This window comes from uncultured Streptomyces sp., from assembly GCF_947488945.1.
Classification (GTDB): Bacteria; Actinomycetota; Actinomycetes; order Streptomycetales; family Streptomycetaceae; genus Streptomyces.
The window spans coordinates 1-422,615 of the sequence record NZ_CANLBS010000006.1; the positions used below are offsets into that span (position 1 = coordinate 1).

394 protein-coding genes, 3 pseudogenes and 1 riboswitch are annotated in these 422,615 nt (G+C 71.9%); of the genes and pseudogenes, 220 read left to right on the plus strand and 177 right to left on the minus strand.

Annotated features, from left to right (window positions below; translation table 11 throughout):
- Positions 1-118 precede the first annotated feature (118 nt).
- The 4 genes from Q0994_RS10855 to Q0994_RS10870 form a co-directional block, all read right to left on the minus strand.
- The gene (locus Q0994_RS10855) at positions 119-475 is read right to left on the minus strand and encodes a hypothetical protein (protein ID WP_299532170.1); all 357 of its coding nucleotides are present in this window, start codon (positions 473-475) and stop codon (positions 119-121) included.
- 65 nt (positions 476-540) lie between these two features.
- Complete coding sequence (locus tag Q0994_RS10860; RefSeq protein WP_299532172.1) at positions 541-831, minus strand: hypothetical protein; 291 nt, start codon at positions 829-831, stop codon at positions 541-543.
- A 259-nt stretch (positions 832-1,090) separates the two neighbouring features.
- Positions 1,091-1,687: a phage tail protein gene (locus Q0994_RS10865; RefSeq protein ID WP_299532174.1), complete on the minus strand. Its 597-nt coding sequence runs from the start codon at positions 1,685-1,687 to the stop codon at positions 1,091-1,093.
- A 210-nt stretch (positions 1,688-1,897) separates the two neighbouring features.
- Entirely contained in the window at positions 1,898-2,308 is a 411-nt protein-coding gene (locus Q0994_RS10870; protein WP_299532177.1) for a hypothetical protein, read from the minus strand.
- A gap of 436 nt (positions 2,309-2,744) precedes the next feature.
- Between Q0994_RS10870 and Q0994_RS10875 the strand changes: the two genes are divergently transcribed.
- Positions 2,745-2,957, plus strand: coding sequence for a hypothetical protein (locus Q0994_RS10875; protein ID WP_299533021.1), 213 nt, complete (start codon positions 2,745-2,747; stop codon positions 2,955-2,957).
- 548 nt (positions 2,958-3,505) lie between these two features.
- Here the strand turns inward: Q0994_RS10875 and Q0994_RS10880 are convergent.
- The 3 genes from Q0994_RS10880 to Q0994_RS10890 form a co-directional block, all read right to left on the minus strand.
- A complete protein-coding gene (locus Q0994_RS10880) occupies positions 3,506-3,709 on the minus strand; it encodes a hypothetical protein (protein WP_299533023.1) in 204 nt (67 codons plus the stop codon).
- 26 nt (positions 3,710-3,735) lie between these two features.
- Complete coding sequence (locus tag Q0994_RS10885) at positions 3,736-4,551, minus strand: hypothetical protein (RefSeq protein ID WP_299532180.1); 816 nt, start codon at positions 4,549-4,551, stop codon at positions 3,736-3,738.
- Positions 4,552-4,650: 99 nt separating this feature from the next.
- Positions 4,651-4,923 carry a WhiB family transcriptional regulator gene (locus Q0994_RS10890; RefSeq protein ID WP_299532183.1) on the minus strand — a complete coding sequence of 91 codons (273 nt, stop codon included), beginning with the start codon at positions 4,921-4,923 and terminating at the stop codon, positions 4,651-4,653.
- A gap of 285 nt (positions 4,924-5,208) precedes the next feature.
- Between Q0994_RS10890 and Q0994_RS10895 the strand changes: the two genes are divergently transcribed.
- From Q0994_RS10895 to tuf, 6 genes are all read left to right on the plus strand, one after another.
- Positions 5,209-5,664: a helix-turn-helix transcriptional regulator gene (locus Q0994_RS10895; RefSeq protein WP_299532185.1), complete on the plus strand. Its 456-nt coding sequence runs from the start codon at positions 5,209-5,211 to the stop codon at positions 5,662-5,664.
- A gap of 272 nt (positions 5,665-5,936) precedes the next feature.
- Positions 5,937-6,824, plus strand: coding sequence for a hypothetical protein (locus tag Q0994_RS10900; protein ID WP_299532187.1), 888 nt, complete (start codon positions 5,937-5,939; stop codon positions 6,822-6,824).
- Between the two features lie 375 nt (positions 6,825-7,199).
- Entirely contained in the window at positions 7,200-7,571 is a 372-nt protein-coding gene (rpsL, locus tag Q0994_RS10905; RefSeq protein WP_003948652.1) for a 30S ribosomal protein S12, read from the plus strand.
- A gap of 2 nt (positions 7,572-7,573) precedes the next feature.
- Entirely contained in the window at positions 7,574-8,044 is a 471-nt protein-coding gene (gene rpsG / locus Q0994_RS10910) for a 30S ribosomal protein S7 (protein ID WP_007445917.1), read from the plus strand.
- Positions 8,045-8,082: 38 nt separating this feature from the next.
- Positions 8,083-10,212, plus strand: coding sequence for an elongation factor G (gene fusA / locus Q0994_RS10915; protein WP_299532194.1), 2,130 nt, complete (start codon positions 8,083-8,085; stop codon positions 10,210-10,212).
- A 162-nt stretch (positions 10,213-10,374) separates the two neighbouring features.
- Positions 10,375-11,568 carry an elongation factor Tu gene (gene tuf, locus Q0994_RS10920; protein WP_299532196.1) on the plus strand — a complete coding sequence of 398 codons (1,194 nt, stop codon included), beginning with the start codon at positions 10,375-10,377 and terminating at the stop codon, positions 11,566-11,568.
- Positions 11,569-11,817: 249 nt separating this feature from the next.
- On the opposite strand, the gene Q0994_RS10925 is transcribed toward tuf, so the two are convergent.
- The 3 genes from Q0994_RS10925 to Q0994_RS10935 all read right to left on the minus strand — a co-directional run bounded on the left by Q0994_RS10925 (position 11,818) and on the right by Q0994_RS10935 (position 14,590).
- Positions 11,818-12,822, minus strand: a complete 1,005-nt coding sequence (locus Q0994_RS10925; protein WP_299532198.1) for an ABC transporter substrate-binding protein — start codon at positions 12,820-12,822, stop codon at positions 11,818-11,820.
- On the minus strand, positions 12,819-13,343 hold the full coding sequence (locus Q0994_RS10930) for a GNAT family N-acetyltransferase (protein ID WP_299532200.1): 525 nt from the start codon (positions 13,341-13,343) through the stop codon (positions 12,819-12,821). The genes Q0994_RS10925 and Q0994_RS10930 overlap by 4 nt, the downstream gene beginning before the upstream one ends.
- 95 nt (positions 13,344-13,438) lie before the next feature.
- Positions 13,439-14,590 carry a hypothetical protein gene (locus Q0994_RS10935; RefSeq protein WP_299532202.1) on the minus strand — a complete coding sequence of 384 codons (1,152 nt, stop codon included), beginning with the start codon at positions 14,588-14,590 and terminating at the stop codon, positions 13,439-13,441.
- A 229-nt stretch (positions 14,591-14,819) separates the two neighbouring features.
- Between Q0994_RS10935 and Q0994_RS10940 the strand changes: the two genes are divergently transcribed.
- Entirely contained in the window at positions 14,820-15,824 is a 1,005-nt protein-coding gene (locus Q0994_RS10940; protein ID WP_299532204.1) for an ATP-binding cassette domain-containing protein, read from the plus strand.
- A complete protein-coding gene (locus Q0994_RS10945; protein WP_299532206.1) occupies positions 15,821-16,606 on the plus strand; it encodes an ABC transporter permease in 786 nt (261 codons plus the stop codon). The genes Q0994_RS10940 and Q0994_RS10945 overlap by 4 nt, the downstream gene beginning before the upstream one ends.
- Here the strand turns inward: Q0994_RS10945 and Q0994_RS10950 are convergent.
- The gene (locus Q0994_RS10950) at positions 16,587-19,817 is read right to left on the minus strand and encodes a BTAD domain-containing putative transcriptional regulator (protein ID WP_299532208.1); all 3,231 of its coding nucleotides are present in this window, start codon (positions 19,815-19,817) and stop codon (positions 16,587-16,589) included. The two genes, Q0994_RS10945 and Q0994_RS10950, sit on opposite strands and share 20 nt — an antisense overlap.
- A gap of 235 nt (positions 19,818-20,052) precedes the next feature.
- On the opposite strand from Q0994_RS10950, the gene Q0994_RS10955 reads away from it, so the two are divergent.
- The gene (locus Q0994_RS10955; protein ID WP_299532211.1) at positions 20,053-20,268 is read left to right on the plus strand and encodes a hypothetical protein; all 216 of its coding nucleotides are present in this window, start codon (positions 20,053-20,055) and stop codon (positions 20,266-20,268) included.
- A 75-nt stretch (positions 20,269-20,343) separates the two neighbouring features.
- Here the strand turns inward: Q0994_RS10955 and Q0994_RS10960 are convergent, their stop codons facing one another.
- From Q0994_RS10960 to Q0994_RS10970, 3 genes are all read right to left on the minus strand, one after another.
- Positions 20,344-20,613 (minus strand): GlsB/YeaQ/YmgE family stress response membrane protein, encoded by a 270-nt coding sequence (locus Q0994_RS10960; RefSeq protein WP_299532213.1) that lies wholly within the window; start codon positions 20,611-20,613, stop codon positions 20,344-20,346.
- A gap of 130 nt (positions 20,614-20,743) precedes the next feature.
- Positions 20,744-22,174 (minus strand): hypothetical protein, encoded by a 1,431-nt coding sequence (locus tag Q0994_RS10965; protein WP_299532215.1) that lies wholly within the window; start codon positions 22,172-22,174, stop codon positions 20,744-20,746.
- A 328-nt stretch (positions 22,175-22,502) separates the two neighbouring features.
- Entirely contained in the window at positions 22,503-22,922 is a 420-nt protein-coding gene (locus Q0994_RS10970) for an ATP-binding protein (RefSeq protein ID WP_299532217.1), read from the minus strand.
- 131 nt (positions 22,923-23,053) lie between these two features.
- On the opposite strand from Q0994_RS10970, the gene Q0994_RS10975 reads away from it, so the two are divergent.
- A complete protein-coding gene (locus tag Q0994_RS10975; protein WP_363325549.1) occupies positions 23,054-23,932 on the plus strand; it encodes a helix-turn-helix transcriptional regulator in 879 nt (292 codons plus the stop codon).
- Positions 23,929-24,141 (plus strand): DUF397 domain-containing protein, encoded by a 213-nt coding sequence (locus tag Q0994_RS10980; protein ID WP_299532222.1) that lies wholly within the window; start codon positions 23,929-23,931, stop codon positions 24,139-24,141. Before Q0994_RS10975 ends, Q0994_RS10980 begins: the two co-directional genes overlap by 4 nt.
- 64 nt (positions 24,142-24,205) lie before the next feature.
- On the opposite strand, the gene Q0994_RS10985 is transcribed toward Q0994_RS10980, so the two are convergent.
- The 5 genes from Q0994_RS10985 to Q0994_RS11005 all read right to left on the minus strand — a co-directional run bounded on the left by Q0994_RS10985 (position 24,206) and on the right by Q0994_RS11005 (position 30,698).
- Positions 24,206-24,907: a hypothetical protein gene (locus Q0994_RS10985; protein ID WP_299532224.1), complete on the minus strand. Its 702-nt coding sequence runs from the start codon at positions 24,905-24,907 to the stop codon at positions 24,206-24,208.
- A 289-nt stretch (positions 24,908-25,196) separates the two neighbouring features.
- Positions 25,197-27,575, minus strand: coding sequence for a poly(A) polymerase (locus tag Q0994_RS10990; protein ID WP_299532226.1), 2,379 nt, complete (start codon positions 27,573-27,575; stop codon positions 25,197-25,199).
- Between the two features lie 7 nt (positions 27,576-27,582).
- The gene (locus Q0994_RS10995) at positions 27,583-29,265 is read right to left on the minus strand and encodes an RNA ligase family protein (protein WP_299532228.1); all 1,683 of its coding nucleotides are present in this window, start codon (positions 29,263-29,265) and stop codon (positions 27,583-27,585) included.
- Between the two features lie 102 nt (positions 29,266-29,367).
- Positions 29,368-29,601, minus strand: a complete 234-nt coding sequence (locus tag Q0994_RS11000; RefSeq protein WP_299532230.1) for a hypothetical protein — start codon at positions 29,599-29,601, stop codon at positions 29,368-29,370.
- A gap of 188 nt (positions 29,602-29,789) precedes the next feature.
- Positions 29,790-30,698, minus strand: coding sequence for a hypothetical protein (locus Q0994_RS11005; RefSeq protein WP_299532232.1), 909 nt, complete (start codon positions 30,696-30,698; stop codon positions 29,790-29,792).
- Between the two features lie 527 nt (positions 30,699-31,225).
- Here Q0994_RS11005 and rpsJ point away from each other — a divergent pair.
- The 31 genes from rpsJ to truA all read left to right on the plus strand — a co-directional run bounded on the left by rpsJ (position 31,226) and on the right by truA (position 48,660).
- Positions 31,226-31,534, plus strand: a complete 309-nt coding sequence (gene rpsJ, locus Q0994_RS11010) for a 30S ribosomal protein S10 (protein ID WP_003948644.1) — start codon at positions 31,226-31,228, stop codon at positions 31,532-31,534.
- A gap of 14 nt (positions 31,535-31,548) precedes the next feature.
- A complete protein-coding gene (rplC, locus tag Q0994_RS11015) occupies positions 31,549-32,193 on the plus strand; it encodes a 50S ribosomal protein L3 (RefSeq protein ID WP_299532235.1) in 645 nt (214 codons plus the stop codon).
- Between the two features lie 4 nt (positions 32,194-32,197).
- Positions 32,198-32,848 carry a 50S ribosomal protein L4 gene (gene rplD / locus Q0994_RS11020; RefSeq protein ID WP_299532238.1) on the plus strand — a complete coding sequence of 217 codons (651 nt, stop codon included), beginning with the start codon at positions 32,198-32,200 and terminating at the stop codon, positions 32,846-32,848.
- Positions 32,848-33,171: a 50S ribosomal protein L23 gene (gene rplW, locus Q0994_RS11025; RefSeq protein ID WP_299532241.1), complete on the plus strand. Its 324-nt coding sequence runs from the start codon at positions 32,848-32,850 to the stop codon at positions 33,169-33,171. Before rplD ends, rplW begins: the two co-directional genes overlap by 1 nt.
- A gap of 50 nt (positions 33,172-33,221) precedes the next feature.
- Positions 33,222-34,058 (plus strand): 50S ribosomal protein L2, encoded by an 837-nt coding sequence (gene rplB / locus Q0994_RS11030; protein WP_299532244.1) that lies wholly within the window; start codon positions 33,222-33,224, stop codon positions 34,056-34,058.
- A 12-nt stretch (positions 34,059-34,070) separates the two neighbouring features.
- Complete coding sequence (rpsS, locus tag Q0994_RS11035) at positions 34,071-34,352, plus strand: 30S ribosomal protein S19 (protein ID WP_003966956.1); 282 nt, start codon at positions 34,071-34,073, stop codon at positions 34,350-34,352.
- A gap of 42 nt (positions 34,353-34,394) precedes the next feature.
- Positions 34,395-34,742 carry a 50S ribosomal protein L22 gene (gene rplV / locus Q0994_RS11040; protein WP_026290933.1) on the plus strand — a complete coding sequence of 116 codons (348 nt, stop codon included), beginning with the start codon at positions 34,395-34,397 and terminating at the stop codon, positions 34,740-34,742.
- On the plus strand, positions 34,742-35,581 hold the full coding sequence (rpsC, locus tag Q0994_RS11045; RefSeq protein ID WP_299532249.1) for a 30S ribosomal protein S3: 840 nt from the start codon (positions 34,742-34,744) through the stop codon (positions 35,579-35,581). Before rplV ends, rpsC begins: the two co-directional genes overlap by 1 nt.
- Before the next feature lie 5 nt (positions 35,582-35,586).
- The gene (gene rplP / locus Q0994_RS11050; protein WP_014047785.1) at positions 35,587-36,006 is read left to right on the plus strand and encodes a 50S ribosomal protein L16; all 420 of its coding nucleotides are present in this window, start codon (positions 35,587-35,589) and stop codon (positions 36,004-36,006) included.
- On the plus strand, positions 36,006-36,230 hold the full coding sequence (gene rpmC, locus Q0994_RS11055; RefSeq protein WP_275493826.1) for a 50S ribosomal protein L29: 225 nt from the start codon (positions 36,006-36,008) through the stop codon (positions 36,228-36,230). The genes rplP and rpmC overlap by 1 nt, the downstream gene beginning before the upstream one ends.
- Positions 36,230-36,529 (plus strand): 30S ribosomal protein S17, encoded by a 300-nt coding sequence (rpsQ, locus tag Q0994_RS11060; protein ID WP_299532256.1) that lies wholly within the window; start codon positions 36,230-36,232, stop codon positions 36,527-36,529. The genes rpmC and rpsQ overlap by 1 nt, the downstream gene beginning before the upstream one ends.
- 106 nt (positions 36,530-36,635) lie before the next feature.
- Positions 36,636-37,004 (plus strand): 50S ribosomal protein L14, encoded by a 369-nt coding sequence (rplN, locus tag Q0994_RS11065; RefSeq protein WP_003966950.1) that lies wholly within the window; start codon positions 36,636-36,638, stop codon positions 37,002-37,004.
- A gap of 2 nt (positions 37,005-37,006) precedes the next feature.
- The gene (gene rplX, locus Q0994_RS11070) at positions 37,007-37,330 is read left to right on the plus strand and encodes a 50S ribosomal protein L24 (protein WP_299532261.1); all 324 of its coding nucleotides are present in this window, start codon (positions 37,007-37,009) and stop codon (positions 37,328-37,330) included.
- Positions 37,330-37,887 carry a 50S ribosomal protein L5 gene (rplE, locus tag Q0994_RS11075; protein ID WP_033297605.1) on the plus strand — a complete coding sequence of 186 codons (558 nt, stop codon included), beginning with the start codon at positions 37,330-37,332 and terminating at the stop codon, positions 37,885-37,887. Before rplX ends, rplE begins: the two co-directional genes overlap by 1 nt.
- A 2-nt stretch (positions 37,888-37,889) precedes the next feature.
- Positions 37,890-38,075: a type Z 30S ribosomal protein S14 gene (locus Q0994_RS11080; protein ID WP_003948630.1), complete on the plus strand. Its 186-nt coding sequence runs from the start codon at positions 37,890-37,892 to the stop codon at positions 38,073-38,075.
- Positions 38,076-38,299: 224 nt separating this feature from the next.
- The gene (rpsH, locus tag Q0994_RS11085) at positions 38,300-38,698 is read left to right on the plus strand and encodes a 30S ribosomal protein S8 (protein WP_299532267.1); all 399 of its coding nucleotides are present in this window, start codon (positions 38,300-38,302) and stop codon (positions 38,696-38,698) included.
- 21 nt (positions 38,699-38,719) lie between these two features.
- Entirely contained in the window at positions 38,720-39,259 is a 540-nt protein-coding gene (gene rplF / locus Q0994_RS11090) for a 50S ribosomal protein L6 (protein WP_299532270.1), read from the plus strand.
- Positions 39,260-39,261: 2 nt separating this feature from the next.
- Positions 39,262-39,645: a 50S ribosomal protein L18 gene (gene rplR / locus Q0994_RS11095; protein ID WP_299532272.1), complete on the plus strand. Its 384-nt coding sequence runs from the start codon at positions 39,262-39,264 to the stop codon at positions 39,643-39,645.
- A 47-nt stretch (positions 39,646-39,692) separates the two neighbouring features.
- On the plus strand, positions 39,693-40,298 hold the full coding sequence (gene rpsE / locus Q0994_RS11100; protein WP_056796577.1) for a 30S ribosomal protein S5: 606 nt from the start codon (positions 39,693-39,695) through the stop codon (positions 40,296-40,298).
- A complete protein-coding gene (rpmD, locus tag Q0994_RS11105) occupies positions 40,298-40,480 on the plus strand; it encodes a 50S ribosomal protein L30 (protein ID WP_018550611.1) in 183 nt (60 codons plus the stop codon). The genes rpsE and rpmD overlap by 1 nt, the downstream gene beginning before the upstream one ends.
- A gap of 1 nt (position 40,481) precedes the next feature.
- Positions 40,482-40,937, plus strand: coding sequence for a 50S ribosomal protein L15 (gene rplO, locus Q0994_RS11110; RefSeq protein ID WP_266705201.1), 456 nt, complete (start codon positions 40,482-40,484; stop codon positions 40,935-40,937).
- Between the two features lie 221 nt (positions 40,938-41,158).
- Complete coding sequence (gene secY / locus Q0994_RS11115) at positions 41,159-42,478, plus strand: preprotein translocase subunit SecY (protein WP_299532281.1); 1,320 nt, start codon at positions 41,159-41,161, stop codon at positions 42,476-42,478.
- Complete coding sequence (locus Q0994_RS11120; RefSeq protein ID WP_299532284.1) at positions 42,478-43,137, plus strand: adenylate kinase; 660 nt, start codon at positions 42,478-42,480, stop codon at positions 43,135-43,137. The genes secY and Q0994_RS11120 overlap by 1 nt, the downstream gene beginning before the upstream one ends.
- 143 nt (positions 43,138-43,280) lie before the next feature.
- Entirely contained in the window at positions 43,281-44,117 is an 837-nt protein-coding gene (map, locus tag Q0994_RS11125; protein ID WP_299532286.1) for a type I methionyl aminopeptidase, read from the plus strand.
- 195 nt (positions 44,118-44,312) lie between these two features.
- Positions 44,313-44,534, plus strand: a complete 222-nt coding sequence (gene infA, locus Q0994_RS11130; protein WP_003956442.1) for a translation initiation factor IF-1 — start codon at positions 44,313-44,315, stop codon at positions 44,532-44,534.
- Between the two features lie 60 nt (positions 44,535-44,594).
- A complete protein-coding gene (rpmJ, locus tag Q0994_RS11135; RefSeq protein WP_003956441.1) occupies positions 44,595-44,708 on the plus strand; it encodes a 50S ribosomal protein L36 in 114 nt (37 codons plus the stop codon).
- 194 nt (positions 44,709-44,902) lie between these two features.
- The gene (rpsM, locus tag Q0994_RS11140; protein ID WP_018519286.1) at positions 44,903-45,283 is read left to right on the plus strand and encodes a 30S ribosomal protein S13; all 381 of its coding nucleotides are present in this window, start codon (positions 44,903-44,905) and stop codon (positions 45,281-45,283) included.
- Between the two features lie 104 nt (positions 45,284-45,387).
- Entirely contained in the window at positions 45,388-45,792 is a 405-nt protein-coding gene (rpsK, locus tag Q0994_RS11145; RefSeq protein WP_003956432.1) for a 30S ribosomal protein S11, read from the plus strand.
- A gap of 145 nt (positions 45,793-45,937) precedes the next feature.
- Positions 45,938-46,960 carry a DNA-directed RNA polymerase subunit alpha gene (locus Q0994_RS11150; RefSeq protein WP_024491600.1) on the plus strand — a complete coding sequence of 341 codons (1,023 nt, stop codon included), beginning with the start codon at positions 45,938-45,940 and terminating at the stop codon, positions 46,958-46,960.
- 226 nt (positions 46,961-47,186) lie between these two features.
- Entirely contained in the window at positions 47,187-47,699 is a 513-nt protein-coding gene (gene rplQ, locus Q0994_RS11155) for a 50S ribosomal protein L17 (protein WP_299532311.1), read from the plus strand.
- Between the two features lie 106 nt (positions 47,700-47,805).
- Positions 47,806-48,660 (plus strand): tRNA pseudouridine(38-40) synthase TruA, encoded by an 855-nt coding sequence (gene truA / locus Q0994_RS11160; protein ID WP_299532313.1) that lies wholly within the window; start codon positions 47,806-47,808, stop codon positions 48,658-48,660.
- A 63-nt stretch (positions 48,661-48,723) separates the two neighbouring features.
- Here the strand turns inward: truA and Q0994_RS11165 are convergent, their stop codons facing one another.
- A complete protein-coding gene (locus Q0994_RS11165; protein ID WP_299532315.1) occupies positions 48,724-51,837 on the minus strand; it encodes a glycosyltransferase in 3,114 nt (1,037 codons plus the stop codon).
- Positions 51,838-51,900: 63 nt separating this feature from the next.
- Positions 51,901-52,749: a hypothetical protein gene (locus tag Q0994_RS11170; RefSeq protein WP_299532317.1), complete on the minus strand. Its 849-nt coding sequence runs from the start codon at positions 52,747-52,749 to the stop codon at positions 51,901-51,903.
- A gap of 127 nt (positions 52,750-52,876) precedes the next feature.
- On the opposite strand from Q0994_RS11170, the gene Q0994_RS11175 reads away from it, so the two are divergent.
- The 4 genes from Q0994_RS11175 to glmM all read left to right on the plus strand — a co-directional run bounded on the left by Q0994_RS11175 (position 52,877) and on the right by glmM (position 57,462).
- The gene (locus tag Q0994_RS11175; protein WP_299532318.1) at positions 52,877-54,496 is read left to right on the plus strand and encodes an ABC-F family ATP-binding cassette domain-containing protein; all 1,620 of its coding nucleotides are present in this window, start codon (positions 52,877-52,879) and stop codon (positions 54,494-54,496) included.
- A gap of 379 nt (positions 54,497-54,875) precedes the next feature.
- Positions 54,876-55,319, plus strand: a complete 444-nt coding sequence (rplM, locus tag Q0994_RS11180) for a 50S ribosomal protein L13 (RefSeq protein ID WP_299532320.1) — start codon at positions 54,876-54,878, stop codon at positions 55,317-55,319.
- 44 nt (positions 55,320-55,363) lie between these two features.
- A complete protein-coding gene (rpsI, locus tag Q0994_RS11185; RefSeq protein ID WP_299532323.1) occupies positions 55,364-55,888 on the plus strand; it encodes a 30S ribosomal protein S9 in 525 nt (174 codons plus the stop codon).
- A 215-nt stretch (positions 55,889-56,103) separates the two neighbouring features.
- Positions 56,104-57,462: a phosphoglucosamine mutase gene (glmM, locus tag Q0994_RS11190; RefSeq protein ID WP_299532326.1), complete on the plus strand. Its 1,359-nt coding sequence runs from the start codon at positions 56,104-56,106 to the stop codon at positions 57,460-57,462.
- 338 nt (positions 57,463-57,800) lie between these two features.
- On the opposite strand, the gene Q0994_RS11195 is transcribed toward glmM, so the two are convergent.
- The 4 genes from Q0994_RS11195 to Q0994_RS11210 all read right to left on the minus strand — a co-directional run bounded on the left by Q0994_RS11195 (position 57,801) and on the right by Q0994_RS11210 (position 64,300).
- On the minus strand, positions 57,801-58,760 hold the full coding sequence (locus Q0994_RS11195) for a DUF389 domain-containing protein (protein WP_299532328.1): 960 nt from the start codon (positions 58,758-58,760) through the stop codon (positions 57,801-57,803).
- A 51-nt stretch (positions 58,761-58,811) separates the two neighbouring features.
- A complete protein-coding gene (gene coaA / locus Q0994_RS11200) occupies positions 58,812-59,807 on the minus strand; it encodes a type I pantothenate kinase (RefSeq protein WP_299532330.1) in 996 nt (331 codons plus the stop codon).
- A gap of 141 nt (positions 59,808-59,948) precedes the next feature.
- On the minus strand, positions 59,949-60,719 hold the full coding sequence (locus Q0994_RS11205; RefSeq protein ID WP_299532333.1) for a hypothetical protein: 771 nt from the start codon (positions 60,717-60,719) through the stop codon (positions 59,949-59,951).
- An 83-nt stretch (positions 60,720-60,802) separates the two neighbouring features.
- Positions 60,803-64,300 (minus strand): DNRLRE domain-containing protein, encoded by a 3,498-nt coding sequence (locus tag Q0994_RS11210; RefSeq protein WP_299532336.1) that lies wholly within the window; start codon positions 64,298-64,300, stop codon positions 60,803-60,805.
- Between the two features lie 638 nt (positions 64,301-64,938).
- Between Q0994_RS11210 and Q0994_RS11215 the strand changes: the two genes are divergently transcribed.
- The 10 genes from Q0994_RS11215 (at position 64,939) to Q0994_RS11260 (ending at position 81,787) form a co-directional block, all read left to right on the plus strand.
- The gene (locus Q0994_RS11215) at positions 64,939-72,735 is read left to right on the plus strand and encodes a ricin-type beta-trefoil lectin domain protein (protein ID WP_299532339.1); all 7,797 of its coding nucleotides are present in this window, start codon (positions 64,939-64,941) and stop codon (positions 72,733-72,735) included.
- Positions 72,711-73,334 carry a hypothetical protein gene (locus Q0994_RS11220; protein ID WP_299532342.1) on the plus strand — a complete coding sequence of 208 codons (624 nt, stop codon included), beginning with the start codon at positions 72,711-72,713 and terminating at the stop codon, positions 73,332-73,334. The genes Q0994_RS11215 and Q0994_RS11220 overlap by 25 nt, the downstream gene beginning before the upstream one ends.
- A gap of 293 nt (positions 73,335-73,627) precedes the next feature.
- Positions 73,628-75,475 (plus strand): glutamine--fructose-6-phosphate transaminase (isomerizing), encoded by a 1,848-nt coding sequence (gene glmS, locus Q0994_RS11225; RefSeq protein WP_299532345.1) that lies wholly within the window; start codon positions 73,628-73,630, stop codon positions 75,473-75,475.
- A gap of 17 nt (positions 75,476-75,492) precedes the next feature.
- On the plus strand, positions 75,493-75,861 hold the full coding sequence (locus Q0994_RS11230) for a holo-ACP synthase (protein WP_299532348.1): 369 nt from the start codon (positions 75,493-75,495) through the stop codon (positions 75,859-75,861).
- A 136-nt stretch (positions 75,862-75,997) separates the two neighbouring features.
- Positions 75,998-77,449, plus strand: coding sequence for an NAD(P)H-hydrate dehydratase (locus Q0994_RS11235; protein WP_299532350.1), 1,452 nt, complete (start codon positions 75,998-76,000; stop codon positions 77,447-77,449).
- 142 nt (positions 77,450-77,591) lie between these two features.
- Positions 77,592-77,987 carry a DUF488 domain-containing protein gene (locus Q0994_RS11240; RefSeq protein ID WP_299532352.1) on the plus strand — a complete coding sequence of 132 codons (396 nt, stop codon included), beginning with the start codon at positions 77,592-77,594 and terminating at the stop codon, positions 77,985-77,987.
- Positions 77,988-78,254: 267 nt separating this feature from the next.
- Positions 78,255-79,502, plus strand: coding sequence for an alanine racemase (alr, locus tag Q0994_RS11245; RefSeq protein WP_299532354.1), 1,248 nt, complete (start codon positions 78,255-78,257; stop codon positions 79,500-79,502).
- A complete protein-coding gene (locus Q0994_RS11250) occupies positions 79,499-80,695 on the plus strand; it encodes an alpha/beta fold hydrolase (RefSeq protein ID WP_299532356.1) in 1,197 nt (398 codons plus the stop codon). The genes alr and Q0994_RS11250 overlap by 4 nt, the downstream gene beginning before the upstream one ends.
- Positions 80,696-80,808: 113 nt before the next feature.
- Positions 80,809-81,342 carry a tRNA (adenosine(37)-N6)-threonylcarbamoyltransferase complex ATPase subunit type 1 TsaE gene (tsaE, locus tag Q0994_RS11255; RefSeq protein ID WP_299532358.1) on the plus strand — a complete coding sequence of 178 codons (534 nt, stop codon included), beginning with the start codon at positions 80,809-80,811 and terminating at the stop codon, positions 81,340-81,342.
- A 241-nt stretch (positions 81,343-81,583) separates the two neighbouring features.
- Positions 81,584-81,787, plus strand: a complete 204-nt coding sequence (locus tag Q0994_RS11260) for a hypothetical protein (protein ID WP_299532360.1) — start codon at positions 81,584-81,586, stop codon at positions 81,785-81,787.
- Positions 81,788-81,857: 70 nt separating this feature from the next.
- On the opposite strand, the gene Q0994_RS11265 is transcribed toward Q0994_RS11260, so the two are convergent.
- Positions 81,858-82,421: a hypothetical protein gene (locus tag Q0994_RS11265; protein WP_299532362.1), complete on the minus strand. Its 564-nt coding sequence runs from the start codon at positions 82,419-82,421 to the stop codon at positions 81,858-81,860.
- A gap of 179 nt (positions 82,422-82,600) precedes the next feature.
- Here Q0994_RS11265 and tsaB point away from each other — a divergent pair, with 179 nt between their 5' ends.
- From tsaB to Q0994_RS11295, 6 genes are all read left to right on the plus strand, one after another.
- Positions 82,601-83,239 (plus strand): tRNA (adenosine(37)-N6)-threonylcarbamoyltransferase complex dimerization subunit type 1 TsaB, encoded by a 639-nt coding sequence (tsaB, locus tag Q0994_RS11270; RefSeq protein ID WP_299533031.1) that lies wholly within the window; start codon positions 82,601-82,603, stop codon positions 83,237-83,239.
- Positions 83,236-83,724 carry a ribosomal protein S18-alanine N-acetyltransferase gene (gene rimI, locus Q0994_RS11275; protein WP_299532364.1) on the plus strand — a complete coding sequence of 163 codons (489 nt, stop codon included), beginning with the start codon at positions 83,236-83,238 and terminating at the stop codon, positions 83,722-83,724. Before tsaB ends, rimI begins: the two co-directional genes overlap by 4 nt.
- A gap of 5 nt (positions 83,725-83,729) precedes the next feature.
- On the plus strand, positions 83,730-84,830 hold the full coding sequence (gene tsaD / locus Q0994_RS11280; RefSeq protein WP_299532366.1) for a tRNA (adenosine(37)-N6)-threonylcarbamoyltransferase complex transferase subunit TsaD: 1,101 nt from the start codon (positions 83,730-83,732) through the stop codon (positions 84,828-84,830).
- Complete coding sequence (locus Q0994_RS11285; RefSeq protein WP_299532369.1) at positions 84,827-85,096, plus strand: hypothetical protein; 270 nt, start codon at positions 84,827-84,829, stop codon at positions 85,094-85,096. Before tsaD ends, Q0994_RS11285 begins: the two co-directional genes overlap by 4 nt.
- A gap of 238 nt (positions 85,097-85,334) precedes the next feature.
- On the plus strand, positions 85,335-85,799 hold the full coding sequence (locus tag Q0994_RS11290) for a VOC family protein (protein WP_299532371.1): 465 nt from the start codon (positions 85,335-85,337) through the stop codon (positions 85,797-85,799).
- Between the two features lie 322 nt (positions 85,800-86,121).
- Complete coding sequence (locus Q0994_RS11295; protein ID WP_299532373.1) at positions 86,122-86,799, plus strand: hypothetical protein; 678 nt, start codon at positions 86,122-86,124, stop codon at positions 86,797-86,799.
- Positions 86,800-86,822: 23 nt separating this feature from the next.
- On the opposite strand, the gene Q0994_RS11300 is transcribed toward Q0994_RS11295, so the two are convergent.
- Positions 86,823-88,049 carry a THUMP-like domain-containing protein gene (locus Q0994_RS11300; RefSeq protein ID WP_299532375.1) on the minus strand — a complete coding sequence of 409 codons (1,227 nt, stop codon included), beginning with the start codon at positions 88,047-88,049 and terminating at the stop codon, positions 86,823-86,825.
- 175 nt (positions 88,050-88,224) lie between these two features.
- On the opposite strand from Q0994_RS11300, the gene Q0994_RS11305 reads away from it, so the two are divergent.
- The 3 genes from Q0994_RS11305 to groL all read left to right on the plus strand — a co-directional run bounded on the left by Q0994_RS11305 (position 88,225) and on the right by groL (position 91,722).
- Positions 88,225-89,175, plus strand: a complete 951-nt coding sequence (locus tag Q0994_RS11305; RefSeq protein ID WP_299532377.1) for a polysaccharide deacetylase family protein — start codon at positions 88,225-88,227, stop codon at positions 89,173-89,175.
- A 520-nt stretch (positions 89,176-89,695) separates the two neighbouring features.
- Positions 89,696-90,004, plus strand: a complete 309-nt coding sequence (groES, locus tag Q0994_RS11310) for a co-chaperone GroES (protein WP_028439209.1) — start codon at positions 89,696-89,698, stop codon at positions 90,002-90,004.
- A gap of 95 nt (positions 90,005-90,099) precedes the next feature.
- Complete coding sequence (gene groL, locus Q0994_RS11315; RefSeq protein ID WP_299532383.1) at positions 90,100-91,722, plus strand: chaperonin GroEL; 1,623 nt, start codon at positions 90,100-90,102, stop codon at positions 91,720-91,722.
- Positions 91,723-91,974: 252 nt separating this feature from the next.
- Here groL and Q0994_RS11320 read toward each other — a convergent pair whose 3' ends face one another.
- On the minus strand, positions 91,975-93,087 hold the full coding sequence (locus Q0994_RS11320; RefSeq protein WP_299533033.1) for a substrate-binding domain-containing protein: 1,113 nt from the start codon (positions 93,085-93,087) through the stop codon (positions 91,975-91,977).
- A 232-nt stretch (positions 93,088-93,319) separates the two neighbouring features.
- Positions 93,320-94,093 carry an SDR family oxidoreductase gene (locus Q0994_RS11325; protein WP_299532386.1) on the minus strand — a complete coding sequence of 258 codons (774 nt, stop codon included), beginning with the start codon at positions 94,091-94,093 and terminating at the stop codon, positions 93,320-93,322.
- Positions 94,094-94,274: 181 nt separating this feature from the next.
- On the opposite strand from Q0994_RS11325, the gene Q0994_RS11330 reads away from it, so the two are divergent.
- Positions 94,275-95,165: a LysR family transcriptional regulator gene (locus Q0994_RS11330; protein WP_299532389.1), complete on the plus strand. Its 891-nt coding sequence runs from the start codon at positions 94,275-94,277 to the stop codon at positions 95,163-95,165.
- Between the two features lie 168 nt (positions 95,166-95,333).
- On the opposite strand, the gene Q0994_RS11335 is transcribed toward Q0994_RS11330, so the two are convergent.
- Positions 95,334-95,669, minus strand: a complete 336-nt coding sequence (locus Q0994_RS11335) for a WhiB family transcriptional regulator (protein WP_299532391.1) — start codon at positions 95,667-95,669, stop codon at positions 95,334-95,336.
- A 437-nt stretch (positions 95,670-96,106) separates the two neighbouring features.
- Here Q0994_RS11335 and Q0994_RS11340 point away from each other — a divergent pair, with 437 nt between their 5' ends.
- From Q0994_RS11340 to Q0994_RS11355, 4 genes are all read left to right on the plus strand, one after another.
- The gene (locus Q0994_RS11340) at positions 96,107-96,718 is read left to right on the plus strand and encodes a response regulator transcription factor (RefSeq protein WP_003948568.1); all 612 of its coding nucleotides are present in this window, start codon (positions 96,107-96,109) and stop codon (positions 96,716-96,718) included.
- Positions 96,719-97,005: 287 nt separating this feature from the next.
- Positions 97,006-97,581: a sigma-70 family RNA polymerase sigma factor gene (locus tag Q0994_RS11345; RefSeq protein WP_299532395.1), complete on the plus strand. Its 576-nt coding sequence runs from the start codon at positions 97,006-97,008 to the stop codon at positions 97,579-97,581.
- A gap of 274 nt (positions 97,582-97,855) precedes the next feature.
- Positions 97,856-99,358, plus strand: coding sequence for an IMP dehydrogenase (gene guaB / locus Q0994_RS11350; protein ID WP_299532398.1), 1,503 nt, complete (start codon positions 97,856-97,858; stop codon positions 99,356-99,358).
- 107 nt (positions 99,359-99,465) lie between these two features.
- The gene (locus Q0994_RS11355) at positions 99,466-100,590 is read left to right on the plus strand and encodes a GuaB3 family IMP dehydrogenase-related protein (protein ID WP_299532400.1); all 1,125 of its coding nucleotides are present in this window, start codon (positions 99,466-99,468) and stop codon (positions 100,588-100,590) included.
- Between the two features lie 84 nt (positions 100,591-100,674).
- Here Q0994_RS11355 and Q0994_RS11360 read toward each other — a convergent pair whose 3' ends face one another.
- Both Q0994_RS11360 and Q0994_RS11365 read right to left on the minus strand, forming a co-directional pair.
- Positions 100,675-101,307: a hypothetical protein gene (locus tag Q0994_RS11360; RefSeq protein WP_299532403.1), complete on the minus strand. Its 633-nt coding sequence runs from the start codon at positions 101,305-101,307 to the stop codon at positions 100,675-100,677.
- A 141-nt stretch (positions 101,308-101,448) separates the two neighbouring features.
- The gene (locus Q0994_RS11365) at positions 101,449-102,711 is read right to left on the minus strand and encodes a nucleotide sugar dehydrogenase (protein ID WP_299532406.1); all 1,263 of its coding nucleotides are present in this window, start codon (positions 102,709-102,711) and stop codon (positions 101,449-101,451) included.
- Positions 102,712-102,957: 246 nt separating this feature from the next.
- Here Q0994_RS11365 and Q0994_RS11370 point away from each other — a divergent pair, with 246 nt between their 5' ends.
- The 7 genes from Q0994_RS11370 (at position 102,958) to Q0994_RS11400 (ending at position 118,513) form a co-directional block, all read left to right on the plus strand.
- Complete coding sequence (locus Q0994_RS11370; protein ID WP_299532409.1) at positions 102,958-104,664, plus strand: glycerol-3-phosphate dehydrogenase/oxidase; 1,707 nt, start codon at positions 102,958-102,960, stop codon at positions 104,662-104,664.
- 513 nt (positions 104,665-105,177) lie between these two features.
- The gene (locus Q0994_RS11375) at positions 105,178-107,205 is read left to right on the plus strand and encodes a serine/threonine-protein kinase (protein WP_299532412.1); all 2,028 of its coding nucleotides are present in this window, start codon (positions 105,178-105,180) and stop codon (positions 107,203-107,205) included.
- Between the two features lie 322 nt (positions 107,206-107,527).
- On the plus strand, positions 107,528-110,752 hold the full coding sequence (locus tag Q0994_RS11380; protein WP_299532414.1) for a protein kinase: 3,225 nt from the start codon (positions 107,528-107,530) through the stop codon (positions 110,750-110,752).
- Positions 110,753-110,875: 123 nt separating this feature from the next.
- Positions 110,876-112,651: a serine/threonine-protein kinase gene (locus tag Q0994_RS11385; RefSeq protein ID WP_299532416.1), complete on the plus strand. Its 1,776-nt coding sequence runs from the start codon at positions 110,876-110,878 to the stop codon at positions 112,649-112,651.
- Positions 112,652-112,815: 164 nt separating this feature from the next.
- Entirely contained in the window at positions 112,816-114,432 is a 1,617-nt protein-coding gene (locus Q0994_RS11390; RefSeq protein ID WP_299532417.1) for a succinic semialdehyde dehydrogenase, read from the plus strand.
- A gap of 179 nt (positions 114,433-114,611) precedes the next feature.
- On the plus strand, positions 114,612-116,534 hold the full coding sequence (locus Q0994_RS11395) for a GMC oxidoreductase (RefSeq protein ID WP_299532419.1): 1,923 nt from the start codon (positions 114,612-114,614) through the stop codon (positions 116,532-116,534).
- Between the two features lie 257 nt (positions 116,535-116,791).
- On the plus strand, positions 116,792-118,513 hold the full coding sequence (locus Q0994_RS11400) for a peptidase (protein WP_299532421.1): 1,722 nt from the start codon (positions 116,792-116,794) through the stop codon (positions 118,511-118,513).
- 517 nt (positions 118,514-119,030) lie between these two features.
- On the opposite strand, the pseudogene Q0994_RS11405 reads toward Q0994_RS11400, so the two are convergent.
- A pseudogene (locus tag Q0994_RS11405) lies at positions 119,031-119,330 on the minus strand (chorismate mutase); the annotation flags it as partial.
- Between the two features lie 470 nt (positions 119,331-119,800).
- Between Q0994_RS11405 and guaA the strand changes: the two are divergent.
- The 3 genes from guaA to Q0994_RS11420 all read left to right on the plus strand — a co-directional run bounded on the left by guaA (position 119,801) and on the right by Q0994_RS11420 (position 123,891).
- Positions 119,801-121,396 (plus strand): glutamine-hydrolyzing GMP synthase, encoded by a 1,596-nt coding sequence (gene guaA / locus Q0994_RS11410; protein ID WP_299532424.1) that lies wholly within the window; start codon positions 119,801-119,803, stop codon positions 121,394-121,396.
- A gap of 451 nt (positions 121,397-121,847) precedes the next feature.
- A complete protein-coding gene (locus Q0994_RS11415; protein ID WP_299533035.1) occupies positions 121,848-123,116 on the plus strand; it encodes a hypothetical protein in 1,269 nt (422 codons plus the stop codon).
- A 265-nt stretch (positions 123,117-123,381) separates the two neighbouring features.
- Complete coding sequence (locus tag Q0994_RS11420; RefSeq protein ID WP_299532426.1) at positions 123,382-123,891, plus strand: DoxX family protein; 510 nt, start codon at positions 123,382-123,384, stop codon at positions 123,889-123,891.
- Positions 123,892-124,047: 156 nt separating this feature from the next.
- Here the strand turns inward: Q0994_RS11420 and Q0994_RS11430 are convergent, their stop codons facing one another.
- Positions 124,048-125,412, minus strand: coding sequence for a PspC domain-containing protein (locus Q0994_RS11430; RefSeq protein WP_299532431.1), 1,365 nt, complete (start codon positions 125,410-125,412; stop codon positions 124,048-124,050).
- 174 nt (positions 125,413-125,586) lie between these two features.
- Here Q0994_RS11430 and Q0994_RS11435 point away from each other — a divergent pair, with 174 nt between their 5' ends.
- Together Q0994_RS11435 and Q0994_RS11440 are read left to right on the plus strand one after the other, a co-directional pair.
- Complete coding sequence (locus Q0994_RS11435; RefSeq protein ID WP_299532433.1) at positions 125,587-126,873, plus strand: ATP-binding protein; 1,287 nt, start codon at positions 125,587-125,589, stop codon at positions 126,871-126,873.
- Complete coding sequence (locus Q0994_RS11440; protein ID WP_299532437.1) at positions 126,870-127,568, plus strand: response regulator transcription factor; 699 nt, start codon at positions 126,870-126,872, stop codon at positions 127,566-127,568. Before Q0994_RS11435 ends, Q0994_RS11440 begins: the two co-directional genes overlap by 4 nt.
- Positions 127,569-127,689: 121 nt before the next feature.
- Here Q0994_RS11440 and Q0994_RS11445 read toward each other — a convergent pair whose 3' ends face one another.
- Both Q0994_RS11445 and Q0994_RS11450 read right to left on the minus strand, forming a co-directional pair.
- A complete protein-coding gene (locus Q0994_RS11445; protein ID WP_363325542.1) occupies positions 127,690-128,193 on the minus strand; it encodes a YrdB family protein in 504 nt (167 codons plus the stop codon).
- 236 nt (positions 128,194-128,429) lie between these two features.
- Entirely contained in the window at positions 128,430-129,497 is a 1,068-nt protein-coding gene (locus Q0994_RS11450; RefSeq protein WP_299532439.1) for a C40 family peptidase, read from the minus strand.
- 531 nt (positions 129,498-130,028) lie between these two features.
- Between Q0994_RS11450 and Q0994_RS11455 the strand changes: the two genes are divergently transcribed.
- Both Q0994_RS11455 and Q0994_RS11460 read left to right on the plus strand, forming a co-directional pair.
- Positions 130,029-130,382, plus strand: a complete 354-nt coding sequence (locus Q0994_RS11455) for a hypothetical protein (protein ID WP_299532442.1) — start codon at positions 130,029-130,031, stop codon at positions 130,380-130,382.
- 52 nt (positions 130,383-130,434) lie between these two features.
- Entirely contained in the window at positions 130,435-131,298 is an 864-nt protein-coding gene (locus tag Q0994_RS11460) for a sugar nucleotide-binding protein (protein WP_299532444.1), read from the plus strand.
- A 187-nt stretch (positions 131,299-131,485) separates the two neighbouring features.
- Here the strand turns inward: Q0994_RS11460 and Q0994_RS11465 are convergent, their stop codons facing one another.
- Positions 131,486-132,643, minus strand: a complete 1,158-nt coding sequence (locus Q0994_RS11465) for an NlpC/P60 family protein (protein ID WP_299532446.1) — start codon at positions 132,641-132,643, stop codon at positions 131,486-131,488.
- Positions 132,642-132,801, minus strand: a riboswitch (cyclic di-AMP (ydaO/yuaA leader). It overlaps the preceding gene by 2 nt.
- Before the next feature lie 234 nt (positions 132,802-133,035).
- Here Q0994_RS11465 and pcrA point away from each other — a divergent pair.
- Positions 133,036-135,513, plus strand: a complete 2,478-nt coding sequence (gene pcrA, locus Q0994_RS11470) for a DNA helicase PcrA (protein WP_299532448.1) — start codon at positions 133,036-133,038, stop codon at positions 135,511-135,513.
- 121 nt (positions 135,514-135,634) lie between these two features.
- Here pcrA and Q0994_RS11475 read toward each other — a convergent pair whose 3' ends face one another.
- Both Q0994_RS11475 and Q0994_RS11480 read right to left on the minus strand, forming a co-directional pair.
- Positions 135,635-137,461: a M23 family metallopeptidase gene (locus Q0994_RS11475; protein ID WP_299532451.1), complete on the minus strand. Its 1,827-nt coding sequence runs from the start codon at positions 137,459-137,461 to the stop codon at positions 135,635-135,637.
- A 387-nt stretch (positions 137,462-137,848) separates the two neighbouring features.
- Positions 137,849-138,880, minus strand: coding sequence for an alpha/beta fold hydrolase (locus Q0994_RS11480; RefSeq protein WP_299532453.1), 1,032 nt, complete (start codon positions 138,878-138,880; stop codon positions 137,849-137,851).
- Positions 138,881-139,307: 427 nt separating this feature from the next.
- Here Q0994_RS11480 and Q0994_RS11485 point away from each other — a divergent pair, with 427 nt between their 5' ends.
- Positions 139,308-139,721, plus strand: coding sequence for a cobalamin B12-binding domain-containing protein (locus tag Q0994_RS11485; protein ID WP_299532455.1), 414 nt, complete (start codon positions 139,308-139,310; stop codon positions 139,719-139,721).
- 138 nt (positions 139,722-139,859) lie between these two features.
- Here Q0994_RS11485 and Q0994_RS11490 read toward each other — a convergent pair whose 3' ends face one another.
- Positions 139,860-141,527: a DUF5691 domain-containing protein gene (locus Q0994_RS11490; protein ID WP_299532457.1), complete on the minus strand. Its 1,668-nt coding sequence runs from the start codon at positions 141,525-141,527 to the stop codon at positions 139,860-139,862.
- A gap of 133 nt (positions 141,528-141,660) precedes the next feature.
- A complete protein-coding gene (locus Q0994_RS11495) occupies positions 141,661-142,974 on the minus strand; it encodes an SWIM zinc finger family protein (protein ID WP_299532460.1) in 1,314 nt (437 codons plus the stop codon).
- A gap of 188 nt (positions 142,975-143,162) precedes the next feature.
- Here Q0994_RS11495 and Q0994_RS11500 point away from each other — a divergent pair, with 188 nt between their 5' ends.
- The 5 genes from Q0994_RS11500 to sucD all read left to right on the plus strand — a co-directional run bounded on the left by Q0994_RS11500 (position 143,163) and on the right by sucD (position 151,238).
- Entirely contained in the window at positions 143,163-144,332 is a 1,170-nt protein-coding gene (locus Q0994_RS11500) for an AAA family ATPase (protein WP_299532462.1), read from the plus strand.
- Positions 144,329-147,073, plus strand: a complete 2,745-nt coding sequence (locus tag Q0994_RS11505; protein ID WP_299532464.1) for a DUF5682 family protein — start codon at positions 144,329-144,331, stop codon at positions 147,071-147,073. The genes Q0994_RS11500 and Q0994_RS11505 overlap by 4 nt, the downstream gene beginning before the upstream one ends.
- A gap of 311 nt (positions 147,074-147,384) precedes the next feature.
- Positions 147,385-148,800, plus strand: coding sequence for a VWA domain-containing protein (locus Q0994_RS11510; protein ID WP_299532466.1), 1,416 nt, complete (start codon positions 147,385-147,387; stop codon positions 148,798-148,800).
- Positions 148,801-149,150: 350 nt separating this feature from the next.
- Positions 149,151-150,332 carry an ADP-forming succinate--CoA ligase subunit beta gene (gene sucC / locus Q0994_RS11515; RefSeq protein ID WP_299532469.1) on the plus strand — a complete coding sequence of 394 codons (1,182 nt, stop codon included), beginning with the start codon at positions 149,151-149,153 and terminating at the stop codon, positions 150,330-150,332.
- Between the two features lie 21 nt (positions 150,333-150,353).
- The gene (gene sucD, locus Q0994_RS11520; protein ID WP_299532472.1) at positions 150,354-151,238 is read left to right on the plus strand and encodes a succinate--CoA ligase subunit alpha; all 885 of its coding nucleotides are present in this window, start codon (positions 150,354-150,356) and stop codon (positions 151,236-151,238) included.
- 147 nt (positions 151,239-151,385) lie between these two features.
- On the opposite strand, the gene Q0994_RS11525 is transcribed toward sucD, so the two are convergent.
- Positions 151,386-152,903 (minus strand): helix-turn-helix domain-containing protein, encoded by a 1,518-nt coding sequence (locus tag Q0994_RS11525; protein WP_299532475.1) that lies wholly within the window; start codon positions 152,901-152,903, stop codon positions 151,386-151,388.
- 117 nt (positions 152,904-153,020) lie between these two features.
- On the opposite strand from Q0994_RS11525, the gene Q0994_RS11530 reads away from it, so the two are divergent.
- Complete coding sequence (locus tag Q0994_RS11530) at positions 153,021-155,255, plus strand: DUF6350 family protein (RefSeq protein WP_363325543.1); 2,235 nt, start codon at positions 153,021-153,023, stop codon at positions 155,253-155,255.
- 25 nt (positions 155,256-155,280) lie between these two features.
- On the opposite strand, the gene Q0994_RS11535 is transcribed toward Q0994_RS11530, so the two are convergent.
- Positions 155,281-156,315: a hypothetical protein gene (locus Q0994_RS11535; RefSeq protein ID WP_299532477.1), complete on the minus strand. Its 1,035-nt coding sequence runs from the start codon at positions 156,313-156,315 to the stop codon at positions 155,281-155,283.
- 240 nt (positions 156,316-156,555) lie between these two features.
- On the opposite strand from Q0994_RS11535, the gene purN reads away from it, so the two are divergent.
- The 3 genes from purN to Q0994_RS11550 all read left to right on the plus strand — a co-directional run bounded on the left by purN (position 156,556) and on the right by Q0994_RS11550 (position 160,900).
- Positions 156,556-157,212: a phosphoribosylglycinamide formyltransferase gene (purN, locus tag Q0994_RS11540; protein ID WP_299532480.1), complete on the plus strand. Its 657-nt coding sequence runs from the start codon at positions 156,556-156,558 to the stop codon at positions 157,210-157,212.
- Positions 157,199-158,752, plus strand: a complete 1,554-nt coding sequence (gene purH / locus Q0994_RS11545) for a bifunctional phosphoribosylaminoimidazolecarboxamide formyltransferase/IMP cyclohydrolase (protein WP_299532483.1) — start codon at positions 157,199-157,201, stop codon at positions 158,750-158,752. Before purN ends, purH begins: the two co-directional genes overlap by 14 nt.
- A 543-nt stretch (positions 158,753-159,295) precedes the next feature.
- Entirely contained in the window at positions 159,296-160,900 is a 1,605-nt protein-coding gene (locus tag Q0994_RS11550) for a DUF2079 domain-containing protein (protein WP_299532486.1), read from the plus strand.
- Positions 160,901-161,089: 189 nt separating this feature from the next.
- Here Q0994_RS11550 and Q0994_RS11555 read toward each other — a convergent pair whose 3' ends face one another.
- The gene (locus tag Q0994_RS11555) at positions 161,090-161,695 is read right to left on the minus strand and encodes an RDD family protein (protein WP_299532489.1); all 606 of its coding nucleotides are present in this window, start codon (positions 161,693-161,695) and stop codon (positions 161,090-161,092) included.
- 229 nt (positions 161,696-161,924) lie between these two features.
- Between Q0994_RS11555 and Q0994_RS11560 the strand changes: the two genes are divergently transcribed.
- From Q0994_RS11560 to Q0994_RS11585, 6 genes are all read left to right on the plus strand, one after another.
- Positions 161,925-162,794, plus strand: a complete 870-nt coding sequence (locus tag Q0994_RS11560; RefSeq protein WP_299532492.1) for a bifunctional methylenetetrahydrofolate dehydrogenase/methenyltetrahydrofolate cyclohydrolase — start codon at positions 161,925-161,927, stop codon at positions 162,792-162,794.
- A 22-nt stretch (positions 162,795-162,816) separates the two neighbouring features.
- Entirely contained in the window at positions 162,817-163,509 is a 693-nt protein-coding gene (locus tag Q0994_RS11565; RefSeq protein ID WP_299532495.1) for a DUF3017 domain-containing protein, read from the plus strand.
- A gap of 469 nt (positions 163,510-163,978) precedes the next feature.
- A complete protein-coding gene (locus Q0994_RS11570) occupies positions 163,979-164,968 on the plus strand; it encodes a malate dehydrogenase (protein ID WP_299532498.1) in 990 nt (329 codons plus the stop codon).
- 294 nt (positions 164,969-165,262) lie between these two features.
- A complete protein-coding gene (locus tag Q0994_RS11575; RefSeq protein WP_299532500.1) occupies positions 165,263-167,194 on the plus strand; it encodes a hypothetical protein in 1,932 nt (643 codons plus the stop codon).
- A gap of 56 nt (positions 167,195-167,250) precedes the next feature.
- Positions 167,251-167,631 carry a hypothetical protein gene (locus tag Q0994_RS11580; RefSeq protein WP_299532503.1) on the plus strand — a complete coding sequence of 127 codons (381 nt, stop codon included), beginning with the start codon at positions 167,251-167,253 and terminating at the stop codon, positions 167,629-167,631.
- Between the two features lie 3 nt (positions 167,632-167,634).
- Positions 167,635-168,681: a serine/arginine repetitive matrix protein 2 gene (locus Q0994_RS11585; RefSeq protein WP_299532506.1), complete on the plus strand. Its 1,047-nt coding sequence runs from the start codon at positions 167,635-167,637 to the stop codon at positions 168,679-168,681.
- A gap of 58 nt (positions 168,682-168,739) precedes the next feature.
- On the opposite strand, the gene Q0994_RS11590 is transcribed toward Q0994_RS11585, so the two are convergent.
- Positions 168,740-169,240, minus strand: a complete 501-nt coding sequence (locus Q0994_RS11590; protein WP_299532508.1) for a carboxymuconolactone decarboxylase family protein — start codon at positions 169,238-169,240, stop codon at positions 168,740-168,742.
- Between the two features lie 47 nt (positions 169,241-169,287).
- Between Q0994_RS11590 and Q0994_RS11595 the strand changes: the two genes are divergently transcribed.
- Positions 169,288-170,688 carry a PLP-dependent aminotransferase family protein gene (locus Q0994_RS11595; protein ID WP_299532511.1) on the plus strand — a complete coding sequence of 467 codons (1,401 nt, stop codon included), beginning with the start codon at positions 169,288-169,290 and terminating at the stop codon, positions 170,686-170,688.
- A 116-nt stretch (positions 170,689-170,804) separates the two neighbouring features.
- Here Q0994_RS11595 and Q0994_RS11600 read toward each other — a convergent pair whose 3' ends face one another.
- From Q0994_RS11600 to Q0994_RS11610, 3 genes are all read right to left on the minus strand, one after another.
- Complete coding sequence (locus Q0994_RS11600) at positions 170,805-171,707, minus strand: SGNH/GDSL hydrolase family protein (protein WP_299532513.1); 903 nt, start codon at positions 171,705-171,707, stop codon at positions 170,805-170,807.
- Between the two features lie 131 nt (positions 171,708-171,838).
- Positions 171,839-172,258 carry an NUDIX hydrolase gene (locus Q0994_RS11605; RefSeq protein WP_299533038.1) on the minus strand — a complete coding sequence of 140 codons (420 nt, stop codon included), beginning with the start codon at positions 172,256-172,258 and terminating at the stop codon, positions 171,839-171,841.
- A gap of 137 nt (positions 172,259-172,395) precedes the next feature.
- A complete protein-coding gene (locus Q0994_RS11610) occupies positions 172,396-172,617 on the minus strand; it encodes a hypothetical protein (protein WP_299532516.1) in 222 nt (73 codons plus the stop codon).
- Positions 172,618-172,819: 202 nt separating this feature from the next.
- On the opposite strand from Q0994_RS11610, the gene Q0994_RS11615 reads away from it, so the two are divergent.
- From Q0994_RS11615 to Q0994_RS11630, 4 genes are all read left to right on the plus strand, one after another.
- Positions 172,820-173,653: a helix-turn-helix transcriptional regulator gene (locus Q0994_RS11615; RefSeq protein ID WP_299532518.1), complete on the plus strand. Its 834-nt coding sequence runs from the start codon at positions 172,820-172,822 to the stop codon at positions 173,651-173,653.
- Positions 173,647-173,853 (plus strand): DUF397 domain-containing protein, encoded by a 207-nt coding sequence (locus tag Q0994_RS11620; protein ID WP_299532520.1) that lies wholly within the window; start codon positions 173,647-173,649, stop codon positions 173,851-173,853. The genes Q0994_RS11615 and Q0994_RS11620 overlap by 7 nt, the downstream gene beginning before the upstream one ends.
- 237 nt (positions 173,854-174,090) lie before the next feature.
- The gene (locus Q0994_RS11625) at positions 174,091-174,366 is read left to right on the plus strand and encodes a hypothetical protein (RefSeq protein ID WP_299532522.1); all 276 of its coding nucleotides are present in this window, start codon (positions 174,091-174,093) and stop codon (positions 174,364-174,366) included.
- Positions 174,367-174,372: 6 nt separating this feature from the next.
- Positions 174,373-175,560, plus strand: coding sequence for a glutathionylspermidine synthase family protein (locus Q0994_RS11630; RefSeq protein ID WP_299532525.1), 1,188 nt, complete (start codon positions 174,373-174,375; stop codon positions 175,558-175,560).
- Between the two features lie 66 nt (positions 175,561-175,626).
- Here the strand turns inward: Q0994_RS11630 and rocD are convergent, their stop codons facing one another.
- Positions 175,627-176,841: an ornithine--oxo-acid transaminase gene (gene rocD, locus Q0994_RS11635; protein WP_299532527.1), complete on the minus strand. Its 1,215-nt coding sequence runs from the start codon at positions 176,839-176,841 to the stop codon at positions 175,627-175,629.
- A gap of 280 nt (positions 176,842-177,121) precedes the next feature.
- Here rocD and trpS point away from each other — a divergent pair, with 280 nt between their 5' ends.
- Positions 177,122-178,135 carry a tryptophan--tRNA ligase gene (gene trpS, locus Q0994_RS11640; RefSeq protein ID WP_299532529.1) on the plus strand — a complete coding sequence of 338 codons (1,014 nt, stop codon included), beginning with the start codon at positions 177,122-177,124 and terminating at the stop codon, positions 178,133-178,135.
- A gap of 127 nt (positions 178,136-178,262) precedes the next feature.
- Positions 178,263-178,856 (plus strand): 2'-5' RNA ligase family protein, encoded by a 594-nt coding sequence (locus Q0994_RS11645; RefSeq protein WP_299532531.1) that lies wholly within the window; start codon positions 178,263-178,265, stop codon positions 178,854-178,856.
- 35 nt (positions 178,857-178,891) lie between these two features.
- Here the strand turns inward: Q0994_RS11645 and Q0994_RS11650 are convergent, their stop codons facing one another.
- Positions 178,892-179,647, minus strand: coding sequence for a decaprenylphospho-beta-D-erythro-pentofuranosid-2-ulose 2-reductase (locus Q0994_RS11650; protein ID WP_299532533.1), 756 nt, complete (start codon positions 179,645-179,647; stop codon positions 178,892-178,894).
- Positions 179,648-179,722: 75 nt separating this feature from the next.
- Entirely contained in the window at positions 179,723-181,096 is a 1,374-nt protein-coding gene (locus Q0994_RS11655) for an FAD-binding oxidoreductase (protein ID WP_299532535.1), read from the minus strand.
- Between the two features lie 170 nt (positions 181,097-181,266).
- Here Q0994_RS11655 and Q0994_RS11660 point away from each other — a divergent pair, with 170 nt between their 5' ends.
- Positions 181,267-182,340: a YihY/virulence factor BrkB family protein gene (locus Q0994_RS11660; protein ID WP_299532538.1), complete on the plus strand. Its 1,074-nt coding sequence runs from the start codon at positions 181,267-181,269 to the stop codon at positions 182,338-182,340.
- On the opposite strand, the gene Q0994_RS11665 is transcribed toward Q0994_RS11660, so the two are convergent.
- Positions 182,288-183,550, minus strand: a complete 1,263-nt coding sequence (locus tag Q0994_RS11665) for a D-alanyl-D-alanine carboxypeptidase (protein WP_363325544.1) — start codon at positions 183,548-183,550, stop codon at positions 182,288-182,290. The two genes, Q0994_RS11660 and Q0994_RS11665, sit on opposite strands and share 53 nt — an antisense overlap.
- Before the next feature lie 280 nt (positions 183,551-183,830).
- Between Q0994_RS11665 and Q0994_RS11670 the strand changes: the two genes are divergently transcribed.
- From Q0994_RS11670 to Q0994_RS11680, 3 genes are all read left to right on the plus strand, one after another.
- Positions 183,831-184,076, plus strand: a complete 246-nt coding sequence (locus Q0994_RS11670; RefSeq protein ID WP_299532542.1) for an SCO4848 family membrane protein — start codon at positions 183,831-183,833, stop codon at positions 184,074-184,076.
- A 62-nt stretch (positions 184,077-184,138) separates the two neighbouring features.
- On the plus strand, positions 184,139-185,443 hold the full coding sequence (locus tag Q0994_RS11675; protein ID WP_299533040.1) for a metallophosphoesterase: 1,305 nt from the start codon (positions 184,139-184,141) through the stop codon (positions 185,441-185,443).
- A 373-nt stretch (positions 185,444-185,816) separates the two neighbouring features.
- Positions 185,817-187,370 (plus strand): ABC transporter substrate-binding protein, encoded by a 1,554-nt coding sequence (locus Q0994_RS11680; RefSeq protein WP_299532544.1) that lies wholly within the window; start codon positions 185,817-185,819, stop codon positions 187,368-187,370.
- 76 nt (positions 187,371-187,446) lie between these two features.
- Here Q0994_RS11680 and Q0994_RS11685 read toward each other — a convergent pair whose 3' ends face one another.
- The 8 genes from Q0994_RS11685 to Q0994_RS11720 all read right to left on the minus strand — a co-directional run bounded on the left by Q0994_RS11685 (position 187,447) and on the right by Q0994_RS11720 (position 193,955).
- Positions 187,447-188,301, minus strand: coding sequence for a TetR/AcrR family transcriptional regulator (locus tag Q0994_RS11685; RefSeq protein ID WP_299532546.1), 855 nt, complete (start codon positions 188,299-188,301; stop codon positions 187,447-187,449).
- 56 nt (positions 188,302-188,357) lie between these two features.
- On the minus strand, positions 188,358-188,813 hold the full coding sequence (locus Q0994_RS11690) for a hypothetical protein (protein WP_299532548.1): 456 nt from the start codon (positions 188,811-188,813) through the stop codon (positions 188,358-188,360).
- A gap of 123 nt (positions 188,814-188,936) precedes the next feature.
- Positions 188,937-189,569 carry a hypothetical protein gene (locus tag Q0994_RS11695; protein WP_299532550.1) on the minus strand — a complete coding sequence of 211 codons (633 nt, stop codon included), beginning with the start codon at positions 189,567-189,569 and terminating at the stop codon, positions 188,937-188,939.
- A gap of 134 nt (positions 189,570-189,703) precedes the next feature.
- The gene (locus tag Q0994_RS11700) at positions 189,704-190,471 is read right to left on the minus strand and encodes a succinate dehydrogenase iron-sulfur subunit (protein WP_299532553.1); all 768 of its coding nucleotides are present in this window, start codon (positions 190,469-190,471) and stop codon (positions 189,704-189,706) included.
- Complete coding sequence (gene sdhA / locus Q0994_RS11705; protein WP_299532555.1) at positions 190,471-192,231, minus strand: succinate dehydrogenase flavoprotein subunit; 1,761 nt, start codon at positions 192,229-192,231, stop codon at positions 190,471-190,473. Before sdhA ends, Q0994_RS11700 begins: the two co-directional genes overlap by 1 nt.
- A gap of 29 nt (positions 192,232-192,260) precedes the next feature.
- Positions 192,261-192,737 carry a succinate dehydrogenase hydrophobic membrane anchor subunit gene (locus tag Q0994_RS11710; protein ID WP_299532557.1) on the minus strand — a complete coding sequence of 159 codons (477 nt, stop codon included), beginning with the start codon at positions 192,735-192,737 and terminating at the stop codon, positions 192,261-192,263.
- Between the two features lie 5 nt (positions 192,738-192,742).
- On the minus strand, positions 192,743-193,123 hold the full coding sequence (gene sdhC / locus Q0994_RS11715) for a succinate dehydrogenase, cytochrome b556 subunit (RefSeq protein ID WP_299532559.1): 381 nt from the start codon (positions 193,121-193,123) through the stop codon (positions 192,743-192,745).
- A gap of 301 nt (positions 193,124-193,424) precedes the next feature.
- Positions 193,425-193,955: a 2-oxo-4-hydroxy-4-carboxy-5-ureidoimidazoline decarboxylase gene (locus tag Q0994_RS11720; RefSeq protein ID WP_299532561.1), complete on the minus strand. Its 531-nt coding sequence runs from the start codon at positions 193,953-193,955 to the stop codon at positions 193,425-193,427.
- 366 nt (positions 193,956-194,321) lie between these two features.
- On the opposite strand from Q0994_RS11720, the gene Q0994_RS11725 reads away from it, so the two are divergent.
- The 4 genes from Q0994_RS11725 to Q0994_RS11740 all read left to right on the plus strand — a co-directional run bounded on the left by Q0994_RS11725 (position 194,322) and on the right by Q0994_RS11740 (position 199,861).
- Positions 194,322-195,920, plus strand: coding sequence for a glycoside hydrolase family 20 protein (locus Q0994_RS11725; protein WP_299532564.1), 1,599 nt, complete (start codon positions 194,322-194,324; stop codon positions 195,918-195,920).
- Positions 195,921-196,138: 218 nt separating this feature from the next.
- Positions 196,139-196,468, plus strand: coding sequence for an NIPSNAP family protein (locus tag Q0994_RS11730; RefSeq protein ID WP_299532567.1), 330 nt, complete (start codon positions 196,139-196,141; stop codon positions 196,466-196,468).
- 595 nt (positions 196,469-197,063) lie between these two features.
- The gene (locus Q0994_RS11735) at positions 197,064-198,938 is read left to right on the plus strand and encodes a beta-propeller fold lactonase family protein (protein ID WP_299532569.1); all 1,875 of its coding nucleotides are present in this window, start codon (positions 197,064-197,066) and stop codon (positions 198,936-198,938) included.
- Between the two features lie 203 nt (positions 198,939-199,141).
- A complete protein-coding gene (locus tag Q0994_RS11740; protein ID WP_299532571.1) occupies positions 199,142-199,861 on the plus strand; it encodes a hypothetical protein in 720 nt (239 codons plus the stop codon).
- Between the two features lie 159 nt (positions 199,862-200,020).
- Here Q0994_RS11740 and Q0994_RS11745 read toward each other — a convergent pair.
- Positions 200,021-200,215: pseudogene (locus Q0994_RS11745) on the minus strand (TetR/AcrR family transcriptional regulator); the annotation flags it as partial.
- Between the two features lie 386 nt (positions 200,216-200,601).
- Here Q0994_RS11745 and Q0994_RS11750 point away from each other — a divergent pair.
- Entirely contained in the window at positions 200,602-202,323 is a 1,722-nt protein-coding gene (locus Q0994_RS11750; RefSeq protein WP_299532573.1) for a DUF262 domain-containing protein, read from the plus strand.
- 22 nt (positions 202,324-202,345) lie between these two features.
- The gene (radC, locus tag Q0994_RS11755; protein ID WP_299532575.1) at positions 202,346-203,008 is read left to right on the plus strand and encodes a RadC family protein; all 663 of its coding nucleotides are present in this window, start codon (positions 202,346-202,348) and stop codon (positions 203,006-203,008) included.
- 5 nt (positions 203,009-203,013) lie between these two features.
- Here the strand turns inward: radC and Q0994_RS11760 are convergent, their stop codons facing one another.
- The 5 genes from Q0994_RS11760 to hsdR all read right to left on the minus strand — a co-directional run bounded on the left by Q0994_RS11760 (position 203,014) and on the right by hsdR (position 209,831).
- Positions 203,014-204,156: a restriction endonuclease subunit S gene (locus Q0994_RS11760; RefSeq protein ID WP_299532577.1), complete on the minus strand. Its 1,143-nt coding sequence runs from the start codon at positions 204,154-204,156 to the stop codon at positions 203,014-203,016.
- Positions 204,153-205,667 carry a class I SAM-dependent DNA methyltransferase gene (locus Q0994_RS11765; protein WP_299532579.1) on the minus strand — a complete coding sequence of 505 codons (1,515 nt, stop codon included), beginning with the start codon at positions 205,665-205,667 and terminating at the stop codon, positions 204,153-204,155. Before Q0994_RS11765 ends, Q0994_RS11760 begins: the two co-directional genes overlap by 4 nt.
- A 1-nt stretch (position 205,668) precedes the next feature.
- Entirely contained in the window at positions 205,669-206,610 is a 942-nt protein-coding gene (locus Q0994_RS11770) for a nucleotidyl transferase AbiEii/AbiGii toxin family protein (RefSeq protein WP_299532582.1), read from the minus strand.
- A complete protein-coding gene (locus Q0994_RS11775) occupies positions 206,607-207,206 on the minus strand; it encodes a hypothetical protein (protein ID WP_299532584.1) in 600 nt (199 codons plus the stop codon). Before Q0994_RS11775 ends, Q0994_RS11770 begins: the two co-directional genes overlap by 4 nt.
- Before the next feature lie 102 nt (positions 207,207-207,308).
- A complete protein-coding gene (gene hsdR / locus Q0994_RS11780; protein WP_299532586.1) occupies positions 207,309-209,831 on the minus strand; it encodes an EcoAI/FtnUII family type I restriction enzme subunit R in 2,523 nt (840 codons plus the stop codon).
- Between the two features lie 697 nt (positions 209,832-210,528).
- Between hsdR and Q0994_RS11785 the strand changes: the two genes are divergently transcribed.
- A complete protein-coding gene (locus Q0994_RS11785; protein WP_299533042.1) occupies positions 210,529-211,293 on the plus strand; it encodes an RNA polymerase sigma factor in 765 nt (254 codons plus the stop codon).
- Entirely contained in the window at positions 211,293-212,507 is a 1,215-nt protein-coding gene (locus Q0994_RS11790; RefSeq protein ID WP_299532588.1) for a hypothetical protein, read from the plus strand. The genes Q0994_RS11785 and Q0994_RS11790 overlap by 1 nt, the downstream gene beginning before the upstream one ends.
- Before the next feature lie 282 nt (positions 212,508-212,789).
- On the opposite strand, the gene Q0994_RS11795 is transcribed toward Q0994_RS11790, so the two are convergent.
- The 3 genes from Q0994_RS11795 to Q0994_RS11805 are packed head-to-tail and all read right to left on the minus strand — an operon-like array spanning position 212,790 to position 216,351.
- Positions 212,790-213,941: an acyltransferase gene (locus Q0994_RS11795; RefSeq protein WP_299532591.1), complete on the minus strand. Its 1,152-nt coding sequence runs from the start codon at positions 213,939-213,941 to the stop codon at positions 212,790-212,792.
- A gap of 23 nt (positions 213,942-213,964) precedes the next feature.
- The gene (locus Q0994_RS11800; RefSeq protein WP_299532593.1) at positions 213,965-215,347 is read right to left on the minus strand and encodes a polysialyltransferase family glycosyltransferase; all 1,383 of its coding nucleotides are present in this window, start codon (positions 215,345-215,347) and stop codon (positions 213,965-213,967) included.
- Positions 215,347-216,351 (minus strand): glycosyltransferase family 2 protein, encoded by a 1,005-nt coding sequence (locus Q0994_RS11805; protein ID WP_299532595.1) that lies wholly within the window; start codon positions 216,349-216,351, stop codon positions 215,347-215,349. Before Q0994_RS11805 ends, Q0994_RS11800 begins: the two co-directional genes overlap by 1 nt.
- Positions 216,352-216,657: 306 nt before the next feature.
- Between Q0994_RS11805 and Q0994_RS11810 the strand changes: the two genes are divergently transcribed.
- The 13 genes from Q0994_RS11810 (at position 216,658) to Q0994_RS11870 (ending at position 231,257) form a co-directional block, all read left to right on the plus strand.
- Positions 216,658-217,965 (plus strand): DUF6716 putative glycosyltransferase, encoded by a 1,308-nt coding sequence (locus tag Q0994_RS11810; RefSeq protein ID WP_299533044.1) that lies wholly within the window; start codon positions 216,658-216,660, stop codon positions 217,963-217,965.
- Between the two features lie 20 nt (positions 217,966-217,985).
- Positions 217,986-219,218 carry an acylneuraminate cytidylyltransferase gene (locus Q0994_RS11815; RefSeq protein WP_299532597.1) on the plus strand — a complete coding sequence of 411 codons (1,233 nt, stop codon included), beginning with the start codon at positions 217,986-217,988 and terminating at the stop codon, positions 219,216-219,218.
- Positions 219,219-219,229: 11 nt separating this feature from the next.
- A complete protein-coding gene (locus Q0994_RS11820) occupies positions 219,230-220,159 on the plus strand; it encodes an N-acetylneuraminate synthase family protein (RefSeq protein WP_299532599.1) in 930 nt (309 codons plus the stop codon).
- Positions 220,160-220,169: 10 nt separating this feature from the next.
- Positions 220,170-221,219, plus strand: a complete 1,050-nt coding sequence (locus Q0994_RS11825) for a hypothetical protein (protein WP_299532601.1) — start codon at positions 220,170-220,172, stop codon at positions 221,217-221,219.
- 347 nt (positions 221,220-221,566) lie between these two features.
- On the plus strand, positions 221,567-222,748 hold the full coding sequence (locus Q0994_RS11830) for an amidohydrolase (RefSeq protein WP_299533046.1): 1,182 nt from the start codon (positions 221,567-221,569) through the stop codon (positions 222,746-222,748).
- A gap of 276 nt (positions 222,749-223,024) precedes the next feature.
- Entirely contained in the window at positions 223,025-224,065 is a 1,041-nt protein-coding gene (locus Q0994_RS11835) for a BMP family protein (protein WP_299532604.1), read from the plus strand.
- A gap of 243 nt (positions 224,066-224,308) precedes the next feature.
- Entirely contained in the window at positions 224,309-225,874 is a 1,566-nt protein-coding gene (locus tag Q0994_RS11840) for an ABC transporter ATP-binding protein (RefSeq protein ID WP_299532607.1), read from the plus strand.
- Positions 225,871-226,986, plus strand: coding sequence for an ABC transporter permease (locus tag Q0994_RS11845; RefSeq protein WP_299532610.1), 1,116 nt, complete (start codon positions 225,871-225,873; stop codon positions 226,984-226,986). Before Q0994_RS11840 ends, Q0994_RS11845 begins: the two co-directional genes overlap by 4 nt.
- Entirely contained in the window at positions 226,983-228,272 is a 1,290-nt protein-coding gene (locus Q0994_RS11850; RefSeq protein WP_299532612.1) for an ABC transporter permease, read from the plus strand. The genes Q0994_RS11845 and Q0994_RS11850 overlap by 4 nt, the downstream gene beginning before the upstream one ends.
- The gene (locus tag Q0994_RS11855) at positions 228,269-228,694 is read left to right on the plus strand and encodes a cytidine deaminase (RefSeq protein ID WP_299532614.1); all 426 of its coding nucleotides are present in this window, start codon (positions 228,269-228,271) and stop codon (positions 228,692-228,694) included. The genes Q0994_RS11850 and Q0994_RS11855 overlap by 4 nt, the downstream gene beginning before the upstream one ends.
- A gap of 149 nt (positions 228,695-228,843) precedes the next feature.
- Entirely contained in the window at positions 228,844-230,121 is a 1,278-nt protein-coding gene (locus tag Q0994_RS11860) for a thymidine phosphorylase (RefSeq protein ID WP_299532616.1), read from the plus strand.
- 96 nt (positions 230,122-230,217) lie between these two features.
- Positions 230,218-230,808 (plus strand): Uma2 family endonuclease, encoded by a 591-nt coding sequence (locus Q0994_RS11865; RefSeq protein WP_299532619.1) that lies wholly within the window; start codon positions 230,218-230,220, stop codon positions 230,806-230,808.
- Between the two features lie 65 nt (positions 230,809-230,873).
- Positions 230,874-231,257 (plus strand): STAS domain-containing protein, encoded by a 384-nt coding sequence (locus Q0994_RS11870; protein ID WP_363325545.1) that lies wholly within the window; start codon positions 230,874-230,876, stop codon positions 231,255-231,257.
- A gap of 323 nt (positions 231,258-231,580) precedes the next feature.
- On the opposite strand, the gene Q0994_RS11875 is transcribed toward Q0994_RS11870, so the two are convergent.
- From Q0994_RS11875 to Q0994_RS11885, 3 genes are all read right to left on the minus strand, one after another.
- The gene (locus Q0994_RS11875) at positions 231,581-232,582 is read right to left on the minus strand and encodes a sigma-70 family RNA polymerase sigma factor (RefSeq protein WP_299532624.1); all 1,002 of its coding nucleotides are present in this window, start codon (positions 232,580-232,582) and stop codon (positions 231,581-231,583) included.
- Positions 232,583-232,691: 109 nt separating this feature from the next.
- Positions 232,692-233,342, minus strand: a complete 651-nt coding sequence (locus Q0994_RS11880; RefSeq protein WP_299533048.1) for a L,D-transpeptidase — start codon at positions 233,340-233,342, stop codon at positions 232,692-232,694.
- 255 nt (positions 233,343-233,597) lie between these two features.
- Positions 233,598-234,923 carry an MFS transporter gene (locus tag Q0994_RS11885; RefSeq protein WP_299532627.1) on the minus strand — a complete coding sequence of 442 codons (1,326 nt, stop codon included), beginning with the start codon at positions 234,921-234,923 and terminating at the stop codon, positions 233,598-233,600.
- Between the two features lie 62 nt (positions 234,924-234,985).
- On the opposite strand from Q0994_RS11885, the gene Q0994_RS11890 reads away from it, so the two are divergent.
- Positions 234,986-235,939 (plus strand): LysR family transcriptional regulator, encoded by a 954-nt coding sequence (locus Q0994_RS11890; protein WP_299532629.1) that lies wholly within the window; start codon positions 234,986-234,988, stop codon positions 235,937-235,939.
- 92 nt (positions 235,940-236,031) lie between these two features.
- Here the strand turns inward: Q0994_RS11890 and Q0994_RS11895 are convergent, their stop codons facing one another.
- A complete protein-coding gene (locus tag Q0994_RS11895) occupies positions 236,032-236,799 on the minus strand; it encodes an alpha/beta hydrolase (protein ID WP_299532632.1) in 768 nt (255 codons plus the stop codon).
- Positions 236,800-236,935: 136 nt separating this feature from the next.
- Here Q0994_RS11895 and Q0994_RS11900 point away from each other — a divergent pair, with 136 nt between their 5' ends.
- On the plus strand, positions 236,936-238,090 hold the full coding sequence (locus Q0994_RS11900) for an adenosine deaminase (protein WP_299532635.1): 1,155 nt from the start codon (positions 236,936-236,938) through the stop codon (positions 238,088-238,090).
- Between the two features lie 132 nt (positions 238,091-238,222).
- Positions 238,223-238,531 carry a hypothetical protein gene (locus Q0994_RS11905; protein ID WP_299532637.1) on the plus strand — a complete coding sequence of 103 codons (309 nt, stop codon included), beginning with the start codon at positions 238,223-238,225 and terminating at the stop codon, positions 238,529-238,531.
- A gap of 75 nt (positions 238,532-238,606) precedes the next feature.
- Here the strand turns inward: Q0994_RS11905 and Q0994_RS11910 are convergent, their stop codons facing one another.
- The 5 genes from Q0994_RS11910 to afsQ1 all read right to left on the minus strand — a co-directional run bounded on the left by Q0994_RS11910 (position 238,607) and on the right by afsQ1 (position 242,445).
- Entirely contained in the window at positions 238,607-238,813 is a 207-nt protein-coding gene (locus tag Q0994_RS11910; RefSeq protein ID WP_299532639.1) for a PspC domain-containing protein, read from the minus strand.
- Positions 238,814-238,902: 89 nt separating this feature from the next.
- Positions 238,903-239,460 (minus strand): VanZ family protein, encoded by a 558-nt coding sequence (locus Q0994_RS11915; protein ID WP_299532641.1) that lies wholly within the window; start codon positions 239,458-239,460, stop codon positions 238,903-238,905.
- Between the two features lie 155 nt (positions 239,461-239,615).
- Positions 239,616-240,242, minus strand: coding sequence for a hypothetical protein (locus tag Q0994_RS11920; protein WP_299532643.1), 627 nt, complete (start codon positions 240,240-240,242; stop codon positions 239,616-239,618).
- Positions 240,239-241,771 carry a HAMP domain-containing sensor histidine kinase gene (locus Q0994_RS11925; RefSeq protein ID WP_299532646.1) on the minus strand — a complete coding sequence of 511 codons (1,533 nt, stop codon included), beginning with the start codon at positions 241,769-241,771 and terminating at the stop codon, positions 240,239-240,241. Before Q0994_RS11925 ends, Q0994_RS11920 begins: the two co-directional genes overlap by 4 nt.
- Entirely contained in the window at positions 241,768-242,445 is a 678-nt protein-coding gene (gene afsQ1, locus Q0994_RS11930) for a two-component system response regulator AfsQ1 (RefSeq protein WP_299532649.1), read from the minus strand. Before afsQ1 ends, Q0994_RS11925 begins: the two co-directional genes overlap by 4 nt.
- A gap of 217 nt (positions 242,446-242,662) precedes the next feature.
- On the opposite strand from afsQ1, the gene Q0994_RS11935 reads away from it, so the two are divergent.
- The gene (locus tag Q0994_RS11935) at positions 242,663-243,442 is read left to right on the plus strand and encodes a SigE family RNA polymerase sigma factor (RefSeq protein ID WP_299532651.1); all 780 of its coding nucleotides are present in this window, start codon (positions 242,663-242,665) and stop codon (positions 243,440-243,442) included.
- A gap of 626 nt (positions 243,443-244,068) precedes the next feature.
- On the opposite strand, the gene Q0994_RS11940 is transcribed toward Q0994_RS11935, so the two are convergent.
- On the minus strand, positions 244,069-244,704 hold the full coding sequence (locus tag Q0994_RS11940; protein ID WP_299532653.1) for a uridine kinase: 636 nt from the start codon (positions 244,702-244,704) through the stop codon (positions 244,069-244,071).
- Between the two features lie 128 nt (positions 244,705-244,832).
- Here Q0994_RS11940 and Q0994_RS11945 point away from each other — a divergent pair, with 128 nt between their 5' ends.
- The gene (locus Q0994_RS11945; protein WP_299532655.1) at positions 244,833-245,252 is read left to right on the plus strand and encodes a hypothetical protein; all 420 of its coding nucleotides are present in this window, start codon (positions 244,833-244,835) and stop codon (positions 245,250-245,252) included.
- Positions 245,253-245,322: 70 nt separating this feature from the next.
- Here Q0994_RS11945 and Q0994_RS11950 read toward each other — a convergent pair whose 3' ends face one another.
- From Q0994_RS11950 to deoC, 3 genes are read right to left on the minus strand one after another with little or no spacing between them, the layout of a single operon-like run.
- Complete coding sequence (locus tag Q0994_RS11950) at positions 245,323-246,225, minus strand: aldehyde dehydrogenase family protein (protein WP_299532657.1); 903 nt, start codon at positions 246,223-246,225, stop codon at positions 245,323-245,325.
- Complete coding sequence (locus tag Q0994_RS11955; RefSeq protein ID WP_299532659.1) at positions 246,222-247,694, minus strand: aldehyde dehydrogenase family protein; 1,473 nt, start codon at positions 247,692-247,694, stop codon at positions 246,222-246,224. Before Q0994_RS11955 ends, Q0994_RS11950 begins: the two co-directional genes overlap by 4 nt.
- A gap of 5 nt (positions 247,695-247,699) precedes the next feature.
- The gene (gene deoC / locus Q0994_RS11960; protein WP_299533050.1) at positions 247,700-248,647 is read right to left on the minus strand and encodes a deoxyribose-phosphate aldolase; all 948 of its coding nucleotides are present in this window, start codon (positions 248,645-248,647) and stop codon (positions 247,700-247,702) included.
- Positions 248,648-248,802: 155 nt separating this feature from the next.
- On the opposite strand from deoC, the gene Q0994_RS11965 reads away from it, so the two are divergent.
- The gene (locus Q0994_RS11965) at positions 248,803-249,432 is read left to right on the plus strand and encodes a PH domain-containing protein (RefSeq protein ID WP_299532661.1); all 630 of its coding nucleotides are present in this window, start codon (positions 248,803-248,805) and stop codon (positions 249,430-249,432) included.
- 63 nt (positions 249,433-249,495) lie between these two features.
- On the opposite strand, the gene Q0994_RS11970 is transcribed toward Q0994_RS11965, so the two are convergent.
- From Q0994_RS11970 to Q0994_RS11980, 3 genes are all read right to left on the minus strand, one after another.
- Positions 249,496-251,157, minus strand: coding sequence for a phospho-sugar mutase (locus Q0994_RS11970; protein ID WP_299532663.1), 1,662 nt, complete (start codon positions 251,155-251,157; stop codon positions 249,496-249,498).
- A gap of 96 nt (positions 251,158-251,253) precedes the next feature.
- Entirely contained in the window at positions 251,254-252,078 is an 825-nt protein-coding gene (locus Q0994_RS11975; protein WP_299532665.1) for a purine-nucleoside phosphorylase, read from the minus strand.
- A gap of 101 nt (positions 252,079-252,179) precedes the next feature.
- Positions 252,180-252,617, minus strand: coding sequence for a gamma-glutamylcyclotransferase (locus Q0994_RS11980; protein WP_299532667.1), 438 nt, complete (start codon positions 252,615-252,617; stop codon positions 252,180-252,182).
- A gap of 262 nt (positions 252,618-252,879) precedes the next feature.
- On the opposite strand from Q0994_RS11980, the gene Q0994_RS11985 reads away from it, so the two are divergent.
- Positions 252,880-254,319 (plus strand): NAD(P)H-quinone dehydrogenase, encoded by a 1,440-nt coding sequence (locus tag Q0994_RS11985; protein WP_299532669.1) that lies wholly within the window; start codon positions 252,880-252,882, stop codon positions 254,317-254,319.
- A 238-nt stretch (positions 254,320-254,557) separates the two neighbouring features.
- Positions 254,558-255,517: a DeoR/GlpR family DNA-binding transcription regulator gene (locus Q0994_RS11990; protein ID WP_299532671.1), complete on the plus strand. Its 960-nt coding sequence runs from the start codon at positions 254,558-254,560 to the stop codon at positions 255,515-255,517.
- Positions 255,518-255,661: 144 nt separating this feature from the next.
- Here Q0994_RS11990 and Q0994_RS11995 read toward each other — a convergent pair whose 3' ends face one another.
- Positions 255,662-256,252, minus strand: coding sequence for a TetR-like C-terminal domain-containing protein (locus tag Q0994_RS11995; protein WP_299532673.1), 591 nt, complete (start codon positions 256,250-256,252; stop codon positions 255,662-255,664).
- 110 nt (positions 256,253-256,362) lie between these two features.
- On the opposite strand from Q0994_RS11995, the gene Q0994_RS12000 reads away from it, so the two are divergent.
- On the plus strand, positions 256,363-257,382 hold the full coding sequence (locus Q0994_RS12000) for a zinc-binding dehydrogenase (protein ID WP_299532676.1): 1,020 nt from the start codon (positions 256,363-256,365) through the stop codon (positions 257,380-257,382).
- 120 nt (positions 257,383-257,502) lie between these two features.
- On the opposite strand, the gene Q0994_RS12005 is transcribed toward Q0994_RS12000, so the two are convergent.
- The gene (locus Q0994_RS12005) at positions 257,503-258,105 is read right to left on the minus strand and encodes a TetR/AcrR family transcriptional regulator (protein WP_299532679.1); all 603 of its coding nucleotides are present in this window, start codon (positions 258,103-258,105) and stop codon (positions 257,503-257,505) included.
- A gap of 142 nt (positions 258,106-258,247) precedes the next feature.
- Entirely contained in the window at positions 258,248-260,008 is a 1,761-nt protein-coding gene (locus Q0994_RS12010; protein ID WP_299533052.1) for a biotin carboxylase N-terminal domain-containing protein, read from the minus strand.
- Between the two features lie 376 nt (positions 260,009-260,384).
- Here Q0994_RS12010 and Q0994_RS12015 point away from each other — a divergent pair, with 376 nt between their 5' ends.
- A complete protein-coding gene (locus Q0994_RS12015) occupies positions 260,385-260,831 on the plus strand; it encodes a hypothetical protein (RefSeq protein WP_299532682.1) in 447 nt (148 codons plus the stop codon).
- A gap of 22 nt (positions 260,832-260,853) precedes the next feature.
- On the opposite strand, the gene Q0994_RS12020 is transcribed toward Q0994_RS12015, so the two are convergent.
- The 4 genes from Q0994_RS12020 to Q0994_RS12035 form a co-directional block, all read right to left on the minus strand.
- The gene (locus Q0994_RS12020) at positions 260,854-261,465 is read right to left on the minus strand and encodes a nucleoside triphosphate pyrophosphatase (RefSeq protein ID WP_299532684.1); all 612 of its coding nucleotides are present in this window, start codon (positions 261,463-261,465) and stop codon (positions 260,854-260,856) included.
- Positions 261,466-261,498: 33 nt separating this feature from the next.
- Positions 261,499-261,627 carry a morphogenic membrane protein MmpB gene (locus Q0994_RS12025; RefSeq protein ID WP_299532687.1) on the minus strand — a complete coding sequence of 43 codons (129 nt, stop codon included), beginning with the start codon at positions 261,625-261,627 and terminating at the stop codon, positions 261,499-261,501.
- A gap of 72 nt (positions 261,628-261,699) precedes the next feature.
- Positions 261,700-261,915 (minus strand): acyl-CoA carboxylase epsilon subunit, encoded by a 216-nt coding sequence (locus tag Q0994_RS12030; protein ID WP_299532690.1) that lies wholly within the window; start codon positions 261,913-261,915, stop codon positions 261,700-261,702.
- A gap of 37 nt (positions 261,916-261,952) precedes the next feature.
- Complete coding sequence (locus tag Q0994_RS12035; RefSeq protein ID WP_299532693.1) at positions 261,953-263,542, minus strand: acyl-CoA carboxylase subunit beta; 1,590 nt, start codon at positions 263,540-263,542, stop codon at positions 261,953-261,955.
- Positions 263,543-263,747: 205 nt separating this feature from the next.
- Between Q0994_RS12035 and Q0994_RS12040 the strand changes: the two genes are divergently transcribed.
- The 4 genes from Q0994_RS12040 (at position 263,748) to Q0994_RS12055 (ending at position 268,175) form a co-directional block, all read left to right on the plus strand.
- Positions 263,748-264,617 carry a biotin--[acetyl-CoA-carboxylase] ligase gene (locus tag Q0994_RS12040; protein ID WP_299532695.1) on the plus strand — a complete coding sequence of 290 codons (870 nt, stop codon included), beginning with the start codon at positions 263,748-263,750 and terminating at the stop codon, positions 264,615-264,617.
- A gap of 180 nt (positions 264,618-264,797) precedes the next feature.
- Complete coding sequence (locus Q0994_RS12045; RefSeq protein WP_299532697.1) at positions 264,798-266,003, plus strand: adenylate/guanylate cyclase domain-containing protein; 1,206 nt, start codon at positions 264,798-264,800, stop codon at positions 266,001-266,003.
- A gap of 96 nt (positions 266,004-266,099) precedes the next feature.
- On the plus strand, positions 266,100-266,912 hold the full coding sequence (locus tag Q0994_RS12050; RefSeq protein ID WP_299532700.1) for an enoyl-CoA hydratase-related protein: 813 nt from the start codon (positions 266,100-266,102) through the stop codon (positions 266,910-266,912).
- 108 nt (positions 266,913-267,020) lie between these two features.
- On the plus strand, positions 267,021-268,175 hold the full coding sequence (locus Q0994_RS12055; protein WP_299532702.1) for a GGDEF domain-containing protein: 1,155 nt from the start codon (positions 267,021-267,023) through the stop codon (positions 268,173-268,175).
- Positions 268,176-268,245: 70 nt separating this feature from the next.
- On the opposite strand, the gene Q0994_RS12060 is transcribed toward Q0994_RS12055, so the two are convergent.
- Positions 268,246-268,578, minus strand: a complete 333-nt coding sequence (locus tag Q0994_RS12060) for a hypothetical protein (RefSeq protein ID WP_299532706.1) — start codon at positions 268,576-268,578, stop codon at positions 268,246-268,248.
- A gap of 156 nt (positions 268,579-268,734) precedes the next feature.
- Here Q0994_RS12060 and Q0994_RS12065 point away from each other — a divergent pair, with 156 nt between their 5' ends.
- From Q0994_RS12065 to Q0994_RS12080, 4 genes are all read left to right on the plus strand, one after another.
- The gene (locus Q0994_RS12065; RefSeq protein WP_299533055.1) at positions 268,735-269,094 is read left to right on the plus strand and encodes a hypothetical protein; all 360 of its coding nucleotides are present in this window, start codon (positions 268,735-268,737) and stop codon (positions 269,092-269,094) included.
- A gap of 352 nt (positions 269,095-269,446) precedes the next feature.
- Positions 269,447-270,718 (plus strand): Ig-like domain-containing protein, encoded by a 1,272-nt coding sequence (locus tag Q0994_RS12070; protein WP_299532709.1) that lies wholly within the window; start codon positions 269,447-269,449, stop codon positions 270,716-270,718.
- A 138-nt stretch (positions 270,719-270,856) separates the two neighbouring features.
- Positions 270,857-272,335 (plus strand): ABC transporter permease, encoded by a 1,479-nt coding sequence (locus tag Q0994_RS12075; protein ID WP_299532712.1) that lies wholly within the window; start codon positions 270,857-270,859, stop codon positions 272,333-272,335.
- 54 nt (positions 272,336-272,389) lie between these two features.
- Positions 272,390-273,073 carry an ABC transporter ATP-binding protein gene (locus Q0994_RS12080; protein WP_299532715.1) on the plus strand — a complete coding sequence of 228 codons (684 nt, stop codon included), beginning with the start codon at positions 272,390-272,392 and terminating at the stop codon, positions 273,071-273,073.
- A 194-nt stretch (positions 273,074-273,267) separates the two neighbouring features.
- Here Q0994_RS12080 and Q0994_RS12085 read toward each other — a convergent pair whose 3' ends face one another.
- Positions 273,268-273,885 (minus strand): RDD family protein, encoded by a 618-nt coding sequence (locus tag Q0994_RS12085; RefSeq protein WP_299532719.1) that lies wholly within the window; start codon positions 273,883-273,885, stop codon positions 273,268-273,270.
- A gap of 338 nt (positions 273,886-274,223) precedes the next feature.
- Between Q0994_RS12085 and Q0994_RS12090 the strand changes: the two genes are divergently transcribed.
- Together Q0994_RS12090 and Q0994_RS12095 are read left to right on the plus strand one after the other, a co-directional pair.
- On the plus strand, positions 274,224-274,550 hold the full coding sequence (locus Q0994_RS12090; RefSeq protein ID WP_299532722.1) for a hypothetical protein: 327 nt from the start codon (positions 274,224-274,226) through the stop codon (positions 274,548-274,550).
- Positions 274,551-274,632: 82 nt separating this feature from the next.
- Entirely contained in the window at positions 274,633-275,310 is a 678-nt protein-coding gene (locus Q0994_RS12095; protein WP_299533058.1) for a hypothetical protein, read from the plus strand.
- Between the two features lie 63 nt (positions 275,311-275,373).
- Here Q0994_RS12095 and msrA read toward each other — a convergent pair whose 3' ends face one another.
- Both msrA and Q0994_RS12105 read right to left on the minus strand, forming a co-directional pair.
- Entirely contained in the window at positions 275,374-276,033 is a 660-nt protein-coding gene (gene msrA, locus Q0994_RS12100) for a peptide-methionine (S)-S-oxide reductase MsrA (protein WP_299533060.1), read from the minus strand.
- Positions 276,034-276,259: 226 nt separating this feature from the next.
- Entirely contained in the window at positions 276,260-277,363 is a 1,104-nt protein-coding gene (locus tag Q0994_RS12105) for a hypothetical protein (RefSeq protein ID WP_299532724.1), read from the minus strand.
- A gap of 66 nt (positions 277,364-277,429) precedes the next feature.
- Here Q0994_RS12105 and Q0994_RS12110 point away from each other — a divergent pair, with 66 nt between their 5' ends.
- The gene (locus tag Q0994_RS12110; RefSeq protein ID WP_299532726.1) at positions 277,430-278,575 is read left to right on the plus strand and encodes a cystathionine gamma-synthase; all 1,146 of its coding nucleotides are present in this window, start codon (positions 277,430-277,432) and stop codon (positions 278,573-278,575) included.
- 176 nt (positions 278,576-278,751) lie between these two features.
- Here the strand turns inward: Q0994_RS12110 and Q0994_RS12115 are convergent, their stop codons facing one another.
- Together Q0994_RS12115 and Q0994_RS12120 are read right to left on the minus strand one after the other, a co-directional pair.
- On the minus strand, positions 278,752-278,952 hold the full coding sequence (locus tag Q0994_RS12115) for a DUF1059 domain-containing protein (RefSeq protein ID WP_299532728.1): 201 nt from the start codon (positions 278,950-278,952) through the stop codon (positions 278,752-278,754).
- Between the two features lie 209 nt (positions 278,953-279,161).
- Positions 279,162-279,689 (minus strand): MarR family winged helix-turn-helix transcriptional regulator, encoded by a 528-nt coding sequence (locus tag Q0994_RS12120; protein WP_299532730.1) that lies wholly within the window; start codon positions 279,687-279,689, stop codon positions 279,162-279,164.
- Positions 279,690-279,844: 155 nt separating this feature from the next.
- Between Q0994_RS12120 and ilvA the strand changes: the two genes are divergently transcribed.
- From ilvA to Q0994_RS12135, 3 genes are all read left to right on the plus strand, one after another.
- Positions 279,845-281,074 carry a threonine ammonia-lyase gene (ilvA, locus tag Q0994_RS12125; RefSeq protein ID WP_299532733.1) on the plus strand — a complete coding sequence of 410 codons (1,230 nt, stop codon included), beginning with the start codon at positions 279,845-279,847 and terminating at the stop codon, positions 281,072-281,074.
- A gap of 181 nt (positions 281,075-281,255) precedes the next feature.
- On the plus strand, positions 281,256-282,257 hold the full coding sequence (locus tag Q0994_RS12130) for an ATP-binding cassette domain-containing protein (protein WP_299532735.1): 1,002 nt from the start codon (positions 281,256-281,258) through the stop codon (positions 282,255-282,257).
- Positions 282,254-283,105, plus strand: a complete 852-nt coding sequence (locus Q0994_RS12135; protein WP_299532737.1) for an ABC transporter permease — start codon at positions 282,254-282,256, stop codon at positions 283,103-283,105. Before Q0994_RS12130 ends, Q0994_RS12135 begins: the two co-directional genes overlap by 4 nt.
- Positions 283,106-283,279: 174 nt before the next feature.
- Here the strand turns inward: Q0994_RS12135 and greA are convergent, their stop codons facing one another.
- Positions 283,280-283,777, minus strand: a complete 498-nt coding sequence (gene greA, locus Q0994_RS12140) for a transcription elongation factor GreA (protein WP_299532741.1) — start codon at positions 283,775-283,777, stop codon at positions 283,280-283,282.
- A gap of 280 nt (positions 283,778-284,057) precedes the next feature.
- Entirely contained in the window at positions 284,058-284,471 is a 414-nt protein-coding gene (locus tag Q0994_RS12145) for a DUF4307 domain-containing protein (protein WP_299532743.1), read from the minus strand.
- 97 nt (positions 284,472-284,568) lie between these two features.
- Here Q0994_RS12145 and mca point away from each other — a divergent pair, with 97 nt between their 5' ends.
- Both mca and Q0994_RS12155 read left to right on the plus strand, forming a co-directional pair.
- Complete coding sequence (gene mca, locus Q0994_RS12150) at positions 284,569-285,450, plus strand: mycothiol conjugate amidase Mca (protein WP_299532746.1); 882 nt, start codon at positions 284,569-284,571, stop codon at positions 285,448-285,450.
- A gap of 1 nt (position 285,451) precedes the next feature.
- Complete coding sequence (locus Q0994_RS12155) at positions 285,452-285,685, plus strand: hypothetical protein (RefSeq protein WP_299532749.1); 234 nt, start codon at positions 285,452-285,454, stop codon at positions 285,683-285,685.
- Positions 285,686-285,906: 221 nt separating this feature from the next.
- On the opposite strand, the gene Q0994_RS12160 is transcribed toward Q0994_RS12155, so the two are convergent.
- The gene (locus tag Q0994_RS12160) at positions 285,907-286,473 is read right to left on the minus strand and encodes a Uma2 family endonuclease (RefSeq protein ID WP_299532752.1); all 567 of its coding nucleotides are present in this window, start codon (positions 286,471-286,473) and stop codon (positions 285,907-285,909) included.
- Positions 286,474-286,616: 143 nt separating this feature from the next.
- On the opposite strand from Q0994_RS12160, the gene Q0994_RS12165 reads away from it, so the two are divergent.
- The gene (locus tag Q0994_RS12165) at positions 286,617-288,671 is read left to right on the plus strand and encodes a thioredoxin domain-containing protein (RefSeq protein ID WP_299532754.1); all 2,055 of its coding nucleotides are present in this window, start codon (positions 286,617-286,619) and stop codon (positions 288,669-288,671) included.
- A 123-nt stretch (positions 288,672-288,794) separates the two neighbouring features.
- On the opposite strand, the gene Q0994_RS12170 is transcribed toward Q0994_RS12165, so the two are convergent.
- The gene (locus Q0994_RS12170; RefSeq protein WP_299532756.1) at positions 288,795-289,529 is read right to left on the minus strand and encodes a hemolysin III family protein; all 735 of its coding nucleotides are present in this window, start codon (positions 289,527-289,529) and stop codon (positions 288,795-288,797) included.
- A gap of 208 nt (positions 289,530-289,737) precedes the next feature.
- Here Q0994_RS12170 and Q0994_RS12175 point away from each other — a divergent pair, with 208 nt between their 5' ends.
- The gene (locus Q0994_RS12175; RefSeq protein ID WP_299532758.1) at positions 289,738-291,579 is read left to right on the plus strand and encodes a phosphoenolpyruvate carboxykinase (GTP); all 1,842 of its coding nucleotides are present in this window, start codon (positions 289,738-289,740) and stop codon (positions 291,577-291,579) included.
- 243 nt (positions 291,580-291,822) lie between these two features.
- On the opposite strand, the gene Q0994_RS12180 is transcribed toward Q0994_RS12175, so the two are convergent.
- The 5 genes from Q0994_RS12180 to Q0994_RS12200 form a co-directional block, all read right to left on the minus strand.
- On the minus strand, positions 291,823-292,341 hold the full coding sequence (locus Q0994_RS12180) for a S41 family peptidase (RefSeq protein WP_299532760.1): 519 nt from the start codon (positions 292,339-292,341) through the stop codon (positions 291,823-291,825).
- Between the two features lie 3 nt (positions 292,342-292,344).
- Positions 292,345-292,851, minus strand: a complete 507-nt coding sequence (locus Q0994_RS12185) for a hypothetical protein (protein WP_299532762.1) — start codon at positions 292,849-292,851, stop codon at positions 292,345-292,347.
- Positions 292,852-293,004: 153 nt separating this feature from the next.
- A complete protein-coding gene (locus tag Q0994_RS12190) occupies positions 293,005-293,394 on the minus strand; it encodes a hypothetical protein (protein WP_299532764.1) in 390 nt (129 codons plus the stop codon).
- Between the two features lie 113 nt (positions 293,395-293,507).
- On the minus strand, positions 293,508-294,719 hold the full coding sequence (locus Q0994_RS12195; RefSeq protein WP_299532767.1) for a pyridoxal phosphate-dependent aminotransferase: 1,212 nt from the start codon (positions 294,717-294,719) through the stop codon (positions 293,508-293,510).
- 230 nt (positions 294,720-294,949) lie between these two features.
- The gene (locus Q0994_RS12200; RefSeq protein WP_299532770.1) at positions 294,950-295,762 is read right to left on the minus strand and encodes an arylamine N-acetyltransferase; all 813 of its coding nucleotides are present in this window, start codon (positions 295,760-295,762) and stop codon (positions 294,950-294,952) included.
- A gap of 117 nt (positions 295,763-295,879) precedes the next feature.
- Between Q0994_RS12200 and Q0994_RS12205 the strand changes: the two genes are divergently transcribed.
- Positions 295,880-296,221, plus strand: a complete 342-nt coding sequence (locus tag Q0994_RS12205) for a hypothetical protein (RefSeq protein ID WP_299532772.1) — start codon at positions 295,880-295,882, stop codon at positions 296,219-296,221.
- Positions 296,222-296,266: 45 nt separating this feature from the next.
- Here the strand turns inward: Q0994_RS12205 and Q0994_RS12210 are convergent, their stop codons facing one another.
- Both Q0994_RS12210 and Q0994_RS12215 read right to left on the minus strand, forming a co-directional pair.
- Complete coding sequence (locus tag Q0994_RS12210; protein ID WP_299532775.1) at positions 296,267-297,883, minus strand: amidohydrolase family protein; 1,617 nt, start codon at positions 297,881-297,883, stop codon at positions 296,267-296,269.
- A gap of 64 nt (positions 297,884-297,947) precedes the next feature.
- Positions 297,948-299,360, minus strand: a complete 1,413-nt coding sequence (locus Q0994_RS12215) for an alanine racemase (protein WP_299532777.1) — start codon at positions 299,358-299,360, stop codon at positions 297,948-297,950.
- A 95-nt stretch (positions 299,361-299,455) separates the two neighbouring features.
- On the opposite strand from Q0994_RS12215, the gene Q0994_RS12220 reads away from it, so the two are divergent.
- The 4 genes from Q0994_RS12220 to Q0994_RS12235 all read left to right on the plus strand — a co-directional run bounded on the left by Q0994_RS12220 (position 299,456) and on the right by Q0994_RS12235 (position 303,454).
- A complete protein-coding gene (locus Q0994_RS12220) occupies positions 299,456-300,604 on the plus strand; it encodes a sugar kinase (RefSeq protein WP_299532779.1) in 1,149 nt (382 codons plus the stop codon).
- 61 nt (positions 300,605-300,665) lie between these two features.
- Positions 300,666-301,448 carry an IclR family transcriptional regulator gene (locus tag Q0994_RS12225; protein WP_299532781.1) on the plus strand — a complete coding sequence of 261 codons (783 nt, stop codon included), beginning with the start codon at positions 300,666-300,668 and terminating at the stop codon, positions 301,446-301,448.
- Positions 301,445-301,855, plus strand: coding sequence for a RidA family protein (locus Q0994_RS12230; RefSeq protein WP_299532783.1), 411 nt, complete (start codon positions 301,445-301,447; stop codon positions 301,853-301,855). Before Q0994_RS12225 ends, Q0994_RS12230 begins: the two co-directional genes overlap by 4 nt.
- Before the next feature lie 123 nt (positions 301,856-301,978).
- Positions 301,979-303,454 (plus strand): GntP family permease, encoded by a 1,476-nt coding sequence (locus Q0994_RS12235; protein ID WP_299532785.1) that lies wholly within the window; start codon positions 301,979-301,981, stop codon positions 303,452-303,454.
- A gap of 109 nt (positions 303,455-303,563) precedes the next feature.
- Here the strand turns inward: Q0994_RS12235 and Q0994_RS12240 are convergent, their stop codons facing one another.
- Entirely contained in the window at positions 303,564-305,294 is a 1,731-nt protein-coding gene (locus Q0994_RS12240) for a chitinase (protein ID WP_299532787.1), read from the minus strand.
- 910 nt (positions 305,295-306,204) lie between these two features.
- On the opposite strand from Q0994_RS12240, the gene Q0994_RS12245 reads away from it, so the two are divergent.
- The 14 genes from Q0994_RS12245 to Q0994_RS12310 all read left to right on the plus strand — a co-directional run bounded on the left by Q0994_RS12245 (position 306,205) and on the right by Q0994_RS12310 (position 318,437).
- Complete coding sequence (locus tag Q0994_RS12245) at positions 306,205-307,095, plus strand: hypothetical protein (protein ID WP_299532789.1); 891 nt, start codon at positions 306,205-306,207, stop codon at positions 307,093-307,095.
- A 100-nt stretch (positions 307,096-307,195) separates the two neighbouring features.
- Positions 307,196-307,900: a Flp pilus assembly protein CpaB gene (cpaB, locus tag Q0994_RS12250; protein ID WP_299532791.1), complete on the plus strand. Its 705-nt coding sequence runs from the start codon at positions 307,196-307,198 to the stop codon at positions 307,898-307,900.
- A 7-nt stretch (positions 307,901-307,907) separates the two neighbouring features.
- Positions 307,908-309,200 (plus strand): AAA family ATPase, encoded by a 1,293-nt coding sequence (locus Q0994_RS12255; protein ID WP_299532793.1) that lies wholly within the window; start codon positions 307,908-307,910, stop codon positions 309,198-309,200.
- Between the two features lie 204 nt (positions 309,201-309,404).
- Positions 309,405-309,716, plus strand: coding sequence for a septum formation initiator (locus tag Q0994_RS12260; RefSeq protein WP_299532795.1), 312 nt, complete (start codon positions 309,405-309,407; stop codon positions 309,714-309,716).
- Positions 309,717-309,719: 3 nt separating this feature from the next.
- Positions 309,720-310,094, plus strand: a complete 375-nt coding sequence (locus Q0994_RS12265) for a TadE/TadG family type IV pilus assembly protein (RefSeq protein ID WP_299532797.1) — start codon at positions 309,720-309,722, stop codon at positions 310,092-310,094.
- A 223-nt stretch (positions 310,095-310,317) separates the two neighbouring features.
- A complete protein-coding gene (locus Q0994_RS12270) occupies positions 310,318-311,655 on the plus strand; it encodes a CpaF family protein (RefSeq protein ID WP_299532799.1) in 1,338 nt (445 codons plus the stop codon).
- A gap of 10 nt (positions 311,656-311,665) precedes the next feature.
- Complete coding sequence (locus tag Q0994_RS12275; RefSeq protein WP_299532801.1) at positions 311,666-312,598, plus strand: type II secretion system F family protein; 933 nt, start codon at positions 311,666-311,668, stop codon at positions 312,596-312,598.
- A gap of 13 nt (positions 312,599-312,611) precedes the next feature.
- A complete protein-coding gene (locus tag Q0994_RS12280) occupies positions 312,612-313,496 on the plus strand; it encodes a DUF5936 domain-containing protein (RefSeq protein WP_299532803.1) in 885 nt (294 codons plus the stop codon).
- A gap of 38 nt (positions 313,497-313,534) precedes the next feature.
- A complete protein-coding gene (locus tag Q0994_RS12285) occupies positions 313,535-314,875 on the plus strand; it encodes a sensor histidine kinase (protein ID WP_299532806.1) in 1,341 nt (446 codons plus the stop codon).
- Positions 314,876-314,948: 73 nt separating this feature from the next.
- Positions 314,949-316,016, plus strand: coding sequence for a response regulator transcription factor (locus Q0994_RS12290; protein WP_299532808.1), 1,068 nt, complete (start codon positions 314,949-314,951; stop codon positions 316,014-316,016).
- A 273-nt stretch (positions 316,017-316,289) separates the two neighbouring features.
- Entirely contained in the window at positions 316,290-316,520 is a 231-nt protein-coding gene (locus Q0994_RS12295) for a hypothetical protein (protein ID WP_299532810.1), read from the plus strand.
- The gene (locus tag Q0994_RS12300; protein ID WP_299532812.1) at positions 316,520-317,131 is read left to right on the plus strand and encodes a pilus assembly protein TadG-related protein; all 612 of its coding nucleotides are present in this window, start codon (positions 316,520-316,522) and stop codon (positions 317,129-317,131) included. Before Q0994_RS12295 ends, Q0994_RS12300 begins: the two co-directional genes overlap by 1 nt.
- A gap of 236 nt (positions 317,132-317,367) precedes the next feature.
- A complete protein-coding gene (locus tag Q0994_RS12305) occupies positions 317,368-317,778 on the plus strand; it encodes a hypothetical protein (protein ID WP_363325546.1) in 411 nt (136 codons plus the stop codon).
- Between the two features lie 8 nt (positions 317,779-317,786).
- Positions 317,787-318,437 (plus strand): OmpA family protein, encoded by a 651-nt coding sequence (locus Q0994_RS12310; protein ID WP_299532818.1) that lies wholly within the window; start codon positions 317,787-317,789, stop codon positions 318,435-318,437.
- A 215-nt stretch (positions 318,438-318,652) separates the two neighbouring features.
- Here Q0994_RS12310 and Q0994_RS12315 read toward each other — a convergent pair whose 3' ends face one another.
- Both Q0994_RS12315 and Q0994_RS12320 read right to left on the minus strand, forming a co-directional pair.
- On the minus strand, positions 318,653-319,207 hold the full coding sequence (locus Q0994_RS12315) for a hypothetical protein (protein WP_299533062.1): 555 nt from the start codon (positions 319,205-319,207) through the stop codon (positions 318,653-318,655).
- Positions 319,208-319,405: 198 nt separating this feature from the next.
- Positions 319,406-321,385, minus strand: coding sequence for a hypothetical protein (locus Q0994_RS12320; protein WP_299533064.1), 1,980 nt, complete (start codon positions 321,383-321,385; stop codon positions 319,406-319,408).
- A gap of 566 nt (positions 321,386-321,951) precedes the next feature.
- On the opposite strand from Q0994_RS12320, the gene Q0994_RS12325 reads away from it, so the two are divergent.
- The 3 genes from Q0994_RS12325 to Q0994_RS12335 all read left to right on the plus strand — a co-directional run bounded on the left by Q0994_RS12325 (position 321,952) and on the right by Q0994_RS12335 (position 324,277).
- Positions 321,952-322,548: a hypothetical protein gene (locus tag Q0994_RS12325; protein ID WP_299532820.1), complete on the plus strand. Its 597-nt coding sequence runs from the start codon at positions 321,952-321,954 to the stop codon at positions 322,546-322,548.
- Positions 322,549-322,759: 211 nt separating this feature from the next.
- Positions 322,760-323,158 (plus strand): hypothetical protein, encoded by a 399-nt coding sequence (locus Q0994_RS12330; RefSeq protein WP_299532822.1) that lies wholly within the window; start codon positions 322,760-322,762, stop codon positions 323,156-323,158.
- A 249-nt stretch (positions 323,159-323,407) separates the two neighbouring features.
- The gene (locus Q0994_RS12335; RefSeq protein ID WP_299532824.1) at positions 323,408-324,277 is read left to right on the plus strand and encodes a hypothetical protein; all 870 of its coding nucleotides are present in this window, start codon (positions 323,408-323,410) and stop codon (positions 324,275-324,277) included.
- A gap of 28 nt (positions 324,278-324,305) precedes the next feature.
- Here Q0994_RS12335 and Q0994_RS12340 read toward each other — a convergent pair whose 3' ends face one another.
- Positions 324,306-325,688 carry an amidohydrolase gene (locus tag Q0994_RS12340; RefSeq protein WP_299532826.1) on the minus strand — a complete coding sequence of 461 codons (1,383 nt, stop codon included), beginning with the start codon at positions 325,686-325,688 and terminating at the stop codon, positions 324,306-324,308.
- A gap of 406 nt (positions 325,689-326,094) precedes the next feature.
- Positions 326,095-326,475, minus strand: a complete 381-nt coding sequence (locus tag Q0994_RS12345) for a DUF192 domain-containing protein (RefSeq protein ID WP_299532828.1) — start codon at positions 326,473-326,475, stop codon at positions 326,095-326,097.
- A 125-nt stretch (positions 326,476-326,600) separates the two neighbouring features.
- Between Q0994_RS12345 and Q0994_RS12350 the strand changes: the two genes are divergently transcribed.
- The 3 genes from Q0994_RS12350 (at position 326,601) to Q0994_RS12360 (ending at position 329,411) form a co-directional block, all read left to right on the plus strand.
- On the plus strand, positions 326,601-327,719 hold the full coding sequence (locus Q0994_RS12350; RefSeq protein WP_299532830.1) for an A24 family peptidase: 1,119 nt from the start codon (positions 326,601-326,603) through the stop codon (positions 327,717-327,719).
- Between the two features lie 85 nt (positions 327,720-327,804).
- On the plus strand, positions 327,805-328,710 hold the full coding sequence (locus Q0994_RS12355; protein WP_299532832.1) for a methyltransferase domain-containing protein: 906 nt from the start codon (positions 327,805-327,807) through the stop codon (positions 328,708-328,710).
- Positions 328,711-328,967: 257 nt separating this feature from the next.
- The gene (locus tag Q0994_RS12360) at positions 328,968-329,411 is read left to right on the plus strand and encodes a hypothetical protein (protein WP_299532834.1); all 444 of its coding nucleotides are present in this window, start codon (positions 328,968-328,970) and stop codon (positions 329,409-329,411) included.
- 443 nt (positions 329,412-329,854) lie between these two features.
- Here Q0994_RS12360 and mgrA read toward each other — a convergent pair whose 3' ends face one another.
- Positions 329,855-330,892, minus strand: coding sequence for an L-glyceraldehyde 3-phosphate reductase (gene mgrA / locus Q0994_RS12365; RefSeq protein WP_299532837.1), 1,038 nt, complete (start codon positions 330,890-330,892; stop codon positions 329,855-329,857).
- 224 nt (positions 330,893-331,116) lie between these two features.
- On the opposite strand from mgrA, the gene Q0994_RS12370 reads away from it, so the two are divergent.
- The 4 genes from Q0994_RS12370 to Q0994_RS12385 all read left to right on the plus strand — a co-directional run bounded on the left by Q0994_RS12370 (position 331,117) and on the right by Q0994_RS12385 (position 336,377).
- Positions 331,117-331,878, plus strand: coding sequence for an isoprenyl transferase (locus tag Q0994_RS12370; RefSeq protein WP_299533066.1), 762 nt, complete (start codon positions 331,117-331,119; stop codon positions 331,876-331,878).
- A gap of 460 nt (positions 331,879-332,338) precedes the next feature.
- The gene (locus Q0994_RS12375) at positions 332,339-333,655 is read left to right on the plus strand and encodes a PhoH family protein (protein WP_299532839.1); all 1,317 of its coding nucleotides are present in this window, start codon (positions 332,339-332,341) and stop codon (positions 333,653-333,655) included.
- Between the two features lie 396 nt (positions 333,656-334,051).
- Positions 334,052-334,759, plus strand: coding sequence for a lytic transglycosylase domain-containing protein (locus Q0994_RS12380; RefSeq protein ID WP_299532840.1), 708 nt, complete (start codon positions 334,052-334,054; stop codon positions 334,757-334,759).
- A gap of 151 nt (positions 334,760-334,910) precedes the next feature.
- The gene (locus tag Q0994_RS12385) at positions 334,911-336,377 is read left to right on the plus strand and encodes an AI-2E family transporter (RefSeq protein ID WP_299532841.1); all 1,467 of its coding nucleotides are present in this window, start codon (positions 334,911-334,913) and stop codon (positions 336,375-336,377) included.
- A gap of 122 nt (positions 336,378-336,499) precedes the next feature.
- Here Q0994_RS12385 and Q0994_RS12390 read toward each other — a convergent pair whose 3' ends face one another.
- Together Q0994_RS12390 and Q0994_RS12395 are read right to left on the minus strand one after the other, a co-directional pair.
- The gene (locus tag Q0994_RS12390; RefSeq protein WP_018550318.1) at positions 336,500-337,033 is read right to left on the minus strand and encodes an alkyl hydroperoxide reductase; all 534 of its coding nucleotides are present in this window, start codon (positions 337,031-337,033) and stop codon (positions 336,500-336,502) included.
- Positions 337,034-337,044: 11 nt separating this feature from the next.
- Positions 337,045-337,599: a peroxiredoxin gene (locus Q0994_RS12395; RefSeq protein ID WP_299532842.1), complete on the minus strand. Its 555-nt coding sequence runs from the start codon at positions 337,597-337,599 to the stop codon at positions 337,045-337,047.
- A 133-nt stretch (positions 337,600-337,732) separates the two neighbouring features.
- On the opposite strand from Q0994_RS12395, the gene Q0994_RS12400 reads away from it, so the two are divergent.
- The gene (locus Q0994_RS12400; RefSeq protein ID WP_299532843.1) at positions 337,733-338,695 is read left to right on the plus strand and encodes a hydrogen peroxide-inducible genes activator; all 963 of its coding nucleotides are present in this window, start codon (positions 337,733-337,735) and stop codon (positions 338,693-338,695) included.
- Positions 338,696-338,760: 65 nt separating this feature from the next.
- Here the strand turns inward: Q0994_RS12400 and Q0994_RS12405 are convergent, their stop codons facing one another.
- Genes Q0994_RS12405 through Q0994_RS12425 form a run of 5 tightly spaced genes read right to left on the minus strand, consistent with a single transcriptional unit; the run spans position 338,761 to position 343,694 of the window.
- The gene (locus tag Q0994_RS12405) at positions 338,761-341,160 is read right to left on the minus strand and encodes an ABC transporter permease (RefSeq protein WP_299532845.1); all 2,400 of its coding nucleotides are present in this window, start codon (positions 341,158-341,160) and stop codon (positions 338,761-338,763) included.
- Complete coding sequence (locus Q0994_RS12410; protein ID WP_299532847.1) at positions 341,157-341,843, minus strand: ABC transporter ATP-binding protein; 687 nt, start codon at positions 341,841-341,843, stop codon at positions 341,157-341,159. The genes Q0994_RS12405 and Q0994_RS12410 overlap by 4 nt, the downstream gene beginning before the upstream one ends.
- On the minus strand, positions 341,840-342,364 hold the full coding sequence (locus Q0994_RS12415; RefSeq protein WP_299532849.1) for a PadR family transcriptional regulator: 525 nt from the start codon (positions 342,362-342,364) through the stop codon (positions 341,840-341,842). The genes Q0994_RS12410 and Q0994_RS12415 overlap by 4 nt, the downstream gene beginning before the upstream one ends.
- Before the next feature lie 53 nt (positions 342,365-342,417).
- On the minus strand, positions 342,418-342,693 hold the full coding sequence (locus Q0994_RS12420; protein WP_299533068.1) for a hypothetical protein: 276 nt from the start codon (positions 342,691-342,693) through the stop codon (positions 342,418-342,420).
- Between the two features lie 41 nt (positions 342,694-342,734).
- Positions 342,735-343,694 carry an SPFH domain-containing protein gene (locus Q0994_RS12425; protein ID WP_299532852.1) on the minus strand — a complete coding sequence of 320 codons (960 nt, stop codon included), beginning with the start codon at positions 343,692-343,694 and terminating at the stop codon, positions 342,735-342,737.
- A gap of 220 nt (positions 343,695-343,914) precedes the next feature.
- Between Q0994_RS12425 and Q0994_RS12430 the strand changes: the two genes are divergently transcribed.
- A complete protein-coding gene (locus Q0994_RS12430) occupies positions 343,915-346,143 on the plus strand; it encodes a transglycosylase domain-containing protein (RefSeq protein ID WP_299532854.1) in 2,229 nt (742 codons plus the stop codon).
- 32 nt (positions 346,144-346,175) lie between these two features.
- Here the strand turns inward: Q0994_RS12430 and Q0994_RS12435 are convergent, their stop codons facing one another.
- The 3 genes from Q0994_RS12435 to Q0994_RS12445 form a co-directional block, all read right to left on the minus strand.
- Complete coding sequence (locus tag Q0994_RS12435; RefSeq protein ID WP_299532856.1) at positions 346,176-348,089, minus strand: ATP-binding SpoIIE family protein phosphatase; 1,914 nt, start codon at positions 348,087-348,089, stop codon at positions 346,176-346,178.
- Between the two features lie 408 nt (positions 348,090-348,497).
- A complete protein-coding gene (locus Q0994_RS12440; RefSeq protein WP_299532857.1) occupies positions 348,498-349,187 on the minus strand; it encodes a DUF402 domain-containing protein in 690 nt (229 codons plus the stop codon).
- Positions 349,188-349,273: 86 nt separating this feature from the next.
- Positions 349,274-350,674 (minus strand): aspartate ammonia-lyase, encoded by a 1,401-nt coding sequence (locus Q0994_RS12445; protein ID WP_299532858.1) that lies wholly within the window; start codon positions 350,672-350,674, stop codon positions 349,274-349,276.
- Positions 350,675-350,779: 105 nt separating this feature from the next.
- On the opposite strand from Q0994_RS12445, the gene Q0994_RS12450 reads away from it, so the two are divergent.
- A complete protein-coding gene (locus Q0994_RS12450; protein WP_299532859.1) occupies positions 350,780-352,306 on the plus strand; it encodes a ricin-type beta-trefoil lectin domain protein in 1,527 nt (508 codons plus the stop codon).
- Positions 352,307-352,372: 66 nt separating this feature from the next.
- Here the strand turns inward: Q0994_RS12450 and Q0994_RS12455 are convergent, their stop codons facing one another.
- The gene (locus Q0994_RS12455; RefSeq protein ID WP_299532860.1) at positions 352,373-353,686 is read right to left on the minus strand and encodes a M18 family aminopeptidase; all 1,314 of its coding nucleotides are present in this window, start codon (positions 353,684-353,686) and stop codon (positions 352,373-352,375) included.
- Positions 353,687-354,448: 762 nt separating this feature from the next.
- A complete protein-coding gene (locus tag Q0994_RS12460; RefSeq protein ID WP_299532861.1) occupies positions 354,449-356,125 on the minus strand; it encodes a fumarate hydratase in 1,677 nt (558 codons plus the stop codon).
- A 217-nt stretch (positions 356,126-356,342) separates the two neighbouring features.
- Between Q0994_RS12460 and Q0994_RS12465 the strand changes: the two genes are divergently transcribed.
- Together Q0994_RS12465 and Q0994_RS12470 are read left to right on the plus strand one after the other, a co-directional pair.
- Positions 356,343-357,032 (plus strand): DUF1707 domain-containing protein, encoded by a 690-nt coding sequence (locus Q0994_RS12465; RefSeq protein ID WP_299532862.1) that lies wholly within the window; start codon positions 356,343-356,345, stop codon positions 357,030-357,032.
- Positions 357,033-357,532: 500 nt separating this feature from the next.
- Complete coding sequence (locus Q0994_RS12470; protein WP_299532864.1) at positions 357,533-357,907, plus strand: WhiB family transcriptional regulator; 375 nt, start codon at positions 357,533-357,535, stop codon at positions 357,905-357,907.
- Positions 357,908-357,971: 64 nt separating this feature from the next.
- On the opposite strand, the gene glpX is transcribed toward Q0994_RS12470, so the two are convergent.
- Positions 357,972-359,003 carry a class II fructose-bisphosphatase gene (glpX, locus tag Q0994_RS12475; protein ID WP_299532865.1) on the minus strand — a complete coding sequence of 344 codons (1,032 nt, stop codon included), beginning with the start codon at positions 359,001-359,003 and terminating at the stop codon, positions 357,972-357,974.
- A gap of 143 nt (positions 359,004-359,146) precedes the next feature.
- On the opposite strand from glpX, the gene Q0994_RS12480 reads away from it, so the two are divergent.
- Positions 359,147-359,668, plus strand: coding sequence for a DUF4245 domain-containing protein (locus Q0994_RS12480; RefSeq protein ID WP_299532867.1), 522 nt, complete (start codon positions 359,147-359,149; stop codon positions 359,666-359,668).
- A 243-nt stretch (positions 359,669-359,911) separates the two neighbouring features.
- Here the strand turns inward: Q0994_RS12480 and Q0994_RS12485 are convergent, their stop codons facing one another.
- From Q0994_RS12485 to Q0994_RS12500, 4 genes are all read right to left on the minus strand, one after another.
- Entirely contained in the window at positions 359,912-360,502 is a 591-nt protein-coding gene (locus tag Q0994_RS12485; protein WP_299532868.1) for a malonic semialdehyde reductase, read from the minus strand.
- Between the two features lie 252 nt (positions 360,503-360,754).
- Positions 360,755-361,018 (minus strand): exodeoxyribonuclease VII small subunit, encoded by a 264-nt coding sequence (locus tag Q0994_RS12490; protein ID WP_299532869.1) that lies wholly within the window; start codon positions 361,016-361,018, stop codon positions 360,755-360,757.
- A 67-nt stretch (positions 361,019-361,085) separates the two neighbouring features.
- Positions 361,086-362,297, minus strand: a complete 1,212-nt coding sequence (xseA, locus tag Q0994_RS12495; protein WP_299532870.1) for an exodeoxyribonuclease VII large subunit — start codon at positions 362,295-362,297, stop codon at positions 361,086-361,088.
- A gap of 114 nt (positions 362,298-362,411) precedes the next feature.
- The gene (locus Q0994_RS12500) at positions 362,412-363,806 is read right to left on the minus strand and encodes an APC family permease (protein ID WP_299532872.1); all 1,395 of its coding nucleotides are present in this window, start codon (positions 363,804-363,806) and stop codon (positions 362,412-362,414) included.
- Positions 363,807-363,894: 88 nt separating this feature from the next.
- Between Q0994_RS12500 and Q0994_RS12505 the strand changes: the two genes are divergently transcribed.
- Entirely contained in the window at positions 363,895-364,884 is a 990-nt protein-coding gene (locus Q0994_RS12505) for a 4-hydroxy-3-methylbut-2-enyl diphosphate reductase (RefSeq protein ID WP_299532874.1), read from the plus strand.
- A 181-nt stretch (positions 364,885-365,065) separates the two neighbouring features.
- Positions 365,066-365,815 (plus strand): polyphosphate--glucose phosphotransferase, encoded by a 750-nt coding sequence (ppgK, locus tag Q0994_RS12510; RefSeq protein WP_299532877.1) that lies wholly within the window; start codon positions 365,066-365,068, stop codon positions 365,813-365,815.
- A 222-nt stretch (positions 365,816-366,037) separates the two neighbouring features.
- Here ppgK and Q0994_RS12515 read toward each other — a convergent pair whose 3' ends face one another.
- Positions 366,038-366,649 (minus strand): DUF6542 domain-containing protein, encoded by a 612-nt coding sequence (locus tag Q0994_RS12515; RefSeq protein WP_299533072.1) that lies wholly within the window; start codon positions 366,647-366,649, stop codon positions 366,038-366,040.
- Between the two features lie 663 nt (positions 366,650-367,312).
- Between Q0994_RS12515 and ychF the strand changes: the two genes are divergently transcribed.
- Together ychF and Q0994_RS12525 are read left to right on the plus strand one after the other, a co-directional pair.
- Positions 367,313-368,401: a redox-regulated ATPase YchF gene (ychF, locus tag Q0994_RS12520; protein ID WP_299532880.1), complete on the plus strand. Its 1,089-nt coding sequence runs from the start codon at positions 367,313-367,315 to the stop codon at positions 368,399-368,401.
- A gap of 335 nt (positions 368,402-368,736) precedes the next feature.
- Positions 368,737-369,624, plus strand: coding sequence for a DUF5655 domain-containing protein (locus tag Q0994_RS12525; RefSeq protein WP_299532884.1), 888 nt, complete (start codon positions 368,737-368,739; stop codon positions 369,622-369,624).
- A 286-nt stretch (positions 369,625-369,910) separates the two neighbouring features.
- Here Q0994_RS12525 and Q0994_RS12530 read toward each other — a convergent pair.
- From Q0994_RS12530 to Q0994_RS12540, 3 genes and pseudogenes are all read right to left on the minus strand, one after another.
- A pseudogene (locus Q0994_RS12530) lies at positions 369,911-370,096 on the minus strand (hypothetical protein); the annotation flags it as partial.
- A 24-nt stretch (positions 370,097-370,120) separates the two neighbouring features.
- The gene (locus Q0994_RS12535; RefSeq protein ID WP_299532887.1) at positions 370,121-370,864 is read right to left on the minus strand and encodes a hypothetical protein; all 744 of its coding nucleotides are present in this window, start codon (positions 370,862-370,864) and stop codon (positions 370,121-370,123) included.
- Positions 370,865-371,040: 176 nt separating this feature from the next.
- Positions 371,041-372,699 carry a hypothetical protein gene (locus Q0994_RS12540; protein ID WP_299532890.1) on the minus strand — a complete coding sequence of 553 codons (1,659 nt, stop codon included), beginning with the start codon at positions 372,697-372,699 and terminating at the stop codon, positions 371,041-371,043.
- Positions 372,700-372,738: 39 nt separating this feature from the next.
- On the opposite strand from Q0994_RS12540, the gene Q0994_RS12545 reads away from it, so the two are divergent.
- On the plus strand, positions 372,739-372,891 hold the full coding sequence (locus tag Q0994_RS12545; RefSeq protein WP_299532893.1) for a hypothetical protein: 153 nt from the start codon (positions 372,739-372,741) through the stop codon (positions 372,889-372,891).
- An 18-nt stretch (positions 372,892-372,909) separates the two neighbouring features.
- Here the strand turns inward: Q0994_RS12545 and Q0994_RS12550 are convergent, their stop codons facing one another.
- From Q0994_RS12550 to Q0994_RS12590, 9 genes are all read right to left on the minus strand, one after another.
- Positions 372,910-374,277 (minus strand): DUF317 domain-containing protein, encoded by a 1,368-nt coding sequence (locus Q0994_RS12550; protein WP_299532895.1) that lies wholly within the window; start codon positions 374,275-374,277, stop codon positions 372,910-372,912.
- 61 nt (positions 374,278-374,338) lie between these two features.
- The gene (locus Q0994_RS12555) at positions 374,339-375,469 is read right to left on the minus strand and encodes a DnaB-like helicase N-terminal domain-containing protein (RefSeq protein ID WP_299532897.1); all 1,131 of its coding nucleotides are present in this window, start codon (positions 375,467-375,469) and stop codon (positions 374,339-374,341) included.
- Positions 375,469-376,758, minus strand: coding sequence for a DNA cytosine methyltransferase (locus Q0994_RS12560; protein WP_299532899.1), 1,290 nt, complete (start codon positions 376,756-376,758; stop codon positions 375,469-375,471). Before Q0994_RS12560 ends, Q0994_RS12555 begins: the two co-directional genes overlap by 1 nt.
- A 2-nt stretch (positions 376,759-376,760) precedes the next feature.
- Positions 376,761-377,684: a hypothetical protein gene (locus Q0994_RS12565; RefSeq protein ID WP_299533075.1), complete on the minus strand. Its 924-nt coding sequence runs from the start codon at positions 377,682-377,684 to the stop codon at positions 376,761-376,763.
- A 36-nt stretch (positions 377,685-377,720) separates the two neighbouring features.
- Entirely contained in the window at positions 377,721-378,191 is a 471-nt protein-coding gene (locus Q0994_RS12570) for a hypothetical protein (RefSeq protein ID WP_299532902.1), read from the minus strand.
- Positions 378,184-378,993: a tryptophan synthase subunit alpha gene (gene trpA / locus Q0994_RS12575; protein WP_299532904.1), complete on the minus strand. Its 810-nt coding sequence runs from the start codon at positions 378,991-378,993 to the stop codon at positions 378,184-378,186. Before trpA ends, Q0994_RS12570 begins: the two co-directional genes overlap by 8 nt.
- A gap of 6 nt (positions 378,994-378,999) precedes the next feature.
- Positions 379,000-379,866: an alpha/beta fold hydrolase gene (locus Q0994_RS12580; RefSeq protein WP_299532906.1), complete on the minus strand. Its 867-nt coding sequence runs from the start codon at positions 379,864-379,866 to the stop codon at positions 379,000-379,002.
- Between the two features lie 143 nt (positions 379,867-380,009).
- Positions 380,010-380,747, minus strand: a complete 738-nt coding sequence (locus Q0994_RS12585; RefSeq protein WP_299532908.1) for a DUF317 domain-containing protein — start codon at positions 380,745-380,747, stop codon at positions 380,010-380,012.
- Positions 380,744-381,415 carry a hypothetical protein gene (locus Q0994_RS12590; protein WP_299532911.1) on the minus strand — a complete coding sequence of 224 codons (672 nt, stop codon included), beginning with the start codon at positions 381,413-381,415 and terminating at the stop codon, positions 380,744-380,746. The genes Q0994_RS12585 and Q0994_RS12590 overlap by 4 nt, the downstream gene beginning before the upstream one ends.
- 6 nt (positions 381,416-381,421) lie before the next feature.
- Here Q0994_RS12590 and Q0994_RS12595 point away from each other — a divergent pair, with 6 nt between their 5' ends.
- Positions 381,422-381,592 carry a hypothetical protein gene (locus Q0994_RS12595; protein WP_299532914.1) on the plus strand — a complete coding sequence of 57 codons (171 nt, stop codon included), beginning with the start codon at positions 381,422-381,424 and terminating at the stop codon, positions 381,590-381,592.
- Between the two features lie 45 nt (positions 381,593-381,637).
- Here Q0994_RS12595 and Q0994_RS12600 read toward each other — a convergent pair whose 3' ends face one another.
- From Q0994_RS12600 to Q0994_RS12750, 32 genes are all read right to left on the minus strand, one after another.
- On the minus strand, positions 381,638-382,393 hold the full coding sequence (locus Q0994_RS12600; protein ID WP_299532917.1) for a hypothetical protein: 756 nt from the start codon (positions 382,391-382,393) through the stop codon (positions 381,638-381,640).
- Positions 382,390-382,569, minus strand: a complete 180-nt coding sequence (locus Q0994_RS12605; RefSeq protein ID WP_299532919.1) for a hypothetical protein — start codon at positions 382,567-382,569, stop codon at positions 382,390-382,392. The genes Q0994_RS12600 and Q0994_RS12605 overlap by 4 nt, the downstream gene beginning before the upstream one ends.
- A 182-nt stretch (positions 382,570-382,751) precedes the next feature.
- On the minus strand, positions 382,752-384,542 hold the full coding sequence (locus tag Q0994_RS12610) for a type IV secretory system conjugative DNA transfer family protein (RefSeq protein ID WP_299532921.1): 1,791 nt from the start codon (positions 384,540-384,542) through the stop codon (positions 382,752-382,754).
- A 31-nt stretch (positions 384,543-384,573) separates the two neighbouring features.
- Positions 384,574-385,353 (minus strand): DUF317 domain-containing protein, encoded by a 780-nt coding sequence (locus Q0994_RS12615; RefSeq protein ID WP_299532924.1) that lies wholly within the window; start codon positions 385,351-385,353, stop codon positions 384,574-384,576.
- A 2-nt stretch (positions 385,354-385,355) separates the two neighbouring features.
- Positions 385,356-385,778, minus strand: a complete 423-nt coding sequence (locus tag Q0994_RS12620; RefSeq protein ID WP_299532926.1) for a hypothetical protein — start codon at positions 385,776-385,778, stop codon at positions 385,356-385,358.
- Between the two features lie 169 nt (positions 385,779-385,947).
- Positions 385,948-386,766 carry a DUF317 domain-containing protein gene (locus tag Q0994_RS12625; RefSeq protein WP_363325547.1) on the minus strand — a complete coding sequence of 273 codons (819 nt, stop codon included), beginning with the start codon at positions 386,764-386,766 and terminating at the stop codon, positions 385,948-385,950.
- On the minus strand, positions 386,763-387,116 hold the full coding sequence (locus Q0994_RS12630) for a hypothetical protein (protein WP_299532930.1): 354 nt from the start codon (positions 387,114-387,116) through the stop codon (positions 386,763-386,765). Before Q0994_RS12630 ends, Q0994_RS12625 begins: the two co-directional genes overlap by 4 nt.
- Before the next feature lie 26 nt (positions 387,117-387,142).
- Complete coding sequence (locus Q0994_RS12635; RefSeq protein WP_299532932.1) at positions 387,143-387,949, minus strand: DUF317 domain-containing protein; 807 nt, start codon at positions 387,947-387,949, stop codon at positions 387,143-387,145.
- Positions 387,946-388,329, minus strand: a complete 384-nt coding sequence (locus Q0994_RS12640) for a hypothetical protein (RefSeq protein WP_299532935.1) — start codon at positions 388,327-388,329, stop codon at positions 387,946-387,948. Before Q0994_RS12640 ends, Q0994_RS12635 begins: the two co-directional genes overlap by 4 nt.
- Before the next feature lie 804 nt (positions 388,330-389,133).
- The gene (locus Q0994_RS12645) at positions 389,134-389,883 is read right to left on the minus strand and encodes a hypothetical protein (protein ID WP_299532937.1); all 750 of its coding nucleotides are present in this window, start codon (positions 389,881-389,883) and stop codon (positions 389,134-389,136) included.
- Between the two features lie 624 nt (positions 389,884-390,507).
- Positions 390,508-390,933, minus strand: coding sequence for a hypothetical protein (locus Q0994_RS12650; protein WP_299532940.1), 426 nt, complete (start codon positions 390,931-390,933; stop codon positions 390,508-390,510).
- Between the two features lie 100 nt (positions 390,934-391,033).
- Positions 391,034-391,471 carry a hypothetical protein gene (locus Q0994_RS12655; RefSeq protein ID WP_299533077.1) on the minus strand — a complete coding sequence of 146 codons (438 nt, stop codon included), beginning with the start codon at positions 391,469-391,471 and terminating at the stop codon, positions 391,034-391,036.
- A gap of 261 nt (positions 391,472-391,732) precedes the next feature.
- Complete coding sequence (locus tag Q0994_RS12660; protein ID WP_299532943.1) at positions 391,733-393,532, minus strand: hypothetical protein; 1,800 nt, start codon at positions 393,530-393,532, stop codon at positions 391,733-391,735.
- Positions 393,529-394,671, minus strand: coding sequence for an AAA family ATPase (locus Q0994_RS12665; protein WP_299533079.1), 1,143 nt, complete (start codon positions 394,669-394,671; stop codon positions 393,529-393,531). The genes Q0994_RS12660 and Q0994_RS12665 overlap by 4 nt, the downstream gene beginning before the upstream one ends.
- Positions 394,672-394,865: 194 nt before the next feature.
- A complete protein-coding gene (locus Q0994_RS12670) occupies positions 394,866-395,111 on the minus strand; it encodes a hypothetical protein (RefSeq protein WP_187355703.1) in 246 nt (81 codons plus the stop codon).
- 10 nt (positions 395,112-395,121) lie between these two features.
- A complete protein-coding gene (locus tag Q0994_RS12675) occupies positions 395,122-396,138 on the minus strand; it encodes a hypothetical protein (RefSeq protein WP_299532948.1) in 1,017 nt (338 codons plus the stop codon).
- Between the two features lie 54 nt (positions 396,139-396,192).
- Positions 396,193-397,377, minus strand: coding sequence for a hypothetical protein (locus Q0994_RS12680; protein WP_299532950.1), 1,185 nt, complete (start codon positions 397,375-397,377; stop codon positions 396,193-396,195).
- A complete protein-coding gene (locus Q0994_RS12685; RefSeq protein ID WP_299532952.1) occupies positions 397,374-397,832 on the minus strand; it encodes a hypothetical protein in 459 nt (152 codons plus the stop codon). The genes Q0994_RS12680 and Q0994_RS12685 overlap by 4 nt, the downstream gene beginning before the upstream one ends.
- A gap of 40 nt (positions 397,833-397,872) precedes the next feature.
- Entirely contained in the window at positions 397,873-398,199 is a 327-nt protein-coding gene (locus tag Q0994_RS34160; protein WP_363325548.1) for a hypothetical protein, read from the minus strand.
- Positions 398,200-398,534: 335 nt separating this feature from the next.
- Positions 398,535-399,077: a hypothetical protein gene (locus Q0994_RS12695; RefSeq protein WP_299532955.1), complete on the minus strand. Its 543-nt coding sequence runs from the start codon at positions 399,075-399,077 to the stop codon at positions 398,535-398,537.
- 8 nt (positions 399,078-399,085) lie between these two features.
- The gene (locus Q0994_RS12700; protein ID WP_299532958.1) at positions 399,086-400,105 is read right to left on the minus strand and encodes a hypothetical protein; all 1,020 of its coding nucleotides are present in this window, start codon (positions 400,103-400,105) and stop codon (positions 399,086-399,088) included.
- Between the two features lie 60 nt (positions 400,106-400,165).
- The gene (locus Q0994_RS12705; RefSeq protein ID WP_299532961.1) at positions 400,166-401,092 is read right to left on the minus strand and encodes a hypothetical protein; all 927 of its coding nucleotides are present in this window, start codon (positions 401,090-401,092) and stop codon (positions 400,166-400,168) included.
- A complete protein-coding gene (locus Q0994_RS12710; protein WP_299532964.1) occupies positions 401,082-401,252 on the minus strand; it encodes a hypothetical protein in 171 nt (56 codons plus the stop codon). Before Q0994_RS12710 ends, Q0994_RS12705 begins: the two co-directional genes overlap by 11 nt.
- A 123-nt stretch (positions 401,253-401,375) precedes the next feature.
- Positions 401,376-401,948, minus strand: a complete 573-nt coding sequence (locus tag Q0994_RS12715) for a hypothetical protein (protein ID WP_299532966.1) — start codon at positions 401,946-401,948, stop codon at positions 401,376-401,378.
- Positions 401,949-401,962: 14 nt separating this feature from the next.
- The gene (locus tag Q0994_RS12720) at positions 401,963-403,477 is read right to left on the minus strand and encodes a VirB4 family type IV secretion system protein (protein ID WP_299532968.1); all 1,515 of its coding nucleotides are present in this window, start codon (positions 403,475-403,477) and stop codon (positions 401,963-401,965) included.
- A 28-nt stretch (positions 403,478-403,505) separates the two neighbouring features.
- Positions 403,506-403,943, minus strand: coding sequence for a DUF6238 family protein (locus Q0994_RS12725; protein ID WP_299532971.1), 438 nt, complete (start codon positions 403,941-403,943; stop codon positions 403,506-403,508).
- A 25-nt stretch (positions 403,944-403,968) separates the two neighbouring features.
- Positions 403,969-404,571: a DUF4259 domain-containing protein gene (locus tag Q0994_RS34165; protein ID WP_363325550.1), complete on the minus strand. Its 603-nt coding sequence runs from the start codon at positions 404,569-404,571 to the stop codon at positions 403,969-403,971.
- A complete protein-coding gene (locus Q0994_RS12730; RefSeq protein WP_299532973.1) occupies positions 404,454-405,926 on the minus strand; it encodes an SCO6880 family protein in 1,473 nt (490 codons plus the stop codon). Before Q0994_RS12730 ends, Q0994_RS34165 begins: the two co-directional genes overlap by 118 nt.
- 75 nt (positions 405,927-406,001) lie before the next feature.
- Positions 406,002-407,375, minus strand: a complete 1,374-nt coding sequence (locus Q0994_RS12735; protein ID WP_299532976.1) for an ATP-binding protein — start codon at positions 407,373-407,375, stop codon at positions 406,002-406,004.
- Positions 407,376-407,410: 35 nt separating this feature from the next.
- Positions 407,411-408,103 carry a hypothetical protein gene (locus Q0994_RS12740; RefSeq protein ID WP_299532979.1) on the minus strand — a complete coding sequence of 231 codons (693 nt, stop codon included), beginning with the start codon at positions 408,101-408,103 and terminating at the stop codon, positions 407,411-407,413.
- On the minus strand, positions 408,103-408,417 hold the full coding sequence (locus Q0994_RS12745) for a DUF6112 family protein (RefSeq protein WP_299532981.1): 315 nt from the start codon (positions 408,415-408,417) through the stop codon (positions 408,103-408,105). Before Q0994_RS12745 ends, Q0994_RS12740 begins: the two co-directional genes overlap by 1 nt.
- A gap of 132 nt (positions 408,418-408,549) precedes the next feature.
- A complete protein-coding gene (locus Q0994_RS12750) occupies positions 408,550-409,668 on the minus strand; it encodes a C40 family peptidase (RefSeq protein WP_299532982.1) in 1,119 nt (372 codons plus the stop codon).
- Between the two features lie 498 nt (positions 409,669-410,166).
- On the opposite strand from Q0994_RS12750, the gene Q0994_RS12755 reads away from it, so the two are divergent.
- The 17 genes from Q0994_RS12755 (at position 410,167) to Q0994_RS12835 (ending at position 422,360) form a co-directional block, all read left to right on the plus strand.
- Positions 410,167-410,922 (plus strand): site-specific DNA-methyltransferase, encoded by a 756-nt coding sequence (locus tag Q0994_RS12755; RefSeq protein WP_299532984.1) that lies wholly within the window; start codon positions 410,167-410,169, stop codon positions 410,920-410,922.
- Positions 410,923-411,164: 242 nt separating this feature from the next.
- On the plus strand, positions 411,165-411,707 hold the full coding sequence (locus Q0994_RS12760) for a DUF4913 domain-containing protein (RefSeq protein ID WP_299532986.1): 543 nt from the start codon (positions 411,165-411,167) through the stop codon (positions 411,705-411,707).
- Complete coding sequence (locus tag Q0994_RS12765) at positions 411,704-412,189, plus strand: hypothetical protein (protein ID WP_299532988.1); 486 nt, start codon at positions 411,704-411,706, stop codon at positions 412,187-412,189. The genes Q0994_RS12760 and Q0994_RS12765 overlap by 4 nt, the downstream gene beginning before the upstream one ends.
- Before the next feature lie 16 nt (positions 412,190-412,205).
- The gene (locus tag Q0994_RS12770; protein ID WP_299532990.1) at positions 412,206-412,901 is read left to right on the plus strand and encodes a hypothetical protein; all 696 of its coding nucleotides are present in this window, start codon (positions 412,206-412,208) and stop codon (positions 412,899-412,901) included.
- 17 nt (positions 412,902-412,918) lie between these two features.
- Positions 412,919-413,662: a hypothetical protein gene (locus Q0994_RS12775; RefSeq protein ID WP_299532992.1), complete on the plus strand. Its 744-nt coding sequence runs from the start codon at positions 412,919-412,921 to the stop codon at positions 413,660-413,662.
- Positions 413,663-413,812: 150 nt separating this feature from the next.
- Positions 413,813-414,160 carry an SH3 domain-containing protein gene (locus Q0994_RS12780; protein WP_299532994.1) on the plus strand — a complete coding sequence of 116 codons (348 nt, stop codon included), beginning with the start codon at positions 413,813-413,815 and terminating at the stop codon, positions 414,158-414,160.
- Between the two features lie 90 nt (positions 414,161-414,250).
- Positions 414,251-414,730 carry a hypothetical protein gene (locus tag Q0994_RS12785; RefSeq protein ID WP_299532996.1) on the plus strand — a complete coding sequence of 160 codons (480 nt, stop codon included), beginning with the start codon at positions 414,251-414,253 and terminating at the stop codon, positions 414,728-414,730.
- Positions 414,727-415,170, plus strand: a complete 444-nt coding sequence (locus tag Q0994_RS12790; protein ID WP_299532998.1) for a hypothetical protein — start codon at positions 414,727-414,729, stop codon at positions 415,168-415,170. Before Q0994_RS12785 ends, Q0994_RS12790 begins: the two co-directional genes overlap by 4 nt.
- Before the next feature lie 10 nt (positions 415,171-415,180).
- Complete coding sequence (locus tag Q0994_RS12795; protein WP_299533001.1) at positions 415,181-415,624, plus strand: hypothetical protein; 444 nt, start codon at positions 415,181-415,183, stop codon at positions 415,622-415,624.
- Between the two features lie 37 nt (positions 415,625-415,661).
- Complete coding sequence (locus Q0994_RS12800) at positions 415,662-416,504, plus strand: winged helix-turn-helix transcriptional regulator (RefSeq protein ID WP_299533003.1); 843 nt, start codon at positions 415,662-415,664, stop codon at positions 416,502-416,504.
- Positions 416,501-417,019 carry a regulator gene (locus Q0994_RS12805; protein ID WP_299533005.1) on the plus strand — a complete coding sequence of 173 codons (519 nt, stop codon included), beginning with the start codon at positions 416,501-416,503 and terminating at the stop codon, positions 417,017-417,019. The genes Q0994_RS12800 and Q0994_RS12805 overlap by 4 nt, the downstream gene beginning before the upstream one ends.
- Positions 417,016-418,251 carry an MFS transporter gene (locus Q0994_RS12810; RefSeq protein WP_299533008.1) on the plus strand — a complete coding sequence of 412 codons (1,236 nt, stop codon included), beginning with the start codon at positions 417,016-417,018 and terminating at the stop codon, positions 418,249-418,251. Before Q0994_RS12805 ends, Q0994_RS12810 begins: the two co-directional genes overlap by 4 nt.
- Before the next feature lie 33 nt (positions 418,252-418,284).
- Positions 418,285-418,587: a hypothetical protein gene (locus tag Q0994_RS12815; RefSeq protein WP_299533011.1), complete on the plus strand. Its 303-nt coding sequence runs from the start codon at positions 418,285-418,287 to the stop codon at positions 418,585-418,587.
- Between the two features lie 50 nt (positions 418,588-418,637).
- On the plus strand, positions 418,638-419,867 hold the full coding sequence (locus Q0994_RS12820; RefSeq protein WP_299533014.1) for an ATP-grasp domain-containing protein: 1,230 nt from the start codon (positions 418,638-418,640) through the stop codon (positions 419,865-419,867).
- The gene (locus Q0994_RS12825; protein ID WP_299533083.1) at positions 419,864-420,736 is read left to right on the plus strand and encodes a DUF317 domain-containing protein; all 873 of its coding nucleotides are present in this window, start codon (positions 419,864-419,866) and stop codon (positions 420,734-420,736) included. The genes Q0994_RS12820 and Q0994_RS12825 overlap by 4 nt, the downstream gene beginning before the upstream one ends.
- A 30-nt stretch (positions 420,737-420,766) precedes the next feature.
- Complete coding sequence (locus Q0994_RS12830; RefSeq protein ID WP_299533017.1) at positions 420,767-421,255, plus strand: hypothetical protein; 489 nt, start codon at positions 420,767-420,769, stop codon at positions 421,253-421,255.
- Between the two features lie 85 nt (positions 421,256-421,340).
- A complete protein-coding gene (locus tag Q0994_RS12835; RefSeq protein WP_299533019.1) occupies positions 421,341-422,360 on the plus strand; it encodes a collagen binding domain-containing protein in 1,020 nt (339 codons plus the stop codon).
- Positions 422,361-422,615 lie beyond the last annotated feature (255 nt).

Genomic DNA, 422,615 nt, shown 5'->3' on the forward strand with positions numbered 1-422,615 from the left:
CACTGTCCCTAGGTGCGGGGCCCGCTTTCTACGGGGGCCACCCCCCCCCCCCCCCACCCCCCCGCCCCCCCCCCCCCCCCGCCCCCCCCGCGCGGGGGGGGCGCCCGGCGGGTGGGCGTCACCCGAAGAAACGGGCCAGCTCCGAAGGACTCGGGACCGCTTGCGAGGCGTCGGCCGACGTGGTGCCGCCGACCGCCTCGTCCCCCTCGTTTGGTTCGTCCGCGTCCCCCGGCCGCGGCACCGGTACCGGCTGTTCCGGCGGGTCGGACTCGCCGTCGCCGTTGACCACCGAGAACATCCAGTTGGCCGCCGCGAGATGGTCCACGACCGCCGCCAGCAGGTAGTCGGTGACGCCCCATTCGGCGGCCTCGCCGTCGGTGTCGCGGATGGTGGCGCTGTCCCGCGGCAGGTGCTTGATCAGGATCGCGAGCCGGCGTGAGGAGAGTTCTCCCCGGTGCCAGTCGAGCAGGTCCACCCCGTAGTGCCGGAGCAGATCCGCTTCGAGAGCCTCGGCGTGTTCATCGGCGAACGCGACGAGGCTCAGTCTTCCCCCAGGCCGAGCCCGGTCTCCTTGCCGTACGCCTCCAGGATGGCGGCGATGTCCTGCATGGTGACGTCGAGCTGCGCGAAGCGGGCGAACTGCTTCTTGCCCAGCAGGAGTTCGAGCAGGCCGTCGACGTCGTTGTCGTCCAGTCCGCGCAGCGCGCGGGCGGTGACGCGGGTCAGTTCGGTCGGCAGCTCGAAGGTGTCGCCGTCGATGGTGAACGACCAGGAGCGGCCGAGCGCCTCCATGCGCTGGGCGCGGGCGGCGGACACGTCGAAGGTGGCCATGGAATCTCCGTTTCGGGAAGGAAAAGGGGGCCGCACCGGCGGCCCGGTCGGGCGCGTCGCGGTGCGGCGGTTTCGGTACGTGCTGACGTGCGGGTGCTGCGGGTGCTGCGGGTGGTGCACCCCGTGCGGGTCACTGGCCGTGCGGGCTGGGGCTCGCCGGGGTCGTGCGGCAGGGAAGTCACGGGGCGCCGTCGCGCCGGCGGGGCCGGAGCTCCGGCGCCCCGTGGAGTCGCGCCCCCGGAGGCCGGGGGCGGCGGGGTCACACCTTGGCGTACGACGGGTCCTTCATGACGAAGGTCGCCAGCGGCTGGGTCTCGCCGGAGGACAGCGCCGTGAAGGTGACGCCCAGGGAGGCGGCGGCCTTGCGGGCCAGCTTGATGTCGTCCGACGCGGTGACCTGGCCGCGCGGGATCACGAACCGGTAGGTGACGTCGAGGCCGTCGTGGAACTCCAGGCCGAGGGCGCGCTCGTCGAACTGCGGGCCGTCCGGCACGTTGTACGAGTAGACCCCCGGGTTCTCGGTGGCGTTCACCGCCGAGACCGTGTCGCCGCCCATGAAGAACGGCAGGGTGTCCTCGTTGAACTGGAGCATGGCGAACTTCAGCGTCAGGTCGCGGTCCGCGTAGATGAAGCGGGCCGGGCTGACCGCCTGCCACGTCTCGACCGGGTCCAGCTTGTCCTTCTTGGAGAAGGTCACGCCGTCGGTGGACGTGTAGCCGAGGTCCCGCCACACCGCGCTGTCCCAGTCGGCCGCCGGGTCGTTGGAGAAGGCGGTCGGTGCCGGGGTGCCGGCCGGGGCCACGAGGATGCGGCCCGTTCCGGCGATGCGGATCTCGGACGAGTTGTTACCAGCCATGAAGGTGGCTTCCTTTCCAGGGGTGGTGCCCCCGCGGGCGGGGGCCGCCGTATCCGGGGCGGATACGGCGAAGGCCCCGCCGGTTCGGTCCGGCGGAGCCTGGTTCGTGGGGGCGTCGCGCGGCCCGGTGATCGGGCCGGACGCCGGTGCTCCCTCCGGCGTGGGTGCCCGGAGGGGCGGTAGGTGCGTACGGGCGGCGGCGCGGGGCCGTCAGTCCGTGCGGACGGTGAAGCGGAGGATGCAGAGGTACCGGTTGGCGCCCGCGTAGATGTAGTCGGGCAGCCAGCGCGGGCCATCCTCCTCGATCACCTCGCTGACGAACGAGGTGCCGAAGACGGTGCCGGTCGCGGCCAGCAGCGTGGCGCGGGCCGCGTTGGCGAGGCTGTGCGCCACCGACTTCTCCGGCCCGTAGACCTCCAGCTGGATCAGCGGTCGGTCCACGTGCAGGTCGTCGACCCAGGCGCCGCCCATGCGGGAGATCAGCACGGCCTTCTGCGTCCCGTCGAAGCCGGCCGGCGGTGCGTCGTCGACGTACGCGTCGCTCAGCTCCGGGCGGGTCCTGAGCAGGTCCCGCACGATCGCCTGGACGTCCGGGAACGTCCCTGGCGCGGATGAGGGCATGGTGGTCACTCCTTTGTACGGGCCGGGGACGGACGTCCGTGCGTACGGCCCGTACGCACGCCGGACACGGCGGCGGCGGAACCGTGCCCCTCGGAGGGAGGTGGGCACAGCTCCGCCGCTGCACCCATAGTGATCCATGAATTGCGTGCGCGCAACCAACTTGGGTGCGCCGCGACCGTGGAGTGTTCGAACGCCTGAAGGGTGGAGGGCTGGTGAAGGCCGCGTCGCGGCGTCATATGCCAACCCCTCGGACCTGGTTCTGCGTTATCCTGAACAGCCGATTCGAACATAAATTCGATCGGTGACGAACATGGCATGGACCGACGCAGGCGTAAGGACGGTGTGGGGTCGTGACGACGAACAGCGAATGGGGGCCGGTCTCCGGCGGTGAGCAGTCGTGGTGACCGGGGAGCCGGGGGAGCGGCTGGCCGACGTGATGGCCGCCGCGGTCACGGTGGCCGTGGAATCGGCGGAGGCCGGGCGTTACACCGGCGAGATGGGCAGAACCCTGGCCGCGGTCGTGGGCGAGGTGGGGGCCCGGATCGTCGGCGAGGCCGAGCTGCGGGGCTTCTCCTCCGGCTGGCAGGAAGCGATGGCCGCCAGACCCGCCGCGGTACGACCTCTCCGCGCCGCCAGAGCCCACGCCTGAGGCCGGCGCCCCGGCCGGGTTCTCGGCCGCGGCCCCCGGCGTCGCACGGACTCGCCGCTCCGGACACCCCTCCGCGACCCGCTCGCCGCGCCCGGTGCGCGCCCGGCGGACACCGCGCACGGGCCGGGCGGCCACCGCCGGCGGCCGGGCGCAGGTCCGGCGCCCGGACGGCCGACCGGTCGCCGGGACATGCGAAACGCCGGACGGCCACACGGCCGTTGGACACGTGAAACGCCGGATGGCCACACGGTCGCCGGACACGCGAAACGCCGGGCGGCCACACGGTCGCCGGACACGCGAAACGCCGTGCGCGCACCGGAACGCGCGAGACACCGGACGCGTCAGCTCGACGCCGGACGCTTGCCGTTCGGGTGCGCCGACGCGCCGACTCGCCGGGTGCGGGCATACGAACGCCCCCGGTTCCCTGTGCGGGAACCGGGGGCGGAGTGCTGTCGGGCCGCTGCCGGCGCGTGTCCGGTGCGTACGCGGTACGCGGCACGCGGCACGCGGCACGTCGGTCGGGGCGGCCGTGGCGGCCCGCCCGGTCCTCACGGAGTGGCGGCACGTCCCCGGGGGACGCGCCGGGCGGCGCGCTCGGCCGCGAAGACGTCCTCCAGGCGGTAGAGGTGGGCGCGACCCTGCTGCCCGGAGGGTCGCAGATGGCCCAGCTGCACCCACTTCCTGATCGTCGCGGGCACCACCCCAGCCTCCTGCGCCGCGAGGGCACTGGTCACCAGGGCGACGCCGGACAGGGCGGCGCCGGGGTTGCGGGAAGTGCTCACCGGGCCACACTCCCGGCCGGGGCGGCGGAGGCGGAAGCAGGGGCGGAGGTGGTGGAGGCGTCAGCGTCGGAGGAGCCGGCGGCGGCGGTCGCGGCGGCCCAGGCGTCGCGTTCCCACAGGTGCCGGAAGGCGGGATCGGTCGCGCAGTCGCACGCCTCGTCCCCGCACCGGCAGCCCGGGTTCACGCAGAGCACGGCCTCCCGGTCGGGGAAGGCGCGCAGGGAGACCGAGTCGCACCACGGGCAGCGCCCCGGCAGCCGGACCATCGTCTCGGTCTCGCCGAGGGCGCGTGCGCAGCGCCGTGCCATCCGCCGCAGTTCGTCGCGCGCGTGCCGGGCCAGCGTCGGGTCCTCTGCGGTGTGGCCGAGCAGCCCGGCGATCCGGGAGAGCCGTTCGGGCACCGGGGCCCGCCGGGGGCGGCCGAGCCCCAGGCGGCCGAAGAGCGCCTCCTCCAGCTCGACCACGCCGTCGGTGATGTCGCGCAACGCGTCCGAGATGTGCAGCCGCACCGGGGCCGCCGAGTGGCCGGGGACGGCGAGCCCGCGCTGTTCGTTGCGCAGCGCCTCCGCCCGTTCGGTACGGGTCAGAGCGGCGCGGGCCGCGCGCTCCGCGGGCCCGGGGACGTGCCGGACGACGGTGGGGCGGCTGCCCGAGGACGGCGCCAACTCGTCGAGCAGGTCCGGGAACTGGCGGGCCAGACCGGTGGCCCAGAGGGCCGCGTCCCGGGCGATGCCGGTCCCGTCCGCCGGCTCGGCGGGTCCGGGGGAGGCCCCGTACGGGCCGGTGGTTGCGGGAGCCTTCGTCTCACCCATGGCGGGCTCTCTTCCTGCGCGTGGTCACGCGCTTGTGTGCTGGTCTTCCGGAGTGCTGGGTTCTGCTCTTCGAACGGGGCGGCCTACCCAGCGGGTGGTTCAGGCTGCGCGACGCCGGTGGCCGCCGCGCTTGCCCAGGGAGACGGGGCGCCCGTTGCGCCAGAGTCGCCCCGCGCACACCCCGTCGAACCAGGTGTCGGCCGGCGCCACCGTCTCCTCGCACTGCCGGGCGACCGGGCACCGGGCGCAGGCGCCGAGTGCGGGCGCGGCCTCGGCCGGCTTCCGGGCGAAGACCGTGTCCGGGGGAAGGCCCAGGCAGGCGGCCGACGCGGTCCAGGTGTCGGACGGGAGGGAGAGGAAGGACAGGTCCACAGGTGCTCCTGGTGCGCGGATGTCGACTCGATACGGGAGCGGCGGAACGGGCGGGAGGGGTTCGGCTGCTGGTCGATGCAGAGTGACAGATTGCGTGCGAGCGCGCAACGTAAAACGAGCAGAAGGATCACTTTCGGTCGACTGCGGAGCGTGACGGAACGGCTGCCGTATGCGCCGAAGAGTCAAGAGTTCGACCGGATCTCCACATTGCGCACGCGAAAGCTCATAATTCTTCGCGCGCAAGCGCGGTAGCCTGGCCTTCGCTTCGGAGGGAGGCGAAGGCCTGTGACCGTCAGTGAACTGGAACAGTTCACGGCCTGGATCGAAGACGTGATCCGGCGGCGTGGATACGACATCGACAGCCCGCGCGGCGGCGGGAAGTCCCGCCTCGCCGACGAGGCGGGAGTGCACCGGGCCGCCATCACGCGGCTGTTGCAACGGCAGAGCATGCCGGACCTGGAGACGATGCGCAGACTCGCGCACGTCCTGGGCATCCCCGTGCGCGAGATGCTCATCCGCTCGGGCCGGCTGACCGAGGAGGAACTGCCGCTGCCCCCGGCGCCGGACGCCCACGACCGGCCGGGTGCGGGTGGGGCCGAGCGGATCACGCTGGAGGAAGCCGCCGCGGCACTCGGCGTCCCGGCCGACCAGCGGGAGATGTTCATGAGGGTCGCCGGACAGTTCCTCCCGGCCGAACCGGTCGAGCAGGAGTTGCCCGCCCGGCGGACCCGAAGACTCTGACCGGGTCTCCCGTCGCCTTCCGTGGCAAGGGCCGGTGGCGGAGGCCCACTTGAGCGCGCCCCCGCGTACATGCCGTGCGCGGGGATTCGGCCTGCCCGGAGCGGGAGCGGTGCCGGGACGACCGGCGTCTAAGCTGTTCGGGGCCTGTTCAGGGGCAGAGCCGGTGGCGTCCGGTTCCTGTTCAACCGTGGTGGAGGCGGTAAGCCCGGCACAGGGGGACCGTGCTCCGCAAAGGGGCCGGTGCTGAAGGAGAACGTCAGGAAGAGCCGCGCATGGTCGAGGGCGAGAAGGGCTCCCGGCAGGCGAACGGCCCGTCCGAGGCCGTGCCGCGACAGCGGCGGTCGGCGGTGGGCGGCGCGGAGGGGGACGAGGCGATGCCCTCCGGCGACCTGGCCCGGCTGCTCGCCGCCGTCGGCATCCTGCTGGGCGGACACGCGCCGGGGGATCTGGTGGTTCTCCCGCGCGAGGACGTCGAACGGCGCGAGTTCGCCGCGTACGGGAAGGGCTGGCGCGACGCGATGGCCCAGTACGACGAAGTGGCCGCACGGGTGGGGTCCCTTCCTGCGGAGGGCGGCGACCGCACTCCGGGGCAGGCCGCGGTCATCCCGTTCCGCCGCAGGGGTACCTCTCGTGTCCGCGGGGTCGCACCGCGTGATGCCGGCACCGCCGGTGAGGTCCCCGGCCCGCAAGGACCGGCGGACCGCGCCCCCGCGGAGCACGTGGTCGCGGTCCCCGATGCAGCAGACTCGGTCCGTGTGAACCCCGAACCAGCGGACCCCGACCCCGTCGCCGCCGCGCCGAACGCCCCCGGGCGGGCCGCCCCCGCGCCCGCCGCGTACGAAGCACCCGAACCCGCCGTCGGCGAACCCGCCCCCACCGCAGCCACCCCCGCCGCGGAACCCGGACCCGGCGATCGCGCCCCCGCCCCGGACGACCCCGCCGCCGAACCCGGCCCGCCCGCTCCCGAGCCCGGCCCGCCCGCTCCCGAGCCCGGCCCGCCCGCTCCCGAGCCCGGCCCCACCACTTCCGAACCCACCCCCACCCCCGAGGCTCCCTCCTCGCCCGCGCCGGTGTTCGCCCCCAAGAACCGCCGCTCCAAGGTGCCCACCATTCCGCGGCTGATCCGGGCGCCGAAGAAGGGCCGCCCCCAAGGGGGTTGACCCCCGGCGCCGGTGCCGGGCCGGTCACTCGCCGTGCATGCAGCGTGACGCGGAACCGGTTCCCGTGGCCCGTGCGCGTACGGTGGGAACGGTGTGCGGTGTACGCCGCGCGGCTCCGGGGCGTGGGTCCGTGCCGCTGGACAGCATTTGTTTTGACCCAAGTCGATGAGGTAGGTACGCTCAAGCCTTGTGCCTGGGGTGTGCCTGGGCTCCGGTGCGTGTCCTCAACCGCATCGCGAGTCCGTCGGTAGCCACCGCAATCTGCGCCTTCTCTGCCTCCGGGCAGTGACTTGCAGTGTTCGACACACCCGACCGCGTGGGTCGGTGTGTGTTCCAGGTTAGTTTCACGAACGGCACACAGAAACCGGAGAAGTAGTGCCTACGATCCAGCAGCTGGTCCGGAAGGGCCGGCAGGACAAGGTCGAGAAGAACAAGACGCCCGCGCTCGAGGGTTCGCCCCAGCGCCGCGGCGTCTGCACGCGTGTGTTCACGACCACCCCGAAGAAGCCGAACTCGGCGCTCCGTAAGGTCGCGCGTGTGCGTCTGACCTCCGGCATCGAGGTCACGGCCTACATCCCGGGTGAGGGACACAACCTGCAGGAGCACTCCATCGTGCTCGTGCGTGGTGGCCGTGTGAAGGACCTGCCGGGTGTTCGTTACAAGATCATCCGCGGCTCTCTCGACACCCAGGGTGTCAAGAACCGCAAGCAGGCCCGCAGCCGCTACGGCGCCAAGAAGGAGAAGTAAGAATGCCTCGTAAGGGCCCCGCCCCGAAGCGCCCGGTCATCATCGACCCGGTCTACAGCTCTCCTCTTGTCACCTCGCTGATCAACAAGATCCTCCTCGACGGCAAGCGTTCCACCGCCGAGCGGATCGTGTACGGCGCGATGGAAGGCCTCCGCGAGAAGACCGGCAACGACCCGGTCATCACGCTGAAGCGCGCGCTCGAGAACGTCAAGCCGTCGCTCGAGGTCAAGTCCCGCCGTGTCGGTGGCGCCACCTACCAGGTGCCGATCGAGGTCAAGCCCGGTCGCGCCTCCACCCTCGCTCTGCGCTGGCTCGTCGGTTACTCCCGCGCCCGCCGCGAGAAGACCATGACCGAACGCCTCATGAACGAGCTGCTCGACGCCTCCAACGGCCTCGGCGCTGCGGTCAAGAAGCGCGAGGACACCCACAAGATGGCCGAGTCCAACAAGGCCTTCGCGCACTACCGCTGGTAGTCGCTACCCCCATCGAGACCGAGAGAAGACTGAGCCTTATGGCCACCACTTCGCTTGACCTGGCCAAGGTCCGCAACATTGGGATCATGGCCCACATCGACGCGGGCAAGACGACCACCACCGAGCGGATCCTGTTCTACACCGGTGTGTCTTACAAGATCGGTGAAGTCCACGACGGCGCTGCCACGATGGACTGGATGGAGCAGGAGCAGGAGCGCGGCATCACGATCACGTCCGCCGCGACGACCTGCCACTGGCCGCTGAACGATGTTGACCACACCATCAACATCATCGACACCCCGGGTCACGTCGACTTCACCGTCGAGGTGGAGCGTTCGCTCCGCGTCCTCGACGGCGCCGTCACCGTGTTCGACGGTGTGGCCGGCGTCGAGCCCCAGTCCGAGACCGTCTGGCGTCAGGCGGACCGCTACGGCGTGCCGCGCATCTGCTTCGTCAACAAGCTCGACCGGACCGGTGCCGAGTTCCTCCGCTGCGTCGACATGATCGTCGACCGCCTCGGAGCGGTGCCGCTCGTCATGCAGCTCCCGATCGGCTCCGAGGCCGACTTCACCGGCGTCGTCGACCTCGTGTCGATGAAGGCGTTCGTGTGGTCGGACGAGGCCGCCAAGGGCGAGATGTACGACACCGTGGAGATCCCGGAGTCGCACACCGAGCTCGCTCAGGAGTGGCGCGGCAAGCTCCTCGAAGCCGTCTCCGAGAACGACGACGAGATGATGGAGCTGTACCTCGAGGGCGAAGAGCCCACCGAGGAGCAGCTGCACACCGCGATCCGTCGGATCACGCTGGCGTCGAAGGGCGGCGCGGGCTCCGTGACCGTCACCCCGGTGTTCTGTGGCACCGCGTTCAAGAACAAGGGCGTTCAGCCCCTGCTGGACGCGGTCGTCCGCTACCTGCCCTCGCCCCTGGACGTCGAGGCCATCGAGGGCCACGACGTCAAGGACCCCGAGGTCGTCGTGAAGCGCAAGCCCTCGGACGACGAGCCGTTCTCCGGCCTGGCGTTCAAGATCGCGAGCGACCCGCACCTCGGCAAGCTCACCTTCGTCCGGATCTACTCCGGTCGCCTGGAGGCCGGCACCGCGGTGCTGAACTCCGTCAAGGGCAAGAAGGAGCGCATCGGCAAGATCTACCGCATGCACGCGAACAAGCGTGAGGAGATCGCGTCGGTGGGCGCCGGCGACATCATCGCCGTGATGGGTCTCAAGCAGACCACCACCGGTGAGACGCTGTGCGACGACAAGAACCCGGTCATCCTGGAGTCCATGGACTTCCCGGCGCCGGTCATTCAGGTCGCCATCGAGCCCAAGTCCAAGGGTGACCAGGAGAAGCTGGGTGTCGCCATCCAGCGCCTCTCGGAGGAGGACCCCTCCTTCCAGGTGCACTCCGACGAGGAGACCGGCCAGACCATCATCGGTGGTATGGGCGAGCTTCACCTCGAGGTGCTCGTCGACCGCATGAAGCGCGAGTTCCGCGTCGAGGCGAACGTCGGCAAGCCGCAGGTCGCCTACCGCGAGACGATCCGCAAGACCGTCGAGCGCATCGACTACACGCACAAGAAGCAGACTGGTGGTACCGGCCAGTTCGCGAAGGTGCAGATCGCGCTCGAGCCCATCGAGGGCGGCGACGCGTCGTACGAGTTCGTCAACAAGGTCACCGGTGGCCGCATCCCCCGTGAGTACATCCCCTCGGTGGACGCGGGCGCCCAGGAAGCCATGCAGTTCGGCATCCTGGCCGGTTACGAGATGGTCGGCGTCCGCGTCACCCTTCTCGACGGTGGTTACCACGAGGTCGACTCCTCCGAGCTCGCCTTCAAGATCGCCGGTTCGCAGGCGTTCAAGGAGGGTGCCCGCAAGGCGTCCCCCGTGCTCCTGGAGCCGATGATGGCCGTCGAGGTCACCACGCCCGAGGACTACATGGGCGATGTCATCGGCGACCTCAACTCCCGCCGTGGCCAGATCCAGGCCATGGAGGAGCGCAGCGGCGCTCGCGTCGTGAAGGGCCTCGTGCCCCTCTCGGAGATGTTCGGCTACGTCGGAGACCTCCGCAGCAAGACCTCGGGTCGCGCAAGCTACTCGATGCAGTTCGACTCCTACGCCGAGGTTCCGCGGAACGTCGCCGAGGAGATCATCGCGAAGGCCAAGGGCGAGTAACTCTCCCGAGCTCACGCTTTAGGCTTGTCACCGGAGCCCGGTGGGGCATTCGACGCAGAACACCAGTTGTGCGGAGAATGCCCCCGGGACCCGGCATCCCAGCAAAGATCACCTGGCGCCGATGAAGCAAGGCGTACAGAACCACTCCGCAGGAGGATCCCAGTGGCGAAGGCAAAGTTCGAGCGGACTAAGCCGCACGTCAACATCGGCACCATCGGTCACATCGACCACGGTAAGACGACCCTCACGGCCGCCATTACCAAGGTGCTGCACGACGCGTACCCGGACCTGAACGAGGCCTCGGCCTTCGACCAGATCGACAAGGCTCCCGAAGAGCGCCAGCGCGGTATCACCATCTCCATCGCGCACGTCGAGTACCAGACGGAGTCGCGTCACTACGCGCACGTCGACTGCCCGGGTCACGCCGACTACATCAAGAACATGATCACGGGTGCGGCGCAGATGGACGGCGCCATCCTCGTCGTCGCCGCGACCGACGGCCCGATGCCGCAGACCAAGGAGCACGTGCTCCTGGCCCGCCAGGTCGGCGTTCCGTACATCGTCGTCGCCCTGAACAAGGCCGACATGGTGGACGACGAGGAGATCCTGGAGCTCGTCGAGCTCGAGGTCCGCGAGCTCCTCTCCGAGTACGAGTTCCCGGGCGACGACCTTCCGGTCGTCAAGGTCTCGGCGCTCAAGGCTCTTGAGGGCGACGCCGAGTGGGGCAAGACCGTTCTCGACCTGATGAAGGCCGTCGACGAGTCCATCCCGCAGCCCGAGCGCGACGTCGACAAGCCGTTCCTGATGCCGATCGAGGACGTCTTCACGATCACCGGTCGTGGCACCGTCGTCACCGGCCGCATCGAGCGTGGTGTCCTCAAGGTCAACGAGACCGTCGACATCGTCGGTATCAAGCAGGACAAGACCACCACCACGGTCACCGGCATCGAGATGTTCCGCAAGCTGCTCGACGAGGGCCAGGCCGGTGAGAACGTCGGTCTGCTCCTCCGTGGCATCAAGCGCGAGGACGTCGAGCGCGGCCAGGTCATCATCAAGCCCGGTTCGGTCACGCCGCACACCGAGTTCGAGGCCCAGTCCTACATCCTGTCGAAGGACGAGGGTGGCCGTCACACCCCCTTCTTCAACAACTACCGCCCGCAGTTCTACTTCCGTACCACGGACGTGACGGGCGTTGTGACCCTTCCCGAGGGCACCGAGATGGTCATGCCGGGCGACAACACCGTCATGAACGTCACGCTGATCCAGCCGGTCGCCATGGAAGAGGGCCTGAAGTTCGCCATCCGTGAGGGTGGCCGGACCGTGGGCGCCGGCCAGGTCACCAAGATCGTCAAGTAATCACTTGACCGTCTGACCTGGTAGCTCCGCACAAGAGCACCGAGAGGGGCCCCGGCCCGCCGCGCGAGCGGTGGGACGGGGCCCTTCTGCATGTCCGGGGGACGTGCGGGGGTGCGTCGGGATGCCTCGCGGGATGTCCGGCCGCGGACCGGACCGGGACATGCCCGGGGCGGGGCCGGGACATGCCCGGTCGTGGGCGCGACGCGCCGGGCCCCGCCCCCCGGTTCCGTACGATCCGCCTGCGTCGGCCTACTTCCGTACGACGGCGTCCACGCGTCCGGCCAGTTGCTCGACCGCGTACTCGATGCTGCGGGGGGTGGGGTCCGCGAGCGCCTGGGCGAGCGTCGGGTCGAGCCGGACGTAACGGCCCTCCTTCACCGCCTTCAGCGACCGGAAGGCGGGTTGTTCCTCCAGGGTCCGCATGGCGTCGTCCGCGCCGGTGGCGAAGACCAGGTCGGTGTCGGCCACCGCGAGATCCTCGTACGCGAGATAGGTGCGGCCCGGATAGCTGGACGGCGGGAGCTGGTTGAGCACCTCGTCCAGCTTCAGGCCGAGCTTGCCGAGCACGCGGCCGGACGGGTCCTTGCGGGAGTTGGCGGCGCCGACGCCGTGCGGCATCGGGTTGAGGAGCAGGCTGAACCGTTCGCCGACGAGGGCGGGGTGCGCAGCCCGCGCGTCGGCCGCCGCCTGGTCGGCCGCCGCGATGAGCTGTTCGCCCCGGTCGGGCACCCGCAGCGCGCGGGCCACGGTGCGGGTCATCGCCTGCCAGGAGTCGGTGTCCGGGCCGATCGTGTAGTGGACCACGGGGGCGACGGCCGTGAGCGCGGTATAGCTGTCCGGCAGGCGGCGGTCGCCGACGGCGAGGATGACATCGGGCTTGTACGCGGCGATCCGGGCGACCGGATCGCCGGCGGCGGCGGAGAAGAGGACGGGGCGCTTCCCGGTGAGGGACTTCGCCGTCCAGGGCAGTACGGAGCCGGCCGTGCCCTCCGCCTCGGCCATCGCGACGGGTTTCGTCCCGAGCGCGACGGCGAGGTCGGCGCTGGTGGTGTCGAGCGCGACCACGCGGCGCGGGGTGCCGGTGATCTTCGCGGTGCCGAGTGCGCCCTCCACGGCGACCGTGGCCCCGCCGCCGGGCGCGGACTCCTGACTGCACGCCGTGACGGAGACGACGACCGCGACGGCGGCGAGCAGCAGCGCACCGGGACGTCGGCGGGCGCCGCGCGGGGGCGTGCGGGTGGCGCGGCCGCTCATGCCCGTCCCCCGGCGTCCCGCACGTCCCGGACCTCCTGGACGTCCCGGACCATGAACACGTCCACCGGGTCCCACGGCTCCCGCTGCTGTTCCACGAACCCGTGCCGCTCGTACAGGGTCCGGGCCCGGCTGCCCCGCAGGACGTTGAGGCGGACCGGTCCGCCGCCGGCGCCCACATGCCGGTCCGCGCGGGCGAGCAGTGCGCGCAGCACCTCGCCGCCGAGGCCGCGGCCCTGGTGCGCGGGGGAGAGCATGAAGTGCTCCAGCCACCAGCACGGCCCGTCCGGGCCTTCGGCGGGACGCAGCGCCGCGCAGCCGGCGAGTACGCCGTCCACGAGGACCACCGAGGTGTGGTGCGGCGTCCAGGCGTCCCGCAGCCGCTGCCGGACGCGCCGGGCGTCGTACCGCCCCAGCCGTTCCAGATCCGGCCGCATCACGACGGCCCGCAGCTCGGCCAGGGCCTCGACGTCGCCGGGCGTCGCGGGGCGCAGGGCCCATGCGACGGCGGTGGTGTTCTCCATGCGACAAGTATTCGACACGGGGCGGATGTACGACGGGCCGGGGCCCCGTGCGGGCCGTACCCGTGGATTCCCGGCCGTCTCCCTACGGCTCTCCCCTACGGCTCGCGTCGCGCGTGCCGGACCGCGGCGGACGCCGAGCGCGTCCAGCCGCGGCCGGGGATCTCCTCGAAGCGGTCGCAGAACCGGTACAGGCCCCGGACGCCGGCGGCCCCGGCCGCCAGGGCCAGGGCCCAGGACAGCACGTCCGGCCCGGTTCCGCGTTCGGCGACGACGAGCGCGAGCAGGGTCACCGCACCCATGCCCAGGCCGTACGGGTGCGCGGTGGGGCGGTAGAGCGAGGTGCGCGGGGCCCGGCGGACCCGGCGGGGCCCGGTGGGGTGGGAGTGTCCGGGCGTGTAGGCGGTCTCCGCCTGGTAGCGGTCGGTGACGCCCCAGACGACGTGTCCGCCGTCGGTGACCAGAGCGGCGCCCATCGGCTCCTCCGGGTCGCCCCAGGAACCGCCGGCCGACGCCCAGCACAGCCATCCCTCCTGTCCCTTCAGGGCGATGCCCGGCTCCAGGTCCAGCCACCGGAAGCGGGTGTTCTTCCCGTCCACCGTCCGGAGCGCGTAGCTCCGGTCGTCGGCCGTCAGCACCAGCCGGCGTTCGGCCCAGGTGACATCGCCCCCGCCGTCCCACCGGGCCTCGCCCACGCGTACGCGGCGTGCGGCGACCGCTCCGGCGGCGGCGTCCCGGCGCAGTTCGGCGGGACCGGCGTGCGGACCGCCGAGGCCGTCGGCGAGGCTGACCAGCCAGGTCCGCAGAAGGAACAGCGACAGCAGGCCGACGAAGCCGGTGAGCAGCGGCATGGCGGGTTCCAGTGGACCGGGGTGGGCGTCGATCGTGCGGATCACGACGAGCGGCAGCGCGGCGAGCATCAGGCCGGCCAGCAACGTCGGCCGGATGCCGCGACGGCGGGGCAGCCGGGCGGGGACGACGGCGGGGACGACGGCCGAGCCGGGGGCCGCCGGCGGCGGCGGGAGGACCAGGGGCGGAGCGAGCAGCGCACCGATCCACCAGAGTGCGGTGAATACCGCCGTCAGGGCCGTCGTCCGCACCGCCGGGTCCTGCCAGAAGCCCAGTTCGGGCATGGGGAACATCAGGTTCGCGGTGGTGAGCGCCCCGGTCACCAGCGCCGCCGTCCCGGTCACCCGGCACCACCAGGTCGCCCGGCGCGGCAGCGCCGCGCGGTCCTCGTTCTTCTTCATGGATCCGTCCCCCTCGGGCGGCCCACCGGGTGGTGCGGCCCGGCCGCCCCCGGACCCGGCCGCCGTGTTCGCGCGCCCCGCCCCGCGGTCCGCCGGTGCGTGTGTCCTCGCGGCCGCAGCCTACGCCCGCATCCATGTGCAGTGAACGGATCTCGCCCGGCCGACGGTTCCAGGGCACTGAAACCGCCGTGAAACCGCGCTGAATGCGCCCTGCCGCAGTCTTCTCCGCATGACGACGACACCACCGCAACTCGCCATCGCGGCCCAGGGGCTGCACAAGGCCTACGGGGACAAGAAGGTCCTCGACGGCATCGACCTGTCGGTCCCGGCCGGCACCGTCTTCTCGCTGCTCGGCCCGAACGGGGCCGGCAAGACCACCGCCGTGAAGATCCTCTCGACCCTGATCACCGCCGACGCCGGAGAGGTGCGGGTCGGCGGGCACGACCTGACGGCCGACCCGCAGGCCGTGCGGGCCGCGATCGGGGTCACCGGCCAGTTCTCGGCCGTCGACGGTCTGATCACCGGCGAGGAGAACATGCTCCTCATGGCGGACCTGCACCACCTGTCCAAGGCCGAGGGCCGCCGCGTCGCCGCCGAACTGCTGGAGCGGTTCGACCTCACCGAGGCCGCCAAGAAGCCCGCGTCCACCTACTCCGGCGGCATGAAGCGCCGGCTCGACATCGCCATGACCCTGGTCGGCGGCCCGCGGATCATCTTCCTCGACGAACCGACCACCGGCCTCGACCCGCGCTCCCGGCACGACGTGTGGAAGATCGTCCGCGAGCTGGTGACCGGCGGCGTGACCGTCTTCCTCACCACCCAGTACCTGGAGGAGGCCGACGAACTCGCCGACCGCATCGCGGTCCTGAACAACGGCAGGATCGCCGCCGAGGGCACCGCGGAGGAGCTCAAGCGGCTCATCCCGGGCGGTCACGTCCGGCTCCGGTTCACCGACCCGGCGGCCTACCGGTCCGCCGCCGACGCCCTGCGCGACGCGGCCCGCGACGACGACGCGCTCACCCTCCAGATCCCGAGCGACGGCAGCCAGCGCGAGCTGCGCTCCATCCTCGACTGGCTGGACTCGGCCACCATCGAGGCCGACGAGCTCACCGTCCACACCCCCGACCTCGACGACGTCTTCTTCGCCCTCACCGGCAACGACGCCCAGCACAGCGTGCCCACCCAGCCGGGCCAGGCCCGGCCGGACCAGACCTCCAAGGAGACCGTCCGATGAGTTCCCTCTCCCTCGCCGTCCGCGACTCGTCCACGATGCTGCGCCGCAACCTGCTCCACGCGCGCCGCTACCCGTCGCTCACCCTGAACCTGCTGCTCACGCCGATCATGCTGCTGCTGCTCTTCGTCTACATCTTCGGCGACACGATGAGCGTCGGCATCGGCGGCGGGGGCAGATCCGACTACGTCGCCTACATCGTCCCCGGCATCCTGATGATGACCATCGGCGGCACCGTCGTCGGGGCCGCGGTCTCCGTGGCGATGGACATGTCCGAGGGCATCATCGCCCGCTTCCGCACCATGGCGATCCACCGCGGCTCGGTGATCGTCGGGCACGTCGTCGGCAGTGTGCTCCAGTCCGTCGCCGCCGTGGTCCTGGTCGGCGCGGTCGGCGTGGCCATCGGCTTCCGGTCCTCCCACGCCACCCCCCTGGAGTGGCTCGCGGCCTTCGGCCTGCTCGTGATGTTCTCGGTGGCGCTCACCTGGATCGCCGTCGGCATGGGGCTGGTCAGCCCGAACGCCGAGGCGGCCAGCAACAACGCGATGCCGCTGATCCTGCTCCCGCTGATCTCCAGCGCGTTCGTCCCGGCCGACGCGATGCCGGGCTGGTTCCGGCCGATCGCCGAGTACCAGCCCTTCACACCGGCCATCGAGACCCTGCGCGGTCTGCTGCTCGGCACCGAGATCGGCAACAACGGGTGGATCGCGGTCGCCTGGTGCGTCGCACTGACCGCGCTCGGCTACCGCTGGTGCATGGCCTCGTTCAACCGCGACCCGAAGTAACGGGGATGAGCGCACGGGCCGCGTCCCACAGCCCGTCCCGCCCGAGGGCGGCGTACTCCGACACCGCGTCGGCGTACGCCGCCCCGTCGGCGTTCTGGGACAGCTTCCGGGCCCGGTCGGAGGACATCGTCGGGTGGAACTCGCGCATCGCCCGCAGCCGTTCGGCCAGCGCGATCATCCGCACCGCCCGGCCCGCGTCCTCGCCGGACACGCCCACGGCCTCCCCGCCCACGGCCTCCCCGCCCACGGCCTCCCCGTCCCCGGCGTCCTCGCCTCCGGCCGTCCGCGAGGCGAGCGCGACCACGCCCAGGGCGTGCAGCGCGGTGCCGATGTGCGGCAGGTCCATGGGGGAGCGCGCGGGCCCGTCGACCATCGCCGACAGCCGCTCCCGGACCCGGTCGGCCATCTCCGCGACCAGCCCGGCGCGGCCCGTGTACGCGTGCGCCGTCACCGCCGCCGCCTGCACCTGGAGCGTCCACGGGCCGAGCCAGGTCTCGTCGCCCTGCGCGGCGGCGGCCGCCAGCGTGCGCTCCACGGTGGAGCGCCACAGCCCGAGCCCCACCTCCGTCAGCCCGCGGGTGAGCGCGATCTCGGCGCGGGCGCCGAGGTCGGTGGTGTACAGGGCGTCCTGCGGAGAAGTGGCCTCGTCTTCCGCCAGCCGGAGCCAGTCCTCGGCCTCGTCCGGGTCGCCCCGGTGCAGGCAGGCCAGGACCAGGGCAGAACGCAGCCCGATGTTGTCCCGCCCGTCGCCGAGCCGCGGCAGCATCCCCAACGACACCCGCAGATGCGCGTACGCCTCGTCGCTCTGCTCGGTACGCAGGCACAGCTCGGCCAGCCGGGAGTGCGCCATCAGCTGCACGGTCGGGTTGTCGACGGCGGCCAGCGCGGCCACCGCCCGGCGGGCCGAGGTGATCGCGCTGTCGAAGTCGTGCTCGTACTCCCAGACGTAGGTGGCCATGCACTCGGCGATGCCGGCGACCAGCGGGTACCTGTCGTCCCCGGCGCACAGCCCGCGCAGGACCGTGTAGTGCGGCGGACGTATGTCGGGGACGGCGCTCAGCACCGCCGCCGTGGCGCGCAGCAGGGTGTCCGGCGGGGCCGGCGGAAGCCGCCGCAACGTGACCAAGTGCCGCACCGCGCGCGGGCCCTGGACCATGAGCAGCAGCGCGGTGCACATCACCGCGGCGGCGCGGGCCACTTCGACGTACTCGGGCTCCGGGTGGTAGTGCGACAGCGCCTGTCCGGTGTCGGCGGCGAGGGCCGCCAGGCGCGGGTAGTTGGAGTCGGTGGACCAGAGGGCCGACAGCGTCGCGGTGAGCGCGGCGAGGGTGGGCCCGTCCTCGCGTGCCAGCGCGTGCCGCAGTGCCGGTACGAGATTGTCCTGCTCGGCCCGGATACGCTCCCAGGCCGCCTGCGGCTCGACACCGAACAGGAAGTCGTGGTGCGCTACCCCGAAGTCCCGTGCCCAGAGCAGGAAACGGTCGACGGCCAGGTCCTCCTCGCCCGCCTCGGTGCGCCGGGCCGCGCTGAACTCGCGTACGGTCTCCAGCATCCGGAACCGGACCCCGGCCGGGGCGTCCACCACGGTCAGCAGCGACTGGTCGACGAGCTGCTCCAGCAGGAACAGGGCGTCCTCGCCCAGCACCTGTTCCGCCGCCCCGCCGGTGAAGCCGCCGGGGAAGACGGACAGCAGCCGCAGCGCCGCCCGGCCGTCCTCGGCGAGCAGGTTCCAGCTCCAGTCCACGACGGCGTGCAGCGTGCGGTGCCGCTCCGGGGCGTCCCGGGCCCCGCCGCGCAGCAGCGCGAACCGGTCGCCGAGCCGGCGGGCGATCTCCGGGACGGACAGCACCCGCACGCGCGCGGCGGCCAGTTCCACCGCGAGCGGCAGCCCGTCGAGGTGGCGGCACAGCTCGGCCACCGCGTCCGGCGGGAGCTGCACCCCGCTGCGGGCGGCGCGGGCCCGCTGGGTGAACAGCTCGACGGAGGTGGCGAGTCCGAGTTCCGGCAGGGCGTAGACCGCTTCCGAGGTGAGCCCCAGCGGGGCCCGGCTGGTGGCCAGCACCCGCAGGTCCTCCGACGACCGGAGCAGCGTCTGAACGAGTTCGGCGGCGCCCCGGACGACCTGCTCGCAGTTGTCGAGGACCAGCAGCGCGGGGCCGGAGCCGAGGGCGCCGAGGATGCCGGTCACCGGGTCGGCCGGGGCGAGCCCGCCCATGGCCCCCGGCCGGCCGTCGCCCGCGCCGAGCGCCGAGGCGACCTCTCCGGCCACCTCCGCGTCGGTGGCGACGGCCGCCAACGGCACGAAGTGCACCACCCGCTGTGCGGCGCGGCGGCTGACGGCGTGCGCGAGCCGGGTCTTGCCGAGGCCGCCCGGACCCATCACGGTGACCGCGCGGGACCCGCGCAGCAGCAGCTCCACCGCCGCCACGTCCTCGTCCCGGCCGAGCAGCTGATTCGGCTCGTGCGGTACGCCGTGCCGGGCGACAGGAGCCTCCCCGCGCAGCAACTCCCGGTGCACGGCCCGCAGTCCGGCCCCCGGACTGGTGCCCAGCTCGTCGCGCAGCTCGCGCCGGTACGCCTCGTAGCGGGTGAGCGCGGCGGACGGCCCGGCGGTCGCCGCCTCGCCGCGCAGCAGTTCGGCGAGCACCTCCTCGTCGCGCGGGTGGCGCCCGGCCGCGACGGCCAGGGGCCCGGCCGCCTCCGCGTGCCGCCCGAGCCGGGCGAGAGCGAGCGCCCGCGCGCGTACCAGGGCGTCGCGCACGGGGGCGCGCTCGGCGCGCAGCGCGTCCACCGGGTCCTCCGCGTCGCCGGGGTCGTCCGAGGTCCCCTGCCACAGTGCGAGCCCGGCCTCGGCGGCGGCCAGCGAACCCGCGTGGTCCCCGGCCCTCGCCCGGTCGGCGCAGGCCGCCGCGTGCAGCAGCAGCGCGGAACTGTCGACCTGCGCCTCGGGCAGCGCGAGCCGGTAACCGGTGGGTGTGCTGACGATCAGGCCGGCCCCCAACTGCGCGCGGGCCCGGGACACCAGCACCTGGAGCGCCTTCCCCGGCCGCTCGGGCAGTTCGCCCGGCCACAGCCCCTCCACCAGCCGCTCGGTGCCGCACCCCGCCCGCAGGTCGCCCGCGAGCAGTGCGAGCAGGGCCCGGAGGCGGGGCGCGGTGACCTCCTGCCCGCGATGGGCGACGCGCGGCAACAGGGTCAGGTCGGTGGTCACCCGTGCAGATTAGCCAAGCCGACGGCCCCCGAACCCCGCGTCCCCGAACCCCGCGATGAACCCGCTGTCGTCAGCGTCTGCCTCTGCCGGCGGAACGAGGTCCGGCCCACACGCACGGCCGGTGCCGGAGCTGATGGCATGGATCGGACAAGGACGCCGGAGGGCTTATGCGGCAGCGGTCGGTGCGGGAAGATCAAGGGGACGTGGTGCGTCAGCACGTGTACCGGGGGGTTTCATGATCAGTTTGGGTGTCTTCGTCGGGCTGCTGGCCGCGCTGGTGGTCTTCCTGATCGTCACGCTGGTCCGACGCGGCAACCGTGCCACGGAGAACGCCGACGGCCTTCTCATCGAGCAGGCCCGACGGACGCAGGCCCACGACGACCGTTCGTCCTACAGCTCGATGACGGTGCACAACACCTTCCCGACGACGAGGGATGCTCGCCGTCCGTGACGGACAGCGCTGTGGCCCCCGCCCAGAGAGGGCGGGGGCCACAGCGCACGGGGGTGCCTGTCCGAGGCCTTCGGGTCAGGCGTGGCGACGGTTACCGCTGATGACGCGGTACAGCGCGAGCAGGATCATCGAGCCGACGATGGCGGCGATCCAGGTGGAGAGCTCGAAGAAGCCGTCGATCGAGTCGACACCGAAGATGACCTTGCCGAGCCAGCCGCCGAGGAGGCCGCCCGCGATGCCGATGAGCATCGTGATGATGATGCCGCCCGGGTCCTTGCCCGGCATGAGCGCCTTCGCGATGAGGCCGGCGAGCAGACCGATGATGATCCAGGCAATGATGCCCATGTTGCGTCTCCTACCTGGTCGTATAAAGACTGTGTCAGAACATCGTCTGTACCGTGCCGGGCTCTTCAAACGGCCTGCGCCAAAACTTTTCGCAGTGGGCCCGCCGACCGGGCGCAGCGCGGGGACCGTCTCATCGGGGCGGTGACCCGACGCGGGCGGGGACGGTGGGGATGTCCGGTCCCGCAGTGGTGCAACCGCCGCAGCGTCCCGGCTCCGGGGCCCGGTAGGCGCGGTCGCAGCCCTCGCAGTTCTGCATCGGGTGCGGCGGATGCGCGGCCGTGGACGGGCTCCCTGCCGGGGCGGGCGGCAGCAGGTCGGTGAGACGGTGGCGCAGGAACTTCGCCGGGTACTTCACCGGGTGCGGCAGATCCCTCACCAGCGTCCGGCACAGCGTCTCGGGCCGTACGCCCCGCTCCAGCCAGGGCAGCACGAGCGGCGCGAGACGCCCGATCTCACCCTCGCCGAGGGCCAGCTGCCGGTCCCGCTCGCGCAGGCCGCCGAGCAGCGAGGTCGCGGTCGCCAGCTGAGCGGGGTCGGCGCCTGCCGGTACGGTCTCGGGCTCCCGGCGGGGGAGCCTGCGCGGGCCGGGCCCCGAGAACTCCCGGGGCGGTGGAGCGGACAGGGCCGTAGCGGCGGGCTCCTGTCCGGGTGCCTCGACCGGTCCGGGCGCGGCCGTCGGGGTCAAGGGCGGTACGGGAACGGGAACGGGTGCGGGTACGAGCGCGGGGGCGGGTACGACGGCCGGTACGGGAACGGGTGCGAGGACGGCTGCCGGTACGGGTGCGGGGACGGGTACGGCTGCCGGTACGGGCGCGGGCGCGACGGCCGGTACGGGCGCCGGGGTGATACTCGGGACGGCGACCGGGCGGGGGGCCGCCGGGGAGGGCTCGGGGGAAACGCCCATCCCGCGCATCAGGGTGGTCACCGACGCCCCCAACGGGGAGATCGGGTCGTGCGCGGCTCCCGGGACCCCGCCCTTGTGGACACGGGCCCACCGGGACCTCAGGTGGGCCGGAGCCGCCTCCCTCGGGGGGCGGGCGTACCCACCGCCCCCGGACGCCCCGCGCTCCGGCGTCCGGTGCTCCGTCGATCCGCGCCCGGACGACCTCTTCGCCGGTCCGGCCCCGGGGCGGGGACTGGAGCCGACCCCGGCCCTCGTCCCCGCCCCGCCTGCTGCCACCGCCGCGCCTGCGAGGGCGGCACCCTTCGGCTGGTTGTACGAAACCGTCCGGGTCACGATCCGGCCGTCCGGCAGCCGCTCCCGGCGGCGGGCTAGGTAGCCCTGCGCCTCCAACTCCCGCAGAGCCGCCGCGATCCGCGCTTCGCTCTCCGGAAAGCGGGCGGAGAGGAACTTGATGCCGACGCGCGCCCCGGCGGGCAGCGACTGGATGTGGGCGGCGAGCCCGATGGCCAGCAGCGACAACTCACGGTGCTGGGAGAGGTGGTTGCCGATCACGGTGAAGCGGGCGGCGTGGCGCTCGTTGACGTGGACGACACCGGCGAGGGGACCGGTCGAACCGGTCGGGGCGCACCGGGGCGCGGTAACCTGCGGGCTAGCCATGGGGAAGGCTCTTCTCTTCCTGAATGGTCAGGCCCTCGACCGGGATTCTCAGTTCCGTCGGGGGCCGTCTCGTGTCTGTCTCGGGCTGAGCATAAGCCCGCCAAGCCGCCCCAAAGCGACCAAAGTTGGCAGATCTCACCCGTGCGGGTGACCAGGGGACCGGGGAGGGTGGGGAGGGTGATTTCCCTCGTTCTCAAAAGCCTTTAACCGCGCGGCCCGCCACGACCCGCGAGGCCACGACCTGGTCGCCCGCGACCCGGTCCACCACGCTCAGGCCCACCGGGTCGCGGTCCCTGCGACCCGGTGGTTCGCGGCCCGTTCCGGCGCCTCACGCCCCCACGACAGCGACCTCCGCCCACACGGTCTTCCGGGGGGACGGCCCGTGCTCCACGCCCCAGTCGACGGCCAGCGCCGCGACGAGCACCAGCCCCCGCCCCGATTCGTCGTCCGTCTCCGGTGCCCGTACGCACGGCAGCAGATCGCCCCGGGTGTCCACGACCCCGACACGCAGCACGTCCCCCGCGAGGGTCATCAACAGCCGGAAGTCCCGGCCCTCGACGTGGCCGTGCGAAACGGCGTTGGCGGCCAGCTCGGCCACCACGAGTGCGGGCGTCTCCAGCGGGAGACCCCAGGACCGCAACTGCTCGGTGGCCAGAAGCCGGGCGAGCCGCGCACCCCGAGGGGTGGCGGAAAGCTGAATGCTGAACTGTCCGGCGCGTGCGCGCGGTTGGGTGATTTCTCGGTTCACGTGACTCAGCGTGGCGGGATGTCTCTACGCTGAGAAGCATCGACGTGAGTACGGACGGTGACTGTCCAGTCGGCGGCCGCTCCTGTCCAAGGAGTACGGGCGAGCGCCCGATGTGCGGGAAGGCGGGAGCGATGGAGGCGAACGACGACGAGGACCGTACGGCCTACGCCCAGGACGAGGCGGACGCCGGCGGCTTCGGGCTGGAGGACGACTCCGGCGCGGTCATCGCGGCGGTCGGCCGCCAGATCCGGCTCTGGCGCGAGGCCGCCGGAATGCGCCCCGGGGAACTGGGCGTCGCCATCGGCTACAGCGAGAACCTGGTCTACAAGGTCGAGTCGGGCACCCGCATCCCCAAGCCCGAGTTCCTGGACCGGGCGGACGAGGTACTGGGCGCGGGCGGCAAGATCTCCGCCATGCAGAAGGACGTGGCCGAGGCCCGCTACCCGAAGAAGGTCCGCGACCTGGCCCGGCTGGAGGCGGACGCGGTGGAGATCGGGTCGTACACGCAGCAGACACTGCACGCCCTGTTGCAGACGCCCGAGTACGCCAGAGCCCTGTTCGGGACGAGGCGCCCCCTCTACTCCGAGGACGTCATCGAGCGAGCGGTCGCGGCAAGGCTTTCCCGGCAGGAAATCATGCAGAAGGGCCGCACCACGCCGATCTTCAGCTTCATCCAGGACGAGGTGAGCCTCCACAGGCCGCTGGGCGGCAGGGAAGTTCACCGGCGGCAGCTCGAACATCTACTGGAAGTCGGGAAACTGCGCAATGTGGAACTGCAAGTGCTGCCCACCGCTCTGGAAGACCACGCCGGCCTCATGGGAGGCTTTCGAGTGTTCAAGCTGAGCAACGGCGACTCGGTGGGTTACACCGAAGTGCAGCACCTCAGACAAGTTGTCTCTGACGCCAAGGAAGTTCAGGTGCTTGAGATGATCTACGGGAGCCTCCGAGCGCAGGCGCTCGCGCCGCCGGAGTCGCTGGCTACTATCGAGAAAGTGTTGGGTGAGACATGAAGAGCGAGGCCGCCGTGGACAGAAGCGAACTGTCCTGGTTCAAGAGCAGTTACAGCGGTAGCGATGCCTCCTCCGACTGCGTCGAGGTGGCGTCGACCGGCGCCGGTACCGGCGTCCACGTCCGCGACTCCAAGAACGTGCCCGGCCCTCAGCTCGGTTTCGGCGGTGCCGCGTGGGCGGACTTCGTGGCGTACACCTCGCGGGGGTGATCCCGTAGCGGCAGCACCGTCACCGTGAAGCGACTCATCCGCGTGGAACGACCACGCCCCCGCGTCACGTCCCGGGCTCCCGGTCCCAGCCCAGCGCCAGGATCGTCAGCGGGACGGCGACTGCCGCCGTGAGGACCGCCGTCATGATCACGGAGGTCCATCCGTCCTGGACGAAGTTCGAGACGATGCCCAGTGCTCCGGGGACGAGGGCCACGGCAGCAAACTTCCCCGTGCCGAACGGGACCCGTGGGGAGACGGACAGTCCCTCCGACGCGCGGCGGATGCGGCGGTGGCTGCGGAACGCGGCGACGAGGCAGAGGGCCGACAGCCAGAGGCCCGACAGGGCGAACCCCGCCACCGGTGAGGCCATTTCGTCGGGCATTCCGCCGTTCACCTCCTCGGTGATCCCGCCGTGGCGCATGGAGACCGGGGTGGCCCGCCAACTCGTGATCTCCACCTCGGCCCCCGGTCGGATGCCGTGCTCCGCCAGTTCGCTGGGCAGCCCGAAGTCGACCGACAGCTCCGACGGCGGTGACTGGTGCTCCCGCACGATCACGCGGAAGACCCTCGCCTTGCCGGACCTCGTCTCGCCCGCGGAAACGACCGTCGCGCCCACGGTCCACAGGCAGTCCGCCCCGGCCGGTGACTCCCCCTCGCCGCAGGGCCGCGCGCCGAGGTACGCCTGCTCGTCCGCGACCAGCCCGCGCACCAGGTGGGCCGTGCCCCCGGTCGGCGCCAGCAGCACCAGCCCCAGCACCAGCCACACCAGCGGCCTGTACCGGGGTTCCCGCCCGTACCGCGCCGGGCGTCCCGGCCCGGTCGCTCCCGCTCCTGTCCTCGCCCTCGTACGCACCGTCATGCCCGCGGCCCCCCTTCGTCCGGGGACCATTGCGCCACCGCCTTCCGCCTCGGAGAAAGGGGAAAACCCGGCAAGGTCGAGAGGGCCCCAGACTGCCGGGATCCGGCAAGGGCGTACCTGCGGGACAGGTGGGTGAGGGGCAATGCCGGCCTTCGGTTTCCTCAGGCCGACGACTCCCCCAGAGCCTCGAACCGGCTCACCCCCGCCAATCCGGCACCTCGCCCGTGTCCGGCCGGGCCGGCCGGGCCAGCCGGGCGCCCCGCAGTCCGCGCAGCAGTTCCGTGCCGATGTCCGCGAGTCGGGCAGGGGAGGGCGGGGTGGCTCCGAGGCCGACGGCGTACCGGACCTCGTCCGGGCCGGAACCGACCGGGCGGGGCCAGACGGTGGCGTCCGGGGAGCCCGCGTCCGCCAGGGCGGCCAGCAGCGCGAGCACCCGGCCCCGGAAACGGCCCTCGTCCTCACCGGGTGCGACGGAGACCACCGCCCAGGCGCGGTGGCGCTCGCGCGACGGCGGCGTACGGAGCGCGGCCGGGGGAGCCGGGGCGTTGTCCGGCAGGGACTCCAACTGCTCCCAGGCGAGGAAGAGTTCCTCGGCCACCAGGTCGCGGAAGGCGGCCGAGACCTGCCCGGTGCAGGACCGCACCGGAGCGGTCGGGGTGAGCACCGTGAGCGGTGCCGCCGGACCGGGCACTGCCTCGCTGCCGCCTCCGTACCCGTATCCGTACGCCCGCGGAACCGGCCCGCACGCCACCGGCCGCGTCCAGTCCCAGGCCGCCCAGGTGGCGAAGAAATGCCGCAGCAGTGCCGTGGGCGGCAGGTCGCCGGCCTCCGCGACCGTGCGGGCTGCCAGCACCGACCACGCCAGCCCCGGCAGTCCGCCGAACGCGGCGGAGTCCAGCCCCTTCGCCCTGGCCCACGCCTTCACGGCCCTCGTCAGCGCGGTGTACGCCGCCGGGTCCGGGGCGTCCGCGACCGCGTCGAGCAGCGCCCGCGCATCGCTGACCGCGCTCAGCGCGACGGCCGCCGCGTCGCCCAGCTCGGCCCGCCGGGCCACCGCCTCGCCCGGTGGGACGGCGCCCGTCGCGACCAGGACCAGGTCCACCTTCAGGCCCCGCAGCGCGAACCGCAGGCCCGGCACCCGCGCCCCCGTCACCTCCCGCACGTCCCGCGCCCGCGGCAGTCGGCGTCGCAGCTCGGCCGCGTCCACCACGGCGGGCAGCGCGGCCACCAGGTCCACGTCGGCACCGGGCAGCGCGCACCCCGTACGCCGCGAGCCGACCAGATGCACGCACCCCTCCGGAAACGCGTCGGTCACCGCGACGACCACCTCGGCCCCGCCGTCCTCCGAGCCGCACTCCGAGCCGTCCTGCGAGCCGTCCTCCGAGCCGTTCTCCGGGCCGTCGTCGCCGTCGTCCCGGCCCGCCGCGAAGGTCACCCGCACCCCGTAGTGGTCCGAGGCGAACAGCCCGTCGGCCTCCGGCACGTCCCCGACCAGCGACGCAGTCCGCGGACGGAGTGACCCGACCCGGTACAGCACCCGGTCGAGGCGGGACACCCGGCCGGTCAGCGAGCCGACGGCGGCCAGCGGGTTGGCCGCCGGGTCGAAGGTGGGGGTGTCGTCGTCCGGCCCGTGCACCACGCTCCACGCGTCGGCGAGACCGAGGCGCGCCTGCGGGTTTCCGCCGCCGTCGTTGAAGTCCCCGAGCAGCAGGACGTCACCGTCCAGACCCGCCACACCCGTGGCGATGTCGGCGAGTTCGCGGTCGCGTCGGACCGCGCCCTCGGGGGAGTGGTCACTGCTCAGGTGGGTCGCCGCCACCGTCACCGGGCCGTCAGGACCCTCCAGCACCGCGACGGCCATCGCCTTGTGCGGGCCCAGGACGTGCAGTCCCGCCCCCCGCACCGGAAGACGGCTGAGCAGCAGCAGCCCGCAGTCGGCCACGTCCCGGACGTCGAAGCCGACGGCGACCGTGTAACCCTCCCTGATCCACGGGGCGTTGAGGATCATGTCGCGCAGGGCCGGCTCGACCTCCTGGAGCGCGACGACATCCGCGCCCGCCGCCCGCAGGGTGTCGAGGAGCAGCGGACGGCGGCGAGCGGTGTCGATGCGGTCGCTGTCGTAACGGTCCCAGAGGGTGTTCCACGTCAGCACGGACAACGCCCGCCCGGCCGGAACCGCGTCCTGCGCCCGCCCGGCCGGAACCGCGTCCTGCGCCCGCCCGGCCGGAACCGCGTCCTGCGGGCGCGTGCCCCCGACCGGCTCCCACCTGCCGCCGGTGAAGGCGTACGCCGTACGGGCCGCGAAGTACGGGGCGGGCAGCAGGTGCGTAGCGCGGACCCGGCCGGCCTCCGTGGTGTCCAGCCGGTCGAGGCCACTGGCCCGGTCCCAGACCACCTCGCCGTCCGCCTCGAAGAACAGCACCCGGTGCCAGGGCACCTCCCCGCCCGGCGTGAAGCGCGCCAGCCGCATCCGTTTCGGCTCCCGGCCGCGCTGCGCCACCCCGATCACGAACCGTTCCGGGTCGAAGCGGGCGTCCCACCGGACCCGGTGGTAGATCTCGTCGCTCGTACGCATGCGGCGTCTATACCCTTTCCCCGACGGTGCCGTCCGGCCCCGCGTACCAGGTGCGGTGCGCCTCGCCCGGACAGGGCGGCACGTACCGCCGGATCTGCTCGGTCAGCACCTTCGGCGGCACGGGGTGCTCCCGGCGGCCGTTGCGGCGCACCAGTTCGTCCGCCTCCACCACGGTGACCACATGGGTGACCAGCGCGTTCCGGCGGGCGGCGACCGCGTGCACGGAGGACCGCTGGCGCGGGGTGAGGGAGGTGGCGTCCCAGAGGGTGGTGCCGCCCGCCGCGAGTGCCCGGTCGAGCCGTTCGTGGCCCTCCCGCACCACCTCCTCGTTGGCCGACTGGTCGGTGCGCGAGCCCCGTGCCTCCCGCAGGTCGTCCAGCGACACCGTGACGCCCACGCCCGGCAGTGCGCGGGCCAGGGTGCTCTTGCCGCTGCCGGACGGGCCGACCATCACGAACAGGCGGGGGAAGTCCCCGTCCCGCCAACGCCAGGTCGCGGCCACCGCCTCCTCGGCGCTCGTGATCCGCCCCAGCGCCCACGCCTCGCGGGCCTCCGCCAGGCAGCGGTCGCGGGCGTCCGCGTCGGGCAGACCGGCGAACGCCTCCCGCAGCCCGGCCGGCTCCGTGAGACCGTCCGCGTGCAGCGCCGACCACTCGGCCTGCTCGCGCTCCTCGTCGGTCCCGGCCACCGTGGCGGCCAGCGCGTGCAGGGTGGACAGATCGGCCGCGTACGACATGCGGATCAGGCCGGTGCGCCGCTCGGCGTCGGGATACGGCCGCAGCACGGACCGGTGCAGGCCCACCAGGTCGGCGATCCGGCGTCCGGCCGGCAGGCCCAGCGTGCGGGCCAGGCGCGGCATGAGCGTCGCACGGCGCTCCCGGTGCAGCAGCCCGGCGAGCACCCCGTCCAGCCGGGCGTCGCCACCGGGCCCCGACCGGTCGCCCATGGCGACCGCCGCGTCCGCGTCGGGCGCGGCGGCCGGTCCGTCCGGCAACGCGGCGGCGGCCAGCGCCGACGCGTCCACCGGGCCGCCGGAACGGACCTGCCAGAGCGCGGCCCGGGGGCCCAGCCCGTTGGGCACCACCCGCTCGTGCATCCAGTGCGTCCCGGTCGTCACGTGCCCCGCCCGCACCCACTTGGCCACCGACCGCCCGAACTCCGCCGCACCGAACCCCTCGGCGGGCCGCACGACGTACCCCTCGACGCGCCCGGTGTCCAGGCCCTTCGCCAGCGCTCGCAGCGCCTTCCCGCCCCGCGCGTCCAGCGCGCCCCGCCAGAGCACCGGAACCGCCGGCACGCCCAGCTCCCGCAGGACCGCCACGGTCTCGTCCCAGGGCAGACAGCGGTCGCCGTCCCACACGGAGAAGCCGTAGAAGTAGCCCTCCAGCTCGTCGTACGGGATCGAGTGGCGCGCGTACACGTTCTCGCCGCAGATCCGCCGCCCCGCCGGGATCCGGGGTCCGATCCGCCCTTGCAGGGCCTTCACCCAGCCCCGCGAGGGGTGGTGGGCCGAGTCCAGCGAGCGGGCGTGCAGTCCGTCCCCGTAGAGCGTGGTGTTCTCGCCGTCGAGCTTCTCCGTGACCACCACCTCGCGCCCGCTCAGCCCCGCCAGGTCCCCCACCCGCACGTCGTCCGACGTCGCCCCCGGTGACCAGGGCACATGCGGAGTCCTCGGATAGTGCGTACGCATGGTGCCGGCCCCCGTGGATCCGAATGTCTACGGACCCAACCTAGGCGTGCCGGGTGGCGGGACTCGACCGGTTTCGGGCCGGGGTCGTACGCTCCGGCCCGGTCACGCGTCCCGGAAGAGGTCGTCGGTGCTGTTCGTGGTGGAGGCGCGGCGGAACCAGTGGCGCAGGGTGTCGGAGTCTCGGCACGCGCGGATCCGGGCGGCGGCTTCCGGGGACACGGTGATGCCCCGGTCCTCCAGGGCGAACAGCAGGAACTCGGCCTGCCCTTCCACGCGTCCCTCGTCCCGGAGGCGCTCGCTGGTCTCGGAGCGGAAGAAAGAGAGGTTCGCCGACATGAGATCTCTCCAGAGGGCCGCGGCCGCAGTGCGGCCTCACAGTTCTCCATCCGACGCCCTCGCAAAGAGCGTCCTGGGCAGCGGGCAGCCGTTCGGCCGGCCCGCCGCCCTGGACCTTTGGTAGGCCTCAGGCGTGCCAGGTGACGGGACTCGACCGGTTTCGGGCAGGGGGCCGGTGATCGGCCCGGTCACGCGTCCCGGAAGAGGTCGTCGGTGCTGTTCGCGGTGGAGGCGCGGCGGAACCAGTGGCGCAGGGTGTCGGAGTCTCGGCACGCGCGGATCCGGGCGGCGGCTTCCGGGGACACGGTGATGCCCCGGTCCTCCAGGGCGAACAGCAGGAACTCGGCCTGCCCTTCCACGCGCCCTTCGACGCGCCCTTCCACGCGTCCTTCCACGCGTCCCTCGTCCCGGAGGCGCTCGCTGGTCTCGGAGCGGAAGAAAGAGAGGTTCGCCGACATGAGATCCCTCCAGAGGGCCGCGGCCGGCGTGTCCGCCAGACCGAGTTCGGTGAGTTCGCCGAGGATCAACGCGGTGTCCGGCGCCACGGTCTTCAGGGCCCCGGCCAGCGCTCCCAGTATGTCAGCCGCGTATGGCTTCTTACTATGTGTAATCGCCGAAAAGGCGGCAAGCGGGACGTCTCTGGCCGCGGTCGCGATGTCGCTGATGACGGGCACGTTGTGCGGGCCCAGTACCAGGGGGCGGACCGTGAGGGACGGCCACTCCGGCGTGCCGATGCGGTGCGGGCCGGCCGCCCAGCGGGCGGTGGCCTCGTCGCGGCAGACGACCAGGAGCACCGGGCCCAGGCCGTACTTCGCGTGCAGGTGGGCCAGGTAGTAGGCCCAACTGCTGTGCTTGGCGGGGTCCTTCCTGCCCTGTGCCTCGACGGCGAGGAGGTATCCGCCCCCGTCGGCCGTGTCGACGCGCAGCAGGGTGTCGAGGCGGCGCTCCAGCGGCTTCGTCTCGGTGAGATCCGTGGAGAGCTGGGACACCGTGACCGGCTCGGGGAAGGGGATGCCCAGCGAGCGGAAGGAGCGGGTGAAGATCCCCGGATCCTCCTGGAAGATCCGGTGCAGCGCCTCGTGGGAGGAATTGACCATGGGGTCGACGCTAGGCACCGGCCCCGCCCCCCGTCGCACACTCGCACGCAGTTCGCCCGCACGGGCGAACGCGGACGCGGAGCCTTGACCAGCTGGTTGACACGGGAAAGGGTGCCCACCGAAGCGTGCCCGCGTTTGAGGAGTCATCCTCCGGGGGTAAGATCCTCGGCCGATTGGCCAGGCTCGCGCCCCGTGTGGCACACTGACCAGGTTGCTCGGTTGAGTGTCAATGCTGCGCGCCTCCCGCCGGGAGGACCGGAAGCGAGTCCCACAGTACTCGTCGGCCCCATGCGGGCCGGACGTACGGGAATCTTTCGGGAAGCGTCAGTGGGGCCTCGGCCAGGCGCCCGGTGGGCGTTCCGCCCCCGACAGCAGCGTGGTCCCAGGGCCCGCACCCCCTTGGTTGGGAATTCCTCCGGGAGTTTCACGTAGAGGGGATGCGACACGCCCGACCGCGTGGGTCGGATGCGGAGTTACCAGAACCCCCGGGTTCCAGAGCGTGACGAGAGACAGGACTACTAGTAGCCATGGCGGGACAGAAGATCCGCATCCGGCTCAAGGCCTACGACCACGAGGTCATCGACTCCTCGGCGAAGAAGATCGTCGAGACGGTGACCCGCACTGGTGCGTCGGTCGCGGGCCCGGTGCCGCTGCCCACTGAGAAGAACGTGTACTGCGTCATCAAGTCGCCGCACAAGTACAAGGACTCTCGCGAGCACTTCGAGATGCGCACGCACAAGCGCCTCATCGACATTCTCGACCCCACGCCGAAGACGGTTGACTCGCTGATGCGCCTCGACCTGCCGGCGGGCGTCGACATCGAGATCAAGCTCTGAAGGGACGGGCCGAGATGAGCAAGAACATCAAGGGCGTCCTGGGCGAGAAGCTCGGCATGACCCAGGTCTGGGACGAGAACAACCGGGTCGTCCCGGTGACCGTCGTCAAGGCCGGTCCGTGCGTCGTGACGCAGGTCCGTACGAACGACAGCGACGGCTACGAGTCGGTGCAGATCGCCTTCGGCGAGATCGACCCGCGCAAGGTGAACAAGCCCCTCAAGGGCCACTTCGCCAAGGCCGACGTGACCCCGCGCCGCCACCTCGTGGAGCTGCGCACCCCGGACGCCAGCGAGTACACGCTGGGCCAGGAAGTCACCGCCGACGTGTTCGAGTCCGGCGTCAAGGTCGACGTCACGGGCAAGAGCAAGGGCAAGGGCTTCGCCGGTGTCATGAAGCGTCACAACTTCAAGGGCGGCAAGGCATCCCACGGTGCCCACCGCGTGCACCGCATGCCCGGTTCCATCGGTGGCTGTGCCACCCCCGGCCGTGTCTTCAAGGGCATGCGCATGGCGGGTCGCATGGGCAACGAGCGCGTCACCACCCAGAACCTGACCATCCACGCGGTTGACGCGGAGAAGGGTCTGCTCCTCATCAAGGGCGCGGTCCCCGGTCCGAACGGCGGCCTCGTCCTGGTCCGTACCGCGGCCAAGGGGGCTTGAGGTAATGAGCACCATTGACATCCTTTCGCCGGCAGGCGACAAGGCCGGTACCGTCGAGCTCCCCGCGGAGATCTTCGACGCGAAGACCAGCGTTCCGCTGATCCACCAGGTCGTTGTCGCCCAGCTGGCCGCTGCCCGTCAGGGCACGCACAAGACCAAGCGCCGCGGCGAAGTCCGCGGTGGTGGCAAGAAGCCTTACCGCCAGAAGGGCACCGGCCGCGCCCGTCAGGGTTCGACCCGCGCCCCGCAGTTCGCCGGTGGTGGCGTCGTCCACGGCCCGCAGCCGCGTGACTACTCGCAGCGCACCCCGAAGAAGATGAAGGCCGCCGCCCTGCGCGGTGCCCTCTCGGACCGGGCGCGTCACTCCCGCATCCACGTCGTCACCGGCGTGGTCGAGGGTGGAGTCTCCACGAAGGCCGCCAAGACGCTGTTCGGCAAGATCTCGGAGCGCCCGAACCTGCTCCTGGTCGTCGACCGCGCCGACGAGGCCGCGTGGCTGTCCGCCCGCAACCTGCCCCAGGTGCACATCCTGGAGCCGGGCCAGCTGAACACGTACGACGTGATCGTCTCTGACGACGTGGTCTTCACCCAGGCCGCTTTCGAGTCCTTCGTGTCTGGCCCCCAGACCGCTGAGACCGAAGGGAGCGCCGCCTGATGAGTGAGGCGACCGTTACCAGCAAGACGTACTCGGACCCGCGCGACATCCTCGTGAAGCCGGTCGTTTCCGAGAAGAGCTACGCGCTGCTCGACGAGAACAAGTACACGTTCATCGTGGCGCCGGGCTCCAACAAGACCCAGATCAAGCAGGCCGTCGAAGCGGTCTTCTCGGTCAAGGTCACCGGGGTCAACACGATCAACCGGCAGGGCAAGCGCAAGCGCACCCGCACCGGTTTCGGCAAGCGCGCCGACACGAAGCGCGCCATCGTGACCCTCGCCGAGGGCGACCGTATCGACATCTTCGGCGGCCCGACCTCCTGACGGAGGTCGAGACGTCCAGGATCCGGAATTCTTCCGAGGACTGAGAGATAATGGGTATCCGCAAGTACAAGCCGACGACCCCGGGCCGTCGTGGCTCCAGCGTCGCCGACTTTGTCGAGATCACGCGGTCCACGCCGGAGAAGTCGCTGGTCCGCCCGCTGCACAGCAAGGGCGGCCGTAACAACGCCGGTCGTGTGACCGTTCGCCACCAGGGTGGTGGCCACAAGCGCGCCTACCGCGTGATCGACTTCCGTCGTCACGACAAGGACGGCGTGCCGGCCAAGGTCGCGCACATCGAGTACGACCCGAACCGCACCGCGCGCATCGCGCTGCTGCACTACGCGGACGGCGAGAAGCGTTACATCGTCGCTCCCCGTGGCCTGAAGCAGGGCGACCGTGTCGAGAACGGTCCGGCCGCCGACATCAAGCCCGGCAACAACCTGGCGCTGCGCAACATCCCGGTGGGTACGACCATCCACGCCATCGAGCTGCGGCCCGGCGGCGGCGCGAAGTTCGCCCGTTCCGCGGGTGCCTCCGTGCAGCTGCTGGCGAAGGAGGGCACCATGGCCCACCTTCGTATGCCGTCCGGAGAGATCCGGCTGGTCGACGCCCGCTGCCGCGCCACCATCGGTGAGGTCGGCAACGCCGAGCAGTCGAACATCAACTGGGGCAAGGCCGGCCGCATGCGCTGGAAGGGCGTTCGCCCGACCGTCCGCGGTGTCGCGATGAACCCGGTTGACCACCCGCACGGTGGTGGTGAAGGCAAGACCTCCGGTGGTCGTCACCCGGTCTCGCCGTGGGGTCAGAAGGAGGGTCGTACTCGTTCTCCCAAGAAGGCGAGCAACAAGTACATCGTCCGCCGCCGCAAGACGAACAAGAAGCGCTAGGAGCGGGTTTAGATGCCGCGCAGTCTCAAGAAGGGGCCTTTCGTCGACGGACACCTCATCAAGAAGGTGGACGTACAGAACGAAGCAGGCACCAAGAACGTCATCAAGACCTGGTCCCGTCGCTCGATGATCGTCCCGGCCATGCTGGGTCACACCATCGCGGTGCACAACGGCAAGATCCACGTCCCGGTGTTCGTCACCGAGTCGATGGTCGGCCACAAGCTCGGCGAGTTCTCGCCGACTCGCACCTTCCGCGGCCACGTCAAGGACGACCGGAAGTCGAAGCGCCGCTAACGCGGGGTGGAAACGACTATGACTCACACCGAAGGGACAACCATGGAAGCCAGGGCCCAGGCGCGGTACATCCGCGTCACGCCCATGAAGGCCCGCCGAGTGGTGGACCTCATCCGTGGCATGGATGCCACGGAGGCTCAGGCGGTCCTGCGTTTCGCCCCGCAGGCCGCGAGCGTGCCGGTTGGCAAGGTGCTTGACAGCGCCATCGCCAACGCCGCACACAACTACGACCACCCCGACGCCTCTTCGCTGGTCATCAGCGAGGCGTACGTGGACGAGGGCCCGACCCTGAAGCGGTTCCGTCCGCGTGCTCAGGGCCGTGCCTACCGGATCCGTAAGCGGACCAGCCACATCACCGTGGTCGTCAGCAGCAAGGAAGGAACCCGGTAATGGGCCAGAAGGTAAACCCGCACGGGTTCCGACTCGGCATTACCACGGACTTCAAGTCCCGTTGGTACGCCGACAAGCTGTACAAGGACTACGTCAAGGAAGACGTTGCCATTCGTCGCATGATGACGAAGGGCATGGAGCGCGCCGGCATCTCGAAGGTTGAGATCGAGCGCACCCGCGACCGCGTCCGCGTCGACATCCACACCGCTCGTCCGGGCATCGTCATCGGCCGCCGCGGCGCCGAGGCCGACCGCATCCGCGGCGAGCTGGAGAAGCTGACCGGCAAGCAGGTCCAGCTGAACATCCTCGAGGTCAAGAACCCCGAGGTGGACGCTCAGCTGGTGGCCCAGGCCGTCGCCGAGCAGCTCTCCTCCCGCGTCTCCTTCCGTCGTGCCATGCGCAAGAGCATGCAGAGCTCGATGAAGGCCGGCGCCAAGGGCATCAAGATCCAGTGCGGCGGTCGCCTCGGCGGCGCCGAGATGTCCCGCTCGGAGTTCTACCGCGAGGGCCGCGTGCCCCTGCACACGCTCCGCGCGAACGTCGACTACGGCTTCTTCGAGGCCAAGACGACCTTCGGCCGCATCGGCGTGAAGGTCTGGATCTACAAGGGCGACGTCAAGAACATCGCCGAGGTCCGCGCCGAGAACGCCGCTGCCCGCGCCGGTAACCGTCCGGCTCGTGGCGGCACCGACCGTCCCGCCGGCCGTGGTGCCCGCGGTGGCGAGCGTGGCGGTCGCGGACGCAAGCCGCAGCAGACCGCGCCGGCAGCCGAGGCCCCCAAGGCCGACGCTCCCGCCGCCGCTGCTCCGGCTGCTGAGAGCACCGGAACGGAGGCCTGACCGAAATGCTGATCCCCCGTAGGGTCAAGCACCGCAAGCAGCACCACCCGAAGCGCAGCGGTATGTCCAAGGGTGGCACGCAGGTTGCGTTCGGCGAGTACGGCATCCAGGCGCTGACCCCGGCGTACGTGACGAACCGCCAGATCGAGGCAGCTCGTATCGCGATGACCCGCCACATCAAGCGTGGCGGCAAGGTCTGGATCAACATCTACCCGGACCGCCCCCTGACGAAGAAGCCCGCCGAGACCCGCATGGGTTCCGGTAAGGGTTCTCCCGAGTGGTGGATCGCGAACGTCAAGCCCGGTCGGGTGATGTTCGAGCTGTCCTACCCGAACGAGAAGATTGCTCGTGAGGCGCTGACCCGCGCTGCTCACAAGCTTCCGATGAAGTGCCGGATTGTTCGGCGCGAGGCAGGTGAGTCGTGATGTCGGTCGGTACCAAGGCGTCCGAGCTGCGCGAACTGGGCGACGAGGAGCTCCTCAACAAGCTCCGCGAGGCCAAGGAAGAGCTGTTCAACCTCCGCTTCCAGGCGGCGACTGGTCAGCTCGAAAACCACGGCCGGCTCAAGTCCGTCCGTAAGGACATCGCCCGGATCTACACCCTGATGCGCGAGCGCGAGCTGGGCATCGAGACGGTGGAGAGTGCCTGATGAGCGAGAAGACTGTGACTGAGACGACTGACAGCACCCCTGCGGGCGACCGCGGTTTCCGCAAGACCCGTGAGGGTCTGGTCGTCAGCGACAAGATGGACAAGACCGTCGTCGTCGCTGTCGAGGACCGCGTGAAGCACGCTCTGTACGGCAAGGTCATCCGCCGTACGAACAAGCTCAAGGCCCACGACGAGCAGAACGCTGCCGGCGTCGGCGACCGCGTCATCATCATGGAGACGCGTCCGCTGTCCGCCTCGAAGCGCTGGCGCATCGTCGAGATCCTCGAGAAGGCCAAGTAATTCCTGAGGGGTATTCCCTCAGGCAGGTTCCGCCAGGCTCGGTGGGGGTCCGCGACCGTGAGGTCGCGGCCCCCGCCGGGAACCGGCAGACGATCAGGAGATAGACGTGATCCAGCAGGAGTCGCGACTTCGCGTCGCCGACAACACGGGTGCGAAGGAAATCCTCACCATCCGTGTTCTCGGTGGTTCGGGTCGCCGCTACGCGGGCATCGGTGACGTCATCGTCGCCACCGTCAAGGACGCGATCCCCGGTGGCAACGTGAAGAAGGGTGACGTCGTCAAGGCCGTCATCGTTCGCACCGTCAAGGAGCGTCGTCGTCAGGATGGCTCGTACATCCGCTTCGACGAGAACGCCGCCGTCATTCTGAAGAACGACGGCGACCCCCGCGGCACCCGCATCTTCGGCCCGGTGGGCCGGGAGCTGCGCGAGAAGAAGTTCATGAAGATCATCTCGCTCGCGCCGGAGGTGCTGTAAGCATGAAGATCAAGAAGGGCGACCTGGTTCAGGTCATCACCGGTAAGGACAAGGGCAAGCAGGGCAAGGTCATCGTGGCCTACCCCGCTCAGGACCGCGTCCTCGTCGAGGGTGTCAACCGGGTCAAGAAGCACACCAAGGCCGGTCAGACGGCTCGCGGTTCGCAGACGGGTGGCATTGTCACCACCGAGGCCCCGATCCACGTCAGCAACGTTCAGCTGATCGTGGAGAAGGACGGCAGCAAGGTTGTCACTCGCGTCGGCTTCCGCTTTGACGACGAGGGCAACAAGATCCGCGTTGCCAAGCGGACCGGTGAGGACATCTGATGACTGCCACCACTGCGCCGCGTCTCAAGACGCGCTACCGCGAGGAAATCGCCGGCAAGCTGCGTGAGGAGTTCTCGTACGAGAACGTCATGCAGATCCCCGGTCTGGTCAAGATCGTGGTCAACATGGGTGTGGGCGACGCCGCCCGCGACTCCAAGCTGATCGACGGTGCCGTCAAGGACCTCACCACGATCACGGGTCAGAAGCCGGCCGTCACGAAGGCCCGCAAGTCCATCGCGCAGTTCAAGCTGCGCGAGGGCCAGCCCATCGGCTGCCACGTCACCCTCCGCGGTGACCGGATGTGGGAGTTCCTGGACCGTACGCTGTCGCTCGCGCTTCCGCGTATCCGTGACTTCCGTGGCCTGTCGCCGAAGCAGTTCGACGGCCGTGGCAACTACACCTTCGGTCTCACGGAGCAGGTCATGTTCCACGAGATCGACCAGGACAAGATCGACCGGGTCCGGGGCATGGACATCACCGTGGTCACCACGGCGACCAACGACGACGAGGGTCGTGCCCTCCTTCGTCACCTCGGCTTCCCGTTCAAGGAGAACTGACCGTGGCGAAGAAGGCTCTGATCGCTAAGGCCGCCCGTAAGCCGAAGTTCGGCGTCCGCGGGTACACCCGCTGCCAGCGCTGCGGCCGGCCCCACTCCGTCTACCGCAAGTTCGGCCTGTGCCGCGTGTGCCTCCGTGAGATGGCTCACCGTGGCGAGCTGCCGGGCGTGACCAAGAGCTCCTGGTAATTTCCCTTCGCCCCTTGGGCGTTGGGAGTACCCGGAGACTCTCGGTAAGTATCTGGTCGGCAGGAGCCCCTCCTTTCATGCCGTAGGCTTGAAGGGTTGGGCGCCTGCCGCCCTGGACCGACTTACTACGCCGTAGGTCCCCGCACCGCACCCGTCCCGCCACTGAGTGGGGAGAGGGATGGCGCATACAGGAAACCCCGGCGAGAGAGGCCGAAGGCCAATTCATGACCATGACTGATCCCATCGCAGACATGCTCACGCGTCTGCGTAACGCGAACTCGGCGTACCACGACTCCGTCGGGATGCCGCACAGCAAGATCAAGTCGCACATCGCGGAGATCCTCCAGCAGGAGGGCTTCATCACCGGCTGGAAGGTCGAGGACGCCGAAGTCGGCAAGAACCTCGTCCTGGAGCTGAAGTTCGGCCCGAACCGCGAGCGTTCGATCGCCGGCATCAAGCGCATCTCCAAGCCGGGTCTGCGCGTGTACGCAAAGTCCACCAACCTGCCGAAGGTTCTGGGCGGCCTGGGCGTGGCCATCATCTCCACGTCCCACGGTCTCCTGACCGGCCAGCAGGCCAGCAAGAAGGGCGTAGGTGGGGAAGTCCTCGCCTACGTCTGGTAGTCGGGAACGGAGGAATAGCTCATGTCGCGAATCGGCAAGCTCCCCATCCAGGTTCCCGCCGGTGTGGACGTCACCATCGATGGCCGCACGGTCGCGGTGAAGGGCCCCAAGGGTTCCCTCTCGCACACCGTCGCCGCGCCGATCGAGGTCTCCAAGGGCGATGACGGCGTGCTCAACGTCGTCCGCCCGAACGACGAGCGTCAGAACAAGGCCCTTCACGGCCTGTCCCGCACGCTGGTGGCGAACATGATCACCGGTGTGACCCAGGGATACACCAAGGCGCTCGAGATCAGTGGTGTTGGTTACCGTGTCCAGGCGAAGGGCTCCAACCTGGAGTTCGCCCTGGGCTACAGCCACCCCATCGTCGTCGAGGCCCCGGAAGGCATCACCTTCAAGGTCGAGTCGCCCACGAAGCTCAGCGTCGAGGGCATCGACAAGCAGAAGGTCGGCGAAGTGGCCGCCAACATCCGCAAGCTGCGGAAGCCCGACCCGTACAAGGCCAAGGGTGTCAAGTACGCGGGCGAAGTCATCCGCCGCAAGGTCGGAAAGGCTGGTAAGTAGCCATGGCATACGGTGTGAAGATCGCCAAGGGCGACGCGTACAAGCGCGCGGCTCGCAAGCGGCGCCACATCCGCGTCCGCAAGCACGTCTCCGGTTCGCCGGAGCGTCCCCGCTTGGTCGTGACGCGTTCCAACCGCCACATGGTCGCTCAGGTGATCGACGACATCGCGGGCCACACGCTCGCGTCGGCGTCGACCCTGGACGTGTCCATCCGTGGTGGCGAGGGTGACAAGAGCGCCCAGGCCAAGCAGGTCGGCGCCCTGGTCGCCGAGCGCGCCAAGGCCGCAGGCGTCGAGACCGTCGTGTTTGACCGCGGTGGTAACCAGTACGCCGGGCGGATTGCCGCTCTGGCTGACGCCGCCCGTGAAGCCGGGCTGAAGTTCTAAGCCCCGGTTCCTACGCACAGCGGACGTAACAGAGAGAGGTAATTCCAATGGCTGGACCCCAGCGCCGCGGAAGCGGTGCCGGTGGCGGCGAGCGGCGGGACCGGAAGGGCCGTGACGGTGGCGCCAGCGCCGCCGAGAAGACCGCGTACGTCGAGCGCGTCGTCGCGATCAACCGCGTCGCCAAGGTAGTGAAGGGTGGTCGTCGCTTCAGCTTCACCGCGCTGGTCGTGGTGGGCGATGGTGACGGCACCGTCGGAGTCGGATACGGCAAGGCCAAGGAAGTTCCCGCGGCCATCGCCAAGGGCGTCGAAGAGGCCAAGAAGAGCTTCTTCAAGGTGCCGCGCATCCAGGGCACCATCCCTCACCCGATCCAGGGCGAGAAGGCTGCGGGCGTCGTCCTGCTGAAGCCTGCTTCCCCCGGTACCGGTGTGATCGCGGGTGGCCCCGTGCGCGCCGTCCTCGAGTGCGCCGGCGTCCACGACATCCTGTCGAAGTCGCTCGGTTCCTCGAACCCGATCAACATCGTGCACGCGACCGTGGCGGCCCTCCAGGGCCTGCAGCGTCCCGAGGAGATCGCGGCCCGCCGCGGTCTGCCCCTCGAGGACGTCGCCCCCGCGGCTCTGCTTCGTGCGCGTGCGGGAGCGGGTGCGTAATGGCTCGCCTCAAGATCACGCAGACGAAGTCGTACATCGGCAGCAAGCAGAACCACCGCGACACCCTGCGTTCGCTCGGGCTCAAGCGCCTGCACGACGTGGTTGTCAAGGAGGACCGCCCCGAGTTCCGCGGAATGGTGCACACCGTCCGCCACCTCGTGACGGTTGAGGAGGTTGACTGACATGGCGGAGAACAGCCCGCTGAAGGCCCACAACCTCCGGCCTGCCCCCGGCGCGAAGACCGCCAAGACCCGTGTGGGTCGTGGTGAGGCGTCGAAGGGTAAGACCGCAGGTCGTGGTACCAAGGGAACGAAGGCTCGTTACCAGGTTCCGCAGCGCTTCGAGGGTGGGCAGATGCCCCTCCACATGCGCCTGCCGAAGCTCAAGGGCTTCAAGAACCCGTTCCGCACGGAGTACCAGGTCGTGAACCTGGACAAGCTCGCGACGCTCTACCCCGAGGGTGGAGAGGTCACGGTGGCCGACCTGGTCGCCAAGGGCGCCGTGCGCAACAACCACCTCGTCAAGGTCCTCGGACAGGGCGAGATCTCCGTGGCGCTGCAGGTTTCGGTTGACGCCGTCTCCGGCTCCGCCAAGGAGAAGATCGCCGCCGCCGGCGGCACCGTCACCGAGCTGGTCTGAGACAACTCGGACAACTCGATGGACTGAAAACCCGACCGGGGATGCCTCATTACGAGGCATCCCCGGTTGGTCGTTCCTAGGGGGGCGTGGTCGCCGGTAAGGTGGCGTGCGTCTGTGTGGTAACCCCTGGGCGCCCGCCCGGGGACTTTTCACTCTTTCCGTATTCGTCGATCCTCAAGACCGTCACCTCTACGCATCGCGCGGGGGTCGCAGGAGGCACCGTGCTCACCGCGTTCGCCCGGGCGTTCAAGACGCCCGACCTGCGCAAGAAGCTGTTCTTCACGCTCGGCATCATCGTGCTCTACCGGCTCGGGGCACACATCCCGGTACCGGGGGTGAGCTACGAGAACGTCCAGACCTGTGTCGATCAGGCAAGCAAGGGGAACAACAGCCTCTTCGGTCTGGTCAACATGTTCAGCGGTGGTGCACTGCTGCAGATCACGATCTTCGCGCTCGGCATCATGCCGTACATCACGGCCAGCATCATTCTTCAGCTGCTGACCGTCGTCATCCCGCGCCTCGAAGCCCTGAAGAAGGAGGGGCAGTCGGGCACGGCCAAGATCACGCAGTACACGCGTTATCTGACCGTCGCGCTGGCGATCCTCCAGGGCACCGGCCTCGTCGCGACGGCCCGCAGCGGCGCTCTCTTCAGCAGTTGCTCCGTGGGCGACCAGATCGTCCCCGACCAGTCGATCTTCACGACCATCATCATGGTCGTGACGATGACCGCCGGCACCGCCTGCGTCATGTGGCTCGGTGAGCTCATCACCGACCGCGGCATCGGCAACGGCATGTCGATCCTCATGTTCATCTCGATCGCCGCGAGCTTCCCCGGCGCCCTCTGGGCCATCAAGGAGAGCGGCAAGCTGGCGGACGGCTGGATCGAGTTCGGCACCGTCATCCTCATCGGCTTCGTCATGGTCGGACTCGTCGTCTTCGTCGAGCAGGCCCAGCGCCGCATCCCGGTCCAGTACGCGAAGCGCATGATCGGGCGCCGGTCCTACGGCGGTACGTCCACGTACATCCCGCTGAAGGTCAACCAGGCGGGTGTGATCCCCGTCATCTTCGCTTCTTCGCTGCTCTACATCCCGGCCCTGATCGTCCAGTTCTCCAACTCCAACGCGGGTTGGGCGAACTGGATCAAGGACCACTTCGTCAAGGGCGACCACCCGTACTACATCGCGACGTACTTCGTCCTGATCGTCTTCTTCGCGTTCTTCTACGTGGCCATCTCCTTCAACCCCGAAGAAGTGGCCGACAACATGAAGAAGTATGGTGGGTTCATCCCGGGTATCCGGGCAGGTCGACCTACTGCCGAGTATCTGAGCTACGTGCTCAACCGGATCACTTGGCCGGGCTCGCTGTACCTGGGTCTGATCGCTCTGGTGCCGACGATGGCGTTGGCAGGCTTCGGCGGCGCTAACCAGAACTTCCCGTTCGGCGGGACGAGCATCCTCATCATCGTGGGTGTGGGTCTGGAAACCGTGAAGCAGATCGAGAGTCAGCTCCAGCAGCGCAATTACGAAGGGTTCCTCCGCTGATGCGAATCGTCCTCGTCGGGCCTCCTGGAGCCGGAAAGGGAACGCAAGCCGCGTACCTTGCCGAGAACCTGTCGATTCCGCACATCTCCACCGGCGACCTCTTCCGCGCCAACATCAGCCGGGGCACCGACCTCGGCAAGCAGGCCCGCTCGTACATGGACGCGGGGCAGTTGGTGCCGGACGAGGTGACCATCGCGATGGCCAAGGACCGGATGGAGCAGGAGGACGCCGTCAACGGCTTCCTGCTGGACGGCTTCCCGCGCAACGTGGGTCAGGCCGAGGCGCTCGACACGATGCTCAAGGGCGAGGGCGTCACGCTCGACGCCGTGCTCGACCTGGAGGTCCCCGAGGACGAGGTCGTCAAGCGGATCGCGGGCCGCCGCATCTGCCGGGCGGACAGCGCGCACGTCTTCCACGTGACGTACAACCCGCCGAAGACCGAGGGTGTCTGCGACACCTGCGGCGGCGAGCTGTACCAGCGGGACGACGACACCGAGGAGACGGTGCGCACCCGGCTGGAGGTCTACCACACGCAGACCGAGCCGATCATCGACTACTACCGCGAGCAGGGACTGGTCGTCTCCATCTCCGCGCTCGGCAAGGTCACCGAGGTGACCGAGCGGGCCATGGCGGCGCTCCAGAAGTCCGACGAGGCCTGAGCAGTCCCCACCGCAGTACCACAGCCGGCCGCGGCGCCTCCAGGGCGCCGCGGCCGATTGCGTGCGGCCGTATCGTTGAAGACGGCCGCAGGCCCCCGACCCCTTTCCGACGCAGTCGGTCCCGACGCAGAGAGGCGCCCGAGATGGTGCAGATCAAGACCCCCGAGCAGATCGCGAAGATGCGCGAGGCCGGCCTGGTGGTCGCCGCCATCCACGCCGCCACCCGTGAGGCCGCCGTGCCGGGCGCCACCACCCGCGACCTCGACGAGGTCGCGCGCAAGGTCATCGCCGACCACGGGGCGAAGTCGAACTTCCTCGGTTACGGCGGCTTCCCCGCGACCATCTGCACTTCGGTGAACGAGGTCGTCGTGCACGGCATCCCCGACGAGAAGACCGTCCTCAAGGACGGCGACATCATCTCCGTCGACGCCGGAGCGATCGTCGACGGCTGGCACGGCGACGCCGCGTACACCGCGTTCGTCGGCACCGGCCACGCTCCGGAGCTGATCGAGCTCTCCCGGGTGACCGAGGAGTCGATGTGGGCCGGTATCGCCGCCATGAAGACGGGCAACCGGCTGGTCGACGTCTCCAAGGCGATCGAGTCCTACATCCGTCGCCAGCCGCGGCCGGCCACCGGCAAGTACGGGATCATCGAGGACTACGGCGGGCACGGCATCGGCACCGAGATGCACATGGACCCGCACCTGCTGAACTACGTCTCCCGCAAGCGCGGCAAGGGCATCAAGCTGGTGCCCGGGGTCTGCCTCGCGATCGAGCCGATGGTGTCGCTCGGGACCGCGCAGACCAAGGTGCTCGCCGACGAGTGGACGGTACTGACCACCGACGGCACCTGGTCCTCGCACTGGGAGCACTCCATCGCGCTCACCGAGGAGGGCCCGCTGGTGCTGACCGCTCCGGACTGCGGCCGCGAGCGGCTGGCCGCGTACGGCGTGCAGGCGGCCCCGGACCCCCTGGGCTGACGCCCGCTCCACCCGCGCGTGCGGGTATCGGGAAACACGCATAAGGATCTACGCGGATGGGCAAACTTGACGGATTCGTCTTTTGAACCTCGCTGACGTAGACTGACTCGTCGGCTCTCGTGCATCCGTGTGTCCGTATGTCTGCCACACGGACGAGCAAGAGTCGATCAAGGTAGCCGATTCGAAAGGCGAAGCGTGGCCAAGAAGCAAGGTGCCATCGAAATTGAGGGCACCGTGATCGAGTCCCTCCCGAACGCCATGTTCAAGGTGGAACTCCAGAACGGTCACAAGGTCCTCGCGCACATCAGCGGCAAGATGCGGATGCACTACATCCGTATTCTTCCCGATGACCGGGTCGTGGTGGAGCTCTCTCCGTACGACCTGACGCGTGGCCGGATCGTCTACCGCTACAAGTAGATCTTGTCCGCATCGCGTTTCGGCGCGGTGATGGCACTGACCCGGAGAACCTGACATCCCATGAAGGTCAAGCCGAGCGTCAAGAAGATCTGCGACAAGTGCAAGGTGATCCGCCGTCACGGCCGGGTCATGGTCATCTGCGACAACCTGCGCCACAAGCAGCGCCAGGGCTGACGCACGACCCCCTGCATCTCGCAGTTCTTCGCGCGACGCACGTAATACGTACATACGCAGCACCCGTCCAAGCCACGGCTGACGACACCTCCGGCGGGGGCCGGGGACCCGGACGTACCACTGACAGATCCTGTCGGTCGGCGGTCGGGAGCGGCGCTGCGGAAGACCCCCGATATGACAACTGGAGCCATTGAATGGCACGCGTTTCAGGTGTTGACATCCCGCGCGAAAAGCGCGTGGAGGTTGCCCTCACCTACGTCTTCGGCATCGGGCGCACCCGGTCCAAGGAGATCCTCGCCACCACCGGCGTGAACCCGAACACCCGCGTTCGCGACCTGGCCGAAGAGGACCTCGTCAAGATCCGCGAGTACGTCGACGCCAACCTGCGCACCGAGGGTGACCTCCGCCGCGAGATCCAGGCCGACATCCGCCGCAAGGTCGAGATCGGCTGCTACCAGGGTCTGCGTCACCGCCGTGGCCTCCCGGTCCACGGTCAGCGCACCAGCACGAACGCGCGTACCCGCAAGGGCCCGCGTCGCGCCATCGCCGGCAAGAAGAAGCCGGGCAAGAAGTAGTCCTCAGCGGACGCACTGCGGGCCCCGGTCCTTCCGGGCGGTCGCAGAAACCAGCGGTCTTCGCTGTAGGACCGATCACCTCCCCTCTCCATCTGGAGTAAGACATGCCCCCCAAGGGTCGTCAGGGCGCAGCCAAGAAGGTGCGTCGCAAGGAAAAGAAGAACGTCGCTCACGGCCACGCGCACATCAAGAGCACGTTCAACAACACCATCGTCTCGATCACGGACCCCTCGGGCAACGTGATCTCCTGGGCCTCCGCCGGCCACGTCGGCTTCAAGGGCTCGCGCAAGTCCACCCCCTTCGCCGCGCAGATGGCCGCCGAGTCGGCCGCCCGCCGCGCGCAGGAGCACGGCATGCGCAAGGTCGACGTCTTCGTGAAGGGTCCGGGCTCCGGCCGCGAGACCGCGATCCGTTCGCTCCAGGCCACCGGCCTGGAGGTCGGCTCGATCCAGGACGTCACCCCGACGCCGCACAACGGCTGCCGTCCGCCGAAGCGTCGCCGCGTCTGATGCGTGACGGCCACTGACGGCCGTCCGTGTCCGAAGCACTGCAGTGGGGTCGGGCGGTACCTCCCTCCGGGGACGTGCCGCCCGTACCCTTGTTGTATCTGTCGGGCATCAAATAGTGGGTGCCCACGACTGAAGGACTCACACCATGCTGATCGCTCAGCGTCCGTCGCTGACCGAAGAGGTCGTCGACGAGTTCCGCTCCCGGTTCGTCATCGAGCCGCTGGAGCCGGGCTTCGGTTACACCCTCGGCAACTCCCTCCGCCGCACGCTCCTCTCCTCGATCCCCGGTGCCGCCGTCACCAGCATCCGGATCGACGGGGTCCTGCATGAGTTCACCACCGTGCCGGGCGTCAAGGAGGACGTGACCGACCTCATCCTCAACATCAAGCAGCTGGTCGTCTCCTCGGAGCACGACGAGCCGGTCGTGATGTACCTGCGCAAGCAGGGTCCCGGCCTGGTCACCGCTGCCGACATCGCCCCGCCGGCCGGTGTCGAGGTCCACAACCCGGACCTCGTCATGGCCACCCTGAACGGCAAGGGCAAGCTGGAGATGGAGCTGACCGTCGAGCGCGGTCGCGGCTACGTCTCCGCCGTCCAGAACAAGCAGGTGGGCCAGGAGATCGGCCGGATCCCGGTCGACTCCATCTACTCCCCGGTGCTCAAGGTCACGTACAAGGTCGAGGCGACCCGTGTCGAGCAGCGCACCGACTTCGACAAGCTGATCGTCGACGTCGAGACCAAGCAGGCCATGCGTCCCCGTGACGCCATGGCGTCGGCCGGAAAGACCCTGGTCGAGCTGTTCGGTCTGGCGCGCGAGCTCAACATCGACGCCGAGGGCATCGACATGGGCCCGTCGCCGACGGACGCGGCGCTCGCCGCCGACCTGGCGCTGCCGATCGAGGAGCTGGAGCTCACGGTCCGTTCGTACAACTGCCTCAAGCGCGAGGGCATCCACTCCGTGGGTGAGCTCGTCGCCCGCTCCGAGGCCGACCTGCTCGACATCCGCAACTTCGGTGCGAAGTCGATCGACGAGGTCAAGGCGAAGCTGGCCGGCATGGGCCTGGCGCTCAAGGACAGCCCGCCCGGATTCGACCCGACCGCCGCCGCCGACGCGTTCGGCGCGGACGACGACGCGGACGCGGGCTTCGTCGAGACCGAGCAGTACTGATCGCCTCCGGCGGGGGTGCGCGGGGGGTTGCCCGCGTGCTCCGGCCGGGGTGAGGCGTTGTCCTCGATCGCCGGAGGGCTTGAAGATCGTCCGGCGTGGGGCGTGTCCTCAAGCGCCGGACGGGGTTGATGCCCGTTCGGCACCAGAGACTTCCGGGAGGCGTCCGCCTCACGGGAACTGACACCGGTACCTGATACGGCCGGTGCAGCACACAAGGAGAAACACCATGCCGCGTCCCGCAAAGGGTGCCCGTCTGGGCGGCAGCGCCGCGCACGAGCGTCTGCTTCTCGCGAACCTCGCGAAGTCGCTGTTCGAGCACGGCCGCATCACCACGACCGAGGCCAAGGCCCGCCGCCTGCGCCCCGTCGCCGAGCGCCTGGTCACCAAGGCGAAGAAGGGCGACATCCACAACCGTCGCCTGGTGCTGCAGACGATCACGGACAAGAGCATCGTCCACACGCTCTTCACCGAGATCGCGCCCCGGTACGAGAACCGCCCCGGTGGCTACACCCGCATCACCAAGATCGGCAACCGTCGTGGCGACAACGCCCCGATGGCCGTCATCGAGCTGGTCGAGGCGCTGACCGTGGCCCAGCAGGCCACCGGTGAGGCCGAGGCCGCGACGAAGCGTGCGGTCAAGGAAGACTCGGCCAAGAAGGACGCGGCCCCGGCCGAGTCCGAGGCCGTCGAGGACGCCAAGCCGGCCGCCGAGGCCGACACGGAGTCCAAGGACGCCTGAGCGTTCTGAGACCACGGAACGGGCCCGCACCACCCTTCGGGGCGGTGCGGGCCCGTTCCGCTGTTCCACCCGATTTCCGCACGGGGAGAGTTGAGAGGACGCACGGGTGAGCGACGAGGCAGCGCCCGGTCTGGTACGGGTACGGCTGGACCTTTCGTACGACGGCAAGGACTTCTCCGGCTGGGCGAAGCAGACCGGCCGGCGCACGGTGCAGGGCGAGATCGAGGACGCGCTGCGGACGGTGACCCGTTCGCCGCGGACGTACGACCTGACGGTGGCGGGGCGCACCGACGCGGGCGTGCACGCCCGGGGCCAGGTGGCGCACGTGGACCTGCCCCTGGAGGTCTGGGAGGAGCACCGGGAGAAGCTGCTGCGGCGGCTGGCCGGTCGGCTGCCCCAGGACGTGCGGATCTGGCGGGCCGAGGAGGCCGCCCCCGGGTTCAACGCCCGGTTCTCCGCGCTGTGGCGCCGGTACGCCTACCGGATCGGCGACCGGCCCGGCGGGGTGGACCCGCTGGTCCGGGGTCATGTGCTCTGGCACGACCGGCCGTTGGACGTGGACGCGATGAACGGGGCCGCGGCCCTGATGACCGGCGAGCACGACTTCGCGGCGTACTGCAAGAAGCGCGAGGGCGCCACCACCATCCGGACTCTGCAGAAGCTGCACTGGGTGCGCGACGAGGGGTCCGGGGTGCTGACGGCGACCGTGCAGGCGGACGCGTTCTGCCACAACATGGTGCGGGCGCTGATCGGTGCGGCGCTCTTCGTGGGCGACGGGCGGCGGCCGCCGCAGTGGCCCGCCGAGGTGCTGGCGGCGAAGGTCCGCGACCCGGCCGTGCACGTGGTCCGGCCGCACGGCCTGACGCTGGAGGAAGTGGCCTATCCGGCGGACGATTTGCTGGCGGCCCGTGCCGAAGAGGCCCGCAACGTGCGGACGCTGCCGGGCGCCGGCTGCTGCTGAGCCGGCGGAAGGGCAACCCGCCCGCGCGGGCGGGGGGTTGCCCGGTCCGGGCGCCGTGTCCCGTCAACTCCGGCGCACGGCGCGGGCGATGCGGCCAAGAAGTCCGGACTTCCGGGCCGCCGGCACGATCGCCGGGACCTCGGCGACCTGCACGCGCAGCGACAGGTCGCGGTGCGGCTTGGTCCAGTACGGGGTGACCGTGCGGACCGTGTCGCCCCGGTGGGGGACCGCGGTCAGCGTCTCGGAGAGCTCCGGCGCGCGGGTCGAGCCGAGCCTGCCGGTCTTGGTCCAGCCCAGCGCGGTGAGCCGGACGTAGAGGTCCCAGGCGCCGTCGTCGAGCGGGTGGCCGCCGTCGGCGACGGCCGGGTCCAGGTCCGCCGTGCCGCTGACGGTGAGCGTTCCGTCGTCCGCGCGGTGCGCCCGCGCCTCGGTGGGCAGCCGGTGCTCCGCCCCGGTGGCGCGCTCCCGCAGGACGACCACCGCGGTCGCCCTGTCCGGAGCCGCCCCGCCGGTGAGGGCCTGGCCGGCGAACCGGTCCCGCAGTTCCTCCGGGAGACCGGCGGGCACGAGGGCGGCCCGGCCCTCGGCGTCCGTGGTGACGCCGACCGCGCCGTCGTCGGTGCGCACCTCGGCGGAGAAGCCCAGCCGGAGCGTCCGGTCCGGCAGCCAGTCCACCGCGGTCAGAGTGGGCCGGCAGGCGAGGGACCGCTCCCACCGCGCGAGGCGTACGACGTCCTCGGGGCGGTCGTCCTCGAGGAGGCCCACCGCGATCCGGCGCGACACGGGCAGGCCGTCGACGGCGGTCCGGGACGGCAGACCCGCGAGCGCGGTGCGGATGTCGCCGAGGAGGGCCACCCGCTCGGACTCCTCCAGGTCGAGGAAGGCCTTGCCGGTGATCCGGTCCAGCACCTCGACCCGGAGCCACCGGCGGTGCAGCCGGTCGCGGGCCGGACCGGGCCCGGCGACGGCGTCGACGGCCTTCATCAGCCCGGCCACCGCGCCGTAGAACGCGGCGGGCTCCGGGGCGGGGGTGGCTGCGGCCTTGGGGCCGTAGTGGTAGCAGACCTGGCTGCCCAGCACCGAGGCGAAGCCGGCCCGGAGGTACGCCTCGGCGGCGAACGCCTGGTCCGACAGCGGCAGGTCGCCGGTGGCGAACCGCAGGCCGTGCCGCAGCAGGAAGGCCCGGTCGTAGAGCTTGTTGACGGTGAGGCTGTCGGCCAAGGGGTCCTTGGCCAGGCTCGCGCGCGGGCGGTCGCGCACGAAGAGCTCCTTGGGCAGGGCGCGTCCCTTGCCCGCGAGCTTCCCGACCACGATGTCCGTGTCGTTCTCGACGCCGTACGCGTACATCCGCTCCAGTGCCTCCGGCGCCAGCCGGTCGCCGGGCTCCATGAACAGGACGTAGCGGCCGGTGGCGGCGTCGATGCCGGCGTTGCGGGGCTCGGTGCCGGGGGCCGGGCGTACCGCGCCCTCGGCCTCCCCGACGAGCACGGTCTCGACGGCGCCGGCGGGCAGGCTCTGCGCCTCGACCGAGTCGAGGGTCGTCCGCAGCGCCGCCGCGGCGGCGCCGTCCACCGGGAGCACCACGCTGACCCGGGGCCGCACCTCGACCGGTGCGTCGTCGGACTCCGTGACCGTCAGCGACAGGCCGGTGCCGGGGCCGGTGGCGTGCGGCGCGTGCTCCGCGCGGACGGGGGCGGTGCGGCGGCCCGCGTGCACCTCCGCGGCGGCCGGCTCCGCGGGCGAGCCCCCGTTGCCGAGGGGCACCGTGCGGTCGAAGCCGGCGCCCATCACCCGGATCTGGACGTCCCAGGCGCCGGGGGCGAGCGGGTGGCCGCCGGCGCCGCGCGCCGGGTCGAGCGCGGCGGTTCCGGTCAGCACGGGCCGGACCAGGACCGTGCCGTCCCCGGCCGTCTCCTCCTCCAGCGTGAGCGTGGTGGGCGCGGGGACCGGCCACAGGTGGGCGGTCTCCGCGTGCCGCAGCAGCACGTTCACCCGGAAGGACTTCAACTCGTCGGTGACGTCGAACGGTTCGTCCAGGACGCCGTCGGTGAGGGCGGGCGCCAGCACGTACCGCTCGCCCCGCCGGGCGAGCAGCAGGCCCGGGCCGTCCGGCCGCTCGGCGAACCGGGCGGTGAACTCCACCTTCAGCCGGTCGCGGTCCCAGCGCGCCGCGGTGACCGTGGTCAGGGCGGTGAGACCGGCCTGCCTGCGGGTGTACTCGGTGAGCTCCGCGGGCCTGTTGCCGCGCAGCAGGCTGGAGCGGACCCGCAGATTGGCCGCCAGGCCGTCGTGGACGCCGTCGGTCACGAAGGTCTCGGCCAGTTCGCGTACCGGCTCGAAGGCGTCGCCGTCGAACAGCGGGTCGATGACCGCGCCGCGCGGCGGCTCGCCGACGCGGCCGAGCATCTCGCCCCGGTAGAAACGCCGCAGCAGCCGGTCGCGTGCGGGGCCCGGTTCGGTGCCGTCGGCGACGGTGGCCATGATCTCGCGCAGGTTGGCGTAGTAGCGGCGCGGGTCCATGGCCCGGGTCCCGGCGTTCGCCGCGTCCTCGCGCGCCCAGTAGGTGTAGCAGACGTGGTCGCCGAGGACCGAGACGACGTCGGCCTTGAGGTAGGAGCGGACCAGGAAGAGCTGGTCCTCCAGGATCCAGGGGCCCTCGGGGTGCACGATGCCGTGCTCGCGCAGGAAGGCGGTCCGGAACATCTTGTGCGGGGTGAGGCTGTCGATCAGCGGCGCGTTCCACACCGTGCACCGCTCGCGGGTGGTGCTCATCAGGCCGTACGGGACGCCCCGGCTGCGGAAGTTGCTGGCGACCTTGCCGATGACGATGTCCGACCCGTTGCGTTCGCCCATCGCGTACAGGCGCTCCAGCGCCTCGGGCGCCATCAGGTCGTCGTGGTCGACGAACTGCACGTACGTGCCGCGGGCCTGCTCCACGCCGACGTTGCGCGGCTTGCCGGGCCAGCCCGAGTTGGGGATGGCGGTGGTGCGGAAGTGGGCGTGCCGCTCGGCGAGTTCGCGCAGCCGCTCCGGTGTGCCGTCGGTGGAGCCGTCGTCGACGAACAGGACCTCGAACTCGTCGGGGGAGAGGGTCTGGGAGAGCATCGACCGCACCAGCGGCTCGATGTGGCTTCCGGAGTTGTAGGTCGGGACCACCACGGTCACCTTGATCGCCATGTCGCCTGGGTCTCTCTGTGCTGAGGTGTGGGGTTGCCGCGGGGCGCCGTGCATGCGGCGGGATCAGGCGGCGGGCGCGCGGGCGGCCTCGGAGGCCTGGATCTCGCCGCGGCTGCGGATCTGGCGGAAGGTGAAGTTGGTGAGGTCGTCGCCGGCGCCGTAGACGGCCTTGTCGGCGGTGGTGACGTCCCGCTCGCCGCCGACGAAGCCGCTCACGCTGAAGTAGGCGTAGCGGCCGTAGGCGTTCGAGGTGCGGCGGCAGACCGCGCCGGCGCGGCAGAAGGTGTCGACGCCCGCGCCGCTGAGCGAGGCGACGCCGCCGGAGGCCTCGTCGAGCGCCTTCTTGGCTTCGGCCCCGGTGCCGAAGACCGCTATGCCGACCGTGACCGCCACGCCGTCCTTGCGGTACGTGGCGCGGATGACCTGGTCGCAGCCGTTGCTGGTGAGGATCGCGCCGAGCGCGCCCTGGGTGACCGAGGCGCAGGACGTGGTGCGGTCGGTGGCGCCTTTGAGGTAGACGTCCTTGCCCATGGTGAGCTTCTTGCCGGGGAAGAAGCCGGTGACCGTGATCGGGGCCGTGTCCTTCTTCTCGTCGGTGAGGAAGTCCATCGGGTCCGGCAGCGGGGCGGGCGCCACCGAGGAGAACGTCGGCCCCGGGTCGGAGGGGGCCGGCGGCAGGTCCACGGGCGCCGGCAGGCTGCTGCCGGAGGCGGCCGGCTTGCCGTCCGGGCCCGCGTGCACCACCGCCGTCGCCACGATCGCGGCCACGGCGGCCGTGGCCACCGCCCCGCCGCCGATCAGCAGCCACTTCCTCCGCCGGCTGCGCGCGGCCGACTGCTCGGCCAGTGCCGCCCAGTCCGGTGTCCCATCGGCTCCCGGCCCCCAGGAGGGCCCCCCTTGCCCAAAGCTCATGAGGCGCATCCTAGGGCTTCTGCGCGAACCCGGGGCCAGGGGCCGCGTCCCGGTCGGCAGGGCTCCGCGCGGGGCGGGGGCGGTAACTCGTTTGGGCCAAGGCCGCCGGGACCGCGACAATGCGCTCATGGGACATCTCGAAGCGGGCCATCTGGAGTACTACCTGCCGGACGGCCGCGTGCTGCTCGGCGACGCCTCGTTCCGGGTGGCCGACGGCGCGGTGGTCGCGCTGGTCGGGGCCAACGGCGCGGGCAAGACCACGCTGCTGCGGCTCCTGTCCGGCGAGCTCCAGCCGCACGGCGGATCGGTGTCGGTGAGCGGTGGCCTCGGCGTGATGGGCCAGTTCGTCGGCTCGGTCCGCGACGGGCGGACCGTGCGCGACCTGCTGGTCTCGGTCGCGCAGCCGCGCATCCGGGACGCGGCGAAGGCGGTCGACGCGGCGGAGGAGCTGATCCTCACCGCGGACGACGAGGCCGCCCAGATGACGTACGCGCAGGCTCTCAGCGACTGGGCGGAGGTGCGCGGCTACGAGGCGGAGACGCTGTGGGACATGTGCACCACGGCCGCGCTCGGCGTCCCGTACGACAAGGCGCAGTGGCGCGAGGTGCGCACGCTCAGCGGCGGCGAGCAGAAGAGGCTGGTGCTGGAGGCCCTGCTGCGCGGTCCCGACGAGGTGCTGCTGCTGGACGAGCCGGACAACTATCTGGACGTGCCCGGCAAGCGGTGGCTGGAGGAGAGGCTGAAGGAGACCCGCAAGACGATCCTGTTCGTCTCCCACGACCGCGAACTGCTCTCCCGCGCGGCGGAGAAGATCGTCAGTGTCGAGCCCGGCGCGGCGGGCAGCGACGTCTGGGTGCACGGCGGCGGCTTCGCCACCTACCACCAGGCCCGCAAGGAGCGGTTCGCGCGCTTCGAGGAACTGCTGCGCCGCTGGCAGGAGGAGCACGCCCGGCTGAAGGCGCTGGTGCTGCGGATGCGGCAGCAGGCGGCCAACAGCCCCGACATGGCCAACCGGTACCACGCGATGCAGACGCGCTTCAAGAAGTTCGAGGAGGCCGGACCGCCGCCGGAGCCGCCCCGCGAGCAGGACATCCGGATGCGGCTGCGCGGCGGCCGCACCGGGGTGCGCGCGGTCACCTGCCAGGGGCTGGAGCTGACCGGCCTGATGAAACCGTTCGACCTGGAGGTCTATTACGGCGAGCGGGTCGCGGTGCTCGGCTCCAACGGTTCCGGCAAGTCGCACTTCCTGCGGCTGCTGGCGGGCGAGCCGGTGGCGCACACCGGGGAGTTCAAGCTCGGCGCGCGGGTGGTGGCGGGCCACTTCGCCCAGACGCACGCGCACCCGGAGCTGCTCGGCCGCACGCTGGTGGACATCCTCTGGACGGAGGCCGCCAAGGACCGGGGCGCGGCGATGTCGGTGCTGCGCCGGTACGAGCTGGAGCGCCAGGGCGACCAGCCCTTCGACAAGCTGTCCGGCGGACAGCAGGCGCGCTTCCAGATCCTGCTGCTGGAACTGGCCGGCACCACGGCGCTGCTGCTGGACGAGCCGACGGACAACCTCGACCTGGAGTCGGCCGAGGCGCTGCAGGACGGCCTGGAGGCGTACGACGGGACGGTGCTGGCCGTCACGCACGACCGGTGGTTCGCCAAGTCCTTCGACCGCTACCTCGTCTTCGGCTCGGACGGCGTGGTCCGCGAGACGACCGAACCGGTCTGGGACGAGCGGCGCGTCGAGCGGGCCCGCTGACGGGAGCCGCTCCGGCGGACGGCCGGGCCGGGGGCGCGTACCGCCTCCGGCCTGCGGTGTTCGTCTCCCGGGTGGGGGATGCGTGATACTGGGGGCGCCCCCGGCCCGCGGTCGCACCGCGCGAGGGGTGCAGAAGGTCTTCTCCGGAGGACCCGTCCGGGGGCCATTTTGACCCGCACGGGTGCTCAACGGTATTCTTCTGGTTTGTTATGCGTATTGGCTTGGTCGTTCTCACGCGAGGGGCCCTTACGCCGGTCCACCGGGCCGATGACCAGCGGCAGGCACTCGGGTTGCGTCCCCGTAGCGCCGCCAAGGCTGGTGTGATCGTCCGGGTGGCCTTGTCAGGACTCCACTCACTGAAGAAGCGAAGGCTACGACCGTGCGTACGTACAGCCCCAAGCCCGGAGATGTGACGCGCCAGTGGCACGTCATTGACGCGCAGGACATCGTCCTGGGCCGTCTGGCCACCACGGCCGCGAACCTCCTCCGAGGCAAGCACAAGGCGATCTACGCCCCCCACATGGACATGGGCGACTTCGTCATCATCATCAACGCCGAGAAGGTCCACCTCTCCGGCAACAAGAAGACCCAGAAGATGGCGTACCGCCACTCGGGCTTCCCGGGTGGTCTCCGCTCGGTCCGCTACGACGAGCTGCTCGCCAAGAGCCCCGAGAAGGCCGTGGAGAAGGCCATCAAGGGCATGATCCCCAAGAACACCCTGGGGCGTCAGATGCTCTCGAAGCTGAAGGTGTACGCGGGCGACCAGCACCCGCACGCCGCGCAGCAGCCGGTCCCGTACGAGATCACCCAGGTCGCGCAGTAGTTCCGGCCTCCCCCTAAGACCAAAAGAAAGATCTGAGGAGAATCGTGGCCGAGACCACTGTTGAGACCGTCGAGGGCACCGAGGGCGAGGAGACCTTCGCCGAGGTGACCACCTTCGAGTCCGAGGTCCCCGTCGAGGGTGAGTACACCAGCGAGTCGCTCGCCGGCCGCTTCGGCGACCCGCAGCCCGCCGCCGGCCTTGGCCGTCGCAAGAACGCCATCGCCCGCGTCCGGATCGTTCCGGGCACCGGCAAGTGGAAGATCAACGGTCGCACCCTTGAGGACTACTTCCCCAACAAGGTGCACCAGCAGGAAGTCAACGAGCCCTTCAAGGTGCTCGAGCTCGACGGCCGTTACGACGTCATCGCCCGCATCTCGGGTGGCGGCGTCTCCGGTCAGGCCGGCGCCCTGCGCCTCGGCGTGGCCCGTTCGCTGAACGAGGCCGACGTGGACAACAACCGCGCCACGCTGAAGAAGGCCGGCTTCCTCTCCCGCGACGACCGTGCGGTCGAGCGCAAGAAGGCCGGTCTCAAGAAGGCCCGCAAGGCCCCGCAGTACAGCAAGCGCTAAATCCCGCCTGCTTCACACGTTCGCCCCGGCGGCACACTCCGTGCTGCTGGGGCGTTCGTTTATCGCCCCTCTCGGGCGTATAACGGCATAAGACATTGATAGGCATGTCCGACCCGGTTGCTCCCACAGGGTGCGATTGCGGGTGGCTTTGTCGTTCTGTGCCGCCTTCTGTTTGTTGGGCTTGTGTGGTTGTCGGAGCATCTCGGAGGACACCAGTGGGACGACTCTTCGGTACGGACGGCGTACGCGGTGTCGCCAACGCGGATCTGACGGCTGAGCTCGCGCTCGGCCTCTCGGTCGCGGCGGCGCACGTACTCGCCGAGGCGGGCACCTTCGCCGGGCATCGGCCGACCGCCGTGGTCGGGCGCGATCCCCGGGCCTCCGGAGAGTTCCTGGAAGCCGCCGTGGTGGCGGGCCTGGCCAGCGCGGGCGTCGACGTCCTGCGCGTCGGCGTGCTGCCGACCCCGGCCGTGGCGTACCTCACCGGCGTGCTCGGCGCGGACCTCGGCGTGATGCTCTCCGCCAGCCACAACGCCATGCCGGACAACGGCGTGAAGTTCTTCGCACGCGGCGGCCACAAGCTCGCCGACGAGCTGGAGGACCGCATCGAGAACATCTACGAGCAGCACCGCACCGGCGAGCCGTGGGCCCGTCCCACCGGCGACGGCGTCGGCCGCGTCACCGACTACGTCGAGGGCTTCGACCGCTACGTCGCCCACCTCATCGGCGTGCTGCCGAACCGGCTCGACGGCCTGAAGATCGTCCTGGACGAGGCGCACGGCGCGGCCTCGCACGTCTCTCCCGAGGCGTTCACCCGCGCCGGGGCCGAGGTCGTCACCATCGGCGCCGACCCCGACGGCCTGAACATCAACGAAGGCTGCGGCTCCACCCATCTCGACCTGCTGCGCGCCGCCGTGGTCGAGCACGGCGCGGACCTCGGCATCGCGCACGACGGTGACGCCGACCGCTGCCTGGCCGTCGACGCCGCGGGCGAGGAGGTCGACGGCGACCAGATCCTGGCCGTCCTGGCGCTCGCCATGCGCGACGCCGGCACCCTGCGCAAGGACACCGTCGTCGGCACCGTGATGTCGAACCTCGGCTTCAAGCTGGCGATGGAGCGCGAGGGCATCCACCTCGTGGAGACCGCCGTCGGCGACCGGTACGTCCTGGAGGCCATGAAGGCCGAGGGGTACGCGCTCGGCGGCGAGCAGTCCGGACACGTCATCGTCCTGGACCACGCCACCACCGGCGACGGCACCCTCACCGGCCTGATGCTCGCCGCGCGGGTGGCGGCGACCGGCCGGACCCTCGCGGACCTGGCCGGGGTCATGCGGAAGCTGCCGCAGGTCCTCATCAACGTCCCCGACGTCGACAAGTCCCGGGTGTCCACCTCCTCGGAGCTGGCCGTCGCGGTCGCCGAGGCGGAACGCGAACTGGGCTCCACCGGCCGGGTGCTGCTGCGCCAGTCCGGCACCGAGCCGCTGGTCCGGGTCATGGTCGAGGCCGCCGACATCGGCCAGGCGCGGGCCGTGGCGGGGCGACTCGCCGACGTGGTGAAGTCCGCGCTGGGCTGATCTCCCGTCAGGCCACCGCGCGCGGGCGGCCGGTGACCGCCACACTGCCGTCGAAGGGCCACGGGCCCGTCGGCGGCAGTGGTGCGTCCGGGGGCGGGCGCGCTGTGGGGCGAGGGTCGCGGGGCCGGGTGTGCGGCGGGTCGCGGGGCGGGCGGCCGGCGGGGCGCGGGCGCGCCGCGCCCGCCGGTGGGACCGGGGGCCGGGTGCGACGCGACGGCGGCGCGTCCCGGCCGGCTGACCGTGCCGTGCGGGACTCGGCCCGCGCCGGGTGACCGTCACCCGTCGGGGCAGGCCCGTGCCGGGTGACCGCCCGGTGCGGGGGCCCGCCCGCGCCGGGTTCAGCCCCGGCGCGGCTTCCCTCCGGAAGCCGCCGACCGCCGCAACTGGGCGGCCCAGAGCACCTTCTGGGCGAGCAGGGTGAGGGTACCGGCCAGCACGATCCCGCCCAGGTTGGCGAGGAGCTGCTGCGCGGAGCCGACCGTCTGCGCGTAGTCGGAGTAGCTGAACGCCACCGCCGCGTTGGCCGCCGCCGGGACCGTCGTCACCGAGATGGTCACCCCGATCAGCGCGGCCGACTTCGACGAGGTGAGCGACAGGGTGCCGGCGATCCCCGCGAGGAACGCCACCACGAACGACATCGAGTCCGGCCGCCAGATGAATCCGGTGTTCGGCCGGTCCGCCTCGATCATCTCCCAGGTGAAGAGCCCGCAGACGTCCATCAGCCAGGCGAAGCCGGCCGTCAGCACCATCGCCGCGGCGAATCCGCCGACCAGCGCCACCAGCGAGCGGACCACCAGCCGGGGTGCGCGCTGCACCAGCGCGGTGGAGACGCCGGCCAGCGGCCCGAACTCGGGCCCGACCGCCATCGCCCCGACGATCAGGATCGCGTTGTCCAGCATCACACCGACCGCCGCCAGCATGGTGGCGAGCGTCAGGAACGCGACGTAGGTGACGCTGAACGTCGACTCCTCGTGGGTGACCTCCGTCAGCTCCTCCCACAGCACCGCGTCCGCGCCGTCGCCCGGCGCCCGCTCCTCGGCCTCGTCGGCCCGCGCGGACAGGGTCAGGGCGGGGTTCTCCACGGTGATCGAGCCGGTCTCGTCGAGGCCGAGTCCCCGCAGCGCCTCGATCAGCGGGTCGCCCGCCTCCCGCGCGACGTCGCAGAGCACCAGGTCACCGGCGGGGGAGCGGGCCGCGCCCGGCATCACCACGAGGTGCGCGGTGCCCACGCTGTCTTCCAGCATCCGCACCACCTCGTCCGTGCGGTCGGCAGGGACGATCAGGCGCAGGTGCAGCACGGGGGCAGTCCTCCCAGGAAGCGTCACGGACCGGGCCGGCCGGCCGAACCGTCAGAGTTTGCGCAGCGACAGCCGCTGGACCTTGTGGTCCGGGCCCTTGCGCAGCACCAGGGTGGCACGGCTGCGCGTCGGGGCCACGTTCTCCAGCAGATTGGGCTTGTTGATGGTCCGCCACATCGTGCGCGCGTACTCCAGCGCCTCCTCCTCGGAGACCCGGGTGTACTTGGTGAAGTACGACGACGGGTCCTGGAACGCCGTGTCGCGGAGCTTGCGGAAGCGGTTGAGGTACCAGCTCTCGATGTCCTCGGCGCGCGCGTCCACGTACACGCTGAAGTCGAAGTAGTCCGCGAGCCCGACCCTGGTGCGGCCGTCCTTGCCGGGCAGCGCGGGCTGGAGCACGTTGAGCCCCTCGACGATCAGGATGTCCGGGCGGCGGACGGTGAGCCGTTCGCCGGGCACGATGTCGTAGATCAGGTGCGAGTAGACGGGTGCGGTCACCTCGTCCTTGCCGGACTTGATGTCCGCGACGAACCGGGTCAGCGCCCGCCGGTCGTACGACTCCGGGAAACCCTTCCGGGAGGTCAGCCCGCGCGCCTTCAGCTCCTCCATCGGCAGCAGGAACCCGTCCGTGGTCACCAGCTCCACCCGCGGGTGCTCCGGCCACCGGGCCAGCAGCGCCTGGAGGAGGCGCGCGCTGGTGGACTTGCCGACCGCGACACTGCCCGCCACCCCTATGACGAACGGCGTCCCGCGCTGCGCCCCGTGCCCGTTGCCCGCGTCGCCGAGGAAGGTGTTCAGCGCGCCGCGCAGGCCGGAGGTGGCCTGCACGTAGAGGTTGAGGAGCCGGGAGAGCGGGAGGTAGACGTCCCGCACCTCGTCCAGGTCGATGACGTCCCCGAGCCCGCGCAGCCGCTCGACCTCCTCCGCCGTCAGCGGCAGCGGCGTCCTGTCGCGCAGCGCGCTCCATTCGTCACGCGAAAGGTCGACGTAGGGCGTCGGCGCGTGCTCGGTGCGGCGCGGGGTGCCCCGTGGCGGCGAAGTGATCACACGTTCATTGTTACGGGAGTTTGAACGGGACGGGGGGTGGGGTCGGTCACGTGACCGCGGGGTTGCGCGCGGGCGGGGCGTGGGGGTGCCCGGTTCGCCACGGCACCGGGTGCTTCGCGGGCAGTGGTGGGGCGGTCCGCCTCAGGCGAGTGCGGCGAGCTGGGCTTCGACGACGGCGGTGGGGATGTCCGCGGGTCCGGCCGCGGCGCTGCCGGTGGGGTCCAGGGCACTGAGCAGGCAGATCGTGGTGCCCGAGCGAAGGGCGATCACCTCGCGCCCGGTCGTCGAGGATCCCGCCGCGAGAGTGAGGGTGAACGCCATGGACTGGTCGGCCCCGGCGGGGGACAGCGCCTTGCCCTCGCGGACGACCCGCACCTGTTCGTCCCGCACGGTGAAGGCGAAGCCGCCGGTGCAGGCGTCCGAGGCGGCGGACAGTTCGGTCATGGCGGCCACCGCGTCCTCGTTCTCGTACGAGGCGAGTGTCACGGCGGTCACCTGCCCGCCGGAGGAGACCCGGCGGGAGGTGGACGCGGCCGGCTCGCCCACCGTGGTCCCGGCCAGCGCCCGGGCCAGCGGGGCGCAGCCCTTCTCCGCCCGGACGTCCTTCGGGGAGAGGGCGTCGGCGCCGCGCGGGGTGGTCACCGCGGCACCGGCCACGCTGTCCGCGTCGAGGGCCTTCGCCGCGAGGCCCGAGGCCCCGGTCACGGAAGGGCTGGGCGCGGCGCCGGGCCGCAGCCCGTACTCCGCGGAACCACCCCCGCCGCTCCCGGCGACCGAGCAGCCGGTGACGAGCGCGACCGCCAGGGCCGCCACCGCCGCGGCCCGGAACCGCCGTGCGGGGGTGCCGGCCGCGCCCCGCGCGGTGCCGCCGAGCCGCCGGGTGACACTTTCGCACCGCACCTGCTGCTTCATCACTCTGTCCTCCGAAGGATCGCGGACCGTCCGCGCACTGCTCGGACAAGGGCCCCGGCCGGTTCTGCCGGGGCCCTTGTAGGTCAGCCGAACGACTTCTTGCTCTCCCAGCCACCGCTGATCACGGTGGTGGCGCTACCGCCCCAGGTCGCCGTCGCCTTGTAGAAGCGCACGGTGCCGTCGGCCATCAGCGCCCAGATGTCGGGGATGCCGTCGCCGGAGACGTCGGGCGTGCCCGTCATCAGCGGGATGTTCGTCTTGCTCCAGCCGGTGCCGAACTCCGCGTCCACACCGGTCGAGGAGTTCGCGGCGCTGGAGAGCGAGGTGAGGCTCGTGCCGCCCGCCGCGTCCGCCTTGCCGAGCCGCAGCAGGAGCCGGTCGGAGACGAAGGTGCGGTACACCAGGTCGGCGAACCCGTCGCCGTTGTAGTCACCCACGTTGACCAGGTCGCGGTCCGCCCACAGGGTGGAGGAGAGGCGGGTCGCGGTCTGGAAGGTGCCGCCGGTGTAGCCGGTGAACGCCCACAGGGCGTCGCCGGAGGTCGCGAACAGTTCGGGCCGTCCGTCGGCGGTGATGTCGCCCACGGCGAGGATCTGGGTGAACGTCGACGGGGCCGGAGCGTTCTCGGGGAGCCGGACCTCGGTGCGCTGCTCGACGTCGACGCTGCCGTAGCCGTCGCCCCGGTAGACGTAGAGCTTGCCGTCACCGGTCCGCGCGACCAGGTCCTGGATGCCGTCGCCGGGCAGGAAGTCGCCGTTGTGCGTGATCAGCGACGGGTTCCCGGCCGCGTCCAGCCAGTAGTCGCCGTGATCGGAGACGCCGTCCTCGTCGAGATCGGCCTCCAGACTGACGCCGTCCATGTGGGCGGCCTGGAGGGAGACGTGGATGTCACCGGAGGTGGTGGCGGGGTACAGCCGCAGGTCGCCGGTGGCGTCGAGGACGTAGAGGTCGGCCACGCCGTCCCCGGTCACGTCGCCCGCCGCGTCCTTGGAGTCCCTGGGGGTGACGTAGAAGAGGTACTTGGTCGCCGCGGGCGAGGCGTTGCCCGAGCTGTCGACTGCTTTGGCGTAGAGGATGTTGGGTCCGGCCGAGAGCGGCGGAATCGCCACGGTGACCGAACCGCCGGCCGCGACCGTCGGGGTGGTCTTGCTCAGGCTGCTGGAGTTGACCGAGTAGGTGTACTTGACCGTGTCGGTCGAACCGGCCGCCGAGAAGGTGAACTTACCGGTGGTCGAACCGAAGGCGACCTTGCTCCAGTTGGTGCCGTTGCCGTCGTCCTCCGGATAGTCGGTGGAGGTGATCTCCGGTGAGTTCGGCGCGCTGGAGTCGTAGACGAAGCCGCAACTGGCCGTCGTGGGCGGGCCGTACGTGGACGCCGCTCCCGAGGAGTCGAGGGCCCGGACCGCCCAGAAGTAGGTCTTGCCGTTGACGAACTGGCTGGCCGTGCCGTCCGCTCCGTCGATCGTGGCGCTGGCGGCGCCGGTCGAGTCGACCGTGTGGTTCGCGTCGTAGATGCGCGTGCTGCTGCCGGACTGCGACACGACGAAGTTGAGGTACTTCAGGTCGCCGTCCGGATCGCTGGACTTGGCGGAGAAGGTCACGTCGCTGAGGCCGATGGACGGGTACGGGGCGACGTAGTCACAGCCGGTGCCCGGGGTGATGTCCAGCTTGGTCGGCTCGGCGGGCTTGCGGTTGTAGGTGATGACGATCTTCGGAGCGCCCTCGCCCTCGGCCTTGAACTTCTTCCAGGAGTAGGAGGAGTCCTCGGTGCTGGCTTCCAGCCCGATGGTGAAGTCGGTCCAGCCGCCGTTGGCCGCGGACTGTGCGATCGACTTGCCGTCGTACACGACGTAGGCGTCGGGGCAGCCCGAGTTGTAGCCGTGGGCGAACGAGTCCCTGCCGATCTCCTTGTTCTTGCCGGGCGGGTTGTTCCAGGTGGTCTTGGAGGAGATGCCGTCCGTGTGCCAGATCTGCATCTCACGTTTGGTGCACGACCAGGCGTACGTCTCGTAGAGCCGGATGTCCGCCTTGGTGACGGTGGCGCCCTTGATGCTGGAGGTCCAGCCGAGCCGGAAGTAGGACCGGGACAGGCCCCCGGTGGTCGACTCGTAACCCACCCGCGCCTCGGTGGTGCCGGAGTTGTAGTTGGCGCCGTCGTAGAAGCTGGACGTCGGGTACTTCTTGTACGTGGTCGTCCAGTTCTTGGTCTTGCCGGTGAGCGACGGGTCGATGAAGACCGGCCAGACGGTCTCGGGGTCCGTCAGCAGCGACGCGTCGGGGGTGATGGCCAGGGTGGCCGCCGTCGTCCCCCCGCCCGTGAGCGCCGCTTTGCCCACCGCGGTGGCGGAGCCGACCTGCGGCCCGGCGAGCCCCGGCAGGGTGAGTACGTCGGCGGTGGAGAGCCCGGTGCGCAGGGTCGCGCGGGAAGCCGCACCTGTTCCCGCGCGGTAGGCGGACCGCTGGACGGTGCTGCCTTCCTCGGTCTCCTCGGCCCCGGGCGTGGCGGAGGGTGCGGTGGTGGCGTCCTGGCCGCCCGCGGCCGGGGTCCCGTCGCTCTCGGGGGCCGCGGTGTCGTCGCTCTCCGGGCCGTCCGGGTCGGCGGGCGCCCCGCCCAGCTCCTCGCCCGGTTCCTCGGAGTACCCGGGTGCGGGGTCCTCGGTGGGTTCGGGGGCCTGCGGGTCGTCGCCCTCGGTCACGGCGGGGCGGCCCGCGGAGTCCCAGAGGTACGGGGTGGGGGAGACGGCGAGCTCCGCGCCCTCGGCGTCCTGCGCGGTGACCGCGTGCGTCACCGGGTCGAGGTGGAAGGTGAGGTCGGGCGAGGTGAGGCGGTAGGAGAGTCCGGCCTCGTGCAGGCCGGCGGCCGCGGCGGCGTCGCGCACGACCAGGACGTGGGTGAATCCGCTGTCCCGGGCGGTCAGCAGCAGGTCCACGCCGTCGAACACACCGCGGTAGAGGGCGGTGGCGCCGTCGATCTCCGGTTCGGGGAGGTCTCCGGGCCAGCCCATGGTGACGTCGTGCCCCCCGGTGCGGAGGGTGACGAGGTCCTCGTACGTGGTGTTCTCGTCGGCGACGGTCACGGCACGGTTGTCGGAGCCGGAGCTGGTGACGGTGAACGACGCGTGACTGACCGTGCCCTTCCCCCCGCCCTTGCCCCTGCCGCGGCTCGTTTTCCCGCTGCCGTCGGAGAAGACGACGGGGTCGGACGCGGCGCGGGGTGCCCAGCCGGTGTCGGTGCGGGCGAGCGTGGTGTCGATGGCCTTCCACGTGCCGTCGACCTTGGCCCGGACCGGTGCGGAGTGCGCGGTCAGCTCGAAAGTGCCGTCGGGCAGCGCGTACGTGGTGGAGGTGGCGTCCCGCAGGGCGGTGACCTCGACCCGCTTGCCGGTGCGCTCGGCCTGCCGCTGCGCCCCGCTCTCGTCCAGGGGTGCGGTGGCCGGGGACGCCGGGGCGGCGGAGCCGCCGCCTGTCGGGGCGCCCGTGTCGGGCCCGAGCAGGGCGAAGCCGAGGCCGGCCGCGACGAGCGCCGCCAGTCCTGCCGCGGTGCGCCGGGCGGTGGCCCGGCTGGGACGTCGACGTTCCACGGTGCTGGGTTCCCTCCCCCGAACGGCGATGCGCCGGAACGGAGAAACACCCCGGGGGCGCGGCCGAGCCGTTCCACCGGGCGCTGCCGAACACGCGCACGCCGTCATTCATCAATGACTCCCTGTCCACCCGCCGGGATCATCCGGAAGGGCGAGATGGCGCGCCCCGACAGGAAGGGGCGAGGCAGAAGCATGCCGGATGGGTCACATCGCATCCATAGCTGTGCCCATTCCGTGCAGGCGCTCGGACGGTGACTCTCCGGCCCCCCGGGGCGCCGCTGCGCCACCGCCCCGGTCGTCGGACGCTGTGGGGCCCAGGGTGGCGAACCATGATCAAACATTGGTTAAACACGCAGAATACCCACGGTGAATGACCGGTTACAGACGCTCTTTGCTGTTTTATCGACATGTCGGTGGATCTTGAAGCTGATCATCTTGAATTTCCCCGATGGTGTAAATGGGTAAAGGAAAGCGAAGTCACAGAAAATGTCGCGTGATTGAGATCACCACGTGTTCAGACCATTTGACGAGTTGTGAATTCATGGATGAACATTCGCCCCATCAATTAGCCTTCGGCGCCTCGTGTTCCACGCGGTCCGCTGGTGGTCGGAGATCGACTGTGGGGGGCCGCGGCCGTCGTGTGGGGATCGCTTTCGTGGAGCGGCCGGGGACAACTCCCCGGCACTGAGGAACAGCGCCGTCGTCGGCGGCGCGCCAGGATCGGCGTCGTCGTCGTCGCGGCGACCGCCGTGACGGTCGGCCTGCTGCCGAGCGCGTACGCCGTGCCGCCGCCGAGCGACCGCTCGGGCGTGGAACTGGTGGATCTGCCCGAGGCCGAGCTGGCCGCAGGGGAGAACGGCGGCGGTCTCGCGGACATGACGACGGCCGACGTGCCGCCGGGCGAGGACTACGAGCCGAAGAAGATGACGGCCCCCGCGGGGACGGGCATCACCACGCCGGCCACCGGCACGGTGGACGCGCTGACGCCGGGGCAGACCCAGCCGATCAGCACCCTGCCGATCGGGATCGGTGCCCCGGCCACCGCCACACCGGAGGAGACGACGGCGCTGGAGGGCGACTGGCAGGTCGCACTGGCCAGCCAGGCGGAGTCCTCGGCGGCCGACGTCGAGGGACTGGTCTTCACCGTCACCCCGCCGGCCGGGGCCACCGGTGACGCTGTGGTGGCGCTGGACTACACCGAATTCGCCGAGCTCTACGGGGCCAACTGGGCGGACCGGCTGCAGATCGTCAAGTTCCCCGAGTGCTTCCTGACCACCCCGGACGTCGAGGGCTGCGCCGAGCCGACCGAGGTGGACACCACCAACGTCGTCGTCCCGCAGGAGACCGACGTCGAGGGCGACGGCATCCTCGACGGCGAGCGGCGTATCGAGGCGACGCTCGACGTGGCCGAGCTGACGGACGCCGGCACTGCCGCGGCCACCGCGTCGGCGACCTCCACCGGGACGGTCTCGACCGCGCTGTACCGCAAGCCCACCAGCGGGTCCGCCCCGCTCACCCGGACGGCAGCGCTGAGCGCCGCGAGCAACGCGGGCTCCTCCGTCCTCATGGCCACCTCCAGCGGCGGCGGCGCGAAGGGCGACTTCTCCGCGACGCCGCTGGCCAGCGCCGGTTCGTGGACGGCGGGCTCCAGTTCGGGCGGGTTCTCGTACACCTACCAGCTCTCGCCGCCGTCGGTCCCCGGCGGTCCGGCGCCGAGCCTGGCGTTCGGGTACAACTCGCAGGGTGTGGACGGCCGCACGTCGGCCACGAACAACCAGGCGTCCTGGATCGGCGACGGCTGGGAGTACAACCCCGGCTCGATCACCCGGACGTACAAGACCTGCCGCGACGACACCGAGAACGGCAACAACGCCAAGCGCAAGACCAGCGACCTCTGCTACGGCTCCGACAACGCGACCCTGACCCTCGGCGGCACCACCACCGAACTGGTCAAGGACGACGACGAGACCGGAAACGAGTGGGTCACCGCCAACGGCGACGGCTCGCGCGTGCGCCTGCTGAAGGACACCTCGCTCGGCAACGGCGACTCCCTGGGCGAGTACTGGGAGGTCACCACCCGCGACGGGACGGTCTACTACTTCGGCAAGCACAAGCTCCCCGGCTGGAGCGACCACGGCACCGCCGCCGACGACCCCGTCACCAACTCCGTCCTGACCGTCCCCGTCTCCGGCAACCAGTCGGGCGAGGACTGCTACGACGCCGACTTCGCCAAGTCCTTCTGCGACCGCGGCTGGCGCTGGAACCTCGACTACGTCGTCGACACCTCCGGCAGCGCCATGTCCCTGTGGTGGGAGAAGGAGAAGTCCCTCTACGCCAAGAACATGAAGTTCAAGACCCCGGTCTCCTACGACCGGGGCGGCTACCTCAAGCGCATCGACTACGGCCAGCGCTCCACCACTCTCCACAGCGCCGCCCCGCTCGCCCGCGTCGACTTCGCCGTCGAGGAACGCTGCTTCGTCGAGGACGGCATCGCCTGCTCCGAGGCCAACTTCACCTCGGGCGACTTCGCCAAGAACCACATCTGGTACGACACCCCGGCCGACCTGCTCTGCAAGTCGGGCAAGGACTGCTACGTGCCGGTCCCGACCTTCTGGACCCGCAAGCGCCTCGCCCAGGTGACCGCCTCCACCCAGCGCACCGAAGGTTCCACCGCGCTGTCCAAGGTCGACTCCTGGACGCTGGAACAGTCGCTGCCGGCCGAACGCACCGACGAGGGCACCGCCCTCTGGCTCGACTCCATCACCCGCACCGGCTACGGCACCGACGGTGAGGCGCAGACCCTGCGGCCGGTGACCTTCGTTCCCAACACCCAGCCGATGCCCAACCGGGTGCGCCGGGGCGAGAAGGACCCGAGCCCGACGTTCGACCGGCTGCGCGTGGAGCGGGTCATCAGCGAGTACGGCGGCGAGACCTTCGTCGACTACCGCGAGCCCACCGGCGCCTGCGAGAGCGGCTCCGGCTTCCCGGCCGTCGAGTCGAACACCGGCCTCTGCTACCCGGCGTACTGGCACCCGGACCCGGACAAGGTCGACGAGTCCATCGAGTGGTTCAACAAGTACGTCGTCGACCACGTCGAGGAGCTCCCCGGCGTCAAGGGCGTCGCCACCGTCACCACCTCCTACGTCTACGGCGACAACGGTGACACCAAGGGCGCCTGGGCCCTGAACCAGGCCGAGTTCTCGAAGAAGAAGACCCGCACCTACGACCAGTGGCGCGGCTTCAGCCGCGTGCGCACCATCAGCGGCGCCGACTCCTCGGACGCGTACGAGGGCAGCGCGCGTTCGGTCTCCGAGAAGCGCTACTTCCGCGGCATGAACGGCGACCCGCTCCCCGGGGGCGGCAAGCGCGCCGTGACCGTCAAGGACACCGGCGGGGAGGACATCGCGGCCGACGACCTCGCCCTCCAGGGCCGGGTCGCCGAGGAGCTCGACTACACGGGCGTCGGCGGCGCGCTGGTCTCCCGGTCGGTCGACTACCCGAAGGTGGTCGAACTCGCCAGCCGCACCCGCGCCGGCGGCATCCCGGCGCTCAAGTCGTACCGGGTGCTGGACGACCACACCATCACCACCACCCGTTCCTCGGGCACGTACGACGTGAACGAGATCCGGCAGTGGCGCTCGCTGCGCACCAACACCACGTACGACACCACCTACGGGCTGCCGCTGACCGTCGAGTCCCTCGGCGACACGGAGAAGCCCGGCGACGAGTCCTGCTCGGTCCTCAGCTACGTCCACAACACGGCCAAGAACCTGATCGGGCTGGACAAGGAGACGCTGACGACGGCCGGCACCTGTGCCGCCGCGGCCACCGCTCCGGTCTCCGCGCGCATCGCCGGTTCCCGCATCGCCTACGACGACCTGGCGTTCGCCGCGACCCCGACCTCGGGGTCGGCGACCACCACCTGGTCACTCAACGGCACGGGTGACGCCTGGCAGCAGACGGCCAAGCTCACGTACGACTCCTACGGCCGCGTCCTGACGACGACCAATGCCAAGAGCGAGACCGAGAAGACCACCTACACCCCGGCCACCGGCCAGGTCTACTCGATCACCGAGGAGAACGCGAAGAAGCACACCTCCACCACCTACCTGGATCCCGCGCGCGGCACCACGCTGAAGGAGGTCGACGCCAACGGGCGCACGACCCTCTACCAGTACGACGCGCTCGGCCGCACCACGGCCGGCTGGGGCACCTCGCAGAGCGCCGACGAGAAGCCGTCGGTCAAGTTCGCGTACAACACCTCGCCCAGCGAGCCGGTCAACGTCGTCAGCTCCACGCTGAAGGACAACGGCACCGACTACGACGACTCCGTCGTCTTCTACGACGGCCTCGGCCGCGAACGCCAGCGCCAGGAACCGGCCGTCGGCGACGGCCGCCTGATCACCGACACGCTCTACAGCGCCAACGGCACCATCGCCCGGACCAACAACGGCTACTACGCCGACGGACTGCCGCAGACGGTGATGTTCGAGGTCGACTCCGACTTCAAGATCCCGAACGCGACGCTGTACAAGTACGACGGCCAGGGCCGCATCCTCGCGGAGACCCCGTACATGGCGGGCTCCACGGTGCCGGCGAAGGCGACGCGGTACGAGTACGACTACGACTCGTCGACGGTCATCCCGCCGGTGGGCGGAGCGGCGCAGCGGACGTGGAGCGACGCCCAGGGGCGGACGGTCCGGGTCGACACGTTCACGGACGCGGCCCGCACCAAGTTCCGGTCGACGACGTATTCCTTCGATGTGCGTGGCGACCAGACCAAGGCGGAAGACTCCTCCGGAAACATTTGGTCTTGGACCTACGACACCCTCGGCCAGCAGATCACGTCGACCGACCCGGACACGGGCACGACCATTACGACGTACGACGTGCTCGGTCGGCCCGAGACGATGACGGACAGTAAACAGAACAAGACCTGGACGAAGTACGACGAACTCGGCCGCACCACCGAGCAGCGGAAAGGCTCGTCCACAGGTGAACTGCTGACCTCGGTTACCTATGACCAGGTCATCGGCGGCCTCGGCCTGCCGGCCACCGCGACTCGCTACACGGACGGTCTGCCCTACACCAGCACAGTCACCGGCTACACCCCGGAGTACTCGCCGACCGGCACCAAGCTGACACTGCCCGCGACGATCGCGTCGCAGTACGGGCTCCAAGAGGTGTACGCGTACACATACGAGTACAGCAAGTCCGGTCAGTTGCAGTCGGCTTCACTTCCGGCTGCGGGCGGCCTGTCACCGGAGAAGATCGTCACCCGGTACAACGAGGACGGTCTGCCTGTCTCCACGTCCGGCATCGACTGGTACAACGCGGACACCGACTACAGCGTCTACGGCCAGGTCTTGCGCGCGGTCACGGGTGAGAATCCCAACCGCGTCTGGACCACCAACCTGTTCGACGAGCGCACCGGCGAACTGACGAAGTCGTACACCGACCGAGAGTCCACCAGCGACACCTCGGCAGTGCTCGGCAACCGCGTCAACGTCCGCTCCTACGGTTACGACGCGGCAGGCAACGTCACCAAGATCGAGGACGCGGTCGACTCCAAGACCGACCGCCAGTGCTTCACCTACGACGTCCTCGGCCAGTTGACCGAGGCGTGGACTGCGTCCGACACGGCGTGCGCGGTGACCTCCACCGGGATACCGAGTGCCCCGACCATCGGCGCGAGCGGCGACGGTTATCACAAGACGTACACGTACGACGCGATGGGCAACCGCAAGACGGAGGTCGACCACTACCTCGGCACCGCGGGCACCACCACCACCGTCCTGGACCCGGCGAAGGACGCCACCACGTCCTACACCTACGGCAAGGCGGACGGCACCCAGCCGCACACCCTGACCGGGATGTCCTCGACCTATCTGACGGATGCGGGTGCCAAGGTCACCGAGGCCTCCTCCCGCACCTACGACAAGACCGGGAACACCGAGACCCGTACCGACGGTGGGGACCAGCAGGGCCTGACCTGGACCTGGGACGGCAAGCTCGAAACGGTCACCGGGTTCGGTGAGAGCGGGGCCGGCGCCTGGATGGGCCTGTCCGGCAAGTGCCTGGACCTCGCCTCGTCCTCCACGGTCGCCGGAACGGCGATCCAGCTCTATGGGTGCAACGGCACCCGTGCTCAGCAGTTCAGGATCGAGGGCGCCACGCCCACCGATTCCTCCAAGGGCGCTCTGAAGGTCCTGGACCAGTGCGTGGTGCCGAAGGACGGCGCCACCGCCGACGGCACGGCGGCCGTGATCGCCAAGTGCACCGGGGCCGCGGCCCAGCAGTGGACGACGGTCGAGGCCGGCCACAAGCTCAAGCACGTCGCCTCGGGCAAGTGCCTGGTGGTGCCGGGGGCCAACACGGCCTCGGGGACCGACCTCACGCTCAGCACCTGTGACGCGAGCGGGGCCGCTCAGTCCTGGGCTCCCGCGAACGAGACGAAATACGTGTACGGCCCTGCGGGCGAACGCCTCATGGCGCTCACAGCGAGCACCCGCACCTTGTACCTCGGAGAGACCACCGTCTCGGTGAACGTGGACGGCACGCCGAACTACTCGGAGCGTTATTACCAGCAGGCCGGCGGCCCGGTGGTGATGCGGTTCAAGCAGGGCGGCGGTGCCGATCAGCTGTCCATGCAGGTCACCGACCGGAGCGGCACCGCCTACATCAACGTCAAGCTCGCCCCCGGCAATGCGGTGAAGTTCGACAAGACCGACCCCTTCGGTGTCGCGCGCAAGGAGAACGCGAGCTGGCTCTCCCACCGGGGATACATCGGGGGTGACGACGACAGTGCCAGCGGCCTGATCCACCTCGGTGCCCGTGAGTATGACCCCGAAACGGGTCGGTTCATCTCCGCAGACCCGATGCTGGACTTGGCGGACCCGGTTCAGATGAACGGGTACGCCTATTGCGAGAACAACCCCGTTACCTTTGCCGACCCGTCCGGTCTCATGATGGACGGCGGAGGCGGCGGCGGCGGCGGTGGCACTGCGGAGACCGCCGAAGAAGCTTGGGCGAACCAGCAACTGAACACGTCGATGTCCGACATCATCATGAATGTCGGATGGGCGGTGTTCAAGGAGTTCATAGGCTGGAACGACGTCGTCGCCTGCTTTTCCCGTGGCGACATGTGGGCCTGCGGATCGCTGATCATCGACGCCATACCGTGGACCTCGGTGTTCAGCAAGGGAAAGAAAATCTGGCGCGCGGTCGAGAAGACCTTCAGTGCGATCAGTGCCTGGCGAAAGGCGCAGGAAAAGGCCCGAAAGATCATCGCGGCGGCCAAGGCTGCTCGCGAGGCCGCCAAGCGTGCAGCCGCAGCGGCAAAGGCAGCCGCAAAGAAGGCCGCGCAGGCGAAGCAAAAGGCACAGCAAGCTGCGACGCGGGCAGCTAAAAAGGCAGTCGAAAAGACTGGCAATACGCTCCAAAAAAGCAAGAAGGTCGCAGCCAAGTCGAACGAAAAAGTCAAAAGCGCTGCCCAGAAGGTCTCGGGGAAGTCCAAGAAGGAGGGTGGAAAAGACGGGGTCGACGAAGCAGGTCCCGGCGGGGGCAGTTGCCCGGTAAACAGCTTCGTGCCCGGCACCCAGGTCTTGATGGCAGATGGATCGACCAAGTCGATCGAGAAGGTCAAGAACGGTGACGAGGTTCTCTCCACCGATCCCGAGTCCGGTAGGACGACTTCGGAGGCCGTTACCGCCGAGATCACGGGCGAGGGCTTCAAGCACCTGGTCGAGGTCACTCTCGACGCGGATGGGGACGAGGGTGACAAGACCACCTCGGTGACGGCGACGGACAATCACCCCTTCTGGGTGGAAGCCGTCGGGGAATGGCTCCATGCCACGGACCTGGAGCCCGGTGAATGGCTTCGCACGAGCGCCGGCACCTATGTCCAGGTCACCGCGATTGATCGCTGGACGGCTCCGGACGCGACTGTCCATAACCTCACCGTCAACGATCTCCACACGTACTATGTGCTGGCGGGGGCCACATCGGTCCTCGTTCACAACAGTGGCGGTAGTGAGTGTGGTGCGTCCGGCCTCCAGCAGCGTGCTCAGGACCTTCAAGATCAGGTCGGCTGGAGCGGTACGACGGCCGTGGCCCGGGTTCGGAGCCTGGCCGACCCGAGCCGGGTCGAGACGTGGGTGGCCAGCAATAAGACGTATCTGCCGACGAACTGGCGGAAGACCAACGCGCTGAACCCGGGCGAGACGTTCATTCAGCTCAAGGGGCATGCGGAAGACTCCATCATGCAAGCCCTTGATGTAGGCGATGGTTGGGAGATCATCGAGGGCGGCACTTCTACCGGTGTTTGCTGGGGCAACTGCCATCCCAAGCTGACATCAAGTGGAGTGACTGTGGGGGGTCCCGAATTCGGAAGCAGTAAGAACAATTCCCCTTGGAGAATGTTTTGGAAAAGGTAGATTTCTCACACGAAGTGCTGGTTCGGGAGCTGAGTGAGGCGAGCCTCGAAGCACACAGGATCGCGGCCGCGATGTGCCTCTACAGAGTGTTGCCGGTCCTGGTGGTACGCTCTTCGCCTGTTGTCGCTGCGAAAGTCCCCGTGCATGCGTGGTCTCCCGCAACTGTGGATAATGAAATCCTTCCATTCCTTGAAGTCATTCGTTCGGGGGTGGGTGAGGGGGGTGACGGTGAATTCGCCGAGCAGGATGAGGAAATAGAAGAAATCTTCGCTATGGCCTCTGAGATGGTGCATAGGGCTTTTGTGGATGACTTCGATGTTCGCGTCTGGTCCGACTGGTGTTCGTCGCTCTGTCTGGATATTCATCAGGCATTCGACGCGCTGGTCGAGGAGGCTGATTCGGAGCCGCAGTTCTATCCTGCCGGACGGTACCCGGACCTGACCGAGCTCCAGGCGTGTGAACTCGAGGATCAAGTCCGCATCCTGCGCCTGCTCCGTGACAGGTCGTCAGTGAATGATGTGAAGGTGGCTGAGGTCGCGGAGACCGGCAAGGGAAGGGTGGCCGCTTCGTTGGAGCAAGTCCTTGGCGACAGGTCCTAGTGGCCTCTCGGAGAGCCGCGACTGCCACCCTGCGCGCTTCATCGTGAGATCTGTTCCCGTGGCCCTCCGAGGATCATCTCGGGGGGCCACGGTCATGAGTTTCGCCGTGGTCCCCGCTCGCTTGGCGCTGATGTTCCGGGAAGGGGGCAACCGGCGAGTCCTTGTGTCGCTCTTCCTTCCGTGCGCGTCGTGCGCGTTGTCTGTGCCAGGGCAGGGCTCACTTGGGCCCGCCCCCACGCCCACCCCTTCCGTAACCCGCCCCCTCCGCACCCCCCGCGTCGTATCGTGCCGATATGTGCGGAATCGTGGGATACGTGGGTGCGCAGTCGGCGCAGGATGTGGTCGTCGCGGGGCTGAAGCGGCTGGAGTACCGGGGGTACGACTCCGCCGGGGTGGCCGTGCTGGCGGACGGAGGGCTGGCCGCCGCGAAGAAGGCGGGGAAACTCGTCAACCTGGAGAAGGAACTCAAGGACCGGCCGCTGCCGGCCGGTCCGACCGGCCTCGGGCACACCCGGTGGGCGACGCACGGGGCGCCGACCGACGTCAACGCCCACCCGCACCTGGACAACGCGGGCCGCGTCGCCGTCGTGCACAACGGGATCATCGAGAACTTCGCCGCGCTGCGCACCGAACTGACGCGGCGCGGGCACGACCTCGCCTCGGAGACCGACACCGAGGTGGTGGCGCACCTGCTGGCCGAGGAGTTCTCCGCCTGCGGCGACCTCGCCGAGGCGATGCGGCGGGTGTGCCGACGGCTGGAGGGCGCTTTCACCCTCGTCGCTGTGCACGCCGACGCTCCGGACGTGGTCATCGGCGCGCGCCGCAACTCGCCGCTGGTGGTGGGCGTCGGAGCCGGTGAGGCGTTCCTCGCCTCCGACGTCGCCGCGTTCATCGAGCACACCCGGGACGCGATCGAGCTGGGCCAGGACCAGGTGGTCGAGCTCCGCCGGGACGGGGTGAGTGTCACCGGCTTCGACGGGGAGCCCGCCGAGGTGCGCGCGTACCACGTGGACTGGGACGCGTCGGCCGCCGAAAAGGGGGGCTACGACTACTTCATGCTCAAGGAGATCGCCGAGCAGCCCAAGGCGGTCGCCGACACCCTCCTCGGCCGCATCGACGGCGAGGGCTCGCTGCTGCTGGACGAGATCCGCATCCCGCAGAGCGAACTGCGCGAGATCGACAAGGTCGTCATCGTCGCGTGCGGCACCGCGTTCCACGCCGGGATGATCGCGAAGTACGCCATCGAGCACTGGACCCGGCTGCCCTGCGAGACGGAGCTGGCCAGCGAGTTCCGCTACCGCGACCCGATCCTCGGCCCGAACACCCTGGTCGTCGCGATCTCGCAGTCCGGCGAGACCATGGACACCCTGATGGCGCTGCGGCACGCCCGCGAGCAGGGCGCCCGCGTGCTGGCCATCTGCAACACCAACGGTTCGACGATTCCCCGCGAGTCCGACGCCGTCCTCTACACGCACGCCGGGCCCGAGGTCGCCGTCGCCTCCACCAAGGCGTTCCTCACCCAGCTCGTCGCCTGCTACCTGGTGGCGCTCTACCTCGGCCAGGTCCGTGGCACCAAGTGGGGCGACGAGGTCCGGGCGGTGGTGCGCCAGCTCTCCGCGATCGGCGCGGACGTCGAACGCGTCCTGGAGACCATGGAGCCGGTGCGCGCGCTCGCCCGTTCGCTCGCGCACAAGAACACCGTGCTCTTCCTCGGCCGTCATGTCGGCTATCCGGTGGCGCTCGAAGGCGCGCTGAAGCTGAAGGAGCTCGCCTACATGCACGCGGAGGGGTTCGCGGCGGGCGAGCTCAAGCACGGCCCGATCGCGCTGATCGAGGAGGACCTGCCGGTGGTCGTGGTGGTCCCGTCACCGCGCGGCCGGTCCGTCCTGCACGACAAGATCGTCTCCAACATCCAGGAGATCCGCGCCCGCGGCGCACGCACCATCGTCATCGCGGAGGAGGGCGACGAGGCCGTCGTCCCGTACGCCGACCACCTCATCACGATCCCCGCTACGCCTACGCTGCTTCAGCCACTGGTCGCCACCGTGCCGCTGCAGGTCTTCGCCTGCGAGCTCGCGACCGCCCGGGGCAACGAAGTGGACCAGCCGCGCAACCTGGCGAAGTCCGTGACCGTGGAGTAGGGAACGAGGGTGTGGGCGTGATCATCGGGGTCGGGATCGACGTGGCCGAGATCGAGCGGTTCGGCGCCGCGCTGGAGCGGACGCCGCAGTTGGCCGAGCGGCTCTTCGTGCCGGGCGAACTGCTGCTGCCGGGCGGCGAGCGGCGCGGCACCGCCTCGCTCGCCGCCCGGTTCGCGGCCAAGGAGGCGGTCGCGAAGGCGCTGGGCGCGCCCGGCGGGATGCACTGGACCGACTGCGAGGTCTGGGTCGAGGACAGCGGCCGGCCCCGGCTCAGGGTCACCGGCACGGTCGCGGCCCGCGCCGACGCGCTCGGGGTGGTGAACTGGCACCTCTCGCTCAGCCACGACGCGGGAGTGGCGTCGGCCATGGTGATCGCCGAAGGTTGAGCACAGGCGTGGACCCGCCCCGCGCGGGCACTCCTCACAGTGCCGCGCCGCCGCGAGCGCACGGCCCGGCCCGCACGACACCGCCTCCTCGCCGGCCCGGCCTCCCGTACCCCGCGCATCCACGAAGGGCTGCCCCATGCGAACCGCCTACAGCGTCGAAACCGTACGCGCCGCCGAGAGGGCCCTCATGGCCCGCCTTCCCGAGGGGACCCTGATGCGCCGGGCTGCCGCGGGTCTCGCGGTGGCCTGCGGCGACCTGCTGCGCCGCAACGGCCGGGTGTACGGCGCACGGGTCCTGCTGCTGGTCGGCAGCGGCGACAACGGCGGCGACACCCTCCACGCCGGTGCGCTGCTGGCACGGCGCGGCGCGGGCGTGCGCGCCCTGCTGGTCACCCCCGGCCGCGCCCACGAAGGGGGGCTCGCCGCGCTGCGGGCGGCCGGCGGCACGGTGATCGACCGCGCCGGGGAGGCCGGGACCGTCGACCTCGTCGTGGACGGGATCACCGGGATCGGCGGCCGGGGCGGACTGCGCCCGGAGGCGGCCGCGCTGGTCCGGGCCGTGACCGGGGGGCACGGCGCGCCGGTCGTCGCCGTCGACCTGCCGAGCGGGGTCGAGGCGGACACCGGCGAGGTCCGCGGCACGGCGGTGCGCGCGGACGCGACCGTCACCTTCGGCGCCCTCAAGCCCGGCCTGCTCATCGACCCGGCCGCCGAACGGGCCGGGGCGCTGCGCCTGGTGGACATCGGTCTCGGTCCCGAACTGCCGGACACCCCGGACCTGGAGGCGCTTCAGTACGCGGACGTGGCGGCGCTGCTGCCCTCCCCGGACGCGGAGAGCGACAAGTACCGGCGCGGGGTCGTCGGGGTCGTCGCGGGGTCGGAGCGCTATCCGGGGGCGGCGGTGCTCGCCGTCGCCGGGGCGCTGCACGGTGGGGCGGGAGCGGTCCGCTACGCCGGGGCGCGCGGGGACGCGGTGATCGCACGCTTCCCGGAGACACTGGTCAGCGAGGGACGGCCGTCGAAGGCCGGGCGGGTGCAGGCGTGGGTGGTCGGACCCGGGCTGGGCGACGGCGGGGCGGCCGTCGCCGCGGTCGCCGACGTACTGGCTTCGGACGTGCCGGTGCTGGTCGACGCGGACGGGCTGCGGCTGATGGACCCGGACGCGGTGCGCTCCCGGCCCGCCGCCACCGTGCTCACCCCGCACGCGGGCGAGGCCGCGGCCCTGCTCGGCGTGGCCCGCGAGGAGGTCGAGGCGGGGCGGCTCGCCGCCGTGCGCGAACTGGCCGCCCGGTTCCGCGCGACCGTGCTGCTCAAGGGCTCCACGACGCTGGTCGCCGAGGGCGGGGACACACCCGTACGGGTCAACCCCACCGGGACGTCGTGGCTGGCCACCGCCGGCAGCGGGGACGTGCTGTCGGGGCTGACCGGCTCGCTGCTGGCCGCGGGGCTGGCCCCGCGCGACGCCGCGTCGGTCGGCGCGTACCTGCACGGGCTGGCCGCCCGGCACGCGTCGGGCGGCGCGCCGGTCTCCGCGCAGGACGTGGCCGCCGCGGTCCCGGCGGCCTGGCGGGACGTGAGCAGGGGCTGACCGGGACCGGCCGCCGATCCGGCCCCGGTCCCGCGCCGGTCCGGACGTGCGGCGGGTGCGCGGGCGGGCGAGGCTGGGCGGGGCTGGGCGGGGCTGCCGGTACGGGCGGCCGGGGCGGCGGACGCGACGGAAGGGGTCCGGGATGAGCGGTGGCGACGGCGGGTCCCCGCGGGTCCGCAGGGTCTACGACCCGCTCGAGGACGGCGACGGAACCCGGGTGCTGGTGGACCGGCTCTGGCCGCGCGGGGTGTCCAAGGAGAGGGCGGCGGTCGACGTCTGGCTCAAGGACCTCACGCCGTCCGCGGAACTGCGGTCCTGGTACCACGAGGACCGCTCCGGAGCCCGGTACGACGCGTTCGTCGAGCGGTACCGCACCGAACTCGCCGGGCCCGCCCCCGCCGAGGCGGTCCACCGGCTCCTCGCGCTGCTGGCCGGCGACGGTCCGGTCACCCTGGTCACCGCGGTCAAGGACGTCTCCCGCAGCCATGTGCCGGTCCTGGTGGAGTACCTGGAACACGAGCGGGCCCGCGGGACCTGACCCCGAGACGGCTCGGGGGCGCGCGATCCGCACCCGCCGCGCCCCTAGCCACCCCGCACCACCCTGACCCGCGCCCCTGAGCCGCTCCGCACCACCCCGAGCCGCGCCCCCGGGGCCGCCCCTGAGGTGCGCCCCCGAGTCGACGACGGGGGCGTGCGGGCCGCGCGTCCGTGCGCGTCTCCTCCCGCACGCTCCCCGAATCGCCGGTCCGCGCCCCCGGCCTCGCCGCCGCCCGTGCGGGCGGGACGACCTGAGAGACTGGGCGCGATGAACGACAAAGCGCCCCTGAGAGCCCGTGCCGAGATCGACCTCGCCGCGCTGCGCGCCAATGTGCGCACGCTGCTGGCGCGGGCCGGCGGAGCGCAGCTCATGGCCGTGGTGAAGTCCGACGCCTACGGTCACGGCGCGGTGCCGTGCGCCCGCGCCGCGCTGGAGGCCGGGGCGACCTGGCTCGGCACCGCCACCCCGCAGGAGGCCCTGGCGCTGCGCGCCGCCGGGCTCGGCGGGCGGATCATGTGCTGGCTGTGGACCCCCGGCGGCCCCTGGCGCGAGGCGATCGAGGCCGACATCGACGTGTCGGTCTCCGGGACGTGGGCGCTGCGGGAGGCCGTCGACGCCGCCCGTGCGGCGGGCCGCACCGCCCGCATCCAGCTCAAGGCGGACACCGGCCTCGGCCGCAACGGCTGCCTGCCCGCCGACTGGCCCGAGCTGATCGCCGGGGCCCGTTCCGCCGAGGACGCGGGCGACGTCCGGATCACCGGCCTGTGGTCGCACTTCGCCTGCGCCGACGAACCCGGTCACCCCTCGATCGCCGCCCAGCTGAACGTCTTCCACGACATGCTGGCGTACGCGGAGAAGGCCGGCGTCCGGCCCGAGGTGCGGCACATCGCCAACTCTCCGGCGACCCTCACGGTCCCCGAGTCGCACTTCGACCTGGTGCGGACCGGCATCGCCGTGTACGGGCTCTCGCCCAGTCCGGAACTGGGGGTGCCCGCCGACTACGGGCTGCGCCCCGTGATGACGCTGGCTGCCTCGCTCGCCCTGGTCAAGCAGGCCCCGGCGGGGCACGGCGTCAGCTACGGCCACCACTACACGACCCCCACCGGGACCACCCTCGGCCTGGTCCCGGTCGGTTACGCCGACGGCATCCCGCGCCACGCCTCCGGCCGCGGGCCGGTCCTGGTGGACGGCAGGATCCGGACCGTCGCCGGACGGGTGGCGATGGACCAGTTCGTCGTCGACCTGGAGGGCGACCGGCCCGGACCGGGCAGCGAGGCGGTGCTGTTCGGACCGGGCGACCGGGGCGAACCGGGCGCGGAGGACTGGGCGGTCGCCGCCGGCACCATCGCGTACGAGATCGTCACCCGGATCGGCGCGCGGGTGCCCCGCGTCCATCTGCACGCGACGGATGCGACGGACGCGACGGACGTCACGGCCGGCCCGCGGTACGACACCGTCGTCGCGGGTACCGGTACCGGCACCGGACACGACGGGAACGGGAGCACCGCAGGGTGAGCGAGAGCAGCGCGGGGGAGGCGGTGGCCGACGCCGTGACGGCGGCCGCCGGATGGCGCCGGGCGGGTGTCGCCGGGGCCGCGATAGGGGTGCTGGCCGCGGGAGCGGCGGCGGGCGTCGCCGTGGAGCGGCTGACCGTCGGCCGGGGGATGCGCAAGAAGGCCCGGCTGGCACTGGACGCGGCGGGCCCGTACGGCGCGCTGCGCGGGGAGCCGGGCCGGGCGGTGGCCGACGACGGGACCGAGCTGTACTACGAGATCGACGAGGTGGACGAGGCGGCCGCGGACTCGGGTCCGCGCCGTCGCCGGCTCTTCGGGCGGAAGTCGCCCGCCCCCGTCACCGTCGTCTTCAGCCACGGCTACTGCCTCGGCCAGGACTCCTGGCACTTCCAGCGGGCGGCGCTGCGCGGCCTGGTACGCACGGTCCACTGGGACCAGCGCAGCCACGGCCGCTCCGGCCGGGGCAAGGGGCAGGCGAAAGGCGTGCCGGTCACCATCGACCAGCTCGGCCGCGACCTGCGGGCCGTCATCGACGCGGCCGCGCCCGAGGGCCCGCTGGTGCTCGTGGGGCACTCCATGGGCGGCATGACGGTCATGGCGCTGGCCGAGCAGTACCCGGAGCTGATCCGGGACCGGGTGGCCGCCGCCGCGTTCGTCGGCACCTCCGCGGGAAGGCTCGGTGAGGTGAACTTCGGGTTGCCGGTCGCCGGGGTCAACGCCGTGCGCCGGGTGCTGCCCGGAGTGCTGAGGGCGCTGGGCACTCAGACCGAGCTGGTGGAACGGGGCCGGCGGGCCACCGCCGACCTCTTCGCGGGGCTCATCAAGCGGTACTCGTTCTCGTCGCGGGACGTGGACCCGGCGGTCGCCCGGTTCGCGGAGCGGCTCATCGAGTCGACGCCCATCGACGTGGTCGCCGAGTTCTACCCGGCCTTCACCGAGCACGACAAGAGCGCCGCGCTGCCGCTCTTCGCGGACCTGCCGGTGCTGATCCTCGCGGGCGACAAGGACCTGGTGACGCCCAGCTCGCACAGCGAAGCCATCGCCGACGTGCTGCCCGACGCGGAGCTGGTGATCGTCCCGGACGGCGGCCACCTGGTCATGCTGGAGCACCCGGAGACGGTGACGGACCGGCTCGCGGACCTGCTGGTGCGGGCCGGTGCGGTACCGGCCGCGCGCACCGGCGGCCGGACGTAGCCGCGCGCGGACGGGCGCGGCGGCGGATCCGGCGGGAGGCCGGCGGCTGACGCCGCGATGCCCCGCCCACGGCGCCCGCCTCCGGTCCGCCGTGGCGACTAACGTGGGCGGGCATGGAAGCACCACAGATGAGCCAGGACCCCGGGAACCCCCTCGGTCAGGACTCCGTCACCGTCCGCCGCGCCGTCGACTCCCCCGAGGGGATGCGGCTGCTGGGCCTCGAACTCGCCCCGCTGCTCGCCCCCGGCGACCTCGTGATGCTCACCGGTGAACTCGGCGCGGGCAAGACCACGCTGACCCGGGGGCTCGGCGAAGGGCTGGACGTGCGGGGCGCCGTGACCTCGCCGACCTTCGTCATCGCACGGGTCCACCCACCGCTCGGCGCGGGCCCGGCACTCGTGCACGTCGACGCCTACCGCCTGGGCGGCGGGCTCGACGAGATGGAGGACCTGGACCTCGACGTCTCCCTGCCGGAGTCGGTCGTGGTGGTCGAGTGGGGCGACGGCAAGGTCGAGGAACTGTCCGAGGACCGGCTGCACATCGTGATCGACCGCGCGGTGGGCGACACGGACGACGAGCGCCGCGTGGTGACGCTGGTCGGCATCGGCGCCCGCTGGGCGGAGCTGCGGGCGGGCCTGGAGCGCTAGACCTCCCGTCCGGGGCCCGCCGGGTCGCGGGCGGTACGGGCGGACCCGCGCGGCGGTCCGGACCGGCGAAGAAGCCGGTCCGGACCGCTCTCGTGTGTCCGGAACCCGACCCCCGAACACCTTCCGTTCCGACACGGTGTCGGTAAAATGTTGCATGAGAGGCCACGGGCGTGGTGACATGGGTACGAGCCCCTGGTTAGGTATGCCTAACCACGCCCCCAGCGGAGCCCAGGAGGCACCCATGCCGACGCCCGAGCACGACGCGCAGACGCCGCACTCGTCCCTGTCCGCGGTGCCCGGGGTGTCGATGAAGGACCTGCTGGCGTCCTGCGCCGCGGCCACCGCGGTCTCCACCCCGCCGTCGGACCGGCCCGGCGCCGAGGACCGCGCGGACGACGTCACCGTCGCGGACATCCGGCCCCCGGCCGGCCGCGCGGCGGCCTGAGGACGGACCGACGCACAGGACCCCGGAGCCGACGGCTCCGGGGTCCCGTGCGAGGTGGCAGCGGGGCGGATCAGGCGACGACGACGACCTTCGCGCCGACGGTGGCGAACTGCCACATGGCGTCGCCGTCCTCCCGCGAGGTGCGCACCCCACCGGTCTTCAGCGTGGGGTCGGGCGTCGGCATCGAGCCGTCCTGGGCCGCACTGAAGCCGATCGCGACGTCCCCAACGCTGGCGAAACGGACCACGTGCTCGATCAGCACCCCGTCCGAGCCCTGCACACTGCCCGACCGCGAGGTCACCTGGTAGGTCCCGGGCGGCGGGCTGACGGGACTCGGCATGACGGTGAAGGTCCGGGTCGCCCTGCCCGACTCGTCCACCAGCCACACCCGCTTGTCCTTCAGGGCGTACACGACCCGCGCCCCGGTGCCCGAACCGGCGGGCAGCGCCAGCGGGTCGGCCGAGGTCTCCGGCTTCGCCGAGGGCCGCGCCGACGCCGCCGGCGCGGAGGCGCTGGAGGAGGGGGCGGCCACCGAGTCCGGAGCGTTCGCCGACGCCTGGTAGGCGAGGAAACCGATCGCGACGATCGCCGCGGCGGTGAGCCCGGCCACGATTCCCGAGCTGCTCCTAGCCACCTGAACTCCCCTTTCGCACGCCGCCCGGCGTGCCGTCCGTTCGTAAGTCGTACAAGCTTTTACGTCGTACCCGTATCTCCGGGTGACGGTAGCAGCAGCCGCCGGGCCCGCCGGGACCATGGACGGGAGCCGTGCCCCCGTCGGCGGAGCCGTAGGCTGTTCGTGTGCTCTTGCTCGCCATGGATACCGCCACCCCCGCCGTCACCGTCGCCCTCCACGACGGCTCCTCCGTCGTCGCGGAGTCGAGCACGGTGGACGCCCGGCGACACGGGGAACTGCTGCTCCCCGCCGTCGACCGGGTCCTCGCCGCCGCCGGGACGACACTCGACGCCGTGACCGGCCTGGTCGTGGGCGTCGGCCCCGGCCCCTACACCGGACTGCGGGTCGGTCTGGTCACCGCGGCCACCTTCGGCTCGGCGCTCTCCGTCCCCGTGCACGGCCTGTGCACCCTCGACGGCCTCGCGTACGCGGCCGGGATCGACGGCCCCTTCGTGGTGGCGACGGACGCGCGCCGCAAGGAGGTCTACTGGGCCCGGTACACCGACACCCTTACCCGTACGGGTGAGCCCTCGGTCGACCGGCCCGGCGACATCGCCGAGAGCCTCGCGGGGCTCCCGGTCGTCGGCGCGGGCGCGGTGCTCTACCCCGAGGCGTTCGGTGACGCCCGCGGCCCCGAGCACGTGTCCGCCGGCGCGCTCGCCTCCCTCGCCGCCGAACGGCTCGCCGCGGGCGGGGAACTGCTGCCGCCGCGGCCGCTCTACCTGCGCAGGCCCGACGCGCAGGTACCGAAGAACTACAAGGTGGTCACCCCGAAGTGACCGCCGCCTCCGCCGTGCTGCGCGAGATGCGCTGGTGGGACATCGCGCCGGTGCTGGAACTCGAAGACGAACTCTTCCCCGAGGACGCCTGGTCGGCCGGCATGTTCTGGTCCGAGCTGGCGCGGGCCCGGGGCCCGCACGCCACCCGTCGCTACGTCGTCGCCGAGGACCCGGACGGCCGGATCGTCGGCTACGCCGGGCTGGCCGCGGCCGGCGACCTCGCCGACGTACAGACCATCGGGGTCACTCGCGGCCACTGGGGCGGCGGCCTCGGATCCGAGCTGCTCACCGACCTGCTGAAGCACGCCACGGCCTTCGAGTGCGCCACCGTGCTGCTGGAGGTCCGGGTCGACAACACCCGCGCGCAGAAGCTGTACGAACGGTTCGGCTTCGAACCCATCGGCTTCCGGCGCGGCTACTACCAGCCGGGCAACATCGACGCGCTGGTCATGCGCCTGCACGTACAAGGAACAGAGAATGGCTGATGGCAATGGCTGACGAACCGCTCGTACTCGGCATCGAGACCTCGTGCGACGAGACCGGCGTCGGCATCGTGCGCGGCACCACGCTCCTCGCGGACGCCGTCGCCTCCAGCGTCGACACGCACGCCCGCTTCGGCGGCGTCGTCCCGGAGATCGCCTCCCGCGCGCACCTGGAGGCCATGGTCCCCACCATCGAACGCGCCCTGAAGGACGCCGGGATCAGCGCCCGCGACCTGGACGGCATCGCCGTGACGGCGGGCCCCGGCCTGGCCGGCGCGCTGCTGGTCGGCGTCTCGGCGGCCAAGGCGTACGCGTACGCCCTGGGCAAGCCGCTCTACGGGGTGAACCACCTGGCCTCGCACATCTGCGTGGACCAGCTCGAACACGGCCCGCTGCCCGAGCCCACCATGGCGCTGCTGGTCAGCGGCGGACACTCCTCGCTGCTGCTGGCGCCCGACATCACCAACGACGTGCGCCCGCTGGGCGCCACCATCGACGACGCGGCGGGCGAGGCGTTCGACAAGATCGCCCGGGTGCTCGACCTCGGCTTCCCCGGCGGCCCGGTCATCGACCGGCTGGCCCGCGAGGGCGACCCGAAGGCGATCGCCTTCCCGCGCGGCCTGACCGGATCGCGCGATCCGGCGTACGACTTCTCCTTCTCCGGGCTGAAGACCTCGGTGGCGCGCTGGATCGAGGCCAAGCGGGCGGCGGGCGAGGAGGTGCCGGTGCGCGACGTGGCGGCGTCCTTCCAGGAGGCCGTGGTGGACGTCCTCACCCGCAAGGCCGTCCGCGCCTGCAAGGACGAGGGCGTCGACCACCTGATGATCGGCGGCGGCGTCGCGGCCAACTCCCGGCTGCGCGCGCTCGCCGAGGAGCGCTGCGCGAAGGCGGGCATCCGGCTGCGGGTGCCCCGGCCCGGCCTCTGCACGGACAACGGCGCGATGGTCGCCGCGCTCGGCGCGGAGATGGTGGCCCGCAACCGGCCCGCCTCCGACCTGGAGCTGTCGGCGGACTCCTCGCTGCCGGTGACCGAACCGCACGTACCGGGCGCCCACGCGCACGACCACGACCACGTGCACGAGATCAGCAAGGACAACCTGTACTCATGAGCGTCGCGCTGATGTGGGAGGCCCGTGCCGTCGGGGGCCGGGGGGCCGAACTGCTGGAGTGGGCGCGCGCCCGCACCGGCGAACTGGCCCGCGAGCCGGTCCGCAGCGAACTGCTGCGCGCCCCGCAGGACCGCGTGCTGGTCATCACCTGGTGGGAGGGACAGTACGGCGACGAACTGCCGGAGCTCCCCGAGCCCGACGCCGGGCTGATCACCCGTGCCGTGCACCGCTGGCGTTTCGAGTCGCTGGGGCCGGCCGGGGACTGAGCCCGGTCCTGCGCGGGGCGGGCGGCCGGGCGTGCGTGCCGCCGGGGGCCGCAGAGGGCGGCTCGTGGTTTCCCGCGCGGTGCCGCCGGCCGGGTGCGCAGTGCCGTCCGGGTGCATGGCGCCGTCCGGGGCGTGGCGCGATGAGTTCCGGGCGGCCGGCCGGTCTACCTTGCACGGCGTCCGACCGCGCGCCGTCCGCACCGGACGGCGGCGGGACCCCGCTCGACGAGGAGCGACCATGCAGAAGATCACCCCGTGTCTCTGGTTCGACGGCCAGGCCCAAGAGGCCGCCGAGTTCTACGTCTCCGTCTTCGGCGGCGACTCACGCGTCCTGGACGTCAGTCACTACGGCGAGTCCGCCCCCGGCGAGACGGGCAGCGTGCTGACCGTGCGCTTCCTGCTGGCCGGTCAGGAGTACCTCGGTCTCAACGGCGGCCCGCAGTTCCCCTTCACCGAGGCCGTCTCGCTCTCGGTCGACTGCGAGGACCAGGCGGAGGTCGACCGCTTCTGGGACGCCTTCACCGCGGAAGGCGAGGAGGGCCAGTGCGGCTGGCTGAAGGACAAGTACGGCTTGTCGTGGCAGATCGTCCCGCGCGCCCTGGAGAAGGCCCTCGCCGACCCGGACCCCGCCAAGGCCGACCGGGCGATGAAGGCGATGCTGGGCATGCGGAAGCTGGACGTGCAGGGGCTGCTCGACGCCTGAGCGGCGGCGCGGGCGCCGAGCGTCCGGGCCCGCCCCACGCGGTGCTGACGGGCCCCGCGCCCGCCGCCGGGCGCGCACGGCCACGTCACGTACGGCCACGTCACGAACGGCCACGTCACGAACGGCCACGTGGCGCACCGTCACGTCATGCACGAGCGCGTCGTACGGTCACGTCCTGTGCGGGCCTTGTCCTGTGCGGTCTCGGCCTGAGCGAGGAGAGCCGCCGCGCGTGAGGGAGCCACCGCGGGTGAGGAGAGCGCTGCGGCCGAGGCGGGTTGAGCGGAGGTCTTCGGACTCGCGCCGCATCCTTTAGCCTCGGGCCATGTCGCCCCGCCCCGCGCTCCCGCCGCCTCCGCCGCCCGTGGAGATCCGCAGTTGGCCCGACCGGGAGGCGATGCTCGCCGACCGTGCCCTGGTTCTGGGTGAGTTGGTCACGCGGTACATCGGCCGGAGGCGGCTGGGTGTGCTCTGGACGTGGGGCGCGGTGGCGGCGCTCGGCTGGGCGCTGGTCGGTCTCGCGATCCTCGCCCTGGAGGAGCCCCACGACGTGTTCGCCGGGATCCTCGCCGTGCCCTTCGCCCTGTTCGGGGCGGCGCTGCTGATCCCAGCCGTCGTCCTCGCGGGCACGGGCCTCGGACGGGACCGCGAGGTGCGCGCACTGCTGGACGCGTGGGGGGCCCTGGACCGCGATCCGGACCGCGACGCCTCGCTGCGCCGGCCCGGCGACAGTCTGCTCTGGCTGCTGGCGTCCGGCCTGCTCTGCGCGGTGGGCCTGTTCGTCTGCGTGGTGCTGCCGGCCACGGCGGAACGGGGTGTCGACACCTATGGCTCGGTGGCCGGCTCCATGGGGCTCGGCATGGTGGCATGGCTGACCGGACTGGCCGGTGTGGTCCGGGCGTTCGCGCACCGGCGGTGGGTACTGAGGGTGCTCGGCGGAGCCGCGGCCGGACCGGCGCCCGCGTCGCCGCCGGCCCCCGCCCGGCCGGACGCCCACGGCTGAGCGGAAGCGGCCCGCCCCGCGCCTCACCGCACCGGTCCGCCGATCAGCATCGTGGGCGCCCCCGCCACCCGGGTCAGGAAGACCGTCGCCTCGTTCGGTCCCTGGAGCTTCATCCGGCGCCGCACCTCCTCCGGCTCCACCGCCGAGCCGCGCTTCTTCACCGTGAGCACGCCGACCCCGCGCTCCCGCAGCAGCGCCTTGAGCCGCTTCAGGTGGAACGGGAGGTGGTCGGTGATCTCGTACGAGGAGACGTACGGGGAGTCGCAGGGGGCGTCGCTCGTGACGTAGGCGATGGTCTCGTCGATCAGCCGGCCGCCGCACTCCTCGACCACCGACGCCACCAGGTGCGCCCGGATCACCGCTCCGTCCGGCTCGTGGAGGTAGCGGCCGACCGGGCCGACCGGCGGGGCGGGCAGCGGGGCCGGGGCGGCGAGGGTCGCGCCGGAGGGCAGCAGGGTCGCGCGGTACGAGCCGGGGGTGAACCCCTCGCCGAACCACAGGACCGCCTCCTTCACGTCCCCGCCGTCCGAGATCCACTCCGCCTCCGCCTCCGGGCCGATGGCTTCGTGGGGGACGCCGGGGGCGATCTTCAGGGCCGCGCGCGGAGCCTTCAGCGCGGCGGCCGTGGCCCAGGACAGCGGGGGCGAGTACGCCTCGGGGTCGAAGATCCGCCCGCGCCCGCCCCGCCGCGCAGGGTCGACGAACACCGCGTCGTACGGCTCGGTGTCGATGTCCGCGACGTCGGCGCACCGCACCTCGATCAGCCCGGCGAGGCCGAGCGCCTCGGCGTTGGCGCGGGCCACCTCGGCGGTGAGCGGATCGCGGTCCACGGCGAGCACGGAGACGCCCGCGCGGGCCAGCGCCACCGCGTCGCCCCCGATGCCGCAGCAGAGGTCCGCCACGCTCCGGACGCCCAGCGCGGCGAACCGCCCGGCGCGGTAGGAGGCGACCGAAGTGCGGGTCGCCTGCTCCACGCCGTTCGGCGTGAAGAACATCCGGTACGCGTCCTCGGCCCCGAACTTCGCCACCGCTCGCTGCCGCAGCCGCGCCTGACCGAGGGCCGCCGAGACCAGCGCGGGCGGATGGGTCCGCCGCAGCCGGGTGGCGGTGGCGAGTTCCTGGGCGGGGTCGTACTCCCGCAGCCCGGCCAGGAGCGCCGCGCCCTCGGGGGTGCGCAGGGCGGCGAAGTCGGCGAGCGGGTCGGGGGCGCCGGCTCCGGTGGAGGGGGTAGTCGCGTTCACCCGTCCCATTGTGGGCCAGTGCGCGACTGCTCCTCCGGGCTGTCCACAGGCTGTCCACAGGTGGAGGGTGACGGGGTCGTCCACAGGCGGCCCGGTCACCGGTGTGGGCCGGGTGGGGGACGGCACCGGACCCCCGGAGGTGTCGGGGCGGCCGCCCCCGGCCCGCCTGGCAGGATGCGGCGCCATGCAGCCTGTACGACAAAAGGAAAAAATGACAAGGAAGCGGCGCAGAACCGGCCGCTACGTCCTCACGGCCCTGTTGGCCGCCGCCGTCGCCTCCGGGTGCGCCTCCGGGACGGACGGCGGCAGCGCGCCGGGCGCTCCGGGCCGGGGGCCCGCGGGGCAGCCCGGCGGTCAGGCGCAGCAGGCCGGCCCGGCCCGCGCGCTCACCGCGTACGCGGAGCAGGTGGAGGCCCGGCAGGCACGGCGCGTCGCCGCGGCCAGGAAGTGGGGGTTGGCGAAGGTGCCGCTGGCCGCACCGGAACCGCCCGCGGTGAAGCCGCGCATCACCAGCCGGGAGGGGTTCGAGGTCGCGGACGGCGAGGGCCTGCCGCCCGTCTTCACCACCGTTCCCACCGAGGAGCGGATCGTCTTCCTCACCATGGACGACGGCGCGGAGAAGGATCCCCGGCTGCTGCGGATGATGAGCGAACTCTCCATCCCCTACAGCGCCTTCCTCAGCGACTACGTCATCAATGACGACTACGGGTACTTCGCCCGGATGCAGAAGCAGGGCGTCACCCTCAACAACCACACCCTCAACCACCGCTACATGCCGGGGCTTTCGTACTCCCAGCAGGAGACGGAGATCTGCGGCCAGCAGGAGAAGATCGAGAAGCGCTACGGCAAGCGCCCCACGCTCTTCCGGCCGCCGTACGGCAACTACAACCGGGACACCCTGGTCGCCGCCGCCTCCTGCGGCGTGAAGGCGGTGCCGCTCTGGGCGTCCGAGGCGTTCGCCGACCACATGGAGTGGCGCGAATGGGACCGCGACCTGCACCCCGGCGACATCATCCTCACCCACTTCCGCGGGCCGGAGGACTGGAAGGGCACCATGCCCGACATGATCCGGCAGGTGATGAAGGTGGTCACCGACAAGGGGTACGCCGTCGCGCGCCTGGAGGACTACGTCTGACCCGGCCGGCGAGCAACCCTGCCGAGCCCGGACCCGAGCCCGAGCCAGAGCCCGGACCCGGACAGCGGACCCGGACACGCGGCCCCGGCCGCGGCCCGAGAGGGACGCTGCCGGGGCCGTCCCGTGCCGTCCTGGGCCGTCCCCGCGGCAGGAACGGTGAGGCTCGTCCCGGCGTTCTCCATACGGGTCGCAGGGCGACCGGGCCGTGGCGCCGTCCGGGCTGCGCACTCCGTCCGCACCCCTTCCCCACCCGCCGCCGCACCCGTCCCGCCGGGCACGGCGGCGGCACGGACGGCCCTCTTCCGGTTGCCGGATCCCGCCACGCGGGGGTGGTGAATTGGCACTCCGCTTGACCGAGTGCTAATCCCGGTCATAGTCTCGCTTCTGGCACTCCCCACTGGAGAGTGCCAGCAGCACCGTGCGAACAAGGCAGGTCCGGCACCCGCGACGACGGATCGACCTTGGCCGCCGGCCCCAGACTGTTAAACCCCGTGAGATCTCCGAAGGGGGAGACCGGATCGTGTCGACCACCAGCTCCAAGGTTGCGATCAAGCCGCTCGAGGACCGCATTGTGGTCCAGCCGCTCGACGCCGAGCAGACCACGGCTTCCGGCCTGGTCATTCCGGACACCGCCAAGGAGAAGCCCCAGGAGGGCGTCGTCCTGGCCGTGGGCCCGGGCCGCTTCGAGAACGGCGAGCGCCTTCCGCTCGACGTCAAGACCGGCGATGTCGTTCTGTACAGCAAGTACGGCGGCACCGAGGTGAAGTACAACGGCGAGGAGTACCTCGTCCTCTCGGCTCGCGACGTCCTCGCGATCATCGAGAAGTAATTCACCCAGTTTGCTTCTGTTCTGCGCCCCTGGCCCCCTGCAATCACTAGCCGGGTGACAGGGGCGCAGTTCGTCCGAGAGGGAAAGTTCAGCCCATGGCGAAGATTCTGAAGTTCGACGAGGACGCCCGTCGCGCCCTTGAGCGCGGCGTCAACAAGCTTGCCGACACGGTGAAGGTGACGATCGGCCCCAAGGGCCGCAACGTCGTCATCGACAAGAAGTTCGGCGCGCCCACCATCACCAACGACGGTGTCACCATCGCGCGCGAGGTCGAGCTCGACGACCCGTACGAGAACCTCGGTGCCCAGCTGGTGAAGGAGGTGGCGACCAAGACCAACGACGTGGCCGGTGACGGCACCACGACCGCCACCGTGCTGGCCCAGGCGCTCGTCCGCGAGGGTCTGCGCAACGTCGCCGCGGGCGCTTCCCCGGCCGCCCTGAAGAAGGGCATCGACGCCGCGGTCAAGGCCGTGTCCGAGGAGCTCCTCGCGACCGCCCGTCCGATCGACGACAAGTCCGACATCGCCGCCGTGGCCGCGCTCTCCGCGCAGGACACCCAGGTCGGCGAGCTCATCGCGGACGCGATGGACAAGGTCGGCAAGGACGGTGTCATCACCGTCGAGGAGTCCAACACCTTCGGCCTGGACCTGGAGTTCACCGAGGGCATGGCCTTCGACAAGGGCTACCTGTCCCCGTACATGGTGACCGACCAGGAGCGTATGGAGGCCGTCCTCGACGACCCGTACATCCTGATCCACCAGGGCAAGATCGGCTCGATCCAGGAGCTGCTCCCGCTCCTGGAGAAGGTCATCCAGGGCGGTGGCTCCAAGCCGCTGCTGATCATCGCCGAGGACGTCGAGGGCGAGGCGCTCTCCACCCTCGTCGTCAACAAGATCCGTGGCACCTTCAACGCCGTCGCGGTGAAGGCCCCCGGCTTCGGTGACCGCCGCAAGGCCATGCTCGGCGACATCGCCACCCTCACGGGTGCGACCGTCATCGCCGAGGAGGTCGGCCTCAAGCTCGACCAGGCCGGTCTCGACGTGCTGGGCACCGCGCGCCGCGTGACCGTCTCGAAGGACGACACGACCATCGTCGACGGCGGCGGCGACGCCGGTGACGTCAAGGGCCGCGTCAACCAGATCAAGGCCGAGATCGAGAACACGGACTCCGACTGGGACCGCGAGAAGCTGCAGGAGCGCCTCGCGAAGCTGGCCGGCGGTGTCTGCGTGATCCGCGTCGGTGCGGCCACCGAGGTGGAGCTCAAGGAGAAGAAGCACCGTCTGGAGGACGCCATCTCCGCGACCCGCGCCGCGGTCGAGGAGGGCATCGTCTCCGGTGGTGGCTCTTCGCTCGTCCACGCCGTCAAGGTCCTGGAGGGCAACCTCGGCAAGACCGGCGACGAGGCCACGGGTGTCGCGGTCGTCCGCCGCGCCGCCGTCGAGCCGCTGCGCTGGATCGCCGAGAACGCCGGCCTCGAGGGTTACGTCATCACCTCCAAGGTCGCCGAGCTCGACAAGGGCCAGGGCTTCAACGCCGCCACCGGCGAGTACGGCGACCTGATCAAGGCCGGCGTCATCGACCCGGTCAAGGTCACCCGCTCCGCCCTGGAGAACGCCGCGTCCATCGCGTCGCTGCTGCTCACGACCGAGACCCTGGTCGTCGAGAAGCCGGCCGAGGAAGAGGCCGACGCCGGTCACGGCCACGGTCACTCCCACTAGTCGCACCCCGTACGCGGCCTGAGGGCCCGTAAGGCGAAGAGGTCCGGTGCACCCGTCGCGGGTGCACCGGACCTCGGTGCTTTTCCGGCCGCCGCAGACGGCCGGGGACCCGGTCGGCGTGCTCGCACCGGCCGGATTCCGGCCCCCACCAGTGATGACGCGGCAGGAACGCCGGCAGGGAGTCGCGGCAACCGCGTGGTCGATAGATCGATCGATGAATAGATCCGACCACTATGCCGTTTCCGGCCGTGGTCACGCCTCCCGGCCGCCGCAGGACGAGCGGATCCGGAGCTGGGGCAGCAGGCTCAGATGGCGCCGAGGCCCGTCCGCGTCCGCGCCGCCCGGTCCCCGGCCCAGCCGTTCCACCAGCAGCTCGGTGGCCCGCCGGCCCACTTCCCGCTTGGGCGGGGCGACGGCCGTCAGCGGAATGTCCGCGAGCGCCGCCACCTCGTCGTCGTACGCGATCAGCGCCAGGTCCTGGGGGACCCGGACGCCCAGTTCCGCGAGGCGCTGCACCACCTGTATGGCGTCCATGTCGTTGTGGATCAGTGCCGAGGCCGCCGTCCCCGAGGCGACCGCCGCGCGCAGCTCCTGCACGGACTTCTCGAACCCCTCGGGCGACAGCTGGCCCGGCACCGACTCGATGACGTCCTGCGGCGGACGCATCCCCATGAAGCCGAGCGCCGACGCGTACCCCGACCGCACGGCGAGCGCCGTGGGGGAGTCCGCGCGCGCCATCAGCAGCGGCGCCCCGTGACCGAGGGCGACCAGGTGGCGGACGGCCAGCAGCACGCCGTGCGCGTGGTCCGAGCACACCCGGTCCAGACCGCCGAGCGGAGAGCCGTCGGGCGGTCGGCGCTCCAGAAGCACCGTCGGCACCGGCATCGAGGTGATCCAGTCGCCGTAGGCGGCGGGGTCGTCCGCCCGGGTCCAGCCGGGAGCCAGCAGCAGGCCCTCCACCCCGGCCCCGAGCAGTCCCTCGGCGCGGGCCTGGTCCTCCTCGGGACGGTAGTCCGACACCCGCAGGACGAGCCGGGCACCGGCCCGCGCCGCCGCCTCGTGGGCGCCCCGGATCACGTCGGCGAAGTAGTAGGTGGCGGACGGCGCGAGCATGCCGAGCACGGGGCCGCCGCCGGGGCCGGCCGCCGCCGTGGGGGCCGCCGCGGGCTCCGTCCCGTTCCGCGGCCAGGAGACGGAGCCGTGCACCCGGTCCAGCAGATCCCGGCCCGCCAGCTCCTCCACGTCCCGGCGGACCGTGACGGGGGAGACCCCCAGCAGCGTCGCCAGCTCCGAGACGCGGGCCGACCCGCGCTCCCTGACCAGCGCCAACAGTCGGTCATGGCGTTCGGCGGCAGTCTCGCGCACGGCTGCGGTCCCCTCGTCGTAGGTGGCGTCGGTGGGCGTTTGCCCGTCCGGTCCGTCGGAGTCGCCGCCCGGCCACGGTGAGAGCGTAGTCCAGTTTGATCGATCGACGGCAGTCTCGATCATTCAAACGATCCGGTTCCGGGTTCGATCAATCCCCTTCCGGATCGCGCTCTCCCGTCCTCGCCGGGAGGACGGGGGAGCACCGGGCGGGGCCCGGCCGCACGCGGACGGATCAGTTCGGGCCGTAGCTGCGCCCGGTGCGGGCGGTGGCCTCGCCGAGCAGCCCGCGCGGCGCCAGCTTCACCAGCCCCATCAGGGCCTTGTACCGGGCGTCCGGCACCGACACCGTCTTCCCGCGCGCCAGATCGTCCAGCGCCGAGGTCACCAGTTTGTCCGCGTCCAGCCACATCCAGCCGGGGATGTTCCCGGTGCCCATGCCGGCCCGCTCGTGGAACTCGGTCCGCACGAAGCCGGGGCAGAGCGCCATCAGCCGCACCCCCGACCCGCTCAGGTCCTTCGCCGCGCCCTGGGTGAACTGCACGACCCAGGCCTTCGACGCCCCGTACGTGCCGCGGGGCACGAACGCCGCCACCGAGGCGACGTTGACGATCCCGCCCCGCCCCCGCTCGCGCATGGGCCCGGCGGCCGCCGAGGTCAGCCGCAGCACCGCCTCGCAGTGCACCTTCAGCATCGTCAGCTCGTCGGCGAGCGGGACCTCCAGATAGCGGCCCTTGTTGCCGAAACCCGCGTTGTTGACCAGCAGTTCCACCGGGTGGTGCGGATCGGCCAGCCGCTTCTCGACCGCCGCGATGCCCGCGTCCGAGGAGAGGTCGGCCGTCAGGACCTCCGCCTCGATGCCGTGCCGGTCGTGCAGTTCGGTGGCCTGGCTCCGCAGGCGCTCGGTGTCGCGCGCCACCAGCACCAGGTTGTGCCCCCGGCCCGCGAGCCGCCGCGCGAAGGCGGCGCCGATGCCCGCGGTCGAGCCGGTAATGAGTGCAGTCGTCATGCGCGGCACGTTAGCGCCCGCACGATCCCCTTCCCGCCCCCGGTCGCCGCCCGCCCCGTACCGCCTTTCCTTCTTCACCGTTCCGCCGCCGACCGTCCCCGCCGGCCGACGGGGGCCCGCCCCGCTCAAAGCAGGACGAGCATCACATTCCATTCATAGAAGGTTCACTTATGGTGGAGAGGTGATCGAAGCCCGCCATCTCCGAGTCCTGCGCGCCGTGGCCACCACCGGTTCCTTCTCCGCCGCCGCCCGCGACCTCGGCTGCACCCAGCCCGCGGTCAGCCAGCAGATGAAGGCGCTGGAGGCGTCCGCGGGGACGGCCCTGCTGATCCGCACCGGCCGGGAGATGCGGCTGACCCAGGCCGGTGAGGCGCTGGTGCGCCACGCGTCCGGCATTCTGGCCGGGCTCACCGCCGCCGAGGAGGAGATCGCCGCGATCGCCGGGCTGCGCGCCGGCCGGGTCCGGCTGGCGTCGTTCCCGAGCGGCAGCTCCTCGCTGGTCCCCGGCGCGCTGGCCGCGCTGCGTGCCGAGCACCCCGGCACCCGGGTCTCCCTCGTCGAGGCCGAGCCGCCGCGCTCCGTGCAGATGCTCCGGGACGGCGACTGCGACATCACGCTCGCCTTCCGCTACGGGGCGGGCGGCGAGGAGTGGGACGACCTGGTGGTCCGCCCGCTGCTCACGGACCGGCTGATCGGGCTCGTCCCGGAGGGACACCGGTTCGCCGGTGCCGGGACCGTGGAAATGGCGGAACTCGCCGAGGAGTCGTGGATCGCGGGTTGTCCCCGCTGCCGTCGCCAGTTGGTCGAGGTCTGCGAGGACTCCGGCTTCACCCCCCGTATCGACTTCGCGACCGACGACTATCCGGCCGTGGTCGGACTGGTGGGAGCCGGGCTGGGTGTCGCCGTGCTGCCCGAGCTGGCCATTGACTCCGTACGCGTCAAGGGGGCCAGGACCGTCGCGGTGGAGCCGGCCATCGAACGCGAGATCGTCGCGCTGACCCTGCCGGACCTCGCGCGGGTCCCCGCCGTGGCCGCCACCCTCGACCAGCTCGCGCTCGCCGCGTCCCGCTAGGCTCCCGCCCGCTGCGGCGGATCCGGGCGTGCGCGGGGGGCCGGACGGCACGGCGGTACGGCCCCGGCCGCCGCGGGCGCGGAGTGCGCGGAGGCGGGCCGAACGCGTGCATCCGGAGGGGGACGGGTTTGAGGAAACGTTTCTGCGGTACCGGGCGCGTCGCGACGGTCAGTCGTGCGCGGATCCCTGCTCGGGCCCGGCCGCGGGCGCGGCGCCGATCAGCCGGTTACGGGCCCTGCCCATGAGTTCTTCGCGCTCGTCCTCGGTCAGGCCGCCCCATACGCCGTAGGGCTCGCGTACCGCGAGGGCGTGTGCCGCGCACTCGGCCCGTACGGGGCAGCGCATGCACACCTCTTTCGCCGAGGTCTCGCGTGCGCTCCGGGCGGCGCCTCGCTCTCCCTCCGGGTGGAAGAACAGGGAACTGTCGACCCCGCGGCAGGCGGCGAGCAGCTGCCAGTCCCACAGGTCCGCGTTGGGTCCGGGAAGGCGGGAGAAATCTGCCATTGCTTGTCCCCTCGAAACCGTTCTGAGCCGGAGCGGCGGCCGTCGGCCGTGGTCGACCGGGCGGCGACCGTTTCCGGGTGACTGACGTCACGACCGTACATCTACGGTGTTAGTAGATGTAAATATGACTGATTGCGAATCTAGTCACAGACACCCTCAAAAGGGAAGAAAAAGCGCTAAATGGGGCACGCCATCAGGTGAAGTTTCGGTTGAGGAGTGAAGGATCCGCGCCGCTCTGCTCCGTATGCACCCCTTCACGTAGAGTGCCGAACCCGACGGTCCAAGCCGTAACTCTTTCGAGTGACCATCGTTGAGAGTGCGGAGGCGGTTGACGGTGAGCGAACTCGGGCAGACGTCCGAGGGGGTCGACCGCACAGGTGACGACTTGTATCAGCCTGGAGGCTCAAGGTGACGCGCATCAGCTGCGGAGGACGGTCATGACATCCGTCCTCGTCTGCGACGACTCCCCGCTTGCCCGAGAAGCGCTGCGCCGCGCGGTTGCCACCGTGCCCGGCGTCGAGCGTGTGACGACGGCGGCCAACGGCGAGGAAGTCCTCCGCCGCTGGGGGGCCGACCGTTCGGATCTGATTCTGATGGACGTACGCATGCCCGGTCTGGGGGGTGTGGAGACGGTCCGGCGGCTGCTCTCCGCCGACCCCGGGGCGCGGATCATCATGCTGACCGTCGCCGAGGACCTGGACGGCGTCGCGCTCGCGGTGGCCGCCGGGGCCCGCGGATATCTGCACAAGGACGCCTCGCGCGCGGAACTGCGGGCGACCGTGACCCAGGCGCTGGCCGACCCGACCTGGCGGCTCGCGCCGCGCCGGCTGCGGTCCGCCGAGATGGGCGCCGCCCCCACGCTCACCGCGCGGGAGATCCAGGTGCTCGAAGGCATGAGCCACGGCCGTTCCAACGCGGAGATCGGGCGCGAGCTCTTCCTCTCGGAGGACACGGTCAAGACCCACGCACGACGACTGTTCAAGAAGCTCGGCGCGTCCGACCGCGCCCACGCGGTGGCCCTCGGCTTCCGCTGGGGCCTGGTGCGCTGAGGGTGGGCCCGTCCGTGCTGTCCGCGAAGATCCCCGCCCGTCCGACGGGCGGGGACACGGACGCCGGACGGACGGGCCGGCCCGTCCGCGGACCGGCCGGGGCCGTGACGCGTCACGCTTCCCGGCCGATGACGCATCCTTGAGCTGTGGAGTTCCTCGGGAACGATTCGGACCAGCGGAAGGGGAGGGCGCAGGGGATGACATCCGGCGCACCCGCTCATAACGCTTCGGTGCACAACTCGGGACGCGATGACGCGGACCGGTCGGCGGCAGGGCACCATGGTCCGATGCGCGAGGACGAGACGACGGTGATCGGTGCACTGGTGCACCGTGCCGTCGACGGGGACGCGCAGGCCACGCACGACCTGCTGGCCCACGTGCACCCGCTCGCCCTCCGCTACTGCCGGTCGCGGCTGAACCGGCTGCCCGGCGACGCCCGGCACTTCGTGGAGGACCTCGCGCAGGAGGTCTGCGTGGCCGTGCTCATGGCGCTGCCGCGCTACAAGGACACCGGCCGCCCCTTCGAGGCGTTCGTCTTCGCCATCGCCGGTCACAAGGTCGCCGACCTGCAGCGCGCCGCGATGCGGCACCCCGGATCGACCGCCTTCCCGGCCGACGAGATGCCCGAGCGCCCCGACGACTCTCTCGGCCCGGAGGAACGCGCGCTGCTCAGCAGCGACGCCGCCTGGGCCAAGAAACTCCTGGCCAACCTGCCGGAGAACCAGCGCGAACTGCTGGTGCTGCGGGTCGCGGTGGGACTCACCGCCGAGGAGACCGGGCAGATGCTCGGCATGTCCCCGGGCGCGGTCCGCGTCGCCCAGCACCGCGCGCTCAGCAGACTGCGGGCCCTCGCCGAGCAGTGACACCGCGGCGGCGGCCGCACCCGCGGGCAGTTCGGGCACGGCCGCCGTGCCGTGCCCGTGACGCAACCGACAGTGCGCCGCCCGCCACCCGCGCCGGCCCTTGTCCCGCAACGGGACCGGGGGGCGCGGCACCCCGCCGAAGGCCCCGGGCACCCGCCGGAGGTCCCGTAGGAAACTACAGAACTCCTTGGTGATCTTGCTCGTGGAATTTGACACCCCCGGAGCCCGTTAGCATGGACATCCGCACCGATCAAGGCCATATGGGGAAGGTGTCATGACTGCAAACGTCGACGGAGTGCCCGAGAAATTCGCGACGCTCGGGCTGACATACGACGACGTGCTGCTGCTGCCCGGCGCGTCCGACATGACGCCCGATCAGATCGATACCTCTTCACTCGTCTCGCGGAACGTCCGGGTCAACATCCCGCTGCTGTCCGCCGCGATGGACAAGGTCACCGAGTCCCGCATGGCGATCGCCATGGCCCGTCAGGGCGGCGTGGGCGTGCTGCACCGCAACCTCTCGATCGCCGACCAGGCCAACCAGGTCGACCTGGTCAAGCGCTCCGAGTCGGGCATGGTCACCGACCCGATCACGGTGCACCCCGACGCCACGCTCAGCGAGGCCAACGAGCTGTGCGCCAAGTTCCGCATCAGCGGCGTCCCGGTCACCGACGCGGCGGGCAAGCTGCTCGGCATCGTCACCAACCGCGACATGGCGTTCGAGCCCGACCGCTCGCGCCAGGTCCGCGAGGTCATGACGCCGATGCCGCTCGTCACCGGCAAGGTCGGCATCTCCGGTGTCGACGCCATGGAGCTGCTGCGCCGCCACAAGATCGAGAAGCTTCCGCTGGTCGACGACGCCGGCCTCCTCAAGGGCCTCATCACCGTCAAGGACTTCGTCAAGGCGGAGAAGTACCCGAACGCGGCCAAGGACGCCGAGGGCCGCCTGCTGGTGGGCGCCGCCGTGGGCGTCGCCGGCGACGCGTACGAGCGTGCCCAGGCGCTGATCGAGGCGGGCGTCGACTTCATCGTCGTCGACACCGCGCACGGTCACTCCCGGCTGGTCGGCGACATGGTCGCCAAGATCAAGTCGAACTCCTCGGTCGACGTCATCGGCGGCAACATCGCCACCCGCGACGGCGCCCAGGCGCTGATCGACGCGGGCGTCGACGGCATCAAGGTAGGCGTCGGCCCCGGTTCCATCTGCACCACCCGGGTCGTCGCCGGCATCGGCGTCCCGCAGGTCACCGCGATCTACGAGGCCTCGCTGGCGGCCAAGGCGGCCGGCGTCCCGGTCATCGGCGACGGCGGCCTCCAGTACTCCGGCGACATCGCCAAGGCGCTGGTCGCCGGCGCCGACACGGTGATGCTCGGCTCTCTGCTCGCCGGCTGCGAGGAGTCCCCGGGGGAGCTGCTGTTCATCAACGGCAAGCAGTTCAAGTCGTACCGCGGCATGGGTTCGCTCGCCGCGATGCAGACCCGCGGCGACCGCAAGTCGTTCTCCAAGGACCGCTACTTCCAGGAGGGCGTCGCCTCCGACGAGAAGCTGGTCCCCGAGGGCATCGAAGGCCAGGTGCCCTACCGCGGCCCGCTGTCCGCGGTCGTCCACCAGCTCACCGGCGGCCTGCGCCAGTCGATGTTCTACGTCGGCGGACGCACGGTGCCCGAGCTCCAGGCGAACGGCCGGTTCGTCCGGATCACGTCGGCGGGGCTCAAGGAGAGCCACCCGCACGACATCCAGATGACGGTCGAGGCGCCGAACTACAGCAGGAAGTAAGGCCCGCGCGAGGCGGGTGAGGGGCGGACCGGGGTTCCCGGGGCCGCCCCTCACGCGTGTGTCGGGGATACTGGTCAGCGCAGACGTAGAGGGAAAGGCCACACATCGTGACTGAGATCGAGATCGGGCGCGGCAAGCGCGGCCGCCGGGCTTACGCATTCGACGACATCGCCGTCGTCCCGAGCCGCCGCACCCGTGACCCGAAGGAGGTCTCGATCGCCTGGCAGATCGACGCCTACCGTTTCGAGCTGCCGTTCCTGGCCGCTCCCATGGACTCCGTGGTCTCCCCGCAGCACGCCATCCGCATCGGCGAGCTGGGCGGGCTGGGCGTGCTCAACCTCGAAGGTCTCTGGACCCGCCACGAGGACCCGCAGCCGTTGCTGGACGAGATCGCCGAGATGCCGGTCGAGAGCGCGACCCGCCGCCTCCAGGAGATCTACTCCGCCCCCATCCAGGAGGAGCTGATCGGCCGGCGCATCAAGGAGGTGCGCGACTCCGGCGTCGTCACCGCCGCCGCGCTCTCCCCGCAGCGCACCGCCCAGTTCTCCAAGGCGGTCGTCGACGCAGGCGTCGACATCTTCGTCATCCGGGGCACGACGGTCTCCGCCGAGCACGTCTCCGGCGCGGCCGAGCCGCTCAACCTGAAGCAGTTCATCTACGAGCTGGACGTGCCGGTCATCGTCGGCGGCTGCGCCACCTACACCGCCGCCCTGCACCTGATGCGCACCGGCGCGGCCGGCGTCCTGGTCGGTTTCGGCGGCGGCGCCGCGCACACCACCCGCAACGTCTTCGGCATCCAGGTGCCGATGGCGACCGCCGTCGCGGACGTCGCCGGGGCCCGCCGTGACTACATGGACGAGTCCGGCGGCCGGTACGTGCACGTCATCGCGGACGGCGGGGTCGGCTGGTCCGGCGACCTGCCGAAGGCCATCGCCTGCGGCGCCGACGCCGTCATGATGGGCTCGCCGCTGGCCCGCGCCACCGACGCCCCCGGCCGGGGACGCCACTGGGGCATGGAGGCGGTCCACGAGGACGTGCCGCGCGGCAAGCTGGTGGACCTCGGTTCCGTCGGCACTACCGAGGAGGTCCTCACCGGCCCCTCGCACACCCCCGACGGCTCGATGAACATCTTCGGCGCCCTGCGCCGCGCGATGGCCACCACCGGCTACAGCGACCTCAAGGAGTTCCAGCGCGTCGAGGTGACGGTGGCGGACTCGCAGCACAGCCGCTGATCCCGCGCCGGTCCGCCGGTGCACGACACGGGAGGGCCCGGACCGACGCGCGTCGGTCCGGGCCCTCCCGTGTCGGTACGCGGGTCAGGACGCCCGCTTGGCGCCGCCGATCGCGGCGACCGGGCCGAGGATCAGGAAGACGACGCCCATGAAGTCGGCGTTCTCCTTCCAGAGGGCCGTGACGGAGTCGAAGTGGTCGAAGAAGACCTCGGAGAAGCCGGCGCCCGTCAGGTCCGCCATGATCATCGCGATGGCTATCAGCTGGCCGAGGTAGACCGATCCCAGAGCGAAGACCGCGGAGGCGGCGATGATCCCCGGGTTGCTGCCGCCGACCTTGCTCGCGGCGAAGCCGATGACGAAGCCGACCGCGACGGCGGCATAGCCGACCTCGCGCTCGATGGAGCCGGCGATGACGCCGTAGAGGATCGCGGCGAGCACGGCGGCGCCGAAGGCCGCCAGGATGCCGAGGCCGACGTTGTTGCGGGCCGCCGGGGCCGGGGCGAACGGCGCGCCGCCGTACGGGGCCTGCCCGTCCGCGAAGGGGTTGCCGCCCTGGGCGCCGGGGTGCGGGGCGTAGGGCGCGCCGCCGGGCTGCGTCTGCGGTGCGCCGGCGAACGGGTTGCCGGAGGACGGCGCGGCCGGACCCGGCTGCGCGGCCGCGTACGGGTTGCCGTCCATGGGCTGAGGCTGGTTCGGCGGCGGCACGGGCTGGCTCATACGGGATTCCCCCCTGGGAACGGTGCGCACGGATGTGCGAGTGACGCCGCAGGCTAGCAGCCCGTCCCGACAAGCCCCACCCGTAATCCGGGGTGGTCCGCGGCCCGGAGCGCCGGTCGGTGCGCGGGGAGGCCGGGTCCCTCAGAGCCGGTGCGCCGCGCCCGCGGGGGTGGCACCGCGGGTGTCGAGCAGCAACTGCGCCTTCACCGCGAGCCCTTGCAGGTCGTAGGTGCGGTGGTGCTGGAGGAGCAGGGTCAGGTCGGCGGCTGCCGCCGCCTCGTAGAGCGAGTCGGCGCGCGGTACCGGAACCTCCCGTACCCGCCAGTCCATCACGTGCGGGTCGTGGTAGCCGATCTGCGCGCCCATGTCCATCAGCCGGGTGGCGATCTCGCGGGCGGGGGCGGCCTCCTGGTCGGCGCTGTCCGGCTTGTAGGTGACGCCGAGCAGCAGCACCCGCGCTCCGCGCACCGACTTGCCGTGCTCGTTGAGCAGGGTCGCGCACCGCTGGATCACGTAGCTCGGCATCCGGTCGTTGATCTCCTGGGCCAGCGAGACCATGCGCAGCGGGTGACCGGGGGTGCGGCTGTTGTACGGGAGGTAGCCCGGGTCCATGGGGGTGGCGTGGCCGCCGACGCCGGGACCGGGGCGGAAGGGCTGGAAGCCGAAGGGCTTGGTCTCGGCGCACCGGATGACGTCCCAGAGGTCGACGCCGAGGTCGTGGCAGAGCACCGCCATCTCGTTGACCAGGGCGATGTTCACGTGCCGGAAGTTGGTCTCCAGCACCTTCGTCATCTCCGCCTCGCGGGGGCCGCGGGCCCGCACCACCTTGTCCGTGAGCCGGCCGTAGAAGGCTGCGGCGGACTCGGTGCAGGCGGGGGTGAGGCCGCCGATGACCTTGGGGGTGTTGGCGTAGACGTGGGTGCGGTTGCCCGGGTCGAGGCGGCCGGGGGAGTAGGCGAGGTGGAAGTCGCGTCCGGCCCGGAGTCCGGAGCCCTCTTCGAGCAGCGGGCGCAGGAACGTCTCGGTGGTGCCGGGGTGCACCGCCGATTCGAGCAGCACGGTGGTGTGCGGGCGCAGCCGGGGCGCCAGCGCGCGGGCGGCGTCGCCGACGGCGGTGAGGTCCAGGGTGCGGTCCGGGCCGAGCGGGGTGGGGGCGCAGATCACGGCGGTGCGGACCCGTCCCAGTTCGGCGGGGTCGGTCAGCGGCCGGAAGCCGCCGGACAGCATCCGGCGCACCTCGGGTGCGGTGAGCGAGCCTTCGACGGGGGTGCGGCCCGCCGTCAGCTCGGCGTGGGGGCGGGGGTCGGTGTCGTAACCGACGGTGTCGATGCCGGCGGCGACGGCCGCCTGGGCGAGAGGCAGGCCGAGGTGACCGAGTCCGATGACGGCGAGGTCTGCGGGCATGTCGAGTGCCGTCCTTCCCAGAGGACCAGGGGGTCGAGAGCGCGAGCGCAGGAGATCGTGCAATGTCAGACTAGGCGTAAATATGACCTGTATGTCGTATTCGCATCAGCTCGTCGTCCGGGTGTTGTGGACAGGCATGGCTGAAGTCGCGGACCCCGGACAGAATCGATGCGTGAACACGGTGCCCGACCGCCCGGCCGGGCGGCTCCACCGTGTCCGACCACCCCGATCCACCGGGAGGCAGCAGTGAGGACAGCGACACTGGGACCGGCCGAGCGCGCCGAGGCGCTCGCCGCCCTGGCCGAGCGGGAACTCGACGTGCTCGTCGTCGGCGCGGGGGTCGTCGGCGCCGGGACCGCGCTGGACGCGGTGACGCGCGGGCTCTCCACCGGGCTGGTCGAGGCCCGGGACTGGGCCTCCGGCACGTCCAGCCGGTCGAGCAAGCTCATCCACGGGGGCCTGCGCTATCTGGAGATGCTCGACTTCGCCCTCGTGCGGGAGGCGCTCAAGGAGCGCGGCCTGCTGCTGGAGCGGCTGGCGCCCCACCTGGTCAAGCCGGTGCCCTTCCTCTATCCCCTCCAGCACAAGGGCTGGGAACGCCTCTACGCCGGGTCGGGCGTGGCGCTCTACGACGCGATGTCCTTCTCCTCCGGACACGGCCGCGGTCTGCCGGTGCACCGGCACCTCTCCCGCCGCCGCGCACTGCGGGTGGCCCCCGCGCTCCGCAAGGACGCGCTGGTCGGCGCCCTCCAGTACTACGACGCGCAGATGGACGACGCCCGGTACGTCACGACCCTGGTCCGCACCGCCGCTTCGTACGGCGCGCACGTCGCCAACGGCGCCCGGGTGAGCGGCTTCCTCCGGGAGGGCGAACGGGTCGTCGGAGCGGTGGTGGAGGACGTCGAGGCCGGCGGGCGGTACGAGATCCGGGCCAAGCAGGTCGTCAACGCCACCGGCGTATGGACCGACGACACCCAGGCGCTGATCGCCGAGCGCGGGCAGTTCCACGTCCGCGCCTCCAAGGGCATCCACCTCGTCGTGCCGAAGGACCGGATCCATTCCTCCACCGGCCTCATCCTGCGCACCGAGAAGTCCGTCCTCTTCGTGATCCCGTGGGGACGGCACTGGATCGTCGGCACCACCGACACCGACTGGGATCTCGACAAGGCGCACCCGGCCGCCTCCAGCGCCGACATCGACTACCTGCTGGAGCACGTGAACACCGTGCTCTCCACCCCTTTGACCAGGGACGACGTGGAGGGGGTGTACGCCGGGCTGCGCCCGCTGCTGGCCGGCGAGTCGGACGCCACCAGCAAGCTGTCGCGCGAGCACACCGTGGCCCACCCGGTGCCCGGACTGGTGGTCGTCGCGGGCGGCAAGTACACGACCTACCGGGTCATGGCGAAGGACGCGGTGGACGAGGCGGTGCACGGGCTCGACCAGCGGGTCGCGGAGTGCGTCACCGAGGACGTCCCGCTGCTCGGCGCCGAGGGGTACCACGCCCTGTGGAACGCCCGCGCCAGGATCGCGGCCCGCACCGGCATCCACGTGGTCCGGGTGGAGCACCTGCTCAACCGCTTCGGTTCGATGGCCGAGGACGTGCTGGCGCTGATCGAGAAGGATCCCTCGCTCGGCGAGCCGCTGCCGGCCGCCGACGACTACCTGCGGGCCGAGATCGTCTACGCCGCCTCGCACGAGGGCGCCCGGCACCTGGACGACGTCCTCACCCGGCGCACCCGGATCTCCATCGAGACGTTCGACCGCGGCACCCTGAGCGCCCGGCTCTGCGCCGAGCTGATGGCCCCGGTGCTGGGCTGGGGCCAGGACCGGATCGACCGGGAGGTCGAGCACTACGAGAAGCGGGTGGAGGCCGAGCGGGAGTCGCAGCGCCAGCCCGACGACCTGACGGCCGACGCCGCCCGGCTCGGCGCCCCGGACATCGCCCCGGTCTGACGGGCGGGCGGGACCCGGGACCGCCCGGTGAAACCCCGGTGCCGGGTCGGGGCCTGTCGGCGGATCAGGAGGGCCGGGGCTCCGTGCCCGGTGTCCCGGCCTAGTCCCCGGCCCGCCGTGCGGGCGCGTTCCGGGCCGGCACGGGACCTGTCGTTCCGTCTGATTCCGCGCCCCGCACCGGCGTACGCGCCCGCGGAGCGGGCCGGTCCACCGGCGGCGGCCGACGGGCGCCGCTCCGGGCCCGCGCCGCCGGCCGGCCAAGGGCTGCCTGGGGACGAACCGGGACAGGCGGTACCCGGTGGGCGTGAGAAACGGTTGGCAGGGCAGGCTCGGAAATCCAGAAGACCGAGCAGTGCCGGCACGGGCACTGCGGCGAACGGCGCGCGCACAGTCGGAGCGGCGGGGTCCTTCCCCGGCCGTATGAGGGCGGAGCCCGGACCCGGGACCACGAGTGGTCCCGGGGTGAGGGACAATGACAGCTCTGCCAGGGCGGGTTGAACGCAGAGGGGACTCATGTCGGAGGCGGAGCAGGCGAAAGAGCCCCAACGGGACAAGGAAGGACGTCTTCTCGCGGGGCGGTACCGGCTCGGTGACGTGCTGGGACGCGGGGGCATGGGGACCGTCTGGCGGGCCGCCGACGAGACCCTGGGCCGCACGGTGGCGGTCAAGGAACTCCGTTTCCCGTCCGCCATCGACGACGACGAGAAGCGCAGGCTGATCACGCGCACCCTGCGCGAGGCCAAGGCGATCGCCCGTATCCGCAACACCAGCGCCGTGACCGTCTACGACGTGGTCGACGAGGACGACCGGCCGTGGATCGTGATGGAGCTCGTCGAGGGCAAGTCGCTGGCCGAGGTGATCCGTGAGGACGGCACCCTGGAGCCCAGGCGCGCGGCCGAGGTCGGTCTCGCCATCCTGGACGTGCTCCGCTCGGCGCACCGCGAAGGCATCCTGCACCGCGACGTGAAGCCGTCGAACGTCCTGATCTCCGACGACGGACGCGTGGTGCTCACCGACTTCGGCATCGCCCAGGTCGAGGGCGACCCGTCGGTCACCTCCACCGGCATGCTCGTCGGCGCCCCCTCGTACATCTCGCCGGAGCGGGCGCGCGGTCACAAGCCGGGCCCGCCCGCCGACCTCTGGTCGCTCGGCGGACTGCTGTACGCGAGCGTCGAAGGCACCCCTCCGTACGACAAGGGGTCCGCCATCGCGACCCTGACGGCGGTGATGACCGAGCCGCTCGACCCGCCGAAGAACGCCGGACCGCTCAAGGACGTCATCTACGGCCTGCTGGAGCGCGACCCCGAGCGCCGCCTCGACGACGCCGGGGCTCGCGCCCTGCTCAAGGCCATCGTCGACGCCCCCGACGAACCGGTCCGCCCTCCTGCCGACGCCACCCGGGTCATGGCCCTGCCTGCCGACCCGGGCGCCCCGTCCGGGAGCGCCGTCACCGGCACCGCCGACTCCGGCGACAGCGCCCGGGACCGGCTGCGCGGGGCGCTGCGCTCCGCGCGCGGCGCCAAGGCCGTCGCGGCGGGAGGCGTGAGCGCCGCGGGTTCCGCCGCTGCCGCCGACGCACCCTCGGGCGGCTCGGGCGCCACCACCGGTGCGGCCGGCACACCGGCCGGCAGCCGGGCGTCGGCCCGTCCGGGCGCGGGAGCGACCGGGGCGACCGCGGCGACCGGCGGGAGCGCCGCCGGGAAGCCCGCCGCCGCTTCGGCCTCGGTGCCGTCGCAGCGTCCCGGCCCTTCGGGGCCGGCCAACCGTGCCTCGCTCACCGACGTGGTGCCGCGCCGGACCCTGGCGATCATCGCCGGGGTGATCGTGCTCGCCGTGCTCGGCACCGTGCTCGCCCTCACCCTCGGAGACGACGACCCGAAGGGCGGCGGCGGGTCCGCGGCCGGCGCGTCGGCCTCGGCAGGGGCGAACCCCGGCGACGACGCCTCGGGCAAGGGCGGCGAGCAGACGCAGGGCCAGGGCGACGGCAAGGCCGACGCCTCCGTTTCGCCGAGCACCGACGCCTCGGCCTCGCCGTCGCCCTCCCCGTCCGAGAAGGAGGAGAAGGAGCCGGCCGACACCCTGCCCGCCGGTTACACCGGCGTCGCGGACGACCGGTTCCACTTCACCATGGCGATGCCCTCGGGCTTCTCGCGCACCGGCATAGCCGGCAGCAACTCCGGCGGGATCTACAACACCCGGGAAGGCGCCTTCCCCCGCGTCCAGATCGACTACAACTCCTCGCCGAAGGACGACGCCGCCGCCGCGTGGACGGCCGCCGTCGCCGGGACGCGGGCGGCCAGCAACGGGTACCAGCACATCGGCGTCAAGAAGGTCTCGTACAACGGCTACCCGACGGTCGCGGACTGGGAGTTCCGCCGCAACCAGAACGGCGAGCGGGTGCGGGTGCTCAACCGCGGCTTCAAAGTGGACGCCACACACGGCTACTCGATCATGGTGACCTGCAAGGACAGCGAGTGGGACGGCGACGAGTGCCGCACGCTGCGCGAGACGGCGTTCGCCACGTTCCGGCCTGCCGACTAGCGGACGACCGGGGAGGGGCGGGCCGGGCGGGCCGGCCGGAAGCCTGGCTTCCGGCCGGCGGTCCGATCCGCCCCCGTCGCACGGTGACTGACGGGGCGTCGGCCGTGCGGACGGCCACTTCGCGCCGTCCGTGTGTGTGGAAGGCGGCCCTCCGGGCAGGCGGGTTGGGGCGACCCGGCGCGCCCGGAGCCCCGGCCACGTATCGTAAGAGGCCGAGGACCGTGCGCAGCCGGAGTCACGGGTCGGGAGGGTGCCGACCGGGAACGTGATCGACGGGTCACCGGGACTCGTGACCGGGGACCGTACGCTCTGGGGAGGCGTCGTGGACGACTATGCGGGTCGGGTGCTCGCCGACCGCTACCGCCTTCCGCTGCCGCCTTCGGACGCGTACGAGCTGGTCGAGACGCGGGCCTTCGACACCTACAGCGGACAGGAAGTGCTGGTCCGTCAGGTCCCGCTGCCCGAGGTGGTCGACGCCGAGGTGGTCGACGGGGACGGGCGCGCGGCGTCCGCCCGGCGGGCAGCGGGGCGGGCCGTCCGCAGGCCCACGGACCCGGCGGTCCGCCGTGCCATCGAGGCGGCGCAGGCCGCCGCCCAGGTGCCGGACCACCCGCGGCTGGACCAGGTCTTCGACGTGTTCGCCGAGGCGGGGTCGCTGTGGATCGTGAGCGAGCTGGTCGCGGCGCGCCCGCTGGCGGCGCTGCTCGCGGAGCGCCCCCTCAACCCGTACCGCGCCGCCGAGATCGGGTCCGACGTGCTCACCGCCCTGCGCGTGCTGCACGCGCACGGGTGGACCCACCGCAACATCACCGTGCGGACGGTGCTCATCTGCGACGACGGCCGGGTCATGCTGACCGGCCTCGCCGTCGGGGCCGCCGAGGAAGCCCTCTGCGGCTATGTCACCGTTCCCCGGCCGGACCTCGACGACGTGGACGGGGCCGAGGGATTCGGCGACGACATGACGGCCGGTGCCGCCTACGGCCGCCCCGCCATCGAGCCGGCCCGCGACGGAGCCGGCGGCCACGCCGCCCCGGCCCTCCGCGAGGGCGGGATGACGGGAGCGTACGCGGACGGGGCCTACGAGGGCCGGTACCACGAGGACCCGACCGGCGAGGACCGGGGCTACGCCGACGGGTCCTACGAGCGCGGGACGTACGGGGACGAGGGGTACGGGGACGGGGGCCGGGAAACCGGTGACGACGGGCCGGAGCGGGCGCCCTACGGGGGGCCGCGGCCCGGCTCGGGGCTGAGCCCGGCCGTTCGGCCCGACCCCTACGGGAAGCCGGGGGCGGACGCGCCGCGCGCTCCCCACGCCCCGCAGGAATCCCCGCGCGCCCCCCACGGGTCGCCGCCCCGCGAACCCGGCGGGGAGCTCGTTCCCCGGCCCTCGGGCCCCGTCGAGCCGGCCGGCCCCGCCGTGCCGCGCCCCTCCGGCCCGCCGCCCGCCGCGCCGGGCGCCGGTACGCCCGCCCAGCTGCGGGCCGCCCGCGCCGGAGCCATAGCGGCCTACCGGGCCGGGGCCATGGCCGCCGCCGCCCGGGTCTCCGAGGACGCCCGGACCGCCGAGGAGCAGCGCGCCGGGCACGCGGGTACCACCGAGCCGCCTGCGGCCGGACGACGTCCCTCCGGCCCCGACGCCCGGCCCGGTTCCGACGCCCGGCCCGGCCCCGACGCCCGGCCCGGTTCCGACGCCCGGCCCGGTTCCGCCGGAGGCGACGCCCGCGAGGCCGCCGACAACTGGGCCGACGACCGGGCCGACGACCGGGCCGGCGACCCTGACGACGACACCGGCGTGCTTCCCGTCCAGCGTCCCGCCGCCGGACTGCCCCCGCTCGCACCGGGCTGGGGCCGGGCCGCCCACCCGTATCCGGGCGTGTACGGCGACGCGTACGCGTACGACGACGACGACGATGACGATGACGACGAGGGCCCCGGCGGTGAAGGCCCCGGCCGTACCGTGCACCTCGCGGGCACCTGGGGCGACGGTCCCGGCGCCGGGCGGCCGGTCCCTGCGGGCGGTTCCGGCGAGGACGCCCTGCGTGCCGACTCGCGGCGGGCCGCCCTGCCCGCCGCCCGCCCGCAGCCGCCCGCCGGGCGGCCCGGTGCCGGCGGCTGGGACGAGGTCGTGGCGGCGGGCCGCACCGGGGACGGGCCCGTCTACCGCGGTCCGGCCACGCCGCTCGCCGCGGAACGCGCGCGCCAGGCCCGGATCGCCGTGGTCGGCGCGGTCACCGAGCGCTGGGCCCCCGAGCAGGCCGGCCCGGTCCACGAGAACTGGCGGCTGGCCCCTCCGATCAGCCCCGTCACCGACCTCTGGGCGCTGGGCGCCCTGCTGTACCGCGCCGTACAGGGCCATGCCCCCTACCCCGAGGAGAACGCCGCCGAGCTGGTCCAGATGGTCTGCGGCGAACCGCCGGCCTTCGCCGAGGAGTGCGGGGCGCTGCGCCCGGTGGTGGAGTCCCTGCTGCGTCAGGACCCGACCGAGCGGCCCGACTTCGAGGAGCTGCGCGGCTGGCTCCGCTCCCTGGTGCGCTCCGCCCCGGAGCCGGAGGCGGGCGCGGACGTGGTGCCGCTGCCGTCCGTGGACGCGACCCGGCTGCCGGTCGTCCGCCGGCGCGGTGAGCTGGTGCGCCGCAGGCGCGGCCGGTTCGGCGGCGCGGCGCACGGCAAGCACCGGGGCGGCGGCCGGCGCGGGCCGGTGCCCGCGGCCGACTTCCGGGAGCACGAGCCCGTCGAGGTCCGCCCGCGCAAGCCCGCGCGCACCCCGCGCGAACCCAAGGTGCTGCGGGAGCCGCCCCGTGACCGGCCGGGCGGCAAGCCGCCGCGCAGGCTCGGCCGGCTGCTGCTGACGGTCATCCTGCTGGCCATGGCCGGTGCGATCGTCTACGCCTTCACCTTCATGCCGAAGTCGGAGCCGGGCACCGGCGGTGGCCCGCAGGCGCCCGCCACCCGCTCCGCCGCGCTCCCCGGCCAGGGGGACGACCGGGACGACGCCGAGGGCGCGGGCGACGACTCCGCCGCCGGCGACGCGCCGGGCGCCTCCGGCGAAGCGTCGGCCTCCACCCCGCCGCGGACCGCCACGTCCCCCGCGCTCGCCGACGGGTACACGCTGCGCGAGGACCCGGAGGGCTTCCGGATCGGTGTGCCCGAGGGCTGGCGGCGCAGCCCCGCCAACGCGGACCGGCAGATCCGTTACGGCAGCGACGGGTTCGGCGTGCTGGTGGTGCCCGGCCGCGACACCGTCGAGGCCAACGGCGACGACCCGCTGGGGTACCAGCGCGACAGGGAACCGGAGCTGAAGCAGTTCCGCGACTCGGGCTGGTCCACCTCGATGGGGGTGCGCCGGATAGACGTCGGCACCCAGGCGATGGCCGAGGGCCAGTACACCTGGCAGGACGCCGAAGGCCGCGAGGTGTACGCCCGGAACCTCGTGATGATCGTGGACGGCCGCTACCACGTCATCCAGGTCACCGGACCGGACGCGGAGCGCGACAAGGTGACGGAGATCTACGAACAGGCCATCTCCGCCTACCGTGTGACGTCCTGACACATCCGGGACGGGCGGGGCGTCCCACCACCGTCACAGTGCGGTCTCGGGGGCGCTGCGAGGTTCCGCGCCCCCGCGTCGGCTCCGTAACCTGGCAGTCCGAGAACGGGGCGGGGACGACACGTGGAACATGCACAGGGGACGGGCGCGGGGCTGGTACTCGCGGGGCGCTACCGACTGGGCGAGGTGCTCGGGCGCGGCGGCATGGGCAAGGTCTGGCGGGCGCAGGACGAGCTGCTGCACCGCACGGTCGCCGTGAAGGAACTGACCGCCGGGCTGTACGTCGCCGAGGCGGACCGCGCGGTGCTGCACGCCCGCACGCAGAAGGAGGCGCGCGCCGCCGCCCGCATCACGCACCCCGGTGTCGTCACCGTCCACGACGTCGTGGAGTACGACAACCGCCCCTGGATCGTCATGCAGTACGTCGACGGGCCCTCGCTCGCCGACGCGGTCAAGGAGAACGGCGAGACCTCGCCGCGCGACGCCGCCAGGATCGGGCTGCACGTCCTGCGGGCGCTGATGGCGGCCCACGCCGCAGGGGTGCTGCACCGTGACGTCAAGCCCGGGAACGTGCTGCTGGCGCGCGACGGGCGGGTCCTGCTGACGGACTTCGGGATCGCCGCGATCGAGGGTGACTCCACCATCACCCGGACCGGTGAACTGGTCGGGTCCGTCGACTACCTCGCCCTGGAACGGGTGCGCGGCGCGGACCCCGGCCCCGCCTCCGACCTCTGGTCGCTCGGCGCGACCCTCTACACCGCCGTGGAGGGGCACTCGCCGTTCCGGCGGACCTCGCCGATCTCCACCATGCAGGCCGTCGTCTCCGAGGAACCGTCCGCGCCGACCCTGTCCGGCCCGCTCGCGCCGGTGATCCGCGCGCTGCTGTGCAAGGACCCGGCGGGCCGGCCGACGGCGGCCGAGACGGAGCGGATGCTGCGGGACGTCATGGAGGGCCGGGAGGCCCGCGCGGCCCAGGTCTTCGTGGCCACCGAGGTGCTGCGGGACGAGCGGCGGGTGGCCACCACCGCCTGGCCCGTCCCCGAGCCGCCACCAGGCTCCACCACGGCGTGGCCCGCCGGTCCGCCGCCCGCCGGCACCGTCGCGGGCCCGCCCGCCGGTCCGCCGCCCCCGGCCCGCGGCTACGCCCCGTCCGGTCCGCCCGCCGGACGCTCGTCCGTCCCCACGGTCCGCCGGGCCGGCTCCCGGTCGCGCACCGCGCTGGCCGCGGGCGCCGCCGCGCTGGTGCTGGGCGGAGCGCTCGGGTTCGCGGTGATGCAGTTGGGAGGCGACGACGACGGCCGGAGCGACGGCCGCGGCTCCACGGCGTCCACGGCGACCTCCCCGCCGGTCACCGGGGACGGCGGGCGGTCCGCGCAGACCGCGCAGGAGCCCGCCCCGACCGACGGCGGGACCTCGGCCGCGGCCGGCGAGGAGGTCCCGGAAGGCTGGCAGCGGGTCCTCGACCCCGAGGGGTTCAGCCTGCTCGTCCCGGAGGGGTGGGAACGCCGGCCCGCGGAGAACTGGGTCGACTACACCCCGGACGAGGGCGGCCACCGCATCCGGATCAGCGTCGACCCCGCGCCCCAGTTCGACAGCCCGCTCCAGCACGTGACGAGCATGGAGCAGGACGTGTCCGCCCGGCTGCCCGCGTACACGCGGCTCGCGCTGGAGTCCCGCACGTTCCGCGACCGGCCGGGCGCGCTGTGGGAGTTCACCTGGACGGAGTCCAAGGACCACCCGGGCCCGCGCCACGGGATCGACCGGATCTACTACGGCGCGGCGGGCGGCCCCGAGTACGCGCTGTACATGACCGGGCCCGAAGAGGACTGGTCCGGCATGCGCCGGCAGTTCGACACGATGCTGCGGAGCTGGCGCGCCCCGGGCGAGAGCGCCGGCTGACGCGGGACCGGGTCCCGCGCACGCCCTCCACCTCGCCATGACCTGCTGGATAGCCGCTGATCAGGGGTTATGTCGCCAGTGATCGCTGGCCGGTTTGTGGGGAGTGTGAAAACCTGTTACCGGCGGGTACCCAAAGAGGGCCGGGGAGACTTACCCTCGCCCTCATGACGGTCTCGCAGGCACCCCAGGCATCCGCAGGTACGAACCCCGTGGCGGCGGCCCCCGCGGGCGCCCGCACGGCGGCCGACGTGGTCACCCCCGAGGTGGTCGCCCGGCTGGTCCGCGGCGTCGTCGGCTCCGGCCGCACCGCCAACCACAGCCCGTTCACCGGGGAGAAGCTCGCGGACCTGCCCGAGTCCACCCCCGAGGACGTGGCGACCGCCTTCGAGCGGGCGCGCGCCGCGCAGACCGCCTGGGCCGATGTGCCCGTACGGACCAGGGCCGCCGTCCTGCTGCGGTTCCACGACCTCGTGCTCCAGCGCCAGTCCGAGGTCCTCGACCTCATCCAGCTCGAAACCGGCAAGGCCCGCCTGCACGCCCACGAGGAGGTGCAGGCGGTCGCCGTCGCCGCCCGCCACTACGGCCGCAAGGCCCCCGCCTATCTGCGGCCCAAGCGGCACACCGGCGTGGTGCCGACGCTCACCAAGGTCACCGAACTGCGCCAGCCGCGCGGTGTAGTCGGCCAGATCGCCCCGTGGAACTACCCGCTCGAACTCTCCGTCGGCGACGCGCTGCCCGCCTTCGTGGCGGGCAACGCGGTCGTCATGAAGCCCGACACCGAGACGGCGCTGACCGCGCTGTGGGCCCGTGACCTGCTGATCGAGGCGGGCCTGCCCGCCGAGGTGTTCCAGGTGGTGCTGGGCGAGGGCCCGGTCGTCGGGCCGGAGGTGGTCAAGCACGCCGACTACGTCTCGTTCACCGGCTCCACCCGCACCGGCCGCGAGGTCGCGCAGGGCGCCGCCGCCCGCCTGGTCGGGGTCTCGCTGGAGCTCGGCGGCAAGAACGCCATGCTGGTGCTGGCCGACGCCGACGTCGAGAAGGCGGCGGCCGGCGCCGTACGCGCCTGTTTCTCCTCCGCCGGGCAGCTGTGCATCTCCATCGAGCGGCTCTACGTCCACGAGTCGGTGGCCGACGACTTCCTCGACCGGTTCGCCGCCCGGACCAGGGCGATGCGGCTCGGCAACTCCCTGGCCTACGGCGCGGACATGGGATCGCTCGTCGGCGAGCGCCAGTTGGAGACCGTCGCCCGGCACGTGGCGGAGGCCGTGGAGAAGGGCGCCACCCTGGTCGCCGGCGGGGTCGCCCGCCCGGACATCGGCCCGCTGTTCTACGAGCCGACCATCCTGGACGGCGTCGAGGCGCCGATGGAGGTCTGCACGCAGGAGACCTTCGGCCCGGTCGTGTCCGTCTACCGCTTCAGCGACGAGGACGAGGCCGTCGCCCTGGCCAACGCCACCCCGTACGGACTCAATTCGAGCGTCTGGACCAAGGACTCCGGGCGCGGCCACCGGATCGCCGCCCGGCTGCGCACCGGCACCGTCAACATCAACGAGGGGTACGCCCCCGCCTACGGCAGCGTGCAGTCCCCGATGGGCGGCATGAAGGAGTCCGGCCTCGGCCGCCGCCACGGTTCCGAGGGCATCCTCAAGTACACCGAGGCCCAGACCGTGGCCCAGCAGCGGCTGATCCCGCTCGCCCCGGCCTTCGGCATGGACGACGAGAAGTACGCGGCGTTCATGAGCCGCAGCCTCAAGGCGATGAAGGCGTTCCGGCTGCGCTGACCGGTCCGCCCCACCGGGGTACCGCCCCACCGGCGTTCCGCATCGGTCGGCCGGCCCTTGGCCGCCTTGTGTTCCGCCCGCGCCACCGTCCGCCCGCGCCGGCCACGTTCCGCCCGCGTCACGTTCCACCCGCGTCACCTTCCGCCCTGTTCACGACGAGGTTCACAACGAGGAGAGCCATGACCCAGGACAGCCCTGCCCGGAACCGGGCGGAAGCGGACGACGACGCGGTCCGGGACGACACGGCGTACGACTACGACGTCCTGGTCGTCGGCTCGGGCTTCGGCGGCTCGGTCTCGGCGCTGCGGCTGACGGAGAAGGGGTATCGCGTCGGCGTGCTGGAGGCGGGCCGCCGCTTCACCCCCGGCACGCTCCCCAAGACCTCCTGGGACCTGAAGAACTACCTCTGGGCCCCGGCCCTGGGTCTCTACGGGCTGCAGCGCGTGCACCTCCTCGGCAACGTCATGGTGCTGGCCGGCGCGGGCGTCGGCGGCGGCTCGCTGAACTACGCCAACACCCTCTACGTGCCGCCCGCCGCCTTCTTCCAGGACCGCCAGTGGGCCGGTATCACCGACTGGCAGGACGAACTCGCGCCGTACTACGACCAGGCCAAGCGGATGCTCGGAGTGCGGCTCAACCCGACGCTCACCCCCTCCGACGTCCACCTCAAGGCGGTCGCCGAGGCGATGGGCGTCGGGGACACCTTCCACCTGGCCCCGGTCGGCGTCTTCTTCGGCGACGGGAAGGACGCGGACGGCACGTCCACCGCGAAGCCCGGCGGCACGGTCGCCGACCCGTACTTCGGCGGCGCGGGACCGGCCCGCAAGGCGTGCACCGAGTGCGGCGAGTGCATGACCGGATGCCGGCACGGGGCGAAGAACACCCTTACCGAGAACTACCTCCACCTCGCCGAGAAGGCGGGCGCGGTCATCCACCCCATGACCTCGGTGGTGGCCCTCGCCGAACACCCCGACGGCGGCTACGCCGTCTCCACCGCGCCCACCGAACGCCGCCGGAAGGCGGTCCCGAAGGTACTGCGGGCCCGCCAGGTGATCGTCGCGGCCGGGACCTACGGCACCCAGACGCTGCTGCACACCATGAAGGACACCGGCCGGCTGCCCCGCCTGTCGGACAGGCTCGGCGAACTGACCCGTACCAACTCCGAGGGCCTGGTCGGCGCGCAGACCAGCGACCGGCGCTACCGCAAGAAGCACGGCATCGCCCGCGCCGACTTCACCAGGGGCGTCGCCATCACGTCCTCGATCCACCCCGACGCGGACACCCACATCGAGCCGGTCCGCTACGGAAAGGGCTCCAACGCCATGGGCGGGCTCACCGTCCTCCAGGTGCCGCTCGCCAAGCACCGGGTGCTGGCCTGGCTCGGCAACATGGCCAAGCACCCGGCGCTGGCGCTCCGTTCGCTCTCCAACCGGCGCTGGTCGGAGCGGACCATCATCGGCCTCGTGATGCAGTCGCTGGACAACTCGCTGACGGCGTACCGCAAGACCTCCGGCCCCGGAAAGGGACTGCTCACCGCCCGGCAGGGCCACGGCGCGCCCAACCCGACGCAGATCCCGGAGGCGACCCGGGGCGCCTCGCTGCTCGCCGAGGAGATCAACGGCTTCCCCGGCTCCAACATCGGCGAGGTCATGGGCACCCCGCTCACCGCGCACTTCCTCGGCGGCTGCCCGATCGGCGCGACGCCCGAGGACGGCGTGATCGACCCGTACCACCGGGTCTGGGGCTATCCGGGGATTTCGGTCGTGGACGGATCCGCGGTCTCCGCCAACCTCGGCGTGAACCCCTCGCTGACCATCACCGCGCAGGCCGAACGCGCCCTGTCCTTCTGGCCGAACAAGGGGGAGCGGGACGCCCGCCCCGCGCAGGGCGAGGCGTACCGGCGGCTGGCGGCGGTCGAACCGGTGGCGCCCACGGTGCCCAAGGACGCGTTCGGCGCCCTCCGTCTGCCGTTCCTCGGCATCCCGGCCGTGCCGCCGAAGACCCCGGCCGCGCCCGCCCAGGACGCCACGGTGCCCGCGGACGCGATGCCCTCGCAGGACGAGGCGGCGGCGGAGGCAGCGGCCAAGGACGACGGGGCGTAGGCGCAGCCGGGGCGCGGGGACGCAGCCGGAGACGGGGCGCGGGGAGGGCCGGGGTCCCGGGAGAGGCGGTCGGGGCCGGCCGAGGCCGGGGAGGGATGCGGACGTATCCGCAGGAGCCGCCCCGGCAGGGGGAGTTGTGGCCGATCCGTGATCATCGGGGAGGGCAACCGTGGAGGCCGTCGCGTGGTCGTACCACGTACCTGCGTCACAGCAGTCACAGCAGTCACACAGCTTCCGTAGAGACCCAGAGGTCCGCGATGACACGCACCACCCCGAGACCCGGCCTGCGACGTTCCGCTGCCGGCCTCGCCGCAGCCGGTCTGCTGACGGCAGGCTCGTTCGCCCTCGCCGCTCCCGTCCACGCGGCCGACCCCGTCTTCACGCTCGGCGGCCCGGCCGAGACCGCGGTGCACACCTATCCGGCGAGCGGCAAGCCGTCCGTCGCCTCCGTGCCGCTCACCGTCAACAACCCGTCCGAGGACGAGGAGGGCGGCGGGTTCGAGTCCGAGTACACGATCACCCTCGACCTCAGCGGCGTCCAGGGCGTCGCCGACGTCACGTTCGACAGCGAGGCGGGCGACGACTGCGAGGTCACCGGCACCACCGCGGTCTGCCAGGACTGGGGCATCTACCCCGGTCTCAGCGGTATCGCCGACCTGCGGGTCACCGCCGCGAAGGGCAGTGAGGACGGCGACACCGGCACCATCGCGGTGACCGGTTCCGCCGACGGCGCGACCTTCACCCCGTTCACCACCCGGATCACGGTCGGCGGCCCCGACCTCGTGATGAAGCAGATCCCCTTCACCCAGCAGAACGAGCCGGGCGACAGCCAGCAGGCACCGCTGTCCTTCACCAACAAGGGCACCCGCGCCGCGGACGGGGTCCTGCTCACCCTGATGTACTCCTCCGGGCTCGAACTGCCCGGCGACTACTCCAACTGCGAGTACGGCCGGAGCGAGTTCGCCTGGATGTCCACCGTCCTGTGCTCCTTCCCGGGCAGCTACGAGCCCGGCGCGACCTACACGCTGGACACCCCGCTCACCGTGGTCACGGGCGAGCACGCCTACATCGACACATTGATCTACCGCGTCGGCGAGGACGGTCCGGCGCAGCGCGCCGCCCAGCGTTCCGGTGCCTCCTTCGAGAAGGGCGCCGGCCCGGCCCTCACCCTGAAGAAGGCCCCGACGGCCCGCTCGGGCGACCTCAACCCGAGCGACAACCAGCAGGAGATCGACTTCCTGACGAAGAACACCGCCGACTTCGTCGCGTACGGCGACGCGCTCGCGGGCGAGGCCGGCGAGACGGTCACGGCCGAGCTCGGCTTCCGTAACGAGGGCCCGGCCTGGATCGGTTACGTCCGCTCCGGCGAGTCGGTCGGCACGGTCGACTTCACCGTGCCCGAGGGCGCTTCGGTCACCGCCAAGCCGGAGTCCTGCCGCGGCGTCACGGCCAAGGGCGCCTACCGGGAGCAGCAGCTCGGCGCGCCGCGTTACTTCTGCGACTCGTCGATGACCGTGCCGGACGGGGCCGACATCGCGCTGCCGTTCGAGCTGAAGATCGACCAGAAGGTGGCCGACGCGGCCGGTTCGGTCACGGTGCGCGGGGGCCTGTTCGAGCCGGAGTTCCCGTTCGACCCGAAGAACGCCAACAACACCGCCCGCGTCGTGCTGAACGGCACGGGCCCGACGGACGGCGGTGCCGAGGGCGGCAGCGACGGCGGTACGGACGGCGGTACGGACGCCGGCGGCTCGGAGGGGTCCGGCACCACCGGCGGAGCGTCGGCAACGCCGTCGGCCGCGGCGGCCTCGCCGGCCGGTGACGGCACGAGCGGCGGGCCGACCACGCAGACCGGCACGGAGGGCGGCGGCCTGGCGTCCACCGGCACGGCGGTGGCGACGGTGTCGGCCGTGGGCGCCGCGGCGCTGCTGGCCGGCGGCGCGCTGTTCGTCGTCGCTCGGCGGCGGGCTCGGCAGGGCTGAGCCTGCCGGTCGCGGACGCCGGACGCCGGAAGTCGGGCGGGGACGTCGGAGCCGAGGCGCTGCGGGGGCTTGCCGCCGCCCGAGGGGGCGGCGGCCCGGGGCCTGTGGGACGGCCGGACGGGGGTGGGGGCTCTTGCCTGTGGGACGGCCGGGGTCTTCCGGGGGAGGGCCGGGCCTGGGCGGACCCGGAAGCGATCGGCCCAGGCGTCCCCGGGCCGATCGCGAACGGAGTGACCGGGCCGCTGTCCCCTGCGGTCCGGTCACGCGCGTCGGGACGCGGTCCCACGGCGCACCTGTGATGCGCCACACGACCCGACGGAGCCACGCGTGGTTTCCTACCGGTGCCGCCCCTGGTTGGCACGGACATGGGGATCAACGAACCCGCGGGGACGCGGGTCACGCGCCGTACGGGTGAGAGCGCGTCCGAACTCGGGTGCGGGCCCCTGCGCCGGAGTGTTCTCCGCCGCCCGGGTCCTTCCCCCGGCCCGTCCTGACCGCCCTCCGGTCGGGGACCGGGTCAGACGCGACCCCGGCAGAGTTCGAGCAGGGTCATGGCGAGCGGGGTGCCCGGCCTGCCCAGCGCGTCGCTGAAGTGCGTCAGCACCTCCATCTCGCGGGACAGGTTGACCCGGCGCCCGCCCGAGGTGATCCGGGCCTCCTGGATGACCGCCGAGACCGCCATCCGTTCCTGGACCAGCCCGATGATCCGGTCGTCCAGCGCGTCGATGCGTGACCGGGCGTCCCCGATCAACGTCACCGCCTCCTCTGTACGCGCCCCGGTCCACTCGGCCGCCGATTTCGAGGGGGGCGTGGCGGTGGCGGTCCCGGGGGCCGGGGACGCACCGGATGCCGAGGACGCACCGGATGCCGTGGGGGTGCCGGGCTCCGAGGGCTTGCCGGACGCGGAGAAGGCCGTGGGTGCGGGGGCGTGCGGGGCGGTGGCGGCGGTGCTGATGGTGCTCATGGGGGTGACTCCCGTCGGTGAACGGGCCCCGGGGACGGGTCCGGAACGCCAGAACGCCCCGGGCCTGTCGGCCCGGGGCGCCTGGAACGTTGCTCGTCAGTTGCTCAAGCAGCACGACCATGGCAGCCGGCGGACCGGGTGCCATAGGTAAAGACGAAGATCGTGTGCTGACGCATGGCAGCAGTATGGACCCGCCGCCCGCCCCGGATCAAAGCCGGTACCGGATGGTGAGACAGGGGTGCGGAGCCGCGGGGCGAAGGTGTTCACCCGCACGGCCGGTAGAATTGAAGGACCGACCCCTCTCACCGCCGGAAGGCCGCCTCGTGCCAGCAGCACCCCCCGCCGCCCCCGACAGCACCACCGACGTGGTTCTCGTAGTCGATTTCGGCGCGCAGTACGCCCAGCTCATCGCCCGCCGCGTCCGTGAGGCACGGGTCTACAGCGAGATCGTCCCGTCCACCATGCCGGTGGCCGAGATGCTGGCGAAGAACCCGCGCGCGATCATCCTGTCCGGCGGTCCGTCCTCGGTCTACGCCGAGGGCGCACCCTCGCTGGACCGCGCGCTGTTCGAGGCTGGCGTCCCCGTCTTCGGGATGTGCTACGGCTTCCAGCTCATGGCGACCACGCTCGGCGGCACCGTCGACGACAACGGCGCCCGCGAGTACGGCCGCACCGGGCTCACGGTCTCCAAGGCCGGCTCGACCCTCTTCGAGGGCACCCCCACCGAGCAGTCGGTCTGGATGTCGCACGGCGACGCCTGCTCCGCCGCCCCGGAGGGGTTCACGGTCACCGCGTCCACGGACGTCGTGCCGGTCGCCGCCTTCGAGAACGACGAGAAGAAGCTCTACGGCGTCCAGTACCACCCGGAGGTCATGCACTCGACCCACGGCCAGCAGGTTCTGGAGCACTTCCTGTACCGCGGCGCCGGGATCGAGCCGACGTGGACGACCACCAACGTGGTCGAGGAGCAGATCGCCGCGATCCGCGAGCAGGTCGGCACCAAGCGCGCCATCTGCGGCCTGTCCGGCGGCGTCGACTCCGCGGTGGCGGCTGCCCTGGTGCAGAAGGCCATCGGCTCTCAGCTCACCTGCGTCTACGTCGACCACGGTCTGATGCGCAAGGGCGAGAGCGAGCAGGTCGAGAAGGACTTCGTGGCCTCCACGGGCGTCCAGCTCAAGGTCGTCGACGCCGAGAAGCGGTTCCTGGACGCGCTCGCCGGGGTCTCCGACCCCGAGCAGAAGCGGAAGATCATCGGCCGCGAGTTCATCCGCGTGTTCGAGCAGGCCCAGGCCGAGATCGTCGCCGAGGGCGCCGCCGACGGTGAGGACGTCGCCTTCCTCGTGCAGGGCACCCTCTACCCGGACGTGGTGGAGTCCGGCGGCGGTACCGGCACCGCCAACATCAAGTCCCACCACAACGTCGGCGGACTTCCCGACGACATCGAGTTCGCCCTGATCGAGCCGCTCCGCCAGCTCTTCAAGGACGAGGTGCGGATGGTCGGCCAGGAGCTCGGCCTTCCCGAGGAGATCGTCCACCGTCAACCGTTCCCCGGCCCAGGCCTGGGCATCCGCATCGTCGGCGAGGTGACCAAGGAACGGCTGGACCTGCTGCGCGAGGCCGATGCCATCGCGCGCGAGGAGCTGACCGCAGCCGGTCTCGACCGTGACATCTGGCAGTGCCCGGTCGTCCTCCTGGCCGACGTCCGCTCGGTCGGCGTCCAGGGCGACGGCCGCACCTACGGCCACCCGATCGTGCTTCGCCCGGTCTCGTCCGAGGACGCGATGACGGCCGACTGGTCGCGCCTGCCGTACGAGACGCTGGCGAAGATCTCGACCCGCATCACCAACGAGGTCGCCGACGTCAACCGCGTGGTGCTCGACGTCACGAGCAAGCCCCCGGGGACCATCGAGTGGGAGTGACCCGCGCGTGAGGGACACGGGGCGCTGACCACCGACCCGCACGCCCACCCGGTCGACGCACCGGGACCCGATGCCGCCGCCCCTCCGTGGGGCGGCGGCATCGTCGTGTGCGGGGTGGACGGCGTCGACGTGTGCGGGACGGGTTGTACGGGCGGGTGTGCATGGGACGGGCGTGAACGGGACCGGCATGTACGGGACCGGCGTTGCGCGCTGTCGTTGGGAGCCGGAGCCGGAGCCGGAGCCGGAGCCGGAGCCCAAGGGGCAAGGGCTCTGGACGGGGGCTGGTGGGCGGCGAGCGGCGGTGGGCGGCTGGAAGGGGCGGGACGGGGCGTGGGCCCGTAACTCCCGCGACACGCGCCCCCGATGCGGGCGATCTCCGTCCGGTAAGGCACAATTCGCTGCGATAGTACGTGAGTTGGTTGTACCGGGGTGGGAGAGGGCGGCACACGTCGTGGCGTTGGACGAGGCGAGGGCGTACCGCGCCCACGGCGGAGGCTGTACGTGTGGCGACTGCCCGCACGGGGCGCGCGAGGGACACCGGCAGGCCGTGGCCGCCTTTCTCGCCAAGCGCGACGAACTCGCGGCGGGCAAGGGGCTGCCGACCGGCGTGGCGCAGTCCCCGTCCGCGTCCCGGCAGTGGGTGTCGGACGAACTGACCGGGGCGGCGCGTGCCCTCGCCGACCGGGGACGGGAAGCCGGTGACGTGTGGCTCCGCAAGGTCTGGGAGCGGACCCTGCTCGTGGTCTGGGGCGGCTTCGCCGCGCTCGTGATCGGTGAGGCGGTGACCGCGATCGGCGCCGGATGGTCCACCGCACGCACCGCCGGACTGGTCGCGGGAGCCGTCACCGCCGCCCTGCTGACGGGCGCCGCCCGATTCCACCGGGCGCGCGGCGGCCTTCTCGCGCCGCTGATAGGAGAGGACAACCGGCTCTCCACCTCCCGCACCGTTGCCGCGGCGTGGGTGCTGCTCGCGGTCTTCGCCGTCCTGGTGCTCGCTCTCCAACTGGCGGGAGCCTCCGACCACGCCGACCGGGACGCACTGATCGAGGGCCTCGACCTGATGCGCTCGGCCGGTGTGCTGACGGTGCTGGCACTGGTGAGCGCCATCGCGGTCCTGGTGCGCCGAGTGGTGTCCGTACGCGTCCTGGGGCAGCGGCTGCAGAAGCTGCGGGCGGAACGCCCCCGGGCCGCCGACCTGCTCACCGACGACTCCGGTCGCGGCAGCTTCACCGACGTGCAGTATGTGCTGGTCAGCGGGGTCGCCGTGCTCTTCGCCGCCGTCCGGCTGGCCCGCCGTCCGGAACAGCTGCCGGACCTCCCGTGGGGGCTCGCGCTGCTGGTCGGCGTCTCGGCCGCCACCTACTTCGCCGGGAAGTACGCGGAGGGCGGGCGCCCCGTGATCCTCTCCGTCGTGCGCGCCAGGGAGGCCGGGGACCTCGACGCCCCGATCCGCACGGGCGACGACATCGAGATCCGCGGCGCGGGCTTCGTGCCGCCGGGGGCAGGGAGCCCCGACCGCTTGGCCCGTCTGACGGTGCGCATCGGAACGGTGCACGTACACGTCCCGCTCATCCCCGTCGCGGGAGGCTTCGCCAACCCCACCGACACCGTGTTGACCGTGCCGGTGCCCGTGGAGGTCGAGCCCGGCGCGGTGGACGTACAAGTGGTCACGGCGGCAGGAGTGGAGACCAACCGCTGCACCATCGACGTGACGGACTGACGGACTGACAGGTTCGCGGACTGGCCCGCTGGTGGACTGGTGCCTCTTTTCGATCACCTGGCTGCCCCCCTCGGCCTGGCTGATCGCCCCCTCCTCGTCTGATCGCTCTCTCCCTGGCGGGCCGCCCTACTCCGATGCCTGCACTCGTCCCGAGGGGGCCACTACCGGCCGAGTGGTCGCCCCGGCCCCGGGGCGGGGATCGGTACACCCGTTCGTATCGTTTTACGTATGGTTGGCTGACGGGGTCACTGGAAAAGGGGCAGGCATGTCGGGTTACGGAAATGGCGGATACGCGCTCGCGGAGCCGCGCAGTCTGCGGGACCGTGCGCGGGAGTACGCGCTGCTCCCGTTGCGGATCTTCCTCGGTGTCACCTTCGTCTACGCCGGTCTCGACAAACTGACCGACAGCGCCTTCCTGTCCTCGAACGGCGCCGGTTCGATCGGTGAGCAGATGCGCGGTGTGCGTGACTCCTCCGCCATTCCCGCCCTCGTCGACCTCGCCCTGAACAGCCCGGCCGGTTTCGGCTACGCCATCGCCATCGGTGAACTCCTCGTCGGTATCGGTACCCTGATCGGGCTCTGGACCCGGGTCGCCGCACTGGGCGGTGCGTTGATCTCGCTCAGCCTGTGGCTGACGGTGAGCTGGCAGGCCACCCCCTACTACTACGGCAACGACCTCGTCTACCTCATGGCCTGGCTGCCGCTGCTGCTCGCCGGGGCCACGGTGTTCTCCGTCGACGCGCTTCTGCCCGCCCGCCGTCGGCGGAGCCTGTAGGCCCACCAGGTCGCCGTGGCGGCCACCCACAGGCCGCCGACCAGCACCGAGACGAAGAAGGCCCAAGGCGCCCGCCACGCCCCGGCGGCGTCTGCGGCGTAACCGCCGGCCAGCGCCAGCATCACCAGCCCCGCCACCGCGCGGCCCGGCCGGAACTCATGACGCGGCACGACTCACCTCCACTTCCCCTACGCCGACTTCCAGGTGCAGTTCGACCGTGCCGGCGGGCTTTCCGCCCCCGGCCGGGGCGAGTGTGACCTCGCGACGGACGTCCGGCGCCAGATCGATGTCCTTGCGGGGGTCTCCGCTCCCGGTGTCGTCCGGGCCCGGCAGCCGCACGTGCCCGAACCCGGCCTCCGCCCGCACCTCGACCGTCACCTCGGGCGGTACGACCACCACGATCCGGCCCGCACCGGCCTCCACCCGCGTGGCGACGGAGGACCCCGAGGGCACCTCGATCCGGGACAGGTCGAGCCGCGCGGTCCCGGTGCCTATCTCGTACTGCGGCTGCACGGCCGCCACCGACGCCGGGCGCCAGGTCTCGCGGCCCCAGGTGGTGGTGATGTCCTTCGGCAGGGCCGCGGCCCCCGCCAGCAGGAGCGCCGTGACGACCGCCAGCAGGACCGTGCCGGTGCCCGTCCGGCCGAAGAGCGAAGCGATCAGCAGGCCGAGTCCGAGCACCGCGAGCATGGCCGCCAGCCCGATCGTCAGGCTCGTGCCCAACGGCTGGGAGTCCCAGCTCCGATGGACGCCGACGGCACCCGCGACCACGGCGAGCAGGGAGAGGGTCCCCCCGATCGAACGCGGACCCTTCTCCGCGGGCGTCCGGCCGGCCGGATCACGGAACACCCGGGCGGTCAGATCCTCGGAGCTCTTCCCCTCGTCGGCCGCCGCGTCCGGTGGTCCCCAGAGATAGCCGGACCCGGACGGCCCGGTCGTACCGTCCTTGACGATCGGATCCCGCCACCAGGACGGTCCGGCGGGCGAGGGAGGCGGCTTCGCCTCCGGCGGGACCGTTCCCAGCGGGCTCACGACCGGGGCGGTGACGTTCGCTGCCGGCCGCCCTTGCTCCGGAGTGGCCGGAGATTGTCGCGGATACTCCCTGCGGTGCTTCGTCCACACGGCGAAGCCGACGACGGCCAGTGCCAGCATGGAGGCGAAAGCCAGCACCCCTCCGTTGTTCAGCATCGAGAGGAAGAGCCCGCAGCCGACCAGGGCGAAGACCAGAGCGGTCAGCGAGACGCCCTCGACCCGGCCGGAGAGCAGGCGGCGCAGCTCGGTCTCCTCCTCGTCCTCGGCCGGCAGCAGCAGCCAGGCGAAGCCGTAGAAGATCAGCCCCGTCCCGCCGGCGACGGCGAGGACCCCGAGCACGATCCGGAAGATCACCGGATCCACGTCGCAGTAGCGGCCGAGGCCGCCGCAGACACCGGCCACCACCTTCTGCCGCGGGCTGCGGCGCAGCTGCGGCTTCGGCGCGTCGGGCGGCGCCGCGCCCGGAGGGGCGTCCTGGAATGCGGTCATGCACCCATGGTGACGGCCCGCACCCCGCCGCGGCACCCGAGGCGACCCTGGCCCGTCCCTGATATTGGTCGAACCGAACCCTGAGGGGTGGCCCGCCCCGGAGTCCCGGTATCAGGGTCGAATGAGGGCTCTACCCTGATGCCGTGGCAGGGCCGCCCGTGTGACGATCGGTCCATGCCAGCCGCCACGACACGAGCCGCCAGCTCCCTGACGCCGGATCCGGAGGAGCCGCCCACCCGCAAGCTGTACCGCAGCGGCGAGGGGCGGTTGCTCGGCGGCGTCGCGCGCGGCCTCGCCGGCCACCTCGGCCTCCCGGTGGTATGGGTCCGGTTCGTCTTCCTCGGCCTCTTCTTCGCGGACGGCCTCGGGACCCTGCTGTACGCCGTGTTCTGGATCGTCGTCCCTCTCGGGGTCGGCGGGGTCGAGCCGCAGCGGTCGCTCTTCGAGCCCGCGCCGGACGGCCGCCGCAGATTCCGCGCCCCGGACAAGGGGCAGGTCTTCGCCCTGGTCGCGCTGATCGTCGGCGCCCTGATCTTCGTGGGCAACGTCGACATGGGCAGCGACGCGGACCGGTACATCTGGCCGACGCTGCTCATCGGTGCGGGTTCCGTCCTGGTGTGGCGGCAGGCCGACAACGCCAGGCGGGCCCAGTGGATGGACGTCGGCCGTCGCCGGGGCGTGCTCCGGATCGCCCGGGCCCTGGCCGGCGTCGCCCTGGTCGGCCTCGGCCTCGCCGCCTTCATGGTGGTGCGCGGTTCGGCGGCCCAGCTGGGGAACGTCATCACGGCGGCCATCGCGGTGCTGACCGGCATCGCTCTGCTCGCGGGCCCCTACCTCGTCCGCATGACGCAGGACCTCTCCGCGGAACGTCTGATGCGTATCCGGGCCCAGGAGCGGGCCGAAGTGGCCGCCCACGTTCACGACTCCGTGCTGCACACGCTCACCCTGATACAGCGCAGCGCCGACGACGGCGCCGAAGTCCGCAGGCTGGCCCGCGCCCAGGAGCGCGAGCTGCGGAACTGGCTGTACAACCCCGGCGGCACGGGCAAGGACGGAGACGACGAACCCGAGACGCTCGCCGAGGCCGTCAAGCGCACCGCCGGTGAGGTCGAGGACCAGCAGGGCGTGCCGCTGGAAGTCGTCGTCGTGGGCGACTGCCCGCTGGACGACAAGCTGGCCGCGCAGCTCCAGGCCGCGCGCGAGGCGATGGTCAACGCCGCCAAGTACGGTGGCGGAGGCGGTCCCGTCCAGGTCTACGCGGAGGTGGACGGGGGCACGGTCTTCGTCTCCGTGAGGGACAGGGGGCCGGGATTCGACCTCGATTCCGTTCCCGAGGACCGGATGGGCGTAAGAGAATCGATCATCGGCCGGATGCGCCGGAACGGTGGCACGGCCCGGCTGCGCACGGCGCCCGGCGGGGGAACCGAAGTCGAACTGGAAATGGAAAGGGCGAGCGAATGACCGAGAACACCGAAGCGGCGGCCGGGGGCCCGGAGCGGCGGGTGCGGGTCGTGCTCGTGGACGACCACCGGATGTTCCGTACCGGCGTGCAGGCCGAGATCGGCCGGACCGAGCAGACCGGTGTGGAGGTCGTCGGGGAGGCTGCCGATGTCGACCAGGCGGTCACGGTCATCACGGCGACCCGCCCCGAGGTCGTCCTTCTGGACGTCCACCTGCCCGGTGGCGGCGGGGTCGAGGTGCTGCGGCGCTGCGCACCCCTGATGTCGGCGGCGGAGAACCAGGTGCGGTTCCTCGCCCTGTCCGTCTCGGACGCGGCGGAGGACGTCATCGGCGTCATCCGGGGCGGAGCGCGGGGGTATGTCACCAAGACGATCACCGGCGTCGATCTGGTCTCCTCCATATTCCGGGTCCAGGAGGGGGACGCCGTCTTCTCGCCGCGTCTGGCCGGATTCGTCCTCGACGCCTTCGCCTCGACGGAGGCACCCCCCGTGGACGAGGACCTGGACCGCCTTACCCAGCGGGAGCGGGAGGTGCTCAGGCTGATCGCCCGGGGATACGCCTACAAGGAGATCGCCAAGCAGCTCTTCATCTCGGTGAAGACGGTGGAGTCGCACGTCTCGGCGGTGCTGCGGAAACTACAGCTGTCGAACCGCCACGAACTGACCCGTTGGGCAACGGCACGTCGGCTCGTCTGATCCGGCACGCACCGCCGCGCGGCGCCGAGGCCGTGCGAGCGGAGTGAAGGTACCGGGTCCGGCCAGGCCACGGTCGGTACGTAGCCCCCGCCGTCGGCAGGAGCTGCCCGCGGGCCCTGCCTCAGCTGCTCCCCGGGCGCGCGCCAGGGTGAGGATTTCCCAGGCCAGGATCTCCAGGACCAGGATCTCCAGGACCAGGACCAGGACCAGGCGCAGGACCAGGCCCACGGCGGTGCCGGTGCCGGTGCCGGTGCCGGAAAGTCTCCGCCAGTGCGGTGTTCGCCAGGGACACGGCAGCGAACAGCGCGGCAGCCCTCGGATGCCCGAGGTCGTGGACCGCTACCGCCGCGCCGCCCAGCACCAGCGCCTTGACGACGAGCACACCGGCGAGCGGCACGTCGAACCGGGCGCGAGGAGCGGCGAACAGCCCCCACAGGAGGACGGCGGCGGCTGGGGCGCCCAGTCCGAGCACCAGCGCGGGCAGCTCGCCCTGCCCCCTGGCGAACCCCCACCACGCCAGGCAGACGATGGCGGTGACTTCGAGCAGGAAGGCCAGCAACTCGTTCGCCGTCCACCAGGGTTGGCCCGTCGGGAACGCGTGTCGATCCGTCTTGCCCTGCGCCATGTCCGGCGCACCTCCCCGTGACGGTGCCTCGTGGTGCCCCGGTGCATCCCGGCCGGCCCACCCGGGCGAGTCCCCGACGGCACCGGGGCACGCGATCCGAGGCAGGCTACCGCTGGGGGACCCTCCACCGTGCCTGTTTGGGCGGGTTGGCCGCCACGCGACGCCCCGCGGTGGTGGCGCCGGAACCGTGTTGTGCGGGCCGGCGTCCCGCGTCCCGTGACCGCCCGGTGTGGCCGTCACCCCACCCGGGTCGCTCCCGCGAAGGGCATGTCGCTGATGGACGCGACGCGGATCGGTGCCCCGGGTCGCGGGGCGTGGATCATCTGGCCGCCGCCGATGTAGAGCCCGACATGGGTGATGCCCGCATAGAAGAACACCAGGTCACCGGGGGCGAGTTGGGAACGAGACACCCGCGTGCCGGCGTTGATCTGGGTGTACGTGGTGCGGGGGAGTGCGACGCCCGCCGCCCGCCAGGCGGCCTGGGTGAGGCCGGAGCAGTCGTACGCGGAAGGGCCGGTGGCTCCCCAGACGTAGGGCTTGCCGAGCGAGGAGTAGGCGAAGGCGACGGCCTGGGCGGCACGGGTGTGGGGAGCGGCGACGGCCGAGCGGGAGGCCGACCGGCCGGCGCGCAGCGACGTGCCGTGGGCGGCGTCGGCGGAAGTCTCGTAGGCGGCGCGCTCGGACGCGGTCAGCGTGGCCAGCAGCTTCCTCGCGTCGGCGAGCTTGGCGTGCACGGTGGATCGGTGCTCGGCCAGCTCCGCCCGACGGGAGGTCAGAGCCGCGATCTCCCTCCCGGCCCGTGCGCGCAGCTGGGCGATCCCCACGATCTGTCCCTGGATTCCCCGGAGCGCGCTGGACTGGCGGTCGGCCGCCCGGTCGACGTACGAGGCGCGTTCCAGGTACTCGTCCGGGTCCGAGGAGAGCGCGAGTTGGAGGGCGGGGTTCAGGCCTCCGCCGCGGTACTGCGCGGCGGCGAGCGCGCCGATCGCGTCCCGCGAGGCGTTGAGCCGCTGGGTGCGGCGGGCGGCCTCGTCGCGGAGGTCCTCCACCGCCCGGGCGGCCGAGGTGACCTGCTCCTTGGCGCCGTTGTAGTGCTCGGTGGCCACTTCGGCCTCGCGGTACAGCCGGTCCACCCTGGCCTTGACCTGGGCCGAGGTGAGCTGGGGGTCGGCTCCGGCGGGGGTGCCGGAGGCGGCGGCGGTGGCCGCGCCGGCGAGTGCCAGGGTGGCGGCGGTGCGGGCAGCAGGACCGGTGAACGGTCGCTGCTTGGGCTTGCGATGAGCGGTCTTCCGGTGCGCGGCCACGAGGGCTGCATCCTTCCTGTCGCTTGCCCGCCGGGGGCTACCGACGGGCCCGAGAGCTCCGGCGGACGCCACTGCGGGGGAGTGGCGCACCGCCGGTTCTACCGGCTCGGTGCCCGGGTGCCGTCCGCGTCACCGGACGGCGAAGGAGCGCCGGACACCTGGAAGGGACGCTAGGCCGGGGTCACGGCAAAGTAGCGCCTTGACCGGTAATTGCCGCGGCCTGGCGTTTCGTTTTCGCCGCAAGACCGGAAATGGCCGATGAGTCCGGGTGATGTGCGCGCTGCGACGTTCGCGACCGGACATTGCTGAGGCTTCCCTCACCCGGCTCGGGACCGCCATCCGCCCGCGGGGCGACCCGGTGGTGGCCACCCCGCACCGCGCCCCGCCGCGCCGCACCTTGCCTCGCCCCGCCCGCCCCGTCCAACCCGTCGGCCCCGCCCGCCCCCCGCGACGTCCCCCGGGCCCGCCCCTGCTGCCCGGCCCCGCCCCCGACCGACGCGTCCCGGCGGGCCCGTGAAAGGCTGCGGAGCCATGGACGTACTCATCAATGTCTTCGTCGCTCTTCACGTCATCGGCATCGCCGCGCTGCTCGGCGGGTTCCTGACCCAGATGAAGGCGATGGGTGCGGGCACCGCCCGCTTCGTGCCGGGGATGCTGCACGGTGCGCTGACCATGCTGGTCACGGGCGTCGCGCTGGTCGGTTTCCACCAGGCCGACGATCACCCGGTGAACAACGTCAAGATCGGCGTCAAGCTGCTGTTCCTGGTCGTCGTCCTGGCATTGATCTACGTCAAGCGGGACGACGAGAAGGTGAGCAAGGGGGCCTTCGCGGCGGTCGGCGGACTCACGCTCGCCAACATCTTCATCGCCACCCTCTGGACCTGATCGATCGGCCGTTCCGCTCCGCCGCGGGACCGCACCCTCTACCGTCCTGTCCATGAAGGTCCTGATCGTCGGCGGTAGCGGTTTCCTGGGTTCCGAACTGGTCCGCCGGGCAACGGCCCTGGGACACCCGACGGCCGCGACCTGGGCCACCCGGCCCCCCGGCGGCGGTACCGGTCAGGACACCGGTGGCAGCCCCACGGCCACCGGGGCCACCTGGTACCCCCTGGATCTGCGGGACCCCGGCCGCATCGAGGACGTGCTGGCCGCGTCGGACCCGCACGTGATCGTCAACGCCACCAGCGGGGGATCCGACTGGCCGGTGACGGCCGAGGGCCCCGTCCGCCTGGCCATGGCCGCGGCCGAGCACGGCAGCCGACTCGTCCACGTCTCCAGCGACGCGGTTTTCTCCGGTGCCCGCGTCCACTACGACGAAAGCTGTCCGCCCGACCCGCTCACCCCGTACGGCGCGGCGAAGGCGGCTGCTGAGACGGGCATCGGCTGTGTGTATCCGCGTGCCGTGGTCGCCCGGACCTCGCTGATCATCGGCGACCGCCGCTCGCACCACGTACGCCTGGTGCACGATCTGGCGGCCGGCGCACGGGACGGGGCGCTTTTCACCGATGACGTCCGCTGCCCGGTGCACGTCGCCGACCTCGCCCGGGCGCTGCTCGAACTCGCCTTCTCCGACGCCGGCGGGGTCCGCCATCTCGCGGGGGACGACGCCGTCAGCCGGTACGAACTCGGGCTTCTCGTCGCCCGCCGCGACGGACTCGACGCCTCCCGGCTGACCCCGGCGCTGCGGGCCGGCAGCGCCTGCCCCGGGGCCCTCGACGTCCGGCTCGACTGCCGCGCCACCCTGCGCGAGCTCTCCGTCCCGCTGCGCGGAGCCCGCCGGTTCCTGCCCGCCGGCCCCTGACGAACGAGCCGTGCGTACGCCCCCGCACACACGGCCCGCACACACGGCCCGCGCACACGGCCCCCGCACAGACGCCTCCCGCACAGACGCCCCCCGCACACACGGCCCGCACGCGTACGGCACCTGCGTACCGTCGTCTCCCCGGATCAGGCCCCGCACGCGTTCGGCGTCGCGTACCGCCCCCGGTTCAGGCCGGTCGGACGCTGCCGTAGATCGGCATGTAGTAGATCGACTCCTCGCGGACGTCGGCCCCCGGCTTGGGCGCGTGGACCATCATGCCGTCGCCCTTGTAGATGCCGACATGGCTGATGTCGTCGTAGAAGAAGACCAGGTCACCGGGTTGCAGGTCCTCGGTGGCCACGCGGATGCCGATCTCGACCTGGTCCCAGGTGGTGCGCGGCAGGTCGACGCCCGCCTCCCGCCAGGCCGCCTGCGTCAGCCCGGAGCAGTCGTACGACGACGGGCCGGTGGCGCCCCAGACGTACGGCTTGCCGATCTGCGACTCAGCGAACGCCAAGGCCTGCGCACCCTTGCCGGAGACGGTGGTGGAACCGGTACCGGCGGTCGAGCCGGAGGCGGTGGTGTCCGGCTGCTCCGCCGCCTTCTTCGCCGCGGCCGCGTCGGCAGCCGCCTTCGCGGCGGCCTGCTTGCGGGCCAGTTCCGCGGCCTTCTTCTTCGCCTCGGCTTCCTTCTTGCGCTCCAGCTCCGCGAGGCGCGCCTTCTCCTCGGCGGTCAGCTTCGACAGCAGCGTCCGGGCCGCGGCGAGCTTGTCCTGCACCGTCTGCTTACTGGTGCGCAGCTCGTCCTGGGACGCGGTGAGCGTCTCCAGGCTCTCCACCGCCTCGGCGCGCTTCGCCGCCGCCTCGGTCTGCCGGGTGCGGAAGTCGTCGACGGCTTCCTGCTGCTTCGCGGTGAGTCGCGTCATCAGCTGGTCCTGGTCGAAGTACGCCTGCGGGTCGTCGGCGAGGAAGAACGTCGCCGTCGGCGCGATGCCGCCCGTGCGGTACTGAGCGGCGGCGTAGTTGCCGAGCGCCCTGCGCGCCTCGTTGACCTGGTCCGCGCGTTGCGCGACCTCTTCCAGCAGCAGGTCGGCCTTGGCGCGCTGCTGGGTCGTCGCGGTCTTCGCCCGGTTGTACTGCTGGGTGGCGACGCCCGCCTGCCGGTAGAGCGTGTCGACCTTCTGCCGTACTTCCTCGATGCCGGGCGCGGGCTGCGACGGTGCGGCCTGGGCGCTCTGGGTGGACAGCAGGGTGACCGACGCGAGGGCCACCGTGGTGAGGCCGACGGCGGACGACGACTGGCGCACCCGGGGGCGCGGCTTGCGATGCGATGCCACGACCGGCATCTCCTTCCGTGGACCGCCTACCGGGTTAGCTGACGGGTTCGGGCGGAACGGAAGGCTGCCCTACGGTCCCGGGCGGGGACCGATTCACCCCGGTGACGCGTGTGGGTCCCCGGTTCCGTGCTCCCCTCGCGGGACGACGGATTCGGCGGGGGCACCCGTGCGGCGTGGATCGCCTGATGGGGTTCGGGGCCGCCCGACGGGCACGCTAGCCAATGCGTGGGGCGCCTGTGAAGGTTCGTGTGCGATATGCCCGATACATTTTCGTGACCTGATCGGCCCGGCCCTCTTCCCTCACCCTCCGTGTCCGCTCCGGAGCCTGCGGTGGCGGTTCGCGGGCGGCCCTCCGGGACGCGGCCACGGTTGTCGGTGGGGCCGCCTAGACTCGTCAAGCGATGAGCAGCCTCTTTGACGACAGCTTCCTGGCCGGCCTCCAGCCCGCGGAGGAGGGACCCCCGCCGCCCCCCGAGGACCACGCACCCGACGAGGTGCCCGAGGGGCTGTTCGCGGGTGTGTTCGACGCGCCCCCGCCGCCCCGGGACGGGTACTACCGCGACGGCGCCCCGCGCCCCGTGGTGGACTCCGCCGCCCTGCTGGACGGGCTCAACACCGAGCAGCGGGCCGCGGTGGTGCACGCCGGATCGCCCCTGCTCATCGTGGCGGGCGCCGGTTCCGGCAAGACGCGCGTGCTCACCCACCGCATCGCCCACCTGCTCGCCGAACGCGGCACCCACCCCGGCCAGATCCTCGCGATCACCTTCACCAACAAGGCCGCGGGCGAGATGAAGGAGCGCGTCGAGCAGCTCGTCGGGCCCCGGGCCCACGCCATGTGGGTCATGACCTTCCACAGCGCGTGCGTGCGCATCCTGCGCCGCGAGTCGAAGAAGCTGGGCTTCACCTCGTCGTTCTCGATCTACGACGCCGCCGACTCCAAGCGCCTGATGGCGCTGGTCTGCCGGGATCTCGACCTCGACCCGAAGCGCTACCCGCCGAAGTCGTTCACCGCCAAGGTCTCCAACCTCAAGAACGAGCTGATCGACGAGGAGACGTTCGCCGGCCAGGCCGCCGACGGCTTCGAGAAGACCCTGGCCCAGGCGTACGCCCTCTACCAGGCGCGGCTGCGCGAGGCCAACGCCCTCGACTTCGACGACATCATCATGACGACGGTCCACCTGCTCCAGGCGTTCCCGGACGTCGCCGAGCACTACCGCCGCCGCTTCCGCCACGTGCTGGTCGACGAGTACCAGGACACCAACCACGCGCAGTACACCCTGGTGCGCGAGCTGGTCGGTCCGTCCGGCGAGGGCGCGGCACCCGCCGAGCTGTGCGTTGTCGGTGACGCGGACCAGTCGATCTACGCCTTCCGGGGCGCGACGATCCGCAACATCCTCCAGTTCGAGGAGGACTACCCGGACGCCACCACGATCATGCTGGAGCAGAACTACCGCTCCACCCAGACGATCCTCTCGGCCGCCAACGCCGTCATCGAGCGCAACGAGAGCCGCCGCCCCAAGAACCTCTGGACCAACGCCGGCACCGGTACCCGGATCACCGGATACGTCGCCGACACCGAGCACGACGAGGCGCAGTTCGTCGCCGACGAGATCGACCGGCTCACCGACGCGGGCGACGCCAAGGCGGGCGACGTCGCGATCTTCTACCGCACCAACGCCCAGTCCCGCGTCTTCGAAGAGATCTTCATCCGGGTCGGGCTGCCCTACAAGGTCGTCGGCGGCGTCCGCTTCTACGAGCGCAAGGAGGTCCGGGACATCCTGGCCTACCTCCGGGTGCTCGCCAACCCCGAGGACACCGTCCCGCTGCGCCGCATCCTCAACGTCCCCAAGCGGGGCATCGGGGACCGCGCCGAGGCGATGATCGACGCCCTGTCGCAGCGCGAGAAGATCTCCTTCCCGCAGGCGCTCCGGCGCGTGGACGAGGCGTACGGCATGGCGGCGCGGTCGACCAACGCGGTGAAGCGGTTCAACACGCTGATGGAGGAACTGCGCACCATCGTCGAGTCCGGCGCCGGTCCGGCCGTCGTTCTGGAAGCCGTGCTGGAGCGAACGGGGTACCTCGCCGAACTCCAGGCGTCCACCGACCCGCAGGACGAGACCCGCATCGAGAACCTGCAGGAACTCGCCGCCGTCGCCCTTGAGTTCGAGCAGGAGCAGGGTCAAGCGGCGGGTGTGGCGGAGACGGACGACGCGGACGCGGCGGCACCGCCCTCCGGCACCCTCGCGGAGTTCCTGGAACGGGTGGCGCTGGTCGCCGACTCCGACCAGATTCCGGACGAGGAGGAGGACGGTTCGGGCGTCATCACGCTGATGACCCTGCACACCGCCAAGGGCCTCGAATTCCCGGTGGTCTTCCTGACCGGCATGGAGGACGGCGTCTTCCCGCACATGCGGGCGCTGGGCCAGGTCAAGGAGTTGGAGGAGGAGCGCCGCCTCGCCTACGTGGGCATCACCCGCGCCCGCGAGCGGCTCTACCTGACCCGCGCCTCGATGCGGAGCGCCTGGGGACAGCCCTCGTACAACCCGCCCTCGCGGTTCCTGGAGGAGATCCCGGACCAGCACCTGGAGTGGAAGCGGAAGGGACCGATGGCGGCCCCGGCCGGGCCGGTCTCCGGGGTCACCTCGTCACTGTCTTCGTCCCGCGCGCGTTCCGGCCCGTCCGGCTTCGCCACGCGGCGCAGCTCGGACAAGCCGGTCGTGCAGGTCTCGGTGGGCGACCGCGTCACCCACGACCAGTTCGGGCTGGGCACGGTGACGGCGGTCGAGGGGTACGGCGACCAGGCGAAGGCGACCGTGGACTTCGGCGACGAGCGGCCCAAGAAGCTGCTGCTGCGGTACGCGCCGGTCGAGAAACTGTAGTGGTCCCCGCGGGCGTCCTCGGTTCGGCACGGACCCGGACGCCCGCCCGCCGCAGCGCGGGCCGGTGGGCCCGGTGCCCCTGGTGTGCGCATGCGTGCGGTCGGGTCGTCCGGTCCCGGACCTACTGTGGATCGATGCCGTGGCTGTTGAGCCAGGGGAGCGGGTTGATCGCGGAGCCGCCGCCGGGGCGGACCTCGAAGTGCAGGTGCGGACCGGTGGAGTTGCCGGAGTTCCCGGAGTACGCGATCACGTCGCCGGCCTTCACCGATCCCGACCGGATCTTGGTGCTGCTGAGGTGGCAGTACCAGGTCTCGGTGCCGTCGGCCATGGTCACGATCGCCATGTTCCCGTAGGCGCTGTTCCACTGGGTGCGCACGGTGCCGTCGGTCGCGGCCATCACCGGCGTGCCGTAGGAGACGGGGAAGTCGATGCCGCTGTGCACCGACATCCAGTTCACCCCGGCCTGGCCGTAGTAGGCGCTCAGGCCGTGCTGCTCGACCGGCAGCACGAACTTGGGCCGTGCCGCCTCCTTGCGGGCCGCTTCGTCCGCCCGCCTCTTCTTCTCGGCGGCTGCGCGCGCCGCCAGGTCGATGCGCTCCTGGGTGCGGCTGGCCCGGTCCCGGAAGTCCTCGCCCGCGGCCCGGACGTTGGCGAGCTGGGTGTCCAGCTTGCTGTTGGCCGCGGCGACGGTCTTGACGGTGGCGTCGTCGTCGGCCGCCATCGCCGTCTTGCCGTTGTCCTTGCTCTCCTCGCCGCCCATGCCGCCGACCGAGGCCGCGGCGATCCCGGCGACGCTCATCACGCAGGCGGAGGGCACGGCGACGGTCAGCAGCGCCGACCGCTTCGACGGGGTACGGCGCCGCGCGCGGTTGCGGGTCGCGGACCGCCCACCGGGCCGGACCGTTCCGGCGGGGGCGTGCGGGCCGGCGTCGTGATGCTCCGCCGCGGTCCCGTGCTCGGCGTCCTCGTCGGCCGGGCCGCCCGGCTCCGCGTCTCCGTAGGGGTGCTGCCCGTACGGGGCGTCGTCGTCGGCGGCGTGGTGCGCGTCGCCGGAGACGTCCGGATCGGTGGCCCGTTCGTGCGTCGCTTGTTCGGGCGCCCCGTGTTCGGGCGCGCGACCCGACGAATGTTCGGGGGCGTAGTCGGCCGTCCCGGGCGTGGCGTCGGACGGTCCGGCCTGGTTCCAGGCGGTCGCGTCGTAGGCCCCGGTGTCGTACGCGGTCGCCCCGTACGTCCCTGTCTCGAAGCCGGTGGCCCCGAAGGCGGCCGAGTCGTAGCCGTGGGGATCCAGGGCCGAGGTGTCGAAGGCGCCCGTCTCGAAGGGGGACGCGGTGTGGGCCCCGCCGTCCGGCGCGAGGAGGTCAAAACCGCCGGTGCCGGTCGCGAAGGCCGTGGCCGCGTAGGCGGTGGTGTCGAAGCCCGCGCCGAAGGTGTCCTGGTCGCCGGTGCCGTAGACCGCCGTGCCGTAGCCGGGGGTGTCGTACGGGGAGGTGCCGCCGTCCGGCACCGCGGTGTAGGCCGCGGCCGGGAAGTCGTCGGTGCAGGACTGGTTCCAGAGGCCGGTACCGCTCTGCGTCGGGGCCAGTTGCCAGTCGCCGGTGGCCCACTGCCCGGAGGGGTCCGGTGCGTCCGGCGCCGGGTGGCCGGCGGCCTGCCAGCCGGCGGAGTCGTATCCCTGCTGCGCGCTGCCGGGGGCCTGCTCGGCCTGCCCGGGATAGGCGTACGGGGCGTCCTGCTCGTGCGTCCAGGATTCGGCGTAGCCGCTCTGCGCCTGCGCGGTGTCGTAGCCGGCGTACGGACCGCCGTCATGACCGTGGCCGTAGGCGGCCGCGCCGGTGCCGTCCTGGCCGCCGGGGAAGGTTCCGAAGAGCGGATCCACGGCGTAGCTGCTGGTCGTCCCGGAGTCGTATCCGACGTACCCGGTGGCGTGGGGGTGCTGGTCGTTCACCAACTTCTCTCTCGCCTCGGCAGCAGGACCCGTCCCGGGGTGGTGGGGGATTCCCCGGGGAAGCAATGGCGGCGACTGTACCCGGCGGTATGCGGGCGCGACAATCTTCGGCGAGGGTTTGGGTCCCACGGAATCGGGCAAACGGGCATCTTTCGTTCCACCGGGCACGGGGCGTTGGCGATTCGTTCGAACTCTGTTCTATTACTGGCGTGTTGCCGGAACTGTGCAGGGTCGGGTGTGTACCGGTCCATCGAGGGGCGAATGCCGCATGTCGTCTCCCTGTGTGCCGTCAACCCGGCGCGCCGACCTGAGCCTTGGCTGCTTCTTCGCTCTTCGTGTCGTCGGGGACGTGGTGGCCTGTGGCTCGTCCGGGGTGACGGTGGTCGGTCAGGCGACCGTGGCGTCGTCGGTGGTGGAACGCGCGATGGGGGGCCTGGGGCCGGAGGGAAACGTTGCGTCCTCGGCGTCCTCGGCGTCTCGGGTGTATGCCGTGTCATGGGCGTACACCGTGCCGGGCGAGTCGAGGATCTGCCGGATGCGCGCGGCGACCGCGGGATGCGCCGGAAGCGCCAGATGTCCGATGCCGACGACCCGGACGTTCTGCGCGAGGAGATCAGGATGGTCGACACGAGCCGTCGTCACCGGGACCATCACCCGGTCCCACTCGCTCCAGAAGGAGAAGAACAGGGTCCGGCATCCCCGTGCGGGCAGCCGCAGTTCCTGGATGAGGGCGGAGCCCCCGCGCATCTGGCGGACGATCGGGTGCACGCTCGCGGCGGGTGCGGCGGCGGTGCCCCCGTGCGGGGTGCCGAGGGTGACGAGGACGCGTACGCGGCGGTCGCCGCCGAGGCGTTGCACGTAGTACCGGGCGATCAGGCCGCCCAGGCTGTGTCCCACGATGTCGATCTCCCGTTGCCCGGTACGGGAGCAGATCTCCTCGACGTGTCTGCCGAGCAGCTCGGCCGCCGTGCGGATGTCGCAGGTCAGGGGCGCGTAGTTGAGCGACTCCAGGTGGCGGCGGCCGTGCCGGGCGAGTGAGCGGCGGAGCAGCACGAAGACCGACCGGTTGTCGATGAACCCGTGCAGCAGCACCACCGGCCGGTCGGCGTCGGATCCGCCGCCCTGCACGGCTCCGAGCGGCGTCACCACCGCCTCCGCCGGGCGCGTCGTGCCGACGGGCGGGGTGCTGTCCGACGAGGTGCCGGCCGGCGGGGTGCCGGAGCCCGGTTCCTCGCCGGGTCCGGCGCGCTGCGCACGGTCGGTGGGCTGGCCGGTGTCGGGGCGGCCGCCGGGGCGGGGACGCTCGGGGGTGATCCCGGAGGGGTGAAGCAGCAGGTGCCAGGCGAGGACCAGCACCTCCAGGACGGTCGCCCCGAGCACGGTGGAGGAGAGGCGCGGCGCGTTCGGTCGCGATGGCATGAGCGAAGCGAAGGCTGAGGAGAACATCTTCATGGCCGACCTCCTGCGTCGGCGTGCGGGAGCGTCTGCCGCCCCGCACGCCACCGGGGGCTCCGGCGGCGAGGCGTCGAACCGTCCGGCCTCGGCCGAACTCCGGGCGTCGTCACGACGTCCGGAGTCGGTGGCGTGCCGGGGCGGCCGACCAGGGCCGTACCACCGTGCCGTGCGGCTGGCGGCACGGTGGTACGGCGACCTCTTGGCGGCTCCCCGTGTGGCCGGCCCCGGCGCGGCGAACGACGTCGCGCGGCGGACGGCACTCGGTGAAATGCGTCCCACGTGTGATTTCCCCCTCCCGGCCGGTCGCGAAACGGCACGGTGCGGGATGCTGGGGATAACGTTCGTTCACATCCGCGGTTCTTGGACGCGGGCGACCCCTGTGGAGGCAGTGATGGGTGTGACCGGTCCGATCCGAGTGGTGGTGGCCAAGCCGGGACTCGACGGCCACGACCGCGGCGCGAAGGTGATCGCCCGCGCTCTGCGCGACGCCGGCATGGAGGTCATCTACACCGGTCTCCACCAGACGCCCGAGCAGATCGTGGACACCGCGATCCAGGAGGACGCCGACGCGATCGGGCTCTCGATCCTCTCCGGCGCCCACAACACGCTGTTCGCCAAGGTGATTGAGCTGTTGAAGGAGCGGGACGCGGAGGACATCAAGCTGTTCGGTGGCGGCATCATCCCGGAGGACGACATCGCGCCGCTGAAGGAGCGCGGGGTGGCGGAGATCTTCACCCCCGGAGCCACCACCACCTCGATCGTCGCATGGGTGCGCGCCAACGTCCGCCAGCCCGCGGAGGCGTGAGCCAGGCTGGAAACCGGGCGTGAACCGGGCGTTCGGAGGGCGGGCCCGATCCCCGGTGCCGCACCCCACCCGCTCGGCCCCGAACCCGTATCCGTATCCGCCCGCACCCCGTCCGGCTGTCCGGCGGGGCGCCACGGATCATAGGGCGACCGGGGTCAGCTCCGTCTCCATCGCGGCCCGCAACCGCAGGGTGGAGACGAGCCGTTGGAATGCCTCCGACCAGTAGCCGTCCGCGCCGGGCGAGGCATCCTCCTGTTCGTCCTGTGCGGCGGTGAGCACGCTGAGCCGGTCCGCCTCGCCAGGGTCCAGGCAGCGCTCGGCCAGCCCCATCACCCCGCTGAAACTCCAGGGGTAACTGCCCGCGTCGCGGGCGATGTCGAGCGCGTCGACCACCGCGCTGCCGAGCGCCCCCGACCAGGGCACCGTGCAGACGCCCAGCAACTGGAACGCCTCCGACAAGCCGTGCGCCGCTATGAACCCCGCCACCCAGTCGGCGCGTTCCGCGTGCGGCAGAGTGGCGAGCAGTTTGGCGCGTTCGGCGAGCGACGCCGTCCCGGTGCCCTGGGTGGGCGGGGTGGTGGGTGCGCCGAGCAGGGCTCGCGCCCAGACCGTGTCCCGCTGGCGGACGGCGGCCCGGCACCAGGCCGCGTGCAGACTGTCGGTCCAGCCGTCCGCGACCGGCAGCGCCACGATCTCCTGCGGCGTACGCGACCCGAACCGCTCGGACCACGTGGCCAACGGTGTGGCCTCCACCAACTGCCCCAGCCACCAGTCCCGTTCCCCCCGCCCGGACGGAGGCGTCGCCGTCACCCCGTCGTGCTGCATCGCGGTGTCGCACTCGTGCGGGGCCTCCACCGCGATCGAGGCTCCGCCCCCGGTGCGGTCCAGGTGGACACAGCTCCTCGCGCGTGCCGCCATTCGCGCGCCCAGGGCGGATTCCGGCAGCGCGGACAGCAGCTCGGCCGCGGTGGCGCGGACGTTGCGGCTCCGGTCGGAGAGCGCCTGCTCCAGGAACTCCTCGTCCGGGGCGGACAGCCCGGTGCGCAGAGAATCGAGGAACATCAGTCTGTCCTCGGCCCGTTCACCGGACCAGGTGGACACGAGCAGGGCGAGCGCGCCGGCCGGGTCGGCCGACCGGATGGCGGCCAGCAGCGCGACACGTTCCGCGAACAGTCCTTCCTCCCACACCCTGCGGGTGGCTTCCGGATCGGGCACGCCGGTCCTCTCGCGGCGGGCGGAGTCCCGAAGCGCGAACTTCCATTCCGGGTTGAGCGCCGCCAGCCACAGGCCGCGCGCACCGGCGAAGGCGAGCGCGTTCGGCCGGAGATCCGTGCGGGCCCGTGCCGCGTCCAGCAAGGCGGGCAGCAGCACGGCGGGCGGCCTGAACCCCCGCCGGTTGGCGGTGGTCAGCCACTGCGGGATGAGTTCGGTGAGGTCGGGGGCGGCGCCCCGACGGCCTCCTGAAGGGGCCGTCCGGTCGGCCAGCAACTGGGCCAGCCGCAGTTCGGCGGCCGGAGGCAGCAAAGGGCGCGGATCGTCGGGGGCGCGGCCGGGCAGGGCCGCCGCCGGTGCGGGAGACAGACCGGCGCGCCGGCGGACGGTGTGCAGCGCGGCGGCGTCCAGCAGGGCGCGCGGGGCGTCCTGAGTACCGGGTGCGAGGCCGGGCGCGGGGGGCCTGCGGTCGGTGCCCAGCAGCGCCGAGGTCACCAGTTCGTCCCACGAGGCCGCGGACGGCGCGTCGGCGTCCGGCACGGCATGCGGGTCGGGGGCAGGCACGTCTCCGTCGGCGCGGTGCACGGGAAGCATGGGTTTCCTCCAGCGTGGGGCGGGATACGGGCTCGCCGGCCGGTGCGGTGCGGAAGTCCCGCGGCGGTACGCGTGGTGTCGGGCGTGGGGGAGGGCGGGGCGCGTCGGTGGCCGCAGAGGCGTCGGACGGCCCTCAGCCGAGCGGTACGGTGCCCGGCACGCGGCCCTCCTCCTCCGTCGGCGACCAGGTGGCCAGGGGATCGAACCCGCGGTGTCCCAGCTCGCCGAAGACGGTCAGCGGTCCGCCGCCGGAGACGGCGACCAGCCGCCACAGCCCCGGTCCCGCCGCCGCGGCCGGTGCGATCGGGACCGCGGATTCCCCTTTCTCGTCGGCCAGTTGCCAACCGTCCCCCGACGGCACGGGTATGACCTGGTCCAGCACCACCGGCACGGATGCGAGCCACGGGTCCTCCACCAGCGCCCCGCCGTAGACCGCGACGGCTGCGGCGACGGAGACGCCGGGCGGCGGACCGTCCGGTGACTCGGCCGCTGCGGCGTCGCCGCCCAGCTCCACGCGGTACTGGCTACCGCCCGGATAGGGGGTGACCTCGGCGTCCCAGGTCGTGCCGACCGGGAGGGACGGCGCGGGGGCGCGGCCCGGGGCGCCGAACGAGAGGAGCAGCGCGGCCCGACCCGACCGCCTGCCGTGCAGCCAGGTCCGTCGGGCGACGAGTCTGCCGTCGGGGACGTCGTGCCGGGAGAGCACCGTCCAGTGGTCGCGGACCGGGATGCCCTGTGCGGAGGAGGGCAGCCCGATCCGGGTCCGCACGGTGGCCGCCAGGGGGCCCGGCAGCCGGTCCCGGCCCAGCCAGGCGGTAGCGAGCAGATGCACCAGCGCGCACTCCTCCAACAGACGGTCCGGCCGGCCGGAGGCGGACGCGGGAAGCGCGCCCAAGTCCCTCACCCGAGAGGCGAGCCCGGGGGCCTGGGCGTCGACCATGCGGGCGGCGGTCTCCTGCCACAGGGCGTCGCCGGATTGCTCCGAAGCGGCGAAGCCCCCGCGGACCAGGTCCGCCAGCCGCTGCGCCAACTCCTCGACACCCGCGGTGACACGGGCCGCCCGGCGCTCCGCGCGCCGGCGCGCCGCCTCCGGGTCGCCGGTCGCCGACGCGGTCACCGGGGCCCCCTTCGTCCCGGTACGGTCGGGTCGGCCGTGCAGCCGGGCCGAGGCCCACTCGGGCGCCTCGCCCACCGGCACCGCCGCCGGATCCGACGCGTGGAGCAGCAGCAGCCCCAGCGCGTGCTTGCACGGAGACTTCCGGCTGGGGCACGAGCAGGTGTACGCGGGCCCGCCGGTGTCCACCGCGGTCCGGTAAGGCCGGCCCCCGCCGCCCTCGCAGGACCCCCACACGGCCCCCGTGGCGTCGTGCCCGGTGCCCGACCACGCGCCGGGCACGCCGAGCCCGGCGCCCGCCCGGCGTGAGGTCTCGTCAGGAGCGAGTGCCATGACCTGATCCACCGTCCGACGCACCGCCGTTCCGGCGCCGCGCGTGGGTTCTCCTCCGTGAGGTACCAGCATGGGAACGACGGTAGGACGCCCCACTGACAATCGCCCTGAACTGCGACGACGGTCGATTGTCAGTGGCATGGTGCACCGTGGTCGTACAGCAGGCCGACCGATCTGGAGGGGGATCCATGACCGTGTCCGAAAGCACCGTGAGCGCCCCGACCACCGCCCCGGCCGGGGCGGTCCCGACCACGCCCGCGCTCCCGGCACCCGCCGGCTCCGAGGTGCTGCGGGCACACGCGGAGGATGCCTTCGCGGCGGAACTCGACGCGCTCGCCGCCGCCGACGACCGCCCCCGCCCCGCGCGTTGGCGGCTCTCACCCTGGGCCGTCGCCACCTATCTGCTCGGCGGCGCCCTGCCGGACGGCACGGTGGTCACGCCGAAGTACGTGGGCCCGCGCCGCCTGGTGGAGGTCGCCGTCAGCACCCTGGCCACCGACCGCGCGCTGCTCCTGCTGGGCGTGCCCGGCACCGCCAAGACCTGGGTGTCCGAACACCTCGCCGCGGCCATCAGCGGCGACTCGACCCTGCTGGTGCAGGGCACGGCGGGCACCCCCGAGGAAGCGGTCCGCTACGGCTGGAACTACGCGCGGCTGCTCGCGGAGGGCCCCAGCCGCGACGCCCTGGTGCCCAGCCCGCTGATGCGCGCCATGTCCGGCGGGTCGACCGCGCGCATCGAGGAGTTGACCCGCATCCCCGCCGACGTGCAGGACTCCCTCATCACGATCCTCTCGGAGAAGACGCTCCCCATCCCCGAACTCGGCCAGGAGGTCCAGGCGGTCAAGGGGTTCAACGTCATCGCCACCGCCAACGACCGGGACCGCGGGGTCAACGAACTGTCCAGCGCGCTGCGCAGGCGGTTCAACACCGTGGTGCTGCCGTTGCCCGCCACGGTCGAGGCCGAGGTGGAGATCGTCTCCCGGCGCGTCGATCAGCTCGGGCGCTCCCTCGACCTGCCGTCCGCGCCCGACGGGTCGGCCGAGATCCGCCGGGTGGTCACGGTCTTCCGGGAACTGCGCGACGGGGTCACCGCCGACGGCCGCACCAGGCTCAAGTCCCCCTCCGGCACGCTCTCCACCGCTGAGGTGATCTCCGTCGTCACCCACGGCCTGGCGCTCGCCGCGCACTTCGGCGACGGCGTGCTGCGCGCAGGGGACATCGCCTCCGGGCTCCTCGGCGCGGTGGTCCGGGACCCGGCTGCGGACCGGCTGGTCTGGCAGGAGTACCTGGAGACGGTCGTGCGCGAGCGGGAGGGCTGGAAGGACTTCTACCGCGCCTGCCGTGAGGCCGCCGCGTGAGCGCCCGGGAGCCGGGCGGGCCGCTGCTGCTCGGGGTGCGGCACCACGGTCCGGGCTCGGCCCGCGCGGTGCTCGCCGTGCTGGAGGCACGCCGGCCGCGCGTCGTGCTGGTGGAGGGCCCGCCGGAGGGAGACGCTCTGCTGCCGCTCGCCGCCGATCCCGCGATGCGCCCGCCGGTGGCGTTGCTCGCGCACGCCGTGGACGACCCCCGCCGGGCGTCGTTCTGGCCCATGGCGGAGTTCTCGCCCGAGTGGGTGGCGGTGCGCTGGGCACAGACGCACGGCGCCGCGGTCCGCTTCATCGACCTGCCCGCGGCGCACTCCCTGGCTCTGGCCGCCGCGGGGGAGCAGGAGACGTCGGACGGTCCCGAGGCCCCCGCCGACCAGCCGGTCGACCACCAGGCCGACCCGGCGGCCGACCCGATCGCCGTCCTCGCCGGGATCGCGGGGTACGAAGACCCGGAGGCATGGTGGGAGGACGTGATCGAACACCGCCCGCCCGCCCCCACCGGCTCCCCGGTCGGCACTGCGTCCCCGGCCGGTACCGGGTCCCCGGCCGGTACGGGAACCGGCACGCCCACCGGCGTCGCGGGCGGGGCCGGCGAAGAGGCGGACCCGGCGGAGCCGTTCGCCGCGCTCGCGGAGGCCATGGTCGCGCTGCGCGGGGCGTACGGAGACGGCGGCCACCCACGGGACGCGGTGCGCGAGGCGTACATGCGCCTGCGGATCCGCGCCGCCCGCAAGGAGTTCGGGGACGGGGAGACGGTCGTCGTCTGCGGCGCCTGGCACGTGCCCGCACTGGCGGAGAGGACGACGCTCGCCGCGGACCGGGCCCTGCTCAAAGGGCTCCCGAAGGTGAGGACCGAGACGACCTGGGTGCCGTGGACGCACCGCAGACTGGCCCGGCACAGCGGGTACGGCGCGGGCATCGACGCGCCGGGCTGGTACGCGCACCTCTTCGCCGCCGCCGACCGGCCGGTGGAGCGGTGGCTGACGAAGGTGGCGGGACTGCTGCGGGACGAGGACCACTTCGTCTCCTCCGCCCACGTGATCGAGGCCGTGCGGCTCGCCGCCACTCTGGCCGCACTGCGGGGCCGGCCGATGCCCGGACTCGCCGAGACCACCGATGCCGTCCGGGCGGTGATGTGCGAGGGGTCCGACGTCCCGCTCTCCCTCGTCCGGGACCGGCTGGTGGTCGGCGACGTCTTGGGCGAGGTGCCGCCCGACGCGCCCGCGGTGCCGCTCCAGCGTGATCTGGCACGTGCCCAGCGTCGGCTGCGGCTCCCCCCGGAACCCACCCTGCGGGAGCTCGAACTCGACCTGCGCAAGGAGACCGACGGCGACAGGAGCCGACTCCTGCACCGGCTGCGGCTGCTCTCGGTCGACTGGGGCGAACCGGCCGCCGGCCGGGGGAGCACCGGCACGTTCCGGGAGAGCTGGCGGCTGGCCTGGGAGCCGGAGCTCCACGTCCGGATCGTGGAGGCGGGGGTCTGGGGCACCACCGTCCGCTCCGCCGCGACCGCGAGGGCGGCGGCCGAGGCCGAGACGTCCCGCTCGCTCGCCGAGGTCACCGGGCTGGCCGAACGCTGCCTGCTGGCCGGGCTGCCGGAAGCGCTGCCGGTCGTGATGCGGGCGCTCGCCGACCGGGCCGCGCTCGACGCCGACGTGGGCCATCTCGCCGACGCCCTGCCCGCGTTGGCCCGCACTCTGCGGTACGGAGACGTCCGCGGTACCGACACCGCCGCACTGACCGAGGTCGCCACCGGGATCGCCGCACGGATCTGCGTCGGCCTGCCTGCCGCCTCCACCGGCCTCGACCCCGACGGGGCAGAAGAGCTCCGAAGCCGGCTCGACGGCGTGCACGCCGCGGTGGGACTGCTCACCGACAGCCCACGGGCGGGGAGCAGCGCCCCCACGGACAGCGCACGGGCCGAAAACGGCACGCGCACCGAAAGCGTGCCTGCCGACAGCCCGCCTTCCGGCAGCGCATTCACCGGCACCGCGCCTGCCGACAGCCCGCTCACCGGCACCGCGCCCCCCGACAGCCCGCTCACCGGCACCGCACGGTCCGGGAACGGTGCGCCGCAGGGCCCTCGGCCGGAGGCCGTCGGTCTTCGCGTGCGCTGGACCGGGGTCCTCCGCACGCTTGCGACCCGCGACTCCGTCGCCGGCCTCGTCCGGGGCCGGGCCGCCCGGTTGCTGCTGGACGACGGACGGCTCGACGAGGATGGAGCCGCCCGGCTCATGGGGCTCGCGCTCTCGCCCGGCGTGCCCCCGGAGGACGCCGCCGCCTGGATCGAAGGCTTCGTCGGCGGGGCGGCCGGCGGCGGGATGCTCCTGGTCCACGACGAACGGCTGCTCACGTTGCTGGACACCTGGCTGACGGCTTTGCCCCCGAACGCCTTCACCGACGTACTGCCGCTGCTGCGCCGCACGTTCGCCACGTTCGAGCCCGCTGTCCGACGCGCCGTGGGCGAGCAGGTCCGGCACGGCGGGCCTCCCGCCGGCCGGGCGGCGGGAGGCCCGAGGCCACCCGTTCCTGGTTTCGGCCCCGGAACCGACCGGTTGAGGGCGGAGGCGGTGACCCCCGTCCTGCGTCTGCTGCTCGGTTTCGGCCCCGCAACCGGAGCACCACCCGGCGACGCGATGTCCGAGGACGGTGGGACCGGGCGGGAGACGGCGGGCACGGCCACGGGGACGCCGACGGGCGGCGGACCGCGACGAAGCGGCGGAGCGCGATGAAGGGGGATGACGGGATGCGGGTGCGTGACGACGGGACGCACGGACGGGACGACGCAACTGCTGCCGACACGGCGGCCGCGGCTGCGGCAGTGGCAACGGGGACGGTCGTGGCAACGGGGACGGCAGTGGCAACGGGGACGGCAGTGGCAGGGGGGAAGCCGACGGACGCGCGACCGACGCCACACGACGGCGCAGACGATGATGCGCACGACGGTGCGCACGACGCGGAACGGCTGCGGCGTTGGAGGATGGTGCTCGGCCCAGACGCGGCGGAGAGCACCGGGAGTCGGCTCGGTGGGCGGGACGTCGCCATGGATGCCGCGCTGACCGCCCTGTACGGCGGGGTGAAGAGCGACGGCGGAAAGAGGAACGACGGCCGGGGCAAGGGCGACCGCACGGCGGGGCTCGGCGCCTCCGCGCCCTCCGTCGCCCGCTGGCTCGGCGACATCCGCACCTACTTCCCGACCTCGGTGGTCCGGATCATGCAGCGGGACGCCATGGACCGGCTCGGGCTCGGCGCTCTGCTGCTGGAACCGGAGTTGTTGGAGGCGGTCGAGGCGGACGTCCACCTCGTCGGCACGCTCCTCTCCCTCAACAAGGCCATGCCCGAGACCACGCGGGAGACGGCCCGGACCGTGGTGCGCAAGGTGGTCGAGGACCTGGAGCGGCGGCTGGCGAGCCGGACCCGCGCCACGCTGACCGGCGCGCTGGACCGTTCCGCGCGTACCAGTCGCCCGCGCCACCGGGACATCGACTGGGACCGGACCATCAGGGCCAACCTCAAGAACTACGTGACCCTCCCGCCGCGTGCCCAGGAGGCCCAGGAAGCCCCATCGCCCCCGGACCACGCCGACGCCCACGACCACGCGGAGACGCACGACCACGCGCAGACCGCTGACCACATGCAGCCCCCGGAGCACACCGAGACCCCGGAGCGCCCGACGCCCCTCGACCGTGCCGAGCCCCCGGACCACGCCGGGCCCCCGGGCCACGCCGAGCCCCCGGAGCGCGCCGGGAACCCGGGAACCCCCAGCGCCCCCGACGCGCCCCGCCCGCGAACGGCGCCCCGCCCGCACACGGCCCTCCAGGCCCACACGGCCCTCCACCCGCGAACGGCCCCCGCAGGCACCGTCGTTCCGGAGCGCCTCGTCGGGCACGGGCGGGCCGCCGCGGCCGTGCGGAAGGAGGTCATCCTCTGTGTCGACCAGTCCGGCTCGATGGCCGCGTCCGTGGTCCACGCCTCGGTCTTCGGTGCGGTGCTCGGCTCGATGCGGACGCTCGACACCCGTCTCGTCGTCTTCGACACCGCGGTCGTGGACCTCACCGACGAACTGGACGACCCGGTGGACGTCCTCTTCGGCGTGCAGCTCGGCGGCGGCACGGACATAGCCCGTGCGCTCGCCTACTGCCAGTCGAGGATCACGCGTCCCGCCGACACCGTGCTGGTGCTCATCAGCGACCTCTACGAGGGGGGCGTACGGGACCGGATGATCGAGCGGGTGGCGGCGATGAAGGCCTCCGGTGTGCAGTGCGTGGTGCTGCTCGCGCTCTCGGACGACGGGGAACCCGCCTACGACCGCGAGCACGCCGCCGCGCTGGCCGCGCTCGGGGTGCCCGCCTTCGCCTGCACCCCGGACCGCTTCCCGGAGGTGATGGCCGCCGCGCTGGAGAAGCGCCCCCTGCCCCTGCCGGAACGGGAGCCCGGTGCGGCCGCCACCCGCCGGTAGACCCGGAAAAGCGCCGCCCGTCCCGGACCCCGCACACCCCCGCCGGCCGTCCCGCACCCCGCACACCCCCGCCGCCCGTCACCGCGCTCCGCGCGCCCCCGAAAGCCCCGTCGGTGCGCGCGGTTTGTCCCGCAGGGGCCCGGTCACCAGGACCTCCTGTGACCGTAATCACCGCGCTTGTGTGATCCGCGATTTAGGGTCCGGCCGAGCGCGGGGATAACCTGCCGGATGGACATGCCGCGTACCGGACACCGTGTGCGCCTTCCTGGTGACAGTTGCCGTCACGTTGCCCCTCGCGGCACGCCCACGCATTGAACCAACCGCGAGACCACTAAAAGGGACGGACGCGCGTGGACCTGTTCGAGTACCAGGCGAGGGACCTCTTCGCCAAGCACGGTGTACCGGTGCTGGCCGGTGAAGTCATCGACACGCCTGAGGCAGCCCGCGAGGCGACCGAGCGGCTGGGCGGCAAGTCCGTCGTCAAGGCGCAGGTGAAGGTCGGCGGTCGCGGCAAGGCCGGCGGTGTGAAGCTCGCCGCCGACGCCGACGAGGCGGTTGCCCGCGCGACCGACATCCTCGGCATGGACATCAAGGGCCACACGGTCCACAAGGTGATGATCGCCGAGCTGTCTCCGGAGATCGAGGCGGAGTACTACGTCTCGTACCTCCTCGACCGCACCAACCGCACCTTCCTGGCCATGGCCTCGGTGCAGGGCGGCATGGACATCGAGGAGGTCGCGGAGAAGACCCCCGAGGCCCTCGCGAAGGTCCCGGTCAACGCCGTCGACGGCGTCGACATCGTCAAGGCCCGCGAGATCGTGGCCCAGGCGAAGTTCCCGGCCGACGTGGCCGAGGGTGTCGCCGAGGCCCTGGTGACGCTGTGGGAGACCTTCGTCGCCGAGGACGCGCTCCTCGTCGAGGTCAACCCGCTGGTGAAGACCAAGGACGGCCGCATCCTGGCGCTGGACGGCAAGGTCTCGCTCGACGAGAACGCCGACTTCCGCCAGCCCGAGCACGAGGCCCTCGAGGACAAGGCCGCGGCCAACCCCCTCGAAGCCGCCGCCAAGGCCAAGAACCTCAACTACGTCAAGCTGGACGGCGAGGTCGGCATCATCGGCAACGGCGCCGGCCTGGTCATGTCGACCCTGGACGTCGTCGCGTACGCCGGTGAGAACCACGGCAACGTGAAGCCCGCCAACTTCCTCGACATCGGTGGCGGCGCCTCCGCCGAGGTCATGGCGAACGGCCTGGAGATCATCCTCGGCGACCCGGACGTCAAGTCCGTGTTCGTCAACGTCTTCGGTGGCATCACCGCGTGCGACGAGGTCGCCAACGGCATCGTCCAGGCACTTGAGCTGCTCAAGTCCAAGGGTGAGGCCGTCACCAAGCCGCTGGTCGTGCGCCTCGACGGCAACAACGCGGAGCTGGGTCGCAAGATCCTCTCCGACGCCAACCACCCGCTCGTGCAGCGCGTGGACACCATGGACGGCGCGGCCGACAAGGCTGCCGAGCTCGCCGCGGCTGCGAAGTAAAGGACGAGGGACTCCAACACCATGGCTATCTTCCTCACCAAGGACAGCAAGGTCATCGTCCAGGGGATGACCGGCGCCACGGGCATGAAGCACACCAAGCTCATGCTGGCCGACGGCACCAACATCGTCGGTGGCGTCAACCCGCGCAAGGCGGGCACCTCCGTCGACTTCGACGGCACCGAGGTCCCGGTCTTCGGTACCGTCGCCGAGGCGATCGAGAAGACGGGTGCCGACGTGTCGGTGCTCTTCGTGCCGCCGGCGTTCTCCAAGGCCGCCGTCATCGAGGCGATCGACGCCGAGATCCCGCTGGCCGTCGTGATCACCGAGGGCATCGCGGTGCACGACTCCGCCGCCTTCTGGGCGTACGCGAACGCCAAGGGCAACAAGACCCGGATCATCGGCCCGAACTGCCCGGGTCTGATCACCCCCGGCCAGTCCAACGCCGGCATCATCCCGGGCGACATCACCAAGCCCGGCCGCATCGGTCTCGTGTCCAAGTCCGGCACGCTGACCTACCAGATGATGTACGAGCTCCGCGACATCGGCTTCTCGTCCGCCGTCGGCATCGGTGGCGACCCGGTCATCGGCACCACGCACATCGACGCCCTCGCGGCGTTCGAGGCGGACCCGGAGACCGACCTCATCGTGATGATCGGCGAGATCGGCGGCGACGCCGAGGAGCGTGCCGCCGACTTCATCGCGAAGAACGTCACCAAGCCGGTCGTCGGTTACGTCGCGGGCTTCACCGCCCCCGAGGGCAAGACCATGGGCCACGCCGGCGCCATCGTCTCCGGCTCCTCCGGCACCGCCGCCGCCAAGAAGGAGGCCCTCGAGGCCGCCGGCGTCAAGGTCGGCAAGACGCCGACCGAGACCGCCAAGCTGGCGCGCGAGATCCTCGGCGCCTGATCGCACGTCGCGGCGGAGGCCCGCCGCGACCACGTGAGCAGTACGCACGGCGCGGGCCCGTGTCCCCGGGAGAAACCGGGTGGCACGGGCCCGCGCCGCGTTCGTGGGGTGCGCCCGGTCCCGCGGATGACGGGGGCCGCCGGGACGTCAGCGGATCTGCGGCACCAGCCGTTCCGGGCCGTGCGCCAGGTGCTCACGCAGCGCCTTCTGCAACTGCAGGTCCTGCGGCGTCAGCTTCTCCGGGCCGCCGCGCGGAGGGACGCCGTTGACCCGCTCGGCCGGTGAGATCGGCTGCTCGTAGCGGGTGGGCGCGGTGTGCAGCGTGAACGCCGTCGCGCCGATCAGCAGCGCCCCGAACGCGATCGCCGACCGGGTCCACAGGGTCGCCTTGCGCTCGCTCCCGGCCCGCACGGCGCGTGGGGCCGGCAGAGCCGGTGCGGGCTCGTCGAGGGCGAGTTCGGTCAGTCTCCGGCCCAGCAGCTCCGACTGCTCGGCGGGCGACGCGATCTCCGCCAGTTCCGGCAGCCGCTCGGCCACTGCGGCCCGCGCGTTGACCAGCCGGGCGGCCGTGGCCAGGGTGCTCGCCTCGGTCTCGGCGGCGGTCTCCGGCAGGTCCATCCCGACGCCGTCGTAGAGCAGCAGCGTCCGGCGGTTCGCCGGGGGCAGTTCGAGCAGCGCGTCCAGCAGGGCCCGCCGCGCCGGATCGGTGGGCGGCGTGTCCGGGTGCCGGTGCGCCCGGCGCATCCGGTGCCAGGGTGACATCGCGTACTCGTACGCCACCGCGCGCACCCACCCCGCGGGGTCCCGGTCGACGGCCACCTCGGGCCAGCGGTCCCAGGCCGTCTGGAAGGCGCGCTCGACGGCCTCCCGCGACAGGGCGCGCCGACCGGTGAGCAGATAGGTCTGGCGGATCAGCCCCGGAGCGGCCCACGTGTACAGGGCATCGAACGCCTCTTCGGCGGTGAGCCCCGCCCCGAGGTCCGAGGCGTCCGTACCGGAGACGTCGGCACCGGAGGCGTCGGTACCGGGGACGTCGGCAGGGGAGGCGCCGGCACCGGGGACGCCGGGACCGACGGTTCCGGAACCCGTGAGGGACGGGGCGTCGCGTTCTGCGGCCCCTCGGGCGTCTTGCGTGGCCGGGGCTGCGGCCTCTTCGCTGTCGGGCTCGGTCGGGGACACGGTGCTGCTCCCGGTGGCTTCGACGGGGTCGGTGGTGGAGGCGGCGGTGACGGCGGAGGGGCCGGCCGTGCCGTCGCCGGACGGCTGCGGGTCAGCCGGGGCGTCGCCCGGTACCGGCGGGGAGGGACGGGCGGTGGGACGGCGGTCGGTCCGGGCCCGGCCGGCGGCGGACGGCGCGGACCGCGTCGCACCCGCGCCGGAGCCGGGCCGTGCCGTGCCGCCGGGGCCCTTCCCGCTGCCGGTCGAGCCCTTGCCGGTGCCGCCGCCGGGGCCCTTGCCGTTCCCGATCAGACGGACGTACGCGGCCCGCTTGCGGCCCCGGGGGTGGGTGCGGCCCGCCTCCCAGTCACGGACGGTGGCGGGCGTGACGCCGATCGCCGTCGCCACCTGCTCCTCGCTCAGGGACTTCGCCTCGCGCAGCCTGCGCCGCTCCTTGGGGGAGGGCAGCGGGGCGGCGGTGGCCGTCTCGGCCGGACCCCGCGTCATGGGCGGGCCCCCGCCGTACCGCGAAGGGTGAAAAAGTACATAAACGTATATTGAGCGACACAGCGGTCATTCGCCCGTTACACGGAATAAGCGCGTGTCGTTGGCAGCATGGCGGGTGTGACCCAAGTGACCGAGCGCAGCCCGATGTTGTCCCCCGGACGCGGCCAGGCCGCCGCGCTGGTCTCCGCCTTCGCCCGCGGGGTGATCGCGGCGGGGCTCGGCCTCGGCGCCCTGGCCGTCCTGGCGATGGCACTGTGGATCAGCTCGCCCTACCCGGCGACCGGCCCCGGGGAGGCCCTGCACGCCTCGGCCGCCCTCTGGCTGCTGGGCCACGGCGCCGATCTCGTGCGCGCGGACACCCTCAGCGGTGCTCCCGCCCCGGTGGCGACGGCGCCGCTGCTGCTGATGGCGGGTCCCGTCTGGCTGTTGTACCGGGCGGGCCGGGACGCGCTGACCGGGAGCGAGGACCACGGGGGCGACGGCCGTGACGGTGGCGCCGACGGGGACGGCCTGCCCTCCGAGCGGCCCTCGGGCACCGCGCTGCTCTACGCGGTGGTCGCCGGATACCTGCTGGTCGCCGGCGGTGTGGTCGGGTACGTACGCGGTGCCGCGCTCGACGTCGACCGGGCCACGCTGGCGTATCCGCTCGTCGTCGTGGTGGTCGGCGCCGTGGCGGCCGGGGTGTGGGCGGCGTCCGGCCGTCCGGCGGGCGGCACGCCGTCCTGGGCCCCGCTCCGGCTCCAGGAGGCGGTGGCACGGTCACTGTTCCGGGCCCGCGCCGAGACGGTGTGGCGTGCCTCCACCGCCGGGGTGCTGGTCCTGCTGGGCGGCGGCGCGCTGCTGGTCACCGTGGCCCTGGTCCGCGACCTCCCCGAGGCGCAGCACAGCTTCCTGACCCTGGCGGGCGACTGGGCCGGCCGGATCGCCGTACTGCTGCTCGCCCTGGCCCTCGTCCCCAACGCGGCCTGCTGGGGGGCGGCGTACGGCCTCGGTCCGGGGTTCGCGCTCGGCACGGGCGCCATGGTCACCCCCCTCGGCGCCGAGGGGGCCCCGGCCCTGCCGGACTTCCCGCTGCTGGCCGCGGTGCCGGGGCCGGGCCCCGGTACCGCGCTGAACTGGGCCGCCGCCGCGATTCCGGTCGCGGCGGCGTGTGCGGTGGCGTGGTTCACCGTGGGCCGCGCCGCCCCGGCGCAGATGCCCCGCGCGCAGGCGTGGAGTGCGGGCGAGACGGCGCGGGTGACGCTGGTGGCGGCGGTCGGCTGCGGCATCGGCACCGCGCTGCTCACCGCGTTCTCCGGCGGCGCTCTGGGCACCGGGGTGCTCGCCGCGTTCGGGCCGGTGTGGTGGTGGACCGGTGCGGCGGCGGTCCTGTGGACGGCGGCGCTCGGCGTGCCGTTCGCCCTGTTGCTACGGCACTGGCGGCTGCGCGACGAGGGCTGGGCCTGGCGCCGGGACGCCGCGATGCCGGCGGTGCGGCCCACTCCGGCGGTGACCGCGGAGACGGCGCCGGACGGGAGCGGCGGCGTGAAGGACGTCTCCGCCGGGGGCGGTCCGAAGGCCGTCGCGGCGTCTTCGGGGGGCGGTACCGAAGGGAAGAAGGGCCGCTGGTGGCGTCGGGGACGGCGGGACGCGGGCGGGGCGCCGACCGGGGAACCGACCGGGGCGCCGACCGGTGCGGCGGAAGGCCCGCCCGCGGCGCTGTCGGGTGCACCCGGAGCGGAGGGCACGACCGGTCCGGCCTTCGAACCGTACGACTTCATGCCCGCGGACCCCTGGCACGACCGCCAGCAGCGGGAGGCACGCTGGGCCTCGCTGAAGCGGGCGTCGGGCGGTCTCATGGGGACCTTCCCGGCCGCCCCGCCCGCACCGGTGTCCTTCGGAGAGGCGGTGTCCCCGGGAAAGGCGGCGTCCTTGGGAAGGGCGGCGGACCGGGTGCAGCGGGACCCCGAGTCGGCGGACCGGGTGCAGCGGGACCGGAGCCCGGCGGACCGGGTGCTGCGCGACCCGGAGCCGGCGGACCGGACGCCGGTGGTCGCTCCGGCTCCTTCGGCCGGCGAGGGCGACGGAATCGGCCGGGCAACCGCCGGGGCCGTCATGAGCGAGGCCGCGGGCGCCACGGCCGGGAGTGGGGGAGTGGGGGAGGCCAGGGGAGCGGCGGAGACCGGGGGAGCGACCGCGGGCGGCGCGACCGGAACCTCCGGCGGGGCGAAGACCGGACCCCCTTCGGACAGCCCGGTCGACACCGCGCCCGGCGTCCGGAGAGCGGCGGAGCCGGCGGCGGCCCCGGTCGCGGGCGGCCCCCCGGAGGACGGGCCGGCCGTCGCGTCCGACGGTCCGCGCGGGGACGGGTGAGCGGCGGACCGGGGCGGTCCGGAGGTCAGCGCTTGACGCCGAAGACCTTCTCCAGCGGCTCCGGCAGTAGATCGTTGCAGGCCAGCGCGCTGGTCTTGGTCAGGGCGTCGTCCACGCAGGTGTAGTAGTCGCGGTAGACCAGTTCGACGGTGTACGTCGCCGCGACGACCCCCAACGCGAGCACGGCCGCGACCAGGCCGCCGATCGCGGCGGTCGTCTGCGGCTTGCCGGCCGTCGCGGAAGCCGCGGCGGGCCGGGCGGTGTCCGCTGTTCCGGCAGGCGGTACGTCGGCCGGGCGGGCGAACGGGTCGCGGGAGGCCGGCGTGCGGTCCCCGGCGGCGCCGGCGGCGTACGACTCCTTGGGCTTGGCGCGCAGCGAACTGATGGCCCAGTAGACCGAGAGCGCGCCGAGCAGCAGGGCGATCTCCTGGAGATCGAACAGGGCGAAGAAGAACGCCCACATCCCGCCCAGGACCGCGTACCGGGCACGGCGCTGCGCGGGATCGGTCGGGTCCCAGCGCATCCCGCCGGAAGCGGGGCCGCCGCCCTCCGGTCCGCCGCCGGTGCCACCGGAGCCCTTGCCGAAGGCACCGCCCTGGCCACCGGGCTGACGGTCGCTCCACCGGCTGCCCCAGCCGGAGGGCCGGTCGCCGCCGGACGGAGCGTCGCCGGATCCATCGGCGTCACCCGAGCCGTTCGAGCCGTTCGAGCCGCCCGAGCCGTTCGACGGGGAGGAGGGCCGGCGCGGCTGCCACGGCTGGTCGGGCCGGCCCGCGGGCGGAGGCGCGAACGGATTGTCGTCGGACGCGCCGCTGGCCCGCGACCCGCCGGTACCCGAGCCCGAGCCCGAACCGGAATCCGAGCCCGAGCCCGTACCCCGACCAGAGCCCGCATCCGAACCGGCGCCCGGGACCGGAGTGGCGGAGCCGGTGGGGCCGGACGCGGGGCCGTGCTCCGGGCTGCCGGAGGCGCCGGGCGAGGCGGGGTCGCTCTCCCGCAGCATCAGGTGGTCCCGCTCGGGAAGTGGACGGCGGAAGGCGGTGCGGCGTCGGTCCGGCATGTGGTGAACGTCTTCCCCATCTCGTCGTTTCCGCCTCGCGGGCGGTTCGCGTCCCCTGACGCTACCTCCCGGCCCCGCCCCCGTCCCGTGGGGGCCGTCCGGTGTGCCGGTATCGTTGCTGACGGCCGGTGCGTTCGTAGGGTTCCCCGTATCCGGGGGCGAGTTTCTTTCGTACGACCCTACAAAGACTCCGTGCCGCACCATCCGCACCTGCGTCAGTACGCGAGAAAGGGCCCAGCCGTGGCCTCCCCGCCCCCCTCCGCCGCTCCGGCCCGCATCGTCGTGCTGGTCTCCGGCTCCGGCACCAACCTCCAGGCGCTGCTCGACGCGATCGACGCCGATCCCGCCGGATACGGCGCGCGGATCGTGGCGGTGGGCGCGGACCGGGACGGCATCGTGGGACTGGAGCGGGCCGAGCGGGCCGGACTGCCGACCTTCGTCCGCCGGGTCCGGGATTACGCGACGCGCGAGGAGTGGGACGAGGCTCTGGCCGCCGCCACCGCCGCGTACGAGCCCGACCTCATCGTGTCGGCCGGGTTCATGAAGATCGTCGGCAAGGCGTTCCTGGCCGCGTTCGGCGGCCGGGTCGTCAACACCCACCCCGCCCTGCTGCCCAGCTTCCCCGGCGCCCACGGGGTGCGTGACGCCCTCGCGTACGGCGTGAAGGTCACCGGGTGCACCGTCCACTTCGTCGACGACGGCGTCGACACCGGTCCGATCATCGCGCAGGGCGTGGTCGAGGTGACCGAAGAGGACACCCCGGAGGGCGAAGCCGCCCTCCATGAACGGATCAAGGAAGTCGAGCGCAAGCTGCTCGTCGAGGCCGTGGGGCGGATCGCCCGTGACGGCCATCGCATTGAGGGACGAAAGGTTCATCTCGGTCATGTCGGTGAATAAGCCCATCCGCCGCGCTCTGGTCAGTGTCTACGACAAGACGGGGCTCGAAGACCTCGCCCGCGGTCTGCACGAGGCGGGCGTGGAGCTCGTCTCCACCGGCTCCACCGCCGGGAAGATCGCCGCCGCCGGGGTGCCGGTCACCAAGGTGGAGGAGCTCACCGGCTTCCCCGAGTGCCTCGACGGCCGCGTGAAGACGCTGCACCCGCGCGTGCACGCCGGCATCCTCGCCGACCTGCGCCTGGACTCCCACCGTGAGCAGCTCGCCGAGCTGGGCGTGGAGCCCTTCGACCTCGTGGTCGTCAACCTCTACCCGTTCAAGGCGACGGTGGCCTCCGGCGCCTCCGACGACGAGTGCGTGGAGCAGATCGACATCGGCGGCCCCTCGATGGTCCGCGCCGCCGCCAAGAACCACCCGTCCGTGGCGGTCGTGACCAGCCCCGGGCGTTACGCCGACGTGCTGGCCGCGGTCCAGGACGGCGGCTTCGACCTCACCGCCCGCAAGCGGCTCGCCGCCGAGGCGTTCCAGCACACCGCCGCCTACGACGTCGCGGTCGCCGCCTGGTTCGCCGCGGACTACGCCGCCGCCGACGACTCCGGCTTCCCGGACTTCTCCGGTGCCACGTACACGCGCAAGAACGTGCTGCGTTACGGCGAGAACCCGCACCAGCCGGCCGCGCTCTACACCTCCGGCGAGGGCGGTCTCGCGGAGGCCGAGCAGCTCCACGGCAAGGAGATGTCCTACAACAACTACACGGACACCGACGCCGCGCGCCGGGCCGCCTACGACCACGCCGAGCCGTGCGTCGCGATCATCAAGCACGCCAACCCGTGCGGCATCGCGATCGCCGACGACGTGGCCGAGGCGCACCGCAACGCCCACGCCTGCGACCCGCTGTCCGCGTTCGGCGGCGTCATCGCCGTCAACCGCCCGGTGACGCTGGAGATGGCCGAGCAGGTGGCGGGGATCTTCACCGAGGTCATCGTCGCCCCGGCGTACGAGGACGGCGCGGTCGAGGTGCTCGCCCGCAAGAAGAACATCCGCGTGCTGCGCTGCCCCGACGCCCCGGCCGGCCGGGTCGAGGTCAAGCCGGTCGACGGCGGCGCGCTGCTCCAGGTCACCGACCGGCTCCAGGCCGACGGCGACGACCCGGCCAACTGGACCCTCGCGACCGGCGAGGCCCTGTCCGCCGACGAACTGGCCGAGCTGTCGTTCGCCTGGAAGGCGTGCCGCGCGGTCAAGTCCAACGCGATCCTGCTCGCCAAGGGCGGCGCCTCCGTCGGCGTCGGCATGGGCCAGGTCAACCGCGTCGACTCCGCCAAGCTCGCGGTCGAGCGGGCCGGCGAGGAGCGCGCCCGCGGTGCGTACGCCGCGTCGGACGCCTTCTTCCCGTTCCCGGACGGCCTGGAGATCCTGACGGCGGCCGGCGTCAAGGCGGTCGTCCAGCCGGGCGGCTCGGTCCGCGACGAGCTGGTCGTCGAGGCCGCGAAGAAGGCCGGCGTGACCATGTACTTCACCGGTACGCGCCACTTCTTCCACTGATCCGCCCTCGTGCGACCCCGCGCACGCCACGCCCCACGGCCCGCCGGTCCACCGGCGGGCCGTTCGCGTAGGTGCGCGCGGGGGGAATCCGGTGTGCCCGCGCGGAATTGCCGGGCCGGGCGGCCCCGGTCACGGCGGGGGACCTGGCAGGATTCGAACACGAGGCCGCGGACGAGCCGTGCCGTGTCCCGTACGAGCCGTGTCCCGTACGAGCCGTGTCCCGTACGAGCCGTGGACCACGTGAAACCGATGGGGGAGCCAGTGCGGATGGGCAACGCCCGGCAGCGGCCCGGAGCCACCGGCCCCGGACCGGACGCGACAGGACCGGAGGCAACGCAACCGGCGGCCACGGAACCGGAAACGGCAGAACCGGAGACGGCGGGACCGGACGAGTCGGCCCCGGCCCCCACCGGACCCGCCCCCGCCGGACCCGCCCCCGCCGGACCCGCCCCCACCGGACCCGCCCCCACGGAACCGGCCCCGGCGCACCCCGTCGCCGGCGCGACCCCGGCGCCGCAGGCCGCCCCCCGCCCCGCCCCGGTCGTGCCCGAGCCGCGCACCGCCCCGGCCGTCCCATCCCCCGGGGCCGAGGCCGACGCCGCCCCGGCCCCCGACGCAGACGCCGCGCCCGACCCGGCCCCCCGCTCCGATCCCTCCGATCCCTCCGATCCCTCCGACGACGACGACGTCCGTCCGGCAGCAGCAGCCTCCGCCTCCGCCTCCGCCTCCGCCTCCGCCGCCTCCGCCGCCGAGCGGGTCCCGCTGCGGCCGTACCTGGTCATCGCCGCCGTCCTCTGTGCGCTGTACTTCCTCTACTCCTACGCCCAGTACGCCCGCTTCGACTCGCCCTCCTGGGACCTCGGGATCTTCGAGCAGGAGGTACGCGCCTACGCCGAGTTGCGGGCGCCCGTCGTGGACATCAAGGGGCCCGGCTACCTCATCCTCGGTGACCACTTCAGCCCGCTGGTGGCGCTCCTCGCGCCGCTGTACTGGATCTGGCCGTCGGCGCTCGCCCTGCTGTTCGCGCAGGCGGCCCTGTTCGCCGCCTCCGCGGTCGTGGTGGGCCGTACCGTGCAGCAGTTGCTCGGCGGCCGGTGGGGGCCGTGGGTGACCGTCGCCTACGGGCTGTCCTGGGGACTCCAGGAGGCGGTGAAGGCCGACTTCCACGAGATCGCGCTCGCCGTGCCGCTGATCGCCCTGGTCTGCCGGGCGCTGTTGCGGGAGCGGTGGACCGCCGCGGCCCTCTGGGCGCTGCCACTGGTGCTGGTCAAGGAGGACCTCGGCGCCACGGTCGCGGCCGTCGGCTTCCTGCTGATCGTCTTCGGCCGGCGGCTCCAGGGCCTGCTGGTGACGCTGTTCGGCGCGGGCATGTTCGCGCTGACCCTGCTGGTGCTGATCCCCGCGGCCAGCAGTGCGGGGCAGTACGACTACTGGAAGAAGATCGACACCGACGGGGAGAAGCAGATCACCCTGCTCGACTCCGTGCTCGGCCTGCTCGACTCCCCGGTGAAGCTGGAGATGCTGTTCTTCCTCGTAGCCGTCACCGGCTTCATGGCGCTGCGTTCGCCGCTGATGGTGCTGGTGCTGCCGACGCTCGGCTGGCGGCTGATGTCCCAGGACGAGTTCCACTGGGGGATGATCTGGCACTACAGCGCGATCCTGATGCCGGTGGTCTTCCTCGCCATGGCCGACGGAATCCGGCGGTCGAGGGGATCGAAGCGGCCCTGGCTCGCCGCGTACGCGAACGTCGTCGTGCCGGTGACCGTGGGCATCGCGCTGGCGATGACCCAGCACCTGCCGCTGCGCGAACTGCTGCGCGCCGACACCTACCGCACGGACGACCGGGCGCGCGCGGCGGCGCTGGCGCTGGACGCCATCCCGGTCGGCGCCCGGGTGGAGACCGACATCGACCTGATGGCCCACCTCACCTCGGACCGCACGGTCTACTGGGTCGGCGGTGCGGCCGGGACCGCCCCGGACATCCTCGCCCTGGACCTGAGCGCGGGCTGGGCCCAGTCGATCGAGGACCCGGCGGCGTACGCGGAACAGCTCCACCCCGAGGGGCGGTACCGGCTCAAGCTGCGGGCCGGCGACTTCGCGGTCGTGGAGCGCACCACCCCGGCTCCGGTCGCACGCCCGGCGGGCTGAGCCGGTCCGGCCGCCCACCCGGCCCACCACCCCCGCCGTTCCCGTCGCCCACCCGGCGGGCCGAGCCGCCGGCACCCGTACACGCGGGCCGATCCCCCGGCACCCGAGGGGCCGATCCGCCGGTGCCCGTCCACGCGCGGAGGCCGCGTCCGTCGGTGACGGGCGCGGCCTCCGGGTGCGGGTCGGGGGTCAGTTGGCCTTGACGACGACCGTGGAGCAGACCTTGTCGGCGAACGTCTGCTTCTTCTCGTCCCACAGCGGCCACAGCCAGCCGAGGTAGCAGGCGAAACTGTCCAGGGCGTGGGCGATGCGGCGCACGAACGCCATGCCGAAGCCGAGCGGGCGGCCGTCCGACTCGCGGAGCAGGCGGATGCCGAGGGCCTTCTTGCCGAGCGTCTGGCCGGTCTTGCCCTCCTGGTAGATCATCCATATGCCCACGCCGAACATGGCGAGGAAGCCGATGATCGCGAGCACCGAGCCGAGGCCCGGCGAGCTCTCCGACAGGGCGGCGCCGATGATGATGAAGATGTAGCCGACGCAGATGACCAGGCCGTCCAGCAGGAGCGCGGCGAAGCGGAGTCCCCAGTGGGCGAGTTCGGGGCGGCCCGTGCCGTAACCGAAGCCCGGCTGCTGTCCGTAGCCCTGCGGCGGGACACCCGGCTGCTGCTGCGGGTAGCCGTAGCCCTGCTGCGGAACACCCTGCGGGGCCTGCTGCGGGTAGCCGTATCCGGGCTGGTTCTGCGGGGGCTGGCCGGGCTGCTGGCCGTACGGATTGGTGGGTTCGCCGAAGCTCATCAGGGTGTTCCTTCAACCGGTGTTCGGGGACGGAGCGGCCACACACACGGAGGAGGGAGCAGCATCAGCGGTCCGCCCCCCGTGCTACCGCGCCACTGTGCGCTTCATCGTCATGAGCGGAGCATCGGTTTGTCCACCCTGGGTGGGCAGATGTTGCCGGAGTGCAACGCTGCGCACGTCGGGCACCCCGAATTGGTACACGGGCGGGTGCATCCGCGAGGATGGGACCATGACTGCCCAGATTCTCGATGGCAAGGCCACCGCAGCCGCGATCAAGTCCGATCTCACCGTCCGCGTCGCGGCGCTCAAGGAGCAGGGCATCACCCCTGGCCTCGGCACCCTGCTCGTCGGGGACGACCCGGGCAGCCGGTGGTACGTGAACGGCAAGCACCGCGACTGCGCGCAGGTCGGCATCGGCTCCATCCAGCGCGAACTGCCCGACTCCGCCACCCAGGAGGAGATCGAGGCCGTCGTCCGCGAACTGAACGACAACCCCGACTGCACGGGTTACATCGTGCAGCTCCCGCTCCCCAAGGGCATCGACACCAACCGCGTCCTGGAGCTGATGGACCCGGCCAAGGACGCCGACGGGCTGCACCCGACCAATCTCGGCCGCCTGGTGCTCAACGAGACCGGCCCGCTGCCCTGCACCCCGCAGGGCGTCGTCCAGCTCCTGCGCCACCACGGTGTGGAGATCGCCGGCGCGCACGTGGTGGTCGTCGGCCGCGGCGTCACCATCGGGCGTTCGATCCCGCTGCTGCTGACCCGCAAGTCCGAGAACGCCACGGTCACCCAGTGCCACACCGGCACCCGCGACCTCTCCTCGCACCTCAAGCAGGCCGACATCATCGTCGCCGCCGCCGGGGTGCCGCACATCATCAAGCCCGAGGACGTCAAGCCCGGCGCGGCGGTGCTGGACGTCGGCGTGAGCCGCGACGAGAACGGCAAGATCGTCGGCGACGTGCACCCCGGTGTCGCCGAGGTGGCCGCCTGGATCTCCCCGAACCCCGGCGGAGTGGGCCCGATGACCCGTGCGCAGCTGCTCGTCAACGTCGTCGAGGCGGCCGAGCGCGCCGCCGCCGAAGCCGCCGCGGTCTGACCCGGTCGCGGAAGGAGCGCTCATGGCTGCTGCTACGAGTCCGGCCGGCCCGCCCGCGGACGACGCGTCGGACGAGTCTCCCGGCGCGGCGTCCGACCGGACCGCCGGCGACGCGGACGGCCGCACCCCCGGCACCGCGGACGCGGACACCGGGACGGCCCCGACCGCCCCGGCCGCTCCGACCGCCCCGGAACCGGCGGAGGCGGACACGGCCCCGGCCCCCGACCCGGCCTCCGGCCCGGACGCGCGCACGGAGTCCGGCACCGGGACGGGTTCGACGCCCGAGCAGGAGCCCGGCGCCGACGGGTCCACGCTCAGGCCGTCCCGCCGCTTCCCGCTGTTCACGCGGGACACCGCGCGCCCCGAGGGCGGCGGCCGGGCGGCGCCGGGGGACGCGCCGGCGCCGGCCCGCCAGTGGCCGCTGATCAGCGTGATCGTGACGGCGGCGCTCGGGCTGCTGCTGGTGGCCGTCGACCCGTTCGACCAGGCGTTCCGCGTCGGCGCGATCGTGATCGGCGTGGCGCTGCTCGGCGGCGCGCTCCTGCGGTGGACGGTGCCGTCCGTCGGGATGCTGGCCGTGCGGTCCCGGTTCACCGATCTGGTGACGTACGGGCTGATGGGCGCGCTGATCGTGGTGTTCGCGCTGATGGCGCAGCCCCAGCCGTGGCTGGACATCCCGTTCCTCCAGGACGTCGCCCGCTTCACGATCAGGTGACGGGCCGGCCCCGGACCGAACCCGTTCGAGGGGATTCGGGGCGGGGCGGCCACAGAGGAAGGTGTCGGCGTCCGTCCCCCTGTCCCCCGACGGGGGACGGACGCCCGGACCGGGGCCGCGCGGGACGCCGCCACCCCCGTGAGCGGCGTCCGGCGGGCTCGTCCCCGTCCGTCTCAAGCGTCATGGACATGGAAGGACCGGAACAAGGGGCGCTCTCGTCCTGTGGCACGGAAGTGACCATTCCGGCACGGTTCGACAGCTGGGCGGCCCCGGCGCGGGCCTCCGGGGGCCGGGTCGTGGGGCCGCACGGCCGGTGCTCCTGTGTGCGGTCACACAGGGGGTCGGACCGAAGGCTCCGGCCGGGTCGGATAGCCTGACCGCTGGATATCTCTTCACATCAAGATTCAGGGATGTCCAGCATCCGGGGCCACGAAGACCCCCACCGCCAGCTGTCTTAACGGAGATCGCCATGACCCGCACTCCCGTGAATGTCACCGTGACCGGCGCAGCCGGCCAGATCGGTTACGCGCTGCTCTTCCGCATCGCCTCCGGCCACCTGCTCGGCGCGGACGTGCCGGTCAACCTGCGCCTCCTGGAGATCCCGCAGGGCCTGAAGGCCGCCGAGGGCACCGCGATGGAGCTCGACGACTGCGCCTTCCCGCTGCTGCGCGGCATCGAGATCACCGACGACCCGAACGTCGCCTTCGACGGCGCCAACGTCGCGCTGCTCGTCGGCGCCCGCCCGCGCACCAAGGGCATGGAGCGCGGTGACCTGCTCTCCGCCAACGGCGGCATCTTCAAGCCGCAGGGCAAGGCGATCAACGACAACGCCGCGGACGACATCAAGGTCCTCGTCGTCGGCAACCCGGCCAACACCAACGCGCTCATCGCGCAGGCCGCCGCCCCGGACGTACCGGCCGAGCGCTTCACCGCCATGACGCGTCTGGACCACAACCGCGCGATCTCGCAGCTCGCCGCGAAGACCGGCTCCGCCGTCTCCGACATCAAGAAGCTGACGATCTGGGGCAACCACTCGGCCACCCAGTACCCGGACATCTTCCACGCGGAGATCGCCGGCAAGAACGCCGCCGAGGTCGTCAACGACGAGGCGTGGCTGGCCGACACCTTCATCCCGACCGTCGCCAAGCGCGGCGCGGCGATCATCGAGGCCCGTGGCGCGTCCTCGGCCGCCTCCGCCGCCAACGCCGCCATCGACCACGTGTACACGTGGGTCAACGGCACCGCCGAGGGCAACTGGACCTCCATGGGCATCCCCTCGGACGGCTCCTACGGCGTCCCCGAGGGCCTCATCTCGTCCTTCCCGGTCACCACCGAGAACGGCACGTACAAGATCGTCCAGGGTCTGGACATCAACGAGTTCTCCCGCGCGCGCATCGACGCGTCGGTCAAGGAGCTTGCCGAGGAGCGCGACGCGGTCCGCGAGCTCGGCCTGATCTGACGCGGTCCGTCCCTCCGGTCCCGGCAGCAGCCACGGGCCGGACGCCGGACGGACCCGTACCCGGAGCGCCCGCACGGCCCACGCCGTGCGGGCGCTCCGGCATGTGCGCCCCTGCGGCCCGGAACGGACGCCCACGGGTACCGGATTCGTCGAGGACGTCGGCAACTGGCCTTTCCCGCCGGGGCTTTGGCCCGCAATTCCCTGCACGCACCCGCCGGACGCCGCTACATTGGCCTCCGTTTTCCGTCGCGGCGCGCCCCACCGGTGCGTGCCGTCGTCTTCCGAGGGGTGCAGGTGGCCGAAGGATCCGTGCCGTCCCGGCCGTCGTACGGCCCGGACGCACCGAGCGGGAAGCCGCCCGTCCACCCGGCCACCAGCGAGGCGTGCCGGCTGCTGTGCGCCGGGGTGCATCTGCACGACGGTTTCCGCGAGGCGGTGATCGACCAGCTCTACGTGCAGGAGCAGCGTGTCGTCGCCCCCTCCACCGGTTTCGACGCGGCCCGGGTGCTCGCCCACGCCGTACGGGCCCGCCGGACCGAACTCTGCTGGGCGGCCGGCACGTTGGCCGCCTGGGTCCTCGGCGTGGTGCTCTCCCGCGGCTTCCTGGCCGGACTGTTCTGGCCCGCCGTCCTGCTGGGCCTCGCTCCGCTGGTACGGGGAACGGCCCGTACCGCCCCGCTGTACCGGACCTTCCCGGCCCTCGTGCTGCGCTGGTACGGCCGGTTCCTGATGGCCCTGGTGGCCGTCTTCGGACTGGCGCTGGGCGTCGTGGGCCTGTTCACGGACGACGACGAGCCGGACTACTCCTCCGACGGCTACGGCTACGACTCCTCGTACGGCTACGAGGATTCCTTCTACGACTCCGACGGCATCGGCACCACGGTCACCGACGCGCTGAGCCCGGACGCCGTGGTGGGCGTGTTCGACGACGTGGGCTCCGCGACCGGCAGTGTCTGGGTCGCGCTGCTGTTCGCCGCCCTGCTCACCGCCCTCACCGGCCTGCGGCGGGGGCAGTTCGCCCGCACCATGGCGGGCGAGCTGTCGCGCGGGGAGTTCGCCCGCGTCTCCGAGGACCCGGCGGAGCGGACGGCCGGACCGCGGTTGCGACGGCTCCAGGAGCGCATCCGGGTCGAACAGCACGCGTCGCTGGTGATGTACAACGAGGACGACCCGTTCTGCGGCAGCGGCGAGAGCCACCACCCCTGGAACCTGTCGGTCGAACTCCGCCCGGTCGAGGGCGAGTCGGCGGAACCCCTCGACAACGCGGGTGTGCTGCGGCGGATCGTGCCGCTGCTGGAGGACCTCAGGGTGCCGGCCGGGCACGGCTCGCCGCAGGCCGCGGCCGCCGTCCGGGACCGGTTGCGCGAACTGCGCGTCGACGAGTGCGTCTTCCTGCCCGTGCGCGGACTGCGGAATCGGGACGACGCCCCCTACGGCGAGGGGCAGTTCGAGGTCCACCGGGCCGCCGCCGTCGAAGAGGGCGGCGAGAGCCGGCGGCACTTCCTGCGCATCCGGGTCGGCGGCTGGGGCGAGGAGGTGGTGGTCACCGTCTTCGTCCGGGTCCACACCCAAGGCGGCATGCTGATGCTGGAGGTCGCTCCGCACGTCCTGATGCCGCTGCTGAGGTTCTTCCACGACGCCGAGCGGGCCGCCGAGCGTCACCGCGACAACAACCGTGTGGGCAAGGTCTACTGGGCCCTCGTCCACATGCCCGGATCGTTGGTGCGGTCGTTGGTGACGCTGGGCGCGGGCCTCTCCCTCTGGCGCAAGCGGCTGACGGACGGCGACTCCCGTGCGCTGCCCGAGGGCCCGGCGCTGTCCGTCCGGGAACTGGCGGCGGACGACGAGGCCACCCTCTTCCAGGACATGGACATCAACCGGTACCTGAAGAGCATCCAGGACCGGGTGGCCGGCGGCGTCCGGCTGGCGCTGCGGGAAGCCGGCTACCACACCGACGAGTTCGAGCAGAAGATCGTGCACGTCGGGGCAGGCGGCGTCTTCATCGAGTCCGCGAAGGACAGCGCCATCGGCATCGGCGACCACAACGACATCCGGCGCACCGCAGGGCCGGGCCCGGTACCGCCGAAGGACCCCGGCCCGAAGTCCGGCCCGAAATCCGGCCCGAAGTCCGGGCCTTTCGGTGCCGACGGGCCGAGGATCCCGCGCCCCGGCGCGGGTCCCGGGAGGCCCGCGGACACCGGCCCGGCGGGGCCGTCCGGTCCCTGACCGGCCCGTGGGCCCCGCACGCGTACGACCACCATCACGACCCGGAGGCAGAGGACATGGCGGAATCCGCATCGGACGGACGGCGGCAGCCGGGCGTCCACATCGGCTCGGTGACCGGCAGCGCGTTCGCCGTCGGCGACCACAACACGGTCACCCAGCACCAGGGGGCGGCAGCCGCCGACGAACGGCAGGAGGCACTGCGGCGCGAGGTGCTGCGGCTCCGCGAGGACCTGGCCCGGTTCGTCGCCTCGGACGCCACGCAGGCGCTGGACGCCGAACTGGACTCGGTGGCCGAGGAGATCGGGACGGCCGGAGCCGCCTCGCAGGGGCGGCTCGTCCGGCTGCGCGAAGCCATGGACGCCGCGGGCGCGCTCGTCGCCACGCTGGCCTCCGGGGTCGCCGTCGGCGAGTCGCTCGCCGCGCTGCTGGGAGGCTGACCGATGCGGCGGGGCGCTCCGGCACGCTGGAACGACGAGACGCAGAGTTGGGAGACGCCGGACGACCGGGCGCCCGCGGGGCCGCTGCCGCCCGTCCCGACGTCGCGGCCGGTCGTGCCTCCGCACCCGCCGCAGCCCACGGCACCGGGGGCGGCCGGTGACACCGGCGGGCTCCAGGGCGTGCCGGAACAGCCCCCGCGCGGGGACGGCGAGGGGGCGCGGCCGCACGGGCCCTCCGGGGCGCCCGCATACCACTCGTACACGGCCCCCGAGGTCTCCGGCGCCCACCCGTACGGGCCGGACACGACCCCTGACGGGATCGTCGGCACACCTCACGGGCCCTCGGGGGAGCAGGCCCCCTGGACGCGGCGGCTCACCCCGGTGACGGCGGCACTGGCCGTGGCGGTGCTCGCCACCGGTGCGGCGGGGCTGTGGTTCGCCCTCGGCTCCCCGGACGACGGGGGCCGCGCGGGCGGGCCCGGTTCCTCGGCGTCGGCGCCGCTGGACGAGGGGGTCCCCGAGGAGCCGACCGATGAGGAGGCCGAGGGGCTGCCGACGGACGGGGCGGACACCGGGTCCCCGTCGGAGAGCACCGGTCCGCCGCCCGGATACTCCACGGCCGACGACGTCGAGGGCTTCTCCGTCGACGTCCCCGACGACTGGCACGACCGCACCGAGGACGAGCACGGTGTCTACTACGAGTCGTCCGACGGCACGGAACTGTTGCAGATCTTCCGGATCGTGGAGCCGATGACCGCCCTGGACGCGGTGGCCGCCGCGTCGGAGAGCCGCCGTTCCACCCCCGGCTTCGAGGAGATCGCCGTCGGCCCGTACGCGACGCAGGACGGCACCGACGCCGCCGAGCTGGTCTACGCCTACGACAGCGCGGAGACCGGAGGCCGGCGCCAGGTCGTCGACCGGGTCTTCACCGCGTCGGACGGCAGGCTCTACGCGCTCCTGGTCGCCGGCCCCGACACCGGGTGGCCCCGCCAGCGCGAGGTGCTCGACGTGGCGATGGCCGGCTTCGACCCGTACGCGTCGCCGTTCTGACCCGTACGGGCCGGGACGTGACCCGTACGGGTCGAAGCCGGCCGGGGTGCGCGTCGGGTCAGTGCGAGCCCGGCGTGTAGTGGCCGGGCACCATGCGGGTGGAGACGGCGAACCGGTTCCACACGTTGATGACGTTGATCGAGGCGATCAGGTGGGTCAGCTCGGTCTCGTCGAAGTGCTTGGCGGCCTTCTCGAAGACCTCGTCCGGCACGAAGCCGTCGGTCAGCACGGTGATCGCCTCGGTCAGCTCGATCGCCGCGATCTCCCTCTCCGTGTAGAAGTGCCGCGACTCCTCCCAGGCGGAGAGCTGCACGATGCGCTGCACGGACTCGCCGGCCGCGAGCGCGTCCTTGGTGTGCATGTCCAGGCAGAACGCGCAGTGGTTGAGCTGCGAGGCGCGGATCTTCACCAGTTCCGCCAGCACCGGTTCCACGCCCTTGTTGGCGGCGGCGTCGAGCCGGGCCACGGCCTTGTAGACCTCGGGGGCGTGCTCGGCCCAGTTGAGGCGGGGGGTGTGCTCGGGAACGTACTCGGACGTGGCGTGTGCGTGTGTCGTCATGACAACGACGCTACGCAACGGATGGCCTCTCGCTATGGTCCATTTCCATGACCGATTCATGGGCCACTTTCGGGGCCGACCTGCACATCGAGCCGAAGGGCGCCGGCGTCCGCAGCGGCCTGATGGAGGCGCTGCGGGAGGCGGTCCGGTCGGGTCGTCTCGGACCCGGAACCCGGCTGCCCTCCTCCCGGGCGCTCGCCTCCGACCTGGGCGTCGCCCGCAACACCGTCGCCGACGCCTACGCGGAACTCGTGGCGGAGGGCTGGCTCACCGCCCGGCAGGGCTCCGGCACCACGGTCGCCCGCCGGTCCGCCCCGCGCCGCCCGGCCGGCCCCGGCGCCCGCCGCGGCCCCGCTTCCCGCGCGCCCGCGTACAGCCTGCTGCCCGGCCAGCCGGACCTCGCCTCCTTTCCGCGTGCGGAGTGGCTCCGGGCGTCCCGGCGCGCACTGACCGACGCCCCCTACGAGGCCTTCGGCTACGGCGATCCGCGGGGCCGCATCGAGCTGCGCACCGCCCTCGCCGACTACCTGGGCCGGGCGCGCGGTGTGTACGCCGACCCCGAACGGGTGGTCGTCTGCTCGGGGTTCGTGCACGGCCTGATGCTGCTCGGCCGGGTCCTGCGCGCCCGCCGGGCCCGTGCGGTGGCGGTCGAGTCGTACGGTCTCGACTTCCACTGGGACCTGCTGGCGGACGCCGGGCTGCGCACCCCGAGGCTGCCGATCGACGGACTCGGCACCCGCACCGACGGGCTGGCGGGCATGCGGGACACGGCGGCGGTGCTGGTGACACCCGCGCACCAGTTCCCCACCGGCATGCCGCTGCACCCGGACCGGCGGGCGGCCGCGGTCGACTGGGCGCGTGCGACGGGCGGTCTGATTCTGGAGGACGACTACGACGGCGAGTTCCGTTACGACCGCCAGCCCGTCGGCGCCCTCCAAGGGCTCGACCCGGAGCGCGTCGTCTACTTCGGCACGGCCAGCAAGTCCCTGGCGCCCGCCCTGAGACTGGCCTGGATGGTGCTGCCGGAAGGACTGGTCGGCCCGGTGGCGGAGGCGAAGGGCATCTCGGACTGGATGTCCGGCACCCCGGACCAGCTCACCCTCGCCGAACTGATCACCTCGGGGGCGTACGACCGCCATGTGCGCGCGATGCGGCTGCGCTACCGCCGCCGCCGCGACCAGCTCGTCGCCGAACTCGCCGCACGCGCACCGGACATCACCGTCAGCGGGATCGCGGCCGGACTGCACGCCGTCCTCACGCTGCCGCCCGGCACCGAGCGGTCCGTGATCCAGTCCGCCGCGTTCCAGGGGCTCGCCCTCGAAGGGCTCTCCCGCTTCCGGCATCCGGACGCCGCTCCGGGCGCGGACGGCCTGGTGATCGGCTACGGAACCCCCACCGACAGCGCCTGGGCGGGCACCCTGGAGGCGCTCTGCCGGGTGCTGCCCTGAGGCGGGGCCGCGGATCGGCCGGGAGTGTTGGTCCCGGAGCCCGCGTCGGCACGGCGCGTGCACCGCGCCCGCGCCGGCACGGCGGCGGTGGGTCCCGGCGCCCCGGTCCGACGGCGTCAGCGGGTGACGCGCACGGCGGCGGCCAGCGCCTCGCCGACCGCCTCGGCCCCCTTGCCGTTGGGGTGCAGAGGGGCGGCGTCGTCGGTGGGCACGAACCCCTCGGTGTGCCGGTCGGCGGGCGCGGCGCACGCGTCGTGCCCGATGCCCAGCCGGTACGTGTCCACGAAGGTCGCCCCGTGGTCGTGTGCGGCGTCCCGCAGCACCGCCCCCAGATGATTGACGGCGCCCTGGAGATAGGTGGCGTCGTCCGCCCAGAGCGGCTGCACCGGGAAACAGCCGCCGGGCCGGATGTAGTTGCCGTAGCCGATGACGAAGACGTCCGCGTGCGGCGACCGCCGCCGGATCTCCGCCAGCACGGTGCCGAACTGCGGGGCCCAGGCGTCGATCCCGTCCTTCACCTTGTCCGACCCGCCGGCGGTGTTCCGGGCGGCGCAACTGGACCCGACGGGCTCCGGAAGCAGGTTGACGCAGTCCAGGGCGGCGGCCACCAGCCCGGTGTCGTTGCCGCCGATGGTGATGCTGACGACGTCGGTGCCGGTGTTGAGCGCCTCGTACTGCGGGCGGGTGCCCGGATGCTGGGGCTTGCTCAGGTCACCGGCGGTGGCGGCCGAGCAACTGACGTCCGTCAGCCGCGCGCCCAGCGCCTTCGCGGCGACGTGGGGGTAATCGGCGAGCGAGCGCACGCAGAGCAGGTTGGACGGGTCGGCGGGCGAGACCAGCGGTGCGGCGGCGAACGAGTCGCCCAGCGCGACGTAGTCGAGCGGCGCGGGCGCGGAGGCGGGCGGTCGGGGGGCGGCGGAGGTCACGGGCGCGGCGGCGGCGAGGACCCCGGCGGCGCACAGGGAGGTGCAGAGAGCGGCGGACACGGCGGCCAGGGGGGTACGCGGGCGGGTCTGCACGGGGCGGCTCCGTTGTCGTCGGGGCCCCATTGTCCGAGGGGCCGGGGGCGATCGGCCCGCACCACACCGGCCGGTCGCCGGCCCGCCGGCCGCCCCCACGTTCTCGTATAAGCACCGGACCTGACGGAGGATCAGCGTCGCATCACCGCATCGAGGTACCTCCGCACCGGTTCGAACAGCCCTTGAGGGACGTACGCCGGGATCTCGTCGTGCCCGGCCCAGACCACCTCCGCCACCTCGTCCGCCGCCGCCACGCGGGCGGTCCCGCCGATCACCGTGCAGGCGGTGTACGAGAGGTGCCGGCCGGTATCCGGATGGACCCGCTCGCCGAGCGGCCCCACGGCCTCCACCCGCAGCCCGGTCTCCTCGCAGGTCTCCCGCACGGCGGCCTCCGCGACGGTCTCGCCGGGCTCGGCCTTGCCGGAGGGGAACTGCCAGGAGAGCCGCCCCTCGGCCACCCGGCGGCGCACCAGCAGGACCCGCCCGTCGTGGACGACGACGGCCGCGGCGACGGGTGCCCCGTGCGCGGACGACCGGTGGCGACGCCGCAGCACCCGGCAGTCGACCGCGCCGCTGAGGTCCCGTGACGCGACGGCCGACGCCTCCGCGTGGTCGAGTTCCCGACAGGTGGGGCAGCCCTCCGCCGCATTCGGCCGCCTCTCGGGTCGCGCGGGTTCCGGTGCGTGCGTCACAGCCGTTCCCCCCTGCTCCGCGCGTTGCGCTCCGCGGTGGCGGCGCGCAGCCGCTCCCGGGGCGTCAGCGGTCGTACCCGCGCGGGCTCGGCCTCCCACTCCCGGCCCCCGAGCAGCGGCCTCAGGGCCCAGTAGGGACCGGACATGCCCCGGAACTCCCCGATGCGGTCCTCGTGACCGGTGTCCAGCAGCAGATCGCCGATCTCCGGTGTGCTCATATCGCTTTTCACTCTTTCTCGTCCCTTCCGCACGCCGCGCGTGCTCGATGCGATACCCAGAGTGAGGGCAGAAAGCCCGGTGCGGGGCGCTCATGGCGTTCGACCTGCGTTTTGGTCAGGGCGGCATATGCGCGAGCCCGTGAGCAGCGTCGATGATCCGTCGACACGCGGTGACCGGACTCACGGTCGGGAGGGGACAGGGATGACATCGGAGACTCGGGTTGACGCGAGCGGACTCGACGCCCGCGAGAGGTTCGCGCAGGACCTGCGCACGGCACGGGAGTTGCACCCGGAGGGACCGCTCAGCCAGACCGAACTCGCCCGGCGGGCCCGCACCTCGAAGACCACCGTCAGCCGCGTCGAGAACGGCGTGGGGCCCGTCCCGCCCACCCTGCCGGTGCTGTTCGACCAGATCTTCCGGACCGACGGCCACTTCAAGCGCCTCTACGAAGAGGCGGTGGCGTCCTCGTTCCCCGCCCTGTACCGGCGGCGGATGGCGTTGGAGAAGACGGCGGTGGCCGTCTGGGAGTGGTCACCGACCATCGTGCCGGGGCTCTTCCAGACGGGGGCGTATGCGCGGGCGCTCCTGCGGCGCGGGGACCCGAGGGCGGGGGAGGAGGAGATCGGCGCGCTGGTGGGCGCACGGCTGGCTCGCCAGGACCTGCTGCGGGGAGCTTCGCCGCCGGTGGTGCGATTGATCATCTGCGAATCGGTCCTCGGACGGCGGGTGGGCACGGCCGAGGTGATGCGTGACCAGCTCGCGGCCCTGCTGGCTCATACCCAGCGCCTGACCACCCGGATCCAGGTCCTGCCACTCGACGCGGAGCCGCACCTGCTGATCGATTCGCCGATCACCCTGCTGACCACCCCCCAACATCAGACGTACGCGTGCGTCGAGGCGTTCAGGACGGCGGCGATCATCGAAGACGTGGAGCAGGTCCGCAACGCGCTGCGTGCATACGATGAACTGACCAGCGAAGCCCTGTCCGCACGCGACAGCGCCGCCCTCATCCGAGAGAAATTGGACACATGGTGAACTCCCTTCCGCGATGGATCAGTTCGACCTACAGCAGTCCCGAAGGCGGCAACTGCGTCGAGTGGTCACCGAGCTGCACCGGTACGACGGGGGTGGTCCCGGTGCGGGACAGCAAGCGGCCGGCCGGACCGGTGCTGCGGGTGGGCCCCGCCGCCTGGGCGGGGCTGGTCGCCCTCGCCCGCGCCGACCGGCGGGTCTGAGCGCCCGCCGGCCTCCGTCCCGTACAAGCCCTGCGGCCCGTCGCCCTCCCGCCGACGGGCCGCACCGCAGGCATCACGCGCACCGCCCGCCCCACGGCCGCACACGTCGGCCCCCGCCCACCGTCCGCCCGTCCCCGGGCTACCCCTCGGATGGATACGCCATCTAATGTGACGGGCGATCGAACACGATGTCCGACGGGCCGCCCCGCGGCGGTCCGGACGAGGGGGAGAGAACACATGGCCAAGCGCATGCTGCGGTCGACCACGGTGGTGCTGGGCGGGATGGGGCTGCTGGCCGCGACGCTGACGGCGTGCGGGTCCGAGCCGGACAAGCGGTGCGTCGACAGGGTCACCCGCGAGAAGCTGCCGAAGTACGAGTGCGACAACCGGTCCGGGCACGGCATGTACTACTACGGCGGCAGCGTCAAGAACGGCAAGGTCTCCGGCGGCAGCTTCGACAAGTCCGCCGTGTCGCGCGGCGGCTTCGGCTCGTCCAAGTCCAGCGGCGGCTGATCCGCGATGGAACGCCGCACCATCGAGCCCCGCCCCGGCTGGCAGCGGACCGTCGAGGAGCAGGGGCTGATCTACCCGCTGACCCGCTACCCCGACGGCTCGCTGCGCCCGTACTGGGACGAGAGCGCGTACTACGTCTTCTCGCTGCCGGAGGTCGAGGCGCTCGAAGAGGTGGTCGAGGAACTGCACACCATGTGCCTGGCGGCCGCCGCGCACATCGTCGAGCAGAACCGATTCGCCGATCTGGGCATCACCCAGCCCCGGCTGGCCGGGCTGATCGCCGACTCCTGGCATCGCAGGGCCGAACTCCCGTCGCTCTACGGGCGGTTCGACCTGCGCTACGACGGGACCGGGCCGGCGAAGATGCTGGAGTACAACGCCGACACCCCGACCTCGCTGGTGGAGGCGGCCAGCCCGCAGTGGTTCTGGATGGAGGAGAGGTTCCCCGGCGCCGACCAGTGGAACTCGCTGCACGAGCGCCTGGTCGACGGCTGGAAACGGCAGGCCGCGCTGCTGCCGCCGGGGCCGCTGCACTTCGCCCACTCCGACGGCGACGAACTGGGCGAGGACCTGATGACCGTCGCCTATCTGCGGGAGACCGCCGAGCAGGCCGGGATCGAGACGGAGGCGCTCTCCGTCGAGCAGATCGGCTGGGACCACCTGGCCGGCCGCTTCGTGGACGACCGGCTCCGGTTCATCCGCAGCTGCTTCAAGCTGTACCCGTGGGAGTGGCTCGCGACCGACGCGTTCGGTCCGCACGTCCTGGACACCCTGGACAACGGCGGCGGCACCGGCACCACCTGCTGGATCGAGCCCGCCTGGAAGATGCTGCTCTCCAACAAGGCGCTGCTGGCGATCCTCTGGGAGCTGTACCCCGGCCACCCCAACCTGCTGCCGGCGTACCTCGACGGCCCGCGTGAGCTCGCCGCGCCCGGCGGACCCGGCTGGGTCTCCAAGCCGCTGCTCGGCCGCGAGGGCGACGGAGTCGTGCTGCACGGTGCGGGGGAGGCGCCGGTCGTGCGCGAAGAGCGCTGTTGCTACCAGGAGTTGGCGCCGCTGCCCGACTTCGGTGGCAACCGGGTGGTGCTCGGCGCGTGGGTCGTGGAGAACGAGGCGGCCGGACTCGGCATCCGCGAGTCGTCGGGACCGGTCACCGACGAGTACGCCCGCTTCCTCCCCCACGTCATCCTCTGAGGAAACCGGACGGAACGGGACCGGCCGCGTCGCCCCGACGGGAGCGGCGCGGCCGGCCCCACGGGTTCACCGCCCGGTGCCGCCCAGCACCGCGCGGAGCTGGTCCAGCCCCCAGTCCAGGTCCTCCTTGGAGATCACCAGCGGGGGCGCGATGCGGATGGTCGAACCGTGGGTGTCCTTGACCAGGACGCCCCGCTCCATCAGCCGCTCGGAGATCTCCCGGCCGGTGCCGAGCCGGGGCGCGACGTCGACGCCCGCCCACAGGCCCCGGCCGCGCACCGCGTCGACCGCCCCCGTCCCGGTCAGCACACCCAGCTCGCGGTGCAGGTGGTCGCCCAGCTCCGCGGCCCGCTGCTGGTACTCCCCGGTGCGCAGCATCGCGATCACCTCCAGCGCCACCGCGCAGGCCAGCGGGTTCCCGCCGAACGTCGAGCCGTGCTCACCCGGCCGGAAGACCCCCATCACCTCGGCCGACGAGACCACCGCGGAGACCGGGACCACCCCGCCGCCCAGCGCCTTGCCGAGCAGGTACGCGTCGGGCGCCACGCCCTCGTGCTCGCAGGCGAAGGTCCGCCCGGTGCGGCCCAGGCCCGACTGGATCTCGTCGGCGACGAAGAGCACGTTCCGCTCCCGGGTGAGCTCCCGGACGCCCGCCAGATAGCCCGGCGGCGGCACCAGGACCCCGGCTTCGCCCTGGATCGGCTCCAGCAGCACCGCCACGGTGTTCTCGGTCATCGCCTCCCGCATCGCGGTGAGGTCGCCGTACGGGACGATCTCGAAACCGGGGGTGTAGGGGCCGTAGTCGGCGCGCGCCTCGGGGTCGGTGGAGAAGCTGATGATCGTGGTGGTGCGGCCGTGGAAGTTGTCGGCGGCCACGATGATCTTCGCCATGCCGTCCGGCACGCCCTTGACGCGGTAGCCCCACTTGCGGGCCATCTTGACCGCCGTCTCCACGGCCTCCGCACCGGTGTTCATCGGCAGCACCGTCTCCATGCCGCACAGCTCGGCCAGCTCCGCGCAGAAGTCGGCGAACCGGTCGTGGTGGAAGGCCCGCGAGGTCAGCGTGACCCGCTCCAACTGGGTCCTGGCGGCGTCGATCAGGCGGCGGTTGCCGTGGCCGAAGTTCAGCGCGGAGTAGCCGGCCAGCATATCCAGGTAGCGGCGGCCCTCCACGTCGGTCATCCACGCGCCGTCCGCCGTGGCGACGACGACGGGCAGCGGGTGGTAGTTGTGCGCGCTGTGGGCCTCGGCGGAGGCGAGGGCGTTCTCCGTGGTCGACACGGGGTCTCCGTTCGTCGTGCGGGGCGGGCGGGGGTGGCGGCCCGGCCCCGCGGGGGGAGCGGGCGGGTCCGGTCCCCGGCGGGATACGGCCTGCCCACTTTGTATCGTCGCTCGCCCGTCGGCCGGGGAAACCTCGCGCCGCACGGCGCGCGCGTCGCGCGGGCCCGATGTGCGCGGGTCCGCCCGACGCGCCGGGCCGGTTCGCGCGTGCGGTCCCGCCGTCCGTGTCTTCTCCGCACCTTCTGCCGGAGAACCGTTCCGTACCTGAGACAATGGCTGCATGGCCTCTGACCGACCTCGCGTGCTCTCCGGAATCCAGCCCACCGCAGGCTCGTTCCACCTCGGCAACTACCTGGGCGCGGTGCGCCAGTGGGTGGCGCTGCAGGAGTCCCACGACGCCTTCTACATGGTGGTGGACCTGCACGCGATCACCGTGCCGCAGGACCCGGCGGAGCTGCGCGCCAACACCCGCCTGGCGGTGGCCCAGTTGCTTGCGGCGGGGCTCGACCCCGAGCGCTGCACCCTGTTCGTGCAGAGCCACGTGCCCGAGCACGCCCAGCTCGGCTGGCTGATGAACTGCCTCGCCGGCTTCGGCGAGGCGTCGCGGATGACGCAGTTCAAGGACAAGGCCGCCAAGCAGGGCGCCGACCGCGCGACCGTCGGACTGTTCACCTACCCGATCCTCCAGGTCGCGGACATCCTGCTCTACCAGGCCCACCAGGTCCCGGTCGGCGAGGACCAGCGCCAGCACATCGAGCTGACCCGCGACCTCGCGGAGCGCTTCAACGGCCGCTTCGGCGAGACGTTCACGGTCCCGGCGCCGTACATCCTCAAGGAGACCGGCAAGATCTACGACCTCCAGGACCCGTCGATCAAGATGAGCAAGTCGGCGTCCACGCCGAAGGGCCTGATCAACCTCCTGGACGAGCCGAAGGCCACCGCGAAGAAGGTGCGCAGCGCCGTCACCGACACGGACACGGTGATCCGCTTCGACCCGGAGAACAAGCCGGGCGTCAGCAACCTCCTCTCCATCTACTCCACCCTCACCGGCACCCCGGTCGCGGACCTCGAACAGAAGTACGAGGGGCAGGGGTACGGCGCGCTCAAGACGGAGCTGGCCGAGGTCATGGTGGAGTTCGTGACCCCGTTCCGTACGCGCACGCAGGAATACCTGGACGATCCGGAGACGCTGGACTCGATCCTGGCCGTGGGCGCGCAGAAGGCGCGTGCGGTCGCGGCCGAGACGCTGGCGCAGGCGTACGACCGGATGGGCCTTCTGCCCGCCAAGCACTGAGCCGAAGGGCCCTGGCGGTTTCGGGGCCCCACGAGTCACACTGGCGGCGACGGGCATCGCCCCGCCGCCGGTCCGGCACTGGCACCGGGTCGGCGCCCGCCGACCGAGCGAGGAAGAGGAGAACGACGTGGGGACCGTTACGCTCGGCGTTTCGATCGCGGTCCCGGAGCCCTGTGGCAGCTTCCTCCAGGAGCGGCGCGCGAGCTTCGGGGATCCCGCCGCCTACGGCATCCCCACCCACGTCACCCTCGTCCCGCCGACCGAGGCGAAGGCGGGTGACGTGCCCGCCGTGGAGGCGCACCTCGCACGGATCGCGGAGGGCGGCCGGCCCTTCCCGATGCGGCTCTCCGGCACCGGCACCTTCCGGCCGCTGTCGCCCGTCGTCTACGTCCAGGTGGTCGAGGGCGTCTCCTCCTGCACCTGGCTCCAGAAGCGGATCAGGGACGCCTCGGGCCCGCTGACCCGTGAGCTCCAGTTCCCGTACCACCCGCACGTGACCGTCGCCCACGGCATCGCCGAAGAGGCGATGGACCGGGCGTACGAAGAGCTCGCCGACTACGAGGCCGCCTGGATGTGCGGCTCCTTCGCGCTCTACGAGCAGGGGTCGGACGCCGTCTGGCGCAAGATCCGGGACTTCCCGTTCGGCTCCGGGGGCGGCACCCCCGTGGTGCCCGCCCAGGGCGGCTGCACCACCTCCGCCGAACCCTCGCTGCACACCTGATCCCGTAGGCCGCCCGTCCGGCTGCACGCGTCCGGCTACACCGGCAGGCGGCGGAAGAGCGGGCGCGGGGCGTGGCGCAGCGCCGACATCAGCGGGCGCAGCGCGGCCGGCACCCACACCGTCTCCGAGCGCCGTCGCAGCCCCGTGACGATGGCGTCCGCCACCGCGTCGGGGGTGGTCGACAGCGGCTGCGACGGCTGCCCCGCGGTCTTACGGGTACGGACCTGGCCGGGCCGCACCACCATCACCTGCACGCCGGTGCCCTGCAACGCGTCCCCGAGGCCCTGGGCGAACGCGTCCAGCCCCGCCTTGCTGGACCCGAAGATGAAGTCGTCACGCCGGGCCCGCTCGGCGGCCACGGACGAGAGCACCACCAGCGAGCCGTGCCCCTGCGCCTGGAGGGCGCCCGCGCACACCAGTCCGGCGGAGACCGCCCCCGTGTAGTTGGTCTGCGCGACCAGGGCGGCGGCCACCGGGTCCTCCTCGTCGCGCGCCTGGTCGCCGGAGATGCCGAACGCCATCAGCACCGCGTCCACGTCCCCGTCCGCGAACACCTTGCCGAGCACCGGCTCGTGCGAGGCGGGGTCCAGGGCGTCGAATCCGACGGTGCGCACCTCGGCCCCCAGCCCGCGCAGGTCGGCGGCGGCCGACTCCAGCTCCGGGCCGGGACGGCCGGCCAGCCAGACGGCGCGGGTCCGCAGGGCGATCAGCCGTCGGGCCGTCGCCCTCGCGATCTCCGAGGTGCCGCCGAGGACGAGCAGGGACTGCGGGGCACCGAAGGCGTCCTTCATGGCGACACTCCTGGCTGGGCCGGCCCGGAAGGCCGGCGGGTGGGTGCGGGGACCTGCGGGAGGCCGGGGACGGGGTCAGAGACCCAGGCGGCGGGAGAGGTCGGAGCAGAGCGCCCCGGTGGGGTCCTGGGTCGCGCGCAGCGCCCGGAACTCCGCCAGACGCGGGTACATCGCGGCGAGCGTCGCGGGGCGCACGCGGGCGTCGTCGCAGAGGGCGACCCGGCCGCCGGCCGCCGCCACCTCGTCGTCGAGCGCGTCCAGCAGCCCGGCCAGCCCCGGCGCCCGTGCGGGCAGCTCCACCGACAGCGACCAGCCCGGCAGCGGGAAGGAGAGCCAGCCCGCCCCGGCCGCCCCGAGCCGTTCCAGCACGCCGGCGGAGGCCGGGCAGTGCCGTGACGCGAGCCGGCGCACCACCTGGCGCAGGGTCTCCTCCTGCCCGTGGCCGAGGGCGAACCGGTAGCGCACGGTCGCGCCCCGGCCGGGCACGGTGGCGCCCCCCGGCAGACCGTCGAGCGGGGCGAAGAAGGCGCTCAGCCGCTGGAGTCCGCCGCTGCGGGAGCGGGGCTCCGCGCGGTGGCGCACCTCGTTGAGCAGGCCGACCGCGGTGCGGGCGAGCAGCCGGCGGGGAGCGAACGCGGGCACGGCCGGGAGGAGGGGCAGCCCGGTCCCGGTGGCCGGCAGACCGGGCCCGGGGTCGAGCGGGGTGCGCCGGGCGCGCGCCGGGAGCGCGGTCGGTGGGGCGTGCTCCCCGCGCCGTACGAGCCCGCGGCCCAGCACCCGGCCGGTCGCGGTGAGATCGATCCAGGCCGCCGCGTACTGCGCCGGGGCGCACCGCTCCAGCAGGGCGAGCGCGCCGTCCAGTCCGCCGGCGCGGGCGGTGTCCACGGTCATCAGGGACGTCCCGACCCGGCGGCAGCGCACGGTGGCGGAGAGGACCACCCCGGTCAGCCCGAGGCCGCCGGCGGTCGCGTCGAAGAGCGGTTCGCCGGGGGAGAGGGTGCGTACCGTGCCGTCGGCGGTGAGCAGCTCGAGCGCGATCACGTGCCGGGAGAAGGAGCCCGCCGCCGGGTGGTCGCGGCCGTGCGCGTCGGTGGCGATCGCGCCGCCGACGGTGGCCCGCGGGGTGCCGGGCGTCACCGGCAGGTACCACCCCAGCGGCAGCATCGTCGCGGCCAGCCGGTCCAGGGGGACGCCCGCCTCGCAGACGACCGTGCCGGTGTCCCGGTCGACGGAGCGGATCCGGCGGAGCGCGGTCATGTCGAGCACCGAGCCGCCGGCGTTCTGGGCGGCGTCGCCGTGCGCGGAGCCGAGGCCCCGGGCCAGAGCGCCGCGGGGCCCCCGGCCGCGCACGAACGCGGCGGCCTCCGCGCCGCTGCGGGGGCGGAACCGCAGTGCGGTGGTGGGGGAGGTGCGGCCCCTGCCGGTCAGGGACACGGTGTCGACGGACATGAGGGTGACCGTATCGTCCGAGAAAACCCCTTTGCGGTATTTGTTACAGCGCTCACCGGAATGGGTGATTGAACGAGTGTCAGCACTTACTGGCGCACATCTTGCGCGGATGAACGGAAGTGTCGGAGCCGGCCGCCCGTTTTCCGCGCCGAGGAGGGTACGCGTACGTCATGGACTGGCTGAAGAAACTCCCCGTCATCGGGCCCGCAGTCGCCCGGCTGATGGAGACCCACGTCTGGCGCTCGTACGAGACGCTGGACCGGGTGCACTGGACCCGGCTGGCCGCCGCGATCACCTTCACCAGCTTCCTCAGCCTGTTCCCGCTGATCGCGGTGGGCGCCGCCGTGGGAGCGGCGCTGCTCTCGCCGAAGCAGCTCGACACCATCGAGAAGAAGCTGTCCGAGCAGGTCCCGGGCATCTCCGACCAGCTCGGCATCTCCAACCTCGTGGAGCACGCCGGAACGGTCGGGCTGGTCGCCGGCGCGCTGCTGCTCTTCACCGGCATCGGCTGGATCGGGTCGATGCGCGACTGCCTGCGGGCGGTGTGGGGGAAGGACGACGAGGACACCGGCAATCCGGTGGTCCGCAAGCTCAAGGACGCCGGGCTGCTGCTGGGCCTCGGCGGCGCCGCGCTGCTGACCCTCGTCGCCTCCACGGTCGGCTCCACCGCGGTCGGCTGGACCGCCGACCGGATCGGCATCCCCGAGGACGGCGCCGGCGGGGTGCTGCTCCAGGCCGCCGCCCTCGCGGTCGCCGTCGGCGCCGACTTCCTGCTGCTCCTGTACATGCTCACCCTGCTGCCGGGCGTGGAGCCGCCCCGGCGCCGGCTGGTGGTGGCCGCCCTGGTCGGGGCCGTCGGCTTCGAACTGCTGAAGCTGCTGCTCGGCAGCTACATGAAGGGCGTCGCGTCCAAGAGCATGTACGGCGCGTTCGGCGTGCCCATCGCCCTGCTGCTGTGGATCAACTTCACCGCCAAGCTGCTGCTGGTGTGCGCGGCCTGGACGGCGACCCGCAGCAAGGGGGAGGCCCCGCAGGACGGGACCTCCGGGGCCGCGGACGGAGACGGGGACGAGCGGGCCGGTGACGGGGCGGCCGGTGGCGGGACGGCGGGTGAGGAGCGTGGCGCCGCCGCCCCGGCCGCGTCCCGGCCGGCCGGATCGACGCGGGCCGCGAAGGGCGGCGGCCGTCCGGTCAGCGGCGGGGCAGGCGGCGGACCAGGTCGGGAAGCGGCCAGCGCCGGTTGACCACGAACACCCCGCCGGCCAGCAGCACCAGGAACCCGCCGGCCACCGCCAGTGCGATGCCGACGCCGCCGGACCGCTGCTCGGCGGCGACCTCGGCGGACGCCGCCGCCCGGGCCTGCGCCCCGGAGCCGGAGCCCGGCCCGGTCGCCGGTTCGGCTCCCTTGCCGGGGACGGGCTCCGCCGCGTCCGATGACCTCGGCGCCACCAGCTCGCCCACCGGGGCCACCTTGCCGTCGGCGGCGAAGCCCCAGTCCAGCAGCGAGGCGGCCTCCTTGTAGACGGCGTGGCTCTCGTCCGACTCCGGGTTCATCACGGTCACCAGCAGGACCCGGCCGCCGCGCTCGGCGACCCCGGTGAAGGTGTTGCCCGCCTGCGAGGTGTAGCCGTTCTTGACCCCCGCGATGCCGTCGTACGGGGCGATGCCCGCGTCGCCGGTGAGCAGCCGGTTGGTGTTCTGGATCTGGAAGGTCTCGCGCTTCCCGTCCTCCTCGCCGCCCGGGAAGTCGGCGGTGGCGGTCGCGGCGTACTCGCGGAAGTCCTTCTTCTGCAGCCCGTTCCGGGCGAACAGGGTGAGGTCGTACGCGCTGGAGACCTGTCTGTCCGCGTCGTAGCCGTCCGGTGAGACCACCGTGGTGTCCAGCGCCTGGAGCTCCACCGCGTGCTTCTGCATCGCCGTGACGGTCGCCGGGATGCCGCCGAAGAGGTCGGCCAGCACGTGCACCGCGTCGTTGCCGGAGCGCAGGAAGACCCCCAGCCACAGGTCGTGCACGGTGTAGGTGTGGTCCTCCTTGACGCCCACCAGGCTGCTGCCCGCGCCGACGTCGGCGAGCTGCGCGTCCGTCACCGTGACCGACTGGTTCTTGGGCAGCGACGGCAGCACCGTGTCCGCGAAGAGCATCTTCAGGGTGGAGGCCGGAGGCAGCCGCCAGTGGGCGTTGTGCGCCGCGAGCACGTCCCCGCTCTCGGCGTCCGCCACGATCCACGAGCGCCCGGTGAGCTCCTTGGGCAGCACGGGCGCACCGGGCCCGAGGCTGACCTGGGTGCCGGCTTCGCCGAGCCGTTCCCCACCGACCGTCGACATGTCAGCGGTGGGCGGCGGCTGTTTGGCGTCGGCCTTGTCCTTGTCGTCCGCCGATGCGGGACCGACGACGAAACCGGACAGCAAAGCGGCGGAGATGACCGTCAGAGCGATCTTTTTCAGTGCGGGCACGGTCGGAAACGTACAGGGACTCCGTCGCGTCGGGCACCCGGGGCGGCCGGACCGCCGGGGGCCCCGCCGGGCGGGTCCGTCCGGCGCCGCCGCCGAACGGCTGAATCCGGACCCCCCGCCCACCGCCGGACGGGTGTACTCGGCACCGGGTTCCGCCGCCGGACGGGTGGACCCGCCTCCCGAGCCCGCCCGCACCGCCGGACGGCTTCCCGCGGGCCCGCGGGACCCGCCCCGGCCACCCCACCCGATCCGTCCGGTGGCGGGCGGCGATACTGGACCCATGAAGCTCAGCCGCCCCGTGTCCTGGTTCCTGCTCGCCTTCGGGGTGTGGAGCTGGTTCATCTGGATCACTTTCGCCAAGAATCTCTGGAACGACGGCAGCGGACTCGCGTTCGACGACGCGGGCGACCCGACCGCGTACTTCTGGGTCCACCTGATGCTCACCGTCGTGTCCTTCCTGTTGGGGACGGCCGTCGGCGTGATCGGGTTCCGTGGAGTCAGGGCACTGCGCGCGGCACGTTCATAACCGGCCACCGGGCCGGGGACACACAGACGCATGACACATGGGGTGGGGACGCGGTGACGGCAGTGGTGTTCGTGGTGGCGCTGGTCGCGGTGGTGGCGCTGCTGGGCGGTGTGCACCGCTATCTGTGGCGGCGGTTCGTCGGTGACACCACCGCGCCCGGCAGCGCGCTGCGCCGGGCCGGGACGGTGGCGGCGTACGTGCTGCCGCTGCTCAGCGTCGGCGCGCTGGTGTCCGGACGCTCCGGGGCGCCCTTCGTGGTCCAGCAGGCGCTGGCGTGGCCCGGCTATCTCTGGCTGGCCTGCCTGCTCTACCTGACACTGGCGCTGCTCGTCGGCGAGGCGGTCCGCCCGGCGCTGCGCCGGTTCCTGGCGGCCCGGTCGGACCGTGCCGCGGCGCCGGACACGGGGGAGCGGGACGCCCCGGCCGGCGAACCGGCCGCCCCCGGCGCCCGCGGCGGGGTCGCCACCCTGACCGCCCCCGCCGACGCCCCGGCCCCCGCCGCGCCCGCCGGCGGGACCGCAGACCCCGACGCCCCCGCCGACCCGGGGCGGCGGCTGTTCGTCGCCCGCGCGGTCGGCGGCGCGGCAGCGGTGGCCGGGCTCTCCACCGTCGGCCTCGGCACCTGGGGCGTGCTGCGCGGCCCCACCACCAAGCGGATCACGGTGCCGCTCGCCAAGCTGCCGCGCTCCGCGCACGGATTCCGGATCGCCGTCGTCAGCGACATCCACCTCGGTCCGGTCCTGGGCCGCGCCCACACCCGGCGGATCGTCGACGCGGTCAACGCGACCAACCCCGACCTGATCGCCGTGGTCGGCGACCTGGTGGACGGCTCGGTGGCCGACCTCGGCCCCGCGGCCGAGCCGCTGGCCGGACTGCGGGCCCGGCACGGCAGCTTCTTCGTGACCGGAAACCACGAGTACTTCTCCGGCGCCGCCCAGTGGGTCGACCGGGTCCGTGAACTGGGGCTCCACCCGCTGGAGAACGACCGGGTGGAGATCGACGGCTTCGACCTGGCCGGGGTCAACGACGTCGCCGGCGAGAGCGAGGGCCAGGGGCCCGACTTCGGCCGGGCACTCGGCGACCGCGACCGGTCCCGCGCCGCGGTGCTCCTCGCGCACCAGCCCGTCGTCATCCACGACGCCGTCGAGCACGGCGTCGACCTCCAGCTCTCCGGCCACACCCACGGCGGGCAGTTGTGGCCGGGCAGCCTCGTCGCCGAGCTGGCGAACCCGACCGTCGCCGGGCTCGAACGCTACGGCGACACGCAGTTGTACGTCTCGCGCGGGGCGGGCGCCTGGGGCCCGCCGGTGCGGGTCGGCGCCCCCTCGGACATCACCGTCGTCCAACTGGCCTCCCGCCGCGCCTGACCCACCGTCCGGCGACAAGCGGAATCTTCACGGTGAGCAGGGGAGCGCTCCCACGAGCGCTCCCGAGTGCTCCTCTCGCGCGCCCCGTCGCGCCGCCCCGAGACCTCGTCAACTCGCGCCCCTCGGGCAGGCGCTGAGCACCGGGTAGTCGTTCGCCACTCGATTCGGTGACTCTGCGTGAGTGCCGGGGTGCCCAGTGCCATCCCACATGTCGCCTTCCGTCCCTTGGGTTTCGGCTGGCCAACAAAAGTCTGTGAGCGTCCCTTTCGCTCTTCCAGATGCGAAAATCGTGTGATTAGGTAAGCGCGAACATGCGGCGATTGTGTGTCTACGCGCGTACGCCGTGGTGGGGCTGTTAAGGGAGAGCACGGCAATGCGTTCGATCCGGGTGCGGATTCTTGCGATATTTGCGGTTTTGGTCATCGCGGGGGTCGGGGCCTGGCAACTATTGCCTTCCGGCGACGCGGACGAGAAGCCGGTTACTGTCGGTACATCCGACGAAGTCACTTCGCTGGACCCGGCGGGCGCCTACGACGCCGGTTCGTGGGCCCTCTACAGCAACATCTACCAGTCGCTGATGACGTTCAAGTCCGGTGCGGTGGTGCCGGAACCGGACGCCGCGGAGAGCTGCCGGTTCATCGGCCAGAAGCTCCAGACCTACCAGTGCGAGCTGCGGGACGACCTGACCTTCTCCAACGGTCACAAGATCACGGCGAAGGCGGTCAAGTACTCCTTCGACCGCATGATCAAGATCGCCTCCGACGTGGGTCCGGCGTCCCTCTTCCCGACCCTGGAGAACGTGGTCACCGAGGGGCGGCTCATCACCTTCAACCTCAACGCGCGCGACGCGACCTTCCCGCACAAGCTCGCCACCGGGGCCGGTTCGATCGTCGACCCCGAGGAGTACCCGGCGGACAAGCTGCGTACCGGCGACCGGGCGGACGGCTCCGGCCCGTACACCCTCAAGTCGTACAAGGCGGGTGAGGAGGCCGAACTGGTCCCCAACCCCGGGTACCAGGGCGCGATCAGGAAGTCCGGCGGACCCGTGACCATCCGGTACTACGCCGACTCCGAGAAGCTCAAGTCCGGGTGGGACACCGGACAGGTCGACGTGACGCACCGCCAGCTCCCGCCGGAGACGCTCAACAAGCTCAACCCCGGTGACCCCGACATCCGGGTCACCGAGATGGACAGCGCCGAGATCCGCAACATGGCCTTCAACGTCCGTGCGGACTCCGCCTTCGCGGACAAGCGGGTCCGCCAGGCCGCCGCCTGGATCATCGACCGGGGCCCGCTGGTGGGCGACGTGTACAAGAGCACCGTCGAACCCCTCTACTCGCTGATCCCGCAGGGCACCATCGGGCACGGGACGCCCTTCTTCGACGCCTACCCCAGCCCCGACCCGGCGAAGGCGAAGGACCTGATGGCGGACGCGGGCATCGAGACCCCGCTGAAGGTCACCTATGGATTCAGCCCCGGCGGTGCGACGGTCGCGGAGGCCGCCGAGATCCGTCGCCAGCTGGAGGCTTCGGGACTCTTCAAGGTCACCGTCAAGCCCATGGAGTGGCAGGACTTCCAGAAGGCCTACGCGGCCGGCCAGTTCGACTTCTACACCGTCGGCTGGCTCCCGGACTACCCGGACCCCGACACCTTCAGCCAGCCGCTCGTCGGCCGTACCAACACGCTGCACAACGGCTACGCCTCCGCCGAGATGGACGCGCTGATCACCAAGACCCTGGAGTTCAGCGACCGTTCGCGGACCTCGGCCACGTTCAAGGATCTCCAGGACCTGGTCGGCGAGGACGTTCCGCTGCTGCCGCTGTGGCAGAAGAAGGACTACGTGATCGCCAAGACCGACGTCGCCGGTTCGCAGTACCTCTCCGACGGCACCGGCATCTGGCGCCTCTGGGAGCTGGGCTGGATCTGATCCGCTTTGATCTGGTCCGGTGCCGTCGGACCGGATCCTGCGGCGCAGGAGAACGGCCCACGGCCCGCGGGCGGAGTCAGCTCCGCTTGCGGGCCGTCGCCGTCTCCGCCATGCCGGGCAGGAAGTCCGTGAACAGCTCGTGCACCTCGCGCACCAGCGGGCGCAGCGCGCGGAACCGGGCGAGTGCGACGCCGCGAGTGGTGAGCCGGGCGCCGCGGGCGGCGAGGCGGCGGGTGCGCTCCCGGCCGGGCGACCGGTCGAAGACCCAGTAGAGCACCAGTCCCATCTGGGACAGCCACATCAACTCCGGCAGGATGTCGGCCAGTTCATCCGGCACCTTGGCCTTCGACCCCTCCAGCACCTCGCGGTGCAGGGCGATGGCGGCCTCGCGGGCGGGCTCGGACTCGGCGGAGAAGGGGCTGAGCGGGCTGTCCGGGTCGGCGGCGTTCTTGAAGAACTGCGCGGCGAACTCGTGGTACGGGGCGGCGACGTCCAGCCAGACGGTCAGCACGCCGGTCAGCCGGGCCTCCAGGTCGCTCTCGCGGGCCAGTACCTCCCGCGCCGCCGCCGCGTGTTCCGCGCCGATGCGGTCGTAGAACCCCTGGACCAGGTGCTCCTTGCCGGCGAAGTAGTAGTACGCGTTGCCGACCGAGACCCCGGCCTCCTGGGCGATGGCCCGCATGGTCGTCTTGTCGTAGCCGCGCTCGCGGAAGAGCCGCAGCGCCGTCTCCAGGATGACGGTGCGGGTCTGCTCGCTCTTCTGCGTGGCGCGCGACGGGGCGGAGGCCGAGGGCCCGGCCCCGACCGGTCCGGTGGATTCCGGTCCCTTCGGCCCTTCCGGTCCGGCGGACTTCGGTCCCTCCGGTCCGGTCGCCGCCGGTTCGTCCGCGTCGTCCGTCGGATGCGCCATCGCCTTCTCGTCCTTCGCCACGGCCCCAGGCTATCCGGCCGGGCCGGGCGGCCGACGCGCCCCTCGGGCGGCGCCGCTCAGGGCGCCGTGGGCGCGGCCGGAGCGGCCGGCGGGGTCCACGGGCCGCGGGGGTCGGGGCGGCCCTGGGGCGCCCAGCCCTGCGGGGCCGGGGCGGCCGGGCGCCGCTCGGTCATGCTCCGCCGCCGCATCCTGCTGAGCACGAAGACGTTCCCCAGGTGCAGGACGCCGAGCACCAGCAGCACGACCCCGAGCTTCCCCGACAGGGTCTCGAAGAGGGTCCTGGCGTCCGGCACCGACTCGGTGTTCTTCAGATAGAGCGCGACGAACCCGAGGTTGACCAGGTAGAAGCCGACCACCAGCAGGTGGTTGACGGCGTCCGCCAGCTTCTCGTCCCCGCGCAGCACGTCGGCGATGAACAGCCGACCGTTGCGGCTCAGCGTGCGGCCCACCCAGACGGTGAGCGCGACGCTGACCACCAGGTAGACGGCGTAGGCGACGACGGTGAGATCCATGGTTCCAACCCCCTGAACGTGTTCAAAAACTGTCCTGGGCATGACTGTAGACCCCTTCTTGAACATGTTCAAGAAGGGGTCCGGTGAGGCGGGGGGACCGCAGCGCGCCGACGGCGGCCGGGGTCAGATGCTCATCGAGCGGGCGGTGTTCACCTGGGACATGACCATCTGGAAGGTCTCCGGGCCCATCGCCGGGATCATGGTGGAGTGGTGCCGGCCGCCGCTGGTCACCGTGACCTGGACGAAGCCGGTGGTCTTCTTCTCCTTCATCAGCAGGAAGAGCAGCCCCACCAGGCACAGCAGCGCGAAGACGATCGCCAGCACGATCGCGACCGGCGGGATCTTCTCCTCGGTGCGCGACATGTCCGTCGCCGTCCACACCGCGCCCCGCAGCGGCATGGTGCCCGACGGGGTGACGATCGAGTCGCTCATCACCGTGATGTCGCCCAGCGCCAGCACCGGCACCCCGGTCCCCATCCCCTGCTGGACCGGCAGGTTGTGGCCGGGGGGCTGCCCGGCGCCCGGGTAGCCGTAACCGGCCTGGCCACCCTGGGTGGGGCCGCCCGGATAGCCGTAGGCGGGGCCCGGCTGGGTGGCCGACTCGGGCAGCGGCTGCGGATAGCCGTAGCCGGGCGGGCCGCCCGCGGCCGGGTATCCGTAGCCCTGTCCGTCGGCCACCGTGGGCTGGTGGGCCGGGGGCTGCTGGGGCGGGCCCCACGTGTAGGCGTCGTCCGCGTACGGATTGGGCTCGCTCACCGGATTCCCCGTTCTGTCGTCGTCGGTCGCACGACCGTACCGCCCGAACTGCCGGCACGCAGCAACAGGCCCCGCCCACCGCCGGATTCGCCGGGGTGCGCGGGGCCTGTCGGGACGGCCGTGGGCCGGGCGGGTCAGAAGCGACGCGTGATCAGCGCGCGCTTGACCTCCTGGATCGCCTTGGTGACCTCGATGCCACGCGGGCAGGCGTCCGTGCAGTTGAACGTGGTGCGGCAACGCCACACGCCGTCACGGTCGTTGAGGATCTCCAGGCGCTGCTCGCCGGCCTCGTCGCGCGAGTCGAAGATGAAGCGGTGCGCGTTGACGATCGCCGCCGGGCCGAAGTACTGCCCGTCGTTCCAGAACACCGGGCACGAGGACGTGCACGCGGCGCACAGGATGCACTTGGTGGTGTCGTCGAACCGCTCGCGGTCCTCGGCGGACTGCAGGCGCTCGCGGGTCGGCTCGTTGCCCTTGGTGACGAGGAAGGGCATGACGTCGCGGTACGCCTGGAAGAACGGGTCCATGTCGACCACGAGGTCCTTGAGGACCGTGAGGCCCTTGATGGCCTCGACCGTGATCGGCTTCTCCGGGTTGATGTCCTTGATCAGCGTCTTGCAGGCGAGCCTGTTCTTGCCGTTGATCCGCATCGCGTCGGAGCCGCAGATGCCGTGGGCGCAGGAACGGCGGAACGTCAGGGTGCCGTCCATCTCCCACTTGATCTTGTGAAGGGCGTCGAGGACACGCTCCTTCGGGTCGATCTCGATCTGGAAGTCCTGCCACTGCGCCTCGTCCGAGACCTCCGGGTTGAAGCGGCGGATGCGGATCGTGGCGGTGATGTAGGGGGAGTCCGCGAAGCCCGGCTCGGGCGTGCTGGTCTTCTCCAGGGTCGGGGTTGCCATCAGTACTTACGCTCCATCGGCTGGTAGCGGGTCTGGACGACCGGCTTGTAGTCGAGCCGGATCGACTCGGTGCCGTCGGCCGCCACCTCGCGGTACGCCATGGTGTGGCGCATGAAGTTGACGTCGTCGCGGTTGGGGTAGTCCTCGCGGTAGTGACCGCCGCGGGACTCCTTGCGGGCCAGTGCCGAGGTCGCCATGACCTCGGCCAGTTCGAGCAGGTTGCCCAGCTCGATGGCTTCCAGGAGGTCGGTGTTGAACCGCTTGCCCTTGTCCTGGATCGACACGTTCAGGTAGCGCTTGCGGAGCTCGGCGATCTTGTCGACGGCCGTCTTGATGGTCTGCTCCGTGCGGAACACCATCACGTTGGCGTCCATGCACTCCTGGAGCTCCAGGCGCAGCGTGGAGACGCGCTCGGTGCCCGTGGAGTTCCGCAGCCGCTCGACCTGGGCCTCGACCAGCTCGGCCGGGTTCTCGGGAAGCGCGACGAAGTCGTTCTTCGCGGAGTACTCGGCGGCGGCGATGCCCGACCGGCGTCCGAAGACGTTGATGTCGAGCAGCGAGTTGGTGCCCAGGCGGTTGGCGCCGTGCACCGACACGCAGGCGACCTCGCCGGCGGCGTACAGGCCCGGGACGACGGTGGTGTTGTCGGCCAGCACCTCGCCCTCGACGTTGGTCGGGATGCCGCCCATGGCGTAGTGCGCGGTCGGCTGGATCGGGATCGGGTCCGTGTAGGGCTCGATGCCGAGGTAGGTGCGCGCGAACTCCGTGATGTCCGGGAGCTTCGCGTCCAGCTGCTCCGGCGGCAGGTGCGTGAGGTCGAGGTAGACGTGGTCGCCCTCGGGACCGCAGCCGCGGCCCTCACGGATCTCCGTGTAGATGGAGCGGGACACGACGTCACGGGACGCGAGGTCCTTCATGACCGGCGCGTACTTCTCCATGAAGCGCTCGCCGTCCTTGTTGCGGAGGATGCCGCCCTCACCGCGGGCGCCCTCCGTCAGCAGGATGCCCATGCGCCAGATGCCCGTCGGGTGGAACTGGAAGAACTCCATGTCCTCCAGCGGCAGGCCCCGGCGCCAGGCGGCGGCCTGACCGTCGCCGGTCAGGGTGTGCGCGTTCGACGTCACCTTGAAGAACTTGCCGGTGCCGCCGGAGGCGAAGATGATCGCCTTCGCCTGGAAGACGTGGATCTCGCCGGTCGCCAGCTCGTAGGCGACGACGCCGGCGGACTTCTTCACGCCGGTCTCGGGGTCGTCCTGCAGCAGCAGGTCGAGCACGTAGAACTCGTTGAAGAACTCCACGCCCTCCTTGACGCAGTTCTGGTACAGCGTCTGGAGGATCATGTGGCCGGTGCGGTCCGAGGCGTAGCAGGACCGGCGGACGGGGGCCTCACCGTGGCTGCGGGTGTGCCCGCCGAAGCGGCGCTGGTCGATGCGGCCCTCGGGCGTCCGGTTGAACGGCAGGCCCATCTTCTCCAGGTCGAGGACGGCGTCGATGGCCTCCTTCGCCAGGATCTCGGCGGCGTCCTGGTCGACCAGGTAGTCGCCGCCCTTGATCGTGTCGAAGGTGTGCCACTCCCAGTTGTCCTCCTCCACGTTCGCCAGCGCGGCGGCCATGCCGCCCTGCGCGGCGCCCGTGTGGGAGCGGGTGGGGTAGAGCTTCGTCAGCACGGCGGTGCGGCTGCGCTTCGTCGACTCGATCGCGGCGCGCATGCCGGCGCCGCCCGCACCGACGATGACGGTGTCGTACTTGTGGATCTGCATGATTTCCTCTGGTCCCTCTGGCCCGGCGCCTAGCGGATGTTCGGGTCGAAGGTGAAGATCACCAGCGTGCCCAGCAGGACGGTGAAGACCGTGGCGGTGTACAGGAGCATCTTCAGCCAGAAACGGGTCTTGTCCCGCTCGGCGTAGTCGTTGATGACCGTACGGAGGCCGTTCGCCCCGTGGAGCATGGCCAGCCACAGCATCGCCAGGTCCCAGACCTGCCAGAACGGCGAGGCCCACCGGCCCGCCACGAAGGCGAAGCCGATCTTGGAGACACCGCCGTCCAGCACGAGCTGGATCAGCAGGTGGCCCAGGACCAGGACGACGAGCACGATGCCCGACAGGCGCATGAAGAGCCAGGCGTACATCTCGAAGTTGGTGCGGGAGCCCTTGGGGGTCTTGCCCGTCCGCTTGCGCGGGGGCTCGATCACCGGAGCCGGGTTCTCCACGTCGAACAGGCTCACGCCTTCGACGTCGCCGATCGCGGCAGGGGTGTTGGCGGACATCGGCCTCAGCTCCCGAACAGTTCGCGTGCGGCGTGTCCGAGGACGGGGTACAGGGCCCCGACCATCAGCACGATCCAGATGCCCAGCACGGTCCAGAGCATCTGCTTCTGGTAGCGCGGGCCCTTGGCCCAGAAGTCCACGGCGACGATCCGCAGACCGTTCAGCGCGTGGAAGAGGATGGCGGCAACCAGCCCGTACTCCAGGAGAGCGACGGGCACGGTCTTGTAGGTGGACACGACGTCGTCGTAGGCCTCGGGAGAGACGCGGACGAGAGCGGTGTCCAGGACGTGTACGAACAGGAAGAAGAAAATGAGGACACCGGTGACTCGATGAGCCACCCAGGACCACATGCCTTCCCGGCCGCGGTACAGCGTTCCAGCCGGCACGGAAGAACCCTCCGGGAGCGGGGATTGGGGTCGGCCGGCTTGACTGTCGGTCTGACCCGGCCGGGTACGGTCCACCGGCCCCGGCCATCGTAGCGACGCTTTGTCGGTTCGTTCGCGCCGGGGCCACAGGTGTGATCAAAGAGGCAAAAGAACTGGGCACCAACGGGCTAGGCGGATCGTTTCCCTGCCTGGTCCCCGCACGCCCCGCCGCCGCCGCGGGCGGGTGCACTTGTCGTCGGATATCCCCGCGTACCCCCCGGATCGCGGGGTGCGCGCCGGCCCCGCGGAGCGCTCCCCGGCCTCAGACCGGGTCGGGCCGGCGCGCCTGCTCGGTGACCATCTCGACGATGCGGGCCCGGGCGAGCCGCCGCATCTCGTCCGCCGTGACCGCCCGCTCCTCGTCCTCGTCGTTCTCCATCCGGGCCCGGATGGTCGCCAGTACCTGGTCCACGTGCTGGGAGGGCGGGACGGCGTCCAGGCAGATCACGAAGGCGTGCCCGAATGTGCTCTCGTACGCGGCGTGCGCCGCCCGCAACGCCAGATGGGCCGCGCGCGGGGCGTCGTGGTGCAGGCAGGGGGCCGTCTCGTCGGCCAGCGCCTCGGCCATGTCCGGCGCCGGCAGGTCGTACCCCGCCTCGTCGGCGGCGGCCAGCATCGCGTCCAGGTCCGGGTAGGGACGGTGATCGACAATCCGTCGGGCCCAGCGACGGCTGCCGCAGCACTCCCGCAGCGCGGCCTCGGCCTCCGGGCGCGGCAGGGCGTTGAACCGGGCGACGCCGTCGGCGGACCGGGGCAGCGCGAGCCCCGGCGTGGCGGGGCCGCGGTGCTGCACCGGAACGCCGGGCGCACCGGTCCGGGGCGCCGACGGGCGCTCCGGGAGACCGGCGGCGGATTCGCTGGACCTGGACAGCGTGGACTCCTCGGACGAAGGACATCTGTGACTCTGAAAGAGGGGCCGGAGAGAGTTGAGGTTGCTCGGAGGAGCGAGCGAAGGGAGAGGCTGGTGTGCCGCAACGCTAGCGAGGCCCGACCACGGCCGTTCGACGGACGGAGAAAATTCACCGGAACGAGAGAGTTTCGGAACATGTGACGGTAAACGAGCGACCCTCTCGCGAGGCTCGACTCACCCGAACGGGGTACCTCGGACGAACCCGCCGCCGTACCCGCTTCTCCCTCTCCCCACGGAGGTGCCCTTCCGATGACGCACGCACGCGGCCCCCTGGCGGCCGTCACGACCGCCCTCACGACCGCCGTCGCCCTCACGCTCGCCTCCTGCGGGTCCTCGGACTCCGGTTCCGGCGACTCCTCCACGCCGCCCCGCGCCGCCCCGTCGTCCTCCGCCCCGCCCTCGCCGAGTCGCAGCTACCCGCTCTCCGAGGCGCCCCGCACCATCCCGTCCGTCCGCGAGCACACCGCGGCCCGCGGCCCCGGCTGGAAGCCGGCCCCCTCGGCGGGCGTCGTCGTCGGCAGCGGGCGGCTCGCCGACGAGGGGCGCCTGATCGCCGAGGAACTGGGCCTGCGCTACCGCGGCGGGGCGGACGCCCGCGACGGCGACGTGGAACTGGGCCTCGCCACCGGGAAGAAGGGCCCCGCCGAGTCGTACACCCTCACCACCCGCGACGGCCGGGTCACCATCACCGGCGCGGACGAGGCGGGCGCGTTCTACGGGACCCGCACCCTCAAGCAGTCGGTCGAGGCGGACGGGGTCATGCCCGAGGGCGTCGTCAAGGACCGGCCGGGCAAGCCGCAGCGCGGCTTCAACCTGGACATCGCGCGCAAACCGTACGAGGCGGGATGGATCGAGGACCGGCTGCGCGAGATGGCCGACCTCAAGATGAACCAGTTCGGGCTGCACTTCTCCGACGACCAGGCGTTCCGCATCGAGTCGAAGAAGCACCCCGAGGTGGTCGCGGCCGACCACCTCACCCAGGCCGAGGTCAGGAAGATCGTCGCGCTCGCCTCCCGCCTGCACATCGACGTCGTCCCCGAGATCGACTCGCCCGGACACCTGGGAGCCGTCCTCGACGCCCACCCCGGCCTCCAGCTCCGCAACACCCGCGGCGTCGCGTCCCCGGGCTCCCTGGACATATCGAAGCCGGGCGCGGCCACCCTGATCGACGAACTGCTCGACGAGTACACCGACCTCTTCGGCGGCGCCTACTGGCACCTCGGCGCCGACGAGTACCAGGCGCTCACGGTCAGCGACCCGTCCGCCTCCTACCCGCAGCTCGCGAACGCCGCCCGCGAGAAGTACGGCAGCGGCGCGACCATCGAGGACCTGGCCACCGGCTGGCTCAACGACCGCGCCGACACGGTGCGCCCCAAGGGGATGACCGCCAAGGCGTGGAACGACGGGATGTTCTCCGGCGGCAGCGTCCAGGCCGACAAGGACATCGAGGTCGAGTACTGGACCGGCAAGGAGATCGGCGCCCGCGAGCCCGAGGCCTACCTGAAGGAGGGCCGGAACCTCGTCAACCTCAACGACGAGTTCCTCTACTACGTGCTCGGCGAGCCCAACACCTTCGTCTACCCGACCGGGGAGCGGATCTACGCACAGTGGACCCCGCAGGTCCTGCGCGGCACCACACCCGTCTCCGCGCGGTACTCCGACCAGATTCTGGGCGGCCGGTTCGCCGTCTGGGGCGACCTCCCGAACGCCCAGACCACCGCCCAGGTCGCCGAGGGCATCCGGATGCCGCTGTACGCCACCGCCCAGAAGCTCTGGGACCCGACCGATCCGACGCTGAGCTGGGCGCAGTTCCGCGCGCTGGCGGGGGAGATCGACGGTCGGGGGTGAGGCGTCGGGAACGCGGGGCCGGGAGCGGGAGCCGGCCCCGCCCGCCCCGGCCGCCCCGCGGTCCGCCGCGCGGCTCCGGGGGTGGCGGCCCCACCCGCTCCGCCGCACCCCGTTGCTCGTAGTCTCCGGAGCATGAACGGCACGCCCCCGGCGCGGACTGCGACGAGGACGCCTTCCGGGGCCTGCCGCGCCCGCCACACGACCCCGGAGCCGTCCGCATGATCACCGTCCACCTGAAGTACGAGATCGACCCCTACAAGATCGCCGAGTTCGAGGAGTACGGCCGCCGCTGGGTCCTGCTGGTCAACCGGTTCGGCGGCACCCACCACGGTTACTTCCTGCCGAGCGAGGGCGACAGCGACATCGCGTACGCCCTGTTCTCCTTCCCGAGCATGGCCGCCTACGAGCAGTACCGCACGGACAGCTTCGCGGACGAGGACTGCCGGGCGGCCTTCGCGTGGGCGGAGACCACCCGGTGCATCAGGCGCTACGAGCGCCGCTTCCTGCGTCCCCTGGACGCGCGGACGTCCGCCGTCGAAGCGAGCTGACGCCCCGCCGGGAAAGGGCCACGGCCGGGATCGCCGCTCCCGGCCCGGCTCGGCCGTGCGGTTCCTCCCCGACCGCGCGTGCACCCGGAGCCGCGCCGCGCGGCGCACGGGCAAAGCCGCGCGGCGCACGGGCAAAGGGGTGTTCCGCATCCGGTGCGGGGCAGGCCGCTTCGAAGTGGCTGTGCCTTCCGGCCGCTCGGCCCGTACTGCAGGACGCTTAGGCTTCGTCCCCCTCACAGGGCGCTAAACAGGTGTTTACGGACAGCTTTGGCCCGTATGCGGACAGTGGTCGGAGTGTGCCGTAGGGGCCGCCGCGACGACCGGGATGATGCCCGTGGCTCCACCCGGTCGCCGGTTTCCGGCATGCGCCGGGCGGGGCAAGGCTGTTGCGGCCCCCCATCCTGCCGCGGCGGTGTGCGGCACGAGACCGTGTACCCAGGGGCCACTCCGGGTGACGCGGTGCGTGATGTCCGAGGCCCCGCACGGCCGCCCCACCGGCACGTCGCGTGCGGAGCGAGCACGGCCGCACTGCTGCCGGTCCTCCAGGCCCCACCGGGGCCGCCGGCGGGTGCGGGCCCCTCGAAGGGAAAGTCCCGTGACTGCTCTACCCGCCAGACCCCGCCGCGCCCTGAAGTCGTGGGGACGCCGGATGACCGCCGCCACCGCCGGGAGTGCTCTGGCACTCGGTGGACTGGTCGCCCTGGCCGCCCCGCCCGCTCAGGCCCTCGCACCGGCCCCGCTCGCGTACGTCACCGACCTGATGGCGAACCAGGTGTCGGTGCTGGACACCGCCACCAACACCGTCACGGCCACGATCCCGGTCGGCAGCAGCCCGATCGGGGCGGTCGCCTCCCCGGATGCCGCACACGTCTACGTCACCAACAACGGCTCCGACTCGGTGTCGGTGATCGACGCCGCGACCAACACCGTCTCCGCGACCGTCGCGGTCGGCGCCGGCCCGATCGGCGTGGCCGTCTCCCCGACCGGAGGCAGCCTCTACACCGCCGGCAGCAGCGCGAACACGCTCTCGGTGATGGACACCGCCACGAACACCGTCACCGCGAGCATCCCGGTCGGCAGCCAGCCGTTCGGTGTGGCGCTGACCCCCGACGGTGCGCGCGCTTACGTGTCCAACAACGGCGGCAACACGGTGTCGGTGGTCGACACCGCCACCGCGGCGACCGTGGCGACCGTCGGCGTCGGGCAGAAGCCCAACTTCATCGCGGTGACTCCGGACGGTTCACGCGCCTACGTCGGCAACCAGAACTCCCACAACGTGTCCGTCATCGACACCGCCACCAACACCGTCACCACCACGATCCCGGTCGGCATCGGCCCGTTCGGCCTCACCCTGTCCCCGGACGGGACCCGCGCCTACGCCAGCAACAACTCCGCCTCGTCCGTGTCGGTGATCGACACCGCCACCGACACCGTCACCGCGACCGTGGGCGTCGGCAACGGCCCCTTCCAGAGCGCCGTCACCCCCGACGGCGCCCTCGCCTACGTGCCCAACGGCTACGCCGGGACCCTGTCGGTCATCGACACCGCCACCAACGCGGTCACCGCGACCTTCCCCCTCGGGTCCTTCCCGTACTCGGTGGCCTTCGCCACGGCGGGCGGCGGCGCCCCTGCCGCGGACCTGTCGGTGGCCGTATCCGACTCCGCCGATCCCGCCGCCCTCGGCGGCACCTACACCTACACCAGCACCGTGACGAACGACGGACCCGACGACGCCACCGGCGTCACCGCGACGACGACGCTGTCCGGCGCGGCCCGCACCGTCGGCTCCGCCACCTCCTCGCAGGGCACCTGCGCGATCACCGCCCCCACGATCACCTGCGCGCTGGGCCCGCTGGCCGACGGGGCTTCGGCCACGGTCACGATCGCTGTGGAACCGGCGGCGACGGGCACCATCACCGCCACGACCACCACCACCGCCGACCAGGACGATCCGGCACCCGCGAACAACACGGACGCCGAGACGACCACCGTCGACAACGCCAACGGGTGCACCATCACCGGCACCCCCGGCAACGACACCCTCAACGGCACGAACGCCGCCGACGTGCTCTGCGGCCTGGGCGGCAACGACACGATCGACGGGAAGAACGGCGACGACATCCTCCACGGCGGGTCCGGTGACGACGTCATGGGCGGCGGGAACGGCGCCGACACCCTCTACGCGGGGGCGGGGAACGACACCAACTACGGTGAGACTCTCCTCGGTTCGCTGCTGTACCTGTTCGACAACGGCAGCGACCACATCTACGGAGGCCCGGGCAACGACGACCTCGACGGGCAGAACGGCAACGACGTCCTCGTCGACACCTCCGGCACCGACACCATGAGCGGCGCCCTGGGCAACGACAGCATCGACGTCCAGGACGGGGCCGGCGGCGACATCGCCAACGGCGGCCTCGGCACCGACACGTGCACCGCCGACACCGGTGACACCCTCAGCAGTTGCTGACACCGGCCTCCTGAAGGGGGTGTGGCCGCCCGCAGTCCTCACTGCGGGCGGCCACGGCCCGGCCGGACCGTTCCGCACCACGCGCAGGTGTTCCACTCCGGGCACCGGTCCGGAAGTGGTATCCGCGCCGAACCGTCCGCGACGGACGACCGGACCTCGTGATTTCGGAACGTGCCCCAACTCCCTTGGTTACGCTGCGACTCATGGGTCTTTTCCACAAGAGGGGCAAGCAGCCCACGCCGGGTGAGCAGCGGGAGACCAGCTTCGGCGGTGCTGAACTGGATGCGTTGAGGCCGTTCGTCGTGCCGCCCGACGGGCTCCCGCCCGGGGCCGCCGAAGGCGCGCCCGTCGCCCTGCCGGGACTGGTCATGGCGACGGCCCTGTTCAGCGGCAGCCGGCTCGACTTCCTGCCCGTGTCGTCCATGGATCAGCTCGGCGGCAGCGAGGCGGTGTGGAGACGGGCGATGTACAACGTGGAGAACCTGGACGGGCTGAGGGTGGTGCGCGAGGCGTGCGACGCGGCGCGCGAGGACACCGAGTTGGTGACCCTCACGGGGGACGACCCCTTCGTCGCGTCCCGGGTGGCCGTACTGGACTGGCTGGTCGGCCAGGTGCACGGAGCCCCGGCCGGCTACGGCGTGATGGTCGCCGTGCCGTCCTGGCACACACTGATTCTGCACGTGGTGAGAGGCGTGGGGGTCCTGACCGCTGTCGAGACCATGGCGCTGGCGGCCGGTCACTGGTTCCGGACCGCGCAGGGCAATCAGGGCGTCAGCCCCGAGGTCTACTTCGTCGCCCCCGACCGCCGGGCCCAGCGCGTCGCGTACCCGGACGCCGACGGAAAGGTCGTCATCGACACGACCGGCCTGATGGGCGACATGCTGTTCGGGCCGGCGCCACGCGGCCTCGGCCTCAAGAAGTAGGCACGACCCCGCGTACGTCGCGCCGGGCCGTGCCGCTCTTCGGGCGGAGCACGGGACGGCCGGACTCCGGGCTTGTGCCAACTTCGCGACTGCCAGGAGGGAAACGCGGGGCGGTGGCGAAGAGGGCGGGGCGAGGGCCACGGCACCCCGGCCCACGGATCAGAGAGCGCGATTGCGCAGGGCCGAGATGCCGGCGAGAAAGATGTCCACCCCGGCAAGGAACTGCGCACGGTCGTCGTGCTCGCCCGAGCGGGTGGCCGCCGCGTGCACGAACGGGCCGGCGTGGAGGCGTGCGTTCGAGGCGTTCTGCGCAGCGGCCCCGAGGACGTAGTTCATGAGCGCGCCGGCTGCGTCGACAACCGGGCTCGCGACAGGGCGGTTCGCGTCCTCGGACCTGAACAGCCCCGTGCCGCCGGTCAGCAGGGCTGCAAAGGACGACGACCGGGGTCGCCACCCCCGGCCCTGAGGAGTCGTAGGTGGCGTCTGAACAGGTGTTTTGTAGCCCTGGTGGAGGCTTCGATTGCCGCCTTGATCTGTCCCCATCTGGGTACTTCTGGCTGTTCCTGGCCGCTGTTGGCCACGCGTTGGCCACGGCGTCCAACCGTCGAGGGTGTTGGATGTTCGAACGGCACGGGGGCACGCAGCGGGACTGCGTGCCCGCTCGGCGGATTGTCAGTGCCGACTCCTAGGATTGTCTTGACAGCTGCACAGGCGATTAGGCATAGCAGTGGAGGGGCGGAATGGGGTCATCTCAGGGCTCGGGGCGCATCACAGCGCCTGAACCGACGATTGCGCCGATCTCGACGCTCGCGCACCGTGTGCTGTCCGGAGAGATCGTTCTGCCGAAGTACCAGCGGGCGTTCGTCTGGGAGCCGGAACAGGTTCTCTACCTGCTGGACTCGGTCCGCCGGAACTATCCCATCGGCAGTTTGCTGATGTGGCGCACGTCCGATCGTCGGCTCGCTAGTGGTCACGAGATTGCTGGGCTGACCGCTGTCCCACAAGTGCCAGGCGCTCCGGTTCAGTACGTCATCGATGGACAGCAGCGACTGGCGAGCCTCGTGGGCGCGATGCACGGCCAGGGCGCACGGTGGAGGATCGGATTCGACCTGGCCCGTGAAGAGTTCCTGTACCTCACGGAGGAAACCCCGGCTGGTGCGCACATCATCCCCGTGCGCGACCTCGACTCGGCGGGCTCAATGATGGCGTGGGTGCTGAGGGATAAGCCGACGGACGAGCATGTGCGGCGCGCTCAGGCACTGAGCGATCAGTTCCGCGGGTATCAGGTGCCGGTCGTCACCATGGTCGAGGTCACTGAGGAGGACTCGGCCCGTATCTTCGAGCGGATCAACAGCACGGGCACGAGGATGGACATCGTCGATCTTGTGCGCGCCGGGACCTGGTCGAGCGACTTCGACCTCAAGGAAGAGATCGAACAACTGCTGCAGGTCCTCGACCGAAAGCGGTATGGCCGGGTCGACACCAAGACGATGCTCCGCACGATCTCCGCAGCCGCAGGACTGGGGTTCTCCACGAAGTCCATCCAGGACCTGAGGCGTCTCGACCCCGCAGAGCTGCACGGTGCGGTGACCGAGGCTGGCAAGGCGGCTGCTCGAGCGGTCGACTTTCTCTTCACTCAGATCCGGACTCCTCGTGCCGAGGCTTTGCCGTATTACAACCAGTTCGCAGTTCTGGTGGAGCTGTTCCGGCAGCTCCCCAAGCCGTCCGCCGATCAATACGCAGCGATCGGCCGGTGGTTTTGGCTGACGGCGAGCAGTGAGTACTTCAAGGGCTGGCGCGAGTCTCAGATGACGGCCGACCTTGACGCGGTGTCCGCCTTTGCTACTGGCCAGGCGACGGAGATCGAGACCGGGGCGGCCCTGCCGCGCGACGTGCTTTGGCAGCGGACGCAGTTCTCACGTGCCAACGCACCAACCAAGCTGCACGTCTTGCTGATGTCGTACGAGAAGCCAGTGGACCTCAACACCGGTCAGGCCATCGACACCGACAAGGCGCTGGCCGGGCAGAACGACAAGCAGTTCCACCACTTCTTTCCGCGTGCCTTTCTGAAGCGAAGCGGAGTGAGCGCGACTCGGGCGAACGTGTGCGGAAACCTGATTATGTTGAGTGCGATCACCAACAACAACGTCTCAGACTCTCCGCCCTCGGTATATCTCAAGGACTTGATCGACTGGCACGGCGAGGACACGCTGAGGGCGCGACTGCGGACCTGTCTCATCGAGGAGGACGCCTACCAGGCTGCTCTGCGAGACGACTATGAGGGCTTTCTGAGGGCCCGCTCGCGGACGCTGCACGCGCGTCTGATCGACCTGATCGGATCGGCGGCTGAGGGTGGCGATGACTCTAGGCCGGGCATCACGTCGATGGGCGCTGAGGAGTCCGAGGAGCCCGATCCCGTACCCGACGACGCGGAGCCGTTCGATCGCGACTCGGTCGACTGAGCCGGGCCTGATCAGCATGCGCATGAGGGAGGTCCCGGCGCAGGATCGGCCGAGAGAGCGGCTGCTCGACCGGGGTGCGGAGGCGTTGTCCGACCGGGAGCTTCTCGCGCTGCTGCTGGGAGCGGGACTGGCCGGTCAGGACGCCGTGGAGCTGGCGGGACGGTTGATCGCCCGGCACGGTGGGCTGCATGCGCTCTCGCGCGTCCCTGCCCACGAGCTCGCCGCCGGTCTGCCGGGTGTGGGTCCGGCGAAGGCGGCGCGGGTCGCGGCCGCGTTTCAGCTGGGACGGCGGGTGTCGGCGCAGCAGGCTCCCGGCCTGCGGCGAATTTCCGGCTCCGCCGATCTGGCGGCCGTCGCGAGCCCTCTCCTCCGTGGCTTGCGCCATGAACGCGCGGTTCTGGTGACCTGCGATGGGGCGGGCGCGATCCTCCGGACATCCGTCCTCACCGATGGCGCGTCCGACCGCACTCTCGTCCCGGTCCGCGACACCCTCGCTCGCGTTCTCGCCCTCGGCGGTGCCGCGTTCGGTGTCGCCCACAACCACCCCACCGGCCGCCTGACGCCGAGCGAGACCGACCGCCTCACGACATCCCGCCTTGCGGCGGGAGCGGAGACGGTCGGCCTGAGGTTCCTCGACCACGTCGTGGTGACGGACTCGGGGTGGCGGAGGGTTCCGACAGCCTGACCCGCCTACAGACGCCCGGAGAAGGCCGCGTCGAGCAGGCCCTTGCGCAGCGCGTCCATGTCCGCGACCTGGCGGGCGCCGGCCTCGGCGACGCGTCGGGTCAACGTGAGGCGTTCCACGATGCGGCGCTGTTCCGGTAGCGACGGGAGGGGAACCTCCGTGGCGAGTAGTCGACTTACGTTGACTCGCTGTCGGCGAGATCCCATGCCACTGCCTTGGTCCTTAAGGCGGTAGTGAAGCCCATCCCAACGCGCGAGATGAGTCATATAGGAAACGTCAGCAACCTCAGGGTCGATATCGAAGGTAGGGAATTCGTGAGACACGTGAATTCCGTGGAAATCTTCCGGAACGACCGCAAGCGACCCCTCCCAGCCAAAGAGCTTACTGTAAACAAACTGATGACTCTTCAGCTGGTTGTAGCGTGGGTACTTGGTCTCATTTCCCGAGATCGTGGGTCTGTGGAAAAGGCCCCGCCCTCGGTTCAGGATCCCTGCAGTTCGATACGTCTTCTCGGGTGAGACTGTTACAAAGTCGCTGCTCTCATCGAGTGCGCTAGAGAGCGGTCTTTGCTCTTTGATGGAGCCAAATAGTGCATCTGCGTGCTGTCGTACGAGTGCGTCCGAATCCTTCTTCAGCTGCACTACTCGGGAAATACTGTCCATCGCCGCGTCCAGCTTTTTGGCGATGCGGCGCTGTTCGGTGACGCTAGGTAGGTGAATTTGCTTCGCGGCAAAAGTCCGCGCCCCAAGTGTGCGATTTCGTCCCGCTGACCCCGGTGATGCGCTGCGAACTGCATTCAGTCCCGGACCGCCGTAGAAGTAGTGGAGCAAATAGCGGGCATCGGCAACCTTTGTATTCACCTGGTGCGTCATGAATCGATGTGAACCGATCATGCCACTTTCCCGTTCGGAGGCGATCGCTACGGCCCCTTCCCAGGCGAAGACATTGCTGAAGATGAGGTCGCCTGGTTGGATCCTGAAGACCTTTTTCCCGGCGATCTCCTCTGCCGCGACGGGATCCTTGTGGAAAACCCCTTTCCCGAACGACCGCAGGCCGATCTCGCAGTAGGTCTCCCCCGTCGCAGGCGTGATTGGCCGGCGCACGAGCGTCATGACGTCTTCAACCGCGTACTCAGTCAGTTCGGTCATTTCTTCTCCAGCTTCGCCCGCAGATCCTCGAGAGTCTTGAGGATCGCCGACTCCGTCTTTACCAGCTCGTCCACCAGCTCTTCGGGAGTGCGGTGAGCCAGTTCATCCCCGATGTGCGGGTTGGCACGGTCGAGGTTGTAGCCGTCGGCGATGATCTCCGACGCCGGGACCGACCAGGCGTGCTCCCCAGCTTCGCGGCCTTCGCGGGTCTTGCCGCCCCACCAGGCCACGCAGTCGTCGTACTCCTCTAGCCGCTGCGGCTTTGTCTTGGTGTAGCCGCGGCGACCCTCAGGGAGCGGGATCTCGTAAAACCAGACGTCCCGCGTGGGCCCGGTCTTCTCGAAGAAGAGGATGTTGGACGGGATCTGGGTGTAGGGCGCGAAGACGCCCTGTGGAAGGCGGACGACGGTGTGCAGGTTGCACTCCTTCATCAGCTTCTTCTTGATCTTCGCGCCGATCGAGTTCTCGCCGGAGGCGAAGAGCGAACCGTTCGGCAGGACGATCGCACAGCGGCCGCCCAGCTTCAGCTGGTCCAGGATCGAGTACAGGAAGAGCCAGGCCGTCTCCTGCGTCTGGAAAGCAGACGGGAAAGCCGTGACGACCGATGACTCCTCCTCCCCGCCGAACGGCGGATTGGTGAGGACCACGTCCACCTTGTCCGATGCCTGTGCGTTCCGCATGGTCAGGAGCGCGTTCTCGCGGCGGAGGCGAGGGGCGTGAACACCGTGGAGCAGCAGGTTCATAGAGGCCAGCAGATACGGCAACGGCTTCTTCTCGATGCCCTTGAGGTTCGCGTGAAGCTCACGCTGCTGCGTCTCGGTCTTCACCCTCCCCGCCAGTTCCTCGTACGCCTGCACCAGGAACCCGCCAGTCCCGCAGGCGGGGTCAAGGATCGTCTCATCGAGTTCGAGAAATGACTGCCGCACCATGAAGCGGTTGACGGGACGCGGTGTGTAGAACTCACCAGAGTCGCCAGCCGCGTCGCGCATCTCTCGCAGGATCGACTCGTAGACGAACGCCATGGTGTGGATATCGTCGTGCGAGATGAAGTGAATCTTGTTGACGATGTTCACGAGGTCACGCAGCAGCGTTCCCGACTGCATGCGGTTGACGACGTCCTTGAAGATCAGGGAGATGACGTTGCGCGGGTCCTCCGCCCCCCTGTCGGCTTCCCTGTCCAGGCCCGCCAGGTAGGGGATGAGCTTGTCGTTGACGAAGGTCTTCAGCTCGTTGCCGCTGAGGTCCTCGTCCGTCGCCCAGTCCGTCCAGCGGTAGGGCTTCTCGATCGCCCGGCGGTATCCGCCCGGGTCCAGCGCCTCGCCCTCTTCCTCGACGCGCTCCTCGAACGCTTTCAAGAACAGGAGCCAGGACAGCTGCGGCAACCGGTCCAGGTCGCCGTTCATTCCGGCGTCCTTGCGCATGGTGTCGCGTGCGGACTTGATCAGGGACGCGAGGCGAGCCTGCGTGGTGACGGGTGCCTTCTCCGCCGTTTTCCGTCTGGTCGCTGCCATGTCAGTTCAGTTGGTCCTTCTGCTTGTTCTGTCCCGGAAATGCGGCGTTCACGTCGTCCTGCCCCGCGTCCTTGGCGAGCGTCCGAGCCCACAGGCTGCGGACCAAGGTCATCGCGGCGTCGACGGTTGGTGGAGTGCCGGTCGCCAACTCCTCGGCGATGTCCGGGTAGTCGTCCCTCCATCGCGGTGGAGGGTCAGGAAGGATAAGGGGAACGTCGTGCGTGGCCCGTACCGCGAACACGTGTCGCACGGCCTTCAACAGGTCCATGTCGCCGGAGAGCCCGCTCTCGATCAGGAGCACGAGGTCCACTAAGTCCTTGACCCGAGTGTTGGGCCGATCGCCGTAGTCGCGGGTGAGCGCGTGGAGCTTCTCTGCGAAGTGCTGACGCCGGTCGACCGCCTCGATCGCACGCGCCGGCGCCCCGGCGAACTCCAGTGTGTTGGGCAGGGGCAGGAGCTCGGTGAGTGAGATCTCCTCGCCACGGTCGACCACGTCCACCCTGACACCGGCGAAGACCTTCCCCGCCAGGTGCGCCTCGACGGAAAAGCGCCACCCACCCCGCCCAGCGATGTCCGCCTTCAGAGCCGATGGCGTGGCGACACGGAACCGGAATCCGTCGGCGTCGAGGTCGCGGTCCAGAGCCTCGATGAGCATCTCGCGGACCGCATCCCCGTCAAGACCTCCGCCGACCGGCTCGGGCCGTACGGCAAGGTCGAGGTCCTTGGTGGTGCGCGCGCGCCCGGTGAAGCGGAACTCCATGACGGCACCGCCCTTCAGTACCCAGCCGCCGGCGCGGTCCTCGGCCAGCCGCGCCGCGAGACGGTCGAAGACGACCAGCCGCCGACGTCGAACCAGGTCCGTACCGGTCTCGGCGGCCTCCTGCTTGAGTCGCGCCTCCAGGGCCCTTCTCAGGTCCGCCGCATCCCTGTACCGCCCTGTCACGAGAGAGCTCCGAGCGCGCGCTCGATTCCCAACTCGGACCGTGGGCCGGAGAGCTGGGCTGCGTGCAGCAGCTTCCGACGGGTGATCATTCCGCGCTCCAGGGCCTCGGACACCGCGGATTCGAGCACGTCCTGGTCTTCCCCGTCGGCCGCACACTCCGCCAGCGCCCTCAGCGGCGTCGTCACCCGGTACCCCGTACGTCCCTCGCTGTCTCCGTCGGCGAGATTGGCATGGTGCAGGATCACCGCGTCCGTGGTCTGTCGGAAGGCGCGGGGCACGGTGACATGGATGCGGGAGGGGTTGGCCACCCCTAGATCATGGGCCGCCAGAGCGCTGGCATGTGAGATCACCGCGCGCCCCCTGCTCCACAGCGACCAGCGAACGAATTGCTCGTCGCCTTCACTCGGAAGGTCCGCGAACTCACTGAAACGGTAGATGGCCCGATCAACGGCGAGCCAGTTGCCATGCTGCGCGTGGTGGCGCTGGGCCTGGTACGAGTACCCCGCCTCCCGGGCCTGGGCGGCGGTGAAGTACCCCCGCTGTCCGGCGGCAATCCGCCAGAGTGTGGCCCGGGTGTCCGTACGATCTCTGAGCACCTCCCCAGCGTAACAGGACTCGAAACACAAAGGTGGCTTTACTTCACCATGAACCGTCAACATCAAAGTAAAGTCAACTTATAGTCCTGCGTCTTACGCCAGTCAGACCGCAGTGAGCAGCCGAGCCGCCAGTTCGTCGATGGCCTGATGTGCTTTACCTGGCTCTCCGAACCGGCTGGTCAGCTCGGCCACCCGTCCCATCTCGGTGAACGGTGGCACCTGGAGCGTCTCCACCTTCAGCTGCGGCGACCCGGACTCCTCGAACTTAAGGAGCATCGCTTCGAGCACCTCCCTGGCCCGGTCCCCGAAGGAGTCCAGGAACTCCGCGTGCTCCCGGCGGAACCACGTCAGTCGTTCGTCCCGGCTCACGACGGCGAGCCCGTCCCAGGCCACGGACACCAGCAGGTCCACGGGGTCGACCTCGCGCATGCCCAACTCCTCCGGCAGACGCTCCACGTCGATCTGTGCCGACTTCAGCGCCGCCATCAGAGCGGCTCGGCTCTTCGCCTGCGCCCACTGAGTACGCAACTGGGCCGGATCGAGATCGAGTTCCAGCACCCGGTCGTGCACCCACTGCTGTACGGTCACGAGCTGGAGTCGTTTCCCGTCGTCCTTGAGGATGTACCGCAGCTCACCCACCTTGTAGACGTCGACACCCTTGACTGTGAACCGGTTCCTGGAGCGGGAAAGAATCCTGTCGATCTCCTCCTCGTCGGTGATGTCGCCGTCCTGCGCTCCGGCTGCGGAGTCGACATCAGCGTCGAAAGCACCGCCGTCCTGTTGGGTGTACTCCGCCTGCGGCTCAGCGGCGGACTCTGCGTCCATATCCGGCTCGGACTCAGGCACAGGGGTCAGATCGTCCGAGCTCACCACCTCGCCCTGATCGTCAGTCCAGTCCCGGACCACCTTGAGCGGCGGTCCGTCGAAGGCCGGATCGTCAAAGAGTCGCGACGCCTCGACGAAGTCGATGATGTCGAACGACTCCTTGCCGATCTCCGGGCAGAGTCGAGTGCCTCTGCCGATGACTTGCTTGAACTCCGGCATGGAGGCCATGCGCCGGAACAGCACCACATTCCGCACAGGCGGCATGTCCACTCCCGTCGACAGCAGCTTCGACGTCACGGCGATGACCGGCTCGTTGCTGTCCGCCTTGCGGAACTCCTCCAGCGCTTCGCCACCGTGCGAACCGTCGTCTCCGACGATGCGCCGCACGAAGTCCGGGAGCGCTGCGACCTCCCCGGGGGCGGCGTTGAACAACGCGGTCCGCATTCGGGCCGCGTGGTCGTTGTTCTCGCAGAAGACGAGGGTCTTACCGAGCCGCCCCTCCTCGGCCGTCGCGCGCAGATGGTCGAGGAGGTACCGGGCCGCCAGCTCGGTCCGCTCAAGGATCACCATGACCCGTTCGTAGTCTTTGGGGCCGTAGAGATCGTCAGGAATCTCCCGACCGTAGATGTCCTTTTCACCCGGCTGCGGCCGGTAGCCCTCCACGTCCACGTTCAGTCGGACCCTGCGCAGTCGGTACGGCGAGAGGAACCCGTCTTCGATACCGTCCTTGAGCGAGTACGTGAAGACGGGGTTGCCGAAGTACTCGTATGTGTCGGTCTTCCGCCTGTCATCGGCGACCGGCGTAGCCGTGAGGCCGATCTGCACAGCCGGCGAGAAGTGTTGGAGGATCCTTCGCCAGCGACCGTCGCTGGCGGCGCTTCCGCGGTGGCACTCGTCCACGATGACGACGTCGAAGTAGTCTTCCGGGTACTCCCGGTAAAGCTCCTCTCCCTGGGCACCCTGCTCCAGGGTCTGGTAGAGGGCGAAGTAGATCTTCCGTCCGCGCTTGGCCTCACCTCCCGTGATCTTGTGGACGTCGTCCTTCCCGAACACTTCCTGGAAGTAACGGTCCTTGGGATCGTCGACGAGCATGTTGCGGTCCGCGAGGTACAGCACACGGGGTTTCCGGCCGCCGAATGCCTCGGGGGCGTTCATCAGCCGCGCCACCAACTGGAGCGCGAGCATGGTCTTGCCGGTGCCCGTCGCCAGGACGAGCAGAATGCGCCGCTCATCGCGGGCCAGAGCCGCCAACGCCCTTGTCACGGCCACTCGCTGGTAATAGCGCGGCCGCTGGGACGTGCTGTCGGAGTTGCGCAGGGTGTAGTCGTACGGGGTCGAGAGGAGCCGCTCGCCGAGCGGAGTGTCGCCCACGCCCTGGTCCTGAAGGAACCGCCCCCAGAGTTCCTGCGGGGAGGGGAACTCCTGGATGTCCCGGATCACCGGCCGCTTCGGGTCGCTGAAGTCGATCTCTACGATGTCGCGGCCGTTGGTGGCGTAGGCGAATCGCAGCCCCAACTTGCGCGCGTACCGCCGCGCCTGCTCGACCCCGTTCTCCGCGCTGAGCCGGTACCGCTTGGCCTCCACCACGGCGATCGGCACGTCCGCGACGTACTCCAGGACGTAGTCGGCGACCAACGGCCTGCCCTTGCGGTGACGCCTCTTGGTCGGCACGAGTTGTCCGTTGTTGATCCCGTACTGGGGCCTGATCTGCGGAGTGGTCCACCCGGAGGCCGCGAGCGCCGGAAGGACGAACCGCTTGCACGTCTCGTCCTCGGTCAACTGATTCGAACCGAAGGTCATGGGATCAGGTTTACTGCATGACTCTGACAGTTGAGCCGGGAGGGTGGAATCAGCCACTGCTCCGGCCGGTTTCCCTCTGGATCGCCAGTTCGGCAGTATCACGGCAGCCGGTGACCGGACTGACTGACGGTGTGTGAAGGCGTACGAGTTCGCTGCGGCACTCTTTGGCTTCGACCGCGTCGGCGAACGCTGTTCTGATCCCCGCGTCTATCGTTTGGTCGGGACCTTCTTCGTGCTGTCCCAGCGGGCAATGCGACGTTGCTAGGTGCGGCTACCCGGACACGGAGTCTGAAGCTCGCGTAGAGAAGGGCGGTGCTACGCAACGGACGGCAAAGGATCGGGTGATCGCCGACCGCGTTGGTCACGCGTTGGTCATGCGGAGGCCCCGCGACCCGCATATTGCCTGGTCAGAGCCGATAACTATGAGGACGACCGGGGTCGCCACCCCCCACAGGAGAGACCCCGGCCGCCTTCCACGAGGCCGCGGAGCGGCCCCGTACTCAAGACAGCGTCACGGCCGCGCTTTCTGTCACACCGCTGCCGGAGCCCGGCGTCGGCCGCTCGATACGGGTCGCTTCGTCGCGAGTGGCGCGAGCCATGGACGCGGTGCCGTGCGAGCACGTAGCGTGCTGATCCGCGCACGATCGCGCGAACATCGGTGACCAGCGGTGATTCGGGACGCAGGGCGGGTTGGGGAGTGCTGGGGGACGACGCGGAGCTGACCACCGCGGTGCTCGCGGCGCAGGACGGGGACGAAGAGGCCTTCCGTGCTGTGTACCGCGCCGTGCACCCGCGCTTGCTGGGCTACGTACGCACGTTGGTGGGGGACACGGACGCCGAGGACGTGGCCTCGGAGGCGTGGCTCCAGATAGCCCGTGACCTCGGGCGGTTCGCGGGTGACGCCGACCGGTTCCGGGGATGGACGGCGCGGATAGCCCGCAATCGCGCGCTGGACCATCTGCGCACGCGCGGCCGGCGTCCCGTGGTCGGCGGCGACGAGAGCGAACTGGCCGGGAGGCCCGCCGAGTCGGACACCGCGGCCGAGGCCATCGAGGCGCTGGCCACCGGCCGCACCATGGAGCTGATCGCCCGGCTCCCGCGCGACCAGGCGGAGGCCGTGGTGCTGCGGGTGGTCGTCGGCCTCGACGCGAAGAGCGCGGCGCAGACCCTCGGCAAGCGCCCCGGAGCGGTGCGCACCGCCGCGCACCGGGGGCTGAAGCGGCTGGCCGAACTGCTCGGCGGCGACCACCCCGCCGGGCCGAACGGAGGCGTGGCACCCGGATCGGGCGAAGCGGAGGACGGGGCGACGGGTTCCGTGAACGAGGATGACTCCGGAGCGGAATTGCGGGCCGTGCCCGCGCAGCGCGTCGTCCGCGGCGGTGCGGTGGCTCCGGCGGCCGCCGGGGCCCGCGGAGCCGCCGGTGTGACGCATTGGCGTCCGTGGACGCAGAAGGACATGTGATGGCCGACGAGCAGGACGAGTGGCTTGACGAGGAGGCCGCGGAGTCACTGCTGCGCGGCGAACCGGTGGTCCCTCTCGACGCCCCGGCCCGCGCGGCTGCGCTACGGCTGGCCCGGGCGCTGGACGAGGCCCGCGCGCACCGGCCGCAGGGCGGACTGCGCGGCGAGGAGGCCGCGCTGGCCGCGTTCCGGGAGGCCGCCGGCACCCCGGGCAAGCGGCGGTCCGCCGCCCAACGCCCGCTGACGGTACGGGCGGTGAGTCCGTCCGTCGGGATGGAGCTGCCCGATCCGGTCCGGCTCGGCGTCGCGCCGCCCGCCCGCAGGCGCCGGATGCGGCGCTCCGTCCGGTACGGACTGGTCGTGTCGCTCGCGGGCTGCGCGCTCGGCGGGGTCGCGGTGGCGACGGGCGCCGGCGTGCTGCCGGGCCCGTTCGGAGGGCACGGCACGGCTGCCCCGGCCGCCTCGGTCTCCGCACCCGCTCCCTCCGGCGTGCCGGACGGTGCGAAGACGTCCGGCCGCCCCGGCGACCCCTCGGAAACAGGCGCTCCCGGGACCGGCGGTGCGACCGGCGCGCCGGGCTCCGCAGGCGCCGGGAACGACGGCTCCACGCCCGGAAGCGGAACCTTCGGCGGGACGGGCGACCGGCCACTGCTGGGTGGAAGTGGAAGCGCAACGGGCGGGAGCGGAACGGGTCGGGACGGGACCGTCGACGGTCCGGACCGGGCGGGCGACGCGGCGCGGGACGGCGCCCCCGGCGCCTCGCGGAGCCCGTCCGGCGGTGACTGGCTCACCGCCGCGACCCAGCAGTGCCGCGACTACCGCGACGGCGATCTCGGCGCTGCGGAGCGCCGCAGGCTGGTGCGGACGGCCGGCGGAGAATCGAGCCTGGAGCGCCGCTGCGACCGCCTCCTCGGGGACGACGACGGCCGAAGCACGGACGGTTCGCGGGGCGGTGCCGGGGCCGACGGGGACCGCGAGGACGACGGCCCACACGACGACGGCCCCCGCGATCTCGGCGACGGTTCCGTCCGGAACTCCCGCGCGGAGAAGGAGTACGGCCCTTCGGGTGCGCGTGCCGGCGTCCGGCGGACGGTGGCGCCGCCGGGCGGTGCGTCGGCCGGGCGGGGAGGGCCGGGCGAGACGTCGGCCGACGGCAGGGTCACCTCCACCCGGACCGCGGTCTTCACCCGCACCGCCGTCACCGGCCGCCGCTGACCACTGCCGTCCACTGCCGTCCACCGCCGCTGACCACTGGACGGCCCCGCCTCCGGCTGTGATGCCGGTCACGACGGGGCGGTCCGGTGTGACGTTTCCCGGACGCCGGGCGCAGTAGAGAGTGAGCCGACTGGTCATCGGCCGCGCCCAGAGCCGGGGTTCCCCCCGTACCTTCGGCTCGGCGCACCGGCGCGGGCGGGACACGTTCCCCCGGTCCCGTCCGCGCCCCTTCTTCCCCGGCCGGCCTTCGCGCCGGTCCGCGCCTCGCCGAGCGGCGCGGGATCAGGCCGGTCTCGGCCGCTTCGCCTGTGCCGCCATGGTGCGCTTCAGCCGGGGACCGAACGGCTTCTCCACGAAGCGGTGCAGCAGGTACGCCAGCGTGAGCATCGAGAGCACCGACCCCACCAGCGTGACGTAGGGCGGCAGGTGCATCCACCGGTTCATCAGCCGGATCGCGAACCAGCCCAGGTGTTCGTGGACCAGGTAGAACGGATAGGTCAGCGTCCCCGCGAAGGTGAGCCAGCGCCAGTTCGCCCACCGCAGCCAGCCGAGCGCCACCGCCGCCACCGCGAGGAACGACAGCAGCACGATGAGCTGGATGACGTAGGGGGAGCGGTCGAAGTCGCCCTCCATGCCCGGGTGCCAGCCCGCGGTGACCGAGTACCGCTGCCCCAGCAGCATGCTGGTCAGGACGATCCCCCACAGCAGCAGGTCGCTGCCGTAGCGGTGGATGAGGTAGAGCGCCAGGCCGCCGATGAAGTACGGGGCGTGGTCCCGCATGACCAGCGCGTCGGTGAGCGGGGTGTCGGCGAGCCGGGCGAACGCGCCTGCCAGCGTCCAGGCGCAGCAGAAGACCACCACCCGGCGGTAGGTGACGCCCCGCCAGACCACGAAGACCGCGAACAGCACGTAGAAGCGCAGCTCGACCCAGAGGGTCCAGCAGACACCCAGCACCCGGTCGGCGCCCATGGGTTGCTGGAGCATGGTCAGGTTGACCAGGAACTCGTCCGGCCGTACCGGGGAGACCACCACCGGCAGCACCAGGGCGGCCGCGGTGACCAGCACGATCGCCACCCAGTAGGCCGGGTAGAGGCGGGCGACCCGGGAGCGGAAGAAGTCCCCGACCGTGCGGCCCCAGCTGCTCATGCAGATGACGAAGCCGCTGATGATGAAGAAGAGCTGCACGCCCATGCCGCCGTAGGTGGCGAACGCCGACAGGGTGGGGAACTTGATGCCCGGGGACTGCCCCCAGGACTCCGCGACCTGCCCGTTCTTTCCTGCGTAGTGGTAGCAGCAGACCATGAGGGCTGCCAGGATGCGCAGGCCGTCCAGGGCGCGCATCCGGTCCGTGCGGGTCCGGGGCGCGGTGGCGGGCTCCGGTAGGGCGGCGCTCTCCTCGGCGGGCTGCGCCGGGAGCGCCGTGACGGTCGTCATGTGGTCGGTCCTTCGGATGGGTGTCAGCGGCCGCGCGAGGTCCGTTTGGCCGCGGCCCGCTTCCAGGCGACCGCCTGCCGGGCGAACTTGCGGACCGTCGCGTTGCGCGGGATGAAGTCGAGCTGGGACGGCAGCGCGCCGGGCAGCGCCAGGGCCGTGAGCCGGCGGCGGCGGAAGTACCGCGTCAGGTCGGCCGCCGGAAGGCCCGTCAGGTGCTGTTCGGCCGCCGGGCGGAGGTCGGGGTAGATCTGCGGCTGCATCGCGAAGCCGACGGCCGTGACCAGCCCCGACAGCTTCTCGCGCACCCCGTTCTCGTCCGGCAGCGACCAGCCGGTGACCGCCGCGGTGTCCTCCAGCGCGGGCAGCAGGGCGTCGACGATGGTGACCGGCACCCGGTTGCTGTTCTGGTACGGGGTCAGGGCCGCCAACAGCTCCTCCGTGCCGACCCGGGCGACCGGGATGCCGTAGAACGTGGTCGCGGTGAGCAGGGCGGTGGAGAACGCGCCGACGACGAGCGCCGGGCGGAGCCGTTCGTACACCACTTCGGCGATGACCGGGCTGTCGAGGACCGACAGTTCGGCGCCGAGCCGGGCCGCTTCCTGCTCCAGGTCCTGCGACCAGCCCACCGGCGCCGACGGGTGCGGCTTGAACACCACCCGGCGGTGCCCGAGCGCCACCGCGCCGCGCAGCATCCGCAGGTGCAGCTCGCGCTCCTCGTCGGTCGTCAGCACGTCGATCGCCGACAGGTACTGGCCGAGCAGCAGTGCGGGCGCCTCGGCCGCGAGGTCCAGGCCGCCCGCCGCGTCGGCGAGCGCGCCCAGCGCCTTCAGGAACTCCGGGGTCGGGATGACCTCGGGCTCCACGCCGAACTCGGTGAGCAGCAGCGGGCGCAGCCCCGGTACCAGGTCCAGGTGGAGCAGCCGCTGGATGCGGGTGCCGATCAGCGGGTCGATCTTGCTGCGGGTGGGGCCGTAGCTCATCAGGCCGTCGGCGTAGATGTGCACCGGCGCATCGCCGAAGATCCGGGCGGCGGCCTGGGAGGGGTTGGCCTGGATGGACTCGCAGGCGATCTCCACCGGCCCGTCGCCCAGCTCCCACGCGGTCCGCAGATACCGCTCCCACAGCAGCGTGTCCTGCTCGCGCGGGGACCAGCCGACCGGGTGGAAGGGCCGCAGGAACGCGTTCCAGGAGCGCACCTCGTCGAATTCGGGGCGCAGCGACTCGAAGCCCGCCATCCGGTCGAGCGGGACGCCCACCTCGGGGGCGGGCGAGGTGTCGCTGACGACCAGGATGCGGCGGTGCTCGTCGCGCGGACCGAACTGGCCGGCCCGGATGGCGGCGGTCACCGTCAGGGCGGCGTACTGCGAGCAGGCGAAGAAGAGCTGGGTGGTGCGGATGCCGGACATCAGACGGTGGCTCCAGGGGCGGCGGCGGGGGTGGGGACTTCGGTGGCGGCGGCCCGTCGGCGCACCCGGCGCAGCAGTGCGGCGCGGTGGTCGCCCAGCGAGACCAGGGTCTCGTCGAGGACGTCCTGGGGCAGTCGGCGCAGCGCCGCCGCGCTCATCGCGCGGAGCTGCTTCGCCACCGGGGGCTCGAACCGCTCGATGGAGTCGAGGTGGTGGGCCATGACGGCGCAGTAGGTGCGGACCGCCTTGGGCAGCAGCGCGTCGGCGTCCCGGTCCTGCGACGTCTCCGCGATGACCTGGTCGAACGACCGGATGAAGTCCAGTTGGCGCACGTCGCCGATCTGGGTGAGCGAGGACGCCACCCCGCGGCGGTAGAAGACGCCGAGCAGCCCCACCGAGGCGAAGCTCTCCGCCTCGCGGTGCAGCCGCCAGATCCAGGGCCGGTCCTCGGCGGTGCGCAGCCCGTCGGTGAAGTGCAGCAGGCCCCGGTCGAGCAGCCGTCGGTGGTAGACGCCGGCCCAGGCGTACGGGTAGTCGACCGGCGTCGTGCGGTGGGCGGGCAGGATCACCGAACGCGGGTCCAGCACCCGGTTGCGCAGGCCGTGCGGCACCCGGTGCACGGTCCGGGCGCGTCCGGTCACCTGCACGTGGTCGGAGCGCACGAAGTCGCAGCCCAGCCGCTCGATCGAGGCGACGAGATCGGCGAAGTAACCGGGGGCCAGCCAGTCGTCGCCGTCCAGGAAGGTCAGGTACTCCCCGTTCGCGGCGTCGAGGCCGGTGTTGCGGGCGGTCGCCAGGCCGCCGTTCCTTTCGTGCCGTACGACCACCGCCCCAGGAATGTCCTCCCGGGCGCGCGAAAGAATGTCCCCCGTTCCGTCGGTCGAACAATCGTCGACGAGGATGAATTCGAAGTCGTCGCGGGCGTTCGCCCGCAGACTGCGAAGGGTGTCGGGCGCGTATGTCTGCACGTTGTAGAACGGCACGATGACGGAGAGCTTGACCACACGCAACACGCTAGATGCGGGCCCGGCATTTTCCTTTTCCGTCACGGGTATACAAGGTGAACACCGCATGGCGGGATCATGAAGCGCCCTGCTTGCAGGGCGAATTCATCCCTTACGAGAGGCTGACCCCAACCGTCGGCGTGCTGTTAACCATTTGTTGCCGCTGTGTTGGGCCGTCACTCGCAATGGCTTCCTAACTTCTAGGACGTGCCCCCACGTACCAGCCCCGCGGCCTCGGCCCCGGACCTCGAAACCGCCTCCGCCCCGACCGCGTCCGACGCGGCCGGACCCGCGCTGAAGGTGGCCGTGCTCGCCGACTCCGACACGCGGTGGAAATGGGGCGCGCTCACCGCGCGCCGCCTCACCGCCGCCGCGGAACCGGCGGCCGGTGGGCGGGCGGTCGAGATCAGCGGACTGCTGCTGCGCGGCCGGGCCACCCCGACCCCCCGCCAGCTCGCCGAGGTCGGCGACGTCGGGATCGACCCGAGCCGGGTGCGCGAGGTCACCGCCGTCGAGTTCCTGCACGCCGTCCGGGACGAGGGGTACGACCTCGTCGTCCTCGCTCTCGTCGGCGGCGGCGTCCAGGCCATGCTGCACGGACTGGCCGCGCTCGGCCTGCCCCGCAGGCCCGTCGTGGTCACCGGCTACGTCGGCGTCGTCTACGAGAAGCTCGCCGACGGGCTGCTGCTGCGCCACGGCGCGGACGTCGTGCTCGCCAACTCCCGCCACGACGCCGAGCGGTTCCGCGCGGTCTACGAAGGGGTCGGCGCCGACGCGGGCGCCGTCACCGAGGCCGCGCTGCCGTTCCTCGGCGGCGCCCCGCACCGGCCCGAAGAAGGCCGGGACACCGTGGTCTTCGCCGCCCAGCCGTCCGTGCCGGCCTCCCGCGCGGAGCGCACGTACCTGCTGCGCAGGCTCGTGGAGCACGCCCGGCTGCACCCGCACCGCGAGGTGGTGCTGAAGCTGCGCTCCAAGCCCGGCGAGCACACCACCCACGTCGAGGAACTGCCCTACCAGCGGCTCGCCGAGCGGCTGCCCGGCGGCCTGCCGCCCAACTTCCGCCTGGCGTACGGCCACATGGGCGAGGTGCTGGACCGCACCGACCTGCTGGTCACCGTGTCCTCCACCGCCGCCCTGGAGTCCCTGCACCGGTCCATCCCGACCGCGATCCTCACCGACCTAGGGGTGCGCGAGACCCTCGGCAACCACCACTTCGTGGGGTCCGGACTGCTGACCTCCTGGGACCGGCTGGACGGCGGCCTCGCCCCCGTCCCCGACCCCGGGTGGCTGGCCGGCCAGGGCGTCGCCGCCGACGGCACGTACGCCACCGCGTACGACCGGGCCCGCGACCGCGTCACCGAGCTGCTCGGCTCCGCACTCCCGCCCCTCGCACCCTTCTACGACCCGGCGACCGCGCCCGGATACCTCCCCGGCATCCTCGCCCGCCACCATCTCGGCCCCGACGGCCGCCCGCTGCCCGGCGCCCCCGCCGCCGCCGATCCCGGCCGGATCCGGGGCGCGGTCCGCGAGACCGTCCGCAATGCGGCGCGCGGCGCCTACCGGCACGGCGTCCAGCGCGTCGCCCCGGTGATCCGCCGGATGGGTGAACTGTGACCACCACTTCAGGAGCCTCCATGACGACACCCACCGTGCTCGCGGTGATCCCCGCCCGCGGCGGATCCAAGGGCGTCCCCGCCAAGAACGTCGCGCAGGTCGGCGGCGTGCCGCTGGTCGCCCGCGCGGTGCTCGCCTGCCTCGGCGCCCCCGAGGTCACCGACGTGGCCGTCTCCACCGACGACGACGCCGTCGCGGCCGCCGCCCGCTCGCGGGCCGAGGCGTCCGGCGAGGCGGACCGGGTGCACGTCGTGCGGCGCCCCGCCGAGATCGCCGGCGACACCGCCACCAGCGAGGCCGCCGTCCTGCACGCGATGGACGCCTTCGAGGCGATGACCGGCCGGACCGTGGACGTGGTGCTGCTCGTCCAGTGCACCAGCCCGTTCGTCTCCCCCGGGGACGTCGACGGGGTCGCCCGCGCGGTCCGGACCGAGGGCGCCGACACCGCCGTCACCGTCGCCCCCTTCCACGGCTTCGTGTGGCGCGACGGGAAGGCCGTCGAGGAGTCCGCCTACGGCGTCAACCACGACAAGTCGGTACGCCCCCGCCGCCAGGACCGCCCCCAGGACCTGCTGGAGACCGGCGCCGCGTACGCCATGGACGCGGCCGGTTTCCGCACCCACCGGCACCGCTTCTTCGGCGACACCGCACTGGTGCGCACCGACGCCGCGCGGGTGCTGGAGATCGACGACCCCCACGACCTGGCCCGCGCCCGGACGCTCGCCCCGCTGCTGGACCCACCGGCGCTGCCCACCCGCGCGGACGTCGACGCCGTCGTCCTCGACTTCGACGGCACCCAGACCGACGACCGGGTCATGATCGACTCCGACGGCCGCGAGACCGTCGCGGTGCACCGCGGCGACGGCCTCGGCATCGCCGCCCTGCGCCGCTCCGGACTCGACCTCCTCATCCTCTCCACCGAGCAGAACCCGGTCGTCGCCGCCCGCGCCAAGAAGCTGAAGGTGCCCGTCCTGCACGGCATCGACCGCAAGGACCTGGCACTCAAGCAGTGGTGCGACGAGCACGGCATCAGCCCCGACCGGGTGCTCTACGTCGGCAACGACGTCAACGACCTCCCCTGCTTCGCACTGGCGGGCTGGCCCGTCGCGGTCGCCGGTGCCCACGACTCGGTGCGCGCCGCGGCGCGCGCCGTCACGGCCACCCCCGGTGGCCACGGAGCGATCCGCGAGATCGCGGCCTGGCTGCTGGGCCCCGAACTCACCCTCACCACCCCCACCCTCACCACCAGCTAAGGAACACCCTCATGAGCGACTCCCGCCTGCGCACGTTCGGCACCCGCACCGCCGGACCCGGTCAGTCCGTGTACATCACCGGTGAGATCGGCATCAACCACAACGGCGAGCTGGACAACGCGCTCAAGCTCATCGACGTGGCCGCCGAAGCCGGCTGCGACGCCGTCAAGTTCCAGAAGCGGACCCCCGAGATCTGCACCCCGCGCGACCAGTGGGACATCGAGCGGGACACCCCCTGGGGCCGGATGACGTACATCGACTACCGCCACCGCGTCGAGTTCGGCGAGGACGAGTACCGCACCATCGCCGCCCACTGCGCCGAGCGCGGCATCGACTGGTTCGCCTCCCCGTGGGACACCGAGGCCGTCGCCTTCCTGGAGAAGTTCGACGTCCCCGCCCACAAGGTGGCCTCCGCCTCCCTCACCGACGACGAGCTGCTGCGCGCCCTGCGCGCCACCGGCCGCACCGTCATCCTCTCCACCGGCATGTCGACGCCGAAGCAGATCCGCCACGCCGTCGAGGTCCTCGGCAGCGACAACATCCTGATGTGCCACGCCACCTCGACCTACCCGGCGCAGGCCGAGGAGCTGAACCTGCGAGTCATCAACACCCTCCAGCAGGAGTACCCGAACGTCCCGATCGGCTACAGCGGCCACGAGACGGGCCTGCAGACCACGCTGGCCGCCGTCGCCCTCGGCGCCGCCTTCGTCGAGCGCCACATCACCCTCGACCGCGCCATGTGGGGCTCCGACCAGGCCGCCTCCGTCGAGCCGCAGGGCCTGGCCCGCCTGGTCCGCGACATCCGCACCATCGAGGCGTCCCTCGGTGACGGCGTGAAGAAGGTCTACGAGTCGGAGCTCGGCCCGATGAAGAAGCTCCGCCGCGTCCCCGGCGTCGTCGCCGAGGCCGACAGCGCGTCCGCCGAGCCGGTCGCGGTCTGAGCGCCGACTTGTGAACCTCGCCTTCGTCGAGAGCCCGGTCCAGCTCCTGAACGTCCTGGAGTGGACCCACGCCACGGGGGAGGGCACGCCGGCCGACACCACGGTCGTCGTCCTCCCCCCGGTCGACCCGATGTCGCGCGGCCAGCTGCGCCGGATGGCGGACCTGGCCCGCGACGAGGGCGCCACCGTCCGCTGGCAGGAGGCGCGCGGTGAGTCCGGCGCCCCCCTCAAGGCCCTGCGGGCCCTGGCCGGACTGGTGCGCCGCGCCGACCACATCGTGATCGGCGACCCGTTCTCCCGGTACGTGCAGCTGCTGCTCACGCTCGTGCGGGCGGACCGGCTCACGGTCGTCGACGACGGCACGGCGACGATGGAGTTCGTCGCCCAGCTCGCGCGCGGCGAGCGGCTGGTGCGGTGGCACCGCAAGGGCTCCTCGGGGCCCCGCGAGATGCTGCTGGCCCCGGTGACCGCCGCCGCGCGCCGCAGGTTCGTCCCCTCGGCCCGGCACCGGGTGGAGGTCTTCACGGCGATGCCCGTAGAGGCGCCGCCCGGTGTCGGGGTCACCGCCAACACCTTCTCCTGGACCCGGGCCCGGTTCGGCCCGCCCAGGATCGGCAAGGGGGCCGACCTCGTCGGTACCTCGCTGGTGGAGACGGGGGTCGTCGACCGGGAGCAGTACCAGCGGGCGGTCGCCACCCTGGCGGAGATCCACGGCGCCACCCGCTACTTCGCCCACCGCCGCGAGTCCACCGACAAGCTCCACGCCCTGGAAGCCGCCACCGGCCTGGAGATCGTCCGTCCCGACCTGCCGCTGGAGCTCATCGCCCGCCGCGGCCCCATCGGCCGCACGGTGGTGAGCTTCCCGTCCACGGTCGTCCACACCCTGCCGCTGGCCCTGGAGGGCACCGGCGTCAAGGTGGCGGTCTGCGACATCGCGCCGGAGTGGCTGCGGGAGAACGCCTCGCCGCGGGCGCAGGGCTTCCTGTCCGGCGTCACGGACACCGCCCGCGACGTCCACCGGCTCGCCTCCTGGGTGGTCGCGCCGCCGGCGGAGGCCTGACGCGGCGGGGGCCTGACGCGGCGGGGGCCGGGGGATCGAACGCCCGCGCTCCGGTCACTTTACGTGTGCGGGCGTTCGAAAACGGGTGAGTGTACCCATCGACGGACCCCGTCACACGCGCCCACGCCGTCTTCCGTTCCACTGAGTGGCTGAAGTTTTGTTGATCCATCGACGTCGAGGGGGGCAATGGGCCTACCGTGGACTGGGTGAACCCGTTGACGTCACGCGCGACCCTCGTCCCCACCGACGCAGTCCCGGCCGGCGGAGCATCCGCCGACGGCGTACCGGCGGGCGGCGCGGCCACCTGCGGAGCACCGGCCACCGGCGCCCCGGCCCCGGCCGACGCCCTGCCCGGCACCCTGTCGGACGAACTCCGCAACGAGCTGATCGCGTTCCGCCGTGACCTGCACATGCACCCGGAGCTGGGCAACCAGGAGTTCCGCACCACCGCCGCCGTCAAGGCACGGCTGGAGCGGGCGGGACTGAAGCCCACGGTGCTCGCCACCGGCACCGGGCTGATGTGCGACGTCGGCACCTGGGACGGCGAGACGCCCATGCTGGCGCTGCGCGCGGACATCGACGCCCTGCCCATCCCGGACACCAAGGCGAGCGTGCCCTACCGCTCGACCGTCCCCGAGCGGGCGCACGCCTGCGGCCACGACGTGCACACCACCACGGTGCTGGGGGCCGGGCTGGTGCTGGCCGAGCTCGACCGGCAGGGTCGGCTGCCGCACGCGGTGCGGCTGATCTTCCAGCCCGCCGAGGAGGTGCTGCCCGGCGGCGCCCCCGACGCCATCGACTCCGGGGTGCTCGCGGGCGTCGGCCGGATCGTCGGCGTGCACTGCGACCCCAAGGTGGACGTGGGCCGGATCGGACTGCGCGTCGGCCCGATCACCTCGGCCTGCGACCGGCTGGAAATCACCCTGGACGGGCCCGGCGGCCACACCGCGCGCCCGCACCTGACCACCGACCTGGTCACCGCCGCCGCCCGGGTGGCCGTCGACGTGCCCGCCGTGCTGGCGCGCCGGGTCGACGCCCGCTCCGGCCTGGCCGTCACCTGGGGCCGGCTGGAGACCGGGCACGCGTGCAACGTCATCCCGCAGCACGCCGAACTCTCCGGCACCGTCCGCTGCCTGGACCTGCCCGCCTGGCGCGCCGCCCCGGACCTGGTGTCCGCCGCCGTCGCGGAGGTCGCGGAGATGCACGGCGCCAAGTCCACCGTCGACTACATCCGGGGCGTCCCGCCCGTGGTGAACGACGCCGAGTCCATCGGCCTGCTGGACGCGGCGATGACCGCGCGCCGCGGACCGTATGCGATCGAGGACACCGAGCAGAGCCTCGGCGGCGAGGACTTCTCCTGGTACCTGGAGCACGTGCCGGGCGCGATGGCCCGGCTCGGGGTGCGCCCGGTGGGCGACACGCGCGGTCTCGACCTGCACCGGGGCGACTTCGACGTGGACGAGGAGGCCATCACGGTGGGCGTCGAACTGTTCACCGCGGCGGCCCTCCTGGACGACCGGCGACCGTGACGCTCCGGAGGGCGGCGGCCGGTGCGTCCGTCCTCCGTACGGTGCTGTTGCGGGCAGGTTTCGGCCAGTCCGGGCCCGTCACGCCGGGGCATCGCGCCGGACCGCCGCGACTGTCCGGAATCAACCGGTACGTCTTGCGTGAGGGCTGCACGTAGGCGCTTCACGACGATCCGGTAACGACTGGTGAACGGGTCTTTAACTGACATCTACGCGCGTTACGATCGCCGCGAAACCAGCGCCGAAGTGGCGCTTCGGTCAGGTTTGAAGGAGCCTCCCTTGCGCCGGGTATCCAAGATCGCTGCTGCGTGTACCATCACCGCGACTCTCGCCCTCACCGCCTCGGCGTGTGGCGAATCGTCCACCGAAGACACCTCGGGCGACAGCGGATCGCTGAAGATCGGCATGGCCTACGACGTCGGCGGCCGTGGCGACAACTCGTTCAACGACTCCGCGGCTCGCGGTCTGGACAAGGCCAAGGCCGAGTTCAAGGCCGAGGCCAAGGAGTTGACCGCCAAGACCGGTGAGACTCCGGCCGACCGCGAGCAGCGCCTCGCATCGCTGGCCGAGGGCGGCTACAACCCGGTCATCGGGGTCGGCTTCGCCTACCAGGACGCCTTGGAGAAGGTCTCCAAGGCGCACCCGGAGACCACCTTCGGCCTGATCGACTCGGTCTCCGGGACCAAGAACGTCGCCTCCATCGTCTTCACCGAGGAGCAGGGTTCCTATCTCGCCGGTGTCGCGGCGGCGCTGAAGTCCAAGGACGGTCAGATCGGCTTCATCGGGGGTGTCGACCTTCCGCTGATCAAGAAGTTCGCGGCGGGCTTCCAGCAGGGTGTGCTGGACACCAACCCCCGGGCCAAGGTGCAGATCCAGTACCTGTCCACCGGTTCGGACCTGTCCGGCTTCGGCAGCCCCGACAAGGGCAAGGCCGCCGCCACCGGCATGCTGGACAAGGGCGCGGACGTCATCTTCGCCGCCGCCGGCGGCTCCGGCGCGGGCTCGATCGAGGCCGTCGCGGCCAAGCCGGGCGCCTGGTCCATCGGCGTCGACTCCGACCAGGCCAAGGACCCGTCCCTGTCGAAGTACGCCGACACGATCATGACCTCGGTCGTGAAGAACGTCGACAGCGGCGTCTTCGACCTGGTCAAGTCCGTCAAGGACGGCAAGCCGCTGACCGGCACGCAGACCTACTCGCTGGCCGAGGACGGGGTCAGCCTCACCACCACGGGCGACCACCTCGCGGACGTGCAGGCCAAGATCGACGAGGCCAAGAAGAAGATCATCGACGGCACCGTCACGGTCAAGACCACTCTCTGAGCCGGTACCGGGTCAGGGCCCGCGGGGCCGGCTGTCGCCGGCCCTCGCGGGCCCGCTCCGCGTGCGCGGACCCCGCGTCCCGGTCCAGGACCGTCGACGATTCCAGGCGGCTACGCGCGTAGCTACCGCTCGGCGCGATACTTTCGCCACCGGCCCCATGAGAGCCGCCGCCCGCCCGTTCCCGCCCTCCGCTCCTGCCAAGGAGAGTGCGCCATCAAAGCGTCGTCCAGCAGTCCCCATGCCGTGGAGCTCCGCGGCATCACCAAACGGTTTCCCGGCGTCGTGGCCAACCACGACATCGACATCACGGTGAACCGTGGCACGGTCCACGCCCTCGTAGGCGAGAACGGCGCCGGCAAGTCCACGCTGATGAAGATCCTTTACGGCATGCAGAAGCCCGACGAGGGCACCATCGCCGTGGACGGCGAGCAGGTCGCCTTCGGCAACCCCGGTGACGCCATCGCCCGCGGCATCGGCATGGTCCATCAGCACTTCATGCTGGCCGACTACCTCACCGTTCTCGAGAACATCGTGCTCGGCTCCGAGAAGCTGCACGGGATCGGCGACAAGGCGAGGGCGCGGGTCAGGGAGATCTCCGACGCCTACGGTCTCGGCGTTCGGCCGGACGCCATGGTCGAGGATCTCGGGGTCGCGGACCGCCAGCGCGTGGAAATCCTCAAGGTGCTCTACCGGGGCGCCCGGACCCTGATCCTCGACGAGCCGACCGCGGTCCTCGTGCCGCAGGAGGTCGACGCGCTCTTCGACAACCTCCGTGAGCTCAAGTCCGAAGGACTCACGGTCATCTTCATCTCTCACAAGCTGGGCGAGGTGCTCTCCGTCGCCGACGAGATCACCGTGATCCGTCGCGGCACGACGGTGGGTACCGCCGATCCCGCGCGCACGACCGCCAAGCAACTCGCGGAACTCATGGTGGGCAGCGAACTGCCGTCGCCGGAAACCCGCGACTCGACCGTCACGACCACCCCGGCGCTCACGGTGAAGGACCTGACGCTCACCGCCACCGATCCGGACGGCGTGGTCCGGGCGGTGCTCGACGGGATCACGTTCACGATCCACCGGGGCGAGGTGCTGGGCATTGCGGGCGTCGAGGGCAACGGCCAGTCGGAACTGGTCGACGCCGTCATGGGGATGCGGGTGCCGGACACCGGGGTGCTCACCCTAGACGGCACGGACATCTCCCGTACGCCGACCCGCAAGCGGCGGGAGGGCGGCATGGCCGTCATCCCTGAGGACCGCCACCGCCACGGCCTTCTGCTGGAAGCTCCCCTCTGGGAGAACCGCATCCTCGGCCACGTCACCGAGAAGCCGAACAGCAACGGCGTTTTCCTCGACCCCAAGGCTGCCCGTACCGACACCGAGCGGATTGTGCGCGAGTACGACGTCCGCACCCCCGGCATCGACGTCACCGCGGCCTCGCTCTCCGGCGGCAACCAGCAGAAGCTGATCGTGGGCCGTGAGATGAGCCACCGCCCCAAGCTGCTCATCGCCGCCCATCCGACCCGTGGCGTGGACGTCGGCGCGCAGGCGCAGATCTGGGACCAGATCCGTGAAGCGCGCCGCGAGGGTCTGGCCGTGCTGCTCATCTCGGCCGACCTGGACGAACTCATCGGCTTGTCCGACACGCTGCGGGTCATGTACCGCGGCCGGCTGGTCGCGGACGCGGACCCCGCGAGCGTCACGCCGGAAGAGCTCGGCTCGGCCATGACCGGCGCCGCATCGGGCCGCCTGGACGCCTCCGCCGACACGCACCCGGACACGTACCCCCCGAGCGGGGGAGAGGACCGATGAAGAAGTTCGACAAGGAGCGGTTGCTCCTGGGCATCGCGGCCCCCCTGCTCGCGATCGTGGCGGCCTTCCTGGTCACCGCGCTCGTGCTGGCCGCCACCGGCAAACAGCCGTTCAGCGCTTTCGGCATCATGTTCGACTACGGGCTGAAGTCGGACAGTCAGGTCTACATCCTGAACAAGGCGACGACCTACTATCTCGCGGGTCTCGCGGTCGCCGTGGGCTTCCGGATGAACCTGTTCAACATCGGGGTCGACGGCCAGTACCGCCTCGCCGCCTTCTTCGCGGCGGCCGTCGGCGGGGCCCTCACCCTGCCGGGCGTTCTGCAGATCCCGTTGATCATCCTCACCGCGATGATCGTGGGCGCGATGTGGGCCGGGATCGCGGGTCTTCTGAAGGTCACCCGCGGAGTCAGCGAGGTCGTCTCGACGATCATGCTGAACGCCATCGCCACGGCGGTCATCGGCTACCTGCTCCAGCAGGGCCGGCTCGGCCACCTCGACGAGGCCGGGACGAAGATCTCGACCACGCCGATCCCGGAGTCCTCGCACTTCTTCGAGTTCCCGACCACCCCGACGCCGGTGTGGGGCTTCATCGTCGTCGCGGTCGTGGCGGGCGTCGCCTACTGGTTCACCCTGTCGCGCACCCGGTTCGGCTTCGATCTGCGGACCGTCGGCCAGTCCGGCCCCGCGGCCGAGGCCAGCGGCGTCGACGTCAAGAAGATGGTCGTCACCTCCATGCTGATCTCCGGCGGTGTCGCCGGCCTGATCGGCATGCCGACGCTGCTCAACGACAGTTACGAGTACAGCGGCGACTTCCCGGTGGGCATCGGCTTCACCGGGATCGCCATCGCCCTGCTGGGCCGCAACCACCCCATCGGGATCGCCCTCGGCGCGCTGCTCTGGGGCTTCCTCGAAAGAGGCACCGGAAAGCTCGAGTTCGAGGGCTACGACAAGGAGATCGTCGGCGTCATCCAGGGCGTCATCGTCCTGAGCGTCGTCATCGCCTACGAAGTCGTGCGCCGGTACGGCCTCAAGCGCCAGCAGCGCAGGGTCGGCGCAGAACTCGCCGCCCATGCAGCACACCACTCCGACCAGCAGGAGGTGTCGGCGTGACCGCCACGGCGACTTCCACCCCGCCGCCCGCGGCCCCCGCGGTCACCGGCGGCAAAGGCGGGCGCACCCGCTTCACTCTGCCCGTCGTCCTGCTGATCGTCGCGGGAGCGCTGCTCGCCCTGTCCGCCGTGCGTGCCATCACCGGCGCGCAGGACGTGACCTCGGCCGGACAGATCGGCGCGGCGCTCGCCATGGCCGTGCCGATCGGGCTGGCCGGGCTCGGCGGCCTGTGGGCCGAGCGCGCGGGCGTGGTCAACATCGGCCTCGAAGGCATGATGATCCTGGGCACCTTCTTCGGTGCCTGGGCCGGCTGGCAGACCGATCCCTGGCTCGGCGTCCTGGCCGGCGTCGTCGGAGGCATGATCGGCGGGCTGGTGCACGCGTTCGCCACCGTCACCTTCGGCGTGGACCACATCATCTCCGGCATCGCGATCAACATCCTGGCACTCGGCTTCACCACCTACCTCGCCAAACTGTGGTTCAACACCGGCGAGGCGGCGCAGCGCGGCGGCAGCCCCAAGCAGTCGCCACCGGCCGAGAGCATCCCGACGGTCACGGTCCCCGGACTCTCCGACGGGCTGAAGTCGGTCGCCGACCACCACTGGTTCTTCGTCTCGGACGTCGCCGGCGTTCTGGGCGGGCTGGTCACCGGCGTCTCCCTGCTGACGCTGGTCGCTGCGGCGCTCTTCGTGGGCTCCTTCTTCGTCCTGTGGAAGACCTCCTTCGGTCTGCGGCTGCGTTCCTGCGGCGAGAACCCCGTCGCAGCCGAGTCGCTGGGCGTGAACGTCTACCGGTACAAGTACATCGCCGTGATCGTCTCCGGCGGTCTCGCCGGACTCGGCGGGGCCTTCCTCGCCCTGGTCACCTCGCACATCTACAACGAGGGCCAGACCGGTGGGCGCGGCTACATCGGCCTCGCCGCGATGATCTTCGGCAACTGGCGGCCGGGCGGGCTCGCCATGGGCGCCGGACTGTTCGGCTTCGCCGACGCGCTCCAGCTCCGCAACGGCGGTGAGTCCGTGCACGCGCTGCTTCTGCTCCTGGTGGTGATGCTGGCGGGTCTCGCGGCCTGGAAGCTGTACCGCAAGAGCCTCGTGCCGGGTGTCGTCAGCGCGGTCGTCGCCGCCGCCGTTCTCGTCTGGTACCTCACCACGGACACGGTGCCGACCGAGTTCGTCAGCGCCACCCCGTACATCGTCACGCTGCTGGTGCTCTCCCTCTCCGCCCAGCGGCTGAGGATGCCCAAGGCGGACGGGATGCGCTACCGGAAGGGCCAGGGTACGTGAGCGGCGCCGGGGCCCATCCGGACTGGACGGCGCTGCGGGCCGTCGCGCGGGAGTACATGACCCGCGCCTACGTGCCGTACTCGCGCTACCCGGTCGGTGCGGCGGCCCTCGTGGACGACGGCCGCACCGTCGCCGGCTGCAACGTCGAGAACGCCTCCTACGGCCTCGGCCTCTGCGCCGAGTGCGGGCTGGTCTCCCAGCTGCACGCCACCGGAGGCGGCAGGCTCACCCACTTCACCTGCGTGGACGGGGCGGGCGAGATCCTGGTGCCCTGCGGCCGGTGCCGCCAGCTGCTGTACGAGTTCGGCGGACCCGAGCTGGTCCTGGAGACCCCGGACGGGCTGCGCACCCTGGACGCCATGCTGCCGCAGGCGTTCGGGCCGCAGCACCTCGGCCGCACGGCGGACGGCCGGCTCGGCTGACTCGGGGCTTTGCCCCGCTTCCCGTACCCCGTGGCCCTCCCGGTGCTGTCGCCGGGAGGGCCGCCCTCTCTCATCCCCGTCACCCCTCTATGCGCGTAGAGTCGGGCGGTGGTCCGTATGCTGCACACCCCCCGGCCGGAAGGACTCCCATGGACGCCATCTCCGTCATCCGCACCAAGCGGGACCGAGGCGAACTGACGCCCCAGCAGATCGACTGGGTCATCGACGCGTACACCCGGGGCGAGGTGGCGGACGAGCAGATGTCCGCGCTGGCCATGGCGATCCTGCTGAACGGCATGAACCGCACGGAGATCGCCCGCTGGACCGCCGCCATGATCGCCTCCGGCGAGCGGATGGACTTCGCCGCGCTCTCCCGCCCGACCACCGACAAGCACTCCACCGGCGGGGTCGGCGACAAGATCACCCTGCCGCTCGCGCCGCTGGTCGCCGCCTGCGGGGCCGCGGTGCCGCAACTCAGCGGCCGGGGCCTCGGCCACACCGGCGGCACCCTCGACAAGCTGGAGTCCATCCCCGGCTGGCGCGCCCACCTCTCCAACGAGGAGATGCTGCACGTCCTGAACACCACCGGCGCGGTGATCTGCGCGGCCGGCGACGGCCTGGCCCCCGCCGACAAGAAGCTCTACGCGCTGCGCGACGTCACCGGGACCGTCGAGGCGATCCCGCTCATCGCCAGCTCGATCATGTCGAAGAAGATCGCCGAGGGCACCGGCGCGCTGGTCCTGGACGTCAAGGTCGGCAGCGGCGCCTTCATGAAGACCGTCGAGGACGCCCGCGAACTGGCCTCCACCATGGTCGCGCTCGGCACCGACAGCGGGGTGCGGACCGTCGCCCTGCTCACCGACATGGCGACCCCGCTCGGCCTCACGGCGGGCAACGCCCTGGAGGTGCGCGAGTCGGTGGAGGTGCTGGCCGGCGGCGGCCCGAAGGACGTCGTCGACCTCACCCTGGCGCTGGCCCGCGAGATGCTGGACGCGGCCGGCCTCAAGGACGCCGACCCGGAGAAGGCGCTTGCCGACGGCTCCGCGATGGACGTCTGGCGCCGCATGATCGCGGCCCAGGGCGGCGACCCGGACGCCACCCTGCCCGTCGCCCGCGAGCAGCACGTCGTCACGGCCCCCGCCTCCGGCGTGCTGACCCGGCTCGACGCGTACGACATCGGGGTCGCGGCCTGGCGCCTGGGCGCGGGCCGGGCGCGCAAGGAGGACCCGGTGCAGGCCGGCGCGGGCGTCGAACTGCACGCCAAGCCGGGCGACCACGTCACCGAGGGCCAGCCGCTGCTGACCCTGCACACCGACACCCCCGAGAAGTTCGCCTACGCCCTCGACGCCCTGCCCTCCGCCTACGACGTCTCCCCGGCCGGCACCCCGTTCACCGCCACCCCGGTGGTGCGGGAACGTATCGCCTGACCTGCGGGATTCCCGTACGGGTGAATGAGGCCGGTGGACCGCCCCGGCCTCGTTCGGCATGCTGGACTCGGTGACGCACCGAAAGAGGAGACCGCCATGAGCGCACTCACCGTCGATCCCGTGCCGGAGAACGGCCAAGGGTGGGACGAGATCGTCCGGATCTGGGAGGAGACGGACGCACCCGAGGGCTGCAAGGTGGAGATCATCGAGGGGATCGTCACCGTGTCGCCACCGCCGTCCAAGGACCACAACACCACTGCGGAGTTGCTGCAACGCAAGCTCTACGGGGTCATCCCGGAGGACTGGGGCATCTACCAGACATTGGGGGTGTCCGTGCCGGGCCGGGCCGGGCTGTACATCCCCGATCTCGTCGTCGTCCCCCGCGCCGTCGCGACCGGCCCCGGCAACCGGGTGCCGGCCGACGCGGTCCGCCTCGTCGTCGAGATCACCTCGCCTTCCAACGCCAACCACGACCGCATCGGCAAGGCGCACGGTTACGCCAAGGCCGGGGTCCCGCTCTTCCTGCTCCTGGACCCCTGGCATTCCGGACGCCCCACCGCGACCCTCTACGGCGAGCCGATCGACGGCACCTACCGGGTCCTGGAGGCGGTCGAGTACGGCGGGACGCTGACCCTGCCCAAGCCGTTCGGCCTGGAACTGGACACCGCAGTCCTCCCGGCCGACTGAGCCGCCGCGCCGGGGCCGGCCTGCGGCGGCCGATGAGTTCCGCCCGCCCCGGCGGTCTGCCTGGTGTGGACGCCAACCCTGGGGACGCCGTGCCCGTGGACGCCGTGCCCCCGTACGCCCTGGTGCTCGGGGGCCGGATCACCCGCGCCGACCTGCCCGCGCTCCGCGCCGAACTGGAGGCGCTGCTGCACGCCCGCGCCGCCGGGGCACCCCGCGACGCACCCGGGGCGATCGACTGCGACCTCGCAGGCGTGACCCGCCCGGGCCTGGCCCTGGTGGACGTCCTGGCCCGCCTGGCCCTCACCGCCCGCAGAGCCGGCACCGGCCTCCGTCTCCACAACCCGCCGCCCGGCCTCGACGCACTGCTCGACCTGGCCGGCCTCGCGGAGGTGATCGGTGGGGCGGGTGAGCGGGGACGCGGTGTGCGGGAGCCCGGCCCTGCGGAGTGAGTCACGGTCCGGCTCAGGGGACGTAGGACTCCGTGTACAGACAGCCCACCGCGACCGCTGTGGTCTGCGGTGTCGTCGTGCCGGGGTGGGCGCCGGCCGTCGGCGGTTCGGGCGGCGGCGTGGGGGCGGACGAGGCGGTCCGGGGCTCGGGCGGGCACGCGGCGCTCTCCGGCTGGGGGCCCGGCTCGGGGTCGTCGGCCGGGGCCGGCCGACTGGGGGCGGGGCCGGGCCCCGCCGTGGAGGCCGGTCGCCGAGCCACAGGGTGGCGGCCCGGCCGGCCGCCACCAGTAGGGCCCAGACGCCGGCCGTCCGCGGCCCGGCTCTCACTGCCCGGCGCCCGTCCCGTCGAGCCGGTCCGGCAGACCGAACAGCGGGAACCAGCGCGGGGTGTCCAGGAAGCAGTGCATCCCGGTGATCGCACCGTCCTGGATGTCGATGACCTGTACCGCCCAGGGGACGAAGCCGGGACCGTCCGGGTTCGGCTTGTAGTGGGCGAAGGCGGGGGTGCCGTTGGCGGCGGTGGCCACCAGGCGGGACCCGGCGCAGCTCGCGCCGATGGAGAGCATGAAGCCGGTGATGTCCTCGTGGCCGCGCAGCCAGAGGTCGAACGGCGGCATGGTCATCACGGCGTCCTCGTGCAGGAGCGCGGTGAGGGCCTTCATGTCGTATCCCTCGAAGGCGGCGACGTACCGCTCCAGGAGCTTGCGCTGTTCCTCGTCGAGCGGGTCGGCGGTGTCCGGCCCCCGGTCCTCGGCGTCGTTCAGCGTGGCGCGGGCCCGCTGCAGGGCGCTGTTGACCGAGGCGACGGAGGTGTCGAGCAGTTCGGCGACCTCCGCGGCCTTCCAGGCCAGCACCTCGCGCAGGATGAGCACAGCGCGCTGCTTGGGCGGCAGGTGCTGGAGCGCCGCCACGAAGGCGAGCCGCACGGACTCGCGGGCGACCGCCGCCTCCGCCGGGTCGGCGAGCGAGGGCAGGATGCGCCCGTCCGGCATCGGCTCCAGCCAGGTGTTCTCCGGCAGCGGGTTGAGCGCGGCCTGCGCGAGCGGGGTCGGGCCGGTCAGGTCGACCGGGCGGGCCCGCTTGTTGCCCGCGGTCAGCATGTCCAGGCAGACGTTGGTGGCGATCCGGTAGAGCCACGAGCGCAGCGACGAACGCCCCTCGAACTTCTCGAAGTTGCGCCAGGCGCGCACCATCGTGTCCTGGACCGCGTCCTCCGCCTCGAAGGCCGAGCCGAGCATCCGGTAGCAGTACCCCGTCAGCTCGACCCGGTATCCCTCCAGCCGGCTGTCGACGCTCTCCGCGGCCGTCGTGGTCAGATCACTCATCGCTTCACCCCTGTTGCGCTGTGACACCGCTCTCAGCACTCAGGAAGCTACAGGAGGCCACTGACACTCCGGGCGGGAAGCGCACAAGCCGACGCGGCCCGGTCCCGTGTCAGGTACCGGGCTTGCGGCCGTAGACGTAGACGTCGTCGCCGTTCTTCAGCAGCTTCCAGTATGCCTTCGCGTCGGCGGGGCGCATGTTGACGCAACCGCCGGACCCCGGCGGGTTGTACATGGACTTGGTGACCGAGTGGAACGCCTGGCCGCCGTCGAAGAACTGCGAGTACGGCATCCACACGTCGTAGAGCGTCGACCAGTGCTTGACGACCCGCCAGTAGACCTTCTTGGAACCGGTGCGGGTCTCCGCGCCGTTGCGGCCGGTCCGCACCGGCACCGGACCGAACTTCAGCTTCGAGCCGTCCTGGATCCAGCTGATCTGCCGGGTCAGGTCCACGCAGGCGATGCGCCCCCGGTCGGTGGGGCACTTCCTGGCCTTGTTCGGCGTCTTGCCCGCCGCCTTCTGGGCCAGCATGGTGTTCATCGTGCGCCAGGTGATCGGTCCGGCGTAGCCGATCGTCGGCGTGATCCCGTGCTTCGCCTGGAACGCGCGGGTCGCCTTGCAGTCGGCCGCGGACTGCTTGCCGTCGGCCTTCCGCCCGAGGAACTTCTCCACCTGCTTCTGGTACGGCCCGGTGGAGGTGGTGCAGGAGGCCGCCTGCGCGGTGCCCGCGCCGGTCAGCACCAGTGCCGGCGCCGCCAGCATCCCGGCGGCGCCGAGGGCGACCGCCCGCCTCGTCCGCCTCGTTCGTATCGTCGTGCCCCTTGCTCCCATGTACGCCAACTCCCCTTCGAGCGCAGCAGGTTGGATGACACCTGCTAGACGCCCGAAGGGGAGCGCCGGTTGCCGGGGGACACATCTCGATCGGATGTACGGTCCGGACGCGCGCGGAGCCGGGGAGCGCGGGCTGCCCGGCTCCACGCGTCCCGGCTCGGTCCGCGAGCGAGCGCGCCGTGCGGGTCAGGCCGCGAGGGCGTCGGCCGGGTGGGCCGCCCGGCGCTCCGCGCGGGCGCACCGGGTGCCGTAGAGGGTGATCGAGGCGACGCCGGCCACGGCGAGCACCCCGAGGGCCACCGTGCCGGCCCAGCCGCCCGCGTGGAAGGCGACGGCGCCGACCGTGCCGCCCACGCTGGAACCCAGGTAGTAGGCGGACTGGTAGAGCGCGGAGGCCTGGGCCCGGCCGTGCGTCGCGGTGCGGCTCACCGAGGAGGAGGCGACCGCGTGTCCGGCGAAGAACCCGGCGGTGATCAGGACCAGCCCGAGCAGCACCGCGATCAGCTGGTCCGCGAGGGACAGCAGCAGGCCCGCGGCCGCGGTCGAGGCGGCGAGGTAGAGCGCGCCGCGCCGGCCGAACCGGCCGACCAGCCGGCCCGCCGCGGCGGAGGAGACCGTACCGACCAGGTAGACGAGGAAGACCGAGCCGACGACGCCCTGCGGCAGGTTGAACGGCTCGTCCACCAGCCGGTAGCCGATCACGGTGTAGACCGCGCCGAACACCGTCATGAAGAGCGCGCCGATCGCGTACAGCCTGCGCAGCAGCGGGTCCGCGAGATGGCTGCCGACGGTCCGGGCCAGCGCCTTGGGGTTCAGTGAACCGGGCGTGAAGTGGCGGGCCTTGGGGATCATGAGGTGGAAGACGACCGCGCAGATCACGGCGATCAGACCGATGGACGCCAGTGCCGCGCGCCAGCCCCAGAGCTGGGTGATCCAGCCGGTGATGATGCGTCCGCTCATGCCGCCGACGCTGTTGCCGGCCACGAACAGACCGATCGCGGCGACCAGCGCCTTGGGCCGCACCTCCTCGGCCAGGTACGCCATCGCGGAGGCGGGCAGGCCGGCCAATGCGGCGCCCTGGACCGCGCGCAGCGCGATCAGCCAGCCGAGCGAGGGGGCGAAGGGCACCAGCAGCCCGATCGCCACGGCGACCGTCAGCGAGGCGGTCATCATCTGCCGCCGTCCGAACCGCTCCGACAGGGCGCTCATCGGCAGCACGCACAGGGCGAGCGCGCCGGTGGCGGCGGAGACGGTCCAGCTCGCCTGCCCCGCGGTGGCGCCGAAGGCGGCGGAGACCGAGGGGAGCAGGGCCTGGGTGGAATAGAGGAGGGCGAAGGTCGCGATCCCGGCGGCGAAGAGCGCGAAGCTCATCCGGCGGTAGCCGGGACGACCGGGTTCGAGGTGCCGGTCCTCCGGGCCGGCGGCGGTGGCCGTGGCGGTGGAGGCGGGACGGACGGACGGCGCGGAGGCACCCACCGCGAGGGTGGATGCCCCGGTACTGGCAGGAGGCATGGGTCGAAAGTAGGCCGGAAGCTTTCATGCGTCCAATGCACGAAACCCCCATAATCGATCCCATGGCGCATGAACCCAGCTCAGAGGTGCGGCTGTCACCGAGCGGTTACGAAGAAGACATCCGCGCGGTGCTCGCGCCGCGGCTCGCGTACTTCGAGGCGGTGGCCCGGCACGAGCACGTCACCCGGGCCGCCCAGGAGCTCGGAGTGCCCCAGTCGACGCTGTCGCGCGCCATGGTCCGCCTCGAACACGACCTGGGCGTCGACCTGTTCGCCCGCAGGGGCCGCACCGTCTCGCTGACCCACGCGGGCCGCAGCTTCCTCGGCTCGGCGGAGCGGGCGCTGGCAGAGGTCGAGAAGGCGGCGGAGTCCGTCCGGGCGGACGCCGATCCGGCCACCGGCAAGGTCGCCTTCGGGTTCCTGCACACCATGGGCTCGGAGACCGTGCCCGCGCTGATCCGGGCCTTCCGCGCCGACCACCCGCGGGTCCGCTTCCAACTGGTGCAGAACTACGGCGAGGCGATGATCGAGCGGCTGCGCGCCGGTGACCTCGACCTCTGCCTGACCTCGCCGGTGCCGGACGCCCCGGACCTGGTGGCCCGGCGGCTGGACGAGCAGCGGCTGCGGCTGGTCGTTCCCGACGACCACCGGCTGGCATCCCGCCGCCGGGTGCGGCTCGCGGAGGCCGCCGACGAGAGCTTCGTGACCCTGGAGCCCGGTTACGGCCTGCGGCGGATCACCGACGACCTGTGCGCGGAGGCCGGCTTCACCCCGCGCGTCGCGTTCGAGGGGGAGGAGGCGGAGACCCTGCGGGGGCTGGTCGCGGCCGGTCTCGGGGTCGCGCTGCTGCCGCCGCCGGCGGTGGCGCGGCCGGGGGTGGTCGAGCTGACCGTGACGGCGCCGCGCGCGGCCAGGGAGATCGGCGTCGCCTGGCTCGACGGGCACCAGGACACCCCACCGGTCGCCGCCTTCAAGCAGTTCCTGCTCTCCCGCCGGGGCCACCTGCTGCCGGACTGAGCAGGCCGGGGCACAGACTGGGCCCCGCGGCCCGGCCCCGGCGACCGCGCCCGGGGCACGGGCCGCGCCCGGGGCCCCGCAGGAGGCGGCGCTCAGTGCCGCAGTGAACGGCCGAACCCCGCCGCCAGCGGCATCCGCAGGCCCAGCGGGGGCGGCGCGGCGAGGGCGTCGGTGAGCGGGCGGGCGTACGGGCGGGCGAAGAGGGAGCCGCGCACGAAGTCGGCGGCCAGCGCCTCCACCTCGTCGCGGTGCTGGCGCAGCGCGTGGCCGTCGGAGTGGACCTCGAAGCGGCAGGTGTCCCGGTTGGCCTTCTTCGCGCGGGCCGCCAGCGCGTAGGAGAGTTCGGGATCGGTGTGCGCGTCGTCGGTGCCGTGCACGATCAGCACCCGCCGGCCCGCGAGCTGCTTCACCGGCTCGGCCTCGCTCTCCGGCCCTCTGCGGTCCGGGAGCCAGGGCGACATCGCCAGGACCGAGGTTACCGCCGGGTGCCCGGCGCCGCGCAGCGCGGCCCGTCCGCCCATGCCGTGGCCGGCCAGGCAGACCGGCACGTCGCCGTAGCGCCGCACGATCTCGTCGGCCGCCCAGTGCGCGTCGGCCGCGGGGTCGGCGGCATCGTCGTTCCAGCCGCGGTGGCGGTAGCGCACCACGTGGGTCACCAGCCCCTCGTCGCGGCAGGAGCGGGCCAGTGAGCGGGCGAGCGGGAGCTGTGCGGCGTGCGAGAGCGCGCCCGGCCGGCGCAGCGAGGCGGGCGGCCCGTCGGGGAGCAACAGGACGGCGCCGCCGACCTCGAACGGTCGTCCGGACGACGTCACGGCCCGCCCCAGTGCGGCGGCGGACGGCGAGGGTGAGCGCAGGGCCATGACAGAACAGTCTCAGAAGTCCGGGTGTACTCCACCCGGCTTCGCGGTCACTGTTACGTATCGGCCCCGGCCCGCCCGGCAGCGACGTCGTGCGGTACCCCGGGCGGTCTACGCGCGTAGGCGCTAGAGTGCCCTGATGACGAGCCAGAACCGACACGTCCCTGACGACGAGCAGATCCGCCGCGCCCCGAAGGTCCTCCTGCACGACCACCTCGACGGCGGGCTGCGCCCCGGCACCGTCGTCGAACTGGCCCGGGAGCAGGGGTACGACGCCCTCCCGGAGAGCGAGCCCGACAAGCTGGGCGTCTGGTTCCGCGAGGCGGCCGACTCCGGCTCGCTGGAGCGGTACCTGGAGACCTTCGCCCACACCTGTGCCGTGATGCAGACCCGCGAGGCGCTGTTCCGGGTGGCCGCCGAGTGCGCCGAAGACCTCGCCGAGGACGGCGTCGTCTACGCGGAGGTGCGGTACGCCCCCGAGCAGCACCTGACCGGCGGGCTCACCCTGGAGGAGGTCGTGGAGGCGGTCAACGACGGCTTCCGCGAGGGCGAGCGCCTCGCCCGCGCCGACGGACACCGCATCCGGGTCGGGGCGCTGCTCACCGCGATGCGGCACGCCGCCCGTTCGCTGGAGATCGCGGAGCTGGCCAACCGGTACCGCGACCGCGGCGTGGTCGGCTTCGACATCGCGGGCGCCGAGGCGGGATTCCCGCCCACCCGGCACCTGGACGCGTTCGAGTACCTGAAGCGGGAGAACAACCACTTCACCATCCACGCCGGCGAGGCCTTCGGCCTGCCGTCGATCTGGCAGGCCCTCCAGTGGTGCGGGGCCGACCGGCTCGGACACGGCGTGCGCATCATCGACGACATCGAGACCGACGCGGACGGCGGGGTGCGGCTCGGCCGGCTCGCCTCGTACGTCCGGGACAAGCGGATTCCCCTGGAGCTCTGCCCGACCTCCAATCTGCAGACCGGCGCAGCCGCCTCCTACGCGGAGCACCCGATCGGATTGCTGCGGACCCTGCACTTCCGGGTCACCGTCAACACCGACAACCGGCTGATGAGCGGCACCAGCATGAGCCGGGAATTCGAGCGACTGGTCGAGACCTTCGGATACACGCTCGACGACATGCTGTGGTTCACCGTCAATGCGATGAAATCAGCATTCATTCCTTTCGATGAACGTTTGGCGATGATCAATGACGTCGTCAAGCCCGGCTACGCCGAACTGAAATCCGAGTGGCTTTTCCGTCAGACCGCCGCGACCAGCGGTTCTCCCGCCGACAACGGCTGAGGAATCCGCTCCGGGAAAGGGCCGTGGCGCGTAGACGCGGCCCTTTTCCGTGTGTCGGGGTGTTTGCGGCCGGAGGAGAGCGCTGACTACCGTGCGGAGCCGCTCATTTCCTCTCCCCAAGGACGCGTCTCCATGAAGCAGTCTGCTGTCAGGACCCTCGGTGTCGCCGCTCTCGGCGCCGCTTTCGCCGCCGTGGGCACGGGGGCCGCCTCCGCCGCCACCGCACTGCCCCTGGACGCCGCGGCCGGCGCCCTGCCGGTCTCCACCACGGTCCTGGACAACGTCACCCGGACCCTGCCGGTCGAGAACACCGCCGGCAAGGTGCTCGGCGGCGAGGCGACCGACGTCGCCGCCCCCGTGACCTCCCTGCTCGGCGGCCTGCCGACCAAGGACCTGCCCGCCAAGGGCCTGTCGCTCAACGGCCTCCCGCTCGGCGGCTGATCCGCCCGGAGCGGACGAGGGGCCCGCACCCGTTCCCCGGGTGCGGGCCCCTCGCGCGTCCCCGTGGGCGTGCGGTCACCAGGCCGCCGTCGTGGACGGGGACTTCTCGCTCGGCAGGAGTATCCACAGCGCCAGGTAGAGCAGGAACTGGGGGCCGGGGAGCAGGCACGAAACGAGGAAGATCACGCGCATCGTCGCGGCGGAGGTGCCGAAGCGCCGGGCCAGTCCGGCGCACACACCACCGATCATGCGTCCCTCACGCGGGCGGACCAGTGCGGCCATGATGGACTCCTTCGAGGGTCGTCGGGGAGTCGCCGGCCGGCTCTCCCACTTCCTCCATGGTCGCTCCGGAACCGGGACGAAGCATCGCTCTACGGGGCGATCCCGACCCTGGTAATCGTCGGGGTCGAACCCTGAGCCGCGTCCTGCGGCAGTCGGCGCGCCCCGTCCTCCCGCACGGTCGCCGGCCGGCCCCGGCGGCGCAGCCGCTTGCGGCAGACGGGCACCACCAGCAGGTGGGCGAGCGCCACGCCCGCCGTGTTGAGCAGCAGCGAGTCGATGTCCACGACCTGGCCCGGCACCCCCGTCTGCCCGAGCTCCACCACCAGCGAGACCAGCGCCCCCGCGGCGGCGGTGCGGATCAGGGACGACCAGGGGGAGACGAAGAGCCGTCCGTCGGCCATCGGGAGCAGCACCCCCAGCGGGGCCAGCAGCAACAGGTCGCCGCCGATCCGGCGGGCCGCCTCGACGGGGCCGAGCGCGAGGTCCGCCCGGATGCCGGCCAGCGGATGCCAGTTCGCCGCGGTGACCCAGGGCACGTCCAGCGGGCGCAGGCTCAGCCACCCGACGAGCACCAGATGCGCGAGGAGGAGGACGAACCCCGCCGCACGGAACCTGATGACGGCCTGGCCGCCCGAACGCTGTCGCACGCATCCCAAGACGCCGGGGCGGAGCCGAACGGTTCCGAGCCCGGCGGAAAACACCTCCCGTGGTGGGTGATCCGCGGGACACCGGGGTACGCACCCCGCACCCCGAGCACCCCCCCGCGCACCCCGCGCCCCCGTCCGGACGGCGGCCGGACCGCTCAGTCCGGGGCGACCGGGTCCGGGGTGGCGAGTTCCTGCGGCCGGGCCTTGGTCTGCGCCGTGCAGGCGTACCCGCGCGGGGCGTACCTGCCCGGACCGCCGAGCAGCACCGTGCCCCCGGTGGCCAGGGCGGCGTCCTCGGCGAAGGTGCACACCAGCTGGGCGAGCGCCTCCTGCGCCAGGTCCTCCGGCTGCTCGCTCAGCCGCAGCGTCCCGGCCGGGTCGTCGGCACGGGCGCCCTCGACGCCGAGGTCCGAGGGCACCGCGGTGGTGAAGCCCGCCCGCCGCTCCTCGGTGAGCGGGGAACGCCGCGACTGGTCCAGCAGCTGCCGTGCGGTCCCCAGCCGGTCGCCGGGCAGCACGGGGACCGTGCGGTCCACGGTGACCAGTTCGGAGGCGCACAGCAGGTAGACGTGGACCAGGGCGGAGCCGGCCTCCGTGGAGCCGGAACCGGCGGCCGAGGTGCGGCACGGCACCCGCGAGGGCGCGGCCCCGCCGTCCACCGGCACCGACATGGTGCGGATGCCGCACCCGGCGAGCAGTGTCGCGGCCCCGGCGGCCGTGGCGACGAGCGCCAGCAGGGTCCGGGTCCCGGGCCTGGTCGTGCGGTCGCGGTGGGTGGTCACGCTGCTCCGCCTCCGTCGTCGTTGCCGCGGTCCCGCGAGCCGCCGGGGCCGGCGGCGTCGCCGTCGGCGTCACGGGGCAGCCGCAGCACGAACACCGCCCCGTCGCCGTCGGGGGAGTTGGCGGCGGTGATCGTGCCGCCGTGGATGAGCGCGTTCTCCATCGCGATCGAGAGGCCCAGCCCGCTGCCCTCGGAGCGCGGCCGGGAGGCGCTGGCCTTGTAGAAGCGGTCGAAGACGTGCGGGAGCACGTCCGCCGGGATGCCGGGACCGTGGTCGCGCACCTCGACGACCAGTTCCGGGCCCTCGGTCCGCACCGACACCCGCACCGGGGAACCGCCGTGCTTGAGCGCGTTGCCGATCAGGTTGGCGAGGATGACGTCGAGCCGGCGCGGGTCGAGCCGGACCATGATGCCGCGCTCCGCGTCCAGGTCCACCGCGTCCAGCCACGCGCGGGCGTCGATGCAGGCGGTCACCTGGTCCGCCACGTCCACGGTGTCCAGGACCAGGCGGGCGGTCCCCGCGTCGAAGCGGGTGACCTCCATCAGGTTCTCCACCAGGTCGTTGAGGCGCCGGGTCTCGCTCACCACCAGGTGCACGGCCGGCGCGATCATCGGGTCGAGGCTGTCGGCCTCGTCCTCCAGCACCTCGGCCACGGCGGTGATCGCGGTGAGCGGGGTGCGCAGCTCGTGCGACATGTCGGCGACGAACCGGCGGCTCGACTCCTCGCGGGCGCTCATGTCCGCGACGGTCTTCTCCAACGATATCGCGGCCCGGTTGAACGTCCGGGAGAGCTCGGCGAGTTCGTCGGTGCCGGACACCTCCAGCCGGGTGTCGAGCTTGCCCTCGCCGAGCTTGCGCGCCGCCTCGCCGAGCCGCTGCACCGGGCGCAGCACCGTCGTCGCCGCGGCCTGCGCGAGCAGAGCCGAGCCGACCAGCGCCAGCGTCGTCGCGATCCCGAGCGACCAGGCCAGCGAGTTGAGGTCCTGCCGTTCCTGGTCCAGCGACTTGAGCATGTAACCGGTCGGCCCGCCGCCGATGATCCGCGTACCCGCCACCAGGTACGGGGTCGAGCCGATGTTCGTACGCTGCCAGAACAGGTGGTACTCGGTCGGGTTCCCGGGCGTCACCTTCTGCTTCCTGGCGACCTGTTCCTGGAGCGAGACGGGCACGTCGGCCTTGGTGAAGGTGTCCAGGTCGGAGTAGCCGACGATCGGCTTGCCGCTGTCGCGCTCGTCCTCCAGCAGCACCGCGTAACCGCCCGCCGACATCTGCGTGGCGGTGGTCTGCAGGTCGTCCTTGGTCGGCCGCAGCGGCAGCGACGCCGCCCTGTTCTGCATCTGCCGCCGGAAGTCCCCGAGCGCCGCGTCCTGCGTACGCGTCAGCACCGCCTCACGGTTGAGCCAGTACGCGATCGCCGACGCGGACACCGCCGCCGTGAGCGCCACCAGGCCGAAGACCACGACCAGGCGCAGTCGCAGGCTGGTCCAGCGCAGCCCCGCGCGGACGGACCTGCCGGCGCGTCCGGTCACTGAGGCGAGTCCAGCCGGTACCCGACGCCGCGCACCGTACGGATCAGTGTGGGCGAGGACGGCACGTCCTCCACCTTCGCGCGCAGCCGCTGCACGCACGCGTCCACCAGCCGGGAGTCGCCGAGGTAGTCGTGCTCCCACACCAGCCGCAGCAACTGCTGCCGGGACAGCGCCTGTCCGGGCCGACGGCTCAGCTCCAGCAGCAGCCGCAGTTCCGTCGGGGTGAGCTGGAGGTCCTCGCCGTCCTTGGTGACCGTCATCGCGGAACGGTCGATGACCACGCTGCCGAAGGTCGCCGAATCCGTCGACTCCCGCTCGCCGCGCCGCAGCACGGCGCGGATGCGCGCGTCGAGCACCCGGCCCTGCACGGGCTTCACCACGTAGTCGTCGGCGCCGGACTCCAGGCCCACGACCACGTCGATGTCGTCACTGCGCGCGGTGAGCAGGATGATCGGCAGTTGGTCGGTGCGGCGGATGCGCCGGCACACCTCGAAACCGTCGATGCCGGGCAGCATCACGTCCAGCACGACCAGGTCCGGCCGCTGCTCGCGGAGCAGGTCGAGGCCGTCCTCTCCCGTCGCGGCGGTGGCCACCCGGTGGCCCTGGCGCGACAGCGAGAGTTCGAGGGCCGTGCGGATGGCGTCGTCGTCCTCGATCAGCAACAGGAAAGGCACGGGGGCCATTCTGGCCCATGGCGGCGGATCCGCACGACCGCGGGCCGCCACTTCCTGCTCCGCGGAACCGAATTCACCTGCGCCCCACGTGCCACGCAGGTCTCCGCAGGCCCTGTGACAGCTCTGTGACAGTCGGCGGACAACGCCATGAAATCGCCTTGGCAAGCTCGTTGTCACAGCGGACGCACGTCACTGGCACCGATGAAGGAGGCGCGGGATGAACGCACTGCACAGCACCGGTTCGAGCGCGGTGGTCACCCGTCTCCACGACTTCGGCGGCCGGGGCGCGGACAAGTCCGCCACCAGAGACGTGCGGGGGTGTGCGACGCGCGGCAACGGGCGTCCGCACCCGGTCCACATGGCGGTGGTCGAGGCGCTCGCGGGGGGCGAGCGCACCGGCACCGCCGACGGGGGGAGCACGGACGCGTACGGGGAGGTTCCGGGGGAACGGCAGTCCGCCGCGCGGACCGAGGACGCCGAAGCGGCGTTCACGGCCTACGTGAAGGAGCGCCGCGCCTCCCTGTACGCGACCGCCTACCACCTGACCGGTGACCGCTTCGAGGCCGAGGACCTGCTGCAGAGCGCCCTGTTCTCGACGTACCGCGCCTGGGACCGCATCACCGACAAGGCCGCGGTCGGCGGGTACCTCCGCCGCACCATGACCAACCTGCACATCAGCGCGTGGCGCAGGCGCAAGCTCAACGAGTACCCGACCGAGGAACTGCCGGAGACGGTCGGCGACTGCGACGCGATGCGCGGCACCGAACTGCGGTCGGTGCTCTGGCAGGCGCTCGCGCGGCTGCCCGAACTCCAGCGGACCATGCTGGTCCTGCGGTACTACGAGGGGCGCACCGATCCCGAGATCGCGGCGATCCTCGACATCAGTGTCGGCACGGTGAAGTCGAGCATCTGGCGGTCGCTCCGCCGGCTCCGCGAGGACGAGGTCCTCAGCTTCGGCCGTGACGAGAAGGAGTCCTTCGGCGAGCTGGTGGCCTGAGGCGCACGGGGGCCCCGGGGGGAAGCAAGGGGGCTCACGGGGGAAGCAACGGGGGATCGGGGGACGCCGCTCCGGGGGGAAGCGGCGCACACCGGGGGGAAACGGCGGGGCGGTAGGGGCTGGGGGGCCCGTACCGCCCCGCCGCCGTGTCCGGACGCCGGCGCGGGGCGCACGCGCCGGCCGGCTACTTCGCCGTGAGGGCCTTCGCCACCTGCCGGTCGAAGTCCGTGCCGGAGACCGGCGCGCCCTTCGCGTCGAGTACGTCGACCGGGGTGTCGTTCACCTTCACCGTCGGGGTGCCGGTGACGTCGCTGTCGTAGAACGCGTCGGCGACCTGCGCCCACGGCAGGTACGTGCCTTCCTTGACCGCCTCGTTGAAGGCCGGGGTGCGCAGTCCGTCGACCTCGCCCGCGAGCTCCAGCAGGGTCGCCGAGGAGCCGAAGCCGTGCGGTGACCCGGATCCGACACGCCCGGCGGGCCGGGGGCCGGGGCGCGGAACCCGTGGTCCGGGCCGCGCACCACCTCAGACTGGGCGCGCACCCGCCCGCCGCCGGAAGCCGACGGTCCCCGGCCCGTCCGAGAACGTCCCCGCGGGCGCGGGGCGAAGGTCCCGCCGCCCGCAGGCGCTACTTCGGGACCGGCGTCCCCCGCCGGCACCGCCCCGCCGCGGCGGCGGCCAGCCGGCCGAGCGCCTCCTGCTTGCCGCAGGGATGGGCGCCCAGCGCCGTCTGGCGGGCCACGATGCGGCGCTCGGCGCGCATCAGCCGCCACCCCCGCCGCAGCAGGAACGGCACCGATTTACGGCCCTCGCGGACATCGCGGACGAGACGCCGCCGGAAAGTCGTCGTCGGCCGCCCCCGCAGGCACAGGGCGTCGGCCAGCAGCCCCAGCTCCTGGCAGCGCGCGACGATGTCGGCGGCGAAGATGCCCTCGGCCACGAAGAGCGGGGAGCGCTCGATGTGCAGGATCTCCCGGTCCACCCGCGAACTGCTCGCGAGGTCGTACACGGGGACCAGGGTGCGGCCCGTCCGGCAGAGTTCGGCGATGGCGGCGAGGGCCGCGTCCGCGTCCCATGAGTCCGCCGAGTCCCAGTCGATGTCGGTGCTGCCGGCCACCAGCGGGAGCGACGGATCGTCGCCCTCCTTGTAGAAGTCGTCCAGTCGCAGCACGGGCAGCCCGGTGCGGGCGGCGAGGTGGGACTTGCCCGAGCCGGAGGGGCCGGTCAGCAGGACGACGCGGGTCGGTATCGCGGGGGAACTCACAGAACAAAAGTGTGACGCATGACCCGGGCAGGGGACCCCTCGAAGGTCCTGTTGGTATCGAGCATCACACGTCCACTACGCTGCGTGTGCGTACGACTACCCTTCCAGGCTCGATCAGGTGGGAACACATGGCACGTCATGCACGACCCAAGGCCTCGCACCGCGTGCTGCTGCGCGCCGGGCTGACCATCACCGCGACGGCGGCCGCACTCGGCGCCACGGGAGCGGTCGCCCAGGCCGCGCCGCAGGTCGCACCGGTCGCCGAGAGCGACAGCGCGCTCGCCGCGATCGGCGGGACGGCCGGTCCGGCCCTGACCACCGCGCTCGGCCACTCGATCGCCGGCGGGCTCGGCCCGGCGACCTCCCTCCAGCTCGACCCGCTGGCCGGGACGGGGGTGGACCCGCTGGACAACGCGGTCGCCACCCAGATCGCGGACTTCAAGCCGGTCTCCACCGCGCTCGTCACCGACCACCTCACCAACGGCGGCGCCCTGCGCGACCTCCCGGTCGTCGGCCCCGTCACGGAACTGGTGACCGGCACCCGCTGACCGGCCCCGGAGGCGCTCCGCTTCCGTACCCGTACGGCAGCGGAGCGCCCCGGCCCCGGCGGAGAGGTTCTCAGTACGAGGACCCGCCCGTGCCCAGCGCGCCCGTCGGGTGCCAGACCGTCTTGGTCTCCAGGACGGCCGTCATCCGGCGGGTGCCGGGGGCGGCGGTCCAGTCGGCCGCCGCGTCCACAGGCTGTGGACGCAGCACCCGCTTCAGGTTGTCGGCCGCCGCGATCTCCAGCTCCTTCGCCAGCGCGGGGTCCGCGCCGGTGAGGTCGATGGCGTTCACGTCCTGGTGCGACGCGAGCGGGGCCGCGATCTCGGCCGTCCGGCCGGACAGGAAGTTGACCACCCCGCCCGGCAGGTCGGAGACGGCCAGCACCTCGCCCAGCGCCAGGGCCGGCAGCGGGGCTTCGGCGGAGGCGACCACCACGGCGGTGCAGCCGGTGGCGATCACCGGGGCGATCACGGAGACGAGCCCGAGGAACGACGACTCCTGCGGGGCCAGCACCGCGACCACGCCGGTCGGTTCGGCCGTCGAGAGGTTGAAGTAGGGCCCGGCGACCGGGTTGGCGCCGCCCACGACCTGGCCGATCTTGTCGGTCCATCCCGCGTACCAGACCCAGCGGTCCACCGCGGCGTCCACCACCGCGGCCGCCTTCGACTTCGACAGGCCCTCCGCGTCCGCGACCTCGCGGGCGAACTGGTCCCGGCGGCCCTCCAGCATCTCGGCGACCCGGTAGAGGATCTGGCCGCGGTTGTACGCCGTCGCCCCCGACCAGCCGCCGAACGCCTTGCGGGCGGCGACCACCGCGTCCCGCGCGTCCTTGCGGGACGACTGCGGCGCGTTGGCCAGCCACCGGCCCTTGGAGTCGCTCACCTCGTACACCCGGCCGCTCTCGGAACGCGGGAACTGTCCGCCCACGTACAGCTTGTAGGTCTTGAAGACGGTCAGACGGTCGGCCGCGGTCATCGGGCCTCTCCCTCGGTGCTCGGTGCGGCGCCGGGCGCGGCGAGGTACGCCTCCAGGCCGTGCCGGCCGCCCTCGCGGCCGTAGCCCGACTCCTTGTAGCCGCCGAACGGCGACGTCGGGTCGAACTTGTTGAACGTGTTGGCCCACACGACGCCCGCCCGAAGCCTGTTCGCCACCGCGAGGATGCGGGAGCCCTTCTCCGACCAGATGCCGGCGGAGAGGCCGTACTGGCTGTTGTTGGCCTTGGCGACCGCCTCGTCGGGCGTGCGGAACGTCAGCACCGACAGCACCGGGCCGAAGATCTCGTCACGGGCCACCGTGTGCGCCTGGGTGACGCCGGTGAACAGCGTGGGGGCGAACCAGTAGCCGGAGGAGGGCAGTTCGCACGGGGCGGTCCAGCGCTCCGCGCCCTCCGCCTCGCCGGTCTCCGCCAGCGCGGTGATCCGCGCGAGCTGCTCGGCGGAGTTGATCGCGCCGATGTCGGTGTTCTTGTCGAGCGGGTCGCCCAGGCGCAGCGTGGAGAGCCTGCGCTTCAGCGCGTCCAGCAGCTCCTCCTCGATCGACTCCTGCACCAGCAGCCGCGAACCGGCGCAGCAGACCTGCCCCTGGTTGAAGAAGATGCCGTTGACGACGCCCTCGACCGCCTGGTCGATCGGCGCGTCGTCGAAGACGATGTTGGCGCCCTTGCCGCCCAGCTCCAGCGTGACCCGCTTGCCGGTGCCCGCGACCTGCCGGGCGATGGCCTTGCCTACGGCGGTCGAGCCGGTGAACGCGACCTTGTCCACGTCCTCGTGCGCGACCAGCGCCGCGCCCGCGTCGCCGTAGCCGGTCAGGATGTTGACGACGCCCTTCGGCAGGCCCGCCTGCCGGCAGATGTCCGCGAAGAACAGCGCGGAGAGCGGGGTGGTCTCGGCGGGCTTCAGCACCACCGTGTTGCCGGTGGCGAGCGCCGGGGCGACCTTCCAGGCCAGCATCAGCAGCGGGAAGTTCCACGGGACGACCTGTCCGGCCACGCCCAGCGGGCGCGGGTCCGCGCCGAAGCCCGCGTGGTCCAGCTTGTCGGCCCAGCCCGCGTAGTAGAAGAAGTGCGCGGCGACCAGCGGGAGGTCCGCGTCGCGGGTCTCCCTGATCGGCTTGCCGTTGTCCAGGGTCTCCAGCACCGCCAGTTCGCGGCTGCGCTCCTGGATGATCCGGGCGATCCGGAAGAGGTACTTGGCGCGCTCGGAGCCCGGCAGCGCCGACCACGTCCCGAACGCCCGCCGGGCCGCCCGCACCGCGCGGTCGACGTCCGCCGCGCCCGCCCGCGCGACCTCGGACAGCACCTCCTCGGTGCTCGGCGAGACCGTCTTGAAGACCTTGCCGTCGGCGGCCTCGGTGAACTCGCCGTCGATGAACAGCCCGTACGAGGGCGCGATGTCGACGACCGACCGGGACTCCGGGGCGGGCGCGTACTCGAAAACAGATGCCATGGTGATCAGTCCACCGTCACGTAATCGGGGCCGGAGTACCGGCCGGTGGCCAGCTTCTGGCGCTGCATCAGCAGGTCGTTGAGGAGGCTCGACGCGCCGAACCGGAACCAGTGGCTGTCCAGCCAGTCCGCGCCCGCGGTCTCGTTGACCAGCACCAGGAACTTCAGCGCGTCCTTGGTGGTGCGGATGCCGCCCGCGGGCTTCACCCCGACCTGCGTCCCGGTCCGCGCGCGGAAGTCGCGCACCGCCTCCAGCATCAGCAGGGTGTTGGCGGGAGTGGCGTTGGTCGCCACCTTGCCGGTCGACGTCTTGATGAAGTCGGCGCCCGCCAGCATCCCCAGCCAGGAGGCCCGCCGGATGTTGTCGTACGTGGAGAGCTCGCCGGTCTCGAAGATGACCTTGAGGCGGGCGTCGCCGCACTCGGCCTTCACGGCGACGATCTCCTCGTACACCTTGAGATAGCGGCCGGAGAGGAAGGCGCCGCGGTCGATCACCATGTCGATCTCGTCGGCACCCGCCGCCACCGCGTCGCGCACGTCGGCCAGCTTGACCTCCAGCGCGGCGCGCCCGGCGGGGAAGGCGGTGGCCACCGAGGCCACCTTCACCCCGGAGCCGGCCAGCGCGGCGACCGCGGTGGCCGCCATGTCGGGATAGACGCAGACCGCGGCCGTGCGGGGGGTTGCGCGGTCCGTCGGGTCCGGGTGCACGGCCTTGGCGCACAGCGCCCTGACCTTGCCGGGGGTGTCCGCGCCCTCGAGCGTCGTCAGGTCGATCATCGAGATGGCGAGGTCGATGGCGAACGCCTTGGCGGTGGTCTTGACCGACCGGGTGCCGAGGGCGGCGGCGCGCGCTTCCAGGCCGACGGCGTCGACGCCGGGCAGCCCGTGCAGGAAGCGGCGCAGCGCACCGTCGGACGCGGTCGCGTCGGCGAATGCGGGAGCAGTGGTGGGCATGGTCACCAGAGGAGCATATCTACGCGCGTAGCGACCTGTACAGGGGGTGGGGTCGCCGCCCCGGACTCCGCCTCGGACCCCGCGCCGGTCCCCGCGCGGGCCCCCGCGGGCGGCCGCCCCGCCGTCCGCGGGCGGCGTCAGGCACAATCGGGCGCATGACGAGTCCCAGTCCCTCCGCCTCCGACGAACCCGCCTACGCCGACCGCACCTACCGGTCGGGCGCGGGGGTGGCCGCCGGTGTGCTGTTGCTGCTGCTGGCGCTCTGGCTCGCCGGGGACGCGATGTTCCGGGGCCACGGCCGCACGCCGTGGGTGGCGCTCGCGGGCCTGGTCTTCGCCGTGCCCCTGGTCGTGGCGTTCACCCTGCGGCCCGCCGTCTTCACCAACGCCGCCCGCGTGCGCGTCCGCAACCCCTTCCGTACCGTCGAGCTGCCGTGGGCGCAGGTCGCCGACGTACGCGCCGCCTACTCCACCGAACTGGTCGCCGGGGACGGCGCCACGTTCCAGATGTGGGCGGTGCCGGTCTCGCTGCGGGCCCGCAAGCGGGCCGTCCGGCAGGCCGGACGCCCGGAGCGGGGCGGCATCGGGGGCACGGCAGCGCCCCGCCCGGCGGCGGCCGACCAGGCGGTCTCGGATTTCCGGAAACTCATCGGGGACGCTCAGTCCGCCGGCCGCCCGGCCGGGACCGCGGGAGGGACGCCGCGGACGGTGCGCTGGGCCTACGAGATCATCGCGCCGGCCGTCGTCGGGGCGGTGGCGCTGGTGGTGCTGTTCTCCGCCACCTGAGCCCTCCGGGGCACGGGCCCCCGGTCGTGACGCCGGCGCCCCGCGCACGCTCCGGCACCGTGGTCAGATCCCGGCGGCCGCGGCCAGGTCCTTCTTGATCCCGGCCAGCAGCCGCGCCGCCTCGGCGCGCGCGGCGGGCAGCGCCGCCGCCGACCCCACCGGCACCACGACCTCCAGGTAGCACTTCAGCTTCGGCTCGGTGCCGCTCGGGCGGACGATCACCCGCGCCCCGTCCAGCCGGTAGCGCAGGCCGTCGGTGGGGGGCAGCGCGGCGGAACCCGCCGACAGGTCCTCGGCCGAGGTGACGGCGAGACCCGCCAGCGAGGCCGGCGGCCGCTCGCGCAGCCGGGCCATCGCGTCCGCGATGACCGTCAGGTCCTCCACCCGGACCGAGAGCTGGTCGGTGGCGTGCAGCCCGTGCGCGAGCGCCAGGTCGTCCAGCAGGTCCAGCAGGGTGCGGCCCCGTTCCTTGAGGGCGGAGGCCAGTTCGGCGACGAGCAGCGCCGCCGTGACGCCGTCCTTGTCGCGGACCCCGTCCGGGTCCACGCAGTACCCGAGCGCCTCCTCGTAGCCGTACCGCAGCCCCTCGACGCGGGCGATCCACTTGAAGCCGGTCAGCGTCTCCTCGTGGCCGAGGCCGGCCCGCTCGGCGATGCGGCCGAGCAGCGAGGAGGACACGATCGAGGCAGCGAACACGCCCGTCGCGCCGCGCTCCACGAGGTGGGCGGCGAGCAGCGCGCCGACCTCGTCGCCGCGCAGCATCCGCCATCCGCCGTCGGCGTCCGGGTCCGGCACGGCGACGGCGCAGCGGTCGGCGTCGGGATCGTTGGCGATCACCAGGTCGGGGTGTTCCCGGCGGGCGGTGGCGAAGGCCAGGTCCATCGCGCCGGGCTCCTCCGGGTTGGGGAAGGCGACGGTGGGGAAGTCCGGGTCCGGCTCGGCCTGTTCGGCGACCAGCACCGGTTCGGGGAAGCCGGCCCGGGCGAACGCGGCCGTCACCACGGAGGTGCCGACGCCGTGCAGCGCCGTGTGGACGATCCGGGCGGTGCGGGGCGATCCGGCGGTCAGCACCGCGTCGGTGCGCTCCAGGTACGCGTCCAGCACCTCCTCGCCCAGCACCTGCCAGCCGCTCTCCGGGCGGCCGACGCCCGCGAGCGGGCCCACCGCGTCGATGGCCGCGGCGATCTCGCCGTCGGCGGGCGGCACGATCTGGGAGCCGTCGCCGAGGTAGACCTTGTAGCCGTTGTCGCGCGGCGGGTTGTGGCTGGCGGTCACCTCGACGCCGGCGACGGCCCCCAGGCGCCGTATGGCGTACGCGAGGACGGGGGTGGGCAGCGGGCGGGGCAGCAGCGCGGCCCGCAGGCCGGCGCCGGTCATCACCGCGGCGGTGTCCCGGGCGAAGTCGGCGGACAGGTGGCGGGCGTCGTAGCCGACCACCACCAGTGCGTCCGGCCCGGCGCCGTGCGCCTTCAGGTACGCGGCGAGGCCGGCCGCGGCCCGGATCACCACGGAACGGTTCATCCGCATCGGGCCCGCGCCCAGCTCGCCCCGCAGCCCGGCGGTGCCGAACCGGAGGGTGCCGGCGAACCGGGCCGCGAGGTCGGCCGCCGCGGCCGGCTCACCGGACGACGCGGCTGCGACCAGCCGGGCCAGCTCGTCCCGCGTCCGCGGGTCGGGGTCCTCGGCCAGCCAGGTCCTGGCCCGCTCGATCAGGTCGTCCTGCACGGGGTCCGCCTTTCGGGGCGTCGGGGTGGGACCGGCCGCACGGCGCCGCGCGGCCGGCGGGCCGGGGCCGGTCCGGGCCCCGGCCGTTCGGGCGGGTCAGACGCGTTCCAGCACCCGGGCCAGCAGCGCGCCCATGCGGGTGGCCGAGTCGCGGCCGGCCCGCAGCACCTCTTCGTGGTTGAGCGGCTCGCCGGAGAGGCCGGCGGCCAGGTTGGTGACGAGGGAGATGCCCAGCACCTCGGCGCCGGCCTCGCGCGCCGCGATGGCCTCCAGGACCGTGGACATGCCCACCAGGTCGCCGCCCATCACCCGGACCATGTTGATCTCGGCGGGGGTCTCGTAGTGCGGGCCGGGGAACTGCACGTACACGCCCTCTTCGAGGGTCGGGTCGATCTCCTTGCAGAGCGCGCGCAGCCGGGGGGAGTACAGGTCCGTCAGGTCCACGAAGTTCGCGCCGACGATCGGCGAGGCCGCCGTCAGGTTGATGTGGTCGGAGATCAGCACCGGCTGGCCGGGGCGCATGCCCTCGCGGAGCCCGCCGCAGCCGTTGGTCAGCACCACGGTCTTGCACCCGGCGGCGACGGCGGTACGCACTCCGTGGGCGACGGCGGCGACCCCGCGGCCCTCGTAGAAGTGCGTCCGGCCGAGGAAGACCAGGGCGCGCTTGGCGCCGATCCGGTACGAGCGGATGGTCCCGCCGTGGCCCTCGACCGCCGGGGCGGGGAAGCCGGGCAGGTCGGTGACCGGGAACTCGGCCTCCGGGACGCCGAGCGCGTCGCCGGCGGGGGCCCACCCGGAGCCCATCACCACGGCCACGTCATGGGTCTCGGCGCCGGTCAGCTCGCGCAGTCGGGCAGCGGCGCCCGCGGCGGCGGCGTGCGGGTCGCGCTGGTTCTCGTCCGGGATCACAGATGCGTTCACCGCACGAGGGTAACCGCTGATTCCCTACGCGCGTAGATGCGCCTGTCGCCGACTTCGGCGGCGACGGCCCGCCGCGGGTCGCGGGGCCGCCTCCGGGGGGATCAGCAGGGGCGCTTGCGGAGCTCCATCGTGTAGTCGTGCGGGGCGCCCGCCGACTCGGCGGCGTCCGCGATCTCGCCCAGGTAGCGGGCCGAGGGGAGGCCGCCCTCGTAGCCGTTGAGCACGTACATCCAGGCCGGCTCCTCGCCGTCCAGGGTGTGCACCCGCACGCGCATCCGCCGGTAGATGTCCAGGCCGACGCCCTCCCAGCGGTCCATGGAGTCCTCGTCCATGGGCGCGAGGTCGTACAGCGCGACGAAGACCTGGGAGCGCGGCGCCTCCACCACCGTGGCGAGCGCGCCCTCCCAGCCCATCTGCTCCCCGCCGAAGGTCAGCCGCCAGCCGTTGAGCCAGCCGGTGCCGCGCAGCGGGGAGTGGGGAGCGCGGCGCGTCATCAGCCGCGCGTCGAGGTTGCCGGCGTACGCGGCGTAGAGCGACATGGGATCGAGGGTACGGGAGGAGGGGCGCGGTGTGCGGCCGGTTGTGATCCGCAACGGAAAGCTCGCACCCCCGCGGCCTGTTGCTTTCCCGGTGTTTCCGCGGGGCGGGCGCGCCCCTGACCCGTTCGGTGGGACCCGGGGCGAGGCCGGTGTGCGCGTGCGGGACAATGAAGTACGTACTGCATTCCCCGGGGCGATCCCCCGGACCCCCGGCCGGGGCGGCAGACGGCCGTGGGACGACACCACGCGAGGCGGACTTTTCGTGACCCGGATCGTGATCATCGGCGGTGGCCCCGGCGGCTACGAGGCGGCGCTGGTCGGCGCACAGCTCGGCGCGGAGGTGACCGTCGTCGACTGCGACGGCCTTGGCGGGGCCTCCGTCCTCACCGACTGCGTGCCCTCCAAGACCCTGATCGCGACGGCCGAGGTGATGACCACCTTCGACTCGTCCTACGAGGAACTCGGCATCATCGTCGCCGACGACACCCCGCACCTGGAGCAGGCCGCGCGGGTCGTCGGCGTGGACCTCGGCAAGGTCAACCGCCGCGTCAAGCGCCTCGCGCTCGCCCAGTCCCACGACATCACCGCCTCCGTCACCCGGGCCGGCGCCCGGGTGGTGCGCGGGCGCGGCCGGCTCGACGGCCTGCAGGCCGCGGACGGCTCGCGCCAGGTCGTGGTGACCGCCGCCGACGGCACCGAGGAGCGGCTCACCGCCGACGCGGTGCTGATCGCGACCGGCGCCCACCCCCGCGAGATCCCGGACGCGCAGCCCGACGGCGAGCGCATCCTCAACTGGACCCAGGTGTACGACCTCGACGAGCTGCCCGAGGAGCTCATCGTGGTCGGATCCGGCGTGACCGGGGCCGAGTTCGCCGGCGCCTACCAGGCGCTCGGTTCCCGCGTCACCCTCGTCTCCTCCCGCGACCGGGTGCTGCCGGGCGAGGACCCGGACGCCGCCGCCGTGCTGGAGGACGTGTTCCGCCGTCGCGGCATGAACGTCATGGCCCGCTCGCGCGCCGAGGCCGCCAAGCGGGTGGGCGACCGGGTGGAGGTGACCCTCTCCGACGGCCGGGTCATCACCGGCAGCCACTGCCTGATGGCGGTCGGCGCGATCCCGAACACCGCGGGGATGGGTCTGGAGGAGGCCGGTGTCCGGCTGAAGGACTCCGGCCACATCAAGACCGACAGGGTGTCCCGCACCGGCGCTCCCGGCGTCTACGCGGCCGGCGACGTCACCGGCGTGTTCGCGCTGGCGTCCGTGGCGGCCATGCAGGGCCGGATCGCGATGTACCACTTCCTCGGCGACGCGGTGGCCCCGCTGGACCTCAAGACGGTCTCCTCGAACGTCTTCACCGACCCCGAGATCGCCACCGTCGGCTACACCCAGGCCGACGTGGACGCCGGCAAGATCGACGCCCGGGTGGTGAAGCTGCCGCTGCTGCGCAACCCGCGCGCCAAGATGCAGGGCATCCGCGACGGCTTCGTCAAGATCTTCTGCCGTCCGGGCACCGGCATCGTCGTCGGCGGCTGCGTGGTGGCGCCCCGCGCCAGCGAGCTGATCCACCCGATCTCGCTCGCGGTCGACAACAACCTGACCGTGGAACAGATCGCGAACGCCTTCACGGTGTACCCGTCGCTGTCGGGTTCGATCGCCGAAGTCGCCCGGCAGTTGCACACCCGGAAGCTCGACGGCGGAGTCTGACCGCCCGGCCGGAACGGGCGGTGACGCGGCCGGATCGCGTCAACGCCCGTGCGGGGGAGTGTGGTTGAGCCCGGGGTGGATCATTTCTGACCACTCCGGGACCGGATGCGTGCACCTTGCATGACACTCGGGCAACTTCCCGACCGCCTATATCACTTGACACCCCTCTTCCGGGGCAACTTCTGCAATTCGGCGCATTCCGCTGAAATCACGTGCAGGTCACGTTACTGTCAGTTCCGTGTTCGCTGCAGAACGTCGTCAGTTGATCCTCGAAATGGTGCGCGCCAACGGGGCGGTATCGCTCCGAGAGCTCGCCCGCGTCGTCCAGACCTCCGAAGTGACCGTCCGGCGGGACGTGCGGGCACTGGAGGCAGAAGGGCTCCTCGACCGCCGGCACGGCGGTGCGGTCTTGCCGGGCGGTTTCACGCGGGAGTCCGGCTTCCCGCAGAAATCCCATCTCTCCTCCGCGGAGAAGACGGCCATCGCCGACGTGGCCGCCGGTCTCGTCGGCGAGGGCGAGGCCATCGTGGTCGGCGCCGGCACCACCACGCAGGAGCTGGCCCGCCGGCTCGCGCGCGTCCCCGGCCTCACCGTGGTCACCAACTCCCTGCTGGTCGCCCAGGCGTTGGCCCATGCCAACCGGGTGGAGGTGGTGATGACCGGCGGCACCCTGCGCGGGAGCAACTACGCCTTGGTGGGCAGTGGGGCCGAGCAGTCCCTCCAGGGGCTGCGCGTCTCGCGGGCGTTCCTGTCCGGGAGCGGGCTCACCGCCGAGCGCGGCCTGTCCACCTCGAACATGCTCTCCGCCAGCGTCGACCGCGCGCTGGTGCAAGCCGCCGCCGAGGTGGTGGTGCTGGCCGACCACACCAAGATCGGCGCGGACACCATGTTCCAGACGGTGCCGACCGACCTCATCACCCGGCTGGTCACGGACGAGCCCGCGGTGCACGACGAGCGGGCGGCCGCCGAGATCCAGGCGCTGGCCGACCAGGGTGTGGAGATCACCGTCGCCGGCCCCGAGCCGGGCGGCGCCGAGAGCGGGCCGCAGGGCCGGCAGCGACGCGAGATGCCACTGCCGGGACAGCAGCGGCGCACCCAGCAGAACGGCGGCCTCGGGCCGCAGTTGCGCAGCGCCGCGTCGCTCGCCGACCCCGGCCCCGCGGAGCGCGCCCGGGTGGCGGACATGCGCCGCCGCTGACCGGAGGCGCGGACCGCCGCAGGGCGGTCCGGTCCGCCGTGTGCCGCCCTTGCCGTGCGCCGCCTTTGCCGTGCGCCGCCTTTGCCGTGCGCCGCCTTTGCCGTGCGCCCCGTCCGTGCGTCCCCGCCCGCGCCGCCGGGCCGATCACCGCGGCCGGGCCCGTACGCCCTCCAGCAACTGCTCGACCAGCGGGTCCGCCAGGTCGTCGGGGAGCGGGCCGGGCGCGAAGAGGGTGCGGGTGAACAGGGTGCCGCTGAGGGCCTCGATCAGCAGCCGGGACCGGGTGTCCGCGCGCAGTTCGCCGCGTGCGACGGCCCGGTCGACGATTACGGCGGCCCGGTGCAGCCGCAGGGTCCAGAAGCGGTCCGACTCGGTGGCGTCCGCCCCGGTCCTCCGCCCCGCCCCGAGCCGCAGCAGCACCTCGGCCGACGGGGTGTTCAGGAACCGCACCAGCGAGGCGGCGTAGAGCCGCAGGTCCTCGTCCACCCGGCCGGTGTCGGGGATCGGCAGCGCGGTGTCGCTGTTGTGCTCCACCGCCTCGCGGATGAGGTTCTCGCGGGTGCCCCACCGGCGGTAGACGGAGGACTCGTGCACCCCGGCGGCCTCGGCCGCCGCCGCCACCGTCGTGGCGTCGAACCCCTCACGGACCAGCAGGTCCACCGTCGCGGACAGTACCGCCACCCGCAGCCTCTCGCCCCGTCGCCCCAAGGGTCGTGCCTTGTTCCCGGTCGCCATGGGCGCGACCCTATCGCAAGTGTTCTTGCGATAGCTCAGGGTGCGGGAGTAGCTTGTAAAGCGAGTCGACTTGCGTTAAGGAGCGGTCGCCCGCACGGAAGAAGTACCCCATGGCCGTCATGCGCGCAGCGCGCCTGCACATTCCCAGCCGCGAGCTGCGGATCGAAGAGGTCGAGCGACCCGTGCCCGGCCCCGGTCAGGTGCTGGTCAAGGTGGAGGCCGCCGGGGTGTGTCTCTCCGACGTCCACCTGATCTCCGGCGCCATCGGCTCCGCCGACAACCCGCGCCGCCGCGGCGACAGCGTGACCCTCGGCCACGAGGTGGCCGGCACGGTCGCCGAGGCGGGCCCCGGGGTCACCGGCTGGATGGCGGGCGACCGGGTGGTGCTCCAGGCCGGCGAGGAACGGGACGGCGAGACCTGGACCCGCGGCGTGGACTACGACGGCGGCTGGGCCGAGTACGCGCTGGCCCGGGTGGACACCCTGGTGGCGCTGCCCGACTCGATCTCCTTCGAGCAGGGCGCGATCATCCCGGACGCCGTCTCCACCCCGTGGGCCGCCATCACCGTCACGGCGGGCGTGCGCCCGGCGCAGGCGGTCGGTGTCTGGGGCATCGGCGGCCTGGGGGCGCACGGGGTGCAGCTGCTGCGCGCCGTGGGCGCCTGCCCGATCATCGCGGTGGACCCCTCGCCCGCCGCCCGGGAGCGTGCCCTCGCCTTCGGCGCGGATCTGGCGCTGGACTCCGCCGATCCGGAGCTGGGGCGGAAGATCGCCGCCGCGACCGGGGGAGCCGGACCCGAGGTGGCCCTCGACTTCGCCGGCGTGACCGCCGTGCGCGAGCAGGCCCTGTCGGTCCTGGCCCCGGGCGGCAAGCTGGTCCTCGTCGGCCTGAGCGGCCGGCCGTTCACGGTGACCGACTCCACCGCCTTCAGCTTCCGCAAGCTCCAGGTGCTGGGCCACTACGGCTCCGGCGGGATCGCGGTGCCCGAGCTGATCCGCCTCACCGAGGGCGGCCGCCTCGACTTCTCCCGCTCGATATCCGGCGTGCTGCCGCTGGAGCGGGCCGCCGAGGCCGTGGAGCGGGTCCACCACAAGACCGGCGACCCGATCCGGCTGGTCCTCAAGCCCTGACCCACCCCCGGCCCCGTCCCCTCCCGCCCTCCGGGCCGGGCGGGGACGGGGCTCACGCGTGTCAGGGGTTCGGACGTGTCCGTGGGCCGGCCGTGTCCGCGCGTGAGCGGTGTCCGTGCGTCAGCCGTGTCCGGGGCCGCGCAGTCCTTGCAGGGTGAGCAGGAGCAGCCGGTCGGCGAGGCCGGGGTCGTCCGGGGCCTGCTCGGCCGCCAGGGCGATGGCATGGGTGAGCTGGAGCAGGTCGCCGACGGACACGTCCGGCCGGATGTCGCCGGACCGCTGCGCACGCTCCAGCAGCCGGGCGCCCGCCTCGCGGAGCGGGCCGTGGCACTGGGCCAGCGCCGACGTCTCGTCCCGCGAGGCCGACATCAGGGCCTGCGCCAGGCCCCGGTAGGCGCCCGCGCCGGCGACGATGGCGCCCAGCCACTCCACCAGCGCCCGGCACGGCCTGTCGGCGGCCTCCAGGGCGTGCGAGCGGGCCAGCAGATCGCACAGCGCGTCCTGGAAGACGGCGTTCATCAGGGCGTGCCGGTTGGGGAAGTGCCGGTAGAGCGTGCCGATGCCGACCCCGGCACGCCGCGCCAGGTCCTCCAGCGAGGCGTCGGTGCCCTGCTCGGCGAAGAGTTCCCTGGCCTCGCCCAGCAGCCGGTCGTGGTTCCGGCGGGCGTCGGCCCGCATCGGCCGCCGGTCGTCCGGCGTCCGGTCCGTCGTCGCGCTGGGCATGGGGTGCCTCCCGGGTGTCCTCGGGTCCAGGATGCCACTGCCCGCCCGCCGCCCCCGTGGGCGGCCCTGAACGGCGGCGGCCCCGCCCGGCGCGTACGACAGTGCGTACGCGCCGGGCGGGGCCGCTCCGGGACGGGCCCGGTCAGTCCTTGATCTCGCAGATCACGGCACCGGACGAGAGCGAACCGCCGACCTCGGCGGCCAGGCCCTTGACCGTTCCGGAGCGGTGCGCGTTCAGCGGCTGCTCCATCTTCATGGCCTCCAGGACGACGACGAGGTCGCCCTCCTTGACCTCCTGGCCCTCCTCCACCGCGACCTTGACCACGGTGCCCTGCATCGGCGAGGCCAGCGTGTCGCCGGAGACGGCGGAACCCGCCTTCTTCGCCGCGCGGCGCTTGGGCTTGGCGCCGGCCGCCAGGCCGGTGCGCGCCAGGCTCATGCCGAGCGACGAGGGGAGCGAGACCTCCAGGCGCTTGCCGCCGACCTCGACCACGACCGTCTCGCGGGCGGTGTCGTCGTCGGTGTCGGCGTCCGTGTCCGCGGGCGCCGCGAACGGCTTGATCTCGTTGACGAACTCGGTCTCGATCCACCGGGTGTGGATCCGGAACGGGTCCGCGGTGAACGCCGGGTCGACGACGACCGCGCGGTGGAAGGGGATGGCGGTCGCCATGCCCTCCACCTCGAACTCGGCGAGCGCGCGGGCGGCGCGCTGCAGTGCCTGCTCGCGGGTGGCACCGGTGACGATCAGCTTCGCCAGTAGCGAGTCCCAGGCGGGACCGATGACGCTGCCGGACTCCACGCCCGCGTCCAGCCGGACCCCGGGGCCGGTCGGCGGCGCGAACCGGGTGACGGTGCCGGGGGCCGGCAGGAAGCCGCGGCCCGGGTCCTCGCCGTTGATGCGGAACTCGAACGAGTGACCCCGCATCGGCGGGTCGTCGTAACCCAGCTCCTCGCCGTCCGCGATGCGGAACATCTCGCGGACCAGGTCGATGCCGGTGACCTCCTCGGTGACCGGGTGCTCCACCTGGAGGCGGGTGTTCACCTCCAGGAAGGAGATCGTGCCGTCCACGCCGACCAGGAACTCGACGGTCCCGGCGCCGACGTAGCCGGCCTCCTTCAGGATCGCCTTCGAGGCGGCGTACAGCTCGGCGTTCTGAGCCTCGTTCAGGAACGGCGCGGGCGCCTCCTCGACCAGCTTCTGGTGCCGGCGCTGGAGCGAGCAGTCACGGGTGGAGACGACGACCACGTTGCCGTGGGTGTCGGCCAGGCACTGGGTCTCCACGTGCCGGGGCTTGTCGAGGTAGCGCTCGACGAAGCACTCGCCGCGCCCGAAGGCGGCGACGGCCTCGCGGACCGCGGAGTCGTAGAGCTCCGGGACCTCTTCGAGGGTGCGGGCGACCTTCAGGCCGCGGCCGCCGCCGCCGAAGGCGGCCTTGATCGCGATGGGCAGCCCGTGCTCCCGCGCGAAGGCCACCACCTCGTCGGAGCCGGAGACCGGGTCCGGGGTGCCCGCGACCAGCGGGGCGCCGGCGCGCTGGGCGATGTGCCGGGCGGCGACCTTGTCGCCGAGGTCGCGGATGGCCTGCGGCGGCGGACCGATCCAGGTCAGACCGGCGTCCAGCACGGCCTGCGCGAACTCGGCGTTCTCCGACAGGAATCCGTAGCCGGGGTGAACGGCGTCGGCACCCGAGTCGGCCGCGGCGCGGAGCACCTTGGCCATGTCCAGGTAGCTGGTGGCCGGGGTGTCACCGCCCAGGGCGAACGCCTCGTCCGCGGCGCGGACGTGCAGCGCGTCCCGGTCCGGATCGGCGTAGACCGCCACGCTCCCGATTCCGGCGTCCCGGCAGGCCCGAGCGACGCGGACAGCGATTTCGCCACGGTTGGCGATGAGCACCTTGCGCACGATGACTCCCTCCATGAAAACAAGCTGAGTTTAGGGACTGCCCACACGGCCGTACGACCCTTTCCCAAAGGTGAGCTTGCCCACACGGAGTGTGATTTCGAGGCTGTCGGAGTCGCAAAATCCCTTGTCGCACCACGGTACGCCGCGATCCTTCCCGGCACAGTAACGAGAGCGTGTGGTGCAGGTCTCTATCCGTAGGTGCAATGACGGGTGGCGTTTCTTTGTGGGGTTCCTACGAACGGCGGATGAATTCTTTGCCGGGCGCGCGAGGCCCCCGCCGGTCTGCCGGACCCCTTGTCCGAATGATTACCCGTTAGTAAGGTCCGCGCTATCGCGAACGCGGGTAACAGGGGTTCTTCTAGGGGGTGGCGCCGTCGTGCGCAGAACGGTGGCCGTCGTGACCGCGCTCGTCCTGTTCGCAGAGGCCGTGGGCGTCGTGCTGCTCAACCTGGTCCTCTCCGAGGTGACGGGCAACCAGAACATGTCCCTGGCCGGAATGGACCCCGAGGCCATGAGCGACGGCACCCTGGTGATGGGCTTCGTCTCCGGGGCGCTGCTGCTGCTCTGCGGCCTGACGGCCCTGGTCGCCGCCGTGCGGGACCGTGCACCCGGCCGGGCCGGCCGGTTCGCCCTGATCGTCTGCGCCGTCGTGCACGGCGTGCTCGGCGCGGCGGTGGCGGCCCTGGTCAACTGGTCCGCCTTCGCCCTCATGATGGCGGTGCTGGCGCTGCTGGTCCTCACCCTCGTGGTGTACGGGGCGGGGGACCGCGGGCCGCGGCCGACGGAGCCCGCCCCGGAGCCCGGCGCGCCCGCGGCTGCCTGACGCCGAAGGCGCGACCCGTTCCTCAGACCCACAACTCCGTGACGGAAACGTCGAGTTCGCCGAGCAGTCGACGCAGCAGCGGCAGCGACAGGCCGATCACGTTGGAGTGGTCGCCCTCGATCGACTCGACGAACGGCGCGGACCGTCCGTCCAGCGTGAACGCCCCCGCCACGTGCAGCGGCTCGCCGGAGGCGACGTAGGCGGCCACCTCCTCGTCGGTCGGCGTGCCGAACCGCACGACGGTCGACGCCGTGGCGGAGGCGGTCCGGCCGGTCGCGGTGTCGACGACGCTGTGGCCCGTCCGCAGCACCCCGGCCCGGCCGCGCATGGCCTTCCAGCGGGCCGTGGCCTCCTCGGCGTCGGCGGGCTTGCCCAGCGCCTCGCCGTCCAGGTCCAGCACCGAGTCGCAGCCCACGACCAGCGCACCGGCCGCCTCCGGGCGCCCGGCGACCGCCGCGGCCTTGGCACGGGCCAGGACGAGCGCCAGCTCGCCGGGGGAGGGCGCGGACAGCGCGTCCTCGTCCACCCCGCTGACGATCACTTCGGGGGCGAACCCGGCCTGGCGCAGCAGGCCCAGGCGGGCGGGGGAGGCGGAGGCGAGCACGAGTCGGCGCTGATCAGTCATACCGGCCATCGTAGAAGGGGCCCGGAGCACGGCGGGCCGCCGTCAGCGGATGCCCACCGCCAGCATCGCCACCACCATGGCCAGCGCCAGCAGGACCCCCGCGCGCCGCATCATCTTCTGGGCGTCGCGCAGTTCCTTCGGCGGGGTGTTCTCGGGATCGGACCAGAGCATGCCTTTGATCCTGCGCCGCGGCCCGCCGGAACGCCTGAGTACGGGTACTCAACCGCCCGGCGGGCCGCCGGATCAGGACGGCCAGTAGCTGCGCGTCCAGGACCGGGGGCCGGGCTGCGGCAGCGGCCGGCGGGCGATCCGGCCCGGATCCGACCACTCCTCGGGCGGCAGCGGCGTGCCCGAGGCGTCCGCCGCCGTGGCCGCCGTGGCGGCGGCGCGGGCCCGGACCACCGCCAGCGCGGCGGCCAGTTCCTCCGGGGTCGGATTGCCCCGTACGACCTTGATCATGTCCAGGCTCCTCTCGTCGTCCTCGTGGCCGGCGCTCCTACAGCGGGATGTTGCCGTGCTTCTTCGGCGGCAGCGCCTCGCGCTTGGTACGCAGCTGGCGCAGGCCCTTCACGATGTGCGCCCGGGTGTCGGACGGCATGATCACCGCGTCCACGTAGCCGCGCTCGGCCGCCACGTACGGGTTGAGCAGCGCGTCCTCGTAGTCCGCCATCAGCTCGGCGCGCGCCGCCGCTGCCTCGTCCGGGTCCGTGATCGCTTCGATGGTGCGGCGGTGCAGGATGTTGACCGCGCCCTGCGCGCCCATCACCGCGATCTGCGCGGTCGGCCAGGCCAGGTTGAGGTCGGCGCCCAGGTGCTTGGAGCCCATCACGTCGTACGCCCCGCCGAACGCCTTGCGGGTGATCACGGTGATCAGCGGCACGGTCGCCTCGGCGTACGCGTAGATCAGCTTCGCGCCCCTGCGGATGATGCCGCCGTACTCCTGGTCCACGCCCGGCAGGAACCCCGGCACGTCCACGAAGGTCAGCACCGGCACGTTGAACGCGTCGCAGGTGCGGACGAAGCGGGCCGCCTTCTCGCTGGCGTCGATGTCCAGGCAGCCGGCGAACTGCATCGGCTGGTTGGCGACGACGCCCACCGGCCGGCCCTCGACCCGGCCGAAACCGGTGATGATGTTCGGCGCGAACAGCGCCTGCGTCTCCAGGAACTCGGCGTCGTCCAGCACGTGTTCGATGGCGGTGTGCATGTCGTACGGCTGGTTGGCCGAGTCCGGGATCAGGGTGTCCAGCACCCGGTCCTCGTCCGTCGTCCCCAGATCGGCGTCCTCGGGGAAGGCCGGCGGCTCCGAGAGGTTGTTCGAAGGAAGGTACGACAGCAGGGACTTGACGTACTCGATGGCGTCCTTCTCGTCGCCCGCCATGTGGTGCGCCACCCCGGAGGTGGAGTTGTGCGTCCGGGCGCCGCCCAGCTCCTCGAAGCCCACGTCCTCGCCGGTGACCGTCTTGATGACGTCGGGCCCGGTGATGAACATGTGCGAGGTCTGGTCGACCATCACCGTGAAGTCGGTGATCGCGGGGGAGTACACCGCACCGCCCGCGCACGGTCCGACGATCAGCGAGATCTGGGGGATCACGCCCGAGGCGTGGACGTTGCGGCGGAAGATCTCCGCGAACAGGCCCAGCGCCGCGACGCCCTCCTGGATGCGGGCGCCGCCGCCGTCGTTGATGCCGATGACCGGACAGCCGGTCTTCATCGCGAAGTCCATGACCTTCACGATCTTCTCGCCGTACACCTCGCCGAGCGAGCCGCCGAAGATCGTGAAGTCCTGGGAGTACACGCAGACCGGACGGCCGTCGACCGTGCCGTAGCCGGTGACCACACCGTCCCCGTAGGGGCGGTTCTTCTCGATGCCGAAGTTGGTGGAGCGGTGCCGGGCGAACTCGTCCAGCTCGACGAACGACCCCTCGTCCAGCAGGAGATCGACGCGTTCACGGGCGGTGAGCTTGCCCTTGGCGTGCTGCTTCTCGACCGCGCGTGCCGAACCGGCGTGGGTGGCTTCGTCAATGCGGCGCTGCAGGTCCGCGAGCTTGCCCGCGGTGGTGTGGATGTCGCTCAGCGGCTCGGACATCGGGTGGCGGCTCCCTGCCGGGTCACGGGAACCGGCTGCTGCTGCCCGACGGCTCGCGGGCCGGCCCGGCCTGGCCCGGTCGTCTCGTGAAGCCCCTTGTCGGCGCCTGCAATCGGCCCCTGGTCCTGTGTACCTACTGCCTCGTAGCGTATCGGCGCGCATCCGGATCGGCAGTGCGTCTTATGCCACACCTAGTCTGGCTTGCATGACTCCCCCGGATGCGCCATCGAACCGCTGGTCCGACCTCGACCGCCCCCCGCTGAACACCGCCGCGCTGCGCCGCGGTCTGCTGCGGCCGGGCGCGTCGTGGACCTCGCTCGACGTGGTGGAGACGACCGGCTCCACCAACACCGACCTCGCCGCGCTCGCCGCCGCGGGCCGGCTCGCCGAGGGCGCCGTGCTGGTGGCCGAGGTGCAGACCGCCGGGCGCGGCCGGCTCGACCGGAGCTGGACCGCCCCGCCCCGCTCGGGCCTCTTCTTCTCCGTCTACCTGACCCCGCGGGACGTGCCGATGGAGCGCTGGGGATGGCTGCCGCTGCTGACCGGCGTCGCCGCCGCCACTGGCCTCGCCCGCGCCGCCGGGGTGGACACCGCGCTGAAGTGGCCCAACGACCTGCTGGTGACGGTCGGGGGGCAGGAGCGCAAGGCGGGCGGCATCCTCGCCGAGCGGGCGGGCGAGGGCGTCATCGTGGGCATGGGCCTCAACGTCTCGCTCGGGGCGGCGGAACTCCCCTCGCCCACCGCCGGGTCGCTGGCCCTCGCCGGCGCCGTCTCGCTCGACCGCGAGACTCTGCTGCGGGGCGTGCTCCGCTCGCTGGAGAAGTGGTACCGGGCATGGCGGGAGGCGAAGGGCGACGCGCCGCTCGCCGGACTCCAGGCGGCGTACGCGGCGGGGTGCGCGACCCTCGGCAGGTCCGTGCGGGCCGAGCTCCCCGGCGGGCGGACCCTGCTCGGCGAGGCCGTCGCGATCGACGGGAACGGCCGGCTGATCGTCTCCCACGGCGACGGACGGCAGGAGCCGGTGTCGGCCGGCGACATCGTCCATCTGAGGGGCGCGGACGGCGGTCTGACCTGACGCGTCCGCCCCGCCGGGCGCGGGTTACCGCGCATCCGGGCCGGCGCGGGGCACCATGGCCTGCGCGACCCCCGGGCCGTCCGGCCGGGGAAGTGAGCCAGGGCACACCTGCCGTATCGTTGGGGCGATCCAGCGACAGATCGGCAGGGCAGTGCGCAGGGAACGGGCAGGAGGCGGCTGGTGACCGTCGACGACACTGGTTCGGACGAGGGCGCGACGCCCTCGCCGGAGCCCTCGGTCCACGCCACACCGCATCACGAGGTCGACCACACGGTCGAACCCACCGACGACCCCCTGGCGATCCGGCTGGAACAGCTGATCCTCGGGGCGGAACGCCAGTACACCCCCTTCCAGGCGGCCCGGACCGCGGGCGTCTCGATGGACCTGGCCTCCCGCTTCTGGCGGGCCATGGGCTTCGCCGACATCGGCCAGGCCAAGGCGCTCACCGAGGCCGACGTGCTGGCGCTGCGCCGGCTCGCCGGTCTGGTGGAGGCCGGGCTGCTCAGCGAGCCGATGGCGATCCAGGTCGCCCGCTCCACCGGGCAGACCACCGCCCGGCTGGCGGAGTGGCAGATCGACTCCTTCCTGGAAGGACTCACCGAGCCGCCCGAGCCGGGCATGACCCGCACCGAGGTCACCTATCCGCTGATCGAGCTGCTGCTGCCGGAGCTCCAGGAGTTCCTGGTGTACGTCTGGCGGCGCCAGCTCGCCGCCTCCACCGGCCGGGTCGTGCAGGCCCAGGACGACGAGGAGATGGTGGACCGGCGGCTCGCCGTCGGCTTCGCCGACCTGGTCGGCTTCACCCGGTTGACCCGCCGGCTGGAGGAGGAGGAGCTCGGCGAGCTGGTCGAGGCGTTCGAGACCACCGCCGCCGACCTGATCGCCGCGCACGGCGGCCGACTGGTCAAGACGCTCGGCGACGAGGTGCTCTACGCGGCGGACGACGCCGGCACCGCCGCCGAGATCGCGCTGCGGCTCATCGAGGCGATGTCGCAGGACGCCACCATGCCGGAACTGCGCGTCGGCATCGCCTTCGGCACCGTCACCACCCGGATGGGCGACGTGTTCGGCACGACGGTGAACCTCGCCAGCCGGCTCACCTCGATAGCGCCGAAGGACACCGTGCTCGTGGACGGCGCGTTCGCCGAGGAGCTGACCCGGTCCGGGGACGCCCCGGTCTCCGAGGCCCAGGCCGCCGGGGAACTGGCCGCCGCGGCCGAGCGTGCCCGGCTGGCGGAGGCGGAGGGCCGGGAGGCCGACGAGCCGCCGCCGCCCCGCTACCGCTTCGGACTCCAGCCGATGTGGCAGCGGCCGGTCCGCGGCCTCGGCGTGGTCGAGCCGTGGCTGCTCACCCGCCGCGACAAGCGCGGGACGACCTCCGGCTGAACCGCGCCGGGGCCGTCCCCGCCCGAGCCCGGTGCACGGCGGCGCGGCGCGCCTATGATCCCCCGGTAACGCTCGTCGACCGAGGGGTGGAGACGCATGACCGTCACGTCCGAGCAGCGCTTCGGGGAGTTCGTCGCCGTCCGGCGGCACGAGGGCCTTGAGTACGTCGCCGAACTGGTGCTGGACCGGCCGAAGGCCATGAACGCCGTCTCCACGGAGATGGCCCGGTCCCTGGCGGCGGCCTGCGACGCGCTCGCCGCCGACCCGGACGCCCGGGTCACCGTGCTGACCTCCAGCAGCGAACGCGCCTTCTGCGTCGGCGCGGACCTGAAGGAGCGCAACTCCTTCACCGACGCCGAACTCGTCCGCCAGCGCCCGACCGCCCGCGCCGCCTACACCGGGGTGCTCGACCTCCCGATGCCGACGGTCGCCGCGGTCCACGGCTTCGCCCTCGGCGGCGGCTTCGAGCTGGCCCTCGCCTGCGACGTGGTGGTGGCCGACGCCACCGCCGTGGTGGGGCTCCCCGAGGTCTCGGTCGGCGTCATCCCCGGCGGCGGCGGCACCCAGCTCCTGCCGCGCCGGGTCGGCGCGGCGCGTGCCGCCGAGCTGATCTTCACCGCCCGCCGGGTGGCGGCCCCGGAGGCGCGGGAGCTGGGCCTGGTCGACGTACTGGTGGACGCGGGCACGGACCGTGAGGAGGCGCTGGCCCTCGGCGCGCGGATGGCCGCCCACTCCCCGGTGGGACTGCGCGCCGCCAAGCGGGCGCTGCGGCTCGGCCACGGCCTCGACCTGCGGGCCGGCCTGGAGGTGGAGGACGCGGCCTGGCGCTCGGTGGCCTTCTCCGGCGACCGCGCCGAGGGGGTCGCGGCGTTCAACGAGAAGCGGAAGCCGCAGTGGCCCGGAGAGTGAACACGAAGGTGACGCATAGTGATCACCGTGTGCGCTGAGTGAGTCTCGTCGGCGATGGTCGGACGCCGAAACTGATCAAAACATCACCGACCTGCATAGGCTGGGCGGATGGGTGGTGATGACGAGCGGCTGCGCGCCGTGGTTTCGCTCGCGCAGACGATGGCCGCCGCGTACACCGCGCCGGAGTCGTGGCGGGCCGCGGCGACCGGTGCCTGCGAGGCGCTGGGCGGCAGCTTCGCCGCGCTCTCGGTGTGGGAGCGCGACCGGGGCCGGCTCCGGGTGCTGGTGAACGCCGGGGAGCGGGCCGACGGGGAGGAGGAGTTCCCCGAGCAGGAGGCGTACCCGGTCCACCAGTTCCCGGAGATCACCGAGTTCCTGCACGAGCGCTGGGCGGGCGGCGGCGAACCGGACGCCTGGGTGGAGACCGCCGACGGCCGCCCCGCCGCGGACGCCCCCGCCCGCGGCGCCCGGCCGTACTGCCACCAGCGGGTCGCGGCCCTGCGCCGGCGCGGCCGGGGCTGCTGCGTGGTGGCTCCGATCGTGCTGCACGGCCGCGCCTGGGGCGAGCTGTACGTGGCACGGCCCGCGGGCGCCCCGGTGTTCGACCGGGACGACGCCGACTTCGCGACCGTGCTGGCGGCGGTGGTGGCCGCCGGGATCGCGCAGACGGAACGGCTGGAGGAGGTCCGCAAACTGGCCTTCACCGACCCGCTGACCGGCCTCGCCAACCGCCGCGCGGTGGACATCCGGCTGGACGAGGCGGTGGAGCGGCACCGGACCGAGGGCGCGGTGGTCAGCCTGGTGGTCTGCGACCTCAACGGGCTGAAGGCGGTCAACGACACCCACGGCCACGCCGTCGGCGACCGGCTGCTGGAACGTTTCGGCTCGGTGCTCTCCCTGTGCGGCGCGATGCTGCCCGGCGCACTCGCCGCCCGGCTCGGCGGCGACGAGTTCTGCCTGCTCAGCGTGGGCCCGTCGGCCGACGAGGTGATCGAGGTGGCCGCCGGCCTGTGCCGCCGCGCGGGCGGGCTGGAGCTGGGCGAGGGGGTGGCCTGCGGGGTCGCCTCCACCGGCGACCCGATCGGCGAGGTGCGCTCGGCCCGGCGGCTGTTCCGGCTCGCGGACGCCGCGCAGTACCGCGCGAAGGCCGCCCGCGCGGCGGGCCCCGTGGTGGCGGGCCGGGACGGCGAGGTCATCCGGCTGGCCGACTCCCCGCCCCGGTCGCCGCACGACCGGCGCAGGCTGCGTGGCAGCCCTCCGTGAGGCGGCTCCCGCTCCACGGATGAGTGAACCCCGGTGGCCGCGGAGCGGTCGCCCGGCCGGGCGACCGGGCCTACGCGTCGCGGCCGGCCGCCGGCGGGCGGCGGACCGCGTACGTCACGAAGCCGGCGCCGAGGCCGAGCAGCGCCGTGCCGCCGATCACGTACGGCGTGGAGTCGACGCCGGCGCCGGTCTCGGCGGTGAGCCCGGCGGGTTCCTCGGCGGTCGCGTGGGAGGCGCGGACGGCCCCGGTGGTGTGCGCGACGGCGGCGACCTGCTGGGTCCGGTTGACCTGCGCGCGTTCGGCGGCCTCGTCGGAGGCGTTGGCGGACGGCACGAACCAGAGGGCGCCGAGCACGGTTCCCGCCGCGGTGGCGGTCAACAGTGTGCGACGAGCGACTGACACAGAATCGATCCCCTTGCGGCAAACGGGTGTTGGCTCCGGTGAACGATGCCCAGCAAACCAGCGGGTCGCGTGAAAGTCACGCCCAGCCGGAGTTCTACGCTCCGTTTCATGACGGATCCACAGAATGCGCAGACATCCGTGTTCGTACGGCTTCGGGTGGACATGGTGGTGGAGATCACCGACCCCGAAGCCCTCACCGGGGCCGCGCTGGAAAGCATCGCGGCCGAGTACGACGGCACCCCCGCGGACGGGACCCTGCCGGAAGACGCTCTCCCGGAAGGCGGTCTTCCGGGAGGCGGGGCCGAGGATGACGGGGCCACCGAGGAAGGCCGCAGGCATGCCGAGGCCATGGTCCGGGAAGACGGAGCGGAGGCGCTCGCCGCGCTGGTCGATCCGTTCGACCTCATCGGCGGCGTGCCCGGCATCGAGCTGGCCGAGGCCTCCTGGTCCAGCGAGGTGATCGACCACGACGGGGAGGCCGACCACGACGACGGGGCGGACGACTACGACGAGTGACGGCGCGTCCCCGTCGCGCCGGGCCGGCCGGCCCGGCGCGACACCGGTCCGGGAGGGCCGGGTCCGGCATCGGGGACAATGGAAGGATCGGTTGCGGCCGCGACCGCCCGGATCGGCGGGCCTGACGTGCGAGAACGCCGGACCCGCCGGGTGCGGAGAGACGGGACCGGGCACCGGGAGGCTCCCGGCGAGGAAGCCCGGGAACCACCGTCCATGCGAACGCGTCGGTGAGTGGTGTTCCCCACATCCCTCCGGGATGTGGAACGGATCACCCTCGGCGGAGGTTCTTGGAACACGGACGGGGACCCGCCTCGTGGCAGCCCCGTAGGGGATTTTGGGGAAAACGGCAGTTTTGGAGAAGCGTGTGATGACGGACAGCAAGCGGCGCAGGAGCCTGACGGCCGTGTCCGCACTGCTCGGCGGCGTGCTGGTGCTTTCAGCCTGCAGCGGCACCGACGACCAGGCCGGGAACACGAGCGCCGAGAGTTCGAAGTCACAGGCGAGCGAGGTGGACAAGGCGGCCACCCAGGAAACCTCGGACGCCCAGATATCCATCGACCCGAAGAACGGGTCCACCAACGCCAGCATCAACAACGCGGCCAAGGTCACCGTCGCCAAGGGCAAGCTCACCAGCGTGGTCATGACCACCGCGGACGGCGACGCCGTGGAGGGCGCCCTGGCCGCCGACGGCAAGAGCTGGGCCCCCACGGGCCAGCTGGAGCGCTCGACCACGTACAAGATCAACGCTACGGCCGAGGACGCGAAGGGCCGCGCGGCCCACGAGAACTCCTCCTTCACCACCGTCTCGCCCGACAACAGCTTCATCGGGAACTTCACCCCCGAGGACGGCTCCACCGTCGGCGTCGGCATGCCGGTCTCGATCAACTTCAACAAGGCGATCACCGACCAGAAGGCCGTGCAGAGCGGCATCACCGTCACCTCCAGCAGCGGCCAGGAGGTCGTCGGCCACTGGTTCAACAACCAGCGCCTCGACCTGCGGCCCCAGGACTACTGGACCGCCGGTTCCACCGTCACCCTGAAGCTGGCGCTGGACGGCGTCGAGGGCGCCGACGGCGTGTACGGCGTCCAGCAGAAGACGGTCACCTTCAAGGTGGGCCGCAACCAGGTCTCCACCGTGGACGCCAAGGCGCACACGATGACGGTGACCCGTGACGGCAAGACGATCAAGACCATCCCGATCTCCGCGGGCGCGCCGGACAACCCCACGTACAACGGGGCCATGGTGATCTCCGAGAAGTACAAGGAGACCCGGATGGACGGTGCGACCGTCGGCTTCACCGACGACGACGGCAAGGGCGAGTACGACATCAAGGACGTCCCGCACGCCATGCGGCTCTCCTCGTCCGGCACCTTCATCCACGGCAACTACTGGGGCGACCCCAGCATCTTCGGCTCGGTCAACACCAGCCACGGCTGCGTCGGCCTCCAGGACAAGAAGGGCGCCAACGACGCGGACCAGCCCGCCGCGTGGTTCTACAACAACTCCCTCGTCGGCGACGTGGTGGTCGTGAAGAACTCCCCGGACAAGACCATCAAGCCGGACAACGGCCTCAACGGCTGGAACATGGACTGGGCGACTTGGACGGCCGGCTCCGCCGTCTGATCCCTCCCGGCCCCGCGACGGCGGCGGCGCCCGGTCCCCCGAGGACCGCGGCACCGCCGCCGTCGTCGTACACGGGTTCTCACGCGGCTCTCATGCGGGCCTTAACCCGCCATCAGACCCGGCCCATAGCTTCGCGCCATGTTCTTCACCTACCTCCGGCGCGAGTTGCGCCGCCGCAGAAAGGCGGCGCTCGTCGTCGCCTCGGGGCTCGCCCTCGGCATCGCGCTGGTCATCGTCGTCAGTTCGGTCACCGCCGGCATGGCCAAGGCCCAGGACAAGGTCCTGGAATCGCTGTACGGGCTCGGCACGGACATGACCGTGACCAAGGCCGCCGAAGCCCAGGGGTCGGGGAACGCGGGCGAGCGCCCCCGGTTCGAGTTCGACGCGCAGGACGACGAGGACGCGACACAGAGCTCGGACCGCGTGATGGTCCAGGGCTTCCAGACGCTCGCCTCCACCACCGTCTCCGAGGTCGGCGAGCAGACCGGCGTCAAGGACGCCGTCGGCGGTCTCAGCCTGACCGTCATGAAGGTCGACGGCCAGTTCAAGCGCGGCGAGTTCCAGCAGGACGACAGCTCGTCCTCCTCCGGCCAGGGCGACGACCGGGGCGGACCCGGCGGCGGTTCGTCCGGAGCCCCGCAGGGCGAGGTCCGCGGCGGCGGCGCGTCCTTCGACGTCAACGCGTACACCGTGTACGGCACCGACGTCACCCGGCAGGACCTCGGCCCGCTGACCTCCTCGAAGATCACCGAAGGCCGGACCTTCAAGGCCACCGAGACCGACGCCGAGGTCGCGGTCGTGGACGCCTCCTACGCCAAGGAGAAGTCCCTCGCGGTCGGAAAGACGGTGACGATCTCCGGCACCGCGTACACGGTCATCGGTGTCTCCACCGCCAGCAGCGGCGACGCCGCAGCCAACCTGTACATCCCGCTGAAGCAGGCGCAGACGCTGTCCGACTCCAAGGACAAGGTCACCACCGTCTACGTCAAGGCGACGGACTCGCAGGCCATCGACAGCGTCAAGTCGGCCATCCAGAAGAACGTCTCCGGCACCACCGTGACCACCTCGGCGGACCTCGCGGACACCGTCTCCGGCTCCCTCTCCACCGCCTCCGACCTGGCCTCCAGCGTCGGCAAGTGGCTCTCCGTCATCGTGCTGATCGCCGCCTTCGCGGTGGCCGGCCTGCTCACCTCCTCGGCCGTCAGCCGCCGCGTCCGCGAGTTCGGCACCCTGAAGGCCCTCGGCTGGAAGAGCAGCCGCGTCACCCGCCAGGTCGTCGGCGAGGCCCTCGTCAACGGCCTCATGGGCGGCGTCCTCGGCATCGCCGTCGGCCTCCTCGGCGCCTACGCCGTCACCGCCGTCAGCCCCACCCTCACCGCCGAGCTGGGCTCGTCCGGCGGCGGTGGCGGAGGCATGGGCGGCGGTGGCATGGGCGGCGGCCCCGGCCGCCAGACCGCGGCCAAGACCCTGGACATCGCGCTGACCGCCCCGGTCGCCCTCTCCACCATCCTGATCGCCGTCGCCCTGGCCGTCGCGGGCGGCCTCGTCGCCGGCGCCTTCGGCGGCTGGCGCGCCTCCCGGCTGCGCCCGGCCGACGCCCTGCGCCGCGTCGAGTAGGACCGTCCCCCGTCCCGCCCCCACTTCCGTACGCACGCACCGCAGGAGTCACACGTGTACCAGCTCAGAGGCGTCACCAAGCGCTACCAGCGCGGCAAGGCCCACGTCAACGCGCTCGCCGGCGTCGACCTGACCATCGAGGACGGCGGCCGGCTCGTCATCCAGGGACCGACCGGCGGCGGCAAGTCCACCCTCCTCCAGATGCTCGGCGGCCTCGACCGGCCGACCGAGGGCACCATCGAGCTCGACGGCGTCGACCTCGGCAGCCTGCCCGAGGCCCGGCTCACCAAGGTCCGCGCGGAGTCCATCGGCTTCGTCTTCCAGAGCTTCAACCTGATCCCGACGCTCACCGCCGCGGAGAACGTCGAGACCGCCCTCGTCCCCCTCGGGCTGGGCGCCAAGATCCGGCGTGAACGGGCTCTGGAAGCACTGGAGTCGGTCGGCCTCGCCGACCGGCCGACCCACCTCCCCAGCGAGATGTCCGGCGGCCAGCAGCAGCGCGTCGCCATCGCCCGCGCCCTCGTCAAGCGCCCCAAGGTGCTGCTCGCCGACGAACCCACCGGCAATCTCGACGAGTCGATGCGCGACGAGATCATGGACCTGCTCGACGGGCTGTGGAAGGAACACGGGCTGACCTTCGTCATGGTCACCCACGACAGCTCCATCGCCCGCAAGGCCCCGCGCGTCGCCACGATCCGCAAGGGCAAGGTCACCGTCACGGAGAACGCGGCGGCCTAGACCCGGCGAGGTTCGGCCGCCGGGCACGGCGGCGTGGCCGGTCCCTCCGGGGGCCGGGCGCGCCGCCGTGTGCGTGCCCTGGAGGGCTTCAGCCGCCGGGAGGCCGCCGACAGCCGCCGGACCCGGCCGGAAGGGCCGTTCTCCGGCCCACCGGTTCGGTGCGCCCGGCACGGAGCCGTCCCGTCCGCCCCGGCCTACCCCCGTCCCGTGGCCGCCCGGTGGGCGAGCAGGTCGCCGCGCCGGACCTGCCGGATGCCCGCCAGGTCGGCCGGAACGCCGCCCTCGCCGTGCCCGTACGGGACTGGGCGCGCGGTGACGACGTCCGGGCCGGCAGCGGCGGTGGGGCAGTAGCGCACGGCCAGAGCGTGGAACGGGCAGTCCGGCGGGGGCGGGACGGGCCGGGCCGGATGGGGCGCCGTTTCGCGGGCGAGGGTCCAGGGGCCCGCCGCCCGCATCAGCCGCCAGGGCTGCACCGGCAGCAGGCAGAGCCCGTACCCCCACCGCCGCACCAGCCGCAGCGGGCCCGGCCTGCCGGCGTCGGGGACGCCGATCACCCGCACGCCCATGATCAGCATGCCTGCGCTGGCCCGTACCGCCGACGGCAGCAGCACCTGGTTGACGAAGGAGAAGGCGAGCGTGGCGGAGACGAGGGTGAGCGCGGCCTCGCCGGGGCCGGCCGACTCCAGGTGCGGCCGTGTGGTCAGCCCCACGGTCAGCAGGCAGAGGTAACTGTCCAGCCCCACCGCGAGATACCGCGCCGTCCGCCCCGCGTCCGGCGGCAGCGCGGGCGCCGGACCGCGCGGAGGGGACACCCCCGGCCCGGCCCCGCCGGACTCCGGCACGCCGCGCCGGGCCGTCCCGCCACCGCGGCGTTTCCGGGCGTGCAACCCCTTTGTCCGCGCGGGTAATTGACCGACCCCGTGCCGCGGTGGCCTCTTCATGACGGCATCATGACCGATCCACCCCGTCCACGCGCCCCCTCATGCGCCCTTATGCCGTCTCTTTGCGCCGGGGGCGCGGGAGGCGGGGATGCCAGGACGGGAGCGTGCCGGACGGCTGCCGGGCCGCGGGGTAGCGTGTCGTACCCCCCACGCGCCATGGAGCGAGGCCACGTGCTTCGGCACGTCCACCGTCCGAAGGAGCCGTACCGATGGGCCACGATGGCACGGTCTGGGCGCTGCGGCGAGGACCCGAACAGGCCGGCGACATTCTGATCGACGACGCGGACTTCCCCTGGCTGCGTGGCCGCTTCACCCCCGGCCCGGCGTACGACGCGGTGACACGGGACCTGTTCGCCCGCGAACTCGACCTGTCGCAGCGGTTCGAGGAGGACGAAAGAATTCTCGCGGAGTGGGACGAGGTGTGTGGGGCGGTGAACGCCTTGCTGACCCTCCACCGCCCCGACGGCGCCCCTGTGGCCGACTTCCTGCTCCACATCGAGGGCGACCGAGCGGCGTTCCGGTGGGCGGACGACTGAGCGGGCCGGAGGAGTCACCGGCTCGGCGCGACGCCGTGGGGGTCTTGTTCGTGTGCCCCGGCCGCCGTTCAATGAAGCCGTGATGACGGAACCGGCGGACGGCACGGGGACCATCGCCGGATGTGTCCCGCTCGGCGAGGTACTGGCCCGGCTGGGACGGACAAGGCCGGTGTTCCACTCCGAAGCCGACTTCCAGCACGGTTTCGCACGTGCCTTGTGGGAGGTGGCGCCCGAGATCCGTGTGCGGCTGGAAGTGCCTCGACGGGATTCCGGCAAGACCGAACATCTGGACCTCTTGGCGCTGGGCCCGGAGGGACGGACGGCCGTCGAGTTCAAGTACTTCACCCGACCGTGGGCAGGGGTGGCGGGAGAACCGCCCGAAGACTACGTGTTAAAGGCGCACGCGGCCACGGATCTCGCCCGGTTGGGGTTCGTACGCGACATAGCCAGACTGGAGCGGTTCTGTCGCCGCCCCGAAGAGAACGGGCTGGCTCTCATGCTCACCAACGAGCCGTTGCTGTGGACACCGCCGGAGTCCGCCCGTCGGACCCGGGACAGCGATTTCCGGATCCATCACGGTCGCCGGCTCACGGGCACGCTGCTCTGGGCGGAGGGCGCCTACAAGGCTCATACCCGAGTGCTGCGGGACGGCTACCCGTTGCGGTGGCAGCCCTACTCGGAGCTGGGCGGCAAGGGAGGAGTACTCCGCTGTCTCGCCGTGTTCGTCCGGCCCGGACCGGACGCCGAAGAGGCACCGTGAAGTGCCCCCGCCCCCGCCGGTGGGAACCGGCGGGGGCGGGGGCGGTGCACAGGGGGCCCGGGGTCAGGCCTTCGCGACGCCGATGGGGCAGGAGACGCCCGTGCCGCCGATGCCGCAGTAGCCGCCCGGGTTCTTGTCGAGGTACTGCTGGTGGTACGCCTCGGCCGGCCAGAACGTGCGGCCCTCGGCCGGGAGGACCTCGGTGGTGATGGTGCCGTAGCCGGAGCCCGTCAGGACCTTCTGGTACGCCTCGCGGGACGCGGTGACCGTCTCGGCCTGCTCGGGGGAGTGGGTGTAGATCGCGGAGCGGTACTGGGTGCCCACGTCATTGCCCTGGCGGAAGCCCTGGGTCGGGTCGTGGGACTCCCAGAACACCTTCAGCAGCTGCGCGTAGGAGACGAGCTTCGGGTCGAAGACCACGCGCACGGCCTCGGTGTGACCGGTCTGCCCGGAGCACGCCTCCTCGTACGTGGGGTTCTCGGTGAAGCCGCCCTGGTAGCCCACCAGCGTCGTCCAGACGCCCTCGGTCTGCCAGAAGATGCGCTCCGCGCCCCAGAAACAGCCCATCGCGAAGTCGGCGATCTCCAGGCCCTCCGGGTACGGGCCCTGGAGGGGGTTGCCGAGCACCGTGTGGCGCTCCGGGACCGCGAACAGCGGGGTCGAGCGGCCCTTGAGCGCCTGCTCGGGGGTGGGGAGTACGGGGGTACGGCCGAAGAGCATGATCGGGTCTCCTTGACGTGCGGGGCGGCTTACCGGTCAACGTTCCGGGGGCCGTGCGCATTCCGGCGGGTACGGGTCGCGGGACCGCCCCGACGACACCTGCCCGCACCACTCCGTCCCGCCCCGTTCCGACTGCCCGTTCCGACCGCCCCGTTCCGACTGCCCGTTCCGACCGCCCGGCCCGGTAGCCCCGTCCCGACCGCCTCGTCCCGCAGCCGTGCCCGGAGGCTCAGCCCAGCAGCTTCGCCGGGGAGCCGCCGTTCGCCTCGTAACCCGCCACCGCAAGGGCGCGGTACACCGTGTAGTCGGCCGCGGGGTCCTCGCCCGCGGTCCAGGGCAGCGCGCCGACCTGGCCGTCGATGTGCACGATCTGGTGCATCGCCTCCGACCAGCGCTCCATCCGCACGAGGAAGAACACCAGCAGGTGCCGGACGTGGGCGAGCATCGGGTCGTCGGGCCGCGCCGCGTGCACCGCGAACATGGCCCCCTCGACCGCCTTCGTCACGACCACACTGCGGTAGAACCCCTGCACCAGGTTGACCTCGGGCAGGTGCTCGTACACCGCGAACAGCGGCAGCGCGGCGAGCAGCGAGCCCCGCGGGGCTCGGGCGGCGGCGGAAGTGGCGAAGCGGTCGGCCAGCTCGCGGGAGCCGTGCCACTTCTCGCACCAGTAGTGCAGCGCCGCGACGTGCGCGCCCAGGTGGCCCGGCGCACGGTCGATGATCTTCACCCAGACCTGGTCGAACTCCTCGTGGGAGTAACCGAGTCCGCGCGCCACGGCCAGCTCCACGATGTACGGGACCGGGTCGCCCGGCGCGAGCAGCGCGGCCTCGCCGGCGACGGAGCGCGCCTCCTCCAGGATGATGCGGAAGTCGTCCGTGCCCGGCGTCGAGGACCGCCAGGCCTGCTGCACCAGGAACTCCGCGTGGACGGCCGCCGCGCCCGCGTCCTTCGGGGCCTCCGCGCGCCACTTGCGCAGCCACGCGCCGCCGACGCCCGGCCGGGACGACAGTTCCAGCGAGGCCGCCCCGGCGAACGCCTGCACCCGCTGCCAGCGGTGCTCGTCCTCCTTGGGCGTACCGGCGAGGAGTTGGGAGGCGGCCCGCCACTCCTGCGTCCCCTGCACCACGTCGAGCACGTCGAGGAGGTCCTGGTCGGGACCGGGCAGCCGCACGTCCAGCAGTTCCTGCCGCACGAAGCCGTACGTGTCCGGGTCGGCGGCGTCCGGGGAACCGGGGACGGCGAGCCGGATGCCGCCGCGTCGACGCCGCAGGTACGGGCCGGCGACCGCGGCGATCATGCACAGCGCGAGCAGGAACCACAGAATCTCCATGAGCCCATTGTCCCTGCCCGGCCGAGCGTCCGGTGAGGGCCCTCGGGAAGAACTACGCTCGGGTCCATGAGCGACCAGCACAGCTTCGAGACCCTCGCGATCCACGCGGGAAACACCGCCGATCCCCTCACCGGCGCGGTGGTTCCGCCCATTTACCAGGTGTCCACGTACAAGCAGGACGGCGTGGGCGGTCTGCGCGGCGGCTACGAGTACAGCCGCAGCGCCAACCCGACCCGCACCGCGCTGGAGGAGAACCTCGCGGCGCTGGAGGGCGGCCGTCGCGGCCTGGCCTTCGCCTCCGGCCTCGCCGCCGAGGACTGCCTGCTCCGTACGCTGCTGACGCCGGGCGACCACGTGGTCATCCCGAACGACGCGTACGGAGGCACCTTCCGGCTCTTCGCGAAGGTCGCGTCCCGCTGGGGCGTGGAGTTCTCGGTCGCGGACACCTCCGACGTGGCGGCGGTCCGGGCGGCCCTCACCCCTCGCACCAAGGCGATCTGGGTGGAGACCCCGTCCAACCCGCTGCTCGGCATCACCGACATCGCGGCGGTCGCGGGCGTCGCCCGGCAGGCCGGGGCCCGGCTGGTGGTCGACAACACCTTCGCCAGCCCGTACCTCCAGCAGCCGTTGTCCCTGGGTGCGGACGTGGTGGTGCACTCCACCACGAAGTACATGGGCGGCCACTCCGACGTGGTCGGCGGCGCGCTGATCGTCAACGACTCCGCTCTCGCCGACGAACTGGTCTTCCACCAGAACGCGATGGGTGCGATCTCCGGACCGTTCGACGCCTGGCTGGTCCTGCGCGGCATCAAGACCCTGGCCGTCCGCATGGACCGGCACTCGGAGAACGCGACCCGCGTCGCGGAGCTGCTGTCCCGCCACCCCAAGGTGAGCCAGGTGCTCTACCCGGGGCTGCCGGAACATCCGGGCCACGAGGTCGCGGTCAAGCAGATGCGGGCGTTCGGCGGGATGGTGTCGTTCCGTGTGCGGGGCGGCGAGGAGGAGGCCGTCGAGGTCTGCAACCGCACCGAGCTGTTCACGCTGGGTGAGTCGCTGGGCGGCGTCGAGTCGCTGATCGAGCACCCGGGCCGGATGACGCACGCCTCGGCCGCCGGTTCCCCGCTGGAGGTGCCGGCCGACCTGGTCCGGCTCTCCGTCGGCATCGAGAACGGCGACGACCTGCTGGCCGACCTCACCCGGGCGCTCGGCTGAGCGAGGGCGGCGCGGGGCTTGCGCGCCGGGGCGTGGGGCTCCGGGCGCAGGCACGCGGCGGGACGCGGGCTGCGGATCGCCGGGTGCTGATGGCCGGGCGCTGACCGTGCGCCCTTGCGCGCCTCCGGCGGTACGGACCGACCGGGGGCGCGCACGTAGGTACGTCCGGGTCCGGATCAGGCGGACTGTCCCTGGTGCTTCTCGTCCTCCAGGGAGGCCCGGACCGCCTGGCGCAGTTCCGGGCCGTCGGCGTGGCCGTGGACCGAGACCGCGTGTTCGGTCGCCGCGCGGACGACTTCGTTCTCCTCGCCGGAGATGGTGAGCGTGCAGCGGGAGACGCTCGGGGACTTCCGGCAGTCGGCGACTTTCCTGGCCATGGCGGCCTCCTCGACGCGTGCGTGGGCCGGTGCACATCCAGCGTAAGCCGCCCTGGCGCCGGTCGCGCAGCGGCACGGAAAGCAACCGGAGCGGCGGTCCGGGCGGCGGCCAGGCCCTCAACGCCCGGCCCGGCCCCGGCCGCCCCGTCGCTCACCGGCCGGCCGGTCCCGGGGCGCACGTGTCCCGGAGGCCCCGGGTCCGGACGGCGTCAGTCGGCCTGCTGCTGGTACGCGGACTGGCGGGCGGCGAGCGAGTCGTTGAACCGGGTCAGCAAGGTGCAGAAGGTGTCGCGCTCCTCGTCGCTCCAGTCGTCCGTGACCTGGATCATCAGCTCCCGCCGGGAGGCGCGCACCTCGTCCAGACGGGTCTGACCGCGCGGGGAGAGCTGCAGCACGACCGCCCGGCCGTCGTCCGGGTGCGAGGTGCGCTTGACCAGGCCGCTGTCCACCAGCGGCGCGACCTGCCGGGTCACCGTCGAGGAGTCGATGCCCATGCCGGCCGCCAGGGCCTTGACACCCATCGGCCCTTCCCGGTCGAGCCGGTTCAGCAGCAGATAGGCGGCCCGGTCCATGGAGTTGCGGACCTGGCCCACGCCCCCGAGGCGGGTCTGTTCGGCACGCCGGGCGAAGACCGCCACCTGGTGCTGGAGCGTGTCGAGAACGGGGTCGGACGCCGGGTGCTCCGCGGCGACCTCCCCGGAAGGAGACGCAGCATTCGTCATGTCCTGAGGGGGCATGGCCGGTAGCTCTCTTCGTGCGGTGTCGGATGGGTGGGGGACAGATTACGCGGCAATATGGCAAGGAGTGCCGACGCTGCGTAAACCTGTGGACCAGGCTGTGGACGGAGCGGTGCGGTTGGGCCGGTGCCAAGCCGAGCTGCGAGACTTGCTGTATGAACTTCCCGACGGCTCCTTCGGTTCCCGCCCTCACCATCGACGATGTCCGGGGCGCCAGGAAAATGCTGTCGGGCATCGCCCGGACGACCGCGATGGAGGGCAGCCGCCACCTGTCGGCGCTGGTCGGGGCCCCGGTCCACCTCAAGTGCGAGAACCTCCAGCGCACCGGTTCGTTCAAGCTGCGCGGGGCGTACGTACGCATAGCGGGCTTGACGGCGGAGGAACGGGCGCGCGGGGTGGTCGCGGCGAGCGCGGGCAACCACGCGCAGGGCGTCGCCCTGGCCTCCTCGCTGCTCGACGTGCGCTCCACCGTCTTCATGCCGGTCGGAGCCCCCCTGCCGAAGGTGGCGGCGACCCGCGAGTACGGGGCCGAGGTCCGGCTGCACGGTCAGGTCGTCGACGAGACGCTCGCCGCCGCGCAGCAGTACGCGCGGGAGACCGGGGCGGTCTTCATCCACCCGTTCGACCACCCCGACATCATCGCAGGGCAGGGCACGCTCGGCCTGGAGATCCTCGAACAGTGCCCGGAGGTCCGCACCATCGTCGTGGGCATCGGCGGTGGCGGTCTCGCGGCGGGCGTCGCCGTCGCCGTCAAGGCGCTGCGGCCGGACGTCCGGATCGTCGGGGTGCAGGCGGCCGGCGCCGCCTGCTACCCGCCGTCGCTCGCGGCGGGCCGGCCGGTGTCGGTCGACGCGCTCCAGACGATGGCCGACGGCATCAAGGTGGGCCGTCCCGGCGACGTGCCGTTCGGGATCGTCGAAGAGCTGGTCGACGAGGTCCGCACGGTCACCGAGGACGAGCTGTCCAGCGCCCTGCTGCTCTGCCTGGAGCGGGCCAAGCTGGTCGTGGAACCGGCCGGGGCCAGTCCCGTCGCCGCCCTGCTCAGCGATCCGGAGGCGTTCGAGGGCCCGGTCGTCGCGGTGCTCTCCGGCGGGAACGTCGACCCGTTGCTGATGCAGCGCATCCTGCGCCACGGCATGGCCGCGGCCGGCCGTTACCTGGGGCTGCGGCTGCGGCTCACCGACCGTCCCGGCGCGCTGGCCGGGCTGCTCGCGACCTTGACCACCGCCGACGCCAACGTCCTCGACATCAGCCACGTGCGCACCGAGCCGCGCCTCGGCCTCACCGAGGCGGAGGTCGAGCTGCAGTTGGAGACCAAGGGGCCCGAGCACTGCCGCGAAGTGGCCGAAACGCTTGGCCGGGCCGGGTACCTCGTCCTGGACTGACCGGGCCCGCCCCGCGTCCGGCGCCCCTTCGGGTGTCCGGCCCGGTCCGTGCGCGCATCCGATGTGAAACCCGCCGGTTTCCGCGTCCGTCGGGCGGTGCGGTCCCCGTCTCTCTAGGATCTGAAAACGAATCACCCACAGGGATGACACAGCCACGCGAGACCCACGGGGGACATTCCGTATGCCAGGTGCGATCCACGCCGAAGGTCTGGTCAAGACCTTCGGTGACGTACGAGCACTGGACGGCGTCGACATCGACGTGCCGGAAGGCACCGTTCTCGGTCTGCTCGGCCCGAACGGTGCGGGCAAGACCACGGCCGTCCGCGTCCTCACCACCCTCCTGCAACCCGACAGCGGCACGGCCGAAGTGGCCGGGATCGACGTACTGCGCCGCCCCAACGAGGTACGCCGCTCGATCGGGCTCTCCGGCCAGTTCGCGGCGGTGGACGAGTATCTGACGGGCCGTGAGAACCTCCAGATGGTCGCCCGGCTCTACCAGATGTCGGGGCGGGACGCGAAGCGCCGGGCGGGGGAGCTGCTGGAACGCTTCCACCTCGCCGACGCGGCGGACCGGACCACGAAGACGTACTCCGGCGGCATGCGGCGCCGACTCGACCTCGCGGCGGCACTGGTCGTCTCGCCGCCGGTCATGTTCATGGACGAGCCGACCACCGGACTCGACCCGCGCAACCGGCAGGAACTCTGGGAGGTCATCCAGGAACTGGTGGCCGGCGGCACCACGCTGCTGCTGACCACGCAGTACCTGGAGGAGGCCGACCACCTCGCGCACGACATCTGCGTGATCGACCACGGCAAGGTCATCGCCCGGGGCACGTCCGACGAACTCAAGGCCCGCACGGGCGGGGAGCGGGTCGAGGTCGTCGTCCACCGGGCCGACGAGATCGCCCGCGCCCGCGAGGTCCTGGCCGCCGTCGGCAAGGGCGAGGTCGCGGTGGTCGAGCACACCCGCAAACTGACGGTCCCGGTGACAGGCGGCGCGAAGCTTCTCGCCGACGTCATCCGGGACCTGGACGCCCAGCAGGTCGAGATCGACGACATCGGACTGCGCCGCCCCACCCTGGACGACGTCTTCATCTCCCTCACCGGCCACGCGGCCGAGGCGACGGAGCAGGACGAGAACGGTGCCGGGGCCGCCGGCGACGCCGAGGAGAGCGCGCGATGAGCACAGTGCAGGACACGAACCGGAGCCTGGCGCCGAGACCGCGCGGAGGCATCGCCCAGAGCGTCACCGACTCCCTCGTGATCGCCAAGCGGAACCTCATCCGGATGACCCGCATCCCCGAAGTGGTCCTCTTCGGGCTCATCCAGCCGATCATGTTCGTGGTGCTCTTCAGCTACGTCTTCGGTGGCTCGATGAACGTGGGCGGCTCGACCTCACCGGAGGTCTACCGAAACTTCCTGATGGCGGGCATCTTCGCCCAGACCGTCACCTTCGCCACCGCGGGCGCCGGCGCGGGCATCGCGGACGACATGCACAAGGGGCTCATCGACCGCTTCCGGTCGCTGCCCATGGCACGGGGCGCGGTGCTGACCGGCCGCACCCTGGCCGACCTTGTCCAGACGATACTGACCGTCCTGGTGCTCGTGATCGTCGCGCTGCTCGTCGGGTGGCGCATCCACAACGGCGTGCCCAAGGCCCTCGGCGCGTTCGCGCTGCTCCTGCTGCTCGGGTACGCCTTCTCCTGGATCGGCGCGCTGATCGGACTGTCCGTGCGCACCCCGGAAGCCGCCACTTCCGGTGGTCTGATCTGGCTCTTCCCGGTGACGTTCATCTCGAACGCCTTCGTGGACTCCAGCCAGATGGCGTCCTGGCTCCAGCCGATCGCGGACTGGAACCCGTTCAGCGCCACCGTCCAGGCCTGCCGCGTCCTGTTCGGCAACCCCGGAGTCTCCCCGTCCGACGCCTGGCCGATGCAGCACCCGGTCTGGGCGTCCCTGATCTGGTCCCTCGTCATCACCGTGGTCTTCCGCACCCTCGCGGTCCGCAAGTACCGCCGGGCCGCGAACTGACGACTCCTGCGGAGAGAGGCCCGGCGGAAGGTTCCGCCGGGCCTCTCCTCCCGGCGCCGGCACATGGGTTCGCCGACCCCCGCCCGCCGACCGCGCGCGACGGAGCCCCGGCGCCCGCCCGCGTGGTGCGGGCGGATGCCGGGGCTCCGTGGGGTGCTCGCCGGGGTGGGCCGGTCAGCCGGAGTAGGGCTTGGCGGAGAGGATCTTCACCGTCGCGGAGCGGCCGTTCGGCAGCTCGTACTCCGCGTCGTCGCCCGTGCGCTTGCCGTTGACGCCCGTGCCCAGGGGGGACTGCGGGGAGTAGGTCTCGATCTCCGTGCTCGCGTACTCACGGGAGGCGAGCAGGAAGGTCAGGGTGTCGTCCGGGTCGCCGTCGAAGGCGATCGTGACGACCATGCCGGGCTCGACCACGCCGTCGTCGGCGGGCGCCTCGCCGACCTTGGCGTGCTCCAGGAGCTGGGTGAGCTGGCGCACCCGGAGCTCCATCTTGCCCTGCTCCTCCTTGGCCGCGTGGTACCCGCCGTTCTCGCGGAGGTCGCCCTCCTCACGGGCCGCCGCGATCTTTACGGAGATCTCCGTGCGCGCGGGACCAGACAGGTACTCCAGCTCGGCCTTGAGCTGGTTGTACGCCTCCTGCGTGAGCCAGGTGACGTTTTCGCTGGTCTGGGTCACAGGTGCTCCTCGTCGGTACTGGGATATACAAAGCATCGCCCTACCCGGAAGCATGTGCCTCCTCGGGCGGGCGAAACCACGAGCGTAACAATTCCCGGGGCAAAGGGGGAGAAGATAATCCAGCGTGCCCGGTGGAACGGCGGAGGGTGAGGTCCGCCGTCAGGGGGTGCGCGCGGCTTCGGGGCGGAGCGCGCGGCCGGGCGTGCCGCCCTGCCGGTGGTCCCGGCCCCTGCGAGGTGGTCCCGCCCCTGCGAGGTGGTTCCGCCGGGCCCGCGGGCGGTCAGCCGGCCGAGCCGCCCGGGGTGCAGCCGACCAGTTCCACGGCGGTGGCGCGGACCGTCGTCCGCAGCGACACGACGCGGTCGATGCGCTCCTGCGGCTCGTCGAAGCGGAAGTCCTTGCGGGCGACCTCGGAGCCGTCCTCGCTCAGCGCGCGCAGCGTGCAGTATCCGCCGGCGTTCTTCTCCTTGCGGATTTCGAGGTGCGCCTCGGCGCGCTCGGCAGAGACGATCTTGGACTTGATGAGTTCGCCGTTGATGTCCTTGCCGCCGACGTAGTCGACGCCGATCCAGACGATCACGGCGGCCATCAGCACGGCCAGGACCGATCCGACGATCTTGAGCTTGTGGTCCGCGCGCTGGTCTTCGGTCCGGCCGTAACGTCCCTCGGGCGTGGCCTCGCGCACCGCAGTCATGATCGTTCCTCCTGAGCCGGGCATCGCGGAATTTTCCACCCTCCCGTTCGGTCACTATAGGAGTTGCCCATAGCGACGAATCACTGAGGATCGAGTCTTGACCGAGCAGCTCCGCCTGATGGCCGTCCACGCCCACCCCGACGACGAGTCGAGCAAGGGCGCCGCCACCATGGCCAAGTACGTGTCCGAGGGGGTGGACGTGCTGGTCGTGACCTGCACCGGAGGCGAGCGCGGCTCCATCCTCAACCCGAAGCTCCAGGGCGACGCGTACATCGAGGAGAACATCCACGAAGTCCGCAAGAAGGAGATGGACGAGGCCCGCGAGATCCTGGGCGTCAAGCAGGAGTGGCTCGGCTTCGTCGACTCGGGCCTGCCCGAGGGCGACCCGCTGCCGCCGCTGCCCGAGGGCTGCTTCGCCCTCCAGGACGAGCAGGTCGCCGCGGGGCGCCTGGTGGCGAAGATCCGCGCGTTCCGGCCGCAGGTCATCACCACGTACGACGAGAACGGCGGGTACCCGCACCCCGACCACATCATGACGCACAAGATCACGATGATCGCGTTCGAGGGCGCCGCCGACACCGAGAAGTTCCCCGAGGCGGAGTTCGGCCCGGCCTACCAGCCCCAGAAGCTCTACTACAACCAGGGCTTCAACAAGCCGCGCACCGTCGCCCTGCACGAGGCCCTGCTGGCCCGCGGCCTGGAGTCCCCTTACGGTGACTGGCTGAAGCGCTGGAGCGAGTTCGAGCGCGCCGAGCGGACGCTGACCACGCACGTTCCGTGCGCCGACTTCTTCGACGTGCGCGACCGGGCGCTGATCGCGCACGCCACGCAGATCGACCCCGAGGGCGGCTGGTTCCGCGTGCCGATGGACGTCCAGAAGGAGGTCTGGCCGACCGAGGAGTACGAGCTGTCGAAGTCCCTGGTCGACACTTCCCTCCCCGAGAGCGACCTCTTCGCGGGCATCCGCGACAATGCCTGATATGTACGCGACCCAGGCAATGACACTGCTCCCGTTCGCCGCCGACCTCGACGAGAACAAGGTGACTCCGGGTGTTCTCGGTTTCCTCGTGTTCGCGGCCCTCGCGGTGGGCGTCTGGCTGCTGATGAAGTCGATGAACCGCCACATGGGCAAGGTGAATTTCGAGGAGGCCCCGGAGCCGGAGGCCGAGCCCGCCCCGGGTGCGGGCCCGACGGCGCCGGCACAGAAGAAGTAGGGCCCGTACGCGGCTCCCGGGGGAACGGAGACCTGGGGGCCCGGGGCCACCCGGCCCGTACGGGTACGCCGCTGCCCGTAAGGCCTCCGCGGGCGGTGCGAACTTTGTAGCCCCGGCCCTGGGGCGGGGCTACGCTTCGCCGCGCCCTGCTCCCTGACAGGTGCCGGACTCAGGGACGTGCCCGAGGGCCCGTCCTGGCACCGGTGCGGATGCCGGTCGTGTCAGACGGCTCGGAGGTCCACGGCCACGGGGAAGGGGACGGCCGCCTCGATGACGCCGGTGAACATCTCGCCGTCCCGGTAGCCCTTGGTGGCGGGGTCGAGCACGTAGGTGTAGGTGATCGGCACACCGGTCGGGGCCTGCTCGACCCGCCAGTAGAAGGGGATGCCGGCCTTGGCGTACTGATCCGTCTTCACGATGCGGTCCGTGGTCTCCGAACCGGGCGACACGACCTCGACGACCAGGAGCACGTGCTCGGGGCGGCTGGGTGTGACGTCGATGGTCTCCGCCCGGTAGACGGTGACGTCGGGGTGGCGGTTGTTGAGCGGAACGTCATGCAGGCGTACGTCGAAGTCCGTGTCGGCGTTCCAGTCCGGGTCTGCGGCGGCGTCCAGAGCATTGGCCAGGATCCTGGCCAGCCGGTTGTGCCGCTTCGAGGCGCTCGGGCCGACGACGACCATCCCGTCCACGATCTCGACGCCGGCGCACTGCTCCTCGGACCAGGACTCGTACTCCTGTGCGCTGATCTGCTGGTGCATCCACGCCGGCGCGATCATCTCGGCGGTCATGGATCTCTCCTTCGAGAGGCCTCGGCAGGTCCGGCACTGCTGTGCCCAGCGTACTGTCCCGGTCCGTCCCCGCTGCCGCCTTCTCCCGGTGCCGGGGCCTGTTGTGCCCGGCTGCCGGGCGTGGCGTGAGTAGGGTGATCGCTGTGAATCGCTTGGGTGGCACGACCTCGCCGTACCTTCTTCAGCACGCCGACAACCCCGTCGACTGGTGGCCATGGTCGCCGGAGGCGTTCGAGGAGGCCCGGCGGCGGGACGTGCCGGTCCTGCTCAGCGTGGGGTATTCGAGCTGCCACTGGTGCCATGTGATGGCGCACGAGTCGTTCGAGGACGACGGGACCGCCGCGTACCTCAACGAGCACTTCGTCGCCGTCAAGGTCGACCGCGAGGAGCGGCCCGACGTCGACGCGGTCTACATGGAGGCGGTGCAGGCGGCGACCGGGCAGGGTGGCTGGCCGATGACGGTGTTCCTCACCGCCGAGGGCGAGCCCTTCTACTTCGGTACGTACTTCCCGCCCGCGCCCCGCCACGGGATGCCGTCGTTCCGGCAGGTGCTGGAGGGCGTCGTCACGGCGTGGACGGACCGGCGCGAGGAGGTCTCCGAGGTGGCCGGGCGGATCGTGGCCGACCTCGCCGGGCGGTCGCTGGCCCACGGCGGGCAGGGCGTCCCCGACGAGGCCGATCTCGCGCAGGCGTTGCTCGGGCTGACCCGCGACTTCGACGACAAGCACGGCGGGTTCGGCGGCGCTCCCAAGTTCCCGCCGTCCATGGTCGTCGAGTTCCTGCTCCGCCACCATGCCCGTACGGGCTCCGACGGGGCGCTGCAGATGGCTCTGGAGAGCTGTGCGGCGATGGCCCGGGGCGGCATCTACGACCAGATCGGCGGCGGCTTCGCCCGCTACTCGGTCGACCGCGGGTGGACCGTCCCGCACTTCGAGAAGATGCTCTACGACAATGCGCTGCTCTGCCGGGCCTACGCGCATCTGTGGAGGTCCACCGGCTCGGAGGCGGCCCGCCGGGTCGCCCTGGAGACGGCGGACTTCATGGTCCGGGAGCTGCGCACGGCGGAGGGCGGCTACGCCTCCGCGCTGGACGCGGACAGCGAGGACACGCAGGGGCGGCACGTCGAAGGCGCGTTCTACGTGTGGACGCCGGCGCAGCTGCGCGAGGTGCTCGGCGACGAGGACGGCGCGTTCGCGGCGGAGTACTTCGGCGTGACCGAGGAGGGCACCTTCGAGGAAGGCGCCTCCGTGCTCCGGCTGCCCGCGAGCGGAGCCGCGCGGGACGACGGCGCCGACGACGGCGACGGCGACGACGCGCGGAGCGACCGCGTCGACTCCGTGCGCGCCCGGCTCTTCGCGGCGCGTGAGCTGCGCCCGCGTCCCGGCCGCGACGACAAGGTGGTGGCGGCCTGGAACGGCCTCGCCGTCGCGGCGCTGGCCGAGACCGGTGCTTATTTCGACCGTCCCGATCTGGTCGAGCGGGCCACCGAGGCCGCCGATCTGCTGGTACGGGTGCACCTCGGCGAGGTCGCCCGGCTGACCCGGACCTCGATGGACGGCCGGGCGGGCGGCAACGACGGGGTGCTGGAGGACTACGCGAACGTCGCGGAGGGCTTCCTCGCGCTGGCGGCCGTCACCGGTGAGGGAGCCTGGCTGGAGTTCGCCGGCTTCCTGCTGGACGTGGTGCTGGCCCGGTTCACCGGTGAGGGCGGTCAGCTGTTCGACACCGCCGACGACGCGGAGCGCCTGATCCGCCGTCCGCAGGACCCGACCGACAACGCCACCCCGTCCGGCTGGACGGCCGCCGCCAACGCCCTGCTCACGTATGCCGCGCACACCGGCTCCGAGCCGCACCGCACCGCCGCCGAGGCGGCGCTCGGCGTGGTGAAGGCGCTCGGCCCGCGCGCCCCGCGCTTCGTCGGCTGGGGCCTGGCCGCCGCCGAGGCGCTGCTGGACGGCCCCCGCGAGGTCGCGGTCGCCGGACCGGTCGGCGGCGAGCTGCACCGCACCGCTCTGCTCGGGCGGGCCCCCGGCGCGGTGGTGGCGGCCGGCGAGCCCGGCGGCGGAGAGTTCCCGCTGCTGGTGGACCGGATGCTGGTCGGCGGGGAGCCGACCGCGTACGTCTGCCGCCACTTCGTCTGCGACGCGCCCACCACGGACGCGGCGGAGCTGGCCCGGAAGCTGGGCGGAGCCGAGTAGCGCGACGGGCCTGCGGCGGGTAGGGGCGTTCGCGCAGCGACGCCGGGGCCCGATCCCGGCAGATGAGGAGGCGCCCCGGCGGTGAACCCGCCGGGGCGCCTCCTCACTCACCGCGCGGGCCGCTCACCCGTGCTGGTACACCACCAGCGAGATGCCGATGTAGTGGGCGACGAAGGCCGCCAGGGTCAGTGAGTGGAAGACCTCGTGGAAGCCGAAATAGCGCGGGGAGGGGTTCGGGCGCTTGAGGCCGTAGATGATCCCGCCCGCGCTGTAGAGCAGGCCGCCGACGACCACCAGGACGAGGACGGCGACGCCGCCGGTGCGCAGGAAGTCCGGCAGGAAGAAGACCGCCGCCCAGCCCATCGCGATGTAGCAGGGCGTGTAGAGCCAGCGGGGCGCGCCGACCCAGAAGACCCGGAAGGCGATGCCGGCCAGCGCCGCCGCCCACACCGCCCAGAGCAGCGGCCGGCCGGTCGACTCGGGGAGCAGGAGCAGCGTCAGCGGGGTGTAGGTGCCCGCGATGATCAGGAAGATGTTGGCGTGGTCGAGGCGGCGCAGCACCGCCTCGCCGCGCGGGCCCCAGGTGCCCCGGTGGTAGACCGCGCTCACCCCGAAGAGCAGGCAGGCGCTGGCGATGTACACCGCGCAGGCGATGCGGGCGCGGGTGCTGTCGGAGAGGGCGATCAGGGTGGCCCCGGCGATCAGCACCGCCGGGAACATGCCCGCGTGCAGCCAGCCGCGCAGCCGCGGTTTCACCGGCAGTGCGTCGACGAGCAGGAGCGGATCGGGGGCGGTGAGCACGGTTTCCGGTGCGTCGGTGCGCCCGGAACCGGGAGCGTCGGCGGATGCGGCAGTCATGCACCGATGCTACCTACGCCTCCGTAGGTAGCTGATTCGAGTGGCGATGCTCACGTGTGAGGCCCCCTGGACAGATGGGCGGAAGAGTCGGATGATCAAATGAGTGCGGTCGGCACCGGATGAGCGCCAATGGAGTAGCGGCAGTCGAAGCATCCGGGTCGAAGCCCCCACGGGGCACCAAACCCAACACCCTCGACAAGGAGCGATCGTGGCGCGCGACATCGCGGCTCCCTCCACTGTTCCCACTCAGCACCAGGAGCTCGTCTCCTGGGTCGACCAGATCGCCGCCCTCACCCAGCCCGACCGTGTGGTGTGGTGCGACGGCTCCGAGGCGGAGTACGAGCGCCTGTGCGAGGAGCTCGTCGACAAGGGCACCTTCACCAAGCTCGATCCCGTCAAGCGGCCGAACTCCTACTACGCCGCCTCCGACCCGAGCGACGTCGCCCGCGTCGAGACCCGCACCTTCATCTGCTCCGAGAAGGAGGAGGACGCGGGCCCCACCAACCACTGGAAGGCCCCCGCCGAGATGCGGGAGATCTTCACCGGTGACGGTGACGGCGACGGCGAAAAGGGCATCTTCCGCGGGTCGATGCGCGGCCGCACCATGTACGTGGTGCCCTTCTGCATGGGCCCCCTCGGCTCACCGCTGTCCGCGATCGGCGTCGAGATCACCGACTCCGCCTACGTCGCCGTCTCCATGCGCACGATGACCCGCATGGGACAGCCCGTCCTGGACGAGCTCGGCACCGACGGCTTCTTCGTCAAGGCCGTGCACACCCTCGGCGCCCCGCTGGCGGAGGGCCAGGCGGACGTGCCGTGGCCCTGCAACGCCACGAAGTACATCTCGCACTTCCCCGAGGACCGCGAGATCTGGTCCTACGGCTCCGGCTACGGCGGCAACGCCCTGCTGGGCAAGAAGTGCTACGCGCTGCGCATCGCCTCCGTGATGGCGCGCGACGAGGGCTGGCTCGCCGAGCACATGCTGATCCTCAAGCTGACGCCCCCGCGCGGCGAGTCGAAGTACATCGCCGCCGCCTTCCCGAGCGCCTGCGGCAAGACCAACCTCGCCATGCTGGAGCCCACCATCTCCGGCTGGACCGTCGAGACCATCGGCGACGACATCGCCTGGATGCGGTTCGGCGAGGACGGCCAGCTGTACGCGATCAACCCCGAGGCCGGATTCTTCGGCGTCGCCCCCGGCACCGGCGAGCACACCAACGCCAACGCCATGAAGACCCTCTGGGGCAACGCGGTCTTCACCAACGTCGCGCTCACCGACGACAACGACGTCTGGTGGGAGGGGATGACCGAGGACACCCCGGCGCACCTCACGGACTGGAAGGGCAACGACTGGACGCCCGGCTCCGACGCGCCGGCGGCCCACCCCAACGCCCGCTTCACCGTCCCGGCCGGGCAGTGCCCGATCATCGCGCCGGAGTGGGAGGACCCCAGGGGCGTGCCGATCTCGGCCATCCTGTTCGGCGGTCGCCGCGCCTCCGCCGTCCCGCTGGTCACCGAGTCCTTCGACTGGAACCACGGCGTCTTCCTCGGGGCCAACGTCGCCTCCGAGAAGACCGCCGCCGCCGAGGGCAAGGTCGGCGAACTGCGCCGCGACCCGTTCGCCATGCTGCCGTTCTGCGGCTACAACATGGGCGACTACATGAACCACTGGGTCAAGGTGGGCGCCGACAAGGACCCGGCGAAGCTCCCGAAGATCTACTACGTGAACTGGTTCCGCAAGAACGAGGCGGGGCAGTTCGTCTGGCCCGGCTTCGGCGAGAACAGCCGCGTGCTGAAGTGGATCGTGGAGCGCCTCGAAGGCAAGGCCGAGGGCGTCGAGACCCCGATCGGCGTCCTGCCGGCCAAGGGCTCCCTCGACACCGACGGGCTGGACCTCTCCGAGAGCGACCTGGACTACCTGCTGACGGTCGACAAGGAGATCTGGCGCGAGGAGGCGGCGCTGGTCCCCGAGCACCTCAACACCTTCGGGGAGCACACCCCCAAGGAGCTGTGGGACGAGTACCGCGCGCTGGTGAAGCGCCTGGGCTGACGCCCCTGACCAGGTCCGGTGGCGCCCGTGAGGGAGCCGCCGGACCGCGGGCGGCCGGACGGCCGCCCCGACGAGCCCCGCGGTCGGGTCTCCCGACATCCGCCCTGACCTGTGGGGTCAACGGCCCGCCGCGGTACGGCCCCCGGGACCCCCTCATGGTCCCGGGGGCCGAGCACGTTCCGGGCTCGGTGCGGTGCCGTGTCGTGCCGTGCCGTGCGCCGACGGTCGGGCTCGGCTCCCGTGCTACGCCCGGCAGGCCGACTGGGCGGCCAGCCACCGGGTGGCGGCGGTCAGGACCTGGTCGCCGGGGCGCGAGGTGTCCCGCGCGTCGTCGTGGACCTCCGTGTCGGGAGTGAGGGGCCCCTTCTGGACCCGGCCGGTGCGGTCGGCCTCCCACCGCTGGGTCAACACGATCACCGCGCCGTCGGGGAGCGGGTGGACCACGTTGGCGGTCGCCAGGCCCGCGGTGGGCACACCGAAGCTGCGGGTGACGGGCCGCCCCCGGAATGCGAGCGCCACCGCCTCGGCCGCGCTGCCGGTCGTGCGGCCGGTCAGCACGGCCACCGGCGGCATCGGGCGGGCGAGCGGTTCGGCCGGTCCCCAGTCGTCCAGATAGTCGCGCGGGGTGCCGTTCTTCATCGTCCACGGGATCCGCGTGCCGTCCGCGGCCACGAACGAGCCGACCTCCCCGTCCCCGAGCACCGCGCCCACCGCCGCCAGCGGGCCCCACATGTTCCCGCCGTAGTTGGAGCGCAGGTCCACGATCTAGCCGCAGGCGCCCCGCCGGTCCTGGGCGGCCACGGCGGAACGCGCCGCGCGCACGTACGCGGCCGCCGCCGTGTCGTTCGCGACCGGTGGCAGTTCGACGTGAGCGACACCCCCGGCCAGGGACTTCACCGCCGGGACCACGGCGTCGCCCTCGGCGGGAGCGCTCAGCAACTGCTTCGCGGCGGCGGGGTCGGCGAAACGGCTGTGCCCGTCCCCCAGCCCGCGCAGTGCCGCCTCGATCGCCGGGTAGGTCTGCGCGGGGGTGCGGGCGTCGCCCGCACGTTCCCTCGCGGCGCGACGCAGCTCCGGCCAGTCCACCTCCGCCGCCAGCAGGGAGTTCTCCTCCATGACGTCGAGGGCGGCGGTGAGGTAGGTGCGCGCCTCGGGGGCCATCGCCTCGCCGGGCGCGGGCGGACCGGACGTGCAGCCGGCGGTGAGCGCCGACAGGGCGGCGAGCGTGGCGAGACGGCCCCGGACCGGGTGCTTGTGCTGTCGGGCCTGCATGCGGGACGCCTCCGTCGGTGTGGTTGCGCCGTCGCGGTACGGCCCCCGGAACCCCCTCATGGTCCCGGGGGCCCAGCTTTGTCTACCGACCCGTCGGGGCGGCGTCAACCGTCCGGGACGCCGGGCTCGGGTGCCGGAGGAGGCCGGGAGGTGTCAGGCGGCCTCGACCAGGGGGGCCGGGGACGCCAGCGCGGCGGTGTGGGCGTCCATCCGCTCGGCGGCCAGGATCGCGGCGGCGGTGTCCGCGCGGGAGGCCGCCACCACCAGGGCGCGGCCGGCCAGGGCGTGGGCCCGCCGGTGCAGGGCGGGGCGCGGGGCGTCGCTCAGGGACGCGTGGCGGACCGGCGGGGTTCCGCGCAGCCGGGCCACCTGCCCGGCGATGCGGTCGCCCTCGCCGTCGAGACCGAGCTCGTCGGTGACGGCCAGCAGGGCGGCCAGGTGTGCCGCGAGCTGCATGTCCAGCGCTTCCTCGCGCGAGCGGTGGGGGAAGGGGGCGTCGTCGGCCTGCGAGTGGACCGACTTCGTGCGGATCGGCTCGTACATGGGGATGGCCTCCAGGTCGTACTGTGGTGACCATCCTACATTGGATCGTGTCTAAAGTTGTGGGCGATCCGGATCGCGGATCGCGGACAGCGCGGTCGCCCGCGCCGGCCCCGCTAGGGCTGGCCGTATCCGTCGAGGAAGTGTCCGATCCGCGTCACCGCGTCGGTCAGGTCCTCCACCGACGGCAGGGTGACCACCCGGAAGTGGTCCGGTTCCGGCCAGTTGAAGCCGGTGCCCTGCACGACCATGATCTTCTCGGCCCGCAGCAGGTCGAGCACCATCTGCCGGTCGTCCTTGATCTTGTAGACCTTGGGGTCGAGCCGGGGGAAGAGGTACAGCGCCCCCTTCGGCTTCACGCAGCTCACGCCGGGGATCTGCGTCAGCAGGTCGTAGGCGGCGTCCCGCTGCTCCAGGATCCGCCCGCCCGGCAGCACCAGGTCGTCGATGGACTGCCGGCCGCCGAGCGCCGCCGCCACCGCGTGCTGGGCCGGCATGTTGGCGCACAGCCGCATGTTGGCGAGGACGGTCAGACCCTCGATGTACGAGGACGCGTGCGCCTTGGGCCCGCAGACCGCCAGCCAGCCGGAGCGGTAGCCGGCCACCCGGTAGTTCTTCGACAGGCCGTTGAAGGTGAGGACCATCAGGTCCGGGGCGATCACCGCGGTCGGCGTGTGGGTGGCGCCGTCGTAGAGGATGCGGTCGTAGATCTCGTCCGAGCAGACCACCAGGTGGTGCCGGCGGGCGATCTCGGTGAGGCCGCGCAGCATCTCGTCGTCGTACACCGCGCCGGTCGGGTTGTTCGGGTTGATGATCACCATGGCTTTGGTGCGGTCGGTGATCTTCCGCTCGATGTCGGCGAGGTCCGGCATCCAGTCGGCCTGCTCGTCGCAGCGGTAGTGCACGGCCGTGCCGCCCGCCAGGGACACCGAGGCGGTCCACAGCGGATAGTCGGGGGCCGGCACCAGCACCTCGTCGCCGTCGTCGAGCAGCGCCTGCATCGACATCTGGATCAGCTCGGAGACGCCGTTGCCGAGGTAGACGTCCTCGACGCCGAGGTCGATCCCCTTGGTCTGGTAGTGCTGCATCACGCCCCGGCGCGCGGACAGCAGGCCCTTCGCGTCGCCGTACCCGTGCGCCCCGGCGAGGTTGCGCAGGATGTCTTCGAGGATCTCGGGCGGGCACTCGAAACCGAACGCCGCCGGGTTGCCGGTGTTGAGCTTGAGGATGCGGTGGCCGGCCGACTCCAGCCGCATCGCCTCCTCGAGCACCGGGCCGCGGATCTCGTAGCAGACGTTGGCGAGCTTCGTGGACTGGATGACCTGCATGTCCGCGAGCTTACGGCGGCGTTTCGCACGGTGCGCACGCATGGCGCGCCGACGGTGCGGCGGCGGGCGCGCCCACGCGGGCCCGCGTCTTCCATCGGCTGGCGGCTCCCGGCGCCGACCTTGGGAAGCGTCGGGCGGGGCGGGGCGACCGCCTTGGAATGCGGGCTCGCGGGCCACGCGCGGGTGAGATGCGACACGCGGTTGACCTCCGGACGGTCCCGGAGGTGTATTCACTCCGGCAGGTCGAGGTCCGGCGGGAGCCGCAGCCCGAAGGCGGTGCGGAGGACCCGCGCCACCTCCTGGGGTCCGGCCAGCCGCCGCTCCTCGACCGTCCCGTCGTCGGCGGTGGCGGTGAGGGTCCGGCCGGCCAGTGACAGATGCCGGCCCGGCAGCGTCCGCTGGGCGTACAGCGTCCGAAAGAAGGGGGAGGCGGGGTTGGTCGCGATGTGCCAGTTGATCACCAGGAAGTCCGGCGCCTCGAAGGGCTCCAGGGTGAACGCGTACTGCGGCTCCCACGCGCCCCGGTGTTCCGCGTGCAACTCCCAGGTTTCCAGCGGGCCCTCGCTCTCCACCCGGACCAGCCGGTGGTGGCGCGGCGCGTCCCGCACCTGTGCCCCCGCCGTCAGCGGGACCGGCTCCAGCAGCGCGCCGACCGCCCCGAAGCCGACGTCCGCCAGATAGGGGACGGGCTCGCCCGGCACCTCCACCCGCAGCGCCATGTGGGTGCGCGGCCGGATGTCGCCGGGGGCCGCGCCCAGCACCACCCGGGCCGCCAGCAGCGTCACCCGGAAGCCGAGCGCGGTGAGGGCGGCGGCGAGCAGGGTGTTCTGCTCGTAGCAGTAGCCGCCGCGCCCGCCGCGCACCAGCTTCGCTTCCAGATCGGGCACGGCGAGTGACGGCGCTGAGCCGAGCAGCGGCTCCAGGTTCTCGAACGGGATGCCCGTCAGATGGGCGCGGTGCACCGACCGCAGCACGTCGGCGGTGGGACGGCGCTCCCCGTCCCAGCCGATCCGGGCGGTGTACGCGTCGAGGTCGAGTGTCATGCTCCGACCGTACGCACCCGTCGCCGCGGGGCGCGGACGCGCCTCGCGCCCCCGCAGTACCTCTGGTGTCGCTCAAGTCGGGTGAGCGGCAGGCGTCCGTGGGGGAAGGGTCGTTCCATGAGCCTCTTCGCCAAGCGGGAAACGACCGTCCTCGTCCTGCGCGACGCGCCCGAGATCATCACCGGACTGCGGGAGTTGCTGTCGGCCGCGCCCGACGACGAACGCGCCGGGCTGGCCCGCGCCCTCGACCTCGTGGAGGAGTTCGCCTCCCGGCCGGACGCGGAGCTGCGCGCCCGCTGGGTCCGCCAACGGCTCGCGGCGGCCGACTACCGGGGCGCGCCCGACGAGGTCGCCGGGATCAAGGCGCTGCGCGGCGCCGAACCGGGGCTGACGCTGCTCCAGGCGGTGACGTACGCGAAGGAGGCGGCGGCGGGGGAGCCGGGGGTCCGGGCCGACTGACCGCCGGGGGAGCCGGGGGGCCGGGGCGGCCGGCGGCGGGGTCCGTCAGGGGCGGGTGGAGCGGACCGAGCGGCCGGCGATCACCTGGGTCCGGCGGCCGTCCTCGATGACGAACCGACCGTCGATCAGGACGTGCGGGATGCCCACCGGCAGCGTGCGGGGCTGCTCGAAGGTGGAGCCGGCCGCGACCGTCTCCGGGTCGAAGAGCACCAGGTCGGCACGGTAGCCCTCGCGCACCAGACCCCGGTCCGGCAGCCGCAGCCGGGCGGCCGGGCGGGAGGTGAGGTGGGCGACGCACTCCTCCAGCGACATCACGCCCAGCTCGCGCGCGTACCGGCCGAGGTACTGCGGGAACGTGCCGTAGGCGCGGGGGTGCGGCTTGTCGCCCTGGAGGATGCCGTCGCTGCCGCCGGTGTGCACCCGGTGGCGCATGATCTGGCGCACGTTCTCCTCGTGGCCCACGTGCTGAAGGATCGTGGTGCCGAGCCGGTCCTCGGTCAGCAGCCGGCGGGCCGTCGTCCACGGCTCCTCGCCGCGCGCCCGCGCCGACCCGGCGACGGTGCGGCCCACGTACCCGGCGAGGCCGGGCGTGCTCACGCCGGAGATCTCGATGGTGTCCCACTCGATCGGCACCCCGTGGCAGCCGTCCGAACCCAGCACCTCCAGGTGGTGGCGCACGCGCTCCGCGGTCTCCGGGTCCGCCAGCCGCTCCAGCGTCCGTCCGGGGCCGCCCTCGCTCGCCCAGCTCGGCAGCATCGCGACCAGGGTGGTGCAGCCGGGGGTGTAGGGGTAGCTGTCCAGCGAGATGTCCGCGCCGTCCGCGAGCGCGCCGTCGAGCAGGGCGAGCAGGTCGGGCGCCCGGCCCTCGTTGACACCGAAGTTCATGGTGGCGTGGGCGAGATGGAGCGGGCAGTCGGCGCCGCGGGTGAGGCGCACCATCTCCTCGTACGCCTCCAGCGCGCCGGCGCCGTAACTGCGGTGGTGCGGGCAGTAGTAGCCGCCGTAGGAGCCCACCACCCGGCACAGTTCGGTGAGTTCGGCGTCGTCCGCGTACATCCCCGGGGTGTAGGTGAGGCCGGAGGACATGCCGACGGCGCCCTCCTCCATGCCCTGGGCGACGAGCCGGCGCATCCGCTCCAGCTCGGCCCCGGTGGCGGGGCGGTCGTCCCAGCCGAGCGCGTACATCCGCACCGTGCCCTGCGGGATCAGGTAGGCGGCGTTGACGGCGATGCCCTGGCCGCCGAAGTTGCGGTCGAGCCGGTCCAGGTAGCCGCCGACGGTGCGCCAGTCGAAGTCGATGTCCGCGCCGTCGCCGTTCCACCCGGCGATGGAGCGACGGACCTCGGCGAGGGTCCGGTCGTCCACCGGGGCGTACGACAGCCCGTCCTGGCCGAGGACTTCGAGGGTGACGCCCTGGGCCGCCTTCGCGCTGTGGTCCGGGTCCCGCAGCAGCGCCAGGTCGCTGTGGGCGTGCATGTCGATGAAGCCGGGCGACAGCGCGAGGCCGTCCGCGTCGAGGTTGCGGACGGCCCCGGGGCGGGGGCCGGGCGCGCCCTCGGGATGGATCGCGGCGATCCGGCCGCCGTCGAGGGCGACGTCGGCGCGTATCGCCGGGTCGCCGCTGCCGTCGATGACGCGAGCGTCGCGGATGACGAGGTCCATGCCGGGGTGACCGGTCCTTTCGGTGGGGGGCGCCGGGATCGCCCGGCGGCGGTTGCCGGTTCGGTCAGAAGAAGGTGCGGACCAGGTCCTCGACGGTGCCGTCCTCGCGGACCACCGGAATGAGCTGCCACTTGTCGAAGGACGTGCACGGGTGGGAGAGCCCGAGGCCGACCCAGTCACCGACCTCCAGGCCGCTGCCCGGCGCGGTGGTGACCCAGGCGTGCTGGTCCGACAGGCCGGTGACGGTGACGCCGTCGGCGGGCCGCAGCGAGCCGTCCCGGCCGGAGCGCACCACCTGCGCCCGCGGCAGGTCGAGGTCGTACGCCGCGTCCCGCTTGCCGGCGTTGAGGAACGCCTGCTCGTCGGTGGGACGCGAGACGACCTGGGCCCACAGCCGGAACGCGGCCCGCAGCGAGCCCTCCTCCGGCACCCGGTTGAACGGGGTGAGGTGGCGGTAGTGGCCGTCGTCGTGCGAGACGTAGGCGCCGGAACGCAGCAACGGCAGGACCGGACGGCCGAGTCGGGGGATCTCGGCGAAGACGTCGGCGACCGCGTCGAACCAGGCGCTGCCGCCGGCACTGATCACGATCCGCTCGTCACCGGCCAGTTCACCGAAGCGGCCTGCGGCGTCGAAGTCCACGGCGAGCGCCACCAGCCGGCGCAGCCAGGCGCGCACCCGCTCGGGGTCGGCGTCCGGCACCTCGCCCTCGTACCCGGCGACACCCACCAGCCGCAGCGTGGAGGCGGCGGCCACCGCGTCGGCGACCGCGGCGCACTCGGCCTCGGTGCGCGCGCCGGTGCGGGCGCCGTCGCCCGCGCCCAGCTCCACGACGACGTCCAGCGGGCGGCGGGCGCCCGCGGCCCGCAGGGCCCCGTCCATCAGCTCGACGCCGCGTACGGAGTCGGCGTAGCAGACGAAGGTGACGTCCGGGTCGGCGTCGAGCTCGGCGGAGATCCAGGCGAGCGCGGGGGCGTCCACGATCTCGTTGGCGACGAAGATCCGGCGTACGCCGTAGGCGCGGCAGACCCGGGCCTGGTGCGGGACGGCGACGGTGATGCCCCATGCGCCGTGCCGGAGCTGACGGGCGAACAGCTGAGGGGACATGGAGGTCTTGCCGTGCGGGGCGAAGGCCAGGCCGTGCCGCTCGGTGTACGTCTCCAGCAGGGCGAGGTTCTCCGACAGCGCCTCGGCGGACAGCGTCAGCAGCGGGGTGGTGAAGCCGCCGGTGAAGACCGAGCGCCCCTCCGCGGCGAGCGCGCCCGCGGTCAGTCCCTCCGCGTCCGGGGGGAGGCCCTTGAACCGGTGGTCCAGGCGTTCGTCGGCCAGGGCGGCGGCGAGCGTCTCGACGCGTGCGTCGGCGTTCCCGGACCGGCCGGCGGCCAAGTCGCCGGTCGTTGCGCTGGTCGCGCTGGTCGCGTCGTCGTGGGCGGCCAAAGGGGCCTCCTCGTATCGTGTTGCACCGTGTGCAACGCCCATTGCGTATATCGCTCCCCGCTGTCTAACATCCGAGCCGGTACCGGGTCAATGACGACAACCGGGCCGAGAACCGTCCCGACCAGCGAGGAGTCAGCGTGACCGGACCCGGAGCAGCAGGGGCGGCGTCCGCCGCGGCGGACGCCCCCGCCCAGACGCCCGGCACCGCACCCGGTGCGCCGGACGTCGTCTGCCTCGGCGAGTCCATGGTGACGTTCCTCCCCTCGCGGCCCGGCCGCCTCGCCGAGGTGCCCGCCTTCCGGCGCGCCATCGGCGGAGCCGAGTCCAACGTCGCCTGCGCCCTGGCGGCGGCCGGACACCGGGTGCGGTGGGTCAGCCGGGTCGGCGACGACGGCTTCGGCGAGCACCTGGTGGACACCGTCGGCGGCTACGGCGTGGACACCTCCGCCGTCGCTCGCGACCCGCACCGCCCCACCGGCATCTACTTCCGCACCGCCGCCGACCGGGCCACCGGCGCCCACGAGGTCGCCTACTACCGGGCCGGGTCCGCCGCCTCCGCGATGTCGCCGGAGAACGCCCCCTACTCCGACCTGCTGGCCGGTCGCGTCCTGCACGTCTCCGGGATCACCGCCGCGCTCTCCGACGACTGCCTCGCCCTGCTGCGCACGCTCACCGCGCCCCGCGAGGGCCGGCCGCTCCTCTCCTTCGACGTCAACCACCGGCCCGGCCTCTGGCGCGGTCGCACCCCCGGTCCCGAGGTGCTGCTGGAACTGGCCCGGGGCGCCGACCTCGTCTTCGTCGGCGACGACGAGGCCGAGGAGGCGTGGGGCGTCACCGGCGCCGGGGCGATCCGCGCCGCGCTGCCCGAGCCCGCGGTCCTGGTCGTCAAGCGCGGGGCCGACGGCGCCACCGTCTTCTCGCGTACCGACGCCGCCGGCCCGGACGTGGTCACCGAGGTGCCCTCGCTGCGTGTCGACGTCGTCGCCGCCGTCGGCGCGGGCGACGCCTTCGCCGCCGGCTTCCTCTCCGCCACCCTGCGCGGCCTGCCGGTACGCGACCGGGTGCGCCACGGCCATCTCATGGCCGCCGCCGTCCTCACGGTGCCGGGCGACCACACCGACCCGCCGGCCCGCGCCCACGCCGACCGCCTCGTCGCCCTCGACGACGACGCCTGGGGCACACTGCGTCTCGGCCCCGGATGGACCGGGGACGGCGGCCGCGGCGACGACGGGCGCGACGACGACCGGCGCGACGACGACCGGGAGACGGAGACGGGGACAGCATGAACGGCGGACAGGACCGGGCGCGCCCGACCACGGCGGCCCCCGCGACCACCGGGGCGGCGGCATGAGCCAGACCGTCGACCGGGCGCTCAGCATCCTCCCGCTGCTCGCCGAGGGCCCCGCCGACCTCGGCCGCGTCGCCGAGCGCCTCGGCGTCCACAAGTCCACCGCCCTGCGCCTGCTGCGCACCCTGCACGAGCACGGCCTCGTCTACCGCCAGCAGGACCAGCGCTACCGTCTCGGCGCCCGGCTCTTCGCACTCGCCCAGGAAGCCGTGGAGAACCTCGACGTCCGCGAGATCGCCCACCCCCACCTGGTACAGCTCAACGACCGCGTCGGGCACACCGTCCACCTCGCGGTCCACGAGGAGGGCGAGGTCCTCTACATCGACAAGGTGGACAGCCGCTACCCCGTCCGGATGTACTCGCGGATCGGCAAACCCGTCGCCCTCACCGTCGCGGCCGTGGCCAAGCTGCTGCTGTCCGACCTCCCCGAGCACGAACGGCGCACCCTCGCCGAACGGCTCGACTACCCCATGTACACGCCCCGTTCGACCCCCAACGCCGCCGCGTTCCTCCGGGAGCTCGCCGTCGTGCGCGAACAGGGCTGGGCCACCGACCTCGGTGGCCACGAGGAGTCGATCAACTGCATCGGCGCGCCCATCCGGGGAACCGACGGGCGCGTCGTCGCGGCGATGTCCGTCTCCGCGCCGAACGTCGTCGTCACGGCGGAAGAACTCCTCGCCCTCCTCCCGCTGCTGCGCCGCACCGCCGACGCGATCAGCCGGGAGTACTCGGGTACCGCCGTACCCGAGACGCACACCGCCCCACCGAAGGAAGCATCATGAGCGACAAGACCGCCCTCACCCCCAGCACGCACACCGCGCCCCCGGCGAAGTTCTCGCACGGCGTCAAGAAGGGCAACATCCTCCAGGTCGCCGGCCAGGTCGGCTTCCTCCCCGCCGTCGAGGGCCAGGCGCCCACCCCGGCCGGCCCGACCCTGCGCGAGCAGACCCTCCAGACCTTCGCCAACGTCAAGGCGATCCTCGAAGAGGGCGGCGCCACCTGGGACGACGTGATGATGATGCGCGTCTACCTCACGGACACCGGCCACTTCGCCGAACTGAACGAGATCTACAACGCGTACTTCGAGGAGCAGGGCCTCACCGCCCCGGCCGCCGCGCGCACCACGGTCTACGTCGGCCTCCCCAAGGGCCTGCTGATCGAGATCGACGCGCTCGCGGTCCTCGGCTGATCCGTTTGCCCCACCGGCCCCACCCCTCCCGCACGACCCACGGCACGGCGCCCCGCCCCACCGCGGCGGCGCCGTGCCGCGCTCCCCCCTGCCCGGAAAGCCCACAGCACCCGCGGAGTTGACATGTCGTACGCCGCCGCCCCCCTGCCGGCGGAGACACCGCCGCACACCGGCGGGCTCCTCCTCCTGCTCGACGGGACGGCGGGTCTGCTGACCGTCGCCGCCCTCGGGATCGCGCTCCTGCTCTTCCTGATCATGAAGGTCAGGCTCCAGCCGTTCGTCGCGCTGCTCGCGGTCTCCATAGCCGTCGGCCTCGCCGCCGGACTCTCGGTCACCGAACTGTTCGGCACCGTCCAGAAGTCCGCCGCGGTCTCCGTACTCGAATCCGGCATGGGCGGCATCCTCGGCCACGTCGCCATCATCATCGGCCTCGGCACGATGCTCGGCGCGGTCCTGGAGGTCTCCGGCGGCGCCGAGGTGCTGAGCGGCCGCCTGCTGAAGGTCTTCGGCGAGAAGCGCGCCCCCACCGCGATGGGCCTGACCGGCCTCCTCTTCGGCATCCCCGTCTTCTTCGACGTCGGCATCTTCGTCCTCGCGCCGATCGTCTACGCCGCCGCCAAGCGGTCCGGCAAGTCCGTGCTGCTGTACTGCATGCCGCTGCTGGCCGGGCTGTCCATGACCCACGCGTTCCTGCCGCCGCACCCCGGCCCGGTCGCCGCCGCCGGTCTCTTCCACGTCTCGCTCGGCTGGGTCATCCTGATGGGCGTCCTCGTCGGCATCCCGTCCGTGCTCGCCGCCTGGGCCTACGCCGCCTGGATCGGCCGCCGCATCTTCGTGCCCGTCCCGCAGGACATGGTCGAGGCCGCCGAGGAGGCCAAGGCGGCCGTCGCGGCCGAGCAGCAGGCGGCCGGCGTCACCCCGCGCGAGGACCCCGTCCCCCTCGGCACCGTGCTGGCCATCATCGGCACCCCGCTGGTGCTGATCCTCGCGGCGACGTTCTCGTCCATCGCCCTGGACCCGTCCACCGGCCGCTCGGTGATCGAGTTCTTCGGCAACCCCTTCGTGGCCCTGTCGATCGCCCTGCTGCTCGCCTACTACCTGCTGGGCATCCGCCGCGGCTGGTCGCGCAAGTCGCTGGAGTCGGTCTCGACGGCCTCGCTCAAGCCGGTCGGCAACATCCTGCTGGTGGTCGGCGCCGGCGGCATCTTCGGCGCGGTCCTGAAGGCCAGCGGCATCGCGGACGCGCTCGCCACCACCTTCGACGACGTCGGCCTGCCGGTCATCCTGCTGGCCTGGCTGATCTCGGTGGTGCTGCGCGTCGCCCAGGGCTCCGCGACCGTCGCCATCGTCACCACGGCCGGCATCGTCGTGCCGCTGGTCGAGGGCCAGGACATGTCGCAGCCGCACCTCGCACTGATCATCATGGCGATCTCGGCCGGTTCGATCTGCGCCTCGCACGTCAACGACGGCGGGTTCTGGATGGTCTCCAAGTACTTCGGGATCTCCGAGCGCGACACCCTGAAGTCCTGGACCGTCCTGGAGACGGTCCTCTCGGTGGCCGGCTTCGTGGTGGCGGCGCTGCTGAGCCTGGTGGTCTGACCGCCGCTGCGGCGTACCGGAACGGCCGGGCCGCCCGGCCGGCGCGTGCGGGTGGACCGTGCGGACGCGGCGCCGGGCGGGTTCCCCCGCATCGGCGCCGCGCGCGGTGTTACGGCAGGGCGTGGACGTGCGGGCCGACCGCGTTCGACCAGGCGTTGCCGGCGGTGGCGTCCCAGTTGGTCGACCAGGTCATCGCGCCGCGCAGCGCCGGGTAGGTGCGGGACGGCTTGAAGGAGCCGCAGTTGGTGCCGGCGGTCAGGCAGTCCAGGGCCGCGTTGACGACCGAGGGGGCGACGTAACCGCTGCCCGCGCCGCGGGTGGAGGCCGGGACGCCCAGTCCGACCTGCGAGGGGGCGAGACCGCCCTCCAGCTGGATGCAGGCGAGCGCGGTGAGGAAGTCCACCGTGCCCTGGGAGTAGACCTTGCCGTCGCAGCCGAGCATCGAACCGCTGTTGTAGTACTGCATGTTGACGACGGTGAGGATGTCCTTGATGTTCAGCGCCGTCTTGAAGTACTCGCCCGACGTCGACTGCATGTCGATGGTCTGCGGCGCCATCGTGATCACGAGCCCCGCGCCGGCCTTTGCCGAGAGGGCGCGCAGCGCCTTCGTCATGTAGGTGGAGTTGAGCCCGTTCTCCAGGTCGATGTCCACGCCGTTGAAGCCGTAGGTCTGGATCAGGGAGTAGACCGAGTCGGCGAAGGCGGTGGCGGAGGCGTCGCTGTTGACCGCGACCGAGCCCTTCTCGCCGCCGACCGAGATGATCACGTTCTTGCCGGCCGCCTGCTTGGCCTTGATGTCGGCCTTGAACTGGGCGACGGTGTAGCCGTTCAGGCCCGCCGAGTCCAGGGTGAAGGTGACCGCGCCCGGCGTGGCGGTGGCGTCCGCGAAGGAGACCGCGATGATGTCGTAGGCGGCGGGCACGTCGCTGAGCTTCTGGACGGTCGCGCCGTTGTTGAAGTTCTGCCAGTAGCCGGTGACCGCGTGCTTGGGCACGGAGGTCACCGGGCCCGGGTTGCCGGTGCCCTGGGTGGCGGTGCGGGCGGAGACGGACGCGGAGCCCGCCGACTCCCCGGCGGCGTTGGTCGCCCGTACGGAGAAGGTGTACGCGGTGTCCGCGGCCAGCCCGGTCACCGTGGCGGAGGTGCCGGTGGCGGTGGCGGCCTTCACGCCGTCGCGGTAGACGGTGTAGCCGGTGGCGCCGGAGACCGCGTTCCAGCTCAGCGCGACGGACGACGAGGTGACCGCGCCGGCGGCGAGGCCCGAGGGGGCGGCCGGGATCGTCGGGGCGGGGTCGGTGCCGCCGCCCCCGTCGGGACCGGTCACCGCGACGTCGTCCGCGAAGTAGGGCGCCTGGCCGTACCACCCGTGGGTGTAGACCGTCACGGAGGTGGTGGAGGCGCCGGTGGTGAAGCGGGTGGAGAGCTGCGTCCACCCGGTGGAGCCGGGGGTCCAGGTGGAGACGTCGGTGGTGCCGGTGCCGGAGGCGCCCAGGTAGGCGTAACCGCCCTGGAACCAGGAACTGAGCGTGTAGGTCGAGTTGGGCTTCACCGCGACCGTCTGGACGCATTTGGCGTTGTCCTGGCCGGCCGGGGTGCCCTTGAGTGCGGCGGTGCCGCCGTGTACCGGCGAGGCGACGGTGGAGCCGCTGCCGGCGGAACAGGTCCAGTTGGCGAGGCCGGACTCGAATCCGGCGTTCTTGGCGACGTTGACGTCGGCCGCCTGGGCGCTGCCCGCGAGACCGGTGAGGGTCAGGGCGCCGGTGACCGCCACGGCGACGGCGGTGCCGAGGACCGGGTGGGCGGTGCGCCGTCTGCGGCGTCGGGGTGCGGTGCGTTCCACTGGTGCCTCCGGGGGGAGTTGGGGGCGGGCGGGGGTGCGCCCGTGCGAGGTGGGCGATGCGCGTGCCGGGTGTCGGGTACGGCGCAGGGGCGTGAGGGGGCACGCTCCTGCCGGGGTTCGGCTCGGGGTGGGACGGAGGGGACGGTGGCCACCGCTGAGCGACCAAACTGGTCCAGACCAATCAAGTTGTCAAGACCTCTGGCGGCCTGAAGTGAGGTGTGCCGTATGCGGGTTGTCCGCGACCCGGCCGGCCGTGTCCGCCGTTGCCCGCGCAACCGGCGGCGTTTCCAGCGGTGTGCGGGGTTGAGCGGCGCCACCGGTGGGCAGCTCTGTGGTCGGAGCGCCCGGTCCGGGCACCGGCTGCGTCCGTGTGCGCATGTCGGGGCGGGTGTCCCGGTGCGGTGCCGCCCCGGTCCCGCCGGAGCGGTTGCCCCCGGCCGGGCGCGGACGCGTCACGCCCGCCGTCGGTGATGCGGGCATGGCGGGTGCAAAGACCTGGCATATTCGTGCCGGTGAATGCGTGGTCGGGTGGCGGAATTGCACCGCGGATTCGGGTGGGTCCGGCACCGCGCAATCGCCTCGCGCCCGGCCCGTAAACCCCTCGCGGGCGCGGTCGGCGGGTCCGTCGCGGCGGCCCGTCGGGACCCGCAACGGCGTTCGAAGATCACCGAATTGGTGAATTCTCGGCTGCGCCGAGAATAAACATCGGAACGGTAGATAATTCAACCGTGGGGGTTGGTCCGATTTGGCCCGTGTAGCTGCGGTGCGTTCCCCGCGACCGTGCTCGTATTGATTCCCGAAGACTGTTTCCCGGCCTGGTGGGACGTGACTACAGTGCTCTCGAAGAAGCGCGGAGGATCGATTGCGGGCGGCGTCCGACAACGCCGGCCGGAGCCGAACGGGGAACAGCGTGCCGATCGCCCTTGCAGTGACCAGTGCCGACCTGGTGCTACCACCGACGGACCAGCAGACGCCGACGGCGGCGCTGCTGCATGCCCCGGACGCCCAGGCGCTCGAACTGGCGGTAGGTGACATCCACCTGCTGCTGGAACAGCACGGCTACGTCATCGCCGTCTACTCCTCCGACATCCCGCCGGCCCACGAACGGCGGCTGCACGCCATCCGCTCGGTGCTGGAGAGCGACCGCGTCGCCCTGCTCAAGATCGACCTGCCGCCGCTCGGGATCGCGATCCTGGTACGGCAGTTGAGGCAGCTGTCGATCTGCGACTTCAGCCCCGGCGTCGTCGCCTCCGCCGCCCGGCTGCTCGCCCACTACATCCACGCGGGCGCCCTGCTCAACTCCGTGGCCAGGCTCGACCGCGTCCCCGTCAGCCTCTCCTCCCACGCCAAGTCCTGGGTCCCCGGCTCCCAGTTCGTGGTGCTGGCCGGCTCCGATCCGCGGCTGGTCAAGGTGGCGCCGGACATGGAGCCCCTGGCCGGTCCCGAATACCCCACGCATCTCCTCCTCGCCAAGGGGCAGGCGCAACCCGACTGGGTGACGGAGAAACTGGCGCCCTCCTGGAAGGTCCAGGCCATTCACGAGGCGCCGCTGCCCGCCGACTCCTCCCGTTGGTGGGGCACCTCGAAGCTGGTGGAATTCGCCGCCTACCTCCCGGACATCTCCGTGCTGTACCAACTCGTGGCGTCCGTACGCCGGGAGAATTGCCACTGGTGCGGCATGGAACTGATCGGCGACCTCTGCGGTTTCTGCTCCGCCCCGCTCCCGGTCCCCGAGAACCGCTCGCGCGCCACCGGTGTCCTGACCCGTGAGGCGTCCGGACCGCGGGCCCTCGGGGCGTAGCCGCACCACCGCACGTCCCGCACAGCACGGCACGTCACGCACCCCGCGCTTCCCTTGTCCGCCGCCCCACGCATCCGAATCGAACGAGGTCGTCCGGTCCATGAACTCCCGCCAGCGCCGCGGCGTCATACTCCTGCTCCTGTCGGTCCTGTGTGCCTTCGGCGCGTTCGCCGGCGTGCTCTCGGTGATCAGCGACGTGAACTCCAAGGTGGGGCCGGAGGTCTCGGCGTACCAGCTGAAGACCAACATCGCTCCCTACACGGCTCTGAACGACGGGCAGTTCGAGAAGATCTCCATGCCCAAACGCTGGCTGTCGGCCAACGCGGTGACCGACCTGCGCGAGCTGGACGGCAAGATCGCCGTCACCACGCTCCGCAAGGGCTCGCTGCTGCAGAGCGACATGATGGCCGCCAAGCCCGAGATCCGGGCCGGTGAACAGGAGATCGCCATCATGATCGACGCGGCGACCGGCGTCGCGGGCAAGATCACCGCCGGCGCCACCGTCAACGTCTACGCGACCTTCGCCGGCGAGAAGGAGGGCGACCCGGCGCAGTCCAAGGTCATCGTCTCCAACGCCAAGGTGATCGACGTCGGCAAGATCACGGCCCTGGAGCCCGACCAGGACAAGGGCTTCCAGGCCACCCAGGCGGTGCCCATCACCTTCGCCCTGAACACCCTGGACACCCAGCGCGTCGCGTACGCCGAGTCCTTCGCGGAGCACGTACGTCTGGCGCTGGTCGCCCCCGGCAGCGACGGGACCATCCGTCCGGGCGACCGCACCTACCAGCTCGACAAGGACAAGTGAGGATGGGATGACCACCAGAATCCTCCCGGCCGTCGGTGACCTGGACGCGGCGCGTTCCGTCACCACCCTGCTCAGCCAGCTCCCGGACGCCGAACCGGCCACCCCGGTCGGCGACTCCACCCAGCTCATCGACACCCTGGCCCGGCTCGCGGCCGAGGCGTTCGACGAACTGCCCGAGGTCGTGCTGGTCCACGAGCGGATAGGCCCGGTCCCGGCCCTGGAGCTGATCAGGGAGGTGTCGCTGAGGTTCCCGGCGGTCGGCGTCGTGCTGATCACCACCGACGCGAGCCAGGCCCTGTTCGCCGACGCCATGGACTCCGGGGCGCGCGGCATCGTCACGCTGCCGCTGAGCTACGAGGAGCTCGTCAACCGCATCCAGGCCGCCGCCCAGTGGGCGTCCGGCGTACGCCGCCACCTCTCCGCGGGCAACGAGGTGTTCACCGGCCCCGGCGGCACCGTCGTCACCGTCACCGGCGCCAAGGGCGGCGTCGGCTGCACCCTCGTCGCCGTACAACTCGCCCTCGCGGCACAGGCGTCCGGGAACACGGTCGCGCTGGTCGACATGGACCTGCAGACCGGGGACATCGCCTCCTACCTCGACGTGCAGTTCCGCCGGTCCATCGTCGACCTCGCGCTCGTCTCCGAGATATCGCCCCGCGTCCTGTCCGACGCGGTCTTCTCCCACTCCACGGGCCTCTCGCTGCTGCTGGCGCCCGGCGAGGGCGAACGCGGCGAGGAGGTCACCGACCGGTCCGCCCGGCAGATCGTCAGCGCACTGCGCTCGCGGTACGAGATCGTCGTCGTGGACGCCGGCAGCCAGATGAACGGGGCCAACGCCGCCGCGGTGGAGATGGCGGACGTCGCGCTCCTGGTGACGACGCCCGACGTCATCGCGGTGCGCGGCGCCAAGCGCGTCGTACGGATGTGGGACCGGCTGCAGGTCCGCAAGGCCGAGGAGACCCTCACACTCGTCAACCGCTACACGCGTAGCACCGAGATCCAGCCCCCGCTGATCCAGAAGATCACCGGCACCCGGATGGCCGCGGCGGCCGTCCCGGCCAACTTCAAGGAACTCCAGGGCGTCGTCGACGCCGGCCGGGTCCACGACCTCGACGCCAAGAGCACGGTGAAACAGGCCCTGTGGGGACTGGCCGGCGAACTGGGGATCGTGAAGGCCCCGGCGGGGGAGAACAAGGGCAGGACAGGCAAGGCGCGCAACGACCGGGGCTCGATCGGCCGCCCGCGCGGAAAACGCGGCGACGACACGGGCCGGGGACGGACCACCGAGGGGACACGTTGAGCCATGACGACGACATCGACACGGGACACCGGCATACGGAGGGGGCGTTACGACGCCGGCCTCCGGGACCGGCCGCCGGGCGGAGCGGACCACGGTACGGAAACGGCGGACGGGGCTGAGGGGCGCCTGCGCGAGGACGCGGCCGGGCCCCGTGCGGGCCGTGACCGCGGGCAGGGCTCGATCGAGTTCCTGGGGATGACCCCCATGATCATCCTGATCATGCTCGTGCTCTGGGAACTCGCGCTGATCGGCTACACCTGGAGTCTTGCGGGCAACGCCGCGGACGTCGGCGCGAGGGCGGCCGCGGGGGCCGAGTTCTCGCCGAACTCCACGTGCAGGCGCGAGGCGCGCAAGGACCTCCCGGACGCCTGGGACGACAACGCCACGGTCCGCTGCAGCAGCGGCGGAGCCCTGTCCACCGCGGACGTGAAACTGAAGGTGCCCGTCCTGGTGCCGGGTCTCTTCGACCTCGACGTCAAGATCACCGGCCACGCAGCGTCGCCCACGGAGGGCTGAGCGATGACCACACGCACCGACCGCCGCCGCGACCGCGGCCAGGTCGCCATCGAGTACCTCGGCTTCCTCCCGCTGCTCCTGCTCGTGGGCATGCTCGCCCTGCAACTGGGCCTCGCCGCCTACGCCGCCAACCAGGCGGGCACGGCGGCCCGGGTCGCCGCCCGGATGGGGGCCCAGGACTTTCCCCGGATGTCGTCCGAACGGGCCGGGACGGAGGCGATCAGCGACTGGCTCACGGACGACCCGCGCGCGTTCGACCTCACCGTGGGCGGCGGCACGGACGAGGTCCGCGCCCACGCCCGCATCAAGGTCCCCTCGGTCGTGCCGGGCGTGGAGTGGGGCTGGGCCGAGCGGACCGCCACCATGCCGCGCGGGTAGCGGCCGCGCCCGTGGTGGCCGGGCCGGCGAGGGTCGCCGGCCCGGCCGTCCGGGCTCCCGCCCGTCGGCGGCTTCACCCGGAGCCGCCGGCCCGTCCCGCCGGCCCGCACCCGGAGCCGCTCGACCCGTTCCGCCCGCCCGCACCGACACACCCGGAACCGTCCGACCCGTCCCACCCCGCCCGCAGACCCACCCGGAACCGCCAGAACGAGGAGCAACGCGCATGAGCCTGCGGGCACGCATGACCGCCCCCGAGGAGAACGGCGGGGCCCGGGAGGACGGCCACATGGTCGCCCTCTACCGGGCCAAGCTGCTGGAGGAGATCGACCTCGCGGAGATGTCCGCGCTGGCCGCCGCCGACCGCCGGATCCGCCTGGAACGCGTACTCGGCCACATCATCAGCCGCGAGGGCCCCGTCCTGTCCACGCTGGAGCGTGCCCAGCTCATCCGGCGGGTCGTCGACGAGGCGCTCGGGCTCGGCATCCTCGAACCCCTCCTGGAAGACGCCTCCATCACCGAGATCATGGTGAACGGGCCCGACCAGGTCTTCGTCGAACGCAGCGGCAAGGTCGAACAGCTCCCCATGCGGTTCGGCTCGCACGAACAGCTGATGCAGACCATCGAGCGCATCGTCTCCACCGTCAACCGACGGGTGGACGAGTCCAACCCGATGGTCGACGCCCGCCTGCCCAGCGGCGAACGCGTCAACGTGATCATCCCGCCGCTGTCGCTGACCGGGGCCACCCTCACCATCCGCCGGTTCCCGCGCTCCTTCACGCTCCAGGAGATGATCGGCTTCGGTTCGCTCGACGAGCAGATGCTGGTGCTGCTGGCCGGCTTCGTCCAGGCCAAGCTGAACATCATCGTCTCCGGCGCCACCGGCACCGGGAAGACCACCCTGCTCAACGCCCTGTCCGGGCTGATCCCGAACTCCGAGCGCATCGTCACCATCGAGGACTCCGCCGAGCTCCAGCTCCAGCAGAACCACGTGATCCGCCTGGAGTCCCGCCCCGCGAACGTCGAGGGCAAAGGCCAGATCACCATCCGCGACCTGGTCCGCAACTCCCTGCGTATGCGCCCCGACCGCATCGTCGTCGGTGAGGTCCGCGGCGGCGAGTCGCTCGACATGCTCCAGGCGATGTCCACCGGCCACGACGGCTCGCTCGCCACCGTCCACGCCAACAACGCCGAGGACGCCCTGATGCGTCTGCAGACGCTGGCCTCGATGTCCGAGATCAAGATCCCCTTCGAGGCGCTGCACGACCAGATCAACAGCGCCGTCGACATCATCGTCCAGCTCACCCGGCACGCCGACGGCACCCGCAAGATCACCGAGATCGTCGCGCTGGACTCGCACGGCCGTGAGCCGTACCGCATCGTCAGCGTCGCCCGGTTCGCCGCCCTGCCGATGGGCGCCGACGGCCGCATCCACGGCGAGTTCCAGTACCTCCCGCTGCCGCGCCGCATCGCCGACCGCCTGTACATGGCGAGCCAGCCCATCCCGCAGGCGTTCGGCGTCGCCGCCTCCACCGACCAGCTCGCCACCCGAGAGGCCATGTAGGTACCGCGTCATGAACAATCTCCCTCTGATCACGGTCGGCGTGACGCTCCTGTGCTGCGTACTCGGCGTCTGGGGCCTGCACGCCTACACGGGCGGCAAGGCCGACCGCGACGCGCTGGTGGACCGGCTCTCGCACACGGGGCAGGTCACCGCGAACAGCCGCCGCTTCGGCCGGCTCGACCGGTGGGTGCGGACCACGTCGCTCGGCCACCGGCTCGAACTCAAACTGGGCGCCACCGGCCTGGAGATCACCCCCGGCGAGTTCGTCGTCTACGCCGTCGTCGCCATGGCCATCCTCTGGGGCGTCGCCTCCTCCATGCTGGCCGCGTTCTTCGGGCCGGTCGCCGCACTCATCGGCCTGTGGGGGACGAACGCCTTCCTCAACTGGCAGCGCACCAAGCGCATCGAGCGCTTCATCAACCAACTCCCCGAACTCTCGCGGGTGCTGGCCAACGCCACCCAGGCCGGGCTCGCGCTGCGCACCTCCCTCGCCATGGCCGCGGAGGAACTGGAGAACCCGGCCGGCGAGGAACTGGCCCGGGTCGCCCGCCGCCTCGCGGTCGGCGAGTCCCTGGACGACGCCCTGAGCGAACTCACCGACCGACTCCCGTCCCGCGAACTCGCCGTCCTCGTAAGCACGTTGGTGCTCTCCAACCGGGCCGGCGGCACGGTCGTCAGCTCGCTGCGCAACCTCACCGAGACGCTGGAGGAGCGCAAGGAGACCCGCCGCGAGGTCAAGACCCAGCTCTCCCAGGTCACCGTCACGGCATACGCGGTCCCTGCCTTCGGGCTCGGCGCGATGCTGCTGATGAACGCGGTGATGCCTGGTGCGCTCGACCGGATGACCGGCGCCTTCCTGGGGCAGGCCGCTGTCGTCGTCTCCATCGCCCTGTACGCCGTCGGATTCATCGTGATCCGCCGCATGTCCCGCATCGACGTCTGAGGGAGGAACGGACATGGATCTGCTGCTGGCCCTCGGAATGGGACTCGCGGTGTACGGGGCCCTGTACGGCTACCGGATGTACCGCGCCGACGCCAAACTGCCCACCGACCTCGCCGTCGCCCTGGAGGTCGGTGCCACCCGGACGAGCGCGGTCGGCTCGGGCATCGACCGGCTCGGCATGCGCTGGGCCCCCGCGATCCTGCGGATGATGGGCGAGAAGGCCGTCAACAAGAAGCGCCGCCAGATCGACATGGCGGGCAACCCCGCCGGCCTCACCATCGACCGGTACGCCGCCCGCCGTGCGGTGTACGGCGGGATCGGCCTGTTCGGCGCCCTTGCGATGGTGGTCAGGGGGCAGTTCTTCCTGGCTCTCATCATGATCGCCTTCGGACTGTTCTGGGTCGAGGCGGGCATCTGGTCCGCCGTCCGGGCCCGCCGTGAGCACATCGAACGCACGCTCCCGGACTTCCTCGACGTGCTCGCCGTCGTGGTCTCGGCCGGCCTCGGGTTCCGGCAGGCATTGGGGAGGGTCGCGGAGAAGTACGAAGGACCCTGGGCCGACGAGCTCCGCATCACGCTGCGCCAGATGGACATGGGCGTCAGCCGCCGTCAGGCCTTCGACGAACTGCGCAGACGCAACGACTCCGAACAGGTCGCCATGTTCGTCACGGCGCTCCAGCAGGGCGAAGAACTCGGCGCCCCCATCGTGGACACCCTGATCCAGATCGCCAACGACATGCGCCGCACCGACGCCCAGAACGCACGCCGGCGCGCGGCCAGGGCGGTGCCCAAGGCCACCTTCGCCGTCACGACCTTCCTCCTGCCGGGGACGCTCGTCCTGCTCACCGTCGGCTTCTTCTACGGCGCCGACCTCAACCTCGGCTTCATCGGCGGCTGAGATGGCGTCCAGGGCGATCCGGGGGAGGAGGTGGCGCGGTGTCCTATCTCGTGGAGGAGTCCCGCGGCGGGCTGCTCGGTGAGACCCGTGCGGGAAGCGGGACGGCGCAGGACCGTCCCGCGCTGGCCATACAGGTCAACGCCCTGCAGGCGATGTGCAGACAGGTCTTCGGCTTCCGGCTGGCGATGATCGCGGTGGCCACCCCGTTCGCCATCGGCGGGGCGGCTCCGGGAGCCGCCGGGTGGTTCGTCGGCGGCGCGATCGTGGTCACCTTCATGGGCTCCTACGTCCTCTTCCGCGACTGGGAGCGGTTCGGGCCACGACTGCTGCGGCACCGCTGGATCCTCGGGATCGACGTCACATTCGGGGCGCTCCTCCTCGTCACCGCCACCCCGGAGTCGACGCTCGCCTACGTCACCGTGTGCACCCCGCTGCTGGCCGGGCTCGTCTACGGATGGCGGGGAGCCGCCGTCTTCGCCGCCCTGCAGATCGTGATCGTGTTGGGCGTCTACAACACGGTGCCCAATCTCCGGAGCGAGAGCGACGGCACCGCACTGCTCCTGCCCGGATTCTGCGTGATCGCCGGAGCGGTCGGCGTCACCCTGCGCAACCTGCTGCTCCGCTTCGGCAGCGCCAGCCAGGCGCTCACCGAGACGAGGGCCCGGCTCGCGGTCAACGAAGCGGTGGAGAGCGAGCGCACCCGCCTCGCCCGGGAGATGCACGACTCGGTGGCCAAGACCCTGCACGGCCTGGCCATGGCGGCGGAGGGACTCGCCGCCTCCGCCGACCGGCTGGACCCGCTCAGCGTGCGCCGCCAGGCCGAACTGGTCGCCCGTTCCGCCCGCCGGGCCGCCGTCGAGTCGCGGGAACTCCTCACCGACCTGCGTCGGGAGTCGGGACTCGACGGCGGCATCGACCTCATCGGCGAACTGCGCATACGGACGGAGGACTTCAGCCGCCGCAACGAGGTCGCCGCCACCTTCCGCCTCCTCGGGGACGAACCCGTCCCCCCGGTCCCGCACGTCGTCGCCCGCCACCTGCTCACCGTGGCCTCCGAAGCCATGGAGAACGCCCACCGCCACGCGGGCCCCAGTTACCTGGTGGTCCTCGCCGGGGTGAAGGGCGACATGCTCCGCATCAGCGTGTACGACGACGGGCGCGGCCTCCCGGCGGGCACCAGCCTCGACACCCTGCGCAGGGCGGGCCACTTCGGCTTGGTCGGCATGGTGGAACGCGCCGCCTCCATCGGCGCCCGCATCCGCATCGGCCGCGGCAAGGCCGCCCAGGGCACCGAGGTGCGCCTCGAACTCCCGCTGGCGGCCCTGACCCTGCCGGCCGACGCTACCGGCCCCCCACCTTCCCCCTTCCCTTCCGACTGAGTGCCGCACCCAGCGGTGCCGGCTCCACCCACCCCCCACCCACCGCTCCAGTTCCCTGAGAGGAGGTCGCAGAATGCCGGACGACGCCTTCCGCATCCCTGGCGCCCGCGGACCGTCCGCGGTCCGCCCACCGCAGGCTCCGCCGCCTTCCCCTTACGCGACCGCACACGACCCGTACCCCCGCCCTCCCCACGCCCAGCGCGGACCGCTCGACGCACCGCCCCCGCACGACCCCGCACCCGGGACCCCGCCCTCGCCCTTCCCGCCACCGCCCGCCGCTCAGCCACCGGACCGCATGCGGGTGGTGGTGGCCGACGACAACCCGGTCGTGCGGGCCGGACTCGGAGTGCTGCTCTCCGGCCGCCCCGACATCGAAGTGGTCGCGGAGGCGTCGGACGGCCGTCAGGCCTACGACCTCACCGTGGCGCACCGACCCGACGTCGTCCTGCTCGACGTCCGGATGCCCGGTGTCGACGGCATCTCCGCCCTTCCGCACCTGGTGGGCATCGCGCCCGTGCTGATGCTGACCTACAGCCGGGAGAAGGAGATCGTGCAGGAGGCACTGCGCCTGGGCGCCGGCGGTTACCTGGTCCACGGGGAGTTCACCGCCGACCAGCTCGTCCAGGCCGTACGCGACACCAAGGACGGCCGCGCCCACTTCACTCCCACGGCCGCCAACGCGCTGCTGGCCCACATGCGTCAGGGGGCGCCCCCCGGGCGCGGCCCTCTCCCGGAAGGGCTCGGCACCGCGCTGACCACGGGGGTCCTGTCCCCGGCCCCGCGCGCGGCCGGGACCGGCGAAACGCCGGTCGGCTCGCCGCGACAGCCCCGGAACAGCGAAGGCCTTTCGCAACTGCAACCATTTGTGGGACAGTCTTCGGTAACCGGCACGCCTGCCGTGCCGGGATCCAACAGGCAGCAGTACAAGCTGAGTTCGAGGGAGGTGGAGATCATGGAGCTCATCGCTTCCGGCATGAGCAACCAGCAGATCGCCGCCACCTGCTTCATCAGCGAGAAGACGGTGAAGAACCACATCAACCGCATCTTCACCAAGCTGCACAGCGGCAGCCGCAGCGAGGCCATCGCCCGCTGGCTCGGCACCGCCCCTCCGCTGGGCTCCGGCCCGCAGGGAGGCCGCTAGCCATGGACGTACACGCGCGCGGGGGCGCCGATGTGCGGACGGCGGGCGGGGCTACCGGTCCTGATGCCTACGTTGCGGATCGCAACGAGACGGCACGGGCAGGGGTTTGGGCCCTGAAATGGGCCCTGGGACCCTGCGGCGAACCGTATGGGCCGCCGTATGTTTCTGGTGTCGCCGACGGGACCGGCCGGGAGGAAGCCGGTACCGGGGGCGACACCACAGAAACGTGCGAGCCGGCCGGCAAGCGGTCGGCCGGACCAGGAGGGGACCCCCATGTCGAACATCACCACGAAGACCGCCGTGCGCGTCAACGGCTGGGCCAACACGGCGGTCTCCGCCATCCAGAAGCGCTACGAGGCGAAGGACCGCGGCCAGACGGCCTTCGAGTACCTGGGCATCATCCTGGTGGTCGTGGCGATCATCGGGGCGGTCCTGGGTTCGGGCATCGGCGGGGAGATCTCCTCGCGCATCAGCTCCCTGGTCCAGAGCATCGTCTCGGGCTGATGACTGGCCGTCTCCTGCGGCGCGATCAAGGGCAGGCCTTCCCCATCTACGTGATGATGGTGGCGGGTCTGCTCTTCCTCGCGTTGGCTTTCTTCGCCGTCGGCAAGGCATCGGCGCTGCGCAACGAGGCACAGGGCGCTGCCGATGCGTCCGCCCTGGCTGCAGCGCAGTCGGCGCGCAAGCAGTTCGAGGCCCCGTTCATCGCCGCCCTGTGGACCAACTCGATCGACGTGTTTCTCCGCGCTTCCCCGTTCTACGCCGCGTGCGGCGCGGCTCAAGGACTCGCGTCCGCCAACGACGCCGACCTCACCAGTTGCGTGCCGGTCGAAGGCGGGAAGCGCGACACCATCACGACCACGGTGAGAGGGCTGGGCGCCGTCGATTCGCCCGTCCTGCCGGGCTCCGACGAGAAACACGCTTCGACCGAAGCCACCGCCATCATCGAGTTCCGGTGCAGTTGGAAGGCCGTCGATCTGAACGACGACGGCGTGATGGACATCTACTTCTTCACGTGCGGCGACGCCGGAATGATAGAGATCAGGCCAAGCAGCCCACCGCCGTGGCCCAGCGTGAGCAAGATTCTCTTCGACGTGCACTTGGTAGATCAATGACGGCGAACGACGAGTAGAGGAACTGCCCCATGAGCATTCGGCGCACCAAGAGAACCTCGAGGGTGATGACCGCTGTGTCGACAGCGGCCGTATTCGCTCTTGTGCTCTCCGGCTGTGGCACCGACGAGGACGGTAAGGCGCAAGAGGGAGACAGTGCGCCTTCGACGTCTTCATCGGTGTCCCAACCCGCGGAGAGTTCACCTGCCCCGCAGGAGGACACAGCGGCGGGCGAGACCGTGGATCCGAATGCGAACCTCGCCGAGGTTCAGGGGCAGTCCGGGGTCGTGCTGCGGGTCACCCAGGTCCTGCGTGATTCCGGAGGCTTCGTAACGGTTCAGGCGGTGATCGAGAACAAGGGCGACACCGCGGTCAACCCCTCGTCCTGGGTGGGGGAGGAGCGGGGAGTGGTCGAGGCCAGTTTCAATTCCGTGGCCGGAGCGACCTTGGTCGACAAGGCGGGGAAGAAGCGCTACTACGTGCTGCGCGACACCGACAACAGGTGCCTCTGCACCACCAAGATCAGGGCGCTCCAGCCGGGGGCCAGCACAGCGGTCTTCATGCAGTTCCCGGCTCCGCCGGCCACCACCACCGAAGTCGACTTCAGCCTTCCCACGTTCGCCACCGCGTCTCTCAAGATCTCCGGATGAGGTCGAACATGACTCACATCGGATCGACGAGAGAGCGGCGCCGGCTCGTGGGGCTGCCCGTGGCCACGGTCGTGCTGGTGACGGGCGTGACGCTGTTCGGCGCCCCGTCCGCCCTGGCGGACGACGGTCCGTCGGTGCCGCCCGGCACGGAGGCCACGTCGAAGGCCCCCGTTGCGCTGGATGCCAACGACCCCGACCTCAGGATGCCCGAGGGCGGCACCCTCGCTCCCGGCAAGGTCCTCGACATCGTGCAGGTGGTCGAGGACATGGGCGGGGAGGAGCGGCGTGAGGACTCCAACCAGAGCATCAAGTTCGCCCTCCAGGCCGAGGTGCTCTTCGGCAAGGACAGCGCCAAGCTGAGTTCGCAGGCGAACGCGCGGATCGCGGCCATCGCGGCCGAGATCAACAAGAACAGCGCCACCAAGGTCCGGGTCTTCGGGTTCACCGACAACCTCGGCTCCGCGGCCCACGGCGACGTGCTCTCCAAGCAGCGGGCCGACGCGGTGCACGCGGTGCTCTCCAAGGAGCTCGGCGCGAACATCTCGTTCGAGATCCGCGGCTACGGCGAGCAGTACCCCATCGCCAGCAACGGCACGGAAGAGGGCCGGAAGAAGAACCGTCGTGTGGAGGTCTCCTTCCCGCGCGCCGGTACCCCCTGACGCGCGTCCTCCCCGGCGGGGCCCCGGAGACGGCAGCACGAGCTGCCGTCTCCGGGGCCCCGTCCGTCGAGCGGCAGCTCGCTCCCACGCCGCCGGTGATCGTGGACGCCGGGTCGCCGCCCGGAGATGACCGGGCATGAGCGACGAGACCATGAGCGGGCCCGGCCCCGACGGGACATCTGGTGCCGCGCCGGTCCCCGCCCACCCCGTCCGCCTCACTTCACCGTGACCGACTCCGCGAACGCGTCCAGCTCCGCCTTCGACAGCGCGCCCCTGACCGCGTTGACGCGGGTCACGAAAGGCACGCCGTGCGAGTCGACGCCGGCGATCAGGACTCCGGCCATCGGGGTGCCCGCCGGCGGGGTGTGCTGTTCACCGCCGGATGTGAAGGTGTAGTCGATCCGGCGGGCCTGGGCGGCGCTCTCCTCGCCCGCGAGGCGTACGTCCGTGGTGGCCGTACGGGTCGTGCCGAGGCCGATGCCGGCCCCGGCCGCGGTGGCCGCCTCCTCGGCGGTGCTGACGCCGGTGGCGAAGTCGAGTTGCACGGAGACCATGCCGGTCCGCACCCCGTCCTCCACCTTCAGTGCCACGGCGGCGTTGGCCCGGCCGCGTTCCCGCGCGGGCTGCTCCGCGTATCCCCGGCTCTCGGGGTAGCCGACCGACAGGCTCTTCGTGTCGAGCGTGCCCCAGCCGTCCGGGACGTCGGCCGCCCCGTCCTCACCGCCGCACGCGGTCAGCAGCAGGGCCGCGGCGCACACCGCCGGGACCACCCTGCGGAGCCCTCCGGCCGCGCCGTCGCCCGCCGCGCGCCTGCTCCGCCCCGCCGCTCCGGTCACCCGCGTCACCCCCGCCACCAGCCCTCCCGCACCCGAACCACCCGCAGCCCCGTTCACACCCGCACCGCCTGCGGCACCCGCACCCGCACCACCCGCACCGTCCCGCACGCCCGCACCCGACACCCGTACCCCTCACTCCGCGCAGTAGCTGTACGGCAGGTACGCCCGCGTGCCGTCGTCCTTGGGCGCGCCGAGGAACTGTGCGTCCGTCAGGCTCTGTTGCTTGGTCTCGGTGGAGACGGAGAAGCCCAGGCTCATCCCCAGGGACACCTCGAAGCCGAAGTCCTGGGCGTTCGTGTCGCCGAGGTACCGCATGGTGCTGGACAGCCCGTCCTCGTACATCATCCGCTCGAACGGGTCGTTGGTCACGGGTTCGGTGATCAGCGAACGGTCGCCGAACAGGTAGGCGAACGGGGCGGTGTTGTCGCCCGAGCCGCTGAGCCACTGTTCCGCGACGGACCGGCGGGCCGCGGTGGCGGTGTCGTCGTCCTTGCCGAAGACGAGCGAGTTCGTCATCACCTCGATGCCGCTCCCGCCGGAGCCGTCCGTGACGCTGCCCTTGCCACCCCGTTTGTCGGCGCCCTGCTGCCCGTTGTCCCCGGCGACGTCCACCTTGCCGCTGGACGAGCCCTTCTCCACCGTCTGCGTCATGTCGATCCGTACGAGTTCGCCGGTCTTCTGGTCCCGGGTGACGGTGATGGCGCCCGTACGGCTCTGCTTGCCCGAGACGTTGCCCGTCACCGGGCCGAGGGTGCCCGCCACCTTGCCGTCGAGGTCGAGCTTGGCGGTGTAGGTGTACGACTCGTTGCCGCTGACGCCGTCCTTCGTGATGGTCACGTCCGGCGAGAACGTCGCCTTGCCGCCCAGCTTCGCGCCGAGCTTGGTCTCGTCGCCGCTCTTCACCGAAAGCCCGCCGTCCGCATAGGCGTTGAGGGCGACGGTGGCGTACGAGATCTTCTTGTCGCCGATCTTCTTCTCGATGGCCTCTTTCTTCTCGGCCCACTGCATCGCCGAGTACCAGCCGCCGCCGTACGCGCCGCTGTGCGTGGTGGCGGTCTCCCACATCTTCATCTCCTCGATGTCGTCGCGCATCGCCTGCGCCTCGGCCTCGCTCGCGAAGACCCAGGTGTCACCGTTGGTGATCTTGATGCCGCCACCGATGTCGATGTCGGCCTTGCCGAGACTGCCGAGCTTCACGCCGGGCGTGCTCGCGGTGACCCCGGCGGAGGCGGCGTCGGTGAAGGTCATCTGGACGACGACGTCCTTGCCGTCCACCGTGCCGTCGCCGTTCACGTCGGTGTTGGCGCGCGAGACCTTCTGCTGGAAGCCGTACTCCTCGCCCCACTCGAACCAGCCGATCTTCGTCTTCGACCCGGCCTTGTCGGAGACCATGGAGACCTGGCACAGCGCGGGCTCGTAGTCGGCGTCGGTCCTGCCGTCCGCGGTGCCGTCGTCCTCGCCGCCGGCCGCGCAGGAACCGCTGCCCCCGCCCAGCGAGCTGATCACGCACCGGAGGCGTTCGCCGATGTCCCCGCCGATCCCGGCCGCCGCCAGTGCGCCGATCAGGGTGGCCACCAGCACCACCACCCCCAGGTACTCCACCGCGGTGGCCCCGCCGTCCCCGCGGGGCGCGCCGCCCGTCCCCGGAGGCCGGTAGGACTGCGTGGAACCGGGGGCGTGCCGCCAGTCGTACGCGCCGGTACGACCGGTGCCGCCCCAGTGGTACGCGTACGGGGCGGGGGGCTCGGGTTCCGCGCGGTCCTCCAGCAGCCGGTCCACCGCCAGCCCCACCGCGGCCCCGGTGGCGAGCGAGGTCACCGGCATCAGGACCCCCTCGACGCCGACGGCGTCGAAGGACACCGCGAAGCCGTAGACGAGGCCGGCGAGCGGTACCGCGAGGGCCCCTAGCGGGTACAGCAGCCGGGAGGCGCGATGTTCGTCGGGCAGGGTGCGGGCGGCGGCGAGCGTCGCCAGCCCGGTGACGACGAGGTTCGGCAGGTGCAGCAGGCCCAGCCGCCAGCCGAAGCTCTCCAGTCGTCCGTCGCCGCCCAGTGTGCCGAGCAGCGCCCGCGACACCACGAAGCCGGCCGCGACGTAGACGAAGGCGCCCATCGCCCAGGCGCGCGTCTGGGGGAGGAACCACCCCTCGCGCGAGCGCCGCGGGGGAGGGGCACCGTCCCGGCCTCCGCCCGGTGAGGCGGCCTTCCCGCGCTGCCAACCGCCACCGCTCACGGTCCCCCGCCTCTCCCCGGTGCTGCCCGGACCGGCGGGCTCCCGCCGGCCGGCCGGTGGTCCGGCCGTCGCCCGTGCAGCCGAGCGTAGGGACGCGCGCCCGTCCTGCACCGGGCCCGCGGCCCCAACGTCGGACCCACCGCCGTGCCCGCGGAGGGCGACGGGAAGGCGGGCGGTACGGGAACGCGGGCGGAACGGGTCCGACCGTGGGTCCCGGGGCCCACCTCCCCACCGCCCCCGGTCGCTACGCTCAGCCACAGCCGTGGCCAGGGGTCTCCGTCGTCACTCGCCTTCGCCGCACCCCGGCCGTCCGGGACGGGGCGGGCGGAGCGCGGCGCTGCGCGGTGCCTCGAAGGCCGCCGGCTGAACCGGCCGAACCGCTTGAACCGGCCGAGCCGTCCGAACCGGCCGAGCCGTCCGAACCGTGAGCGCGACGAGGGGGAACCATGAGCGGAACAGGCTTTTTCCAGTCCTACCACTGGGGTTGGGGACGTCCCGACGCCACGACGCTGCTGTGCGACCTCGAAGCCGACGGGATGCGTCTGGCACCCCCGTCCGGCGGTGCGGAGGCCACCCGCGCCATGGACGGGACCGGTCCGTCACCGGGCGCCGCCGACCACCGGGAGCGGTTCCTGGCCCTCGCCGGGTCACAGGAGCTGGACTCGCTGGACGTACGCCTGCGGGTGGGCGGGGCATGGGACGTGCCGTTGCGGATCCGGCGGGCGGGCGGCGGCGCCGTGGCCGTGGAGATCGGGCTGTCCGGGCTGCCGTACGGGCCGTGCGAGCGCGTCGTGCGGGCGGTCCGGCACACGGTGGGCCGCGCCTCGATGCTCTGTCTGGGGTTCGTGCTCGACCGGGGCGGCGTGACGGCCGGGACCGACTGGGACCGGGTCGTCGTGGACGGAACGGAACGCATCGGCGGCTGGCCCGACGTACTCGCCGTGCGTGACCGGATCGCGTGTACGCACGCCCAGTTGGCGGGCCGGCCCTCCGAAGACCGGTCCCCCTGGCGGGTGTTCGGCGGGGAGATCGTCACTGTCTGAGTCCGGATGGCCCGTCGGGTGTCGCAGCACGTCAAGGGCGGTGCGGCCGACCCCGCCGTCCCGCCCGTCGGCTTGGGCCCCGAGGTGAGTCCTGGGGCCCACGACCGGCCGGGTCCGGCGGGACTAGTTTCCTTCTCGCGACCCCACTGACCGCGGCCCGGCTCTCCCCCACGGTGCCGGGCCGCTCCCGTACCGGAAGGTGACCGAGAACGTGCCCACAGCTCAGCAGCTCTCCCTGACCGAGGACGAGTCCAGACTTCTGCAACTGGGCCTGACGGAGTGGAGCGGCCCCGCCCACTGCACCGAGGAGTTCGCCGTGGCCATGGGGTTCGACGGCGCGGACGACCTCCAGAGCCGCAGCGTCGCCATCCGCTCGGCGCTGCTCGCCGACGAGGCGCTGGATCCGCTGGACTGGGCGCGGGCGCTGATGTCCACCGAGCTCGCCTTCGCCAGCGACGTGGTGGGGTCCGGGTACGAGTGGTCCACCAGCACGGGCTGGGCGGACGACATCACGATTCGGGTGTTGCGCTCCATCCAGCTCAAACTCATCCGTACGGTGGCACCACTCGTCGGCAGCCGCCTCGGCACCAGGCCGCCGGCCCGCGTCTGAGGACCGCGTCCGGGGCCCGCGTCCGGGGGACCGCCGAGTGGTGTCGCCGTACCGCCTGCCCACGGGCCGGTACGGGGCGCCGGAGTACGGTCACCGGGGGGAGGGACGGTCACGGACACACTGAGCCTCTCGGAGCGCGCGCGGCCCGGCCCGGACGGCGACCCGCCGCCTGCCCACCCCGCATCCCGCGCGGCGGACAGCGCCCGCTCCGGCCCTGCGCACAGCGCCCGTCCCGGCCGGGCACGGGCCGTGACCGCCCCGGCCGTCGTGCTGCTGCTCGCCCTCGGCGGCTGTACGTCCACGGAGCCCGGCCCTCCGGACCCCACGGGCGCCACCCCGCCGGGCCCCGCCGCCACCGCCCCCGTCGGCCCCGACGTGCCCCGTACGGGTTCCCCCGTGCCCCGTACGGGTTTCCCCGGAGAGCCGGGCGTGCCGCTCACCGCCGCCGGGCTGGCGGCGCACGCTCTGCGCGACGGCGATCTGGCCGGTTACCGCATCGCCCCGCTGCCGGGCCGCACGGACCTGGACCCCGGCCCTTCGGGTGCCGACCCGGTCTGTGCCCCGCTGGCGGCGGTGATCGAGGCGGCCCCCGGCGTCGTCCCCGGCGCACGGCCCGGGCAGGACGACGGCACGTACCCCGTCGCCACCGTCCAGCGCACCGCCGCCCCCGACGCGGAACCGGGGCCGGACGCGGGGCCGGACACAGCGCCGGGGCCGGGTACGTCACCGGGGCCGGGACACGGGACGCAGGACCCCACCGTCGTGACCCTCGTCCTCGCCGCTTACTCCGGCGACGGGGCGGGCCGGGTGATGGCGGAGCTGCGGCGGGCGCTCACCGCCTGCGCGGCCGGCTTCGTGACCACCGGCCGGGGCGAAGCCACCCGGTACGGCGCGGTCACCCCACAGGCAGCGCCGGCGCTGGGGGACGAGACGCTCGCCTACCGGCTCACCGGGCACTCCGGGACCGACGCCGCGCCCCTGGCCTTCCGCCTCGTGCGGGTCGGGTCCACCGTCGTCGCGTTCCGCGCCGCCAACTACCTCGACGCCGTGGTCCCGGAGATCCCCGAACCGCTCGTCGCTGCCCAGACCCGGAAACTGACGGGCCGGCCCCCAGCCTGAGCCTTCAGTCAGCCCGACGCCCGACGCCTCACCCCTCCGAAAGCCCTCCGCGGAACGTCTCCGAGCGGGCCAGCGAGTCGTGCAGCGCGACGAACTCGGCGCGGGACAGTTTGGGGCCCGAGCGGGCCAGGACGTCGCGCGCCGCCGCGGCGCCGTTCACCAGCAGGTCGACCGCGGTCATCGCCATCAGCTTGGCCGGCACGACGGCGGCGGCATGGTGGTCTGCGGTGTGGAAGACGTTGCCGTGGAACGGGGCGTCGGTACCGGACGCGGCGAACGGCTGGAACACCGGCATCACCCGGCCCAGGTCGCCCATGTCGGTGGAGGCGCCGAAGTTGCCGCCGGCGATCTCCAGCCGGTCGCCGACCAGCGCACGGGCGTTGGGCACGGCGAGGGAGGCCAGCGGAGCGTCGTCCTCGAACGGCAGGAAGGAGACGGCCGTGTCGATGTCCACGTCCGCGCCCATCGCCAGCGCCCCGCCCCGCAGCGCCCGGTCGACCCGCTCCGACACCTCCTGCATCGCCTCCACGGAACGCGCCCGGATCATCATCTCCATCTCGGTGACCGCCGGGATCGCCGACACCGCCGCGCCCGAGCTGGTGATCAGGTGGTGCACCCGGATGTTCTCGCCGTCCCGGAACATCTCCCGGTGCGCGTCGATCGCCGCGATCGCGACGGTCGCGGCCTTGTACGAGCTGACGCCCGCCCACGGCGAGGCGCCGGCGTGCGCGGACCGGCCGCGGAACCGGACGCGCTTGACCAGCGAACCGTTGCCCGAGCCGCCGATGGCGAGCGGCGGCGTCGCCGGGCCCGCGTGGGTGAGCATCGCGAGGTCCACGTCGTCGAAGTGGCCGCGCCGGATCAGCTCCGCCTTGCCGGCGGTGTGGTGGATCTCGCCCCGGTCGCGCAGCGCGAACCGCCAGTCGGTCTCCAGGCACTCCTCGGCCGGTACGGCGAACAGCACCACGTCGCCGTCGAGATCGCCCATCACCGCGCCCAGCCCGATGCCCGCGCCGACCATGGAGGCGATCTGCGCGTTGTGGCCGCAGGCGTGCGCGGCGCCCGTCTCCGGATCGGCGTAGGGATGGTCCGGCACGATCAGGCTGTCCAGCTCGCCCAGCACGCCGACCGTCGGACCCGCCGACCGGCCGGACATCCGGGCCTTGACGCCCGTACGCGCCAGACCGGTCTCCGGCTTCAGGCCCAGTGCGCCGAACGCCTCCGCGACCACGCCCGCGGTCCGGGTCTCGCGGTAACCGACCTCCGGGTGGCGCATGATGTCGTCGCTCAGGCCGGTGATCCGGCCGGCCGCTGCGTCGATGGCCGCGCAGACCCGTGCCTTCAGTTCCTCCGCACCGGACCCTGCGGCGGATCCGGCGTGGCCGGCGGCGTTGTCTCCGGGGATGCTCATGAACGACCTCTCTGACGGATGTTTCGATGGATCAGGCCGACAGGGAGACGGTCACGGAGCGACCGTCCCCGGCCCGAGCGCCGGGTTCCGGAGAGCGCCCGCCGACGCCGTGCGCCGTAGCGACGACACCGGCAGACGACACCGGCGGGGGCCCCGCCAGGCTGACGGCTGCGCACCGCACTCACCCGCGGACAGCCGTCCCAGAGCATCGGGCCGCGCCGGGGTGACCACACCGGACCCCACCGTACTCAGCGGCGGAGCGGCGATCCTGCCCGGCACGGGAGCCCTCGGTAGTGGCGCGGGTGCCGGAGCGAGCAGCCCCAGCTCTCGCCGCGCGCGTCCCGGCCGTGCTCATCCGGCCGCGTTCATCCGGCCGCGTTCATCCGGCCGTGCTCACCGACCGCGTTCAGCCGTCCACCGCCGCGCCCGGCCGGATCTCCACCCGGACGCCGGGCCGCAGCCCCCATGCCTCCATCGCGCCGGCTTCCGCCTCCAGCACGTGGCGGGCCCGCAGCCGGGGCAGGCCGAGCCGGCCGGGGACCATCGTGCGGACGGTCAGCACGTTCAACTTCCGGTCCAGATAGGCCACATCGATGGCGAAGCGCATCCGGAAGGTGTGGACGCTGTTGCACGGGGTGATCAACAGGGCCCCGTCGACCCCGTCCTGCCCGAGCAGCCCGCGCCGGCGCGCCCGGTACGAGGCCGCCGTGCGCAGCGCCACTTCGTGCGTCGTCCCGGAGCCACTGCCGATGCCGAGTCGTCCCTCGCCGTCACGCCAAGTCCCCATGGGCCCCGACCGTAGCGCCCGCCGGAACGTTCCGGGAGGGCTTCGACGATCAGTGGGCCGGACGGAGCCGGCAGTGGGTCCACGGGCCCAAGCCCCCTGCGGGGCAGCGGTATTAGGGTCGCCCCGTGGACGCCACTCTGATCGTCGTCGCCGCCGCCTGGGGCGTCGCCACCGGGCTGCTGCTGCCGCGTGCGGCGTATCGCTTCGCCGTCGAGCCGGAGGAGGACCGACCGGACGCCTGCCCCGCCGGCCACCGGCTCACCGGCCCCGCACGCGGCTGGCTCGGCCCCGCCCGCTGCCCGGTCTGCGCCACCGCGGCCCGGAGCGACACGGGCGCGGCGGACATCACGGGCGCGGCGGACGTCACGGGTACGGCGGACGTCACGGGTGAGGCGGGCGGCACGGGTCCGGCGCAGGGCACCGGTACGGCGCAGGGCACCGGTACGGCGGGCGGCGCGGGATCGGCAGGAGGCGCGGGAACAGCGCCCCGACCCGAAGCCCCGAGCCGGGCGGCACCGGCGGCCCCGCGCCAACCGCCTGGTGCCCCGCCACCCCCCGGCGCCGAGCCCGTGCCGGGCGGCGGCCCCGCCCCCGACGGGGCCGCCCCGTCCACCGCCCCGCCCGCCGACGCGCCGCCCGCCCCGCCCGCCGACCCACCCCCCATCCCACCCTCCGCACCACGCGCCCCGCGCGTCTCGCCCGAAGGCCGTTACGCGCCGGGGCGGGCGGCTCCCGTCGTCACCGCGACGGTCTGCGTGCTGCTGGCCGCCGTCACGGGGCGGCACCCAGAACTCGCGGTCTGGCTGCTGCTCGCGCCCGTCGCCGTACTCCTCGCGGTCGTCGACCGGCGGGTGCACCGGCTGCCCGACGAACTGACGCTGACGCTCGCCGTCGCCGCCCCCGCCCTGCTGGGAGCAGCGGCGCTGCTGCCGGGCGCACGGGGGTCATGGACGGGCGCCCTGCTCGGCGCGGTCGTCCTCGGCGGCTTCTACCTCCTCCTCTTTCTGGTGAATCCGCAGGGCATGGGGTTCGGCGACGTGAAGCTCGCGCTGTCCCTGGGCGCGGTGCTCGGCTGGTACGGCTGGGCGGTCCTCTTCGCCGGAGGCTTCCTCGGCTTCCTCCTCGGCGCGCTCTACGGCCTCGGCCTCGTCCTCCTGCGCCGCGCGAACCGCCGGACCGGGATCCCCTTCGGCCCGTTCATGCTCGGGGGCGCGCTGATCGGCGTGCTCCTCGGCGCGGCCTGACGACTCCGCACGGCCGTTCGGCACGACCGGCCCGACCCGCCGTAATCCGCTCGCGCCACCCGTCCCGCGCTGCCACGCTGCACCCATGACCGAAGTCCCGCCCAGCGCCCCCGACCCGTCCGCCCCCGACCCGTCCGCCGTCGGTCCCGGTTCCCCCGGGCCCGGTTCCCGTGGCGGCACGGATGCCGACGCGACGGACGCCGCCTCGGCCGCGCGCTTCGAGGCGCTCGTCGCCGAGGCCGAGGCGGTCCCGGTGGACGGCTGGGACTTCTCCTGGTTCGCCGGCCGGGCGACCGAGGAACGGCCCTCCTGGGGATACGCGCGGGCCATGGCGGACCGGCTGGCACGGGCGCGGGCCGCGCTGGACATCCAGACGGGCGGCGGCGAGGTCCTCGCCGAGGCGCCCGTGTTCCCGCCGCTGATGGTCGCCACCGAGTCCTGGCCGCCCAACGTCGCCCGCGCCACGGCGAGGCTGCACCCGCGCGGAGCGGTCGTGGTGGTGGACGAGGACGGGCCGCCGCTGCCGTTCGGGGACGCGGCCTTCGATCTGGTGGTCAGCCGTCACCCGGTCACCACCTGGTGGGACGAGATCGCCCGGGTGCTGGCGCCCGGCGGGACCTACTTCTCCCAACAGGTGGGCCCCGCCTCCGTCTTCGAACTGGTCGAGTACTTCCTCGGGCCCCAGCCGGCCGAGGCCCGTGCGCGCCGCGACCCGGAGCGCGCCCGCTCCGAAGCCGTGGCCGCCGGACTCGACGTCGTGGACCTGCGCCACGAGCGGCTGCGCACGGAGTTCCACGATATCGGCGCGGTCGTGCACTTCCTGCGCAAGGTGGTCTGGATGGTGCCGGACTTCACCGTGGCGCGCTACCGCCGCCGGCTCGCCGCGTTGCACCGGCTGATCGAGGCCGAGGGCCCGTTCGTCGCGCACACCACCCGGTTTCTCATCGAGGCACGCAAACCCCCGGCCCGTGCCCCGTCCACGGCCGGCTGAGCGCGCGGCGGGTGACCCGTCGCGGCGGACGCCGGGCACCGGGCGCGGGGTGGTCACGGCGTGCGGCGACTGCACGCCGAGGGCCCGGTTCCGGCGGTGCACGCGCCGCCCGGCCCCGGCCGGGGCGGGCGGTCCTCGCTCCGGCAGGTCGGCGGGTTTCCGCCCGGAGCGTCAACGCCCACCACATACCGCACCCTTGGCGGCGCGGGGTGAGATGCTGGCCCGGCGGGGCGGTGGAGTGAGCGAGGGAGCGGGCCGTGACGGTGGGGAGCGAAGAGCACGGAGCGCGCGCCGGAAGGCACCGCTCCGGCGAGTCCGACTGGCTCCGGGGTGCCTGGATCACCGCCGTGCACGGGATCTTCTACCTGCCGGAGGGCAGGACCGGAGGGGCCGAGGCGGTCGAGTTCGTCCGTACCGACGGTCGGTCCGTCCTGATGACCTGCGCCTCCGACCGGACGCTCGGGATCACGGCCGGCGCCTGGCCGGACCTCCCCGCCTGGTGTGTGCCGCCCGCGCAGTGGGGCCGGGCCCCGCTGGCCTGCCTGCCCCCACCGCCGTACGGAGGAGCCTGGACGGTGGTCGGCACCGAGGAACGCCGGGACGAGCACGGCGAGGTCCACGAGGCGCTCGTGCGCTGCCTCGACGGAGCCTTCCGCGTGGTCGCCGGCGACACCATGCTGATCGACTTCTCGCCCCACTGAACGTGCCGTCCGGACCGCCCCGGCCCCGGACCACACCGACCACCCCGGCCGCTCCGGCCGCTCCGGCCGCCGGGAGCATCCCCGCCGCCCCGGCTCTGCCCCACGCGGCGGCCCACCACCCGCACGTCCATCCGTCCGCCGGGGCGAACACCGCCGGTACGAACGCCCACGCGTCAAGCCGGCGACCCGTCTCCGCCACCCCCGTGGCACCGCGTTCCCGGCGGCCCACCACCGTGCTCCTCCTGCCCGGAACGGAGTCCGCCGATTCCGGAGAGTAGTGGTCGTGTGCCGCAGCACGCGTCCGCACTTACGAAGGGTTATGGTGGAAACCCCCCCTCGGGCCGGTCCGTACCCCCCCACGGACCGGCCCGTTTTCCGTGCCCGCACCCGGTGCCGCCGCGGTCGCCCCGCGCTCCGGGCTCCGCCGCTCCGGGCTCCCCGCGTCAGCCGCGTGCGGCCCAGATGTTGGTGCCGGCGGTGTCCACCGCGAACTCGTCGATCCGGGCCAACTCCTCGGCCGTGAGCGGCGGTCCGGCCAGGGCGGCGACGTTCTCCTCCAACTGGGCCACGCTCGACGCGCCGATCAGCGCCGAGGTCACCCGGCTGTCCCGCAGCACCCAGGCGAGTGCGAGCTGCGCCAGCGACTGCCCCCGCTCCTGGGCGAGTGCGTGCAGGCCGCCGAGCCGCCGCAGCACCTCGTCCGAGAGCAGCGCCGGGTCCAGGGACTTGCCCTGCGTCGCCCGCGACCCGGCCGGGATGCCGTGCAGGTACTTGTCGGTGAGCAGCCCCTGGGCCAGCGGCACGAAGGCGATGCACCCCATGCCCGCCGCCTCCAGCACGTCCAGCAGGCCGTCGTCCTCGATCCAGCGGTTGATCATCGAGTAGGACGGCTGGTGGATCAGGGCCGGTACGCCCATCTCCTTCAGCAGCCGGGCGGCCTCGGCCGTCTGCTCCGCGGTGTACGAGGAGACGCCGACGTAGAGCGCCTTGCCCTGCTGGACGGCGGAGGCGAGGGCCCCCATCGTCTCCTCCAGCGGGGTGTCCGGGTCGAAGCGGTGCGAGTAGAAGACGTCGACGTGGTCGAGACCCATCCGGCCGAGCGAGGCGTCCAGCGAGGAGAGCAGGTACTTGCGCGACCCCCATTCCCCGTACGGGCCCGGGTGCATCAGGTAGCCCGCCTTGGTGGAGATGATCAGCTCGTCGCGGTACGGCGCGAAGTCCTGGGCGAACAGCGTGCCGAAGTTCCGCTCGGCCGATCCCGGCGGCGGGCCGTAGTTGTTCGCCAGGTCGAAGTGGGTCACCCCGAGGTCGAAGGCGCGGCGCAGGATCGCCCGCTGGGAGCCGAGGGAGCGGTCGTCGCCGAAGTTGTGCCACAGGCCCAGGGAGACGGCGGGGAGCTTGAGCCCGCTGCGGCCGGAGCGGCGGTACTCCATGGAGTCGTAGCGCGCCGGGGCGGCCACGTGGGGGATGGTTTCAGTCACGTTTCACTGCTTATCACGGAGTTGTGACAGGCCGGGTTGGGCCCCCGCCACCCGCCCGCAGTAATGTGGCGGCTTCGGGGAGCGCCTGTGCGGCGCCGCGGCCGCCCGCCGGTGCGGGCGCCTCGCGCGGACGTCATGGCGACCCCTCACGGGGCCACGGACCCCGGCCCCCGGTGCGGGGGAGGCGGGCCGGCGACCCGCACGGAACCGAGAGGGTGAACTCAGTGAACTTGCGCGACCTGGTGTACGGACTCTACGCACGCCGGGTGGAAGGCCGCCTGGACCACTCCCAGGTGCCCAAGCACATCGGTGTCATCCTCGACGGCAACCGCCGCTGGGCCAAGGCGTCCGGCGGGTCCGCCGTCCAGGGCCACCAGGCCGGGGCCGACAAGATCTCCGAGCTGCTCGGCTGGTGCAGCGAGACGGACGTCGAGGTGGTCACCCTCTGGCTGCTGTCCACGGACAACTTCGACCGGCCCGAGGCCGAACTCGTCCCGCTGCTCGGCATCATCGAGAACACCGTGCGCAACCTCGCGGCGGACGGCCGCTGGCGGGTCCACCACGTCGGCACCCTCGACCTGTTGCCCGCCCGCACCCAGACCGTGCTCAAGGAGGCGGAGGAGCGCACCGCGGGCGTCGACGGGATAATCGTCAACGTCGCGGTCGGCTACGGCGGACGCCAGGAGATCGCGGACGCCGTGCGTTCGCTGCTCCAGGAGCACGCCGCCAAGGGCACCACCTTCGAGGAACTGGCCGAGATCGTCTCCACCGACCTCATCTCCGAGCACCTCTACACCCGGGGCCAGCCCGACCCGGACCTGGTGATCCGCACCAGCGGCGAGCAGCGCCTGTCCGGCTTCATGCTGTGGCAGAGCGCGCACTCCGAGTACTACTTCTGCGAGGTGTTCTGGCCGGCCTTCCGCAAGGTCGACTTCCTCCGCGCGCTCCGCGACTACGCCGCCCGCCACCGGCGCTACGGGGCCTGACGGACGGCCCCGCGCCGTCCCCTTCCCACACGTGCCGCACGGCTTCCCCGCGGAAGCCGCACGACGGGCGCTCCCGGCACCGGGGGCGCCCGTCCGGCTTGGCGGGCGCCTCTTCCGGGGGACCCCGGAAGGGGGCGTCATCACCCCGTCACCGCGCGTCCACCAGGAAGCATCCGCATCGTGGAGCAGCTCCCTGCATGTCTTCGCGTGCGGGAGGGCATACCCCTGTCAGGTCGACGTCCGGTCAGTAGCCGGGCGGACGTCGTGTCCATGCGGACGGCACCGCCGCCCGCCCGGGAGGCCCTTTGCACACGAAGGACCGTACGCACCGTACGGCCGACGCGGAGGGCCGGCGTTCGGCCCCGCGCTTCGGGCCCGAACCCGGTCCGTCCTCTTCCTCCGGGAAGTCCCGCGACGCCCGTCGCACTCCCCGTCCTCGTCCGAGGGGGTACGTCCTTCCGTGGTGACCAGCACTAAGCGCCGCATGCCCGACAGGCGCACTTACGTTCTCGACACCAGCGTCCTGCTGGCCGACCCCAACGCCATGGCCCGGTTCGACGAGCACGAAGTCGTGCTCCCGATCGTCGTGGTCACGGAGCTGGAGGCCAAAAGGCACCACCCCGAACTCGGTTACTTCGCCCGGCAGGCCCTGCGCCTGCTGGACGACTTCCGGGTCCGCTACGGGCGGCTGGACGCCCCGATCCCGCTGGGGGATCTGGGCGGCACCCTCCGTGTCGAGCTGAACCACTCCGATCCCGGCGTACTGCCGGCCGGTTACCGGTTGGGGGACAACGACTCACGCATCCTCGCCGTCGCACGCAACCTCCAGGCCGAGGGGTACGACGTCACCGTCGTCTCCAAGGACCTGCCGCTGCGCATCAAGGCGTCCTCGGTCGGGCTGCTCGCCGAGGAGTACCGTGCCGAACTCGCCATCACGGACTCCGGCTTCACCGGCATGGCGGAGCTGTCGCTCTCCGGCGAGCAGGTGGACCTGCTCTTCGGCGAGGAGACGCTCTACGTCCCCGAGGCGTCCGAGCTGCCCGTGCACACCGGCCTGGTGCTCCAGTCGGAGCGCGGCAAGGCCCTCGGCCGGGTCACGGCGGAGGGCAACGTGCGGCTGGTGCGCGGCGACCGCGAGGCGTTCGGCATCCACGGCCGCAGCGCCGAGCAGCGGATCGCGCTCGACCTGCTGCTCGACCCGGACGTCGGCATCGTGTCGCTCGGCGGCCGGGCCGGCACCGGCAAGTCGGCGCTCGCGCTGTGCGCGGGCCTCGAAGCCGTCCTGGAGCGCCGCCAGCACCAGAAGGTGATGGTCTTCCGTCCGCTGTACGCGGTCGGCGGCCAGGAGCTCGGCTATCTCCCCGGCAGCGAGTCCGAGAAGATGAGCCCGTGGGCGCAGGCGGTCTTCGACACGCTCTCGGCGGTCGCCGGGCGCGAGGTCATCGAGGAGGTGCTGGGGCGGGGGATGCTGGAGGTCCTGCCGCTCACCCACATCCGCGGCCGGTCGCTGCACGACGCGTTCGTGATCGTCGACGAGGCGCAGTCGCTCGAACGCAACGTCCTGCTGACCGTGTTGTCCCGTATCGGGGCTAATTCCCGTGTCGTCCTCACGCACGACGTGGCCCAGCGGGACAACCTCAGGGTCGGCCGGTACGACGGAGTGGTCGCCGTGGTCGAGAAGCTGAAGGGGCATCCGCTCTTCGCCCATGTGACGCTCACGCGTTCGGAGCGGTCGCAGATCGCCGCACTGGTGACCGAAATGCTGGAAGAAGGGTAGTTCTGACCCGGCTGTCCCACCGATGCCGCCCGGCGAGCCAAGGAGCTTAGCCGGGCGGCATCGTGCTGCGCCGTCATTTCCGCCGAACGGATGGCGTAAACAACGTGTGAGCTTTCCCACGCACCAGAGAATTGCCTCCCGGTGTCCGCGTCCGGCAGAGTCTTGCTTCCGTCAGGCCCCGCATACGGCACTCGAGTACCTCCCGAGGTACTCAGCACCACACAACTCAACAACCGCCGTCCGTATGCCGCCCGCGAGCACCACGCGGCGTTCCCCGCAGGGGGACCGTCCACCGGGCCCGTGCCTCCCGTGACCCATGCAGTAGGGAGGCCAGTGTCATGGGGCACGATCGCGCCCGCGAGGTCACCTAAGCGGGCGATGCTGGAAGGACACCGTGTGAGCCGGATCTCGGTCCGGGGGTTCGCAGTGGCATCAGCCACCGCGGTCACCACCGTTGGCGCCGTCGTAGGCGTTGCGTCGGGCAGCACCCCCGCTGTCGCGGACAACGACTTCGAGGCGACCGCAGCCGACACCACGCTGCTCGCAGACATCCCCGCGGGCCAGCAGGCCCAGGTCCAGACCGCTTCGCTGACGCAGCAGGCCGATGCCCAGGCATCCGCCGCGGACGCCGCCGCGAAGAAGTCGGCCGAGGAGAACGCCCGGCTGCAGGCCGCCAAGGACGCGAAGTCCAAGAAGTCGGCGGCGGACAAGGCCGAGAGGCAGCGCAAGGAGGCCGAGGCGCGGGAGAAGGAAGAGCGCGCCAACCGGTCCGCCATCCGCTCCGCCTCGTCGTTCGCGTCCCAGGGCTCGTACAGCGTGGCCGAAGTGCAGGCGATGGCCCGGCAGATGATCCCCGCCGACCAGTTCCAGTGCTTCAGCAACATCGTGAACCACGAGTCCTCGTGGAACTACCGTGCGAGCAACGCCTCTTCCGGCGCGTACGGCCTGGTCCAGGCGCTCCCGGGGTCCAAGATGTCGTCCGCCGGCGCCGACTGGCAGACCAACCCGGCCACCCAGATCAAGTGGGGCCTCAGCTACATGGACGGCCGCTACGGCAGCCCCTGCGGCGCCTGGTCCTTCTGGCAGGCCAACCACTGGTACTAGACGTACCCGCGGGCCCTCCTCCGGGACGCCCGCCGCTCCGCCTCCGCGATGCCCCGCACCGTCCCTCGGTGCGGGGCTTCGCGCGTGTACGGTCGCATCTGACCGTTCGGGGGTAGACGGTGGTGGACCGCATGGGGGAGAGGGAACACAGATGTCGAAACTGCCAGACAGACTCAACCATTTCGGCACCCGGCTGACGGAGTGGGCCGACCGGATGGAACAGCGCCGGGCCGCCACCACGGGGGTGCACGAGGACCACCTCGCCGCGCACGGCGCCACCGGCCCCCCGTACGGAACGGACGACGGCTCCGGGCCACAGGTGCCCGCGCCGCCCGCCTACGCCCCCGACGTCACGGCCCGGCCCGACCCGGTCGCCTCCATCCCCTGGGGGATGCGGGTGGCGGCCGAGGCGGGCTGGCGGCTGCTGGTGCTCGCGGGGACGCTGTGGGTGCTGATGCGGGTCATCAGCGCCGTGCAGCTCGTCGTGCTGGCCTTCGCGGCGGCGCTCCTGGTGACCGCGCTGCTCCAGCCCACCGTGGTCCGGTTGAAGAACCTCGGGCTGCCGCGCGGCCTCGCCACCGCCGTCACCGCGGTGCTGGGCTTCGTGGTGATGGGCCTCGTCGGCTGGTTCGTGGTGTGGCAGGTGATGGACAACATCGACACCCTCTCCGACCGGGTCCGCGACGGCATCGACGAACTGAAGCGCTGGCTGCTCGACAGCCCGTTCCACGTCACCGAGTCGCAGATCAACGACATCGCGCAGAACCTCAGCGACACCATCGGCACCAACACCGAGGAGATCACCTCCGCCGGGCTCCAGGGCGTCACGGTGATGGTCGAGTTCCTCACCGGGATGCTGCTGGCGATGTTCTCGACGCTGTTCCTGCTCTACGACGGCAAGCGGATCTGGCTGTGGTCGCTGAAGCTGGTGCCCGCCCAGGCCCGCCCCGGGGTCGCCGGCGCCGGACCCCGCGCCTGGCACACCCTCACCGCCTACGTGCGCGGGACAGTGCTGGTCGCCCTCATCGACGCGATCTTCATCGGCCTCGGGATCTACTTCCTGGACGTGCCGATGGCGGTGCCGCTGGCGGTGTTCATCTTCCTGTTCGCCTTCATCCCGCTCGTCGGCGCCGTGGTGTCCGGCGCGCTGGCGGTCGTGGTGGCGCTGGTCACCGAAGGCGTGTTCACGGCGCTGATGGTGCTGCTGGTGGTGCTCGCCGTGCAGCAGATCGAGGGCCACATCCTGCAGCCGTTCATCCTCGGCCGGGCGGTCCGGGTCCACCCGCTGGCGGTCGTGCTCTCGGTCGCGGCCGGCGGCATGGTCGCCGGGATCGGCGGAGCGGTCGTCGCGGTGCCCCTGGTGGCGGTGACCAACACGGTGGTCGGCTATCTGCGGGCGTACAGCCGGAACGAGTCGACGCGCCGCGCGCCCCAGCCGCGCGGGGCCTCCGCGCTCGCCGTGGCGCCCACCGCGGCGCCCGGCTCCCGGCCCGAGGACCGGTACGAGGAGTACACCGAGGAGGAACCGGCCCCACGCGAGCCGGGAGCACCGGACCAGGCGCCCCCGGACGACGGGCGGGTGCCCGGCGCCGACGGGGAGGAGCGGCCCGGAACCTGACACCCGCCGCGCCCGGACACGGGGGTGCGGGCGCGGCACGCGGTGCGGGACATGAAGAAGGGGCCCCGCGGACGGTCGGTCGTCCGCGGGGCCCCTTCCCGTACAGGGGTGTCGCTGTCCTGCTATTCGGCGAGCACGGCCTCGGCTTCGAGGGTCACGCCGACCGCCTGGATCACCGAAGCGATCTTGACGGCTTCCTGAATGGTCTCACGGTCCACGCCGGCCTTGCGGAGCACCTGCTCGTGGGAGTCCAGGCACTGGCCGCAGCCGTTGATCGCGGAGACGGCGAGCGACCACAGCTCGAAGTCGACCTTCTCCACGCCCGGCTTGCCGATGACGTTCATCCGCAGGCCCGCACGGAGGTTGCCGTACTCCGGGTCCGACAGCAGGTGCCGGGTCCGGTAGAACACGTTGTTCATCGCCATGATGGCGGCTGCCGACTTCGCGGCGGTGTACGCCTCCGCGGAGAGGTTGGCCTTCGCCTCCGGCTCCAGCTCACGCAGCACCTTCGGCGAGCGCGAGGCGATCGCGCAGGCCAGGACGGTGCCCCAGAGCTGCTGCTGCGGGAGCTCGCTGTTGCCGATGACCGAACCGAGGTTCAGCTTCAGGTCCTTGGCGAAGTCCGGAACGGCGGCCTTCAGTTCGTCGAGTGCCATGTCGTGTCAGCTCACTCGCCCGAGAGGAGCGCGACCGGGTCGAGGGTGTTCTCGCCCTTGGTCCAGTTGCACGGGCACAGCTCGTCGGTCTGCAGGGCGTCCAGGACCCGCAGGACCTCCTTGGGGTTACGGCCCACGGAGCCGGCGGTCACCATCGTGAACTGGATCTCGTTGTTCTGGTCGACGATGAAGACGGCGCGCTGCGCGAAGCCGTCCTCGCCCTCGATGCCGAGGTCGCGCATGAGCTCGTGCTTCGAGTCGGCCATCATCGGGAAGGGCAGGTCGGTCAGGTCCGGGTGGTCCTTGCGCCAGGCGTGGTGCACGAACTCGGAGTCGCCGGAGAAGCCCAGGATCTGCGCGTCGCGGTCCGCGAACTCGTCGTTCAGCTTGCCGAACGCGGCGATCTCGGTCGGGCAGACGAAGGTGAAGTCCTTGGGCCACGCGAAGACGACCTTCCACTGACCCTCGTAGGTCTTGTGGTTGATCTGCTCGAACTCCTTGCCGCTCTCCAGCGAAACGCAGGCGGTCAGGTCGAACTCGGGGAACTTGTCACCGACAGTGAGCACGCGCTCTCCTTGCAGCTTAGGACATCCCTTTTTGGGGGACTTCCTGGGGGGTTGGACGGCTTCCACCTTGGCACAGAGTGCATTGATCACGGAAATAGCTACACTCGGTCGGGATGATCGGAGGTGCCTATCAGTGGCTCAGATGAACCAGGGCAACAGGACCAAACAGCCCAGCCTCGCGCAGCTGCGCGCCTTCGCGGCCGTCGCCGAGCATCTGCACTTCCGGGACGCGGCGGCATCGATCGGGATGAGTCAGCCGGCGCTCTCCGGGGCGGTCTCCGCGCTGGAGGAGGCACTGGGTGTCCAGCTCATCGAGCGTACGACGCGCAAGGTGCTGCTCTCGCACGCCGGGGAGCGGCTCGCCTCCCGCACCGGGGTGGTGCTCGACGCGATGGGCGCGTTCATGGAGGAGGCCGAGGCGGTCCGGGCGCCGTTCACCGGGGCGCTGCGGCTCGGGGTGATCCCGACCGTCGCCCCGTACCTGCTGCCGACCGTGCTGCGGCTGGTGCACGGCGGCTATCCGGCGCTCGACCTCCAGGTGCACGAGGAGCAGACCTCCTCGCTGCTGGACGGCCTCGCCGGGGGCAGGCTCGACCTGCTGCTGCTCGCCGTGCCGCTGGGCATGCCGGGCGTGGTCGAACTGCCGCTCTTCGACGAGGACTTCGTCCTGGTGATGGAGGAGGGCCACCCGCTCGGCGGGCGGGTGGACGTACCCCGGGAGGCGTTGCGCGACCTGCCGCTGCTGCTGCTCGACGAGGGGCACTGCCTCCGTGACCAGGCGCTGGACGTCTGCCGGGAGGCGGGGCGCACCGCCGGCGCGCCGGTGACGACGACCGCGGCCGGGCTCTCCACCCTGGTCCAGCTCGTCGCGGGCGGCCTCGGGGTGACGCTGCTGCCGAGGACCGCGGTGGCGGTGGAGACCGGCCGCAACCCGGCCCTCACCACCGCCGACTTCGCCGCCCCCGCGCCCTCCCGGCGGGTCGCGCTGGCGATGCGCGCCGGGGCCGCCCGGCACCTGGAGTTCGAGGAGTTCGCCGCCGCCCTGCGCACCGCGATGACCGACCTGCCGGTCCGGATCCCGGAGGCGCGGGGCTGACGCCGGGCGGCGGGGCTGACGCCGGGCGGCGGGGCGGCACGCGTGCCGCCCCGCCGCCCGCGGGCTCATTCCGTGCGGAGCCCGGAGGGCCGCGTCATCCGGTACAGCGGCGGCAGCGCCACCAGCGTGACCAGCACGATCAGCGCCGCCCCCGCGCCCGCCATCGGCAGGAACACCCACCACCGGGTCACCTCCTTGCCGATCATCCAGGTGAGCATCGCGCCGAGGCCCAGGCCGCCGGCGACGGCCGTCGCGAGGCCCACCACCACCGGTACCGCCGTCTGCCAGAGCACCGACCGGGCGAGCGTCGAGCGGCGGGTCCCGAAGGCGACCAGCACCGAGAGCACCCGCCGGCGCTCCCGCAGCTGTTCGATCTGCTGCACCAGCAGCGACGCGGCGATCAGCAGCAGCACCAGGGTGGAACCGACCTGGAGCCCCGTCTGGATGGTGGCGTACTGGGTGCTGCGCACGGTGGAGGTGAGCTCCACGACCCGCGCCCCCGGGTCGAGCCGGACGGCGGTGTTGCGTACGTACTCCGAGACGTCCTCGACGTCCTCGTCCACCAGGACCTGGGTGACGACCGAGGCGCTCGGCAGGGTGGCCGGGTCGATCGCGCCGACGGTCGCCAGGATGCCGTCGCGCATCTCGCCCCGCGGGTCCCTGCGGCCGGTGACCGTGCGCGCGTCCGCCGGCAGCGTCCAGCGCAGCGGCTCGCCGCCGGAGTACGAGTCGACCTGGACCACCTCGCCCTTGCGGGCGGTCCGGTCGACCCACGCGGACATGTCCGGGTCGTTCGCGGGGTGGGCGACGAAGACGTCCCCCTCCTCGCAGGCGCCGATCCGGGCGATCTCGCGCAGGGTGCCGCAGTCGCCGACGGTGAGTCCGGCGGTGGGCTGGATCTGGTCCTCGGTGTAGTGGCCCGGCCTGGTCGCGTACGCCTCGACGGTGCCGATCACCTTCCGCACGCCCTCGGTCGCGCGGAACGCCTCGATCGATGTGACCGCGGCGTCGCCGGTGACGTGTTCCGAGGTGATGGAGAACTGGGCCCGCGAGGGATCCTCGCCGGTGATGCGGGTGAACTCGTCGCCCATCGCCGCGAAGATCATCTGCAGCGCCACCGCGCCCGCCACCGCCACCGTGACCCCGCTGACCGCGCGGGTCGCCGTGGCGCTGTCCGACTGGAGGCGCCGGACGGCCAGTTGCCAGGACACCGGACCGCCGCGCAGCCGGCGCACGCAGACCTCGACCAGCCACGGCAGCAGCAGTGCCAGGCCGAACAGCACCAGCGTGGCTCCCACCGCGATCGGCGCCGGCCGGACCGGGGTGAACTCGTCCACCCTGCCCGTGTGCAGCAGGACGGCCGCCCCGGCGAGCGGCATCACCAGCCGCCACCAGAGCCGCCGGCCCCGGTGACGGCCCCCGCGCTCCACGCCCAGCGGCTCGACCACCACGGCGCGCATCGCCGCCAGCGTCACCAGCACCGCGCAGAGCGGCACGGAGACGGCGACCAGCAGCGAGAACCACGGACCGGGCACCAGGTCGGCCGGGAAGGCGCTGACGTTCCACACCCGGAACGAACCGGCGAAGCTCCGGGCCACCAGGAAGATCCCCAGCCCCACCAGCAGTCCGAGCACCGCGCCGAACAGCGCCTCGCCCGCCGCCATCCAGCGGGTCGTCCGGATGTCCGCGCCGACCAGCCGCAGCGCGGCGAGCCTGCGGTCCCTGCGTTCGCCGCCGAAGCGGACCGCGGTGGCGATGAAAAGGCCCACCGGTACCAGCAGCACCACGCACACCATCACCAGCAGGACCACCAGCAGCGGGGCCAGTGGTTCGGCCGCACCGTCGTCGCCGTACGCGGCGAGGCGGTGGCCGCCGTCGGCCGCGGTCAAGGCGTCGCGGCCCGCGTAGTAGCGCAGTTCGTCGGGGGAGACCAGACCGGCGTCCCCGATGGTGCCGGTGATCGCGTACGGCAGGCGTTCGCGCAGCAGCCGGCCCTCGGAGGAGGCGAGCAGCTCCCTCAGCGCGGGGGAGACGTACATCGCCCCGTCCGCCGGGAGGGCCGGGATGCCCGGCGGCAGTACCGGCCGCGTGCCCTCGGCGCGCATCAGGAAGCCGGCCACGGCCCGGCCGCGGAACTCCGTCTCGGCGCCGAGCCGCAGCACCGTGGTGTCCGACTTCTCCGTCCGGGCGTCGGGCGCCGCCGACGTGCGGGCCTCCTCGCGTGCCCTGCTCCGCGCGTCCCGCTCCTCCAGCAGGTGCGGCACCGACGAGGCGACGAGCAGCAGCGCCACGCCGATCCCGACGCCGACGGCGGTGAGCAGGGTGCGGATCCAGCCCTCGCGCCCGCCGGAGGAGGCGAAGCGGATGCCGAACCCGAGATCCCGCAGCCGGGCGGCCGGCCAGGACGGGCCGGGGGCCGGTGCGGCCTCGTGGGGTGGGGCGTCCCGCCCGTCGATCAGCGTCATACGGCGTGCTCCAGATCGACGGCCCGGCCGTCGCGCACGGTGACGTCCCGGTCGGAGTAGGCGGCGACCCGCGCCTCGTGGGTCACCAGCACCACGGCGACCCGGGCCGACCGGGCCGCCTCGGTGAGCAGTTCCATGACCCGTTCGCCGTTGTACGAGTCGAGCGCGCCGGTCGGCTCGTCGGCGAACAGCACCTTCGGCGAGGAGGCGAGCGCACGGGCCACCGCGACCCGCTGGCCCTGTCCGCCGGATATCTCGCCGGGCCGCTCGGCGGCCAGGGATTCGACCTCCAGCCGCTCCATCCAGGTCAGCGCGGTCCGCTCGGCGGCCTTGCGGCGGACGCCGTTGAGGCGCAGGGGCAGGGCGACGTTCTCCACGCAGGTCAGCTCCGGCACGAGCCGGCCGAACTGGAAGACGAAGCCGAAGTCGCTGCGGCGCAGGGCGCTGCGGCCGGCGTCGGACATGCCGGACAGCTCGCGTCCGGCGTAGGTGACGGAGCCGGAGTCGGGGGTGACGATGCCGGCCAGGCAGTGCAGCAGGGTGGACTTGCCGGAGCCGGAGGGGCCCATCACGGCGACGACCTCGCCGGGGTGGACGGAGAAGGAGGCACCGTCCAGGGCGGGCGTCGAGCCGTAGGACTTGCGCAGGTCGCGGGCGACCAGCAGGGAGCCGTCGGGGGTCACCCGGTCACCGCCGCGGCGAGCTTGTCGAGGCGGGTGGCGGTGAGTTCCAGCCAGCGCAGGTCGGCTTCCAGGTGGAAGAGCGCGTGGTCGCAGATGAGCTGGTCGGCGAGGTCGCCGCGGCGCTTGCGGTCGGTGAGGACGCGCATCAGCCGCAGGTGCTCGGCGCGCTGCGCGTCCAGCACGCCGGCGGCGCTGCGGCCGGTCAGCAGTGCCAGCACCACCTTGGTGTACAGGGTCGACTGGAGGTACGGCTCCGGCTTCTCCGGCTGGGCGAGCCAGTCGGCGACGTCGGTGACGCCGGCCTCGGTGATCGCGTACCGCTTGCGCTCTGGACCGCCGTCACTCTCGACGCCGTCCACCTCGACGAGGCCGTTCTTCAGCAGCCGGGACATGGTCGAGTAGACCTGCCCGTAGTGCAGCGGACGGTCGTGGCCGAACTTCTCGTCGAAGGTGCGCTTCAGGTCGTAACCGTGGCGTGGGCCGGACTCCAGGAGCCCGAGCAGGGTGTGGCCGATAGACATGGGCAGTACTGTACACCGCGTGTATACCTACGGTGTATACATCCTTGCCGCAGTCATCGGTCGCGGGTGCCGGGTTCCGCATCCGGCCCGCCACCCGGCTCCGTGCCCGTTCCCGTGCCCGGCTCGGAGCCGGTTTCCGCGCCCGGCTCCGCCGTCCGCTTGGGCGGCCGCCCGCGGCGGGCGATCGGGGCCGCCCCACCCGGAAGCCGGCCCGCCTCCGCGAGCGCCCGCCGCAGCAGGAACTCGATCTGCGCGTTGGCGCTGCGCAGTTCGTCCGAGGCCCAGCGGGCCAGCGCGTCGTGCACGGCGGGGTCGAGCCGCAGCAGCATCTGCTTGCGCTGCCGCGGCCCGCCGGGGGGGTTCTGTCCGGTCACTGGTAGAGGGTGCCCGTGTTCAGGACCGGCTGGGCCGCCCGGTCGCCGCACAGCACCACCATCAGGTTGCTGACCATGGCCGCCTTGCGCTCGGAGTCCAGCTCCACGATGTCCTGCTCGGCGATCCGGGTGAGCGCCATCTCGACCATGCCCACCGCGCCCTCGACGATCTGCTTGCGGGCCGCGACGACCGCCCCGGCCTGCTGCCGCTGGAGCATCGCGGAGGCGATCTCGGGGGCGTAGGCGAGGTGGCTGAAGCGCGACTCGATGATGCGGACGCCGGCCGCCCGCACCCGTGCGGTCAGTTCGACCGCCAGCTTCTCGGTGATCTCCTCGGCGTTGCCGCGCAGTGAGAGCCCTTCCTCCTCGTGGGCGTCGTACGGGTACTCGATGGCGATGTGCCGCACGGCCGCCTCGGTCTGGGTGGCGACGAACTCCAGGAAGTCGTCGACCTCGAAGAGCGCCTGGGCGGTGTCCTCGACCTTCCAGACGACGATCGCGGCCAGCTCGATCGGGTTGCCGTAGGCGTCGTTGACCTTCAGTACGGAGGTCTCGTGGTTCCGGACGCGGGTGGAGATCTTCCGGCTGGAGGTGAGCGGGTTGATCCAGCGCAGCCCGTCGGTGCGGATGGTGCCGACGTAGCGGCCGAAGAGCTGGATCACCCGGGCCTCGCCGGGAGCGACCATCTTCACACCGCTCATGCAGAAGAAGGAGGCGAGCGCGAGCAGGCCGCCGAGGATGCCCAGCGGGACGCCGAGGCCCTTGTTCCCGCCGGAGCCGGTCACGGCGCCGACGACGATCAGGCCGATGCCCGCGAGGACGCCGACGACGGTCAGCAGCAGGCCGAGGCCGCCGGGGATGGAGTGTGCCGGAACCTCCCTGACCTGCGCGGCGGGCATGTCGGGCGTGTCCACGGGCAGGTCGGTCCGCGGTGCCGAAGGGTGCTGTCCGGTCATGGGGTCCCCCGTGGGATGCGTATCGGGTGCAGCTAGCAATGTGATTACACATTAATGCATCCCGCAACCCCGCGCACCTCCCGTGCGTCGGTTCCCCTAGCGACAGGTGCTGATTGTCACGTCCGGAAAAGACCGGATCACTTGCTTTTTGTCCGGGTCGGCGGTGTTAGCTGTCTTGGCCGAACCGAGCGGGTCGATGAGAAACGGGAGCACTGCAACGATGGGGCGAGCGGACGAGCGACGGGCCCGGACCCGCGGATCACGCGGGCCGGGGGAGAAGGGCGGCATACGCGGCCTCTTCACCTGGAAGCGGATGCTGGGCACGTTCTTCGGTGCCTGCCTCCTCGTCATGGCCGCCTTCGCGGCGCTGTACGTCTACGTCGACGTGCCCGCCGCCAACGCCGACGCCGAGAAGCAGAGCAACGTCTACGAGTACAGCGACGGCACCCTGCTGGCCCGCAGCGGCACCGTCAACCGCGAGATCGTGGACCTGGCCCAGGTGCCCAAGGACGTGCAGCACACCTTCGTCGCCGCCGAGAACAAGTCCTTCTACCAGGACAAGGGCGTCGACCTGAAGGGCACCACCCGGGCCCTGCTCAGCACCCTCAGCGGCAAGGGCAAGCAGGGCGGCTCGACCATCACCCAGCAGTACGTGAAGAACTACTACCTGACGCAGGACCCGACGGTCAGCCGCAAGCTCAAGGAACTGGTGATCTCGCTCAAGGTCGACCAGCGGATGACCAAGGACGACATCCTCGCCGGGTACATCAACACCGCGTACTACGGCCGCGGCGCGAGCGGCATCCAGGCCGCGGCGCAGGCCTACTACGGCGTGGACGCCGAGAAGCTGAACGTCTCCCAGGGCGCCTACCTGGCCTCCGTCCTCCAGGCGCCGAGCCAGTACGACTGGTCCTCGGCCACCGACACCGGCAAGCGCCTGGTGAAGGACCGGTGGGCCTACACCCTGGACAACATGGTCGAGCAGGGGTGGCTCGACGCCTCCGCGCGGGCCGGGCTGAAGTTCCCCGTCCCGCAGGAGCCCAAGGCCGCTCCCGGCCTGGAGGGCCAGACCGGCTACCTGGTCGAGGCGGCCAACGACGAGCTGGAGAAGCAGGGCGTCACCGAGGAGCAGCTCAGCGCCGGCGGCTGGACGATCACCCTCAACGTCGACAAGAAGAAGCAGAAGCAGCTGGAGAAGTCGGTCGACGCCGAGCTGGAGTCCAAGCTCGACCGGGAGGGCAGCAAGGTGGACGCGACCGTCCAGGCGGGCGCCACCTCCGTCGACCCGAAGACCGGCGCGGTGGTCGCCCTCTACGGCGGCACCAGCGCCACCGAGCACTACATCTCCAACGCGACCCGCCGGGACTACCAGCCCGCCTCCACCTTCAAGCCGCTGGTGCTGGCCTCCGCCCTGGAGAACGGGTCCGTCACCCAGGACGGCAACACCATCGGCCTGAACACGGTCTACGACGGCACCAGCAAGCGGCCCGTCGTCGGCAGCGACACCCCGTTCGCCCCGGAGAACGAGGACGACCAGGACTACGGCCGGATCAGCGTCCAGCGGGCCCTGAACAGCTCGGTGAACTCCGTCTTCGCGCAGATGGTCGTGGACGTGGGCCCGAAGAACGTCAAGCAGACCGCGCTCTCCCTCGGCCTGCCCGACGAGAACTTCCCCGAGCGCCCCGCCATCACCCTCGGCACCATGAACGCCTCCACCTGGGACATGGCCGGCGCCTACGCCACCCTCGACAACCACGGCAAGAAGGTCACGCCCTTCATCGTGAAGAAGGCCGAGCACCGCGACCGCGAGGTCGAGGCGGTCGACGGGGTCGGCGAGCAGGTCATCAGCCGCACCTCGGCCGACACCGTCACCTCGGGCCTGACCGGCGTCGTCGACTCCGGTTCCGGCAGCGCCGCCAACACCACGGCCTACGAGGCGGCGGGCAAGACCGGCACCTCCGAGAACAACAAGGCCGCCTGGTTCGCCGGCTACACGCCCGAACTGACCACCGTCGTCGCCCTCTACGGGGAGTCCCCGGCCAAGGGCGGCGCGCAGGTCAGCCTCACCGGCACCGCCAACTCCGGCCGCGCCAACGGCGGCGGCTTCCCCGCCCGGATCTGGGCCGACTACACGCTGGGCGCCCTCGGCGGCGGCTCCGACGCGCGATTCGACCTGGGACACGTCGAGGCGGGCGAGGTGGCACCGCCGCCGACCCCCTCGGCGACGCCCTCCGAGTCCGAGACGGCGTCCCCGACCCCGTCCAGCGCCTCGCCCACCCCCTCGCGCTCCAGCGAGCCGCCGGCCTCCGAGTCGCCCTCGCCCACGCCGAGCCGGAGCATCTCGCCGACGCCGAGCACCTCCAGCTCCAGCACGGAGGACCCCGAGGAGGACGACCAGCAGCCCGGCGAACGGCCGGGCGGCAGCGACGACTTCACCTGGGGCCAGTGACGGCCCGAAACGCCCCTGGGACGCGGGGGCCGCTACTGCCCCCGCGTCGCCATCTCGAACCAGACGACCTTGCCCGAGGAGAGCCGGGTCGCGCCCCACCGGCGGGCCAGCCGGTTGACCAGGAACAGCCCGCGGCCGCCCTCGTCGGTCTCCCGCGCCTTGCGCTGCCGGGGGAGCTGCGGCGAGTCGTCGCCCACCTCGCAGCGCAGGACGTCGGTCCGCAGCAACCGCACGGTCACCGGGCGCTCCGCGTACCGGACCGCGTTGGTGACCACCTCGCTGACCAGCAGTTCCACCTCGTCCGACAGGCTGTCCAGCCCCCACCGGGAGACCGCCCGCCGGGCCAGCCGCCGTGCCTTGCCCGGCGCCTCGTCCTCCGGTTCCAGCGTCCAGTACGCCACGTCGCTCGGCGCGATCCCGTCGAAGCGGGCCGCGAGCAGGGCGATGTCGTCGTCCCGGTCACCCGGGCCCAGCATGTCCAGCACGTCGTCGCAGAGCGCCTCCAGCGGCGGCGCGTGGTCGGAGCCGGTCAGCCGCGCGGTGGCCGCCAGCCGCTCGCGCAACTGCTCGATGCCGGTCCACACGTCCCGCAGACGGGACTCGACCAGCCCGTCGGTGTAGAGGAGCAGGGTGCCGCCGGCCGGAGCCTCCAGCTCGACCGCCTCGAAGTCGACCCCACCGACCCCGATGGGCGCGTTCGGCGGCATGTCGAGCACCTCGGCCCGGCCACCGAGGTGCAGCAGCACGGGCGGCGGATGGCCCGCGTTGGCCACCGTGATCTTGTGGTTGACCGGGTCGTACACCGCGTAGAGGCAGGTCGCCATGCGGTCGCTGCCGAGCCGCTGCGCCTGCTCGTCCAGGTGGTGCAGGACCTCCTGCGGCGGCAGGTCGAGACCGGCGAGCGTCTGCGCGGTGGTGCGGAGCTGGCCCATGATCGCGGCCGAGGTCATCGAGTGCCCCATGACGTCCCCGACGACCAGCGCGACCCGGCTGCCCGGCAGCGGGATCGCGTCGTACCAGTCGCCGCCGACCCGGGCCGTCTCGGCGGCCGGCAGGTAGCGGGAGGCGAGCCGCACCCCGGTGGGCTGCGGCAGCGAGTCCGGCAGCATGGTCCGCTGGAGTTCGTCGGCGATGTACGCCTCGCGGCCGTAGAGCACCGCCTTGTCGATGCCGAGCGCCGTGTGGGTGGCGAGCTGGGCGGCGACCAGCAGGTCGTTGGCCTCGAAGGCGGGCCGTTCGGTGCCGCGCACGAAGACCGCGGCGCCGGTCACCCGGCGGCGTCCGCGCAGCGGGGCGAGGATCGCCCGGTGCCCGGTGGGCGCGGAACGCCCCGGTCCGAGGAGCTCGGGCAGCGCGGCGCGGGCCGCGGCGGAGTCGCCGAAGACCGGCCGCACGCCGCGCAGCACCTCGGCGAGCGCGCTGCCGGGGTGGACCTCGCAGAGGTCGGCGCCGGGCATCGGGTCGGGCTGCGGCTCCACCACGACGACCGGGCGCAGCCGCTCGGTGTCGGGTGCGGGCTCGGTCTCCTCGTCGGGGGACCGCAGCCGGTCGGCCCGGCGCAGCCGCAGGACGAACGGCGACGTGGGCCGCTCGTCGCCGACCGGCAGCGGGTCGCGCAGGTAGACCAGGATCTCGTCGCAGAACGTCGGCACGCTGGCCCGGCAGAGACCGAGGACGATCTCGTCCAGGTCGATGCCGCGGGCGATCCGGCGGGTGGCCGCGCCCACGAAGCGCAGCCGGTCGCCCTCGCGCCGGGCCACCGCCTGGGGATCGGCGCCGGTGGGCGGGCCGTCGGCGGCCGGGGCTCCGGCGGGCGCCGGGACCAGGGCCGCCGACGGCCCGCCCGCGTTCGCCGGGGCGCCCTCCTGCTGCCGGGGCCGGGTGCGTTCCTGGGGCCGGGCGGCGAGGGGCCGGCGGCCTTCGTGGGAGGTGGGGTGCTCCGTCACGCGTGGGGTTCCGTCCGTCCGGGCCGGGTGTATGAGGCAGACACCTCGTGGGGCGTCACTCTGCCCCGGCGAGGGGGGCGGGGACAACGGCCGGCGCCGTCCGCCCGGGTGCGCGGGGCCGAAACCGCGCGTCGGGGAGACCGGCCGGTGGCAGTGCGTTCGGTGGGGCCGGTGTTTCCGGCGGCCGTGCAGCACACAGCGGACACGTCTCCACCCCCTCGTAGTGGTCCGTGCGGTCCGCGGGGCGGAGACCCGCGCGGATGATGCGGCCGAAGCGTCGACTCGGATGACTCGGGCGACCCGCCCGGATGACCCGGGGTCAGGCCCCTTGCCCGGTACGCCGGTTGTGACCGGCGCGCCCCGGAGTGAGTGATCCTACGTTTGCACCCCTGGGGTCCTTCAAGGGTCTCACGACGGCATCCGCGCCGGGGTGCGGTCCCAGTCATCCGGCAACGCGGGCACCGGCCAGGCCGGATCGGGCCGCCAGTGCTCCCAGCCGTCCCGGAACGGCCTGCCCCACGCCCGGACCACGGACAGGGCCTCCTGGCCCGCCTCGCGCACCCGTGCGGCGGTGGCAGGGTCCATCAGCCCGACGCGCTGGGCCTGCGCGAACTCGTCCTCGTCCAGCCAGCGCCAGCTGTGATCCGGACTCACGCTGATGTCGAGGAAGTGGTCCTCGGAGTCGACCCCGCCATCCCATCGAGTGAGTGGCTCTTCGAGGTTGACGTAGAAGTTCCGGAAGATCCATCCGCGGTCCCAGAACAGCCAGACCGACCACGGCCGGCCGGGCCGCGCCAGCTTGAGGACGCCGGCGCCGAACCAGGTCGAGCGGGCGGTGGTGCGCGGCGCGGTGTAGCGGGTCGCCAGGGGCTCCGCGTGCACCTGGGTGCCGTCGGCCAGCACCGGCCGCACGCACTCGGTGCCGGGGGCCATCCACGCGGCCAGCAGTTCGGGGGTGTCCTGCACCACCGTCACCGGCCGGCAGATGTGGACCGGACGCGGGCCCGGCCCGCCCCCGTTGTCCCGGTACCGCCAGAGGATCTGGTCCCCGGGCGACCAGCGTGCGTACTCTCCCGAATGCGTCCCCGTACCTGTCATGCAGAGATCTTACGGAGCCGGGTCCGCGGGCGCTGCGACGCGGATCACGGCGCGGGCGGCCGGGACGCCCGGCCGCCCGCGGCACTCTACGGCCGGGTCATGCGCAACACGTCGAGCGCCTCGTCGAGCTGGGCGAGCGTCAGGTCGCCGCGGTCGACGTGGCCGGCCGCCAGCACCGTCTCCCGGATCGTGGTGCCGTCCGCCAGGGACTTCTTGGCGATCTTCGCCGCCGCCTCGTACCCCAGGTACCTGTTGAGCGGCGTCACCACCGAGGGGGAGGACTCCGCGTAGGCGCGGGCCCGCTCCACGTCGGCCTCGATCCCGTCCACCGTGCGGTCGGCCAGCAGCCGGGCGGCGTTGGCGAGCAGCCGGACCGACTCCAGCAGGTTCTTCGCCATCACCGGCAGCATCACGTTGAGCTCGAAGTTGCCCGCCGCGCCCGCCGCCGCCACCGTCGCGTCGTTCCCGGTCACCTGCGCCGCCACCATCAGCACCGCCTCCGGGATCACCGGGTTCACCTTGCCGGGCATGATCGAGGAGCCCGGCTGGAGGTCGGGCAGCCGGATCTCGGCCAGACCGGTGCGCGGACCCGAGGACATCCACCGCAGGTCGTTGCAGATCTTGGTGAGCGAGACGCCGACCGTGCGGAGCTGGCCGGAGGTCTCCACCAGGCCGTCGCGGGCGCCCTGCGCCTCGAAGTGGTCACGCGCCTCGGTCAGCGGCAGCCCGGTGACCCGGGCCACCTCCGCGATCACCGCGGCGGAGAAGCCGGGAGGGGTGTTGATCCCGGTGCCCACCGCGGTCCCGCCGAGCGGGAGTTCCGCGAGCCGGGGCAGCGAGGACTCCAGTCGCTCCACGCCGTGGCGGATCTGCGCCGCGTAACCGCCGAACTCCTGGCCGAGCGTGACCGGAGTGGCGTCCATCAGGTGGGTCCGGCCCGACTTCACCACCTCGGAGAACTCGGCCGCCTTGCGCTCCAGCGCCTCGGCCAGGTGCTCCAGCGCCGGCACCAGGTCGCGCCGCACGGCCGCGGTGGCGGCGATGTGGATGGAGGACGGGAAGACGTCGTTGGAGGACTGGGAGGCGTTGACGTGGTCGTTCGGGTGGACCTCGCGGCCCAGCCGCTCCGAGGCGAGCGTGGCGATCACCTCGTTGGCGTTCATGTTGGACGAGGTGCCCGAGCCGGTCTGGAACACGTCGACCGGGAAGTGCTCGTCCCAGCGGCCCTCGGCCACCTCCGCCGCGGCCTGCCGGATCGCCCCGGCCACGTCCGGGTCCAGCACCCCGAGTTCGGCGTTGACCTTGGCGGCGGCCGCCTTGACACGGGCCAGCGCCTCGATGTGGGCGCGCTCCAGCCGCTGGCCGGAGACCGGGAAGTTCTCCACGGCGCGCTGGGTCTGGGCCCGCCACTTGGCGTGCGCGGGCACCTTCACCTCGCCCATCGAGTCGTGTTCGACGCGGTACTCGTCCGCGGGTGTGTCGGCCATGGTTCTCGAACCTCCGGTAAAGGTGAGCATTTGTCTTGTTCCAACTGTTCCCAGGGTGCCTGACGACCAGTAAATACCTTGGGTAACCACACTCCTGGAGGCGCAATGAGGCGCACGAGGTACAGACTCCGCCGTACGGTCGCGGTCACCGCCCTGCTGGCGGCGACGCTCGGCGGCACCCTCGCCGCAGGACCGGCCGGCGCCGCCGCGCCGGGCACCACCGCCCTCGCATCCACCCCGCTCCCTCCCGCCCTCGAAGCCGTCCGCGCCGCCGAGGCGACCGCCCTCTACGGCAGCCCCGAGGAGCGCCCGCCCGCCGCGCGCAGGAGCGGGCTGATCTCGCTCGGCGACAGCGAGATCTCCGGCGAGGGCGTCGGCGCCTACGAACCCGGCACCAACGGCCCCGACAACTGGTGCCACCGCTCGCCGGACGCCGCCGTCCACCGCACCGGCATCCCCGCCGACGTCACCTACAACGTCTCCTGCTCCGGAGCGTCCACCGCGAACGTGGTCATCGGCGGAACCCCGCAGTACGCCGACGAACTCGTCCAGAGCGACAGCCTCGCGATCAAGGCCCGCAACACCAGGATCAAGATGATCGTCCTGGTCGTCGGCGCCAACGACGAGCTCCAGTTCGGCCCCGTCATGACCGACTGCGTGGTGCGCTACCTCACCCTCCAGGGCCCCTGCGCCGCCGGCTACGCCCCCGGCTGGCAGGCCCGCGTGGACGCCCTGGTCCCCAGGGTCGAACAGTCCGTCCGCGACCTGCGCACGGTGATGACGGATGCCGGGTACGCCACCGGCGACTACCGCCTGGTCGTGATGGGCTACCCGAGCCCGATCGGTCCGGACTTCCGCGACAACCCGCAGTTCTCCACCAAAATCGCTTGCGGCGGACTGGGCTACGACTCCGACACCGCCTGGGGCCGCGACACCGCCGTCCCGGCCTTCGAACGCGGGATCAGACGGGCCGCCGCCGCCACCGGGGCCGTGTACCTCGACAACTCGCGCCTCTTCCACGGCCACGAGGTCTGCACCGACTCCACCTGGGCCCGCGGCCTCTTCATCGACCTCACCAAGCCCGGCCTGCCCGACGAGAACTCCGTCCGCCAGTCCTTCCACCCCAACGCGCGCGGCCACGCCGCCTTCGCCTCGTGCCTCACCCAACTCTGGGCGACCACCGCCCGCGAGGCGAGCTGCGCCGACCCCGCCTCCACCGGGACCCCGGTGCTGCGCGCCGGCGCCTGGGACGACGTCTTCGTGCCGCTGACCCACCCCGCCACCGGCGCCTGCCTGGACGTCCCCGGCTCGGTGACCCGCAACGGCACCGTCCCCACCGGCTGGACCTGCCACGACGGCCGCAACCAGGACTGGTGGTACGACACCGGGACCCGGACCCTGCGCACCGCCCTCAGCCACGACCGGTGCCTCGACGTGCCGGGGGCCGCGTACAACTCCGGCGAGCAGCTGGTGCTGTGGAACTGCTCCGGCGCGGCCAACCAGCGGTTCGTCCGGCAGGGCGGCACCCTGCGCCCGGAGGCCGCGACCGGCCTCTGCGCCACCCTCGCCTCCGCCACCGCCCCGCTCGTCCTGCGGGCGTGCGACGGGAGCGCGGCCCAGCGGTTCGCCTGACGGGCGACGGGGCGGCGGCCTGCGGTTCCCCCGCCGGCCGCCGCCCCGCGCACCGCCGGCACGGCGTCAGCCCGCCGTCATGATCTCCCGCAGCACGGCCGAGAGATGGGCCGGGTCCTGCGCCCCGCACAGTTCGCGCGCCGAGTGCATCGACAACCCCGCCACCCCGACATCCACCGTCGGCACCCCGAGCCGGGCCGCCGTCAGCGGGCCGATGGAGGTGCCGCACGGCATCGCGTTGTTGACGGCGAACGGCTGCCACGCCACCCGCGCCCGCTCGCAGGCCGCCGCGAAGACCGCGATGCCCGTCGAATCGGTCGCGTACCGCTGGTTGGTGTTGACCTTCACCGTCGGCCCGCCGTTGGGCAGCGGACGGTGCCCCGCGTCGTGCCGCTCGGTGTAGTTGGGGTGCACCGCGTGCGCCATGTCCGCCGACACGCAGAAGGTGCCCGCCAGCGCACGCGACCAGTCCTCCCCGCTGCCGCCCCGGGCGGTCACCGAACGGGACAGCACCCGCTCCAGCATCGGGCTCTGCGCCCCGGTCTCGGAGACGCTGCCGACCTCCTCGTGGTCGAAGGCGGCCAGCACCGGTACGTACGCGGGCGGGCGGTCGCCCGTCGCCGCGTCGACGAGGGCCGTGACGCCCGCGTGCACGGACACCAGGTTGTCCAGCCGCGGCGCCACCACGAACTCCGCCTCCGCGCCCAGGTATCCGGGCGGCTGCACGTCGTGCAGCATCAGGTCCCAGCCGAGCACGTCCGCGGGGTCCTCGTCGATCGCCGCCGCGACCCTGCGCAGCAGCGCCCCGTCCACCGGGTCGCCCAGCGCCCACACCGGCGCGAGATGCCGCTGCCGGTCCAGCAGGGCGCCCTCGTTGACCTGGCGGTCCAGATGGATCGCGAGCTGCGGCACCCGCAGCAGCGGCTCGTCGATCAGCACCAGCCGCTCGCGCGGACCGTCCGGGCCGCCCCGCAGGGCGAGCCGGCCGCTGAGGCCGAGATCGCGGTCCAGCCAGGTGTTGAGCGGCACCCCGCCGTAGATCTCGACGCCGATCTGCCGCCAGCCGGCCGTTCCGGTGTCGGGCGCGGGCTTCACCCGCAGGTTGGGCGAGTCGGTGTGGGTGCCGACGATCCGGAACGGAGTGTGTGCCGGGGCGCCCTCGGGGACGTACCAGGCGATCAGCGCGCCGCCGCGGGTGACGTAACCGCCGCCGGTCGTCCCGGTCCAGTCCTCGGTGGCGTCCCGTTCGCGGAATCCGGCCTTCTCCAGACGCGCCGCGGCGCTCGCCACCGCGTGGTACGGCGAGGGAGCGGAGGAGATGAAGGCGAGCAGGTCGTCGGAGTGGGCGCGTACGGGGCTGCGGTGAGGGGCCGGCGTCATGGCGCGTCCGCCTTTCCGGTGGTGCGGGGTGACCGCGGGGGTGGGACAGCGGGCTGTCGGGACCTCCCGGCGGGTCGGATGCCGGGATCTCCCGCCGCGTACGGCGGGCGTGGTCGGCCGGGAGCGCGGCGGGGCACCCGCCAACCCACCGCAGGACGGGGCCCCGCGCAAGCCGGTCCGGGGCCGCGCTGCGGGAAAACGGCGGTGTCCGCCGCGGCCCTCGCGCGTCCGGCGGACACCGCCCGGGGCCGCCCGTCCGGCCGTCCGCGACCCCCCGCGCGACGGCCGCGGGGGTGGCCGGCCCGGCCCAAGCGCTGTCCGCGCGGGTGCCGGACGCCACCGGGCCGCTTCCGGCCCGGCCGCCCCGGAGCGCGGACCGGACGGGGTACGGGGAGCGGGGCTGCCGGGCCCACCGCCCGGACCCCGTACCGGCGAAATTGGCTTGATCTTTTCGGTGCGGGGGACCGGTGCGAAGGCCCGGGGAGCAGCGGCGTACGTCGCCCGGAGGCGCGGCCGGGAGGCGGACCCCGCTCCGGTGCGGGCACCGGACAGTACTGGGGCCGCCCCCTGGTGCGGGCCGACCGTCCTCGCCCCGGGGCAGGCCCTGCTGACCGTCCCGGCCCGCCGGCGCCGGTAGCCCCCGCGGTACATACGGCCGCGGGGGCGTACGGCCGAAGCGATCCGGCCGTACGCCCCCGAGGAGGGTGGTCTCGTGCGGTGGGCGGGCCCGTGCGGGTGGGCGGCCCGTTCGCGCCCGGCCCGTCAGCCGAGGCCGGGGCCGCGCACCGGGATGCTGGTGAAGGTCGGCGCGGGGGCGGGCTCGGTGAAGAAGTCGTTGCCCTTGTCGTCCACCACGACGAACGCGGGGAAGTCCTCGACCTCGATCTTCCAGACCGCCTCCATGCCGAGCTCCTCGTACTCGACGACCTCGACCTTCTTGATGCAGTCCTGCGCCAGGCGCGCGGCCGGGCCGCCGATGGACCCGAGGTAGAAGCCGCCGTGAGCGTCGCAGGCGTCGGTGACCTGCTTGCTGCGGTTGCCCTTGGCGAGCATCACCTTCGAACCGCCGGCCGCCTGGAACTGGGCGACGTAGCTGTCCATGCGGCCGGCCGTGGTCGGGCCGAACGAACCGGAGGCGTACCCCTCGGGCGTCTTCGCCGGGCCCGCGTAGTAGACCGGGTGGTCCTTCAGGTACTGCGGCATCTCCTCGCCCGCGTCCAGCCGCTCCTTGATCTTGGCGTGCGCGATGTCGCGCGCCACCACCAGCGGACCGGTCAGCGAGAGCCGGGTCTTGACCGGGTACTTGGTCAGCTCGGCGAGGATCTCGTCCATCGGGCGGCGCAGGTCGATCTTCACCACGTCGCCGGACTCGTCCAGGTGCTCGTCGGTGGTGTCCGGCAGGAAGCGCGCCGGGTCCGTCTCCAACTGCTCCAGGAAGACGCCCTCGGCCGTGATCTTCGCGGTCGCCTGGCGGTCCGCCGAGCAGGAGACGGCGATGGCGACGGGCAGCGAGGCGCCGTGCCGGGGCAGGCGCACCACGCGCACGTCGTGGCAGAAGTACTTGCCGCCGAACTGCGCGCCGATGCCGATCTTCTGGGTCAGCTCGAAGACCTTCTCCTCCAGCTCCTTGTCCCGGAAGCCGTGCCCGGTGGGGGAGCCCTCGGCGGGCAGCTCGTCCAGGTAGTGCGCGGAGGCGTACTTCGCGGTCTTCAGCGCGAACTCCGCCGACGTGCCGCCGACCACGATCGCCAGGTGGTACGGCGGGCAGGCCGCGGTGCCCAGCGAACGGATCTTCTCCTCCAGGAACTTCATCATGGAGGCCTCGTTGAGGACGGCCTTCGTCTCCTGGAAGAGGAACGACTTGTTGGCCGAGCCGCCGCCCTTGGCCATGAAGAGGAACTTGTACGCGCCGCCGTCGGTCGCGTACAGCTCGATCTGCGCGGGCAGGTTCGAGCCGGTGTTCTTCTCCTCCCACATGGTCAGCGGGGCCATCTGCGAGTACCGCAGATTGAGCTTGGTGTAGGCGTCGAAGATGCCGTGCGACAGCGCCTCCTCGTCACCGCCCTCGGTGAGCACGTTCTGCCCGCGCTTGCCCATGACGATCGCCGTGCCGGTGTCCTGGCACATCGGCAGCACCCCGGCGGCGGCGATGTTGGCGTTCTTCAGCAGGTCCAGCGCCACGAACTTGTCGTTCGAGGAGGCTTCCGGGTCGTCCACGATCCGCCGGAGCTGGGCCAGGTGCGCCGGGCGCAGGTAGTGGGAGATGTCGTGCATCGCCTCGGCCGCCAGCGTGCGCAGCGCCTCCGGCGCGACCTTGAGGAACGTACGGCCGTCGGCCTCGAAGGTCGAGACGCCTTCGGAGGTCACCAGGCGGTAGGGCGTGGTGTCCTCTCCCAGGGGGAGCAGATCGGAGTACGCAAACTCTGGCATTACGGCCATTCCTCACTCGACGGCAGCGGCTGGCCACCCTTGGACAGCGCATCCACCAGGGTAGAGCGCCCGGCGGGGCCCGGACCTGTGAGGTAAGGCTCACCCCGGCAGGGTGGGCGCCGCCGGTCCCGCGGCGCCCTGCCGGGCACGCCGCCGGCGCGGGAATCCGCCACTCGTCGGCGTTGCCCCCTAGTCGCGATCTATCGCGTTTGGGTAACCTGATGCCGTGGACCTCGAAAAGCAGCCTCAGCAGTCCCCGCCGCAGGCGCCCGCGCCGGCCGCCCGGCCCACCGCCCTGCGCGCCTCCGACGCCGACCGCGACCGGATCGCGGACATCCTGCGCGACGCGGTCGCCGAGGGCCGGCTGACCGCGGACGAGCACGCCGAGCGCGTCGAACTGGTCTACCGCGCCAAGACGGTGGCGGAGCTGGAGCCGCTGGTGAGCGACCTGCCGGCCGGCGGAGCCGCCCGCACCGCGGCCCCGCACCAGGACCCCTCGCCCTACCTCTACGGCCCCGACGAGAACGCCGGGCCCCCGGAGAACCTGGTGGCGGTCTTCAGCAGCGCCGTCCGGCGCGGCCGCTGGCGCATCGGCGGCCGCGCCAACGCCTTCTCGCTCTTCGGCAACGTCGAAATCGACCTGACCGAGGCCCTGTTCACCCAGCGGGTGACGGTCGTCAACGCCACCTCGATCTTCGGCAACGTCGAGATCACCGTCCCCGAGAACATCACCCTGCGCGGCGGCGGTACCGGCGTCTTCGCCAACTTCGAGGTCACGCACCTGGAGTCCGCCGACCCTGAAGCCCCGGTCGTGGTCGTCGAGGGGTACTCCTTCTTCGGCAACGTCGAGGCGAAGCCCAAGCGCGGCAAGCTCATCGAGAACCTCCACCGCCACCTGCGCAAGCACCTGGGGTGAGACGGGCTCGTCCCCGTGCGCGTGCCTTCGTGTGCGTGTCCTCGTGCGCGGGGAGCGTGCGGGGCGCGCCCGCGTGACGCTGGGCGACGCGGGGGCGCGCGCATACCCCTGCCCGAAAGGCCCCCTGTGCCGCCGGACTGACGGCTCGTCACTTCTGGAAGCGCCGCCGTCCCCGGTGGGACGCCGGCGTGCGGCGCGACCCGGCCGGGATCCGGTCAACCTCCCCGCCGGCGCCCGGCGGACGGCGTCGGTCCGAGTCGCCGCCCCGGCCGGCGGCCTCCGTCCGGACCGTGCAGCGGGGGGCCGGGCGGGCGCTGTCGGGCGGGTGCTGGTCCGGGCCCTCGGGCCGCCTCCGGCCGCCGTCGGTTTTCGGCCGCGCGCCCCTGCCGGCGCCCTTCCGCCACCCGCACGCTCGTGCCACTCAGTGCATAGGTGCGGGTACAGCGGGTATTGACTGCAACATCGTCTCTCGCTCGCGAAGCCGTCGTCAGGAGTAGACCGTGCTGCAACTGCCTCATCAGCCCGTGCAGGTCGCCGCTGTGCCCGCTCAGCGCGCCCCCGTCCGGGAAGACCAGGCGGGCCCCTGGCATTCGGAGGCGGTGTGCCGCCGGGACGAAGCCGGGCTGTTCTTCGCCCCGTCGAAGGAACCGACCGCCGCCCGACTGTCCCGCGAGGACGCCGCCAAGCGGGTCTGCGCCCGCTGCCCCGTCATGACGGAGTGTCAGGAACATGCCCTGATGCAACCGGAGCCGTACGGCGTCTGGGGCGGCCTGACCGCCGCCGAGCGCCGGGTGGCGCTGGCGCGGCGCCGCCGCCGCGAGATGGAACTCAAGGCCGCGGCCGCTCCGGCGGACCGGGTCGCCGCCGCGGGCTGAACGCACGGAAGGGGGGCTGCCGGTCGGCAGCCCCCCTTCCGCCGTGCGCGCTCGCGCGGCGTTCCTACTTCGCGCGGTCGAAGTCGATCGCGCTGTACGCGCGGAGCTTCGACAGGCGGTGGGTGGAGGAGATGGTGCGGATCGTGCCCGACTTCGACCGCATGACGATCGACTCGGTGGTGGCGGTCTCCGCGCGGTAGCGGACCCCGCGCATCAGCTCGCCGTCGGTGATGCCGGTGGCGACGAAGAAGACGTTGTCGCCGCTGACCAGGTCGTCGGTCGACAGGACCCGGTCGAGGTCGTGTCCGGCGTCGAGGGCGCGCTGCCGCTCGGCCTCGTCCTTCGGCCAGAGCTTGCCCTGGATGACACCGCCGAGGCACTTTATGGCGCAGGCCGAGATGATGCCCTCCGGCGTGCCGCCGATGCCCATCAGCAGGTCCACGCCGGTGCCCTCGCGGGCCGCCATGATCGAACCGGCCACGTCGCCGTCCGAGATGAACTTGATCCGGGCGCCGGTGTCCCGGATCTCCTTGACGATCCCCTCGTGGCGGGGCCGGTCCAGGACGACGACGGTGACGTCCTCGGGCGAGGAGTTCTTCGCCTTGGCGACACGCCGGATGTTCACCGCCACGGGCGCGTTGATGTCGACGAAGTCGGCCGCCTCGGGGCCGGTGACGAGCTTGTCCATGTAGAAGACGGCCGACGGGTCGAACATCGCGCCCCGGTCCGCCGCCGCCAGCACGGCGATGGCGTTCGGCATGCCCTTGGCGTTGAGGGTGGTGCCGTCGATGGGGTCCACGGCGATGTCGACCTCGGCGCCGGTGCCGTCACCGACGCGCTCACCGTTGAACAGCATGGGCGCTTCGTCCTTCTCGCCCTCGCCGATGACGACGACGCCGTTCATCGAGACGGTGGAGACGAGCGTCCGCATGGCCTTCACGGCGGCCCCGTCGGCGCCGATCTTGTCCCCGCGTCCGACCCAGCGTCCGGCGGCCATGGCGGCCGCCTCGGTCACCCGGACGAGTTCCATGGCGAGGTTGCGGTCGGGGGCCTCGGGGGAGACCTCTAGCTGGGACGGCAGATGGTGCTCGGGCATCGGAGCACACCTTTCTGTACGGCGACGACCGGAATGGAGCGTGCTGCGACTCTATCGCCACGCCGATAGAATGAGCAGACCGCCCTACGGATGAGCGAAGGCCCCCCGTCCGGTCGTCCACCCGCCCGTGCCACCATGGGGCCGTGGCAAGCAAGCGTGGCAAGCAGACAGTGCGGGACATGTTCCTGTCGTTGGTGTTGATCGTCGCCGCGGCGGGCGTCATCTACGTCTTCGTCCCGCACGACGACTCCGGCGACCCCGTGCGGGCGGTCGACTACCGGGTGGAACTGGCGACGGCCCGGCGCGCGGCCCCGTACCAGGTGGTCGCCCCGGCCGGTCTCGGCGCGGACTGGAAGGCGACCTCGGTGTCCTACGAGGGCGACGACGGCGCCAACTGGCACCTCGGCTTCCTCGACCCGGACGGCAAGTACGTCGCGGTGGAGCAGTCCACGGCCCCCGCCAAGACCTACCTCCCCGACGTCACGCAGGACGCCAAGAACACCGGACGCACGGAGACCGTCGCCGGTCAGGAGTGGCAGCACTGGACGGGCGACAAGTACGACGCCCTGGTGCTGAAGAGCGAAGGCTCGACCACCGTGGTGACCGGCTCGGCCCCCACGGCGCGGCTCGTGGAGATGGCTGCCGCGCTCAAGTCCGACGCCTGACCGACAGCCGTCCGACCGCCGGTCGCCCGACCGGCAGCCGCCTGGCCGTTGACCACCGGCCGGTGGCCGCCGGACGCGGGCACGTCCAGGGTCTTCGTACGTCCGATCCGTCCACCCGTCGCCCCCCGCCGGGGCGGTGGGCGCGAAAGAGCCCCGGTCCGCCACGTCGTGCGTGGCGGACCGGGGCTCCGTGCGTGCGCGGCCGGGCGGCGCGGCCCGGCTTTGCGCGGTGGGGCGGTGGGATCAGACGGTGGTGACGACCTCGTCGTAGGAGAGGCGCGGCAGGCGCGGGAACCAGGCGTCCTCGCCCGGCTTGCCGATGTTCACGACCATGAGGAGCTTGTGGTCGCCGTCCAGGAACTCCTTCTCGATGCCCGCGGCGTCGAAGCCGGTCATCGGGCCGGCGGCCAGGCCGGCGGCGCGGACGCCGATGATGAAGTAGGCGGCCTGGAGGGCGGCGTTCAGCGTGGCGGACTGCTCGCGGACCGGGCGCTCGGAGAAGAACGCGTCCTTGGCCTGCGGGAAGTGCGGCAGGAGCGCCGGGAGTTCCTCGTGGAACTCGTTGTCCGCGGCCAGGATCGCGACCAGCGGGGCCGTGGTGGTCTTCGGGCGGTTGCCCTCGGCCATGTGCTGCACGAGGCGCTCGCGGCCCTCGGCGGAGCGGACCAGGACGACCCGCAGCGGCGACTGGTTGAAGGCGGTCGGGCCGAACTTGACCAGGTCGTAGATCGCCTGGACCTGCTCGTCGGTCACCGGCTCGTCGGAGAAGGTGTTGGCGGTGCGGGCCTCACGGAAGAGGAGGTCCTGAGCGGCGGGGTCGAGAACGAGGGACATCGTGCGAACTACCTTCCGGACAAACGGGGGATCAAGCGATGGGATCACCGTAACCCAGAGATAGGTTAACTTTCAACTAAGTGTCCGGATGGGTGACGCACGCCACAGCCCGGTGTCCTGATCCCCACAGCGTCGGTGCCGGCCCAGTCGGCCAGGGTCGGTCCCGGCCAGTCCTGGGCCGCAGCCAGTCCCGGGTCCCGGTGAGCCCTCGGCCGCAGTCGTTCCTCGGACGCAGCCAGTCCTCGGCCGCAGTCAGTCCTCGGCGCCGGAGGGAAGCGCGGCCTCGTCCTCCGGTCGCGCCAAGGCGGCGTCGAGGCGGGCGCGGGCCCCCTCCAGCCAGTGCCGGCAGACCCGCGCCAGCTCCTCGCCGCGCTCCCAGAGCGCCAGCGAGTCCTCCAGCGTCGTACCGCCGGCCTCCAGCCTGCGCACGACCTCGATCAACTCGTCCCGCGCCTGCTCGTAACCCAGCGTGCCGGCCCCGCCCGCGGCGGCGGCCGTCGTCCCGTCGTCCGTCATGCGCTCCACCCTATGCGCGGCCACCGACAACCGGTGCCGTACGGCGACGGGCCGTGCGACCCGCCGCTCACTCCTCCACCCGGACCGCGAACTCGCCCCCGGACACCCGCGCCCGGAGCGTGTCACCGGGCGCGCCGGCGTCCTCGGGGGAGCGCACCACATGGCCGTCCGGTCGCTGGAGGACCGCGTAACCGCGCTCCAGCGTGGCGGCCGGCGACAGGGACACCACGCGTGCGAGCGTGTGCGAGATCTCCGAGTCCGCGCGGTCCAGCAGATGTCCGAGCACCCGCCGGCTCCGCCCCAGCAGGGCGTCCACCTCCGCCTCCCGCTCGTCCACCAGCCGGTGCGGACGCTCCATCGACGGGCGGCCCAGCGCGTGCGCCAGCCCCCGCTCCTCCCGGTCCAGCAGCCCCCGCACGGTGCGCAGCGCCCGGTCCCGGAGCTGGCGCACCCGGTCCAGCTCCTCGCCCACGTCCGGCACGACCTTCTTCGCCGCGTCCGTCGGCGTCGACGCCCGTACGTCCGCGACCAGGTCCAGCAGCGGCGAGTCCGGCTCGTGCCCGATCGCCGACACCACCGGCGTACGGCACCCGGCGACCGCGCGGACCAGCGCCTCGTCGGAGAACGGGAGCAGGTCCTCCACGCTGCCGCCGCCGCGCGCCACGATGATCACGTCCACCTCCGGCAGCGCGTCCAGCTCCTCGACCGCCCGCACCACCTGGGGGACCGCGTGCACGCCCTGCACCGCGGTGTTGCGCACCTCGAACCGCACCGCGGGCCACCGCCTGCGGGCGTTCTCCAGCACGTCACGCTCCGCGGCCGACGCCCGCCCGGAGACCAGGCCGACGAGCTGCGGCAGAAAGGGCAGAGGCTTCTTGCGGTCCAGCGCGAACAGTCCCTCGGCGGCGAGCGACTTCTTGAGCTGCTCCAGCCGCACCAGCAGCTCGCCGATGCCCACCGGCCGTATGTCGGTCGCCCGCAGCGAGAGCTGGCCGCGCGGGGCGTACCACTCCGGCTTGGCGAGGATCACCACCCGGGCGCCCTCGGTCACCACGTCCGCGATCCGGTCGAAGACCTGACGGAAGCACGTCACGCTGACCGAGACGTCGTGCGCGGGGTCGCGCAGCGTCAGGAACACCACCCCGGCGCCCGGCCGGCGCGAGAGCTGCGTGATCTGCCCCTCGACCCAGATCGCGCCGAGCCGGTCGATCCACCCGCCGATGAGGCGCGACACCTCACCGACCGGCAGGGGAGCTTCCGCGGAAGTCTGGAGAGCCATACGGGCGAGCGTATCGGGCCCCGCCGACAACGGCGCCGGCCCGCGGGCCCGCCTCCCGTCGCACGGCCGCGCCCTCCGGCCCGTGCTCTTCCGCCCCGGCCCACCCGAGCGGGCTCACCGGGTCCTGGGTTCCTGCCCCGGCCCCACGAAGCCGCCGTCCGGACCACCCGGCCCCGGCCGCCGCCCCCACTGCGCCGCGAGCACCACCAGTCCCACGCCCAGCCAGCACAGCCCCACCACCTGGGCGGTGGCGGTCGCCTCCAGGATCACCGCGACCAGGACGGCCGCACCCACCACCGGCAGCACCACGTGCCGCCACCACACCGGCGGCCCCTCCATCCGCCGGACGGCGAACCAGCCCACCACCGACGCGTGCAGCAGCACGAACGCGGTCAGCGCGCCCACGTTCACCACGGACACCAGGTGGTCCAGGCCGTCGTCCCGCCGGGCCGCCCACACCGCCGCCACCAGCGTCACGACCGCGGCGCAGCAGATCGCCGGCCGCGGCACACCCGACCCGGCGCCCACCCGCGCCAGGAACGACGGCAGCCGCCGTTCGCGGGCCATCGCGAACAGCAGCCGCCCCGCCGCCGCCTGGCCCGCCAGCGCGGCGAACGCGGCGCCGATCGCCTTCGACACCGCCACCAGGTCGTGCAGCCACGACCCCACCGACGCGTCCACCGCGTCGTAGAACGCCGAACCCTGCGCCTGCGGGTCCGCGGCCAGTTCCGTGGACGACACCGGCTCCAGCAGCGCCGCCAGATAGGACTGCACGACGAACAGCGCACCCGCCATGACCAGGCAGAACAGCACCGCCCGCGCCACCTTCGCCGAACCGCCGGTGACCTCCTCCGCGAAGGACGCGATCGCGTCGAACCCGAGGTACGAGAGCACCGCCACCGAGACCGCCCCCACCACCGCCGTCGCCGAGAAACCCGAGTCCCCCGTCAGCGGCGACAGCCAGCCGCGCTGCGCCCCGTCCCGTACGAGCACCACCACGGCGGACACCACGAACACCAGCAGCACCGCGATCTCCATGGCGAGCACCGCGAACCCCACCCGCGCGGCCGCCCGCACCCCCCGCAGGTTGAGCAGGGTCGTCACCACCACCGCGATCGTCGTCCACACCCACCGCGACACCTCGGGGACCAGCGCGTTCATCGCGATGCCGGAGAAGAGGTAGGCGACCGCCGGGATCAGCAGGTAGTCGAGCATCGCCATCCACCCCGCAATGAACCCGGGTCCCTCGCCGAGCCCCTTGCGGGCGTACGCGAACACCGAGCCGGCCTGCGGGGCGACCCGCACCATCTGCGCGTAACTGAAGGCGGTGAAGGCCATCACGACCGTCGCCACGACGTAGACCAGTGCCACCGCGCCGCCCGACTTCGCGTCGAGCGTCCCGAACACGCCGACCGGGGCCATCGGGGCGATGAACAGCAGCCCGTACACCACCAGGTCCCGGAACCCCAGAGTCCGCCGCAGTGCCTGTTCCGTGCTGCTTCCCGACATCCGCCACCCTCGCCTTCGGTACCGACACACACGTGAAGATCAGTCTCGCCAACCGGGCGACCCCGCGCCTGTCCGGTACGGCCTTACGATGGGACGCATGACCGCAACCCCAGCCCGCCGTGTCCTGCTCGCCGCTCCCCGTGGCTACTGCGCGGGCGTGGACCGTGCCGTGATCGCCGTCGAGAAGGCCCTGGAGCAGTACGGGGCCCCGATCTACGTACGCCACGAGATCGTGCACAACAAGTACGTCGTCAAGACCCTGGAGAAGAAGGGCGCGATCTTCGTCGACGTCACGGCCGAGGTGCCCGAGGGCTCCATCGTGATGTTCTCCGCCCACGGGGTCGCGCCGACCGTCCACGCGGAGGCCGCCGAGCGCAAGCTCGCCACCATCGACGCCACCTGCCCGCTGGTCACCAAGGTCCACAAGGAAGCCGTCCGCTACGCCAAGGAGGACTACGACATCCTCCTGATCGGCCACGAGGGCCACGAAGAGGTCATCGGGACGAGCGGCGAGGCCCCCGACCACATCACGCTGGTCGACGGCCCGGACGACGTCGCGGGCGTCGAGGTCCGCGACGAGTCGAAGGTCGTCTGGCTCTCCCAGACCACCCTCTCCGTCGACGAGACGATGGAGACCGTCGGCGCGCTCAAGCAGAAGTTCCCCAACCTCCTCTCGCCGCCCAGCGACGACATCTGCTACGCCACGCAGAACCGCCAGATCGCGGTGAAGAAGCTGGCCGAGGACGCCGAACTGGTGATCGTCGTCGGCTCCAGGAACTCCTCCAACTCGATCCGGATGGTCGAGGTCGCCCTCGACGCCGGCGCGCCCGCCGCCCACCTCGTGGACGCCGCGGACGAGATCGACGAGAGCTGGCTGGAGGGCGTCACCACGGTCGGCCTGACCTCCGGCGCCTCCGTCCCGGACGTGCTGGTCGAAGGCGTCCTGGAGTGGCTCGGCGAGCGCGGTTACGGCGACGTCGAGACGGTGAAGACGGCCGAGGAGTCGATCACCTTCTCGCTTCCCAAGGAGCTCCGCCGCGACCTGCGCGCCGAGGCCGCCGCCCTGTCGCAGCGGTAACCCGCACCCCGCCCCGAGGCCCTCCCGCGGCATGTGACCGGGAGGGCCCTCGCGCGCCGTGCCGCGGGCTCCTCGGGCGCGGGTGTTCCCGACCACGGCCCGTACACCCGCGGCGCGCCGCCCGTGGCGGTTCTGTGCCCTCCGGGCGTGCGTGGGGGGCCGCTGCCCTTACCGTGGTGCCATGGAGATCTTTGGTGTGGACATCGGCGGATCCGGGATCAAGGGCGCTCCCGTGGATCTGGACCGCGGGGACCTGGCGCAGGAACGGCACAAGGTGCTGACCCCGCACCCGGCCACCCCGAAGGACGTGGTCGGAGCCGTGGCCGAGGTCGTGGGGCACTTCGACTGGAAGGGGCCGGTCGGCATCACCTTCCCCGGCGTCGTCACCGACGGCGTCACCAGGACCGCGGCCAACGTCGACAAGGGATGGATCGACACCGATGCGCGCTCCCTGCTGAGCGACAAGCTCGGCTGCCCCGTGACGATCCTCAACGACGCCGACGCGGCCGGGGTCGCCGAGATGACCTTCGGCGCGGGCAAGGACCGCAAGGGCACCGTGATCATGCTGACCTTCGGCACGGGCATCGGCAGCGCCCTCTTCGTCGACGGCCACCTGGTGCCCAACACCGAGCTGGGCCACCTGGAGCTGAACGGCCACGACGCCGAGAAGCACGCCTCCACGAAGGCCAAGGAGGACCACGACCTGAGCTGGCCGCACTGGGCGCACCGGGTGCAGAAGTACCTCGCGCACGTCGAGATGCTCTTCTCGCCCGAACTGTTCATCATCGGCGGCGGGGTGAGCCGCAAGGCCGACAAGTTCCTTCCGCTGATCGAAGGCGTGCGGGCCGAGATGGTCCCCGCCCAGCTGCAGAACAACGCCGGCATCGTGGGAGCGGCGATGGCCGCGGCGGAGGACCACCGGCAGAAGTAGCGCCGGGCGCGGGCAGCCGGAGCTCGCGGCGGGGACTCGCGGTTACGCGCTCAGGCCGATGCGCCGAAACGCGGAAGGCGGGGCGGGACCCTCTCGAACAGGGTTCCCGCCCCGCTTTTGTGCCTTTGTGGCGTCCGCGCCCGGCGTCGGTGCCGCGCCCCCGGTGTTCCCCGGTGGCGTCCCGTGTTCCCAGGCGTTCCCCGTGGCGCCCGGTGTCATCTGCTACCGCCGGGAGGTGCGGCGTGACGGCCGGGCGGCGGCCGGAGCGGGCGCGGGGCCGCGGCCGGCGGCGGAAGCGGGCTTGGCGGGGGCGCCGCCGCGGGCCGGCCGGTCGGCCGCCGTGCCCCGCGACCCGCCACCACCGCCCGCCGCGCGCGCGGCTGTGGCGCCGGGGGAACCCGCATCCGTCCGCAGGGCCTCGACGGCCCGCAGATACTGCCGCTCCCGCATCTGCCGGACCTTGCGCACCGTGGCGATCAGCCCGGCGACCAGCGTGCCCCCGTACAGCCAGCCGGCGTGCACGGCGAGCGCGGTCACCACGGCCATGGTCTGCCCACCGAGGCCGCCGGAGCCGCCCGCGATCGGGACGACGCCGACGGCGAACGCGATCGGCACGCCGATCGGTGCCGTCACCAGGTCGGCGGGGCGTACCCAGAGCGCGGTGAGCGCGCAGACCGGCAGGAACATCAGCCCGAGGACCAGAGGAGCGTCGTCGAAGAGCAGGTGGTCCACGCAGCCCAGCAGGAACATCGCCGTGGCGGCGAACAGACCGGCGCCGATGCCGGTGAGCCGGGGGTTGGGGAAACGGCGCAGCAGCGGCGCGAGCGGCGCCAGGGCCCGCGCGCCGCGCTCGCCCGCCCGGCTCGACGCCCGGTAGACGGCGGCGCTGTCGACGGACGGGCCGTCGTCCGCGCCGGCGCGCGACGGGGACGCGGGCGACGCCGGTGCGGGCGAAGCCTGCGGGGGGCGGTTCCGCTGCGGGGGACGAGTCCTGGGCTGCTCCACCTGGACAACGTAGGTCGCCGGAGGCCGGTCGGCGGGCCCGGGACACGCGCTTTGGCCGAGCTTGGGGGTGCGTTCGACGCCACACGGCCGTACCCGCCGGATGTTCGAGCCGCGGGTTCCGCCGAGGCGGCGCGGCACTTGGCGTAGGCGGGAGGACGCCGGGGCGGGCGGGGGAGGCGTCAGGCCGGGGCGGGACGGCACCAGGCCGAGGCTGGGGGAAGGGACGACGCCAGCCCGCGGGGCGGGGCGGTACCCGGCCGGGGCGGGACGGCGCCGGGCCGGGGTGGGACGGCACCAGGGTGAGGTCGGGGGCGGGACGACGGCAGGCCGTGGGCGAGACGGCACCAGGCCGCGGGGCGGGACGGCGCCGGGGCGGGGTGGGACGGAGGACCCGTGACCGAGGAGGCGGGGCCGCCCGTAAACTGGAGAATCGGTCCCCTTCCGGGCCCGGCCCGGACAGCTCCCCTCTCCTCACTCCAGGAAGTCGCCAACGTGTCGCTCACGATCGGAATCGTCGGTCTGCCGAATGTCGGCAAGTCGACCCTGTTCAACGCCCTGACCAAGAACGACGTACTGGCGGCCAACTACCCGTTCGCCACCATCGAGCCGAACGTCGGCGTGGTGGGAGTCCCGGACCCGCGCCTGAACACGCTCGCGGAGATCTTCCACTCGCAGAAGATCCTGCCCGCCACGGTCGACTTCGTGGACATCGCCGGCATCGTCCGCGGCGCGAGCGAGGGTGAGGGCCTGGGCAACAAGTTCCTGGCGAACATCCGCGAGTCCGACGCGATCTGCCAGGTCATCCGCGCGTTCAAGGACGAGAACGTCGTCCACGTCGACGGCAAGGTCTCGCCCAAGGACGACATCGAGACGATCAACACCGAGCTGATCCTCGCCGACCTCCAGTCCGTCGAGAAGGCCGTCCCGCGCCTCCAGAAGGAGTCCCGTCTCCAGAAGGAGAAGGTCGCGGTGCTGGCTGCCGTCGAGGAGGCGCAGAAGATCCTCGAAGCGGGCCAGACCCTCTTCGCCGCGGGCATCACCGCCGGCACCGAGAAGGGCCGCCTGCTCCACGAGCTCCACCTGCTCACGACCAAGCCGTTCCTCTACGTTTTCAACGTGGACGAGGACGAGCTGGTCGACGAGGACTTCAAGAACGAGCAGCGCGCCCTGGTCGCCCCGGCCGAGGCCATCTTCCTCAACGCCAAGATCGAGTCCGAGCTGATCGAACTGGACGACGAGGAGGCCCTGGAACTCCTCCAGTCCATGGGCCAGGAGGAGCCCGGCCTCGCCACCCTCGGCCGCGTCGGCTTCGCCACCCTCGGCCTGCAGACCTACCTCACGGCCGGCCCGAAGGAAACCCGCGCCTGGACGATCAAGCAGGGTGCCACGGCCCCCGAGGCGGCCGGTGTGATCCACACCGACTTCCAGAAGGGCTTCATCAAGGCCGAGATCATCTCCTTCGCCGACCTCGTGGAGACCGGCTCCGTCGCCGAAGCCCGCGCCAAGGGCAAGGCCCGCATGGAGGGTAAGGACTACGTCATGCAGGACGGCGACGTGGTGGAGTTCCGCTTCAACGTGTAGCGGGTGACATACCACCACGTCGCTGATCTGGCAAATGTGCAGGTCAGATGGGGTCCGATCCTTCGGGGTCGGGCCCCTAGTTTTTTCCCGTGCTGGATCGGTGCTGGATAATCTGACCCCTCGTCACCTGTCATCACCCCTCATCACCCGCACCGTGCTGGATCGGTGCTGGATCCTGGAGAGGCTCCTCAAGACCCTGTGGTGGCAGTCGTGAAGAGGGATAAAAGTGCGCGGTCGAGCGATCCGCACACACTTCTTTCACGGCCGCGAGGCCGCTCACGGAAACAAACCTGTGCTCACTCGGCGTTGATGAACTCTGAGCCGAGGAGGGGAAGGTGTCGGGCCTGAAGCTGTTCAACACAAAAGGCGGCGTGACCGAGGTCACGCCGCATCTTGCTGATGTCGAGGCGGATGTGCAGGGTTTTGTCGAGGCGCACATGGAGATGCTGCTGGGGGTGCGGTTCCTGGCGAGCGAGTACAGCACCGGACCGTTGCACGGGGGCCGGATCGACTCGCTCGGGTTGGACGAGAACGGCTCTCCGGTCATCGTCGAGTACAAGCGGGGCACCGATGCCGGCGTAATCCATCAAGGATTGTTCTACCTGGCGTGGCTGATGGACCACCGGGCGGAGTTCGAGCACATGGTCCGCGACCGACTCGGGGTGACGGCCGCGTCCCAGGTCCTTTGGAGCGGCCCGCGCCTGATCTGTATCGCCGGAGACTACACGCGCTACGACGTGCATGCCGTGCGTGAGCACCGGCGGTCGATCGACTTGGTCCGCTACCGACTCTTCGGCAGCGACCTGCTCGGGCTTGAGACCGTGGCGTCGGTGAGCGGCGGCATGCGGGCGGCCCGTCGGGTGCGCCGGCAGGCGGTTGCCCGGGCAGCGGCCGACGTCCAAGGCGCGCCGATGGTGGAACTGGCGGGCGCGGTGGACGAGGTGCTGCTCGGGCTCGGGGACGGCGTGAAGCGTGTCGAGCGCAAGACGTACCAGGCGTACCAGCGGCTGCGGAACTTCGCTTGCCTGTGCCCCCCGCAGCGCAGCAAGGTGCTTGTCTACTTGAAGGTCGATCCGAAGGGTGTCGACCTCGTCCCGGGCTTCACTCGGGACGTGTCCGGGCTCGGTCACCACGGGACGGGCGACCTGGAGGTGCAGCTGCGTACTCCACGGGACGTGGAGCGGGCACAGGAACTGTTCCGGGCGAGCTACGCAGCAGCGTGATCGCCTGCCATGCCTCTCGGGCGTGGCCGCTTCATGGCTGTTCTGCGGTCGTGGGGACGATGCCTTTCGACGTGCGGGTGGGACGTGGCGGTGGACTATCAATGATGCGTGGGATTGCCGGTTTGGCCAACCGGCGATCCCACGCTATGTTGCCCCGCTTCGTTAGCCTCGCCATCTTCGAGAGGGCCGGATCGAACTGGCTGTCCGACTCGTTGCGTGTGGCGCTGCCGCAGCACAACGAGCCTTCCGCCAGCAGTTCGGCCGCGAACACCCGCTGCCGCCTGGCACCGGCGATGACGAGGTTCTGGACGACCAAGCGGTGTGCGCTGCGGGAGAGGGCGAGAACGGCGGGGTTGGTGGAGAACTCGTCGCGTACGACGACGGCGTCGGCGGTCTCCAGGGCGAGGTCGGAGCCGACCTTGCCCATGGCGATGCCGGTGTGCGCGGCGGCCAGCGCCGGGGCGTCGTTGACGTCGGCGCCGGACCTCCGGCGGGCCTAGAAGCGGCCCTCCTTGTCCAGGTTGATCAGCATGACGATCCACACGGCGGCGGCCCTCACCACGCCCAGCGCCTCAATCCGGGTCAGCTCCACGTCCTTCTGGCCGCCGCCGTGGCGCACCCAAGGCATCGCGGAGCCGTAGTTGTGCAATTGGTTGATCGCCTGGCACAGCGGGGTGCGCTCGCCTTCGGGGAACAGCCGGCGAAGCCCGGAGTTGATGTCCTTCTGCCCGGAGGCGATCTTGACGACGCCTTCCAGGGTGTTGACGGCCAATGCGACGGCCTGGCGATCGTCCCCGGCCTTCTGGGCGGTCAGGGCCTTGGACCAATTGCTCCGGGCGGCGGCGTACTTCCCGGTGAGCAAGGTCAGCGGGCGGACCGTGGTGTCCTGGACGTCCAGTTCCTCGGCCCCCTCGTCGTCAGCGAGGAAGGAGCCGTCGACCATCACGAGAGCGATTTCGGCCTCCTTGAGGATCTTGTTGACCCTCTCGTCGTATGCCGATGATCCCCACATGCCGTTCGAGGTCAGGGCCTGCTCCAGCAGGTCGAAGACCTTGGGGTCCGGCAGCCGCTGCAACTGCTCGTTGATCCATTCGGGCAGGTCCCTGCCCCACAGGCCGGAGGGTACGGGGATGTCGAGCCAGGCGGCGAGGGTCGCAACCGCTTCCTCCTCCAAGGCGTGCACGACGTCCTGGAGTACTCGGCGTAGCCCGGGCGGGGCTACCTCACGTTCATGACTCATCATCAGTCCTTGGGCTCGGCGCGGTGCTTCGGCCTTCATTGTCGCCGAGCTGGCTGCTGGGCTCGGCCCGTTTTCGTACGAGTGCGCCGCGCCGGACCACGCCGGGGCGGCGGGTGGCGTGCGTTCCCGGCCCGGCGAAGCTGCCCAGGAGTGGCGCTGCCCTGCGGTCCTGGGGATTAGGCCGTCGGATCAAGTGCCATGCGCTGCCCGTGCGCGTGGCTGAGCAGGTACAACGCCGCTTGCAAGATGAGCGCGACGTGGTGCTTGGGCGGGGTGTCGACCAAGCCGTGGAGGATGTCGTTGCGCAGGTTCATCCCGCGGTCGGGGTCGACCAGGAGAAGTTCCAGCGCTCTGCTCCAGTCCGCCGGAAACCCGGCCTCCGGCATGCTCTGCAAGAGCTTGCCCAGCAAGTCGACTCCACCGGCGCTCGGGCCCCAGGCCACGGAGACGACAGGAACCCGGGAGCGCAGGAGTTCCCGGAGGATCTGCTCAACCTGTGGCAGGGCGACGCACGCCGCGGCGTCGAATTCCTCCAGCCAGTAGTAGCAGAAGGCCCGGGCAAGGGTCCGCGCGCGCGGCTCGGGCAGCACCGCCTCGTGTGCCAGAGCGGCGGTCATCTCGAACTCGTCGGGTCGAAAGCGTTCGTGGATGCGGTCGAGCTGGATTGCGGTCAGGATCCCGAACAGTCCCAGGCCGCGGACCTGCATCGCCACGGCGAGGTCGTCGTCCGCCTCGACGGGCGGTCGGACGAAGACCGGTCCGGCTGGGTTGATGCGCGAGCGCGGGATCCTTAGCAGGCCCTTGAGCGCGCCGTCGGCCTCGGCCTCGGCCTGCGCGCGCATCGCCGGATGGATGTCCTGCACAGTGAGCCACAGCGCGGTCCGCAGATCCTCGGCTGCATCGACCCGGGCCTGCTGCCCGGCGATCAACGCGCGCGGGATGGTGCCCTCGGTCCGGATGAAGATCCACTCCGGCGTGGTCTGCTGCAAAGCCATCTCGGCACGGGCCCGAAGGTCGGGCAGTCCCCGCCTCTGCGCCTGGGTCGCTGCCTCCGTCAGGAAGTACAGGCGCCGGTGCCCTGCATCGGCGGTATCGGCGGCGTCGAGGAGGGTGTGGACCACGGCGGCATCGATCTCCGTGTGGCGGCTGGGGCCCGCGTCCTTCCGCAGTGCATCGAGGAAGCCAAGCCGGACATCCACGTCGCGGGCGAAGAGGTCGGCCGCCCGTTCGGCGAGGTCCGCGACATCGCACTCCAGGGTCTGCAACGTTTCCAGGACAACCAGCAGGGGTCGCCCATCCTCCTCGGCGCCGGCTAGGAGGCGCTCGGCAAGGGCGAGGGCGTCTTTCGTCGCGCGTTCACGAACGTCGGGCTGCTTGAACTTGAGGGACAGCTCTCCGGCCCTCTTCAGGCACCGGGCGGCCCGCGGCAGCCCGCAGCCGTCCTGAGCGGCCAACAGCAGCTGCACCGCGTCGAGGTATCCGGAGGCCGCGCCACGAACGTGGTCGGGTCTACGGCCGTGTCCGGCGTCGAGCAGCAGATGATGAAGGTGGCTACAGAGCAGAGGATCATCCACGTGGCCTGCGTACAGGCTCCAGATCTCCAACTGGGACGGCGTGGTCGGCGGAATCGGCGGGGCCTCCCGCGCCTCCTTCCGGGCCTTCAGCACCTCAGACGGCCGGCGGCGCAAGGCCGCGACCAGCGCATCCCGCTGCTCGACGGCCGTACTCGAACCGACATCCATGGCCGCGAGGGAGAACGCGGCGGCTGCGTTGGAGACGGCGTCCTTCACCGCCGCCATGAGCGCTGTCAGCACGCTCGGCTCGATCTGGGGCACGGGACCTCACTTTCGTCACCAGCAGTATCGGAGCAGCCGGTGTCCGAGCGCACCGATTTTCGTGCGCTCCGGCGGGAAGCCCTCGGGTTCAGCGGCCGTGTCGGCACGGCCACGGTGACCGGCACACCGGACATCGCCACCCCGCGCAGTTCCGCCATCGTCATCGCAGTGTCAGTGGAATATGAGGGCTGACCAGCTGTTAGATCGCGGTCAGCGTGCACGGCCGACGGCGTTTCCGGTTAGGCCAGTTGGGATGCGCGGGGGCGCGGTGGCGATGCTCGTCGTGCGCTCGCGGCTCGTGGCCGGCCCCTGGCGGGTGCCGATTCCGTGGGCGAGGGTTTCGGAGAGGTCGGCCAGCAGCGAGCTGGGGGTGTACGGGGACGCGGTGAGCGTCCAGGCGGGGCGGTCGGGGTCCGGGCCTCCCCAGACGGTCCAGGTGGTCAGGTTCTGAGTCGGACGCTGGGCCGCGAAGGCATCGAACTGGACCCCGGCGTCTCCTGCGGGGGACTTCCAGCGGATCCCTCGCCCGCCCACGGTGTGGCTCCACCCGGCTTCGGAGAGGGGGTGGGTGGCGGCGGTCACGGTCTTCTCGCCCACGGGAGAGCCGAGAGCGGTGTCCGAGCCGTCGGCGAGGTGACGTAGAAGTCCGCGCAGCACGGGGGCAGGGGTGGCGCCGGAAGCGGTGAGGACCCACATGCGGTCGGAGACGGGTGTTTCGTACGCGGCCATGGTCCACGCTGTTTCGTGGGCGTCGGCTTCGTGGACGTGCTCGATGCGCAGGGTCTGGTCCTCGTGGATGGCGTGGGTCGTGTCGTCGGACCAGGTGCGCCACTTCTGCCAGTCGTGGTGATCTTCGAGAAAGGTTTCCAGGAGGGCGTCGTGGTTGCCGGCGTCGGCCGCGTATGCGGGGACGGTTTCTGGTTCCGGGCGCGGAGATTCAGCTCTGGCGGTGGGTGGGCCGAGTGAGGTTCGGGCTTGGGTGGTGTCCTGCTCTGTGTCGGTGAGGGGAGCCGGGCCGGGTCGCATGGCGGCGCCGTGGGCCTTTTCGAAGGCGACCAGGGCTGCAGCGGGTGAGTCGAAAGTGTCGGCGACCTGCCGCAGATGGTCCTCGCCGTGGAGGTAGACGGACTTGCCGCTCCGGTGGAGGTAGGTGCCGACCGCGACTGTTGTGTGGCCATCGTGGGCGTGGGCGTGGATGAGGAGACGGCCGTGGCGGATGTCGTCGTGGATCTTCTGGGCATCGTCGGAGACCTGGCGGATCTCGCTGCGGGTGCACCAGTGCATCGGGTAGTTGGCCCAAGTCCATTCCTCGTCCATGGCTTCCCGGAGCTTCGGGGTGATCTCGACGGTAGTCCCGTCCGCAGTCAGTTGTTCGGCTGCCCACTCGGCCCAGTAGGGCTCCTCGTGATCGATGCGGGCCAGAACCAGGGTGTTGTTGCCCACGGCGCTCCAGTTGCCGGCCTCCAGGGCCGCGTGGGCGATATGGGCCTGGGAACCGGTCAGGACGGCGGTAACGGCGCTGGAGTGGTGGGGGTGGACGTCAAGGCGGACGTGGGCGTCGATTGAGGAGGTCTTCATGTGGTGGCTCGTTCCTGCCGGTTGCCGGGGCGCGAAGGGCCCGGCAACCGGCGGCTGGGGGTCAGCGGGGACTGCGCGTGGCGGAGGGAGCCGTGATTTGCGGGGGACCGGCTCGGGGCACGCCTGCGGCTCTCGTGGCCCGCGCGCGTGGAGCCCGGTCGGCCGGTTGGGGAGAGGAGGAGGTGGCGTGCCCCCATCGGGTACGCACGGCCGACAGGCCGGCGAGCGCACGGCGGCTGCCGACGACGAGCTGGTAGGGCGTGCTGGCCGCATCGTCGGTGAACGCCTCGATGGTCCGGCCCGCGTGGTCCGCGACGGCGAGGACGGAGCGCTGGACGACGCGCTCGCCCCAGTGCTCGGGGGAACCGAACGACCCGGACAGGAGCCCCAGAAGCTCGCGCGGATCGGCCCCGGGACGCAGGAGCCCGCTGTGCTGTGCCTCCCACAGGACGGTCACGGGGTCGATGGGAGTGCCGCGCCGGTCCAGGGCCGTCAGGCACTGCCACAGTCCGGCATGCAGCGGGTGCGTGAAGTCGCCGGGCGTAAGCCACCGCATCTGCTCGACGCTGCTGGGGTGAGCGGTGGTGGCCGCGAGGAGCAGTCGCTCCTCGTCGACCGCTTCTTCGTGCTGGGGCCGGGCTGGCGCGGGAGCGGCCGTGCGGGGCAGGGAGCCGGGGTGTGGGGGGAACCGGGCGGCGATGTCGTCCACCACGGTGGCAACGGCGTCGGCTTCAGAGAGGGTGGCGGCCACGCGCTGGGGGTGTGAGGTGTCGGTGGCGCTGTGCGTGAGGCGTTGGGCGGCGGAGGCCAGACGGCGCCGGCAGTGTTCGGCTTCGATCATCCGGGCGTAGGCGGGTGCGTGCCGGGCCAGGGGGCATACCTGTACCAGGCTGTGCAGGTAGGGCGCGGACAGCCCGCGGGCTTCCTCGCGGGCGGTGGTGAGCACGGTGTCGAGCCACTTCGCGTCCTTCGCGTGCTCGACCGGGTCGGGGGCCGGCAGGGAGCGGATCGCGGCGAACAGCGCGCGGTGCGCGGCGGTGGAGAACGCATCAGAGCCGATACCGGTCACTTCGCGTAGGCGTTGCGGTTCGAGCAGGAGGGCTCCGAGCAGGGCCTGCTCGACGTGGAAGACCGGGTGTGGCCATGGGATCGCGTCGAGGCTGTCCTCGTCGGGGTCGGACGTGTGGGGCATTACGCGGCCAGGGTGAAGTCGTCGGGGCTGAGGGGGACATCCAGGTGCGGGGCGAGCAGGTGGGCCGCGAGCAACGGGGGCACCGCGTTGCCGATCTGGGAGAACTGCTGGCCCTTGTTTCCGGCCCAGGGGTAACCGGCGGGAAAGGTCTGCAGGATGCCGGCCTCGCGGGCGGTGATCCGGATTGGCTTTGGGGCGGGCACCGACCCCGCTTCGTCCTGCGAAGAGGTGGAAGGCTCGGCGATCCAGGTGCATTCGTTGGAGCGGTGTCCGAAGAACAGCGTTCCCGCCGGCTCGGACAACGGCCGGATGGTGGCGTTGGCCTGGTTGTTGCTGCGCAGGGACCAGGACCAGCGGTGGGCCTCGGCGGTGAACGTGGGCGCCGGAGCGTCGGCGGCCCGGTTGTCGCGGGTGCCGTGCCGGGCCGCCCATCCCGCGCCTTCGCGGCGGGACTGCAGGACCACCCCGTCCGGCCGGGGCATCCACGTGCCGCGCTCACGGGCGTCGGACAGTGTCTTGCGGGAGCCGGAGGGGAACGGCTCCGGGCCACCGCCGGGCCCGCCGCCGGCGCAGACGGTGGGCACGGGCCGGTCGGTGGCACCCCACCCCAGAGCCTGGGCCATGCTGACCCAGCGGATGCGGCCCGGGCCGAACAGCGAGTCGGGTTCTCCGACCTGGGCGTGTGTCGGTGCGGGGGGCTGAGCTGTACGGACCCGTGAGGCGAGCAGGATGGCGCGCCTTCGGGTCTGGGGCACGCCGTAGTCGGCAGCGTTGAGGATGCCCGTCCACACGGAGAATCCCCAGCGCCGCAGTACGGCCGCGTACTGTTTCCACAGCGGAAGGACGTCGGGTACCTCCTCCATGACCACCCACTCGGGCTCACCGGCCGCGTTCAGGGCGTGGAGATAGCGCATCGGTTCCGCCGCGAGCAGGGAGCGTTCGTCGCGGCAGGCGGCGAGAAGGCGCTCGCGGGTGTCGCGTCCTGCGGCGAGATCCTCCACAGCCTCATGCACGAGCGGCTGGTCGAGGAGGCCCAGGCGTTTGCCGGCCATGCTCCACGCCTGGCACGGAGGGGACGCGATCAACCCGCGGGTCCGGCCGATGAAGGGACAGGTCGGATACATCGCCACGTCGGTCCGGACCGTCAACTGCCCAGCAGCCGCACGCGTCTTGCAGGCCCAGACGTCCCACTCCAGCCCCACGTCGCGAACCCCGAGCACGCCCAGCGCCCGGCTCCAGCCACCTGGCCCCGCAAATAGGTCGATTATCAGCGCACGACCTCTCCTCATACTCAAGTGGCCAGCCCGAAATCGCCTTGCCCCATAGCCTCCGCATCTCCGCGGCACGCCCAGGGCGAACAGCCGTCCTCGACGCCGTTCTCCAGTTCCTCCGCCTCGGCCCTCCCGATATGGAGGGTGGCCTTTTCGGTGGCGGTGACGTGGTCGATCGGGGCTTCGTGCAAGGGGACGCGGGAGCGGTGCAGGAACGCCTCTCCAAGCAGGCGGTTTCCCGCTGCGTTGGCGCGGGCGTTTCCCTGGCGAATGGCCGCATCGAATTCGACTACATCCGCCCACTCGGACGGTGACGTATCCCTGATATGCCTCCACTGCGCGTTCCCGTGGAACGGGCAGCCGAGGCAGCTCGATTTCGGCGTCTCGGCCAGTCCGAGTGAGGTCAGGTACCGGACGCAGTCCGCTCTGCTCCAGTCGAGGTCCAGAAGGGGATGCCGGTTGCGCATGTACTGGACGTCGGCATCCTTGGCCCGATGGAACTCATCGGTCGAAATGCCGACCCACTGCTCGACGAACATGCCCTTGGGGATGCGTGACGGATAGGGGTGCCCGAGAAGTTCACGCACCTTCTGCTTTATTGGTTTTATCTTATATTCGCCGGTGCACTGCCTGCGGGTCATGCCCGGCCGGCCGTCTTTGTTGAGAATGTGGAGAGGCATCGAGGCGAACCGGTGATCCGGATTCAACGCATCGCTTCGGATGTTGCCCGACGAGACGCGGAGAACTGGGATTCCGGCGGGTTTTGCAACCTCTTCTTCAAGGCGGTCCAGATGTGCGTATACGGCCTTGGGTTCCCATCCGGTGTCGGCGAAAATTGCGTAGTCGACCTTGGGGAGGATGCCGTCGGCGGAGAGGGCTAGAAGAGTGCTGGACTGAACTCCCGCGCCAAGAGAAAGGGCACGGAAGCGGGGCTGATCTGAAATGGTCTGTCCTGGGGGTTGGAAGCGGAGGGCGTGCCCTCAACGCGGCCGGTGCGCGTGATGAGTTGGCGGCACCAGCCGGTCGCGGTGTATCGCGTGGCAGAGGGCCGGTATACGGCCGAGGAGGTCGACGGCCGAGGCGATGAGCTGTTGGGGCGAGGGCCCGATGACAACAACCCGCCCCGACGAGGCGGCGGCGCAGCGGCGCTGGTTCTCCACGGCGCGGGCCAGGGCCGCGGTCAGTTCGGCGCCGGCGTCCTGGGCGGCCTTGGCGATCTGCGCGAGGCGTTCGAGGGACAGCAGTTCTTCGGCCGTGGTGTGCGATCGGGCTGGAGTGTGGTCGAGAAGGATGTCCAGCGCGCTGCGGGAGAGGTCCTGCGCATCGGTGATCCAGCCGGCCAGGGTGCGGAGGTCGCGGCCCGTGCCAGCGGCGCCGAGGGCGCGGCGCAGGGCGAGCGCCTCGCTGCTCAGGTGCGAGAGGGGTTTGGTCGGCGTATCGAGATCAGACACGGTGCTCCCTGAAGGTCGGGCGCAGCGCCTGAGCGAAGGAGGCGGCCACGGCAGGGGCCTGGCCGGGGTTCGTCAGCAGAGCGCGGACGACAGGGGTACCGATGATGACCGCGTTCACCTGCGGAGCTATGCGTGCCGCGAGAGCCGGGGTGGAGATCCCCACTCCCGAGACGACGGGGACCGAAACGGCCTGCCGAAGGCGCTGGGTGAAGTCGGCGAGCGCGGGGATGTCCACTGCGCCCTGGTGACCGGTGAGGGCCGTACTGGCGGGCGCGTACAACCATCCCGACGCCCCGGCGACCGCCGCTGGCAGACCCGAGTTGGGGGTGTGGCGCGGGACGAGGCAGGGCGTGACCAGGCCCGCGCGGCTCGCGGCTTGATGCCAGTGTGCGGCCATGTGCGCGGGCAGATCGACGACCATTACCCCGGCGGCGCCGGCGTCGGCGAACAGGCCGGTCACGTGCTCGGGGCCGTAGCGGCTGACGGAATCCCAGTAGGCCATGACGACGGTCGGCCGGAGGCGTGCGGCGTGCTCAACCGCACGGACGGTGTGATCCAGACCGTGGCCGTGTCGAAGGGCGCGGCGGTAGGCGGACTGGATGACGGGGCCGTCGAGGAAGGGCACGGTATGAGGGAGGCCGATCTCGAACAGGTCGGCTCCGGCCTGCGCGAGGCAGTCGAGGTGGAGCTGCTCAGCGGTCTGCGGATGCAGGCCGGCGGGGACGAAAACACCGAGTCGGCATGCGGGTTGGGCGAGGAGAGTGGCGAGTTTCTGAGCGGCGAGCAGGATGTTCCTTTCCACGGGGGGTCAGTGATTTCGGGCGCAGGGCAGGAGATGGGTCAGGCTTTCCACGACGGCGTGGGGGTGGCGGATGGGAAGCGTGTGGGTGGCCTGGTCGGTCAGCACGAACCGTGCCTGGGGCAGGCGGAGGGCGAGGGCCCGGGTGTGGTCGGCGGGCACGTGGACGTCAGCCGAACCTGCGAGGAGGGTCAGGCGCGGACCCAGGGTGCGCAGCCCGTCGACCGGGCGGGATCCGCGGATGGCGAGTGCTTGCCAGAACGCGGCGATGTCACGGGTGGCGGTGTGGTGCAGGCCGCGCCGACAGGCGACTGGCACGCTGGTGCCACCGCTTGGGAGTGCGGCGGTGGACAGGGCCCAGGGGCTGGAGCGTGGCAGGCGGCGCCGTATCGCGTCCACCACCGCGGGGGCGTGGGTGCAGGTGTGTGCGAGGACGTCGCGGCCCCAGCTGAGGAGCCGGGTCCGCAGCCCGGGCACGGGGCGGGTGGTGACCGGTCCGTCGGGCGTGGAGATCAGCAGGAGGCCCTGTATCCGGGGGAGCAGGTCGGGACGCATCGTCGTCAGGGTCTGCAGGATCATTCCGCCCATGGAGTGGCCGGCGAGGACCAGCGGACCGTGGGGGGCGCAGTTGTCGATGAGGAAGGAAAGATCATCGGCGAGTTTCTCGAGCCTGATCGGGGCTGTGCCCCGGGTGGACTGTCCGTGTGCGCGCTGGTCGTAGCGCACGACCCGGATGCCCTGTGCGGCGAGAGGCGGGGTGTGCAGGCGCCACAGGTCCGCGGTGACAGAAAGCCCGTGGACCAGAACGAGGGTGACGGACGCGTCGGCCGGCCCGTCGAGGTAGGCGGTCAGTTCAGCGCCGTCGGGCAGAGACACGCGGCGCGTGCTGGTGGTGGAGGGGGACGAATTGATGAGCGGAGCTTTCTGCAGTGGGAAACGAAAGACTGTGTGCGGGGTCCGCCAGGGGCGCTGAGCAGGGCTGCTCAGGCGACGTCGCGGGGATCCGGTCGGCGGCGAGGTCAGCGGTGGCGTACGGCCCGGCCGAGCTGGGCGCTGGCGTGGTGGACATGCGGGTTCACAGCGGCTCCACGGGCCGGGGTGATGAGCACCTCGTCCAGTTTCTGCACGAAATACGGGACATCGCGGAAGAGACGTTCCACCGGGGTGGTGGTCGCGAGGTGGGTGAAGAACTGGGCGACCAGAGGCTCGGGCACCTCCGGGGTGAAGGTGGCGCTCCAGTGCGTGTCGAAGCCGTCGTACACGGAGTGTTGGATCAGCCACGGGTGCATGGGGTCCGTGCTGTGCTCGACGGTGCAGTGGCCGTCGGAAGAGGCCCACGCCACCCCCGACGAAATTGAGGACGCCTCCCAGCCACTGGTCTTGGCGAGGTGGGCCACGGACTCGGTCGCCAGGCGTATGCGCTCGGCATGCCGGCGGTCACCGAGCAGCTGGGGCAGGGCCTGGGTTACGGAGGCGATGGCCTCGTTCGGCGTCTGCCGGCTGAACTCGATCTGCCAGTAGGGCTCGTGGTGGGCGATGGTCCACCACACGCCGTCCTGACGGTTGGGGTCGAAGTCGAGGAACACGCTGCCGCAGGGGCTGTCGATGTCGATGCGGCCAGTACGCGGATTGTGCTCATAGGGCCACGCGAACAGGTGGACCAGGGGACCGATAACGTCGTTGATCTTGTTCATTCCGCCGCCGGCCAGATACCGCGGCGAGACGAGGACCAGATCGTTCGGGGCGAACGTGTTCACGGCTTCCTGCCGCCCGTGTTGCGGAGTGCCGGCGGCGGTTTGGCCGGTGACGGTGCCTGGGAGCGGTGCGGCTTCTGGAAGTCCAGCGCGAGCTGCCCGGCGGCCGTGACCACGACGTCCTGGCTCACGTACCTGGAAGTCCGCGCAACACGGATCAGGCGCTCCTTCTCCAGCATGCCGAAGGACTTGGGGTGGACGGCCCGGCCGTCGCTGTCAGTGATGCGGACGGGATTCTTGAGCGGTGCGTATCGCCGGGTGCCGCCTCGGGCGATTCGTTCGAGCACCGCGTACTGGGCGGACGACAACTCCGGCAGGTCAGGCCCGTGTTCGGGGTGCTCCGTCAGGTCGCGGATGATGGCGGATGCCGTGTACTGGCAGCAGGTCGCGCTCAGTTCGAGGTGCTGGGCAGCGGTGGCCAAGCTTTTCGCCAGGACCGGTGCGGCCTCGGTGTGCCGCGTCTGGTGCAGGGATTCCTCGTCGGCAGGCGGGGCGTCGGCGAAGACCGCACCGTCGAGCGGGTTGTCGCCGATGGCTCGTGCCAGCTGGGAGGCGGCGATCGAAGCAGACGCGGTGATGCCGCTGAGCGTCTCCAGTGAGACCCGGCTGCCGGGCACGGCGGTGTACTGACTGCCGTCCAGCACGGACAGCCGGACCAGGGACCGGCTCACGAGGTCGTGGATGGCGAGGATCTGCGGGCCGACCTGCCGCAGCAGGTCACTGCCCGGCTCGGGGTCGAGCGCGGTGACCTTGGTATGGAGGGTTGTGAAGTCGGCTCCGAGCTCGCGGAGAAGGTCGATCTGGAGCGGCAGATCGATGTGGCGCAGGGTGATGATGGACTCCGGTGAGTTGCGGATCAGCGCGACCTCGAAAGGGTGGCGTTGGGGGATCGGTCAGTGGCTTCGGGTGGCCGTCCGCGTGCTGACAGGGGTGGGCGGTGTTGTTGCCGGCGGGCTCCCGGCGGCTGGAGGCAGGCAAAGGGCGGACGCCAGGGCGGTGGTTCCAGCCGAGGTGAGACGGACTCGGTCCTGCAGCGGCCCTCCGACAAAGGCGGGGGATGCGGACTGCGGAACTCGTTCGACGAGGTCGTTGGCCTCCAGCGACCGCAGCGTGCCGATCAGCACGCGGGCGTCCCGGCAGTGGACGTACTGCCGTCCCAGAGAGCTGGTGGCCACGACATTCCCGCAGGCGATCTCCCACAAGGCGGTGCGCTGTGTGGAGCTCACCTGGTGGACTGGAGCGTCTGTGGTATTCCAGCGCCGGCGTCGGATCTCGCCAGCGAGCCTGTCGGCGCAGCCCACGGTGGCTTCAGGAGCCAGGGCCGTCAGCATGCGGGCCGTGGGGAGCGGGTGCTCCGTGGAAGCGCCGCTCAGGAAGGCGAGTTGCTGGAGGCGGACCACCGTGTCCGACAGCTCGTGACTCTCGAAGAGACGCTCGTCAAGGATCGCCTTGACGGCGGTGCGCGTCGCGTAGGCCAGCCGCTGGGCGGAGGCAACGTTGGTGTCGGGCTCGGCCTGTGAACCGGACCGCAGAAGACGGTCGAGCATGTCGTTGTGCTGCACGTACTGGTCTGCGAGCAGCAGCAGGCGCTCAACCGGCGTCGGCGGGGTGGCCACGTCGAACAGGAGGCCGTCCGGCGGTGTCGTCATATGCGGCGCCAAGCAGTGGGTGCGGGCTGGTACTCGGCAGAGGCGGCGATGCGGGCGGCCAGATCGCAGAGCAGGCCGATGTGCCGTGTGGTGTTGAACAGACCGGTGCTGTCCGCGGCGATGTGGTGGTCGCGGATGTCTGCGGTCACGGCGTCCAGGGCCTGACGCGGGGACATTGCGTCGGGGTCGGTGGGTCCGTAGATGGGCAGGTGGTCTCCAGGTGCGCGGTTCAGGGGGCTTGCCGGGCCGGCCGACGGCGAAGATCTGGTCTGCGGGCGGTGGGTGATGACGGCGTCAGGCGCGCACGAAGTCCTTCGCCTGGCGTGAGCGGACCGGTACCAGGTGCAGCCGGCATCGCTCACACGGCCTTCCCGAAGTCGGCCTGTGCCGGCGCGTGCTTCGCGACGGCGCGGTCGGTGATCGCCTTTGACGCGCGGGCGGAGGCTGCGGACAGTTCTTCCGCTCTGGGCTCCCGGTACCAGGGGCGCAGGTCGAGCATGGCGGCGCGCATGCCGGTGGCGAAGCAGAGCGCGGTGCCCTTGGGCAGGGCGCGGATCGCGTCGGCGGGCAGGATCCGTTCCTGCCGCATCGACACCGAGGTCGACTTGCCGGACTCGGAGTGCGAGGTCGAGGTGGTCTCGACGTCGTGGTCGCCGATCAGACGGCTGAGTTTGTCGGCGAAGTCGGGGTCATCGATACCCGAACCGATGACCTTCACCGTCGAGGCGCTCCACATGGCGTCCATGCCGGCGTCACCCCAGACTTTCTGGCCCTGGCGGTAGCTCTGGAGGATCGTGATGGGAATGATGCCGCGACTGCCGAGGTGGGAGTACAGGTCCGGAAGGTCCGAGATTTTGCAGACGTTGGCGGCTTCGTCGAGGATCGCGAGCATCGGTGGGTCGAGGCGTCCGCCGGCGCGTTCGGCCTGGGCGGTGGCGGCGCGCATCACCGAGTCCGCGCATGCTGCGATCAGTGCTGAGGCCCCGCCGCCGCCGTCCTTGCTCAGCAGGAACAGGGTGTCGGTGGAGGTGACGAAGTCGGCGGGCCGGAACTCGGAGACGTCCTTCTGGGGCGTCACCCACGCGGCGATCTCGGCGTTGAGCAGGGCGGCGGCGTACTGGCGGGCAGTCTCGTAGATGCCGTCGCGCGTTTCCGGTGGTCCTTCGACGGTGCCCTTGAGCTGGGCGGCGACGGCGGCGAAGTCGTGGTCGCGGAGGATGTCGAGCGGGGTGCGGTCGGCGGGGAAGGCGAGCCACTGCATGATGTCGGTGATCGGCCGCTCGTCGAGCGCCGCGGCCAGGAGCAGCTGGGACAGGATGTTGCTGCCGGCCTTCGACCAGAAGTCACCCTGCTGGGAGGCGTCCACCGAGGCGGCCAGGAAGTGGCCAGCCAGACGCCCGGCGCCGTCGAGGGTCTTCGCGCTGGCGAGGGGGTTCCACCACATCTCGCGGGCAGCGTGTGCGATCTGCTGCGGGTCCATGGTCCACACCGTCCCTGCCGCCGCCCGGGCTTCGTAAGCGGTGGTGAAGGCGTCTCCGGCGGCCTTGTTCGAGGTGAGGAGGACCGGGCCGGGCGCGTTGAGCATGGAGGGGATGGCGAGCGAGGTGGTCTTGCCGGATCTGGGGGCCATGATCGCGACGGCGACGTCCTCGAATCCCATCCGGACCTCGTGGCGGCTGCCTTGGAGGTTGCCGAGGAGGATGCCGGTGTCCTTCGCGGCGATGTGTTTGGCGTCCTTCAGGCTCGGGCGCAGGGAGCGGGCCTTGGCGGTGATCGCCGTGGCCATCAGCGGCTCGATGTCCCGGGCCTTGGCCATGTCGGTGACCTTCTTCCGGCCGCCGCCTCGATTCTTGTACCGGCCCCACAGGACACCTCCCGCCGCCCCAAGGGCCAGGAACAGGAGTACGGGGACGATGCGGGCCCCGATCAGCAGGGACGTGTCTCCAACGTGGGGCCAGACCTGTTCGGGGTGAAGCAGTGAGTTGGTCGGCTGGTAGGGGGCCCAGCCTGTGCCGTTGAGGTAGGCGGTGATGTTGCCCGTCAGCCAGGCAAGGTGGGACAGGGGGACAACCACAGCGAGCACGCCGAGGAGGAGGCGCAGAACAAGGTCATATCCGTCGGTGCTGCTGTTGGAGGAGGAGGGGGGCAAGGGCTACGTGCTTCCGGGCGGGGACGGGGGATCAGCGGCTTCGGTGGTTCCTTGGTGGTGGCTGTGGTGAGGGGGCCGGGCTCGTCGGCGGGGCGGGGAGCCGGGTGGCGAGGGAGCGGACGCGTTCTTCCAGTGCCCCGGCGAGGAGTTCGGCGTGCACGTCCGTGGTCTTACGAGTGATGATCTGCGAGTCGCGGGTCGGGAGACTGCGCAAGCTGCCGGTGCGCGCCACTGGCTTCGGGTCGGCGAGTGCAGCGGTGAACGCGGTGACCAGGCGGGTGGGGGTGTGCTCAGCGAAGCGGGCCTGCCATACCGGCCGGTTCGGGGCGAGGGTGGCGGTGACGAACCAGGCCCTCGGTTCTTGTGCGCTGCCCAGCCGCTGGAGGTACGCGGTGCCGTCGGGCGACGCGAGGCCGTTGTCTGCGGGGGTGGGCGACCAGCCGATCTGTCGAAGGGGCTCGTACGGATCGGACGACGTGTCCGTCGGCGTGGCTGGGTCGGTGAGGGCGTCGGTGGCGGCGGCGATGAGTTCGACGGGCGTATCGGCGCCGAAGCTCGCGTACCAGGCGGGCCTGTCCGGCTCTGCGGCGTGGTGCAGGATCCACCACTGGTCGACGGAGTCGGGCTCCAGGCGCAGGAGGGCCTTCTGGTCGGGGCTGGAGAGAAGGACGCGAGGCATCAGGGGGTCGTGACCGTGGCTCCAGCCGCATGCCCGGTGGAGGGCAACGGTGATCCAGGCGGGGTCGCCGCCGCCGGCGAGGTGGCGCGGGCTGATGAAGTCAACCTCGACGGTCTCGGGACTCGGGGACACGTTCACCTCCGCACGGGGGTCCGCCGGCCAGGTGCGGGGACCGTGGTCGGGGGCGGGGCCAGGGGAGAGGGGGCGTTCCGGGCGGCGGAGTTGATCTCGCGCAGGGCCTGGCTGTGAGAGGCCCAGTCGTCGAGGTAGCTCCACGATTCGGCGTGGTGCTCGGCGAGTGCGTCATCGAAGATAGGGGTTCCGGGCTTGGCGTTGGCGGGGAGGCTGTCGCGGGTTTCCAGCCACTGCTCGTGCAGTTCGTCGAGCCGGTCGAGGGCGGTCTGCAGGACGCCCAGTTGGTAGACCCAGCGGTTCTGCACCGCGGTGGCGGGGAGATTTCCGAGCTGCACTTCGGCTGTGGCCAGCAGGTGGCGGGCGCCGTCGCGGAGGTCCTCGAACGCTTCGGCGGTGTCGGCGTCGCGCTGGCTGGCGCGCATGCCGTAGGCGTGGTCGTCGTGGGGCCAGCCGTCGAGGTCGGTGTGTTCGTCGGAGTAGATGTCCCACGCGTCGAGGATCTTCTTGCTGTCGCTCAGGTAGCGGTCGAGGTGACGGAGGAGCTTGCGGTGTGCGGTGTGGTCGGCGGAGATGGTGAGGGTCCTGTCGGGATCAGCGGCGAACGGCCGGGCGGACGGCCTGGGCCGTGGCTGGGGTGACTGCGGGCTGGGTCCGCTGCTGTCGGCGGGCGGCGCGGGCCTGTGCTCGGATGGCGTCGAGCCGGGTGCTGTGGGCTGCGACGACGTCCTCGGGCGTGAGCGGACTCCGGCTTTGTACGGCGCTGTAGTGGGCGGTCCGGTCGTACATGGCGCGCTGGAGCGGGGCGGGGTCGGCGAGCGCGGCGGCGAAGGCGCAGACGAGGTGTTCGGGCATGGACTCGTCGACGAAGGCGTGCCAGATTCGGGGCCCCATCGGCGTTTCGAACCCGGGCTGGCAGGTCTCGACGCGCCAGGACGACCTCCATACGCCTTCGTCCGTTGGCCGGTGTACGTGGCACATTCCGTCGGGGGAGTGGGCTGTGGTCTCTGATTCGAGAGCCCATCCCGCCGACTCCAAAGCCTGGAACGGGTCGGCGTGCTCGGTGGGTGTCGGGGCGATGAGTGCGTCGGTGAGACGGCCCAGGATTTCGGCGGGGACGAGTTCGCCGAACTCTGCGTACCAGCCCCGCTCGGTGCGGGTGGGTTCGGCCTGCAACCGCCACCATGCGGAGGTGGCGGACTGCGGATCGAACTGCATGCTGTAGCGATGATCCGGGCTGCGCAGCACGATCTCGGGGCTGAGCGGGTCGGTCGTGCAGTTCCATCCGGCGGCGGCGAGGCCGTGGGTGACGTGGCGGGCGTCCCCGGGGCCGGCCAGGTGACGCGGGCTGGTGTCGAACGGAAACTGGGTGGCGTGCCTGTGGGCGAAGGCGGCGAGCTGCCGCTCACTCACCGGCACCAGCTGCACCCCTGCTCGCTGTCGTACGCCTCGTTCAGGGAGCGCAGGTCATCGACGATGTAGTGGAGGGTGTGCTGGTCGGACTGCTCCAAGGCGGCGGTCCGCAACTCTGCCACCAGGAGGGCGGTTTCGGCGGTGCGCGAGTCGTCGGGGCGGGTCTGTACCGTGCGGGCCAGGGCGCGCAGGACGTCGGCGAGCTGGACAGGGATGCCGGTGTACTCGTCGAGAAGCGGCTCGACGAGCGCGAGGGCTTGCTCGAGGTCGGGGTCATCGCGCAGGTAGTCGGTAAGGTCGGCGAGCGTTTCGGTCAGGGTGCGGATGGTGTCCGGGGTGGGTGCGGGCATCGGGCTCCTTCGAACGGGGAGGCGGGTCAGCGGCGGGTCCGGGCGCCGCCGGCCGAGGTGTACGGACGGGTGTTGGTTTGGGGCCGGGTGCTCTGCGCGCTGTTGCGGGCCCAGGTGGCGGCGCGGGCGGCTGTGATTCGGGCCTGCTGCCACGCACTGAGCTGGGAGGGCTTGACGGAGACCGACCAGGTACGGATCTGCGCGCTCATGGGGACGCGTCCGCGCGGGCGCATCACGGGATCGGGCCCGGCGAGTTCGGCCGAGAAGGCTTGCACCAGGTGCATCGGCGTGTTCGGCGTGAACGTGGCAGTCCAGCCGTTGCCCTGCTGGTCCTTCGCCCCGGTCCACCACATTGCCGAGCCGTCGGGGCTGTGGTGGTACTGCATCCACGCGGTGCCGTCAGGGCTGGTGGCCATGTAGTGCTCGCCCCGGAAACCCATGTCCCACTCCTGCTCCTTCAAAGGCGCCCAGACGTTGGGGGCGTGCGCGGAGCGGGGACAGGTGAGCGCGTCGGTCAGACCGGCGACGATCTCCACCGGCGTCTGCCGGCCCAGGTGAGCCGCCCACTCCCCGTTCGCCCCGTCCGCCCTGCCGTGGATGGTCCACCCACCGGGCAGGACGTAAGGGTCGTAGGCGACACGAAGGGTGCGGTCCGGGCTCTCCATGTGCAGAGGGCCGCCTGTCTTGGACTTGTCCCGCCACCCCGAGGCGCGCAGGAACTCCGAGACGTGCCGGACGTCCCCGCCGCCGGCCAGGGCCCGGGGCTGGACCAGGTAATGCTGCTCGGCCTGCTCACCCGGACCCCAGCCGGACCACTGCTTCCTCTTCTTCACCGGCGCCGCCGAACCACGAGCGGTGCGGGGGCCGGAGGCTTAGCCGCGGTAGTGGAGGGCTGGGCGCCGACCTGCCGCAAGGTGTCTTGGTGTTCGTCCAGGTCGAGGGCGATGTCGTGCAGTTCGTTCGAGGCGCGGCCCAGAGCGAGCCACACCTCCGGGGGCAAGAGACCGCGTTCGGCCTGATCCTTGGCGAACACACCGCCGGTGATGACGAGGTGGGTCATGCCGCCGAGCACTCCGGCATCCGGATCGAGAATGCGGGCGATGACCCGTGCGGCCTGGGGCGGGGGAAGCTGAGAAAGGTGGTCGGCGAGCTGGCCGAGCCGGCGGGTGATGTCGTCGGCCAGTTCTACCGGGCAGGGGGCGGGGTGGGACATGCTCCTCCGGGTCGGTGGACGGTCAGTGGTGGTGGCGCTGTCCGACGCGCTGCGTCTCGGCGAGGACGGCCTCTGGGCGAGCACCGGCCAGGGGAGAGGCACGGTCGGAGCCGACCAGGATGCAGGCGCGCAGGTAGCGGCGGAACAGAGCGGTTGCGAGGCGGGGCTTGAGCCGGCGGCTGATGGGCGGGGGCGTTCGGGCTACGGGTTTCTCCGGGAATCGAGCGGGGCGGGGTGGCCCCGGGGCCAGCCGGGTTTACGGGTTTCGCGGCGGCCCGGCGCGAGAGGGAGCTGGCGCCGGGTGCAGCGGCGGCGGGAGGCCGGGTGCCGGGTGGGACTCGGCGGTGTGGAGGCGCCGTTTGTGCAGTGGAGGCGGCGTGGTTGTGGGCGTGGAGGATCACGTGCATGGACGACAACTTCCCTGGTGAGGGGCAGCAGCCCGTTGACCGGCGTGGCGATCTCGTCAGCACCCCGGCCACCTCGCTGCCGCTCTCAGCGGCGGCGACCCGCTCGCCGAGCCGGGCGAGGTGGACAGCGTGTTCGCGCGGGATCGAGGTGGACACTGTGACCAGCGGCCCGCAGGGAGTGCGAGGCGGTGGTCGCCCTCAGCCGCTGCTGCTCGACGGGCAGGCCGTGGGGAAAGCCGTCATAAGCCCCTGCGGCAGCGGAGAGGAACCCGTCGGTTCGCTGGAGGATGTCGGCCGCCGTGTCGGTGCCGCCGATGGCGAGGACCAGGTCGGCGCGCGGATCCTTGGTGATGGTGACGTACTCCCGCACCCGGAAGTCAGGCCCTGTCTGCCTGCTTCATCGCCCTCGGGCCGCCGGCACGCGGGTTCCTGCGGGCACTGGCGGCACGGCGGCCGGGGCGGACGTGGGTGCGGCCCGGCCTGCGGGATGCTGAAGGGCGGTCCCGATACCTATCGCCTCCAGCTGCGGGCCGATCTCACGCAGGGCACGAGCCTGCGCCTGCGTATCGTCGCTGTTGAGGCTGTAGATGCCGCTCTGCGGGTCCTGGACGAAGCCGTTGGAGATGAGGACCGCTCCGGCCCGGCCGTCGACCGGTGCGGTGGCGACGCTGCCGTCCGGCTGCCAGGTCAGGACGACCCGGTCAGCCTGGGAGGGCTGGATGCCCCCCAAGGCGTTGTGCCGCACCTGGGCGAGCGCGGTGTCGTAGCGGGGGAGCAGGTCGCCGGCAACCTGCTCGGCGCTAAGGAACGGGTCGTCAGTCAAGGCGATGCCGTTGGGTTCGGGCACGGCGCGGTACGCCTCGTCGGGCAGGGCGCGGGGGGCGACTGCGGCGATGAGGAACCCGTTGAGCTCGTCATGCCGGTCGAGGACGACGAGCTGGGCGCCGTCCGGGCGGCTCAGGACGGCGGCCTGCTGGAGGGGGTGTTCGGCGAGAAGGTCTGCGACCAGGTCCAGGTCCCAGATCCGGTCCGCGAGGTTGTTGTTCGCGTCGGCCGGGACGGGGGAGCTGATCCAGGTGTCGGGGAGTTCGCCGGCGAGGACGTCGGCGTAGGAGGCGAGGCGCTCGGAGTTTTCGTGGTCGTGCATGGTGTCCTTGGGCGAGGTGGGGGTCAGCGGCGCAGTCCGGCGGCCACCGGGGGCGGCGGAGCCGGTAGCGCACGCGGCGAGGGCGGGCAGGCGCACACGGCAGAGCACTCGCGTTCTGCGGCGGGGACATCCCCGGCGCAGATGCTGCGGCCAGGGTGTGGTTCGTGCCGGCCGGCGAGCGCGTTGCGGGTGTCGGAGAGGACGGTGCGGATGACGCGCAGATGCTCGTTGGCGAGGTAGGGTCGGCCCGTCGTGGAAGTCGGCGGTGGCGGTGAAGATTCCACCCAACGCAGCGAGGATCCCGTCGTGGGCGGCCGTCAGCTCGATCAGGGCTTCCGCAGCCTTTTCGGTGGTGCTGGCTTCGTGAATGCGCTCGCCGACGTGGGAGACGGAAGAGCCAAGAGGCAGCTAACTGACCTGATACGGGGCGGTGTCAAACTCCGGCCGCGCGTGCCGTCCAGGCGGTATCCGCGCACACCACGGCGGATTCCTTCCAGTCGGCCCGGATGTCGTGGAGGTCTTCGGGCAGGCGCAGCGGCCAGGAAGAATCGACCGGATTCGCGGCGGCTCGGGCCCTGGCCTTGTGGAGCGTGTCGGGACGACCGGGGCGGCGCGTGGGGGAAGTCATCGGCCGCCCCGGACGTCCGCGATGTGCACGAGCTGGCCGAGGGCGGTGATGGTGTACCAGCCGCAGTCGATCAGCTCGTTGCGGTCGCCGTACCGCGGCAGGAGCGCGTCCTCCATGGCGCGCAGGTAGATCAGGCAGTCGGGGCAGCGGCGTGAGAGGTGCACGAGGTAGCGGGGGTGGGCGGTGACGTAGGTCTGGGCTCCGCCGGTTGCGTCGCGCAGTCGCCATCCGTCTTCGTCGGTCGGGGTGTGCCAGGAAGGGGCGACGACGCGCATGGAGTCGCCCCACAGTTCACCGCCGGCTATGCCCTTGAGGACGACGACGGTGTCGCCGGCCTGGAAGTGCTGGTGCGTGATGTCCCGGTCGGGGGTGAGCGGGTCGGGTGTCGGCGCGAATGCTGAGGTGGGCGGTGGCTGGGACATGCTGTTCCTTCCACACGGTCGGTGGCTGGGTGGGAGGAACAATGGTCCGGAGGAACGCCGGTTTGGCTAACCGGCGTTTCCCGGCTATGTTGCGCCGCGATCAGCGGAACGGGTTCTGAGTTCCGCAGTCCGCCTCGGTGGCCGCGTCGAGGAGTTCGAGCAGGTCAGGGCCGTCGGCTTCGCGCTGGTCGATCCACCATCCGGCACGGGCGATGGCGCGGGCCTTCTCTTCCAGCTCCGCCCAGTCCGCCTCGTCCCAATCTCCCTCTACGACCAGCGCGGTGTGTGCCGCTGTCATCAGCTGGTGGCGGGAGCGCTCACCCCAGTCCAGGGCCTTCTCCGGGCCTTCCAGCTGCGGCATGTCGAACTGCTTCGACCATGCGAGGGCGGCCTCCTGCTCGGCGGCGCGTTTGGCCGCGAGCCACTCTTCCTTCGACTCGGTGTCGGCGTCGCGCGCCGCCTTCCAGCAGTCGGTGCAATCCTTCCCCGCGAGCCAGCGGGCGAAGCTGGCTCGCTTGTCGGCGGGACGGTCGGACAGGTCATGGACGGTCTGGTGGGAGCACGCGTGCTCGACAGTCCACTGCGTAGGGACCCCCGGAGAATTCCGCTTGATGGGCGTTACGTTCGAGGTCGGGCTGCTGGTCTGGGGCTTCAATTCGCTGCCTCTCGTTGGCGGTTGGGGTGGTGGCCTGCGTCGTTGTGGAGGGTCGCGCATCAGGCGCACGATTCATGCGGCGGACGGAGGTGGTCCGGAGCGCTCGGCGGTGGTCTCGGGGACGCTTCCGCCTTCTGTGTTGTCTCAGCGTGTCCTGCGGATGGCGTCCGTGGCGGCCGTGGCGATGGCGGCGGGAGCGCTGGAGGGCCGCGGCAGGTGCAGCAAGGTGGTCCCCGGCAAGTGGCGGGACTCCGCGGTGAGGGTGAGCTGGAGTACGGCGCAGCCGGCGGTCGTGAGCTGCTTTACGCGGGTGACGGCTTGAGCGGTTTCGTCGCTGACGTACCGGGCGTCGGTGACGATCACGAGGAGGCGGCCGGCGCCGGGGCGGCTGAGTTCGAGGCCGTGGTCGAGTGCGTCGATGGCGTCGCCGAGGTTGTGGTGGCCGCCGGTGGCATCGAACGTCGTCACGCGCTCCGGTGCCCGGTGGGTGGGTCGGGTCAACGCGGTCAGGTGCTGGTCGTAGGCGATGGTGGCGGTAAGGGAGTCGGGGTCGGTCAGGGCTGCTGCGCGTGCCACGATCCAGGCAGCGGACGCGACGGGCGCGCAGGCGGCACGCATGGAGCCGGACACGTCGACGGCGATACCCACACGCAGCGGTGGGGTGGGGGAGTTCCGGCGGCGGGTGTGGGTGAACGGTTCCGCGGTGGGGACCGACCCGGCCGCGCGCTGAGCGTCGCGGGCGAGGGCCGCGCGCATGTTGAGGCGGCCGGGCGGTGTGGGGCTGGTGGTCCGCTCCTCGGTCCGCTCGCGGTAGGCGGCGGCACGCAGGGCGCGGCTCAGGCGCGCGGCGGCACTCTGCTCGGCGGCGGTGGGCCTGCGGGTGCCGGTGACCGGGTTGCTGCGGGGCGCCGGTGTGCCGTCGGGGTTGACGGTGGTGCCACGGGTGTTGAAGACCGACTTGGCGGTGGCGGCGGCTTTGCGTCGCTGGCCGGCCCGCTGGGCGCGGTCCTGTGCCTGCGACTTGGACCGCGACGCCATAGCGTTGGCCGCTGCGTCCTGGGCCGCGAGGTCGGCGGCGTCGGTGGCGGCCGTGCTGTCCATGACGACCCCCACGGCGCCGGACAGCAGATCGGTGAGGTTCTCCGGCACGGGCAGAGCGGGGGCCGCCGTGTCCAGAGCGTCGCACCATTCTTGACCGTGCGTGAGCATGGTCGTGGCGTCGTGGTCGGCGCACTGGTGGGCTGCGGTCCAGATGCGGGTGAGTGTGGCCAGCAGGTCTGCTCCCAGCACCTTTTCGCACAGATCCGCTACGGCCCGGGTCTCGCCGGCGTCCAGGATGCCGACGTCACGGCGGCCGAGGACCAGGGCCGCCACGCCGGCGGCGTGCTCGATGCCCTGGAGGGTGGGATGGGCGATGTCGGGCATGACCAGGGTTCGGGCACTGGTGCGCAGGTACGTGCGGTCCGTGGGCCGCGTGACCAGGTGCGCGCCTTCGACACGGCTCTCCTCCAGCAGCAGCGCGGCCTCCACGACGCGGGGGTCCGCTCCGGCAGGCTGCGTCCAGATCGAGTGGGCCGCGTGCGCGGCCTCGTGGACGAACACGCCCCAGGCGGCGGGATACCGCTCCTCGTCGCCCACGATCCGCGGATGGATCTCGTGGGGCTTCAGCGGGGCGAACAGACGGGCATCGATCTCGACTTCACCCAGAGTGGGGAAGAACGCGGCCGGTGCGCCGCTGCGCGTGCCGGGGCGGCAGGTGACGAGGAGGTCCTGGCGGCCGGAGAGGGCGACCAGCCGGTCGCCGAGTTCGGCTCCCACGCGCAGCCAGGCGGCCGGGGAGGAACGGGGTTGCGCGGGCGGGGCGCCGTCGTCGTCCCATCGCGCGAGGTCGGCGTCGTCATCCGGCGTGGTGGCGGGGGACTGGACGTGGTGGTGGGCGCTCATCGCGAGCGGCCCCGGTGCGCGGAGACGGTGCTGCCCGGGGGCTGCCGGACAGCCGATGCCGGGAGCTGCTTGCCGAGGGTGAGGGGCGCGATCTTCTTGACGCCGACAGCCTTGATGACGGCGTCGGCGACGATGTCGCGGTCCTCCACAGGAGCGATGCCGACCAGGTTCGCCAGCGCGGCATTGGTGCCGAGGACGGCCTCAGTCTTCTGGTAGCTCAGCAGCTCTCGCAGTTGGGGGGCCCAGCCCAGCTCGCCGAGTTCGACCTGGTGGGCGAGGTTCCGGGCGACCCGGACGACCCGGGCATCGATCTTCAGCGCCTTGGCGAGGTCGTAGTCCGTGCCGATCTGGATCTGCACGCTGAACCGGGACGACAGCGCCTCCGTCAGAACCGCACCGTGGACGCCGGGATTGTGGCCCGCCACCACGTAGAAGCCCTTCTCGGCCTTGATCGTCTCGCCCTTGTGGGCCTTGACCTGGATCTGCCTGCGCCCGTCCATCGCGGGATACAGTGCCGCCAGGACCTTCGGTGAGATCAGGGTGGCATCGTCGATCAGCAGGGCGCGGCCCTCGGTCATCGCGGTGACCAGCGGACCGTACTGGAAGACGTAGCCTCCGCTGTCGGCTTGGGTGTACTCGCCGATCAGGTCGCCGACCGTGGTGTCGCCGTCGCCGGCGACGGTGAGCAGGTCCGGGAACGCCGCCTCGACCAGGCTCGTCTTGCCGGTGCCCGGAGGGCCGTAGAGCAGCACCGGCACGTCGGCGTCGCGCAGGCGGTTCAACGCCTCGACATCGGGCAGATCGGCCAGCTCCCTCGGGTGGTAGAGCTGGCCCCCGGCGCGGCGGATCGGGCCGGTCTGCCGGGGCGTGGCTGCTGCGGTAATGGTCGTGCGGGCTGTGGCCGCCTGGGCGCGGGGAGCGTGGGTGCCGGGTGGGCTGATCACAGCGGTCTGCGCTGCTGCGGCGGTTTTCGCGTTCGCGCGGAACTCCGGTTGTCCGGTTCCGCTTTGGTCGGCCTCGCCGCGTCGCACCAGGGTGAGGGTCGCGTTGCGGACGGCGCCGTGGGAGTGGCCCAGCTGCCTGGCCATGTCCCCGATGGTGAGCGCGTCCGCCGGCCGGTCGGCCAGCAGTCGGGCCACCTTGGCCCGTAGTTCGCCGCCCTTGGTGCGCGCTGGACTCGTGGGCGTTCCGGGTGTGGTCAAAACGAGGCCCCTTCAACAGGCGCGGATACGGTCGGGGTTGGCGATGGGCCGGAGAGGCTGGCCGCTCTCGGAGCGGATCAGGGACGGTGCCGACATCGGCGACCGGGCCAACCGGGGCGTACCGTCGGCGCTCACCGGCCGACCGAGGGCTCGGTCCAGGCGCAGGGGGTCGGCGACGTGCAGCTCGTTGGCTGCCGAGCAGGCCCGTGCGTCCGCTCCGCACCGGGTTCCGTCGCTCGGCAGGCGCAGCCTGGTGTCTCTTCGAAGCCGTCCTGGAGCAGGATCCGCCGGGCGGCGGCGTTGTAGCCGGTGGTGGTGATCTCGCCGGTGATGATGTGCCGGATCGGCGTGAACGATTCCGCTGGTGCATCGGGCAAGGCGGATCTCCTATCGGTGGTGGCGGGAAAGCGGTGGGGTGTTGGGCGAAGGCGAGGCGGGCCCGCTCGGAGGCTGGGGCAGCCCGGGCTGGGCGGCGGGTGCGGGCCGGTCGATGAGGCCGTGATCGAGCGAACGGGTCATCTCGGTCAGGCGCGTGCCGTGCTCCAGCCACTGGTCGAGTAGCTCACTGGCGGCCTGGTCCTCCGGAGGCGGCGCGAGGGTGAACGTTTTCTCGGCACGGTCGAGGACGGCGGCCGACTGCGCGGCCAGAGGTCCGGGCAGTGTGCTGCGCATGTGCCGGATCAGGTACGGCGCGTGCTGGCGGAGAGCGGATGCCAGAGGCATCAGGTCGGCATGCTCCGCACTGTCACGGGCTTCCCGCACCTGAGCCAGGGTGGCGTCGAGCATCAGCAGATGGGCGTCGGCCAGGGCCCGGTCGTAGGAGGGCAACAGGGTGCGGGTGATTTTCTTCATCGCTGTTTGCTCGGTGAGGGCGACGATGCTGGCCGGAGGCTGGATGCCCAGGGAGGGGAAGTCGGTATGGGGAGCGAGGGCGCCGACGAGGAGCTGCTTGTCCCACGGCCGCTCGGCCACTATCAGTTCCCGCCCGTCCTCATGGGCGAGGAACGCCGCGGCCGACATCTGTGCGCCGTAGGCCCTAACGGTGTAGGACAGCGAGCCGTCAGGTGCGGACCATGCCCAGCGCAAGCGCTGGCGTGCGTCGGACTCGGGTAGCTGGAGGTTGCCGATCTCCACCGCCCACGTCCCGCCGAGTGCCTGGGCGATACGGCGGGCGGCGTCGCCGATGAAGGGCCGGCGCGTGATGTCGACGGTAATTCCGAAGTGCCGGGCATTGCGGTACAGGGTGTCGATCGAGTTCTGCGCCGTGGCCGGGGTGTTCAGCGCCAGGACGTGGATGCCCTCGTGGTTCTCCTCGAAGGCGGAGAGGTCCAGTGCGGTGCGGGCCCAGTCGGCGCCGGGGCCGTGGGGCAGGGCGACGAGCCCGTCCTCTGGGCTCAGGTACAAGGTGATGTGGGCGGTGGCGGCAGTCAGGGTGTCTCCGGCTGGATGCGGGGGTGGCTACGGGCGGCGCGTGGCCGGCGTGGTGCGCTGCGGTGGCGCGGCCGGAAGTGTCGTCCCTGGGGCGGGGCGTGGGCGGGCCCGCAGCACGGGGGTGCGGTGCGGCGGCAGGACGGCCACGGTCGCGCCGAGGTCCTCGGCTGCCTCGTGCACTTCACGGGTGAGGAAGTCGAGTTGCCGGCCGAGCGCGGCGAGCCGGACAGCGATCTGCCGGCCCTGCACGGTCTCCAGCGCAGAAGCGAACTGGCCTGTGGTCTCCACGAGTTCCTGGAGACGGATCATCGGACCCGCGTTGTACCCGCGCTGGGTGGCGGTGAGTAGCGCGTTGGACGCGTCCCCGGCGGTCTGGGCCTCGATGACGTCCCGGATGAGTTCCTGCAGCGAGACCTCGGGGGCGGGTGCCGGGCGGTTGAACCGGGAGACGTCCGCGCGCAGCACACCGGGCGGGACCGCGGCGGGCAGCGCCTGCCCGGCCTCGCAGTCGTGAACGTGGTGGCCGATCACCTGCCAGCCCGGTGCGTCCGGGTCACCTCGCAGGGCGACCACCGTCGAGTCGTCGTCCTCGACCAGGTACGCGAGGGTGATCGGCTGCCCGTCAGCGGCGTGCCACGACTCGGTCAGCTCCAGCTCCCCGCGCCGCTGCGCCGCCTGCGCCCGCTCGGTCCACGCGTGCTGTTCCTCGCCGCTCAGCGGAGTCGTGTGGTGGGGCCGCTGGTGCTGGTCGGCGAGATTGCTGGCGATATATCCGTGATCTGCCCAGGTGGCGAGGAGGGGCCACAACGCGGCATGCTGCGCGCGTTCGGCTGCCGAGCCGGGGGTGGCGGGTTGGTCGAGGGCCCGGCGGATCTCGGCAGTGGAGGCGGCGAGGCCGTCCAGCACGGTCCGCCATCCGGTGAGGTGCCGGGCGGGCGGCAGTTCGTCCAGCGCCCGGCGAGCGGAACCGAGCAGTGCGTCGGCGTACGGGGCCAGGTGCTTGGCGTATGCCTCCACGGCCGCCTGGTCACGGCGCGCCAGGGCGGCTGCGGCGGCGCCTGCGTGGACGGTTCGCCCGTGGCGGTCGCGTGTGGCGTCGAGCCCGGTCTCGGTCTCACAGTCGATGACGGACATCCGCAGCCGGAAGTCGCGTGCCCGGTGCGCGAGGTCGGCCGCCGAGGGCCGAGGGGTGGGGCCGTTCACGGATGTCATCGGGACCGCCCCCCGCCCGAAGCCGTCAGGTGGACCGTCGGTGCGTAGGAGGGCTTCGGTGGGATCGGCCGGGCCGACGGTGGCGAGGTGGCGGGCGCGGTACCCCTTTGCGTCGTCCGGCCGGCGGCGGCCTGTGCAAGACGGCTGCGGCGATCCATAAGGCCGTTCGACGGGGCGGGCCGTGGTGGGTCGGCAGAGGCGGCGGGGTCGAGAGGGATGTCGGCCTGCACGGTGTATCCCTGGCTGCGCAGGTCGTGCACGGCCTGCCGGGTGCGGCGGATGCCCTCGCGCTCGGGTTCGCTGAGCCGGAACAGCCCAGGTTCGTCGGGTACGGGTTCGAACTGCTCGCGGAGCAGGAACCAGTGGGCGAGGTGCGGAGAGATGGAGGGGGTGAAAGAGGCGACGAAGCCGTGTTCCTTGCGGGTACCGAAGACGAAGTGGGTGCCAGGTTCCAAGAGGGTGGAGTTCTCCTCACATGGTCGTTGGTGGAGCAGGTCAGCGTCGGGGAGCGGGAGAGGGCTGACTCCGGGGGCGAGGGTGGGGGGCAGTGGCCGTGTCGGGGCGTGTGGCTCTGGCATTTGCTGGGGCCGGGGCGGGAGCGCTTGGGGACCGGGTGCGGCGTATGGGCTGGATGCCCGGTGGGGGTGCGAGGGAGGACCAGGCTCCGGGGTGGTCGTTGAAGGGGGTGTGTGGGTGGGTGGACCAGTCCACGACCGGGCCGATGTTCTCGTGGAGCAGGCTGATCACCTCGATGCCCTGCCGGTGCAGGACGTAGCCCCAGTCCATGTCCTGCGCGTCGGCGGTCTGGTCGGTGACCGTCATGCGCACCGGTGGGGAGCCGTCCGGAGTGATCAGGTGGTCCAGCGTGCGGCTGGGCCACTGCTCTGTGCCGATCAGCGCGGTGATGAGCGAGGGCGGGGCGCCGTCGAGGAGGTCCGTGCCCAGCTCCTGCCAGCCGACGGCGACGTCGTCGATGAGGTGACGGGAGAGGGCTTCCAGGTCGCGTCCGAACCTGTGCTGGTAGGCGGCCAGGAGCAGAGGCAGGTGGTGGCTGGGGACACCGTCGTGCTGGACGTGGATCCCTTTGTAGCCGGTGGGGGTGGGGCGGGCGATGAAGGAACGGGTCGACAGAGAGGGCCTCCGAAGGGGGTGGACGGTTACCGGCCGGGTGCCGGTCCGGCGGGCGGGGCGTGCGGTGGGCGCGGGGGAAGCCCGGTCGCGGTCGGTGCTCGATCCGGCCGATGCGGCGCCGGCGCCGGATCGTATGTGGCGCGCAGGGTTGTCAGATCGGCTTGGTCCGCGAGGGCAGCCACGGACAGGCTGCGGCTGGCTGCTTCCATCAGCAGTTTGGGCGGCGAGCCCTTCGCCGCGCCGCGGTGCTGACCGCGCCACTGGGCGGCGGCGTAGAGGTACTCGCTCACCGCCCGGAGTGCGGGCTCGGCGGCATCCAGAAGGTGCTGGGTGACGGCGCTGACCTCGGCGTGGCTCTGTGCTGCGGCGAGTGCGGCCAGATACGGGGCGAGGTCAGGGCTCGGCACGGGTTTGTCCGGCAAGGGATGCTCGGCCAGGAACGGCTTGGCGTCCCGCCTCGCCCACCGGAGCAGGTCACCGCGGGTGGCGATGCCGTAGCGGGCGGCGGCGATCTGCTCGGCGACGCGGCCGACGTTGTCGTACAGCTCGAAGTCGGGGTTCTGGGGCATGGGTCTTTCTAGACGGAGGTGCTGGGGCCGGCAGCCTTGGCGTCGGTGCGGCGGCAGCCGTAGCCCAGCAGGCTGGAGGGCTCGGGCACGTTCGGGACGGCGGCGATGTCCGAGCAGGTGAAGGTGTAGGTGAAGGCGGGGCCGGGGGTGGTGCCGAGCCAGGCCCGGTCCTGCTTCTCCGGCACGATCCCCAGGCCCGGTGCGCTCACCGCGTCGTGCTGGGTGTGGGTGTGGGAGAAGACCACGAGTGCCCCCGCGGTGGTCTTCAGCGCGTACGCGTCGGCGAACTGCGGGTCGGCGGCAGCGAAGCGGGTGGTGCCTCGTGGGCCGAACTTTCCCTGCGTTTCGTCGTGCATCTTGATCTGGCGTCGGGAGGCTTCCGACGGGGTGAGGACCTTCTTCCCGGTCTGCTCGCCTCCGGTGGCGTAGTTGTCGGTCACGGCGGAGCGCAGCACGCCGACTGGCGCGGCCAGGGATGACGAGGTGGCGTCCACCGCCGTGGCGTACCCGTCCTTGTCGAGCGCGATCTGCGGAAGCTGCTCGGGATCGTCGAGGTCGATGGTGGCGACCATCTCCCACTGCTTGGACTGGGTGCTCTGCGCCATGATCAGGACGCGGGCGTACTGCTGCAGACTGCCGGCCCGGGTGACGGCGGCGAACCATCGCTGCTGCCCGTCCTTCAGCCGCGGGATGTACAGGTCGGTGGCCGAGAGGTCGTACGACCACGGTCGGTACGGTTCCCGGTCGGCCTCGGGCAGGGCCTCGTCTTCCTGGATGTCAGCCAGCGACATTGCGTACCGGGGTCCGCCCTCGACGCTGTCGAGAAGGGCGCGATCCTGGCTGAGGCGAGCGAGGTTGTTGGTCTTTGAGTAGCGGGCGAGGGCCTCGCGTGCCTGCGCGGGGGTGAGCGCAGGGGACGACGTCGGCTTCGGCGCAGTGCTGGCCTGGGGTGCGTGCCCGGCCTCGGCGGCGCGACTGTTGTCGGTGCAGCCGGTCACGGCCAGGGCGAGGCAGGCCACGCCGACCATCAGCGGCAGGGGGCGACGGATGATGTGGATTTGGGCTCCAATGGTCTTCGAGCGGGGAGGTCAGCGAGCGTGCCGCTGCTGTGCCGGGGGGAGGACAGGCGGAGGGAGGGGCGCAGTTCGGGGCGGGGCCGCTGGTGGCCGGGGCGCCGACGGTTGCGCATCCAGTGCCCGCATCCGGTTCTCGGCGACGTGCAGGGTTTCTCCGACGTTTCGGATCTCAGCTGCGGCGTCGGCGAGGTCGTACGACAGATCGAAGCCGTCGTCCTGTTCCGCTTCCTTCGCCTTCTCCGCGGCTGCCTCGAAGAATTCGCCGAGCCGCTCCAGCAGGCCGTGGGTCGGCTCCAGGACCTGGTGGAGCAGAGCGGCGGCGTCCGCGTGCGAGGCTGCCCCGTTGAGCTGGTCGGTGAGAGCGAGGAGCACGTCGCCGTAGGCGTAGGCGGTTCGCTCTGCTCTCTCGCTGACGTCCGGGGTCTTGGACGGCTGGGGCGAATGAGCTGAGTGCACGGGTGGGCTTTCATGGGGTGCGATGGCGTGGGGCAGCAGCCCGAGCTGCCCGAGGTGATGGTCGAGGGCTGCGATCAAGGGCTGGGCGCTGCCGCCGTGGCGGGTCTCTGGTTGCTCGGGGTGATCGGGGTATGCGGGGGGAGTCGAGTCGTAGATGCGTTCGAAATAACTTGACCGGTCGCTGTTGCGTTCACGGGTCACGATCCAGCCCTCCGGGTCTCCGGGCGGGCGCTCGGACGGCGGCTCTTGCGGCGGGCCGATGATCAGGTAACTGTCGTCGGGGAGCGACACGCGCACGATGTAGGCACTGAGGCCGAACTCGATGTCACACTCCAGCCCGCGCTCTCGCAGGGGCGTGGTGATGTGTGCGTGGCGGCGCCACAGCTCCTGCCACCAGGGGGTGTTCACATTGCGGTGGTCAGGAAGCGGGGCGAGGGGAGTCGCGCGGCGAGTATCGGGGGTGCTGTCCTCGTCAGCGGCCACGGTTCCTCCTGCGGGAGGCCGGTGAGCGGTGCGGCGGAGGTGTCCGGCGGGTAGGGCCGGCTTCCAGCTTCGGAAGCGCGGTGAAGTCGAGTTCGTAGTCGTCGTAGGTGGCGATCAGGTCGTGTTCCAGATGGGCTTCGCGGTCGGCGACCTGGGCCATGAGGTCGTCCTGCTCGGCCTGGCACTGCTGGTACTCGGCCCAGTCGACGTCGCTGAAATGAACGGGGCGGTTCAGGGCATTCCTTGGGGGACGTGGGTGCGTTGGGCTTCGGGTTCGGTGCGGTCAGCGGCGGCGACCGCCCGGCGTGGGAGGTGGAGGCAGCGGCGGGCCTTCCTGACGGGTGAGCGGCGCGAGGAAGCGCTGGAAGCCGAGGTGGTCGTCGAGTTCCTTGGCCGCGTCCCGCAGGGATTCCGAGGAGCGCCGCAGGAAGGCGCGGGCTGAGGCGTGGTCGTTGACCATGCAGTTCGTGAGGTAGCGCCGGTCGGTCGGGGTGGCAGACCGGGGCAGTGCCAGGGCACACTCCGCAGTCTCGGAGAAGTGCGAGGCTGCGTGGCTCGACATGGTCGCCGCCGTGGCGAGATGCCTCAGGACGGTGCTGCCGGCACTGGTGGTGCGGTGAGGGCTCCGCGCGAAGTCGGCGGTCAGCCGGAAAACGTCGCGGGAGAGGTCCTGTGCGTCCGCGGCGTGCTGGAGCAGTGCGGGGTAGGAGGGGGTGGCCGGAACGTCTCCGTTCTCGTCCAGCAGCTGCCACTGCTCGGCGGCGTTGAGTAGTTTGTCCTTCATCACGTTGAGCGTGCCGATAAGGTGATGGGCCTCGGCACTGGGTATCAGGTCGCGGTGTATGCCAGGTGTCACGGGCGTTCTGTTCCTCAGTGCATACGGGCGTCAGTGTCGAAGAGCGCCAGTTCGTGGCTGTGCAGAAGGTGTTGCACGATGAAGCTCCGACCTGCGACTTTCCACAATCCGCGCCCTCGGTTGAGGTGGGCGATGGCGTCCATCTCGACGGAGGTGAGGCCGAGCAGGGAGGCTGCGGCGTGGAGTTGGTCGGTCTCCTGGCGGTAGATGATCCGGGTGCTGCAGTCGGCGAGAAGCCCTTCGGCCAGGGCCCGCCCCTGCGATCCGGCGTCGCCGGCGGTGAGTAGGTCGGACAGCCGGTGGATCACCATGAGGTTGGCGATACCGAGGCCGCGGCTCAGCTTCCACTGGGCCTGCATCCGCTGCAGCAGACCGACGTGCCGCATCAACCTCCACGCCTCGTCGTAGACGATCCAGCGCCGGCCGCCGGACGGATCGGAGAGGGCGGACTCCATCCAGGCGCTCGCGCAGGTCATCGCCAGGACGAGCGCGGTGTCGTCGCCGGAGCCGCCAAGGCGGGACAGGTCGATGGTGAGCATGGGCGCGTTCGGGTCGAAGGCGACGGTGGAGTGCGCGTCGAACATGCCGGCCAAGTCACCGTGGACGAGACGGCGCATCGCGTGGGCCAGGTCCCGGGCCGCGTCTCCGAGCTGTCCTGACATCATCCCGGCGGCCTCGCTGAGGAGACCCGGGTTGTTGAGGGTGGCGGCGACGTCGCCGAGGAGCGGAGTGTGGCCGGCACCCGCGGCACGGGTGACGACGGCGTCGAGGGCCACGTCCAGGGCGGTGTGCTCCATGGGCATCAGGTCCCGCCCCAGAACGGTCCGGGCCAGGGAGCCGAGCAGCAGCAGGCGGCGCTTGCGGATCTCGCCGACCCAGTCAGCCTCGGACACGCTCGCCGGGCGCGGGGCCGCGTCCAGAGGATTCAGGCGTCCCGGCAGCCCAGGGCCAAGAGCGACGGACCGGCCTCCGAGCGCCTCAGCCACCGGCGTCCACTCGCCCTTCGGGTCGCACGGCACATAGACGCGGTACCCGAAGGCCACCGACCGCAGCGCGAAGGACTTGGCCAGTGCGCTCTTGCCCTGGCCGATCACCCCGGCCAGCAGGAGGTTGGGGTTGGTGAACCCCTCGACCTTGCCGTACAGCGCGAACGGATCGAAAACGAAGGACGCCTCCGCATGGACATCGCGCCCGACGTAGATGCCTTCGGCGCCGAGTCCGCCTTCGGCCAGGAAGGGGTAGGCGCCGGCGGCCACAGCGGTGGTCATGCGGTGTGCGGGCAGCTTCAGCCGGTTCTGGCGGGCGGAGGCGGGCCCGGGGCGTCCGCTCGGCGGGTAGAGCGGAGCGGGCGTCTCATGCTCGGCGGGTGCGGTGCCTGTTTGGTGGGCGCTGGCTTCGGCACGGGCCTTGGCGGTGGCTTCGGCGAGCTGGCGACGGGCTTCCTTGCGGCTGGCCCGGTCGGTCCCATGCGGGGTGAACAGGGGGCTGGCGGAGGCGCGGCGGGCGCGGCGGTTGGGCCGGTGGCTCATCGGGGGCGCTCGATTCTGCGGGTGGTGCTCATCGCGCGCATGCCGTGGTGTGCGCGCGGAGGTCGGTGGGGGTGGTCTTGCGCCGGATGATGTGCCCGGCGGCGAGGTGGCGCTGGCAGATCGTGAGGACTGTCGGTCCCTCGGGAAGCTGTTCGGGGCGGCACTCGGTGGATTTGGCAGTCGTGGTCGGCAGCCGGTGGAAGGCTGCGTGGGTTTCGGTGGCGGCCTGCCACAGCCGGGTCCGCGCGGTGGCGAGGTGGCGCCCGGCAGCGGGGTTCTGGGGCCGGGTGGTGTCTGCGAGCTGGTCCAGAAGCTGGTGCAGCGTGGTCAGGTGGGCGTGCAGCACGTCCAGGTGAACGCGGTCGGCGGCGCGGTCCTGGGCGGGCAGGCTCCGGGCGTGGTGGCGGATGCCGGCGGTGGCGGCACGCAGATAGGGCTGCGCTTCGTGCGCGGGACTGGTGTTCAAGAAGGTCCTTGCTGGGTCGGTGAGGTCAGCGGCGACGGGGGCCTGAGTCGGGCGCTGTCTGGGTGGGGCGACAGGCCGGAGATGGTGCCGGAGGCGGCTGGGTCGGCCTCGCGGGCGTCGTTGCGAGCACCCCGTGCAGTTGGGCGAGGCCGGAGAGCCAGCGTGTGACGAGCTGTTCGCTCACCCATCCATAAGTCTGTGGAGGGCGGGTGAGGATGGTGACGAGGGCCGCAGCCGTGAGGTCCCGCAGATCGTGGGGGAGCGGCGGCAGGGGTTTGTGCGGGCCGTACACGGGGTGGAGAGGCTCGCCGCCGGGGCAGGACGAGGCGATCACCGCTGCGGCTGCGACCGTCACTTCCCAGTTCTCGATCCTGGTGCTGACCGGTTCGGAGAGGGCGTGGCGCAGGAGAACCTCGGGCACGCCTGACCGGTCGAGCAGCAAGGCGTAGTCGGCTGCCAGGTCATTGTCGAAGGGGCCGGTGCCCCATGTGCCGATGGTGGACTCCTCCGTTACAAGGTGGTGCGGGCGAGGGGGAGGGCGGCGACGGTGAAGGCGTCGGGCTGCTGGTAGTTGAGGCGGCGCAAGTCGACGCCGGCGGTGACGGCGGCGGTCTCGATCTGTGCGCAGGCGGCGTCGAGGAGAGCATCGGTCTCGGCCGTGACGGTGACCAGCCCGGTCAGGGCCACGTCCGCGTGCCCGGCGATGAGCTGGCGCTCTCGCGTCTTGACGTCGGCGTACTCGACGGAATCCTCTTCGGAATCGACTTGGCCGCGGCGGGCGCGCTCGTTCGCGTCGGCGATGATCGCGGCCTTCCTTCGCTGGACGTCCCGCAGCGCGGACTCGAGCCCCTGGGGCGCGTAGATGAGGGACAGGCTGCGCCGTACTCCGGCGGTGAACATGATCCCGTGCAGGAAGCCCGCTCCCATCTCGGTGCGCGGCCAGTTCTCCACCCAGTACGTCGCGTGCCGGGCGCTGTCGGTGGCGAGGCGGTCGTACTCCTCGAACTGGACGACAGGTCCCGCGGCGGCGGGTTCCGCTTCGGCGCGGCCGGTCTCGGACCACTGCTGGAGGGCTGCGAGGGCCTTGGGGTCGTAGGCGGTGCGAATGACCGCGGCGATCTCCCGGGCGCTCAGCCACCCGGTCACCATGAGACCGGCGTTCCGGGCGGCCTGGGCGAGGGACGAGGTCGTCTGCTCCATGACGGTGAACGCGCCTGGCAAACCGCCGCCGGCCTGCGCGATCAGCCGCTTGGCGGCCTTCAGGTCAAGGGATATGGCGAGGTAGGTCTCGTGCGGAGCGGCGGCGGGGCCGGCTGACGAGACGAGTTCGGAGTAGATCTGTCCGGCGACCGGAGTCTCGGGACGCCCGTTCTGGGTCCAATGCCGGGTCAGGGTGTCACCGCTGTCGGGGACGGTGCGCTCCAGCACTTGCACGGTGGCGATGTGGCCGGTGCGGGCGATGCCTGCCAGCGCTCGTCCCCAGCTGTTGACGTTGTGGTTCTGGGTGGCCGGGTCGAGGAGAGCGAAGGCGCGGGAGGTGACGCGTGCGATGGCGGTCAGGGTCTGCCGGTGCGGGTCGTGCACGGCCGCAGCGCCATTGGCGGAGTCACCGGGGGTGACCACCTTGAGGGAGGCTGCGGCACCGGGCAGGTGAAGGACGCCGTCCTGCCGCGGGCGGGTAACGGGCCGGGCGAGCCAGAGCGTCTGGCCGGTCCGGCGGCGGTGTGCGTAGCGGGTGACGATCGGCGCCCAGTCGATGAGGGAGCGGCCGTGCCGGCGGATGGCGATGAGGGCACCGGAGGCGGCCCACAGCGGGGCCAGGGCGACGGCGCCCAGCAGGCCCGTGGAGATCACCGTCATCAGCAGTAGCGCAAGCATGCACGAGGCCAAAGAGAGCTGGGGGAGTGAGAGGCCGAGGAGGATGCCGCGGCGGCTCCGGTGCGGGAATTTAACCGTGATCGGGATGGTGGAGAGATCAGTCAAGGGGCGGTTCCTGGAGGCGCGGGTGGAACCCGGGGACGGGGCGCGTGGCCCCGCCCCCGGGAGTCGGGCAGAGAATCAGAGACCGGCCGCCGGCGGTGTGGCCGACCCGCTGGACGTAGCGCTCTGGGAGCCGGAGGACGGCGGTGCGCCCTGGGGCGGCGCGGTCGTGGTCGGCGGGGTGGACTGCCAACCGTCGCCCTGTCCGGACGTGGCGCTCGCCCCCGATCCGCCGGCCCCTTGGCTCCCGCCCACCTGGCCACTGGTGTCGTCGGACACGCTGGTCGGCGCGGGCTGGACGGCCTTCTCCAGACCGGACTTGACGGCATCGCCACCGGGCGAGACACCCGAGCCGCCGGATGGTGACCCTTCCTTGCCCTCTGTGCCTCCGCCGGTCGGGTTGGCGGCGACATCGCCGGGGAATCCCCCTCCACCGCCGGCGTCGGGGCCCTGCGGGGCGGCACCCGCTCCCGCTGCCGCACCGCCGGTCCCAGCGGTTGCCGCAGCCGAGGCGGCCTTGCGGGCGGCCTTCTCGGCATGTGCCTTGGCTATCTGGGCTCCCGCGCCACCGGCACGGTGGATGGACTCGCCGTCGGTGCCGTCGGCCGCCCAGTGCACGAACTTGAAGACCGCGTACGGGCACAGCAGCACGAGAACCATGATGACGATGCCGGCCATGACGTCGGCCAGCGCGGCGATGCCGCCCTTGGCCTCGGTCTTGCCCATCGCGGCGATACCGAGAACGAAGATCACGGTCATCAGGAGCTTGGAGACCACGAGTGTGGCGGTGGCCTCGATCCAGCCCTTGCGCCAGCGCCGGGCGACCTCCCAGCCGCCACCGGCGGACGCGAAGATCGCCAAGGTGACCATGACGAGGATGCCGACCTTGCGCACCATCATCACGCACCAGTAGAGGAACGCTCCGATGGCGGCGCCGAGACCGGCGACGACCGGGACGAGCCAGCCCAGTCCGGTCAAGGCCCCGAGCTGGTTGACCTTCACGATCCGGCGCACGGCTGTCTCGATGTTCAGGTGCGCGGCCTTGAACAGGCCGTCGGATATCGCGTCGACCACCTCGACCGCGACGGTCGTGAACGCGATGGCGCAGAAGGCGAACAGGACGCCGCTCATGGTGCCGGTGAACGCTTGTGTCAGGGCCTGCCCGTCACGCCGGATGGCTGCCCGCACCAGCTGCGCGCAGAACGTGGCGACCAGCAGGACCAGGCCCAGCGGCAACAGCATCTCGTAGTTGTCGCGGAACCAGCCGGCGTTCAGGTCCACCTTCGTGGTGGTGTCGACTGCCTCGGCGGCCAAGTCGGCCGCCGCGGCGGCGAGTTCGCCGGCGGACTTCGCCATCCAGTCACCGATGGCCTTGCCGGGGTTTGAAGCGAAGTCCACCGCGTCGCCGACGGCGCACATCTTGTCTGCCAGGGGGAGATCACAGAAGCCCACGAGGAGCTACCCTCCGTTCTTGTTGCAAGCGCGGGTCACTGCGTGACGCTCGGGGCGATGGCGGCCAGGGTGCAGTCGTCGTTCGGGCGGCACTGGACCGCAAGGGTCACAGCCCGCTCCTCGGCTCCGCCGCCGCCCTTCTTCCAGGCGATCTGCTGCTTGCCGTTGACGGTGACGACGTAGATGTACGCCTTCGTGATCGCGGACGGGTCATCGGCCAGCGCCTGCTTGAACGCCGAGGGGAAGTGGCCCTCGGTGACGCCGGCGGTGGCCTGCTGCTCCTGGTCGGCCATCCGCGACCACAGCACCGGATCGGGCACCTGGCCGGAGACCGAGGCCCAGTCGGCATACGCGCTCTCGCCGGTCATCCAGGCGTGCATACCGGCGAGCTGCTGGTCGCGGCTGGTGGTGCGGGTGTCGTAGGACCACAGCATCTGGGCCGCCGCCTTGGCGTAGGCGACCGGCTCGGCGATCTGGGGAGGCTTGGGCACCGACCCCGTTCCGGAGGAAGGCTTCGGGGCGGCCTCGGTGGAGGACGGGCTGCCGGTCGGGGTGGGCGCGCCGGCCCCAGGGGCCTGGCGCCCGTTTCCACCGCCGGTCAGCAGGGCGACGACCGCGGCGATGGCGAGGAGGACGGCGACGGCGGAGGCGACGATCGCGATGCGCTTGCCGGTTGGCCAGTGTGTGCCGTACGAGAGCGCCGAGAGGGAAGGGAATCGTGTCCGCATCAGTGAACCTGCGACCCCAGACTGGAGAAGAAGCTCACGATGCCGTTGGCGGCACCGAGGCCGAGCGCGGCGCCGGCTGCCACGAGGGCGCCCTTCTTGCCGTTGGCCTCGGCCTGGTGGCCACCGGTGTGGTGGCCCCAGGCCCATACACCGAGCGAGACGGCGAGGGCGCCGACCACGGCGATGATGCCGAACATGTTGATGCTGTTGACGACGTTCTTCAGCACGGCGAGGCCGGGCAGCCCGCCGCCCTGGGGTGAGATTCCTGGGTCGTAGGCGAGGTGGATGACGCGGTCTGCGAGAGGGACGGACATAGGTGTGGTGGGGCTCCTTGCATACGTGGGCCAGGCGAGGGCCGGCGGAAAAGGGGAAGCGGAGGGGGATGTGCGCTCGGGGTGCGGAAGTGGCCGCGGCGGCGGGGCGCCCGGCGCGGTGCCGGGCGAGCGTCAGAGGACGCGGCGGGCGGCGAGAATCGTCCAGTCCTTGACCGGGGTGATCCGGACCGGCTTGGTGGTGCGCGGCGCCTCGATGACGAGGCCCTCGCCCATGTACATGCCGACGTGTTCTGGCCGTGCGGCGCTGCCGCGGCTGAAGATCAGGTCGCCGGGCTTGAGCTGGGCGGGCGATACTGCCTTGCCCTCGTTGACCTGCGTATACGTGGTGCGGGTAAGCGTGACGCCGACTTGGGCGTACGCCTGCTGCATCAGGCTGGAGCAGTCGCAGCGGCCCATCGGGTCGGGGCCGTGGGCGTTGGTGCAGGACCCGCCCCACTGGTAGAGCGTGCCGAGCTGGTGCATCGCCCACTCGATGACCTTGCGCGCCTTCGGGTCGGCGTCCTTGGGGATCGTGTAGCCCTTCGGGACCCTCCCCTCGGGGATGGGACCGAAGCCGGAACCGTCCTGGCCCGGCGCGCAGCCGGTGGAGAGGGTCGGAGGCTGCGTGGTCTGGTCCGTGTCGTTGGCGCCGCCGGGGAAGGTCTTGGCGATGGCAGCCTGCAATGCAGTGGCCAGGTTCTCCCACTGCGCGTACGCGTCCGGCAGGCCGGACTTCTGCACGGCTTGGGCGGCCTGGGTGACGGTCATCTGCTGCCAGCCGTTCACCTTGAGCAAGTGCTTGTAGAACTGCTCGGAGGCGTAGACCGGATCGCGGATCTGCTGGGCGCTGCCCCAGCCCTGGGAGGGGCGCTGCTGGAACAGGCCGAGGGAGTCGCGGTCGCCGTAGCCCAGGTTGCGCAGCCGGCTCTCCTGCATCGCCGTGGCGAGCGCGATGATCTGGCCCTTCGTGGGGACGTCGAGCGAGAGGCCGGCGGCCACGATCGTCTGCGCGTTGGGTACCTGTTCGGAAGGCAGGTCCAGGCCCTCGATGTCGACGTTCTCGCCAGATGCGCCGTCGAGGATCTTGCCGACCTGCTCGGCGACCTTGTCGGTGTCGATGTCGGTCAGGCAGTTGCTGAGGGAGCCGCTGCTCTGCACGGCTTCGGCGGAGGTTGCCAGCACCATGCCGGTGCCGGCGACCAGGATGGGGGAGAGGAAGACGACGCCGATGCCGGCGGCGAGCGCTTTCAACCGGAGCCGATCGCTCGCCGGTCAGCGTGTTCGGGCATGGGCGGGTAGCGAGACGTCATGAACGTGTCCTTGAGGGGTGCGGTGACCGGCGTGCCGCGTGCGCGAGGCGTCATGGAAGGGCGCGGCGGCCGGGGTGGGCGATAGGAACGGGCCGGCACGGGCGACTTGCCGCTCACCACGCGTGGCCGGGCCGTGAACTAGGTGTTCCAGGGCACGGAGGGGAGTAGCCAGCGGCGGTGTGCGCCGGGCGGTTCAAAAACAGTAGGCGCGGATCGGCCGTTGACCAAAAAATCGGCGTGAGGTATCGGAATCCGGTACCTCACGGAGCACTTCTTGGTCGTCGGCGGATTCGCCTCTACAGTTTTTGGACTCCCCCTCACCTTCCTCGGTCTGTGGCTCCGGGCTTCTGCATGCCCGATTCCAGCCCGCGAGGACTACTGCGTGAGGCGGTGAGTCCCATTTCGCTCCGCGTTCCCATACCCGAATAGGGGTTCCTCTTTGCCTTTTTCCCTGCACCAGGGCGACGCCCTCAGCGTCCTCACCGGCCTTCCGGACGGCTGCGTCGACTCGGTCATCACCGATCCGCCGTACAACAGCGGGGGCCGGACCGCGAAGGAGCGCACCACCCGCTCCGCCAAGCAGAAGTACACCTCCGCCGATTCCAAGAACGACCTCGCCGACTTCACCGGCGAGAACATGGACCAGCGCAGCTATGGGTTCTGGCTGACGCAGATCATGAGCGAAGCGCACCGTCTGACGAAGACCGGCGGGACCGCGCTGCTGTTCACCGACTGGCGCCAACTCCCCACGACAACGGATGCGATCCAGGCGGCCGGATGGCTGTGGCGGGGCGTGCTTGCCTGGCACAAGCCGCAGGCCAGGCCGCAGAAGGGCCGGTTCACCCAGAACTGCGAGTTCATCATCTGGGCGTCCAAGGGGCCGATCGACGGCTCCCGTAACCCGGTCTACCTGCCGGGAATGTACTCGGCGTCGCAGCCCTCGGGGTCCAAGCGCCAGCACATCACGCAGAAGCCGGTCGAGGTGATGCGCGAGCTGGTCAAGATCTCCCTGCCGGGTGGCACGGTGCTCGACTTCTGTGCCGGCTCCGGCTCCACGGGCGTCGCCGCCCTGCTGGAAGGCCGGGACTTCATCGGTGTGGAGAAGACCGAGCACTACGCGTCGATCGCGGCCGACCGGCTCACCGAGACAGTCCGCGAAACCCTCACACAGGACGACGTGGTTCTCACCGTCTGAGCCGCGACCGCGCTTCCGGTCGAGGCGACTGGATCCCTTAGCGGAATCCCGGCACAGCAGAGCCCGTACCCCACCGTCCGGTCCGTGCGTCGCCCCCTCCGTCCTTCTCTCTTTCCACGTCCCGTAGGAGGCCGAAACTTTTCATGCCCGAATCCACAAAGCCAACAGACGACGGGGAGTTGGAGCCGGTTCGCGTCCCGGATCCGCAGCTGGAGGGAATTGAGGCGAGCGTCCGACGGCTTATGGAGCAGTCGGCGCAGCAGGCGCAGCAGCTCGACCACCTTGCTTCCGCCCCGGAGCCGAGCGAATCGCCGTTCGCCGCGTTCGGCATGCCAGGACTCGGCGGGCCGCCTCCCGCCGCCCCGACTGAGCCCCGCCCGATTCTGGAACTCGACGGGGAGGAACGGGAAGACGAACTCGACGCCCTATCGGACTGGGTCGACGACTTCTTCCTCCCGGTCTACGGCTCAGAGGTCACCACCGCAGCGCCCTGGTGCCTGCAGTGGCAGGAACACGACGATGTCGTGGCCTGGCTCCACGCTCTGTGGCTCGCCTACCAGCAGCACAAGGAACCCGACGCCGGTCTCTCCGGCCTGTTCGTGTGGCACCGGGACTTCCTCACCCACGCTGTCGCGGCGATCCGCGCCCCGGGCGGCCCGCTGTCGGCGTGCATGACCTCTCCCGACCGTCCCGCACACCGTCTCCTGCCGGGCCCGCCGCCGTCCGTGCGCACGGAGATGGCGGCCTCGGCAGAGGCCGCCGGGCCTGCCGAGCCGACGTCATGAGCACGGGACAGGGGCAGCCCGCCTTCGGCCTGAGCTTCGACCCCCGAGCCCTGACCGACCTTATCCAAGCCCCCAGCGACATTCGCGACCTCACCCTTGCCCACCTGCAGGAAGTCGTGAACGCCCAGCGCTTCGGGCTGCGCCTCGACGGTGACCTGGAGGGATTCCGGAAGCTGTTCGTGGACGCACGTAAGGAATGGCGCGTCGTCTACGGCGTCCGCCCGGCACCCGCGGAATCCGCACACCCGAAGGATGTGCACGTGGTCGCGGTCCGGCCGCGTGCGGGTAACGACGTCTACGACGAAGTCGGCCGCCGCCTGGGGATGGCCCGTCGGCCGCTGAGTGCCCGCACCCACGCGGCACGCTCCCGACCGCCGCAGCTGACCACCCGCGGCCCCGTACCCCGGCCCGGTCCATCGGCCACCGCACCACCGGCGCTGCCCCGTCCTGCACAGAACCCCGCGCACCATGCAACCCGCTGAACACGGAGCGTCGCCTATGCCCCCTCAACCCGCGCCGACACCAGTGCGGCGTGCGGTCACGCAGCTTGACCACCGCATCGAAGCGGTCACCGGCCACGACATCGACACCCTGTGGGCCTACCGCGAGCGCGGCGTTCTCGACGAACCGCACGCCCAACTGGTCGACCGGCACCGCACGCTGGCCAGCGCTCAGATCGGCGTCACCTTCTACCTCAAGCTGCTCAACCGGCTCACGAGCGGTGAGTTCCCCGTCGACGGTGCTCTCTTCGTACGCATCGATCGCACCGTGGACCAGCTGGAGCAAACCGCCGACGCGCGCGACGCCGCAGCCGAAAAGGTGCTCGCAGCCCTGGAGCCCATCGAGGCCGCCGCGCCATCGACGCCCGACAAAGGACCGCTCTCGACCGACGACCAGACGGCACTGCTCGCCATCGCCGGCGGTGCCAAGCTCCACGAACACCTGCTCACCGGCCGGGCATCGGTGGCCTCCTCCTCCGGCACCCGTATCCCCTATCCCCAGATGCAGAAGCTGGAACGTGCCGGCTTGGTCATCCGGGACACCAACCACCCGGTGCACGCCGGCCAGCCCGTCTCCCTCACAGAGACCGGACGAGCGGCACTGCTCGACGCCCGCCGGACTCCCACGACGCGTGCGCCGAAGAGGCCAGCTCGCCCGGGCGCATTCCCGTCCACTCCGGCGAAGCGGCGCTGAACTTCACCGAAAGGCTCTTGTTGTCCCCCACCGAACCGACGCCGGTCAGGAAGTCCATCCCTCAGGTTGACTTCGAATTGGACGACCTCGACGCCGACGAGGAGAGGTACCTCGACGTTTACCGCGCGGTCGCTGTCCACGAGGACATGCTCGTCCCCCTAGCCGAACACCACGAAGGTCCCCAGAGCTACTACGTGCTTTTCGACCGCACCGCCACCTGGGGGCACCCTGGCATGCCACAGATACTCGCCGTCCATCTGCAACGGGATCACGAGAAGCAGACATTCAGCTTCGAGCGGGCGGAGCTGCCGCTCCCCGTGATGGCGCAGTCCTGGCTCATCCACCGAGGCTGCCCGCACGACGCCATCGGCCTCGACTCCGGACTGGGCACGCCGCCAGCGGACGAGGCTACGCGAGCCTTGGAGCGGCGCCTCGTCGACCACGGCGACCACTACGCCATGGGCTACTCCTACACCTGCGAGGACCCGGACGACACGGTCACCGTCGTGGCACTGCGCGCCCTGGACGAGCGAGCTCCCAGCCCGTACCGCGTCGTGGTCGAGGAGGTCGACACCGACGCGTGGACCCACACCCTGCGCGAGGGCGGTTTCGACACGAGCGAGGCCGCCCTGCAGTGGTGCGAAGACCGTCTCACCGGCGAGGCCAGCCCTCTCCCACCGGTCCGCCCATCAGCCGCAGCCATCCCTCCGGCAGGGGTGGCAAAAACCCTTGCCCCGCGCCCGGCCGGCCGCTCCCGCTAAGCGCCACGCCCGACGCGAGCCGCGCAACATAACCGACGATCGCCGGTTAGCCAAACCGGCGATTCTCCGGACTCTTATACAGCCGCCGCGACACCAACCGCGGTGCCATTCAAAGCCAATCCCCCCTGCCTTCACGGAGGTTTGTCCCGCATGCGCTCCACCCGAATTGCCATATCCGCAGCGATGCTCGGCGCGCTCGCTGTGCCCATGCTGTCCGCCACGGCCGCCAGCGCGGCACCCGCCACCGTGGCCGCCGCCCCCGCGAGCAGCTGCTCCTCCCTGCCGCCGCTGCCCTACGAGGTCCACACGGCTGCCGTGACCATCCGGTCCAAGGCCACCACGAAGTCCACCGCGCTCGGCGTGCTCTACCGCAGCCACAAGTTCACCGTGCACAAGAAGAGCGGCAACTGGCTCTACATCACGGACAGGTCGACCGGCGTCAAGGGTTGGGTGTCCGGCACCTACGTCTACCGCGATGTCCGCATGTGCCTGAACTGACAAAGGCGGCACCTGCTTTGGCCGAGCCACCGGGACAGGTGCCCCTCATATTCCTGCAAGGCACCGGCCTTTCCAGAAGGGAGCTCTCTCTTGTCCGACGACATTTCCGCTGACGCTGAGGATGTCGTGGGCGTGCTCACCGAACGGATCGAAGCACGCTACGACATGGACATGGAGCATCTGCAGGCAGCAGTCACCGCCGCGCCGGCCGCCAATCCTGACGCCACCGACATCGTCAAGTGGCACGGCCATCTGGTCGCGGCCCAGGCTGCGCTCAACCGCGCGGAGGACGACCTTCTGACCGCGCTGGAAACACAGCACAGCGAGGTCGACGACCCGACCATGGGCCTCGCCCACCGTGTGAACGCGGCCGTTGCCACCCGCGACGGCCGGGCCATCGTCGTGCGATGGCTCCTGGACCCGGACGCTCTGGGTAAGAAGGCCGCTGCCGAACTCCTTGCCCGCCTGCGCCCGCGAACCGGGCCGGCTGTGCAGACCAGTGCTCCCCAACGCCCGCCAGGGACACCGGCGCAGGCGTCGGCATCGCGGGCGGGTGGGGCCGTCCGATGAGCCGGGACAAGGCCAGCACCATGGACGCCGAGTTGCAGAAGGTCTTCGGGAACCCGGTACCCGAGATGTACGAGGCGGCGGCCGGGCCGGATGCCTCTCCTGCCCTCGCCCGCGCCCTGGAACTTCGCTCCTTCCTCGCGCTCACCGAGGAGCAGGTCGCCCGTGTCCGCGACCGCGTGCACACGGACATGGATCCGGACCGCGATATGGGGGACCTGTCGGCGGACAAACTCCGCGCCGATGCGCAGTGGCTGGAGGCTGCCCTGGACGCACGCGACAGCTATCGCGTAGCCCTCGGAGAGCTGCTGCGCACCATGCCTCCTCCTGGCCAGCTGGCCCGACCCGTCCGCATGGCACAACTCAGAACCACCGCGACCCTGCCCCCGTCCGCCGCCCCGGCACCCCAGCGTGCCGGGGCGGCCCGGGCCCACCGACCGTGAAAGCCGCAGCTTGTCCCACCTCACGTCCGCTGGGGTAGCCGGACGGATCGAGGACCTGTACGGCGCGCCGCTCGCCGACCTTGAAGCCCACGCCTGTGGCCAGGCGCCCGGCATGCTCTCCGCTCTGCTCGGCATGCACGGAACCCTTGCCCTCGCCGAGCGCAGCATCGACTTCCACCGCGACCACCTCGCCCGGCTCATCCACCCCGAGCGCCAGGTCGGCCGGCACGAGGTCTCCCATCTCCTTGACGGTGTACGCCGGCTCGCCGAAGCCGTCGCGGTCCGCGACGTCCAGGCCAAGTCGCTCGACGCCGTTCTGCAGAGCCTCGCCCGCGTCCCGGCCCCGGAGCCGTCCCCGGTGACTCCCTCGCCACCCGTCCCGGCTTCACCCCTTCCGGCCCCGGCCCTTCCGGCCCCGGCCCTTCCGTGCCAGAGCACGGCACACAGCCGCTGATCCGACGATTCCCCCTTACGCACCAGGAGTTCTTCCCGTGGCCATCACTGCTCTGCCTCCCGACACCGACGCCGACATCGCCCGGGTCACCGAGGCCCTCGCCATGATCACCCCACGTTGGAACGTGAGGATCCTGTTGGCGCTGTCCGGGCCGCCGCAGCGTTACAGCGAGTTGGCGGCCAAGGTGTCCTGGCTGCAGAGCGGCCAGCTCCACCCCAAGCTCACCTCGCTGTGCCATGCCGGTCTCGTCGAGCGCACCGAACACACCGCACGCCATGTGACCTACGGCCGCACCGAGCGTGGCGAGGCCCTTCTGCCGGTCCTGCCGGTGATCGTCACCTGGGCCGAGGAGCACCTGGAGACGGCGGACCGCCCGCTGCCCGCGATCGAGCAGATCGAGGACAGTCTCACCCTTCTCACCCGGCGGCACGCCGCCTCCATCCTGTGGGTGCTCAAGACCCGCCAGGACGTCGGCGCGATGGCTCTGGCACGGATCGTGATGCCCAGCAGCGACTGGACCAACGTGTACCCGCCGCTGCGCCAGCTCGTCGCCGACGGCTTGGTCGACACCGAGGGCAACGGCCGGCCCTACAGGCTGTCCGCGGCGGGCGACGGCCTGGGCCCCGTCCTCGGTGCCCTGTCCGCGTGGTCGGCCGGGCAGCCCCTCAGCCAGGCAGCCCAGCACCCGGTCTGGGGGCACCCCCAGACGCAACCCGCACCGAAGTCCTGGGTCAGCAGCCAGCCACGATCTGTCCCGGCGGCCCTCCCGCAGAACCGCACGCTTGAGACTTCTCCGGCGTGGCACAACCGAGATCTCTTCTCCCATGCCACGCCCGCTCGCCCGAAAGCGGCCATCCCGGCGGGAGGCCCGCGCCGATGACCAGCCTCTTCACCCCCGCCGAAGTACACACCGCCGTCAAGCTGCTGGCCTCACGCCCCTTGATCCGCCTGGTCACCGAGATCGACGACAACGGTGCGATACCGCCGCGACGACTGGCCAACACCCTCCCCGACCTCCCCAGGCACCAACAGCGCAGCGCCACCGAAGCCGCACGCGCCCACGGTCTCGTCCGGACCACACCCGGTACCGGACTCGAACTCACCGAGCCCGGGTCGGAGCTGGCTGATCTGTACGACGCGGCAGCTCGCTGGGCCCGCTGCCACGCCTACCCGACACTGGTCTGCGAGTTCAGCAGCCGCATCCGGCACGTCCTCGACCTGCTGACGCCGTCACTCGTGGCCCAGGACCCCGACGGCAGTTCGTGGCCGTCGGGCGCGCGCCTGTTGAGCGCCGAGGCTGTGGCAGACCTCGGCCGTGTCCGCGCTCTGCTGATCCAGTGGCAGGCCGACAACCCCCAGGTCACCCGGACACCCGAGCCCGAGCCGGTCGCGTGAGCACAGCGATTGCACCCCGGCACGCACGCCACAGCGCCGGGCTGATGCGTGGCGTCTACCTGCCCCGCGCGGCAGACGCGTTGACGTCCGCGATGTCCACGTATGGCATCCCGCTGCTGGTCCTGACCACCACGAGCTCCGCCGCGCTGACCGGTACCGCTTTCGCCCTGGAATGGATCCCGCGACTGGCGGCGTCCGGATGGGCGGGAGCACTCGTCGACCGGCGTGGGGCAGCCGCCGTCTTCCACCTCGCCGCCCTGGGACGCGCGCTGGCCCTCGCCGCAGGCGCCGTCCTGCTGCACCTCCACCCATCCGGCCTCGTCGCAAGCGTGACCGTGATGGTGCTCGCGCCGACGACCGGAATGCTCACCGCGATCAGCTACATCGCGGCCGAAACCGCAGGCGCCGCCGCCGGCCGCCGAGCAAAGGGGCAGGCCCATCGCGTACAGGCCATCCTGCTCGGCATCGAACAGACCGCGACCGTCGCCGGCCCGGCGCTCGCCGGAGTGCTACTGCTCGCAGGGCCACCGCCCATGCTCGCCGTGATCACCACGCTCTCGCTCCTTGCCGCGCTGCTCGCCCTACGCACACCCCCCTCGCCCGTCATCCCCACCCGCCCCTCGAAACGACAGCCGGGCACCGGACTCCTCACCGGGTGGCGCACCATCCGTTCCCTTCCCGCCCTCGGCTGGCTCGTGACCGGGCTGACCCTGTCCAACCTGGCCACCGGGCTCCTCCAAGCGGCCAGCCCGGTGATCGTCGTCAAGCACTTCGGGCAGACCACCACAGCCGTCGGCCTGGTCTGGTCCGCAGCAGCCGGAGCGACGCTCCTCAGCGTCACCATCTGCCGGTTCGCCCTCGACCGCCTGGGAATGTGGCCGGTCGGCGCCACCTGCGCCGCCCTCGCCTCACTCGCCTGCCTCGCCGCCGCCCAGGCCCCCGACTATCGCTCGTACCTGGTCCTGATCGCGATCCTGATGGCAGCCGAAGGCGGCATGACGGTGGTTCTGCGCACCTTGCGTTCCCGCCTGATCCCGCCGGAGAAGTTCGGCAGCACCCTGTCGGCGACCGTCCTCATCCTCCTGCTGCCCTTCCCCCTCGCGGGCATCCTCACCGCGCTCACCCCGCCGGACGCACTGGGCCACGTCATCACTGCATGCGCCGCCCTGCAGGCTCTCGGCCTGTTCTGCGCCTTCGCCCGGCTGCGCACCGATCCAGCCCTGCGCACCTGACCCTGCCGCACTCCCCAACCTGTGGAGAACCTCATGCCCGCCGCCATCCTCGGATCACACCGCGCGAGCGGTCGCAGCATCACCGAGCAGTTCCGCGCCTTCGACGCCAACAACCCGCACGTCTATCGCGCCCTGGAACGCCTGGCCGCCCGCCGCCTGGCCACGGGCGCCACCCGCGTCAGCTTGAAGGACCTCTTCGAGGACCTGCGCCGTCAGCTTCCGCACGGCGTCGTCGGGCTGAACAACAGCTACACAGCCCTCTACGCCCGGCTCCTGATCGACGAACACCCGCACTGGGCTGCTGCGTTCGAGCTACGCCGACGCCGTGCCGCCTGAGAGACAACTCGTTCCCATCTCGTCCTGCCGTCCACCGATACGGAGAACCCTTGTCCGCTCGCCCTCTCGTACTTCTGGTTTCCCCGGGGGATGAGACCTATCGCGGCTACTGCCTTGAGCAGGTGGCCGCCGCGTACGATGTCGCCCTGCTCACCGGCACCGAGCCGACGTGGGAGACACCGTTCATCGTCGACCACGCCGTCGTCGACCTGACCGACCCCACAGCCTTGCTCACCGGCGGCCGGGCTCTGGCTGCTCGCCACGACCTCGCCGGCGTGGTCACCTGGGATGAGTGGAACCTCGTACCCACCGCCCGCCTCGCCCGAGCGCTCGGTCTGCCCTCGAACTCCGTCGAGGTGATGCGGGCCTGCCGCAACAAGGCAACCGCCCGCTCCCTGTTCGCCCAGCACGGGGTGCCGTCGGCTGCCTCGATGAAGGCACGAACTCTGCTGGAGGCCGGCCTTGCGACGATGACGCTGGGGTTCCCAGCCGTCATCAAACCCGCCGCCTTCGCCGGCAGCATCGGCGTGATCCGCGTCGACCGCCCCGAAGAACTCCCCGCCGCGTTCGCCTTCGCCTCCGAGGGCGCGAGCCGCAGCCGCGAGGACACCGTTGTCCTGGTCGAGGAGTACCTCGACGGACCGGAGTTCTCCGTCGAGTGCGTCACCCACCGCGGCCAAACCACCGCGGTCGCCGTGACCCGCAAACACCTCGGCCCAGCACCGTACTTCGACGAGACCGCGCACACCGTCGATGCCACCGACCCGCTCCTCACCCAGGTTGCCCCAGCCGCCGCCGCCGCAGTCAGGGCCCTGGGAATCACCGACGGCGTGCAGCACGTCGAGCTGCGCCTCGTGGACGGGAAGCCCCGGCTGATCGAGGTCAACGCCCGGATCGGCGGCGACATGATCGGACATCTCGTCCGCCTCGCCACAGGCATCGATCTGCCCAAGGCCGCCGCCGACCTCGCCTGCGGCCGGGCACCGGACCTCACCCCGACCCGACGAGGGGCAGCGGGCATCCGCATGCTCTACCCGGACGCCTCCGGCACCCTCACCGCACGGCACATCAACATCCCGTTCGCCGCCCACACCCCGTGGCTGCACCAGGTGCGGTGGATCCGCGAGATCGGCGAGCAGCTCCTCCTGCCGCCCGACGGTGACCTCTTCACCGCGAGGGCGGGGTTCTACATCGTCACCGGCCGCAACACCGTCGAGGTCACCGACCGACTCGACACCGCCGCCGATGAGATCACCATCACGACGAGGGCGGACCGCTGAGCCACCAGCCCGATCCGCGCTCCGACGTCGACGGAGACGTCTACGTCTCCCCGCGGTACCTCGCCGGCACCACCGGCATCGGCGACCCAGCCCTCGCTCCCCTCCTCGACCTCGGCTGGGAACTGCGGCACGACGACCTCGGTAACGCGTACACGAACGCCCCCGACCGCAAGATCCGCCTCGGCTACCTCCCCGCAGGCGAGGACGACGGCCTCTGGCGCATCAACGCCTACCAGGACCCGTTCGGGCCGCCGACCTGGGGCGTTTGCTTCAACGACAGCACCCCCACCGAGTTCGTCCAGGCATTCACCACAGCTCTCGCCTCGGCGTACGAGCAGGGCCCGGACGCCTACCTCGCGGCACCGGACTCCCGAAGCGATGACCGCGAGCCGTTCCTGGCCGTCGTCCCCCTCATCAAACGAGGCTGGCAGCTGGAGCGTCCTCGGTGGGGCGTCCTCGCAGTCCAGTCACCCGACGGCCTCGCCGGGATGGAGTTCACCACCGGGCCTCTGGACCCGGAAACCGAACTGACCACCCGAGACGCCCGCTGGCAGCTGTGGGCCGGCAGGTCCATCGACCGACCTGCCTGGTACGCGACCGCCAGCACCGGCACCCCGGTCGCCCTGCTCACTGCCGTCACCCAGTGCGTCTCCGACCCGGCCCCACTGCCCCGCTGGCGCGAAGCGACGTTCAGTTACCGCGAGGGCATGGCCCAGCTCACTTCGATCCTACTGTCCGGCCCGCTGGCTCCCACGCCGCTCGACGTGCAGCGGGCTGTCTCATCCCGACGCCCGGCCGCGCTCCCCGCGACCAGCGTCCCGCGCTGGAGCACCAGCAGCCGACCGGCCCTGCCCGGCCCTCGTCGGTAACACCAGCCCGACCCCGACCGGAGATTCCACTTGTCCCTGCAGGCCGCCGAGTTCTTCGCCGAGCTGTGCCTTCCCTTCCGCGACCACACCGTCGTCGGCAACACCTACTTCGCCGCCCCCGTACCCGGCGCACCGCTGCGGCTGCGGATCGATTTCACCGGCACCATTCACGCGGACACCTACGGCGGGCTGCGTGTCGCGGTCGTCCACCCGGACCGCGGCGAGATCGACGCGGTGGCATTGAGTTTCCTGGACCACGGAACTTTCCACCGCCGCGACGAAGCCGCCAACACCCACCCGAACACCAAGTTGTACGCGGCCTTCGATACCTACCACCGCCCTGGCCGGCCCCCGTGGGACGGGGCTGTCACGACCGGGCTGCGGGATGCCGTGGAGCACTACACCGCCGTCTGGTTCCCTGGCGCCTGGACCGCGTCCGCGCCAAGGCCCACAGTCGGCCGGGCTCCCCGCAGCACTCCTGCCCAACCGGCCTCCCACGCCGGTGCCCGCGCGCGCTGAGCTGCTTCTCGTCTTGCCGCCCGCCAGGCATGTCGTCGGCCGTACTCGCTGGCCTTCCCCTACTGATCAAGGAGTTCTCTTCCTCGTGAATGCACGTCTCGTCCTATCCGCCGCCATAGCCGTCGCGGCGGCTGCCGCCCTCACCTGGGCGCCGGCCGCGAGCGCCCAGCCCTCCGAGCCGCCCCCCTCGGCCCCTGCCGCCTCCGCCGAGACACCAGCCCCGGAGGCGGGCAGAGTTGAGATCACCACGAAGGGCACGGCCGGAGACGCCCTGCCCGGCGCCACGTTCCTGCTGCTCGACTCTGCCGGGCAGGAAGCCGGACGAGGACAGAGCGACGCACAGGGCAAGGTGACCTTCCCCGACCTCGCGCCCGGCATCTACCGGCTCAAGCAGTCGGCTACCGGCAGTCCGCTGCACAAGGTCGTCGCCGACCAGGACGTCATCGTCACTCCGGGCGCGACCACCCGGCTGACGATCACCGACCCGTTCAATGCCGCTCAGGTCCTCCTGCAGGCCAAGGACGACAAGACCGGCAAGCTCCTGCCCGGCGCAACCGTGAACATCGGCACCGGCACCTCCACGCTGCTCACCCTGACCACGGGCGCCAAGGGCACGGCCTCCGGAGAGCTGCCCGTGTCGAGCCGGAGGGCCCAGTTCTGGGTTAAGGAGATCAAAGCCCCCGCCGGCTACGACCTGTACCAGCTGACCAAGACGTTCACCGCTGGTCCCGGCGACCCGGTGACCGTGACCGTCACCAACACCAAGACCACCACCGACCCGCAGCCCGAACCCTCGGGGAAGCCCACGTACACACCCACCGACACCCCCTCCAGCCCAGGCAAGCCGAACAGCGGCATCAGAGGGGTCGCACCGTCCGCGTCGAGCAACGTCACACCAAAAGCCGACTCCTCCACCATCGCCGCTACCCCAGTCGGCGACTCCACACCGAAGACGCCGACGGGAGCCCTCGCCAGCACCGGCGCTGACGCCACACTGTGGCTGATCGGCGGAGCGGCCGTGCTAATCGCAGGAGGCGGAGGCGCCCTCGCCATGGCACGCCGCAGCCGCACCGACAGCCCTGCCGACGACTCCACCGAGAGCTGACCCGCACTCCACCCCCTTCACGACAATGGAGCCCCCGGATTCCACAGACTGGAATCCGGGGGCTCCGTTGTTCACCAGCACATGGACGACTCGTTACGCTGCGGTCGTGATCGAGCCCTCCCCGCTTAGTCGAAACCCGTCTACAGGGGTTCCACCTGTCTCTCGGTCCAACTGCCCACCGGACCACACGAATGGAGAACGCCCAGTGCTCGATGCACATATGAATGGGGAAGGCAGGCGTGGCAAAGGGGCCGT

What these genes read in the sequence shown, in the direction of transcription:
- Q0994_RS10860 (WP_299532172.1), bottom strand. Translation starts at nt 831, where the DNA reads ATGGCCACCTTCGACGTGTCCGCCGCCCGCGCCCAGCGCATGGAGGCG.
- Q0994_RS10865 (WP_299532174.1), bottom strand. Translation starts at nt 1,687, where the DNA reads ATGGCTGGTAACAACTCGTCCGAGATCCGCATCGCCGGAACGGGCCGC.
- Q0994_RS10870 (WP_299532177.1), bottom strand. Translation starts at nt 2,308, where the DNA reads ATGCCCTCATCCGCGCCAGGGACGTTCCCGGACGTCCAGGCGATCGTG.
- Q0994_RS10875 (WP_299533021.1), top strand. Translation starts at nt 2,745, where the DNA reads ATGGCCGCCGCGGTCACGGTGGCCGTGGAATCGGCGGAGGCCGGGCGT.
- Q0994_RS10885 (WP_299532180.1), bottom strand. Translation starts at nt 4,551, where the DNA reads ATGGGTGAGACGAAGGCTCCCGCAACCACCGGCCCGTACGGGGCCTCC.
- Q0994_RS10900 (WP_299532187.1), top strand. Translation starts at nt 5,937, where the DNA reads ATGGTCGAGGGCGAGAAGGGCTCCCGGCAGGCGAACGGCCCGTCCGAG.
- rpsG (WP_007445917.1), top strand. Translation starts at nt 7,574, where the DNA reads ATGCCTCGTAAGGGCCCCGCCCCGAAGCGCCCGGTCATCATCGACCCG.
- fusA (WP_299532194.1), top strand. Translation starts at nt 8,083, where the DNA reads ATGGCCACCACTTCGCTTGACCTGGCCAAGGTCCGCAACATTGGGATC.
- Q0994_RS10925 (WP_299532198.1), bottom strand. Translation starts at nt 12,822, where the DNA reads ATGAGCGGCCGCGCCACCCGCACGCCCCCGCGCGGCGCCCGCCGACGT.
- Q0994_RS10930 (WP_299532200.1), bottom strand. Translation starts at nt 13,343, where the DNA reads ATGGAGAACACCACCGCCGTCGCATGGGCCCTGCGCCCCGCGACGCCC.
- Q0994_RS10935 (WP_299532202.1), bottom strand. Translation starts at nt 14,590, where the DNA reads ATGAAGAAGAACGAGGACCGCGCGGCGCTGCCGCGCCGGGCGACCTGG.
- Q0994_RS10940 (WP_299532204.1), top strand. Translation starts at nt 14,820, where the DNA reads ATGACGACGACACCACCGCAACTCGCCATCGCGGCCCAGGGGCTGCAC.
- Q0994_RS10945 (WP_299532206.1), top strand. Translation starts at nt 15,821, where the DNA reads ATGAGTTCCCTCTCCCTCGCCGTCCGCGACTCGTCCACGATGCTGCGC.
- Q0994_RS10955 (WP_299532211.1), top strand. Translation starts at nt 20,053, where the DNA reads ATGATCAGTTTGGGTGTCTTCGTCGGGCTGCTGGCCGCGCTGGTGGTC.
- Q0994_RS10960 (WP_299532213.1), bottom strand. Translation starts at nt 20,613, where the DNA reads ATGGGCATCATTGCCTGGATCATCATCGGTCTGCTCGCCGGCCTCATC.
- Q0994_RS10965 (WP_299532215.1), bottom strand. Translation starts at nt 22,174, where the DNA reads ATGGCTAGCCCGCAGGTTACCGCGCCCCGGTGCGCCCCGACCGGTTCG.
- Q0994_RS10975 (WP_363325549.1), top strand. Translation starts at nt 23,054, where the DNA reads ATGGAGGCGAACGACGACGAGGACCGTACGGCCTACGCCCAGGACGAG.
- Q0994_RS10980 (WP_299532222.1), top strand. Translation starts at nt 23,929, where the DNA reads ATGAAGAGCGAGGCCGCCGTGGACAGAAGCGAACTGTCCTGGTTCAAG.
- Q0994_RS10990 (WP_299532226.1), bottom strand. Translation starts at nt 27,575, where the DNA reads ATGCGTACGAGCGACGAGATCTACCACCGGGTCCGGTGGGACGCCCGC.
- Q0994_RS10995 (WP_299532228.1), bottom strand. Translation starts at nt 29,265, where the DNA reads ATGCGTACGCACTATCCGAGGACTCCGCATGTGCCCTGGTCACCGGGG.
- Q0994_RS11000 (WP_299532230.1), bottom strand. Translation starts at nt 29,601, where the DNA reads ATGTCGGCGAACCTCTCTTTCTTCCGCTCCGAGACCAGCGAGCGCCTC.
- Q0994_RS11005 (WP_299532232.1), bottom strand. Translation starts at nt 30,698, where the DNA reads ATGGTCAATTCCTCCCACGAGGCGCTGCACCGGATCTTCCAGGAGGAT.
- rpsJ (WP_003948644.1), top strand. Translation starts at nt 31,226, where the DNA reads ATGGCGGGACAGAAGATCCGCATCCGGCTCAAGGCCTACGACCACGAG.
- rplC (WP_299532235.1), top strand. Translation starts at nt 31,549, where the DNA reads ATGAGCAAGAACATCAAGGGCGTCCTGGGCGAGAAGCTCGGCATGACC.
- rplD (WP_299532238.1), top strand. Translation starts at nt 32,198, where the DNA reads ATGAGCACCATTGACATCCTTTCGCCGGCAGGCGACAAGGCCGGTACC.
- rplW (WP_299532241.1), top strand. Translation starts at nt 32,848, where the DNA reads ATGAGTGAGGCGACCGTTACCAGCAAGACGTACTCGGACCCGCGCGAC.
- rplB (WP_299532244.1), top strand. Translation starts at nt 33,222, where the DNA reads ATGGGTATCCGCAAGTACAAGCCGACGACCCCGGGCCGTCGTGGCTCC.
- rpsS (WP_003966956.1), top strand. Translation starts at nt 34,071, where the DNA reads ATGCCGCGCAGTCTCAAGAAGGGGCCTTTCGTCGACGGACACCTCATC.
- rplV (WP_026290933.1), top strand. Translation starts at nt 34,395, where the DNA reads ATGGAAGCCAGGGCCCAGGCGCGGTACATCCGCGTCACGCCCATGAAG.
- rpsC (WP_299532249.1), top strand. Translation starts at nt 34,742, where the DNA reads ATGGGCCAGAAGGTAAACCCGCACGGGTTCCGACTCGGCATTACCACG.
- rplP (WP_014047785.1), top strand. Translation starts at nt 35,587, where the DNA reads ATGCTGATCCCCCGTAGGGTCAAGCACCGCAAGCAGCACCACCCGAAG.
- rpmC (WP_275493826.1), top strand. Translation starts at nt 36,006, where the DNA reads ATGTCGGTCGGTACCAAGGCGTCCGAGCTGCGCGAACTGGGCGACGAG.
- rpsQ (WP_299532256.1), top strand. Translation starts at nt 36,230, where the DNA reads ATGAGCGAGAAGACTGTGACTGAGACGACTGACAGCACCCCTGCGGGC.
- rplX (WP_299532261.1), top strand. Translation starts at nt 37,007, where the DNA reads ATGAAGATCAAGAAGGGCGACCTGGTTCAGGTCATCACCGGTAAGGAC.
- rplE (WP_033297605.1), top strand. Translation starts at nt 37,330, where the DNA reads ATGACTGCCACCACTGCGCCGCGTCTCAAGACGCGCTACCGCGAGGAA.
- rpsH (WP_299532267.1), top strand. Translation starts at nt 38,300, where the DNA reads ATGACCATGACTGATCCCATCGCAGACATGCTCACGCGTCTGCGTAAC.
- rplF (WP_299532270.1), top strand. Translation starts at nt 38,720, where the DNA reads ATGTCGCGAATCGGCAAGCTCCCCATCCAGGTTCCCGCCGGTGTGGAC.
- rplR (WP_299532272.1), top strand. Translation starts at nt 39,262, where the DNA reads ATGGCATACGGTGTGAAGATCGCCAAGGGCGACGCGTACAAGCGCGCG.
- rpsE (WP_056796577.1), top strand. Translation starts at nt 39,693, where the DNA reads ATGGCTGGACCCCAGCGCCGCGGAAGCGGTGCCGGTGGCGGCGAGCGG.
- rpmD (WP_018550611.1), top strand. Translation starts at nt 40,298, where the DNA reads ATGGCTCGCCTCAAGATCACGCAGACGAAGTCGTACATCGGCAGCAAG.
- rplO (WP_266705201.1), top strand. Translation starts at nt 40,482, where the DNA reads ATGGCGGAGAACAGCCCGCTGAAGGCCCACAACCTCCGGCCTGCCCCC.
- Q0994_RS11120 (WP_299532284.1), top strand. Translation starts at nt 42,478, where the DNA reads ATGCGAATCGTCCTCGTCGGGCCTCCTGGAGCCGGAAAGGGAACGCAA.
- map (WP_299532286.1), top strand. Translation starts at nt 43,281, where the DNA reads ATGGTGCAGATCAAGACCCCCGAGCAGATCGCGAAGATGCGCGAGGCC.
- rpmJ (WP_003956441.1), top strand. Translation starts at nt 44,595, where the DNA reads ATGAAGGTCAAGCCGAGCGTCAAGAAGATCTGCGACAAGTGCAAGGTG.
- rpsM (WP_018519286.1), top strand. Translation starts at nt 44,903, where the DNA reads ATGGCACGCGTTTCAGGTGTTGACATCCCGCGCGAAAAGCGCGTGGAG.
- rpsK (WP_003956432.1), top strand. Translation starts at nt 45,388, where the DNA reads ATGCCCCCCAAGGGTCGTCAGGGCGCAGCCAAGAAGGTGCGTCGCAAG.
- Q0994_RS11150 (WP_024491600.1), top strand. Translation starts at nt 45,938, where the DNA reads ATGCTGATCGCTCAGCGTCCGTCGCTGACCGAAGAGGTCGTCGACGAG.
- rplQ (WP_299532311.1), top strand. Translation starts at nt 47,187, where the DNA reads ATGCCGCGTCCCGCAAAGGGTGCCCGTCTGGGCGGCAGCGCCGCGCAC.
- Q0994_RS11165 (WP_299532315.1), bottom strand. Translation starts at nt 51,837, where the DNA reads ATGGCGATCAAGGTGACCGTGGTGGTCCCGACCTACAACTCCGGAAGC.
- Q0994_RS11170 (WP_299532317.1), bottom strand. Translation starts at nt 52,749, where the DNA reads ATGAGCTTTGGGCAAGGGGGGCCCTCCTGGGGGCCGGGAGCCGATGGG.
- Q0994_RS11175 (WP_299532318.1), top strand. Translation starts at nt 52,877, where the DNA reads ATGGGACATCTCGAAGCGGGCCATCTGGAGTACTACCTGCCGGACGGC.
- Q0994_RS11205 (WP_299532333.1), bottom strand. Translation starts at nt 60,719, where the DNA reads ATGAAGCAGCAGGTGCGGTGCGAAAGTGTCACCCGGCGGCTCGGCGGC.
- glmS (WP_299532345.1), top strand. Translation starts at nt 73,628, where the DNA reads ATGTGCGGAATCGTGGGATACGTGGGTGCGCAGTCGGCGCAGGATGTG.
- Q0994_RS11235 (WP_299532350.1), top strand. Translation starts at nt 75,998, where the DNA reads ATGCGAACCGCCTACAGCGTCGAAACCGTACGCGCCGCCGAGAGGGCC.
- Q0994_RS11240 (WP_299532352.1), top strand. Translation starts at nt 77,592, where the DNA reads ATGAGCGGTGGCGACGGCGGGTCCCCGCGGGTCCGCAGGGTCTACGAC.
- alr (WP_299532354.1), top strand. Translation starts at nt 78,255, where the DNA reads ATGAACGACAAAGCGCCCCTGAGAGCCCGTGCCGAGATCGACCTCGCC.
- tsaE (WP_299532358.1), top strand. Translation starts at nt 80,809, where the DNA reads ATGGAAGCACCACAGATGAGCCAGGACCCCGGGAACCCCCTCGGTCAG.
- Q0994_RS11260 (WP_299532360.1), top strand. Translation starts at nt 81,584, where the DNA reads ATGCCGACGCCCGAGCACGACGCGCAGACGCCGCACTCGTCCCTGTCC.
- tsaB (WP_299533031.1), top strand. Translation starts at nt 82,601, where the DNA reads ATGGATACCGCCACCCCCGCCGTCACCGTCGCCCTCCACGACGGCTCC.
- tsaD (WP_299532366.1), top strand. Translation starts at nt 83,730, where the DNA reads ATGGCTGACGAACCGCTCGTACTCGGCATCGAGACCTCGTGCGACGAG.
- Q0994_RS11285 (WP_299532369.1), top strand. Translation starts at nt 84,827, where the DNA reads ATGAGCGTCGCGCTGATGTGGGAGGCCCGTGCCGTCGGGGGCCGGGGG.
- Q0994_RS11290 (WP_299532371.1), top strand. Translation starts at nt 85,335, where the DNA reads ATGCAGAAGATCACCCCGTGTCTCTGGTTCGACGGCCAGGCCCAAGAG.
- Q0994_RS11295 (WP_299532373.1), top strand. Translation starts at nt 86,122, where the DNA reads ATGTCGCCCCGCCCCGCGCTCCCGCCGCCTCCGCCGCCCGTGGAGATC.
- Q0994_RS11300 (WP_299532375.1), bottom strand. Translation starts at nt 88,049, where the DNA reads ATGGGACGGGTGAACGCGACTACCCCCTCCACCGGAGCCGGCGCCCCC.
- Q0994_RS11305 (WP_299532377.1), top strand. Translation starts at nt 88,225, where the DNA reads ATGCAGCCTGTACGACAAAAGGAAAAAATGACAAGGAAGCGGCGCAGA.
- groL (WP_299532383.1), top strand. Translation starts at nt 90,100, where the DNA reads ATGGCGAAGATTCTGAAGTTCGACGAGGACGCCCGTCGCGCCCTTGAG.
- Q0994_RS11325 (WP_299532386.1), bottom strand. Translation starts at nt 94,093, where the DNA reads ATGACGACTGCACTCATTACCGGCTCGACCGCGGGCATCGGCGCCGCC.
- Q0994_RS11335 (WP_299532391.1), bottom strand. Translation starts at nt 95,669, where the DNA reads ATGGCAGATTTCTCCCGCCTTCCCGGACCCAACGCGGACCTGTGGGAC.
- Q0994_RS11340 (WP_003948568.1), top strand. Translation starts at nt 96,107, where the DNA reads ATGACATCCGTCCTCGTCTGCGACGACTCCCCGCTTGCCCGAGAAGCG.
- Q0994_RS11345 (WP_299532395.1), top strand. Translation starts at nt 97,006, where the DNA reads ATGCGCGAGGACGAGACGACGGTGATCGGTGCACTGGTGCACCGTGCC.
- guaB (WP_299532398.1), top strand. Translation starts at nt 97,856, where the DNA reads ATGACTGCAAACGTCGACGGAGTGCCCGAGAAATTCGCGACGCTCGGG.
- Q0994_RS11360 (WP_299532403.1), bottom strand. Translation starts at nt 101,307, where the DNA reads ATGAGCCAGCCCGTGCCGCCGCCGAACCAGCCTCAGCCCATGGACGGC.
- Q0994_RS11365 (WP_299532406.1), bottom strand. Translation starts at nt 102,711, where the DNA reads ATGCCCGCAGACCTCGCCGTCATCGGACTCGGTCACCTCGGCCTGCCT.
- Q0994_RS11375 (WP_299532412.1), top strand. Translation starts at nt 105,178, where the DNA reads ATGTCGGAGGCGGAGCAGGCGAAAGAGCCCCAACGGGACAAGGAAGGA.
- Q0994_RS11390 (WP_299532417.1), top strand. Translation starts at nt 112,816, where the DNA reads ATGACGGTCTCGCAGGCACCCCAGGCATCCGCAGGTACGAACCCCGTG.
- Q0994_RS11395 (WP_299532419.1), top strand. Translation starts at nt 114,612, where the DNA reads ATGACCCAGGACAGCCCTGCCCGGAACCGGGCGGAAGCGGACGACGAC.
- Q0994_RS11400 (WP_299532421.1), top strand. Translation starts at nt 116,792, where the DNA reads ATGACACGCACCACCCCGAGACCCGGCCTGCGACGTTCCGCTGCCGGC.
- Q0994_RS11420 (WP_299532426.1), top strand. Translation starts at nt 123,382, where the DNA reads ATGTCGGGTTACGGAAATGGCGGATACGCGCTCGCGGAGCCGCGCAGT.
- Q0994_RS11430 (WP_299532431.1), bottom strand. Translation starts at nt 125,412, where the DNA reads ATGACCGCATTCCAGGACGCCCCTCCGGGCGCGGCGCCGCCCGACGCG.
- Q0994_RS11435 (WP_299532433.1), top strand. Translation starts at nt 125,587, where the DNA reads ATGCCAGCCGCCACGACACGAGCCGCCAGCTCCCTGACGCCGGATCCG.
- Q0994_RS11440 (WP_299532437.1), top strand. Translation starts at nt 126,870, where the DNA reads ATGACCGAGAACACCGAAGCGGCGGCCGGGGGCCCGGAGCGGCGGGTG.
- Q0994_RS11445 (WP_363325542.1), bottom strand. Translation starts at nt 128,193, where the DNA reads ATGGCGCAGGGCAAGACGGATCGACACGCGTTCCCGACGGGCCAACCC.
- Q0994_RS11455 (WP_299532442.1), top strand. Translation starts at nt 130,029, where the DNA reads ATGGACGTACTCATCAATGTCTTCGTCGCTCTTCACGTCATCGGCATC.
- Q0994_RS11460 (WP_299532444.1), top strand. Translation starts at nt 130,435, where the DNA reads ATGAAGGTCCTGATCGTCGGCGGTAGCGGTTTCCTGGGTTCCGAACTG.
- Q0994_RS11465 (WP_299532446.1), bottom strand. Translation starts at nt 132,643, where the DNA reads ATGCCGGTCGTGGCATCGCATCGCAAGCCGCGCCCCCGGGTGCGCCAG.
- pcrA (WP_299532448.1), top strand. Translation starts at nt 133,036, where the DNA reads ATGAGCAGCCTCTTTGACGACAGCTTCCTGGCCGGCCTCCAGCCCGCG.
- Q0994_RS11480 (WP_299532453.1), bottom strand. Translation starts at nt 138,880, where the DNA reads ATGCCATCGCGACCGAACGCGCCGCGCCTCTCCTCCACCGTGCTCGGG.
- Q0994_RS11485 (WP_299532455.1), top strand. Translation starts at nt 139,308, where the DNA reads ATGGGTGTGACCGGTCCGATCCGAGTGGTGGTGGCCAAGCCGGGACTC.
- Q0994_RS11490 (WP_299532457.1), bottom strand. Translation starts at nt 141,527, where the DNA reads ATGCTTCCCGTGCACCGCGCCGACGGAGACGTGCCTGCCCCCGACCCG.
- Q0994_RS11495 (WP_299532460.1), bottom strand. Translation starts at nt 142,974, where the DNA reads ATGGCACTCGCTCCTGACGAGACCTCACGCCGGGCGGGCGCCGGGCTC.
- Q0994_RS11500 (WP_299532462.1), top strand. Translation starts at nt 143,163, where the DNA reads ATGACCGTGTCCGAAAGCACCGTGAGCGCCCCGACCACCGCCCCGGCC.
- Q0994_RS11510 (WP_299532466.1), top strand. Translation starts at nt 147,385, where the DNA reads ATGGATGCCGCGCTGACCGCCCTGTACGGCGGGGTGAAGAGCGACGGC.
- sucD (WP_299532472.1), top strand. Translation starts at nt 150,354, where the DNA reads ATGGCTATCTTCCTCACCAAGGACAGCAAGGTCATCGTCCAGGGGATG.
- Q0994_RS11525 (WP_299532475.1), bottom strand. Translation starts at nt 152,903, where the DNA reads ATGACGCGGGGTCCGGCCGAGACGGCCACCGCCGCCCCGCTGCCCTCC.
- Q0994_RS11535 (WP_299532477.1), bottom strand. Translation starts at nt 156,315, where the DNA reads ATGCCGGACCGACGCCGCACCGCCTTCCGCCGTCCACTTCCCGAGCGG.
- purH (WP_299532483.1), top strand. Translation starts at nt 157,199, where the DNA reads ATGTCGGTGAATAAGCCCATCCGCCGCGCTCTGGTCAGTGTCTACGAC.
- Q0994_RS11555 (WP_299532489.1), bottom strand. Translation starts at nt 161,695, where the DNA reads ATGAGCTTCGGCGAACCCACCAATCCGTACGGCCAGCAGCCCGGCCAG.
- Q0994_RS11560 (WP_299532492.1), top strand. Translation starts at nt 161,925, where the DNA reads ATGACTGCCCAGATTCTCGATGGCAAGGCCACCGCAGCCGCGATCAAG.
- Q0994_RS11565 (WP_299532495.1), top strand. Translation starts at nt 162,817, where the DNA reads ATGGCTGCTGCTACGAGTCCGGCCGGCCCGCCCGCGGACGACGCGTCG.
- Q0994_RS11570 (WP_299532498.1), top strand. Translation starts at nt 163,979, where the DNA reads ATGACCCGCACTCCCGTGAATGTCACCGTGACCGGCGCAGCCGGCCAG.
- Q0994_RS11580 (WP_299532503.1), top strand. Translation starts at nt 167,251, where the DNA reads ATGGCGGAATCCGCATCGGACGGACGGCGGCAGCCGGGCGTCCACATC.
- Q0994_RS11585 (WP_299532506.1), top strand. Translation starts at nt 167,635, where the DNA reads ATGCGGCGGGGCGCTCCGGCACGCTGGAACGACGAGACGCAGAGTTGG.
- Q0994_RS11590 (WP_299532508.1), bottom strand. Translation starts at nt 169,240, where the DNA reads ATGACGACACACGCACACGCCACGTCCGAGTACGTTCCCGAGCACACC.
- Q0994_RS11595 (WP_299532511.1), top strand. Translation starts at nt 169,288, where the DNA reads ATGACCGATTCATGGGCCACTTTCGGGGCCGACCTGCACATCGAGCCG.
- Q0994_RS11610 (WP_299532516.1), bottom strand. Translation starts at nt 172,617, where the DNA reads ATGAGCACACCGGAGATCGGCGATCTGCTGCTGGACACCGGTCACGAG.
- Q0994_RS11615 (WP_299532518.1), top strand. Translation starts at nt 172,820, where the DNA reads ATGACATCGGAGACTCGGGTTGACGCGAGCGGACTCGACGCCCGCGAG.
- Q0994_RS11620 (WP_299532520.1), top strand. Translation starts at nt 173,647, where the DNA reads ATGGTGAACTCCCTTCCGCGATGGATCAGTTCGACCTACAGCAGTCCC.
- Q0994_RS11625 (WP_299532522.1), top strand. Translation starts at nt 174,091, where the DNA reads ATGGCCAAGCGCATGCTGCGGTCGACCACGGTGGTGCTGGGCGGGATG.
- Q0994_RS11630 (WP_299532525.1), top strand. Translation starts at nt 174,373, where the DNA reads ATGGAACGCCGCACCATCGAGCCCCGCCCCGGCTGGCAGCGGACCGTC.
- trpS (WP_299532529.1), top strand. Translation starts at nt 177,122, where the DNA reads ATGGCCTCTGACCGACCTCGCGTGCTCTCCGGAATCCAGCCCACCGCA.
- Q0994_RS11650 (WP_299532533.1), bottom strand. Translation starts at nt 179,647, where the DNA reads ATGAAGGACGCCTTCGGTGCCCCGCAGTCCCTGCTCGTCCTCGGCGGC.
- Q0994_RS11655 (WP_299532535.1), bottom strand. Translation starts at nt 181,096, where the DNA reads ATGTCCGTCGACACCGTGTCCCTGACCGGCAGGGGCCGCACCTCCCCC.
- Q0994_RS11660 (WP_299532538.1), top strand. Translation starts at nt 181,267, where the DNA reads ATGGACTGGCTGAAGAAACTCCCCGTCATCGGGCCCGCAGTCGCCCGG.
- Q0994_RS11670 (WP_299532542.1), top strand. Translation starts at nt 183,831, where the DNA reads ATGAAGCTCAGCCGCCCCGTGTCCTGGTTCCTGCTCGCCTTCGGGGTG.
- Q0994_RS11680 (WP_299532544.1), top strand. Translation starts at nt 185,817, where the DNA reads ATGCGTTCGATCCGGGTGCGGATTCTTGCGATATTTGCGGTTTTGGTC.
- Q0994_RS11690 (WP_299532548.1), bottom strand. Translation starts at nt 188,813, where the DNA reads ATGGATCTCACCGTCGTCGCCTACGCCGTCTACCTGGTGGTCAGCGTC.
- Q0994_RS11700 (WP_299532553.1), bottom strand. Translation starts at nt 190,471, where the DNA reads ATGGCAACCCCGACCCTGGAGAAGACCAGCACGCCCGAGCCGGGCTTC.
- sdhA (WP_299532555.1), bottom strand. Translation starts at nt 192,231, where the DNA reads ATGCAGATCCACAAGTACGACACCGTCATCGTCGGTGCGGGCGGCGCC.
- Q0994_RS11710 (WP_299532557.1), bottom strand. Translation starts at nt 192,737, where the DNA reads ATGTCCGCCAACACCCCTGCCGCGATCGGCGACGTCGAAGGCGTGAGC.
- Q0994_RS11725 (WP_299532564.1), top strand. Translation starts at nt 194,322, where the DNA reads ATGACGCACGCACGCGGCCCCCTGGCGGCCGTCACGACCGCCCTCACG.
- Q0994_RS11730 (WP_299532567.1), top strand. Translation starts at nt 196,139, where the DNA reads ATGATCACCGTCCACCTGAAGTACGAGATCGACCCCTACAAGATCGCC.
- Q0994_RS11740 (WP_299532571.1), top strand. Translation starts at nt 199,142, where the DNA reads ATGGGTCTTTTCCACAAGAGGGGCAAGCAGCCCACGCCGGGTGAGCAG.
- Q0994_RS11750 (WP_299532573.1), top strand. Translation starts at nt 200,602, where the DNA reads ATGGGGTCATCTCAGGGCTCGGGGCGCATCACAGCGCCTGAACCGACG.
- radC (WP_299532575.1), top strand. Translation starts at nt 202,346, where the DNA reads ATGAGGGAGGTCCCGGCGCAGGATCGGCCGAGAGAGCGGCTGCTCGAC.
- Q0994_RS11760 (WP_299532577.1), bottom strand. Translation starts at nt 204,156, where the DNA reads ATGACCGAACTGACTGAGTACGCGGTTGAAGACGTCATGACGCTCGTG.
- Q0994_RS11765 (WP_299532579.1), bottom strand. Translation starts at nt 205,667, where the DNA reads ATGGCAGCGACCAGACGGAAAACGGCGGAGAAGGCACCCGTCACCACG.
- hsdR (WP_299532586.1), bottom strand. Translation starts at nt 209,831, where the DNA reads ATGACCTTCGGTTCGAATCAGTTGACCGAGGACGAGACGTGCAAGCGG.
- Q0994_RS11790 (WP_299532588.1), top strand. Translation starts at nt 211,293, where the DNA reads ATGGCCGACGAGCAGGACGAGTGGCTTGACGAGGAGGCCGCGGAGTCA.
- Q0994_RS11795 (WP_299532591.1), bottom strand. Translation starts at nt 213,941, where the DNA reads ATGACGACCGTCACGGCGCTCCCGGCGCAGCCCGCCGAGGAGAGCGCC.
- Q0994_RS11800 (WP_299532593.1), bottom strand. Translation starts at nt 215,347, where the DNA reads ATGTCCGGCATCCGCACCACCCAGCTCTTCTTCGCCTGCTCGCAGTAC.
- Q0994_RS11815 (WP_299532597.1), top strand. Translation starts at nt 217,986, where the DNA reads ATGACGACACCCACCGTGCTCGCGGTGATCCCCGCCCGCGGCGGATCC.
- Q0994_RS11820 (WP_299532599.1), top strand. Translation starts at nt 219,230, where the DNA reads ATGAGCGACTCCCGCCTGCGCACGTTCGGCACCCGCACCGCCGGACCC.
- Q0994_RS11845 (WP_299532610.1), top strand. Translation starts at nt 225,871, where the DNA reads ATGAAGAAGTTCGACAAGGAGCGGTTGCTCCTGGGCATCGCGGCCCCC.
- Q0994_RS11860 (WP_299532616.1), top strand. Translation starts at nt 228,844, where the DNA reads ATGGACGCCATCTCCGTCATCCGCACCAAGCGGGACCGAGGCGAACTG.
- Q0994_RS11865 (WP_299532619.1), top strand. Translation starts at nt 230,218, where the DNA reads ATGAGCGCACTCACCGTCGATCCCGTGCCGGAGAACGGCCAAGGGTGG.
- Q0994_RS11875 (WP_299532624.1), bottom strand. Translation starts at nt 232,582, where the DNA reads ATGAGTGATCTGACCACGACGGCCGCGGAGAGCGTCGACAGCCGGCTG.
- Q0994_RS11880 (WP_299533048.1), bottom strand. Translation starts at nt 233,342, where the DNA reads ATGCTGGCGGCGCCGGCACTGGTGCTGACCGGCGCGGGCACCGCGCAG.
- Q0994_RS11885 (WP_299532627.1), bottom strand. Translation starts at nt 234,923, where the DNA reads ATGCCTCCTGCCAGTACCGGGGCATCCACCCTCGCGGTGGGTGCCTCC.
- Q0994_RS11890 (WP_299532629.1), top strand. Translation starts at nt 234,986, where the DNA reads ATGGCGCATGAACCCAGCTCAGAGGTGCGGCTGTCACCGAGCGGTTAC.
- Q0994_RS11895 (WP_299532632.1), bottom strand. Translation starts at nt 236,799, where the DNA reads ATGGCCCTGCGCTCACCCTCGCCGTCCGCCGCCGCACTGGGGCGGGCC.
- Q0994_RS11900 (WP_299532635.1), top strand. Translation starts at nt 236,936, where the DNA reads ATGACGAGCCAGAACCGACACGTCCCTGACGACGAGCAGATCCGCCGC.
- Q0994_RS11905 (WP_299532637.1), top strand. Translation starts at nt 238,223, where the DNA reads ATGAAGCAGTCTGCTGTCAGGACCCTCGGTGTCGCCGCTCTCGGCGCC.
- Q0994_RS11910 (WP_299532639.1), bottom strand. Translation starts at nt 238,813, where the DNA reads ATGGCCGCACTGGTCCGCCCGCGTGAGGGACGCATGATCGGTGGTGTG.
- Q0994_RS11935 (WP_299532651.1), top strand. Translation starts at nt 242,663, where the DNA reads ATGAACGCACTGCACAGCACCGGTTCGAGCGCGGTGGTCACCCGTCTC.
- Q0994_RS11945 (WP_299532655.1), top strand. Translation starts at nt 244,833, where the DNA reads ATGGCACGTCATGCACGACCCAAGGCCTCGCACCGCGTGCTGCTGCGC.
- Q0994_RS11950 (WP_299532657.1), bottom strand. Translation starts at nt 246,225, where the DNA reads ATGACCGCGGCCGACCGTCTGACCGTCTTCAAGACCTACAAGCTGTAC.
- Q0994_RS11955 (WP_299532659.1), bottom strand. Translation starts at nt 247,694, where the DNA reads ATGGCATCTGTTTTCGAGTACGCGCCCGCCCCGGAGTCCCGGTCGGTC.
- deoC (WP_299533050.1), bottom strand. Translation starts at nt 248,647, where the DNA reads ATGCCCACCACTGCTCCCGCATTCGCCGACGCGACCGCGTCCGACGGT.
- Q0994_RS11965 (WP_299532661.1), top strand. Translation starts at nt 248,803, where the DNA reads ATGACGAGTCCCAGTCCCTCCGCCTCCGACGAACCCGCCTACGCCGAC.
- Q0994_RS11980 (WP_299532667.1), bottom strand. Translation starts at nt 252,617, where the DNA reads ATGTCGCTCTACGCCGCGTACGCCGGCAACCTCGACGCGCGGCTGATG.
- Q0994_RS11995 (WP_299532673.1), bottom strand. Translation starts at nt 256,252, where the DNA reads ATGGCGACCGGGAACAAGGCACGACCCTTGGGGCGACGGGGCGAGAGG.
- Q0994_RS12000 (WP_299532676.1), top strand. Translation starts at nt 256,363, where the DNA reads ATGGCCGTCATGCGCGCAGCGCGCCTGCACATTCCCAGCCGCGAGCTG.
- Q0994_RS12005 (WP_299532679.1), bottom strand. Translation starts at nt 258,105, where the DNA reads ATGCCCAGCGCGACGACGGACCGGACGCCGGACGACCGGCGGCCGATG.
- Q0994_RS12020 (WP_299532684.1), bottom strand. Translation starts at nt 261,465, where the DNA reads ATGGCCGGTATGACTGATCAGCGCCGACTCGTGCTCGCCTCCGCCTCC.
- Q0994_RS12025 (WP_299532687.1), bottom strand. Translation starts at nt 261,627, where the DNA reads ATGCTCTGGTCCGATCCCGAGAACACCCCGCCGAAGGAACTGCGCGAC.
- Q0994_RS12030 (WP_299532690.1), bottom strand. Translation starts at nt 261,915, where the DNA reads ATGATCAAGGTCGTACGGGGCAATCCGACCCCGGAGGAACTGGCCGCC.
- Q0994_RS12035 (WP_299532693.1), bottom strand. Translation starts at nt 263,542, where the DNA reads ATGTCCGAGCCGCTGAGCGACATCCACACCACCGCGGGCAAGCTCGCG.
- Q0994_RS12040 (WP_299532695.1), top strand. Translation starts at nt 263,748, where the DNA reads ATGACTCCCCCGGATGCGCCATCGAACCGCTGGTCCGACCTCGACCGC.
- Q0994_RS12050 (WP_299532700.1), top strand. Translation starts at nt 266,100, where the DNA reads ATGACCGTCACGTCCGAGCAGCGCTTCGGGGAGTTCGTCGCCGTCCGG.
- Q0994_RS12055 (WP_299532702.1), top strand. Translation starts at nt 267,021, where the DNA reads ATGGGTGGTGATGACGAGCGGCTGCGCGCCGTGGTTTCGCTCGCGCAG.
- Q0994_RS12075 (WP_299532712.1), top strand. Translation starts at nt 270,857, where the DNA reads ATGTTCTTCACCTACCTCCGGCGCGAGTTGCGCCGCCGCAGAAAGGCG.
- Q0994_RS12090 (WP_299532722.1), top strand. Translation starts at nt 274,224, where the DNA reads ATGGGCCACGATGGCACGGTCTGGGCGCTGCGGCGAGGACCCGAACAG.
- Q0994_RS12095 (WP_299533058.1), top strand. Translation starts at nt 274,633, where the DNA reads ATGACGGAACCGGCGGACGGCACGGGGACCATCGCCGGATGTGTCCCG.
- Q0994_RS12105 (WP_299532724.1), bottom strand. Translation starts at nt 277,363, where the DNA reads ATGGAGATTCTGTGGTTCCTGCTCGCGCTGTGCATGATCGCCGCGGTC.
- Q0994_RS12110 (WP_299532726.1), top strand. Translation starts at nt 277,430, where the DNA reads ATGAGCGACCAGCACAGCTTCGAGACCCTCGCGATCCACGCGGGAAAC.
- Q0994_RS12115 (WP_299532728.1), bottom strand. Translation starts at nt 278,952, where the DNA reads ATGGCCAGGAAAGTCGCCGACTGCCGGAAGTCCCCGAGCGTCTCCCGC.
- Q0994_RS12120 (WP_299532730.1), bottom strand. Translation starts at nt 279,689, where the DNA reads ATGCCCCCTCAGGACATGACGAATGCTGCGTCTCCTTCCGGGGAGGTC.
- ilvA (WP_299532733.1), top strand. Translation starts at nt 279,845, where the DNA reads ATGAACTTCCCGACGGCTCCTTCGGTTCCCGCCCTCACCATCGACGAT.
- Q0994_RS12130 (WP_299532735.1), top strand. Translation starts at nt 281,256, where the DNA reads ATGCCAGGTGCGATCCACGCCGAAGGTCTGGTCAAGACCTTCGGTGAC.
- Q0994_RS12135 (WP_299532737.1), top strand. Translation starts at nt 282,254, where the DNA reads ATGAGCACAGTGCAGGACACGAACCGGAGCCTGGCGCCGAGACCGCGC.
- Q0994_RS12145 (WP_299532743.1), bottom strand. Translation starts at nt 284,471, where the DNA reads ATGACTGCGGTGCGCGAGGCCACGCCCGAGGGACGTTACGGCCGGACC.
- Q0994_RS12155 (WP_299532749.1), top strand. Translation starts at nt 285,452, where the DNA reads ATGTACGCGACCCAGGCAATGACACTGCTCCCGTTCGCCGCCGACCTC.
- Q0994_RS12160 (WP_299532752.1), bottom strand. Translation starts at nt 286,473, where the DNA reads ATGACCGCCGAGATGATCGCGCCGGCGTGGATGCACCAGCAGATCAGC.
- Q0994_RS12170 (WP_299532756.1), bottom strand. Translation starts at nt 289,529, where the DNA reads ATGACTGCCGCATCCGCCGACGCTCCCGGTTCCGGGCGCACCGACGCA.
- Q0994_RS12185 (WP_299532762.1), bottom strand. Translation starts at nt 292,851, where the DNA reads ATGCAGGCCCGACAGCACAAGCACCCGGTCCGGGGCCGTCTCGCCACG.
- Q0994_RS12190 (WP_299532764.1), bottom strand. Translation starts at nt 293,394, where the DNA reads ATGTACGAGCCGATCCGCACGAAGTCGGTCCACTCGCAGGCCGACGAC.
- Q0994_RS12195 (WP_299532767.1), bottom strand. Translation starts at nt 294,719, where the DNA reads ATGCAGGTCATCCAGTCCACGAAGCTCGCCAACGTCTGCTACGAGATC.
- Q0994_RS12200 (WP_299532770.1), bottom strand. Translation starts at nt 295,762, where the DNA reads ATGACACTCGACCTCGACGCGTACACCGCCCGGATCGGCTGGGACGGG.
- Q0994_RS12205 (WP_299532772.1), top strand. Translation starts at nt 295,880, where the DNA reads ATGAGCCTCTTCGCCAAGCGGGAAACGACCGTCCTCGTCCTGCGCGAC.
- Q0994_RS12210 (WP_299532775.1), bottom strand. Translation starts at nt 297,883, where the DNA reads ATGGACCTCGTCATCCGCGACGCTCGCGTCATCGACGGCAGCGGCGAC.
- Q0994_RS12215 (WP_299532777.1), bottom strand. Translation starts at nt 299,360, where the DNA reads ATGGGCGTTGCACACGGTGCAACACGATACGAGGAGGCCCCTTTGGCC.
- Q0994_RS12225 (WP_299532781.1), top strand. Translation starts at nt 300,666, where the DNA reads ATGAGCCAGACCGTCGACCGGGCGCTCAGCATCCTCCCGCTGCTCGCC.
- Q0994_RS12230 (WP_299532783.1), top strand. Translation starts at nt 301,445, where the DNA reads ATGAGCGACAAGACCGCCCTCACCCCCAGCACGCACACCGCGCCCCCG.
- Q0994_RS12235 (WP_299532785.1), top strand. Translation starts at nt 301,979, where the DNA reads ATGTCGTACGCCGCCGCCCCCCTGCCGGCGGAGACACCGCCGCACACC.
- cpaB (WP_299532791.1), top strand. Translation starts at nt 307,196, where the DNA reads ATGAACTCCCGCCAGCGCCGCGGCGTCATACTCCTGCTCCTGTCGGTC.
- Q0994_RS12255 (WP_299532793.1), top strand. Translation starts at nt 307,908, where the DNA reads ATGACCACCAGAATCCTCCCGGCCGTCGGTGACCTGGACGCGGCGCGT.
- Q0994_RS12260 (WP_299532795.1), top strand. Translation starts at nt 309,405, where the DNA reads ATGATCATCCTGATCATGCTCGTGCTCTGGGAACTCGCGCTGATCGGC.
- Q0994_RS12265 (WP_299532797.1), top strand. Translation starts at nt 309,720, where the DNA reads ATGACCACACGCACCGACCGCCGCCGCGACCGCGGCCAGGTCGCCATC.
- Q0994_RS12270 (WP_299532799.1), top strand. Translation starts at nt 310,318, where the DNA reads ATGAGCCTGCGGGCACGCATGACCGCCCCCGAGGAGAACGGCGGGGCC.
- Q0994_RS12275 (WP_299532801.1), top strand. Translation starts at nt 311,666, where the DNA reads ATGAACAATCTCCCTCTGATCACGGTCGGCGTGACGCTCCTGTGCTGC.
- Q0994_RS12280 (WP_299532803.1), top strand. Translation starts at nt 312,612, where the DNA reads ATGGATCTGCTGCTGGCCCTCGGAATGGGACTCGCGGTGTACGGGGCC.
- Q0994_RS12290 (WP_299532808.1), top strand. Translation starts at nt 314,949, where the DNA reads ATGCCGGACGACGCCTTCCGCATCCCTGGCGCCCGCGGACCGTCCGCG.
- Q0994_RS12295 (WP_299532810.1), top strand. Translation starts at nt 316,290, where the DNA reads ATGTCGAACATCACCACGAAGACCGCCGTGCGCGTCAACGGCTGGGCC.
- Q0994_RS12300 (WP_299532812.1), top strand. Translation starts at nt 316,520, where the DNA reads ATGACTGGCCGTCTCCTGCGGCGCGATCAAGGGCAGGCCTTCCCCATC.
- Q0994_RS12310 (WP_299532818.1), top strand. Translation starts at nt 317,787, where the DNA reads ATGACTCACATCGGATCGACGAGAGAGCGGCGCCGGCTCGTGGGGCTG.
- Q0994_RS12320 (WP_299533064.1), bottom strand. Translation starts at nt 321,385, where the DNA reads ATGGGCGCCTTCGTCTACGTCGCGGCCGGCTTCGTGGTGTCGCGGGCG.
- Q0994_RS12325 (WP_299532820.1), top strand. Translation starts at nt 321,952, where the DNA reads ATGAGCGGAACAGGCTTTTTCCAGTCCTACCACTGGGGTTGGGGACGT.
- Q0994_RS12340 (WP_299532826.1), bottom strand. Translation starts at nt 325,688, where the DNA reads ATGAGCATCCCCGGAGACAACGCCGCCGGCCACGCCGGATCCGCCGCA.
- Q0994_RS12345 (WP_299532828.1), bottom strand. Translation starts at nt 326,475, where the DNA reads ATGGGGACTTGGCGTGACGGCGAGGGACGACTCGGCATCGGCAGTGGC.
- Q0994_RS12355 (WP_299532832.1), top strand. Translation starts at nt 327,805, where the DNA reads ATGACCGAAGTCCCGCCCAGCGCCCCCGACCCGTCCGCCCCCGACCCG.
- Q0994_RS12385 (WP_299532841.1), top strand. Translation starts at nt 334,911, where the DNA reads ATGTCGAAACTGCCAGACAGACTCAACCATTTCGGCACCCGGCTGACG.
- Q0994_RS12390 (WP_018550318.1), bottom strand. Translation starts at nt 337,033, where the DNA reads ATGGCACTCGACGAACTGAAGGCCGCCGTTCCGGACTTCGCCAAGGAC.
- Q0994_RS12405 (WP_299532845.1), bottom strand. Translation starts at nt 341,160, where the DNA reads ATGACGCTGATCGACGGGCGGGACGCCCCACCCCACGAGGCCGCACCG.
- Q0994_RS12415 (WP_299532849.1), bottom strand. Translation starts at nt 342,364, where the DNA reads ATGTCTATCGGCCACACCCTGCTCGGGCTCCTGGAGTCCGGCCCACGC.
- Q0994_RS12420 (WP_299533068.1), bottom strand. Translation starts at nt 342,693, where the DNA reads ATGCTGCTGCGGCTCGACCCCGCCGTGCACGACGCGCTGGCCCGCTGG.
- Q0994_RS12425 (WP_299532852.1), bottom strand. Translation starts at nt 343,694, where the DNA reads ATGACCGGACAGCACCCTTCGGCACCGCGGACCGACCTGCCCGTGGAC.
- Q0994_RS12430 (WP_299532854.1), top strand. Translation starts at nt 343,915, where the DNA reads ATGGGGCGAGCGGACGAGCGACGGGCCCGGACCCGCGGATCACGCGGG.
- Q0994_RS12440 (WP_299532857.1), bottom strand. Translation starts at nt 349,187, where the DNA reads ATGACAGGTACGGGGACGCATTCGGGAGAGTACGCACGCTGGTCGCCC.
- Q0994_RS12445 (WP_299532858.1), bottom strand. Translation starts at nt 350,674, where the DNA reads ATGGCCGACACACCCGCGGACGAGTACCGCGTCGAACACGACTCGATG.
- Q0994_RS12450 (WP_299532859.1), top strand. Translation starts at nt 350,780, where the DNA reads ATGAGGCGCACGAGGTACAGACTCCGCCGTACGGTCGCGGTCACCGCC.
- Q0994_RS12455 (WP_299532860.1), bottom strand. Translation starts at nt 353,686, where the DNA reads ATGACGCCGGCCCCTCACCGCAGCCCCGTACGCGCCCACTCCGACGAC.
- Q0994_RS12460 (WP_299532861.1), bottom strand. Translation starts at nt 356,125, where the DNA reads ATGGCCGTAATGCCAGAGTTTGCGTACTCCGATCTGCTCCCCCTGGGA.
- glpX (WP_299532865.1), bottom strand. Translation starts at nt 359,003, where the DNA reads ATGCCCGAGCACCATCTGCCGTCCCAGCTAGAGGTCTCCCCCGAGGCC.
- Q0994_RS12485 (WP_299532868.1), bottom strand. Translation starts at nt 360,502, where the DNA reads ATGTCCCTCGTTCTCGACCCCGCCGCTCAGGACCTCCTCTTCCGTGAG.
- Q0994_RS12490 (WP_299532869.1), bottom strand. Translation starts at nt 361,018, where the DNA reads ATGACGGACGACGGGACGACGGCCGCCGCCGCGGGCGGGGCCGGCACG.
- xseA (WP_299532870.1), bottom strand. Translation starts at nt 362,297, where the DNA reads ATGGCTCTCCAGACTTCCGCGGAAGCTCCCCTGCCGGTCGGTGAGGTG.
- Q0994_RS12500 (WP_299532872.1), bottom strand. Translation starts at nt 363,806, where the DNA reads ATGTCGGGAAGCAGCACGGAACAGGCACTGCGGCGGACTCTGGGGTTC.
- Q0994_RS12505 (WP_299532874.1), top strand. Translation starts at nt 363,895, where the DNA reads ATGGGACGCATGACCGCAACCCCAGCCCGCCGTGTCCTGCTCGCCGCT.
- ppgK (WP_299532877.1), top strand. Translation starts at nt 365,066, where the DNA reads ATGGAGATCTTTGGTGTGGACATCGGCGGATCCGGGATCAAGGGCGCT.
- Q0994_RS12535 (WP_299532887.1), bottom strand. Translation starts at nt 370,864, where the DNA reads ATGAGTCATGAACGTGAGGTAGCCCCGCCCGGGCTACGCCGAGTACTC.
- Q0994_RS12550 (WP_299532895.1), bottom strand. Translation starts at nt 374,277, where the DNA reads ATGAAGACCTCCTCAATCGACGCCCACGTCCGCCTTGACGTCCACCCC.
- Q0994_RS12555 (WP_299532897.1), bottom strand. Translation starts at nt 375,469, where the DNA reads ATGCCCCACACGTCCGACCCCGACGAGGACAGCCTCGACGCGATCCCA.
- Q0994_RS12560 (WP_299532899.1), bottom strand. Translation starts at nt 376,758, where the DNA reads ATGAGGAGAGGTCGTGCGCTGATAATCGACCTATTTGCGGGGCCAGGT.
- Q0994_RS12600 (WP_299532917.1), bottom strand. Translation starts at nt 382,393, where the DNA reads ATGACGACACCGCCGGACGGCCTCCTGTTCGACGTGGCCACCCCGCCG.
- Q0994_RS12605 (WP_299532919.1), bottom strand. Translation starts at nt 382,569, where the DNA reads ATGTCCCCGCGTCAGGCCCTGGACGCCGTGACCGCAGACATCCGCGAC.
- Q0994_RS12620 (WP_299532926.1), bottom strand. Translation starts at nt 385,778, where the DNA reads ATGCGCGCCAGCCAGCGCGACGCCGACACCGCCGAAGCGTTCGAGGAC.
- Q0994_RS12630 (WP_299532930.1), bottom strand. Translation starts at nt 387,116, where the DNA reads ATGCCCGCACCCACCCCGGACACCATCCGCACCCTGACCGAAACGCTC.
- Q0994_RS12640 (WP_299532935.1), bottom strand. Translation starts at nt 388,329, where the DNA reads ATGTCCCACCCCGCCCCCTGCCCGGTAGAACTGGCCGACGACATCACC.
- Q0994_RS12645 (WP_299532937.1), bottom strand. Translation starts at nt 389,883, where the DNA reads ATGCACGACCACGAAAACTCCGAGCGCCTCGCCTCCTACGCCGACGTC.
- Q0994_RS12650 (WP_299532940.1), bottom strand. Translation starts at nt 390,933, where the DNA reads ATGTCCCAGCCACCGCCCACCTCAGCATTCGCGCCGACACCCGACCCG.
- Q0994_RS12660 (WP_299532943.1), bottom strand. Translation starts at nt 393,532, where the DNA reads ATGAGCGCCCACCACCACGTCCAGTCCCCCGCCACCACGCCGGATGAC.
- Q0994_RS12680 (WP_299532950.1), bottom strand. Translation starts at nt 397,377, where the DNA reads ATGACATCCGTGAACGGCCCCACCCCTCGGCCCTCGGCGGCCGACCTC.
- Q0994_RS34160 (WP_363325548.1), bottom strand. Translation starts at nt 398,199, where the DNA reads ATGACGGTCACCGACCAGACCGCCGACGCGCAGGACATGGACTGGGGC.
- Q0994_RS12695 (WP_299532955.1), bottom strand. Translation starts at nt 399,077, where the DNA reads ATGCCCCAGAACCCCGACTTCGAGCTGTACGACAACGTCGGCCGCGTC.
- Q0994_RS12700 (WP_299532958.1), bottom strand. Translation starts at nt 400,105, where the DNA reads ATGGTCGGCGTGGCCTGCCTCGCCCTGGCCGTGACCGGCTGCACCGAC.
- Q0994_RS12710 (WP_299532964.1), bottom strand. Translation starts at nt 401,252, where the DNA reads ATGGCCCAGGTCGCCGACCGCGAAGCCCATCTGGAACACGACCTGATC.
- Q0994_RS12720 (WP_299532968.1), bottom strand. Translation starts at nt 403,477, where the DNA reads ATGAGCCACCGGCCCAACCGCCGCGCCCGCCGCGCCTCCGCCAGCCCC.
- Q0994_RS12740 (WP_299532979.1), bottom strand. Translation starts at nt 408,103, where the DNA reads ATGCGGACACGATTCCCTTCCCTCTCGGCGCTCTCGTACGGCACACAC.
- Q0994_RS12745 (WP_299532981.1), bottom strand. Translation starts at nt 408,417, where the DNA reads ATGTCCGTCCCTCTCGCAGACCGCGTCATCCACCTCGCCTACGACCCA.
- Q0994_RS12760 (WP_299532986.1), top strand. Translation starts at nt 411,165, where the DNA reads ATGGAGCAGTCGGCGCAGCAGGCGCAGCAGCTCGACCACCTTGCTTCC.
- Q0994_RS12765 (WP_299532988.1), top strand. Translation starts at nt 411,704, where the DNA reads ATGAGCACGGGACAGGGGCAGCCCGCCTTCGGCCTGAGCTTCGACCCC.
- Q0994_RS12770 (WP_299532990.1), top strand. Translation starts at nt 412,206, where the DNA reads ATGCCCCCTCAACCCGCGCCGACACCAGTGCGGCGTGCGGTCACGCAG.
- Q0994_RS12780 (WP_299532994.1), top strand. Translation starts at nt 413,813, where the DNA reads ATGCGCTCCACCCGAATTGCCATATCCGCAGCGATGCTCGGCGCGCTC.
- Q0994_RS12790 (WP_299532998.1), top strand. Translation starts at nt 414,727, where the DNA reads ATGAGCCGGGACAAGGCCAGCACCATGGACGCCGAGTTGCAGAAGGTC.
- Q0994_RS12805 (WP_299533005.1), top strand. Translation starts at nt 416,501, where the DNA reads ATGACCAGCCTCTTCACCCCCGCCGAAGTACACACCGCCGTCAAGCTG.
- Q0994_RS12815 (WP_299533011.1), top strand. Translation starts at nt 418,285, where the DNA reads ATGCCCGCCGCCATCCTCGGATCACACCGCGCGAGCGGTCGCAGCATC.